The sequence below is a fragment of the Actinokineospora globicatena genome (assembly GCF_024171945.1).
In the GTDB taxonomy this organism is placed as follows: Bacteria; Actinomycetota; Actinomycetes; order Mycobacteriales; family Pseudonocardiaceae; genus Actinokineospora; species Actinokineospora globicatena.
Genome location: NZ_JAMTCR010000002.1, coordinates 630103 through 1084720 on the forward strand (window position 1 = coordinate 630103; position 454618 = coordinate 1084720).

Below are 454618 nucleotides of genomic sequence, written 5' to 3' on the forward strand. Positions count from 1 at the left end.
CCACGCGCTTGCGGTACGCGCGCAGTGCCAGCGGGAAGAAGACCGCCGCGATGCCGATCCCCCACAGGAACGCCCATCCGGCGTCGCCCACCCAGTCGCCGCCGAGCAGCAGGCCGCGGGCGGCGTTGGCCAGGTGGGTGACCGGGTTGATGTCGACCCAGACCTGGAGCCAACCCGGCAGCGAGTCCGACGGCACGAACACGTTGCTGCCGAAGGTGAGCGGGAAGATGAACGCCACCAGGGTGCCCGGGACCGCCTGCGGGCTCTTGACCAGCATCCCGACGAACACCGACACCCAGCACAGGCACAGCCCGAAGGCGATCAGCAGCGCGATCGCGATGAGGAACCGGCCCGGGTCGGTCTGCACCCGGAAGCCCATGATCACCGCGACGGTGAACAGGACGGTCAGCGTCACCACGAACCGCACGACGTCACCGAGCACCGCGCCGATCAGCGGGGCCGACCGGGCGATCGGCATGCTGCGGAACCGGTCGAACACGCCCTTGGTGATGTCGGTGTTGAGCGCCATGCCGGTGCCGAGGCTGGCGAAGGCGATGTTCTGCACCATCAGGCCGGGCAGCAGGACCTGCAGGTACGCGTCGGTGCTGCCCTGGATCGCGCCGCCGAACAGGTAGACGAACAGCAGCAGGAAGATGATCGGCTGGAGCGTGACGTCCAGCAGCGACTCGGGGTTCTTGCGGACCTTGGTGACCGCGCGGCCCGCGAGGGTGAACCCGTGCCGCAGCGCGCTGCCGGGGCTGATGTGGGTGGTGGGGGCGATAGCGGTGGTCATGCCAGGCTCCCTTCGGCGACCGGGGCGCTCGGGGTGGTGCGACCGGTGAGGGTCAGGAAGACGTCGTCGAGGCTCGGCAGGCGCAGCCCGATCTCGTCGGCGGTGATGCCCGCCTCGTCGAGCCTGCGCACGACCGCCGAGAGCAGCATCGGGTTGTCCACCGGGGTGGACAACAGGCCGGCGTCCGCGTTGACCAGCGGATCGATGCCGGTCAGGTCGCGCAGGATGGCCGCGATCGCGGGCGTGTCGGCGGCCACCGTCGGCCGGACCTGCAGGCTCTGGCCGCCGGTGCGGCGCTTGAGCTCGTACGGGGTGCCCGCGGCGATGACCTTGCCGTGGTCGATGACGGTGATGAGGTCGGCGAGCTGGTCGGCCTCCTCCAGGTACTGGGTGGTGAGCAGCACCGTCACCCCCTCGTCGACCAGGCCGCGCACGGTCGCCCACACCTCGTTGCGGCTGTGCGGGTCCAACCCCGTGGTCGGCTCGTCCAGGTACAGCACCTGCGGTCGCCCGACCAGGCTCGCGGCCAGGTCGGCGCGCCTGCGCATCCCGCCGGAGTAGGTCTTGACCGACCGGCCCGCGGCGTCGCTCAGCTCGAACTTGGCCAGCAGCTCGGCGGCCCGCGCCTTGGCGGCGGCCTTGGGCAGGCCCAGCAGCTTGCCGATCAGCACCAGGTTCTCGGTGCCCGACAGGTCCTCGTCGACCGAGGCGTACTGCCCGGTCAGACCGATGATCCCGCGCACCGCGGTGGCCTGCGAGACCACGTCGTACCCGGCGACCCGGGCCCACCCCTCGTCGGCGCGCAGCAGCGTCGCCAGCACCCGGACAGCGGTCGTCTTGCCTGCGCCGTTCGGACCAAGGACCCCCAGGACCTTGCCAGCCGGTACCGCGAGGTCGACCCCGTTCAGGGCAACCGTGTCACCGAAGCGCTTGACCAGCCCCTCGGCCTCGATCGCGTAGGACATCTTCGCCCCCTCCTTCTCGTTCGGACCCAGCGTCGCCCTCGCCGCTGTCAAACCACGCACAGGACACTGTCAGCGGTTGACAACACCGCCCGCCCTTCTCAGGCATCCTGGTCGTATGACGGCGCACCAGACCGAGGACGTGGCGGTCCCGACCGACGAGGACCACGCCCCACCCCGACGCCGTCGCCGCCGCGGCGTGACGTTCTTCCTGGCCCTGCTGGTCGCGCCGCTGATCGCGATCGCCGTCATGCGCCTGGGTGGCATCGACGGCAACAACCTCACAGCCATCACGCTGGCGCTGACCCCGTACGTGGCCGGGTACGGCGCCGTCCTCACGCTGCTCGCCCTGGCGCTGCGCCGCAAGGTGATCACCGCGCTCGCCCTGGTGCTGACCCTGTCACTCGGTGTGTTGCTGCTCCCCCGACTGCTGCCCGACGGCGACCCCGTCCCCCAGGGCCAGCGGGTGCGGATGATGACCGCCAACCTGATGATCGGCCGCGCCGACCCCGAGGTCCTGGTCTCCCTGGTCCGCGACGCCAAGGTCGACGTGCTGACGCTGCAGGAACTCACCCCGGCCGCCCTCGCGTCCCTCGACGCCGAAGGCCTCGGCGACCTCCTGCCCTACCGCGCCGTCCAACCCGTCCCGGGCGGCGAGGGCGGCGGCATCCTCTCCCGGATCCCGCTGCGCCAGATCTCCCTGGTCGAGAACACCACCTTCGAGAACGTCGCCGCCGTGGTGGACCTCTCCGGCCCCCTCGACATCGAGGTCGTGACCATCCACATCGTCCCCCCGACCACCAACGACACCGCCCGCAAGACCTGGCAACGCGAACTCGGCCAACTCCCCGCCCCCGACGCCAAAGGCCGCCCCCGAATCCTCTCCGGCGACTTCAACGCCACCCTCGACCACCACGCCTTCACCGGCCTCCTGGACCGCGGCTACGACGACGCCGCCGAACTCACCGGCGAGGGAATGCGCCCCACCTGGTCCTCCAAGTCACCCCCCAGCCCCCCCGTCACCATCGACCACATAGTCATGGACCGCCGCCTCCACGCCACCTCCGTAGCCGTCTACGACCTCCCCGGCAGCGACCACAACGCCGTCTTCGCCGAACTAGCCCTCCCCCGCTAACCCCCCACCCCGTCTCCCCGACCGCCTTATCCCAACGCTCCACCAAGCCCCCACGCCAGTCCCAGCCCACCACTCACGACTGGCGAAGACCCAACAACGTTGGCCCCCAAGCACCCGCCGACAACGTTGGCCCACCATCGCTCCACCACGGCGCTGGTGCCAACTACTCGATGGGGCGGACTTGTTTTGTGTGGGGGAGGACCACCCGTAGCGAAGCGAAGGCAAGAGACCCCCTACTCCTCCGCCCCAATCCCCAACACCCGATTGAGCTCAACCAAAGCAGCCGCCCGATCAAGCCCCATCCCCGCCGCATGAGCGGCGGCATGCCCATCCGCCCCCAACGCAGCAGTCAAATCACCACGCAACTTCACTACCACCGGATTCCCCAAATCCGGCGCCCCCCGAATCACCTCCGCCAGCGCCAAGAGACGCGCAGCACCAGCAGCATCCCCCGCGGCCAGCAGTGCCTGGGCCGTGACCTCAGCCAACGAACCGATGAGCGGCATGTCGCCGATATCGTTCATAAGCGACACAGCGGTAGCGAGATGGGTCATAGCCGCGGCGGGGTCGTTCTCGGCGAGGGCGATCTGGGCGGTGATGCTGCTGTAGAGCGAGAACCAGTGCGGGGTGTGGTTGTCGATGGTGGTCAGCGTCGCCTTGCACTGGGCGATCAGGGACTTGGCGGCGGGGAGGTCGTCGCGTTGGCAGGCGATGGAGGCGAGCCAGCCGTAGAGCAGGGCCTGGTTCTCCTGGGTGCTCGACGACTTGGCCAGGTCGAGGGCGTGGCGCAGGTCGGCCTCGGCGCCTGTCAGGTCACCGGCGCGGGAGCGTTGGACGCCGAGCTTGCCGAGCACACCGGGCATCTCGTCGACCGAGCCGAGTTCGGTGACCAGCCGCACGGATTCCTCGTTGGCCGCGATGGCGCCCGCGTGGTCGCCGCGCAGTGACCTGCGGTCGGACACCTGGCCGATGGCGATGGCCTGCCCCCAGCGGTCGCCGAGGGCCCGGAACGCGGCGAGGGCGCGCTCGCCCGCTTCCTCCGCCTCGGCGAGGTAGCCCTGGTTGTCGTGCAGGAAGGCCGCCGCGAGCAGGGACAGGGCGCGGGCCCACGGGTCGGGGTGGTTGGCGCCCCGGCCGAGCCCGGCGATGGCGTCCTCGGCGTCGCCCGCGAAGGCGGCCAGCATCGGCTCGAGCATGGCCATGATCGGGTAGTGCGATATCGCGTCGGTGGCGACCAGGTCGGCGCGCAACGTCCGGAGCAAGTCCTTGTCCACCAGTCCGCCGGACTCGACGAACGCGGCCATCGACCGCAGCGTGGCCCTGGCGTGCGGCGGCGCGTCCCCCGGGATCGCGGCCACCTCGACGACCAGGTTCAGCGCCTCCCGGTGGTGACCGCCGATCATCCAGAACCAGCCCGCGCTGACCGCCATCCGGTGCGCCAGGTCCGCGTCCCCGACGGCGATGGCGTACCGCAGGCCCGCGAGCAGGTTCTCGTGGTCGGCGGTGACCCTGGCCAGCCACCACACCTGCTCGGGTCCGCGCAGCCGGGGCTCCGCTTCCTGCAGGTACGCCAGGAAGTACCGGCAGAACGCCTGCCGCACCTGCTCGGTCTCGCCCAGCTCGGTCAACCGCTCGGCGGCGTAGGCGCGGACGGTCTCCAGCATCCGGTACCTGACCTGCCCGTCCCGGCCCTCGGCTGCGACCACGATGGACTTCTCGACCAGCGACGCCAGCACGTAGAGCACGTCGTCGACGGGCAGCAGGTCGTCGTCGGCGGCCACGGCGGTGATCGACTCGTCCAGGGCGGCGACCGGGAACACCGACATCCGGGCGGCGAGCACCCGCTCCGGCTTCTCCAGCAGGTCCCAGCTCCACTCGACCACCGCGCGCAGCGTCCGGTGCCTGGGCAGCGAGGTGCGGCTGCCGCCGGTGAGCAACCGGAACCGGTCGTGCAGCCGCTCGGCGATCTGGCCGACCGTCATCGACCGCAACCGTGCCGCCGCCAGCTCTAGCGCCAAGGGCAGCCCGTCGAGCCCCCGGCAGATCTCCGCCACTACGGCCGCGTTGCTGTCGTCCACTCGGAAGCCTGGTGATGCTGACTCGGCGCGGTCCGCGAACAGCCTGACCGCCTCGGCCTCGGTCACCTCGTCCGGGCGCGCGCTCTCCGCAGGTAGACCTAGCGGGCCGAGCGGGTACGCGGACTCTCCGGTGATGGCGAGCGGTTCGCGGCTCGTGGCCAGCACGCGCAACCGTGGGCAGCGGGCCAGCAACCCGTCCGCCAACGCCGCGGCGGCCTCGATGAGGTGCTCGCAGTTGTCCAGGACCAGCACGCTGCGCTGGCTGCCGAGCACCTCGACCAGCCGGTCGAGCGCGGTCCCCGGCCGCGGCGCCGGGTGGGTCTCGATGAGCCGGGACTCGCGGATGCCCAACGCGGCCAGCGCCGCCGCCGTCACGTCGTCCGCGGCGCGCACGCCTGCCAACTCGACGAACCACGACATGCCGTCCAACCCGGCCACGACCTCGCGGGAGAGCCGGGTCTTGCCGGCGCCCCCGGGGCCGACCAGCGTGACCAGCCTGGTCGAGTCCAACAACCGGGTGACCTCGGTGAGCTCGGTCCGCCTGCCCACGAAGCTGGTCAACGCCGCGGTCACGGCCTTCACCGGCGCGGGCGCGATCTCACCCCGCAGCACCGAGACGTGCAGCTCCCGCAACTCCTGCGACGGCTCGACCCCCAGCTCCTCGGCCAACACCCGCCGCGCCTGCTCGTACGCCGCGAGCGCCTCGGCCTGCCTGCCGGACAGGAACAACGCCTTCACCAGCAACGCGGCCGGTCGCTCGCGCAACGGGTGCTCAGCCACCAGGGTCGACAGCTCGGCGATGACCTCCGTGTGCCGCCCATCCCGGATCTCGGCATCAATGCGATCCTCACGGGCACCGACCCGCAACTCCCCCAACCGCGCCACAACGTTGCCCGCGAACGGCGCGTCCTCCAACCCGGCCAGCGCGGGGCCGGTCCACAGCCCCTCAGCGTCGGCCAGCACCCGCGTGGCCTCCGCGTACCGCCCCTCCCGCGCCGCGGCCCGCCCCGAGGCCACCAACCGCTCGAACCGGTGCACATCGACCTGCTCGGCCGCAACAGCCAACCGATACCCCGCCGGATGCGACTCGACCAGCCCATCCGCCCCCGCCCGCAACCCCCGCCGCAACCGCGACACCAAGGACTGCAACGCATTGGTCGCATCCGCGGGCGGCTCATCCCCCCACAACCCAGCGACCAACTCGGCCACCGACACCACCCGCCCGGCGTCCAACGCCAACCGGGCCACCAACATCCGCAACCGAGCCCCACCCAGCCCGACAACCGCCCCGTCCTGCCCAACGAGACGCAGCGGGCCGAGCATCGCCACCTGCACACCCCCAGCTTTCCAGACCGGCCGCTCCGGGGGCTGCCAGGCATGCGGTGCGGTCGTCGGGGTTATCCACAGGGGCGCTTTCGGGCGGGGCGATTTGTCTGGGGTGACCGGTAGGCTGGATATCGGGGGGTGCTTGGGGTGGTTTGATCTTGTGGGTGTGCTGCGGGCTGGGGATCTCCGGGTCTCGTGCCTCCGCTGCGCTGCGGTAGACGCCTCGGCTGCGCCATCGAACAGGCGCGAGTTTCGAGCTTTGCTCGATGGGGCGAACTCATTTTGTGCGGGGCCCCGGGACCACCCTGGGAAGGGCTAAAAGCAGGGGGCCACAGAGCGGCCCTCCCCTGCCCCTGACGACGCTACGGGTGGTCCTCCCCCACACAAAACAAGTCCACCCCATCGAGCCGGCCTGGCACCAGCGACTTCGTGGAGCGAGGGCGGGCCAACGTCGGTGGCGGGCGTCTTGGGCCGACGTCGGTGGCGGGCGCGTGGGGCAACGTTGTTGACGGGCCACCGGGGGGCCAACATTGTTGGCGGGTGCTTTAGGGCCAACGTCGTTGGGGCTTCGCCAATCGCGACGGGTGGGTTGATATTGGTATGGGGATTGATGGAGCGGGGTGCCGCTGGAGAGTTAAGGATGAGGTGGATTCGGGAGTTGAGCGGGAAAAGAGAACGGCCCCCAGGGGGATCCCTGGGGGCCGTTCTCGGGGTCTAGCGGTTATTCGCCTGCGGCTGCGTCGGATTCTCCGGTGGAGGAGAGTTCGACGGGGAGGGAGTCCGGGACCCGGGTGGGCTTGGGCTCGCCGCGGAAGACGAAGTGGGCCTTGTCGGCGTTGGCTTCTTCGCCGTCCCAGCCCTCGACGTCGGTGAGGATGATCTGGCCGGGGGTGATCTCGCCGAAGAGGATCTTCTCGGAGAGCTGGTCCTCGATCTCGCGCTGGATGGTGCGGCGCAGCGGGCGGGCGCCGAGGACCGGGTCGAAGCCGCGCTTGGCGAGCAGCTTCTTGGCCCTGTCGGTCAGCTCGAGCGCCATGTCCTTGTTGCGCAGCTGGGTTTCCACCCTGGCGATCATGAGGTCGACCATGGTGATGATCTGGGCCTCGTTGAGCTGGTGGAAGACGATGATGTCGTCGATGCGGTTGAGGAACTCCGGGCGGAAGTGCTTCTTCAGCTCGTCGTTGACCTTGTTCTTCATCCGCTCGTAGTTCGAGCCGGTGTCGGTGCCGGAGGTGAAGCCGAGGCCGACCGCCTTCGAGATGTCCTGGGTGCCCAGGTTGGAGGTGAAGATGATCACGGTGTTCTTGAAGTCCACCGTGCGGCCCTGGCCGTCGGTGAGGCGGCCGTCCTCCAGCACCTGCAGGAGGGTGTTGTAGACCTCCTGGTGCGCCTTCTCGATCTCGTCGAACAGCACCACCGAGAACGGCTTGCGGCGCACCTTCTCGGTGAGCTGGCCGCCCTCCTCGTAGCCGACGTACCCGGGGGGCGCGCCGAAGAGCCGCGAGGCGGTGTAGCGGTCGTGGAACTCGCCCATGTCGATCTGGATGAGCGCGTCGTCCTCGCCGAACAGGAAGTTCGCCAGCGCCTTCGACAGCTCGGTCTTACCGACACCGGACGGGCCGGCGAAGATGAACGAGCCCGACGGGCGCTTGGGGTCCTTCAGACCCGCGCGGGTGCGCCGGATCGCCTGCGAGACCGCCTTGACGGCGTCCTCCTGGCCGATGATGCGCTTGTGGAGCTCGTCCTCCATGCGCAGCAGCCGGGAGGTCTCCTCCTCGGTCAGCTTGAACACCGGGATGCCGGTCCAGTTGGCCAGCACCTCCGCGATCTGCTCGTCGTCGACCTCGGCGACGACGTCGAGGTCGCCGTCCTTCCACTGCTTCTCCCGCTCGGCCTTCTGCGAGAGCAGCTGCTTCTCGTTGTCGCGCAGCTTCGCGGCCCGCTCGAAGTCCTGCGCGTCGATCGCCGATTCCTTCTCCCGGCGCACGTCGGCGATCTTCTCGTCGAACTCGCGCAGGTCCGGCGGCGCGGTCATCCGGCGGATGCGCATCCGCGCGCCCGCCTCGTCGATGAGGTCGATCGCCTTGTCCGGCAGGAACCGGTCGTTGATGTAGCGGTCGGCCAGCGTCGCGGCGGCCACCAGGGCGGCGTCGGTGATGGTCACCCGGTGGTGCGCCTCGTAGCGGTCGCGCAGGCCCTTGAGGATCTCGATGGTGTGCTCGAGGGAGGGCTCGCCGACCTGGATCGGCTGGAAGCGGCGCTCGAGGGCCGGGTCCTTCTCGACGTACTTGCGGTACTCGTCGAGCGTGGTGGCGCCGATGGTCTGCAGCTCACCGCGGGCCAGCATGGGCTTGAGGATGGACGCGGCGTCGATCGCGCCCTCGGCGGCACCCGCCCCGACGAGGGTGTGGATCTCGTCGATGAACAGGATGATGTCGCCGCGGGTCTTGATCTCCTTGAGCACCTTCTTCAGGCGCTCCTCGAAGTCACCGCGGTAGCGCGAGCCCGCGACCAGGGACCCGAGGTCCAGGGTGTAGAGCTGCTTGTCCTTGAGCGTCTCGGGCACCTCGCCCTTGACGACCATCTGGGCCAGGCCCTCCACGACGGCGGTCTTGCCGACGCCGGGCTCGCCGATCAGCACGGGGTTGTTCTTGGTGCGCCGCGACAGCACCTGCATCACCCGCTCGATCTCCTTGGTGCGCCCGATGACCGGGTCCAGCTTGCCCTCGCGCGCCGAGGCGGTGAGGTTGCGGCCGAACTGGTCGAGCACCAGGGAGGACGACGGGGTGCCCTCGCCGCGGCCACCGGTCTCGGTGGACTCCTTGCCGCCCTGCGAGTACCCGGACAGCAGCTGCAGGACCTGCTGGCGGACGCGGTTGAGGTCCGCGCCCAGCTTCACCAGTACCTGCGCCGCGACACCCTCGCCCTCGCGGATCAGACCGAGCAGGATGTGCTCGGTGCCGATGTAGTTGTGCCCGAGCTGCAGCGCCTCGCGCAGGGACAGCTCGAGGACCTTCTTGGCCCGCGGCGTGAACGGGATGTGACCGGACGGCGCGTGCTGGCCCTGTCCGATGATCTCCTCGACCTGCTGCCGCACGCCCTCGAGGGCGATGCCAAGCGACTCGAGGGCCTTGGCGGCGACGCCCTCGCCCTCGTGGATCAACCCAAGCAAGATGTGCTCGGTGCCGATGTAGTTGTGGTTGAGCATCCTGGCCTCTTCTTGAGCCAGGACGACCACCCGCCTCGCGCGGTCGGTGAACCTCTCGAACATTCGCCACTCCCTGACAGCTGCGCCGGCGGCCCTTGTCCACGTCCTGCACGTGGAGTCAGCACCGTGAGACCACTGTAGTAGGCCCGACCCCGGCCTTCAGTGCCACTCGCGGCCGGTGCCCAGCTCTGCCGATCCCCTTCTCGTCTACCCAACGTGCGGGTGCCCGGGTGGATTCCGCAAGACGTGGCGTGTCCGCTGAGCGCGAACAAGACCACCCGCCCAGGTGGGGCAGGTTCCTGCCAGTGGTCAGCCGCGGGTCAGCGGCAGCAGGTAAGGTAAGGCATGCCTCACTAGCGGAAGGCCCAGGAAGGGGGCGACCGTGCGGAGCAGCTTGAGCCCCCGTCGGGCGGACACCCGCCTGGCCCGGGGCCCGCGATGACCGCGGGCTACCGGACGACCGTAGCCGCGCGCGGTCGGCACGGCTTCTTGGCAGATTCACTCGCCCGGGTCAACCCGCGGCAGCACCGCGCCGAGCTGCGCTTCGGGGTGCCGGAGAACCGCGACCGCTGGGTGGGCTGCGACGAGTTCCTGCGCACCCCCGGCGCCTTCGACCAGTGGCGCGACGGCCTGGCGGGCTGGCTGCGGGACAAGTACTCGGATTCGCCCGATCGGACCACCGCGGGCTACGTGATGACCTGGTACCTGTGGGTCCCCGGCTACCTGGCGGGCCTGATGTTCCACCACGAGCGCCGCATCCCGTCGCTGCGCCCGGCCGACCTGGCGTTCCGGATGGCCGAGCCGAGGCCGCACCCGGACGCCATCGCCGTGCTGTCCCCCCGCTTCGTCTGCCTGCCCGACGACCCGGCCGCCGGGGTGCCGGAGGCCACCGTGGTGCCCGACGAGCAGGCGCTGGCGGCGCTGCTGCGGGGTCGGTTCGCGGCGCACGCCGCGCGCTTCGTCGAGGTGTACGGGCCGCAGGTGCGGTTGGGCAAGCGGATGCTGTGGGCGGCGGCGACCGACGTGCTGGACAGCTCGCTGTGGCTGGCTGGCCGCTACGGCGGCACCGAGGACGACGGCGTGCTCGACGCGGCGCTGGTGCTCGGGGACGGGCCCGCGCCGTTCACCTCGGGGTCGACGCTGCGCCCGGCGGCCGAGAGCGGCGGGTGGACCAGGCGGCGGGAGAGCTGCTGCTTCCACTACCTGCTCGCCGAGGGCCAGGGGACCTGCGAGTCCTGCCCCCGGCTGCGCCCCAGGGCCGAACCGGCCTAGCCAAAGCCAGAACGATTCCGCCCCGATTCCCGCCGGAATCGCCGAGTGGGAATCACCAACCCGCCGACCACAATTGCCAGTGGGCGACCGGCGGGCGTTAACAAAAGATCAACGAACGCGCAAGAGGCTGCCGTCCCGATCCGGGCGGCAGCCTCTTATGCGCGCAGCGGCCTCGCTCAGGCCTGCTCGTTGTAAGCGTCGAGAACCTCGGTCGGGATTCGACCCCGGTCCGACACCTTCATGCCCTGCTTGCGGGCCCACTCGCGAATCGCTTGGTTCTGCTCGCGATCGGCGGTAGCGGTGCGCGGTCGACCGGTCACCACCTTGCCGGGAACCCGCTTGCGACCACCGGAACGGCGGGCGCGGTCGACGAAGTCGGCGAGTATGTCGCGCAACTTCTCCGCGTTGTCCGCGGAGAGGTCGATCTGGTAGGCCGCGCCGTCGAGGCCGAACTCGACGGTCTCATCGCCCTGCGAACCGTCGAGGTCGTCGACCAGCGATACCGTGACCTTCTGCACCATCGCGCCTCCTCCGGCGTGGAACTGCCTGCTCCCGCTGGGTCGCCGCGCCGCGCGGTGGCGGCGCACAACCCTGGCCCAGCGAACCGACTCGACGGTGAGCAACAGCGACTGGGAGAAATACTTGCCTGGGGCAGGCTAGCGCAAATCCGGCGGATTGCGTTAGTGCTCGATACCCGAACGGGTCATTCCGGGCGGACCAGCGGGAACAGGATCGTCTCCCGGATGCCGAGACCGGTGAGCGCCATCAACAGGCGATCAACACCCATTCCCACCCCACCCGAGGGAGGCATTCCGTACTCCAGCGCTCGCAGAAAGTCCTCATCGACGCGCATCGCCTCGTCATCACCGGCGGCACCCAGTCGCGACTGATCCTCCAGCCGTTCCCGTTCCACCACCGGGTCCACCAGTTCGGAGTAACCGGTGGCGAGCTCGAAACCGCGCACGTACAGATCCCACTTTTCCGCGACACCGGGCTCGGTGCGGTGCTGGCGGGTCAGCGGCGAGGTCTCCACCGGGAAATCGCGCACGAACGTCGGCGCGTACAGGTCGTTGCCGACCAGGTGTTCCCAGAGTTCCTCGATGAGCTTGCCGTGCCCGTGCTTCGGGTCGACCTCCAGCTCGCGGTCGGCGGCGTGCTTGCGCAGCAGCTCGACCGGGGTCTGCGGGGTGATCTCGGTGCCGAGCGCCTCCGACAGCGAGCCGTACATGGTCAGCGTGGTCCACTCGCCGGACAGGTCGTACTCGCTGCCGTCGGCCAGCGTGACGACCTGGGTGCCGAAGGCGGCGTCGGCGGCCTCCTGGATCAGCTGCCGGGTCATCACCGCGTTGGTGTCGTAGGTGGCGTAGGCCTCGTAGTACTCGAGCATCGCGAACTCGGGCGAGTGCGAGGAGTCGCTGCCCTCGTTGCGGAAGTTGCGGTTGATCTCGAAGACCTTCTCCAGGCCGCCGACCACGCACCGCTTGAGGTAGAGCTCCGGGGCGATGCGCAGGAAGAGGTCCATGTCCATCGCGTTGGACGTGGTGACGAACGGCCGGGCGGTGGCGCCGCCGTGCATGGTCTGCAGCATCGGGGTCTCGACCTCGATGAACCCGCGGTTGTGGAAGCTCTCGCGCAGCGACCGGACCACGGCGGCCCGGCTGCGCACGGTGTCACGCGCACGCGGGCGCAGGATCAGGTCGACGTAGCGCTGCCGGATCCGGGTCTCCTCGGCCAGCTCCTTGTGCGCGACCGGCAGCGGGCGCAGCGACTTGGCCGCGAGCTGCCACGAGTCGGCGAGGACCGAGAGCTCACCGCGGCGGGAGGTGATGACCTCACCGGCGATGAACACGTGGTCACCGAGGTCGACGTCGGACTTCCACGCGGTCAGCGCGTCCTCGCCGACGTTGTTGAGGCTGAGCATGGCCTGCAGCTCGGTGCCGTCGCCCTCGCGCAGCGTGGCGAAGCACAGCTTGCCGGTGTTGCGCACGAACATCACCCGGCCGGTGACGCCGACCTTGTCCCCGGTCGCCGTGTCCGACGGCAGGTCCGGGTAGGCGGCGCGCACCTCGGCGAGGGAGTGCGTGCGCGGCAGCTCGACGGGGTAGGGATCGACGCCACCGGCGAGCAGCCGGGCGCGCTTCTCGCGCCGGACGCGCATCTGTTCGGGCAGGTCTTCGCCGGTAGCGGGGTCCGCGGGCAGCTCGTCGGTCACGCAGGGAAGGGTACGGAGACCGCCGGTGGCGACCCAAACGGGTATCCGGACCCGCTGTGGATACGGTTGGTCCATGCAGGATCCCGAGATGTTCGCCAAGCGTGCCGCGTCGTTCGGGAGCAACGCGGTCGCCTACGCACGGCACCGACCGCGCTACCCCGACGCGGCCGTCGAGTGGGTCGTCGGCGACCACACCCGAGTGCTGGACCTGGCGGCGGGCACCGGCAAGCTCACCGAGACGCTGCTGGAGTTCGCCCTGGAGGTCACCGCCGTCGAGCCGGACGACCTGATGCGCGCCGAGCTGACCCGGCTGCTGCCGGACGTGCCCGCGCTCAAGGGCACCGCCGAGGCCATCCCGTTCCCGGACGCCTCGTTCGACGTGGTCATCACCGGCCAGGCGTTCCACTGGTTCAACACCCCCGAGGCGCTGACCGAGATCACCCGGGTGCTGCGCCCCGGCGGGGTGTTCGGCGCGCTGTGGAACCACGACGACCTGTCGGTGCCGTGGCTGGCCGAGGTCAACGAGCTGACCCGGTCGAGCGTCGGCGACCTGCAGGGCCTCGACGACCGCACGCCGCGCCACGAGCTGCTCGGCGCGGCCGAGGAGCAGACCTGGAACCACGCGCAGCGCCGCACGGTCGAATCCATGCTCGCCAGCCTCGGCACGCAGTCGCACCTGCTGGTGATCGACGCCGCGGAGCGGGCGAGCATCTTCGACAAGATCCGCACCTACCTGTGGTCGCGCCCGGAGACCTCGCAGGGCGAATTCGACCGGCCGATGATCACCACGGCGGTGCGGGCGACCAAGCGCTAGCGGCGGTTGCGCTCGAAGACCAGGCGCAGGCCGAGCAGGGTCAGCTCCGGCAGGTGGTGGTCGACGGTCTCGGCCTCGTCCACCACCAGCGGCGCCAGCCCGCCGGTCGCGATGGTGGTGACCGGGCCGTCGTGGCCGGTGCGGGCGAGCTCGGCGGTGATCCGCCGGACCAGGCCGTCGACCTGGCCCGCGAAGCCGTACATGATCCCGGACTGCAGGCACTCGACGGTGTTCTTGCCGATCACCGAGCGCGGCCGGACCATCTCGACCTTGCGCAGCGCGGCGGCGCGGGCGGCGAGGGCGTCGACGGAGATCTCGATGCCCGGCATGAACACCCCGCCGAGGAACTCGCCCTTGGCCGAGATGACGTCGATGTTGGTCGACGTGCCGAAGTCGACCACCACGCAGGCGGTGCTGTGCAGGTGGTGGGCGGCCAGGGTGTTGATGATCCGGTCCGCGCCCACCTCCTTGGGGTTGTCCACCAGCAGCGGCACCCCGGTGCGCACCCCGGGCTCGACGATCACCCGGTGCACCCGCGGGTAGTAGCCGCTGAGCATGGCCCGCAGCTCGCGCAGCACGGCGGGCACCGTGGACAGCGCCGCGATGCCGGTGATGTTGTCGGCGTGCGGGCCGAGCAGGCCGCGCATGGACATGGCCAACTCGTCCGCCGTCATCCTGGCGTCGGTCCGCATCCGCCAGTCGCGCACCAGGTCCTCGCCGTTGTGCACGCCCAGCGCGATGTTGGTGTTGCCGACGTCGATGGTGAGCAGCACGTCAGCTCTCGGCGGCGAGCAGGGCGTCGAGCTTGGCCGCGTCGACGGTCTCGGCGGGCGGTTCGGCGGTCACCGCGCCGCTGAGCAGGCCGGAGTCGGCCGGGGCGTGCGCGGCGTCGGCACCGAGGTGCACGACCTTGTTGTCCGCGTCGACGAAGACGACCTTCGGCTCGAACACGGCGGCCTCCGCGGTGTCCATCACGCCGTAGGCGATCAGGATGACCAGGTCACCGGGGTGCACCAGGTGCGCGGCGGCCCCGTTGATGCCGATCACGCCGCTGTCGCGCTCGCCCTCGATGACGTAGGTCTCCAGGCGGGCGCCGTTGGTGACGTCGACGATGGCGACCTTCTCCCCCGGCAGCAGGTCGGCGGCCTCGAGCAGCACCGGGTCGACGGTGACCGAGCCGACGTAGTGCAGGTCCGCCTGGGTGACGGTGGCCCGGTGGATCTTGGACTTGAGCATCGTGCGCAGCATCGCGGACCTCTCCTATCCGTGCGTTCCGAGTTCGCCGCCGCCGAGGTGCAGCGCGACGTTGTCGATGAGCCGGGTGCCGCCGATCTTGGCGGCCACCAGCAGCCGGGCCTCGCCCTGGTCGGGGGCCGCGCCGAGGTCGGGGCCGCGCAGCGCGAGGTAGTCGATCTCGAGTTCGGGGGTGCCCACCAGCACCGCTTCGGCCGCGGCGAGCACGGCCTGAGAGCCCTGGGCACCGGCGTGCGCGCCCGCGGTCAACGCGGCGGACAGCGCGGTCGCGGCGGTGCGCTGCGCGTCGTCGAGGTAGGCGTTGCGGGAGGACTTGGCCAGCCCGTCGCGCTCGCGGACCGTCGGGATCCCGATGACGTGCGGGTCCATGTCCAGGTCGCGGACCATCTTCTTGATCAGCGTGAGCTGCTGGAAGTCCTTCTCGCCGAACAGCGCGTAATCCGGGCGGACGATGTTGAACAGCTTCGCCACCACGGTCAGCACGCCCGCGAAGTGCCCCGGCCGGACCGCGCCCTCGAGCTCGTCGCCGAGCGGTCCGGGGTGGACGGTGACCTGCGCGCCCTCCGGGTACAGCGCCGCGCGCTCGGGGGTGAACACCAGCTCGGCCCGCTCCGCCGCGCAGACCTCCAGGTCGGCCTCCAGCGGGCGCGGGTAGCGCTCGAAGTCCTCACCGGCGCCGAACTGCAGCGGGTTGACGAAGATCGAGACCACCAGCACGGTGTTCGGGATCCGGCGCGCGCGGCTCATCAGCTCGCGGTGGCCCTCGTGCAGCGCGCCCATGGTGGGAACGAACGCGATCTTGCGGCCGGTCGCGCGCAGCGCCCGGGTGGTCTTGGCCAGCTCCTCCGGGGAGGTGTGCAGGTGCAGCTGTCCGGGGGTGAAGCTGGGCTTCGCCTTCATGGGGTCTCTTCCTCGATCGCGGCGGTGACGTCCGGCGCCAGGTCCGGCCGCAGCAGGCCTGCCTCGGTGGCGCGGCCGACGGTGCGCATGGCCAGTGCGCGGTAGGCGGGGAGCATGTGCGGCGCCTGCTCGGCGAGCACCCGCACGTGCCGCGCGACGGTGCCCGCGTCGCCCCTGGCCACCGGGCCGGTGAGGGCGCGGTCGCCGTGGCGCAGCGCGTTGTCCAGCGCGGCGGACAGCAGCGGGGCGAGCAGCCGCTCCGGGGTGGCCACCCCGGAGTCGCGCAGCAGGTCGACGCATTCGCCGACCAGGGTGACCAGGTGGTTCGCGCCGTGCGCGAGGGCCGTGTGGTAGAGCGGGCGGGCAGCGGCGGGTACCCGGACCGGCTCGGCGCCCATCTCCACGACCAGCGCCTCGGCGACGTTCCAGGCGACCTCGTCGCCGTCGGCGGCGGTCACGCCGAAGCTGCACGCGGCGATGCGGTGTAGGTCCTCCTCGCGGCCGGTGAAGGTCATCACCGGGTGCAGCGCGAGGCCGAGCGCGCCGTGCTCGACGGCCGGGTCCAGGACCTCGACGCCGTGCGCGCCGCAGGTGTGCACCACGATCTGGCCCTTGCGCAGCGCCCCGGCCGCGGCCAGGCCGCGGACCATGCCGGGCAGCGCGTCGTCGGGGATGGCCAGGAGCACGAGGTCCGCGACGGCGGCGACCTGGTCCGGCGGGAGGATGGCGGCGTCGGGCAGCAACTGCTCGGCGCGGCGCAGCGAGTCGCGGGAGACAGCGGAGACGGCGGTCACGGTGTGGCCCGCTCGGGTCAACGCGGCACCGAGGACGGCACCGACCCGACCGGCGGACACGACCCCGACGGACAACCGCGCGGGCCTGCTCATGACGAGTGGCCGAACGTGCAGGACATGGCGGACACCGCTCCCTGACCTCGTTCCAGTCCCGCATCGGCGCGGGTACCAGACGACACACCGAGAGTAGCCGCCGGTGCGAGCGGCCGTGCTGGGCGGGTGACGCGCTTCACCGGGTCGCGCGCGCCACATCCACGGCGACGCGGCGGGACTCGCGGACGATGCCGATGAGCCGCGCCTCCCGCTCCGCCGCGCGGGGACCGGCGGTGCCCACGGCCATGGCGTGCCAGTGGAAGGCCAGCTCGCTGACCGCGCCCTGGTACCGCTCGACCGCCTGCGCCGCCGCGCCGCCAGCCTGGGAGCGGACCTGCGCGCGCCACCTCTTGCGGCCCTTGAGGCTGGCCAGCAGGTCCACTTCGGACAGCACGATCAGCCCGGCGTCGACCATGGCGGGCAGGCCGTCGCTGACCACGCGCTGCTCCCGCTTGCGCTGCCAGTGCACAAAGTACACGACCGCGCCGAACACCGGGACCATCACCAGGAAGTACACGCTCAGGAAGGTGTCCGCGTTCCCCAGCGTGGCGGTCGTGTTCCACAGCGCGTGCAGCACGACGGCGGCGAGGTAGCCCAGCAGCGGCGCGAACAGCCGGGTGCGCTTCGAGGTGGACCTGGCCGCGATGCCGACCCCGATGCCGATCATGACCGTGAACAGCGGGTGGGTGAACGGCGAGAGGACACCGCGCAGGATGAACGCGGCGAGCACACCGGGCGAGGTGCTGTCGCCGAAGCCGTACTCGGCGAACGCGCGGCCGAAGTAGTAGATGTTCTCGGTGAAGGCGAACCCGGCGGCGACCAGTCCGGCGTAGACGATGCCGTCGACGACCCCGTCGAACTCCTCGCGCAGGAACAGCAGGATGCCCAGCACGAACGCGCCCTTGACGCCCTCCTCGAACAGCGGCGCGGACACCATCGCGCTGATCTTGTCGCCCTGGCCCTTGCCGAGCAGCAGGTCGCCGACCGCCTCGGCGGTGTTGTTGATCAGCAGCGCGGTGATCGCCGCGACGCAGGCGCCCCAGGCGAAGGCCAGCCACAGCAGCCGGGCCGGTTCCGGCTCCCACCGGTCCACCCAGAGGAACGCGGCCACCACCGGACCGACCGGCAGCAGCGCGCCAGCGACGCCGACCAGCTCCGCGACCAGCCCCACTCTCGCGTAGCTGAGCCCGAGCAGGGTCAACCCGCAGCCCGCGAGGACGACCAAGCCCGCCATCGGAACCAGAACCGTCAACCGGCGCGGCAGATGCCGTCGCGGAACCCCGTCAGACACGACAAGCGATCATAGGGTCAACCCGGACACGGCCCGGCGGTCAGTCCTCACCGCGGCGTCGGTGGCGGCGCGGGGCAGCGGCGGTGCCGTGCGCGGCGAGCAGCTCGCTGACCGACTTGCCCGACGAGTGCGACCCGGTGTCTTCCTGCGGTTCCTCGGCGGCGATGGTCTCGTGCCAGGTGGGCGCGCCCTCGGCCCTGCGCCGCCTGCCACCGGAGTCCTCGTCGGCGTGCTGGGCGTTGACCGGGGGGAACGTGCCGGTCAGCGCGCGCCTGCGGCCACCGGGATCGGGGGCGGGCGTCATGGCGACCTCGGTTCGCTCGGCCGCGCGGGGCCGCTGGACCGCACCAGGTGTGGGCATGTCGCGCATGGCTCCCGGCGTGGGCTGGGCCTCACGAGCGACCGGCTGGCGCCGGGGCGGCTCAGCGGCCTGCTGGCGGGTAGCGGTCTGTTGACGGGTGGAGGTCTGCTGGCCGGGGTCGCGGCGCACGGGGCTCTGCGCGGTGGCGTCCCGTCGAGGAGCTTCCTGGGGGCCTGGCGGCGGTGTGGCCGGATCACGCCGGGCCACACCGTTGGGTACGTGGGTGCCGGCGCGGAAATCCTTGCTGGCTTCCGGCCCAGCGGTTCCATTGCGCGCGCCCGCGTGGCGGACCGGCTCGAACTCCTGGCTCACGTCGGGGCGGGCACCAGGGCGTGCGGGGCCGTGGCCGCCGTTGCTCCCACCGGTGCCGGGCCCGCCGTTGCGGGTCTGGTTGAACTCCTGGCTCACGTCGGGGCTAGGGGCACCGTTGCGCGCCGGACCGTGCACACGAGCGGCAGCGAACTCCTGGCTGACGCCTGCGCCCGGTGCGCCGTTGCGCGCGGCGCCATGACGCACTGGCTCGAACTCCTGGCTCGCGTCCGGGCCGGGGGCACCGTTGAGGCCGGGGGCGGCACTGGTGCGGACGGGCGGGACTGGTCGCCCCTGGGTGGCCGCGCGGACCGGCTCGAGGTTCTGGCTGACCTCCGGGCCCGGCGCACCGGTGCGCACCGGTGCCTGGCCAGGGCGGACGGGCTCGAACTCCTGGCTGACCTGAGGGCCGGGGCGCTGCGCCACGGCACGACCGCGGGGGTCCGCGGCACCGTTGCGGGCCGGACCCTGCACCACGGCGTCTCGGCGGACTGGTTCGAACTCCTGGCTCGCCTCGGGCGCGCCCGCGCGCACGGGGGCCTGTGCGCCCTCGTGCCGGACCGGGGCGAACTCCTCTCGGCGCACGCCAGCGGGGGCGGCTGCCTGCTCGCGGCTGGCCTGCTTGATCCGGTTCTGCGCCGGGATCGGGGCGCCCTGCCGCGTCGACTCCCAGGACGGCGTCCAGTCCGGGTCGATGCGGTCGGGGTCCTCGTCGCGGACCCACTGGTTGCGGGAGACCCGGCCGATGAGCTGGGTCTCGGGTTCACCGGCCGCGGTGATGTGCCGGACCGGGTTGCCCGGCCTGGCGGCGATGGCGCCCTCGGCGAGGCCGCGCATGCGGGTGGCCTCGGCGTGCAGCGCGAATCGCTCGACGAGCACCTCGCCACCGAGCAGGGCCTCCAGGCTCTGCCGCAGGTGGTGCAGTTCCTCGCGCAGCGCGCTGAGGTCGTCGGAGGTCTCCGCCTCGACCTTGCGCCGCGTGGTGGCCTCGACCTCCAGCTCGAACTCGCGCCGGGCGGCGACCTCACGCTCCAGCTCGAGCTCGTAGACGCGCTGCTGCTCGGCGACCTCGTCCGACCGGTCGGCGACCTGCCTGCGGTAGCGGGCAGCGAGGAAGGCCCCGGCTAGCGCGGCCCACAGCGCCGCGACGACGCCGAGCCGCATCCACCGCAGCGAGTCGCTGAGCACCAGCACCGCGGTCGAGGCCAGGGCCAGGGCTAAAGCGGCGAGCAGCAGGGCGCGCGCGGCGGTGGCGCCCTGCGCGGTGGGGTCGGTGCGGCCCGTCATGGTGCCTACCGTACCCGTCCGTTATCTCAGCGAGATCAAATGGCGGGCAGGATGTTTACCTGATCGGGTCCCGTCGCTGGTCATCGCGGTCGGGCGGGGTGCGGCAGCAGTGTTCCAACCACAACGCCGCACCGATGAGCGCGGCGGCGCACCCCAGGCCGATCACCGCGCTGACGACGTCGTGCTTCGCGGCGGCCACCTGACCGCTGTCCGGGAGGACATATCCCAGGACACCGAGCCAGGCGCCGACCATGATGGCACCGAGCAAAGAGGACGCTTTCGCCAACGCGACGGCCCGCGCGGCGGTCAGCGCCTGCACCGGTTTGCCGTTCCCCTTGATCCGGTCGCGCAAGCCGAAGCCGAACAAGGCCTCGACCACAGCGAGCACCAATAGGGTGATTCCGGCGAGCTGCGGCAACGGGGGCAGGTCGCCGTAGAGCAACCGCAGTGCCAAGTAGACGACGACGGCGCCGATCAGCCCGGCGAGGACAAGATCGCGAGCCGTGGTGAACCTCATCGCAGCTCCAAGTCGTCTCGCCTACGCACGCCGCTGACGTCTAGACCCGCCAACAACGCGTCTGCCCTACCTCGCCCAGGTATGACCGCGTCCGGGTCTATGTCGAGCCACGGGATCAACACCGTGGCGCGCTCGTGGGTGCCCGGGTGCGGGAGGAGCAGGTCGGGCTCGGTGCTGATGACGTCGTCCACCACCACCACGTCCACATCCAACGTCCGTGGACCCCAACGCTGCTCTCGCACCCGTCCAGCCGCGTTCTCTAGAGCCTGACCGCGCCACAGCCACCCCCAGGCGTCCGTGACCGCGTCCTCCACCACACACACGGCGTTGAGGAAGTCAGGCTGGTCTGTCACTCCCCATGCGGCTGTCTCGTACACCGGCGACACAGCGACTAGAGCGTTCGCGAGCCCGTCCACGGCGATGCGCAGGTTGGCCAACCGGTCCCCCAGGTTGGACCCGAGCGAGAGGACAGCGCGGCTCATCGGCGGCGCGAGCGGCGCACGGTGACCGCGACGTCGGCGAAGCTGAGCGGGATGGGCGCGCTGGGCTTGTGGACGGTGACCTCCACGGCGTGCACCCGCTGGTCGGCCATCTCACCGTCCGCGATCTCGGTGGCCACCGTCTCGATGAGGTCCCGCGACGGCCCGCCGATGACAGCCGCCGCGCGCTCGGCCAGTTCGCCGTAGTGGACGGTGTGCTTGAGGTCGTCGGTCGCCGCGGCTTCCCGCAGGTCGATCCACAGCGTGATGTCGACCACGAAGTCCTGCCCGTCGCGCTTCTCGTGCGCGAACACGCCGTGGTTGCCGCGCACGCGCAGCCCGGTGAGGGTGATCCGGTCGGTCATCGGTCTCCTGTCGTCGACCCGGCCACGGCCGTCATCGCCGCCGCGACCGCGACCGCGTCCAACGAGCGCCGCACGTCGTGCACCCGCACCCCCCACGCCCCCGCTGCCGCCACGAGGGCCGACACCGCGGCGGTGGCGTCCTCGCGACCGCGCGGCGGCCGTGGCGCGCCTTCGTCGTCGGCGAGCAGCTTCCCCAGGAACCTCTTGCGCGAAACCCCCACCAGGACCGGGAACCCCAGGTCGAGCAGGGCGTCGAGATCACGCAGCAGCGCCCAGTTGTGGTCGCTGTTCTTGGCGAACCCGATGCCCGGGTCGATCGCGATGGCCTGCTCGGCGACGCCTGCGGTCAGCGCGGCGTCGATCCGGGCCAGCAGCTCGGCGCGGACCTCGGCGACCACGTCGGTGTACTCGGCGAGCGCGTCCATGTCCCTGCTGTGCCCGCGCCAGTGCATCAGGATCCACGGCACCCCGGTCTCGGCGGCGACCCTGGCCATGTCGGTGTCGGCCAACCCACCGGAGACGTCGTTGATCACCACCGCGCCCGCGGCCACGGCGGCCTCGGCGACCCGCGCCCGCGTGGTGTCCACACTGACCCGCACGCCCGCGGCCGCCAGCTCCTTGATCACCGGGACCACCCTGGCGATCTCGGTCTCGGCGTCCACCCGCTTCGCGCCCGGTCTCGTCGACTCGCCGCCGACGTCGACCAGGTCGGCTCCGCTGTGCCAGATCCGCACGCCGTGCTCGATCGCGTCGTCGACGTGCAGGTAGCGGCCCCCGTCGGAGAACGAGTCGGGCGTCACGTTGAGCACGCCGACCACCGCGCACCGACCAGGAGAGGGCAGCAGGGTCACCGGCTGCGCCCGTTGATCAGCTGGATGGCCTCGGCACGGGTGGACGGCGAGCTCTTGAGCAAGCCCCGCAGCGCGGAGGTCGTGGTGCGCGCGCCCGGCTTGCGGATGCCGCGCATGGCCATGCACAGGTGCTCGGCCTCGATGACCACGATCACCCCGCGCGGCTGCAGCTTGCGCATCAGCGCGTCGGCGACCTGCGAGGTGAGCCGCTCCTGCACCTGCGGCCGCTTCGCGTAGAGGTCGACCAGCCTGGCCAGTTTGGACAGTCCGGTGACGCTGCCCTTCTCGTTCGGGATGTAGCCGACGTGGGCGTGGCCGTGGAAGGGCACCAGGTGGTGCTCGCAGTTGTGCGTCAGGTGCCCGCCGATGAGGAACGTCGGGTGCGGGTCGCAGGTGAAGCTGTAGACGGTCGCCTCGGCGGCCACCGCGCGCACCGACTCCACGCGCACCCACTGGGACTGCCCGAGCGTGGTCGTGCGCTCGTCCCTGGCGAAACCGTGGCGCAGCAGCCAGCCTGCGTCACCGGCAGGCGCACCGGCGGTGACGAGTTCCCTGGCGGGGGCCGCGATCCCGGTCCACTCCACATGGGACCCGGCGACGTCCTTGGCCTCGGCCCAACCGTTCGGCGTGGCCAGCGGGTGGTCGGCGGTGACGGTGAACACACCGGCGGACGTCGTGACCGCCACCAGCTCCCGCGACTGCTTCGCGGTGACGCCGATCACGGTCGTCTCCACCCGGCGACCGTCCACCAGGGTCCACAGAGGATCACCGACCCGCACGTCCTGCGCGGCGCGGGGGCCGCCGACGGCGTCCACCGGCTGCCCGTGCGGCACGCAGGTCGAGTACATCGGGATGTCGGTGACCAGGACGAGTTCGTCGTGGCTCTCGTCGAAAGTCTTGTCCAGCACCGCGTCCGGCTCGGTGTAGAGCCCGGCGAACAGCTCCGCGTAGGCGCGGGCCACCCGGGCGGGCGTCTCGAGCAGACCCTCGCGGTCGGGGTCCTCGCCGCAGGCCAGCAGCAGTTCGCGGATCGCCTTCTCCGCGCGGTCCTGGTCGAAAGCCGGGGTCGGGACGTCCTCGCGAACGCTGAACGTCCCGACCCGGTCACGGCTCGTTGTCATCGGTACCTCCGCCATCGTCGCGGCACAACGCCGCCACCATCGCATCAGGAACCGTTGGCGCGCCCACCGGAGTCCTGATCCCGATTCGTGGGATCGGCGGGCTGCTCGCCCTGCTGCTGTTGCTGTTGCGCGTCGTTGCGGCGCTCGCCCCACGACGGCTGCCACGACTCGTGCGGACCGGACGGCCGGGTGGGGCCGGTCGCCGGGGTCCACCCGGGCGGGGCGCCGTAGTGCGGCGGACCCGCGTGCCTGCCGCTCTGCTGCCCGTACGGCGGCTGGGCGCCGTAGGGCGGTGGCTGCGAACCGTAGGGCGGCGGGCTGCCGTAGGGCGGCGGCGCGCCGTTGGGGGCGGCGCCGTTGCTCGGGGGCAGTTCCGGGTTCGTCCTCGGCGGACCGCCGGGCAGGTCGCCCGCGCCGGGGATGGCGCCGACCGGGGTCGGCACCGGCTCGCGCGGGAGGTCCTCCGGCCAGGTCTCGCCGCGTTCGATGGCCTGCTCGCGGCGGGTCTTGATCGGCGGCTTGTCCGAGGGGGTGCGCTCGCCGAAGTCGTTGAACGCGGTGATCCTCGGCCGCTTCTCCACCTTGGAGAAGATCCGCTCCAGGTCCTTGCGGGTGAGCGTCTCCTTCTCCAGCAGCTCCACGACCAGGTCGTCGAGCACGTCGCGGTAGGTGTTGAGCACGTCCCACGCCTCGGTGTGCGCCGCCTCGATGAGCTTGCGCACCTCCTCGTCGATCTCGTGCGCGACCTCGAGCGAGTAGTCCGCGCCGTGGCCCATCGAGCGGCCGAGGAACGGGTCGCCCTGCTCCTGGCCGTAGCGGACCGCGCCGAGGCGGGCGCTCATGCCGTACTCGGTGACCATCGCCTTGGCGATCTTGGTTGCCTGGTCGATATCGCTGGAGGCACCGGTGGTCGGCTCGTGGAACACCAGTTCCTCGGCCGAGCGGCCGCCGAGCGCGAACACCAGCCTGGCGATCATCTCCGAGCGGGTCATCAGCTGCTTGTCGTCCTCGGGGACGACGAGCGCGTGCCCGCCGGTGCGGCCGCGGGGCAGGATCGTCAGCTTGTACACCGGCTCCAGGTCCGGCATCGCCCACGCGGCGAGGGCGTGGCCGCCCTCGTGGTAGGCGGTGATCTTCTTCTCCTTGTCGGAGATGATCCGGCTCTTGCGCGCGGGACCACCGATCACCCGGTCGACCGACTCCTCGAGCGCGGCCGCGGTGATCAGCGACCCGTTCTGCCGCGCGGTGAGCAGCGCGGCCTCGTTGAGCACGTTGGCCAGGTCGGCGCCGGACATGCCGACGGTGCGCTTGGCCAGGCTCTCCAGGTCGGCGTCCTGGGCCATCGGCTTGCCCTTGGAGTGCACCTGCAGGATCTTCTTGCGGCCGGTCAGGTCGGGCGCCGACACCGGGATCTGCCGGTCGAACCGGCCGGGGCGCAGCAGCGCCGGGTCCAGGATGTCGGGCCGGTTGGTGGCCGCGATCAGGATGATGCCGCCGCGCGCGTCGAAGCCGTCCATCTCGACCAGCAGCTGGTTGAGGGTCTGCTCGCGCTCGTCGTGACCGCCGCCGAGGCCCGCGCCGCGCTGGCGGCCGACCGCGTCGATCTCGTCGACGAAGATGATGCACGGCGCGTTCTGCTTGGCCTGCTCGAACAGGTCGCGGACCCGGGAGGCGCCGACACCGACGAACATCTCCACGAAGTCCGAGCCGGAGATCGAGTAGAACGGCACGCCTGCCTCACCGGCGACCGCCCTGGCCAGCAGGGTCTTGCCGGTCCCCGGCGGGCCGTAGAGCAGCACGCCCTTGGGGATCTTCGCGCCGAGCGCCTGGTAGCGCGCCGGGTTCTGCAGGAAGTCCTTGATCTCGTAGAGCTCTTCGACGGCCTCGTCGGCACCGGCGACGTCGCCGAAGGTGGTCTTGGGCATGTCCTTGGGCAACTGCTTGGCCTTCGACTTGCCGAAGTTGAGGACCCGGTTGCCGCCGCCCTGGACGTTGTTCATCATCCACATCAGCAGCAGCAACAGCAGCGCGAGCGGGATGAGGAAGATCAGGATCTGGGTGAGGAACGAGTCCTGGGTCACCGAGGTCTTGAACTCGGTGCCGGTCTTGGCGATCAGGGATTTGTAGATCTCCGAGGTCGCCCCGGCCGGGTACTGCGCCAGGATCTGCGTGACCTGCTGCCCGTCCTGGTCGATCGGGGCGTTGAGGGTCAGCTTGAGCTGCTGTTCCTTGTCACCGAGCTCGGCGGTCTTGACGTTGCCCGCCTGGATCTGCGCGATGGCCTTCGACGTGGGCACCGCGGTGTAGCCGCGGGTGTCGTCGAACAGCATGGTGAAGGCGAAATAGAGCAGCAACACCGCCAGGATCCACAGCAGCGGGTTGCGAAGCAGGCGCTTGCGGTCCATTCACTTACGGCCGCGAGGCGGCCTCCACCCTCCCTGACGTGCACTGAGGGCAATGACGACCCATTGCCCAGCCGGACGGGGCACACACTCCGGTCTCGCCAGAGTACCGTCCGCGTCGGCACCCACACCGGGCGAAGTGCCGGCTGGGTGCGCAACAGGGACAACGTGCCCGCGCCGGGCATGGTTCCCACGACTACCTGATCGGTCCAGTTCACCCGGCCCCGGATGGGGTCAGGACGTGTAGACCCTCGGGTCCAGGGTGCCGATGTAGGGCAGGTCGCGGTAGCGCTCGGCGAAGTCGAGGCCGTAGCCGACGACGAACTCGTTCGGGATCTCGAAGCCGATGTACTTGACCGGCACGTCGACCTTGATCGCGTCCGGCTTGCGCAGCAGGGTGCAGACCTCCAGCGACTTGGGGCCGCGCGAGGCGAGGTTCTTGAGCAGCCAGGACAGCGTCAGCCCGGAGTCGATGATGTCCTCGACGATGAGCACGTCGCGGCCCGCGATGTCGCGGTCGAGGTCCTTGAGGATCCGCACGACGCCGGACGACGAGGTCGCCGACCCGTAGGAGCTGACCGCCATGAACTCCAGCTGCACCGGGACCGGCAGCGCCCTGGCCAGGTCGGTCATGAACATGACCGCGCCCTTGAGGACCCCGACCAGCACCAGGTCCGAGCCGTTCTCCGGGTAGTCGTGCCCCACCTGCTTGGCGAGTTCGGCGATCTTCTCAGCCAACTGCTGCTCGGTGATCAGCACCGAGGCGATGTCGCCGTCGTACACGGTTCCCCTCTCAGACTTCCCGACCAGTGCACGTGAGCCTGCCACGTGCACGCCGAGCCACCAACCCGCCCGGCAGGGCGATGCCGCGCTGACCGTGCCAGTCGGACACCAGCGCGTCGGTGCCCCTGAGGTGGGCGTCCGTGAGTTCGGGTGCGCCCGCCCGGGTCAGCCAGGTGCGCAGCACGCGGCGGCGCACGGCTGGGTGAAGCGGGGTGAGTTCGGCCACGACCAAGTCGCCGCCTTCGGTAGCCCTGTCGTACGCCTCGGCGGCTATGGCGTCCAGCGCGGCCAGGTCGTCACGCAGTTGGGCGGCGGTCCTGGCGAGGGCCGCGCTAACGCCGCCCTGGAGGACGTCGTCGAGCAGCGGCAGCACCTCGTGGCGCAGGCGCACGCGGGTGAAGCGCGGGTCGGTGTTGTGCGGGTCCTGCCACGCGGTGATGCCCAGCGCGTCGCAGGCGGCCTGGGTGGTGGCCCTGGGGATGTCAAGCAGCGGGCGCGCCCACGGGTGGTCCAGCGGCCGCATCCCCGCGATCGAGCGCGGGCCCGAGCCCCGCCCGAGTCCGAGCAGGACCGTCTCGGCTTGGTCGTCGCGGGTGTGGCCGAGCAGCACCCACGAGTCGGCCGCGGCAGAGCGCAGTGCGGCGTAGCGGGCTCGGCGGGCGGCGGCTTCCAGGCCCCCTTTGCCGTCGACGACGACCGGGAGGGTGTGGACGTCATCGAGCCCGAGGCCGGTGAGGTGTTCGGCGGCGCGTGCGGCGGTGCGCGCTGATTCGGGTTGTAGACCGTGGTCGACGATCAGACCGACGACCGTCAGCCCTGCCTTGTGCCCAACGTGCGCCGCGGCGGCCGCGAGGGCGAGCGAGTCCGCGCCACCCGACACCGCGACGGCGATCCGGTCCGTTGGGCCTACCTGGTCAAGCAGGTCACGCACGGCCCGCCGGACGTCGGCGACGGCCGGGTGCGGCTTCCCCGTGCTCACGCGACGCGGCGGATCCAGGCGGCCGGGTCGCTCAACTCCGACCTCAGCGGCAACGTCTCCGGTGAGGTCCAGATGGCGTTGAACCTCTCCATGCCGACCTCGTCGACCACGTGCGCGGTGAACTTGGCGCCCACGGCGTACTGCTTCATCTTCGCGTCCACGCCCAAGAGGTTGCGCAGCACGCGGTCGAGCAACCCGCCGCCGCGCCTGCGCACGGTGAACCGCTCTCGGATCGTGGCCACGGTCGGTACGACTACCGGCCCGACCGCGTCCATGACGTGATCGGCGTGGCCCTCCAAGAGGGTCGAGATCGAGATAAGACGGTCGAACACCGCGCGCTGCTCGGGGGTCTGCAAGGCCTCCATGAGCCCGAGGGGCCCACCGGAGGCAGTGGGGTCTGGCTTGCTCCTGGCGCTACGCAGCAGGTCAGGCAGACGCGCGACGGCACCGTTGGCGCTGTCGTCGAGCCCTCCGAGGAACGCGGCCACCTGCTGCTGGAAGTAAGAGCGCAGCCACGGAACAGCGGTGAATTGCAGCCGGTGCGTGCACTCGTGCAGGCAGACCCACATCCGGAAATCCTCCGGCGGCACGTCCAACGCCTGGTGCGCGGCCACGATGTTCGGCGCAACCAGCAACAACCGGCCCGCCTCACCGCCGCCGAACGGGTCGTACTGGCCGAGGACCCGGCTGCTCAGGTACGCCAGCACCATCCCGGCCTGCACCCCGGCCGTCCCGGCGAGCACGCCCCCGACCACCCGGTTCGGGCGAACGGGCAGGGCGTCCGCAGTGAGCGCAGCGATGCTGTCGACGGCCGCCTCGACCCAGTGCACCCGGTCGACAACGTCACCGGGCAGCAGGGGCAGACCGGCGCCAAGACCGGTCACCTGGCGCACGTGCGACTCGGCCTCCGCGGTGACATCCCGCAGCCTGCGCACGGTGTGGTCGGCGACGTCCCTGGTCACCACCGGCCCGGGGCGGACCAGCCGCCGCGCCGTCGAGACCGCCAGATCCCAGTCGACCGGAGGGGCCCCACCGGTCGACTTCGCCACGTCCGCGCCGGTCGTGTTCACCTGGTCGACGCTACCGGAGCGCGGGTGATCTCACCTACAGCCGCATTGGCGCAGCGCGGCCGCCACAGCGTCCAGCGCGGGCTGCGCGGCACCGGGGACCGAGCCGTTGGACATGAGCGCGAACACCAGCAACCGGCCGTCGGTGTCGAGCACGATCCCGGCCAGCGAGTTCACGCTCGACAGGGTGCCGGTCTTGGCCCGCACCCAGCCCTTGCCGGGCGCGGCGGCGGGACCTTGGTAGCGACCGGCCAGCGTGCCGCTGCCGCCCGCGACCGGCAGCGCGCCGAGCAGCGGGCGGAGCTTGGCGGTGCGCGGGTCGGCGCCGTCGGGCCCGGCCGCCACCTTGAGCACGTCGGCGAGCAGCGCGGCGCTCACCTGGTTCAGGGTGGACAGGCCGCTGCCGTCGTCGAGGGTGACCGTGCTGGTGTCGAAGCCGTTGTCCTTGAGCGTCTTGATGGTCGCCGCAGAGCCGCCCGCGAACGAGGCCTCCTGGCCGGTCGACTTCGCGACCTCGCGGGCCAGCGCCTCGGCGAGCACGTTGTCCGAGCGCTGCAGGGTGTTGTCCACCAGCTCGACCACCGGGGCCGAGCGGACCTCGCCGAGCACCTTGGCGTCGGCCTTGGCCTGCGCGGTCGCCTTGGTGGGGACGGTCGCGCCGATCCGCTTGGCGAACTCCTCGGCGAGCGTGCGGGCCGGGTTGGCCGAGCGCGGCGAGACGGCCTTGGTCGGGTCCGACCGGCCGCCGTCGAGCATGGCGGGCACCATCGGCGCGATGTAGCCGCCCGCGACGTCAGCGGGGATCCAGCCCTTGGCGATGCTCTCGCCCGAGTAGCGGTCCAGGTCGAGCAGCACGGTGGTGACCGGCCCCTTCGCCTGGACCTGGGCGACGAGGTCGTCGAGGTGGGCGGCGCCGGGGAAGACGGTGTTCTTGCCCGCCGGGAACGACGACAGCGTCGGGTCGCCGCCGCCGACGATGATCACCGTGCCCGGCTGGTCGCCCGCGACGACCTTGGTGGAGAGCTGGGCGGCGTGCGGGAGGGCTAGCAGCGCGGCCGCCGAGGTCAGCAGCTTCGTGGTGGACGCGGGGACCAGGGTGGTCTCGGCGTTCTGGGAGAACAGGACCTCACCGCTGGCCGGGTCCACGACGGTGCCGGTCAGCGTGCCGAGCACCGGGTCGCTGGCCGGACCGGCCAGGGCGGCGCGCACCCCGGCGGCCGTCGGGGCGGCGATGTCGGCACCCGGCCCCTTGAGGGTGGGCGTGAACTGCACCGGACCGGGCGGCGGCGCGATGGTGACCTCAGGCTCGGCCGCCTTGATCCCCAGCTTGTCGCGCAGTCCCGGCACGAACTGGATGGCGGCCGCGGCGCCGAGCACCACGGCCACGACCAGCGCCATGGCCACCAGCAGGCCGATGCGCGGCTTGCGCGGCTCGACCTGCTCCGGCTCGGTCCGCTGGTCCTGCGGCGGCTGCTGCGGTGGGCCCGGCGGGACCGGCAGCACGGGTTTGGGTTCCCTGGTGACAGCGCCGACCTTGATCACCTGGGTGCGCTCGGCCTGGCTCGACGGCGGGGGCGGCCACGCCCCCGGCCGCTGCTGGCCCTGCTGACCTGGCTGACCAGGCGGTAGCTGCTGGCTCGGTTGACCGGCCGGGCCCGAGTTCTGCGGACCGGGGCGTTGCGCGCCCGGGCGCTGCGGCGGGCGGGGACCGTTCGGCGGCCACGGCGGGTTGCCCTGCGGGCGCCCCGGCCGTCCTGCCGGGAAGGCAGCGGTCGCGTCGCTGGAGGGTCGTCGCGCGGGCTGCGTGGTGTCTCCATCGCGCCCACTGGTCGGCGGTGGGCCCACCTGGGTCGGCCCGTCGAGCAGCCGCCCCCGGTTCCCCACGTGCACCGTCACGTCCCCATCCGCCGGTTCACTCGAACGTGGATCAGCGGATCCGGGCGTGTCGCGGACGTGGGTCTCGTCACGTAACGCGGGCCCGCGAGCGCTCCGAGTGGTCGACTCAGCCGCCCCGGTGGGGCCGTCGTCGTCCACGCTCGGCCACGCCGCGTCGTCCTCCGCGGGCCACTCAGGGTTGTTGTCCGGCACGTCAACAAGACGTTCGCCCTGTTCACCAGGTTGTCGCCGGGTTCGATCCCGATCTTGGCCGTGCTCTGGTCCCGGCTGCGGCACGCCGCGTCCTCCCCCTGCGTTCCCGGTGAACGTCACACCCGGATCGGTTCGGGCCGGGGCGACACCGTGGTCCACACTAGTGAGGTAGCAGAGGAAGCGAGCAGGAGCGAGGACACGTCAGTGGAGTTCGACGTCACCATCGAGATCCCCAAGGGGAATCGCAACAAGTACGAGATGGACCACGAGACTGGTCGCATCCGGCTCGACCGCACCCTCTTCACCGCCACCCAGTACCCGGCGGACTACGGGTTCGTCGACAACACCCTGGGTGAGGACGGCGACCCGCTCGACGCGCTGGTCCTGGTGCAGGAGCCGACCTTCCCGGGGTGCCTGATCCGCGCCCGCGCGATCGGCATGTTCCGGATGACCGACGAGAAGGGCGGCGACGACAAGGTCCTGTGCGTCCCGTCGCACGACCCGCGCACCGAGCACCTGCGTGACATCCACCACCTCGCGGAGTACCACCGCCTGGAGATCCAGCACTTCTTCGAGGTCTACAAGGACCTCGAGCCGGGCAAGAGCGTCGAGGGCGCGAGCTGGGTGGGTCGCACCGAGGCCGAGGCCGAGATCGAGCGCTCGTACCAGCGGCTCAAGGAGTCCGGCCTGACCCTGCACTAGCGGGTCGCCAGCAGCCAAGAACCCCCGCGCACCCCTCGGTGCCGGGGGTTTTCGCTATTCCCGGACCCAGCGCAGGCGGCCGAGCGCGTCGATGTCGGGCCGGTACTCGGCCGGGCTGACGCCCTCGAGCCGGTCGGCGGTGCGGTCGAGCAGGTCGACCAGGTCGTCGGCGTGCCGCTGCATCGCCGGGTAGCGGTAGACCGCGCCGTCGTGCAGGTAGAGGAAGTTGCCGGACTCGCCCCTGGCGAACGGCACGTCGCCCGCGCCCCAGCCGGGCACCGCGCACACCTCGGCCACCGTCATGAGGATCTCCCGCACCGTCAGCGGCTGGTAGGCGGGCGGGAAGCTGAACCCGTCCACCCGGACGCCGTCGTGCCTGCTCAGCGAGATGACCAGGTCGGCGGGCAGCCGGGTGCCGAGGTCGCGCTGCAGGCCGATCATCTCGGTCCGGCTGGCCGGGGCGTTCCAGGACGCCGAGGTGGCCGCGGCGTTGTCGACCAGCCACCGCTCGACCCGCTCCCAGGCGACGGCGACCCGCTCGGCGACGACCGGGTCGGTCTCGGCGAGGGTCAGCGGCCCCTCCGGCGGCCTGCACCTGGCGTCGGCGGTCGGCGGCGCGGTGCTCGGCCGGTCGGCCGGGTGCTGCTCGATCGCCACGCCGAGCGCGAGCGCGCCCGCGATCAGCACCCCACCGACGGCGAAGATCGCCACCACAACGCGCACCGATCCACCCCCTGGGTTGTCCCCCGCCAGGATGACAGAGACCTACACAGCCGGTGCACAGCGCGTTCCTGGTTAACAGTCGAAGCATGGGCGTCATGGACCACCACATCGAAGACCACGACCGGGGACTCGCCTTCGACCTGGCCACCCTGGGCAGACGACGGATGTTGACGTTGATGGGTGGCGCGGGTCTGGCGGCGCTCACCGGCTGCGGTACCGACCACACGGGCCACAACATGGCCGCGAGCACGACGACCACCGCGACCACCGCGGGCACCCTGGCGCAGTCGCAGGGCGCGGCAGCGGCGTCGGACTGCGGCACCGAGACCCCGCAGGAGACCGGTGGCCCGTACCCGGCTGATGGGACAAACGGGCCGAATGTGCTCACAGAGAGCGGAATCGTCCGCAGTGACATTCGGTCTAGCTTCGGTACCTCTACCACCACGGCTAAGGGCGTTCCCTTGACGGTAGAGCTAACGATCCTCGACTTCGATCAGTCCTGTGCGGCCATTCCGGGCGCGGCGATCTACCTGTGGCACTGCGACATCGACGGCAACTACTCGATGTACGGCAAGGGGATCACCAACGAGAACTACCTGCGCGGCGTGCAGGAGACCGACGCGCAGGGGAAGGTGAAGTTCACGACGATCTTCCCCGCCGCCTACTCCGGGCGGTGGCCGCACATCCACTTCGAGATCTACCCCAGCCTGACCGAGGCGACCAAGGCGGGCGATCCCATCAAGACGACGCAGTTGGCGCTACCCAAGGACATCTGCACCACGGTCTATGGCACAGAGGGGTATTCGCAGAGCGTCCGCAACCTGGCCCAGACATCCCTAGAGCGGGACAACGTCTTCGGTGACGGGTACGAGACCCAACTCGCCTCGGTCACCGGCGACGTGACCGCCGGCTACGCGGCAACGCTGACTGTCCGGGTATGACAAACGGCCCCGCTCTCAGGTGAGTGCGGGGCCGTTTGGTTAGCGCTATCAGTGCATCGCGGCGGCAGGAGCCGCGTTGGCCTCCGCCTCCTCGTCAGCGGCGCGCTGGATGCCGGACTTGTTCAGCAGCGGCGTCTCCTTGAGGAACCAGATCAACCCGAAGGCCACCAGCGTCACGATCCCGCCGACCAGGAACACCGTGTCCAGCGAGCTGGCGAACCCGCTCAGGATCGGCCGGGCGAGCACCGGGTCCAGCGTGTTCAGGAACGCGGTGTTGTTCAGGTCGACCCCGGTTCCGCTGGCCAGGCTCTTGGCGAACTCGGGGTTCTGCGCCAGCGCCGCGGTGAACGCCGCGTCGCCGCGCACCGAGCCGAACGCGTCACCGATGCGGTCGCCGACCACGCTGAACAGGATGGACAGGAAGACCGCGGTGCCGACGGTGCCGCCGATGGACCGGAAGAAGGTCGCCGACGAGGTCGCCACCCCCATGTCCTTGACCGGCACGTCGTTCTGGATGGCCAGGATCAGCGTTTGCATGCACAGGCCGAGCCCGGCACCGGTCAGCACCATCACCAGCATGACCTGCCACATCGGGGTGTCCACACCGACCTGCGAGAACAGCAGCAGCGAGACCGTGGTCGCGCCGAGGCCGATGATCGGGAACTTCCGGTAGCGGCCGGTCTTGGCGATGATCTGGCCGGACCCCATGGCCGCGACCAGGATGCCGAAGGTCATCGGCAGCGTCATCAGACCCGACTCGGTCGGCGACGCCCCCTTGACGATCTGCAGGTAGAGCGGCAGCGACATCATCGTGCCGAACATGCCGACACCCATCACGAAGTTGACCACGTTGGTCAGCGCGAAGGTGCGGCGGCGGAACAGCCGCAGCGGCAGCAGCGCCGCGTCACCCATGCGCTTCTCGACGAAGACGAACGCGACGAGCCCGATCACGCCGACGGCGTACATGGCCAGCGCGCGGCCGGAGTCCCAGCCCCACTCGCGGCCCTGCTCGGCGACGATCAGCAGCGGCACCAGGCCGATGGTGAGCATGATCGCGCCCCAGTAGTCCACCCGCTGCGGGACGCGGCGGTGCGGGACGTTGAGGTAGCGGGCGACCACGATCAGCGCGACGATGCCGATCGGCACGTTGAGCAGGAACACCCAGCGCCAGCCCTCGATGCCCGCGAAGGTGTCCAGCCCGGCGAACGCGCCGCCGACGACCGGACCGGCCACACTGGACAGTCCCCAGACGCCCATGAAGTAGCCCTGGTACTTGCTGCGCTCGCGCGGCGGCACCATGTCGGCGATGATCGCCAGCGCCAGCGACATGAGGCCACCGGCACCCAGGCCCTGGACCGCGCGGTAGGCCGCGAGCTCGTACATCGAGTTGGCGATGCCGGAGAGCACCGAGCCGACGAGGAAGAACGAGATCGCGGTGAGGTACATCGGCTTGCGGCCGAAGATGTCGGAGAGCTTGCCGTAGAGCGGGGTGGAGATGGTGGCGGTGATCAGGTAGGCGGTGGTGGCCCACGCCTGGATGGTCTGGCCGTTGAGCTGGTCGGCGATCGTCTTCATGGCCGACGCCATGATGGTCTGGTCGAGCGCGGCGAGCAGCATGCCAAGCATGAGCCCGGAGAGCACGGTCAGGATCTGCCGGTGGCTCAGTTGCCCTGGTGCGGCATCTGAAACCGGTGCTGACATTACTTTCCCCCTTCGGAACGCGCGTGGGTGGCGCATTCGGTGATGAGCGTTGGCAGGTAGTCCGCGTGGTCGGCGAGGAACCGCTCGAACAACCGCACAAAGGTGTCCAGGTCTTCGTGGTCCCAGTGGCTGACCATCTTCGCCAGCGACAGCGCCATCAGGGCGCGCTGGCGCTTGAGCAGGTCGACCCCGGCCTCGGTGACGGCGAGCAGGCTGGCCCGCCCGTCCTCCGGGTCGGCGCGCCGCTCGACGAGGCCGTCCTTGACCAGGGTCGCGACCTGGCGGCTGACCGTGGACGGGTCGGAGTGGATCGCCTCGGCCAGCGCGCTCGAGCGGCTGGGCCCGAGGGCGACCAGGTATTTGAGCAGCACGATGGCGGACCGGTCGACCCCGGCCTTGCTCATCCGCGCCGCGATGGTGGCCTGCTGCTTGCCGAAGGCGAACAGGACGGTGGCCAGCCGCTGCCCCTGCTCGATCTCCCGCGCGGAGAGTTCGGCGGTGGTGCCGGTGTCCTGCCCGACCGGGTCGACCGGCGTGGTCGCGACGGTTTCGGTCACCCGACACCTCCCGAGTTGCTTGCATCATCCAAGTAGTTGGTCGATACAAGCATGCGCTTTTCGGGTGACGGACCGCAAGCCAATAACCTGCGACCCCGCTCACACGCCGAACGCCCGGGACCGCCGCGCGGCACCCGGGCGTTCAGCCGGTGTTGACGCAGGTCAGGACCATCCCGGCATGGGGAACGCGGCGAGCAGCTCGCGGACCTCGGCGGCCACCTGGGCCACCTCGGCGTCGCCACCGGCCGCGATCGCCCGGTCGATCCACTGCGCCAACTGGGGCATGTGCTCGACCCGGAGACCACGGGTGGTGATCGCCGAGGTTCCCAGCCGCACGCCCGAGGGGTCAAACGGTTTCCGGGGGTCGAAGGGCACCGAGTTGTAGTTGAGCTCGATGCCCGCGCGGTCGAGGACCTTCGCCGCGGGCTTGCCCGCGACGCCCTTGCTGGTCAGGTCGATCAGGATCAGGTGGTTGTCGGTGCCCCCGGAGACCAGGTCGAACCCGCGCTCGACGAGGGCCTCGGCCAGCGCCTTGGCGTTGGCCACGATGTCGGCGGCATAGGTGCGGAACTCCGGCTTCGCGGCCTCACCGAGCGCGACGGCGATGGCGGCCGTGGTGTGGTTGTGCGGGCCACCCTGCAGGCCGGGGAAGACGGCCTTGTCCAGCGCCTTGGCGTGCTTGGCGTCGGACATCAGCATCGCGCCGCGCGGCCCGCGCAGGGTCTTGTGCGTGGTGGTCGAGATGATCTCCGCGTGCCCGACCGGCGACGGGTGCGCCCCTCCCGCGACCAGGCCCGCGATGTGCGCGATGTCCGCGACGAGCACCGCGCCCACCTCCTTGGCGATCTCGGCGAACCCGGGGAAGTCGATCGTCCTCGGGATGGCCGTGCCGCCGCAGAAGATCACCTTGGGCCGCTCGGCCAGCGCGAGTTCGCGAACCTCGTCCAGGTCGACCCTGCCGGTGTCCTTGCGGACCCCGTACTGCACAGCGCGGAACCACTTGCCGGTCGCGGAGACACCCCAGCCGTGGGTGAGGTGACCGCCCGCCGGTAGCGCCATACCCATGACGGTGTCGCCTGGCTCTACCAGGGCGAGGTAGATAGCGAGGTTGGCAGGGGAACCGGAGTAGGGCTGCACGTTGGCGTGCTCGACGCCGAACACGCTCTTGGCCCGCTCGACGGCGAGGGTCTCAACGGGGTCGATGAACTGCTGGCCCTCGTAGTACCGCTTGCCCGCGTACCCCTCGGAGTACTTGTTGGTGAGCACGGTGCCGGTCGCTTCCAGCACGGCGGCGGAGACGTAGTTCTCCGAGGCGATCAGCCGGATCTTCTCGAACTGGCGGCGGGCCTCACCCTCCACCAACGCCGCGACCTCGGCGTCCGCTGCGGTCAGGTGCGGGATACCAGGCTGGTGCATGGTCGTTCCTCCAGAGCGTACGGCGACAAGACCGGTGACACCCAGGCGTTCGGTGTCGCACCCGCTCCAGCCGCTCCCCAGTGGTCACTTCCACCCGTACACGCCAGTAACGACTCTGGGTAGCACCCTACCCGTTGCCGACTTTTGTTACCCGCGAGTAATCTCGCCCCATGAGCCTGGACTGGGTCGCCGACGCGATGAAGAAGACCGTCCCCTGGGTGAGCACCGCGGGCGTGGAGTTCCTCGAGGTCACCTCCACCCGGGTGACCTGCTCCCTGCCCGACCGCGAAGCCCACCGCAACCACGTCGGCGGCCCCCACGCCGCCGTCATCTTCGGCCTGGCCGAAACTGCCTCCGGCGCCCTAGCCCTGGCCGCCTTCGCCCCCGAGATGGCCCGCGCCACCCCACTGGTCGTCCGCTCGGAGATCCACTACCGCAAACTCGCCCTCGGCCCCCTGACCACCACAGCGACCCTGACCCGCCCCGCCGCCGAGGTCACCGCCGAACTGGACGCAGGCACCCGCCCCGAATTCACCGTCGACTGCACCATCCACAACGCCGAAGGCACCCTGACCACCGAGCTGGCCGTCACCTGGACCCTGCGCCCCAACCGCACCTGACCAACCCTGGCCCGATCCACCCACGTCAGCCTCGGGCTCACCCTCGCCCACTCACGGTCCGGCCAGCCACGCGCACACAGGCCCGCCCTCGCCCACTCGAGGCCCGACCCACCAGCTGCCCGGCCGACCCAACGCCGCCCGCGCCCCGACTCCGCCCCAACCCACCCGAAACGGGTCCCAGCCGCCCCGAACACCCCCACCGAGCCACCCCGAGTCGCCCCGAGTCGCCCCGGCAAGCCGCCCCGACCCGCCGCTCGCGCGCGCGGTCCCGACCCGGCCCAGCCCCCACCCTCTCCGGGGGGCGTCCCAGGTCCCACTCTACCGGCACCCCCTGACAGTTGATCTTCAAACCGGGGTCGCCAAGATCCAGATGTGGATAACTTCTGTCGCCCGGAAGACGGAACCTGAGGCCGCCCACGCACCACATGAACCAGCGGAAAAGCCCAGCTCAGGCCCGCTGGGCCCACTCTGCCAAGCCTCACTCAGCCGAGTGAGGCAACCCGGGTCGGCCCCAACTCAGGTCGGACGGGTCGGACGCGGCAGGGTCAAGGCGTTGTCGACGTCGACGTGGGCTTCGGGGTGTTCGGCCCACCACTGGGCGTAGGTGGGGTTGCGGTCGACGATGGAGCGGTAGGCGTGGGCGACGCAGGCGAAGACCTCGTGGCGCCGGGCGCCGAGGACGCCGTCCAAGCGGATCACCAGGACGACCGGGAGGCGCAGGATGGCGCCGCGCAGGGGGCGGATGACGAAGCCCGGGCCGCTCAACGACGCCGGTTGGGCCAGGCAGACCGCGCCCGCCGCCGCCAAGGCCATCGCGGTGCGGCCCTCGGTGACGTGGTGGGTGATGCGGGGCGTGAAGCCGAGCTTCTCGCAGGCCTCGCGGAAGCCGAGCCGCATCGTGTCCTGGTCGGGCGGGGGGACGACCCAGTCCAGGTCCGCGAGGTCGACCAGGTCGATCTCCTCCTGGGCGGCGAGCGGGCTGTCGGAGCTGAGCGCGACGAACTGGGGTTCCTCGACGATGGTGCGCACCTCGACGTCGCGCAGGGTGCGGTTCTCCATGCCCTCGAAGCGCTCGAAGACGGCGATGTCGGCCTGCTTGGAGGTGATCAGGTCGAGCAGCGCGGGCCCCGACGAGTCGATCTCGGTGCGCAGCTCGGAGGTCTTGATCCAGGCGCGCAGCTCGGCGATGAGGGCGCTGGTGAACAGCATCGGGCTGGACGCGACGACCAGCGGAGCCTCGGCCGGGTTCTGGGTGTGCGTGCGCGCGGTCGCCAGCAGCGCCGACATGTCCTCCAGCACGACCCGCGCCGAGCGGACCACGCTGCGGCCGAGTTCGGTGGGGATGCTGCCGTTGGAGCTGCGGCGGAACAGCTCACCGCCGACCAGCCGCTCGATGGAGCGAAGCTGGGCGGTGAGCGCGGGCTGGGTCACGCCGAGGCGGATGGCCGCTTTGGACACGCTGCCCTCCTCGGCGATGGCGCAGATCGCCCGGAGGTGGCGGAGCTCGAGTTCGGCCATAACTGAAGTTGATACCCCGTTCGGATGAGATCAAGCTAGAGCGACGCGGCATATTTCTGATACCGGTTTGCCGCGCGCCCATCTCGGGCGCGCCGGACCGGGGGCACAACCTCCGGGTCCCGCAGACTCCCGGTGCCCGGCACCGCCCACCCACGGCGTGCCGGGCACCGGATTCACACTTCCTCGATTCCCTTGGCGTGCCGCCGGGCGAGGTCCTGGTAGATCGCCGCGTTGTGGTCGACCCACGCCTTCGGTGTCCCCTCCAGCGGCACCTGCCGCTTCGCCGGTACCCCCATCGCCACCACCTCGGGTGGGATCTGAGTGCCCGGCCCCACCAACGCCGCCGCGGCCACCAGGGCGCGTTCGCCGATGACGGCCCCGTCCTGGATGGTGGCGCCGTTGCCGATGAGGGCTTGTGCGCCAATGACGCAATCGTGCACGACGCACAGGTGGCCGATGGTGGCGTTGGCCCCCACCTGGCAGCCGTTGGCGTTGACGTGGATGACCGTGTTGTCCTGCACGTTGGCACCGGCCCCGATGACCACGGGTCCGAAGTCGGCCCGGATGACCGCCCCGTACCAGACCGAGGCGTCAGCCTCGACGGTCACGTCGCCGATAAGAGTCGCCGTTGGCGCTATCCACGCCGACGGGTCGACCATGGGGCTCTTGCCCTCGAACGAGTACAACGGCATCGCCCCACACTAATGTCGGGGGGCATGATGCTCGACTCCGGCGGTTACGCCGCGACCGTGACCGAGGCCGCCGACGCGGTAGCCGCAGCTGAGCGAGCCGGGTACGACGGCAGCTGGGTGGCCGAGACGCAGATCGACCCGTTCCTGGGGATCGCGGTGGCCGCCGGGCGGACCGAGCGGATCGACCTGGTCACCGGCATCGCGGTGGCTTTCGCCCGCAACCCGATGACCGTCGCCGTGCAGGCCAACGACCTCCAGCTGCTCTCCGGCGGCCGGTTCGTCCTGGGGCTGGGGTCGCAGATCAAGCCACACATCACCAAGCGGTTCGGGATGCCGTGGTCGGCGCCCGCCGCGCGCATGCGGGAGTTCGTGCTCGCCGTTAGGGCTATCTGGTCCGCGTTCGAGACCGGCGACCGGTTGCGCTTCCTGGGGGAGTTCTACACGCACACGCTGATGACGCCGTTCTTCAACCCGGGCCCTAACCCGCACGGCAACCCCAAGGTCTATCTGGCCGCTGTCGGCGAACGGATGACTGAGGTCGCGGGCGAGGTCGCCGACGGCATGCTTTGCCACGGGTTCTCCACTGAGCGCTACCTGCGTGAGGTGACGCTGCCCGCGCTGGAGCGTGGTTTGGCCAAGGCGGGTAAGACACTCGACGGCTTCGACATCAGCGGGCCGAGTTTCGTTGCTAGCGGCTCGAACGACGAGGAGTTGTCGAAGGCGGTCGCCGAAGTCCGTAGGCAGATTGCCTTCTACGGCTCGACTCCGGCCTACCGCGGCGTCTTGGAGCTGCACGGCTGGGGAGCGCTACAGGACGACCTCAACGCGTTGTCCAAGCGCGGCCAGTGGGACCAAATGGACGCTCTTATCGACGACGAGGTCCTTAACACCTTCGCGGTAGTGGGCAATCCGGCTACCGCGGCCGCGGAGATCAAGCGCCGCTACGGCGACGTCGCCACCAGGATGACGGTGACGCCGCCGGTCGCGGCAGCCCTACGCGACGCGGATTAGAGCGGCGCCGGCCAACACGAAGAACACCAGGACGACCAGGGTGCCGGAGGTGCCACCCTTCCCACTGGTGACGACCTGGTCCACCGCGCCGGTCAGTTCGATCTTGCAGTGCGCGGTGACGATGTGCCTGCCCGGCACGATCTTCGGGAACTCGACGCGCGCGGAGAACTCACCCGAGGTGTCGGACACGGCCGTGCCGACCTTCTCGCCACCGGAGGTCAGGATGACCGTCTGGTTGGGCCCGCACCCGGTGCCCTTGGCGGAGAGGTCCTCGCCGGGGCGGACGCTCTTGCGGTCCAGCTTCAGGCCGCCGTCCACCGGCTTCTCGTCGACGATCGGCGTCGTCGACGTGGTGGTGGTCGGCGGCTCGGTGGTCGTGGTGTCCGAAGTGGTCGTCGTCGTGTCGGTTGTCGTCGTACCGGGCGTGATGGTTGTTGTTGTCGGCCCGGTCGTCGTTGTGGTGACCGTCGGACGAGTCGTGGTCGTCGCCGTGGTCGGCGGGGTCGTGGTCGTCGTCGGCGGGGCGGTCGTCGTGGTCGTCGGCTTGGTGGTCGTCGGCCGGGTCGTCGTGGTGGTGGGCGAGGTGGTCACCGTGAACCGGGTGATGGCGGTGTAGTCACCACCGCACACCGCGTTGATGGGGTAAGTACCCGGCTTCGCCGTGGCGGGGGCGGTGACGCCGAGCGTCCCGGTGCTCTTGCCGTCGGTCTTGATGGTCGGCAACGCCGTGAGCGACGAGCTGAACGTGATCGAACTGCAGTACCTCGGCGACGCCAGGGTCCACGTGATCGTGAAAGAACTCCCGGCGGGCCCGGAGGTGGGGCTGATGCCCAGCGACAGCACTGACTGTGCCGAGGCGGGCGAGAGCGGTGCCAGGGCGACCAATAATCCAGCCGCGGCAACGGAAATGCCCGCTAAGCGTCCAACACTGCGCACAGCTCGTACCCCTGTCCATGTCCCTGATCTCGTGGAACGCCCCGGTCCGAACCCGGACCGCTGTAGCATTCCGCCCCGATCAGCCCTGCCTCAACCGGGAGTCTTCCCATGGGACGTCTCATCGCCGCCGCGGTTGCTCTCGTGACGGTAGCCCTGCTGTTTGGTGCAACACCTGCGGCAGCGCAGGATTCGGACGGCCCGTTGACGGTGACGGTCACTCTGGACGGTCAGGACATCACCGACCGTACGGTCCGACTCGACCCGGCCAAAGCGGCCGAGGTTTCGGTAACAGCCGTCAACCGCGGTAAGACCCCGCAGAAGGTCCGCTTGGTGCGGCTCTCCGGCGTCGCTCTAGCGCTGACCTTCTTCGCTTACGACACGACGCTGCCCTTCGAGGTACCGCCAGGCAGCCGAGTCACCCGCACCTTCCCGCTGGACGTGCGCGACCTGGACGGCCAGGCGATCGGGCTGCTGCCGACGTCGGTGGAGCTGCTGTCGGAGGAGCGCGAGGTGCTCGGCAGCGCCGAGACGGTCGCCGACGTGCGCGGCACGGTGTGGTCGGTGTACGGGGTGTTCGGCCTGGTCATGCTGCTGCTCACGGCGGCGATCTGGGCGACGGTGCTGATCGCGCTCGCCAGGCACAAGCTCTCGCCCAACCGGATCAGGCGCGCGCTGCGGTTCCTGCCCGCGGGCGTCGGTACCGGGATCGTGGCCGTGGTGTCGCTGTCCGTGCTGCGCCTGGTGCCGCCGGACCCGCTGATCGAGATCCCGATCGTGTTCGGCGCGTCCGCGATCGCCATGGTGCTCGGCTTCCTCACCCCGCACCCGGTGGCGCCCGCGCTGGACGGCGACCTGACGGTTGCGCTACCGCCCGCCGTCGACCCCGGCGCGGTCACCCAGGGCGTCACTGACCACTACACCCAGCAGAACACCAAGAGGTGGCCTGGATGAGCACACCGGCCGCACTGGCGTCCGCGCTCCCGCAGTACGAGGTAGGGGTCAAGATCGGCTCGGGCGGGATGGGGGTGGTGTTCGAGGGCACCCACCGCTCGCTCGGCCGCGCGGTCGCCATCAAGGTGCTGCCCACCGACCTGGTCGGTGACCCGTCGGTCAACGCCAGGTTCGACCGCGAGGCGCGGGTGCTGGCCAGCCTGGACCACCCGCACATCGTGCCGGTGTACGACTACGTGCAGACCGGCGCGGACAACCTGCTGGTGATGGAGAAGCTCGACGGCGGCACGGTCTATGACCGGTTCCACGGCGCGGGTCTTACCGGCGAGCAGTCCTGTGCGATCGTGCTGGCGATGCTCGGTGGGCTGCACGCGGCGCACAAGGCCGGGGTGCTGCACCTGGACGTTAAGCCCAAGAACCTGCTGTTCACGTCTGCGGGCGTGCTCAAGGTCGTGGACTTCGGTATCGCCCAGGTGGTCAGCGAGGGCGCGACGATGATGACGCATGCGGGCGAAGTGCTCGGTACCCCTGCCTACATCGCCCCGGAACAGGCGATGGGCAACGCTCTTACGCCAGCCGCGGACATCTACTCGTCTGGGACGGTCCTCTACGAACTGCTGTGCGGGGAACTGCCGTACGACCGAACGCGCGGCGCGGTGAGCATGATGCGCCAACGCATCTTCAACGACCCGGCGCCGATCCCCCGCGTTCCCGCGCCCCTGGCCACAGTCGTCATGCGCAGCATCGCCCGCGACCCGCTGCACCGCTACCGCGACGTCGAGGCGTTCGCCACCGACCTCAGCTCCGCCGCGACAGCCGTCTTCGGCGCGGGCTGGCTCGAACGCTCCGGCGTCCCCGTCCACCTCGCCCCCCGCATCACCGGCGCGATCTCCCAACAACTGAGCCGCCAACCAGACGCGCTTACCATCGTCACACCCCCCATCCGCGGCATGACAGCCGAACCCACCCGCACCATGGGCGACTTCCGCGGCAAGGAACTCCGCCCCGCCAGCGAACTCATGTCCCGCCGCAGCCCATCACCCCTGTGGCCCGCTCTTATCGCGACGGTGGCTCTTATCGCGTTGGTGGTGTTGCCGTTCTTGTCCCCCGCAACGCTGGACCACCCACCGTCGGCGTTGATGGTGAACGGTCAGGTGGCGGACAAGGTGGTCCAGGTAGACCTGTCCAAGCAGATCATCGTGGCAGGCCGCGCCCCAGGCGACGTAGAACTCCGGTTCGACCTACGCGCAGGCGGCGTCCTCCTCGGCCGCGTCCGCAAGGTCATCGCGACAACGCCCGAGGGCACCTTCGAGACCACCTTCAAACCCGAACCCCTCTGGCGCTGGCTGGCAGGCGGCGCCGTCACCGCCGAGGTCCAACTGGGCGACGACCCCGTGGAGACCTTCACCCTCCGCTCCGCCGCCCACCCCATGGCCACCGTGATGGGCGCGGGCAGCCTTCTGCTGTCGCTCTTCGCCCTGGCCAACGTAGAAGCCCAAATGCGCGCCCTCCGCCGAGGCCACCGCCGCCCCGCCGCCCCCTACGTCGCCTTCCCCCTGGGCCTCCTCTTCGGCCTCACCGTCTGGCTCTTCATCACCGCCATCACCACCCACGAACCCGCCATCCCCTACGCCATCGGCACAGCCCTGGCAGGCGCCGTCGCGGCCTCGGCCTTCGTCCTTGCCACAGCCTGGTCCGCCCGCCGCTCCCGCGCTTAGAGGCTCACTTCCTCGTTTCGGCTTTATCCCTTGCCCTGCAAGCCAAGAACTACCGCGCGGCTGCGGCTCTTAGCCCTCGCGGGTGAGGAGTAGGGGGATTTCGGCGGCGCAGGACAGGAGGTGGGTGTGGCGTTCTTGGCCGAGGGTGTCGGCGTCCTGGGAGCCGGTGAGGACGCCGATGACGTAGCGGGCGCCTGCGTTGGTGCCCGCGCGGAGGTCGAGGACGGTGTCGCCCGCGGTGAGGACGTGGGTGACGGAGTGGATGCCGGTGAGCTCCATGGCTCGGAAGATCATGTACGGGGCGGGGCGGCCGAGGGGGACTTCGTCGGCGGTGACGAGGGCGTCGATGCAGCCGCCGACCTTCCAGCCGATGAGGGTCAGGAGGTTCTCGGCGACGTCGCGGGAGAAGCCGGTTGTCAGGGCTACCTTGATGCCGCGGGCGCGGAGTTCGGTCAGAGCGGACTCGACGCCCGGTAGCGCGGTGGGCGGCTCGGAGGCGTAGGCGGCGACGAGGCGTTCGCGGAAGTCGTCGAAGACCGTGTCGACCTCGGCGGGGGCGCCTGCGAGCAGGGCGGCGATGGCTTCGCGCTTGTCGGCGCCCATCCAGCGGTGGAGGTCGGTGCTGGGCACGGGTGAGCCGGACGCGGCGGAGACGGCATCGGCCAGCGCGCGGTAGACGGCGCCGCCTTCCTGGACGGTGGTGCCCGCCATGTCGAGGGCCACCAGGTCGATGCTCACGAGGTCTCCTTGAGGATGTGCGGGCTGACCCGGCCCGCCTGCACGTTGTCGATGGTGAAGGTCACCAGGTCCGGTCGGTACCGGTCGTCGGCGTACTCGACGCGGGCGCCGGTGGCGTCGGTGGCGCGGCGCCGTTCGCGCAGCAGCGGGGCGCCGACGGGGATCGACAGGAGCCGCGCGTCGACCTCGTCCGCGCCGATGGCGTCGATGGTGTGCCGGGCGGCGCGCAGGTCGACGCCGCGCTCGAGCAGGTGGGCGTAGATCGATCCGGCGTCGGGGTCGAAGTCGAACAGCAGCCGCCCGACCGGTTCGATGAAGCTGCTGCGCTCGAGCATGGTGGGGGTGCCGTCGAGCAACCGCAGCCGCAGCACCTCGATGACCGGGGTGCCCTCGTCGATCCCCAGCACGTCGGCGGCGACCTGGCTGGCGCCGCGCCGGGCGACCTCGACGGTGCGCTGCCCCGGTTCGCGGCCCATCTCGCGCGCCCACCGGGTGAACGACAGGAACGTCTCGAACGGTTGCGCCACCGCCGCCTGGCGCACCACCGGCGGTTTGCCCTGCCCGCCACCGATGAGGCCTTCGTTGCGCAACGCGGCCAGTGCTTGGCGCACCGTTCCGCGCGAGGCACCGAACTCCTCGCACAACTGGGCCTCGGACGGCAACGCGGCGCCGACGGCGAGCTGGCCGCGGCTGATCCGGCCGCGCAGCGTGTCGGCCACCCGGTGGTGCAGCGGTGGGGTCACAGCTTGACCATACGAGTCGCCCACCACCCGCTGTCAAGTCGCCGCGCTGGCCGTCGTGACCTGGATGAACAACGTGAAAACTTGTCCAAACAAGTGCGCCGGAAGCCTTGCGATAACCCGCCGCCTGCCCGCACCTTCTGTGCCATGACAACCCATGCGGACCTCGTCGTCGTCGGCGCGGGCATCGTCGGGCTCGCGCACGCCGCCGAGGCGGTGGACCGGGGCCTGCGGGTGGTGGTGCTCGACCGCGATGACCGCGCGGTCGGGGCGTCCGTCCGCAACTTCGGCCACATCTGCCTGACCGCCCAGCACGGCGACGCGCTGACCTACGGCCTCAAGGCGCGGCAGCGGTGGCTGTCACTGGCGGCCAAGGCGGGGTTCTGGGTGTCGGAGGCAGGCACCGTCGTCGCGGCGCGCGCAGCGGACGAGGTCGCCGTTCTAGCCGAGTTCGCGCAAGAACGCGGCGACCAGGTGCGGCTGCTCGACGCGGACGGTGTGCGCGCGCACCTCCCGGTCATCTCCGACGAGGTCATCGGCGGCGCCTGGCTCCCCCTGGACCTGCGCGTCGACCCGCGCGAAGCCGTACCCGCCCTGGCGACCTGGCTGGCCGCCCAGGGGGTCGACTTCCGTTGGCGCACAACGGCCACCGGTGTCGAGTCGGGCGCGGTGCACACCACCAGGGGCACGGTGACCGCCAACAACGTCGTGGTCGCGGTCGGCCACGACATCGACCGCCTGCTCCCCGACGTCGCCGAGGCGGCAGGCGTACAACGCTGCCTGCTGCGGATGATGCAAGTGTCCACACCGGACTCCACTACCATCGCACCCGCCGTCCTATCCGGACTTTCGATGCTGCGCTACGCGGGCCTCAACGCCTGCCCGTCGGCGGCCGCGGTGCGCGAGCGGATCACCCGCACCGACCCCGCGCTGCTCGACGTCGTCATGAACCTGATGTTCACCCAGCGCCCCGACGGCGACCTCGTCATCGGGGACACCCACCGCTACGGCCACACCCACGACCCGTTCGACGACGAGCCGACCGGCGAGCTCGTCCTGCGGGAGACCGCCCGGCTGCTCGGCGTCGACCGGCTCACCGTCCGCGCGCGCTGGCGCGGGGTGTACGCGGCCGCCGAGCGGTCGGAGTTCCTCCTCGCCCATCCCCTCCCCGGGGTCCACGTGGTGTCCGTGACCTCCGGGATCGGCATGACCACCGCGTTCGGCCTCGCCCCCACCGTTCTCGACCGCCTAGGAGCACCATGAAGCGCATCGTTGTCCTCATCGCCGCCGCAGCACTGACGTTGACCGCCTGCGGTGGCAACGAGGCCGCGACCGGATCACCGTCCTGCCCCAACGGCGAGGTCCGGTTCGGCATCGAGCCCTACGAGGACCCCGCCAAGCTGACCCCGGCCTACGAGGTCCTCACCGGCGCGCTGCGGCGCGAGCTGAACTGCCCGGTGAAGCTGCAGGTCGTGCAGGACTACTCGGCCGAGGTCCTGGCCATGCAGAACGGCAAGCTGGAGCTGGCGCAGTTCGGCCCGCTCGGCTTCGTCTTCGCGAGCCGCCGCGCCGGTGCCGAGCCGGTGGCGTCCTTCGGTGACGCGCAAGGGAAGTTGACCAGCTACCAGGCCGGGATCTGGGTACCCAAGGACTCCCCGGTCCAGTCTCTCGCCGACCTGCGCGGCAAGTCGCTCGCGCTGTCCGAGCCCGGTTCCACCTCCGGCGACGCCCTGCCGAGGGCCGCGCTGGCCAAGGTCGGCCTGGACAAGTCCGCGCTGAAGCTGGACTACGCGGGCGGCCACCCCGAGGCCCTGCTGGCCTTGACCAACGGCAAGGTCGACGCCGCCGAGATCAACACCCAGCAGCTGGCCACCGCGAGCGCCGCGGGCACCTTCGACGCGTCCCGCTTCCGCCAGGTCTGGGCCTCCGACCCCATCCCCAACGACCCGATCACCGTCGCGGGCAGCACCACCCCCGAGTTCAAGGCCGCCGTCCGCAAGGCCCTGCTCAACCTCACCCCCGCCGAGGTCGCCGCCGTCGGCAAGTTCCTCGACGTCGACCCCGCAGGCCCCCTCGTCGCCGTCGACAAGTCCACCTACCAGCCCCTCTTCGACCTGGCCGACACCCTCGGCCTCTCCGAAGGCGACGTCTAAGCGCCCCTTTTCCACCCCCTTTCCGCTCCCATTCCCACCCATTTCCCCCACCCGCCGAAATCCCACCCGACCCCGGCCCAGCCCCCACCACTCCCGGGGGGCGTCCCTGGTCCAGTTTACCGGCCGGTGGGGGTGGGCGGGGGGCTCGGCGGTGGGCTGTGGACAACTCGGGGGCTTGTGGATAAGTCGGACCCAGGTCAGGGGCGTGGGGGCGGCGCAGCGGTCGGGAACGTCAGTCGGACGGGTGAAAGGAGTGGGATGGAAAAGGCGTTGTCCGTGAAAGGGTTGCGGAAATCGTTCGGCGACCGGGTCGTGTTGAACGGGGTGGATTTCGACGTCGCGGCGGGCGAGTTCGTGGTGCTCCTCGGCGCGAACGGTTCGGGGAAGTCGACGGCGTTGCGGTGCGTGGTCGGGTTGGCCGAGGCCGACGCCGGGGAGGTCGCGATCGCCGGTGATCGGGCGGCGATGGTGTTCCAGCAGATCCACCTCGTGCGCAGGCGCAGTGTGATCGACAACGTGTGCGCGGGCGGCCTGGCCGGGTTGCCGCTGTCCCGGTCCCTCAGCCCGGTCCTGTTCCCCAAGGACCTGCGCGCGAAGGCCATGGCGTGCCTCGACCGCGTCGGGCTCGCCGACCGGGCGAAGGACCGCGCGGGCAGCCTGTCCGGCGGGCAACAGCAGCGGGTCGCGGTCGCACGGGCGTTGTGCCAGGGCGCGGGGGTGCTGCTCGCCGACGAACCCGTGTCCGCGCTCGACCCCGCCGCCGCGACTCAGGTGATGTCGTTGCTCGCCGAGTTGGCGCACCGGGACGGCCTGGCCGTCGCCGCCGTGTTGCACCAGCCGGACCTCGCCCGCAGGCACGCCGACCGCGTGCTCGGCTTGCTGCACGGCGAGATCCGACTGTCCACATCAGCCAGTGATTTGTCTGATGTGGACATTGAGGCGCTGTACGCACCGGACCGGGTGTTCGCATGACCGCCCGCAAGTACCTCACCGCCGCCATCGTCATCGTCGTGCTCGGCGGTGCGCACGTGTTCGCCTGGCAGACAACAGAAGTCTCCCCCGGCGCGCTGGTCGACGGCTGGCGCGGGATGGCGCGGTTCCTCGCCGAGGCCCTCCCCCCGGACCTCGACTGGGACACCGTCGTCCAGCCCGGCCTCGAAGCCTGCCTGACCACCCTGGCGATCGGCCTGCTCGGCACCACGTTGTCCATCCCGGCCGCCCTGCTGTTCGCGGTGTTGGGCACCCGTGGGCGAAACCGGATCGTGTACCAGGTGTCACGCTCGGTCATGTCGTTCCTGCGCGCGGTGCCGGACGTGGTGTTCGCGCTGGTGTTCGTGACCGCCGTCGGGCTCGGGCCGTTCGCCGGGGTGCTCGCGCTGATCTGCCACAACGTCGGCGTGCTGGGCAAGCTGTGGTCCGAGGCGATGGACGAGGTCGACCCTGGCCCGGCCGACGCGCTGCGGGTGTCCGGGGCGGGTGAGGCCCAAGTGGTCGCCAACGCCGTCCTACCTGCGGTGGTGCCGGCCCTGGTCGGTCTGCTGCTGTACCGGTTCGACGTCAACGTGCGCTCGTCGCTCGTGCTCGGCCTGGTCGGCGCGGGCGGCGTGGGTTTCTTGATCAACCAGTCGATCCAGCTGTTCCAGTTCGACCAGATGGCGACCTACATCCTGATGGTGCTTGTGCTCATCGTCGCGGTCGACCTGCTCAGCGCGGCGGTCCGGCGGCGGCTCGGCTGATGGGCCGTTCGAGTGACGTATGAACCTTCAAGTAACAGGAGGTGTCTGTCTCCGATGGACTCTCCACACCGTCCGGTCGCGGGAGACGCAGCCGCGCGCCCTATGCGCGGGCCCGCGACCGGGCGGTGCCGGGCTGGCGGGCAGCGCACCGCCCACCACCCGACCCGGGTCCGCGGAGCCCGCCACCACGTCCACGGCGCGGACACCACCCGCGCAGGCGAAAGCCATGGTGTTCGTGGACGCCCGACCGTCTGACCTCGGTGGGGCGCACAGGTCGTGGTGGCCGACTCCGCGGACCCCGGTCACTCCAGCCGGTCCCGGTCACTCCAGCCGGTAGCGCAACGAGTCGATCTGGCTCTGCCGCACGTCTTCGACGGTCAACTCCGGGGCACGCAGGTGTGCGTGGGCCAATTCCGCCGGGTCCGGCTGCGCCGCGGCGTCCGGCCAGGTGCTCGGCTCCCACAGTTCGGACCGCACGAAGGCCTTGGGGCAGTGGGTGAACACCTCGTCCGGCGCCACCACCAGCGCGGCCATCGGCGGCTTCCCCACCGGCGTCAGGCGCTGCAGGACCTCAGCGCGCGCCGTCACGCACGCCCGCCCGTTGACCCGCAACGTCTGGCCGCGCCCCGGGATGACGAACAGCAGCCCGGCCCGCCCGGTCGCCACGACGTTGCGCAACGTGTCGATCCGCCGGTTGCCGGTCGCGTCCGGGATGATCACCGTGCCGTCCTCGGTCACGTGCACGAACCCCGGCGGCCCACCCCGCGGCGTCACGTCGCAGTGCCCACCCGCGTCGAAGCTCGCCACGAACACGATCGGCGCACAAGCCACGAACTCCCGCGCCAACGCGTCCACCTCGTGGATCACCTTGTCGTGCTCGCGCTGCGGCTCCACGTAGATATCACGCAGCCCCGCCTCGTCCGTGATCGCTCCCCGGAAGTAGTCCACCAGCTGACGCTAGCCCCAGCCCGCGCCGTTCACCCTGTGTTCTCCACCCCACACCCGGCGCACGACAGGCGGGTGATCAGCCCACACGCCTTGACCACCTCATCCACGGCCACCCATTCCCCGACGCCATCTGCGCGAATTCCCACGGAGGTGGTCGAAGTTACCGTATGATCATCTGCCGCTGAGAATCGAGGGCTTCCCGTCACTGTGGCGATCGGACGGACGACCGGATGAGTATTGAGGCGTTGATCGGGCTCATAATCACCCTGGTCGCGGCTGGCGCCGCCATCGTGGTTGTGCTTCCGACCCGCAGGTCAGGAGACGTGGCGAACGTCGAACACAGCAGAGCGGAGTTCAGGGCGAGATTCAGAGAGGTCGCCCACCGGCAGGCAGAGTTGGGCGCACGGGTCATCGCGAGTTCTCCGGCGTTGTGCGCATACGACCTACCCGTGCTGACCGAGCCGGGCTGGGTGCCGGACACTCCGATTCCGCTGGTCGACGTGTCGCTGACCTTGGAAACCAGCCCATCTCACGAGCAGCGGGTGCACCGGGACGCGCTGCTGAACGGGCTGGATCTCGGCGGACCGATGTCCTACAGCGACGCGGTCGTCCGGATCGCCGGGATGAGCCATTTCACCAACGACGTCGTGTACCGCCTGGTTCGTGTCGAGGCCACCGGGAGGGCGCTGGCGCTGCGGTTCCGGGAAGCCAGGTACTTCGACTACCTCGACACCGGCGAAGTCCTCGCCTACAAGGATCTCGAGGCAGGTGGCACGTCGAAGTACCGGGGATCGCTCGGCAACCCGTTCACCTTGCGCAACCGGGTCGCCAGCTTGGGGGTGCTGACCCTGACCATCGTCAAGGCCGGGTCGGGGCCCGTCTTCTTGATGCACAAGCGTTCCCCGAAGGTCGTACTGGCCTCGGATTTCTTCCACGTCGTCCCGGCGGGCGAGTTCAGCCCGTCGGACGTGAGCGTCACCGCGATCCGCAGCGACCTGGACCTCTGGCGAAACATCTGCCGGGAGTACGCGGAGGAGTTGCTCGGCAGCGAGGACGCCCAGGGCCGCGGCGGGCGAAAGCTGGACTACGCCAACGTCGAGCCGTACAAGTCACTCACCACGCACCGCGACCAGGGCAGGCTGTCGATCTCCGTCCTGGGTCTCGGCTTGGACCCGCTGAGCCTGAAGCCGGAACTGCTCACCGTCGCCGTCTTCGACGAGGAGGCGTTCAACGCCGTCTTCCGCGATCGCATAACCGGCAACTACGAGGGTGTCGTCGTCCAGGACGAACCCTTTGACGCCCCGACTGTCGAGGCCTACCGGAGCCGCCCCGACGTCCGCAACGGCGCCAAGGCCTGCCTCACCCAGGCTTGGACCCACCGCCAGCACCTCGGCGTCAGTACTTGATCTCGCCGCTGGAGCCAGGCGAACAGAAGAAGGCCCAGGTCAGCGAACTGACCTGGGCCTTCTGGCTGAGCCGCCTAAGGGAATCGAACCCTTGACCTGTTCATTACGAGTGAACCGCTCTGGCCGACTGAGCTAAGGCGGCGTGACCGGTGACCACTATAGCGGGTGCCGGGGCGTGACTTGGAGGCGGCCACGTCGTTTACTGGGGAGTAGGTGCGCGAGAGGAGCTGGGATGCGGCTGGTGGCCTTACCCGGGGTCGTGGGGTTGTTGGTGTTGTGCGCTGGGCCCGCGGCGGCGCAGGTGCCGACTACGCCGGTGCCGCCGCTGGTTGATCCGAGTGGGCCGCCCGCGGCGGTGCCGGTGGGGACGGGGCGGGCGGTGGGGGACGCGGGGACGGGGTTGGCGGTGATCCGGTTGCTGCCGAACTCGGCGCCGACGCGGTCGATCATCCCGGGGGCCGAGGACAAGCTGCCGAAGCAGGCCGGGGTCGAGGTCGGGTTCGGGTTGGCGAGCGCGCAGGTGAACTCGGAGGCGTACCTGAGCTTCGAGAAGGTCATCGCGCAGGCGTCGCCCGGGGGGATCGCGGTGCAGGGGGCCAGTCCGCAGACGCCGGGGGCGTTGGCGCAGACGGCGCCGCCGGGGAACCAGCAGCCCCGGGCCGGGGGGATCAACCCGCCGTCGACGCCCTTGGACACCATGGTCAAGGCGGGGCTGCTCAACGGGCAGGTCCACGCGCAGTGGAGTGACACGCTCGGTCCGTGCGTCGGCACGATCGCGGACTCCTCGACCGAGTTAGCCAGCCTGTCCGCGCTCAACGCGATCCCCACACTCCCCAGCACCCCCGACCTGACCGGCGTGTTCGACGCGCCGAACCTCGACCCCGCCGCCGACCAGGCCGTGATCGACGGGCTGAAGAACCTCACCGGCGGCCTCAGCACCCTCGGCGGCGTCCTCAGCGGCCAGGGCAGCACGAAGACGGCGCTGCTCAGCCTCCCGAACACCCTGTCCGCCCGGTCGGTGGTCCGGTTGGTCGACATCCCCGGCTCCCCCAACAAGGCCGTCGAGTCCACTTCGACCATGCAGGTGGCGGCGGTCAAACTGCTCGCGGGCACACCGTTCGAGCTTTCGGTCAACGTCGTCAGCCAGCCGACGCTCGTCGTCACGTCCACTGGCGACAAGGCGACCTCCACCGTCAAGTACACCGCGCCGGTGCTGGAAGTCGTCCAGGGCGGCAAGAGCCTCGGGCGGTTGGACGCGGCCAACCCGAAACTCGACGTCCCCATTGGAATCCCGCTGCAGAACCCGGCGGAAAAGCTGCCGATCATCGGCGGCCTGCTCGGCAACGGGCAGGCACTCCCGGCCGGGCTGTCGAAATTGGACCTGGGTGTGCTGCGGCTTTCGGTGGCCGGGCTGAACCAGAAGGGCGAGGACTCCACGCAGCCGTTCAAGGGCTACCAACTCGGGGCGACCGCGCGGCTGCTCGACCTCCAGGTCCTGCCGACCGACGCCCTCGGCCTGCCGAACCTGCCGTCCGCGCTAGCTCAGATCTCCCTGGGTGAGCAGGTCGCACGGGCCTATGCGCCGACCGGTGGCGTGATCTGCGGGGCAAGCCCGACCGCCCCGCTGCCGCCCGCGCCGCAGCCGAAGGGCCCGCAACTCGCGTACACAAACGCCGCTTACCATTCCGTGCCCATTTTCTGGTCCGGCACCGGAATGCTGCTGATCGGCGTCATCCTCGTCGCCGCGCTCCCGAGGAGGAAACGGGTCTAACCCATGTACAGCTGAGTGATCATCGACTCGACGGCGATGCGCGGTTTGACGTTCAACTCGATGGCCTCGCGGCAGGCGAGAACGGCTTCCAACCGGCGCAGGGTCGATTCCTGGGTCCATTTCGCCGCGGCTTGCCGGGAACCGTCGGAGTGGTCCGGGTGGTTCAACGCGGCCGTCGAGCCGGACGAGGTGACCAGGACGTCGCGGTAGAACCCGGCCAGGTCGACCAGGGCCAGGTCGAGCGCGTCGCGCTGGGTCCTGGTCGCCCGGGACTTCTGCCGACGCTCCAACTCCTTGATCGCGCCCGCGCTGCCCCGGGTCGCCGACGCGGTGCCCTTGCCGGTGCCGCCCGCCCCGAGCGCGGTCTTCAGCGCTTCCTTCTCGACCTCGTCGCGCGACCCGCTGACCTCGCCCGCGTCCGCCTCCGCGGTCTTGACCAGGTCGTCCGCCGCGTCGAACACGTCCGACAGCCGCCGCAGGTTGATCGGGATGCGCAGCACCTTGTCCCGCCGCTCCCGCGCCGCCGGGTCCGTGGCCAGCCGCCGGGCCCGGCCGACGTGCCCGCTGCACACCGACGCGGCCCAGGAAGCGGTCTCCGCGTCGATCCGGTCGCGCAGCTGCAGCACCTCGGCGATCGCGGCCGCCGACGGGGTCCGCAGCGCCACCACCCGGCACCGCGAGCGGATGGTCACCGACACGTCGTCGGGGTGGTCCGACGGCGCGCAGAGCAGGAAGACGGTGCGCGGCGGCGGTTCCTCGACCGCCTTGAGCAGCGCGTTCGCCGCGCCCTCGGTCAGCCGGTCGGCGTCGGTGATCACCACGACCTGCCAGCGCCCGCCGGTCGGGCGGCGCGCCGAGGTCTGCACCAGCGCCCGCATCTCCGCCACGGAGATCGACAGCCCCTCGGGGACGACCATCCGCACGTCGGCGTGGGTGCCGGACATCGCCGTGTGGCAGCCCTGGCACTCGCCGCAGCCGATCCCGCCCGGCGTCGTGCACTCCAACGCGGCGGCGAAGGCCCTGGCGGCGACCGAGCGGCCGGACCCCGGCGGACCGGTGAACAGCCAGGCGTGGGTCATGCCCGCCGCGGACCCGGTGCCGTCGACCAGCTCCGCGGCCGCGGTGGCGGCCGCGCTGAGCACCGAGATCGCCTCGGTTTGGCCGACCAGCTGCGACCAGACCGCCATCAGTGCGTCTCCGCCTGCGCGAACTGGGCCAGCTTGCGGCCCGCCATGGTGGTCCTGACCGCGATCAGCACCCGGTCGTGGACGTCGGCGGCCGAGCCGTCCCCGTCGACCACCACGTAGCGGTCGGGGTCGGCGGCGGCCATGTCGGTGAGCACGCTCTGCACGTGCCAATGATGCTCCGCGTTCCCGGCGCGCGGCGGCAGGGTGGCCGGGTCCCGGTCGAGCAGCACGGTGATGTCGGGGCGCAGCCGCTCGGTCGCCCAGTCCGCCAGGCCCTCCAGCTCCGACGGGTCGAGGCCCGCGGCGACTGACAGGTGCGCGAGGGGGCTGTCGACGAACCGCTCCATGACCACGACGGCGCCGCGGGCGAGCGCGGGCTGGATCTCGCGTTCCACCAGGTCGGCGCGCACGGCGGCGGCGACGAGGGCGTGCGCGCGGGCGCTGTTGAGGCCCGCCTCGGTGAGCACCGACCGCAGCCGCACGTCGTCGAGCGCGGGGTCGGCGGCGAGCAGCACGTCGGTGCCGGAGTTCGCGCGCAGCCAGTCGGCGAGCAGCGTGGCCTGGGTGGAGGTGTCGATGTGGGTGTTGCCCTCGACGGCGATGAGCAGCCCGGTCGCCCGGCGGCGCGGCTTGCGGCTGATCGCGGCGCGCAGGTCGGACAGGATCGTCTCCGAGCGGCGGTCGTCCATCTGCCGGTAGGCGAGCACGCCCATCACGGTGGCCAGCAGGCCCGCGCCGAGCAGCACCGGGCGGGTGCCGTCGATGACCATCGACCGGTCGAACAGGGTGATGCTGTGCGGGGCGACCAGGCCGACCAGCACCGGGGTGAGCGCCATCCCGCCGGCGAAGATGATCTTCATCAGCGACTGGTAGATCGCGTTGATCCGGCCCCGGATGGCGTCGTCGACCTCGGTGCCGATGATCGTCACGCCGGTCAGGAACGCCGCGCCTGCGCACATGCCCAGGATGGCGCAGGTGATCAACGAGACCACCAGGTGCGGCGAGAGCGCCACCAGCAGCAGGTCGATGCCCGCGGTGACGATCGCGATGCCGAACAGCCGGTTGCGCGGCAGCTTGCGCGCCAGCTTCGGCGCACCGCCCATGCCGGTGGCCAGGCCGATGAACAGGGCGACGAACAGCAGGCCGAAGCTGGCCTGACCGCCGAGCACGCTGGTCGCGTAGACCTGGGACGACCCGACGAGCGCCCCGGCCGCGACGAACGCGCCGATCATGCCGATGAGCAGGCCGCGCACCAGCGGCGATGTCCGCACGAAGGTGGCCGCGTCGCGCAGCATGGCGCCGAACCCGCCGCTGGTGTCGGGCTTGTCGGAGTCCGCGGCCTTCGGCGCGGAGGCCACCCGCCGCGACAGCTCCGGGATCCGGGTGGCGATGGTGACCGCGCTGGCCAGGTACAGCGCGGCGATGATGAACAGCACCAGCCTGGTCGCCCCGGCCTCGGACGCCCCGCTCTCGGTGGCGGCGCGCTGCAGGCTGAAGTTGGTGTTGATGCCGGTGATGGCCGCGTAGAGACCACCTGCGCTGATCACCGCGATGCCGTAGGTCATCACCATGCCGAGCTGGTTGGCCGTCTCGACCTGGTCCGGCCTGCGCAGCAGGTTGGGCACCGCGGCGTCCTTGGACGGGATCCACAGCAGCGCGCAGAAGCCGACCAGGAAGTTGCCGACGAACAGCCACAGCGGCGAGCCGACGATGGCGATCGACAGCAGCAGCCCGAACCGGCCGACGTCGGCGAACACCATCACCTTGCGCCGGTCGAACCGGTCGGCGAACAGGCCGCCGAGCGGGGCGAACAGCAGACCGGGCAGCAGCTGGGTGAGCACCACCCCGGCGAAGGCGAAGCTCTGCGTCTTGTAGTCCTGGGTGGCCTGGCTGACCAGCCCGGTCAGCGCGAGCAGCGACAGCCAGTCGGCCACGCTGCACAAGTAGGTGACCCCCCACAGCCTGCGGAAGGGGCGGATGGCGAGCACACTGCGTGCCCGGTGCGCCATCGAGGTCTCGGAACCGGCGCTGGTCTCAGTGACCGTCCCGGTGCCCGCACTGCTCTCGCCGTTCAGACCCCCACCCACCTTCCACGCGGTCCGACCCGCTCCCAGGGTAACCGGGAACCAGGTCTGACCTGCTCATCCGGGTGGCGCACAGCACGCCGGAGCCCGGTCACACCGGGCTGACGGCCACGAACCGGACTAGTCCACCCGGGTGACCGACTCGGCCCGACCGGCACAGGCTAGCCGGCCCTCGCTGAGAGCGGGCGGCATCGCGCGATCTTGCCGGGTCAGGACTTCGCCTTGGCCGGTGCCTTCTTGGCCGCGGTGGCCTTCGCGGTGGTGGTCTTGGCCGTGGTCGACTTGGCCGCCGCGGTCTTGGCGGTGGTCGTCTTCTTGGCCGGGGCCTTGCGCGGCGCCGCCGCCTTCTTCGGCGCCGGGCCCTTGGCCCGCTTCTCCGCCAGCAGCTCGGCCGCGCGCTCGTCGGTGAGGGTCTCCACGCTGTCGGACTTGCGCAGCGAGGCGTTGAACTCACCGTCGGTGACGTACGGGCCGAAGCGGCCGTCCTTGACCACCATCGGCTTGCCGGAGACCGGGTCGTTGCCCATCTCCTTGAGCGGCGGCGCGGACGCCGCGGCCTGCCTGCCGCGCTTCTTCGGCTCGGCGTAGATCTTGAGGGCGTCCTCCAGGCTGACGGTGAACAGCTGGTCCTCGTTGGCCAGCGACCGCGAGTCGGTGCCGCGCTTGAGGTACGGGCCGTAGCGGCCGTTCTGCGCGGTGATCTCCTCGCCGTTGCTCGGGTCGACCCCGACCACCCGCGGCAGCGACAGCAGCTTCAGCGCGTCCTCGAGGGTGACCGCGTCCAGCGACATCGTCTTGAACAGCGAGCCGGTGCGCGGCTTGGGCTTGGCCGGGGCCTTGGCCCTGGTCTTCTTGGCGCCCTCGGCTGGCGGCGCCTCCTCGACCTCGGGCAGCACCTCGGTGACGTACGGCCCGAAGCGGCCCTCCTTGGCCACGATCTCGTTGCCGGTGACCGGGTCGGTGCCCAGCGAGCGGCCCTCGACCGGGGTGGCGAACAGCTTCTCGGCGATCTCGACGGTCAGCTCGTCGGGCGGCAGGTCCTCGGGCAGGTTCGCCCGCTGCGCCGCGCCGTCGACCTCGCGCTCCAGGTACGGCCCGTACCGGCCGACGCGCACCACGACCGGGCGGTCCTGGTCGTCGGCGAACACCTCGATGGAGTTCACCACCTTGGCGTCGATGTGCTCGACACCGGAGCCGACCAGCTTCTTGAGCCCGCCGGAGCGCCCGACCGAGCCCTCGGGGCCGACCGCGCCGCCGAAGTAGAACCCGGACAGCCAGTTCGTGCGCTGCTGGGTGCCCGCGGCGATGCCGTCGAGCTCCTCCTCCATGGCCGCGGTGAAGTCGTAGTCGACCAGCCTGCCGAAGTGCTGCTCGAGCAGGCCGATCACCGAGAACGCGATCCAGGACGGGACCAGCGCGGAACCCTTCTTCCACACGTAGCCGCGGTCCTGGATGGTGTTGATGATCGACGCGTAGGTCGACGGGCGGCCGATGCCCAGCTCTTCGAGCGCCTTGACCAGGCTCGGCTCGGAGTAGCGCGGCGGCGGGCTGGTGGTGTGCCCGTCGGCGCCGAGGTCGGTCGCGGTGACCGCGTGGCCCTTGGTCAGCAGCGGCAGGCGGCGCTCGGCGTCGTCGGCCTCGCCACCGGCCTCGGAGTCCACGGCCTCGACGTAGGCGCGCAGGAAGCCGGGGAAGGTGATGGTGCGACCGGAGGAGGAGAACACGCACTCCTCGCCGCTGGTGGCGTTGCCGGTGATCCGCACGGTCATCGTGGTGCCGCGCACGTCGGCCATCTGGGAGGCGATGGTGCGCTGCCAGATCAGCTCGTAGAGGCGGAACTCGTCGGTCTCCAGCTCGCCCGCCACCTGGCCGGGGGTGCGGAACACCTCACCGGCGGGGCGGATGGCCTCGTGCGCCTCCTGGGCGTTCTTCACCTTGCGCGTGTACTGGCGCGGGGTCGGGTGCACGAACTGCGGGCCGTAGAGGTCCGAGGCCTGCGAACGGGCCGCCTGGATCGCGGTCTCCGACAGCGTGGTGCTGTCGGTACGCATGTAGGTGATGTAACCGTTCTCGTAGAGCCGTTGCGCGGTGCGCATCGTGCGGTCGGAGCCGAAGCGCAGCTTGCGGCCCGCCTCTTGCTGCAACGTCGACGTCATGAACGGCGCGTAGGGCTTACGGGTGTACGGCTTCTCCTCGACGCTGGAGACGGTGAGAGCTGCCCCGTCCAGCGCGGCGGTAAGACGGCGTGCCTCGGCCTCTTCGAGCAAGAGGACCTCGGTGCTGCCCTTGAGCTTGCCGTCCTGACCGAAGTCGCGGCCGGTGGCCAGGCGGGTGCCGTCGACCGAGAGCAGCCGGGCACCGAAGTTGCGCGGCTCGGCCTCGGCACCGGCGTCCATCGACGCCGAGATGTCCCAGTAGCTCGCCGCGATGAACGCCATCCGCTCGCGCTCGCGCTGCACGACGATCCTGGTCGCCACCGACTGCACGCGGCCAGCCGAGAGCCTCGGCATGACCTTCTTCCACAGGACCGGGCTGACCTCGTAGCCGTAGAGCCGGTCGAGGATGCGGCGGGTCTCCTGGGCGTCGACCAGGTCGCGGTCGAGGTCGCGGGTGTTCTGCGCGGCGGCGAGGATGGCGGGCTCGGTGATCTCGTGGAACACCATCCGGCGCACCGGCACCTTGGGCTTGAGCGCCTCGAGCAGGTGCCAGGCGATGGCCTCGCCCTCGCGGTCGCCGTCTGTCGCCAGGTAGAGCTCGTCGACGTCCTTGAGCAGGCCCTTGAGCTCGGTGACGGTCGACTTCTTGTCCGGGGTGACGATGTAGATGGGCTCGAAGCCGTTGTCGACGTTGACGCCCAGGTTCGACCAGGTCTCGCCCTTGAACTTCTCCGGCACCTCGGCCGCCTTGCGCGGCAGGTCGCGGATGTGGCCCCGGGAGGACTCGACGACGAAGTTGCGCCCGAGGTAGGAGGCGATCTTGCGCGCCTTGGCGGGCGACTCGACGATCACGAGCCGACGTGGCTCGGCACCGCCGGTGCCGTCGCCGTTTCCCTGCGTCCCTGTCGCGCCTGCCACGTGTCCCGCTCTCTTCTTTACCCCGTGTCCGTCCCGCGTCAGCCTGCCAGTGTGCACGCCGCGCCGGGGCCGGTCTCTCCCAGGTTGCCCCAGCACGGCGGATCAGCCGACGAAGTATGGCCCTTTTTCCACCTGTAGCACGGTCAGGACACGGCGCGCATCCGGGAAACCGCGGGCCACTGCTCCGCGCACCCGGTCGCGGCCGGTGCCCCGACCAACTCGCGGAGCCTGCCGAGCCGCCGCCTGCCGATCAACCGCAACGCGGGCCCGCCGTCATCCGTCTGGTGCATAGTCGCAGGTAAACCGCACTGCGCGAGGGCGAGCAGGAGCGGCTCGTGGGTGCCGGGCGCGGCCGGGTCGAGCGGCAGCAGGTAGGCGGCGTCGGACCAGTGCCCGACCGTGGCGACCCACATCCGCAACGCGGCACCATCGGGGACGAACCCGGCGGGCACGGCCTTGCCCGCGCCACCGCCCCAGGCGGCGGCCAGCGGCGCCAGGTCGACCCGGAACGCGGTCCGCAAGCACCGCGCGCCGTCGTCCCCGGTGTCCACCTCGGCGCGGATTCCTCGCTCAGCACAGGCCCTGACCAGGGCTTTCATCCGCCACGGGGTGTCGACGGGGACCACCAGCCGTGCGGTGGCCCTGGCGAAGAGCACCGCCTGCCCCGGCCCGCACAGCAGACCCGCGAGGTCGGCGACCGCGGGGTGGCGCGCCTCGGCGGAGAAGAACGACATCTGCTGCGCCACGGCGCTCAGAATAGAACAGCAGTTCGAGCACGGTAAAGGATCGAGACGCCCGGTCGGCACCGGAATTACCCCGAACGGAGGAACGTCGCGGGCCGTCGGGGTCAACCGCGCAGCGCGGGCACCCGGTCGCACTGGGGCGCGCGTTCGGCCCATCGGGTGAAGTCGGAGCCCGCGGTACCGGCGAGCGGGTCGGCGAGGTCGAGCGCGGCCACCTCGGGGGCCACCTCACCCGCGACCTCCGCCAGGACGTGCGCGGTGGCGTTGTCGTCGAGCACGGTCCGCGCCTCGTCGAGCGGGGCGCGCAGACCGCGGTAGGTGTCGGCGGCGACGTGCGCGGCGCGGTCCCCACCGGTCATCGGCGACGGTGCCAGCGCGTCGATGCCCGACACGGCGCGGCTGAGGCCGTCGGTGACGGCGGCGAGGTAGGCGGCCAGCGCGGTGCGGGCCGCGTCCGGGTCGGCGAGATCGATGTCCGGCAGCGGGGTCGCCAACACCACCGCGGTGTCGGCGACCACCGCGCAGAACCGGTCGGCCCAGGCGACCAGGGCGGACGGGTCGGGGTCGGGCGCGGCCGAGCACGCCGTGGCGAGCACCGCGCCCGCCACGGCGACTACCAGCCCGGTGCGCCTGGTGATCAGGAGGTCGGGGTGCTGCTCGCGGTGCCGGACGCGGACTCGCCGAGGTCGAGCTTCTTGCAGCTCGGGGCCTCCTTGAACGCCTTGTCCAGCGCCGCGCTACCGCGCAGGCCCTTGGTCGGGTCCTCCAGCTTGGACAGCGCCTGCAGGTCCTCGCCGACCTTGACGAACGCGGCCTGGAAGGCGGCCGGGTCCGACGGGGAGGCGGCGGCCAGGTTGGTCTTGGCGGTCTCCACCGCGGTCTTGGCCTCCTCCAGCGCGCCGGTGGCCTTGGCGACCAGTGCCTTGCCGTCGGCGACCGGCGGGTCACCGGCGTCGGAGAAGCTGCTGATCATCTTGTCCAGCGCGCCGGAGAACTTGTCCAGGTAGTCCACCAGCGAGGCCTGCGCCTTGACCGGGTCGCTCTGGTCGATCTGCGGCTGGGCGGCGAGCGCGGTCACCTGGGGGGCGACGGCGGCGCAGACCTTCTCCGCCCACGCGGTGGCGTCGCCGCCGGAGGCCTCGGAGGTCGCGGTGGTCGTGGTGGCCGCCGCGCCGCTCGAGGAGCCACCGCCAGCGGTGTCACTGCCGCCGCAGCCGGTGAGGCTGATGGTGAGGGCAGCGGCCGCCGCGGTGATAGCGACGAGTCGACGTGCCATGTCATGTCTCCTTGCATTGCCTTGGTTGTCCGGGGACCCGCCCGGCGAATGCCCAAGATGCTCCCACGGTCCGGTGAACCCCCGCAGACCGGATGAGGCAGGTCCCGCGAACGGGACCTGCCTCAACGGGGTTTTCCGGGACGTGCTTAGACGTTCGCCGTCGTCTCCGCCGGGGTGTCCGCGATAGCGGTACCGCGGCGCTTCGAGACCACCACGGCCGCCACGATCAGCACGACCGCGCCGAGCGCGATGCCGACCCGGGCGCCGGTGGACGCGTCGACGCCGACCGACAGGGTCACGATGGCGGGCGCGATCAGCACCGACACCAGGTTCATGACCTTGATCAGCGGGTTGATGGCCGGGCCCGCGGTGTCCTTGAACGGGTCGCCGACGGTGTCGCCGATGACCGTCGCGGCGTGCGCGTCGGACCCCTTGCCACCGTGGTTGCCGTCCTCCACCAGCTTCTTCGCGTTGTCCCACGCGCCACCGGAGTTGGCGAGGAACACCGCCATCAGCGTGCCGGTCGCGATGGCGCCGCCGAGGTAACCGGCCAGCGGGCCGACGCCGAGCCCGAACCCGACCGCGATCGGGGCGAGCACCGCGAGCAGACCGGGGGTGGCCAGCTCGCGCAGCGAGTCGCGGGTGCAGATGTCGACCACGCGGCCGTACTCGGGCTTGCCGGTGCCCTCCATGATCCCGGGGATCTCGCGGAACTGGCGGCGCACCTCGAACACGATCGCACCGGCGGCGCGGGTCACCGCGTTGACCGCGAGACCGGAGAACATGAACACGACCGCGGCACCGATGATGATGCCGACGAGCACGTTCGGGCTGAACACGATGAACGAGAACGACGTGCTCAACGAGTCGGCGTCGAGCGCGCCACCGACCTTGCCCAGCGCCTGCCGGATCGCGTCCTGGTAGGAGCCGAACAGCGCGGTCGCGGCCAGCACGGCGGTGGCGATCGCGATGCCCTTGGTGATGGCCTTGGTGGTGTTGCCGACCGCGTCGAGTTCGGTGAGGATCTGCGCGCCCTCGCCGTGCACGTCACCGGACATCTCGGCGATGCCCTGCGCGTTGTCGGAGACCGGGCCGAAGGTGTCCATCGCGACGATCACGCCGACCGTGGTCAGCAGGCCGCAGCCAGCCAGGGCGATCGCGAACAGCGCCACCACGACCGAACCGGAGAGCAGGAACGCGCCGTAGACCGCGGCACCGATGACGATCGCGGTGTAGACGGCGGACTCGAACCCGACCGAGATGCCGGACAGGATCACCGTGGCCGCACCGGTCAGCGAGGTCTTGCCGACCTCCTTGACCGGCTTGTGCTCGGTGCCGGTGTAGTAGCCGGTCAGCCAGAGGATCACGCCAGCCAGCACGATGCCGATGATCACCGCGACGGCGGCGATCACCGCGGGGCTGCCCGCGGTGTTGGTCTCGGTGCTGCCGACCAGCTCGGAGAACGAGCCGGGCAGGAAGATGAACGCCGCCGCGGTGCACAGCACGGCGGAGAAGAGCGCGGAGATGTAGAACGACCGGTTGATCGCGGTCAGGCCGTTCTCCCCCGGGCGGACCTTGGTGATGTAGACACCGAGCATCGCGGTGATCACGCCGAGGGCGGGGACGATCAGCGGGAACAGCAGCCCGGACGCGCCGAACGCGGTGCTGCCCAGGATGAGCGCGGCGACCAGGGTCACCGCGTAGGACTCGAACAGGTCGGCGGCCATGCCCGCGCAGTCACCCACGTTGTCGCCGACGTTGTCGGCGATGGTGGCGGCGTTGCGCGGGTCGTCCTCCGGGATGTTCTGCTCGACCTTGCCGACCAGGTCGGCACCGACGTCGGCCGCCTTGGTGAAGATGCCGCCGCCGACGCGCATGAACATCGCGATCAGCGCGGCGCCGAAGCCGAAGCCCTCCAGCACCTTGGGCGCGGTGCCGGTGTAGACGAGCACCACGATCGCGGCGCCGAACAGGCCGAGGCCGACGGTCGCCATGCCGACCGCGCCACCGGTGCGGAAGGCGATCCTGGTGGCCTTCTCCCGGCCGCCGTCCTCGATCGACGCGGCGGCGACCCGCAGGTTGGCCTGGGTCGCCAGCCACATGCCCAGGTAGCCGATGGTGAACGAGAAGACGGCGCCGACCAGGAAGAACAGCGAGCGGCCTATCCGTTCACTCGCGCTGTCGGCGGGTAGCAGGAACAGCAGCAGGAACACGGCTGTACCGAAGATGAGAAGTGTGTTGCGCTGCCGCTTGAGATAAGCCGCCGCGCCCTCCTGAACCGCCTTGGCGATCTCCTGCATCTTCACGGTGCCCTGACCGGCGGCCAGGACCTCCTTGAGCAAGACATAGCCGACGGCAAGAGCGGCGAGGGCGATCACGGCGACCACGGCGACTACACCGCGGTCTCCGCCGGTGAGCGTCAGGCCCTCCGCGAGGAACTGCCCGGACATCCGTCCTCCTGATGATCTGCCTGTACAGCGCCGACATCCGCCATTACCACAAGACGTCTACCGACCCCGTTTTCGCGTGTGCGCCACCACAATCGGTGGGATGTCGGCGGAGTCTATTGGTAAAGCGGATCACCTACGCGAGCTGTCCCATACCGTGCACGGTAAGTGATGTTACGCGGGCGGACTGTGACCAAAATCTCATGATCAACTCAACCCGCTCCGGCGCTGTCGGCGGCGTGTGCGAAGCTCGACGGGTGACTGTCGACGCGGCGACCGACCGTGGCGCCGTCCTGCTCCGCCGAGTGCTCGCCGGGGTGGCCAGCGGCGAGGACCCGGTCACCCACGTCGCCGAACTGCCCGCCCGCGCCGAGTCCACCGCGCCGTGGCCCGCGTGGACACCCGAGGCCGTGCGCGCCGCCTTCGGCCGCGCCGGGGTGCACACGCCGTGGACTCACCAAGTGGCCGCGGCGGAGCACGCGTACGCGGGTCGCAGCGTGGTGATCGCGACCGGTACGGCTTCCGGGAAGTCGTTGGCGTACCAGCTACCGGTGGCGACAGCGCTGACGGAGGACCAGCGCGCGACTGCTCTCTATATCTCGCCCACCAAAGCATTGGGGGCCGATCAGCTGCGCGCGGTGCACGAGTTGGAGCTACCGGACCTGCGCGCGGCGTCATACGACGGCGACACCCCGATGGTCGAGCGCGACTGGGTGCGCGCCCACGCCAGGTGGATCTTCACCAACCCGGACATGGTCCACCGCGGCATCCTCCCGGCGCACGGCCGCTGGACGTCGTTCTTCCGGCGCCTGCGGTACGTGGTGGTCGACGAGTGCCACGCGTACCGGGGCGTGTTCGGGTCGCACGTCGCGCTGCTGCTGCGCCGCCTGCGCCGGGTCGCGCTGCGCTACGGCGCCGACCCGGTGTTCGTGCTGGCGTCGGCGACGGTGTCGGACCCGGCCGCCTCGGCCACCCGTCTGTCCGGTGTGGACTGTGCGGCGGTGGCCGAGGACGGCTCACCGCGCGGCTCGCGGACGGTGGCGCTGTGGGAGCCGCCGCTGACGGAGCTCTCCGGCGAGAACGGCGCCCCGGTCCGGCGCTCGGCCGGTGCGGAGAGCGCGCGGATCCTGGCCGACCTGGTGATCGAGGGCGCGCGGTCGCTGGCGTTCGTGCGGTCCCGGCTCGGCGCGGAGCTGACGGCCCTCGGCGCCCGGCGCATCCTGGACGAGGTGGACCCGGAGTTGTCGGGCCGGGTCGCCGCCTACCGCGCGGGGTTCCTGCCGGAGGAGCGGCGCGCGCTGGAGCAGGCGCTGGCCTCCGGTGAGCTGCTCGGCGTGGCGAGCACGAACGCGTTGGAACTCGGGGTCGACATCGCCGGGTTGGACGCGGTGGTGGTCGCGGGGTACCCGGGGACCCTGGCGTCGTTCTGGCAGCAGGCCGGGCGCGCCGGGCGGTCCGGGGACTCGGCGCTGGTGGTGTTCGTCGCGCGGGACGACCCGTTGGACACCTACCTCGTGCACCACCCGGCGGCGATCTTGGACAAGCCGGTCGAGGCGACGGTCACCGACCCGGGCAACCCATACGTGCTGGCCCCGCAACTGGCGTGCGCGGCGGCGGAGCTACCGCTGACCGAGGCGTGCCTGCCCGCGTTCGGCCCTGGGGCACGCGCGGTGCTCGACTCCCTGGTGGAGTCCGGGACCCTGCGCAGGCGCCCCAACGGCTGGTACTGGACCTCGCGCGACCGTCCACAGGGCGCGGTCGACATCCGGGGGTCAGGCGGCGAACAGGTCGCGGTCGTGGAAGCAGACTCCGGGCGGATGCTGGGGACGGTAGGCCAGGGCAAGGCTTGCTCGACGGTGCACGAGGGAGCGCTGTACCTGCACCAAGGGCGCTCTTACGTCGTCGACGAGTTGGACTTGGACGGGCTTCTAGCGCTGGTACACGCGGAAAGCCCGGACTGGTCTACCTCGCCGCGTGAGGTCGTGGACATCACGGTGCTGTCGACGCTGTCGCAACAGGCTTTCGGCGGTGTGAACGTGTGCCTGGGCGAGGTAGCAGTGACGTCCCAGGTCGTCGGTTACCTCCGCCGCCTGCCGTCAGGCCAGATCCTGGACCAGGTGCCGTTGGACCTACCGGAGCAAACTCTCACCACCCGCGCGGTTTGGTACACCATCGACACGGACCTGCTGTCCGCCGCGGGCTTGGCGCGCAACGAGATCCCCGGCTCCCTCCACGCCGCCGAACACGCCGCGATCGGCCTGCTCCCCCTCTTCGCCACCTGCGACCGCTGGGACATCGGCGGCGTCTCCACCGCCCTGCACCCCGACACCGGCCACCCGACGATCTTCGTCCACGACGGCCACCCCGGCGGCGCCGGCTTCGCCGACCGCGGCCACGCCGCCCTCCTCCCCTGGCTCCAAGCCACCCACCAAGCCATCACCGCCTGCGACTGCCCCACCGGCTGCCCCAGCTGCGTCCAATCCCCCAAGTGCGGCAACGGCAACGAACCCCTCAACAAACCCGGCGCCCTCAAAGTCCTCCGCGTCGTCCTCCAGTCCCTCCGCCACGGCCCGGCCTGACTCTCGAACCTCGGAAGCTCTTGGTCGCAGGTTCGAGTCCTGCCAGAGGCCGCGCCTCACCGCCGATGCCTCTCCGGAGGGCCGTTTCTACATGGGCACCGTTATCGGACACGGGGGCTCGCAGGCTCAAGTCCTGTTGGGGGCCACGCGGCCTGAGCGCATCGGCCGCCATGGCCAAACCACCAGCGCGCGACTGGGGTGAGTGGGTCTGGATGCGGCAGCGCGCCGGGGGCGACCGGTGTTGGACCGGTCGCGCTTCCCGGCGCGCCGCATGCCGCCGAGCTCGGGGGCTTCGGGCTGCTACCGCGGTTCGCCACGGATGTGTGCGCGGGACGTCGACGGGGAGTTCCCAGACCTGCTGTGCGGCACCGGGAGGCGGGTCGGTGCCGGGTGCAGGGCGGTCGTCCCGGGGCGGGGTGTCGACTGCTCGTCCCTGTCCGTGGCGTGGCGCGGGAGTCCGAAGGCTCCTGCTTCGCTCGGCTGGCTACCTGTCCTTCGGGGACGCACTCGGGCGGGAGTGGGCGTCGGCCCGGTGGACAGGCTGGTGTGGTCGACCGGCGCCCGGGCGGGAGGGCGTCATCCGGTCCACCACGGTGGGTGGTGGTGTGGTGGGTCTGGTGTGGTCAGTCGCGGGCGGTGGTGACGAGCGTGCGGGTGCCCGGCTCGCGGACGGCGTCGAGCAGTGCGTCCTGGACGGTCTCGGTGGTCGGGATCTGCCAGCCGCACACCTCGGGCTTGACCCGCCAGTGCACGACGCCGTGCTGGAACGGGCTGGGCGGCAGGGTGATCCAGTCGCCCTCGCCGCGCAGCGCGACATCGGGGTTGGCGGCGAGCTCGGGGGTGAGGGCGGAACCGGTGCGGGTGAGGAAGAACCAGCGGTGCTCCGGGGTGGCGATGATCGGCACCGGCAGCCCGACCGACCGCAGCACACCCGCCGCGCGCCTGCCGAGCTCGTCGCCGACCTCGATGGCGTCGTAGCCGCGGCCGGTGGCCAGCAGCAGGCTGTAGGGCTGCCCGGTCCACCAGGTGGCGACCTGCTCGGCCTTGGTGCCCAACCGCTCCTGCCAGTCGGCGTGCACCGGCACGGGGCCGGTGGTGTCCTCGGAACCGTCACGACCGGCCCAGTGGCCAGCGACCGGGTAGGTACCCGGGAGCACCGGCCAACCGCGGAACGCGAGACCGATCGCCTCGGCGCGCAGCTCGACGCGGAACGCTCGCCGCCAGTTGTCCGACCTCACGGTTCCCAACATCTCGGGCACTGCCTCCTCGGGGTACGGGAGCCGGTCCGGCGCCCTACACATGACTCAACGGCATCGAGGACGCTGTACGAAACTCGTCGTCGACAACTGGTCGCTCTGGCGAGGTAAACGACAGGTGAGCCGACCGGAGCGACCAAACTCGGCCAACCGGTCACCCGCACACCCCCGCGAGGTCCACACACGGCCGTACACCGCACCGTCGAGACCCGGCGAGCAGGCCCGTGAGCTGCGAAAACGCCCATCGCCACGGTGGGTGATCAGCGGCGCCACCCGTCCGGCCCAGGCCATCCTGTGATGCCGTTCACCGTCCGGAGCCGACCGCTTGGCCGCCGCTGACCGGACCGGCCCTGGCGACGGCGCGCGCGGCGCCGACCACCGCGACCGGTCGAACGGCTACCTCAACCGTTATGTCCCAGCCGCTCACCGCGCACCGGACGAGCTCCGCGGCCATCCGCTCCGCGACCCACTCGGCCCGCGCGCACGCCTGCTCGACCCCGTCCAGCACGTGGGCTGCCGCGGCGAGCGCGGCGAGATCAGCAGCACCCTCCGCTCGGTGCCGGGCGGACACGGCGCCGACGAACGTCAGGACCATGAGTACCACTGAGAGCAGCCCGGTGATCACCCACGCCGCCAAAACCGTCGCGAACCCGCCGTCGCGGTCCGGCGCGCGGATCACGGCGGGACACCGGGTTCGAGCACCGCGTAGGCGGTGACGTGAGTGGGGAACAGCGGGTGGTTGGTGTTCACGGTGACAGCGACCGTGTCCCCGCTGGTGTGGATGGTGATGGTGGCGTCGTTCGGGGCCGAGCGAACCGCGGCCGCTCGGGCTTGGGCGAAGTCGCCTCTTGTCGCCAACCGCGCTGCCTGAGCGGCGGCGTCCAGGCAGCGCACGTGGTCAGCCGCAGCGGCGACCGCGGTGATGGCGAGCAGCAGGGCGGTGACGATGGCGCCGATGACCAACGCCGCCTCGACGGTGACTGATCCGCGTTCTCCCTTCATGGCGACAACGCGTCAGCTATGAGCTTGGTCAACGCGTCGGCCACCGACTGGCTGATGAGGACTGCGATCAGCACACCGGCGATGAGCGACCCGGCCATGACGCACAGGGCGTACTCGATGGACATGGACCCGGTCTCGTCCTGGATGAATCCGTGCACGTGTAGCTCCAGTCTAGTTAGGACAGTGATAGGTGGAACGCCCGCGCGGCCAGCCCGATGACCACGGGCAGCACGCCGACGCAGAGGAAGGCGGGCAGGAAGCAGAGCCCCAGCGGCAGGGTGATGAGCACCCCGGCGCGCTGTGCCCGCGCCTCAGCGGCGTGGTCCACCCCGGCCCGGACGTCGCCAGCCAACCGGCTGGCGACCTCCGCGAGCGCCGCCCCAGACCGCGCGGTGCGCCGGGCAGCCCGAGCGAGGGCCGCCGTCTCCGGACTCTCGACCGCCGTGGCCCACGCCTGCCGGGGATCGGCTCCGAGCGCCAGTTGCTCAGCCACATCGCGCAGAACCGACCCCGCGCGACCGGGTAAGCCCTCGCCCACAGCCAAGATGGCGGTCGGCACTGGCATACCGACCCGGAGGCACGCCGCGAGCATGTCCCAGGTCGCGGCCAGCCGAAGGTCGTCCACCTTGTCCTGCCGCGGCCGGAGGAGCCAGCGCGCACCCCACCACCCCGCGACGCCGACAACGAGGCCCACGACGACACCGCCGACCACCACCCCCACACTCGCCACCGCGACGGCCACGAACACAGGCACCAACCATGTCGGCCTCGTGAACCCGGTGAGGCCCATGACCCGCCGAAACCGCCGCCTCCCCGGCGCGTGCGGCTTACCGACGAGCACCGCCATCGCCAGCAGCAGAACCGCCGCGATCACGCTGACCTCGCTTGAGTTGGAACCGCGCGGGTGGTGATGCGGGTGGTCCAGATGAGGCCAACGGCGGTGAGGAGGGCTCCCAAGGTCAGGGCGGCTTGGCCGAGGAGGGTGGTGGCCAACGCATCGAACGGCCGCGCCCCAGTGGCCTGCCCCAGCGCCAAGCCGACGGCGGGAAGCCCGGACAGAAGGGCAGCGCTGACTTGCGGCCCCGCGAGCCTCGCCTGGACAGCTCGACTGAAGCGCGCCCGATGAGCCAAGTCCTGCGCGACGGCGGACAAGGTGGTCACCAACGGCACACCGTGACGAGCAGTGAGGTGCCAAGCCTGCCGAAGCTGAAAAGGCCCAACATCCGACTCCCCACCCAACCGCGACGCTGTAGCAATCAGCCGCAAGGTCTCCGCCGCCGCCGAGGGAGCTTCCCGCGCGGCCTGCTCCGCGGCGGTGACGGGATGCGCACCAGTCGCCAACTCGGCCACGAGGCCAGCCACAGCCTCACTGAGCTCCTCCAACTCGGCCAACTGCCCTTTCTGCCGCGCCCGCAACCGCCGCCGGTAGCAGAGCGCAACCCCAACCAGAGCAGCCGCAACCGCGCCGCCGATCCCCAACAACATCCAGCCGCCAACGACCCCCAGCATGACCAAGAGCCCGTCAGACTTGGGCCGCCGCAACCGATGCCGGGCCGGGACTCCCGCCAGCCGCCGCAACCGACGCCCAGCCCGGCTCGACGGCCAGGCCAATGCCGCCAACGCCAAGAGCACTAGAACCACGGCACACCCCGCCACCCACCACTCCGACCCGCACTCCTGGCGATGCGGCTTCCACGCGCCAGACCCCCGGCGAGTTGCGGACATCGCGGCGCAGGGCGAACAAGAGAGGACGGCGCTAGATCCCGGCGCCTGCTTTGCTGACGAAACAAGGATGTGACGCGAAAACGGCGATCTCGGGAAGAGATCGAGTCGGCATGCGCTGCCGGAGACGAAGACGGTGCACCGAGCCTGTGTGGGGGGCGGTGTTGATCGGCGGTGGTGAGTTGGCGGTGGTGTGGCGACCGAGCCGGAGACAGGGGCGTGGGGTGGGTTATGACCATGGGATGCCTCTGGAGGTGAGTAGGGCGGAGAGGAGGGGGCGGTGTTGGGTCCAGGTGCCGGATTTGTAGACGGTGCGGGGGGTTGGGGTGAGGATGGCGATTTCGGTGAGGGAGCGGGTTGGGGTGCGGTGCATGTGGAGGATCACGTGGATGGCGGCGGTGAGTTGGGTGTGCAGGGCGGCTCGGTCGAGGCCGCCGAGGGCGGCTAGGGCTTCTAGGCGGGCGGGGAGTTCTTGGGGGGAGTTGGCGTGGACGGTGCCCGCGCCGCCGTCGTGGCCGGTGTTGAGGGTGGTGAGGAGGTCGATCACCTCGGGGCCGCGGACCTCGCCGACCACCACGCGGTCGGGGCGCATGCGGAGGGCTTGGCGGATGAGGTCGCGCAGGGTGACCTCGCCCGCGCCCTCGATGTTGGGTGGGCGGGCCACGAGGCGGATGAACTGGGGGTGGTCGGGGTGGAGTTCGCCCGCGTCCTCGACGCAGATGACGCGTTCGTGGGCGGGAACGGCGCCGAGCATCGCGGCCAGGAGGGTCGACTTGCCCGCGCCGGTGCCGCCGGTGACGAGGAACGCGAGGCGGGCGGTGATGATCGCCGTGAGCAGCTCGTGGACCTCGGCGTCGAAGGTGCCGAGAGCCTGGAGGTCGGCCAAGCGGTGGTTGGCGGGCCGCAAGACGCGCAGCGACAGGCAGGTGTGGTCGGCCACCGGCGGCAGGACAGCGTGCAACCGAACCTGACCGCCGGGTAGCCAACCGTCCACATAGGGCTGTGCGTCGTCCAAGCGCCGCCCCGCGGCCATGGCCAGCCGCTGCGCGAGCCTGCGGACGGTGGCCTCGTCGGGGAACCGGACCTCGGTCCGGCGCAGGCCCGCTGCCCCGTCGACCCAGACCTGGTCCGGCGCGGTGACCAGGACGTCGGTCGTGCCCACATCCCGCAGCAACGGCTCGAGCGGCCCGGCACCGACGAACTCCTGGCGCAGCAAGGTGAGCGCGGACAGCACGTCCCGGTCGCCGACCACCCCCACCTCGGCCCGCACCGCGTCCGCCACGACGGACGGGGACACCTCCACTCCCCCACCCACCAACCGCCGCCGGACCCGTTCGATCAGGTCAGCGGACACGACTGGCCCCCAACGCGGCCAGGACTGCCTTACTGGCACGGGAGAGAGAGCCGCGCACCGGAAAGCTGCCCTCGTCGAGACGGGTCGGCAGCGCTCGGTCACGGCGGTAGGTGGTGAGCAGAGGTAGGTCTACCGCCTTGGCTATGTCCGGTGGGCGAAGGTGAGCCGGATCGCGAACAACCAACGATGGGTGGATACCTTGGGAGGCAAGGTAGGTCGCGAGTCGACGGGTCGCGGCGGTGGCACGGAGATCGGCAGGCACCACGACCACGGTGAGGTCGGCGCGGTCGAGCGCGGCCCGGGTCGTCTGATCCGGAGCACGCGGGAGGTCGCACACCACCGTCTCCCCGGCCCGCTTGCCCGCCTCCATGACGGCGACCACCGCGTCCGGCGACGGCCCCGCGCCCTCCCTAGCGCCCGAGAGCAACGTCAGCCGTGACTTGCCCTTAGTCCTACCCGGCAACGAAGTGTGCAGACTGGACACCGGCACGCGACCGGTGCGCAGCCGGACATCCGGCCAGCGCAACCCGGGCTCGTCTTCGGCGCCGAGCAACAGGTCGAGACCGCCGCCCATCGGGTCGCAGTCGACCAGCAACGCGTTCGTCCCCGAGCGGACAGCCGTGAGCGCGACCGCCGTGGCGAACACCGAGGCACCCGCCCCGCCGCTGCCGCCGATGACCGCGAGCACCCGCCCCTCCGTGCCCGCGGGCGCCTCCGCGACATCGGCGAGAGCAGCGGCCAACCACGGTTCGTCGTCCGGCAGTGAGACGACCCGCTCGGCGCCCAGGCGCACCGCGTGTTCCCAACTGCTCGGCGGTGGTGGGCCCGCGACGACGAGCACGACGCCCTTGCGGCGGGGCAATCCCGCGTCCGCGCAGGCCGCGGCGGCAGGCTCGTCGAGCAGGACCAAGGGCGCGCTCGGCCACCTGGCGCGCACGTCGGGCACCCGATCAGCGCGGTCGGGCTCGGTGGCGGCCGCGGCGCACAGCCGCAGCACGTGCTCGAGAACGGTCTCGTCCCGCAGCCACGCGGTGGGTCGGTTCATGGCTCCTCCTCGTCGTTCGCCGGTGCTGTGACCAGAATCTGGTGAAACTGGCAACGACGGGAAGAGGCCTGGTCAGGCTGTGGATGGCTGGCGGGGTTGTGGACAACTCGGGCACCGCGCAGCGGGTCAGGACAGCGGAGTGTCGGTCGCCTAGGGCAAGCTGGAGGGGGCTGCCTTGTCCCGGAAATGGGACGACCCCCGCCAGGGGGGAGGGGCGGGGGTCGTCAGCGGGTTCAGCCCCGGGGGGTCGGACTGAACCGGCCCGGCTCGAAAGCCGGGTAGCAATACTGTATCCCCTCCACGGCGTTCGATGGCCACATACGGCAGAAGACACCCTGCCGAGTTCCGCAGAGACCTCGCGCACGACCGTCCACGTGCGCTTTCCACGGCATCGGCCGACATCGGGGCAACGGTCCACCGGTGGGCGGCTCCTATGCTGAGCCGGTGAACGACTCCGTCGCGGCAGCGGCGCCCACGTCCGCGCCCGGTCGGGTGGCGGCCTTCTTCGACCTCGACAAGACGGTGATCGCCAAGTCCAGCGCGCTGGCGTTCAGCAGGCCGTTCTTCCAGGGCGGGTTGATCAACCGGCGCGGGGTGCTCAAGAGCGCCTACGCGCAGTTCGTGTTCGCCTCGTCCGGCGCCGACGCCGACCAGGTGGAGCGGATGCGCGCGCACCTGACGGCGTTGTGCGAGGGCTGGGACGTCGAGCAGGTGCGGTCCATCGTGGAGGAGACGCTGCACGACATCGTCGACCCGTTGGTGTACGCCGAGGCCGCGGAACTGGTGGCCTCGCACAAGGCGGACGGGCACGACGTGGTGGTGGTGTCGGCCTCCGGCGAGGAGATCGTCGCCCCCATCGCGGCGATGATCGGGGCGACGCACAGCGTGGGCACCCGGATGGTCGCCGTGGACGGCCGCTACACCGGGGAGATCGACTTCTACTGCTACGGCCCGAACAAGGCGACCGCGATCCGGGAACTGGCAGCGGAGCTCGGCTACGACCTCGCGGCCAGCCACGCCTACTCCGATTCGAGCACCGACCTGCCGATGCTCGAGGCGGTGGGCAAGCCGTCGGTGGTCAACCCGGACCGCGGGCTGCGCAAGCTGGCGGTCGAGCGGGACTGGCCGGTGCTGACGTTCACCAAGCCGGTGTCGCTGCGGTCGCGGTTCCACGCGCCGTCGGGGACGGCCGTCGCGGTGACCGCGATCGGGCTCGGCGCGGTCGCCACCGCGGGTGCCGCCTGGTACGGACTGCACCGCCGTCGAAGGAGATGACCGGATCCCGCCCGGTACAAGGGATCTCCACCGGGGCAGGCGAGGCAGCCTACGCTCACGGGCAGTCGCGGTCGACGCTTTCGCAGACCTTGACCGGTGCACACGAAAGTGCCCTTGAAGTGACCTTCGCCACTGGGTAGAAAGGTGGTGCGGACCCCGAGTCGGCCAGGGACGGAGCGAAGAGAAGCTCCGATCCACCCCGAGCGGGCTCCGTGCGCGATCACCGGAGCACCCACGCGCAGCACGCCGCGGGAGGCATGTCGTCAAGGGACTGCGTACCGGGACGCCGGACGCCGAGGCCAGGTAGGTACGACTTCAGTTGCACGCTTGGTAACCCGAGTGATTCGCGCCGCGACTTTGGGCGGTCCCGCTCTCCGGAGCGGGACCGCCCAAATCGTTTCCCCGCGTTGACCACCGCTCCCGGCACTGGGTAACTTCACCGTGATGCCCCCGTTTGTGGTGAAGAACTCACAGCATGGGAGACCGCAGTTGTCCACTCGCGCCCTCCGCTGGTCGCTCACCGCCGTGGTCGCCGCGTGTGCCTGTGCCGCAGCCGTGGTCATGTCCCCGCTGGTCGTCGCCCCCGGGAGCGCCCCGGAGGACGGTGCGCGGACCAAGCCGGGGCCGCCGCTGAGCCAGGATGCGGTCATGCACGCCTGGATCGATGCCCGGTTGCGCCGGATGCCGCTCGAGCAGCGGGTGGGTCAGCTGTTCGTGGTGTCCGTCTGGGGCAAGTCGGCGGCCGAGGCCCATCCCACCAACCGGGAGCGCTACGGCGTGGACACCCCCGCCGAGGTGGTCAGGCGCTACCAGGTCGGCGGGGTCATCTACTTCAACAACTCCGGTACCGACAACGTCGACAGTCCCGCCCAGCTCGCGGCGTTCTCCAACGGCCTGCAGCGGGCCGTGCTCAACTCGGCTCCCAACCTGCCGCTGGTCATCGCTATCGACCAGGAGGGCGGGAACGTCACTAGAGTCCCCGCGCCTGCTACCGAGTACCCCAGCGCGATGGCGCTAGGAGCTGGCCGTAGTGCTGCCGACGCGCGGACGCTGGCCAGCGTTAACGGCAACGAGCTGCGGGCGATGGGCATCAACCAGAACTTCGCCCCGGTCGCGGATGTGAACTCCAACCCGCGCAACCCGGTGATCGGTGCCCGCGCCTTCTCCGCGCGCCCGGACCTGACCTCGGACATGGTGACCGCCGAGGTGCGCGGCTACCAGTCCAGCGGCAAGCCGACCGACACCGTGTCGGCGTCGGCCAAGCACTTCCCCGGGCACGGCGACGCCGCGACGGACAGCCACACCGGCCTACCCGCCATCACCAGGACCGCCGAGGAGTGGCGGGCAGTGGACCTGCCGCCGTTCCGAGCCGCGGTCGAGGCCGGGGTGGACTCGATCATGACGGCGCACATCCAGTTCCCGAGCCTCGACCCGTCCGGGGTACCCGCCACGGTGTCGCGGCCGATCATCACCGGGTTGCTGCGGCAGGAGTTGGGCTTCACGGGCGTCGTCGTCACGGACTCGCTGGCCATGCAGGGCGTGCGGGAGATGTTCGGGGACGCCGAGATCCCGGTCTTGGCGCTAGAGGCCGGTGTCGACCAGTTGCTCATGCCGCCCGACCTCGCGTTGGCGCAAGAGTCGGTGCTTAACGCGGTCCGTTCAGGCAGGCTCACCGAGAGCCGGATCAATGAGAGCGTGCGGCGGATCCTTGCGCTGAAGTGGAAGCGTGGGATCTTGACCCAACCGCTGGTGGATGAACGCACAGTCGGTCGGCTGGTCGGGGCGCCGGAGCACAAGGCGGCGGTCCAGCGGTTGACCGACCGCACCACCACCGTGCTGGCGACCGACGGGACGCTGCCGCTGCGCACGACGCCCGGCCGGGTCCTGGTGACCGGGGTGGGCGACACGGGGAACCCCGACAACTCCCCCAACACCCTCGCCGCCGCGATCGCCGTGCGGGGCTCGACGGCGAACGCCCTCCCGACGGGCACGCGACCGTCGGTTGCGACCATCGGCCGCGCGGTAGCCGCTGCCAAGGGCGTCGACCTCGTAGTGGTGCTGACCAACAACCTCGCCGGTAACGTCGAGCAGCGCTCGCTCGTGGCAGGGCTAGTGGACGCAGGTGTACCTGTCGTCGCCGTCGCCACCCAGGTGCCCTATGACGCGGGGTTCGCCAGCGCTCCGAACTGGGTCGCGACCTACTCGTGGCGGGCGGTCTCCCTGGAGTCTCTTACCCGGGTGCTCTTCGGCGAGGCCTCCCCGCGCGGGAAGCTGCCGGTCGACGTGTACCTGGGCAATGACCCGGCGCTGCCGCTGTACCCCTATGACCACGGCCTGACCTGGTAGCCGCCGACCGGCTGCGCGACCCAGTGCGATCGCCCCTGGCGTGGGCATCCTCTTGTTCGACATCGTCGACGCGGGCAAGCGCTTGCGGGAGTGGGTCCCGGTGTATCCGTGAAAGGTGGGGGCGGTGCTCGTACAACTCGGAGCGGCGGTAGCGGTCGTGGCTGTCACAGCGGTAGCGCCAGCGGGCAGGTTCGACCAACCGATGTCCGGCTTCGCACCACCGACAACGGTGCTCCGCGAAGGTAGCCCTCAGGCCGCCGGTCTTGATCCGGCTCCGATAGCGGCAGCCAACGCCACCATCGCGAACAGCCCGCTCTTCCCCGGCGCCGTGACGCTGCTCGTCCACGACGGGGTCATCGTCGATCGGACCGCGACCGGTAAGGCTGTGCGTTACGCGGACGCCACCAACGAGCTCCCCGCCGACCAACAGGTGCCGATGCGGGTCGACACCATCTTCGACGTCGCGTCGGTGACCAAGCTGTTCACCTCCATCGCCGTGCTCGGCCTGGTCGACGACGGGAAGGTGGACATCAACCGGCCCGTGGCGACCTACCTGCCGGAGTTCGGGGTCAACGGCAAGGCCACCATCACCGTCAAGCAGCTGTTGACGCACACCTCGGGTCTGGAGCCGTTCATCCTGCTCTGGCGGGACTACCCGGATAAGGCCTCGCGGATCAAGGCCGTCATGGACCACGCGCCGTCAGCGCCACCGGGCAGCGTCTACACCTACTCCGACCTCAACCTCATCACCCTCGGCGTCCTGGTGGAGCGCCTACGCGGGGAGCCGTTGGACGTCGTTGTCGCTAAGAGGATCACCAAGCCGTTGGGGCTAACCGACACCGGCTACAACCCTCCGACCAGCAAGCGAGACAGGATCGCCGCGACCGAGTACCAAACGGCACCGGCACGCGGGATGGTCCGAGGCGAGGTCCACGACGAGAACACCTGGTCGCTCGGCGGCGTAGCCGGGCACGCCGGGATCTTCTCGACCGCGCGAGACCTCGCCGTCCTAGGGCAGACGATCCTCAACGGCGGTACCTACCGAGGGAAGCGCATCCTGCGGGAGGCCACCGTCCGGGAGATGTTGACCAACCACAACGCCGCCTACCCCGGTAACGCCCACGGCCTCGGCTTCGAGCTGGACCAGCGCTGGTACATGGGCGGCCTCTCCGGCCCCCGGACCGCCGGGCACACCGGGTTCACCGGTACCTCGCTCGTGCTCGACCCGGCGTCGCGGTCCATCGCGATCCTGCTGACCAACCGCGTCCACCCCGTGCGCACCAACGGTTCGATCAACTCCGCGCGGGAGGCGCTGGCGACCGGCCTGTCCAGAGCGCTCGCGGTACGACCGCGCCAGGGTCCAACGGCCTGGTACACCGCGACCGGCGGCGCGACGCTCCTCACTCCCCCGCTGCGGGCGACCGGCCCTGTCACGGTGAGCTTCGCCGCATTCGTCGACACGGACGCGGGCGACAGCCTCGTGGTCGAAGTGGACGACGGCGGGACCTGGCGCCCGCTGCCACTGCGGGTCTCCGGACCGGGCGCGCCAGAGGGGGAAGTCACCGCTTTGTCCGGTTCTGGGCACCGCAGTTGGTGGACAGTCCACGCGATTGCGCCGGTCGGAACGCAGATCACCGTTCGCTGGCGGTTTGTCACAGACAGTCGCTACAGCGGGCGAGGGGTGACACTTGATCGAATCACCGTCACCGACGGTAGCCGAATCCTGCTCAACGGTGAGAAACAACCCCACTTGATACGCCCGCTCGGGTGGGAGCCCAAAACTCGTTGACCTTCGGACGCTAACAATCCGCGTTCGTCCAGCGATGCGGTGGGCAAGCCCCAACCAGGGGCGACGACCGGTACGGACACATTTGGGTAGCGTTGCCGCCAGATGTCATGCACCGTCTTGTACTGCCCTGTAACTGTTAGTAAGTTTCCCACGTGAGTGCGAGTCAAATGACAGCAGAACACAGCGAGTCAAGCCCGTTGGTCCGCATTCGCTCGCTCCTGCCCGGCCTGGCCCGTGCGGAGCAGCGGGTGGCCAAGGTCGTGCTCGACAGCCCGTCCACCGTCGCCAGGCGCAGCATCACCGAGGTCGCCGAGGCCGCGGGCACCAGTGAGACCACCGTGACCCGGTTCTGCAAGGCGATCGGCGTCGGGGGCTACCCCGAGCTGCGGATCGCGCTTGCCGCCGACACGGCTCGCACCGAGGCCCGTGCCGACCGGGACCTCGGGGGTGAGATCGCCCCAGAGGACGACCTGAAGACCGTCGTCGGCAAGGTCACCTTCGCCGACGCGCGCGCCGTCGAGGAGACCGCCGAGCAACTCGACATCGAGGTGCTCGCCAAGGTGGTCGACGCGGTGGCCACGGCGGGCCGAGTCGACGTCTACGGCGTGGGGGCCAGCGCGTTCGTCGCGGCCGACCTGCAGCAGAAGCTGCACCGGATCGGTCGGGTGAGCTTCGCCTGGAACGACACGCACATCATGTTGACCTCGGCGGCGGTCCTCGGTCCCGGTGATGTCGCGGTCGCGATCTCGCACACCGGCGCCACCGTCGACACCGTCGAGGCGTTGCGGACGGCCCGCGAGCACGGCGCGACCACGGTCGCGCTGACGAACTACCCGACCTCCCCGATCGCCGAGGTGGCCGACCTCGTGCTGACCACGGCCGCGCGGGAGACCACCTTCCGCTCGGGGGCGACCGCGAGCCGCATCGCGCAGCTCACCGTGGTCGACTGCCTGTTCATCGGTGTCGCGCAGCAGCACCTGGACCAGTCCATCAAGGCACTGGACTCGACCAGGGACGCCGTCGGCACGCACCGGCTGGAGACGAGGCACGACGGGCGGCGCAAGCCGCGGGAGAACGGGAAATGAGACCGGGTGCGCGGGCCAACCGCGCCGGGGAGGGGGAACTCGGATGACCGTGCCACGCCAGTCGGTCCATGTGGACTCCCCGACCGAGCGGCGCAACCCGCGCACCACGGAGATCGACCGGATGTCGACGCTCGACATCCTGCGCACCATCAACTCCGAGGACCAGCTGGTCCCGACCGCCGTCGCCGCCGCCCTGCCGCACCTGAGCCGGGCGGTGGACATGGCGACCGAGGCGCTGCAGTCCGGGCACCGCGTGCACTACGTCGGCGCGGGCACCTCCGGGCGCCTCGCGACCCTGGACGCGGCGGAGTTGACGCCCACCTACAACGTTCCCGCCGAGTGGTTCCTGGTCCACCACGCCGGTGGCCCGGGGGCGCTGCGGGAGGCCGTCGAGGGCGCGGAGGACGACGAGTGCGAGGGTGCGGCCGAGATGCGCCGCGACGCTCGCCCCGGTGACTTCGTGCTGGGGCTCACAGCGTCCGGCCGAACGCCGTACGTGCTCGGCGCGCTGGCCGAGGCCAACCGCATCGGCGCGAAGACGGCGCTGGTGTCCAACAACCCCGACGCCGCGCGCGCACCCGGGGTGGACCTGGTGATCGCGGTGGACACCGGTCCCGAGGCGATCTCCGGGTCGACCAGGATGAAGGCCGGTACGGCGCAGAAGATCTTACTCACCACGTTCTCCACCGCGGTGATGGTCAAGATGGGCCGGACGTACTCGAACCTGATGGTCAGCATGCGGGCGACGAACGCGAAGCTGCGCGGTCGGAGCCTGCGCATCCTGCGGGAGGCGACGGGTTCCGGGCAGCAGGAGTGCTCGGCTGCCCTGCTCGCGGCGCACGGGGACCTGAAGGTGGCGATGGTGCACCTGCTGTCCGGTGTGGACGTCATGGACGCCTCGCGCGCGTTAGCCCAATCCAGCGGCCATGTCCGACGGGCGCTAGGGCTGCTTGGCGCGCACGCGTACTAGTCCACGTTGGATCAGCCTGCGGCTTCAGCGATGCTGGTGGCTTCGCGAGCGCCTGCCTCTAGCGCCTGGCAGGAGTAGACGATCCACTCGGTCACGCCTTCGCTAGTGCCAGAGGCGAATCCAACGGCAGTGTCCCGGTAGCGGTTCGCGTCCCGCAGGAAGGCAACTTCCGGCACCGCAAGGCCCTTGGGGTCAAGCCCGGTCCCAATGAGAGTGAGCCGAGCGGCCGCGCGGGCTACAACTCCGTCAGCGGTACCGAACGGAGTTAGCGCCAACAGTTCACCGTGGACGATCGCGGCTAGAACCGGGCCTGGAACCTTTGTGCCCCCGGCGATGAAGCCCGCTAGAAGGTCGAGGCGGCTGGTCACGCCAAGACCAGCCCGAGGGCGACCGAGCAAGTCTTTGTCAACGAGGTCGGCGGCGGCTAGGACGTGCAACCGCGCTAGAGCCTGCATAGGCGCGCGTTCCCAGGTCGGCAGCAGCGGGCCGAGTGCTTCCGCGACGCGGAGAGAGCCTGCCAGGACGGGGTCGGAGACCTCACCGTCCTCCGGGATCTCGGCAGGACCACCGTCGAGCACAGCGGAGGCTCGGGCAGCGCGCACAGAGGCCTCTGCGGCGGTGGCAGGCCAACCGCGGCGGTTCGTGGGATGGCGGTGGACCTCGGCGACAGCGTCCCTGGCTCGGGCGACGGCGTCGTGGACGCCAGGGAGGTCCAGCAGCGGGGCCAACGGGTCGGTCACCGGTCGCACACTACCGACCAGGGGTTCAGCTCGGGTCCAGGGTGCGCTCGCGGTTCGAACGCGGTCCAGGTAGCGGTACCGCGGGAGTTAGCCGTATCTGGTTGCGACCACCGTCCTTCGCCTCGGCCAAGGCTTGGTCGGCGAACTCCTGCAACGTGGCGAGGTCCGTGCCGTGTTCGGGAGATAACGCTATCCCGCCGGAGATCGTGAACTCGCCGACCTGCTCGGTACGCCCACCTGCCGCCTTCGTCAGCTCGACGGTCATCGACTCGACGGCGCTCCTGATCCGTTCGGCGATGGCCCACGCGTCGGCGCGGGACGTGCTGGGGAGCAGGACGGAGAACTCCTCGCCACCCCAGCGGCAGACTAAATCGTCGCGGCGGACGCTGGTGCGCAGCACGCCCGCGAGCGCCTTGAGGACCTCGTTGGCACCGAGGTGACCGAGCCGGGAGTTGACCTGCTTGAACCGGTCCAGGTCGAACATCATCACCGCGGTGGGGCGGCGGCGGGCCTGGTCAGCGACGAGGGCGAGGGCGGCGGCCGGGTTGAACCCGCGCTGGTTGGCCAGACCGGTCAACGGGTCGTGCAACGCGTCGACCTCCAGCCGGTCCCGCTCTAACTCCAGTTGCTCGATGCGTTGGGTGTGCCGGGTGTAACCGACGACCACCACCGATAACGCCGCCAGCAACAGGCCATACGCGACTCCGGCACCCCAGGCCGCGATCAGACCGAGACAGAGCGTGATCGCCAGGTCCGCGTTCTCCTTGCGGTTGCCCAGGATCGAGACCCACGACCAGTCACCGCGCAACCCGCGGGCGATTCCGATCACGACTGTCTGCGACAGGTAGTACACACCGAACGCCGCGGCGACGGCTGCGGTAGCGGCTAGGACCTCGTTCGGCTCGACCCGCGCGCCGCGCACCCAGTTGTGCAGCGGGGTCGCCGTCGCCAGCGCTTGAGCCGCCAACGCGGACGAAGTGATGGCGAATGTCGTGAACACATAACGTCCGGGGGGTTTCCGCGCGATGAAATACCGCCGCACCCGGATGACAAGCACGAGCGCGACGACCAACGGAATCGGAAGCACGAGCGCACCCGCGCACGTCCATACGCCCGTGTGGTCGATGTGCTCGCCCGACAAATGCGCGGCCCTGCGTCGTTCTTCCGCCGGTCGGGTTGCCTCCATGTGCAGTATCGCGAAGGCGGTGAGCAGCGCGAACAGCCGCATCGACAGGGAATCCGGCCATCCGGCCGACACCGCGCCGAGCACCGCCCATGCGAAGATCGCCACCTCGGTCGCCACGATCCACGCGAAACCGGAGGTGGTCGTGTGGGCTAGGAGGTCGAGACCCCTTATCCGCCGCGGTAGGGGGATGCCGGACAAGCGAGAGCCCTGGGGACTTGTCAGACTGGGCATTGTCCCCCTTTGCGACAGACGGGACACTGAACGTGACCCGCGGCGGGCGGGGTACGTTCGGTCCCCCCGGACCCGATAGGGAGGTAACACCGTGCGGAACCGCGAGTACTGAACCGACCTGATCTCGTAGACCCAGTGGTCCGATCCCCCGAGGAGGAAGCCGCGATGCGCAACAGAGAGTACTGATCCCTGGTCATGCCACCGCCTCCCTCGGTACCGAGGCCCTCCCCTGATGCCAGACGAAGCCCGCCGCCGCGCAGCCTATGGTTCCCACCACACCGGCTGACGCGATGGTCAGCGAAGCGGAACCGAGAGCTTCGGTGAGCAGGCCACCGACGAGCACCGACAGGCCCTGCCCTGCACGCAGGCCTGTTCGGACGAGTCCGGTGGCGCGCCCGGTGACCGAGTCCGGGAGCCGTTCGACGTAGGCCGACTTGGCGAGGATCTGGTAAGCGGCGCCAAGTCCGGACACCGCGAGCAGCAGCGCCGCGACCGCCGGGTGCGGGCGAGCGGCGAAGAACACCAGCGCACCAAGGCAGACCACAGCCAGCGGGGCGATCAGCGCGTGCTGCTCCTCCTGCGGTCTGCCCGCACGGCAGAAGACGTAGGCACCGACGATGAGGCCAAGCGGGTCGACCGCGAGCAGCAGTCCCACCGTCCAGGTCGGGGCGCCCAACTCGTGCACCAGCGGCACCACCAACCCGTGCGGCAGCACCGTCAACGCGGCGAGCAGCGACAGCGTGACCACCGCGCGCCTGCGCCGGTCTGGCGGCAGCACACCGTCCCCGGCGACGGCGGCGGTCCTGGCGGCGGGCCGGGGCCGCAGCCCGAACCGCAGCAGTGCCGCCGCGGCGAGGAACGTCGCCGCGTCGATGAGCAGTGCCTGCGTGGTGCCGAGGAAGCCGACCACGGCCACCGCGCCCGCGAGCCCGACGAGCTGCCCGACCTCACGCAGGGTGGTCAGCCTCGCCTGCCCGGCGGCCAGGTGCTCGTTGCCGAGCAGGACCCTGGCGTGCGCGGTCTGCGCCGCCTTGAACGGCGCCTGCGCGGCCGACTCCAGCGCGACGCACGCGGCGACCAGCCAGATGGGCGCGCCCGGGATCGCCATCACACCCACGAGCACGGCCTGGCTGAGCGCGGCGACGGCCATGACCTCGCGGCGCGGGAAGCGGTCGGCGAGCCCGGACAGCAGCGGTCCGGCGACGACGTCGGGCAGGAAGGTCAGCGCGTAGGTCAGCGCGGTGAGCGCGGCCGACGACGTGCGCTGGTAGACCAGGACCGAGATGGCGACCCTGGCGAGCTGGTCACCGGCGACCGACTGCGCCTCGGCGACCCACAACGCCCGGAACTCCGGGGCAGCCAGTGGTGAGCGCCCACCCATCATCCCCCCACCACGTCGAACTCCCGGCATCTCCTACCTGGATCACCGCCGACCACGGTACGTCCCCACCAGGCTACTTTCCGCAGAATCGGAAGAGGACAGCCGAACGGAGCAGATACCCACTGATCGGCGGAGCCCCGGACCGGGCGCCACTGGTCTATACCTATGCGGTGTCGGACTGTCGGGTGGGCGCCCGGCGCACTAGATTCCTCTCCGACAGCCGGCCGCGCCCGCCGGGGGAACCGGATATTCACCGAGGAGGTCAGGTCCATGACCGAGCAGTCCGGTCAGACACCGACGCTGGACAACCTGTCGACGGAGAGCAGGGTGTTCGCACCGGCGGACGACTTCAGCGCGGCGGCCAACGTCGGGGCGGCGGCCTACGAGCAGGGCACCGCCGACCGCGAGGCGTTCTGGGCCGAACAGGCGGACCGGCTGAGCTGGGACACCCGCTGGGAGCGGGTGCTCGACTGGGACGACGCGCCGTTCGCCAAGTGGTTCGTGGGCGGAAAGCTCAACGTCGCGGCCAACTGTGTCGACCGTCACGTCGAGGCGGGCCTGGGTGACCGGGTCGCCATCCACTGGGTCGGCGAGCCGGGCGACAGCCGCGCGATCACCTACGCCGACCTGCTGCGCGAGGTCAGCAAGACCGCCAACGCGCTCACCGAGCTGGGGCTCGAGGCGGGCGACCGGGTCGCCATCCAGATGCCGATGATCCCCGAGGCGATCTTCTCGATGCTCGCCTGCGCCCGGCTCGGCCTGGTGCACAGCGTCGTGTTCGGCGGCTTCTCCTCGGCGGCGCTGCGCTCGCGCATCGACGACGCCCAGGCCCGGCTGCTGATCACTTCGGACGGGCAGTACCGGCGCGGCGCGCCCGCCCCGATGAAGGACAACACCGACGAGGCCACCGCGCACACGCCGTCCATCGAGCACGTGCTGGTGGTCAGGCGCACCGGCGGCGAGGTCAAGTGGACCGACGGGCGCGACCTGTGGTGGCACGAGGTCGTTGATCGCCAGGCGGAGACGCACGAGGCGCAGCCCTTCGACGCCGAGCACCCGCTGTTCATCCTCTACACGAGCGGCACCACGGGTAACCCCAAGGGAATCCTGCACACCTCGGGCGGTTACCTCACCCAGGCCTCTTACACCCATCACGCCGTCTTCGACCTCAAGCCGGAGACCGATGTCTACTGGTGCACCGCCGACATCGGTTGGATCACCGGGCACTCGTACATCGTCTACGGGCCGCTGTCCAACGGCGTGACGCAGGTCGTCTACGAGGGCACGCCGAACACGCCGCACGAAGGTCGACACTGGGAGATCATCCAAGAGCACAAGGTGTCGATCTACTACACGGCACCGACGCTCATCCGCACCTTCATGAAATGGGGCGCGGACATCCCGGCCCGCTACGACCTGTCCAGCCTGCGGGTGCTCGGCAGCGTCGGCGAGCCGATCAACCCCGAGGCGTGGATCTGGTACCGGGAGAACGTCGGCGCCAACCGCACCCCGATCGTCGACACCTGGTGGCAGACCGAGACCGGCGCGATCATGATCAGCCCGCTGCCCGGGGTGACGCACACCAAGCCGGGCTCGGCGCAGCGGGCGCTGCCGGGCATCTCGGCGAAGGTCGTCGACGACCAGGGCGTCGAGGTCGGCAAGGGCGGCGGCGGGTACCTGGTGCTCGACCAGCCGTGGCCGTCGATGCTGCGCGGCATCTGGGGCGACAACGACCGCTACCGCGACACCTACTGGTCGCGCTTCGCCGACCTGGGCTTCTACTTCGCCGGTGACGGCGCGAAGTACGACGCGGACGGCGACATCTGGCTGCTGGGCCGGGTGGACGACGTGATGAACGTCTCCGGGCACCGCATCTCGACCACCGAGGTGGAGTCGGCGCTGGTGTCGCACCCGACGGTGGCCGAGGCCGCGGTGGTCGGCGCGAGCGACCCGACCACCGGCCAGGGCATCGTCGCGTTCGTCATCCTGCGCGGCTCGGCGAAGCCCGACGACAGCACGGTGAAGACGCTGCGCGACCACGTGGCCACCGAGATCGGCCCGATCGCCAAGCCGCGCCAGGTCCTGATCGTCAACGAGCTGCCCAAGACCCGCAGCGGCAAGATCATGCGCAGGCTGCTGCGCGATGTGGCGGAGAACCGGGCGATCGGGGACACCACCACGCTCGCCGACTCGGCGGTGATGGACCTCATCAGCACCGGGCTGAAGTCCACCACCACCGAGGACTGACACCGCGCGGACGCCCCTCGCCCGGCTACCGGGTGGGGGGCGTTTCCGCGCGCAGGGTCGCGAGCAGCTCGGTCATGGCGTGCATGATCCGCTTCATGGCCTCATCGATGGTTTCGCGGTCGGTGCCGCTGAGGTCCGATAGGTCTACCGGGTCGCCCGCGACGATGTCGATCGTCTTGCGCGGGAACACCTTCGGGAACTTCGCTGTAGCGGGCAGGAACGCGTGCGTGCCCCAGTTCACGACAGGGATAACGGGCGCACCGGTCTCTAGCGCTACCCGGGCGACACCGTTCTTCACCTTCCGCGACGGCCAGTGGTCCTCGTCGTCGGAGAACCCCGCCTCAGGGAAGAACATCACGCACTCCCCCTTCGCCACGGCTTGCACCGCGCCGAGGTAGGCGTGACGCGCTTGCGCCGTGTTGCGCTCCACAGCGATGTGACCACCGCCCGTAAGAACCCTGTTGACCAACGGGAGGCGCCACAGGCTCGCCTTGGCCAGGTAGCGCGGGATGCGCCCAGAGGCCAACGCGAACGCGGTGACGGTTACCGGGTCAGCGAAGGACAGGTGGTTGGACGCCAAGAGCACGCCACCGGACTTGGGGAGCTTGTCGCCGCCGCGGAACCGCAACCGGGTGAGCACGGCGAGCAACGGCCAGATGAGGTCGATGGCGAGGCTGAACCAGAACCCCCGACCCCGCCGGGGAACCCGGAACATCAACGCGACGGCCCGCCAGGTCGGCAGGGGTTCGTTCGAGTCAGGCACACCACAATCTTCGGTCATCGGACCGACAGGTCTTGGTAGAACCACCCAGGTTGAGCGCAGAATGCCCGGGTGAGCACCGACAGCGACGGCCGCGTCCCGCACGAGGGTGAGCCGCACCACAACGGACTGGCCGGACGGCTGAACTGGTTGCGCGCCGGGGTCCTCGGCGCCAACGACGGCATCATCTCGACCGCCGGTCTCGTCGTCGGCGTGGCGGGGGCGACCGCGGACCGGACCGCGATCATGGCCGCCGGGGTGGCCGGTCTGGTGGCGGGCGCGCTGTCGATGGCCGGTGGCGAGTACGTGTCGGTCAGCACCCAGCGCGACACCGAACTGGCGGCTTTGCGCAAAGAGGAGCGCGAGCTGCGCGAGATGCCGGAGGCCGAGGAGCGTGAACTCGCCGACATCTACGAGCAGAAGGGGCTGTCCCCGGAGCTAGCGGCGCAGGTAGCGCAAGAGCTGACCGCTAAGGACGCTCTCCACGCGCACGCTGAAGCCGAGCTGCAGATCGATCCGGACAACCTCACCAGCCCGTGGCAGGCAGCTTGGGCGTCGTTCCTGTCCTTCGCAGTTGGCGCTCTCATCCCGCTGGTCGCGATTGCCCTACCGCCGGTGGAAGCGCGGGTGTGGACATGCATCGTGGCCGTCGTGCTGGGTCTTGTGCTGACCGGCTACGTCAGCGCTCGTCTCGGAGGCGCACCGGTCGGGCGCGCAGTCCTGCGGAACGTCGTAGTCGGCGTGCTGGCCATGGTGGTCACCTACTTCGTCGGGGTTCTGTTCGGCGTGACGGTGGAATAGCCCGCCACGGGTTAGGCTAAGAGCCAGGTGCGCCGGGAAGTCTGGTCGGCAATTGGCCGAACCATGCCCTAGGAGCAGCCGTTGTCGCACCGCCGTCGATCAGCCCCTGCCGCGCTCACCGAGTTCGCGCGCTACCTGCGGACCGAGACCGTCGGTGGCGTTGTCCTGCTCGTCGCGGCGGCGATCGCGTTGGTGCTGGCCAACACACCGCTGTCCAGCGTGTACACGGCGGTGCGCGACGCCGAACTCGGACCGCACTTCCTGCACTTGGACCTCACCGTCGGCGACTGGGCCAAGGACGGACTGCTCGCGATCTTCTTCTTCGTCGCGGGCCTGGAGCTCAAACGCGAACTCACCCTCGGCGAGCTGTCCCAGTTCAAGGCGGCGATCCTGCCGGTTGTCGCTGCCCTTGGCGGGATGGTCGTCCCGGCCGCGGTGGCGCTAGCTGTCGCGTGGGGGGATCCGCGCGCGGGGGACGTATGGCCTGTCCCGGTGGCGACGGACATTGCCTTCGCGCTGGGCGTGTTGGCGCTAGTGGGATCAGGTATGCCCAGCAGCGCGCGTGTGTTCCTCCTGAGCCTTGCCGTCGTGGACGACCTAGGCGCGATCCTGCTCATCGCCATCTTGTTCACCAGCGGCTTCAACCTCATCGCAGCGGCGGTGGCGGTCGCGTTGCTGGGCCTCTACGCGTACCTCCAGCACCGCCGGGTGACCTCCGCGTGGATCTATGTGCCGCTCGCGGTCGCGGTGTGGGTGGCAGTGCACTCCTCGGGCGTCCACGCGACGGTCGCCGGTGTCGCCCTCGCCCTGCTCACTCGGGTCAAGAAGGACCCCTACGAGAGAGAGGCGCCTGCCCTCCGGCTGGAGCACCGACTCCAGCCGTGGTCGGCAGGGCTAGCGGTGCCGGTGTTCGCGTTCTTCGCCGCCGGGGTGCCGCTGGACGGCGAGGCAATCGGGCAGCTGACCAGCGACAAGGTCGTCCTCGCGGTGTTCGCCGGGCTCGTGGTGGGCAAGCTGGTCGGCATCACCGGCGCCGCGCTGCTCGCGGTGCGGCTCAAGCTGGCCGTTCTGCCACCCGACCTGGGCAAACGGGACCTGGTGGCGGTGGCCATGCTGGGCGGGGTCGGCTTCACGGTGAGCCTGTTGATCGCCGAGCTCGCACTCGACCCGGCCGACGCCGAACTGGCGAAGGCGGCGGTGCTGATCGCCTCGGCGGTGGCCGCGCTGCTCGCCGCCGCGCTGCTGACCGGACGCGGCCGGGCGCGACGGCGAAACGCGGAGGGTACCGCCCGCCCGGCCTCCGCTGACTGAGCATGGCACGATGACGCAGGTGACCAGCGCGCACGGAAAAGCAGACGGTTCGGGGCTGCCGCAAGTCCCCTCGATCCCCCTCGCTGACGACCGCGCCATCGCGGCGGCGGGCGAGCAGTCGATCGGACACCTGGTCAAGGACGCGACCGCGCACCTGTCGACCCTGGTGCGGGCCGAGGTCGAGCTGGCCAAGTCCGAGGTCACCAAGGAGGTGAAGAAGGGGATCAAGGGCAGCGTCTTCTTCATCATCGCGCTGACCGTGCTGCTCTACAGCTCCTTCTTCCTGTTCTTCGCGCTGGCCGAGATGGTCGCCGACTTCGGTGTGCTGCGCAGCATCGCCTTCGGCGGCGTGTTCGTCCTGATGCTGCTCGTCGCGGTCCTGTTCACCTTCCTCGGGTTCCGCAAGCTCAAGTCGCTGCGCGCCCCCGAGCGCACGATCGCCTCCGTCAAGGACACCGCGGCCGCGTTGACCCACCGCGGCGACCAGCAGTCCTGAGCGACCACCCGTGCCAGCAGCCCCGGATCCCTCGAGCGTCCGCATCGATGGACCGTGGGCGCACCGCGACGTGCACGCCAACGGCATCCGGCTGCACGTCGCCGAGACCGGTGAGGGTCCGCTGGTGCTGCTGCTGCACGGGTTCGCCGGGTTCTGGTGGTCCTGGCGCGACCAGCTGACCGCCCTGGGCGACGCGGGCTTCCGCGCCGTCGCGGTCGACCTGCGCGGGTACGGGGACAGTGACAAACCACCCCGCGGCTACGACGCGTGGACCCTCGCCGGAGACGTCGCGGGCCTGATCAAGTCTCTCGGCGAGCCCAAGGCTCACCTGGTCGGACACGGCTGGGGCGGCCTGCTCGGCTGGACCGTCGCCGCGCTGCACCCCCGCGTCGTGCAGTCGTTGTCGACCATTTCGGCCCCGCACCCTCTTGCCCTAAGAGGACAGATCCGACGCACTGCGCTGCGGAGAGCCCCGCGAAACCAGGCCCGAGCGATGGGGCACCTGTTCAGCGCCCAGATCCCGATGGTGCCGGAACGACGCATCACCCGCGACGGCGCCGCACTCGTGGAACGTCGGGTTCGCTCTTGGTCCGGCCAGTACTGGTCAGGACTACCGGGAGCCACCCAGCGCTACCGGACCGCGATGCTGGTTCCGGGGGTAGCGCACAGCTCGCACGAGTACTACCGGTGGGCGGTCCGCTCCCAAGTGCGCAGCGACGGCCGCCGGTTCACTGAGGCTCTTGGCCGAACAATCGAAGTCCCCGTGTTGCAGCTCTATGGCGCCGACGACCCGTGCGTCCTCCCCCGCACCCGCACCGCGTCCGGACCGTGGATCGGTGGCACTAACGAGAACCACGAGCTGCCCAGGGTCGGGCACTTCCCGCACGAAGAGGCGCCAGCAGCAACCAACGCGCTGCTGACCTCCTTCGTGAAGGGCTAGTTCGAACAGCGTCCGGTACCGACGGGCTCCCGCAGCGAGGGCGCCTTACCGACCTCGGCGCGCACCTCGGCGGCGGTCAACGCGAAGCCGGTCTCCGAGTCGTCGACAGCGGCACCGAACACGACACCGATCACCTCGCCGTTGGGGTTGACCAACGGACCGCCCGAGTTCCCGCTGAGCACCTTCGCGCGCAAGGTGAACACGTCCCGGTTGACCGTGTTCGCGTCGTAGATGTCCGGTCCCCTCAAGGGGATGCGGTCACGAACGCGGGCAGGCGCTGCGGTGTAAGGGCCGTCGAGGGGGTAACCGAGCACGATGCCGTCTTGGCCACTAGAGGCGTCGCCTGGGGCAAACGGCAGGACGTCCGCTCGTAGCGCGGGCACGCTCAAGATGGCCAAGTCCGTGTCGGGGTCGTAGTGCACCACCGTAGCCCGGAGGGTGCGGTCGCCCGCCTCCACGCTGACCTCGTTTGACCCCGCGACCACGTGCGCGTTGGTCATCACCCGCTGCGGGGCGACCACGAAACCGCTGCCCTCCAGCGCGCGCTCGCACGACGGCGCCTTGGCGTTGATCTTCAGCACGCTCGGCCGCACCCGCTGCACCACCGCGCTGGCCTGCAGCGCCGGGTCCGGTGGGTCGACCTCCTTGTTCGGCGTCCGGTTGAACGGGTCGACCGCGGCCGGGAAGCCGGAGACGTCGAGCAACTGGCGCAGCTCGTTGGGCAGCCCCTTGGCCGCCTGCGGCATCACGTCGTTGACCCCGCCGAGCACCGCGGAGTTGTTGATCGCCGAGGCCAGCCCCGGCAGCCCGCCGACCGTGGTCAGCGGCAGCGCGATCAGCCAGGAGACCACGAACACCACGGCGCCCTGCACGACCGCCCCGAGCGCGCTGTCCACCCCGGCCAGCTTGGACGAGGAGATCTTCTGCCGGATGGTGCGCCCGATCCACACCCCGAACGTCTCGCCGAGGGCCACCAGCAGCACGAACACCGCGACCGCGAAGGCGACCCTGGTCGGCGTCGAGTCGATCTGCTCGACCACCAGCGGCGCCAGCTTGATGCCCGCGACCGCGCCGATCAGCACACCGATGAACGCGGGCAACGCCGTCACCACGCCCTGCCGGGCACCGGACACGGCGGCCAGCACGGCCAGCGCGACCACGAGCACATCGACCCAGTTCACGACTGAACCTCCGCACCGACACCGCGCCACGCGGCGTCCAAGTCACGCACATCGCCTGCGTCCCACGGCTGCTCCCAGCCGCCGACGGCCAGCAGCATCGTCAGCAGCCCCGCGGTGAAACCCCAGATCAGCATGCCCGGCGCGGCGAACGCGGGACCGACGTACCCGCCGCGGTGCGCGACGCGGAACCGGTTCGCCGGGTCGGCGAGGTGCGAGATCGGGATCCGCGCGACCGCCTGGGTCTCCGCGGCGGACACCGCGCGCACCGGGCTCGGCCGCGCCCAGTGCGCCAACACCGGCGTGACGTCGAACCCGGACACCGGCACGTGCAGCCTCGGCAGCAGCGCGACCGGCCGGACCCCCGCGGGGTCGAGCCCGGTCTCCTCCACCGCCTCGCGCACCGCCGTGTCCACCGGTCCGGCGTCTTCCGGCTCGGCACCGCCGCCGGGGAACGCGACCTGGCCGGAGTGGTTGCCCCCGGTGTCGGCGCGCAACTGGAACAGCAGGTCAGGGCCGTGTTCTGCGGTCTCACCGAGCAGCATCAGCACGGCGGCGTCGCGCGAACCCGGGCCGGGGGCGGCGAACCGCTTCCACAGCCCGAGGTCCAGGTCCTCGGTCGCGGCGACCACCGGGGCCAGCCAGTCCGGCAGGCCCTCCGGGTCGACCAGCGGTCCATGCGTGCTCATCGGCCCCCTCCGACGTGGTGGTCGACGGCAGAGCGCACCTCGTCGACCGACCGGAACAACCGTGGCTGCGTGATCAGCGTCGCGGTGCCGTCCGCGGCCACCAGGTACGACGCGGGCAGCGCGTCCGGCACGCGCAACCCGCGCTGGACCTGCCCATCGCGGTCGAGCAGGTTCGGGAACCTCACCCCGAGCGCGGCCAGCAGGTCGAGCGCGTCCTTGTCCGGGCTCTGCACCGCGAGCCCGACGACCTCGACCGCCCCGGGACCCGCCGCGTACTCGGCGAGCAGCGGGAGCTCGTCGCGGCACGGCATGCACCAGGTCGCCCACACGTTGATCAGGACGGGTCGACCCCCGAACACGTTGCCCGCGACCACGCGCGCGCCGTCGGCCAGGCATTCGGCGTGGGCGTCGGCGAGGCTCGGGATGCCTGCTCCGGTCGGGCACGGGGACAGCGCGGCGGCCGATCTGGCCGCGGTGAGGTCCGGTCCCGGTGGCGGTTGGGCGGTCGGTTCCGACCCGCGCGGCCACACCGCCACGGTCACCGCGACCGCCAGGATCACCACGACAAGGGCCCACCTAGAGGCTGTGCTCACCCGGTCGGCTTCCCCGGTCGGTAGCCCTCACGGGTGCGCTCGGCGAGCGTGATCAGGTGCGGCGCCTCAGGACCCTTGACCAGCTTCGCGGCCTGATCAGGCTCCGTGGGGCCCTCGCCGAAGGACGGGCAGTCGCGGTAGAGCAGACAGGCGCCGCACGCGGGCTTACGCGCGTGGCAGACCCGACGGCCGTGGAAGATCACCCAGTGCGACAGCATCGTCCAGTCCTTGCGCGGGACTAGAGCGCCGATCGCGTGCTCGACCTTGACCGGATCCTCTTCGTCTGTCCACTTCCAGCGGCGGACAAGCCTGCCGAAGTGCGTGTCGACCGTGATCCCCGGTACGTCGAACGCGTTCCCCAGGACGACGTTCGCGGTCTTGCGTCCGATGCCCGGCAGCTTCACCAGGTCGTCCAGGTTCCCGGGCACCTCGCCGCCGTGCTTCTCCACGAGCGCCGCGCCGAGACCGATGAGGGACGTCGTCTTGTTGCGGTAGAAGCCCGTCGGCCGGATGTACTCCTCCAGCTCGGTGCGGTCGGCGGACGCGTAGTCAGCGGCGGTGCGGTACCGGGCAAACAGGGCAGGGGTGGTCAGGTTGACCCTGACGTCCGTGCATTGCGCAGACAGGATCGTGGCCACGGATAGCTCTAGCGGATTGGTGAAGTCCAACTCGCAATGCGCGTCCGGATAGCCCTCCGCGAGCGCGCGCGTCATGCGGCGGACCCTGCGGGTCAGACCCAGGTCGCGCCCGGTCTCCTCGGCTGCTGGCTGGGGCGGGCGTCGGGTGGTCGGCGGCACCTCGCTAGCCTACGGGCCGTCGGACAACCCGGGATGTGCCCTGGACGTCAACCAGGGTGACAACGGCACCGGGACCTGAGGCGGGTCCGGGGCCAGCGGTTACGGAGCGAGGAACGACGACACATGGCTGTCTGGTTCGTGTTCGCGGTACCTTTGGTGATCATGTTCTTCGCGCTGTTCATGGAGCGCGTCGAAGCGCGGCTGCGCCACGTGGCCGTGCAGGAGACCGATGTCGAGGAGTTCCTCGAGTCGGCGCGACCGGACGAGGTCCGTGCGCTCTACGGGCACGGCATCGGACGGGCACTGGAGCTGTTCCGGCTGCGCAGGCTGGGTGGCCGTGCGGCCAAGCGCGGTCGCCGGGGCGGGGCGTAGGCGCTAAGGTCATGCGGCTGGGTGCGTGAGCAGGCACGTCGCGGGTGGTTCCGGCCACCGCTAGGCGGCGAGCCGACGGGAGATCCCCGGGCAACGCCCTACACTGTATGTCGTGATCGACGCTGGCGGGAATGCGCCCGCGTCGGGTGGAAATTGGAGGACCGAGGTGGATGAGACCCTGGCCCGTGCGGGCATCTTCCAAGGGGTCGAGCCGGCCGCGGCCGAAGCGCTCGCTCAGACGCTGGAAGCTGTGGAGTTCCCGCGCGGGCACGTGATCTTCGCGGAGGGCGAGCCAGGAGACCGGCTGTACATCATCCAGTCCGGCAAGGTGAAACTCGGCCGCAAGTCCCCGGACGGCCGGGAGAACCTGCTCGGGATCTTCGGCCCGTCCGACATGTTCGGCGAGCTCTCGATCTTCGACCCGGGCCCGCGCACGTCGACGGCGACCACGGTCACCGAGGTCCGCGCGGTCACCATGGACCGGCCCGCGCTGCGGCAGTGGATCGGGACCCGGCCGGAGATCGCCGAGCAGCTGCTGCGGGTGATCGCCAGGCGACTGCGCCGGACCAACGGCATGCTGGCCGACCTGATCTTCACCGACGTGCCCGGCCGGGTGGCCAAGGCGCTGCTGCAGCTGGCCCAGCGCTTCGGCAGCCAGGAGGCCGGGTTGCTGCGGGTGACCCACGACCTCACCCAGGAGGAGATCGCCCAGTACGTCGGCGCCTCCCGGGAGACCGTGAACAAGGCCCTCGCCGACTTCGCCCACCGCGGGTGGCTGCGGCTGGAGGGCAAGAGCGTGCTGATCCTGGACCCCGAGCGGTTGGCCAGGCGCGCGCGGTAGAGCTGACACCTAGAGGGCCCGGTCTGGGTAGACCGGGCCCTCTTGCCTGTCTGCGACTAGTGAGACGGAAGGCCGGGCGCCGCCCCCGACGCGGCGCACCGACCTCCCGCTGTTGCGTGAACCATCCCCCGACGGTTCACGCTCCCCGCCCCTCCGGATCGGGCCCCGACCCTGACCAGAGGGAACTCGTGGTGGGGTACCCAGAAGGGCAACCATCGCACGGTGCCCCACCCCATCCTCAAGTGCTTTCACCCTCAAGGACTCACCGCGGGCCCGGGACGTTGCTCGGGTTCACAGAGAATCCGCACCACCGTTACTGAACCGAGATATACCCCACAGTCGAGTGGCGGAAACCACCGGGAAAATACTGGTACGGCCGTACCGGAAACCCCATACTGGTACGCATGTCCCAGTCTGCCGGTCTCGCCGACTACCGCGCTGCCCTCACCACCCCGGGCGCGCGGGGGCCCGCGATCGCCTCCGTGCTCGGCAGGCTGCCGGTGGCCATGGTCGGCTTCTCGATGCTGCTCTACATCCGTGAGACCACCGGGTCGTACGCCACGGCGAGCCTGGTGTCGGCGGGCACCCTGGTCGGGCTGGCCATCGGGTCGGTCGGCCAGGGGCGGCTCATGGACCGGATCGGCGCGGCCGTCCCGCTGCTGGTCACCACGGCCCTGTTCGGCGTGTTCGTGGCGCTGACCATCGTCGCGACCGAGTCGGGCGCGCACACCGCGGTCCTCATGGTGCTCGGCGTCGCCGTCGGCGCGACCGAACCGGTGGTCGCCTCCGCGTCCCGGACGATGTGGACCAGGGTCACCCCGGTGGGACCGGTGCGCGACGCCGCGCTGGCCTACGAGGCGATCAGCATGGAGGTCTTCTTCATCCTCGGACCGGCCATCTCCGGCCTGCTCATCGCGCTGCCCTGGCCGGGGACCGGGCTGGCGGTGGCGGCGGTCAGCATGATCGTCGGCAGCGTCTGGTTCGCGCTGATGCCGACCATCCGGCTGCACCGGCCCGAGCCGGTCGAGCACACGTCCGGGCTGCTCGGACCGCTGTCCTTCCCCGGCATGCGCACGCTGGCGATCGCGGCCATGGGCTTCGGCGTGCTTCTCGGGTTCATCGAGGTCGCGGTGCCCGCGGCGGCGACTGCGGCGGGCAACACCCCCGCGGGCGGCCTGCTGCTGGGGCTGCTGTCGATCAGCTCGGTGCTCTTCGGCGTCATCTACGGCATCCGGCCGTGGCCCAAGGCGATGAACCTGCGGCTCTCGGCGCTGCTGGCCACGTTCGCCGTGCTGGTGGCGGTGCTGGCGATCCCGACCACGCTGGTGTGGCTGGCGGTGGCGCTGCTGCTGGTCGGCACCATGGTCACCCCGCAGGCCACCACCCACTCGGCGGCGATCGACCTGGTCGCCCCGCCGAGCGCGGCGACCGAGGCATTCGGCTGGATCATCACCGCGGTCACCCTCGGGCTGGCACTCGGGCAGCTGGTGAGCGGCCAACTCGTCGAGCACGTGGGGATCTGGTCGTCGTACCTGGTCGCCACCGGGGTCGGCCTGGTGTTCGCGGCGATCGTCTACGCCCGCCGCGCGACCGTCGGGGACCGGCAGGCGGTCAGCCCGCAAGCCACCCCCGCGATGGCCTGTGGATAACTTCTCCCGGTTGTCGGTCCCGCCGGCTACCTTGGGCGCATGGATCTCACCGCCCCGACAGCCGCGCTAGCCGCCGCGGCCGCTGACCTGGTACGACTCGTGCCGGGCAAGCTCATCGACCCCGTGCTCAGCGGCGTATTGCTGACCGCGACGGCGGCCGGGGTGCAGTTAGCGGCGAGCGACCGGGAACGCACCGCGGCGGTGTCGGCGGGCGCGGTCGTGCACACCGACGGGCAGGTGCTGGTGCCTGCCAAGCCGCTCGCGGAGACACTGCGCGCGTTGACGGCCCCTGAGGTCCGGCTCGTGGTGGAGGGCAACCGGCTCGCCATCCGCGCCTCGGGTGCCCGGTTCGCGCTGCCGCTGCTGGACCACACGCTGCACCCGGGCGTCGGCTCGGTGTCCGGGGACGGCGGTCTGGTGTCCGGCTCGGCCTTCGCCACCGCACTGGCCACGGTGGCATCGACGGCCGCCCGGGACGAGGCCCTGCCGGTGTTCACCGGCATCCGGGTCCGCTCCGAAGGCGACCGGCTGGTCCTGCGCGCCACCGACCGCTACCGGATGGCGATCGCCAGCCTGCCCTGGTCGGCGGACGGCGACATCGACGTGATGGTCCCGGCGACGCTGCTGGCCGAGGTGGGCAAGCAGGTGGCCGGGGTGGGGCAGGCCAGGTTGACCGCCGCCGAGAACCAGTTCGCCGTGTCCTGGGGCCGCACCGAGGTCACCACGGCGGTGCTGGATGGCAGCTACCTGAGCGAGACCAAGCTCGCCCTGTCCGATGTGGACACCAGAGTGGTCGTCGACGCCGAGTCCCTGCAAGCCGCCACCCGCCGCGTCGCACTCTACAGCGACGCCAGGGGCGTGGTCCGCGTCGAGGTCGGCGACTCCGAACTCCGCCTGCGCGCCACCGACCACAACGCGGGCGAAGCCGAGGAATCCCTCAAGGCCACCATCACCGGCGGCCGCACCAGCCCCTCCTACCAATCCCGCTACCTCCTCGACGCCCTCCGCCCCTTCACCGGCGAGGTCGAACTGGCCATCCAGCCAGGCATGCGCGCCACGGTCGTCACCGCCCTGGAACCGGGGGAGGTGGACCTGCGGTACATCATCATGCCGATGCTCCCGCCCAAGCCCTAAGCCACAGCCCCCACGCATACCGGCCTGGCCGCGCACACCCGTTGCGGCCACAGTGGACACTCGCCCCAGGTGCTTGCCCCTAGTCGCTGCGGCGAGCCAGCGGAGTTCCGTGCTTGGCTGCTGGACAAGCGAAGCCCAGCACGCAATCACCCGAACCCACATCAACGGCGGTCAGACGGCGGGTCCTGCCCAGGACTCAGCAAAGCCTGGCGCGCGGTCGTCGGTGTTGGGCTAGCTGGTAGTGAGGCGGAGGGCCTTGTCCAGGATGCGCTGGACGTGCAGGCCTCGGGCTGCGTTGACCCGGTGAGTGGTGCTGCCGGAGTGGACCATCTGCACGAAGTCGTCCAGGAGTAGGGCGTAGGAGTCCTGGGCGGGGGTGGCGCGGCCGTCGAGTTCCAGGTTGGCGAGGTCGTTGACGCCGAAGACGGCCAGTTCGGTGACCGTGGGGCGGGTCGGCAGGGCCATCGACAGGGTGGCGGTGCTGGTGGGCCCTGCTTCGTGCTGGAGGAGGAGTTGCCAGATGTCCGGCTTGCCGCGGTGGGCGGCCAGGACGTCGGTGATCGGTCCGAGTGCGGCGTCGAGGAGGTCGATGACGTGCGGGCCGATGTCGGCCAGCGCGCCGCCGGTGTGCCGCCAGGGTGAGTGCGAGTAGGCGCCGCCGAGCAGGGCGCCGGAGAGCCAGCGGACGCTGCCGCCCGCCCACCCCTGCCTGGCGTGGATCTCGGCGAGCCACGACACCACCTCCGGCGCGAACCGCCGGATGAACACCACGATCGACGCGACCCCGGCCCGTTCGACCGCCGCCACCACCCGTTCCGCCTCGGCGACACTCGCCGCCACCGGCTTCTCCAGGATCACGTGCTTGCCCGCCTCGGCGGCCCGGATCGCCAACTCCCCCTGCACCGCGGGCGGCACCGCGAACGCCACCGCGTCGACCAGCCCCAGCAGCTCGTCGAAGTCCCCGACGACCGGCGCCCCCAACTCCGCCGCCGCCTCCGGCCGCCGAGCCCACACCGCCGTCAGCTCGGTCCCGGGATGCCCAGCCAACCCCGGCGCGTGCACCGCCGTCGCCCACGGTCCCGCTCCGACCAAACCCACCCGCACCACGCCTGCGCCCATGTCCCCATCCTGCGACACCCGAGCCGCGGCTCCCAGCCCGCCCCACCCCTGTCCACAGGCGACACACCGCTGTGTGGCGCGTTCCCGCAGGTCACGAAGATCATCTGGCGGAGGACCCCCTGCGAGCCAAAGTAGGGCGGCGGGGGGCGCGAGGGTAGGGCTGGTGGTGGGGGTGTGGATGGTTGGAGGGGTTGGGGATAACTAGTCGGTGAGGACTACGCGGTGGTGGGTGCCGTCGTGGACGAGTTTGGGGGTGATCTTGACGATGGCGCGGGGGGTGGCCATGGCGGTGGCGACGGTGGCGGCCTCGTCCAGTTCGGTGAGGGTGACCCAGGTGGGTGGGAGGAGGAGGCGGTCGCCGGACTTCCAGGCGGCCAGAGCGGAGGCGGGGGTTTGCCAGGTCGCCTCGTCGGCCTCGGTGGTGGCGCCGTCCGGGGTTTGGCCCGGGGGGACGGCGGCGAGGAAGAAGCGGGTGTCGTAGCGGCGCGGCTCGGCGGCGGGGGTGACCCAGTTGGCCCACGGGCGGAGCAGGTCGGCGCGCAGGACCAGGCCGTGCTCTGCGAGGAACTCGGCGAAGGAGTACTCGCGGTCGACCAGGTCCTGCCGGGCGGCGTGGAACGGGCGGGTGTCGGACACGACTGAGGTGCCGTCGGTGCCCGCGAGCAGGACGCCGGACTCCTCGAAGGTCTCCCGGACCGCCGCGCACACCAGGGCCCTGGCCAGGCCCTCGTCGCAGCTGAACCAGTCGGCCCACCAGGCCGGGGGTTCGCCGTGCCAGCGGATGGACGTGTCGGCGTCGCGCTTGTCGACGCCGCCGCCGGGGAACACCGTCATGCCGCCTGCGAAGGCCATCCCCAGCACCCGGCGGAGCAGGAAGACCTCCAGGCCCGGGGCACCGTCGCGGACCAGCATCACCGTCGCGGCATCACGGGGGACGGCGGGCGGATCCGGCAGTTCCGCTGGGACGAACCCCTCGGGGAGGACCAGTTCCTCGGGCAACTCGGGCACGATCTGACCTTAGCGGGCGACCTCGCCCGACCCGGATCGGAACGGAGCGCCGCATGCCACACCCCGCCTACGGTGTATCGCGCCAGGTGACGCCGTTCGCCACGGTGCTGCTGGAGGACAACCCGGGCCCGTTGACGCTGGACGGCACGAACACGTGGCTGCTGCGCGCCCCCGGCTCCACGCACACCGTCGTGGTCGACCCCGGCGAGGCCGACGAGGCGCACCTGGAGCGGGTGCTGGCCGAGTCCGGGGAGATCGCCGCGATCCTGATCACCCACCACCACCTCGACCACGTCGGCGGCGCGACCTGGCTCGCGGACCGCGCCAACGCGCCCATCCGGGCGTTCGACCCCACCCTGTGCCGCGACGACGCCCCCCTACGCGACGGCGACGTCCTCCACCTCGCGGGCCTGGACCTGGAGGTCCTGCACACCCCCGGCCACTCCGCGGACTCGCTCTGCTTCGCGATCGACCACGCGGGCACCTCCGCCGTCCTCACCGGCGACACCATCCTGGGCCGCGGCACGACCGTCATCTCACCCCCCGACGGCAAGCTAGGCGCTTACCTGGACGCGCTAAGAGGCCTCGCTGACCGCAAACCGGGCACCGCAGTGCTGCCTGGCCACGGTCCAGAGCTTCCAGATCTCGCCACAGTCGCTCAGGACTACCTAGCCCACCGCGAACAGCGCCTAGACCAGATTCGGTCCGCCCTGGCGCAGATAGGCCCAACGGCGACCCCGCGCCAGATCGTCGAGGTCGTCTACGCCGACGTCGACCAGTCGCTCTGGGGACCGGCGGAGTGGTCCGTGCAGGCGCAGTTGGAGTACCTGCGCGACCAGGCCTGAAACGGCGGAGACCGCCGGGCCATCAGCGGCCTCGGCGGTCTCCGGTCGTGGAACTGATCAGGGCACCGGCGGGATGATCGTGAAAGTCGGATCCCCCGGCCTGCCCGGTCCTGGTCGGCCGGGCTGCCCGCCCCCGTTGTCACCGGGGATCGTCGGATCCGTACCGCCCGGCGGCGGGATGGTCGGGTCGGTCGTGCGCGGCGGCGGCACGTACCCGGTGCTGACCTGCAGCGTGATCGTCTCGCCTGCCAGCGCGGCGCCCCGGGGCGACTGCCCGACGACGGTGCCCTTCTTGCGGGCGTCGTTGCGGTCCTTGACGACGACCTTGTACCCCGCCTCCTGCAGGACCCTGGTCGCTTCCTCCTGGCTGAGGTTGATCACGTCGGGGACCTTGATCTCCGGGCCGCCGTCGACGTAGCGCGGGTCGACCTGGGGCAGATCAGCCCTGGGCAGGCCCTCCATGTAGCGCTTCATCATCGCGAACCAGGTGCGCGCGGGCACCTTGCCGCCGTAGATGTTGCCGCCGGTGCCGCACAGCCGCGGTGGGTCGTAGTCGCAGATGCCCTGCGGCTTGGGGCTGTCGTTGAAGGTCAGCACCGCCGCCGCGTACTGGGGGGTGGCGCCGACGAAGCCCGCCGACTTGTGCTCCTGGGTGGTGCCGGTCTTGCCCATCATCGGCCGGTCCCAGCCGACCGCCTGGGCGGCGGCGCGCGAGGTGCCACCGGCCAGGGTGTCGTCCTTGGACAGGCCGGTGGCCAGCGTGTTCGCCAGTGGCTCGGCGACCGCCTGCTCGCAGGGCTGCTCGTTGACGTCGACCTTCTTGCCGTTGCGGTCGAGCACCTCGACCAGCGGCGACGGCGGGCACCAGACCCCGCCGCTGACCAGGGTCGCGGCCACGTTCGCCAGCTCGAGGGTGCTCACCGGGCCGGGCCCGAGGGTGAACGACGCCTTGCCCGCGCTGTTGCCGCTCGGCTTGAAGAAGTCGCTCTGGCTGAGCCGGTACTCGGCCTCGGTGCGGCTGGGGTCCGGGTCGACGCCGCCCATGCTGGAGGCCATCGTGTCGCGCAGCCCGAGCCTGCTGGCCATGTCGACGACCGGGGCCATCCCGATGCGCTCCTCGAGCTGGACGAACGCCGTGTTCGGGGAGGTCGCCAGCGCGTCGGTGAGCAGCATCTTGTCGCTGTAGTTGCCCGCGTTCTTCAGGCAGTAGAGCCTGGTGTCGCCGTCGTTGGGCGCCGGGGTGCGCGGGCAGGTCTTGCCGCCGCCGGTGAAGACGTTGGAGGTGAAGGTGCCGGGCACGTCCACCATGTTGTTGATGCCGCCGCCCTTCTCCAGGTAGGCCGCGGCGGTGAAGATCTTGAAGATGGAGCCCGCGCCGAACTTGTTGGCGATCCGGCTCGGCAGGCCGTAGGTGGTCTGGCCCGCGCCCGCGTTGAGGCCGTAGTCGCGGTTGGCGACCAGGGCGAGCACCTGGTGGCGCTCCTTGCCCGGGGCGATCACGGCCATGGTGTTCGCGATGCCCGGCTGCGTCTTGGGCACCTCGCCCTCGACCGCCTCCTTGGCCAACTGGGTGGCGCGCGCGTCGAAGCTGGTCTTGATCGTGTAGCCGCCGGTCTTGATCTGGTCCTCGGTGAACCCGAGCTTGGCCAGGTACTCGAACACGTACTGGCAGTAGAACCCGTACTGCGGGCCCGCGCCGACGCAGTTCGCGGCGGGCTTCTTGTGCGAGGGCAGCGTGCCAAGCGGTTCCTTCTTGGCCGCCTCGGCCGCGTCCGGGGACAACTTCTGGTTCTCGACCATCTTGTCGATCACGAAGTTGCGCCGCTGCAGCGTCTCGGCGGGCTTGCGCCAGGGGTTGTAGAGCACCGGGTTGTTCACCGCGCCCGCGAGCAGCGCCGCCTGGGCGACGGTCAGCTTGTCCGGGGTGGTGTCGAAGTACGCGCTGGCCGCGGCGCCGATGCCGTAGACCTCGTAGGCGAACTCGACCACGTTGAGGTACCCGGTGAGGATCTCCTCCTTGCTCATCTTCTGCTCGAGCTGGATGGCGATCCGCGCCTCGCGCAGCTTGCGCGCGATGGTCTGCTCCTGGGCCTTGCTCTGCTCGGTCTTGTTGTCCCGGTTGACCACGTTGATCAAGTAGTTCTTGACGTACTGCTGGGTCAGCGTGGACGCGCCCTGGGTGTCGCTGCCGGTCTGGTTGGAGATCGCGGCGCGGATGGTGCCCTTCCAGTCCACGCCGTGGTGCTCGTAGAACCGGCGGTCCTCGACCGAGATCAGCGCCGCCTTCATCGTCGGCGAGATCTGCTCCGCGGTGACCGGGATGCGGTACTGGTCGTAGAGCGAGGCGATCGGGGCGCCCGCGCTGTCGGTGATCGTGGTGATCAGCGGCTGCGGCGTGGACACCAGGTCTGCCGAGACGCTGTCGATCGTGTCACTCGCCCGGTTGGACGCCACCCCGAGGGCGCCGACGATCGGGAACATCATCCCGGCCACGAGCACCCCCGCGAGCAGGCAGAGGCCGAGCAGTTTCAACAGGCTGTCTCCCACACGCACGAGGACCAGCGTACGCGTGACCCGGTCGGACCACCGTCAAACCGTCACGCCACGCGCCGCTCGAACGACACCACCTGGCGTATTGACTTTCTGTAACGCCTGACGCCATTGCCGTACTCGATGGAACCGGGACCCGGTAAAGTTCGTCAACGTCTCACGACAGCGCCGAACAGGTCCCGCAGGTGGAGCTGGAAGGCACCGGTACCGGGGGGTATCGGGTTTCAGGGTCGCGACGACGACAGGGGTGGGGGATATGCATCTCGAAACTCAAGCGCAGGCCGACTGGCGTGTCCGGGCCACGTGCCGGGACGAGGACCCCGACGGGCTCTTCGTCCGGGGTGCGGAGCAGCGCAAGGCCAAGATGGTCTGCATCGCGTGCCCGGTCCGCACCGAGTGCCTCTCCGAGGCGCTGGACAACCGGATCGAGTTCGGCGTGTGGGGCGGTATGACCGAGCGGGAGCGCCGAGCGCTGCTGCGCCGCAGGCCAGAGGTGGTCTCGTGGCGCGAGCTGCTCGACGACGCCCGCCGCAGGCACAGCTACGACGACGTCGACGCCGCGGTCGGCTGAGCGACCGCTGACCGACCACCGCGCAGGCCACGGGCAGGTGCGGTAGGCCGACTCGCCCGCCGAGGGCCCGACCTGACGCGGGCCGTCGGTTTGCCGGTCGGCGTTCGCCAAAGCGATCGTTGTGCGGTGTCGTCGAGGAATTCGCCGGACAGATCATGGACAGTTCCGGTGTGGCAACCGCCGGGGGGTTGTTGCCACACCGGGCGAATTCCGTGAATGGCCCTCGGATCCAGTGGTGATCAGTTACCGGCGAGCTGCGCGCCGATCTCGCGCAGGCCCGCTAGGTCGTGCACATCGGCGGCCAAGGCGGGTACGTGCGCGATCGCGACGGCCGGGTGTGCTTTCGTGAATCGGGCGATCAACCGGCGCTCGCGCTGGGCCAGGGCGACCCGGTCGGCGTGCAGGCGCAGCACGGCGGCGGCCAGCGGCGCGGCGCCGGCCGCCTCCAGGTTCTCCGCCGCCCCGAGCGCCTTGGCCGCCGGGAGCGCGGCCAGCACCGGGTGGGTGCGGTTGACCACCAGCCCGGCCAGCGGCATCTCCTCCTCGGCCAGCCGCTCGACGAAGTAGCTGGCCTCGCGCAGCGCGTCCGGCTCCGGGGCGGCGACCACGACGAACGCGGTCCCGCTCGAGCGCAGCAGCTCGTAGGTGCGGCGGGCGCGCTCGCGGAAGCCGCCGAACATGCCGTCGAAGGCCTGCACGAACGCCGACGCGTCGGCCAGCATCTGGCCGCCGACGATGGTGGACACGGCCTTGGCGAACAGGCCGAACCCGGCGCTGACCACCTTGCGGATGCCCCAGCCGCTGGCACGGGCAGGCGCGGTCAGCAGCTTGAGCATCCGGCCGTCGAGCGCGGTGGACAGCCGCTGCGGGGCGTCGAGGAAGTCCAGCGCGGAGCGCGACGGCGGGGTGTCGACCACGATCAGGTCCCAGCTGCCCTCGGTGGCGAGCTGGCCGAGCTTCTCCATCGCCATGTACTCCTGGGTGCCGGAGAACGACGACGAGATGGTCCGGTAGAACGGGTTGGCCAACACCTCCTCGGCCCGCTTCGGCCCCGCGTGCGCCAGCACCATGTCGTCGAACGTGCGGCGCATGTCGAGCATCATCGCGCTGAGGGAACCCTTGGGCTCGAAGCCCGCGACGTGGACGTCCCTGGGCACGTTGCCCAGCTCGGCCAGCCCTAGAGCCTGCGCGAGGCGGCGGGCCGGGTCGATGGTGAGTACGACGGTCGCGCGCCCGCGCTCGGCAGCCCTAACGGCGATGGACGCCGCTGTCGTGGTCTTACCGACGCCGCCGGAGCCGCAGCAGACGATGACGCGGGTGTCGGGGTCATCGATGAGGGAGTCGACATCGAGGGTGCTCATCGGACTCCCTGGTCCACTAGGACCTCGGCCAGCTCATAGAGCGTGCCCACGTCGATGCCGTCCACCTGCTCCGGTAGCTCTACCGCTGGCAGGTCGATCTCGGCCAACTGCTCACGTGCGCGCTGCTCGGCCTGTACGCGAATCGCGTGCTCCACGGTCTCCTCAACCAAACCGTCCAAGTCCTCCTCGGACAGTGCGAGCCCGGCCGCCTGTAGTCCCGCGCGGACTCTCGACGCGTCGACCCTGCCGTCGGCGGCAGCGGTAACGGAGCGGGCGGGCAGGCGGGGTGGCCGGACCCGGTTGAGCAGGATCGCGCCCGGACGCAGGTCAGCGCCATCGAGTTCCTCGACGGCCTCGATGGTCTCGCGCACCGGCATCTCCTCCAGGAGGGTCACCAGGTGCACGGCGGTGTCACCGGAGTGCAGCAGCCGCACGACGCCGTCGCTCTGGCCCTTGATCGGCCCGACCTTCGCCAGGTCGGCCATCGCCTTGGTGACGTCGAGGAACTTGACGATCCGACCGGTCGGCGGCGCGTCGACCACCACCGCGTCGTACACGTGCCTGCCGCTGTCGTCGGTGCGCGTCACGCACTCCTTGATCTTCCCGGTGAGCAGCACGTCCCGCAGGCCCGGCGCCAGCGTGGTGGCGAACTCGATCGCGCCCATCTTGCGCAGCGTGCGACCGGCGAACCCGAGGCTGTAGAACATCGACAGGTACTCCAGCAGCGCCGCCTCCACGTCCACGTGCAGCGCCCGGACCTCACCGCCACCGGGGGCGGAGGCCACCTTCTCCTCGGAGTAGGGCAGCGGCTGGGTGTCGAACAGCGCGGCGATGCCCTGCCTGCCCTCGACCTCCACCAGCAGCACCCGCTTGCCGCCGGTGGCCAGCGCCAGCGCGAGCGCGCCAGCGACGGTCGACTTGCCGGTCCCGCCCTTGCCGGTCACCACGTGCAACCTGGCTCGCGCGATCTGCTCGGTCCAGCCGACGACGGGGGTGGTCACCGATTCAGCGTAAATGCCCGGTTACCCCGAGCGCCCCCCGAGTACCGGGTGATCAGCGCCGCTTTCAACCCACCAGGAGCAGCACGGAGGCGACCACGCCGACCACCACGACCGCGACCCAGGCGATCCCAGCGGGCAGGACGGTGATGGTCACCACACACAGCACCAGCAGGGCCGTGAACGCGATCGCACCGGAGATGGCGACCGTGCTCGACCGGCCGCTGCGGTCGCGCACCTTGGCCATCGTCAGCAGCACCAGCACCACGCCGCCGCCCCCGAGCAGCGCGGTGGCGATGATCCGCCAGGACTCCATGGTCGAACCGTAGCCGACCGGCGGTGATCCACAGGTCGACGCGGGGTTCCGGTCGGGGCGGCAACGACTAGGGTGGGCCGCGATCTGGTCGGTCGACCGGATCGTCCTGCGACGAGGTGAGGGACCGGCGTTGGCTGAGTTGACCAAGTGGGAGTACGCCACCGTGCCGCTGCTGATCCACGCGACCAAGCAGATCCTCGACCAGTGGGGCGAGGACGGCTGGGAGCTGGTCTCCGTGCTGCCCGGGCCGACCGGCGAGCAGCTGGTGGCCTACCTCAAGCGCCCGAGGGGTGCCTGATGACCTGGAGCGCGCGCCTCGCCGAACTCGGCGTCGAGCTTCCCCCGGTCGTCGCCCCGATCGGGTCCTACGTGCCCGCCATCCGGTCCGGCTCGCTGGTCTACACGGCCGGGCAACTGCCGGTCGTCGACGGTGAGGTCCTGGCGACCGGCAAGGTCGGCGCCGAGGTGAGCCCCGAGGAGGCGCAGGGCCTGGCCAAGGTCGCCGCCCTCAACGCGCTCGCCGCCGTGCACGACCTGGTCGGGCTGGACACCGTGGTGCGCGTGGTGAAGGTCGTCGGCTACGTCGCGTCCGCGGAGGGCTTCACCGGTCAGCCGGTCGTGCTCAACGGCGCGTCCGACTTCCTCGGTGAGGTCTTCGGCGACGCGGGCCAGCACGTGCGGTCCGCGGTCGGCGTGAGCGAGCTGCCGCGCGGCGTGCCGGTGGAGGTCGAGCTGGTCGTGGAGGTCGCGTGAGCGCCCACGAACTGCTGCTGCGGCTCGCCGGGCGGCTCAGCGACCGCCAGCTGTGGCGCTTCCGCGACTGGCTGGCCGCCGACGCGGTCGACGCCGTCGCCAGGTCGCTGCCGCTGACCCTGCTGCGGGAGCGGGTGGCGATCACCCCCGAGGAGTACCGGCTCGCCGTCGGCGCCCTGATGAGCCACGGCGCGGACGCCGAGAAGCTCAACGCGCTCGCGTGGGTGGACGAAATCGCCGAACTCGACTACACCTTCTCCGCAGAGTCGCCCGAATGGGTGAGCATGGGTGACTCGGTGGCCGTGGTGCTCAGCGCGATGCTGCGTGGTCGACCTGAGGTGGTCGAGGCGCGGTCGAGCTGGCGCCGGGGCCGCGCGGCGGGATCGGTGTCGCGGGTGGTGCTGGTCACCACAACCGGGGACGCGCCGAAGCTGACCGGGGAGCTGCAGCGGGTGCTGCGCGCCCTGGGCACCTACGAGCCCGCCGTCGAGGTGCTGCCGAGCGGCACCGAGCTGCCCAGGTACCACCGGGCCGCGTTAGCGGCCTCGGAACCGCTGGTCGCCGAGGGCCACCTGGTTCCCAGCTAGGCACGAGTGGGAGGGGTCAGAACGTGACGCAGGTCTCGCCAGGCAAGGGTTCGTGGGCGGGGGTAGCGCTACCGGTCCGGGTGCACGACCTCCTGCTGGTCTTCGCGGGCAGGCTCGACGACGACGCGCTCGCCGACGCCAGGGAACTGCTCGCCTCCGCCGAGGTCGACCGCGCCCTCGAGCTGATCGCGGGCTGCCTGGTCGCCGGTCCGGTGGGGGTGAGCAAGGGCGAGCGCGACGAACTGCTGTCGCTGTTCGACGCCGCCAACGCCGACCCGGCCGTGGTCCAGCGGCTGCGGCTGGTCGAACCCGAGCTGATGACCCGCCACCGCTTCGGTGCGGGCAAGGTCGACGGGATCGGCGCGGAGCAGGGCGTCTCCGACGCCATCAACCGCGTCCTCGACGCCCTCCCCGACATCCGCGCCGTGTGGGCCGTCTGGCGCCTCACCCCCGCGGGCGCCGCGACCGGCGCCGTCCCGCACCGGGTGGTCCTCATCGGCGTCGGCCCCACGGGCTCCGCCGCCGCCACCGCCTACCGCGTCGAACACACCCTCCGCCGCGCAGGCCTCACCGCCTCAGTAGAAGTCCTCCGCGACGGCACAGAACCAACCGACTACCACCACACGGCGATGCGCTACGCCACCGAGGTCCAGATCCCCCGCACCCCACCCGCCGTGGTCGCCAAAGTCGTCACCAAACCCGAACCCTGGGTCACCGAAGAACCGGCCGACGACTCCCTCAACGACCAAGAACTAGGCCTCCTGCGCCAACTCCAAGAAGAACTCGCCCGCCGCGAAAACACCGACCCCACCCAACCCGACTGGCAAACCGAACTAGGCACCGCCGACCCCCAGTCCTTCGACTGGCACGAGGCCAACAGCTCCACCATGGTCAACGGCATGCCGTTGCAGCCACCGGACAACCGGACCTAACGCCCCCGGGGCCTGCGTGCCGCAGGCCCCACCGGGCCTTTCCCCGGTTGCCTGCTAGCGGTCTCGCCAGGTCAGCGGGGAAAGCGTCACTGCGGCTTCGGCTACGCGTCGGGCAGTCTCGGTGGTGAGGCCCTTGCGGGCCGAGTCGATCCATCCATCGACGCGCTGAACTCCGGTTTCGCGGTATTCAACGGCTTGGAGCAGCATTTCGAGCTTGTCCGCGTCCTTCGCGCACAACGCCTCGGGGGTCTGCCGGGCTTCGAATTCGTCCACCGCCGCTCGGACCAGCTCGCGGGAGGCGTCGGGGAGGGCGGCGGTCTGGTCGGCGGTGATCTCGCGCGGGTCGGGCTTGCTCAGGTATTCGGTCGCGGTGTGCGGGATGTCCCCGGTGCGTGTTTCCTGTGTGTCGTGCCAGAGCGCGAGGAACGCGGCTCGTTCGGGCGAGGCGCCTTCTTCTGCGGCGAGCAAGGCGGCGATCTGCGCGGTCCGCAGGCTGTGTTCGGCCACGGATTCCGGGTCGCGGACACCGACGTGCCACCATCCGGCGCGCCGGATGCGTTTGAGCAGCCCGAGTTCGTAGCCGAACACAGCGAGTGCGGCGGGCTCTTGTGGCATCAGGTGTTCTCCCTAGCGGGCGGCGAGGCGGAGGGCGTAGCGGAGTCCGGCGACCTGGTTACGGCCGTCACCGGTCAGCACGTCGCCGGAGGCGAGGATGTCGAGTGCTCCCGCGAGCGCGTCTCGGCTGGCGGATCGTTCTCTCAACAGGGTGGGGCGACTGGCCACGAGCGAGTGGACAGTATGGAGGTTCAGCGGTAGATGCGGTGATGACGGGTCGAGACGGTTGACCAAGTGCTGGAAGAGCCGCACGCCAGACCAGGCCCCGGTGTCGTCCGCGGCCATGAACGTGTCGTCGGTCTGGTCGTCGCCGAGTTCGCCGATCCAGTGTGCCCAGTAGTTGAGGTTCGCCAGCTCCGCGCGGGCGTCGTTTGTGCGGGCAAAGAAGTCGTGTAGGTGCGCGCGCCGTCGCCGGTTGAAGCGAGTGCGACCGGTGCGGAGCGGGCTTCAAGCAGTTCGGTGCTCACATCCACCGCAAGAAGGTCGGCGAATCGCTCCTGCGTCAACCCCGCCGCTTGGCGCGCGAGCTTGAGAACGTAACCGGACACAATGCCCGTAGACCGGGAACCCTGACTCCCGGTCAGCGTCGCCGATCTTCCGCCCACGGGCGCTCCCAGGTCTGCCTGATTCTGGTCGAACCGCACCCGCACTCACGGTCCGTTCTCCCTGCTCCTCACCGATCGTAGCGTTGCACTCCGAAGTGGTGAGACCTCTTCTGTGCAGGCGGAACCGAAAGGAAAGCGGACCAATGACGACCGGGACACGGGAAAGCCTGGCCACCATCGTCGCGGTCGACAGCCCGCTCGGGTCGGTCGCGCGAGCTGTCGACGACCTGAGTGCACATCTACCCGCCGCACCGTCGCCGCGGACATGCCCACTGTGCCGGGGGCAGGCGTGGCCGTGCAGTCGCTTTCAGGGTGCCGCACAGCACATCTATGACCGTGGCCTGCATCTAGGCGATCTCTTGCCACCAGACCTGCATCCCATCCTCTGGCCGGAAACCCACCCTGGTAGCGACAGATGACCGGACAGGGCAGTGCCAACGCTGCTGCCGCCGCGCTGACCGCCCATCCGGAACTGCAGCGCCTGTTCGATATGGAAGGTGCTGGCTGGCACTTCGTCGCCCTTCGATCTGAGGGCAGTGTGGTCCAGATCAAAGCTGTCCTCGTGTGGCCGGACCGCTGGACCGACGCGATCCTCATTCACAACCACGATGACGCCGGCGGCCTGCGTCTGGACCCAGACGGCGGCATTGTCGCCGAACACTCCGGCGGGATGGTCGAAGTGATCGATTTCCTTCTCGATCTGCCCGCCCCCGGCGCACCTGGTGCCCCATCGCTGGTCAAAGCGCGCGGCCCCGAACTCTGGGTTTCCTCCCGGAATAGACCGCGTACAGTAGGCACTTGCGTGAGCCTAGATCTGGGACCTTTCAAGCGGTGCTGGCCATACTCAACTTGCCGACACTTGAAATACTGTCCATCGCGCTCGGATTCCACTCCGAGCACCTTTACAACATCCTTTGCGGTGGAATGCCATTACCTAGCGACGACCAATCTGTAAAATACGAGAGCCTAGCGCAGCGAATCGAAGTCGCCATCGGACTGCTTCTGCACGTCGCGGCCAGGATCGACGGGTGTCGATGGCAGCACCCGCGACCTGCTGGAGATCCAACTGAGTCCAAGCGTCTACCAGCACCGCAAGACTGACAGCCGCCACGAGCCATCCGATGCTGCACCAGCCAGCGCAGCGCTCGTGCCGGTGCATCCGCCCAGCGGACTGTGGACGCAGTAGGCCTCGCTGACAAACAGGGGCCCGTAGTCAAGCAGTTAGACAAGCACGCGAACGAAATCAGGGGCCACCGAAAGCTTCGGTGGCCCCTGACCTGCGTCGGGGTGACAGGATTTGAACCTGCGACCTCTTCGTCCCGAACGAAGCGCGCTACCAAGCTGCGCCACACCCCGATAGTGGAACGAGGAGAAGTCTAACGGACGCGGGCGCTGGCTCCGAACCGGGCTCCCCTTGTGCCTTCCAGGAGCGGGTCTGTGCTGGTCAGGCGGGGTACGAGGGTCAGCAGGCTGGCCTCGGGCGGGCAGGCGAAGCGGACGGGGGCGTAGGGGGAGGTTCCCAGGCCCGCTGAGACGTGCAGCCACGTGTGGGCGCCCCAGCGGGAGCTGCCCCGGGCGCGGCCGCGGTCGAGTTCGCAGTTGGTGACGATGGCGCCGTAGCCGGGGATGCGGAGTTGGCCGCCGTGGGTGTGGCCCGCCAGGACCAGGTCGTAGCCGTCCTCGGCGAAGCGGTCCAGGACGCGCGGTTCCGGGGAGTGGGTGACGCCGAGGCGCAGGGTCGCCTGGCGGTCGGGCTTGCCCGCGATCTCGTCGTAGCGGTCGCGGCGCAGGTGCGGGTCGTCGACACCGGCGGCGGCGATGGTGCGGCCGTCGACGGTGAACAGGGTGCGGTTGTGCGTGAGGTCGATCCAGCCGCGCTCGAGCATGGCGGCGCGCAGGTCCTTCCAGGGCAGCGGGATGCCGTGGATGCGCTTGTTCGACGGGAACAGGTACCGCGCCGGGTTCTTCGGCTTGGGCGCGTAGTAGTCGTTGCTGCCGAAGACGAACACGCCTGGCCGGTTGAGCAGGGGCCCGAGCGCGCGGACGACGGCGGGGACGGCCTGCTTGTGCGCGAGGTTGTCGCCGGTGTTGACGACCAGGTCGGGGTTGAGCTCGTCGAGCGCGGCGACCCAGCGCTGCTTCGACTTCTGGCCGGGCAGCATGTGCAGGTCGGAGATGTGCAGGATGCGCAGCGGACGGGCCCCCTCGGCGAGCACCGGCAGCGTCGCCTGGCGCAGGGTCCACCGGGTCCGTTCATAACCGGCCGCGTAGGCGATGGTCGCCGCGCCGAGCGCGGTCGTCCCGATGGCGATGCGACCGAGGGTCCTCACTGCGTCACTCACACCCACGAGCGTACGGGTTCAGCGCGACCGCACCGCACGATCAGTACTGTTCCCCTCATGGCCGAGCTGAAGAACCGACTCCAGGCAGACCTCACGACCGCGCTCAAGAACCGGGAGAAGACCCGGCTCGCGACCCTGCGCATGGCGCTGTCGGCGGTCACCAACGAGGAGGTCGCGGGCAAGGAGGCCCGCCAGTTGACCGACGACGAGGTGCTCAAGGTGCTGGCCCGCGAGGTCCGCAAGCGCAAGGAGGCCTCGGAGGCCTTCGCCGGTGCCGGTCGGGCCGAGCAGGCGCAGCTCGAACTGGACGAGGCCGAGGTCCTGAACGCGTACCTGCCCAAGCAACTCGACGACACCGAGATCGCCGCCTACGTCGACGAGGCCATCGCCGAGGTCACCACCCAACTGGGTGAAGCTCCCGGCCAGCGACAGATGGGCCAGGTCATGAAGGCCACCAACGCCAAGGTCGCAGGCCGCGCCGACGGCGGCCGAGTAGCGGCGGCCGTCAAGTCCCGCCTCGCGGGCTGACCGAACGACCTGCGCCGGAGTCGACGCCGACCTCGATCACCACTCGAACCGTCCGGGTGCCTTAGACAGGGCCCTGTGCCACCGCACGATCAACAAGAGCGCCACTTCGCTCGGGACGAAGGTTTCGCAGGTTCGAATCCTTTCACCCCGACGGCCGACCCATGTTCGCGGAGAACGCGAACGGGTCGGCCATTTTCGTTGCGAGGCCCCCGGCTCCCGCGATGCGAGTGGAGACGTATTGCTAGGGGTGAGCGCTTGGCGGGGCGTGGACTGGCGGGTGAAACTCTAGGGATTGCTTGGTTTTTGGCTGTTTCGAATGCCCTAGGGGTGGGGGCTTGATGGGTGTTGGGTGGGGGTTAGGGCTAGGGCGGTTTTTAGGGTGGTTACGGCTTCCTGGAGGGCCGCGCGGAAGGTGAGGGCGGTGAGGAAGTTGATGTAGCCGTGGATGAGGTTGGGGTGGCGGGTGTGGATTGTGGGGACGTTGGCTGCGCGTAGGGCGGTGGCGTAGGCCTCGCCTTCGTCGCGGAGGGGGTCGAAGCCTGCGGTGGCTATGTAGGTAGGTGGGAGGTTGGTGAGGTCTTGGGCGCGGAGGATGGAGAAGCGGGGGTCGGCTCGGTGTTCTCGTTTGGACGCGTAGTGGTTGAGGAACCAGTCGATGTCGTGGTCGGTTAGGAAGTAGTCGGTGGCGAAGAGGTCGCGGGAGCGGCGGCGGACTGTGGCGTCGGTTCCTGGGTAGAACAAGAGTTGGAACGCGGGTGTGGGGGCGCCGGTGCGGACGGCTTGGTGGGCTGTGACGGCGGCTAGGTTGCCCCCGGCTGAGTCACCGCCGACTGCGATGCGGGTTGGGTCTACGCCTAGGGAGTCGGCGTTCTTAGAGGCCCAGAGGTAGGCGCTTAGGGCGTCGTCGACTGCGGCGGGGAATGGGTGTTCTGGGGCTAGGCGGTAGTCGACGGAGAGGACCTTGACTGCCGCGCCGCGGGCTATGAAGCGGCAGGGGTTGTCGTGGGTGTCTAGATCGCCGAGGACCCAGCCGCCGCCGTGGTAGAAGACGAGGAGTGGGGCGCGTTCGCCGACGCCCTCTGGGGTGTAGAGGCGCGCCGGGATTCCGTCCAGGTCAAGGGTTCTTACAGCTACCGGCTCAATGGTCTCCCCCGCGATAAGACGGCTGGACCGGCGCATCTCGACGCGGGAGCGGTCGGGGTCGCGGTGAGCGAGACCGTCGCCGTTGGCCAGGCGGTTGAGGGTGAGCAGGAGTTGGGCGTCGAGCTCCAACTCCTGGCCGTCGACCCGGATAGGCCTGCCTGCGATGAGGCGGCGGACCGGGCGAGGTAGGGCGAACAGGGCCCGTACCGCAGCGGTCTGGATCCGGGGCGGAATCACGTCGAGCAGCACCGGCGCCACGTTACTTGCCAGTAGTGACGTGGGCAACGCCATGTGGACCTCCACCGCGATGGAGGTCGTACGGTCACCCCCACCGGTGGAAGGATGGTCACGTGACGGTCTCTGTGGTGGGTATCGGCGGGTCGCTGCGCGCGGACTCGCAGTCCGAGCGGTCGCTGCGCATCGCGCTCGCGGGTGCCGCCGAGGCGGGGGCGAAGACGACCGCGCTCTCGGGCACCGACCTGGTGCTCCCGTTCTACGACCCCGCCGTGCCCGACCGCACCGACGCCGCGCGCAGGCTGGTCGACGAGCTGCGCGAGGCCGACGGCGTCATCCTGGTCTCCCCCGGCTACCACGGCACGGTGTCCGGCCTGGTCAAGAACGCCCTGGACTACGTCGAGGACCTCCGCGAGGACGAGCGCGTGTACCTCGACGGCCGCGCGGTCGGCTGCGTGGCGACGGCGGCGGGCTGGCAGGCGGCGGTGAACACGCTCACCGCGCTGCGCTCGGTCACGCACGCGCTGCGCGGTTGGCCGACCCCGCTCGGCGCCGCGATCAACACCATCGGCACCAAGTTCGACGAGACCGGCGGCTGCACCGACCCGAACGTGCCGACGACGCTGCGCACCATCGGCCTGCAGGTCGCCGAGTTCGCCCTGGCCCGCGCCTAGCGAGCCCGGCCGACCCCCGCGCTGGAGGTCGGCCGGACCCGGTCAGCGCAGCTTGAGCGCCCGCAGCGCGAAGTGGACCTCGATCAGCGACTGCTTGATCGTCTCGGCGACCACCAGCGAGCCGTGGCCCGCGTCGTAGCGGTAGACCTCGTACGGGTGGTCGCGGTCGGCGAGGCGGGCCAGGTAGTTGTCGATCTGGCGGATGGGGCAGCGCGGGTCGTTCTCCCCCGCGAGCACCAGCACCGGGACGCGCACCTGGTCGACGTAGGTGATCGGCGAGCACTCCTCGTAGACCGCCCCCACCTCGGCCGGGGACCCGCCAAACAGGGCTCGGTCGAACGCGCGCAGAGGCTCCATCTCGTCCTCGTACGCCGCCAGGTAGTCCGCGACCGGGACTCCCGCGACACCTGCGGCCCACAGCTCGGGCTGCGTGCCTAGCGCCAACAGTGCCAGGTAGCCGCCCCAGGACGCGCCGTTGACCACGCAGCGGGCAGGGTCAGCGAGGCCCGTTGACACTGCCCACTCGTGCACGGCGGCAACGTCAGCGAGCTCGGTTAGACCTGGCCGGCCCTCGATCGCGTCGCGCCACGCGGAGCCGTAGCCGGTAGACCCGCGGTAGTTGACGTGCACGACAGCGAACCCGGCGTCGACCCACATCGCGCGGTAGGCCGAGAACCGGTCTTCGTCGGCGGCGTGCGGACCACCGTGCAGCGTGAACACCGTCGGCAGCGCACCCTCCGGCGCGTCCGCGGGACGGGCGACGAGCGCGTGGACCGTGCCGTTCTCGGTCTCGACGAACGCGTCAGTCAGTGGAGCGCTGCCGGGGGCAACATCTCCGGGCGGCGTAAGAAGCACGCGGTCAGTGCCGTCGCTGAACAGTGCCCGGACTGCGGACGGCTCGGCGGCGTTAGACCAGGAGTACTCGACGGTGCCATCGGGCCGGGTGTGCGCCGATCCGATCGTCCCGGGCGGAGTGTCCAAAGTAGTCAGCGTGCCGGTAGCGATGTCGTACCGGTGCAGGGTGTTACGGGCTTGGTGGGTGTGTGCGACGAGCAGCGCAGTGCCGTCGGTGTACCAGTCAGCCTCAACTTCGCCAGGTAGGTCTAGCGCGATCTCTTGCTCGGTATCGGCCTCGACGTCCCAGATCAGGAGTTCCTCGCGGCCACGACGCTCGTGCAGCACCAAGAGCCTGCTGTCACCGACCACGGGACTGAACGCGATGCCGCTAAGACCCTTGCCCTTGCCGTCCCACTTCTCGGTGACGGTAGATCCATCTGCGACGGACAGGACCCGCAGCGCCGGGTGGCGGTTGTCGCCGTGCTCGGAGTGCGCGATGGCCAGCAGCCGCTCGTCGTAAGAGAGCGCGGCAACGCCACCGTCGTGCTCGTCCTGGTAGATCACCTCGGCGTCGGCGCCATCGCGGGACAGGTAGATCGTGGTGCCGTCGTCGTCGGCGACCCCGACCACCTGCACCGCGTCGCCGATCTCGAGGCCTGCCGGGTAGCCGGCCTTCGCGCCGACGACGGCGGGCGCGGCCTCAGTGCCTGCCGGGCGGCCCGCGAACGGCTCGGCGACCCAGGTGCCGAACTCGTCGCCGTCGGTGTCGGCGAACCACCAGATCCGCTCGCCGTCCGGGGAGACGGTGGCGTGCAGGGTGCCGTTGGGGCGGTCGGTGACCTGGCGGTGGGTGTCCGTTGCGCGGTCCCACGCGTAGACCTCCCACACGCCGCTGGCGTTGGAGATGTACACGGTCCGGTCCGGCGCCTCCAGCGCCCAGTCGGGCAGGCTGACCCGGGCGGCGTGGAAGCGCGCCCGCCAGCGGGCCTCGGTCTGCTCGTCGGGGAACAGGTGGTCCGGTACCTCGGCGACTGGATGAGTGCTCACCCGTCCGATCCTGCCAGGCCGGTAGACTGGCGTCGCCCGCTGATCGAGCGGGAAACGCACGTGACCTGGGGGCGGTGTCGCGATGTCCGAACAACCCTGGGCGGAGAACCACCCGGTTCGACCCGACCAGCAGCAGCACGCCGTGGGCCAGGCGCCGGTGGGCGGGTACGTGCTGCACATCCCGCCGCGGCGGCGCAAGCCGTGGATCTGGGTCGTCCTCGGGGTGGTGCTGGTGGTCCTGGCCGGGGCGTTCACCTGGCTGGCGATCGACACCGCGCCGGGTGCCGCGCCCAGCAAGCGCGGCGAGGAGGTGCGGACCAAGGTCATCTCCGCGCCTGACGGCAGCGGCCGGTTCACCACGCCCGTCGACTGGACCGAGATGCCCGGCGAGTACCAGGCCGAGGGCGCCTCGATGACCTACGGGCAGATCTACCAAGAGCGCTACCTCATGCTGTTCGCCGAGGAGAAGTCGGAGTTCGACGACTTCGCGGACTACGAGGAGAGCGCCATCATGCTCATGGCGAACCTCCCGTCCGAGTCGACCAGGGTCGGCGACCGGGAACCCGTCCGGATCGGCAAGCTGTCCGGGGCGCGCTACGAGGTCACCGGGGTGTTCGACGGCGAGCCCTGCGTCTTCTGGTTCACCGTCATCGAGGGCCAGCGCCGGTACTACCAGGTCATGACCTGGACGCTGGCGTCGCGCCGGGACTCGGCGGAGCCCGCGTTGGCCGAGGTCGTGGCCACCTTCGAGGAGTAGGCGTCACCCCGGCCCGCCGCGGGTACCCGGGCCGCATGGCGACCTACCGCGCGGGCACGAGGGTGAAGTGGAAGTGGGGCACCGGCTGGGCCGAGGCGAAGGTCGTCTCCGCGCACCGGGAGACCACCACGCGCACCCTCAAGGGCGAGGAGATCACCCGCCACGGCACCGAGGACAACCCCGCGTACGTGCTCGAGCAGGACGACGGCGCGCGGGTGCTCAAGCTGCACAGCGAACTGTCCCGCGAGTAGCCAGTTCGACCGAAGTCCGCGCAGGTCAGAGGGCACGATTCGAACACTTGTGTCATACCTCGGCGGTAGAATGGAGATCGACACCGACCGAGGGAGAGCCGCATGGGTACGACGGCACAGCAGGTGGACGGGCAGGCGGGCGCGGTGGTGACGAGCGCGACCGCGTTCGCCGAGTACGCGGCGGGCGGGCGGGCCAGGCGCACCGAGATCGTGGTGTCGGCGCACGAGCGGGAGGGCGTCCCCGACCACTACGGCCGGGTGTTCTACCAGCCGATCCTCGCCGCGGTCGAGCAGGCGGCGCGGGCGGACGACCCGGCCGCGGTGTTGGCGGCGGCGGTCGCGGCGGCGGAGTTGACCGGGCAGCCGCGCGCCTACGGGGAGGTCGCCGAGGGCTTCCTGACCTGGTGGCACAAGGCCAGGCTCACGGCGGTGGACTGCGGCGCGACGGTGCTGCGGGTCGGCGGGGTGGAGTTGACGGTGGCGCCGCACCTGGCCGTGCGCGGTCGCTCCGGTGCGCTGCAGGTCGTGCTGTTCCACCTGAAGGAAACGCCGCTGACCAGGGACGGGGCGAACGCGGCGCTGCGGGTGCTCGCGGTGTGCGCGGCCGACCTGCTGCCCGGGGCGGAGCCGCTGGTGGTGGACCTGCGCCGAGCCCGGGAGTACCGGCTGGCGCGCAACACCAACATCGACAACCTGGACGCCTGGCTGACGGCGGAGGCCGCGGCGTACGCGTCGCACTGGCATTCCACTGCGCCGTGATGCAGCTGTAGTAGCAGAAATTCACCCGGCGAAACATCGACCGCGAGGTATTTCCACCTGGTCATGAAATAAAGGGCCGGTAACCCGATCCGCGGTGGATCGGATTACCGGCCCGAGGTGCCACAATCGGCACACGGGAGTCCTAGCGTCAGTAGATCCACAACTCAGTGCGTCAGTAGATCAGGAACTCAGTAGATCAGTAGATCAGCAGTTCGGTGGATCAGTGACCCAGCAGGCCACCGACGAGCGGCAGGCCACCGAGCAGCCCGGAGAGCAGGCTGCCACCCGGCAGGCCGCCGACCAGGCCACCGAGGCCACCGGTCACGCCACCGGCACCACCGGTCAGACCACCGGTCAGGCCACCCACCAGCGGCAGGTTGCCGAGCAGGCCGGTCAGCGCGCCAAGACCCGGCAGGCCACCGCCAGTGATGCCACCGGTCACGCCACCGACCAGCGGGAGCCCGCCGAGCAGCGAGGTCAGCAGGTTGGTCACGGTGTTGATCAGGCCCTGCAAGCCGCTGAGGCCGGGGAGGCCACCCGGCAACCCGCCGGGGAGGCCACCGGTCGCGCCGCCGAGCAGGCCACCGAGGTCGGGAATGGGCAGGCCCGGGATGATGCGCTCCAGCTCACCGAGCGCGGCGTCGAGCTTGAGTGCTGTCGCGTCCCCGGACTGGACCAGGGACGAGCGGAGGTCGGCGAAGGCTACCTGGACGCCAGCGAGGTCTTCGTTGGCGACGGCCGTGGCCAGTGCGCTGTCGGCCGTCGCGATGCGCTCGACGGAAGCCGAGGAGATCGTGGCTGTTTCAGCCTGTGCCAATCCGGCACTACCGAGGGCGAGAACAGAACCCGAGACTGCCGCGGCGACGAAGCGAGCGATCTTGTTCATCGAGATTCTCCTTGTCGGTTGTCCATGTGGACAATCAACTCAGTACCGGGGATATCCGGGGAAAACCATCGCTGATTCGGGAAATGCGCGGCGGATCAATCAGAGCGTGAGGAGAGCCGCATTCATGTTCTGGGCGTCTGGGTGACGGAGGGTGCCGTCGAGGTGACCCAGGGTCGCCAACGCCGAGAGGTTTACGCCCGCATACCCCGACCGCTGGGCGGACGTCGCTCGATCGGGGCCGATTGGCGCCGAACTCGACGGTCGGGTGACAGAACCGGGCACCAGGGTGCCCGGAGGGCCTGACGGCGGCCGCCCCGGTTAATCGGTTGACCGGGCGGTCGGACTCGGGTGCCATCGGGGCATGCAGCAGTACCGCCGGATGCTCGGCCTCCCCGGCGTTCGCGCGCTGATGATCTTGATGTTCTTCGCCCGGATCCCGCTCGCCGCCACCGCGATGGTGCTCACCCTGCTGGTCGCGGTCGGCCTCGGCGGCAGCTACGGCGCCGCGGGCCTGGTCGGCGCGGCGGGCACGATCGGGGTCGCCGTCGGCGCGCCGCTGATGGGCCACGTCGTCGACCGCTACGGCCTGCGGCCGATGGTGCTGCTGGCCACCCTGTGCGAGGCGGCGTTCTGGCTCACCGCCCGGTTCATGCCGTACCCGGTGCTGCTCGGCTCGGCGTTCTTCGGCGGGCTGCTGGCGCTGCCGTCGATGTCGATCGCCAGGCAGGCCATCGCCGCGATGGTGCCCGAGGACCTGCGGCGCACGGCGTTCTCGCTCGACTCGATCTCCATCGAGCTGAGCTACATGGTCGGCCCGGCGCTCGCGGTGCTGCTGGCCACCCAGCTGTCCCCGCAGGCGGCCACCACCGGCCTCGGCTGCGCGGTGCTGGTGGTCGGCCTGCTCATCGTCGCGTTCAACCCGAGGGTGCGCGCCGACCACGAGCGCGGCGACACCGAGCGGGTGCCGCGCCGGGAGTGGCTGACGCCCAAGTTCATCGGCGTGCTCGCGGTCGGCGGCGGCGCGGTGTTCGTGCTGGCGGGCACGGACGTGACCATGATCGCGGCGCTGCGGGCGAACGGGGAGCTGGACTGGACCGGGCTGCTCGTCGTGATCATCTGCACCTCGTCGGCGGCGGGCGGGCTGGTGCACGGCGCGGTGCGGCGGTCGCTGCCCCAGGTCGTGCTGATGGGCCTGATGGGGCTGCTGACCATCCCGGCGGCGCTGTTCATCGGCGAGTGGTGGCTGCTCGCGCTCGCGCTGGTGCCCAGCAGCTTCCTGTGCGCCCCGACGATGGCCACCACGGGTGAGGAGGTCGCCAGGCTGGCCCCGGTGTCCATGCGCGGCGCGGCGACCGGCTTGCAGAGCTCCGCGCTGACCCTCGGCGCGTCACTGGGCGCCCCGGCCATCGGCTTCGTCGTCGACCACAGCTCCCCCGCCTGGGGGTTCGCCGCGGCGGGCCTGGGCGGGGTGCTGGTCGCGGGGGCCGCCTGGGGCCTCGGCGCGGGCCGGACCAAGAAGGCCGAGCAGGTCGTCCCCGTCGGCTAGCGGCAGCGGACGGACAGCAGCAGTCAGACGTTGCCGAAAGCGACGAACCCCATCGCGACCACGGTCACCGCGACGGCACCCGCGACCAGCCACGGACGGCGTCGATCCGGATCGGGCCGGGTGGTGGCGAGCCGCCCGGTCGCGGTGCGGTGGGCGAGCACGATGAGCCCGACGCCCATCACCGCGGTTATGGGCATCAGGTCGGCCAACAGGTCGACGACCCGTGCCAGCAGGTTCTCCGGGGCGCCGGTCGAGCGCCACGCCGAGCCGGGTCAGCAGGAAGACCAGCCAGGAGGCCGCGCCGCGGAGCTGCCGCTTGGCGACGCGAAGATCAGCCGACATGACGACGGCCGGTGCCGAGCGGGGTGTCCCCCGCACGGCACCGGCCGTCAGCCTGAAGGGCTGCTACAGGGCCGCCGCGATGGTCTCGGCGATCTCGTAGGTGTTGAGGGCCGCGCCCTTGCGCAGGTTGTCGCCGCACACGAAGAAGTCCAGCGTGTTCGGGAAGTCCAGCGCCTGGCGGACCCGGCCGACGTAGGTCGGGTCGCCGCCGACGACGTCCGCCGGGGTCGGGAACTGGCCGTTGGCCGGGTCGTCGACCAGCACGATGGACGGCTGCGCGGCGAAGATCGCGTGCGCCTGCTCGACGGTCACCTCGCGGGCGAAGGTCGCGTGCACGGCCAGCGAGTGGGTCGTCACGACCGGGACCCGCACGCAGGTCGCGGAGACCTTCAGGTCCGGGATGCCGAGGATCTTGCGGGCCTCGTTGCGGACCTTGAGCTCCTCGCTCGCCCAGCCGTCGGCCTTGAGCGAACCGGCCCACGGCACCACGTTGAGCGCCAGCGGAGCCGGGAACGGCGAGTCCTCCTGGGACAGACCGGCGGCGGCCAGCGCCTCGCGGACGTCGCCCGCGCGGTTGCCGACCTCCTTGCCCGCGACGGCGGCGTACTCGGCGTAGAGCCGGTCGATGCCGTCCTGGCCCGCGCCGGACGCCGCCTGGTAGGAGGCGACGACGAGTTCCTTGAGCTCGAACTCGCGGTGCAGGGCGCCGAGCGAGGCCATCATCGACAGGGTCGTGCAGTTGGGGTTGGAGATGATCCCCCGCGGCCGCGCGCCGACCTTGTCGTTGTTGACCTCCGGCACCACCAGCGGCACGTCGTCGTCCATCCGGAACGCGCCGGAGTTGTCGACGGCCACCGCGCCGCGCTCGGCGGCGATGGGTGCCCAGTGCGCCGAGACCTCGTCCGGCACGTCGAACATCGCGACGTCGACGCCGTCGAACACCTCGGGCGCCAGCGCGAGCACGGTGAGCTCCTCGCCGCGCACGGTGATCTTCTTGCCCGCCGAGCGGGGTGAGGCGATCAGCCGCACCTCGCCCCACGGCCAGCTCTTCCTGCCGTTCAGGATGTCGACCATGACGGTGCCCACGGCGCCGGTGGCACCGACGAGGGCGAGAACAGGTCCGGCCATCAACGACCACTCCCCGCGTAGACGACGGCGGCCTCTTCGCCGCCGAGTTCGAAAGCCTCGTGGATCGCGCGCACCGCTTCGTCGAGCTGGGTGTCGCGGATCAGCACGGAGATGCGGATCTCCGAGGTGTTGATGATCTCGATGTTGACCCCCGCCCTGGCAAGGGCCTCACAGAAAGTCGCCGTCACCCCGGGGTGCGAGCGCATGCCCGCGCCGACCAGCGACACCTTGCCCACGTGGTCGTCGTAGAGCACCTGGGTGAAGCCGAGCTCCTCGCGGATCTTCTCCAGCGCGGCGACCGCGGTCGGGCCGTTGCTCTTGGACAGGGTGAAGGTGATGTCGGTCTTGCCGGACACGGTGCTGGACACGTTCTGCAGGACCATGTCGATGTCGATCTCGGTGTCGGCCACCGTGCGGAAGATCCGCGCCGCCACCCCTGCGGTGTCGGGCACGCCGACCACGGTCACCTTGGCCTCGGACCGGTCGTGCGCGACGCCGGTGATCATCGCCTGTTCCACGGTCAAGTCCTCCATTGACCCGGAGACGATCGTCCCCGGCTTGGTGCTGTACGACGAACGGACATGGATGGGCACGCCGTAGCGGCGGGCGTACTCGACGCAGCGCAGCATGAGCACCTTGGCCCCGCTGGCGGCCATCTCCAGCATCTCCTCGTAGGTCACCCGGTCGAGCTTCTTGGCGTCCGGGACGATCCTCGGGTCGGCGGAGTAGACACCGTCCACGTCGGTGTAGATCTCGCAGACGTCGGCGTTGAGCGCGGCGGCGAGCGCGACGGCGGTGGTGTCCGAGCCGCCCCTGCCCAGCGTGGTCACGTCCTTGGTGTCCTGGCTGACGCCCTGGAAACCCGCGACCAGCACGATGTGGCCCTGGTCGAGCGCCTCGCGCACCCGGCTGGGGGTGACGTCGATGATCCGGGCCTTGCCGTGCGTCGAGGTGGTGATGACGCCCGCCTGCGAGCCGGAGAAGGAGCGCGCCTCGGCGCCGAGGGCGCTGATGGCCATCGCCACCAGGGAGTTGGAGATGCGCTCACCGGCGGTGAGCAGCATGTCCATCTCGCGCCCCGGTGGCACCGGGTTGACCTGTTTGGCGAGGTCGAGCAGCTCGTCAGTCGTGTCCCCCATGGCGGAGCAGACCACCACGACGTCGTTGCCCGCCTTGCGGGTGGCGACGATCCGCTCGGCCACGCGTTTGATCCGGTCGGCGGATTCGAGCGAGGATCCGCCGTACTTCTGGACGACGAGCGCCACTTGCGTGCAACCTCCTCATGCCGGTGCGCGCGCCCAGGGGTGCCCCCGCGCGCGGCGCACTGCGTCTGTCGCGAGAGCGTACCTGCGCCATCTCGCGGTTTTCGGCGCTCATGTGGCCCCCGCCACTGCGCGGGCGGTGCGGCTAGGGTTGGCACGCCGAGCCAGTGAGTCGGGGAGGTTCGCCGGTGTCCGCCACGGACGTGACCAGCACGGCCGTCGAGGCCGATGTCGATGAGCCAGACACAGCGGAGCCGGGGCCGCGGTGGCGGGAGCGGGTGAACCCGCCGCGCCTGCTGCGGCTGCTGGCCCCCGCGCTGGTGTTCCTCGGCGTGCGCGAGGTCGGGCTGCTGGCGCTGAGCTGGATGGCCGGGCGCAACGGGTCGTCGGCCAGTGACGCGCTGCGTTCGTGGGACGGGCAGTGGTTCCTGTCCATCGCGGCCAACGGGTACGAGGGGGTGCCCAAGAACCTGGTCGACGCGTTCGGCAGGCGCAGCGCGGAGACGCCGCTGGCGTTCTTCCCCGGGTACCCGACGCTGGTCGGCTGGGTGCACGACCTCGGGTTCCGCCTGGTGCCGTCGGCGCTGGCGGTGACGATCGCGTTCGGCGTGGTGTGCGCCTACGGGCTGACCAGGCTCGGCACGATCATCCGGGGCGGGTCGCGCAGGGTCGGGCTGGTGCTGGTGGCGCTGTTCGCCGGGTCGCCGCTGTCGATCGTGCTGTCGATGGCGTACTCCGAGGCGATGTTCTGCGCGTTCGCGATCTGGGCGCTGGTGTTCGTGCTGCAGCGGCAGTGGCTGGAGGCCGGGCTGGCCTGCGCGGTGGCCGGGCTGGTGCGGCCGACGGCGGCGGCGCTGATCCTCGCGGTGGGGCTCGCGGCCCTCGTGGCGGTCGTGCGGCGGCAGGACGGGTGGCGGCCGTGGGTCGGCGCGGCGATCGCGCCGTTCGGGCTGGTGCTGTACCTCGCCTGGGTCGGCGTGCGCACCGGCGAGTGGAACGGCTGGTTCGCGCTGCAGGAGCGCGGCTGGGACTCCGGGTTCGACGGCGGCGCCGCGACGGTGAAGTTCAGCCTGGACGTGCTCGCCGACGGTCGCTCGGTGCTCGAGGTGGCGACCGTGGGGCTGATCGTCGGCGCGCTGGCGCTGCTCGCGATCGGCGTCCGGCGCCGGGTGGAGTGGCCGCTGCTGGTCTACACCGCCGGGGTGCTGGTGATGGACCTGTGCTCGAACGGCCTGATGAACTCCAAGGTCCGCCTGATGGTGCCCGCGATCGCGCTGCTGATCCCCATCGCGCTGGCGCTGGCGAAGCGGCGTCCGTCCACAGCGGTGGCGGTCACGGCGGCGTTCGTGGTGACCGGGTCCTGGTTCGGTGCTTACGCTGTGACAGCGTGGGGTTATGCGATTTGACGAGTTGCATCCCCTGATCCGCACCCGGTGGAGCCCACGCGCGCTCGACCCGGACGGCAAGGTCTCCGAAGAGGCGCTGCACCGCTTGGTGGAGGCCGCGCGGTGGGCACCGTCTTACGGCAACACCCAGCCCGCTCGGTTCTTGGTCGGGCCGCGCGGCACGGATACGTTCGACCGCATTCTCGCGCTGCTGGTGCAGGGCAACCAGAACTGGGCGCGCAACGCCGGTGCGCTCTTGGTGGCATGCGCGGAGACGGAGAACGAAAAGGGCGAGGTCCCTTACGCCGAGTACGGCGTTGGCCTCGCCGCCCAGAACCTGGTGCTGCAGGCCGTGGCCGAGGGCTTGGTCGCGCACCAGATGGCGGGTTTCGACGGCCCGGGGGTAGCGGCCGAGTTCGGTCTACCGCCGTCGATCCGGCCTCTTACCGCGATCGCGGTCGGAGTGCTGGGGTCACCGGAGTTGTTGCCTGAGGAGAAGAGGGCCCGGGAAACCGCCCCCAGGCAACGGGTCCCGGCCTCGGAGATAGCGTTCACTGGTCAGTGGGGCGAGCCGTTCGGAGTCGACGGATAACCCTAACGACCACAGAGGACACCACCAGCCAGAACACTGTGGCGATGCCGTAGTTGATGAGCACGCCGAGCTTGACGTCCTCCAAGGTGAACAACGACTTGAAGGGCAGCTCCAAGACTCCCGCGAGCGCCCGCACCTCGGCGGTGAGCGGGTTGGCCCTGGAGGCGTCCGCCATCACCAGCACGATGTGCGCGACCAGGATCGCGGCGGCGATCAGGCCGATCCACCGGACGACGCCGGCCAGGACCCCGACGACTCTCGACCACGCGTGGCCGGGCCGCCGGGTGTCCTGGCCGGACACCTCGGTCAGCGGAGCAGCCGGGCGATGAACCCGGCGACGACGAGCCAGAAGACGGCCGCCAGTCCGTAGTTGACGATCACCGCGAGGGTGGGGTTGGCGATCGGGAAGAGACCGGGGAAGAAGAGTGCGAGCGGTTCGGCCAGGGAAGCGACGAACCGCACGAACGCGTTTCCCGCGTTGGCGCCGAGGACGACCAAGAGGATGTAGACGACCTCGATGATCGCGAAGATCGCGCCGATAGCGGTGACGATCCGAGCAGCGGACCCGCGGGTGCTGGTGCCGTGCCATCTACGAGTAACCATGCCTGGAAAGTGCCCCTGACCAGGACAACCCTAACTACTCCGAACGGCCCAACACGGAGCGTGTCCACGATGTGGACGGTGGATTCCACACCGCCGCGCGCATGTGGCTAGGCTTGCCCCGTGGCTCGCGCTCTCCTGCTTCTCCGCCGCGACGGGGTCTGACCAGACCGGCTCCCCGTCGCGGAGTTCGGCGTTTCCGCCGGTCGACACACCACCGTCGAACCCGGAGAACCCCTAGCGATGAGCACCCCAGACTCGATACCGAACGTCCCCAGCAGGCTGCGCACCCCCACCCGCCCGGCCCCGACCGAGCAGCCCGCGTGGAACACCCAGCGCGGCTCCGCGATGCCGGTGCACCGCTACCGCCCGTTCCACGAGCTGGTCGAGCCGATCGACCTGGCGGACCGCACCTGGCCGACCAAGCGGATCACCACCGCCCCGCTGTGGTGCGCGGTCGACCTGCGCGACGGCAACCAGGCGCTGATCGACCCGATGTCGCCCGCCCGCAAGCGCCGGATGTTCGACCTGCTGGTGCGCATGGGCTACAAGGAGATCGAGGTCGGCTTCCCGGCCGCCAGCCAGACCGACTTCGACTTCGTGCGCGAGATCATCACCGAGGGCGCGGTCCCCGACGACGTGCGGGTGCAGGTGCTCACCCAGGCCCGCCCCGAGCTGATCGAGCGCACCTTCGAGGCGCTGGAGGGCGCGCACAGCGCCGTCGTGCACCTGTACAACTCGACGTCGATCCTGCAGCGGCGGGTGGTGTTCCGCTCCGACCGCGCGGGCATCAAGAAGATCGCCACCGACGGCGCCGAGACCGTGCTGGCCTTCGCCGAGAAGTACGGCGAGACCGACTTCCGGTTCGAGTACTCCCCCGAGTCCTACACCGGAACCGAGCTGTCCTACGCGGTCGAGGTGTGCGCGGCCGTCGCCGACGTCTGGCAGCCGACCCCGGACCGGCCGATGATCGTCAACCTGCCCGCGACCGTCGAGATGGCCACGCCCAACGTCTACGCCGACTCGATCGAGTGGATGCACCGCAACCTGCCCAACCGCGAGTCGCTGATCCTGAGCCTGCACCCGCACAACGACCGGGGCACCGGGGTCGCCGCCGCCGAACTGGGCTACCTGGCTGGCGCCGACCGCATCGAGGGCTGCCTGTTCGGCAACGGCGAGCGCACCGGCAACGTCGACCTGGTCACCCTGGGGATGAACCTGTTCAGCCAGGGCATCGACCCGCAGATCGACTTCTCCGACATCGACGAGATCCGCCGCACCGTCGAGTACTGCAACCAGCTGCCGGTCGCCGAGCGCCACCCGTGGGGCGGCGACCTGGTGTTCACCGCGTTCTCCGGCAGCCACCAGGACGCGATCAACAAGGGCCTGGACGCGCTCGCGGTGTCCGCCGAGGCCGCGGGCGTGCCGATCGACGAGCACGACTGGGAGGTCCCGTACCTGCCGATCGACCCGAAGGACGTCGGCCGCTCCTACGAGGCGGTCATCCGGGTCAACTCGCAGTCCGGCAAGGGCGGCGTCGCCTACGTGATGAAGACCGAGCACCAGCTGAAGCTGCCGCGCCGCCTGCAGATCGAGTTCTCCCAGGTCATCCAGGCCGTCACCGACAGCGAGGGCGGCGAGGTCACCCCCAAGGAGATGTGGGACGTCTTCGCCACCGAGTACCTGGACCGCGTCTCCCCGCTGCGCCTGCGCCGCCACAGCATCTCCGACGACGGCGAGGGCCGCGACGAGATCACCGCCGTCGTCGAGGTCGAGGGCGACACCCACGAGGTCCACGGCGTCGGCAACGGCCCCATCGCCGCCTTCGTCGACGCCATAGCCTCAGTCGGCTTCGACGTCCGCGTCCTCGACTACTCCGAACACGCCCTCACCTCCGGCGACGACGCCCGAGCCGCCGCCTACGTCGAATGCGCCATCGGCAACAAGTCCCTGTGGGGCGTAGCCGTGGACAGCTCCATCGTCACCGCCTCCCTGCGCGCGGTCGTCTCCGCCGTAAACCGAGCCATGCGCTAGAGACCCACGAACAACAGGGCCGGGTGTCTCTTATGGACACCCGGCCCTTCTCTTTGCCCAACAACACCGTTGGCCCCAAGACCACCCGCTGACGACGTTGGCCCCGAGACGCCCGCCCAACGACGTTGCCCCCTGGACACCCGCCGACAACGTTTCCCCAAAACGCCCGCCGACGACGTTGGCCCACCACCGCTCCCTCAAGCCGCTGGTGCCAGGCCGGCTCGATGGGGTGGACTTGTTTTGTGTGGGGGAGGACCACCCGCAGCGTCGTTGCGCGGACAGGGCCATGCTTTTCGGCCCCTGCTTTGCGGTCCTGCCACGGGTGGTCTCGGGGCCCCGCACAAAACAAGTTCGCCCCATCGAGCTTCGCTCGAAAATCGCGTCAATCCGATGGCGCAGCCGAGGCGTCTACCGCGGCGAAGCGAAGGCCCGAGACCCGGACTTCCCCCAGCTCAACGCCCCACCAACCACGGCAGCCAAGATCAAATCGTCTCAAGCACGCCCCGATATACAGCCTACCGAGCGGCACGCAAGCCCAGAGAGGCTGAAAGTCGAGACTGTGGACACCCACGCCCCATGTGGACAACCCCCAGAAACGCAAAAGCGGACCCAAGCCCACAGACCCAGGTCCGCCGTCACGTCTACCTCAAGCAGCAGACCCCGTCGGGTCGATCGTCAGCTTGGTCGTGTTCTCCGGGAAGTGGCACGCAGCCTGGTGTCCCGGCGCGAGCTCAGCCAGCGGCGGCTCAGTCGTCTTGCAGACTTCCTGGGCCTTCCAGCAGCGCGTGTGGAAGCGGCAGCCCGAGGGTGGGTTGATCGGGCTGGGGACGTCGCCGGAGAGGCGGATTCGTTCGCGGTTGTCGCGGCGGTTGGTGTCGGGGATGGGGACGGCCGACAGGAGGGCGACGGTGTACGGGTGCATGGGGCGCTCGTACAGGGAGGTGCGGTCGGCGATCTCCATGATCTTGCCGAGGTACATGACCGCGACCCGGTCGGAGACGTGGCGCACGACGGAGAGGTCGTGGGCGATCATCACGTAGGTCAGGTCGAACTCGTTCTGCAGGTCTTCCATCAGGTTGACGACCTGGGCCTGGATGGAGACGTCGAGCGCGGAGACCGGTTCGTCGGCGACGATGACCTTGGGGCGCAGGGCCAGGGTGCGGGCGATGCCGATGCGCTGGCGCTGGCCGCCGGAGAACTCGTGCGGGTAGCGGTTGTAGTGCTCGGGGCTGAGGCCGACGAGCTCCAGCAGCTCCTGCACCGCGCGCTTGACGCCGTGCTCGGTCTTCACCTTCTGCAGGCGGAACGGGGCGCCGATGATGGCGCCGACGGTGTGCCTGGGGTTCAGCGAGCCGTACGGGTCCTGGAAGATCATCTGGATGTCGCGGCGCATCGGGCGCATGGCGCTCGCCGACAGGTGCGTGATGTCGCGGCCGTCCAGGGTGATCGTGCCGCCGGTCGGCTCGATGAGCCTGGTCAGCAGCCGACCGGTGGTCGTCTTGCCGCAGCCGGACTCGCCGACCAGCGACAGGGTCTCGCCGCGCTTCACCGTGAAGGTGAGGCCGTCGACGGCCTGCACGGCGCCCACCTGGCGCTGCAGCAGGCCGCGCCGGATCGGGAAGTGCTTCTGCAGGTCGGTGGCGACCAGCAGGTCCTCGCCGAGGCGGCGGTCGGCCGCGGCGGTCTCGGTCTTGGTGCTCACGGCGTCCTCGCTCACAGCTTCGGCCTGATCTCGGTGTCCCAGATGCGGAGGCGATCCTCCGCACCGAGGTGGCAGGCGATGTGGTGACCGCCGCCGACGTCGCGGAACTCCGGGCGGACCGTGAAGCTCAGGTCGCCGTTGGTCCCCGCGTACGCGCACCGCGGGTTGAACGGGCAACCCTCCGGCACGTTGATCAGGCTCGGCGGCGTGCCCTTGATGGGCTGCAGCCGTTCGGTGCGCTCCCGGTCGAGCCGGGGCATGGATCCGAGCAGGCCCCAGGTGTAGGGGTGCTGCGGGGAGTTGAAGATGTCGGCCGCGGTGCTGTACTCGACCGCGCGACCGGCGTACATGACCATGATGTCGTCGGCCAGCTCGGCGACGACGCCCAGGTCGTGGGTGATGATCACGACGGCGGAGTTGAACTCGGCCTGCAGGTCCCGGATCAGGTCCAGGATCTGCGCCTGCACGGTCACGTCGAGCGCGGTGGTCGGCTCGTCGGCGATGAGCAGCTCCGGGTCGCACGACAGCGCCATCGCGATCATCGCGCGCTGGCGCATGCCACCGGAGAACTGGTGCGGGTAGTCGTCCACCCGGGACTTGGGGTTGGGGATGCCGACCCGGTCGAGCAGGTCGATGGCGTGCTTGCGGGCGACCGCCTTGGTGACCTTGTTGTGGATCCGGTACGCCTCGATGATCTGGCTGCCCACCGAGTAGAACGGGTGCATCGCCGAGAGCGGGTCCTGGAAGATCATCGCCATCCGCTTGCCGCGCAGCAGGCGGACCCGCTCCGGGGACATGCCGACCAGGTTCTGCCCGTCGAGCAGGATCTCGCCGGTGATCTTGGCGGTGCCCCTCTTGTGCAGGCCCATGATCGACAGGCTGGTCACGCTCTTGCCGGAACCGGACTCGCCGACGATGCCGAGGGTCTTGCCGCGGTCGACGCTGAAGGACAGGTCGTCGACCGAGCGGACCACGCCGTCATCGGTCGGGAAGTGCACGCGCAGCTCGCGGACCTGGAGGAACGCGCCGCTGTCGACCGGGGCCGGCCGGATCGCGGCACCGCCGAGGTTGTCTTCATGCTGGGTCACTTGGCACGCACCCTCGGGTCGACGACGGCGTAGAGGAGGTCGACGATCAGGTTGGCCAGCACCACGAAGAACGCGGCCAGGATCGTGACGCCCATGACCTTGGGCAGGTCGTAGTTGGTGATCCCGTCGATGGCGTACTTGCCGAGGCCCTGCAGGGAGAACGCGCTCTCGGTGAGGATCGCGCCGCCGAGCAGCAGGCCGACGTCGAGGCCGAAGATGGTCAGGATCGGGGTCAGCGCGCCGCGCAGGCCGTGCCGGACGACGACCGTCCGCTCGGGCAGGCCCTTCGCGCGCGCGGTCCGGATGAAGTCCTCGTTCATCGTCTCCAGCATCCCGGCGCGGGTGAGCCGCGCGTACTGGGCGGAGAACAGCAGCGCCAGGGTGATCCACGGCAGCAGCAGGTTGTACGCCCATTCACCGGGGTTGTCGATGAACGGGGTGTACGAGCCGCCGACGGCGGTCCAGCCGAGGTTGTAGCTGAAGATCGACAGGGACAGCAGACCGGTGAAGAAGATGGGGAGCGACACGCCCGCGAGCGAGACGCTCATCGCGGCGCGGTCGAAGACGGTGCCCTTGCGCAGCGCGGACAGGGTGCCGACGGCGACGCCGCCGACCAGCCACAGCACCGCGGCGCCGACCGCCAGCGACATGGTGACCGGCAACCGGTCCATCAGGTCGGGGAAGACCGGCTGGTTGTTGCGGAAGGAGTACCCGAGGCACGGGGCGGGGCAGTGCTCGACACCGGTGCCGTAGCTGTAGTCGGCGCCGACGAAGATGCCCTTCACCCAGTCCCAGTACTGGACGTAGATCGGGTCGTAGAACCCGAGGCGCTCAGCGGTCTCGCGGACGGTGTCGGCGGTCGCGGCCCGACCCACGTAGCGGGTCGCCAGGGTCTCCGGCGACGAGCCAAGCAACTTGGGCATGAGGAAGAAGATCGAGAACGTCACCGCGCTGACGACGAACAGCAGCACGATGGCCGCAAAGAGCCGCCTGATGATGTATGTGATCACGATGGCCGGCAGGCGGAGAACAGGCCCGGGAGGTCGTCCCGGGCCTGTTCTCCTGTCGCCTTCACCTACCTAACGTCGGAAAGCCACAAGGGAGGAGTTACGCGACACCAACGGACAGGTAGTCGTACTGGCCGTAAGCGGTCGAGACGAAGATGTTGCTCAGCTTCTTCGGCCGCACCAGCAGCGACTTGGCGTGCACGCCCGGGAGGATGACCGCCTCTTCCATGACGCGCTTGTCGATGGCGCCCCAGTCGGCCTCGCGCTTGGACTTGTCGGTCTCGCCGATCGCCTCGTCGAGGAGCTTGTCGACGTCGGGGATGCGCACGGAGACGTTGGACGAGCCACCGGTCTCGCGGATGACCCGGCTGTCGACGATCTGCGACAGGAAGCCGAAGCCGTCGGACCAGTCGGCCTGCCAGCCGTTGAGGGCCAGACCCAGGTTGTTCGCCTTGACGTAGGGCGGGTTGCCAGCGAACTGGGAGAAGTAGTCACCCTGCGGGAAGGCCTTCAGCGTCAGCTTGATGCCGACCCGGCCGAGGGACTGCTGCAGCGCCTCAGCGGCCGCCTTCTCCTTCGGGCGCTCGGCCCGGTAGGCGATGTTGGTCTCGAAGCCGTTGGGCTGGCCGCACTCCTGCAGCTTCGCCTTGGCCTTCTCGACGTCACCCTTGTTGTCGGCACCGGCCGGGTACAGGTCGAACTTGCTCGCACCCGGGATCTGCGGCGGGAGCAGGTTGGTCGCGATGTCGCCGCCGGAGAACGAGCCGCCGTAAGCGGTCTGGTAGCCGGTGCGGTCGGTCGCGTACTGGATGGCCTCGCGGCACGCCTTGTTGTCCAGCGGGGCCACGGTGGGCGACACGCTGGTGTACCAGAGGCGGGTGGAGGACGGGTTGTCCGCGTTGGCCTTGAGGGCCGGGTCGCCGAGCACGCGGCTCAGCGAGGCGGGCTGGACGCCGGTGCCGGTGATGTCGATGTCGAGGTCACCGGAGATGAGCCGGTTGTCGATGTCGTCGGCGTTGACGTTCATGGTGACTTCGTACTTGTCCGGCAGCGCCTTGCGGTTCGGGTCGGTCGACGCGTCCCACTTGTCGTTGCGGACCAGGGTGAAGCCCTTGTCGATCTCGTTCTTCTCGAACTTGTAGGGGCCCGTCGCGATGACGTGCTCCTTGTACTTCGCGCCGGTGTCCTTGGCCTCGGGGACCGGGGCCGTCTGCGGCATCATCGCGAAGTAGTCGAACCCACCGAAGGGCTGCTTCAGGTGGAAGATGATCGTCTGGTCGTCCGGGGTCTCGATGGCCGAGTCCGTGTTGACGTCCTTGGACTTGTACGGGCCCTTGTAGCCGTCGGGCAGGTTGAGGTAGCCCTCGAAGTACGCCGGACCGTTGGGGAAGGTCTCCTTGTCGGTCGAGCGCAGCACCGCGTACTTGACGTCCTTGGACGTGACCTCGGTGCCGTCCTCGAACTTCACGCCCTTGCGGAGCTTGTAGGTCCAGGTCTTGCCGCCGTCGCTCGGCTCGCCCAGCTTCTCGGCGAGGTCGGGCACCAGCTCGGAGGAGCCGTCGCCGGGCGCGGGCTTGAACATCACCAGCGACCGGGCGTAGGTCCGCAGGAAGTTCCAGGAGTAGCCGTAGTAGGTCTCACCCGGGTCGAGGGAGTCCCACGTACCGGCGTTGGCGACCCGGACCGTACCGCCCTTCTTGTCGGAAGGGTTGAAGATGGTCGTCATGGCCGCGTTGAAGGCTGGGGTGTTTGCGCCCCCGTTGCCCCCGGTGCTGCCGCCGTTGGAGCTCGTTCCGCCACCACAGGCGGACAGCCCCATAACGACAGCCGCGCCCGCGGCGACCGCGGTTACCAAGCGCTTGCTGTTCATTGTGCTGTTGCACCCTTTCTTCCAGGAGCAATTCCGGGACTACAACTCACCTATCGGGCACGGGGGTCGAGCGCGTCGCGCAGGCCATCGCCGAACAGGTTGAACGCGAGCACGGTCACGAAGATGGCGAGACCGGGCCAGAGCATGAAGTGCGGCATCGTGTAGTAGCGCGACGCGTCCGAGAGCATTCCGCCCCAGGTCGCGGTCGGCGCGTTGATACCGACTCCGAGGAACGACAGAGCCGACTCGAACAGGATGTTCGTCGGGATCAGCAGCGTCGCGTAGACCAGGATCGGCGCGACGAGGTTGGGCAGCAGTTCGCGGAACAGGATGTACGGTCCGCGCGCGCCGAGGCTGCGGGCGGCGTCGACGAACTCCCGTTCGCGCAGCGACAGCGTCTGCCCGCGCACGATGCGGCCGATGTAGGGCCAGTTGAAGAAGCCGATGATGAAGGTCAGCAGGCCGATCCGGACCATCTCCGGGGAGAGGCCGAACGCGGTGTCGGGCAGCACGCCGACCAGCGCCATCGCGAAGACGAGCAGCGGGAAGGCGAGGAAGACGTCCATCAACCGGCTGATCAGCGTGTCGACCCAGCCGCCGAAGTAGCCCGCGATGATCCCCATGGTGGTGCCGATGACCACCGAGAGCAGCGTGGCCAGCGTCGCGATCAGCAGCGAGATCCAAGACCCGGCGAAGATGCGGGCCAGCATGTCGCGGCCGTTGACCGGTTCGACGCCGAGCGGGTGGTCGAGCGACATGCCGCCGAAGGTGCCCTTCGGGGCCAGCGTGCCGAACTCGGTGTCGATCAGGTCCTGGTGGAAGTCGTTGGGGTGCACCACGTCGAAGACGCGGTCGAGCAGCAGAGCGGCGATCGCGACCAGGATCAGCAGGGCGATGACGATCGCACCGGCGATCGCGACCTTGTCCCGCTTGAGCCGCATCCACGCGATCTGACCGAGCGAACGCCCCTGGATCGCTTTCTTGCTCACGCCCTTGAGCGCGGCCTCCGGGTCCGCTTCCGCGGCAGAGCCGGTGACCTCTGGAGGAGCCGTCATGCCGCCGACCGTCCCCGTCCGGGCGACTGCGCGACAGATCGTGGGCGGCTCGTGTTGCCGTCCGGTCGACCGGTTCGCGCGGATCGCTGGTAAGCCATCACGCACTCCTCGTGTCCGGTTCACTGACTCCGGGATCTCACCGTGTGGTGGCCGACCATAGCCGCTCAGATCACCATCCCTTAGCTACGGGAGGTCACGATCCGGCCAACTGCCATACACAGAATCACCGGTACGCGACTGAAAAGACACGCAGAGTGAGACTCGGCCCGGATTTGTCCGCTGAACGGACGGACGAGGGACGTGACCGGTCACACGGACGCCATGATCGTCGCGCGCCCCGCGGTCCCGTCGACGGCGTACCAGCCCGCCTCGAATGCCTGCCAGCGCAGCAGTTCCGCCCGCGCGGCGGCGCCGTCGCGGGCGACCGCGCGTTCCAGGCGGCGCACGGGGTCGGCGAGCTCGCACCAGATCAGCGCGGACAGTGACGGCGTGATCGATCTGCGGCCCGAGGAGACCCCCTCGACCAGCAGCGTCGCGGGCACCGGGACGTCGACCCAGTCGCCGGGCACCGGCTCGCCGTTCACCCACTGTGTTCGGCGGTATCGACCGGGTCGCCCTGCCCCGAGCGGGTGGAATACACCGGTTTCCAGCCTCGGCCACCACGCGATCGGGTCGTCCCAGGTCGCGAAGTCGTCGGTAGAGACGAGCCAGGAATCGGGCAAGTGGGCCGCCAGCGCGGCGGCGTAGGTGCTCTTCCCCGAGCCGGATGGACCATCGATGGCGACCAACCGGACCCCGCCGAGCCTCGGTGCGGTGGCGCGAACGGCGGCGGCGACGGCCTTCACCCCTGCCGGATGACCCCTATCCCGTTCCCAGTCATCCACAGTATTGCGAGCTCAAGACGATCACTGCATCCTCTGTGGACAGTTAAACCGTTCGCCTGCCGGACAGCGCCCTGCCCAGGGTCAGCTCGTCGGCGAACTCCAGGTCGCCACCCATCGGCAGGCCGGAGGCGAGCCGGGTGACGGTCAGGCCGGGGAAGTCGCGCAGCATCCGCACCAGGTAGGTGGCGGTCGCCTCGCCCTCGGTGTTCGGGTCCATCGCCAGGATGACCTCGGTGATCTCCTGGGCGGAGATCCGCGACAGCAGCTGCCGGATGCGCAGCTGCTCGGGTCCGACGCCGGAGAGCGGGTCCAGCGCGCCGCCGAGCACGTGGTAGCGGCCCTTGAACTCGCGGGTGCGCTCGATCGCGAGCACGTCCTTGGGCTCCTCGACCACGCACACCGCGGTCGGGTCCCGGCGCGCGTCGCGGCAGATGCGGCAGGTGGTCTCCTCGGAGACGTTGCCGCAGACGTCGCAGAAGACGACGCCCTCCTTGACCTTCTGCAGCGCGTCCTGCAACCGGCCGACATCAGCCGGTTCGGCGGCCAGCAGGTGGAAGGCGATCCGCTGGGCGCTCTTGGGACCGACCCCGGGCAGCCTGCCCAGCTCGTCGATCAGATCCTGGACCGGTCCCTCGTACACCCGTCCCTCACAGCCCCGGCAGGCCGAGGCCGCCGCCGCCGAGCCCGCCCGCGAGCGGACCCATCTTCTCCTCGGCCAGGCGCTGGGCGTTGTTGCCCGCGTCCCGCACCGCGGCGACGACCAGGTCGGCCAGCGTCTCGGTGTCGTCCGGGTCGACCACCTTCGGGTCGATCACCAGGGCCTTGAGCTCACCGGCACCGGACACCGTCGCGGTCACCAGACCACCACCGGAGGTGCCGGTGACCTCGGCGTCGGCCAGTTCCTGCTGGGCGGAGAGCAGTTGTTCCTGCATCTTCTGCGCCTGCGCCAGGATCGCCTGCATGTCGGGTGCGCCGCCTCCGGGAAACACCGCGGCCCCTCTCGTCTTGGGTTGGTGCCATACCCAGCTTAGAGGGCCGCGCACTGTGGCATCGTGGGCCCGTGCTGAGACGACGTGCCGGACTGGCGTTCGGCTGTGTGCTCGCTGTTGTGCTGTCTGCTTGCGGCGGGGAGGAGCCCGTTCCAGCGCAGACCTTGGGGACCACTTCGGTAGCCCCAACGACCACCACGACTACTACCTCTATTACGTCGACTACGACTCCGCCACCATCTACAACCACGACCACCACCACCACGACCAAGGCGCCGACCACGACCACCAAGCCGGTGAAGGCCGTTCCCGGTGGCAAGGTCGTAGTGCTCGACCCGGGGCACAACGGCGGCAATGCCAGCCACGCGGCCGAGATCAACCGGCTGGTCCCGGCGGGTAGGGGTCGGTCCAAGCCGTGCAACACCACCGGTACCGCTACCGGGAACGGTTACGCCGAGCACGCCTTCACCTGGGATCTAGCCATGAGGGTGCGTGACGCGTTGACCGCGCGCGGCGTCAAGGTAGTGCTGACCAGGCCGGACAACACGGGTGTCGGCCCCTGCGTCGACCGGCGCGCGGCGATCGGCAACGACTCCGGCGCGGACGCCGTGGTGTCGCTGCACGCGGACGGCTCGACCACGGCGGGAGCCCACGGCTTCCACATCGCCTACTCGGCTCCCCCGCTCAACGACGCCCAGGGCGAGCCGTCGCTGCGGCTGGCCAGGTCCCTGCGCGACGGCATGGTCGCGGCCGGTCTGGCGACGTCCACCTACATCGGGAAGCAGGGCCTGTCCCCGCGCGACGACCTCGGCGGGTTGAACCTGTCGACCCGTCCCGCGGCGCTCGTCGAGTGCGGCAACATGCGCGACCCGGCGGAGGCGGCAGTCCTATCGAGTGCGGCGGGCAGGCAGCGCTATGCAGACGCGATCGCGAACGGGGTCCTCGGGTACCTGGGCTGACTCTCCTGTGACAAGGTGGAGATCATGTCCGGGATGCGGGTGCTCGACGTCGACGAGCAGGAGCGGTTGCTGATCGCGCTGTCCGATGCCGACCAGGTCCGCCTGGTCGAGGTCGACGCCAAGGGCAAGAGCCGGGAGCTGGCGGTGGTCCCCGAGGCCACCACCGCGCGGTACCTGCCCGGCGAGCGCAAAGTCGTGGTGCAGCACGGGACCCCGGCGCGGCTGTCGCTGGTCCGGGTGGGCGGCAAGCTCACCCCGCTGGTCGGTTCGGCCGACCACGCCAACGAGCTCCTCGGCGTCCTACCCGGCCGGATCGTGTACCGCACCAACAGGAAGCACCGGCTGCTCTACAGCGTTGTCATCCGCAACGTCCTCGTGGGCGAGGAGCAGGCCGTCTACGACCGCGGCGGCGCTGTCATCGAATCGGCGGTCAGCCCCAACAGCCGCTACATCGCGATTCGCTTGCCCCGCAAGCTGGTCCTGGTCGACACCATGCCGGTCACCGAGGATGACCACGTCCGGCTGATCTCCCCCGAACCCGCGACCCGCGGACGGGTGAACCTGCGCTGGCTGCCGGACTCCACGCGGTTGACGGCGGTGGAGTACGAGGCCGAGTCGGCCCGCGTGGTCCGCTACGACGTGGCCAGCGAGAGCTGGCACCCGCTGGTGGTGTCGCTCGACCCGACCGCCCAGGGCTGGACCGCGCCGGACGGGCGCCGGGTGGCGGTGGCCGTGGGCAACGAGCTGTCGTTCTACCAGGCCGACAACGGCCGGTTCCTCCGCTCCGCGACGATCGACGGCGAGATCGCGGACTTCCTCTGGTCCCCCGACTCGCGCACCGTGGCGCTGCGCACGGCCACCGGGGAGAACGCCGTGGTGCAGGCGGAATCCGCGGCCGTCCGCCAGGTGCGGGTGTCCTGACCTACTCGACCGGGCGCGCGCCGAGGGTGTCGGCGAGGAGCTTGAGCATGACGGCCTCCGGGTCCTGCTGACGCGTCGAGGCGTCGTTGGGGTCCGGCTTGACGGCCGCCTGGGCCATCATCTCCTCTTCGTCCTCCGGCTCCGGCGGGAGATCGGGCTCCGGCGGCTCGGGCGGGGGGATCTCGTCGGCCGGTGTGGCGGTGGCCGGTGGCTGGACCTGGCGCCGGGGCGGCTCGTAGCTGCGGGCGGGCTCCGCGGCCGGTCGCGCCGGGCGGGGTGCCTGCGCGGCCGCGCCTGGCTCGGCGTGCACGCAGCGGACCTGCCAACGTCCGCCGAGGACGGTGCCCAGGGCCTGGGCGATGGCGTCGGCGTTGCGCGGGTCGCCGAGGCGGCGGGCCAGCGGGGCGGCGGGGTGCGCGATCACCACGGTCTCGCCCTCGACCGACTGGACGGTCGCGTTGGTCAGCATCGCCTCGGTGCTGCGGCTGGTCGAGCGGACGACCGTGAGCAGCTCCGGCCAGACGCGGCGGATGGCGGCGGCGTCCAGCGCGCCCGGGGCGCCTGGCTCGACCGGCTGCGGCGCGGGTTCGGGCACGGGCTCAGGTGCGGGCTCGGCGGCACGCGGCGGCTCGGGCGTCCGCACAGGTTCCGGGGCACGCGCAGGAGTCCGCGCGGGCTCGGGGGCTCGCGGCGGTTCCGCGGCTCGCGGGGGCTCGGGGGCAGGCTCCGGGGTGCGCGCCGGCTGCGCGGGGCGGGCGGGCTGCGCGGGCTCGGCGGCGCGCTGGGACGGTCGAGTCGCGACCGGGCGGGCCGGGGCGTCGGCGACGGGCGCGGCGGAGAGCCTGCGCTCCATCTGCTCCAAGCGCTGCAAGACAGCCGAGTCGGCCGCCGCGTCCGTTGGCACCGCTCCAGGTAGGAGCATCCGGGCGCACAACAGCTCTAGCAGCAGCCTGGGCGCGGTAGCACCACGCATCTCGACCAGTCCGGTGTGCACGATCTCGGCGTACCGGGCCAGGGTGGCGGCGCCGAGCCGTTCGGCCTGCCCGACCATGCGGCCGAGTTCGTCCTCCGGCGCGTTGACCAGACCCCGGGTGGCCGCGTCCGGCACCGCGCGGATCAGAACCAGGTCGCGCAGCCGGTCAAGCAGGTCGGAGGCGAAGCGGCGCGGGTCGTGACCGGCCTCGACCAAGCGGTCGACCGTGCTGTAGACCGCCGACGCGTCGCCAGCGCCGAGACCGTCGACCATGTCGTCGATGAGGGCCACGTCGGTCACGCCGAGCAGCGACACCGCGCGCTCGTAGGTGACGCCCTCGGGGCCCGCACCGGCGAGCAGCTGGTCGAGCACCGACTGGGTGTCGCGGGCCGAACCGCCGCCCGCCCGGATGACCAGCGGGAAGACCGCAGGCTCGACCTTGGCGTTCTCCGCGGCGCAGTTGCGCTCCAGCAGCTCGCGCATGGAGCTGGGCGGGATCAGCCGGAACGGGTAGTGGTGGGTCCGCGACCGGATGGTCGGCAGCACCTTGTCCGGCTCGGTGGTCGCGAAGATGAAGACGAGGTGCTCCGGCGGCTCCTCGACGATCTTGAGCAGCGCGTTGAAGCCCTGGGTGGTGACCATGTGCGCCTCGTCGACGATGAACACCCGGTAGAGGGAGTTCGCCGGGGCGAAGAAGGCCCGGTCGCGCAGCTCGCGGGCGTCGTCGACACCACCGTGGCTGGCCGCGTCGAGCTCGACGACGTCGACCGTGCCGGGGCCGTTGGGGGCGAGCCCGATGCACGAGTCGCACACGCCGCACGGCTCGTCGGTCGGCCCCTTGGCGCAGTTGAGCGACCTGGCCAGGATGCGCGCACTGGAGGTCTTGCCGCAGCCGCGCGGCCCGGAGAAGAGGTAGGCGTGGTTGACCCGACCCGCCGCCAGCGCCGTGCGCAGCGGGATCGTGACGTGTTCCTGTCCGACGACCTCGGCGAAGGTCGCCGGCCGGTACTTGCGGTAGAGGGCGAGCGCCACGCCGCGACACTACCGGTCGGCACCGACACCCCGGGAATCCGACCGCCCCCGGCCGCGTTGGTCGGTACGTGCCTATCCCGTACTCGGTCCTCGACCTCGCCCCGGTGGCCAGTGGCTCATCGGAGACCACGGCGCTGCGCAACAGCCTCGACCTCGCCAGGACCACCGAGCGGCTCGGGTACCACCGGTACTGGGTCGCCGAGCACCACAACATGCCGGGCATCGCCAGCTCCGCGCCCGCGGTGCTGCTCGCGCACATCGCCATGGCCACCGAGCACATCCGCGTCGGCTCCGGCGGGGTGATGCTGCCCAACCACGCGCCGCTGGTGGTGGCCGAGCAGTTCGGCATGCTGGAGGCGCTGCACCCGGGTCGGGTCGACCTGGGCATCGGGCGGGCGCCCGGCACGGACCAGGTGACGGCGCGGGCGCTGCGGCGCACGGAGGGTTCGCTGTCGGCGGACGACTTCCCCGAACAGCTCATCGAGTTGGCGAACTACTTCACCGGTCGTGACTCGAACGGGGTCACGGCCGTACCCGCATTGGGCAACCAGCCCACGATCTGGTTGTTGGGCTCCAGCGGCTACAGCGCCCAAGCGGCCGGGTACCTCGGACTGCCGTTCGCGTTCGCTCACCACTTCAGCTCGGAGAACACGCTCCCGGCGCTAGAGCTGTACCGGGAGAAGTTCAAGCCGTCGGCCGTCTTGTCCCAGCCGTACTCGATGATCGCGGTGAACGTGGTCTGCGCGGAGGACGACGAGACCGCGGTGCGCCTGGCTGAGCCCGCCGCGCTGCAGTTCCTCCAGCTGCGCAAGGGGTCGCCGGGGCGCCTGCCCTCACCGGAGGAGACCGCCGCGTACCCGTACACCGACCTGGACCGGCACTTCATCGCGGAGCGGATGTCCAGCCAGATCGTCGGCGGGCCGGAGACGGTGCGGGCGCGCATCGATGACCTGCTGGCCAGGACCGGGGTGCAGGAGCTGATGATCACCACGAGCGTGTTCGACCACGCGGACCGGGTGCGCAGCTACGAGCGGGTGGCCGAGATCGTGGGACTGGCACCGGCGCAGGCGGCGTAAGAGACGAAAGGGGACCCCGCGCACCTGCCAGAGCCCGCTTATCCTTGCTGCCTTCCGGCCCTGGGGAGGTTCGCGAGATGAACACCGCGCGGGGTCCTCGGCAAGTGTAGCGGGACACGGCCCGCGCCACCGCCGCCGGGGCAGGACTCCCGCCTGCCGCACCGGACAACACCTGGACAACTGCCCGGTTGGGGTGTGATTCAGCCCACGGTTGCCCGCTTGGCGGCGGTACCCTGTACGCCCTGAGGGCGACCCAACGGGAGCAGGGCGTGTCCCAACCGGCGGACAAGCACACGAGCATCCTCGCCGTCGACGTCGAGAGCTACGGCGACGTTCGGCGAACCGACCGACACCAGAAAGTGGTCAGGGACGGCCTCTATGCGGCCCTGCACCGCGCGCTGGACAGAGCAAGACTCCCGTGGGGCTACCACGAGGACCGCGGCGACGGCCTGTTCCTGCTCGTCCCGGACGTACCCAAGGGCGAGTTGGTGGCGTCGCTACCGCACGAGTTGGCAGCGGCGTTGCGCGAGCACAACGCCGACCACGGGCCAGAGACGCAGATACGGCTAAGAGTTGTCGTACACGCCGGTGAAGTCGGCACCGACGACAACGGCAAGCACGGCAGGGACCTCGACCACGCGTTCCGGCTGCTGGACTCCCAGCCTCTTCGCGATGTGCTCGCCGACTCCTCCGGCGTGCTCGCCATAGCGGTGTCAGGCTGGTTCTTCGAGCACGTCGTGAAGCACCAGCCTGCCGCAAACCCGGCGATCTACCGCTCTTACACCGTGCGGCAGAAGGAAACCAAGACCACGACGTGGATCTGCACGCCCGACTCCCCGCGCCCGGTAAGAGCAAAACCGTCTCTTCGCCTACCTGCGGTGCAGTTGCCCAAACTGCCCAAGGTCCAGCTACCTCGGCCGAGGTGGCAGGCGGTCGTGCTCACGTCGCTGCTGCTGCTCGCACCCACGACCAACCTCTTGGCGGGTGCGGCGGCCCCTGACACCAGGTGCGCGAATCCCGTACAGCTCAACGTGCTCACGTCGACGGAGATGGCGCCCGCGCTACGACTTCTCGCGCTGAACTTCGAGCGGACGTCCTATCAAGCCGATGAGAACAAGTGCAGGCAAGCCCGGGTGCTGGTCATGGCCGACACCTACGGCGGCGCGGTCGACGCGCTCGGCCAAGGCTGGTCCGGCGGCAACGACCTGCGTGACCACGGGCCGGAACCGCACGTGTGGGTGCCCGATTCGACCGTCGACATAGACCACGTCGCGGCCAGGCTCGCGAAGGTGCCGGGGATCGGCGCGACGCTGGAGCAACGACCGGGCATCGCGCGGTCGCCGATCGTCCTCGCCGCGCCGAAGTCGGTGGTCGACGCGCTGCGCCCCGTCGGCGGCCAGTGGGTGACCTGGCAGTCCGTCGTGCAGGCGGCGAGCAGCCGGGGCGGGTTCAGCAGGCCCGACCCGCGGTCGTCGAGCGCGGGGATGCTGGCGACGATCGCGTACTTCCGCTACCGCCTGGACCAGCCCCAGCTCACACCGCAGGTGATGAGCGCGGAGTCGGTACCGCGCCTCGTGCACGGCGCCGAGCGGGAGATCCCGTTCGCGCCCAACCGCGACAGCGGGAGCCTGCTGTGCACCATCCGCGCCAACCCCGGTCAGCTCGCCGCGCTGGTGTCGGAGAAGGCCGTCATCGACTACAACCGGGGCAGGCAACTGGGCAGCGACTGCTCCGCGACGGCGCGGCCGGAAGCCCTGACGCCGCTGTACCTGCGGACCGACTCGCCGGTCCAGGACTACCCGTTCGTGGTCGTGCGCTGGACCGACCGACCGGAGCACCACCAGCGCCGCCAGGTGATCGACCGGTTCTACGAGTACCTGATGAGCCCGTCGGCGGCCGCCGACCTGCGCAACTCCGGTTTCCGCGACCCCGGCGGGCACATCGGGCGCGACGAGGGACAGGTGCCCGCGCTGCCGAGGCCGCTGCCGGTCAGCCCCGAGTCCGCGTTCGACGAGGTGGAGAGCGCGGCGGTCGCGGGGAGCACGCACCCCCGGGTGTTGTTCGCGGTGGACGTCGGGCAGACGATGGGCGCGCCGTTCCAGCGGGGCAACCGGGTCCAGACCGCGACCGAACTGGTGCGCCGGTTGCTCCAGGAGTTCGGGGACACCGACGAGGTCGGGTTGCTGGCCTTCGGTAGGACTGCCGAAGACGTTGTGCCGCTGGGAACCGGTCAGACCAGCGCCATCCGGAAGGCCGCACGGCCCGACTTTCCTCTTACCGCAGGCAACTCCGATGTCTACGGAGCCATAGTGGCGGGTATGGATCGACTGCGGGCAGACCGGACTGCCGATGGTACGGACCTCCTCGTCATAGTCACTGACTCCGCTACCGCCGACGTGAGCCAGGCGGACATGCCCGCGTTGAAGGCAAAAGTAGCCGGGCAAGGCCCACGGCCGACGCGGCTTCTTGTGATCAACCTGCTCGCGGGCGCGTGCCGGTCCGCAGGCCTCACCGACATCGCGACGGCGGCGGCTGGCAGGTGCATAGACCTGGCTTCCGTGGAGACGGACGCCGCGCGATTGGCCAACCTGGTCGCGATAGGGCTTTGGAGGTAAGGATGAAGAAGCTCCTCTGCACAAGCCTAGCGGTGGTTTTCGTGGCCGCGGGCGCGTGCACCACCGGCCGCGCCATCGACGACCGCGTCCACGCCAGAGGTCCGATCACCTTCGTCGACGGCCGGGACACAACTCTGGACACGCAGGTGAAACGGTTGGTGGACCGCTGGAACAACCGCCGTGGCATCAAGGAACGGGTGACGTTCGTCGAGCAGTCATCGTCCTCCGACTCACACCGGGCGTCACTGGTCGCCGCAGCCCAAGACGGCGCACTGCCCGGCGCGCGCGGTAGGTGCAACGACGTCATGGCGGTCGACGCTGTGTGGACCGCAGAGTTCGCCAGGGCGGACTACCTGTTGCCGTTGGACCCAACGGAGTTCGACATGGGCAAGTTCCTCCACGTTCCGGTCCAGAACGCCACCGTCGACGGCAAGCTCTACGCGATACCGGCGCGCACCGACGCGGGGCTCCTCTTCTACCGCAAGGACTATCTCGACGAGCAGCGACTCAGTCCACCGAAGACTTGGGACGAACTCATCGCGATCGCCACCAAGCTGATGCCCATCTATGACATAGACGGCTACGTAGGGCAGCTTTCGCGGTACGAGGGTCTTACCGTCAACGCCCTAGAGGCGATCTGGGCCAACGGCGGCGACCTAACCACCGACGGCGCGATCACCATCAACTCCCCCCAGGCCAAGCAGGGCGTCGAGATGCTCGCCCGCGGCCTGCGCGACGGCTGGATCCCCCGCGCGGCCACCGGGTTCAACGAGGAACGCAGCCGCGAGCACTTCCAGGCGGGCAAGGCCCTGTTCATGCGCAACTGGCCGTACGCCTACCCGAAGGTCACCGCCCCGGACTCCCCGGTGGCCAACGCCGTCGGCGTGACCACCCTCCCCGGCCCCAGCGCCCTCGGCGGCTGGAACCTGGCCATCTCGCCCTGCTCCCAACACCAGCAGACCGCCCGCGACTTCATCCGCTTCTACACCGAGGAGAACGAGCAAGAGGAACTGTTCGCCAATGGCGGCTTCGCCCCGACCGTCCGCAGCCTCTACACAGATCCCGTGCTGCGCGGCAAGTTCCCCTACCTGGAAGTCCTGCACAACAGCCTCGACCGCGCCCGCGACCGGGTCCAGACCGAGCAGTACGACCGGGTCTCCGACCTCATGCAGGAAAACCTGCACAGCGCCCTCGACCGAGTCGAAGGCGTCTCCCCCCGCCTCGACCAACTAGCCGAGGAGATGCGCGCGACCCTGCACTGAACGCCCGAAGCGCCGCCCACCCAACGGTGACCGGCGCTCCTGTGGCGGAGGATGGGGGATTTGAACCCCCGAGGGTTTTAACACCCAACACGATTTCCAATCGTGCGCACTAGGCCACTATGCGAATCCTCCGCCGGAGAGGATACCGGACGGCCGTCCGGCCAGCCAAAACCGGGGTCCTCACAGGCTCCCACCAGCGCGAACACCCGCTGGGCCGCGTGCTGTCGGGTCGCGTGGCCGAACCCCCGGATTGCCGCAGGCGGGCAATTCCTCACCCGATCGACGGAATCTTTCCTGAGTCAGGCGTTGAGGACGTGTTCCCGACCCCAGTCGCCGAGGGGGGCCAGGGCGGTGTTGAGGGAGTGGCCGAGGGGGGTGAGGGAGTACTCGACGTGGGGTGGGGTCACCGGGTGGGCCTGGCGGTCGACGATGCCGTCGGCTTCCAGTTCGCGGAGGTGGTCGGTGAGGACCTTCTCCGTGATGCCGGGCAGGTTGCGGCGGAGGTCGCCGAAGCGGCGCGGGTGGTCGTTGAGGGCCCACAGGATGAGGACCTTCCACTTGCCGCCGATGACGTCCATGGCCGCGTCGATGCCGCAGTGGTGGGCGCCGGGGCGGGGCGTGGTGGCCATGCCTCCAGAGTGCCCCACGACGGCCAGGGCGCGCACCCACTTCAAAGTGCGTACTTGATCAGCGAAGACGCCCGGACCAGCCTGGGCGCATGGCAGTCACCCTCCTCGGACTCGGCACCATGGGCACCGCGATCGCACAATCCTGGCGCGCGGCGGGCATCAAGCCGACCGTCTGGAACCGCACCCGCAAGTCACCCGAAGACGCCGACACCGCAGCAGCGGCAGTAGCCGCGAACCAGCTGGTCGTCACGTGCCTGCTGGACGACGACTCGGTCACCACGGTGCTCGACGACGTGGACCTGACCGGCAAGGACCTGGTCAACCTCACCACCAGCACCCCAGAACAGAGCCGCGACCGCGCGACGTGGGCCACCGAACGCGGCGCCCGGTTCCTCGACGGCGGGATCATGGCCGTACCCCCGATGATCGGCACACCCGCCGCGTTCGTCTTCTACAGCGGCTCCCCCGCGGTCGTGGACGACCACCGCGACGTCCTCGCAGTACCCGCCCGCATCCACTACGTCGGCGAGGACCCCGGCCACGCGGCGCTCTACGACGTGGCCTTGCTGTCCGGCATGTACGGAATGCTGGCAGGCGTCACACACGCCTTCGCCCTCTTACGCGCGGAGGACATCGACCCAACCACATTCGCACCACTACTCGTCGACTGGATCACCACGACAACCGGCTCCGCCCACGACCTCGCCCACCGCCTAACCACCGGCGACTACACCACCAACGTCACCTCAAACCTAGGCATGCAGGCCGCAGGTATCCCCACCTTCGTCGACACGGCTAAGAGCCAAGGCGTCGACCCGCGGCTTCTTATGCCGTACTTCGACCTAATGGCCCAACGCGCAGCCGCCGGTAAGTCCCAAGAGGACACCGCAGGCCTAGTCGACGACCTGCGCTAGCCAGGTCAAGAGTCGTCGACATAGACCTCGCGTCAGCTGGCTACGCGGCGGTGGGGGTGGAGGTCGGCTTGGTCGGCGGCGGCTAGGCCTGCTTGCCAGCCGGAGGGGTTGGTGGCGGTGGTGCGGCGGGTGCGGATGCCGGGGAAGAGGGCGGTGAACTTCGCGTCGACTGCGGCTTCTCGGGAGGTGAGGACGGGGACCAGGGCGGTCGAGGTGGGGCGGACTGTGGCGGTGGCGGTGAGGAGGCGTTGGTGGACGCGGTGGGCGTAGGCGACGAGGAAGGCGTGGCGGTAGGCGCGGGTGCGGCCGGGGGCGTGGGTGAGGGCCCGGGTGGACTGGGTGGCCAGGGACGTCGCGAGGAGTTCGGTGATCTCCAGGTCGGTGTCGTGGCCGACCAGGCCGACGCAGCCGAGGCGGGGGTAGAAGACGGAGCGGCAGCGGTTGGCGGTGGCCACGGCGTCGACGAGTTGGGCCTTGGGGGCCTGGTAGGGGCCGGTGAGCCACAGGCGGCGGGCGGTGGCCTGCTGGGGGTGGTCCGCGGTGGTGACGGCCTGCTCGAAGGCGTACCGGGACATCAGCTCCTGGGCCTTGGCGGACAGCGCCTCGGCCTCGGCGGCGAACGGGGTCGACTCGGCCTTGGTCAGCAGGCCGCGGACCTTCGCCATCACCCGCGGGTCGACGCCTGACCTGCCGGTGGGCGCGTCGGACTCGCACGGTCCGGGGACGATCCTGGGCAGCTGCGGCAGCGCCATCAGCCCCCCGACCAGCTCGACGACCAGGCACAACGCGGGAACCAGCGGCGAGGCCAGCGCGAGCGGGGTGGCATCCAACGAGGCGAGTTGGCTGCGCCACGTCGGGTGCAGGCGGCTCGCCGGGTAGCGACGGCACTCGTGGCCGATGGCGGCGGTGATCAGCCCGGTCAGCTGCTTCGGGACGGCGGCGACGGCCTCCCCCGGAAGCCAGCCGCGTTGCCAGAGCAGCTCGAGCGCGCGCGACAGCGAGGCGGCGGACGCGGCGGTGGCCAGGTCGGCGCCGTGCGCGGCCACCTGGTCGACCCGGTCGAGAGCGGCACCCGGCCCGAGCGCGGCGGCCTCGGTCAACCGGGCGGCGAGCAGGGCGACCGACCCGCGCGTCTCTCGATCAGGTGTTCGCATGGCGCCCATACTGCACCCTGGGCGCGGTTCGTTCAAACACCTGTTCGACGCGGGTCGGTCACCCCCGGCTCAGTCCTCCTCGGGGGCCGCGTGGTCCGGCTTGCCCGGGTTCGGGTCACGGGACAGGTCGATCAACGGGTGTCGCTCGGCCCCTTCCGGTGCCGCGTGCTTCCCGGTCCCCTCTGGACGCTCGTCGTGGTCTGTCACGACGTCCCTCCTTCATCTCCCCTGTCTACAGCGGACTCGAGGCTACCCCCGCCGCTGCCGGACCCACTCGGTGATCCCGTCCGCCGTGATGGGCAGCGCGTCGGAGATCACGTCGGCGCCGGTCGCGGTGACCACCAGGTCGTCCTCGATGCGCACGCCGACGCCGCGCAGCTCCGGGGGCACGGTGAGGTCGTTCGGGTGGAAGTACAGGCCCGGTTCGACGGTCAGCGCCATGCCCGGTTCCAGGGTGCCCTCGTGGTACGCCGCCGCGCTGGCCCTGGCGCAGTCGTGCACGTCCATGCCGAGCAGGTGGCCGATGCCGCACACGATGTAGCGGCGGTGGTGCTGCCCGTTGAGCTCCAGGGACTTCTCGACCGACCCGGGCAGCAGGCCCCAGTCGTGCAGGCCCTCGGCGAGCACGCGCATCGAGGCGTCGTGGAAGGCCTTGTACTCGCGGCCGGGCTTGACCTCGGCGATGCCCGCCAGGTGCGCCTTGTGCACCAGGTCGTACACGCGCCGCTCGGCGTCGGTGAACTCGCCCGCGACCGGGAAGGTGCGGGTGACGTCGGCGGTGTAGAGGGTGCTGACCTCGACACCGGCGTCGAGCAGCAGCAGGCCGTCCTCGGCGACCGGGCCGTCGCACCTGGTCCAGTGCAGGACCGGGGCGTGCGGACCGGCGGCGACGATGGAGGTGTAGCCGGGGCCGTTGCCCAGGGTGCGGGCGCGCCGGTCGAAGGTGCCCTGCAGCCAGCGCTCACCGCCGCCGCGCACCGCGGTGTCCAGCTCGCGGGCGACGTCCTCGAACCCGAGGTAGGTCGCGTCCACGGCCGCCCGCAGCTGCCCGATCTCCCAGTCGTCCTTGATCCGCTTGAGTTCGGCGAGGACGGTCCGCAGCTCGGAGCTGTGCGCGCCGACCAGGGCGTCGAGCAGCGGGTCGACGCCCTTGGCGGCGAGCACCTCGGGGAGCTGACCGCGCAGCGAGCGGGGCAGGTCCTCCAGCGGGCGGCACTCGACGCGCAGCGCCTCGGACCACTCGGCCAGGCCGGGGACGGCCCCGATCCACAGCTCGCCGTCGCGGGCGCTGGCGAAGAAGTCCGGCTCGGCCGGGCCCGCCGGTTCGCGCAGGTGCAGCACGGCGTCGTGGCCCGCGCCGTTGGGGTTCATCACCAGGACCGCGCCCTCGGCGTGGCAGTTGGTGAGCCAGGCGAAGTCGCTGTCGACGCGCAACTGGTAGTCGGTGTCGTTGGACCTGGTCGGGGCGATGCCCGCGGCCAGCGCGATGCGCTTGCCGGGGAACGCGGCGGACAGCCGCGCCCGGTGCGCCTCGGCGGCCTCGGCCGCGCCGGGCACCGTGTGCACCGTGCGGTCGGCCGGGCCCCAGTCGTCGCGGACGAACTCGCGGAAACCCTCGGCCTCCACCAACTTCGACGGGTCGCGTCGGGCCGGGCGGTCGCTCATCTGAACACCTCTTTCACCTGGTCAGGGACTATCGGGACAGTTGGACGGTGCGGCTGAGGGTGTAGAAGGCGGCGGCCGCCTTGCCCTGCTCCTTGCCGCCGTAGCCGGAGCCGCGCTCGCCGCCGAACGGCAGGTGGAAGTCCACGCCCGCGGTCGGCATGTTGACCTTCACCAGCCCGGACTCGCAGCGCTCCACGTAGGACAGCGCCGCGGTCAGGTCCGCCGTGTAGAGCGCGGTGACCAGGCCGTAGTCGGTGGCGTTGGCCAGCGCGACCGCGGCGTCGGCGTCGGCGACCTCGGTGATGGTGGCGATGGGGCCGAACACCTCCTCGCGGTCGAGCCTGGTGCCGGGGCCGACCAGGGTGGGTCGGACGAACCAGCCGTCGGCGTCCAGTGCGGAGCCACCCGCGGCCACCACCCGGTCCCGGGCGGCGGCGCTGATCACCGGCCCGACGGCGGTCGTCGGGTCGGCCGGGTCCCCGATGCGCAGCGCGTCCACGGCGGACAAGAGCGCGTCGCGGGTGCCCGACCCCACAACTATCACCCGTTTGGTGGCCGTGCACTTCTGCCCGGCGAAGCCCATGGCCGCGTACGCGATGTCGGCGGCGGCCCGGTCCAGGTCGGCGTCGGGCAGCACGATGGCCGCCGAGAGCCCGCCCATCTCGCACTGCGCCGGGATACCCCGTCCGGCGGCCGCGATGGCCACCTGGCGGCCGACCGCCCCTGATCCGGTGAACGACACGACGTCGGCCGAGTCGACCAGGGCGGTCCCGACGTCCGCGCCGCCGGGCACGACCGCGAACAAGCCCTCCGGTAGGTGCCCTTCGACGAGCTCGGCCAGGCGCAGCGCGCAGGCCGTGGCGTCGGGGGAGGGCTTGATCACGGCGGCGTTGCCGAAGGCGAGCGCGGGCGCGGCCTTCCACACCGGGATCGCGAGGGGGAAGTTCCACGGCGTGATCAGACCCGCGACGCCTCGCGGCCTGCGCACGGTCAGGAACAGGCCGCCGGGGTAGGTCTCACCGATCGGGTCGTAGGCCTGCTGCGCGTAGTACCGGAAGATCGCGACAGCGCGGGCGACCTCGCCCTTGGCCTCGGTGATGGGCTTGCCCACCTCCCGCACGATCAGCTGGGCCAGGTCGGATCCGGCCACCGCGTCAGCGATCGCGTCTAGAGCAGCCGCACGAACGGCAGGGCCGGTAGCCGCCCACTCGCGTTGAGCGGTACGAGCGCGTGCGACAGCGCCGACTGCGTCACCTTCTGGAACGTCGATGACGACGTCTTCGGGTGACTGCGGCGAAGTGGACACGATCCTCACAGGACGAACCCCCTAGGGAATGGGTCGGTGGGGTCGAGCATGTACTGCGCTGTACCGGTGATCCAGGCGCGCCCTGTAACGGTAGGCACAACTGCGGCTGTCTCGCCTACCTGCGCCGACCGCACCAACCTGCCGACGAAGTGGGTGCCGAGAAGCGACTCGTTGACGTAGTCCTGGCCGAGGTCGAGTTCACCGCGTGCGTGGAGTTGGGCCAACCGCGCGGAGGTACCGGTACCGCAGGGGGATCTGTCGAACCAGCCGGGGTAGATCACCATCGCGTTCCGCGATCCGCCGTCGGGTCGCGGTTCGACGAGCTGGACGTGCTTGCACCCGCCGAACGCCGGGTTCTCCGGGTGCACGGGCCGGTTCGCGGCGTTGATCGCGTCCATGATGGACAGACCGGCGGTGAGCATCCGGTCCTTCTCCGCGCGGTCGAACGGGATGCCGAGTTCGGCGATGGGCAGGATCGCGTAGAAGTTCCCGCCGAAGGCCATGTCGTAGCGGACCTCCCCGAGCCCCGGCACGTCGACGGTCGCGTCCAGCTCCACGGCGAACGACGGCACGTTCTCGATGGTCACCGATACCGCCCGACCGTCGCGCACGGCGACCGTGGCCGCGACCAGACCGGCCGGGGTGTCGAGCCGGATGACCGTCTCCGGCTCGGTGACCTCGACCATCCCGGTCTCGACCAGCACCGTCGCCACGCCGATCGTGCCGTGCCCGCACATTGGCAGGCAGCCGGACACCTCGATGTAGAGCACGCCCCAGTCGGCGTCCGGCCTGGTGGGCGGCTGCAGGATGGCGCCGCTCATGGCGGGGTGGCCACGCGGTTCGTTGACCAGGTACTCGCGCAGGTGGTCGAGCTTGGCCATGAAGTACTCGCGGCGCTCGGCCATGGTGCTGCCGGGGATGACGCCGACGCCGCCGGTGATCACGCGGGTCGGCATGCCCTCGGTGTGCGAGTCGACCGCGTGCAGGACGCGGGTGGACCGCATGTCAGGCCGCCTGCACGGCGTCGACCGCGCGGCGCATGTCGGCCTCTAGCGCCGATAGCTGCTGCGGGGACAGCGGCCCGCGCGGCGGTCGGCACGGACCGCCGAACCGGCCGACGATGTCCATGCTGTGCTTGATGGCCTGCACGAACTCGGTGCGCGAGTCCCAACGGAACGCGGCGACCATGGGCTCATAGAGCGCGCGGGCCTCGGCCACCTTGCCCTGGAGCGCCAGCTCATAGAGGCGGACGGACTCGACGGGGAAGACGTTGGGGAAACCGGCGAACCAGCCGGTAGCGCCCATCAGCAGCGATTCGAGGACAACGTCGTCCGCGCCTGCGACCACGGTCAGGTCCGGTGCTGCTTCGCGAATCTCCAGGACCCTGCGGACATCCCCGGAGAACTCCTTGACCGCGACAACGTTGTCGATCTGGGCGATCTCAGCCATAAGAGCGGGCGTGAGGTCCACCTTGGTGTCGATCGGGTTGTTGTAAACCATGACCGGCAGGCCTACCGAGGCGACGGCGGCGAAGTGCTCGATGACCTCACCGGGGTTCGCGCGGTACATCGTCGGCGGCAGGCACAAGACGCCGTGGGCACCATCCTCGGCCGCGACCTCGGCCCAGTATTTCGCTTGGTGCGCACCGACTCCGTGGACTCCAACGACAACGATCCCGTTGTCGCCCACCGCGTCGATCGCGGTACGGGCGACCTCACGGCGTTCGGCGTCGGTCAGCGAGGAGTACTCGCCGAGCGAGCCGTTGGGGCCAACGCCCCGGCAACCGCTCTCGACCAGCCACTGGCAGTGCTCGGCGTAGCGGTCCAAGTCAGGGCGCAGTCCGGCGGGCGCGGCGTCGTCGGGGGTGTAGGGCAGGGCAGTGGCCACGATGACGCCGTCGAGACGCTCGGTCACAGGTCCTCCTCTGGCAGGGATGCGAGTTCGGCCAGCCGCAGCGGCGTGGCGATGGGGCGGCGTTGCAGGTCAGCTGGGGTGAAGAAGGTGCGCCGGTCGCTGGCGAGGGCGGTGGCGATGTCGATGGCGGCACGACCGCAGGTCCGGCCTTGGCACAGGCCGAGGCCGACCCTGCTGGTCAGCTTGAAAGTGCGCGTACCGGCGGCGTCTAGGTCAACGGCGGCACGGAGGTCCTTGTACGTGACCTCTTCGCAGCGGCAGACGAGCGTGTCGTCGGTGAGCCAGGTATGCCAACCAGCGCGGATCGGGTGGGCGGCGGCTAGAGCAGCGGCGAACCTGCGGCCGCTGCGTACCTTCGCTAGGGCTCTTGACGGGTGTGAACCTCTAGCTGCTGCCGTCCCTGCTACCTCGCCCTCGGCGGCGGCCAGGTCAGCGCCGCCGATGCCGGTGACTTCACCTGCCGCGTACCAGCCGGGGACCGAGGTAGCGCCGGTGTGTTCTACGGCAACGAATCCGTCTACCAGTGTGCAACCGGCGGTGACCGCCAACTCGAGGCGTGGGGTGAACCCGTGGCCGACGCAGACAGCGTCAACCGCGATTCGCTCTTGGCTCCGGATAGTCCAGTCCGGATTCAGCTTGGCCACTGTGACGGCGTTGACCTTGTCCTCACCGTGTGCGGCAACGACTGCGGTCCGGGGTCGCCACGCGCTTCTTAGCCGAACGGCGTACCCAAGCAGCTCCGCGAGCTTGGCCGGGCTCGCCGCACGCGGGTGCCCGAGCCAGCCCAAGCCGGTGTTGGCGTCGCAGATCCGCAGAACCTCGGCACCCACCGCTTTGAGCGACTGGGCGACCGGAAGGAGGAACGGGCCGGTGCCGGAGACCACGACGCGCTGGCCGATGGCGATGCCCTGGCCCTTGGCAAGCGCTTGCGCTGCGCCAGCCGTGTACACGCCGGGGAGGTCCCAGCCTGGGAACGGCACTACGCGGTCGTGTGCGCCGGTAGCAAGAACTACCGCGTCAGCGTTAAGGACCTCGCCGGTGCGACTAGGGCTATCTGCCTGGCCCGTACGTACATGCAGCCGCATGCCCTCTACGGCCCAGACCGTGCTGTTGGCCAGGTGGCGAACTCTTGCGTCAACCCGCTGCGGGTGACCGCGGTGGAACTGGCCCCCGAGCACCGGCTCGCTGTCGACCAGCACCGTGTCCGCGCCTGCTGCGGCCGCGGCCCCGGCAGCAGCAAGACCCGCCGGACCGCCTCCGATCACGACGACTCTCACGGTTCCTCCGTGCGGATGTCGTCACCGTCGACCAGGACTCGTTGGCAGGCGCGCACGTCAGCGACACCGTTGACGGTGACCAGGCAGTCGAAGCAGACACCGATGCCGCAGAAGACACCGCGCGGCTTGCCCGCGTGCCTCGTGGTCCGCCAGGAAGTGCGACCGGCGGCCAAGAGCGCGCCTGCCACGGTCTGCCCCTGAGCGGCCTGGCTCGGCACCCCGTCGATGGTCACGCGCATTCGAGCACCCCCGGTCTGTCCACTCGGAACGGCGTTGGGTCCAGGTGCGGGGTCACGCCGGTGAGCAGTTCCGCGAGCAGTGCGCCAGTCGCGGCGGCCAGGCCGATGCCCGCGCCTTCATGTCCGGTCGCGTGCCAGAGGCCAGGTACGCGCGGGTCAGGCCCGATGACGGGTAGGTGGTCCGGCGCGTAAGGGCGAAAACCACCGTAAGCGCGCATGACAGGCACATCCGCGAGCGTGGGGAACAACGCAACAGCTTTACGTGCCAACTCCCGCAGCACTCGAACCCTGATGGACTCGTCGAACCCGACCCGTTCGCGGCTGGACCCGATGAGGATCGTGCCCGCAGCGGTCGACTCGACCACCGTTGACGTCTGCAGGTCAGCGTCACCGCTGGCAACAGCGCCTACGTAGTCAGCGTCGTAGACCTTGTGGCGCACGGTGGGCGGTAGCGGTGCCGTGACCAGAACCATTCCGCGCCTGGGTGCGATCGCGATGGGCGCGCCAAGAGTTCGCGAGACCTCACCCGACCACGGACCACAGGCGTTGACTACGTGATCGCAGGCGATGATGCCTTCCGATGTGTGCACGCCTCTAGCGTCGAGACCCACAACAGTGACGCCAGGACGCAGGACACCACCGCGACGACGAACGTTCGATAGAAGTGCCTGCGTGGCCAGGACCGGCTGCACCTGCGCGTCCTGCGGATAGTGGACAGCAGCGGTGACACGGGTCGTCAGATGCGGTTCACGTTCCAGCGCCTCGGCCGGGGTGATCCACCTAGCGTCGATACCCGCTTCACGCTGCACAGCGGCAAAGTGCGCCAACGGTGCGGGGTCCCCGGTCGCGACCACAAGGCCGCCCTTGGGATCCCACTCGATGTCAGTGTCACCGACGAGGGTCGGCCACCTGCTCAAAGAGGACAGCGCGAGGTCTAGCTCCGGGCCAGGCTCCTTGTCGGAGACCAGGATGTTGCCCTCACCCGCGGCACTGGTCCCTGACGCGAGCGGTCCGCGGTCGAGCACGGTGACGCGGAGCCCGGCGGACGACAGCGCGTCGGCGCACGCGGCACCGATCACTCCCGCACCCACCACGACCACATCCACGACCCGCACTCCCATCGTTCATTGAAGTGAACGGCCTGAGCGTAGGCAGCGCGGGCGGAGCGGTCAATCCCCGTGTACCCCGATGGCGGGTCGGTCCCCGGTGGAGGGGTACTCGAGCAGCAGGATCGAGGTGACCGGGCCGTCGACGGCGGAGTACACGTGCGGACCCGCCGCCGGGAAGCACACGTAGTCGCCCGGGCCGACCTCGTAGGGGTCAGTCGGGGGTCCCACGCGGAGTACACCCTCGGTTACCAGCACGTGTTCCCGTCCGGTGTGCCCGGGCGAGTACTGGGTCTCCCCTGGCCGGACCCGCTGGTCGTAGACCTCGACCACGGTGTCGGCCAGGTCGAGCCTGCGCAGCATCCGCAGGTCGACGGCGGTCCCGGAGAGCACCTCGACCTCGGCGCCGCGCACCAGCACGACCTCGGACTCGGCGGGCGCGGTCAGCAGGCTGGACACCGGCACCCCGAGGGCGTTCGACAAACTGAACACCGTTTCGATGGTCGGATTACCCGTCCCGGATTCCAGCTGCGACAGCGTCCCCTTGGCGATCCCGGAGCGCCGCGCCAACTCGGACAACGACAGGCCGCCCAGTTCCCGTAGTGCGCGCAGGTTGCCTGCAAGCACCTGCCCCGCGGGCCTGCTCACCACCAGACCTCCCTAGACCGGCACCTGTGCCGAGAAACGACAAGAGGGCCGGTCAGTGTTGACCAGCCCTCTTAGTCCTGGCGGTGGCGGTGGGATTTGAACCCACGGACGGGGTGAACCGTCACGCGCTTTCGAGGCGCGCTCCTTCGGCCGCTCGGACACGCCACCGCGCGTGAGAGTACTAGACGCGCGGGGGGCGGTGAAAACGGGATCCCGGAACAAGAACGGGCCCGCCTCCCGGGGGATAGGAGGCGGGCCCGTGATCTGGGGTGTTAGCGGCGGTCGTTGTCCAGACGCTCCTTGGCGTCGTGCACCGCTCCGGCCACCTTGTCGCGGGCCGTGTGGGCCGCTTCCTTCGTGTGCCCGCTCACCTGGTCCGCCTTGCCTGAGTTCTCCAGGTCGCGGTTGTCGGTGGCCTGGCCGAGCTTCTCCTTGACCTCGCCGATCACCTGTTCGGCCTTGTCCTTGGCCTTGTCGAACACGCTCATCGCCATTCCTCCGTTTCGCTCGCACCAGTGGGGTGTCCGCTCCCGGGGGTCTTCCAACAGTAATGTGACTCAAGTCACAGCTAGCGCTTGGCGGCGAAGAACTCCGCCACCAGCGCGGCGCACTCGGCCTCAAGGACCCCGCCGACGACCTCCGGCCGGTGGCCGAGCCTGCGGTCCCGGACGACGTCCCACAATGAGCCAACAGCGCCGGTCTTGGGCTCCCACGCGCCGAACACCACCCTGGCCACCCTGGCCAGCACGGCCGCGCCAGCGCACATCGTGCACGGCTCGACGGTGACCGCGAGCGTGCAGCCGGTCAGCCGCCACCCGTCCCCGTGGACGGCGGCCGCGGCGCGCAACGCGATCACCTCGGCGTGCGCGGTCGGGTCGCCGAGCGCCTCCCTGGCGTTGCAGGCGGCCGCCAGCGGCTCGCCGTCGGGCCCGAACACCACCGCGCCGATCGGGACGTCACCGGTCGCCGGGGCCACGCGGGCGGCGTCGAGCGCGGCGCGGACGAGTCTGTCCAGGTCAGCGCCGGTGTTCACTGCAGGATGGTGTCCAGGTGCTTGGTCAGCTCCGCCGCGAACCCGCACCGCTGGGCGATCATCTGCAGCTGCTCGTCCGGGTAGAGGTCGACCTCGTCGATGATCACTTGCAGCTCCGGCGCCGGCAGCCCGAGGTCGGCGAGGATGTCGAGCGAGCCCTCCGGCCACACCTCGTCCTCGTCCTCGGGCGGGTCGACCCGGAGCAGGTCCAGCGCGTCGGCGGCGATGTCGTAGTCCAGCGCGGCCGCGGCGTCGGACAGCAGCAGCGCGACCCCACCCGGGCTGGGCCGCAGCACGACGAAGAACTCGTCATCGACGGCCAACAAACCGAATACCGCCCCGGTGGACCGGGTCTTGCGCAGCTCGGTGATCGCGGCGTCGAGTTCGCGCAGCGCGATGTTGTCCATCTGATCGCACCGCCACTTGCCGTCCTCGCGGATGACAGCGACCCCGAAGCCCGGTACCGGCTCCTCTCCCGACATGCCCACACCGTATTCCGCTAGGAGGTCACCCGGAAGAAGCAGTCCCCCATACCGGCGCGCGATGACACTATCGAGAAATGACGAACCAGGCACCGACCGCCTCCCCGCTGGCGGGCGACCCCCGCTTCAGCGGGTTGCTCGACGCCGCCCACGCGCTCCAGCCGAAGACCGTCGCGTTGCGCAGGCAGCTCCACCAGCACCCGGAACAGGGCCTCGAGCTCCCGCTGACGCAGGCCGCCGTCCTCTCCGCGTTGGAGGGGCTCGACCTGCGGGTGCACACCGGGCAGAAGGTCGGTTCGGTCATCGGTGTGCTCGAGGGCGCCCGCCCGGGTCCCACCGTGCTGCTGCGCGGGGACATGGACGCGCTGCCGCTGCAGGAGGACACCGGCCTCGCGTTCGCCTCCCAGACCGAGGGCACGATGCACGCGTGCGGCCACGACACGCACGTCGCGATGCTGGCCTCGGCTGCCCGGTTGCTGGCCGAGCGCCGCGACCAGCTGGCGGGCACGGTCGTGTTCATGTTCCAGCCGGGCGAGGAAGGCCACTACGGCGCGAAGTTCATGCTCGACGAGGGCCTGCTCGACGTCGCCGACCGGCCGGTGGACAAGGCGCTGGCGCTGCACATCACCTCCAAGGAGACCTCGGGGGTGCTGCGGAGCAGGCCAGGTCCGATCATGGCCAGCGCGAACTCGTTCACCATCCGGATCACCGGCAAGGGCGGGCACGCGTCCAACCCGTCCGACGCGGTCGACCCGGTGGTGGCCGCGGCGGCCATGGTCGGCGCGCTGCAGACGGTGGTGACCAGGCGGATCAGCGTGTTCGAGCCGACCGTGCTGACCATCGCGCGGATCTCCGCGGGCACGACGTCGAACATCATCCCGGAGACCGCGGAGCTGGAGGGCACGCTGCGGACGCTGTCGGAGGCGTCCCGGGCCACGATGCTCGCCGAGATCCCGCGGGTCTGCGCGCAGATCGCGGCGGCGCACGGCTGCACCACGACGTTCGAGGTCGACGCGGGCTACCCGGTGACGGTCAACGACGACGAGGTGGCTGACCGCGTGCACGACATCGCGCGCGCCACGCTCGGGTCGATGCACGTCAACCCGATGACGAACCCGCTCATGGGCGCGGAGGACTGGTCTTACGTACTGCAGCGCGTCCCGGGCGCCATGGCGTTCCTGGGTGCGTGCCCACCTGGGGTTGATCCGGACGAGGCGGCGCCCAACCACTCCAACCGGGTCCACTTCGACGAGTCAGCGCTACCGCACGGAGTCAGCACCTACGCAGCGTTCGCATTGGACATGCTGCGCTGACAGGTGATCCATACGGCACAATCCGGCTACATGCGATCCGTGTGCGTGGTCGGGTTGGGGCTCATCGGTGGTTCCGTCCTACGGGCGGCAGCGGCTGCTGGGCGAGAGGTGTGGGGGACGGCTGGGTCGTCCGCGGACGCGCAAGGCGCGATCGCCGAGGGCTACACCGTCATCGACGTGGACGCGGCGCTGCGCCGAGCCGCGGCCGAGGACGCGCTGGTGGTGATCGCGGTACCGCTACCCGCGGTTGACGCCGTGCTGCGCAAGGTCGGTGATCTGGCCCCCGAGAACCTGCTCACCGACGTGGTGAGCGTCAAGGGACCGGTCGCCGACGCGGTGGCCAAGTACGCTCCGTCGACCAGGTTCGCCGGTGGGCACCCGATGGCGGGCAAGTCGGAGTCGGGTTGGCAGGCGAGCACGGCCGCGCTGTTCACCGAGGCGGCCTGGGTGGTGACCGCCGACGAGGAGACGACGCTCGCGGCGTGGCGCGAGGCGGCTCAGCTCGCGCTGGACTGCGGTGCGGGGGTCGTGCCGACGACCACCCAGGAGCACGACGCAGCGGTGGCCAGGATCTCGCACCTGCCGCACGTCCTCGCCGCCGTGCTGGCCGCGTGCGGCGCCGATGGCGGACCGCTGGCCATGGCGCTGGCGGCCGGGTCGTTCAGCGACGGGACACGGGTCTCGGGCAGCAGGCCGGAGCTCGTGCTGGCGATGTGCGAGGGGAACCGCGCGGCCCTCTTGGACGCGGTCGACGAGGCGCTCGGCAGGCTTGGCGCGGCGCGTGGCGCGTTGGCATCCACTGGCGCGCTTGGCGCCACCGTGAACGCCGGGCACGCGGGCCGGGTCACCTATGACACCTACCGGCTCGCTGGGCGCGCACAGGCGATGGTGGATCTAACTGGCCCGGACCCGATGGAAGAGCTGCGGCTGGTCGGTGCCCGCGGTGGGCGGGTTGTCGGGTTTGACGGCGACATGGCCGCGGTCGCCCTTCCCGTGCTGACCGACTGAGGTATCGGCTCGGCAACGAATCACCAAGAGGTGGCTGAACGACGCCTACCTTGGGCCGGTGGATCTCCCGGGACCATTACCGACGCCGGTACGCCCTAACCGCGTGCGCCGAACCGTGGCCATCGCGGCGGGCTTGGCCGTGCTGGTCGGGGCGATCCTCGTGCTGCGCACGCCGCCGGAGGAGAAGGCAGGGCCAACGACGGTCCCGATCCCCGCGCCGCAGACGACTGTTAAACCGTTCGCCGCTGATGGCGTTGTCGTGGCTGCACCGGCTGATAAGCCGAAACCACCCAAGGCACTCACGATCACCCCCGGGCCACAACGACTCCAGGTGCGATGGGGTCCAGACGAACCTCTAGGCGCGGCGGGCTACGACGTGCGTTGGGGCCGTATGGGGACAATGGAGTTCAGCCGCCTGGTCTCTTTCCCCGGTGCGCAGTTGGACGCGCTCGAAAACACGTCTTACGACATCGAGGTCCGCACGATCGACACCTACGGTCAGCGGTCCGAGCCCACCAAGGCCAACGCGGCACCGGAAGACCCGACGAACGAGCCAGCCTGGTCGTTCAGCGACAGGTTCAACTCCCGCGTCACCCCTGACCCGGTCAAGTGGACGCTGGCCAGCCCCAACGGCTGCGGTAAGGCCACCAGCGGCGAGGGCGAGGACGGCCGACGGCTGGTGATCAGCGCCAGCTGCGGCGACCAGTCCGTCGCCCTCCGCGCGCGACCGCCGTTCCGGCTCTTGGACAAGCCCGTCAACGGCGAGTTCGGCCGCTTCGTCATCGAGACCGACCAGATCGGGCTGGGCGGGATCCTGCAGCTCGACCTGGTGCCCGGCCCGGCTGACCTGATCAGCGGCTCCCCGACCGGGCTCACCCGCGTCCACGAGCCCGCGGGCGCCGCCGCGGACGACCCCACGCTGCCGCCTGGGGCGATCCGCGTGTGGATCGCGGGTCAGGGCAGCAGCACCACCGACGTGGGTGTCATCGTCGCCCCCGGCACCCCGCGCACGACCAGAGGCGGGGGCAGCACCACGCCGAAACCACCGGAGATCGGGTTCACGGTCCGCTGGGAGGTGGTGTTCAGCGAGGCCGGGGTGCAGGTAGTGCAAGACGGCGTCTTGATCGGCACCAGCAACGTCGTGCCCACCTGGCGTGAGGCAACCGCCTTGGTGGGGTTCGTCGGGCAGAAGAACAGCGTCTACGCGGCGGTCAACCTCATCGGGTTCGTCGGTGCTCCCACGGCCGCGCCGGTGCTGGTGGTGCCACCGCCGGTGGACGCTGGACGGGTCGTCATCGCTCCGGACGCGCCGCTGTCGACGTCCGCTAACGGCGCCCGGGTCAAGGGGGCTCAAGGCGCCCAGGTGAGGGCAGTGCTGCTCGCGCAGAACAAGCCCGGCGAGGACACAGGGGACATCTTCAGCATCGAGATCGGTGGCGCTACCTTCCCCGCTCGACCAGCCATCCCGGGGCAGCCGTTGTCCCGGGGAGTGCGCTATCCGATCGTGGCTGACGTACCGGCTGAGGCTCTTGTCTTGGGACCTGACGGCAAGACGCTGCCTCTGCGAATCCGGGGGCCAGTCCATAGAGGCCAGGCAGCGACCAACGTCGTCAACGCGACGTTGGAGCTAACCGCGCCAGAAGGCGCTGTCTCCCCGGCGGCCGGTAGCGGTACCGACCTGCCACTCCCCCGGATCAAGCCAGCGCTACCCGAGCCCGATGTCGTCTTCTTCAACGCGGCAGGGAAGCTGCTCCCCGGAGATGCGCCGGTCCAGCGGGGCAGGCTCGTGATGGAGGTCCGCACCAACGGGCGGGACGGCCAGCGGATCGCCGGTCGGCTGGCGGGTCTGGCCGGGATCGAGGTGCGGCTGGACGGCGAGCGGATCGCGGGGATCCCGACCGTCGTCGACGGGCCCGGCGTCGGCGGGCGGTGGCGGGTCGCGCTGCCCACCGGCGGCTTGGACCCCGGTAGGCACACCATCGAGGTGAAGGCCGTCGGCGTCGACGAGAAGACGATCCCGGCGCTGGCCTACGCGTCGTTCGTGCTGGTGGACTAGACGCGGGTCGCGACGCCCGGGTAGTCCACGACCACGCCGTCGGCGTCCACCGTCAACTCGGTGCTGAACTCGCCCTGGGTGAAGGCGATGACCGCGCCGCGCTCGTCGACCGAGACGGTGCGGAAGGTCTGGTCGACCAGTCTGACCTGCAGGTCCGGCAGCGACACGTGCACGACCGGGATCTCGAACTCGCCCGGCGTGCGGTGCAGGTTGAGGCGCCGGATGGGCAGCGTGGCGAAGGTGACCGCGCCCGCGACGTGCACGGTGACCGAGCCGCCGAAGTGGTCCCTGGCGGAGGTGTGGCCGTGGTCGACGAGCCAGGTGCCGTCCTCGGCGCGGCTCAGGGAGATCTGCCGCTCCTGCTCAGCGGTGGTCGTGCGGAGCAAGAGCCTGCCCGCTTCCTCACCGCGGTCAAGGGAGGCCTCGTAAGAGGCGCTGTACGCCTCTACACCCGCCTGGCGGTCACCAGCGACGATAAGCCTGCCGGACGCCCGGAGGCGCCCGTCCGCGAGCAGCAGCCGCACCGACTCCAGCGAGGTCGGGCCGGTGCCCTGCCAGGTGACCACCGCGGGGTTGCGCAGCCGGGCCGCCGTCTCCGCCCGCTCGGTCGAGGTCGGCGAGCTCACGCCTGGTCGCCCTGGGTCTGCGGCTTGTCCGGGATCAGGTCCTGGATCTTGTCGACGACGGCGTCGACCTGGGACTCGTGGCCGAACTTGCCCTTGACGAACTCGCCCGCCTGCTCGACGCCCTGCTCGATCTTGTCCCCGTGCTGCTCGACCAGGCTCTCCGCCTGCTGCTTGAGCTGGTTGAAGTCGATGCCCATGTTGCTCCTCACGCCAAGCTGGAAGGTTACCCAACCGATCCAGCAGTGCCCACTGCCAAACAATCAAGATACCTACTCCGGCACCCGGGTTCGACGCCCGCCCGCGAGCACCGGCCCGCGCAGGGTCGCGTTCACCGAGGTCAGCTCGCCGACGACCCGGTCGAGCCGGTCGTCGGTCGGCAGCACCACCCGCTTGGGAGCCCGCTCGCCGCGCACCGCCTTCCCCGCCTCCCGGACCGCCGCCGCCAACACCCTGGTGTCGTGCTCGGCGAGGGGGTCGGCGCCCCGGTCGATCGCGACGGCGACGCCGGTGACGGCGTCGGTGAGCCGCTCAAGCCCGATGATCACCGGCCACCACGCTGCGGCTTGGCGACCAGCCGCGGAGGGCTCGACGATCGACTGTTGGAAAGCGGTCCTGAGGTCTGAGAGTGCTCGATAGGCCTGCCTGCGCAGTGTGGACTTTTCGTCGGTCTTGCCACTCAGGGCGTGCTGCAGGTAGTCGGCGATGGTGTCTAGAGCAGCCGCTAGGTCCTCACCGACGCGTGGGCGGCGCGCGCCTGGCCAGAGCAGATAGCCCACTACGAGCACGATCGCGCAGCCGATGGCCGTATCCAGCAGCCGCGCGCCGACCAGACTCCACTGACCAGCCTGGGCGATGTCCAACTGGACCAGCACCAGCGGCGTGACGAAGGTGCTGAACATGCCGTAGTTGCGGACCTGCCCGATGGGCAACGCCGCCGCCGCGAGCGCCATCAGCCCGACTAGCACCCAGCTAGGTGGGGCAAGGGCGAGCACTCCCGCACCGAGCAGCACTCCTACCGCTGTCCCGATGCCGCGCAAGACAGCCCTACCGAACACAGAGCCGAAGTCGGGCTTGAGGACGATCGCCACGGTTAGCGTCACCCAGTACGCGTGCTCCAGGTCGAGCGCCCACCCAACGGCGACCGCGAGCCCGACGCACAGCATCAGGCGCAGTACGACCAGCCAGGTCTGCCAGCCGACGAGGACCCGCAGGTCCAACCGCGTGCTCTCTTCACGCCGGTCGGTGTCGTGGTCACCTCGACGGAACTCGGCGACCGCCCGCAACCCGGCGTGGAGCTGACCGACCGCGCGACTCCCCTCGGGAGGACTCGGCGGTTCGGCAAGAGGCTCACGAACGCGGATCCGGTAGGCAGCGTCAAGCAGGTACGTCACGTACTCGGGCGGCGCTTGCTTCTTAGCGTTGACCAGCGCGACTGCTGCTTCGATTACCGGCGTGGTCTCGGTGAGCAGCACAAACAGGCGCCGGTAGGACCGGTCACGCCCGGCTAGGTGAGAGCGGACGTTGAACAAGGCGTCGTAGGCAGTGTTAAGCGCGTCGGTCAGGTCTCTGCGGGCCTGCCTCGCGGCAGCCGTACCCGACGCCGCGAGCATCACCGCGATCTGGTCGTAGACCGCCGCGACAGCCGCCCGCTCGTGCGCCGCGCCCCGGACAGGCCAAGCAGCCAGCGACAGCACCAACGCAAACGCGGCCCCGAGCCCGAAACACTGCGCCGCCAACCACGGCTCAGCCGTCTGCCCACTCCCCAGCACGGCGAACACGAGCAGCTGCAACCCGGCCATGGACGCGGTACTTCCTATGGCGCTGACCAAGGCGGACACTCCGGCCACCAGGACCAGTGCCCATACCCCTGAGCTGCCCAGATGCGCCCCCACGAGGTACCCCACCACCCCCGCGAAGGCAGCCCACCCCGTCCGCTGGAACCTATAGGGATAAGGCCCATCTATATCCGCGAACACCACGCACAGCGCCCCCAGCGACACCAAAACACCAAGATCGATGCGCCCCGCCACCAGCCCAACAGCAACCGGCCCCGCGATCGCCGCCGCCGCCCGCAACCCCCGCTTCCACGGCAAGGGCGCAGGCTTCTGACTCAACAACCCCCGCAACCAGTGCGGAGCCGCTACATCGTCACTCACCCCCTAGACGGTAATTCGCCCCGCGCCCCCACCCCACCACGCGCCCAAATCCCGGCTACCCCTGAGAAGCCCGAGCCCCGCACGCCCCGCCACCCGACCCGGCCGCTCTACCAACTCCCCCTGCCGGATCAGCTCAGAGCCAGCCCGACTCGACCAGCTTCGCCCACGTCACCTGCGCAGAAAGCCAGCAACAGACCCCCACTCCAACGCCCCGCGTCGCACCCCAACGCCCTCGCTTCGCACCAGCGACAACCGCAGCCCAGCCCGCTCCCCGCCCCAACGCCTTCGCCTCGCGCCAGCGGACAACCCCAGCCAGCACCCCGCCCCAGCGCCCTCGCTTCGCGCAGCGGACAACCCCAAGTCGCGAGTCCAGCCCCCCGACAGGGCACAACCTCGCCTCTTAACCCAAGCCCCCGCTTCGCGCCCGCGCGCGGTCCCACCCCAGCCCGGCCCCCACCCTCTCCGGGGGGCGTCCCTGGGCCAGTCTACCGGGACCCACCGACAGTTGATCTTGAAAGCACCCCCGCAGAGATCCACATGTGGATAACTTCTGTCACCCATAAGAGGGGATATTCGGGAGGTCCAAGACATGAATCCGCTGGTCAGAGGCACGGTCGCTCCGCAGGGAGGGGCGACGGCGGGCAAGTCGGTCCGCGAGTGATCATCAAGGGTCGGCAACAAGACCAGAACGTCCACAGTGGACAAAAAACGATGCCCTCCCCGGAGATCCGGGGAGGGCATCGGTCAGATCAGCTGACTACGCGGAGCGCCTGCGGTGGCGGACGTAGAGGAGAGCGGCCGCGCCGCCGCCGAGGAGGGCGAGGCCTGCCAGGGCGGGGACGAGGATGGAGGCGCCGGTGTCCGGGAGGCCGGGGCTGGGCTGGGGGGCCGGGGCGACCGTGGTGGTCGTGGTCGGCGGGACCGTGGTGGTGGTCGACGTGGTCGGCGGCGTGGTCGAGGTCGACGGCGGGGTGGTCGGCTTGACCTTCCAGTCGACCTTGGCCGTGGCGTCGAGGTTCTTGGTGTCCGAGCTGGCGACGATCAGCGGCTGGGCGTTGCTGCCGTTGGCGTGCTTGCCGGTGAACAGGCGGCCGAGCTCGATGACCGGGGACTTGCCGGAGAGCTTGACGGTGCCGTTGCCCGCGGCGGCGCCTGCCGGGATCTCGACATAGAACTCGGTGTCGTTCTTGATGTCGGCGGCCGCGAGGACCTTGCCCTTGTCGTCGGTGATCTTCACACCGGCGGGGAGCTGGGCGTTGAGCGCGGTGACGGTGCCGTTGGTGGTGACCTTGAACGGGCCGACGCGCTCGCCCGCGGTGCCCGACAGCGAGCCGGGGTTGATCTTCAGCGCGCCCGCGGTCCACTCGCCGATGCCGACGTTGGCCGGGCCGACCAGGTAGTTGTAGAGCGCGAGGACGTCCTTCTCGGCGTCGTCACCCGAGTTGCCGCCGCCGTTCACCGGGTCCTGCGGGTTGAGGTTGTAGCCGTCGCTGAAGTGCCAGAGCGCGGCCTGGGTGGCCGAGATGGCCTCGTCGAGCTCGATGCCGTCGGCGTTGGTGTCGAGGCCGAGCCCGTTCAGGGCGGCGAGCGAGGCGTTCGGGTAACCGTGGTGCAGCACCCAGTTGACCTTGTTGGCGTTCGCCTTGAACGGCGCGCTCTGGTCGGGGTAGTCGCCCCACGGGACCTCGGTCATGGCCTCGTTGTCGAAGGTCCAGCCGATGTCGATGCCCACGCAGTAGACGGCGAGGTGCTCGCCGCTGGTGAGCTTGAAGTCGAGGAGGAACGGGGTCTTGGTCTGGCTGTGCGCGCCCTTGACCATGTTCACCGCGTAGCCGTCCACGGCCTCGGACAGCGGCTGCAGGGTCCCCTTGACGGGCTCGGCCGCCGCCGCGGGCAGGGCGGCGAACGATGCCGACACCGCGGCAAGCGACAAGGTGGCCGCGGCCACCTTCCAACGACTCCGCATTGACTCTCCTCTGAGCACGTGAAGGTCGATCCGTGAACGTGGGCGCGGCACCGCCGCCACCACTGACCTGCACAAAGATCGACTCACCCGATAGAGGTCGAACCGACACGTCAGCGTGGGCGGACTCTACTAAGCGCTCAATTAATCCCACCAATGGGGGCGGATCTGAGTCCAAAGTGTTGTCATATGTTCACTTGAGACGGTGACAGCTATGCGGAGAGTAACCAACTGAAAGGGCAATTCCCCGGGCCTGCGGACAGCTATCGTTCGCCGCGTGACCGGCTGGCAGGACAACAGCGGACCCCCACGGGCGTCCCGGCTCCCGATGGTGCTCAGCAGCGTCGTGATCGTCGCCGTCGTCGTGACCGTGGTGGTGTTGGCGCTGGTCAACCGCTCTTCGGGGGACGAGCCGGACGACGTCGCAGTGGTGTCCACCACAGCGGCCCGGCCGTCCACGCCGACATCACGCCCGCCGACGACGACCTCCAGGCCGACGCGCACGTCGACGACGCCGTCAGCACCGGGGCGAGTGATCAACAATCCCGACGCGCACCTGACCTACCGCGTTCCCACTAACTGGCAGGTGGACGCGACAGCAAAACCGACCGTGGCCGGGGTGGACTTCAGCGGTACGGCTGCCTATGGCTCTTACAGCTGCGGTGGCACGGGTTACAGCAGGGCATTCGCCACGAGTGCGACCGCGCAGAACCCCTCGGACAAGGACATCACGGCGGAGAAGACGGCCAAGACCTTCACGGCAGCCTTCAGCCGCGTGTACTTCCCCGGCGCAACAGTGGCCGAGCCGGACATCCGTCAGCTCGAGGTCGGCGGTAAGAAGGCCGTTGTAGCTACCGCCGTGGTCACGGCCAAACCGGCCGATCCGACGTGCGCGTCGACCAGGGGTGAGGTGGCGATCCTGGCCATCGACCTGGACAACGCCACCGCGGACCGGCCGCGCGGCATCGCGCTACTGGTCGTCGCGGCGGACTTGGCGGGCGGCCCGCAGACACCCGCGCCGATGACCGAGGCGGCCGTCGACGCGATCCTCTCCGGGGCGACCCTGCGCTAGACGCCCGACCAGGCGGACACGACCTCGTCGAGCACCTTCAGCGGCAGCGGACCACCGCAGAGCACCAGGTCGTGGAAGGCGCGAATGTCGAACCGGTCGCCCAGCCGCGCCTCCGCCTCGGCCCGCACGCGCTGGATCTCCAGCCTGCCGACCATGTACGACAGGGCCTGGCCCGGGTAGGCGATGTAGCGGTCGACCTCGTTGCCGATCTCCAGCGCGGACAGCGGCGTGTTGGCCCGCAGGTAGTCGACGGCCTGGGAACGGCTCCAGCCCTTCGCGTGCAGGCCGGTGTCGACGACGAGCCTGCCCGCGCGCATCGAGTCCATGGCGAGCATGCCGAAGCGAGCCACGTCGTCGGAGTACAGGCCCATCTCCTCGGCGAGGCGTTCGGTATAGAGGCCCCAACCCTCGGCGTACGCGTTGACGTCGGCGAGCCTGCGCAGAAGGGGCAGCTCCGTTAGCTCTATCGCGATGGTCAGCTGGAAGTGGTGGCCGGGCACGGCTTCGTGGAACGCGGTGACCTCAGCGAGGAACTTGTCGCGCTCGTGGGCCCGGTCGGTGTTGGCGTAGTAGACGCCGGGACGTAGGCCGTCGAGAGAGGGCGGCATGTAGTACGCGGCAGGCCCACCTGGCGCCTCGGCCGCAGGGACCGGCTCGACCTGGCAACGCTGACCGGGCAACCGACCGAACCAGCGCGGCGCGGCCTCTTCGGCGCGTTCGATCGCGGCCCTGGCGTGGTCGAGCAGTTCGTCGGCGTCGCGCCAGCGCAGCGCGGGGTCGGTGATGAGCCGGTCGAAGATCTCGGCCTGGTCGGACGTGCCGAAGACGCGGGAGCCGAGCTCTGCGTACTCCTCGCGCAGGCTCGCGATCACATCGAGGCCGGTCTGGTGCAGCTGTTCAGGGGTGAGGTCCGCGGTCGTGTGCACGCGCGAGAGGGCTGCGTAGGCCTCGTCGCCACCCGGTAGCGCGCACAGGCCGGGCCGCTCGTCAGGCCTACCGTGCTGGGCGATCTCGTCGACCAAGACCGCGCGGTAGGCGGCGAAGGCCGGTCGAACGATCTCGGCCACTACGCGTTCGCGTTCGGCGGCGAAGCCGTTGTCCTCGCCCGCGAGCTGCTGGGCCAGCAACGGGTCGGCCTGGAGGTCCGCGCCCAGGTACCGGTCCAGGTGCGCGATGGCGGAGTCGACGAGCTTGCGCACCGGCACCCGGCCCGCGGCCACACCGGCGCGGTGCCGCTCGGCGACCTGCTCGAGGTGCTGCGGGACCTGACGCAGCCGACTCAGGTAGGCCTGTGCGCGCTCGGCGTCCGGCAGCACCACCATCGGCAAGAACGTCAGCAGCGATGCGGCAGGGCCGACGAAGATGTCACTGATCGTGTACTCGACCATGCGCGCGTCGACCCGGTCGACGATGGCCTCGGCCTGCTGCTTGACGACCTTGGCGGTGAGGTCGTCTGGGTGCTCGGCGGCCCGCGCGGCGATGTCGGTGGCGGCGGCCCGCTGGCGCAGCCCGGCTTCCTCGGAGACGTCGGCGAGCCGGTCGTCGTACCCGGGCACGCCGAGCAGCGTCGCGCCGAGCGGCTCGGCGGCCAGTTGCAGCTCCAGCAGGTCGTCGGCGAGCGCGAGCACGCGGTCGTCGGCAGTCGTCATGCCTGGCCCCTCATCCGGTCCTGGTCTGCGAGCGTGGCTGTTCGCCTGGTGGGGAGGCTACGCCGGATCCGGGGTGGAACGATTGCGTTGTCCACAGCCCCGGCACCGGGAGGCCGCCCATGGTCGAGCGCCAACGCACCTTCGCCTTCGAGATCACCACGAGCAGCAGCGCCGACGCGGCGACCCTGTTCACGCTGGTCTCCGACGGCAGGAGGTGGTCGGAGTGGGCGCGACCGGTGGTGGCCGAGTCGTACCTGGAACGCGAGGGCGATCCTTCACCCGGTGGTGTTGGCGCTATCCGTGTCCTGGGCCGCAAGCCGGTGCTGGTACGCGAAGAGACAGTCGAGTACGAACAGGACCGACGGCACGTCTATGTGCTCCGGTCCGCATCGCCGGTCAAGGACTACCGGGGCGAGGTCACGTTCATCCCGCGTGACGGCGGTGGCACTGACCTGGTGTGGCGGATCAGCTTCGTGGAGCGGATCCCGGGGACGGGCACGGTCGTCCGCGCGGGTCTGCGCTCGTTCATCCAGGACCTGGCGAAACGGCTGGTGCAGGCGGCCGAGCGCTAGCGCTGGGCGCGCCACCGCGCGGTCAACTCGTCCATCTCGCGGCGCAGGAACTCGAAGAACCGGTGGCTGGTGGCCATCCGCTTGCCCGCGGCCGTGTCGGCGCCGAGCAGCTCCGCGCCGTCGGACATCGCCGACGCCCACGCCGCGAGCACCTTGTCCCGGTTCATGATCGCCTCGAACCAGGCGTCGTCGGGGACCGCGTAGTGGTCGCGGCGCTGCCCGGGGTCACGGCCGCGCGAGATCATGCCCACGTGCTCCAGGTAGCGCACTGCGCCGGAGATCGCCGCTGGGCTTACCTGCAGCGCTTCGGCCAGCTCGGTCGCGGTGGCCTTGCCGGACTCGGTGACCAGCAGCCGCGTGAACACCCTAGAGGGCATCCGGGGCATGCCCGCGTCGGACAAGAGCAACGCGAACCGCTCCACGTAGTGCGCCACCGGGTCTTCCGCCACTGCCTCACCCTTCCGATCCACATCACAACGTTACCGTGTTTTGAACGTTCACAAAGTTGTGAACGGAGAGTACGTTCTGAACCATGACAACCGCAATCTCGGTGTCCGGCCTGGTCAAGACCTTCGGCCGGACCCGCGCGCTGGACGGTCTCGACCTGACGGTGCGGACCGGGGAGGTCCACGGCTTCCTCGGCCCGAACGGGGCGGGCAAGTCCACCACCATCCGCGTGCTGCTCGGCCTGCTGCGCGCCGACTCGGGTAGCGCCACCGTGCTCGGTGGCGACCCGTGGCGCGACGCCACCGAACTGCACCGCCGCCTCGCCTACGTGCCAGGAGACGTCTCCCTGTGGCCCAACCTGTCGGGCGGCGAGGTCATCGACCTGCTGGGCAGGCTGCGCGGCGGACTTGACCAGCGCCGACGCGACGAGCTCTTGGAGCGGTTCGACCTAGACCCCCGTAAGAAGGGCCGCACGTACTCCAAGGGCAACCGGCAGAAGGTAGCGCTAGTCGCTGCTCTGGCCTCTGACGTTGACCTGCTCGTCTTGGACGAGCCCACGTCCGGTCTTGACCCGCTGATGGAGTCGGTTTTCCAAGACTGCGTGCGGGAGGAACGAGACCGCGGGCGGACGGTTCTGCTGTCCAGCCACATCCTGGCCGAGGTGGAGACCCTGTGCGACCGCGTCAGCATCATCCGCGCGGGTAAGACGGTCGAGACAGGCACCCTTGCCGACCTGCGGCACCTGACGCGCACCAGCATCAGCGCGGAGTTGGCGACCCCACCCAACGGGATCGCGGCCTTGCCGGGCGTGCACGACCTGGTCGTCGAAGGCAACCGGGTCAAGTTCGACGTCGACACCCGCGAGCTGGACGTGGCGCTGCGGGCGCTCGTCGAGTCCGGGGTCCGCTCGCTGACGAGCCAGCCGCCCACGCTGGAGGAGTTGTTCCTCCGCCACTACCAGGACGACCAGGTGGGCGTCCGATGAGCGGCACGACCGGGACCTGGCCCCTCGTCCGGCTCGCCCTGCGCAGGGACCGGGTCATCCTGCCGATCTGGATCGTGGTCCTGAGCGTGATCCCCGGGTCGACCGTGTCGGCCTACGAGAAGCTCTACCCGACCGTCGCCGCGAAGGCTTCGCTCAACGCGGGCACGGGCAGCAACCCCTCGGTCGCCGTTCTCTACGGACCCGCCTTCGACCTGTCCACCCCCGGTGGCTGGAGCGCGTGGCGGTACGGCTCGTTCCTCGCGCTGTTCATCGCCCTGTTCGCGATCTTCACCGTTACGCGGCACACCCGAGCGGAAGAGGACTCAGGTCGGCTAGAGCTGCTCGGTTCCGCCGTAGTGGGCCGATACGCCGCTCTTACCGCAGGCGTGATCGTCGCAGGCGCCTCCAGTCTCCTTATCGGCGTGCTCATCGCGGCAGGCATGACGGGTGCGGGTCTTCCTATCGCGGGTGCGTTCACGATGGGCCTGACCATTGCAGGTACTGGACTGGTCTTCACCGCGATCGCCGGTGTCACCGCACAGCTCACCGAGTACTCCCGGTCTGCCAACGGTCTAGCGACGACGGTCCTGGGGGTGGCGTTCCTGCTGCGCGCGCTGGGCGACTCGACCCCTTCGGCGAGTTGGGTGTCCTGGCTGTCGCCGTTGGCGTGGCCGCAGCAGGCGAAGCCGTTCGTGGCCGACGACTGGTGGGTCTTCCTGTTGGCGGTCGGTGCTGCCATCGCAGTCGCCTCCATCGCCTACCAACTGGTCCCGCGGCGCGACATCGGCGCTGGCCTGTTCGCTTCCAGGCCTGGGCCCGCCACTGCGGCGAAGTCCCTGTCCAGCCCGCTCGGGCTCGCTTGGCGGTTGCAGCGCGGTTCGCTGCTGGGGTGGACGGTCGCCGTCGTGGTCATGGGGGCCATGTTCGGCGCCATAGCCGACGGCATCGGCGGCCTCGTGGGTGACAGCGAGCAGGTCAAGCAGATCATGGAGCGCATGGGCGGGACGCAGGGCCTGGTCGACGCCTACCTGTCCGCGATCGTCGGCCTGTTCGGGATGCTCAGCGCGGTCTACGCGGTGCAAGCCGGATTGCGCACACGGTCCGAAGAGACCGCGACCCACGCGGAGTCCGTGCTCGCTACCGGAGTCAGTCGGATCCGGTGGGCGGGCAGCCATCTCGTGTTCGCGATCGTCGGACCTGCCGTGCTGCTGGCCGCTTCCGGGTTGGCCGCCGGTCTCGCGCACGGCCTGCGTTCGGGCGACCTCGGGCACCAACTGACGCACACACTGGCCGCGGCCATGGCCCAACTCCCGGCGGTCTGGGTCGTCGCCGGTATCGCTGCCCTGCTCTACGGGATCTGGCCAGCTCTAGCGGTAGCCGGATCGTGGACCGTGGTCGCGGTGTCCGTGCTGCTCGCGTTGTACGGGCCAGTGATCGGGCTGACACAGGCGGTGCTGGACGTGTCGCCGTTCGTGCACGTGCCGAAACTGCAGCCAGGCACCACGTTCACCGCGACCCCTCTGCTCTGGCTGACGGGTGTGGCTCTAGTCGCTGTCGTGGCTGGTTTGACTACCTTCCGGCGTCGCGACATCGGATAAGGAAGCCGGAACGAGCGGAGGCCGGGTGACCACCCCGGCCTCCGTGCCGTCTGGTCACACCCGGTCCGAGTCAGCCTCCACCGGCAGGTTGGCGAGCTCGCGGACGATGCGCTGGGCCAGCGCCAACCCCGCCGCCTGGCCATCGCGGTAGGACTCATCGGCGGTCAGTTCGCGCGCGTCGCGTTCGGCCTCAGCGAGCTTGGCGAGCAGGGCGATGACCTCAACGGTGTCGAACGGTTCGGACATCGGCGGTTCCTTAGCTAGTGCGGGTGACCACACCCACGTACCCCGCCCAGACCCGACCCTGACAGGCATTAGCCCGATTGGTACGCCCCGGCCTATAGTTCGCAGGGCTAAGCAATGCGAGAGGGGTGCCGAGGGTGGCAGCGACCGGACAGCGGCCATCGACGCTCCCCCGCGAGGTGTGGGTCATCGTCGCGGCGAACTTCATCATCGCGATCGGGTTCGGCCTGGTGGCACCCGCGCTCCCCAGCTTCGCGCGCAGCTTCAACGTGAGCGTCACCGCCGCGTCCATCGTGGTCAGCGCGTTCGCGTTCACCCGCCTCGCGTTCGCACCGGTCAGCGGCAGGTTGGTCACCCGGCTCGGCGAGCGCAAGGTGTACCTGTCAGGGCTAACGATCGTCGCTGTCACCACCGGCGCCTGTGCGTTCACCACCCACTACTGGCAGTTGGTGGCCTTGCGCGGGATCGGTGGCGTCGGGTCGACGATGTTCACGGTCTCCGGCATCGCGCTGCTGATCCGCCTGACGCCCCCGGACGTGCGCGGCAAGGCCTCCGGGCTCTGGGGGACAAGCTTCCTGCTAGGCAACGTCGCCGGACCACTTGTCGGTGGTGGACTGATCGGGATCTCGCTGCGTGCGCCATTCCTCGTTTACGCCACCGCACTCATGGTGGCCGTTGGCATGGTGTGGCTGTTCTTACGCAAGTCAACCCTGCTTGCGCCAGCGGGCCAGAACAGCACTGACGTCATGCCACTGCGTAAGGCACTACGGGACAGCGGTTACATAGCTGCCCTTACCTCTAGCTTCGCCCTCGGGTGGGCGGTGTTCGGTGTCCGCGTCTCGCTTGTGCCGTTGTTCATCACCGAGGTCTTGCACCGTGACGGTGCCTTCGCGGGAACAGCCCTCTCGATCTTCGCCGCGGGCAACGTGGCGATGCTGTTGCTGTCCGGGCGGCTGTCGGACCGCTGGGGGCGCAAGCCGCTGATCCTGCTCGGGCTGGTCATCTCCGCCGGCGGGACCATCTGGTTCGGTTTCACCGGGACAGTCACCGAGTTCCTCGTCGCCACCACCGTCGCCGGGATCGGCACCGGGCTGTTGACCCCACCGCAGCAGGCAGCGGTGGCCGACGTGATCGGGAATTCCCGCGGCGGGACGGTGCTCGCCACCTACCAGATGGCCGCCGACGTCGGCGCGATCCTCGGTCCGATCATCGCGGGCGTGCTCGCCGACCGGCTGTCGTTCGGCTGGGCTTTCCTGGTCACGGGCGGGTTGACGGTCGTCGCGGCGCTGGTGTGGCTGCCCGCGCGCGAGACCCTGGACCGCTCGGCGCGCGGGATCACCGAGATCGCCGACGCGGAGCGACCGCGCGAGGCCGCGCAGTAGCCGTTCGGGCGAGTGATTCGTCGCTTTGCGGCCGATCACTGCTCCGTTGGGGCGGATTCCGCGCGACCAAGTGGTCAAAGTGGGGTGCCCGGCTGCGTTCCGGTGCGTGAGGTGGGAGCCTTCGTGGTACCCCATCCAGCGGGTTGGCAACGGCTGATGCGGAGTGGTGATCCGATGGCTACCGCACTGTGGATAGTGGCGGCGCTGGTCGCCGTGGCGATCCTCGCCTGGAGACTGCGAAAGGCCAACACCACACTTGAGACGATCCTGCGCACCGAGCGCGACCGGGTCGACCCGGTCGACGACGACACCGACGAGTCCGACGACCCCGCCGAGGAGCCGCACTCGGTGGGCCGGGACCGCTGGCACCGCTAGGCAAGTCCCCCGATCGGGGCTGTGGATAACTTTCTCCGCCCCCGCCGCGAAATCCCTACTGTCGCGGACATGGCATTCAACCTGGAATACACCAGCAAGCGACAGGACCTCAGCTACGCGTTGACCGTGGCCGCCGATGACGACGGCGAGATCGGCATCGACGTCATCGCCAAGGACGACCACGGTGGCGTCGCCGCCGAGGGCACGTTGCGGCTGCCGCCCGGCGGCGCGGCGGAGACGGCGAAACTCCTGCGGGAGGCGCTCGTCGCGATCACCGCCCTGGAGAACAAGCGGCGCGTGGTGGGCAACGCGAACCAACCGTGGTCGGCCGAGCAGGACTCCACCTTGCGCGAGGCCTGGCTCGCCCATCCCCCGAGTCGGTCGGCCACCGAGGTCATCCGAGAACTGGCCACCCTGCGGCAGCGCTCCCCCGCCGCGATCCGGGCCCGGCTCCCCCGGGTCGGCTGCGATCCGGACGTCAGCGGCAGGCTGCTCACCGAGGCCTCCGCCGCCATTGTCGGCCGCGACGCGGTGATCGCCTCCTGACCCAGCCCGCTCCTGGGCACGTGTCCCCCGGTCCCCCGGCTCCAGCCGGTGAGCAACACCCGGTTGGCCACCGCCCACCTCGGACATAGGGAGAAATCATGTAGTGACGCGATACCCCAGCGGTCGGAGGTGATTGCCGCCTCCGACGGGGACAACACCAGCAGTTCGGGGTGGCGCCGGTCTGGAGTGATCTGCGGCCCGCTGGTGTCCGGCAACCCGTTGCCGGACGGCGGTCCCGTCAGTACCAATTCGAACGGTGGTGGTTGGGCTCAGCAGTCCTTGCGGTATCAGGACTACGGGCACCAGCCGGTTGTCCAGCAGATTGCTGTCCACTTCGGACAGCGCGGTCGAACTCGGGTTCTCGCTGGTCCGATCATGGGACGCGGCCGGGGGTTGACGGGTCGGGACTAGGCCGACCGAGTGATTGACGTGCCTTGATCAAACTTCTTATGGTCTAGACCATCTGTCCGACGTGCCTGGGAGGGTTCGATGCGCAGGACTTGGCGCACGGTCGTGGTGGCCACGGCGGCGTTGCTGGTGATCCCAGCAGCCGCGGCACCAGCCGCGCCGATCGCGACCGTCGAACCGGGCGTGCAGCGGTTGCTGCCCCGTCCGGTGACGGCGGTGGCGACCGGGCGGGCTCCGTTCACCCTCACCGAGGACAGCCACATCGTCGCCAGGGGTGGGGCCGAGCGGGTCGGCGACTACCTCGGTGACCTGCTGCGGCCCGCCACCGGGTACCGGCTGCCGGTGACCGGGCGGAGTCCGCGGCGCGGCGACATCGTGCTCGACCTCGGTCGGGGCAAGGCACCCGAGGGGCACGAGGCCGAGGGGTACCGGCTGGTGACCGACGAGCGCTCGGCGACCATCTCCGCCGACACCCCCGCGGGCCTGTTCCTCGGCGTGCAGACCTTCCGGCAGCTGCTGCCCGCGTGGGCGGAGAGCCGGACCAGGGTCAGCACAGCGTGGCGGGCGCAGGCGGCGCGGATCAGCGACTACCCGCGGTTCGGGTACCGGGGCGTCATGCTCGACGTCGCCCGCAGCTACCTGACGGTGGCCGAGATCAAGCGGTACATCGACTCCGCCGTGCGGTTCAAGGTCAACACGCTGCACCTGCACCTGACCGACGACCAGGCGTGGCGGATCGCGATCAGCACACCGGCGGACAACCCGTCGGGGCTGGACTACGACGCGCTCACCCGGGTCGGGTCGCGTGGTGGTGCCGACATCTACGCCAACGGGACCCAGCTCGGCACCGGCCCGGCCACCCGCGGGTACTACACCCAGCACGACTACGCCGAGATCGTCGCGCACGCCAAGGCCAGGTTCGTCACCCTGGTCCCCGAGATCGACGGGCCGGGCCACACCAACGCCGCGCTGGCCTCGATCCCGAAGTTGAACCCCGACGGCGTGGTCAAGCCGATGAACAACACCGCCGACGTGGGGTACTCGACGCTCGACGCCAACTCGCCGGTCACCTACGAGTTCCTGCGCACCGTCTTCCGCCAGATCGCCGCGCTGACCCCGGGTCCGTACCTGCACATCGGCGGCGACGAGGCACTGGTGACCGGGCACGACAACTACCTCAGGTACCTGCGCGAACTCCTGCCCGAGGTGGCCGCGCTCGGCAAGCTGCCGATGGGCTGGAACGAGTACGCCGCGGTAGACCTGCCACCCGGCGCGGTGATCCACTTCTGGCGCGGCTCGACGCTGGCGGACGTGCTCAAGCAGGTGGCCAGGGGCGCGAAGGTCGTCATGTCCCCGGCAGGAACCACGTACCTCGACCAGAAGTACGACCCGACCAGCCCCATCGGGCTGAGTTGGGCCTGCCGCAACGCATGCGACTTCGACCGGTACTACGACTGGCTCCCGGTCCGCGACGGGCTGACCGAGGCCGACGTGATCGGGGTGACGGCCCCGCTGTGGTCGGAGACCGTGCGCGGCCTGGCGCAGGCCGAGTGGCTGAGCTACCCGCGCCTGGTGTCCATCGCCGAGGTCGGGTGGACCCCGCAGGCCGACCGGAACCTGGCCGACTTCACCGCCCGCCTGTCGTCGCTGGGCAGCAGGCTCACCATCGCCGGGATCAACTTCCGCCCCAGCCCGGCGATCCCCTGGACCACCGACATCTCCGCCCCTGACCAACACACCCGCACCCTCCGCGGCGAGGTAGCCCGTTTCACCGCGCCCTCCGCCGGTACCCCCCTGGCCACCCTCGACTACGGCGACGGCACCAAGTCCGACGTCACCGTCACCCCCAGCACCCCGGCAGGCCCACTAGCCGCGCCGGGCCTGTGGAAGGCGAGCACCCCGGACCACCGCTACCCCCGCCCCGGCACCTACCGAGCCACCCTCACCATCACAACCCCCACCGGCGTAGCAACCACCCACTTCACCATCCACGCCCGCCACTAACCACACCCACGACTGACCAACCCCACCACCAGCCACACCCACCACTAACCAAACCCCACCACCAGCCACACCCACCGCCAACCAGAGACCACGCGTCGGGGAGTCGCCCGCACCCGGCTCCCCGACGCCTTCCCTCAACCCGGCCAACGGAAAGTGGCCCGCCAGCGCCCGTGCCGAAGTCGGTTGCCGCCTTCCGGATGCCGGGCTCTGGCGGCGCTTGCCTGCTTCACGGGACGTGGCCGTCGGGGGTGGTGGGCACCGCAGGTGAAAGACGTCGGCCTAGCAGGGCGGCGGGTGCGCCAGGTGTGGCAATACGGCCGCGTGGGGAGTGGCGTGGGGAGTGGGTCAGGGCTGGAAGGTGTTGGTGAAGGCGGTGCGGGTGGCGGAGTTGGGGTGGCGGTCGTAGACGGCGAAGGTGACCTGGTCGAAGAACGGGTTTTCGCGGAGGGCGGTGTGGAAGGCCGTGGCCACGGTGGCTGGGTCGTTGGCGAAGACGCCGCAGCCCCAGGCGCCGAGGAGTAGGCGGCGGTGGTTGTTGGCGGCGGCTACTTGAAGCACGCGGGCGGCTCGGCGGGTGAGGAGGTCGGGGATCGTGGGGAGGTGGTGTGGTTGGGTGCGCGCGACGGCGCCGTGGTTTGGGGCGGAGGCGGTGAAGAAGGTGACCGGGTAGGCGTCGGGGAGGAAAGTGCCCTTGTCGTCCCGGAATACCGGTACCCGGGGCGAGTAGATCACCCGGTCGCTGTAGATGAGTTCTTCGTGGGCGCGGTGGTACGCATAGAAGTCCCCTGCCGCTCGCAAGCATGGGTACAGCGCGGAACTGCGGGCGAGGCTCTCCTCCTGCGCCTGGGCGCCGTTGAGGAAACCGCCGCCCGCGTTGCGGGCTGAGGCGAACACGAGTGCCGCGACGTCACCACCCAACCTGCGGGCAGCGGCCAAAGTGGACTCGCCGGTCACCTCGACCTCGGCCACACCAACCTTGGCGTCAACCGGCACGACCTCATCCGGCAGGTACAACCTGGTCCCGGCCACCGCATGGCGCACTGCCGCGTGAATGTCCACATCGCCCACCGGGCCCGCGTAGCTCCCCCGCTCCGCGATCTCCACCGTTTCCCGGGCGATTCCCCGCAATCGACTGCTCACGCGGGCCATGGTCACCCGACCGACTGAACCGCGCAATCGAGTATCAGGCCTGGACAACCGTCCGCTTGCGCCTGCTCAGGCCGAACACGAGCCAAGCCGCGCCGCCGAGGAACACCAATGCGCCGCCCGCCAATGCAGGGGTGGACCAGTCGGACTTGTCAGCCGTCGGGGCGCCGTCGAGACCGGCCGCGGTGAACGCGGTGGTCGCGGAAAGAGTCTTTCCATCCACCTTGACCACCACCGCCGTGATCGCGGACGCGGGAATGCCGCCGCGCTCCGGGAGGGTGACGTACAAGCGGGAATCCCGGGAGTTGCCCCGGTTGTCCCCCATCACGAAGACCTTGCCCTGGTCGACCTGCACGCTGAAGGCCCGGGCCATGGGGTCCGCCGCGGTGTAGTCCTCCGAGATCGGCTTGCCGTTGACCGAGACGCGCCCCTCGTCATCCGAGGCGACGGTGTCCCCGCCCACGGCGACGACCCGCCTCACCAGCTTCTCGGACGATCCCCGGGAGTCCGCCCACACGTCGACCGGGAACACCACGATGTCCCCGCGCCGCACCTCGTCGCCGCTGATCTCCAACCCGGTCACCGAACTCTCGGCCGGGATCGTCGGCTCCATCGACACACCCGGCTCCGCGTACCGGTCATAGCTGGGCGCGAAGACAACCGTCAGCGCCAACACCGCCAGGCCGACCACCATCACGGCGACGGGCAACACCGAACCACGCATTGATCCCCCCAGATCCCCACCAGAGAACAAGAAACCGCAGCCGGGAAAAGTCCCGCTGCGGTGTCTTGGCGTGCACCCGAAGGGATTCGAACCCCTAACCTTCTGATCCGTAGTCAGATGCTCTATCCGTTGAGCTACGGGTGCTTGTTCAGTTGTCACCCAGCGAGCTGGGTGTACAGCGGAGGCTCCGGGATTTGAACCCGGGAGGGGCTTTGAACCCCAACCGCATTAGCAGTGCGGCGCCATAGACCAGACTAGGCGAAGCCTCCCGGGGCCCCTTGGCCGCTCGGGAGGTAAGACTACACAGGTGTCCGCGCGCAGGGCAAAACACCCCCCGGTCAGCGTCGCAGGGCTCGCAAAAGCGCTGGTGGGCGGCCTCCGAAGCCCTCGGCCTCGATCGCGGCGATGGCGACTCGGGGGAGGTCCCGGACAGCGGGGAAGACCAGGAAGCGGGGGTTCCAGGTGGGGGCGAACTTGGCGTTGAACCGGTAGAGGGTCTCGATCTGCCACCACCGGCTGCCCACGCGCAGCGCCTTGGCCCAGAGGCGGGCGACCGGGCCCGCGCCGATGCGGCCGCCGCGCTCGAGGGCGGCGCGGAAGACGGCGAAGTTGAGCGAGACCCGGGTGACGCCCAGGTCCGGGCAGGCGGCCAGCAGGTCGGCGATCATCAGCTCGTTGAGGCCGTTGTCGCCCACCGCCCGGTCGCGGCGCATGAGGTCGAGGGAGAGGCCGTCGCGGCCCCACGGGACGAACTGCAGCACGCCTGCGACCTCACCCTCGCGGGCGGCGGTGACCAGGACGCAGTCCGGGTCGTCCGGGCCCGCCAACCGCGACAGCGCCATGGAGAAGCCGCGTTCGGTCTCGGTGCCGCGCCAGCGCTCGGCCAGGGTGGACAGTTCGGCGCGCTCGGTCTCGTCGAGGTCGGCCGAGCGGCGGACCTGGACCCCGTACCCGGCCCGGCGGAGCTTGGCGACGGCTTGGCGGACTCCGCGCATGGAGCGGCCGTCGAGGGTGAAGGTGGTGGTGTCGACGATGGCCTCGTCGCCCAGCTCGATGGCGTCGAGGCCGTAGCGGACCCACACGGTGGCGCCGCGCTCCGAGCAGCCGATGACCGCGGGGACCCAGCCGTTCTCCCGGCACCCCGCGAGGAACACCTCGATGGCGCCCGGCCACGCCTCGATGTCGCCGAGCGGGTCACCGGAGGCGAGCGCGACCCCGGCGAGGACCCGGAACGGCACCGCGGCCTTGCCGGACGGGGAGAACACGACCGACTTGTCCCTGCGCAGCGCGAAGTAGCCGAGCGAGTCCTCGGCGCCGCGCGCGGACAGCAGTTCCCGCAGCCGCCACTCCGCGTCCGGTGCCAGGCCGGGCTTGGGTTCGGCGGAGCGCAGCAGGAAGTAGCCGCCGAGCAGCAGCGCGCCGATGCCGAAGGACAGGCCGACGGCGGCGGTGAGGTCGTCGAGCCAGGGCACCGGGTCCACCGGGCCGGACACGCCGATGAGGGCGAGCAGCGCGTGCAGCGCGCGGTCACCCAGCGGGGCACCCCCGGTGAACCGGGCCGGGGTGCTGCTGAGCAGGACCAGGTTGGCCAGGAACCCGGCCAGCAGCAGCTGCACGGTGACCCGGACCGCCCGCCACTTGCCGTGCACCGGGTCGGCCTTGGCGGTGAAGTGGCCGCGGGTGGCGATCAGCGCGACGCACAGCACGAGCGCGGTGACCCCGGAGCCGATGCCGTGCCGCCAGCCCAGGTGCGCGAGCGCGATGAGGCCGGTGACCCCGACGGCGACCTGCCAGGCCCTGCGCTTGCGCCTGCGCAGCGCGGTGGCGAGCATCAGCAGCATGACGCCGCTGGCCAGGGCCACCACACCGGCCGCGACGGTGGCCTCGGTCGGCAGGTCGAGCCAGCCGCCGATCGTGTCGCGCAGCCTGCGGCGGCCGACCGGGAGCACGACCGAGACGACCGCGAGCAACCCGACCACCCGGGCCGCCCAGGTCAGCAGTCGCAGCGTCAGTTCGTCACTGGGCCGCCACCGGCGACCGTCACCACTGGGCCGCGGCTGGCGGCCCTCGTCCTCGACACCCACGAGCACAGTGTCCTCGCCCACCGGGCCCCGGCGATTCATGGCGATCTCGAACACATCGGCCACGGCGTCCGCCCCGCTAGAGTCGCCGGTGCCACACCCAGAAGGAGGGGCACACACATGGACAAAGTCGTCCCGAACGCCGCTGCGGCGGTGGCCGACATCCCGGACGGCGCGAGCCTCGCCGTCGGCGGGTTCGGCCTCTGCGGCATCCCGAGCGCCCTCATCCAGGCGCTGCTCGAGAAGGGCGTCACCGGCCTCGAGGTCACGTCGAACAACTGCGGCGTCGACGACTGGGGCCTCGGCCTGCTGCTGCGCGAGAAGCGCATCAGCAGGATGACCAGCTCCTACGTCGGCGAGAACAAGGAGTTCGCGCGGCAGTACCTCTCCGGTGAGCTGGAGGTGGAGCTGACCCCGCAGGGCACGCTGGCCGAGCGGTTGCGCGCGGGCGGCTCCGGCATCCCGGCGTTCTTCACCCGGACGGGGGTCGGGACGCAGGTCGCCGACGGTGGGGTGCCGTGGCGCTACGACGACGCGGGCAACGTCTCGGTGTCCTCCCCGGCCAAGGAGGTGCGCGAGTTCGACGGGCACGACTACGTCCTGGAGCGGGCGATCGCCACCGACTTCGGCCTGGTGCGCGCGTGGAAGGGCGACCGGCACGGCAACCTCGTGTTCCGCGACTCCGCGCAGAACTTCAACCCGCTGTGCGCGATGGCGGGCCGGATCAGCATCGCCGAGGTGGAGGAGCTGGTGGAGCCGGGCGAGCTGGCCCCCGGTGAGGTCCACCTGCCCGGCATCTTCGTGCAGCGCGTCGTGCTGCTGTCGCCGGAAGAGGCCGTGGACAAGCGCATCGAGCGCCGGACCGTCCGTACCAAGGAGGCGTGAGATGGGACTGACCCGCGAGCAGATGGCGGCCCGCGCCGCGGCAGAGCTGTCTGACGGCTCTTACGTCAACCTGGGCATCGGCCTGCCGACGCTGGTGCCGAACTACGTCCCCGACGACGTCGAGATCGTGCTCCAGTCGGAGAACGGCATCCTCGGTGTCGGCCCCTACCCGTGGGCTGGCGAGGAGGACGCCGACCTGATCAACGCGGGCAAGGAGACGGTGACCGTCCGCCGCGGCGCGTCCTTCTTCGACTCCGCGCTGTCGTTCGGGATGATCCGCGGCGGCAAGGTGGACGCCGCGATCCTCGGCGCCATGCAGGTGTCCAAGGTCGGTGACATCGCGAACTGGATGATCCCCGGCAAGATGGTCAAGGGCATGGGCGGGGCGATGGACCTGGTGCACGGCGCCAAGAAGGTCATCGTGCTGATGGAGCACGTCGCCAAGGACGGCTCGTACAAGATCGTCAACGAGTGCTCGCTGCCCTACACCGGCCTGCGCGTGGCCCAGCGGATCATCACCGACCTGGCGGTCATCGACATCACCGACGACGGCCTGGTGCTGCGCGAGGTGGCCCCCGGGGTCAGCGTGGACGAGGTCCGCGCGAAGACCGAGCCCGAGCTGGTCGTCGACGACGTGGTGGAAGCCGCCGTCTAGCGCGTTCGGGGGCGGGGGCCGACCCGCCCCCTCAACGCGGGGCGACGGAGGCGACGAGCTCGCGCAGCCGCTGGGTCAGCCTGGGCGCGTCGGCCGGGGCGAGGGTCAGCCAGTCGACCCCGTCGCGCCTGGTCGGCAGCGCGAGGTAGCGGCCCGCGGTCGTGTCGAACCAGTTGACGACATCGGTGCGCGTGCGCCTGCCCACCCGGTCCAGGCTGTTGGCCGCGACCTGGCCGCCGCCGTGCCGCGAGTTCTCCACCAGGGTCGCGATGGTGCGCATGTCGCGCCCGGTCAGGCCGCCCTGGTTGAGCACCGTCTCCAGCCCGCCGAACCCGGTCTCGACGTAGGCGTCGATGGCGTCGTGGAACACGGACTTGCGCAGCGTCACCGCGGTACCCGGGCCCGGCTCGGCGTCGGGCAGCAGCGCCATGATCTCGGCGACCACCCCGCCACCGCGCAGCTGCCCGATGCGGATGCGCTCCCCCGTCTGCACAGCCAGGGCGGTGCGGCTGCCGCGACCGGCGCCGAGCACCCGCACGTGCCGACCGACGGAGAGCAGCCCGTCGACGCTGTAGTCGTGCTGGGCGAGCAGGGTCAGCGAGTCCTCGAGCTCCCGGTCGACGTCGGCGCCGTCGTGCAGGCCGCGCGCGACGAGGCCCTCGACGACCTCCTTGCGCAGCTGGTCGCGCTCGTCGGTGGTCTCGCCGAAGGACGGCACGTCGAGCGGGTACGGGCGGTCCGAGCGGCCGAGCGACTCCCAGAGCAGGTCGAACTCGACCAGCGTCAGCGATGCGATCTTCACCGCAGGTGCGCGTCGAACCAGTTGAGGGCGCGCTGCCACGCCTCGGGGGCACCGGGCTCCGGCTGGTAGCGGACCACGTCGGTGGCGATCTTGGCGGTGCTGGCCGCCTCGCGCAGCTTCTCCACCTGCTGCAGCATCGCCTGGTCGCTGTCGTCGCGGTAGAGGCCCAGCCACGGCACGCGCAGCTCGCCCGCCACCTCGATCAGCGCGGGCAGGCCCTCGGACAGCGGCTCCAGGATCCCGCCGCCGGAGACGGTGACGGCGGCACCGATGTTGCGGCTGGCGGCGACCACCAGCGCGACCGAGCCGCCCAGCTCGAAGCCGATGACGCCGATCCGGTCCGCGGCCAGGCCGTGCTCGGCCAGCCAGGCGAACCCGATGTCGGTCGCGGCCAGCACCGAGTCGCCGGACAGGCCGCTGACCTTGTCCCTGGCCTCGTCGTGGCCGATCTCGGCCGAGCCCGCCTCGCCCGGGTACAGGTGCGGGACCACGACCAGCCAGCCCTCGCCCGCGAGCCGCGCCACCATGGCGGTCGTGGTGTCGGTGATCCCCCTGGCCTCGTGCAGCACGACGAGACCGCCTCTGGTCACCCCGTCGGGTTCGGCGTAGGTGAGGCGCAGCGCACGGCCGTCAGCGAGCCGGAAGTCCTCAGTGCGGGTCTGGGCCATGACATACCCAACCATGCCGGGGTTAATAACAGTCAACGTGATCACACGCTCACCCGTCCGCAGGAAACGGCCATTTTCACCCGGTCAGCAGTGCACGGAGAACGAACACCCGTGTCCGCTCGGTAGCATGCGGGACAGCGGCCGGCTGCGGGCCGCCACTGTGGACCGACGAGGAGCCCCGATGACCGTGCGTACCCGCGCTGACCTGGACTCGCTGCCCGGCTACATCCCGGGCAAGAGCGTCGCCGGGGCGGTGAAGCTGGCCAGCAACGAGGTCTCGCTCGGCCCGCTGCCCAGCGTGGTGACCGCCATCGCGGCGGCGGCTGCGGGGATCAACCGCTACCCGGACAGCGGCGCGACCGAGCTGGTCGCCGCGCTGGCGGCGAAGCTGGGCGTCGAACCGTCCCAGGTGGCCGTCGGGTGCGGGTCGGTGACGCTGTGCCAGCAGCTCATCCAGGCCACCTGCACCGAGGCCGACGAGGTGCTGTTCCCGTGGCGCTCGTTCGAGGCGTACCCGATCCTCACCCACGTGGTCGGCGCCAGCCAGGTCCGCGTGCCGCTGACCGCGGAGCACGCCCTCGACATCGACGCCATGATCGCCGCGGTCACCCCGGCCACCCGGTTGGTCTACGTCTGCACCCCGAACAACCCGACCGGCACCGCGCTGACCCGCGCCGAGCTGGAGCGGTTCATCGACGCCGTGCCCAGCGACGTGCTCGTGGTGATCGACGAGGCCTACCGCGAGTTCGTCGACGACCCGGAGGTCCCGGACGGCGTGGTGATCGCCAAGGAGCAGTGGGCGCGCGGCCGCGACAACGTGGCGGTGCTGCGGACCTTCTCCAAGGCGTACGGGCTGGCAGGCCTGCGGGTCGGCTACCTGGTCGCGCCGGAGTCGGTCACCGAGGCCGTGCGCAAGGTGTTCGTGCCCTTCGGCGTGAACGCGATCGCGCAGGTGGCGGCGCTGGCCTCGCTGGCGGCGGAGGACGAGCTGCTGGCGCGCTGCCGCGACATCGTGGCCGAGCGCGGCCGGGTGCGCGCGGAGCTGCTGGCGCTGGGCTACGAGGTGCCGGAGACGCAGGCGAACTTCGTGTGGCTGCCGCTGGGCGAGCGGACCGCCGAGTTCAACGAGCACTGCCTCAACCACAAGGTCGTGGTGCGCGCGTTCGCCGGTGACGGTGCGCGGGTGACCATCGGGACACCCGAGGAGAACGACCTGTTCCTCAGCGCCGCCAAGGCGTTCAGCGGCTGATCACTTCAGCAGCAGCTGCAGGATCGCCGCGGTCCCGACCACGACGATGACGCCGCGCAGGACGGTGGGCGAGAGCTTCTTGCCCACCTTCGCGCCGAGCACCCCGCCGATGGTCGAGCTGACGGCGATCAGCGCGACCGCGAGCCACGCGACATCGGCGACGAACACGAAGACGATGCCCGAGGCCAGGTTCACCACGGCGGCCAGCACGTTCTTGATCGCGTTGACCCGCTGCAGCGACTCGCTGAGCAGGATCCCCATGACCCCCATCAGCAGGATCCCCTGCGCGGCACCGAAGTAGCCGCCGTAGACGCCGACGACGAAGGTGCCCGCCAGCAGCGCGATGCCGCCGTGCGGGTGCCGGTCGCCCTGGCGGTCGGCCAGTTTCCGCGCCAGCCACGGCTGGAGCACGACCAGCACCAGCGCGACGGCGATCAGCGCGGGGACGATCGCCTCGAACGCGCCGGGCGGCAGGACGAGCAGCAGCACGGCACCGCAGGCGCCGCCGACGGTGGCGACGGCGCCGAGCCGCAGCAGGATGGGGCGCTGGCCGACGAGGTGGTCCCGGTAGCCGATCGCGCCGGACACCGAGCCGAACACCAGGCCCATGCCGTTGGAGACGTTGGCGACCACCGGCGGGTAGCCGACGGCGAGCAGCACGGGGAACGTGATCAGGGTGCCGGAGCCGACCACGGAGTTGATGCCCCCGGCGAGCATCCCGGCAACGAAGACCAGGACGCCCTCCCAGAAGGTCAGCGTCACTGGACAGGTCCGATCATCCGCACCCGGTCGACCCTAGTGGCCGGACCTAGCGGTCGCTGCTGAACGCGGCGAGCATCTCGGTCTTGGCGTCGTCGAGGTACTCGTGCAGCAGGCCGACCGCGCCCTCCACGTCCCCGCCCGACACCGCGTCGACGATGCCCGCGTTGCGGGTCAGGTACTTCTCGTGGAACGCGCGCGGGTCGCCCATCTCGTGGAAGCCCAGGCGCAGCTCGGCGGTCAGCTGGCCCATCAGCTCGTCGAGCCGCGCGCTGCCGACCGAGGCGACGATCGCCTTGTGGAAGCGCATGTTCGCGGTGCCGACGCCGAGCCAGTCGTGGGCTTTCGCGCACGCCTTGCCCTTGGCGACGGCCTGGCTCATGGCGGTCCAGTCGGCCTCGCGGGAGCGGCGCAGCGCGGTCAGCTCGATCAGCACCCGGACGGTGAACAGGTCGCGCACGTCGTCGGCGGTGAGGGCGCGGACGAACACGCCCCGGTTGACCTTGTGCTCGACCAGCTTCTCGTGCGCCAGCAGCCGGAACGCCTCGCGCAGCGTGTTGCGGGACACCTCGAGCGGGCCGAGCAGCGACTCCTCGACCACCCGGTCACCCGGCCGCAGCCCGCCTTCCATGATCAGCTCGCGCAGCGCGTCGGCGGCGACCTCGGCCGCCGTCCCGTGCACCCGCCGCCGCAAACCCACCAGGTCCCGCAGCCTGCCCACCGCGTCCTCGACACTCACCCGCACCCTCCCACTCTCGCGATCCCCCGGTTAGCAGATCGTTCAACAATCCTACGGTTCACTCGAAGGATCGTCCAATTGAAGTATTGTCATATTGTTGAACAATCGCCACACTGGGGTCGACACAGCAGGTGAGCGACCGAGTGGGGTGAGTGATGGCACAGACGACGGAGCACGAGGCCACCAGGCGGGGGCACTGGTGGCGGGACCTGCCCGGACGCGGGCGCAAGGCGGTGGTCGGGGCATTCCTCGGCTACGGGCTCGACTCCTACGACTTCTGGGTCCTGCCGCTCGGCCTCACCGCCATCGCGGCCACGTTCGGGCTCAACACCGGGCAGACCGGGCTGCTCTCGACCACGACCCTGGTGTTCTCCGCGGTCGGCGGGGTCGCCGCCGGGGTCTTGGCCGACCGGCTCGGCCGGGTCAGGACCCTGATGATCACGGTCATCACCTACGCCGTGTTCACCGCGCTGTGCGGGCTCGCCCCCAACTACGAGACGCTGCTGGCGATGCGCGCCCTCCAGGGCCTCGGCTTCGGCGGCGAGTGGGCGACGGGCGCGATCCTGGTCGCCGAGTACGTCGGCGCCGCACACCGGGGCCGGGCGGCGGCGCTGGTGCAGAGCTCGTGGGCGGTCGGCTGGGGTCTCGCCGCGCTGGTGTCGACAGTGGTGTTCAGCGTGGCCGACCCGGAGACCGGCTGGCGGGTGCTGTTCTTCACCGGCGCCCTGCCCGCGCTGCTGGTGATCTACCTGCGGCGCGGCATCGAGGACGCGCCGGTGTTCTCCAGGGAGAAGGCGAAGGGCTCGCTCAAGGCGATCTTCCGCAGGGACCTGGTGCGCCGCACCGTGTTCGCGTCGTTGCTGGCGACGGGCTGCCAGGGCGGCTACTACACGCTGGCGACCTGGCTACCGGCGTTCCTGAGCAAGGAGCGCGGTCTCACCGTGATCGGCACCGGCGGCTACCTGACGTTCTTGATCAGCGGCGCCTTCCTCGGTTACCTCACCGGCGGCCAGTTCGCCGACCGGTTGGGCCGCAAGGCGACCTTCCGGCTGTTCGCCGTGCTGGCCGCGGCGCTGCTGCTCGCCTACACGCAACTGCCCAGCTCGGTCGGCGGGTACGTGATGTACCTGGGCTTCCCGCTCGGCTTCTGCTCGTCGGCGATCTTCTCCGGCTTCGGCGCGTACCTGGCCGAGCTCTACCCCAGCCGGGCCAGGGGTGCCGGTCCCGGCTTCACCTACAACTTCGGCCGCGCCGTCGGCGCCTTCTTCCCGGCCGCCATCGGTTTCATCGCGCTGCGCTACGGCATCGGCGGGGCGATGGCGTTCGGCGCGGTCGCCTACGGCCTCGCATTCGTCTCCCTGTTCTGGCTACCGGAAACGAAAGACCACGAACTGTCCTGAGAGGAGTGTCCGTGCACGGCGAGTGGAAGGCAGGTGCCGTCCCAGGGGCGGTGTTCCCACCAGGGGGTTAGCCATGTCAGACCTAGCGATGATCGCGTTCGGCGTGTTGTTCGCGTGCCTCGGCGCGCTGTGGTTGCTCGGCAGGGCGGAGCTGTTCGGCCAGTTGGCGGTGACCGGCTTCGTGCTCGGTTCACTCGCGACGGTGTCGTTGTTCGTGTTGCTGGGCTGAGAAAGCAGTGGGGGGCGGTGCCAACCCGGCGCCGCCCCCCACTGTTCTGCCTAGATCACGCGAGGTGCTGCCTGCGGCGGGTGCTGAGCACAGCCCCCGCACCCAGGACCAGAGCCACGAACCCGAACCACCCGAGCCCGATGACGCCGGCACCGGTGTCGGCGAGCCCGCCGCCGGTGGTGCCGCTGGTGCCGCGCGGGGTCACGCCGCCCTGGACCGCGGGCTGCTTGGTGCCGGGGGTGACCGCCCCGGAGTCCACCGGCTGCCTGGGGACCGCGACGACCTCGGCCGTGGCGGAGATGTCCACCGTGCCGGTGCTGGTCGAGTAGCCGTCGGCCACCACCATGACGCCGATGAGCACCCGGCCGAGCCGCGCCGGGATGGTGCCGGTCACGGTGACCGTCTTCGTCGCGCCCGGCGCCAGGGTCAGCCCCGGCTGACCGGGACCGATCGGCTCCCAGTGCGACTGGGCCTGGAAGTCGCCGTCGGCGCGCATGCCGCGCACACCGACACCGGTGAGCTCCTTGCTGCCCTTGTTGGTGAAGGTGAACGTGAACTGCGCGGTGTCACCGGGGTGGTAGGTCGCGCGGTCGAAGGTGACCGACGCGTCCAGCTGCTTGTTCAGCACCTGCACCGCGCGGATCGACGCGTCGTAACCCGCGCTCGTCACCACGACGTAGTCCTTGTTCCCCTGGCCCGACTCGCCGACGATCTCGACGTCGTCCCCGGGGGCACCGTAGATGACCGCGTACCGGGTAGCGGGAACGCCTGCGAAGGAGAACCGGCCCTCGGAGTCGGTCATCCGGTCCATGAACCAGTTCCCGGCCGAGGCCGACGCGGTCACCATGACATTCGGGAGGCCCTCGCCCGGGTCGACGACGCGGTCGCCGTCGAGGTCGAGGTAGACCACGCCGGTGTAGTCGCCGGTCGCGTAGGTGACGTTGGCGTTGGCGCGGAAGGCGTTGTTCGACCGGTCGTAGTCGGCGCCGTCCACGGCGACGGTCCCCTCGACGACGACCGGGGCAGACGCGGCCGGGTTGGCGAAGCCGGTCACCACGAACTCACGGGTCTCACCCGGCGCGAGGGTGATGCCCTGCTCGACCGGCAGCCCGCCGCGGTCGACCACCCGCAGCGAGACGGCGGTGGCCTGCTCGAACGCCACCTTGACCCCGGTCGCAGGCGCGTCACCGTTGTTGCGGATGGTGATCGTGGCGCGGACCTCGTCGCTGGTCAGGTACTCGGCCTTGTCCAGCCGGACGTCGGCCTGGACGTCGGGGTACTGCCCCTCGTGCTCCCAGTCGAGCACGACCGGCAGGTACAGGCGGCCCCCGCTCGGCGCCGTGATCGGGAACAAGAGCGGCGAGCCCAGCGGTGTGTCGAAGCGGATCGGGCCGTCCGCCAGGATCGCGTAGACACCGACCGGGACGCCGGAGAAGTTGACGTTGCCGTCCTCGTCGGAGGTGGTGGTGGCGACGATCCGCCCGGTCGCCCGGTCGCGCAGCCGCACGGTGACATCGGGCAGCAGCCAGTTCTCGCCGTCCTCCACCACGTAGATCAGGCCGGAACCGCCTCCCAGCACCCCGTCGACCTGCGCCTCGGCCAGCACGCTCACCATGATCGTGGGCTCCTGCTGGGTGGCGATGTCGCAGTCGGCGACGACGTAGCCGGTGTTCGCGGCGTCGGCGGGCACGATGTCTTCGATGGTGTAGGCGACCGTGCTGTTGCCTGCCAGCGTCACACCCCCGGTACCGGGGCGCAGGTCGCCCCAGGCGGCACTGGTGCCGAGTCCCTGCGGGTGGCACGCGAGGCTGAGACCGGTCAGCGCCCTCGGGTGCCGGTTGGTGAGGATCAGCGTCGCCTTCACCGCCGCACCAGCGGTGTAGCGCGGTTTGTCGAAGGTCAACCGGGCGGTCAGCGAGGTCGTGGTGTCCAGCCAGGCCCGCACGCGGACGTCGGCGTAGGCGTCGCCGGAGATGTAGAGCGCCTCCGTCGCCGACCCGGTCACACCCGCGATCCGCACCCGGGCGTCCGCCGGGGTGTAGCTGACGGTGTAGCGGCCCTTGGCCAGGTCCGGGAAGTCGAACCGGCCGTTCGCGCCGGTGTATCGCTCCACAGTGGACCCGTCGGCGCCCTTGACCCTGACCAGGACGCTCTGGGAGCCCTCATTGGGGTCGGGGACGCCGTCGGAGTCGGAGTCGAGGTAGACCAAGCCGCCGAAGTGGCCGGTGGGGGCGACGTCGACCTCGGCGGAGGCGGTCGCGGTGTTGTCCGCGGGGTTCGCGTCGCCGTCGGGGACGATCGCGGTGAAGGTCAGGTCGACCTTGCCGTTCTCCACGTCGTCGACGCGCGCGGTCAGGTTGATCGTCCTGGTCGCCCCGGCGCCGATCCCCTCGCCCCACGGGCGCAGGAACGGGCTGATCTCCCTGGAGGGGACCAACTTCCCGCTGTAGTCGAGCCGGACACCGTTGGCGGGCACCGCGCTCTTGTTGGTGAGCTTCAGCGTCACGCCGACGGTGTCGGACGGGGTGATGCGCGTCTTGTCGAAGGTGACCGAGACGCTGACGTCGGCCTTGATCGCCGCCGTCGTGGTCTGGGCAGCGGGCGCGGGCTTGTTCGGCACCGGCTCCTGCGCGCCCGGGACCGGGATGACCACCGGCGGCGTCGGCTCCGGCGGCCGCACCGGCGGGTTCTCCGTCGACGGCACCGGCTCGACCGGGGTGGTCGGGACCGGATCGGTCGGCGGGGTGGTCGGCTGCTCGGTGGGGGTTTCCACCGGGGTGGTCGGCGGGACGTCCACCGGGGTGGTTGCCGCAGGTGGCGGCGGTTGTTCGGTCGGCTGCTCGGTCGCCGTCGGGGAGGGCTCGGTCGTGTCCTGCGCGTTGGCGGAGGGCACGGCGAGGGTCCCGGTCATGGCTAACGCGGCAGCGACCACGCCGAAGCGGGACACCGCTCGGCGCACGGAGGTGCGGCGCACTGTTTTTCGACTCTCCCCAGAATCTTCAGCCGCACAACGCCCCGATGGGTTCCCCCGAAACCCACGCCGCGCGGAACAATTGCTATCCCGGGCATTCTAGGCATATGTCCGGTTGCGCCAGCAATCACCCCGCCGCGAGCTGCCGCCGATCAGCCGAGGTCGCGCGCTCCGAAGGTGTCGCACTCGGTGGGGTTGCCGCCGTTGATGCCGGTCAGGAACCACTGCTCGCGCTGCGCGGAGGACCCGTGCGAGAACTGGCTCTCGTCGACCTTGCCGCCGCCGAGGTTCTTCTGGATGAAGTCGTCACCGATGCGGGCCGCGACGTCGAGCGCGCGGTTCACGTCGTCCTGGGAGATGGACCGGATCAACGGCCTGCCGCTGGCGCTCGGCGTGGTGGTCGCGTGGTTGGCCCACACCCCGGCGTAGCAGTCGGCCTGCAGCTCGAGCCGGACGCCGTCGGAGGTCGGGCCGGTGCCCTCGCGGACCTTGCCGGAGGTGCCGAGCAGGTTCTGCACGTGGTGGCCGTACTCGTGGGCGAGCACGTAGGCCTCGGCGAAGGTGCCGCCCTGCGCGCCGAAGCGGGTCTGCAGGTCGCGGAAGAAGGTCAGGTCGATGTAGACCTTGCCGTCGGCCGGGCAGTAGAACGGGCCGACGTCGGAGGTGGCGTTGCCGCACGCGGTGTTGACCCCGCCGCTGAAGAACGTGGTGGTGGCCTGCTCGTAGGTGCGGCCGGAGCGGGCGAACTGGTCGGTCCAGTAGCCCTGGATCGAGTTGATCAGCGCGACCCTGGCGCAGTCCGGCTTGGTGTTGGCGTCCTTGCCGGTGCGGCACTCCTTGGCCAGGTCACCGCTGCTGACGGTGTCCCCGCCGCTGACCGCGTCGGTGCTCAGCGGCGCGCCAGCCGGGACCCCGCCCAGCTGGGAGAGCACGAAGTACAGGATGAAGCCGACGATCCCGAGGCCACCGCCGCCGAGCGCCACCCGGCCGCCGATCCCCCTGGCGTCGGAGACCTGGGAGGTGTCCAGTCCAGCGCCGTCGTCGAACTCCACGACCACTCCCGTTTTTCGTGCCGCCGTGCTCCTTGGTCAACAGGATAGTGCGCGCGGGCGGCCGGGGCCGTGCCGAACCGGCCCCGGACAGACGCCTGGGTGCGACCGCCTGACGTCGGCGATCGCACCCAGGGTTGTCACGTCGCAATGGCCCACCGCTCCGGCGGTTGGCGTGGAGCCCAGCCGGGCGGATCAGGAGACGCGCCCGATGCGGGGTTCAACATCGTCGAGGTGCCTGACCGACACGTGTCGCGTGCCGCGCACTCGAGGAGATCCGTCGAACTCGCCGCACTCGTCCACAGCCGAGCCGATGCTGTCGGCTCAGCCGCGGGGTTGCGGCAGGCGGCAGACCATTACGGGATTTGTCTGCTTCGCCACGGCACCACCTACCCCTTCCCGGCGGGCGCGGTGACCGAGTGGTTCGGTGTGGTCTCGCCCGAGCCGGCCGTCTTCAACCATGGTGCGCCTGCTGTCCCAGATGGACAACCCCACCGCCCGCCCCGGACCGGGTGAACTTCGGTAACGCGTCCGGAGAGGACAGTGCGGCGGCTGCCCACAGAGGACAGCCGCCGCACGGATCCCTTGCTGTTGCTGGTGGTGCCGGTGTTACGGGATGACAGTGACCCGGGTCGGCGCGGGCGGCGCCAGGTTCGGGTTGGCGGTCAGGTACGCGGCGAACGCGTCGAGGTCGACCGGACCACCGGTGAGGTTGGTGCCCTTGGCCAGCTCGGTGAACCCGTCCCCACCGGCGGCGAGGAAGTTGTTCACCGACACCCGGTACGCGCCTGCCGGGTCGACCGGCTGGCCGCCGACGGTGATGCCCGAGACCCGGTTGCCCTGGGTGCCCGACTGCGACCAGGTGTAGTTCAGCGTCGACGACACCTGCAGGAAGCGGGTGATGGTCGTGCCGTTGGGCTGGGGCTGCCACTGCTGCTCGAGCACGGTCTTGAGCTGCGCGCCGGTCAGCGTGATGGTCTGCATGATGTTGCCGAACGGCTGGACCGCGAACGCCTCGCCGTAGGTGACCACACCGTGGCCCTCACCGGCCGGGGAGCCGGTGTAGGTGAGGTCGGTGCGGATGCCGCCCGGGTTCGTCATGGCGATCTGCGCCTGGTTGCTCTGCGTGGCCGCGAGCTGCCCGTCGGCGATGACGTCACCGAGCGGGCTCTCGCCGGACGGGGCCGCGGCGCGGACCAGGTCGGCGGTGATGGTGCCGACCTGGCGGTTGGCGATCGGACCTGCCTTGGCCACGGCCTCGTCGACCAGGGCCTGCACCCCGGCGTCGGGGGTGATGGTGCGGGTGACGACCTCGTTGTGCGCGACGGTCGCGGTGCGCACCACGTCGCGGGACTTGCGGTCGATCTTGAGGTCGATGACCGAGAGCAGGCGGCCGAAGGAGGCGCCCTGGATCAGCGGCCGCGGCTTGCCTGCCGGGTCGGTGACCACGCAGTTGTACTGCTGGTGGCTGTGGCCGGTGAAGAACGCGTCGATCGACGGCGACGCGGCCGTCGCGATCTGGCGGGCCGGACCGGGCAGGGTGCGGCAGTCGTCCGGGCCGCCGCCCTCGGTGCTGTCGCCCTGGTGCACCAGCGCGACCTGGGTGCGGATGCCCGCGAGGTCGAGCAGCCGGGACGTGCGGTTGAGCGCCTGCACCTCGTCGCCGAACTTGAAGCCCTTGACGACCTCGGGGGTGACCACCGAGGGCAGGTCCTTGAGCGTGACGCCGATGATCCCGACCGGGATGCCGTCGACGAACCTGACGGTCACCGGCAGCACCGCGGGCAGGCCGTTGTCGAAGGTGATGTTCGCGCCGAGGAACGGGAACCGGGCACCGCGGTAGGGCTGGTGGAACTGGCAGCCGTCGGTCGGGTGGCAGCCGCCGAACTGGACCCGCAGCAGCTCCGCGTAGCCCTCGTCCCACTCGTGGTTGCCGATCACACTGGCGTCGGTGCCGATCTTGTTCATGAACTCGACGGTCGGCTCGTCGTGGAACAGCGCCGAGGTCAGCGGGGACGCGCCGATGTTGTCGCCCGCGGCGAGCACCAGCGAGTTCGGGGCCTGCCCGCGCAGCCGGGCCACGTGCGCGGCCAGGTACGCGGCGCCACCGGCGTCCACCGTGGTCCCGTTCGGCAACGTCACCCGACCGGACGAACCGGCAGGGGGCTGCAGGTTGCCGTGGAAGTCGTTGAAGGCGATCAAGCGCAGGTCGGTGGTGGCAGCCGGGGCTGCGGACGCGGTCCCCGCAAACCCGGAGAGCGCCAACCCCACCGCGGCCGCGACGGCCGCGATCCGCTTCGTGACGATCATCAGTCCTCCGTCCAGGCACCGGGCACGCGCCCGGCGCGAAGGAGGTGGAGTCTGCCGTCCCCGGATGGCTAGGACCAGGGCCATCAGGTGAACGCCGTAACCTGGACGCGTGACATCAGTGCGAGCCGAACCCCGGTGGCTGGAACCGGACGAGATGCGCGCGTGGCGGGCATACGTCATCGGCAGCGAACTGCTGCGCCAGCAGCTCAACCGCGAGCTGCAGGAGAACCACGGACTGGCCCTGCCGGACTACGAGGTGCTGGTCCGGTTGTCCGAACGCGAAGGCGGCCAGATGCGGATGAGCCAGCTGGCAGGCCAGCTCGCCTCGTCCAAGAGCAGGCTCTCCCACCAGATCTCCCGCCTCGAGAAAGCAGGCCTCGTCCGCAGGGTCGGCTGCGCCGAAGACGCCCGCGGCGTCATCGCCGAACTCACCCCCAAGGGCATGGAAACCCTCCGCACCGCCGCCCCCGTCCACGTCGACGGCGTCCGCACCCACCTCGTCGACCTCATGACCCCCGAGGAACAACGCGTCATGGCGGGCCTCTTCGAGCGCGTCATCGAACACCTGGACCTCACCTGACCCCCACCGACTAGGCTGGCCCCACTGGAGGCGTGGCAGAGCGGCCGAATGCATCCGCCTTGAAAGCGGAAGACGGGCAACCGTCCGGGGGTTCAAATCCCTCCGCCTCCGCGGACTTGGGCTACCCATGCCCACGGAAAGCGTGGGCCTGGGCGTCCGCCATTGACACCGGGGGGGCGACCCCCCGGACCCCCACGGTGCGGTAGTTGCGTTGCGCGGTGGGTGGCGGCTCCAGCGGGGTTCGCTCGACCTTCGGTCATCGCATCAAGGTATGTAACCAATGGGGCTATCGCCCACGGTGCGGTGGTTGCGTTGTGCGGTGGGTGGAGAAATGGAAAGGGCGGCCCCGGTGGGGGCCGCCCTTTTGGTGTTGCGGGGGTTAGGCGGTGGGGCGGCGCTTGCGGGTGGTGAGGGTGAGGGTGGCGCCTGCCAGGAGGGTGAGGAGGGCGAAGAGGGTCAGGGTGGTGACGTTGGCGCCCGTGTCGGCCAGGGTGGAGTCGGTGGTGGTGATGGCTGCCCGTGCCTGCGGGGCGGGGGTGGTGGGGGTGACGGGGTTGACCACCGGCACGACGGGGTTGGTGTCGGGCGTCGGGGGGACGGGGTTGCCGGGGGTGGGGATGAGGCGGACGCTGATGGCGCCGCAGCGTTCGCAGGAGCCCGCGAAGACGGTGCCGAAGTCGCGCCAGAAGGTGTCGGCGAAGGTCCAGTCGCTGTAGATCTCGATGCGGTACGGGCCCGCGGGGATGTCGCTGAAGGTGATCTCGCCCCTGGCGCCGGTGCTGCCCTTGCGCACGATCTCACCGGTGATGGCGTCGCGGAGACCGATCGCGATGCCCGGCAGGAGCTCGTCGTCGGAGTTGTGCCAGTCGTCGTCGAGGTCCTGGTGGAACTCGAGGGCCAGGTCGGTGTTCGGCGCGGGCACCCTGGCGACGGCCGAGGCCATCGGGAAGCCCTCAGGGCTCTCCAGGACGTTGGGGCCGAAGTCGCAGTCGTAGGCGACGCCGCCCCACTCGACCGTCTCGTCGGAGATGGAGCCGGTGATGCTGAAGGTGCGGGTCTGGCCCGCGGCCACGGTCACGCCGTGGCTCCACTCCAGCTCACCCAGGTCGACGTCGCGCAGCTCGGGGCCCTCGCCGCCGCTGCGGTCGCAGCCCGCGATGACACCGGTGATGTCCTGGCTGCCCTTGTTGGTCAGCGTCACCACGATCTCGGCCCGGTCGCCCACCTGGTAGAGGTCCTTGGTGAACCGCATGGACGCGGTGAGCTTGTCACTGAGCGGGCGGACGCCGCGCATCAACAGGTTCGCGGCCGAACCTTCGCCGTCGGCCTCGACCTGGGCGTACCGGTTCGCGATGACCCAGCCGCCCGGCGCGGAGTCGACAGAGATGCTGTAGACCTGGATCGGGAGGTTCGGGAACTGGAACCGGCCGCTGGCGTCGGTCGTGGTGGACTTGGTGTCCGGCATGCCCTACGCGTACAGGCTGACCTTGATTCCCGCGAAGCCTTCCCCGGCGCCGGGGAAGCCGTTGCCGTCGCGGTCGGCGAACACGGTGCCGCCGACGGTGTCGGTACCCGAGTCGGGTGCCTTGACCGGGATCGGCAGCTGGAAGGTGCCGACCTGGTTCTGGCCCTGCCGGACGGCGAAGACCGCGACCGGCGCGGCGCCGTTCCACCCGCTGACGCTGCCGTCGACGGTCACCACCAGGTTCTGGCCCGCCGCGACGGTGACGCCCGCGCCGTTCCAGGTGGAGAGCTGACCCCAGTCGTTCGAGTCGACCGAGAAGTACCCCGAGCTGTACCCCTCGGCGCGGACGTCGGTGGCGTCGGCGTCGCCGGAGTTGGTGATGGTGACGACGACCGGGAACTGCCTGCCGACGAGGAACGGGCCCGCGCCGACGGTGGCCGAGATGGACAGCTGAGCGGTGGCGGCCGCCGCGGGAGCCGGGGTCGGCTCGGGCGCGGTCTCGGCCGGGGTGACCGGAGTGGACTCGACCGGCGCCGGGGTGTCCACAGGGGACTCGGCGGCGGGCGCGACCGGTTCGGCGGTCACGGGTTCCGGGTCGACCGGTGCCGGGGCAGCGGGCTCGACGGGGGCCGGGGCGGCGGGTTCCGGGGCGGGCGGCTGGTCCTCAGCCGCGGGTGCCGGAGTGGTCTCGACCACTGAGGTCCCGGTCCCGGGAGCCTCGGTTTCCGAGGCGTGAGCGGTGCCTGCGAGGGTGGCGGTCAACGCGACCGCCGCTACCAGCGCAAGGGAACGACGCGCGGCGAGGCGCGCGGAAACAATCATCAAAAGCCCCCAGTTAAGTAAATCGTGCGGCGTCAAAATAGCCGACCCGGCGGGGCTGTCAAGCATCCGGACCGGCAATTGCCGCTTGAATCACAAAGCCCCGCCGTTGTGCAACGGCGGGGCTTTGCGCGGTAGTGGATCAGATGGCGAGTTCGTTCACGTGGATGCAGCCTGCCCCGTGCGCCTCGGCCACCTCGTCCTCGTGGACGAGCTGGGCGCGGGCCTTGGACTTGGCGGCGACGCGGGCCTGGGCGCGGGCGGCGCGCGGCGGGACGCCGTTGATGTCCTCGGTGCTGATCGCGTAGGACGCGGTCACCCAGGCGATCGCGTCGGAGTTGCGGTCGAGCGCGACGCGGTCGATGTTGCCGAGGTTGTCGCCCTTGCCGTGGTAGTTCTTGTCGTAGGCGATACCTGCGACGCCGCCCCACTTGTCGGCCTGGGCCTGGGTCTTGAGCTGCTCGGCGCCGGTGAACAGGCCACCAGCGGGGATGCCGTTGGCGATGAACTCGCCGTAGTCCGAGCGGCCGGTGAAGTCGGTGCCCTCGGTCGGGGTGCCGGTGGTGTTGAGGAACGAGTGGAACGCGGCCTCGATCTGGGCCGAGCCGTACGGGCCCTCGCCAGCGCCGACACCGTCGGAGTTGTCACCGTCGTAGACGAAGTAGCCGGTGTTCGGCGAGGCGATCATGTCGAAGTTGAGGTACAGCGCGATGTCGAGCTGCTGCTCGAAGGTCAGCGACTGCACGTACTTCTTCGAGCCGACCAGGCCGAGCTCCTCGGCGCTCCACCAGGCGAAGCGGACCGCGTTGTTGACCTTCGGCGAGCCGCCCAGCTGGATGGCGGTCTCCAGCAGACCCGCGCTGCCGGAACCGTTGTCGTTGATGCCGGGACCCGCGACGACGCTGTCGAGGTGGGCGCCCGCGAACACGACGTTGTTCTTGCGACCGGTCTTGGTCTGCGCGACCACGTTGTAGGTGGTGCGCTCCTCGCGCAGCGCGCGCAGCTCCAGGGTCACCGAGGCGCCGTTGGAGGAGGCGGCCAGGCGCTCGCCGTCGACCTTGCTGACGCCGCCGGTGGGCAGCTTCGCCGCGGCCGGGTCGCTCAGCGTGCCCGCGAGCGGACCGTCGACGTTGTTGTAGATGATCGCGCCGACCGCGCCCGCGGCGAACGCGTTGGCCTGCTTGTCGGCGAACGGGCAGGCGCCGCGCTGGATCAGCGCGATCTTGCCGGTGACCCCGGTGAAGTCGGTGACCTCGCAGCCGGGGGTCGCGTCGACCGGGACGACGGCCAGCGGCGCGGTGATGCCACCGGTCGGCGTCGACAGGCTGTAGGTCATGATCGAGATCGGCACCGCGGCACCGGCGACGGTCAGCTTCTCGGCCAGCGTCTGGGTGAAGGTGAACGGGAACTCGTGCCGGGAGACGTCGAAGCCCGCGGCGACGAGCTGGGACTCGACGTACTCAGCGGACTGCCGGTGACCGGGCGTGCCCGCCGCGCGGTTGCCACCGTTCTTGTCGGCGATGCGCTGCAGGGCGATCAGGTGCCGGTTGACCCCCGCCCCGGTCACCTTCTTCGCGAGGTTCCGCGCGAGCGCGGGGCCGTCGGGGAGTTCGGCGGCAGCTGATGGCGCCGCCGAGGACGGGATGGTGGTGAACGCCAACGCGCCGGTGGCCGCGAGGATGGCGGCTCCGACCCGTAGCGTCTGACTCTTGCGCATGCAGGTCCCCTCGTTCACGGGTGGGTGCTACCGCGAACCGTGACCGCCCCGACGCGGTCCGTGTTCCGGCGTTGGCCCACCCTCGCCCGGAGAAGCGACCTGGTCAAGAGCTGTCCATTGCCAAGTTGGCCTGCCTTCGGGTACCGATCGTCCCACTACTGCGGAAAGGCCCCGTGGCGTGGTCGCCACGGGGCCTCCCGTTACTCCTAATGCCGTAGTGCTGGCAGATAACGATTTCTACCGGACAGCGGCGTGTGATGCCTTCGCGGCCTTGCCCTTCTTGGCCTGACCCGCGATGAGCGACTTGCGGGCGGCGGCCTTGGCGGCCTTCGCGACGTTGTTCTTCGGCGGGACGCCGTTGATGTCCTCGGTGCTGATCGCGTAGGACGCGGTCACCCAGGCGATGGCGTCGGCGTTGCGGTCGAGCGCGACGCGGTCGATGTTGCCCAGGTTGTCGCACTTGGAGTGGTAGCACTTGTCGTACGCGACACCAGCGGTGCCGCCCCACTTCTCGGCCTGCGCGGCGGTCTTGACGCCCTCGGCGCCGGTGAAGATGCCACCGGCCGGGATGCCGTTGGCGATGAACTCACCGTAGTCGGAACGACCGTCGAAGTCGGTGCCCTCGGTCGGGGTACCGGTCTCGTTGAGGAAGCCCGCGAGCGCCGCCTCGATCTGGGAGGAGCCGTACGGGCCCTCGCCAGCGCCGACACCGTCGGAGTTGTCACCGTCGTAGACGAAGTAGCCCGAGTTCGGCGACGCGATCATGTCGAAGTTCAGGTACAGCGCGATGTCGAGCTGCTGCTCGAAGGTCAGCGACTGCACGTACTTGGTCGAACCGACCAGGCCAAGCTCCTCAGCACCCCACCAGGCGAAGCGCACGGCGTTGCTGACCTTGGGCGAGGCGCCCAGCTGCAGCGCGGTCTCCAGCAGCGCGGCGCTGCCGGTGCCGTTGTCGTTGATGCCGGGGCCCTCGTCGACGCTGTCCAGGTGCGAGCCGACCATGACCACGTTGTTCTTGCGGCCGGTCTTGGTCTCCGCGATCAGGTTGCGCGACGGCTTGTCCTCGGTGTGGAAGCGCAGGTCCACGGTGGTCGACACACCGTTCTTGCCGAACAGGGTGTCGCCGTCGGCCTTGCTGATGCCACCGGTCGGGATGGTCGCGCCCTCACCGACGGTCACGCCCTGCAGCGGGCCGTCGGCGTTGTTGGCGACCAGGATCGCGATCGCGCCCGCGGCGGCCGCGTTGGCCTGCTTCTGGTTGAAGGTGCAGGCGCCGCGGCGGACGAGCGCGACCTTGCCCTTGACGTCCAGGCCCGTGTAGTCAGTCGCCTCGCAGCCGGGGGTGGCGTCCTGCGGGACGGCCACCAGCGCGCCGGTGACACCGCCGACCGGGGTCTGCGGCGAGAGCTGCATGGCGAACGCGTCGACCTTGGTGCCGCCCGCGTCGGCGAACGCGGCGTCGGTGATCTGCACCGGGTAGGTGAAGGCCGGGGTGCTGACCTCGAAGCCCGCGCCGCGCAGCAGACCCGCGACGTAGTCCAGGCTCTGGTCGTAACCCTTCGTGCCCGCCGCGCGGTTGCCGCCGTTCTTGTCGGCGATGCGCTGCAGGGCGATCAGGTGCCGGTTGATGCCGCTCGCGGTGACCTTCTTGGCCAGGTTCTTCGCCAGTGCGGGACCGTCCGGCAACTGCTGAGCGGAGGCGGGCACCGCCGCGAACGCGAGCCCGGCGCACGCGGCGAGCAGGAGTGCACCCGCGCGGACCGATGTCCTGGGGGACGACATGGGCAAACTTCCCTTCGTGGGGGTGAAAAGTGCCGGCTCATGACGGAACCCCGACCGACCCTCGCAATCCGGCGAGCGTGACTCTTACTCGCAAATCGCCGCCGGTCAAGAGTTCAGGTTGGACTGTGACCGTCGGACACGCGAGATACCGTTGTCGTATGCGCGCGATCACGATCAGCGAACCGGGTGGCCCCGAGGTGTTGCGGTGGACCGGGGTACCGGATCCACGACCGGGCGAGGGCGAGGTGCTGGTCCGGGTGGCGGCCTCCGCGGTCAACCGGGCGGACCTGTTGCAACGCAAGGGCTTGTACGCACCGCCGCCCGGCACCACCGAGGTCCCCGGCCTGGAGTGCTCCGGCGTGGTCACCGAACTGGGCAGCGGTGTCAGCGGGTGGCAAGTGGGTGACCGGGTGTGCGCGCTGCTGGCGGGCGGCGGTTACGCCGAGCAGGTGGTGGTCCCCGCGGGGCAACTGCTCCCCGTACCGTCCGGAGTGGACCTCGTCGAGGCGGCCGGGCTGCCGGAGGTCGCGTGCACGGTGTGGTCGAACGTGGTCCAGACCGGTCGGCTCACCGCGGGCGAAACCCTGCTGGTGCACGGCGGCGCCGGTGGCATCGGGACGCACGCCATCCAGGTCGGCAAGGCACTCGGCGCCACCGTCGCGGTCACCGCCGGTTCAGCCGAACGGCTCAGCCGCTGCGCCGACCTGGGCGCCGACACCACGCTCGACTACCGCGAGACCGCCTTCGAGGACGAAGTGCGCGCGGACGTCATCCTGGACAACATGGGCGCGAAGTACCTGCGCCGCAACATCACCGCCCTCAACCGCGGCGGCCGACTCGTGGTGATCGGCATGCAGGGCGGCACCATCGGCGAACTCGACCTCAGCGTGCTGCTCCGCAAGAACGCCACCATCGCGGCGAACAGCCTCCGGTACCGCCCGGTCGCGGAGAAAGCGGCGATCGTGGCGGAGGTGGTGTCCCGGGTGTGGCCCATGGTGGCCGACGGCCGGGTCCGCCCGGTGACGCACGCCGTCCTCCCGATCACCGAAGCGGGCGAGGCACATCGCATGCTGGACGCGGGCGGCGTGTTCGGAAAGCTGGTACTCGCCGTCGACTCATGAGCACGAAATCGGATCGTGTGCGGTCGAGTGGTTAATGGACCGAACTGTGAATGCCATTCCGGCCGCACACGATCCACCCTTAGCGCGAAGATCAGGCGCGGAGTTCGGCGAGGGCCTCGACTAGTTGGTCTACCTCGACGGCGTTGGTGTAGTGGGCGAGGCCTACGCGGACGGCACCGCCGACCTCGCCGACGCCGAGGGTGGCGAAGACGCCGCTGGGGGTGTCGTCGGCGAAGGCGCAGATGCCGCGTTCGGCCAGGTGCACGACGGCGTCCTGGGCCTTGACGTCGGCGACGGTGAAGGCGAGGGCGGGGACTCGGCGCATGGCGTCGCCGATGACCATGATGTGGCGCAGGCCGCGCAGGTCGCCGATGAGGCGGGAGAGCAGGCCGGCCTGGTAGGACTTGGCTGAGCTGAGCGAGGTGAGCAGGCGCTCGCGGCGGGTGCCGGTCGCGGCGTCGTCGAGTTCGGCGAGGTAGTCGACGGAGGCGACCAAGCCCGCCAGCAACGGGTAGGCGTGCTGGCCCAGTTCGAGGCGTTCCGGACCGGCGGCGCGCGGGTCGAGCGAACTGGCCGGGAGCCGGTCGAGCATCGCGGGGTCGGCGAAGGCGAGGGCGGCCACCGCGGGTCCACCCCAGGCGCTGGCGGACACGGCGACGACGTCCACCCCGGCGGCCTGGATGTCGATCGGCACGAACGGCGCCGACGCGGAGGCGTCCACCACGACCACGGCGTCCTGCGCGCGGGCCAACTCGGTGATCCGGCCGAGGTCCGGTCGGGTGCCGACCGCGCCGGACGCGGAGGTCACGGCGACGACCTTCGTGCGGTGCGACACCAGGTTCTCGTACTGCCAGGCGGGCAGCTCGCAGGTCTCGATGTCGATCTCCGCCCACCGCACCGTCGCACCGGCGCGCTGCGCGACCCGCAACCACGGCGCGGTGTTGGCCTGGTGGTCGAGGCGGGACAGCACGACCTCGTCACCGATCAACCAGCCGTCACCGAGCGCTTCGGCGAGCCTGGCCAACAGCACCGCGGTGTTCGGACCGAGCACGACGCCAGCGGGATCGGCGTTGACCAAGTCGGCCACCGCGCGCCGGGCGGCGTCACCGATCGCCTCCGCGCGTTGCGACGCCGGGAAAACCCCGCCGGGACCGGACACCGGGGCGCGCAACGCCGTGGACACCGCGGTCGCCACCTGCTCCGGCACCTGCATCCCCGCAGGCGAGTCGAGGTGGACCCAGCCGTCACCCAGCGCGGGGAACAGCCCGCGAATGCGTGCGACGTCGAAGGCCATGCGCCACACCGTACGAGAGCCCCCCGGTCCGACGCCGCGTGGGGCACTACCCTCGAACGCGTGACTCAACCCACCCCTGGCTCGGACGACGCGCACCACGTGGTGGTGGTCGGACCCGACGGTTCCCCGCTCGGCACCGCGAAGATCCCCGACAACCCCGACGCCGAGTCGGTCGGCGACATGGTCGAGCAACCGGCCAAGGTCATGCGGATCGGCACCATGATCAAGCAGTTGCTCGAGGAGGTCCGCGCGGCCCCGCTCGACGACGCCAGCCGCGCCCGGCTGCGCGAGATCCACAAGCGCTCCATCGCCGAACTCGAGGACGGCCTCGCCCCCGAACTCCGCGAGGAACTCGAACGCCTCTCCCTGCCGTTCACCGAGGAGCACACCCCCTCGGACGCCGAACTCCGCATCGCCCAGGCCCAACTCGTCGGCTGGCTCGAGGGCCTCTTCCACGGCATCCAGACCGCCCTCTTCGCCCAGCAGATGGCCGCCCGCGTCCAACTAGAACAAATGCGCCGCGGCCTACCCCCCGGTACCAAGGCGGACGACGGCCTGAACCTGCGCACCAGCGAGACCGGCCAGTACCTGTAACTCGATCTCCCCCGGAGGCCGGCACCCGCACAGGTGTCGGCCTCCTGCCTTTTCTCACCACTCCACTTGCAGCCTGCCGCACGAGTGAGGATCGCCTGGTCGGGGGCTTGATCGCTTGAGGGGAATGAGTGGGCGCGGGCAAGTGGGGTTGCGGGTGATCATTTAGGGGTGGATTGCGGAACTTGGTGTCCATAGTGGACTCAAGTCAGTGACGACCCCAGCGGGGCGACAACTGGCTGATGGCCAGGTGGCAACCCGACGGCGGATTGGAAGATGCGGGCTGCGCGGTACCGGCGGGAGATCGGCGAACCGAGCGCAGGGGCCAGATCGGCGGCCCAAACCCCAGAGGCGGGCCCGCAGGCGGTCGGCGACCTCGGACACAAGCGGTTAGGCCAAGACCGAAAACGGCGAGTTCGCTGCCCCCGCCCCACCGGAGCCGCTTCGCGCCCGCGCGCGCAGGCAACCCCTGCCCAGCCCCCACCCTCTCCGGGGGGCGTCCCTGGGCCAGTCTACCGGGGCCCACCGACAGTCGATCTTGGAATGGGGGGTGCGGTGATCGACATGTGGATAACTTCTGTCACCCATAAGAGGGAAATTGCGGGCGCCGAGCCAGGCAGAGTCGCAGGTCGGGGCGCTTTTGCGGGGAAAGGAACAGCCAGCAAGCACGGGTGAGGATCAGGTGCTGGTTGAGAGGTGGGCGCGAACCAGATCGGCGGGGGTGTCGATGTCTATGGCGCGGTCGGCGGGGATCAGTTGGGCTCGGACTTCGGGGATGAAGAAGCGGTGGTGGGTGGTGAGGTCTGCGGCGCTGACGAGGTAGATGCCGCCGGTGGGGCGGAGGGGTGGGGGGAGGGATTGGCGGGGGGCTTCGAGGTCGGGCCAGTCGTGGGCGGGGGTGATGTGGCCGTCGTGGAGGATGCAGGACTTCCACGGGTGGTGGGTGGCGGTGGTCATCTGGATGACGGAGCCGGTGGGGCGGTTGTCGTGCAGGGTCAGGCATTCCGTGATGTCGGCGGAGGTGCGCAGTGGCGTTGTCGGCTGCAGCAGCACCAGTAGCGCGTCCGAGACACCGAGTTCCGCCACCACGTGCAGCACAGCATCAACCGACCGGCTTTCGGGGCCGGACAAGGCCGGGGGCCGCGTAACCACGAGCGCGCCAGTGCTGTGGGAGGCGATCTCAGGGTCGTCGGTGGTCACCACGACTCGGCCGATGCCAGGGGTTTCCAGCGCGGTCGACACCGTGTGGGTGACCAGGGGCCGACCCCGGAAGAGGGCGAGGTTCTTGCCGGGGAAGCCGTTCGAGCCGCCTCGGGCGGTGATGACGGCGACTACCTCTCGCATGGTGACCCTCTCGCGGTGCGGCGTTCGGCCCAGCACTCTAGGCTGATCAACCCAACGCACTCCGACCCCCCACCGGTGATGAACACTCTCCTCACGCGTTCGGCCGCCGAGCTCGCCGAACTGCTCAGCAGCTATGCCCGTGGTCGACCGCCGCGCACCATCGCCGTGGTCGGCAACGCGCCCATGCCCCCGAGCGCCGACCGGTCCGCCGCCGTCGACGCCGCGGACCTGGTGATCAGGATGACCAGCTTCACCACCGACCCCGCCGCCCTCGGGACAAGGACCGACGTGGTGGTGCTGCACCGCGGCGTGATCGCGAGCCCGCACACCTTCGCCGACTACAAGTCGCGGCTGTACCTGCTGGTCGAGCCGGGCCGGTTGCACTGGGAACCGGAGGCGATCCCCGACTGGTGGCCCGCCGACCTCGGGTTCGTGCCGGTGCCCAACCACGGGTTCACCGTCGCGCTCAACGCGCTGCTCGGGTTCGACCCGGCGACCCCGACCTGGTCGACCACCGGGACCATGGCCACCTACCTGGCCACCGAGCTGTTCCCCACCGCCAGGGTCCTGCTGACCGGCACGTCCATCGTCGACGACCCGGACCAGACCACCTTCCCGCACGCCTGGGGCTCCCCCGTCGCGGTGACCGCGGAGCACCGCCTGGGTGCCGAGGCGGACCTGCTGCGGCGCTGGGAGTCCACGGGCAGAATCGAGATCCTGAGATGAACCCGATCGACAGAATCCGGCACCGGGTTCGCGCGCTGGCCAGACGTGAAGCGGCCGCCGCTGCTGCCGAGGTGCGCACCGACCTCGACCTCTTGCGCACCGAGCTCACCCCGAAGCTGGACGACCTGACCCACAGCGTCACCCGGCTCACCGAGTCGCTCGACTGGCTGGGCAGTGAGCACCGCCGGATCGCGCCGCAGGTGGCCGCCGTCGAGTCCCGGCTCGCGACCGTCGAACACCCGATCCCGGGGGTGCGGACCTCCGACGACCCGACGGTCAACGCCATGGCGGCGCTGGTCGGGGAGATCCGCGAGGAGCACGCCAGGGTCCGCGCGCGGCTCAGCCTCATCTCCCGCTACGAGGAACGCTTGTCCCGCTTGGAGAACCCCGACTAGCGGTCGACGAAACGCTTGTAGAGCGACGGCTCCCACAGCGCGTCGCCCTCGAACAGCTCGATGATCCGCCCACGGGCCCCCGGCGCGCCGAACTCGTGGAACCCCGGCAACCGGGGCTGCCCGCACACCGCGTCGACGGCGGCGCGGATCTCGGCGGCGTCCGGGGCCACGTTCACCACCCCTTCCGCCTCGGTCCGACCCCGCTGGCGCGTCCCCACGTTCACCGACCTCGTCCCGACCACCGGCGCCTCGCGCACGCCCGACGACGAGTTCCCCAGCACCACGCGTGCGTTGCGCATCAGGGTCACGAAGTGCTCGAACCGCATCGACGGCAGGCGGGCGAACCGGTCGCCGACGCACCGGTCCAGCTGGAGCCGGATGTCGGCGCAGCCCTCGTCGTTGTTCGGGTCGATGATCACCCAGTTGGCGGCGGAGGCGAGCACGGCGTCCACCACCGACGCCGCCAGCCGGGCGTTGGCCCCGGGTTCGGTGGTGACCGGGTGCACGACCAGCACCCCGTACCGGTCGAACGGGATGTCGTAGCGCGCCCGGACCTCGTCGAGCGCGGGCAGGTCGGGCGAGGTGAGGATGTCGATCTCCGGGCTGCCGACCACGAAGACCCGGTGCGCCTCCTCGCCCATCTGCTCCAGCCGGGCGCGGGCCTGGTCGTTGGCGACCAGGTGGACGTGGGCGTGCTTGGAGATCGAGTGCCGGACCGAGTCGTCGATCGCGCCGGAGAGCTCGCCGCCCTCGATGTGGATGACGCGGACGTTGTGCAGGGAGCCGACCAGCGCGGCGGCCAGCGCCTCGACCCGGTCGCCCTGCACGACGATGGCGTCCGGGCGCTCCTCGTAGACGAGCCGGGCCAGCGCCTGGACGGTGTTGGCGAGCACGAGCGCGGTCGGCTCGCCCTCGACCTGGTTGGGGATCAGGTGCAGCCGCTGGAGGCCGACGCGTTCGACCTCGTGCACGGTGTAGCCGTACCGGCGCAGCAGGTGCATGCCGGTGACGACGACGCGGGCCGCGAGGTGCGCGCTGGCCTGCACGGCCAACATGACGTCGCGCAGCTTGCCGAAATCCGCCCTGGTGCCGGTCACGAACAGCACCTCGCGGCGACGGTCAGTCATCCGCGATGTCGGCCAGGGCCAGCTGGTGGTCGGTCGGCAGGTCCCGGACGGCTCGACGGCCGAGCAGCACCGGGTAGTGCGCCGCGCGGAGCTCGCCGGTGCCGGGGCGCTTGACCCACAGGTTGGCCGGGGTCAGCACCTCCCCCTTGGCAACCGGCGCGATCGTCACGACGCTGGCGTAGGCGAAGTCAATGGTCGGCTGTTCTTCGGCCAGAACGGCTTTCGTGCCACCGAGTGCGGCGTGGATGAGCCGGGAACCCGTCACCAGTTCGGCGAACTCGGCTGGCGTCGACGACACCGGGATGTCCGGGCCGGGCCACCCCCGGTCCGACGTGAAGTGCCGCTCCAGCACCCGCGCGCCCAGCGGGACGGCGCCGAGACACGGGTAGATCGACGTGGTGTGGTCCGACAACCCGAGCACCGCGTCCGGGAACGCGTCGCCCAGCTCGGCCAGCGCGCCGAGCCGGACCTGCTCCGGCGGGGTCGGGTACAGCGACGTGCAGTGCAGCAGCGCGTAGCCGACGCCCGCGGCGCGCAGGATCTCCGCGGCGGGTGTGATGGACGCGATGTCGTTCATGCCAGTGGACAGGATCACCGGTTTACCGAGCCCGGCGATGTGCGCGACCAGCGGGTAGTTGTTGCACTCCCCCGAACCGATCTTGTACGCGGCCACGTCCAGCTCGGCGAGGCGGTCGGCGGCGGCGCGGGAGAACGGCGTGGACAGGAAGAGCATCCCCCGTTCCTCCGCGTGCGCCTTCAGCTCGCGCTCCACCGACGCGGGCAGCGCGCAGCGGCGCATCATCGCGTAGATGGGTTCGTCGGCGTTGCCGGGCACCACGTCGTTGGGGACCATCTCGTCCTCGACCACGTGGGTCTGGAACTTGACGCACTCCAGCCCGGCGTCGGCGGCGTCGTCCACCATCCGGTGCGCCTTGGCCGGGTCACCCTCGTGGTTGATGCCGATCTCGGCGATGACCAGCGGCGGGTGGGCGAGTCCAACGGGGCGGGTGCCGACCATCAACTCGGCCAAGGGTGGAGCCTCCCGGGATCGTCGGCGACGGCCATCCTACCTCCGCCCACCGGCACCCGCGCGGTGTCAAGACCGGCCACACACCGCCGGGGGAACCGCCGGTAGGCTCCGCCCCCGTGCAGGTAACAAGCGCGATAGACATCCCGGGAACACCTGTCGTGCACTCCGGGCGGAGTTGGGCACGCGCCGCGAAGGACATCCGGGACGGGATCGCGGCACGTGAGCTGTGGGGTCACCTCGGCTGGCAGGACATCAAGCAGCGGTACCGGCGCTCGGTGATCGGTCCGTTGTGGATCACCATGAGCATGGGCGTCACCGCTGCGGGCCTCGGCTTCCTCTACTCGCAGCTGTTCGGCATCGAGGTGACCACCTTCCTGCCGTACCTCACCGTCGGTTTCGTGGTGTGGGGCTTCATCATCGGCTGCCTGTCCGAGGGCTCGGACACCTTCATGGCCAACGAGGGCCTGATCAAGCACCTGCCCGCGCCGCTGACCGTCTACGCGCTGCGCACGGTGTGGCGCCAGACGCTGATGCTGGCGCACAACCTGCTGGTCTACGTGGTCGTGCTCGCGCTGTTCTTCACCTCGCTCACCACCGCGGGCTACACGCTGTCCCCCGGTGGCGCGCCGCAGCCGGGGCTGAACTGGTCGGTGCTGATGGCCATCCCGGCCTTCGCGCTGCTCGCGCTCAACGGCGGCTGGGTGACGCTGCTGTTCGGCATCATCAGCACCCGCTACCGCGACATCCCGCAGGTCATCAACGCGCTCACCCAGCTGCTGTTCTACATCACCCCGATCGTCTGGCCGGTGGACATCCTGACCACCAAGCTCGGCCCCGGCGACTGGAAGCACCTGGTGCTCGAGCTCAACCCGCTCTACCACTTCATCCAGATCCTGCGGGCGCCGCTGATCGGCACCACGCAGAGCTGGCACCACTGGGCGGTGGTCGGCGCGATCACCGTGGTCGGCTGGGGCTTCGCCCTGCTGGCCATGCGCAACTACCGTTCCCGTGTCTCCTACTGGGTCTGAGCGAGGCGACAAGCACATGGTGGGCATCGAGGTACGCAACGCCTACGTCGACTTCCCGATCTTCGACGCCAAGACGCGGTCGATGAAGAAGGCCGTCATCAACATGGTGGGCGGCAAGGTCGGCGGCCGGATCGCCGACGAGTCGGGGATCGCGATCATCGAGGCGCTCAACGACATCACCCTGAGCCTGCGCGAGGGCGACCGGGTCGCCCTCGTCGGGCACAACGGCGCTGGCAAGTCGACGCTGCTGCGGCTGCTGTCGGGCATCTACGAGCCGACCAGGGGCACGACCGAGATCAGCGGCAAGATCGCGCCGGTCTTCGACCTCGCGGTCGGCATGGACCCGGAGATCTCCGGCCTGGAGAACATCCTGATCCGCGGCATGTTCCTGGGCATGTCCCGCAAGCAGATGCAGGAGCGGGTCGACGACATCGCCGACTTCTGCGAGCTCGGCCGGTTCCTCACCATGCCGCTGCGCACGTACTCCACCGGCATGCGGGTGCGGTTGGCGCTGGGCGTGGTCACCTCCATCGACCCGGAGATCCTGCTGCTCGACGAGGGCATCGGCGCGATCGACGCGGAGTTCATGGCCAAGGCCAGGACCCGGCTGGTCGACCTGGTGCGCCGGTCCGGCATGCTGGTGTTCGCCTCGCACTCCGACGAGCTGCTGTTCGAGCTGTGCGACAAGGCGATCTGGATGGACGGCGGCCACGTGCGGATGCACGGTTCGCTGCGCGAGGTGCTGACGGCCTACAAGGGCCGCGACCCGTTCGAGTACATGAGCGCGGAGACGCTGGAGAGGCTCGGCGAGAAGTGATGAGGCGGTTGCCCCCGGGTGCCGTGGTGGCCGTCGTGGTCACCAGGCACCGGCGCGCGCTCCTGTCCGACTCCCTCAAGGTGATCGCGGCGCAGACCCGGCCGCCGGACCACCTGATCGTGGTGGACAACGGCCCGGACGACTCGGCGCAGGACGTTGTCGAGTCGTGCCCGCTGCCCACGACCTACCTGCCCTCGCACCGCAACCTCGGCGGCGCGGGCGGGTTCGCGCTCGGCATGCTGCAGGCGCTGGCGATGGGCGCCGACTGGCTGTGGCTGGCCGACGACGACGGCCGCCCCGCCGACGAGAACGTGCTGGCGACCCTGCTGGACGTGGCCGAGCGCCGCGGGTTGGCCGAGGTGTCGCCGATGGTCACCAACATCGAGCACCCGGAGAAGCTGGCCTTCCCGCTGCGCCGCGGCCTGACCTGGAAGCGCGACGCCGACCAGCTCGGCGAGGACTTCCTGCCCGGCATCGCCTCGCTGTTCAACGGCGCGCTGTTCCGCGCCGACACCCTCGACGTGGTCGGCGTCCCCGACTACCGGCTGTTCTTCCGCGGCGACGAGGTCGAGATCCACCGCCGCCTGGTCCGCTCCGGCCTCCCGTTCGGCACCTGCCTGCGCGCCGCCTACCTGCACCCCGACGGCAGCGACGAGTTCAAGCCCATGCTCGGCGGCAAGCTGCACGCGCAGGACCCGGACAACGCGGTGAAGCGGTACTACACCTACCGGAACCGGGGCTACCTGCTGTCGCAGCCGGGCATGCGCAAGCTGGGCATGCTGGAGGTCTTCCGCTTCGGCCTCTACTTCCTCGGCACCAAGCGCGACCCGAAGGCGTTCTACGAGTGGCTCAAGCTCGTGCGCCGGGGTCAGCAAGAGCGCTTCTTCCGGCACTAGAGCCGTTCCAGGGCCTCTACCGCTGGGAGGCTCGCGTACGCGGACCACGATCCGAGCCGGAGCCGGAGTTCAGCGGCGTGGCGACGGCGCAGCAGCGGGCTCTGGGTCATGACGTCGAGTTCGTTGGCGTAGGTGAGTTCGACGATGTCGCGCAAGAGGCCGTTGTCGACCTGGGTGGACGCGCCGGTGAAGCGGTCGCGGACCACGCCGGTCAGCAGGCGCGGGTAGCTGAACTCGCGGTCGAGGGCGCAGTACGCGTAGACGACCGCCTCCGCCTCCACGCCGATGAAGTCGACGAGGACCGGGCGTTCGTGCGGGGAGAGCAGCGGGTGCGGGAAGCCGTCGGTGCCGTACGCGGCGTGGGCCAGGCCCGCGACCTGCAGTGCCGGGCGAGCGCCCCACGCGGCGAGGGCGTCGCGGGTGCGGCCGAGGTGGGCGAGCAGCGTGCCGCCGGGGTGCGCCAGCTCACCGGCGCCCCGCGCCGCCAGGAACTCCTCGATCATGTTCGGCAGGCTACGCGCCCCGACCAGGCCCTGTCCGCTCTCAGCAGATCCGCTACCGGTGAACTTCCCTTGCCGGGCAACGGTTCCCGTGGTGGAGTCGGCGCATGAGCGAACAGCGGCACGCCCTCATCCTGCACCTGGCCAGCGGCGGGGAGCCCCTCATCTTCTCCCTGTCCGAGCGCAGCGCCAAGAGCCTGACGAGCAGGCTGCCGGTGCTGATGGCCTCCGGCGGCGTCGACACCCCCGAACTGGCCGACGGGACCACCGCGGCGGTCAACTTCGGGCACGTCGCCAGCGCCCACCTCGACACCCTGCCCGCGCACGTGAAGGTCTACGGCACGCCGAGCAAGCGCAGCCACGGGTTCGGCGCCACGACCGGGTGACTAGCGGCCCGCGCGGAACACGACGGTGCGCAGCAGCACGAAGTTGATCGTGGTGCCGACGCCCTGGGCGATCACCCAGGCCACCGCGTACTCGCCGCGGAAGGTCGGCAGCACGGCCAGCATCAGCGCGTTGGTGCCCACGTTGACGAAGAAGGTCACCGTGTAGAGCAGCGCGAACCCACCGGCCTGCCCGGCGCCCCGGTCGGCGGCGTCGGCGAAGGTGAACCGCTTGTTGAGGAAGTAGGCGGTGGTGGTGCCCAGGACGAAGCTGATCGCCTTGGCCAGGTGCACCCACAGGCCCGCCTGCAGCAGCAGCCAGTAGGCCCCGGAGTCCACCAGCGCGCAGAAGCCGCCGACCAGCACGAACCGCACGAGTTGCCGCAGCAACCCGGCCCGCTTGGCGTCGTCTCGGACCTCGGCCATCTCGTCACGTCCCCTGTTCGGCCCCGACCGCGGGGACAAGTCTAGGAGCGCGCGACCGCCCGGCTACCCTGGGTCCGGTGGAGCCAGGACAGTACGAGACACGGCGGCTGACCGGCTGGGGGCGCACGGCGCCGACGGTCGCCTCGGTCGCCACCCCGACCACTCCCGAGGACGTCATCGCCGCGGTCGCCACCGCGGGCCCGCGCGGGGTCATCGCCCGCGGCCTCGGCCGCTCCTACGGCGACCCGGCGCAGAACGCGGGCGGCCTGGTCGTGGACATGACCGGGCTCAACCGGATCCACTCCATCGACGCCGACTCCGGGGTCGCCGTGCTCGACGCCGGGGTCAACCTGGACCAGCTGATGCGGGCGGCGCTGCCGTTCGGCCTGTGGGTCCCGGTGCTGCCGGGCACCCGCCAGGTCACCATCGGCGGCGCGATCGGCTCGGACATCCACGGCAAGAACCACCACAGCGCGGGCAGCTTCGGCAACCACGTGCTGGCGATGGACCTGCTGGTCGCCGACGGCTCGGTGCGCACCCTCACCCCCGACGGCCCCGAAGCCGAGCTGTTCTGGGCGACCGTGGGCGGCATGGGCCTGACCGGCATCGTCCTGCGGGCCACCGTGGCGCTCAAGCACACCGAGTCGGCGTACTTCATCTCCGACACCGACCGGACCGCGGACCTCGACGAGACGCTGGCCGTGTTCTCCAACGGCACGGACGACAGCTACGAGTACTCGATGGCGTGGTTCGACTCGATCTCCACCGACGGCAGGCTCGGCCGCGCGGTCTTCTCCCGCGGCTCGCTGGCCAAGCTCGACGAGCTGCCCAAGAAGTACCGCAAGGACCCGCTGCGCTTCGACGCCCCGCAGCTGCTGACGCTGCCGGACGTGTTCCCCAACGGGCTGGCCAACAAGCTGACCTTCAAGCTGCTCGGCGAGGCCTGGTACCGCAAGGCGCCCAAGCAGTCGCGCGGCCAGGTGATGAACCTGACCGCGTTCTACCACCCGCTGGACATGTTCGGGGAGTGGAACCGGGCCTACGGCACGCACGGGTTCCTGCAGTACCAGTTCATCATCCCGTTCAGCGCCGACGCCGAGCTGCGCTCGATCGTGCGGCAGATGGCCGAGTCCGGGCACGTGTCGTTCCTCAACGTGTTCAAGCGGATGGGCGAGGGCAACCAGGCGCCGCTGTCGTTCCCGCAGCCGGGCTGGACGATCACCGTCGACTTCCCGATCACGCCCGGTCTGCACGAGTTCTGCGCGCGGCTCGACGAGCAGGTGCTCGCCGCGGGCGGACGGCTGTACCTGGCCAAGGAGTCGCGCACCGCGCCGGAGACCTTCCACCGGATGTACCCGGGGCTCGACCAGTGGCGCAAGACGCGGCACGCGGTCGACCCGGACGGCCTGTTCACCTCGGACCAATCGCGAAGGCTCGGACTTTGATCAACGCAGTCGGTACCCCGCAGTCCCTGCTCCTGCTCGGTGGCACGTCCGAGATCGGGCTGGCCATCGCCGCCAACTACGCCAAGCAGCGGCCGCTGACGGTGACCCTGGCCGCGCGGCCGTCCGCCCGGCTCGACGCCGCGGCCGAGCAGCTGCGCGGGCTGGGCGCCACGGTCCGCACGGTGGCCTTCGACGCCCGCGACTTCGACTCGCACCCGAAGGTCGTCGCGGAGGCGTTCGGCGACGGCGACATCGATGTGGCGGTGGTCGCGTTCGGCGTGCTCGGGGACGCCGAGCAGCTGTGGCAGGACCACGCGGCCGGGGTCGAGGCGGCGCAGGTGAACTACACGGCGGCGGTGTCGGTCGGCATCGCGCTGGCCGAGCGGTTCGGCGCCCAGGGGCACGGTTCGATCATCGCGCTGTCGTCGGTCGCCGGTGAGCGGGTGCGCAGGTCGAACTTCGTCTACGGCTCGACCAAGGCCGGGTTCGACGGCTTCTACCTGGGGCTCGGCGAGGCGCTGCGGCCGAAGGGGATCACCGTCACGGTCGTGCGGCCCGGGTTCGTGCACACCAAGATGACCGAGGGCCTCAAGGCCGCGCCGATGGCCACCACCCCGGACAAGGTCGCGCAGATCGCGGTCGACGCGGTGCGCGCGAGGCGGGACCTGGTGTGGGCGCCCGCGCCGTGGCGGGTTGTGATGTCGGTGTTGCGGCACGTGCCGCGGCCGATCTTCCGCAAGCTCCCCATCTGAGGCGTTCGCCCCATCGCGCGGCGCACGCCGGGCTAGCATCCCCTCGGGGCGGAGAGGGGGGATCCATGGCGCGCTGGGAGGCGTTTCGGCAGGCCGGGCGGGGGTCGGCGGGGGTGCGGGCACTGAGCTGCCCACCACGTCAGCGAGCTGTGCCCTGGCACGTCCGGCGCCCCAGCGCCACCGGTCACCGAGCCGCTGACGGCGCGGTGGTGACTTCCCGCCGATAACGGCCGATAGTGGTCACCAAGCACACTGACCTGGGGGTAGAGAAGTGCGCATCCTGGTGCTGGGGCAGGTCGAGATCAGATCCGACGAGTCGGACGGGGCGGCGATCACCCTCGGCGGGGCCAAACCGAAGGCGCTGCTGGCCGCGCTGCTGATGCAGCCGCGGCAGGTGGTGCCGACCGAGCGGCTGATCGGCCTGCTGTGGGACGAGTCGCCGCCCGCGTCCGCGGCGGCGCTGGTGCACAACTACGTGTCGGTGGTGCGGCGGGCGGTCACGGCGGCCGGGCGGCAGGGGTCGGTGACCACCAAGGCGCCGGGGTACCTGCTCGACGTCGACCCGACCGACAGCGACCTGGAGAGCTTCGAGAACCACCTGTACGCGGCCAGGCACGCCGAGCGCCAGCACGACCACGACTCGGCGACCGGGCTCTTCGAGCAGGCGCTGCGGCTGTGGCGGGGTCCGGCGTTCGGCGGGGTGGAGGCCGGGTTCGCCAGGAGCCGCTCGGCGAGCCTGGCCGACGAGCGGTTGGCCGCCGAGGAGGGCCTGGCCAGGTGCATGCTGCAGCAGGGCAGGGCCGGTGAGGTCGCCGCCCACCTGCGCAGGCTGGTGAACGCGCACCCGCTGCGCGAGCAGTCCAGGGTGCTGCTGATGCGCGCGCTGCACGAGAGCGGCAGGCAGGGCGACGCCCTGGCGGTGTACCGCAACGGCCGCGAGCAGCTGATGGCGCAGCGCGGGGTCGAACCGGGCGCCGAGCTGCGGGAGCTGCACTCAGCGATCCTGAACGGCTCGCTGCGCACCCCCGGGCCGCGGCGGCGGGTGGCGACGCGCTCGAGCGCCCCGCACGCGGTGCCCAGGAACCTGCCGCCGGACGTCAGCGACTTCACCGGCCGGGCCGAGCAGCTGCACACGATCATGGCGTTGAGCGAGGCGGGCGCCGCGGCGGCACCGGCGGTGGTGGTGTCCGGCGCGGCCGGGACCGGCAAGTCGGCGCTGGCGGTGCACGCCGCGCACCGGCTGCGGGTGCGCTACCCGGACGGCCAGCTCTTCGCCGACCTGCGCGGCAGCTGCCGGGACCTGGGCGCGCACGAGGTGCTCAGCCGGTTCCTCGGCGAGCTGGGGGTCGAGGCGGCCGACATGCCAGCCGACTTCGCCGAGCGGGTCGCGCTGTTCCGCGGCCGGGTCGGGAGCAAGCGGCTGCTGGTCGTGCTGGACAACGCCAGGGACGAGGAGCAGGTCAGGTACCTGCTGCCGCAGGCGCCGGGCTGCCTGGTGATCGTGACCAGCCGGTCGCGGCTGCCGGGGTTGTTCGGCGCGGTGCGCGTGGAGCTGGACCTGCTCTCCACCGAGGCGTCCCTGCGGATGCTGGGCCGGGTCGTCGGGCTGAGCCGGGTGGAGTCGGAACCGATGGCCGCGGCGACCATCGCCGAGCTGTGCGGCGGCATCCCGCTCGCGGTGCGCGCGGCCGGGGCGAAGCTGCTGGCCAGACCGCACTGGCCGCTGCGGGCGCTGGCCACCCGGCTGACCGACGAGCGGCGCCGGTTCGACGAGCCTGCCGACGGCGACCTCGCGGTCCGCTGCGGGCTGCTGCTCACCTACGCCGAGCTCGACGACGTGCACCGGCACGCCTTCCACCTGCTCGCCCTGCTCGACCTGCCGGACTTCGGCTCGTGGCTGGCCGCCCCGCTGCTGGAGGTCGGCGTCGACGAGGCCGAGGACGTGGTGGAGCGGCTGGTCGTCCTGCGGCTGGTCGAGGTCGCCGGGATCGACGCGATCGGCCGGGTGCGCTACCGCTTCCACGACATGGTGCAGCTGTTCGGCACCGAGCAGGCCAACCGCGAGGAGCCTGCCGACGCGGTGGCCGCCGCGGTGTGCCGGACGCTGGCCGCCTGGATGTGCCTGGTGGAGGCCGGGGCGAACAAGCTGCCCAGGGTCACCCTCGGGCTGCGGCCGGTGCTGCGGGCAGGCGTGGAGCTGGACGCCAGGCTGGTCGCGGAGACCCAGCAGGACCCGTCGGGCTGGTTCAAGTCGGAGACCGGCGCGGTCGTGCGGACCGTCGAGCGGGCGCACGAGCTGGGCATCGACGAGATGACCACGATGCTGATCGCCGCGCTGCTGTCGTCCCCGTTCGCCGCCCGCAACGAGTTCGACGGCTGGCAGCGCACGCACGAGGTCGCCCTCGCGGCGGCCCGCGACACCGGCGACACCCGCGCCGAGGCCACGGTCCTGACCGGGCTGGGGCAGCTCTACTACGAGAAGGACGAGTACCCCGACGCCCTCGCGCACTTCACCCAGGCGGCGGAGGGCGCGGCCAAGGTCGACGACGACACGACGCTGGCCATCGCCCTGGTGGGCGTGGGCACGGTCCACCGCGACCTGGCCAACTTCCAGCTCGCCCGCGAGCACCTGGCCAGGGCGATCCAGATCGGCGAGCGGGCGGGTGACCTGATCGTGGTCGCCGCAGCCGACTACGGCCTCGCCTCCATCTGGCGCGACCTGGGCGACATCCCGTCGGCGGCCAGCCGGTTCACCCGGTGCGCCGAGGCCTACCGGGCCCTGGGCGACGCGCGGGGCGCCGGGCTGGCACTGCGCGGGTTGGGCCTGTGCCACCGGGCGGTCGACGAGGTGGACCTGGCGGTCTCGCTGAGCGAGGAGGCCGAGTCGGTGCTGCGCGCCGCCGGGGACCAACTGGGGGCGACCTACGCGGCCCAGTCGCTGGCCAAGGCCCGGATCCGGCAGGGCCGGGTGGCCGGGGTGGCCGAGTCGCTGGCCGACTGCCTGACCCTGTGCACGGGCCAGGGCGACCGGTTCGGGGTAGCCCTGATGACCAGGACGCTCGGTGAGCTGGCTCTGGCCGAGGGCGAGACCCAGGCCGCCGCGGGCCTGCTGGTCGACGCGCTGGGGAAGTGGACCGAGCTGCGGCTGCCGCTGTGGCAGGCCCGGACCTTGCGCGACCTGGCCGCCGCCGAGGTGGACACCGACCCCGCGCTGGCCGACGCACACTGGGCCCGAGCGGTGGCGCTGTTCGCCGAGGCGGGGACCCGGGAGGTCGCGGAGCTGGCCGAGCTCACCGCGGGGATGTGGTCGATGCGGGTCCGCAACTGCACGTCAGTCGCCGAACGGCGCTGAGTGGGACCCGATGTGGTGAACTTGTAGCTGCGGGGACCGGGGTGCCAGGTCCCCGCAGGAGCTACAGGTAGATCGACAGGGCGAGGCACGCCACCCAGGAGAAGCCCAGGACCTGCAGGACGCGGTCCTTGAGGGCGATGTCCTCCGGGGTGCCCGCGTGGCCGCCGTCGACGTCCACGGCGTAGCGCAGGACGGCGATGACGAACGGGACGATGGAGATGACCGCCCACACCGAGTTGTGCGGGTTGCGCTCGCGGATCTCGAAGGCCCACAGCGAGTAGGTCGTGATCATGATCGCGGCGGCGGTCGCCCAGACGAAGCGCAGGTAGCTCGAGGAGTACTTGGAGAGCGAGGCGCGGATCTTGGCGCCGGTCTTCTCGAACAGCACGATCTCGGCGTAGCGCTTGCCGGAGACCATGAACAGCGAGCCGAACGCGGTGACCAGCAGGAACCACTGCGACAGCGGGATGCCCGCGGCGACGCCACCGGCGATGGAGCGCAGCAGGAACCCGGAGGCCACGATGCACAGGTCGATCACCGGCTGGTGCTTGAGGCCGAGGCAGTAGCCCAGCTGCACGGCCGCGTACACCGCCAGCACCACCGTCAGCTGCCACCCGGCGAGCAGGCTCACGCCGAGCGAGCCGACGAACAGCACCGCAGCCGCGACGTAGGCCAGCTGGACCGGCACGATGCCCGAGGCGATCGGGCGGTTGCGCTTGGTCGGGTGCTCCCGGTCGGCCGCGACGTCGATGGCGTCGTTGACCAGGTACACCGAGGACGAGACCAGGCAGAACGCCGCGAACGCGATCACGGCCGCGACCAGCACGTCCTGCTCGAAGATGCGGTTGGCGGTGAACGGCGCCGCCAGCACCAGCACGTTCTTGACCCACTGCCGGGGCCGCGCGGTGCGGACCAACCCGGCGACCACACCGGGTCGCGCGGTCGGGGTACCCGATTCGGTCCGGTGTTCGGTCGCCTGGTCGCTCACCGCTTGCCTCCCCGGAGTTTGCGCCGCAGCAGCCCGCCGACGACGGCGCCGAGCGCGGAACCCGCCAGCACGTCGGTCGGGTAGTGCACGCCGAGCACCAGCCGCGAGAGCAGCATCGGCGGGACGAGCACCGGGACCAGCTTGCGGCCGGTCAGCCCGGAGAACAACACGGCGGCCGCGGTGGTGGACGTGGCGTGCGACGACGGGAAGCTGAGCTTGCTCGGCGTCCCCACCAGGACCTGCACGGACGGGTCGTCCGGGCGCGGCCTGCGGACCACCCGCTTGATGGCGATCGACGCGGCGTGCGCGGCGACCACTCCCCCGGCGGCGACCAGCCAGTCCTTGCGCCGGTCCTTGTCGACGGCCGCGCCGAGCAGGCCGAGCGCGAACCAGCCCGCGCTGTGCTCCCCGAACAACGACAAGCCCCTGGCCGCCGTCACCACCGGTGGTTTCCCGATGGCGCCCTGCACGCGGCTCAGTGCGGCGGTCTCCCGCCGTGCCGCGGACGCGCTGCGGTCCACTTGGCTTCCTCCCCAGTCGTGGTGTTCCCCCGACAGAGCATCGGGGGAACAGCCCCGGCGTTTCGCCTAGACGTCGATGGACCCGTCGAGCGGCGCGCCCGCGGTGAGGTGGGGTGCCACCTTGTTGTCGAAGACCGACAGCGCGGACCCGATCGCCATGTGCATGTCGAGGTACTGGTAGGTGCCCAGCCGACCGCCGAAGATGACGTTCTTCGCGGCCGCCTCGCCCTTGGCCAGCTCGCGGTAGGCGGCGAGCTTGGTCCGGTCCTCGGCGGTGTTGATCGGGTAGTACGGCTCGTCGTCGTCACCCGCGGACCGCGAGTACTCCTTGACGATCACCGTCTTGTCCGTCGGGTAGTGGGTGCGCTCCGGGTGGAAGTGCCGGAACTCGTGCACCCGGGTGTAGGGCACGTCCTGGTCGTTGTAGTTCATCACCGAGGTGCCCTGGAAGTCACCGATCGGCAGGACCTCCACCTCGAGGTCGACCGTGCGCCAGCTCAACCGACCGGCCGAGTAGTCGAAGTACCGGTCGAGCGGTCCGGTGTAGACGGTCGGCGTGCCTGCCGGGATCCGGTCCCGCACGTCGAAGTAGTCCACGTCCAGGCGCACGTCGATGTTCGGGTGCGCGGCCATCTTCTCCAGCCACGCGGTGTACCCGTCGACGGGCAGGCCCTCGTAGGTGTCGTTGAAGTACCGGTTGTTGAAGTTGTAGCGCACCGGCAGCCGGGTGATGATCGACGGCGCCAGTTCCTTCGGGTCGGTCTGCCACTGCTTGGCGGTGTAGCCGCGGATGAACGCCTCGTAGAGCGGGCGCCCGATCAGCGAGACCGCCTTCTCCTCGAGGTTCTTGGCGTCCTCGGTGGCGATCTCCGAGGACTGCTCGGCGATCAGCGCCCGAGCCTCGTCCGGGGTGTGCGACTTGCCGAAGAAGGTGTTGATCAGCGCCAGGTTCATCGGCAGGGCGTAGACCTGGCCCTGGTACTTGCCGAACACCCGGTGCTGGTAGTCGGTGAACTCGGTGAACTGGTTCACGTAGTCCCACACCCGCTTGTTCGAGGTGTGGAACAGGTGCGCGCCGTAGCGGTGCACCTCGATGCCGGTCTCGGGCTCGTTCTCCGAGTAGGCGTTGCCGCCGATGTGGGGCCTGCGCTCCAGCACCAGCACCCGCTTGCCCAGCTGGGTTGCGGTGCGCTCGGCGATCGTCAGGCCGAAGAACCCGGACCCGACGATGACGAGGTCGTACCCGTCGTAGTTGTCATCACTGGTTTCTGCAACCGCGCTCACGGTGGGCCAGGCTACCCGCGCGCCGGATTCCCCTTGACAGCGAGGCACAGATCACCCCGGGGGGCGCGGACGGAGATCGGCCCCGGCGTCCTCCCCCGGTCGCCGGGGCCGATCGGTCCCCCTATTTCCCTCCCCCGCCATCTCGGACGCCCGACACCCCGCTCCCGTTGCCCGGGTTCGCGGAGTTCTCGGCGTCGCGGCGGGTGGCCCGGCCGCCGAGCAGCGGCAGCACGTCGGCGGCGACCTCCTCCAGCACCAGCTCCCGGCCCGCGTACGGGCCGTCCGGGCGCGGCCAGTGGATGACCACGTCGGTGAACCCGGTGTCGCGGGCCCGGCCGATGTGCTCGGTGAACGCGTCCACGCTCGCCAGGGAGAACAGCGGCGAGGCGTCCACGCTGACGTACCGGTCGATGGTCGACGGGTCGCGGCCCAGCTCGTCGAGCGCCCGGTCGAACCGGGCCGCCCGCTTGGCGACGTCGGCCCACCAGGCGTCGACCGACTCGGCCCCGGGGGCACCGGTGGTCACCCAGCCCTGGCCGAACCGGGCGGCCAGGCGCATCGCCCGGGGCCCGTTCGCGGCGACCAGGAACGGCACCCGGGGCCGCTGCACGCAGCCGGGGGCGTTCCTGGCCTCCTCGGTCCGGTAGTACTCGCCGGAGAACGTCGTCCGCTGACCGGTCAGCAGGGCGTCGGAGAGCTCGACGAACTCGGCGAACCGGTCGGCGACCTGGGCCGGGGTGGTGTCCTCACCGCCGTGGCCCATGGCCCGGCGGTCGTACTGGCCGAGACCGCTCGCCCCGGAGCCGAGGCCGAGCATGAACCGGCCGTCGGAGATGTCGTCGACGGCGAGCACCTGTCTGGCCAGCGGCACCGGGTGGCGGAAGTTGGGGGAGACGACGAAGGTGCCGAGTCGGATCTCGGAGGTCACCATCGCCGCGGCGGTCAGGGTGGGGATCGAGTCGAACCAGGGGCCGTCGACCAGCGTCCGCCACCCGAGGTGGTCGTAGGTCCAGGCGTGGTCGAAGCCGTAGGCCTCGGCTCCGCGCCACCGCGGTTCGGCCGCCCACCAGCGATGCTCGGGGAGAATGACAATTCCTACGCGCACCAGGCGAACCTAGCGCCAGCCCGACCCGGGGGTAACGAAGGCCACCGGAACCCGGTTGCCGAGTCGCGGGAGGATGGCCAGGTGGACTCGCCCCGCCTCGTCGCATCCGACATCGATGGAACCCTCCTCGGCCTGGGGGACAGGGTGACCGAACGCACAGTGGGCGTGATCGCCAGGGTCGTCGCGGCCGGGACGCCCTTCGTGCTGGTCAGCGGTCGCCCGCCGCGGTGGATCCCGCCGGTGTCCGGCAGCGCCGGGCTGGACGGGTACGCGGTCTGCGCAAATGGGGCGATCATCTACGACATCAGCACCGGGCATGTGGTCTCGGCACACCAACTGGACCCGGTGCAGCTGCACGACGTGACGCACGTCCTGGACAAGGCGATCCCGGGCATGGCGGTGGCCGCCGAACGGGTGGTGATCGGCGGACCGCACCTGGAGGCCCCGTACGCCGCCGAGGCCCGCTACTCGAACCCGTGGGGCGACGCGGTGGACGAGCTGACCATCGGCTCGCGCGCCGAGGTGCTCGGCAGGCCCGCGGTGAAGCTGCTGGTCCGGCACGCGTCGATGACCAGCGCGGAGATGCTGTTCGCGGCCACGGAACTGCTCGGCGACAGCGTCGATGTGACGTACTCGACGAACCAGGGCCTGCTGGAGATCTCGGCGCGCGGGGTGACCAAGGCGAAGGGCCTGGCCGAGGTGGCCGAGATCGTGGGCGTCGAGCAGTCGGCGGTGATCGCCTTCGGTGACATGCCCAACGACATCGAGATGCTGCGCTGGGCCGGGCACGGCGTGGCGATGGCCAACGCGCACGACGACGTCAAGGCCGCGGCGGACGAGGTGACGGCGCCGAACTCCGAGGACGGGGTCGCGCAGGTGCTCGAGCGCTGGTTCTAGCGGCAAGCGCTGGTGCAAACGGGTGGTTCTTTGGATGGCCCCCGCCCCGGGTGGGACGGGGGCGCGGGTGGGTCAGATGTCGGTGCCGCGGGCCAGGTGTTCGCGCAGGGCGATCGGGGCCCCGGCCAGGTCCTCGTCGTTGCAGAGGAGCTTGACGTCGTAGTACGGCCTGCCCTCGCGGTCGTCGTAGTCGAGGTGGATGGCGATCACATCGACCGGTTCGCCCAGCCAGTCCTGCGTGCGCCGCAGCCAGGACGCCGCCCGCTCGAGCGCGGTGGGCAGGTCGTCGTCTCGGAACTCGACCGGTCGGTACGGGACGCCTTGGACCTGGTCACCCACATTGGCTGGCCTCGGTAGGTCGACGGAGACGCCGACATCGTCGAGGCGGAGTGCGATGGACTCGGTGTTGTCACTGGCGAGCTCGCTCACCTTGACAGCGTCTCCCAGCGGGTGGTCTGTCGCAACCCCCGGCATGCGGGTGCGCGGGTGCTGCGGTGTGTGGTTGACTGTATCCGGTCGTGAATTTTCTTGAGTACGTGTTAGATCACGCTCGCAAGAGATCGTTGCGGGCGCGCGGTTTTCCTCCAGGTCAAGCCGGAGAAGTCGCCGTCTGAAACCGACCATGGGTTTGCGCGACCGCGCAGAGCCAAGCGGTACCTGTTGAGGAGATAGACGTGGCACAGGGCACAGTGAAGTGGTTCAACTCCGAGAAGGGCTTCGGCTTCATCCAGCCGGACGACGGCGGCGCCGACGTCTTCGTGCACTACTCGGAGATCCAGGGCTCGGGCTTCAAGACCCTGGACGAGAACCAGCGCGTCGAGTTCGAGATCGGCCAGGGCCAGAAGGGCCCGCAGGCCACCGGCGTGCGCGCTCTCTGAGTTTGCTCGAACCTGAGGCCCGGTCCCCGTTCGCGGGGGCCGGGCCTCAGGCCTTTTCCGAGCCCTCTTCGCGTCCCCGGCTCCCCAAATTCCCTCCGCCGGGTGACAGGAGTTATCCACATGTGGATCTCCACCGGGGTCGTTCCAAGATCCACTGTCGGGGGTCCTTGTAGACTGGACCAGGGCCGCCCACCGGAGAGGGTGGGGGCTGGGCAGGGGTGGGACCGCGCGCGCGAGACCGGTGTCGGTGGGGGGACCGGGTGCGGTGGGGCTACCTGCGGCGGCGGGGGGAACCGAGCGCGGTAAGGCTGCCTGGGGGCGGAGCGCATCTCGGGATGCGGTCGACGACCATGCGGACTTGGGGGCTGTGATGCCACAAGGCCAGCGAGACCGGCGATGGTCTGGCGAGGGCCGAGCGGGCCGCGCTGAGACGCCGAGAGGCGCGGGCATGATCCTAGGGCGGGAATCGAGGCTTGGGGCCGCAGGAAGGCCGTCAGGGGGTCGGAAACGCAGCGAGGGCGGGCCCCGTCAGGGCCCGCCCTCATCGCGTTCGGCTCACATCAGTTCTCGAAGACCTTGCGCCAGGACTCGGTGGAGGTGAGTTCCGGCATGGCGGCGCGCCAGGATTCGCGGGCGGTGGGCCATTCGGCGGCGAGGCGGCGGTAGGCGGCGGCGGCCTGCTTGGAGAGGTCGCGGAAGATCTTGGGGTCGCGCTTGCGGAAGGCGACGCCGCTGCCGTCGGGGTTGGAGACGGTGGCGCTGTCCAGGTTGCCGAGCAGGAACCACAGCGCGCTGCTCGCCGGGACGTTGACCTGCGGGCGGTCGGCGGCCTCGGGGGCCGGGGGGCGCAGGTTGTGCAGCAGCGCCTTGGAGGCCTGGGCGGCGATCTTGGCCGGGTTCACCGGCGGCCGCAGCATCCGCTCGGCGTGCACCGCGTCCAGGGACGGGGGCGGGAACTGGCTGGCCGACGGGAGGGTCTGGGCGTCCGGGTACTGCTTGCGGATGCGCTGGACCTCGGGCAGGGCGGTCGGCAGCAGGTCGAAGAGCCGGTCGGGACCGGCCAGGAAGTCCTCGATCGCCTTGATCTCGATGGCGACCGTCGAGTACTCCATCGACAGCAGGCGGCGCAGGGTGTTGCGCATGCCCTGCTTGACCAGCACGGCGCGCTGGTCGTGCGGGCTGTGCAGGGCGGCGACCACGAGCCGGTTGCGCAGGTGGAAGTAGACCGTCCAGTCCGACAGGTCGTTCTTGTCGGTCCACGGCATGTGCCACACGGCGGAGCCGGGCAGGGTCACCGTCGGGTAGCCCTTGGCCAGCGCGCGCAGCGAGTACTCCGCGTCGTCCCACTTGATGAACAGCGGCAGCGGCAGGCCGTTGGCCTCGACGATCTCGCGCGGGAACAGGCACATCCACCAGCCGTTGTAGCTGGAGTCGATGCGGCGGTGCAGCTCCGGGGTCTCGCGCAGCGTCTCCTCGCCGAAGTCGTGCTTGGTGACCGCGCCGGGCGCCGGGCGCCAGTAGCAGCTGTGCAGGTCGACGACCTCGCCCATGCTGTGCAGCTGGGCCTTCTCCTGCAGGTTGAGCATCTGCGAGCCGACGATCATCGGGCTGGTCGCGGCTCTGGCGAACGCGCTGGCCCGCAGGATCGAGTCCGGCTCGAGGGCGATGTCGTCGTCCATCAGCAGGATCTGGTCGACGTCGGAGTGCTCGATCGACTCGTAGAACGCGCGGCTGAACCCGCCGGAGCCACCCAGGTTGCCCTGCTCGATGACCTCCAGCCGGGACCCGAGCAGCTCGGCGGCCTCGGCGAAGCGCGGGTGCCCGGAGATCTTCTGGGTGCCCTGGTCTGCGACGTAGACCTTGGTGACGACGTCCAGGATCGCCGGGTCCTCGCCGAGGGCGAGCAGCGAGGCGACGCAGTCGTCGACCCGGTTGAACGTGGTGGTGCCGATGGACAGCTTCACCGGCGGCAGGTCCAGCTCGGTCGCCCACACCGCGTCGGCGATCTCCAGGGTGGAGTCGTCGGTGAACAGGTCGAACCAGATCCAGCCGCCGTCCTCGAACGGGGCGAGGCTGACCCGGAACTCGGCGGTGGTCCAGTCCGCGCCCGACCGGACGGCCTGGCCGGCCAGGTGCGCCTGGTCGCCGTTGGGCTTGGACCGGTACACGTCGATCCGGCCGCCACCGCGCAGGTTGACCCGCAGGATGACCTCGGTGACCTTGGTCCAGCGCTTCCAGTACCCGGCCGGGAACGCGTTGAAGAACGCCGCGAACGACACCCGCGCCGAGACCGGCACGGTCACCGCGGTGCGCGAGGACACGTGGCTGTGCGCCGTCTCCGGCTCGTCCAGGTAGAGCGGCCGCACATCCACCGGGTCGGTGTCGCGCGGCAGGATCACCCGCTGCAGCACCACCTGGTTCTCGCTCCGCTGTGCCACGTCCTGCTCGGTCACTTCGCTCCTCCAGCGAACTGCGCCTCACCCGGGTGGGGTGCCTGCCCCGGGCCTGTGGGGTTGTGGGACCTGCTCAGCGCAGGCCGTACAACCGCTCCCAGTTGTCCTTGTCGGTCAGTGCGGGCACCGCGGCGCGGTACTCCTCCTGCAGCCGGGGGCCCTCGGCGATGATCCTCCTGGCCACCTGCGCTGCGCGCTTGGCGAGCTCGATCGTCGCGGCCTTGTCCCTGACCCGGACCCGGACGGCGTCCTGGGCGGCGTCGGTGACGACGACCTTCTCGAACTGCGAGACGTGCCACCACGACGAGTCGACCGACGGCACGGCGCCGACCGGGTGCGCGGAACGGCCGGTCGCCAGGTGCGCCAGCCGCTTGAGCAGCACGAGCCGGGGGCTCTTGGGGGCGGGCGCGGCCTGGATCAGCGGCACGCCAGCGAGGCCGAGCTCGGGGAGCTTGCCGACCGGGTGCGCCACGGTGTCGGGGTACTCGGCGCGCAGCTTGCGGATGTCGGCGGCGGCCTGCTGGCCGCCGTCGTGCAGCGCGCGCGGGCCCTCGAGGAAGTCCTCAGCGGCCTTGATCATGGTGACCGCGAAGCCGTACTGCATGCCCAGCAGCGCGCGGGCCACCCGGGAGGTGATCACCCTGGCGATCTGCTTGGGCGGGAACGCCGAGTGCAGCGCGGAGACGATCATCGAGTTGCGGACGGCGAAGTACTCGTTCCACTTGTCGCCGTCCTTCCAGTCGAAGTCGGCGTGCCACAGACCGGCGCCGGGCAGGGTGACGGTGTTGTAGCCGCGGGAGCGGGCGCGGTAGCCGTACTCCACGTCGTCCCACTGGAAGAAGATCGGCAGCGGCAGGCCCAGTTCCCGGACGATCTCGTTCGGGATGAGGCAGGACCACCAGGCGTTGTAGTCGGCCTCGACCCGGCGGTCGCCGCGCACCGGGTGCCCGGTGGGCTCGCCGCTGGCGTCGAGCGCGGGCTCGAGCAGGTCGATGTCGTCGAGGCCGTTGTGCACGACCTGACCGGGGATGAGCTGGTTGAAGTCGGCGTACTCGGCGCTGGCGATGAGCCGGGTGGGGTGCAGCAGCCGCAGCATCTGGCCGCCGACCAGGGTCGGGCGCTGGGTGCGGTTGGCGAACGCGGAGAGCCGGACGGCGATCTCGGGCTCGCACAGCACGTCGTCGTCCATCAGCAGGACGTTCGACTCGCCGGACTTGGTGACCTCGTACATGCCGCGGCCGAAGCCACCGGCGCCGCCCAGGTTCGGCTGGCGCAGGTAGCGCAACCGGCCGCCGAGGGCGTTGTCCAGGTCGGTGAACTGGGGGCGCGACTGCACGGTGTCGGTGCCCTGGTCGACGACGTACACGGCGTCGAGGACGCCGAGGGCCGCGTCGTCACCGGCTAGGGCGCCGAGGGTGCGGACGCAGTCGTCGGCCCGGTTGAACGTGCAGATGACGACCGAGGTGGGCCGGTAGACCTCCGGCGCGGCCACGGTCCAGACCAGCCGGTCGACGGCGAGGCCGGTGTCGTCGGTGGCGATCTCCACCCACAGGAAGCCGCCGTCGAGGAACTTGTCCAGCTTGGCGGTCAGCGTGACGACCTGGTCGGTGGCGCCGTGCACGTCGACGGCGGCCTCGGGCCTGGTCTCACCGCGGAAGTCCGAGGCGACCAGCGAGACCTTGGCCGACCCGCTGACGACGAGTTCCACCGTCACCTCGGTGACCACGGTCCAGCGCTGCCAGTGCGACGCCGGGAACCGGCCGAAGTAGGTGTCGGTGCTGACCGCGGAGAACGGCTGCACGGTGATCCGCGCGCGCTCCCGCTCGGCCGCGCCGGAGACGACGGTGGTGTAGAGCTCGTCCGGGCACACCGGGTCCGGTCCGCGGAACAGCCCGCGTTGGGCGACCAGGCGGGTGGCGGGGGCGGTCGGCTCGGCCTCGGGCTCGGCGGTAGCGCTGGGGGCACTGCGGGACATGCTTGTTCGGACCTCCAGAGAGCCGCCGGGTGCGGCCGTCTCACTCGTCGGACCGGTCACGCGACCCGCGGGTCCCGGGTGCGATGGGTGACCGATCGTGGGTTGAACCGGGCGCTGCACGGCGCCCGAGGCATTCCAAGGCTACCTGCTCGCCGCCGCCTTACCCGATCGGCTGACACCGAGTCCAGTCACGCCCGGGTCGGGCGCGGTGGCCGCCGGTGCCACGCCGGACTCAGGACCTGGCCGAGGTGGTGGCGTGCGAACCGTTGCGGGCTGGGGCGGCGACCGCGTCCTGCGGTGCGGGCGCCGCTTCGAGCTGGGCGATCCTGGCGTCGAGCTCCGCCCGCGTGCGGTCGAGCTCGCAGCGCAGCAGCGCGATCTCCTCGACCGCGGTGCGGGTCTCCTCCTCCAGGTGACCGACCTCACTGCTCAGGTGCAGGCTGACGGCGGCGAGGACGATCCCGGAGAGCAGGAAGGTGAAGTTGGACGCGGTCTGCACGCCGACCAGGTCGGCGAGGTCCTGGGCGAAGTTGGGGAAGATGCCGAACACCAGCACGCCGACGCTGACCAGCAGCCACATGCCCGCGTACTTCTCGCGCAGCTTGCGCCGCCGCATCAGCTCGACGACGAAGAGCAGCACCAGGCAGGCGACGACGACGCTGAGCAACCGCCATCCGGCCATTGGGACCTCCTAGGCAGCGTCGGCCGACTCGACCGACGGACGACGGCGCACGAGCGCCAGCAGCAGGGCCAGTCCGGCCCGGACAAGGTACACCGCGGCGCGGATCGGGGTCTGGCTCGGCTGACCGCCGCTGCGCTCGCGCATCTCGACCGGGACCTGCTTGACCACGAGCCCGCCGCGGATGGCGAGCACGAGCGACTCGACGGTGTCGCCGAGGTACTCGGCCGGGTAGTACTGGGCGAACATCTTCACCGCGCGCGGTCCGGCCGCCTTGAAGCCGGAGGTGACGTCGGTGAGCTTGGTGCGGGCCAGCCGGGAGATGACGAACGCGAGGACCCACATCGCCCAGCGGCGGGGTCCGGTCGCGCGGTAGTCGCCCTTGCCCGCGAAGCGCGCCCCGATGACGAGGTCTGCGCTGTCGAGCCCGGCGACGAGTTCGGGGACGTGGCTGGGGTCGTGCTGGCCGTCGGCGTCGACCTGGATGACGACGTCGTAGCCGTTGGCGACCGCGTACCGGAACCCGGTGCGCATGGCGCCGCCGACGCCGAGGTTCACCGCCAGCCTGGCGACGTTGGCACCGGCTTCCCTGGCGCGTCGCGAGGTCTCGTCGGAGGACCCGTCGTCGACGACGAGGATCCCGACGTCGGGCAGGTTCTCCTTGACGTTGCGCACGACCGCGCCGACGTTGTGCTCTTCGTTGAGCGCCGGGAGCACGATGAGGATCCGCCGAGTGGCCACCTCAGGCATAGGGGCAACCTATCATCATCTGGGGTTATCACTGTCCGCACAAGGGAGTTCAGGCGCGAACACCCTAGCGCGGCACCGTCTCGGTGCCGCCGTCGGGCATGACCGGGATGTCGCGCGGTTCCGTTTTCAGCACCAGCACCACGGCGACGAGCAGCCCGAGGGTCGGCCCGGCCACCAGGCCGACCACGGCCTTGAGCACGGTGTCGCCCGGCCACACCAGGAGGGCGACGGCGCTGGCGGTCGCCACCACCGCCCACAGGCCGAGCACCTCACCCGGGCGGACCCTGGCGACGAGCACGGCGGCGAGCAGCTGCACGATCGCGACCAGGACGGCCGACCAGACCAGACCGGCCACGGCCCACCCCGGCACCTCGTAGCGGTCGCCGAAGAGGAGGTCGACGACCCACGGGCCCGCGAGCCAGCCGATGAGCGCGCCGAGCAGGGCCAGCACGACGGTGCCGAGGGTGCCGAGCACGAGGAGCTTGCGGAGTCGGCGGACGCCCTCGGCGGTGGCGGAGAGCCGGACCACGAGCGGGATCGCCAGCGCTTGCAGCGCGGAGAACAGCACCAGCGGGACCCGGGAGACGGCGAGGGCGGCGTAGAGGCCACCGAGGCGGTCCTGGTCGCCGCCGGGGGCGAGGATGCCGACCATCGCCGGGTAGCCGGTGATCACGCTGGCAGTGAGCGCCGAGCTGGTGAACAGCAGCAGCATCCGGCGCAGGATCGTGGGCGCGGGGTCGCCCGGCACGGTCGGGTCGAGGGTGGCGCGGGCAGGGCGCAGCACGACCAGCCAGGCGAACGAGCCGACGGCGACCGCGACGGCCAGCGTGATGAGCCCGTCCAGCGCGGCGAGCACCAGCCCGACCATGATCAGCGGCCTGCTGCCCGCCTCGACCAGCAGCAGCAGCGAGTACGCGTTGACCTCGTTGTTGCCGACGAGCACCCCGCGCACGGCGAACTGCGCGGCGAACCCCAGTCCGGCTGCGAACACGACCACGGCGAGCCCGTAGTGCTCACCGAACAACCGCTCGTTGACCCACGGCAGCAACGGCACCGCGGCCGCCACGGCGGCGACACCGAGGCCGACGTACAGCGTGGTCAGGCCGTCCGCGGCGAGCTTTCCGCCGCGCTGCCTGGCCACCGCGGACTGGCGCGACAGTTCCTGCTCCAGCGGGGAGAGCGCGCTACCCAGGCCGAACAGCAGGCCCCAGAAGGTCATGAAAACGGCGTAGTCGGCGGGGGTGAACAACCGGCCGGTGAGGATGACGACGCCGTAGCTGAGGATCGATCCGGCGATGATCGCGATGCTGATCCGGCCGACGGAGCCACCGACGCCGCGCGTCGCCTCCGGGGTGCTGCCGCTCATCTAGCGGCGCAACTTGGCGCGCAGGGCGAGGAACAGGCCGCGGAGGACACCGAGGCCGAACCCACCCGCGAAGAGGGGCAGCAGCGTGGAGACCGCGCGCGCCTCGGTGTTGGTCGCACCGCAACGCTTCGCGACAGCGCCACCGGCAACAGCGCCGACAACGCCCGCGACCAGAGTGGTCTTAGGGCGCTTCACCAGTGCCACGACACCGACAGCACCAACTGCCAGCGCACCGAACAAGGCGGTGCGGGCAGGGCCAGCGGAGGTGAGGTAGCTGTCGACGTAAGTGGTGCCACGGAAGTAAGAGTGCGACGCGAACTTCTTCAGCGACTCACGACCGTTGTAGACGGCGGCGAACCCGGGCGAGATGTTGATCCGCTCCCGCTCGACGATCCACCGCAGCACCCTGGTGTCGTCGCTGGCGAGCTTCACGTCGTCGTAGAGGGAGTCGAAGTCGCCGAAGGCACCCGCGAAGATCTCGCGGGGCGCGGCGAAGAACGTGGTGCCCTTGGGGAAGAGGTCGAACTCCTCCGGGCCGAACGAGGTCAGCCTCGGGTCGGCGCAGTAGCGGCGCCACGGGATCTTCACCAGCCCGGCCATGAACCCGGCGTACGGGTTGCCCTCGGAGTTGACGGTGATGTGGCCGTTCCACACCCGCCGCTCGGGGTGCTCGGTGAACTGGTCGCGCAGGTAGGTCAAGGAGTCGGGCTCGACGATGACGCGGCTGTCGAGCAGGACGACCTGCTCCCCCGTCGCCTCGGCCAGACCTGCCTTGCGCGCTTCGAACCGGCCGCGGTTCTCCTGGCTGACGACGGTGATGTTGTCGTACTTCTTGGCCAACTCGGCGAGCCTGTCGCCGGTGCCGTCAGTACTACCGTCGTCGACGACGACGACCTGGGCCTCCCACCGCGCACGGTCGAGCGAGACCATGAGGGCCGCGATGGACCGCGGCAGCCAGGACTCCTCGTTGTAGACGGGGATGACGACGCTCAACGCGGGCACCGAGGCGTTCACAACGCCTGACCATACCCGGGCACGTGGGTGGTCTGGACTGCGCCTATGCTGGCCGGGCTCTGCCGTCGAGCCGAAGAGGCCAGCTGGTGATCTCCTTCATCCTCGGCACCACCGCCGAACTGATCAAGATCGCGCCGGTGTACCACGCGATCGTCAACCGGGGCACGAAGCCGAAGATCTGGTTCACCGCGCAGCACGTGGATGAGGTCTCCGAGGTGCTCGCCGACCTCCAGCTGCCCGAGCCGGACGCGTGGCTGGTGCCGCGCTCCAAGGCGCGCAACCTGGAGACCCCGTCGCAGGTCCCCGGCTGGGCGCTGACCGTCGCCCGCAACGCCTGGGCCCGCCGCGCGGAGCTGCGCGCGATCCTGGCCGAGGACGGCCGCCCGCCGCTGGTCATCGTGCACGGCGACACCTTCACCACCCCCGGCGGCGCGCTGATCGCCAAGCGCTTCCTCGGCGCGCGGGTCGCCCACGTCGAGGCCGGGTGCCGCTCGGGCAGCCTGCTCAGCCCGCTGCCGGAGGAGATCAACCGGAAGGTCGCCGCCAAGCTCGTCGACCTGCACTTCGCCCCGTCGGCCCGCGAGGCGCACAACCTGCGCAACGCCCGCGGCGCGGTCATCGACACCGGCGCCAACACCGCCATCGACGCGCTGCGGATGGCCGTCAACGGCACCTTCCCGGACCTGGACCTGCCCGCCGAGTACGGCCTGGCGACGCTGCACCGCTTCGAACTGGTCTCCCGCGCGGACAAGTACCGCGAGGCCCTCGAGGCCCTGCGCGACCACAGCGCGAAGCTGCCGATCCTGTACATGGCGGGCGCCCCGGAACGCGAGCGGATCGAACGGCTCGGCCTGGGGAACCTGTTCGACAGCAAGCGGTTCATCATCCAGCCGAAGATGCGGTACCTGCAGTTCCTGCCGCTGATGGCCCGCGCGAAGTTCGTGGTCACCGACTCGGGCGGCTTGGGTGCGGAGTGCTTCTACCTCGGACTGCCGTGCGCGATCCACCGGGAGCGCACGGAATCACCGCAGCACATCGGGGAAACCGTTGTGCTGACCGGGATGCAGAAGGACAAGCTGGCTGACTTCCTGGCCACGTACCAGAACCGGCGCGGTCCGTCGCTTGTGGACCAGTACCAGCCGAGCGAGATCATCGTGGACACGCTGGCCCAGCTGGGGCACTGCTGATCTTCGGAGTTGCTCTCGGGGGGCGGGCCTGGTGCTCGCCCCCTTTGCTTTGTCCATAGTGGAGACTCTTCGCGGGTGAATCTCGCCGCCGGTGGACCCGTTTCCCCAGGTCGAGTTATCCACAACCCCCCGAGTTGTCCACAGCCCAACCGCACCCCTAGGTCGCACCCCCCACCCCCGGTAGACTGGCACTGGGGACGCCCCCCGGAGAGGGTGGGGGCTGGGGTGCCGGAGGCGGCCCCCGCGTGCACGGCGTGGTTGGGGCGGGGATGGGCCCCACGAGGCGGGTTCGGCCGTCCGGGAGCCATCGCGGGGCGAAGCCCAGGGCGGGCCGCACCAGGCGGAGCCGTGATCCCGCTGGTCAGGGGTTAGCGGTCTTGCCAGGACTTCAGGAGGGCAGCCACGTCGGCGGGGAGGTCCGGGAGGGTGTCGGACTCGCCTGCGAGGTACGGCACCAGGGCCGCGAGGGAGTCCTCGGGGACGCCGCGGCGGGTGAGGCCGACGGTGTTGTAGCCGATGGTGCGGGCGGGGTTGCCGACGGCTTTGGCGAAGGCGGGGATCTCGCGGATGACCACGGTGCCCATGCCGACCATGGCGCCGGGGCCGATCTGGGTGCGCTGGTGCACGACGACGCCGAGGCCGAGGTTGGCGCCGGTCCAGATGCGGCAGTGGCCCGCGATCTGGACGCCGCTGGTGATGGTGACGTCCGAGTCGACGGCGCAGTCGTGGGCGATCCAGGAGCGGCCCATGACGTAGCAGCCGGAGCCGACGGTGGTGACGCCGAACATGCCCTGGGTGATGGACACCGATTCCTTGAAGGTGTTGCCGTCGCCGATCACCACCCCGCCGCCGCCGGTCTCGCCGTCCCAGCCGACGGGGTGCGGGCCGCCGCGGTAGTCGGCTGGTTGGCCGATGTCCACGCGCGGGCCGAACCAGTTGCCGCTGCCGATGCGGGCGGGGCCGACGAGCACCGAGTACGGGCCGATGACGTTGTCGTCACCGAGTTCGACCTCGGGGCCGATGACGGCGGTGGGGTGGATCCGGTTACCCATCAGGCGTGCGCTCTCAGGACATCACGGCGGCGACGGCGCGGTGCGACGGCAGGATGGAGCGGCGCTCGGCGTCGGCGTCGACGCGGCCCGCGATCAGGTCGAGGAACCGGTCGAGCTGTGTGGCCAGCGGTTCGCGGGCGGTGACCAGCTCGGGGATCTCGATGATGCTCTGCTGCCGGTAGCCGCGGCCGTCCGGGGTGAAGGCGTCCTGGACGACGTTGCGGTAGACGGTGACCGTGCGGCTGAGCAGGTCGACCTCGATGAGCCGGTCGAGCTCGTACACCGCGAGGGTGCGGATCTTGCGCTGGCCGATGCGGCTGGCCGACACGGTGGCGACGCCGGTGGTGAAGGTCAGCACCGCCTCGACGACGTCCTCCGCGCCGGGCACCGACGACGGGTGGAACTGGCCGATGCCCGAGGACACCCGGACCGGCTCGACGCCGCGGAAGACCTGCAGCGCGATGTCCACGTCGTGCACCAGCAGGTCCCACGCGACACCGGTCTTGATCCGGGGCGCGTACGGGGAGTGCCGGGTGGCGGCGACGTGCACCGGCGCGTCGATCAGGCCGAGCGCGGTCATGACCGCCGGGTTGTAGCGCTCCAGCAGCCCGCACATGATCGGCAGGCCCGCCTTCTCCGAGAGCGCGAGGACCTCCTCGGTCTGCGGGAGGTTGGCGCACACCGGCTTCTCGATCAGCAGCGGCTTGCCCTGGCCGAGCACGTCGAGCGCGACCTGGTGGTGCGCCTCGGTCGCGGCGGCGACCACCACGGCGTCCACATCGGACAGGTCGCCGAGCTCGGGGCGCCACGTGGTCTCGTACTTCTGCGCGGCCGCGGTGCCGAACTCCTCGCGCGGGTCGATCACGACGGCGAGTTCGCAGTCGGGGCTCCCGGCGATGACGCGGGCGTGCAGCGAGCCCATCGTGCCGACGCCGACGAGCGCGATCCTGGGCAGTGCGGTCATGCGCCGAGCACCTCGCGAACGGTGGTGACGATGGTGTCGATCTGGTCCGCGGTGAGCTTCGGGTGCACCGGCAGCGACAGGGCCTGCTCGGCGACCTTGGTGGCGACCGGGGCTTCGGAGGCGATGACGCGCGGGTGGTCGCGGTAGCAGTCGTAGTCGAAGACGAGCTTCGGGTAGTACGTGCCGTTGCCGATGCCGCGCTCGGTGAGCTTGGCGGCGAACTCGTCGCGGCTGACGGCGGCGTCCTCGGTGACCAGCACGGTGTACTGGTGCCACACGTGCTCGCGGCCGGGCAGCACAGCGGGCGTCTCCAGGCCGGGGATGCCCGCGAGGCCCTCGGTCAGCGCGGCGGCGTTGCGGCGGCGCGCGTCGGTCAGCGTCGAGAGCTTCTCCAGCTGCGGGATGCCGACGGCGGCGTGCAGGTCGGTCAGCCGGTAGTTGTGACCGGCGACCTCGTACTGGTAGCGGGCGCGCATGCCCTGGTTGCGCAGCACGCGCAGCCGGTCGGCGAGCGCGGCGTCGCTGGTGGTGATCACGCCGCCCTCGGCGGTGGTGACGTTCTTGGTGGCGTAGAGCGAGAAGCAGCCGATGCCGTAGCTGCCAGCCGGGCGCCCGTCGAAGGTCGCGCCGACGGCCTGCGCGGCGTCCTCGACCACGGCGAGGCCGTGCTCCTCGGCCAGCGGCACGAGCTTGCCCATGTCCGCGGTCTGCCCGTAGAGGTGCACGGGCATGAGGACCTTGGTCCGGTCGGTCACCGCGGCGGCGACCGAGTTCGGGTCCAGGTTGAAGTCGGTGCGGCTGATGTCGGCGAACCGGGCGGTCGCCCCCGCCTCCAGGATCGCGTTGAGCGTGGCGACGAAGGTGAACGGCGTGGTCACCACCTCGTCACCGGGCTGCAGGTCGAGCACCTCGATGGCCGCGACCAGCGCCGTGGTGCCGTTGTTCACCGCCACCGCGTGCGGGACGCCTGCCACCTCCGCGAAGGCGTCCTCGAACCGCTTGACCATGGGACCCTGCGCGATGACTCCGGACCGCAGCACTTCCAGGACCAGCGGCTCGGCGTCGGCGACGTCGACGACGGTGATGGGGATCATGCCTCGCTCAAGCTCCAACCTCGGGGGACGCGGTCCTGGCGGATCGCGTCCCCACGGTACCGGCCGGGGCCGGGGTCACTCCGTCTGGCCCGGGCGCAGCACCGGGCCGCAGGGGCGGCGGTTGGCGGTCTTGTTGAGCTCGAGGATCGGCTCGACCCTGGCCCGGGTGTACTCGCGCAGCCGGGTGAGCGTGGCCTCGTCGGTGACGACGTCCTTGCGGACCCAGTAGCCGACCAGGTTGTACGAGGTCTGGATACCGGGCCAGCCGCCGGGCGCGTGGTAGATCAGGTGGTAGTCCTGCTCGAACCGCGGGTCGATGTTGAAGCCGAGGGACAGGTCCCAGGTGCCGATGAAGGTGATGAAGCTCGGCTTGGCCTCGTTGAAGGTGTAGTCGCGCAGGCCTGCCACGTCGGAGCGGCCGAGGAACTCGGCCATCTTGGCGTCGCCGAGCCCGGCCAGGTCGATCAGCCGGAGCTTGCTGGCCATGGACTGGCCGCCGAGGTCGATGACCCCGGCGCTGAGGTCGTCGCGGCCGACGATGTCGGCCATGCCGTTCATGGTGCGGGCGTCGCGCTCGACGACGACGCACAGCGGGGTCTTGGCGGCCATCCGCCAGTCGCGGGCCGAGATGTCGAACTGCACGAACGAGATCGCCCCGGCGATGACCAGGCCGACCGCCAGCAGCACCCGGGCGCGGACGCGGGCCACGTCCCACACGATGGTGAGCGTCACACCGCCGATGAGCGCGCCGAGGGTCCAGATCGGGGTGGCGAAGCGGAACTCGCCCATCCAGTCGGCCTGCAGCACGCAGAACGCGAGGACCGCGAGGCCGAGCGGCACGAGCAGCCCGGCCAGGTGCGCCCTGGTCGGGGTGCGGCGGGCGAGGGTGGCGGCGACCAGGCCGACGACGAGCAGCGCCGAGGCCCAGCCGACGTAGTCGACCAGCAGGCTGGGCTTGCCCAGGTCGGCGAGCACGGGCAGCGGCTGGTCCTTGGCCACGGCGGTGTTGGGCACCAAGCGGTGGAAGGTGAACCAGCGGTAGACCAGGTAGGCGCCGAAGGGCACCGCGAACGCGCCGACGGAGATGGCGCCCGCGACGAACGTCTGCTTGATCCGGTCGCGGCGCAGGAACAGCAGCGCGACGATGCCGAACGCGCCCGCGTAGACCGCACCGTCCGGCCTGCTCAGCGCCGCACCCGCGGCGAGCACGCCAACGAGGGTGGCGGTGCGCCAGTTCAGCAGCCGGTCCGCGGCGATCGCCCTGGTCAGCACAGCGGCGACGGCGGTGACGAACAGCGCGTAGACCGGGTTCTCCAGGCCGGAGACGATCCAGATGACGAACGAGGGCATGGCCGCCAGCGCGGCACCGGCGAGCAGCGTCGCGATCCTCGGCCGCTTGGTGAGCACCTTCGCGGTGGCGTAGAACAGCGTCAGGATCCCCGCGCAGCAGGCGATGGCCAGCGCCTTGGGGAACAGGATGTAGTCCGGGACGCCGAAGATCGTGCCGTGGTCGAAGAGGCCGACCAGCGAGCCGAGGGCGAGCAGCACCAGCCAGGTCGGGTTCGAGAAGCCCTCGACCGGCTCGAGCCCCGGCTGCAGGACCGGGCCGTGGCCCTCGGCGACGTTGCGGGCGTACCCGAAGGTGATCGCCGCGTCGTCCATCATCCAGTGGCCGTAGATCATCCCGTGCGCCGCGATGAGCGCCGTACCAGCCGCGATCGCCGCCACCGCGCCGAGGCGACCGGCGAGCACCCGGTTCCGGCGGGCGGGTGGGACACTCTCTTCGTCCGGGTTCGGTTCCACCACTCGGTCCTGGGATAGAGCGACGCTCACCAGCTGGCTCGCTTTCGTAGACACGACGCGTCAGGTTTGGGGCACTGAAGGTTACCCAGGGCGTTCACACACGTTCGAGAGGGATGTGGGATGGCTCGCAAGGTGACGGTCATCGGCGGCGGGATCGTCGGCCTCGCGGTCGCCAGGTCGCTGGTCCAGCGCGGGGCGCAGGTCACGGTGCTGGAGAAGGAGTCCCGGTGGGGCGCGCACCAGACCGGCCACAACTCCAACGTCGTGCACGCGGGGCTGTACTACAAGCCCGGGTCGCTCAAGGCGCGGATGTCGGTGGCGGGCAACCGGTCCATGGTGGAGTACGCGCAGGTCAACGGCGTTCCCGTTGAGGTGTGCGGGAAGTTGGTTGTGGCAACCAGCGAGTCGGAGCTGCCCGCGCTGGAGGTGCTGGCGCAGCGCGCGGAGGCCAACGGGGTGCCCGCGAAGTTGATCACCCAGGGCGAGGCGCGGGAGTACGAGCCCGAGGTGGCCGCCGTCGCCGCGCTGCGGGTCGAGAGCACCGGCATCATCGACTTCCCGGCGGTCTGCGCGGCCATCGTGCGGGAGCTGGAAACTGCCGGTGCGGATCTGCGGCTGTCCACCCCGGCGCTGGCGATCCGCACGTCGGAGCAGGGTTCGGTGGAGGTCGCCACCGGGGACGCGATCGTGCGGTCGGACGCGCTGGTCAACTGCGCGGGCCTGCACAGCGACCGGGTGGCGCGGATGGCCGGGTTCACCCCGAAGGCGCGGATCGTGCCGTTCCGCGGCGAGTACTACGAACTGCGGCCGGACCGGTCGCACCTGGTCAAGGGCCTGATCTACCCCGTGCCGGACCCGACGCTGCCGTTCCTCGGCGTGCACCTGACCCGGATGCTGGACGGCAGCGTGCACGCCGGACCCAACGCCGTGCTCGCGCTGCGTCGCGAGGGGTACCGGTGGGGTGACATCTCGGTGGGCGACCTGCTGGACACCGCGCGGTTCCCCGGCACCTGGCGGCTGGCCCGCAAGTACGCGTTCCCGGTCGGCTACGAGGAGGTGCGCCGGTCGCTGTCCAAGCGCCGGTTCGCCGCGAGCCTGGCCAAGCTGGTGCCCGCCGTCGGCGCGGCCGACCTGGTGCGCAGCGGCGCCGGGGTGCGCGCCCAGGCCCTGCTGCCGGACGGCTCGCTTGTCGACGACTTCCTGGTCGAGCAGGGCCACCGGCAGGTGCACGTGCTCAACGCCCCGTCCCCGGCGGCCACCAGCGCGCTGGAGATCGGCAACCACCTGGCGGAGCTGCTTTTCACCACGATCTGACCTATCGTCCCCGGGGTCGTTCGACACGGGGTACGCGGAAGGGCGAGACATGCGGCCGATCACACACGCCGACTACCTGGCCATGCGCCGGTTCGACGCGCTGGACGGGCTACGGGCGATCGCGGCCGTGCTGGTCGTGTTCTCGCACTTCGCCGGACCGGAGCTGGCGTTCCTCAACGGCTTCCTCGGCGTCGACCTGTTCTTCGTGATCTCCGGATTCCTGATCACCACGCTGGCGCTGCGCGAGGAGGTGCGCAACACCAAGATCTCGATCAAGGAGTTCTACATCCGCCGGGCGTTCCGCATCCTGCCCGCGTACTACGTGATCCTCGCGGCGGTCGCGGCGATCCTCTGGCTGCGCGACGAGTACACCGCCAGCGGCATGCCCGGCCACATGCCGTACTACCTGTGGTTCAACCAGGAACTGGCACCGCCGAACTGGTGGTTCGGCCAGAGCTGGACCCTCGGCATCGAGCAGAAGTTCTACATCGTCTGGCCCCTGCTCCTCGCCGCCACCTTCATGCTGCGCCCCGCCTGGCGGATGCTCGGCACAGCCGCCCTGATGGCCTCGACCTTCTTCCTGCTGCCGTATGCCTCCCCGTACCTGATGATCATGATCGGCTGCCAGGTCGCGTTCCTGCTCAACTCCGCCAAGGGCTTCCGCGTCCTCCGGCCGCTCACGCACCCGCTGATGGCACCGCCGATCGCGGTCGCGGTGCTGCTGGTGCAGATCAACATGCCGTACATGTGGGAGTGGAAGGGCGGGCTGCTCCCGGTCATCCTCTACACGGTGCTGTGCGCGGCCTTGGTGATCGCGACGCTTGGACCGGGCCCGATGCAGTGGGTGCTTACGCTGCGCCCGATGGTGTTTGTCGGGGAACGCTCGTACTCGCTATACCTGCTGCAGAACATCGCGGGCTTCGCGGTGGCTGCGGCCATTCCGCAATTCGCGCCCCACGGGCTGACCACGGCCGTCGTCGTGACCATCGTGGGCGTCTTCATGGCAGACGTCGTGTACCGCCGGGTCGAACTACCGATGATCGCTTTGGGCCGGAAACTGATCGTGTTCCTGCGTGCCCGGAAGCTGGAACGCACCTCCGCGGAGCCCACCCCGGCACTCGCTGGCTGATCCGGCTCCGGCTTGGCAATCGCGGCGCGCTCGCAGCTGACCGAGGGCGATTTCGGCCTGCGTCCAACTGCCTTTCATTGCCCAATCGAGTGAATCTTTCCGCGGGCCCCAAGGTTTTCCCAGGTCACGTCTGTCCACAATGCCCCGAGTTGTCCACAGCCCAACCGCACCCCTAGGTCGCACCCCCCACCCCCGGTAGACTGGCATCGGGGACGCCCCCCGGAGAGGGTGGGGCTGGGGTGCCGGAGGCGGCCCCCGCGAGCGCGGCGATGCCGGGCGGGGACGGGCCCCACGAGGCAGGTTCGGCAGCCTGGGAGGGCGCCGCGAGGCGAGGTCCCGGGGCCTTCACAGGCGATGCCCCCGCTGACCGGGGGTCAACGGGGGCATCGGCAAGACGGGGTCTAGGCGGTGGGGCGGAGGACTTCCAGGCCCAGGAAGGGGCGGAGGGCCTCGGGGACGACCACCGAACCGTCGGCCTGCTGGTGGTTCTCCAGGATGGCGACGATCCAGCGGGTGGTGGCGAGGGTGCCGTTGAGGGTGGCCGCGGTCTGGGGTTTGTTGTTCTCGTCGCGGTAGCGGACGCCCAGTCTGCGGGCTTGGAAGGTGGTGCAGTTCGAGGTGGAGGTCAGTTCGCGGTAGGACTGCTGGGTGGGGACCCAGGCCTCGCAGTCGAACTTGCGGGCGGCGCTGGTGCCGAGGTCGCCGGTGGCGGTGTCGATGACCCGGTAGGGGACCTCGATCTTGGCCAGCATCTGCTTCTCCCAGTCGAGCAGGCGCTGGTGTTCGGCGGGGGCGTCCTCCGGCTTGCAGTAGGAGAACATCTCGATCTTGTCGAACTGGTGGACGCGGATGATGCCCCTGGTGTCCTTGCCGTACGACCCGGCCTCGCGGCGGAAGCAGGTGGACCAGCCCGCGTAGCGGCGGGGACCGGCGGACAGGTCGATGATCTCGTCGGCGTGGTAGCCGGCCAGGGCCACCTCGGAGGTGCCGACCAGGTACAGGTCGTCGTCGCGCAGGCGGTAGATCTCGCTGGCGTGGGCGCCGAGGAAACCGGTGCCCGCCATGATCTCCGGCCGCACGAGCACCGGGGGGATGACCAGGGTGAAGCCCGCGGCGGTCGCCTGGGCGGCGGCCAGGTTCAGCAGGGCGAGCTGCAGCTGCGCGCCGATGCCGGTGAGGAAGTAGAAGCGCGAGCCGGAGACCTTCGCGCCGCGTTCCATGTCCAGGGCTCCCAGCTTGACGCCGAGGTCCAGGTGGTCGAGCGGGGTGAAGTCGAACTCGCGGGGGGTGCCGACGTGCTCGAGGACGGTGTAGTCGTCCTCGCCGCCGACCGGTGCGGCCGGGTCGACCAGGTTCGGGAGGGCGCGGTGCGCCTCCTCCAGGGCCTGCTCGGCCTCGTGCTGCTCGGCCTCGGCGGCCTTGACCCCGGCGGAGAGGTCCTTGCCCTTGGCCAGCAGCGCCTCGCGCTCCTCGCCCTTGGCCTTGCCGACCTGCTTGCCGAACAGCTTCTGCTCGGCGCGCAGGGAGTCGGCGCGGGAGATCACCGTTCGGCGCCGGTCGTCCGCGGACAGCAGGGCGTCCACGGTCGCGGGGTCCTCACCGCGGGCGCGCTGCGAGGCGCGCACGGTGTCCGGGTCTTCGCGCAGAACCTTGAGGTCGATCACGGGTGCTGAGCGTAGTCCGCACCGGCCGGGTCCCGCCTCCGGTATCCCGGCCGGTGTCAGACGATCATCAGGACCCGACTACGAGATGGCGACCGCGACGATCAGGCCGAGGGCGATGTGCACCGCGGCGACCACGACGCTGGCCGGGGCGAACTTGTCGTCCTGGATGGTGGAGCCGACGTCCAACTTGGTCACCCATTCGAGGGTGCGCACGGCGAGCACCTGCACGACGATGCCGATCAGGCCGTAGACCACCGAGGTGATCAGGCCCGCGGTGAGGTCGCTCGCCGAGAAGTAGATCGCGACGACGATGATCAGCGCCATGCTGAGCATGCCGGAGGCGGTCACGATCACCGCGTTCGGCTTGCCGGTGCGGACCAGGTCGGAGAGCTTGCCCGGGGTGGTCCAGTCGATGGCGTAGAAGCCGATCAGCATCAGGACCAGGCCGATGATGGCGTACAGGGCGATCGCGCCGATCCCCTTGCCGAGGTCGGCGCCGAAGCCAGCGGGCAGGGCGATGTTCGACACCGCGGCGAGCTGAGTGGTCACGAGGTTCTCCATGGGTCTTACAGGGGGTCTTACTGCGGGATGCGGTGGGGGACGAAGGCGGCGCCGTCGTCGGTGACCAGGCCTGCGGTCTCCCGGATGCCGAGCCCGGCGGCGGTGTCGCCGATGAGCCAGGCGCCGAGCGCCGGTCGGTAGCCGTCGAACTCGGGCAGCGGGTCGAACGCCTGGTACACGAAACCCTCGGCGCCGTACACGCCGCCGGTCTGGGTCTCGTAGCCGGTGGCGACGATCTGCACGTTGGCGCCCTCACGGCCGAGCTTGGGTTTGCGCACGTACTCGGTGAGCAGGCCGGGCTCGTCGAGGAACGCGGGCAGCAGGTTCGGGTGCCCCGGGTACATCTCCCACAGCACCGCGAGGATCGCCTTGTTCGACAGCAGCATCTTCCACAGCGGCTCGACCCACAGGGTCCGCGGCAGTGACTCGACGACGCGCTTGCCGAAGTCCTCGCTGGTGACCCACTCCCAGGGGTAGAGCTTGCAGACGGTGGCCATGGTCGACTCGGCGAGGTCGACGAACCGGCCGAGGTCGGCGTCCCAGCCGATGTCCTCGATGGCCAGCCCGACGGTGTCCATGCCCGCCTCGGCCGCGGTCTCCTGCAGGTACGCGGTGGTCAGGTGGTCCTCACCGCTGGGATCGGCCCCCGACCAGGTGAAGTGCACCTCCTGCGAGGGCAGCAGGTCCTTGATCTCGGTCCACCGCTCGACCAGCTTCTCGTGGATCGAGTTCCACTGGTCGTCCTCGGGGAAGACGTCGGTCTTCCAGTACCACTGCACGACGGCCGCCTCCAGCAGGGAGGTGGGGGTGTCGGCGTTGTACTCCAGCATCCGCGCCGGGCCGGAGCCGTCGTAGCGCAGGTCGAACCGGCCGTAGACGTGCGGGTCGCGGCGCTTCCACGACTCGGCGATGTGCGGCCACACCCACTCGGGGATGCCGAAGTCTCGGTAGCGCTCGGTGAGCACGATGTTGTCGACGGCCTCCAGGCACATCGAGTGCAGCAGCTCCACGTCCGCCTCGATGGACAGGATCTCGTCCATGTCGAAGGCGTAGTGCACGGACTCGTCCCAGTACGGGCGCAGGCCGCCCCCGCCGTAGCGGGCGGGGGTGCCGAACACCAGTCCCTGCGACTCGATCCTGGCCCGCCAGTCGGCGCGGGCTGGGTGACGCTCTCGGCGCAACTCAGCTGCCCCCGCTCTTTCCGCCGCTGCTGACGCCGAGACCACCGCGCTGCACGGTCTTGCCCGAGTTCGTCTTGACCGTGGTGTCACTCGACGGCGACACGTAGCTACCGCCGCTGACCTTCTGGCCGACGGAACCCGAGCCGCCGTAGTTGTAGCGGTACGAGGTGCCGCCGATGTAGATGAAGCCGCCGCTGGAGTACCCACCGTGCGTGGTCGCGTACGAAGAGTCGCAGTAGTCGTCGTCGACGATCGTGCCGTCGCTGGTGGTGCACTGCGCCGTCACCTCGTCCGGTGTGGACGCGGCGTAGATCACGGCGACCAGCGCCACGACGCCGACGGTGACCCCGGAGCCGATGAGGATGCGCTTGCGCTTCTTGCGCTTGCGCTCGGCCTCCTCGTACGCCGCCTGCTCCGCTTCCCGCTGGCGGCGCTGGGCGTCTCGACGGGCGCGCTGCTCGGCCACCGAGGGTTTCTTCGCCGCGGTGGTCTCGTCCTGGTAGCTGATCGACCCGCGCTTGGGTTCGTCCTCGGGCAGTGGCTCGGGGACGTACGCGGGTACGGTGCTGCTGTTGTCGCTGGTCTTGCCGCTGTCGGGCTCGTCAGCAGCCCGCTCGGCGCCCGAGGGCTTGTCGTTGTCAGTCATGAACCACTCCCGGCGCGAACCCTAGCTGACCAGCGGCGCTGCTGTCGGATGTTTGTCGCGATCGCAACCCTGCTCACGGTGTTGTCCTCCCGTGGCCGCGTCCCCCGCCGGGACACGGCATCATGGAGTAGATGTCTGGCAGCGGCGGTTGGTTTCGGTCGAACGACAGCACGGCGAAAACCCGGGTCATGATGGGCGGGGCGTTCGCCGGTTCGCTGCTGCTCCTGACCACGAGCATGGTGTTCTCCTGGCCGGTCGGCGCGGGTGGCGCGGGGCTGACGGTGGCCGAGGAGGCGGACCTCGCGTTCGACTCCCCGGCGGGCAGCTGTCTCACCTGGACACCGCCGGACGGCACCGACATGGCCAGGGTCGACTGCGCCAAGCCGCACCTGTTCGAGGTGACCAGCAACGTCGACATCTCGGCGGAGTACCCGGAGTCGGCCCCCCCGCCGGACCAGGCCCGCTGGCAGCAGATCGCCGAGCAGAAGTGCACCCCGAGCGCCACCTCGTACCTGGGCGGCAAGCTCGACCCGTTCGGCCGGTACCGGATCAACGCGCTCAAGCCGGTGGACGCCAAGTGGCTCGACGGTGACCGGAAGGTGCGGTGCGGGCTGCAGCGGACGGCGCCGTCGGGCAGCCTGATCCCGGTGACCGGGTCGGCCGCGCGGCAGGACCAGTCCAATGTGCACGACCCGGGCACCTGCCTGGCGCTCGAGGGCCAGAAGATCGGCGACCCGATCGCGTGCGACAAGGCTCATGCGTACGAGATCGTCGGCAACGTGGATCTCGGTACGGCGTTCCAGGGCGAGTTCCCGCAGGAGACCGTGCAGCGCGAGCGGGCCATCGAACTGTGCGCGACGGTGACAGCCGAGTACACCGGCGGCGCGGACCTGGCGGCCAAGGGGCTGACCCCGTACCCGGACACGCTGCAGCAGGAGAGCTGGGACGCCGGCTCCCGCAAGGTCGACTGCAAGGTCGGCGCCAAGCTCCCCGACGGCTCCGGCCTGGCCCCGGTCACCAACAGCGTCCGCGGGGTCGTCCAGAGCACCACCTCCGCTCCCCCGACCACCACCACCGGGGGCTAGCCGGTGGAGATGTCCCGGGAGCGCTTCGAGGAGCTGGTGGCCGAGGCGCTGGACGAGATCCCCCGCGAACTGGCCCGCGCCATGGACAACGTCGTGGTCCTGGTCGAGGACCGCGACCCCCACGACCCGACGTTGCTGGGGCTGTACCACGGGGTGGCGTTGACGGAGCGCACTTCGCAGTACGGCGGGGAACTCCCGGATCGCATCTTCATCTACCGCTCGGCCATTTTGGATATCTGCGAGACGGACGAGGATGTGGTGGAAGAGGTGGCGATCACTGTAGTTCATGAAATCGCTCACCACTTCGGAATCGACGACGCCCGATTGCACGACCTCGGCTGGGGATAATTCCCGCTATTCCGCCTCCTGCTCGATCTGACGGCCCATTTCGTCGCCGCGGTCGGTGTTGGCCAACCACCAGGAATGGGTGTCCGGCCGCCAGTCGACAGCAGCGAGTTCGGTGACCAACCGCCGCAGCACGGCCTCGTCGTCACCCGGCCAGGGCACGAAACCCGGATCGCCCAACTCGCCGAACGCCATCAGCTTGTCGCGCAGCAACGTCTCGGCGACCTCCGTCACCAGGTCCACCACCGCCCGCTCATCACCGGCGACCTGCCTGACCACGAACACCAGATCGCGCAACGGAACCCAGTCATCGATCCCGTCGACCACCATCTCCCGGACGATCCGGTCGCTGCTACTCACTGGGCACCCGCCCCGCAGTGGGCGCCGGATCGGTCAGCGCCACGGCCACCGCCCAGCGCAACGGGACGAACTCGGAATCCCACGCCGGGGTCTCCCGGTCGACCGCATCCCGCGGGTCCTCCACGTAATTCGGCGGCGCCTCGGACATGCCGGGGATGTCGCCGGTCCAGATCGAACACCGCCGGGCCCGGAGCCCGATCGTGCCGCCACCCCCTTCCACCCCGACACTCGCGGTGATCGACGTCCCCACCTCGAAAGACGAGGCGAGGATGGTCCGGGCCACCGGAACCCACTGTTCCCCGGGGAACTGCCAGTTCAAGTCGCGGATGCCGGACAACAGGACCACCCCGGCATTGCCCTCGTCGAGCTGCAGGGCGCCCCGCAGGTCCACGAGCAACGCCACACTCGCCCAGGTCGTGTCCACCCAGACATCCACCAACTCGACCTCCTGCAACGAGTCCTCCTCGAGCAGATAGCCATCCTCGACACCACCCACCGATTTCGGCTGAGTGCCCACGAGCAAGTCACGAATCTTCACAATCCCTCCCCGGGATACAGGAGTCCGCCTCAATAGTCCCACCGGTGAGCACCCCAGATGCCACCCCCGCAACGAGATGGCCCATCCGAGCGACCCCATTCGGATTCCCCACACAGGCAGCCAGACTCTCCCTAACCTGCCCAAGTGTCGATCCCCGACCACATCCGACGACTGCGCACGACACGAGACCGCCTGACCGCCGCACGACAGGAACTCAACCCACCCACCTCATGGGTGAACGAGGCCGAACAAGTCAGCGGCTACATCCTCGGCCACACCGCCCGCTACACCCCGGTAATGGGCGCCCTCGAGGCAACCCGCTGGCACATCGACGCCCTGCTCACCTGCTTCGCACAGGTGGAAGCAGCCATCGACGCCGCCATCGCCCACCACGCCGGGCAGACGCCCGCAGCAGGTGCAGGCACCCCACGCCCATCCCCGTGGGTGCAGAACCGCCACGGCGATCGCTACCCCGAAGAGGTGATGCCATACGAGGAGGCCCTCCCTCAGCGCGTTCGAACGGGGACCGGGATGCCGATAGTCGGCTACGTCCAACTCGATGGCCAGGACTTCGGTTCAATCACGGCGATTCGAACCGATCCATGGGCCACCGCGGTTGCACGGAGGGTGCTGGCGCTCAAACTGCGCAGGGGCAAGACCCTCTTCAACCACGTGGAGATGAAGACAGTGGCTATGATGATTGAAACAGGCGCGAAGCACGGACAAGTGATTATCAACCATGCTCCATGCGGTTCCGAGCGGAACAAGCCGCCAGGGTGTGAGCAGGCGCTGCCCGAGTTCATTCCGGCAGGTCGCTCGCTCACAGTTCTGGGCACCGACGCTCAGGGGCAGCCGTTCAAGAGGACCTACCACGGGAAGGCGGAGAAGTGACCGAGGAACAACTACCGATCACCGGTGCTGGGTTTATCTCGATGGATGCGATTCCGCCGGGGGTTGATCTTGTTCGGGAGGTGCGGGCGATCAATGACGCGGGAGTGGAGATTCCGTGGATGTGGGTGCTCACCGAGGCGAGGGTCGAGTTCACCGCCGGTGAAGACCAGCCCGTGTTGACGTTTGGGGTGTACAACGAGGTTGGCGCGGTGCGGTGGGACGAGGGCGAGGATGAATACCTGCCCGTCGGGGGTTCCAATTCGGAGTGGGTTGCGTATTGGCTTGCTGGATCCCACGAGTCTTATATGCAGCCGCACACCGAAGTCCCCGTTGAGACCGCACTGCGGGCGGTGGCGGAGTTTCTGGAGACTCGGCGGCGGCCGACTTGTGTGGAGTGGCGGAAGGGGGAGTCCTGGGTCGAGGCGTTGGAGTCGGGGGGTTAGGTCAGGGACTCGATGATGTCGGCGGCTTTGGTGGGGCCGCCGGAGGATTGGGTTGTTGTGCGGAAGTTGGCGAGGTTGGTGGCGATGGTGGGGTCGGTGGTGATGTGGTGGAGGTCGGCCAGGAGGCGGGTGGGGGTGGCGTCCTCCAGGGGGAGGTGGGTGCCCAGGCCTAGTTCGGCGATGCGGGGGGCGTTGAGGAATTGGTCTACGGCTTGGGGGATGGCGATCATGGGGACGGCGAAGTGGAGGGCTTCCATGGTGGAGCCCATGCCCGCGTGGGTGATGAAAGCGGTGGCGGTGGCCAGGACGTTCACCTGGGGGACCCACTGGACCACCTCGATGTGGGCGGGGACGGTCCCCAGGGCTGCTGGGTCGATGAACTTGCCGACGGAGAGCAGGACGTGCCAGTCGTTGAGGTCCGCGAAGGCCGTGACGCAGGCTCGGTAGAAGTCCAGGCGGTTGGTGTAGGCCGAGCCGAGGCTGATGAGCAGGATCTTCTTACCGGCGGGCGGCGTCCATTTCCCCTGGTGCTCCCGTTCGTCGATGCTGGGGCCGACGAAGGTGTAGTCGGGGCCGACGGTGTCGCCTCGGATTTGCCAGGAGCGGGGGATGGTGACAATGCAGCGGCGGGGGCTGTGCTTGATTTCTTCGACGGTCAGGGAAACGCCCTGGGCGGCTACGAAGTCGGCAAACTCGGTGTCCATGGCGGCGATTTCGGGGCGCACCTCGGAATTCAGGCCGAAGTACTCCCGCCAGCCCTCGAACGCCACGTAAGTCGGTGACAACTGGACCGCGGGGACGCCCCACTTCGCGGCCAGGACCGGGGCGTGCCAGGCACCGATGTCGTACACGACGACGTCCGGCTTCTCCCCCGCGTACAGAGCCTCCACCTGCGGATACACCGCCAGGAACTCGTCGTGGAAGAGGCGCTGGGCACCCACTTCGTTGTCCGGCCAGTCTTGCTCGCCAGACGGGAAGGTGGACTCGTGCAGCAGCGGCTCGGCACCCGCTGCGGAAACCGCGTCGGCGAAATCGGCGCGGACAGTGAACGTGACCCGGTGGCCGCGCCGGACCAGCTCGGCGACCAAGGCAAGACTGGGGTTGATGTGACCGTGCGCGGGCACGGCCATGAATGCGACATGCACAGCAAAGCTCCTCACTCCGGAATTGACGACGAGACGGCGGAGGACCGATTACCGGTACAGGAGCTCAAGCAACATGCCGCAAAGGCTAGCAGACACGCAGGCGGTCAATCACCTGATTTATCCGCACTTACTGGTAGACAGAAGACGTCCGGGCGGGCAGGAGGCTTGCTGCTTCCTTACCCACCCGGACGGGGGTCACCCCTTCACGCAGATGACCTGCTTCAGCTTCGCGACGACCTCGACCAGGTCGTCCTGGGCGCGGATCACGTCGTCGATGTTCTTGTACGCCGCCGGGATCTCGTCGACGACGCCGGAGTCCTTGCGGCACTCGACACCAGCGGTCTGCGCGGCCAGATCCTCTGCGGTGTAAGAGTTCTTGGCCTTCGTGCGCGACATGCGGCGACCGGCGCCGTGCGACGCCGACTCGAACGAGTCCGGGTTGCCGAGCCCGCGCACGATGTAGGACCCGGTGCCCATCGACCCGGGGATGATGCCCATGTCCCCACGCCTGGCCCGGATCGCGCCCTTGCGGGTCACCAGCACCTCCTCGCCGAAGTGGGTCTCCTCGGCGACGTAGTTGTGGTGCGCGGAGATCGGCTCGTCGAACCGCACCCCGTGGAACCGGCGGCGCAGCACGTCGCAGACCAGGCGCAGCATGACCGAGCGGTTGCGCCGCGCGTAGTCCTGCGCCCAGTACAGGTCGTGCCGGTACGCGGCCATCTGCGGGGTCCCGGCGATGAACACCGCCAGGTCGCGGTCGGGCAGCGACTGGTTGTGCGCCAATCCGCGGGCGACCTCGATGTGGTGCAGCGCCAGGACGTTGCCGATGCCGCGCGACCCCGAGTGCAGCATCACCCAGACCTGCCCGGACTCGTCCAGGCAGACCTCGATGAAGTGGTTGCCGCCGCCGAGGGTGCCCATCTGCTTGAGCGCCTTGCCGCTGTCGCGCCGCACCAGCGGGGTCAGCTCGTCGAAGGCCTTCCAGAACGGTCCCCAGTCGGCGGCGTCGCGCGCGGTGAACGCCTCGGACTTGTGCGCCGCACGGCCCACCGGGACAGCGGCTTCCAGAGCTGTCCGAAGTGGAGCGAGCGACTCGGGCAAGTCGTTGGCAACCAACGAGGTCCGCACGGCCGTCATCCCGCAGCCGATGTCAACGCCGACCGCGGCAGGTGATACCGCGCCGCGCATGGCGATGACGGAGCCGACCGTGGCACCGATCCCATAGTGGACGTCAGGCATGACGGCCACGTGCTTGTAGGTCCACGGCAGCGCGGCGATGTTGCGGAGCTGGCGCAGCGCGACGTCCTCGACCTGCTCCGGGTCTGCCCAGAGGCGGATGTCGACGTTCGCGCCCGCGATCGTGGTTGCTGCCATGCCGGAAGGCTAAGCGAGGCAACGCCTCCGGCACGACCCGATTTACCGCAGCAGCCCGGCCCGCCGCCACAGCCGCCGCGACGGCCCGCCGATCATGCCGGTCCCGGTGAGGAACTCGACGACCTTCTCGACCATCCAGCGGCGGGTCTCGTGGAAGTGCGGGTTGGCCCGCGCGACCTCCCAGCCGACCCGCGGCGCGACCCCGATGACCTTGTACACCCGGGGGTTGACCAGGGCGTCCATCACCGCGATGGCCGTGGCCGCCGTCGCCAGCCGGTGCCACTCCAGGCCCGCCCGACTCAGGTTCGGCACGCTGCGGATGACCTCTTCACGCGCGTACCGGACGTGCCTGGCCTCCTCGATCACGTGGATCCGGTTCACCATCCTGATCAGCGGCTGGATCCCCGTGTCGTCCATTGTGGATCTCTGCAACCGGTCCGTCGCCTCCTCGGCGACCAGCACCGCGGCGAACATCGACGGCCCGCCCGCGACGGCCTTGTACACCCGGCCCAGGTTGTGCAGCAGCCTGCCGGGGCCGTAGTTCGGCGCGTCGAACCGGGCGATGGCCTTGGCGAACATGATCGAGTGCCGGGTCTCGTCGCCGACCTCGGTGAGCGCGTACTGGGCGTGCGGGCCGCGCGGGTCGAGGTCGTAGGCGTAGCGGACCAGCAGCTGCATCAGGATGATCTCGAACCACAGCCCGACACTGGCGATGCTGGCCATCTCGTGCTTGGACAGCTCGACGCGCTGCTCATCGCTGAGGCCCCGCCACAGGTCGGTGCCGTAGAGGGAGACGCGCTCGAACGGCATGTAGGCCTTGTCCGGGTCGAGCGGCGCGGCCCAGTCGATGTCGACGAACGGGTCGTAGGAGGTCCGGGCGGACGCGTCGAGCAGGCGGGCGCTCACCTGGTCGGCGTCCTTCGGTCGAAGTACACGAGCCATGGCGTGTCCACCCTCCGGATCCCGATCTCAGCACTGTTACGAACGGTAACAGTTACTTGCCGTCCAGGGTCGTCGAAAACTGGGGGGCCTGTCAAGGAGAACCGGCGGCCGACCGGACTCGCGGCTAGCGTCAGGACCATGAGTGCGGCGACGAAGATCCTCGACACGGTGCTCGACCGCGCGGTCGTACCGGGCTACACCAAGATCGGCTACGAACTGCGCCGCAAGTTCTGGGCGGCCGACCCCGCCCCCGACGCGCTCGACGGGAAGACGGTCGTCATCACCGGCGCCAACTCCGGACTGGGGAAGGCGACCGCCGCCGCGCTCGCAAAACTGGGTGCCGCTGTGCACATGATCGTCCGCGACCCGGCGAAGGGTGAGCGCGCCCGCGACGAGATCGCGAAGGACCTGCCGAACGCGCACCTGGAGATCGGCGTGTGCGACGTGTCGAACCTGGCGAGCGTGCGCGAGTTCGCCGCCGCCTTCACCGCCGAGCACGGCAGCCTGGACGTACTGGTCCACAACGCCGGATCACTGCCGCCCGAGCGCAGCGAGACCCCCGAGGGCAACGAGGTCACCCTGGCCACGCACGTGCTCGGCCCGTTCCTGCTGACCGGCCTGCTCCGCGACGCCCTCGCCGCCGCCAGGGGCCGGGTCGTCTTCGTGACCTCCGGCGGCATGTACGCGGCCCGGCTGCACAGCGACGACCCGCAGTACCGCAAGGGCGAGTACAAGGGCGGCAAGGCCTACGCCAGGACCAAGCGGATGCAGGTCGTGCTCGCCGAGCAGTGGGCGCAGCGGCTGGCCGACACCGGCATCACCGTCCACAGCACGCACCCCGGCTGGGCCGAGACCCCCGGCGTCAGCGGCTCGCTGCCCGGCTTCAACAAGGTGATGGGCCCCCTGCTGCGCAGCCCGGAACAGGGCGCGGACACCATCGTCTGGCTCGCCGCCGCCGACGAGCCGGGTCACTCGACCGGTGGGTTCTGGCACGACCGCCGGATCCGCCCGACGCACTTCCTGCCGTGGCAGCACGACGACCCGCAGGACCGCAAGGAATTGTGGGACCTGTGCGTCCGCGAGACGGGTCTGTCGATCTAGATTCACCCCCAGGGCCACCAAACACGACCGGGTGACGTCCGGATTGCGGTACCGCTGACCTGCGCTGACGCTCAACAGCATGGGTAACAGACAACGAATCGCAGCCGCAGTCCTCGCCGTGACCGCGCTAGTGCTCGGTCCGGCCCAAGCCACCGCCGACCCGCTCGTCCGGCAGGTCCGGGGCTCCGCCGCGGCGAAGGCCCTCGCCCGCGTGCAGTACCTCGACCGCGCCGCGCCACTGGCCAGGGCCGTCGCCGCCGAGTACGGCATCCCGGCGTCGGTCACCGCGGGACAGTCGATCCTGGAGTCCTCCTGGGGGCAGAGCAGGCTCGCCGTCAACGACCTGAACTACTTCGGCTTCAAGTGCACGTCCGCCGGTCCCGGCCCGTTCGCCGTGGGCTGCCACGACTACCCGACCACCGAGTGCACCCCGGACTGCCACCAGGTGCAGGCCCTGTTCCGGGTCTACGACTCGATGCAGGCGTCCTTCCGCGACTACGGCCGCGTGCTGTCTACCAGCAAGAACTACATCGCAGCGCTACCTCTGGCGCATGACCCCAACGCGTACGTGACGGAGGTAGCCCGGAAGTACGCCACGGACCCTCTCTACGCAGGCAAGGTTATCCGCATCATGCAGGAGAACGACCTCTACCGACTAGACGCGCCGTTGCCCTAAGTAGCTGATCAGACACGATCGGCATCGGTACCGAGAAAGTTGCCCCCCAGACAAAATAGGGTCCCTAGTCCTGTATTTCGCGCTACCCCCCGCGCTCTGTTAGGGGTGAGAGACACCGCCCTTGGCGCAGGAGGAACGCGATGTTGTGCACGGTGGAGCTGGACGAGGAGATCGCCGCACTTGAAGCGTCGTTTGCCCCCTGCGTGCCGCGGCAACAGGCACGCTACGGCGTCCACTTCCCGACCGTCGCCGACCGCGACAACCTGGACCTGGTAGTCGCGGCCGCGATCGGTGGCGACAACAGCGCCACCGAGCAGCTGCTCATCTTCTTGCGCCCGCTGGTGCTGCGGTACTGCCGGGCGAAGCTGGGCAGGCTCCCCCGGTCGTTCGCGACCGCCGACGATGTCGCGCAGGAGGTGTGCGTGGCGGTGTTCCGCGCCCTGCCGACCTACCAGCAGCTGGGCAGGCCGTTCCTGTCCTTCGTGTACGGCATCGCCGCGCACAAGATCGCCGACGTGCACCGGGCCAACTCCCGGGACAAGTCGGACCCGATCGCCGACACCCCGGACACGATGAGCCTGGAGGACGGCCCGGAGCAGGTGACCCTGCGGCACGAGCTGGTCGAGCAGACCGGCGCGCTGCTGCGGACGTTGACGCCCCGGCAGCGCGAGATCCTGGTGATGCGGATCGTGATGGGCATGTCCGCGCAGGAGACCGCCGAGGTCGTGGGCACCACCGCCGAGGCGATCCGGGTCGCCCAGCACCGGGCGCTCAACCGGCTGCGCAAGACGCTCGCGCGGCACTGAAACTCCGTCGCGCGAGCACTGGCTCGCGCGGCACCGAAGACTTCCGAGGGCGGGAGGCCGCCAGCCGTGGCTCGATCCGGGGGGAGCGGGCCACGGCTGGCGAGGGGGTAAGACGCGTCTGGCGCTACTCGCGGGGAGGCGAGTGCGCCAGGCGTTTGGGGGGAGGACCGCTGGTCGTGACCTGTGGGGGATGGGTCACGACCAGCGGTTTTCAGCGCTCTAGGGCTGTACGGCCGACATCCGGCGGGAACCGGGTCTCGTTCCGGTCGATCTTGGCGTTACCGGCCGCGATGAGGTCTACCCCCAGCACATCGGCTAGCCGGACGAGGTAGAGCAAGACGTCCGCCATCTCGTCTTCGATGCGTGCGCGTGCGTCCGGGTCGTCGGGCGCGGCCGCTGCCTCTTCGGGCGTCAGCCACTGGAAGAGCTCGTTCAGCTCCCCCACCTCACCGGTTAGGGCCATCACCAGGTTCTTAGGGGTGTGGAACGGCCCCCAAGCACGGGCATCGGCGAAGGCTCGTTGGCGGGAAGAGAGTTCTTCTAGGGTCACGGGTCCGTCTTCTTCTTAGACCGGAGCAGGATCTTGTCCGACTGCGGGACCGACTTGCCCGCCGACGGGACCTGCTCGACGACCACCCAGTTGCGGTCGACCACCAGTTGCCTACCTTGTCCCGTTGCGTCTTCCTCGGTCAGGTAGAAGAACCCAGCCTTCTGCATGGCGTCTTGAGCGTCTTGGTGGTCCATCCCGACCACGTTGGGCACTTCGGCGTTCTTCACGGCCGAGCTCGGCGGCGCCAGCGTCGGCGGCTCGGGGATCTGGGTCGGGCCAGGACCGCAGGCCACGACGGTGAACAGGACCAGGACGGCGGTGAGCGCGCGGGTCGTCACCGTTCCATGATCAGTGATCTCCGCCGGTGCCGCCAGCCGCCCGCCTGCGCCTGGCCTGGTGCCACGCGTCGAGTTCCACGATGGCCGGGCCGAACGCCATCACCAGCAGCAGGCTGATCCCGAGCACGACCCCCACCCAGACCAGAATCGCCATCACCATCACGCACCTCCGTTGACCGTTTTCCCTGCTCCACCAGCGTGAACCCGGGTGGGGGTGTCGCGAATCGGCCAGAGGGGTCGGCGCGGGGGCCGACCGGTCGGTGTTGCCGCCGGACGGGGTCGGCCGATCGGCCGATGGGGACGCGCCGGTCGACCGAGGCGCGGGCGGCGGCGGGCGCCTACGTTTCTGGACCATGGAGCTGCTCGCGCCCGCCCGCCGCTGGCTGGCCGCACTGCTGGGTCTGGCGTACCTGTTCGACTTCGTGCTCAACCTGGCGCGGAGAGACGGGCTGGCGGAGGCGTTGTTGCCGCTGCCGCTGCTCGCGTTCACGCTGCTGGCGCTCGCCCGGCCCCTACTGGGGGTGGTCGGGGGCGCGCTGTGGCTGGTCGGCGGGTCTTACGTGGCGGCGGTCAACGGCCAGGCCGTCATCACCCGGGTAGGTATCGAGACGCTCTTTCTGTCCGAGACGGTCGCGATCGGCGCTCTAGTGGCGATCGCGGTGTGGCGGGGCAAACGCGGCGCGGCGTTCGTGGCGATACCTGTGCTGGCAGTGGCAGGTATGGCCGCGAGTGTTCTCCGGCTCTCGCAGCACTACTCCTCGTACTACTACCTGCTCGACAGCCACCAACTGGTCGTGATGGCGCTAAGCGGCGGCGTTGTCCTACTCGGCGGCTGCATCGTCGGCTACGCACTACGCACGCATGACGACCACGGGACGTCCGCGCAGACCCGGCAGCTGATCCGCAGGCAGTGGCCACTGGCCGCCGCGCTCTTGGTGCTGATCCTGGTCGACATGTCGAGCTCGACGGGGGCGGTGCTGAACCCGGTCGGTCGCGACCTGATCTACCTGGTGCCGGTGGTGTTCTTGTTGGCCACGGCGGCGTGTGCGGTTCTAGGTCCGATCGCGCCGGTGCGGTACACGATGATCGCGGCGGTGGTGATGGTCGGTGCCTCTATGGCACTCAGCCCCCTCACCCTGATCTTCGGCTCTTACTCCATGTTCCCCGTGCCGCTGTCGGTCGCTGCCGCACACATGGCGTTGGTCGCGTACCTCGCGCGGTATGCCGAGCGCGGTAAGGCTGCCGCGGGCGTGGGCGCGTTGGTGGTCGTGGACGTGCTGGTGGCGCTGTCGGTGTACGGGATGGTGGACCTGAGCTGGGAGTTCATGTTCATCGCCGGTTTCCTGCTGGTGGTGGCGGTCGCGACGGGGCAGTACTTCCGGTCGCGGGACCGGGAGCGGGCGCAGTCGGTGAAGGTCGCCGTTACCGGCGCGCAACAGGCGGAGCGGATGGCGCTGGCGCGGGAGCTGCACGACGTGGTGGCGCACCACGTGACCGGGATCGTGGTGGCCGCGCAGGCCGCCCGGATGGTCGGAGAGACGAACCCGGCGGCGGCGGTCCAGGCGATGGAACGCATCGAGGCCGCGGGCGGGGAGGCCCTCGCGGCGATGCGGATGCTGGTCGGCAGCATGCGCGGCGCCCCCGTGGCGGGCGCGGAGGGCCAGGCGACCATGGACCTGGCCGCTGACCTGCGGGCACTGGTGGAGAACTTCGCCGGGCCGGAGATCGACATGACGCTCGACCTGCCGGACTCGCTTCCCCCCGAGGCCGGGCGGTCGGTGCTGCGGATCGTGCAGGAAGCGCTGACCAACGTGGGCAAACACGCGCGCGGGGCGACGAAGGTGACGATCAGCATCGGGGTGGTGGAGGACGAACTGCGGCTGCGGGTGGCCGACGACGCCACGCGGGTCGAGCTGCGGCCCCCCGGCGGATCCGGCGGTTACGGTCTGGTGGGGATGCGGGAGCGGATCGACCTCCTCGGGGGGCGGTTCACGGCCGGGCCCGACGAGCCGAACGGGTGGGTCGTGGACGCCGGGTTCCCGTTGCGGGCGGAACGCGCTGGACGGGGGGAACAGCTGTGATCAGGGTGTTGATCGCGGATGACCAGGAGATGGTGCGGGTCGGGTTCCGGATGATCCTGGAGTCGCAGGAGGACATCGAGGTGGTGGCCGACGTGGCTGACGGGGTGGCGGCGGTGGGGCGGGCCAGGGAGTTGCGACCGGACGTGTGCCTGGTGGACATCCGGATGCCGGGGATGGACGGGCTGGCGGTGACCAGGACGCTGGCGGGGCCGGAGGTGGCGGACCCGCTGAAGGTCGTGGTGGTGACGACGTTCGACCTGGACGAGTACGTGCACACCGCGCTGGCGAACGGGGCCAGCGGATTCCTGCTGAAGGACGCCGGACCCGCGTTGCTGATGGAGGCGGTGCGAGCGGCGGCGCGGGGGGACGCACTGGTGTCACCCCAGATCACGGTGCGGCTGTTGCGGCACTTCGCGGCGGCGGCGCCAGTGGTGGGGGCCAACCCGTTGACGGAGCGGGAGACGGACGTGGTGCGGGCGGCGGCCAGGGGGCTGACCAACACCGAGATCGGGCAGGAGCTGTACCTGTCGCTGTCCACGGTGAAGACCCACCTGGCCGCCGTCCAGGGCAAGATCGGCGCCCGCAACCGGGTCGAGATCGCCGCCTGGGCCTGGCGGACCGGCTTGATGGCGGTCTAGCAGGCGGGGGCGGGTGGGGAGGTGGGCCGCGGGGTCAGGCGGCCAGCTTGTCCCTGGCTTCGGCCGCGACGGCGGCAAGGCGGTCGAGGGTCGTGCGGGTGAGGACGATCTCGAAGCCCTCCATGCGGCCGCCGAAGTAGAGGGACATGGCGGCCGGACCGTCGGGCGAGTAGGTGATCTCGCAGTCGTCGTCGACCTTGGCCCAGGTGTTCATGTGGAAGCCGGAGTGCATGTGTTCGCCTCTTTCGTGAAGGGGGTTGGCACGGAAAGCGTGCGGCGTGATGGAACCGGGCCGGAGGCTCTCCGCGCAAGCTTTCACCGGGGTCATTCACCCGTAAAGGCCATGACAACAGCGTTGTATTGCAGGCTGCTCGTCGGGACACTTTCACCGCGAATGCAAGATTCCTAACGAGTGAGGGGCGGGCGCACGTGCGCGAGACGACGACCGGTTCGACGGTGCCGCGCAGGCAGCTCGGGCGGTACCTGAGGGAACTGCGGGGCCGCGCCCGGCTGACGGTGCGCGCCGCGGCGGCCGAGCTGGAGTGGTCGGAGACCAAGATCTGGCGGATCGAGACCGGCCAGACCCCGTTGCGCAGCCTGGACACCGAGGCCATGTGCAAGATCTACGGCGCGTCCGAGGAGCTGACGGACTACCTCAAGACGCTGTCCAAGAAGACCAAGGAACAGGGCTGGTGGCACGGTTACGGTGACGTCATTCCGGATGGTTTCGGCCTCTACATTGGGCTAGAAGAAGCCGTGTCGTCTATGCAGTGCTACGAGACATCACTAATACCGGGATTGCTACAAACACCACACTATTCTCGAATGCTAATCAAGGAGTACAAGCCGCTGGCGACCGACGACGAGATCGAGCGGCGTGTCGAATTGCGGTCAGCACGGCAGGCGTTGCTAACCAGATCGGTGGCCCGACCATCGGTTTCGGTGGTGCTGAACGAGGCCATTCTTCGGCGCCCGGTCGGCGGCCCGAAGGTCATGGCCCACCAGCTAATCCACTTGGCAGAGCTGGCGCAATTGGATACAGTCCACCTGCGAGTGATCCCGTTCGCGGTCGGCATGTACCACGGGCTGATAACCGGACCGTTTGTCATCATGCGCTTCCCAAACAACGGAACTCGGGATAGCGAGCCACCAGTGGTGTTCATCGAACACTTGGCGGGCGAACTGTTCCTGGACAAGCCCAGCGAGGTGGAGCTGTATGGGACGACGTTCCACAACACCTGGACCACGTCGCTGGACGAACAAGCCAGCCTGCACCTGATCAGACAAGCGGCGAAGGAGTTCCGTCAATGAGCAATGTCGTGTGGCGCAAGAGCAGCCGCAGCACGCCGGAGCGCAACTGTGTGGAGGTCGCGTTTCGGGACCTCCACACGGTGATGGCTCGGGACAGCAAGCAGGGGGATGGGCCACGGCTGCGGTTCAACCGGGCCGAGTGGGCTGTCTTCCTGCGGTCCGTCTAGACCACTGTCTTCACGGTCAACTGGTTGCCCGGCGGGGTGCCCGCGCACCCCGTCCCGGGTAGCTCCACGAAGGCCGAACCGGTGTCGTGCGGCGGGTAGACCCGCAGGCCACGCACCTCCGTCGGCTGGCAGACCGTTGGGTCGTAGTTCTGGACGTTCACGAAGCCCACGTCCGCCGAGGCCGAGGTGCCCGGGTCGAGGCGGACCGGGGAGCCCTTGGTGCCGACTCGGAACGCGGCCGGGCCGACCTGGTGGCCGTCGTCGCCTGCCACGTAGGAGACGCCGGGGAAGCCCTGGATGACGCAGAGCCGGGTGCCGGTGTTGGTGAAGATCAGCTTGCGGTAGACGGTCCCGGCGGCCGCGTCGCCGTCACGCACCGCGAGTTTCAGTTCGTCGACCTTGCAGTCGTCCGTGGCTGGGGGGTCGACCGACTCGGTGGTCGGGGGCGCCACCTGGGGTTGCGACACCGTGGAGGTCGCCGAGGGGATCTCCGCTTGGGGTTGTAGGCCCTCGGAGCGCTGCCCGGCGCAGCCGGAGACCGCCAGCAGCAGGACCAACAACCCGGTACCGTTTCTCACCCACCTCATACCTCCACAATGCGCCAGTTCTCCACCGTTCGCCACCTGGCCGGGGTTCACACGGGGGGTGACGCCGTGGGAAGAATTGCCGCCCGTTCGGGGGTAGTTACTGGCGGGAACCGGCCAGTAGCGTCGCGGCATGGGGTCGGCACGATTACCCGGGGGCGACGTGGCCAGGGACCGGCGGCTCAGCTGGCTGCTCGGGTCCAGCGCGTTGTCCAACCTGGGCGACGGCATCGGCAAGGTCGCCTTCCCCCTGCTCGGCGCCAGCCTCACCCGCGACCCCGTGCTCATCGCCGGGCTCTCCGCGACCGCCTTCCTGCCCTGGCTGCTGTTCGCCCTGGTCAGCGGCGCGCTGGTGGACCGGGTCGACCGGCGCAAGGCCATGCTGCTGGCCAACACCTCCCGCGCGGTCATCGTGGGAGCGCTCGGGATCCTGGTCCTGTTCGACGCGACGACCATCTGGCTGCTCTACGCCATGGCGCTGCTCATCGGCACCGTCGAGACCATCGCCGACAGCGCAGCGCAAGCGCTCATCCCGGCCGTCGTACCGCGCTCCCAGCTGGAGTCCGCGAACGGCAAGCTGCAATCCGCCGAGATCGTCGGGCAGACCTTCCTCGGCGGCCCGCTCGGTGGCGTCACCTTCGCCGTGGCTGCCTCGCTGCCGTTCGTGCTCAACTCGGCTGGGTTCGCGATAGCGGCGATCTTCCTGCTGGCCATCCGCGGTGGCTACCGGCCCAAGGTGACCGGCCCGGCGCCCAAGCTCCGCGTGCAACTCGCCGAGGGCCTCACCTGGGTGCGCAGCCGCCCGCTGATGGTCCAGCTGGTCGCGTTCGCCGCCGCGCTGGCGCTGACGTCGGAACTGGCGCAGGCCCTGCTCGTGCTCTACGCGCTGGAAGACCTCGGGCTCGACATCGCCGCGTTCGGCGTCTTCGCCCTGGTCGGCGGCGTGGGCGGACTTCTCGGCGCGGCCATCGCACCCCGGCTCACCAAGGTGCTCTCCCGCCGCGCCGTGCTGACCTCGGCCGTCGCCGGGTGCGCGATCGCGTTCGGGGTCATGGGGCTGGTCTACGAGCCCATCTCCGCCGCCCTGCTGTTCGGTGTGTTCGCCGCCAGCGTGGTGACGGTGAACGTCATCATCGGCGCCCTGCGGCACGCCCTGATCCCCGAGCACCTGTTCGGGCGGGTCCTGGGCGTCTGGCGCACGGCCGTCTGGGGGGCGATCCCGCTCGGCGCGCTGCTCGGCGGCGTCCTCGCCGCCTGGCTCAACACCCGGGCGGTCTTCCTGATCTCCGGCGGGCTGCAGCTGCTGCTGGCCGGGGCGCTGTGGGCGGTCATGGCCAAGTTCGAGGCCGAGATCGACAGCCTCGGCCAGGTCGAGGACCCGGTGGACAGCCCGGCCGACAGTCAGATCGACAGGCCGGTCGACGGCCCGGTCAAGGACCAGGGTGAACCGGCGTTATCCGAGGAGAGCGCGCCCGCCGGGGCGTAGCGCGGGCGCGCCCTGCGGACAGCTACTTGCTGGCCACCTTGCGGTACTTCGACACCGCGAGCGGGGCGAAGATCAGCAGGATGACCGCGCACGAGATCAGCGCGTAGAGCGCCGCGTGCTGCACCGGCCACGCGTCCGAGCGCCCGAGGACACCCGTGCGCGCGGTGTTGCCGAACAGGTCCCGCGCCGCGTCGGCGATCGCGGTGATCGGGTTCCACTCGGCGAACGCCTTGAGCGGGCCGGGCATGCTCGACGCCGAGACGAACGCCGACGAGATGAACGACACCGGGAACATCCAGATGAAGCCCGCGCTCTGCGCGACCTGGACGCTGCCGGAGATCAGCCCGATGAACGCGCCGATCCAGGACATGGCGAACGAGAACAGCAGCAGCAACAGGTAGCCGGTGACCGCGTCCAGGAAACTGCCCCGGATGCGCCAGCCGACCAGCAGCCCGCACAGCGACATCACCAGCAGGCCGATGGCGCTGACCGCGAGGTCCGCGGCCGTGCGACCGACCAGCACCGCGGCCCTGGCCATCGGCAGCGACCGGAACCGGTCGATGACGCCCTTCTCCAGGTCGGCCGCCATGCCGATGGTGGTGTACGCCGAGTTGAAGGCCACCGTCTGGGCGAAGATGCCGCCCATCAGGAACTCCCGGTAGGCGGCCGGGTCGTCGCCGATGCTGTTGGCGAACACGAACGAGAACAGCAGCACGAACATGATCGGCTGCAGGGTGGCGCCGAGCAGCAGGTCGGGCTGGCGGCGCACGTTCATCAGGTTGCGCCAGGTGACGACCCCGCTGTCGCGGGCGTTGGCGGTGATGACGCTCATCGGGACTTCGCCTTCCTGCCCTTGGTCTTCTTGTCGTCGGTCTCCGCCTCGGGCTTCTCCTCGGCGAGGTGGCCGGTGAGGGCCAGGAACACGTCGTCGAGCGTCGGCCGGTGCAGGCCGACGTCGAGCACCGACACGTTCTGCTGGTCGAGCCTGCGCAGCGCCTCCACCAGCGCCTTCGGGCCGGTGTCGACCTTGACCAGCACCTTGCGCTGGTGCTCCTCGGTGGTCGGGGCGTCCGACCCGACCTCGGCGAGCACCTGCGCGGTCGCGGCCAGCTCGGCCGCGTCAGCGACCACGATCTCGAGCCGCTCACCGCCGACCTGGGCCTTGAGCTGGTCGGCCGTGCCGCCCGCGATGACCTTGCCGTGGTCGATCACCAGGATGGTGTCGGCCAGCTGGTCGGCCTCCTCCAGGTACTGCGTGGTCAGCAGGACCGTGGTGCCGTCGGCGACGAGCTCGCCGATGATCTCCCAGGTGTCCATCCGGCCGCGCGGGTCGAGACCGGTGGTCGGCTCGTCGAGCACCACGACCGCCGGCTGGGCCACGAGCGCGCCCGCCAGGTCGAGCCTGCGCCGCATGCCGCCGGAGTAGGTCTTGGACGGGCGGTCGCCCGCGTCGTCGAGCCGGAAGCGGGAGATCAGCTCGCGCGCCCTGGTGGACGCGTCGGAGCGGGACATCCCGTAGAGCCTGCCGACCATGTACAGGTTCTCGTAGCCGGTGAGGTGCTCGTCGACCGCCGCGTACTGGCCGGAGAGGCCGATCGAGCGGCGGACGGCGTCCGGGTCGGCCACGACGTCGTGACCGGCCACGAACGCGCGGCCGGAGTCGGGTTTGAGCAGTGTGGTGAGGATGCGAACGGTGGTGGTCTTGCCGGCACCGTTGGGGCCGAGCAGGCCCAGCACGGTCCCGGACGGGATCTCCAGATCAACGCCGTCCAGGGCGCGGGTCGTCCCGAAGGTCTTGACCAGCGCTTCCGCGCGCACAGCGATCGAGGACGCGGGCGGGGGCATGAGCCCTCCCTGAATAGTCCGAATGAGTACGCGGCGGAGGGTAGACCCACCCACCGACAACTCGCCGCGATTTTCGTCAACCGGACCTTCCCCCACTTGACGCGACCGCGCTACAGGTCGACCCCGGTCCACTCCAGACAGTGCCATCCGGTGGTGCGCGGTTCAAGCAGCACATGTCCGGTGTTGGGCAGGAGCCGGGCGTTGGTCAACCGGGCGCCGACGTTGTCGGCCAGCCATTCCGCGCCGAGGCGGATGATCCCGCCGTGGCTGACGACCACGACGAGACCGCTGGGGTGCGCGTCGCGAATTCGCTCGATCGTGGAGAGGTAGCGGTCGCGGATCTGCTCGCCGCTCTCGCCACCGGGCATGGCCGCCGCGAGATCGCCCTGGGTCCACCTCAGGTACACCTCGCCGAAGCTGCGGAGGGCGTGCTCGTCCGAGCGGCCTTCCAGATCGCCGACCTGTAATTCGTGCAGGCCTTCGACAACCTCGACGGCCAGGCCGTGCTGCTTCGCGACCGGGGCCGCTGTCTCCTGCGCGCGCACGGCGACACTGGCATAGACGGCTACGACTTCGTCTTCCGCTAGACGCTCAGCTAGTGCCAACGCCTGACGGTGGCCCATCTCGGTAAGAGACGGACCGGGCGGACGGGAGTCGAGCGCGTGGCGGAGATTAGAGGGCGTCTCACCGTGGCGCGCGAGCATCAACCGCACGCTCACGGCTGCTCCCCGCGCAAGAGGGCACCCACCCATCGCGTGGACTTCTCGTAGTCGATAGCGCGGTGGGGAGCGTCGACCTCCGTCGGATTGCCCTCCGCCTTGGGGTAAGAGCCCAGGAACAGGACCCTTTGACTACGGCGGCGGAGCGCACCAAGAGCGTCGGCAACGCGCGGCTCGGAGATGTGCCCGTCGAAGTCCAGATAGAAGCGGTACTCGCCGAAGCGGTTGCGCAGCGGGCGGGACTCGATGCGGGTCAGGTTGATGCCGCGGCTGGCGAACTCGTTGAGCACCGCGGCCAGTTCCCCCGGCTGGTGGGACAGGACCACGATCACCGACGTCCGATCGGCACCGGTCGGCGCGGGCAGCCGCTCCGGGCGGGCCAGCAGTAGGAACCTGGTGATCGCGTCGCGCTCGTCGGCGACGTCGGTGGCCAGCACGTCGAGCGAGTAGTGGTGCGCGGCGACCGGTGCCGTGACGGCCGCGTCGAACTCACCGGACTGCACGCCGACGGCGGCACCGGCGGTGGACGAAGCAGGCCTGCGGGCCGCGTCCGGCATCGTCTCCTGGATCCAGCGCTCGACCTGGGCCAGCGCGTGCGGGTGGCTGGCGATCGACCGGACGTCGGCCGCCTTCAGGCCGGGGCGCACGAGGATCGAGAACCGGATCGGGAGCAGGTACTCGGCGAGGGCGACAACCGGCGGGGCGTCGGCGGCGAGGGTGTCCATGGCCGCGGAGACCGCGCCCTCCACCGAGTTCTCGATCGGCACGCACGCCAGCTCCGCGAGCCCGGAGCGCACCGCGCCGACCGCCTCCGGGATCGTGGGCATGGGCAGGAACTCGGCGTCGGGGGCGAGCGCCCTGGCGGCCTGTTCGGTGAAGGTCCCCTTGGGTCCGAAGTACGCGGTTGTCGGCACGCGGCCCACAGTACGCAGGCCCAACCGCCGGATGGCTATGTGGCGGTTGCCAAACGGCGGTTACCGCCGGTGTCCCCCGGATGCCATGCTGGAACGGTGACCGCGGATTCGAAGACCGGCGTGGTGGCGGCGTCCCGCCGCGGTTCCAGCCCCCTCGAACTCGTCCTATGCGCGGTGGGTGAATCGCTGGCGTCAGCATGGGAAACGGCCGCCGAAGGGCGACCGCACATCCGTGTCCACCGTGGATCGGTCCTCGACGTACACGCGGACGCGGTGGTGTCGCCTGCGAACTCTTACGGCTGGATGCGCGGTGGCGTGGACGCTGTCTACGCGGCGCACTTCCCCGCCATCGAGCAGCAGGTTCGTAGCGCTGTCTTGGCGTACCACGGTGGGGAGCTACCGATCGGCGAGGCGCTGATCGTGCCCACGGGTGCGACGCGGCCCGCGTGGCTCATCACGGCGCCGACGATGAAGGAGCCCGCGCAGGCTCTCGCGCCCGAGACCGTCCACCCGTACCTAGCCGCGAAAGCGGTGTTCCGGCTCTGGCGGGAAGGTGTGCTCGACGACGGCGCGCCCGTGCGGGGGACGGTGAAGACCATCGCGATGCCGGGGTTGGGCACCGGTATCGGCGGGGTGCCGCCCCAGGTGTGCGCTCGGCAGGTCGCGGCCGCGTGGGACGCGGTGTTCGAGCCGGGCAGTGTGGCACGAACCTGATGTTCGCGGCGACGTCATGTGCGCCACACCCGTTGTCCCCCGATCGGTGCATTCGGTCACAGCGCGAACCAGGCCCCAGCACCTACGTTGGCTCCCGTACACCCATTCCGGCGCGAGGGAGCCCGAGATGGCGCGGGTCCGTGAGCTGAGCCCGTACGTGGAGCTGCGCCGCGAGCAGTGGCGCGAGCTGCGGGAGTCGACGCCCCTGCCGCTGAACCTCGACGAGCTGGTCGAGCTGCGCGGGTTGGGTGACCCGGTCGACCTGGACGAGGTGGTCGACGTCTACCTGCCGCTGTCGCGGCTGATCTCGCTGCAGGTCGCCGCCAGGCAGCGGCTCTACAACACCACCGTCGAGTTCCTCGGTGAGGACAGCCCGGCGAAGGTGCCGTTCGTGATCGGCATCGCTGGCAGCGTCGCGGTCGGCAAGTCGACCACCGCCCGGCTGCTGCGGCTGCTGCTGGCCCGCTGGCCGGACCACCCGCACGTCGACCTGGTGACCACCGACGGCTTCCTGTTCCCCCGCGCGGAGCTGGACCGGCGGAACCTGATGAGCCGCAAGGGCTTCCCGGAGAGCTACGACCGGCGGGCGTTGCTGCGGTTTGTGTCCGAGGTGAAGTCGGGCGCCGACGAGGTGCGGGCGCCGGTGTACTCGCACCTGGCCTACGACATCCTGCCCGGCAAGGAGCAGGTTGTGCGCAAGCCGGACATCCTGATCGTCGAGGGCCTGAACGTGCTGCAGCCCGCCGCCCGGCTCGCCGTGTCCGACCTGTTCGACTTCTCCATCTACGTCGACGCGCACTCCGACGACATCGAGCGCTGGTACATCGACCGGTTCCTGGCGCTGCGGCACACCGCCTTCTCCGACCCGGCGTCGCACTTCCACCACTACGCGAGCCTCACCGACCAGGAAGCCGTGGCCGAGGCGACCCGGTTGTGGAAGCAGATCAACGAGCCGAACCTCGCGCACAACATCCTCCCGACCCGGCCACGCGCGACGCTCGTGCTGCGCAAGGGCGCGAACCACCGGATCAGCCGAGTCCGACTCCGTAAGCTCTAGAGCCGTGATCAGGGTGCTGCTCGTCGACGACCATGAGGTGGTCCGACGCGGGCTGCGCGATCTGCTCGACGGCGAGGACGGCATAGAGGTCGTCGCCCAGGCCGGAGGCGTCGGCGAGGCTCTAGCGCTGGTAGCGGCGCGGCCGGTGGACGTCGCCGTGGTCGACATGCGGCTGCCCGACGGGGACGGGGTGTCGCTGTGCCGGTCGCTGCGGGCGCTGGACCCGGCACCGGCGTGCCTGGTGCTGACCGCGTTCGACGACGAGGCCGCCCTGGTTGAAGCGATCATGGCGGGGGCGTCGGGCTACCTGTTGAAGCAGGTCAGGGGCCAGGACCTGGTGACCGCGGTGCGCGAGGTCGCGGCCGGGCACTCGCTGCTCGATCCGGTGACGACGGCCCGGGTGCTCGACCGGGTGCGGCGCAGCGCGGAGACCGACGAGCTCGCGGGCCTCACCGAGCGCGAGCGCGAGGTGCTCGCCCTGGTCGGGGACGGGATGTCGAACCGCGAGATCGCCGAGCGGCTGTTCCTGGCGGAGAAGACGGTCAAGAACCACGTGACCTCCGTCCTGGCCAAGCTCGGGATGGCCCGGCGGACACAGGCCGTGGCGTGGTTCGCCCGCAGGCGGTGACGCGCCCACGGTCGAAGGACTCTGTGCTCGCCCCTTCCGGCGTTTCGTAGACTCCTCGGACCGCGACCCGCTTGGGGGAGACACCATGCTCGACCACGACGACTACCGGGGAGCCCGCTACTTCCCGGCACTGGACGGCCTGCGGGCGGTCGCGGTGGTCCTCGTCGCGTTCGCCCTCTACGCCAGCTCCCGGTTCAACTGGCTGGACGAGTGGGTGGGGGTGTCGGTCTTCTTCGTGCTGACCGGGTTCCTGGTCACGCGGCTGCTCTTGCGGCCAGAGCCGCTCAAGGAGTTCTACGCGCGTCGGTTCTTCCGGCTGGTGCCGCTCTACCTGGCCATCTTGCTGGGTGTGGCCGCGTTCGCGTACCTGCGCGGTGAGTTCCAGATCCGGGAGATGCCCCGGCTGTTGATGTACTACCTGACGTTCAACAACGAGTTCGCGGGCGCGGATCCGCTGTTCGGCACCTCGTGGATCGTCGGGATCGAGGCCAAGTTCTACCTGGTGTGGCCGCTGGCGGTGGTCGCTCTGGGCCGCTTCGCGCCGTTGGCCCTGGTGCCCGCGGTGGCGTTGGTGCCGTTCAGCGGGATGGCCGTGTCCTACGTCTTGCTGCTGCTCGGCTCGGTGGTCGCGTTCGTCTTGCACTACCCGCGCACGTTCGCCCTAGTGCGGCCGTTGACCCACCCGTGGGCGGTAGTCCCGGTCGGGCTGCTGTGCATCGGGCTGTCGCGGTGGCACCTGGGTGTGGGGATCGGCGCGTCCCTGCTGGTCATCTGCCTGGTGTCGTCCGGGCCGGTGCACCACGTGTTCTCGGCGTTCCGGTTCGTGGGGCGGCGCGCCTACGCGATGTACCTGCTGTTGCTGCCCACGCACTTCGTGGTGGTCCTGGTGGCGCCGCCGCTCAAGCAGGACTCCCTGGTGACGGTCGCGACCGTGCTCGTCGTCAGCCTCTGCCTGGCCGACCTGGTCCACCGCTGGGTCGAGAAGCCGGTGACGGCCTTCGGCAAGCGTTTGCTGGCCAAGCGCCAAGCGCCGCCGACGGCGGATCACGAGCCCACCCAGCCGTCGATGGCCGCTGCCGCCTGACCTAGGCGAGCGGGGCTTCCCAGGTGACCGTCGTGCCACTGCGCGGCGATGAACGGACATCGCAGCGGCCGTTGATCTGGTGCGCCCGGTCGTGGAGATTCCGCAGCCCCCGGTGAGTGACACCCTGCGGGATGCCGCAACCGTCGTCGGCCACGGTGAGCCGCAGCGAGTCGGGGGTCCTGACGAGGTGGACCGCTACGCGTAGAGCGCCCGCGTGGCGGACGACGTTGGAGAGCGACTCCCGCAGCGCGGCGCGGAGGTGGTCGGCCAACGACCCCGGGATGTCGGTGAGGTCGCCGGTCAGCTCGAAACTGGGCTCGAAGCCGAGCAACTCGCGGGCGGTGGCGACCTCGGCGCGGACCGACTCGGCGAGGTCGGTGGGCACGATCGGGTCCGGGTTGCGCAGCGCGCGGACCACGGAACGCACGTCGGCGATGGCGGCGTCGAGCTGCTCGACAGCGTCGCCGAGGCGGGTGGCGTCAGGCTTGGCGAGCTTGCGGGCGGGGCGCCTGGCCAGCAGGTCGAGCTGCATCCCGGCCCCGTAGAGGCGCTGGATGATCACGTCGTGCAGGTCGCGGGCGATGCGTTCGCGTTCTTCATAGAGGCCGACGCGCTCGTGAGCGTTGCGGCCCTCGGCGAGCACTAGGACCAAGCCAGCTTGTGCGGCGAACGCGGTCAGCACCTCGACCGTGCCACTGGTGAACGGCTTGCGCCCGCGCCGGCGATAGACAGTGAGTGCGCCTAAGCGGGACTCGCGCGTGCCGAAGGGCGCGGCGGCAAACGGGCCGTAGGCGGTGAGTTCGCGTGGGACGTAAGGGGCTGTGCGTGGGTCCGTGGTCACGTCGTCGGCCACGATCGGCACGCCGCCTCGTGCGACTCGCGCTGCCGATGACCGCGCGGACAAGACCAGGCCGACGGGGTTGGTGGCGCGGGCGCCGAAGGCAGCCTCAACGGTCAGCGAGCCGTCATCACTACCGGCCATGACCAGCCCTAGATCCGCTTCCGCCAACTCAGCAGCCGCGCGCACCACGAGATCCAGCACCGTGTCCGGGTCTTGGCCGGATAGCGCTGCCGTGGCGATCTCGGTGGAGGCGGTAAGAGTCCGCGCGGCGAGTGTGGGGTCCATGGGCACCATCAGGCTAAGCCCCCACCAACGCCCGCCGGTCCACGACGCCCATGTCCACAACGACATCCGCGCGTTCGGCTTCCGCCGGGCGGTGGGTGATGTGGAGGACGGTCTTGCCCGCCAACGCTTCGTGGAGGGTCGCGAGGACGCGGTCGGCCGTCGGGACGTCCAGGTGGGCGGTCGGCTCGTCAAGCACGATCAAGTCAGCGTTGGCCAAGAGCGCGCGGGCTAGGGCAATCCGTTGGGCCTCTCCGCCCGATGTGGTCGTGGCAGTGGCGTCCAGGTCGAAGCCCGGTAGCCCTGCCTTAGCCAACGCAGCCTCTAGCTCGGCGTCAGTCGCGTGTGGGGCAGCGAGCTTGAGGTTCTCCCGGACGCTGGTGGAGACGAGCATCGGGTCCTGCGGGCACCAGGCCACGGTGGGTGGCCGGGTGAGGCTGCCGGTCTCGGGGTTGATGAAACCGAGCAGCAGCGCGGCCAGAGTCGACTTGCCAGCGCCGGAAGGACCGACGACGGCGGCGTGGGTGCCCGGCGCTAGACGCAGGTCGAACCCGTTCAGCACCGGCCGCGACGCACCTGGCCACCGAGCCGTCACGTTCTCCAGGTGGACACCCTCGCCACTGGTCCACTGCTCGGCCGGGGCAGCGGGAGCCGCTTCCAGGGCGCTGATCCGGGCGTAGGCGGCGCGCAACGCAGGCAGGTGGGTCACGGCTGGCGGGAGGATCGCGAGGACCTCAGCGAGCGCGAGAGGGACGAGCGCGACGATCGGGATCAGGACCGGGTCGATGCCGACGGCCAGGTAGGTGCTCACGACGGTGGCGGCGCCGAGGAGCAGCGTGATCAACGCCTGCCCGGCTCCAGCGCCGAACGCCTGCCTCTTGGCGCGGGCAACGAGGGCAGCGTCAGCGGACGCCAGGGCTGCCCGGTGCTGGGTATGCCTACCGAAGGCGATGAGGTCGGGCGCGCAGGTGAACAGATTCAGCACACCAGCTGCGACCGTGCGCCGACCTTCGGACAGCGCGGCGGTGGCGCGGCGCTCCGCGACAAGAGACACGAGAGGTGCACCGAAACCCGCTAGGACTACCGCGATCGCTAGCGCGAGACCGGCTGTCGGAAGGATCGCGGTCTGCACGGCTATAGCGGCAACGCAGGCGCCTAGCGCTACCAAGGGCGGGACCAGGACGCGAGGTGTCAGATCGCGAACGGTGTCCACGTCGTCGACGAACCGGCGCAGGCCCTCACCTGAGCGCAGGCCGAGGGCACGCGCCGGTCCGATGCGGACGAGGGCGTTCCAGAGGCGGACCCGCAGGTCGGTCGCGGTCCGGAACACCGCGTCGTGGACGGCGAGGCGCTCGGTGTAGCGGAGCGCGGCGCGGGCCAGGCCGAAGGCGCGGACACCGACGACGGCGATGGAGAGGGTGAGGATCGGCGGCTGCTGGGCGGCCTTGGCGATCAACCAGGCCGACAGCGCGGCGAGCAGGACCCCGCTGACGAGTGCCGCCGACCCCAGCGCGGCACCGCCGAGCATGCGGTGGTTGATCAAGCCGCGGAGCGGGCCGGGGCCTGCCGCCACCTCGTCGGCGACGTCCACACGCGGTTGGGCGGCGAGTGCGGCATCAGCGGCCGTGACCGCCCGGTGGGTGGCCATGATGACGGCGATGCCCTGGTCAGCGGCGCGTTCGATGGCCGCCATGACGGTGGCCGCCGTCGCCGGGTCCAGGTGGGCGGTGGGTTCGTCGAGCAGCAGCAGGCGGGTCCCCGGGCGGGACAGGGCGCGCAGGAGGGCGACGCGCTGCCGCTCCCCCGCCGACAGTTCAACGATCCTACGATCCAACAGGTGAACAATCCCGAGATCGGCGGCGAGGTCCACGTCGTCGACCTCGGCGGAGACCAGGGACTCGGCGAACTCCGGCCGTTGCGGCACCCACGTGACGATTTGCCGCCATATCGACATATCGATATCGACCAGGGGAGTGCCGTCGACTGTGATGGCGCCTTCGAACGGGACGAACCCGAGCAGGGCCGCGAACGCTGTCGACTTGCCGGTGCCGCTGGCCGAGTCGAGCCGGACTATCTCGCCCGGCCGCACGACCAGCGACAACCCATCAGGCGCGTAGCCATCACGACGCCGGACGCGCAGACCGTCGATGCGCAGCTCGCTGAACCCGCTGACCGCGCGACCCCCGCCAGCCGCGACCTCCGGGATCTCCGCGACCCGCCGGATGGCCTCTAGGCCGTCCTCGCTGGCGTGATGGGCAGCGCCAGCGGCCCGCAGCGGCAGATAGCACTCAGGGACCACGATCAGCACAAACAGGCCCACGGCCAAGGTGAGATCACCGGCCACGAGCCGCACACCGATGACGACCGCTACAAGAGCCACCGATAGCGTCGCCACCAACTCCAAGGCGAACGCGGACATGAACGCCACGCGCAGCACCCCGAGTGTGCCGCGCCGATGGGCGTCCGACACCTTCCGCACGGCCTCTGCCTGCGCCGAAGCACGGCGGAACGCGGTGAGGACAGGCAGGGCGCGCACCAACTCCAGCAGGTTGCCCGACAACCGCTCAGTCGCCGCGGCTGCCGGTCCCACCCGATCCTCGGTGTAGCGGCCGATGACTATCGCGAACAGCGGGATCAGCGGGACTGTCAGCGCAACCACCACGGCGGAGGGCCAGTCGACGAACAGGATCGATGCGCCTACCGCCAGCGGTACCACGGCAGCGGTAACGAGCGCCGGTAGGTACACACCGAAGTAGGCATCCAGCGCGTCGAGCCCTCTAGTCGCTAGAGACGTCAACTCCCCCACACCGCGCTTGGCAACCCACTCCGGCCCTAGAGCCAACGCGCGGTCCAAGGTGAGTGCCCGAAGTTCTTCTTTGGCCCCTGCCGCTGCGCGCGTTGAGACCACCTGTGTCGCCCACCCCAACAGCGAGCGTGCGACGACAGCGCCAGCCAGGACAGCCAACGTCCGCGACGAGTACGAGGTAAGAACCGCCGCCAACGCCCAGGCCTGCACCACGAGAACAGCCGCGTTGACCACGGCGAGACCACCGGCCAAGGCCAGCGCCCGGCGCGCTGACCGGGACAAACCCGGTAGCGCGCCGAGCGGGCCTCTCCCGGACCGACTGGCGGGTCGAGGCTGTCCGGGAGAAGTCATGGGACGTGCACCGGCGGGATGTGCGCGGCGCTGACCCGCTTGCGGAAGACCCAGTAAGTCCAACCCTGGTAGACGAGCACGGCAGGCGTACCGAACAGCGCCACCCAGCTCATGACCTTCAGGGTGTAGGGGCTAGAGGCCGTGTCCGCGACAGTCAGCGAGTACGCGGAATCCAGAGTGGACGGGAGAACGTTCGGGTAGAGCGCACCGAACAAGGCCACGACGGTAGCGACCACAGCAGCAGCGAGCGCCGCGAACGCCTGGCCCTCCCGCCCTGCCGAGAGCCGTTCGAACGCCACCGCCGCAGCGATCACCACAACTGCCACCGCCACCCACGTCCACCACTCGCCCCACGACAGCTGCACCAGCACGAGCAGCCCGGCCAGCGGCAACAGCGCCCACGGCCCCACCCGGCTCGCGAAGGCGCGGGCCCGGTGGCGGATGTCGCCGTCGGTCTTGAGCGCGATGAACACCGCGCCGTGGACCAGAGCGAACCCGACCACCGCCACCGCCCCCAACAGCGACTCGGCGGTGATGGCCGCGAACGGTCCACCCACCCGGTTGCCGTTAGCGTCGAGCGGTAGTCCAAACACCGTCGTAGCCAACAAGAGCCCGACGCCGACGGCCGCGACAAGCGACCCACCGACGATGATCCGATCCCACGCGCGCCGCCACCGATCGCTGTCTACCTTGCCCCGGTACTCGAACGCGACGCCGCGCCCGATAAGAGCGACCAGGAACAGGACCAGTGGTAGGTAGGTACCGCTGAAGAGCGAGGCGTACCAACCTGGGAAGGCGGCGAAGGTAGCGCCACCGGCGACGAGTAGCCACACCTCGTTGCCGTCCCAGACCGGGCCGATGGTGTTGATGAGGACCCGGCGCTCGGTGTTGTCCCTGGCCAGCACCGGCATGAGCATGCCGACGCCGAAGTCGAATCCCTCCAGGAAGAGGTAGCCGAGCCAGAGCACGGCGATCACGCAGAACCAGACGTCCGCGAGTTCCACAGTGGACTCCTAGTAGGCGAAGGCGAGCTGGTCGCCCGACTTGTCGTCCGGTTCGTCGACCGGTTCCGGCGGGATGACGCCCGCGACCCCCGCGCGGACGTAGCGGGCGATGAGGAACACCTCGACCACCGCCAGCGCCCCGTAGACCAGGGTCAGCGCGATCAGCGACGTCCACAGCTCGCCGGTGGTCAGCCCCGACACCCCGCGCGCGGTGAACATCCACACCCCGTCCACACCGGACGGGTTGGGCACCACCACGAACGGCTGGCGACCCATCTCGGTGAAGATCCAGCCGAAGCTGTTGGCCAGGAACGGGGTGGCGATACCGCAGAGCACGGCGATCGGGAACCACTTCCCCGTCGGCACCCGCCCACGTCGGGTCACCCACAGCACCCCGGCGGCGGCCAGCGCGGCCAGCGCGCCGAAGCCGATCATGAACCGGAAGCCCCAGTAGGTCACCGGGAGGTTGGGCACGTAGTCGATCGGCTTGCCGGACAACTCACCCAGCCGGTCGTCCACCGGGTAGTTGGTGCCGTAGCGCTGCTGGTACTCGACCACCAGGTCCTCGATGCCGCGCACCTCGCTGCTGAAGTCGTTGTGCGCCAGGAACGACAGCAGCGCGGGCACCGTGACCGACTTGACGTTCTCGCAGTCCGGCCTGGTCACGTCGCCGATCGCGAAGACCGAGAACGCGGCCGGTTGCTCGGTGTGGCACAGCGCCTCGGCGGCGGCCATCTTCATCGGCTGCTGCTCGAACATCAGCTTGCCCTGGATGTCGCCGGTGATCGCCAACCCGGCGAACGCCACGACACCCACCCAGCCGCCGAGCTTCACCGACGCCCGCCACACGGGACCGTCCTCGTCGCGCTTGCGCCAGAGGTGCCATCCACCGATCCCCACGAGAAAAGCGCCTGCCACCGCGAAGCAGCCGATCACCGTGTGGGGGATGGCGGCCAGGGCGGTGTTGTTGGTCAACACGGCCCAGATCGACACCAACTGGGGCTTGCCGTCGACCATCTCGACGCCAACGGGGTGCTGCATCCACGAGTTCGCCGCCAGGATGAAGTACGCCGACGCCGTCGACGCCAGGCTGAACGCCCACGCGCAGGCCAGGTGCACCCGCTGGGGCAACCGGTCCCAGCCGAAGATCCACAACCCCAGGAAGGTCGACTCGACGAAGAACGCGACCAGGCCCTCCATCGCCAGCGGGGCGCCGAACACGTCGCCGACAAACCGGGAGTACTCGCTCCAGGCCATGCCGAACTGGAACTCCTGCACGATCCCGGTCACCACGCCCATGGCGAAGTTGACCAGCAGCAGCTTGCCCCAGAACTTGGTCATCCGCAGGTACTTCACGTCGCCCGTGCGCACCCACGCCGTCTGCATCCCGGCGACCAGCACCGCGAGCCCGATCGTCAGCGGCACCATGAGGAAGTGGTAGACGGTCGTGATGCCGAACTGCCACCGCGCCAACTCCAGAACGTCCACGATGAACAGAGTCGCCCTCGGCAGGCTCGGTCAACAGGTTCCCGGGTCCCGTTTCACCGGGACGTAGGTCCCCCGTGAGCGGGCACACGTCCTTAGCCCTGCCTGCGACAGCTAGGCTTGATGGGCCAGAGGGGAGTAGTTCCCGCGACCGTGCGCTCTGCGGTCCGGCGAGGACATCGACATACTGACTCGAGTGATCGGGTCCGGTGCCTCACCCGCGGTCACGCGGGCGAACGAGACCTCCGGCCGGGTAGGACCATGCCCGGTCGGAGAGAGCTCGCCTTCCTCCGTCCGGGCCCGGACGTAGAGGACTCACTGTGGGAAGTGCCCTGATCGCGTTCGCCAGTGCTTTCGCGCTGGTGCTCGCTGTCGAGCTACCGGACAAGACGCTGGTGGCAACCCTCATCCTGACCACTCGCTACCGCGCGCTCCCAGTGTTCATCGGGGTGAGCGCGGCGTTCGCGGTGCAGTGCGTCATCGCGGCCGCGTTCGGCGGGGTGCTGACGCTGCTCCCGGACCAGGTCGTCGCCGCCGTGGTGGCCGTGCTGTTCGCGCTCGGCGCGTTCCTCCTGCTCAGGGAGGGGTTCGCGAAGCAGGACGACGAGGTCGCCGACGCCGAGGAGGCCGCGCCGTCGGTGTCGTTCTGGCGAGCCGCGCTGACCTCGTTCGGGGTGCTGTTCGCCGCCGAGTGGGGCGACGCGTCGCAGATCGCCACGGCCGGGCTGTCGGCGCGCTACGCCGAGCCGGTCTGGGTCGGACTGGGCGCCTGGGTCGCGCTGGTGCTGGTCGCGGGGATCGCGGTGCTGGTGGGCCGCAAGATCGCCGCGAAGATCAAGCCGCACCTGATCCAGCGGGTCGCGGGCGTGGTGTTCGCGGGCTTCGCGCTGTTCGCCACCTACGAGGCGATCTTCGGCTAGGCCGTGTCCACAGCTACGACCCGGCGCGGGTCGTAGCTGTGGCAGCGGCTAGCGCAGCGACTCGGCGATGATCGCGGCGGCCGCGACCACCTTCGGGCCGACGACAGCGCCGTCCAGCGGCTCGAAGGTGACCACACCAACGCTCGCGCGCAGGTCAACGACGCCGCGCACCGGCGCCGCAATCCCGTACGCGCCGGGCTGCAGCTCACCGACCGAGCCAAGCCAGCCGGTGTCACCCGGGCGCATCGTGATGGCCTTGCCGGCCGCGCCCTTGTGCAGCGGGTGACGGGTCCCGACGCGGTACGCGACGTGGTAGGTCGTCCAAGAGGGCTCGACGACCGCGACCGCCTGCGCCTCATCGCCATCCGCGACGGTGAGGTGCGCGGTAGCGCCAACGGTCTCGGCAAGCTCACGCAACGCCGGTAGAGCCGCCACCCGCAACTGCGGAGCGACCTTCGCGGCGAGCTGGAGTAAGCCCAGCCCGAGGCGGACCTTGGACCCCTCACGCCGGACCAGTCCGCGCGACTGCAACGGCACCAGCAGCCGGTACACGGCCGCGCGGCTGGCCCCGATCGACGCGGCGAGGTCGCTTATCGTCGGCGCCTCGGTGTCGGAGTCGGCCACCGCCTGCAAGAGGGCCAGGCCGCGGTCGAGGGTCAGCGAACTCTCCTTGGCCACCGGGACCGCTTGGCGGGTGACCGGACCCGTCGACCGTATGCCAGGCACCGGTCAGTCCCCCGCGGCCAGGATCGTCCCGGCGACCTCGGACAGGCCGATGACCGATCCGTCCGGCCCCGGCGCGGTCGCGGTGATCACGATGGTGTCGCCGTCGAGCAGGAACGAGCGCTCGGCGCCGTCGTCCAGGGTGATCGGCTCCTTGCCGCCCCAGCTCAGCTCCAGGAACGAGCCGCGCTGGTGCTTCTCGGGGCCGGAGATGGTGCCGGAGGCGAACAGGTCGCCGGGGCGCACGGTGGCGCCGTTGACGGTCATGTGCGCCAGCTGCTGGGCGAACGAGAACGCCATCCCCGCGAAGTCGGGCTTGCTGACCAGGGTGCCGTTCCAGAACACCTGGAGGTGGATGTCGAGACCCCAGTGGGAGTCCTCGACGAGGTAGTCCTGCCGGGGGTGGCCGGGGTCGGGCACCGCGACGCGCGCGGCGGCGAACGCCTCCAGCGGGGTGATCCAGGCGCCGATAGAGGTCGCGAACGACTTGCCCAGGTGCGGACCGAGCGGCACGTACTCCCAGGCCTGGATGTCGCGCGCGGACCAGTCGTTGACCGTGACCACGCCGAACACGTGGTCCGGGGCAGCGGAAGTCGACACACGGCGGGCGACAGGGCCACCGCACACGAAACCGATCTCGGCCTCGATGTCCAGGCGGGTGCTAGGACCGAACACCGGCCCGTCGTCGCCCTTGCGCTGACCGTGCGGACGCTCGACATCGGTGCCAGAGACGACGACCGTGCCGGAGCGGCCGTTGTACCCAACGGGCAGGTGGCTCCAGTTGGGGAAGACCGCTTCGCCATCGGGCCGGAAGATCCGACCGACGTTCTCCGCGTGGTTGCGCGACGAGTAGAAGTCGACGTAGTCACCGACGGTGAACGGCAACCGCGTCGCGGTCTCCGACAGCGGCAAGAGCACCGCGCCGTCCGGGGCGGCCGTTGCCGTCACCAGCTCGATCAGCCGTGCCCGCAGCGCCGACCAGGCAGGCCTACCTGCGGCCAGCAGCGGGTCAAGCGAGTCCGCGGCGACGAGCTCGGCCAGCTCCGCGGTGAACTCGTCCGCAAGGGGCCTCAGGGGCAGCGCGTGGTCCCCGACGCGCACGGCGACAGCAGGACCCTCCGCGGTCTCCACGACGCCGTAGGGCAGCGTCTGGGGGCCGAAGGGCTTGTCCGCGGCGAACGCGGGGTCGTCGATCCAGCTCACAGCAGGCCCAGCCCTTCCAGGTCCTCCACCGGCTCGCTCAGCGAGCACGATCCGTACGAACCGAACACCGCCCGGACCGCGTGCGCGGCCTGGTCGGTCAACCCCTTGGCCTCCTCGGCCAGCACGGCGCCGTCGGTCTCGGCCAGCGCGGCGCGCACGTCGCCCCCCGCGAGCAGGCGCGAGGTCGCGACCAGCAGGTTCAGGAAGCCGTGGTGCTCGAACCCGGTCTCGTGGTCGGTGTGCCGGACGGCGTTGTGCAGGCCCGCGGTCGCCTTGAACGACGCCTCGCCGGTGCTGATCACCGAGAGGAAGTCGGCCACCTCGTCGACGCTGGGGAACGCCTCGCGGCTGAGGCCACCGCAGCGGATCTTGGGCCAACTGCCGTGGTCGACCACCCGGCGGATGCCGTCGAGCCACTCGACGCCACCGCGGCGCGGCTCGACGACCCGGATGACGTCCTCCGGGACGAACTCGTTCACCCGCTCGAGCCACACGTCGTCGACGTCGGCGGGCGCGGGCATCTCGACCATGCGCAGCGCGAGGAGCTCGGCGCGCGACTCCACGATCGAGAGCGCCTTGGGCACCCCGCCGAGGCCGGTGTCGATCACCAGCGAGAGCGCCACCGGCTTGGTGGGCTTCGCCTTCACCAGCTCGGTGATCAGCTCGGGCAGGCGGGAGGCGTTGCACAGGAACAGGCCCATCACGCCCGAGTTCCCGCCGTCGCGCCCGGCGAGGTGCGTGCGCACCGCGTCGGGCATGGGTGCGTTGCCCGGGGGGAACAGGGCCGCGTCGTCGACAAGCCGCGCGAACAGCGGCGGGATGCCGCGCGGACCGGGGCCTGGGAGAGGAGCTGCGCTTGACACGGCTGACACGCTAGTAGCGTACCGCCAACTGAACAAAGATGTCCGATAGGCGGACACGACAGCAGGGGTTCTGAGAGGTCTTCGGAGGAGCAATGCCGCACTACCGGCGCGTTGGGGACATCCCCCGCAAGAGGCATACCCAGTTCCGTTCACCGGAGGGGAAGCTCTACGCCGAGGAGCTGATGGGGGTCGAGGGGTTCTCCTCCGACTCGGCTCTGCTCTACCACCGCCACCTGCCGACCGCGATCGTGAACGCCGAGGTGGTCGACGACTTCCGCGGCAAGCTGGTCGCCAACCACCCGCTCAAGCCGCGGCACTTCCGGTCCCAGGACCTGAAGTTCGGCGCGGACACCGACGCGGTCACCGGGCGCCGGACGCTGATGGGGAACTCCGACGTCATCATCGGGTTCGCGGTCGCGACCACGCCGAGCCCGCTCTACCGCAACGCGGTGGGCGACGAGCTGTTCTACGTCCAGGGCGGCAGCGGCACCGTGGAGACCATCTACGGCGCCCTCGAGGTGTCCGACGGCGACTACCTGGTCATCCCGACGTCGACGACCTACCGGGTCGTGCCCAACGGCGAGCTGCGGCTGTTCATCGTCGAGGCGTCCGGGCACATCGGCCCGCCCAAGCGGTACCTGTCGTCGAAGGGCCAGTTCCTCGAGCACTCCCCCTACTGCGAGCGCGACCAGCGGGGACCGACCGAGCCGCTGCTCGTGGACGGCGAGGACGTCGACGTCCTGGTCCGGCACCGCGCGGGCCTGACCCGGTTCACCTACGCCAACCACCCGTTCGACGTGGTCGGCTGGGACGGCTGCCTGTACCCGTGGGTGTTCCACATCAACGACTTCGAGCCGATCACCGGTCGCGTGCACCAGCCGCCGCCGGTGCACCAGACCTTCGAGGGCCCGAACTTCGTGGTGTGCTCGTTCATGCCGCGCAAGGTCGACTACCACCCCGACGCGATCCCGGTGCCCTACAACCACGCGAACGTCGATTCCGACGAGTTGATGTTCTACGTGGGCGGGAACTACGAGGCGCGCAAGGGCTCGGGAATCGGCATCGGATCGCTGTCGCTGCACCCGAGCGGATTCACCCACGGCCCGCAGCCGGGCGCGGCGGAGGCCTCCATCGGGGCCGACTACTTCGACGAGACCGCGGTGATGGTGGACACCTTCCGGCCGCTGGACCTGGGCGAGGCCGCCACCGACAGCGAGGACCCCCGGTACGCCTGGAGCTGGAGCAAGCGCGGACCGGACTGGAGCTGATCGCGGCGATTGGGCGGTGTTCGCATTCTGGATACCGCCCAATCGCCCCAGCGGCCGTAAAACGCATTGTCCGCAAATCACCAACCGGAACCAGGGTCGCATTTGGAGGGTGGATTCCCCTAGGATCTTGGCCCTGTCCCGGAACTGGGTGGGGTAAGGGTGGGCAATGGGTTATGCGAGGGAACTGGCCGATCCGTGGGGTCTGCTGCTGGCGGCGAGCGCGGCCGGGGTCGCCTACGCGATCCACTTACCCGCCTGGATGACCGTGGGGGTCGCCGTCGTCGTGCTCGGCGGCAAGGCGGGTATCGCCCGCTTGGTGCAAGAACCCGAGGAACCGGTGCCCGCGATCGAGCCGGACTCGGCTGAGGACGTCTGGCTGCGCCGCTTCCACGCGGCGCGCGCGGAGTTCGACCCCAGGTTCGACGAGACCATGGACGTGCTGGACCGGGTGCTGCGCCGGTTCGCGGTCCGGGCGTCGGCCATCGTGCGGGTCGACGTCGCCGCGGACGACGCCGACGAGCTCAAGCGGCTGACCGACACCTACAACACCCTGATCAGCCAGTTCGAGGCCGTCGTCACCAGCGTCGAGGAGCTGGTCGGCGCGGCGGACCCGGCCGAGGAGCTCGCCGAGGTGCGGGCGGCCGCCCTGCGCACGGAGCGGGCCACCCGCGGCTGGGGCGAGACCGGTCAGGAACCGAAATCGGCGCGGTTGAGGAACGGATAGCCGGGAATTCCCGTCACCATCTGTTTGCCGTCGGCCGGTATACCTGCCACCCACAGTTTCCCGGTCGCGGCGATATTCGCGCGGATTGCGTGACCGGCGCGCGGTAGCGTCACCGGCACAATTCGGCCATCCGCGAGCGTGGCCTGGGCGGTCACCGTGGTCCGACCCACCCGAGTCGGCTCCGGCAGTTCCGCGGTCACCGCGTTCCACGGTCCCAGGGACAGCAGGCGGTCGATCTTCGCCCAGTACAGCGCCTTGTACAGCCGCCACGCGAAGAAACCCACGATGATCAGCGTGCCTGCGAAGACGCCGACCGCCAGCCCGACCTGATCGGCCCGCACCCCGCGTTTGAGCAGGTCAACAACCACGAACACGGCGAACGCGAGGAGCACCACCGGCGCGACCATGTCGGTCCGCGAACGCTTGCGCGGCATCGCGATCACCTTGGCGAGCACGGCGTCGCCGGACGCCAGCGAGGCCATGGCGGGGTCCGGTTGGTCCACAGTGATCTCGTACCCGGTGGACAGGTCCGCGGTGGATACCCGGGCTTGCCCCAGCGGCGCGGCCAACCCGGTTGACCGGATCGCGACCCAGCCCTTGTCGTCCGGGCCCACCAGCCAGATCTTCCCCGTACGGGCCAGGATCTGCTGCGCCGCCCACGGCAGCGCAGGGGCCAAGAGGCTCAGCGACGTGCCGTCGGCCTCTTTGACTACCAGCCGTGCGCGCGGGAATCCCTTGGCGGGCCGGTAGACCTTGACCGATGCGGCTCGCCACGGTTCCGCGCGCAGCAACCGTCCCGCCGGGCCGATCCAGAACCCGGTGATGATCAACGCCAGGACCGTGGTCACCAGGAACGCCACCGCGGCGATGCCGAGCACGGCGATCCCGATCCAGCCCGCACCAGCGGCGATGAGCCAGCCGGTCGGCACGGCGAACGCGAGCGCGGCCAGCGGCAGGCCGATCAGCGGGAGACGCAACGCGGTGAGCGCCTTGGCGGTGGCCAGGTCCTCGAACGCGGGCTTGCCGGTCGGTGGTTCGACCGCGGGTGCCTCGCTCATGTGCCCTCCTTGTCGGGTACGGCGCGGGCAGCGTAGCCAGTCGCTGCCCGGCGAGTCCGGCACGCGCTACCCGCGCCACCGGACCCGTGGGGCAGCGCCTCGTTCGTGGGATCGGACCGCGGTCACTTCCCACCGGAGCCACCCGCAAGTTAGGGTGACCTAACTCAGGAGGTGAGCCGTGAGCAGAACGGACGCACCACGTCCCCCCGCGCCGCACCCGGCGGAACGCGCGCGCAGCATCGCCGCACTCGGCGGGCGCGCGACGCTGGTCCCCGCCGCGGACCAGGGGCAGGGCGACCGGGTCGTCCCGATGCTGCACCACGTGCACGCCGACGGCTCGGTCAGCGTGCTGCTGCCCGAGGACCACGAGCTGGTCGCGACCGCGTGGCAGGCGCCGCGCGGCGAGCTGGCCACCATGGTCGAACTCGCCGACACGGCCCCGGTGCCGCTGCGCGAGCCGGTCCGCGGGCTGCTGTGGATCACCGGCTGGCTGCGCGCGCTCGGCGACGACGAGGCCCGCGCGCAGGCGGTGCTGGTGGCCGAGGAGCGACCGGACCCCCGGCTGCTCGACCTCGGGCACGGCGCGGCGCTGCTGCGGCTGGTGCCCGCGTCCCTCGTGCTGGCCGACGCGGAGGGCACGCACTCGGTCGCGGTACCCGCCTTCACCCAGGCCGAGCCGGACCCGTTCGTCACCTTCGAGGCGGGCTGGCTGCGGCACCTGGAGCTCTCGCACACCGACGTCGTCGGCTCGCTGGTGCGGCACCTGCCGGAGGACCTGCGCGGCGGGCACGTGCGCCCGCTCGGGCTCGACCGGTTCGGGCTGCGGCTGCGGGTCGAGGCCATCGACGCCGACCACGACGTCCGGCTGGCGTTCTCCCGGCCGGTCAGCGACCCGAGCGAGCTCAGCGCCGAGCTGCGCAGGTTGGTCGGCTGCCCGTTCCTGGCCAGTCGGCACACCGGCTGACCAGCGCCACCGGTAGGTTCGCCCGGGTGGTGGACCTGCGGGCGTGGTTCGCGCCGGAACGACCTGGGGACGACCTGCTCCCCGACCCGGCCCAGCGGCGGCTGGTGTGGATCGAGCTGCTGATCGTCTTCGCGATCACGCTCGGGCTCTCCGGGTTGAGCAGCCTGGTCTCGCTGGTGGACGCGCTGCTGCGGCCGGTGGCGCTCAACCAGCAGTCGGTGGCGATCAACGTCCCGCAGGCGGACCTGGGGCTGCTGGACTTCATCAAGCAACTGCTCGGTGCCATCCGGCTCACCGCGTGGGGCGCGCTGGGCCTCTACCTCCTCTACCGGGCTGGGACCCGCCTGCACCAGGTCGGGCTCGACGGTCGGCGCAAGGGTCGGGACGCGGCGGCCGGGGTCGGGCTCGCCGCCGTCATCGGGCTGCCGGGGCTGGTGTTCTACCTGGTCGGGCACGCGATCGGGATCAACCTGGCGGTCGCGCCGTCCACACTGGACGACAGCTGGTGGCGACCGGTGGCGCTGACCCTGCTCGCGGCGGGCAACGCATGGGCCGAGGAGGTCCTCGTCGTCGGGTACCTGATCACCCGGCTGCGGCACCTGGGGTTCCGGGAGAACTCGTCGCTGTTGTTCGCGGCGGTGGTGCGCGGGTCGTACCACCTGTACCAGGGGTTCGGCGGGTTCATCGGGAACGTGGTGATGGGCCTGGTGTTCGGCCGGGTGTGGCAGCGGACCGGGCGGCTGTGGCCGTTGGTCATCGCGCACACGCTGCTGGACTTCGTGGCGTTCGTCGGCTACTCGCTGCTGCGCGGGAAGGTGTCCTGGCTGCCCTAGCCGGCCGCTCTAGGCCGTCAACAGCGCTAGGCGGTCAACAGCCCGATACCGATCGAGACCACGCCCACGGCGAGCGAGACCGCGCCGAGCCAGACCAGCACGATGAGCCTATTCGGCCTGGTCACCTCTCCCCTGCCCATGGACGAGAGGAAGAACCCGGCCGACATCAGGGCAGCGGCTGCGGGGACCCCGATGCGGGCGACCCAGCCGATCACCCCATCGAGCCCGGCGGCGTCGGCGAAGAGCAGGCAGACGAGGCCGAGGGTGACCAGGACGCCCGCGTGCGCGTGGCCCGCGCGGGCGAACTTCTGCTGGAACGGGCTGAGCCGTTGGTCCCCCCGGGCGACGCGGACGAGGAACCACCCGCCGAACTCGATGCCCACGATCGTGAGCAGGACAGCGGCGGCGAGATAGCGGCTCTGGTCTGAGATGGTCAGCACGGGTGAAACATTACAGCGTTACGTAACACTGTTTCAATACCCTTGTCTGGCGCGTCGCCGCAGCTCCGGGTACGAATGGGGACATGGCGGGGCTGGGCGAGTACCGGCGCAAGCGCGACGCCCGGAAGACCCCGGAGCCCGTGCCGGTCGACGGCGCCCTGCCGGTCGGCGACGACAACACCTTCGTCATCCAGGAGCACCACGCGTCCCGCCTGCACTGGGACGTGCGGCTCGAACGGGGCGGCGTGCTGGTGAGCTGGGCGGTGCCGCGCGGCCTGCCGACCGAACAGGGCGACATCCGGCTGGCCGTGCACACCGAGGACCACCCGATGGAGTACGCGACCTTCGAGGGCGAGATCCCCAGGGGCGAGTACGGGGGCGGCCGGATGGTGATCTGGGACCGCGGCACCTACGAGACGGTCAAGTGGAGCGACCGCGAGGTGGCGGTGGTGTTCTCCGGCGAGCGGGTGCGCGGCAAGTACACGTTCTTCCACGGCGGCAAGTCCGAGAAGGACTGGATGGTGCGCCGGTCAGAGCCACCACAGCAGTCGGACTGGATAGCGCTACCGCCCGCTCATGAGCCCATGCTCGCCAGTCCGGGCGCGCTGCCCCCGGCAGACGAAGAGTGGGCGTACGAGTTCAAATGGGACGGTGTGCGCGCTCTAGCCAGAGTGGACGGTGGGCGGCTCCGCCTGTTCTCGCGCAAGGGCAACGACATCACCAGCTCTTACCCCGAACTGCGCGCGCTAGGCGAAGAGATGGGTAGTACGCAAGCGTGGCTGGACGGGGAGATCGTCGCCTTCCGCAACGGGAAGCCGTCGTTCGCGGAGCTGCAGAAGCGGATGCACGTCTCCGATGAACGGCTGACCCGGCGGCTGGCGGCGGAGACCCCGGTGACGTACGTGGTGTTCGACGTGCTGCACCTGGACGGGCGGCCGTGCGTCGACCTGCCGTACACCAAGCGCCGGGAACTGCTGGTCGACCTGGGGTTGCGCGGGCCGCACTGGAACACCTCGCCCAGCTACCCGGGAGCGGGCGCGGCGGTGCTGGAGACGGCGCGCGAGCAGGAGCTGGAAGGGATCATCGCCAAGCGGCTGGGGTCGCGGTACCACCCGGGCAGGCGGTCGCCGGAGTGGATGAAGATCACCGACCAGCGCGCGGTGGAGGTGGTCATCGGCGGCTGGCGGCCGGGCGAGGGGCGGCGGTCGGAGGTCTTCGGGTCGCTGCTGGTCGGGCTGCCGACGGCGGAAGGGCTGCGGTACGTCGGGCAGGTCGGGACCGGGTTCACCGACGACGTGCTCCGGACGATCACCGGCAAGCTGCACCGGCTGGAGCGCAAGACGTCGCCGTTCTGCAACGAGGTCCCGCGAGACCGGGCCCGCGGCGCGCGGTGGGTGCGGCCCAGCATGGTGGGCGAGGTCGCGTTCCTGCACTGGACCGACGACGGGCGCATGCGCGCGCCCGCCTGGCGGGGGTTACGCGTGGACAAGGACCCGTCGGACTTAGCGACGGCGGACCCAGTGGAGTGGCAGGGATGACCGGCGAGGTGCTCGTCGAGGTCGAAGGCAGGCGGTTGCGGCTGACCAACCTCGGCAAGGTCCTCTACCCGGAGGACGGCTTCACCAAGGGCGACGTGATCAACTACTACAGCCGGGTGGCCCCGGCCCTCACGCCGCACCTGCTCGACCGGCCGGTCACCTTCCGCCGCTTCCCCGACGGGGTCGGCACACCGGGGTTCTTCGAGAAGAACGCCTCCCGGCACAGCCCGGACTGGATCCGCACCGTCACCATCGAGACCCCCGGCAGCACCACCGGCGCCGAGAGCCTCGACTTCGCGCTGCTCAGCGACCTGCCGTCGCTGGTCTGGGCGGCCAACCTGGCCGGGCTGGAACTGCACGTCCCACAGTGGACAGTCGGCCCCCGCGGCGCCAAACGCGCACCCGACCGCCTGGTCTTCGACCTGGACCCGGGCGCCCCAGCGACAGTGGTCGAGTGCTGCGTGGTTGCCCTGGCCCTGCGCGACGCCCTGGTCGCCGACGGCCTGGAGGTGGTCGCGAAAACCAGCGGCTCCAAAGGCATGCAGCTCTACGCCGCCGTCACCACCAGCTCACCGACCCGCACCTCCGACTACGCCAAATCCCTGGCCGAACGCCTCGAACGCGACCTACCAGACCTGGTCGTCTCCCGAATGGCCAAGAACCTCCGCAACGGCAAGGTGTTCATCGACTGGAGCCAGAACAACCCCAACAAGACCACCGTCGCGCCGTACTCCTTGCGCGCCCGACCGGAGCCCACCGCGTCCACACCGGTGACCTGGGCAGAGGTAGCAGCCTGCCGCTCCGTCGCCGACCTGACCTTCACCGCAGACGAAGTCCTGGACCGCGTCGCCGACCACGGGGACCTGTTCGCGCCGCTGCTCACCAAGGGCCCCAAGCTCCCCCAGTGACCTAGCCTCGTTGACTAACCGAGGGCCAGGGGCGCCGAGCCGAAGGCGACGTTGAAGCGGTCGCACCAGATTACGGTGCTTTGGATGCCTGTGAGGTCGGCGTCGGCGGGGATGGGGTAGTTGAGGTTGCCGTCGGTGGCTTTGAGTTTGCCCAGGGGGATGTGGCGGGTGTCGTCGTAGGCGTGCCAGTCGGCGTTGGCGGGGGTGGAGGCCAGCCAGACGTGGACGTCGGGGCCGTCGGAGGTGGAGAAGCCCTCTAGGCGCAAGACCCTTGTGCCGTCCTGTTCGAGGACACGGGCGGTGCCGCGCGTGGGGTGCTCTTGGCTCACGAACGCACCTTCGGCCAGGACCTTCGGGCCTGCCGGGGTGGTCGTAGTGGGTTCGGCACTGGCTGTAGGCATTTCTGCGCCCGTTGGTGCGGTAACCGCGGTCGTCGTGGTCACGGGGAACGGGAGGGCCTCGTCGACGTTGCTGCGGGTGAACAGGCGCCAGGGCTGGAACAACCACAATCCAACGGCAGCGACCACTGTGACGGCGAGAAGGCCGCCCCAGAGGAACCTTCTGCGCAACGATTGACGCATCAACCTCGCCTTTCAGTTAACGAACCGAACATCGCCCTGGCAATGTGTGGCGTTCTTCGCCATTATCCCCGGTCGCGGGCGGTGGATTCCTTACCGACTCGTTACGCTCGCAGGTGTGACCGCCTTCCCCGATGTCCCCGACGCCGAGCAGCCAGCGCCAGCACCGCGCGTGGACAGCGAGGTCGGCCCGCTGCGCACCGTGCTGCTGCACCGCCCCGGCAACGAGCTCAAGCGGCTGACGCCGCGCAACAACGACCAGTTGCTCTTCGACAGCATCCCGTGGGTCGACCGCGCGCAGGACGAGCACGACGCGTTCGCCGACGTGCTGACCGGGCGCGGGGTCGAGGTGCTGCGGCTGTTCGACAGCCTGGTGGTGGCGCTGGCCGACGAGCGGGCGCACAGCGCGGCCGCCGCGACGGCCGTGGACCGGCGCAGGCTGGGCACCGAGCTGGCCGACGCGCTCAGCGCCTACCTGTCCACTGTGGACGCCAAGGGGCTCGCCGACGTGCTGACCGGCGGGATGACCTTCGAGGAGCTCCCGGCAGCCGAGGGCGCGTCGCTGGTGCGCAAGATGCACCACCCGCACGACTTCGTGGTCGACCCGCTGCCGAACCTGCTGTTCACCCGCGACTCCTCGGTGTGGATCGGCAACCGGGTGGCGATCGCGTCGCTGGCGATGCCCGCGCGCGCGAGGGAGACCGCGCTGCTCGACCTGATCTACGCCTACCACCCCCGGTTCCGCACGGCGGGCCGCGCGTACGGCGCCCACTCCGCGCCCGTCGAGGGCGGCGACGTCCTGCTCCTGGCCCCCGGGGTCATCGCGATCGGCGTCGGCGAGCGCACCACCCCGGCGGGCGCCGAGTCCCTGGCCCGTTCCGCGTTCCGCGACGGCCTCGCGCACACCGTGCTGGCCGTGCCGATCGCCCAGGACCGGGCGACCATGCACCTGGACACCGTCTGCACCATGGTCGACCGCGACGCGGTGGTCATGTACCCGGCGGTGAGCAACACGCTGCGCGCCTACACGCTGCGCCCCAGCGAGACCGGCGTGCGGGTCGACGGACCGGCCCCGTTCCTGGAGGCGGCGGCGTCCGCGATGGGCATCGACCGGCTCCGGGTGATCGACACCGGCCTCGACCCGGTGACCGCCGAGCGCGAGCAGTGGGACGACGGCAACAACACCCTGGCCCTGGCGCCCGGCGTGGTCGTCGCCTACGAGCGCAACGTGGAGACCAACTCCCGGCTGGAGGACGCGGGGATCGAGGTGCTGCGTATCAGCGGCTCCGAACTCGGCACCGGCCGCGGCGGCCCGCGCTGCATGTCTTGCCCGGTCAGCAGGGACCCGCTCTAACCACACAAGCCACAAAGACCCCGGCGTGCCGCCACAAGGCACTCCGGGGTCTTTGTCTTCATAAGGAAGCCCAACCTAAGTTAGGTGAGCCTTTCTTTTCCCAGCGCCTCTGATATTGACACGCGGCGGAGCTAAGATCATTGTTGTCGGTAGCGGGTGATCTTGACAGCTCGCCGCAGATCCGGCAGGTCAGCGCACATCACCCGATGCGGTGAAGCCGGTCCTGACTTAGGAATGGCTAACCTGATCAAAGGTTCCACAGGCTTGCCTAACGTGATCCAAATAGCCGTCGAAATGGGTGACCAATAGCGCGCGAAGGGCCGCGATCGCGTACCGTTCGACGCCATGACCTCCAAGTTCCACAAGCTGCTGCAGGTGCAGATCCGCAACGAGTTCACCGCCTCCCAGCAGTACGTCGCGCTTGCGGTGTGGTTCGACGGCCAGGACCTCCCCCGCCTGGCCAAGCACTTCTACCAGCAGTCGCTGGAAGAGCGGAACCACGCGATGATGATCACCCAGTACCTGATGGACAACGACATCCCGGTGACCGTCCCCGGTGTCGACGAGGTGCGCAACGAGTTCGCCGACGCGGCCGAGCTGGTCACCCTGGCCCTGCAGCAGGAGCGGGCGGTGACCGACGAGATCGTGAACCTCGCCAAGGTCGCCCGCGACGAAGAGGACTACCGGGGCGAGCAGTTCATGCAGTGGTTCCTCAAGGAGCAGGTCGAGGAAGTCGCGTCGATGCGCACGCTGCTCACCATCGTCAAGCGCTCCAACGGCAACCTGTTCGACGTGGAGAGCCACCTCGCCAGGGAGCACGTGGGCGACGCCGGGTCGGACCCGACGGCACCGCGCGCGGCGGGCGGCGCGCTCTGAGGACACGCGGAAAGCGGGAGCAGCCCCCAGGCCCGCTCCCGCTTTCGCGCTATCCGAAACACATCTGCTTGTCCGTGTAGAGCGAGAACTCGACCACCGACTTGCCCTGCCCGAACCCGAACGAGTAGACCTTGCCGCCGTCGAGCTTGACGATGCGGTAACCGTGCAGGTTCGTCGTGGCCGCCGGGTACGCGGTGAGCAGCTCGGCCTCGGTCGACCCGATGCCGATCCCCTCCGGTGTGCGCGCCCCCTTCGGCGGGAAGATCGCCACCACCCCGTCGACCGGGGAGATGCCGACCCCGAGCGAGTCGCGGTCCGGGTACGCCTTGAAGGTGTAGGCTCGGCACTCCGCTGACCCCAGGTCGACCGCGACCAGTTCCCCGGTCGCCTCGGCCTCGGCGACCGACATCCCGATCCGGACCTTGCCGAAGCCCGCGGGCCGCAGCTCCGGCACCGTCGGCGCCCTGCTGACCGACGTCGTCAGCTTGCCCGCGGAGGTCGGCTTGGTCGCCGTCCCCGCCGCGTCGGAAGCCGAACCCGCCCCGGGCACCACGGCGCTCGTGGGCACCTGAGCGGTGGTCGTGCTGACCGTCGTCGACAGCGTCGGCATGCCCTCCTGCCCCGGCGGGGAGGACGAGGTCCTGGCCAGGCCGCTGAACGCCACCCCACCGGCGACCAGGACCGCCAGGGTCAACGCGCCACCCGCCGCCGTCACCGCGATCCGCCGCTTGCGCCGCCGACCGGCACCGGTGACCACGGCATCGGTCGCACCGGGGCGGACCGGGACGTCCAACCGTTCGTCGGCGAACAACCTGCGCAGCTCGTCGTCGATGTCCATGCCCATCACCTGCCCTCCGCGGTAGCACCCAGCCGCGTTCGTAGTGTCGCCATCGCCTTGCTGGCCTGGCTCTTCACCGTCCCGGCGCTGACGCCGAGGGTGTGCGCGATCTCCGCCTCGGAGAGGCCCTCGTAGTACCTCAGCACGACCACCGCCCGCTGCTTGGCGGGCAGCGACCGCAGCGCCTGCCACAGCGGCTCGTCCTCGAAGGCGTACCGCACCTGGTTGGCCGGGGTCTCCGGGATCTCGGAGACCAGGTTCTCCCTGCGGGTGCGCCGCCACCGGCTGACGTGCGCGTTGGCCATCGACCGGCGGGTGTAGGCCAGCGGGTCGCCAGCCTTGCGCAGCACCGACGACCACCGCGAGCCGATCTTCTCCAACACACCCTGCACCAGGTCGGCCGCGTCGTGCGGGTTGCCGGTGAGCGCGTGGCCGTAGCGCAGCAGCCCGGGCATGGCGCTGCTGACGAACTCCGCGAACTCGTCCATCCCCGCTCTCTCCCCCTCGACCGCGTGCGCGACGTCCAACGTGATCATGGCACTCACGACACGCAGAACTCGTACTGGTTGCTGAGCGAGATCCCGACGACCTTGCCCTTGGTGATGTTGAAGACGTAGTGGTTGTTGGGGTAGCCGGGGACATCGACGCCGGACCCACCTGGGCCGTCTTCCAGCTTCGGGTAAGCGCGCTTGACCTCGTCCTTGGTGGAGCCCACGCCGATGCCTTCCGGTGTCCGGGCGTCGTCGCGGGGGAAGATCAGCGCGACGCCGTGCTCGGGAGAGATCCCCACCATGAAGTGGCCTTCGGCTTGGCCAGGAGCCGCGTGCATGACGCAGTCCTCGAAAGGATCCCCGGGCGGCGAAGCCAAGATCATGCCGGTGGCGATGGCCTGCTCGGTCGACATACCGAGCTTGAGGGAGCCGTAGCCATCCGGGCCGATGACCTGCTTGCCGTTCGGTGTGGGCTTCTTCTGCGCGGCGGCTTTGGGTGCGGCCTTGGCGTCCTGCGGGGCGTCGACGGCGGGGGCGTTGGTGGCCGACGCGGTCGTGGTGGGCGCGGCGGCCTCGGTGGCGGGCGCCGCTGCCGGGGCGAGCGTGCTGGTGGTCGTCGACGGGCTGGGCGCGGCCGCCGGGGCGGGGTCGCCACCGCAGGCGGCGAGCAGGAACCCGGAGGCGACTGCGGAGATGAGCAAACCGTTGCGCAGCAAGGACTTCTTCGACATCGTGGTCCCCCTCGATCGTCGTGGTGGCCGTTCCAACCACTGACATCGAGAGCACGCCCGACCCGGCGAACCGGTTGCCGTGCGTTACACCACCGTTATCTACCGCTGCGCGAGCGCCGCCGGGAGCTCGAACGTGCCGTCCGGTCCAGGCTGGAAGTCGTGCGCCTCGACCACCGCCGCGGCCGGGATCGGGCCGTAGACGTGCGGGAACCAGGGACCACCCGGAATGGGCGGGTCACCCGGTTCCCAGCGCAGCGGGACACCCAAGCGGGCCGGGTCGACTTCCAGCAGCAGCAAGTCGGTCCGGCCCGCGAACAGGCGGTTGGCCGGGAGGTGCACGGTCCCGGGGTCGGAACAGTGCACGAACTCGTCGCCGTCGAGCGGGGTGATCTCGACGGCGGGCCAGAGCGCCCGGAAGGTGATGTGCAGGATCACCGGATGGTGATCTGCCTGCCGAGCAGGCCGTCGCGGGCCCGGCGCTCGTCCGAGGTCAGCGGCTCGTCGGCGAGGGAGGCGAGTGCGGCGTCGAGGCGGGTGCCGAGCTGGTCGACGGCCTCGGTCCACTCGCGGGCGTGCGACTCGCGGTCCAGATCCCACACCGGGACGAGCAGGCCGTGCGCGCGGAACGAACCCGCGTACCGGGAGCCCTCGCCGAGGCCGAGCTCACCACGAGCGTGCAATCGGGCCAGGGCCGCGAGGAGGTCTTCCTCCGGCTCCGGGCGGACCCAGCGCAGGTGCGCGCGCTCGCCCGCGTCGACCCAGTAGGCGGCCGGACCGATGCGCTCGGTGGGCAGGATGGCGCTGTTGGCCCGCTCCAGCGACAGCGCGACCTCGCCGGTCGGCTCGCTGCCCTCGGGCATCCACCAGGTGAAGTCGGTGTGCACCACGGCTTCCAGCGGCGCGTCGACCGCCACCAGGTCCTGCAGCCGCTCGGGCTTGTCGCCCGCGTCGGTGTCGGGGCCGACCACGGTCAGCACGTCACCCGGCTCGGCGGTCAGCGCCCAGCGCACGGCGCGGGCCAGGTCGCGGCTGATGTCGCTGGACCGGGTCTGCACCTGCAGCCCGACGTAGGCGACCCCGTCGGCGCGGATCAGCCCGGCGGCGGCCATCGGCAGCACAGTGGCCAGCGTGACCTCGCGCTCCTGGCCGACCAGCGACAGCGTCGCGGTGCCGGAGGGCACGAACTCGCGCAGCGCGATCAGCTCGCACTCGGCGGCCAACCCCTCGAACGGCCGCGCGACGGCGACCTCGACAACGCCGCCCGCCGAGCCGTGGCAGGCCTTGTAGCGCTTGCCCGATCCGCACGGGCACGGCTGGCGGGGACCGATGCCGGACGCGTCCGGAGCCTTGGCCTTGTTCTTCACGGCGGATCGCCTGGACATCGGGCTGCTCCTCGTCGACCTGGTGTGCGGTGTGCGCCGACGCTACCCAATGACGGAGAAGCATTCCCGCTGCGGGTGGCGCAAGATAGGCCAGTGCCTCTCGACCCGACGTTCGTTGCCGATCCATACCCAACGTTCGCGGCCATGCGCAACGAGAGAGAAGTGCACTGGCACGAGGAGTTGGGGCTACCGGTCGCGGTGTCGCATGCGGCCTGTTCAGCGGTCCTACGCGATCGCGGACTGGGTCGGCTGTGGAAGGACAAGGAACCGGTCGCCGCGTTCGGCGCGTTCAACATGCTGCACCGGAACTCGCTGCTGGAGAACGAACCACCAACGCACACCCGCCTCCGCCGCCTCATCTCGGCGGCCTTCGGGCGCGGGCACACGGAACGACTGCGGCCGATGGTCTCGCGACTCGCCGACCGGCTTGTCGAGAACCTGGCTGACCGAATCGCGGCCGACGGGTCGGCTGACCTGCTGGAACACGTGGCGGGCCCACTGCCGGTGGAGGTGATCGGGGAGCTGCTGGGGGTGCCCGCCGCAGACCGCGGGTTGCTGCAGCCCTGGTCGAACACGATCGTGAAAATGTACGAGTACGGGGTGGCGCCCGCGCAGGCAGCGTTGGCGGAGCAGGCGTCCGGGGAGTTCGCGGCGTACCTGCGGACGTTGACGGGGCAGCCGGGACTGATCAGCGACCTGGTGGCCGTGCGGGACGGGAGCGACCGGCTCTCCGACGACGAACTGGTTGCCACCGGGGTGCTGCTGCTGATGGCGGGGCACGAGGCGACTGTGAACGTTATTGGCAACGGGGTGCTTGCGCTCTTGCGCTACCGGTCGCAGTGGGAGCTTCTAGTGTCCACATCAGACCTCTTGCCTGGGGCGGTTGAGGAGCTGCTGCGGTTCGACCCGCCGTTGCAGCTGTTCGAGCGGACGGCTACTGCGCCGGTTGTCGTTGGGGAGTATGAGGTGGCTGCGGGGACGAAGGTGGCGGCGTTGCTGGGGGCGGCTGCGCGGGACCCGGCGGTTTTCGATGAGCCGGACCGGTTGGACATCACGCGGTCGCCGAACCCGCACCTGTCGTTCGGGGCGGGGATCCACTACTGCGTGGGGGCACCGCTGGCCCGGGTGGAGATCGCGGCGGCATTACGGGCCCTGTGCGATCGGCTGCCCGGGTTGCGCCTGGCATCGGAACCGTTGCGACGCCCGGAGTTCGTGATCCGCGGCCTGCAATCGCTACCGGTGACCGTGGAGTAGGCGACTGCCCTGGCTCAAATCCCGGCACGACAAGACCCTCGACCGGGTGAATCCCGCGCGCTGCTTCCCCAAATCCCCAGGTGGCGTCTGTCCACAATGCCGCGAGTTATCCACAGCCCAACCGCACCCCCAGGGCGCCACCCCCACCCCCGGTAGACTGGCACTGGGGACGCCCCCCGGAGAGGGTGGGGGCTGGGGTGCCGGAGGCGGCCCCCGCGAGCACGGCGCTGCCCGGGCGGGGACGGGCCCCAGGAGGCGAAAGCCGAGGCCCGAGGTTCGGCCCGGCAAGGCGAAGTCGAAGCCCCAGCGAAGCCGAGTCGATGTCCCGGTGGCGTGGGCGCCCAGGGGCCGTGCTTGCGAAAAAACGCTGGTCAGGCGTCGAGCGTGGGCGGAGTTAGCGGGTAGCCGTGGTGGGGCGGGGGGCGCGGGTGGGGGCGTCCTGGGTCTTGACGCGGACCACGCGGAGGCGGCGGACCGAGGAGGGGGCGATGGGGGCCAGGAGGAGCGACAGGCGGTCGACCAGGCGGATGGTGAGGATGGCTACGGCGGCGGCGGTGAGGTTGGTCGCCGCGGAGAGGAGGACGCCGTCGGCTTGGGCTTGGACTGAGGTGTGGAGGCGCCAGAGGAGGGTGGTGGCGAAGAGGAGGCCGCTGGCCGCCCAGGCTATCCACCAGGTGGTGAGCAGGGGGCTGGGGCGGGGGCGGTCCTCGGCGGGGCGCCGGAGGATGGCGTGTTCGAGTTCGGCGAGGACGGCGCCGGGGACGATCAGGTTGGGGCCGGGCAGGAGCAGGCCGGGGAGCAGGCGCCAGTCCTCGCGGGCCGGGGCGTAGCCTGCGGTTTCGGCGGCGGCCTCGCGGGCGGCGTGCAGCCACCACAGGACCGTCGCGGCGCTGATGATCCCGGCGGCGATCGACAGGACCGCGCCCGTGGTCACCAAGCTGTCCGACCACTGCACGACGGAACGCGACAGCGCACCGGTGCGGCTGTCCAGCAGCAGCACGTACCGCCAGACCTCGGCGCCCGCGGCGATCACGGCGACGGCGGCCAACAACCAGAGTGCGGACGCGGCGAAGCGAGCCCGGCCGCGCACGCGTTCCACAGCACCAGGCGCCTCCTCCAGCGCACCGATGCCGACCACGGCCGTCGGCCAGCGCCAGGCCAGCGCGGGGAAGCCCCACCGGGGTGGGGTGCGGTAGCGGGGCGGGCCGAGGTAGGGCAGGCGGAGGCGGGGTGCCTCCGGTGCCTGGTTCGTGGGTGGTGGGGTCGCCACCCACTCGTAGCCCTGGTGCACGGCTAGATGACCTGCGGTTCCAGGCCGGTCTCGCTGACCACCGGTTGCCCGAGGGCCGCCCAGGCCTGCATGCCGCCGTCGACGTTGACCGCGTCCCAGCCGTTGCCGTTGAGGTACTGGGTGACGCGCGCGGAGCGGCCACCGGAGCGGCAGATGACGTAGACCTCGCCGTCGGCGGGCAGTTCGCCGAGGCGGGCGACCAGCTCGCCCATCGGGATGTGCCGCGCGGTCGGGGCGTGCCCGGCGTCCCACTCGTCCTGCTCGCGCACGTCGAGCAGGGTCGCGTCGGCGGGGACGGCGTCGACGGTGGCGGCGGGCACGCTGTTGGGCATCACAGCACTGATGCTGCCACGACCAGGCGTAGGACGCGGGTGAAGGGTCTCAGGCGACCCACACCGCCAGCTGCGCCAGCTGCAGCTCGGTCATCGGCAGCGTCGGCCTGCCCGGCTGCCGCTCCGTGCCGTCCCGCACGTGGATCGAGCCGGAGTTGCGGACCTCCAGCACCACCAGCAGCCCGTTCGGCCGGAAGATCCGCGCGCGCATGGTCAGCGTCGGGATGGGCTCGGACAGCACCATCGGGTAGACCTGCACGACAGTGCCGTCCTCGGTGATGTGCCGCTTCGGCGGCTCGCAGTTGCTGTCGGTGAACGCCAGCGCGTCGGCCGCGGCGATAGGGCTACCGGTGAAGGTCGCGCTGCGCACGCTGAGGCTGCCGACACCGTCGCTGTCGGTGAGGTCGAGGTCGGCCGTGATGCCCGCCGTCGGGGCGTCCCAGTAGCCGATCTTGGTCTTGGGCAGCACCCTGGTCACCGCCGTGCGGGTCGCGCCGAGCAGGGCGCCGGACACCTCGCCGTACCCGACCTGGGGTTCGCCGCTGACCGGGCACCGGTACAGCGCCTTCAGCGGTTCGACCTCCCCGCCGTCGAGCCGCTGCGGCTCGCTCGCCGGGCGCAGGTCCACCCGGGGCCAGTCCACCTCGGTGGGCACGGACCGCAGCACCGCCGGGGGCATCGGCGCCGACTGCAGCCAGTTCAGCGACCCGGCGACCATGCCGACCACCAGCACCACGATCAACGACGTCCTGGCCACCCGGACGTAGACCAACCGCTTGCCCAACCGCACGACCTCGGTGACCGAGGTGGTGCCCGCGGGCGCCGGACCGTCCAGGAGTTCCCGCAGCGCGTGCTCGTCGACTGGCATCAGGCGCTCCTCGTGCTCTCCGGGTAGGCGGCCCGCAACGCGGCGAGCCCCCGCGCGGTCTGGCTCTTCACAGTGCCCGTCGAGCAGCCCAGCGCGGCGGCGGCCTCCTCGACCGACAGGTCGGCGACGAACCGCAGCACCAGGACGGCGCGTTGGCCGGGCGGCACCCCCAGTAGGGCCGCCCGGAGAACCTCCCGCTCCGGAACCGCGTGTTCACCGCCGACCGGTGTGTCGGGCACCTCGGCCACGCTGTGCTCGCGGGCCCGCCCGCGGCGTTTCGTGTCGAGGAAGGTCCTGGTCAGGACCGTGCGCAGGTAGGCGTCGGCGGTCTCGGTCCTGACCTTCGACCACCGCGCGTACACCTTCACGAACGACTCCTGGGCCAGTTCCTCCGCCAGCGACCAGTTCCCGCAGAGGGCGTGCGCGATCCGGCGGTAGGTGTCGAAGCGGGCCGAGAAGAACTCGGCGAACTCCTCGTCGCGAACCCGCAGCACCCCGCGCCCTCCCCCTGGTCTCACCCGCCTCTACGCGGTTGGCCCACCAGGGGTTGCACGGGTCAACGCCGGTGTCGCCCGTTCGCCAGGCGGGTGCGCTCCTCGGCGTTGCCGAACCGGAGGATGTCGCGGTCGCGGATGAACCCGAGCCGGTCGGGGGCGTGCATGCGCAGCCTGGTCCGGTTGGTGTCGGGTGGTACGCGGCTCTGCGTGGCCTTGCTGGTGACCACCACGACCAGGAACGCCACCGGCACGGTGACCAGCGCGGGTTGCTGCAGGAACGACGGCGCCCAGCCGCCGGTGTACCCGCTGACCGTGGTGAGCACGATGGAGGTGAGCACCATGCTTCCGCCGACGACCATGCCCGCAGCCGCGCCGACCCAGGTGATCTTGCGCCACCAGATGCCCAGCAGCAGCACCGGCGAGAACGTGGACGCGGCGAGCGCGAAGGTCATCCCGATGCTCAGCGAGATGTCGCTGGGCCGCAGCACCAGCGCCAACGCCAACGGGACCCCACCGGCGAGCGCCGTACCGAACCGGAAGTCGCGCACCCGGCCTTTGAGGATGTCGGTCGAGAGCACACCCGCGACGCTGACCACGAGCCCGGACGACGTCGACAGGAACGCGGCGAACGCGCCCGCGGCGGTCACCGCGCCGAGGATCTCCCCGAGCGTGTTGGGCGCGATCTTCAACGGCAGCGCCAACACCGCCGCGTCGGTCCGGCCCGCCACCAGCAGCTCCGGCGCGTACACCCGGGACAGGGCGCCGATGAGGATCGGGAAGACGTAGAACAGGCCGAGCAGCAGCAGCACGTGCAGCGTCGTGCGGCGCGCGGCCTTGCCGTCGGGGTTGGTGTAGAACCGCACCAGCACGTGCGGGAGCCCCATGGTGCCCAGGAACAGCCCGATGATCAGCGAGTACGTGGTGAACAGGTCGCCGGTCCCGGTGACCGGCCGCAGCCAGGACGCGTTGTCGAGCACCGCCGGGTGCACCACCGGGGTCTCGCTGCCCGCCGAGAAGCGCAGTTCAGTGCCCTCGTCGACGGGGTGGTCACCCGGGCCCCAGTACGTCGGACCGGAGACGGCTGTGCCGTGCACCCGGCCGTTCGCCCACAGCAGCACGCCGTCCTTGACCTGCAGCACCACGTCGGTCTCGACGGTGACCACCGCGTCGCGGGTGAACCGGGGCGGCATCGGCTCGGACAGCCCGGTCGCACCGAGCCCGTTCACCCCGCCCTGCCCGAAGAACAGCACGCACAGCACGAACGTCGGCGCGGCGATGGCGAACAGCTTGAGCCAGTACTGGAAGGCCTGCACCAGCGTCACCGCGCGCATGCCGCCGCCGAAGACGTTGACGATCACCAGCACCGCGACCAGCGCCGACCCGATCCAGCTGGGCACCGACGGCAGGATCTGGTGCACGGTCAGCCCGGCGCCCTGGAACTGCGGCACCAGGTAGAGGATCCCGATGAACACCACCGTCGCGGTCGCCAACCTGCGCAGACCGGCCGACCCGAGCCGGGCCTCGCAGAAGTCGGGCAGCGTGTAGGCACCGGAGCGGCGCAGCGGCGCGGCGACGAACAGCATCAGCACCAGGTAGCCCGCGGTGAAGCCGATCGGGTACCAGAGCGCGTCGGCGCCGTCCTTGAGCACGAGGCCCGCGACACCGAGGAACGACGCCGCCGACAGGTACTCCCCCGACACCGCCGCCGCGTTGCGCCGCGACCGCACGGTGCGCCTGGCGACCAGGAAGTCCTGGGTGGTGCTGGCCAGCCGGGAACTGCGGTACCCGAGGGAGAACGTGGCGAGGCTGACCAGGCCGATGGCCACCACGGCCCAGACGTTCAGCTCCACCGCGCTACTTCTCGACCATGTCGACGAAGTCCCGCTCGTTGCGCTCGGCCACGAGGTTGTACCAGTAGCCGATGGCGAACAGCACCGGGAACGGCGCCACGCCGAGCACCAACCACGGCAGTGAGACGCCTGCGACCTCGACGTCGGAGAGCTCGGGGAACAGGTAGAAGGCCAGCGGCAGCGCGCAGAACAGCAGCATGGTGCCGACCGCGAACTTCACCGCGTCCTTGAACTGGGTGCGGATGAACGAGCGCACGACCTCCTCGGCCCAGCTGGTCTGCTCCTCCAGCTCGACCACGGTGCGCAGCACGGTGACCGGCGCGCGCGAGTCGGCGAGGACGACCTTCTTGCGGCGCGGTCTCGGCGCTGGTGAGTCGCCTTGACCGGACGCCGCGCCGTTCACGCGCCGCCGCCCCGGACGAGCCGGTCCTTGAGCTCGCGGGTGTGCCTGCGGCTGACCGGCAGCACCTTCTCCTCGTGCCCGATCACCACCGAGTAGCCGGAGCCGCCCATCCGCAGCTCGGTGATCAGCGAGATCGGTACCAGGTAGGAGCGGTGGATGCGCACGAACCCGGCCTTCTCCCAGCGCTCCTCGAGCTGCGCGAGCGGGATGCGCACCAGGTGGGAGCCGTCGGAGGTGTAGAGCCTGGCGTAGTCGCCCTGCGCCTCGACCCAGCGCACCGACGCCCGCGACACCAGCTTGGTGGTGCCCGCGAGCTCGACCGGGATGACCTCGTCGTCGCGCTGCTCGGGCACCGCGCTCTGGCTGCCGCCGCCGTTCTGGTGGATCTTGGCGAGCACCCGCTCCATGGCCTTGTCGATGCGCGGCTGCTCGGCTGGCTTGAGCAGGTAGTCGACCGCGCCGAGCTCGAAGGCCGCGACCGCCTCGTGGCTGTGCGCGGTGACGAACACCAGCACCGGCGCGGGCTTGAACCCGGCGAGCACCTTCGCCAGCTCCATGCCGGTCAGGCCGGGCATGTCCAGGTCGGCGAAGACCGCGTCGACGACCGAGAGCCCCTCGTCCTTGCGGCTGGCCAGCTCCGGGTCGTCGCCGGAGAGCAGCAGCAGCGCCTCGGTGGCGTCGAACGCGGACAGGACCCGGCGCACGTGCCGGTTGCCGTTGAGCCGCTCGACCAGCACGTCCATGCCCGCCTTCTCGTCGTCGACGGCGAGGACGACGAGACCGGGGCTGTTGTTCGCAGTACTCACGGTGAACGCAATCTTGGCGAGTGGTCGGTGGGGGATCCATGGGCGGTGCGCCCGTCCACAGGGTGAAGCATTCCGCGCGATTGTGACAGGGCGGTCACGGTTCGCGCACCCCCGCCCGCTCTAGAGGCCGAACCGCGACCAAGCGGCCCGGTTCTCCAAGGCCTGCACCGCAGCAAGCACTCTGTCCGAAGTGGACAGCAGGGCACCCGGTCCGCCCGCGATGCCGAGCCGGGCCAGCAGCGCCCGCTTCGGTTCCGCGACAGCGACTTCCGCGGTCGGGAAGCGCTCGGCGATGATCGACCGCAGGCTGCCCAGACCGTCGACGAGACCGAGTTCCAGCGCGCGCCTGCCCGTCCAGACCTCACCGGAGAACAGGTCGACGTCGCCACCGGTCAGCCGATCACCCCGGCGCTCGCGCACCCAGCCCGCGAACTGCTCGTGCAGATCGTCGAGCTGCCCGGACAGCCACTGGACGTCCTCGTCCTTCTCGGGCAGGAACGGGTCGAGCCGGACCTTGCGCGTGCCCGCGGTGTGCACCCGGCGCTCGACGCCGAAGCGCTCCAGCAGCCCCACCATGCCGAACCCGGACGACACCACGCCGATCGACCCGACGAGCGAGGACGAGTGCGCGTAGATCTCGTCGCCCGCGCAGGCGAGCAGGTAGCCACCGGACGCGGCGACGTCCTCGCAGAAGGCCAGCACCGGCACGCCCTTCTTGGCCGCCAGCTCCCTGATCCGCTCCGACACCAGCGCCGACTGGGTCGGGGCACCACCGGGCGAGTTCACCGCCAGCGCGACCGCGACCAGCCGGTCGTGGTCGAACGCCCTGGTCAACGCCGACTCGACGGAGGTGGTGTTGATGGCACCCCGGGTGATCGGCGACGGCGACGGGCTGATCACGCCGTGCAGCCGCACCACCGCGACCACCGGTGCGCGGTCCCCGCGCTCGCCGATCCGGGGCAGCCTCGCCAGCTTCTCGGTCACGCTCATACCGCGCAACCCTACGTCCGGTCGGCTGAGAACGGCGGTTGACCAGGCCGGGGTGTCGGCCAAGAGGTCACGGCGGGGGCAGCTGGCCGTTGGGGCTGTCGTCGTCGGGGTGGTCGTCACCGGCGAAGTTCGGCAGGTCCGGCCGGACCCCGGGGAAGTACTTGGGCACCCGCAGGGTCACCTTCATCCCGGCGCCCGGCGCGGTCTCCACCATCAGCGCGTAGTCGTCGCCGAACACCTGGCGCATCCGGTAGTTGATGTTGCCGACGCCGACGTGCGCGCCGCTCTTGTGCGCGTCGCGCAGGTCCTCGAAGAGCCGGTCGGCGTCCATGCCGACGCCGTCGTCCTCGATCGTGATCAGCGCCTCGTTGCCGTTGTCGTGCGCGAACACGCTGACCGTCCCGCCGCCGGGCTTCTTCGCGATCCCGTGCCGCACCGCGTTCTCCACCAGCGGTTGCAGCACCAGGAACGGCACCACCACCGACTGCACCTCGGGCGCGATCCGCAGCCGCACGTTGAGCCGCTCGCCGTAGCGGGCGCACTCGATGGTCAGGTAGCGGTCGATGTTGCTCAGCTCGTCGGCCAGGGTCGCGAACATCCCGTTGGACCGGAAGGAGTACCTGGTGAAGGCGGCGAAGTCCTGCAACAGCTCCCGCGACTGCTCGGGGTCGGTGCGGATGAGCGAGGAGATGGTGTTCAACGTGTTGTAGATGAAGTGCGGCGAGATCTGGGCCCGGAGCGCGCGCAGCTCGGCCTGGGCCAGCTGCTGCTTGGACTCGTCGAGCTTCGCCAACTCCAACTGGATGCACAGGAAGCGCGCGACCTCGTCCGCCGCCCGGATCATCCGCTTGCCGTCGACCCCGCCGACGACGATCAGCGCGCCCTCGACCTGGCCGTCGATGATCAGCGGCACGATCACCGCCGTGCGCATCGGGCAACTGCCGCGCCGCCTGCACTGCAGGTTCTCGTGCTGCACGTGCGCGCGGTGCCCCTCGCGCACCGCCTCGACGATCTGCTCCTCGAGGTCGGCGTAGTGCTCGTTGGCCTGCCCGTCCCAGGACAGCAGCCGCCCGTCGCGGTCCGAGATCCCCACCGCGACGCACTTGAGCATCTCCAGCAGGTGCGTGGTCGCCTGGTCGGCCGCCTGCTCGGTGAGCCCGTTGCGCAGCTCCGGCGCGGCCTTCGACAACCGCTGGACGGTGTCGAGCACCGCGTCGTGCACCGTCCCCGCCTTGCGCGGCCTGCACAGGAAGACGAACAACCCGAGCACGATCAACGTCGCCACCACTCCGACGAACGCGCGCTCGGTCAGGAAGTCCACCTGGTCATGCTCCCGGTTGCCTGCGGATCGGGACAAGGACGGGGTCAAGGTACCCGGTGCCCCACCCCGGCGGACGACCTGCGGCGACCGGGAGTTGTCCACAGCCGAACAGGCCACTCGCCCCGTTCCACCGCCCCACGCCGATAGGCTGTACATCGGGGGCTGCTCAGCCCGGTTCGATCTTGCCGAGGCGCTACTTGAGCAGGCGGGACAGGCGTCGATCGGCCAGCGGCTTGCCACCGGTCTGGCAGGTCGGGCAGTACTGGAAAGACTTGTCCGCGAACGAGACCTCGCGGATGGTGTCCGCGCAGATCGGGCAGGGCAAGCCGGTCCTGGCGTGGACCCGCAGCCCGGAGCGCTTCTCCCCCTTGAGACGAGCGGCGTCCTGGCCGACCGAGCGGGTGACGGCGTCGGTGAGCACCGTGCGCATGGCCTCGTAGAGCTGGTCGACGGACTCCTCCGGCAGGCGCGCCGGAGTGGCGTAGGGGGACAGCTTCGCCACGTGCATGATCTCGTCGGAGTAGGCGTTGCCGATGCCCGCGATCACCCGCTGGCTGGTCAGCAGCGTCTTGAGCCGCTCGGTGCGCTCCGCGAGCACGGCGCCGAACTCGTCGCGGGTCAGCGCCAGGGCGTCCGGCCCGAGGGTGGCGATCTGCTCGATGGTGGCCGGGTCCTCGACGATCCAGACCGCCAAGCCCTTCTTCGTCCCGGCCTCGGTCAGGTCGAACCCCGGCCCCTGCCCCGGCGGACCCAGGTGCACCCGCAGCGCCAGCGGACCCTTGCCCGGCTTGGGCGGGGTCGCCGACATGGTGTCGGCCCAGCGCAGCCACCCGGCCCTGGCCAGGTGCGTCACCAGGTGCAGGCCGGCCGCGGCCAGGACCAGGTACTTGCCGTGGCGGGACGCGCCGGTGACCTCGCGGCCGTGCAGCGCGGTCCACGGCGGGCTGGCGGTCTTGAGCACGCTGAGCGAGGCGACGTCCACCCGCTCGACGCGCCGACCGACGGCGTGTTCGCGCAGGTGGTGGGCTAGGGCCTCGACCTCGGGGAGTTCCGGCACGCCACCAGTCTCGCCGCTGCGGGGCGCGCTGTCATGCCCCGCAGCGGGCCGTCACCGGTCGGGCACGCTCAGGTCAACGGCTTGAGGATGCCCTCGTAGCTCGGCTGGGTGTCCTGGCTGATCTCCTTGGCGATGCGGGCGATCTCGGTCCGCGCGCTGAAGTAGCCGCGGATCGTGCCCATCCAGCGCTCGGTCGGCTCACCCTCGCCGTCGTCACCGGTCTCGGCGATCAACGTCCACGGCCGCCGGACCGCCCAGCGCGCCGGGAAGAACAGGATGGCCAGGGTCAGGATCAGGAGTAACCAGCCCGGCACCACCACGTTCACCGGCATCCAGGCGATCAGCGCAACCACCAGAACCGTGATCAGGACCAACATCACCACGCCGGGCACGTACCCGGCGGCGACGTCGTGCTCGAAGTCGTCCTCGGTGGCCGGGGTGCGCCACTCGAGAGTGCCGTGCACGGTCCACAACCGACCGTTCACGTCGCGTACCTGACGCGTCATCTCCTGCCCTCCGGCCGCCGGTGCGCGGCCAGCGGCACGCACCCGGGTCTGACAGCACCGAGGGGCAACGTTACCGCCTCGGCGCTGCGACCAACGGGTGAAATGCCCGACCAGCCTGCGCGCCGATTCTCGCACCGGCGACCGGAGTTGATCAACTACCGCGGTCGGGTAGCACCCGTCACGGTGACCGTCGAGTAGGTCTCCACCCTGGTCCCGGCCCTGGTGGGACGCGGGTGCCGGTACCGGGTGTACTCCGCCGACCTGGTCGCCACGGTGGTCTGCCGCGCCGAGTTGACCTTGGTGGTGACCCTCGTCTCGGTGACCACGTCGTAGCGCTCGTAGGCCACCGTCCGCCACTCGTAGCTGGTCTGGCTGTAGATCACCGGCAACGACTCGTCGTAGGTGTCCACCTGCTGGATGGTCATCCGGCCCTGACCACGCGGCCGCTCCTGCGTGGTCGTCTTGCTCGGCCGGTCGACCTTGGTGTCGGGCTGCGCCTTGGGCGGGGTCGCGACCCGGACGACCTGGCTGGCCGCCTGGGGCGGCTGCGCGGCGGGCACCTCCTGGCGGACGGGGGTCGTCTGCCGGACGTCACCGCCGTCCTCGGGCCGGTTCGGCGTGGTCGTCGACCCGCCCCGCGGCCGGTCCTGGGTCGGCACGACGGAGTTCGTCGGCGCGGGGGCGAGCCCACCGGCCGCCGACGGGTCCGGGTCGACGAGCAGCTCGGTCGGGCCACCGCCGTTGAAGTCCGCGTAGGCGTGCTGCTCGCCAGTCGTACCCCACGGCACCAAGGCGAAGCCGAAGACACCGACGGCGGCAGCGGAGGTCGCCGCCAACGTCACCTGCATCTTCGCCGTCGACAACAGGCCCTTGACCGCACCGAACCCCGTGACCGCGCCGGTCGTGGTGCTCGCGATGCCGATCTGCTGCCAGAGGGCGATACCCGCCACCGGAGCGGCGATGAACGCGGCGTGCGCGCGCAGACCCGAGCAGACGTCCTGCAGCTCCGCCTGCATCGACGTGCACGACGGGCACGTCGACAAGTGCGCGCGGACCTTGCGCCGCTCAGTGCCCTTGATGGTGCCTGCCGTGTACGCGCCCAACTTCTCGAGAACGGACCGGCAGCCGGTAGAGCCGCGGTCCACCGTCAGGTGCGCCTGCAGGTAGGCCGCACGCAGACCCTGACGCGCACGGCGGGCCAACGCGGCGGTGGCGTTCGGGCTGAGACCGAAGTTGCCCGCGACGACCGCGGGCCGCTCCCCCTCGACCTCCACCTTCCACAGCACGCTGCGCCACCGCTCGGGCAAGCTGGTGAACGCGCGGGTGATCAGGGTCCGCTCGGTGGACTGGCCGGTGTTGTCCGGCCCGGCGCCCACCCGGTGGCTCAGCTCCTCGTCGCTCACCGGGACGTCGCGCTTGCGGGCGCTCCACTCCCAAGCGACCCGCCTGGTGACGATGAGCAAGTAGCCGCGGACGTTGTCCACCGGCCCCGAACCGCGGCGAACCGCTTGCAGGACGCGGAAGAACGCCTCAGCGGCGAGGTCCTCCGCCTCCGCGCGGTCCGCGACCAGCCCGAGGGCCAGCCTGCGCACAGCGTCGGAATGCCGGGAGAACAGCTCGCCGAAGGCGGCGTCATCACCGGAGCGGAGGCGTTGCAGGAGTGCCAGATCTTCGCAGGCGGCGGCCGACGAACCCTCGTCGACGTCGCGACGCCCGCCGGAAGCAGGCCGGTGCATCCCGGTCATCCGGCCCGGTACCTCCTCCTGGCCGTCGTGACAGTGTTGAACAAGATGCCACACGGTGTTGTCCAGCGGTCGATAAACGTGAATAACGTTAAGAGGACCCCATCATCTGTACTAGCCCGCCCAGAAGATCCTGACTGGCCCAACAGCACCCCCTCGGTCGACGAGTGTGGGGAAGGTACCCCCGCTGCGACAGCGCGAACGGAGCCTAAGGTATAGTTCCGGTACCCGGGCAAGACCGGGTACAAGCGGATGTAGCGCAGCTGGTAGCGCATCACCTTGCCAAGGTGAGGGTCGCGAGTTCGAGTCTCGTCATCCGCTCACGAATAGCTGGCGAGTGCTCATGGAGAGCACTCGCCAGTTTTCGTTCGCCATTGTTGTGGGGGCGCAGCCCCCACGCCCCGCCCCGGAGGGCTTCGCCCCCGGGACCCCCATGTTGTGGCTGGGGATGCGGCGGGGGCCGGAGGCTTCGCCCCGGGGTGGGGGTTGGGGATGCGGGTGAGAGCCGGAGGCTTCGCCCCGGGGGAGAAATGAGATGAGCAGGGCTCTTGGGAGAGCCTTGCTGGTTGGCGTGGGTGGGGGATCAAGAGGTGGGACGGCACGGCTCTGGGAGCCGTGCTGGTGGCGTGGGTGGGGGTGGGGTTAGAGGTCGGGGGTGGCGGGGAGGTGGGAGTGGGTGATGGCGGTGAGGAGGGCGGCGTGGTCGGATTCGGTTTGGTTGGCGTAGGCGATGGCGTAGGTGGCGATGGCCTCGTCCAGGTCCTCGCCGCAGTAGCCTGCCAGCAGGCGGGGGTCCACGGAGCGGGTGTGGGCGCGGGCCAGTAGGGCGCCTGCGAAGCGGCCGTAGTCGTCCAGGTGGTCGCGCTCGAGGGTGGTGGGGTCGATCTCGCCCTTGCGGTTGCGGAACTGCCGGACGATGTAGTGCCTGCCCTCGACGGTGGTCCAGCCGAGCAGGATGTCGGTCTCGGCCTGGACGAGCCGGGCGCCGTGGACGATGCGCTTGCCCTCGTGCTTGGCGGGCGCGTGCCCGAGGTGGTGCGCCAGCGCGGAGGACTGGGCCTCCTTCACCTGCAGCACCAGCGCCTCGTCGCCGTTGCCGTGCAGCAGCACCAGGTAGTTGCGCAGGCCGACGCTGCCGGTGCCGACCACGCGGAACGCCACGTCCGACACCCCGTACCGCATGATCAGGTTCCGCCGGGACTCCCGCAGCGTGTCGACGTAGGCGGGCAGCGCCCCGACCACGGCCTCGGCGACCTCGTCGCGGACCGAGGTGAGCACCGGCGGCTCGGTGACGAAGCGCCACCGCTGGTCCGCGCCGCGCTGGGTCCACTTCGCGGCGACCTTGGCGCTGGTGTTCTTGCGGGCCTTCTTGGCCGCCTTCGCGAAGTCGTCCAGCAGCGCCTGGCCGTCGACCTTGGCCAGCACCGACTCGTCGCCCAACGCCGACCACGAGTCGAGGAACGGCTGCTCGGCGAGGTGGTCGAGCGCCTTGCGGTAGGAGCGGACCACGTCCTCGGCGGCCTCCTTGCAGGACTTCTCGGAGAACCCGCCCTCGCGACCGGCCAGCACGATGCTCGTCGCCAACCGCTTGAGGTCCCACTCCCACGGCCCCGGCACGGTCTCGTCGAAGTCGTTGATGTCCATCACGATCTGACCCTCGGGCGTCCCGTACAACCCGAAGTTCGCCGCGTGCGCGTCCCCGCACAACTGCGCGTCCAACCCGCTGCGCGGCGTCCCGACCAGGTCAGCCGCCATCAACCCGGCACTCCCCCGGAAGAACGCGAACGGCGAGGCCATCATCCGCCCCACCCGCAGCGGCACCAGGTCCGCCACCCGTCCCACATTGCCTGCCTTCACGAAGTCCACGACCGACGGCCGGTCCTCCGCCAACCGCATCTCGCGGTGGTCCTTGAGCCCCGCCACCCCCCGCAACGCCCTCCCCTGGGCGAACACCTCCTCAGGCTCGACCCACCGCCCCAAAGCCACCGCGGCCTGCGCCCGCTTCCGTTCACCCATGCCGCAGATCATGCCTGGTCACCCCCGGTACCGACCCCGAAACCGAAGTGCGCCCACACCACCCGGACATAGCGGACGAACCCTCGCGGACGAACGTCGCCGAGCCGACGTCACAGCGGCACCCCTTGCCGTCCACCCCAGGACCGACGTACATTATTCTGTACGTCGAAGGGAGGGTGTCTGTGAAGACCATGAGCTACTCCGAGTCTCGAGCGAAGTATGCCGAGACCCTCGATTCAGTGGTCAACGACCGCGAAGAGGTCGTGATAACCCGCGCCGGACATGAGCCAGTCGTGATCGTGTCCCTCGACGACTACCAGTCGCTCAAGGAGACCGCTTACCTGCTGCGGAGCCCGGAGAACGCGCGACGACTGATCACCGCCATCGAGCGACTGGAGTCCGGCGGCGGCGCACAGCACGACCTGGCGGAATGAAACTGGTCTGGGACGAATACGCCTGGGCGGACTACGCCTGGTGGCAGACCGAGGATCGGAAGGTCCTCAAACGGATCAACGAGCTGATCAAGGACATCTGCCGCAACGGCAATGAGGGGATCGGCAAACCGGAGCCCCTCAAGCACGGCTTCCAGGGGTATTGGTCTCGCCGGATCACCGACGAACACCGCCTGGTCTACAAGGTGGCACTGGACGAGCTCCGGATCGCCGCCTGCCGCTTTCACTACGGTAAGTAGGCGGTTCGCAGCACATTGTCATTCGAACACTTGTGCACACTGTGGATAACTCCTGTGGATAACCCGGTGTGGGGTCCCGGTGTAGATGATCACGCCAGAGGGGGTGGAAATGCCCCTTGAGCTGGGGAATCACCCGGGCTAGGTGAGGCGTTCTCGCGTCTTTCCGGGTGTTGAGTTATCCACAGGTGGGGACAACTGGTGCGGTTACGCAACAGCCGGAGCTGTGGTAGTGCGGCGCGTCAGGGCGGTGAAGGCGGCGAGGACGACGGCGGTCATGGCGGCCAGGAGCCAGAGGGACAGGCGGAGTGCCGAGGTGTAGCCGTCACCCTGGAGGGTGCCTCCGGTTCCGCTGGCGATGATCGAGCCGACGACGGCGATGCTGATCGTCTCGAAGGCCAGCCGGGAGGTGCCGAACATGCCGGACGCGGTGCCCGCCCTGGCGGGACCGGCGCTGCTCAGGGCCATGGCGTCGACCAGGCCGGTGGACAGCCCGATGCCCGCGCCGAGGGTCAGCAGGGGTCCGGCGAGTGACAGCGCTGTGCTGGCCGGGCCGATCGTGGTCAGCCAGGCCGCGCCGACGGCGAGCAGGACGAGAGCGGCGGTGAGGACGGCGTTCTCCGACGTCCGCCTGGCCAGCGCGCCCGCGAGCAGCGGTAGCACCAGGATCGGCGCGGTCATCAGGATCAGCGTGGCGCCCGCCTGCGGCGCGGTCTGCCCGACCACCTCGGTCAGGTACGACGGCAGGTAGACCAGCAGCGGCACCATCACCGCCACGAACGTCGCCGCCGCCATGGCCGCCGCCAGGAACCGGGGCGTGCGCAGCAACTCGAAGTGGAACATCGGGTTCGCGACGCGCCGCTCGACCACGGTGAACGCCACCAGCAGCCCGACTCCGACCACGAAGGCGAGCACCACGAGCGGGCTGGACCAGCCGAGCGCGGGGCCCTCGATGAAACCGGTGATGACCAGCAGCAGGCCGCCGGTGAAGGTGACCGTGCCGGGCCAGTCGACGCCTGCCGCGCCCGGATTGCGGGACTCGGGCAGGACCGGGACCAGGGCCAGCGCGACCGCACCGACGGCGGCGGGGAACCAGAACACCGACTGCCAGCCGAACACGCCCATCAGCAGGCTCGACACCGACGGCCCGAACGCCAGGCCGAAGCCGATCGCCGTGCCGAAGAGGCTGAACGCGAGCGACTTCGCCTTGCCGTCGAACGAGCTGGCCAGGATCGCGACGGCACTGGTCGCGGCCGCGGCGGCGCCGATCCCGGAGAGACCGCGCAGCACATCGAGCACGAGCAGGTTCGGGGCGACCGCGCTGAGCAGACCCCCCACAGCGAAGATGCCGGTCCCCGCGGCGAACACCCGCCGCCTGCCGACGATGTCAGCGAGCCCACCGGCGGCGAGCATGAACCCGGCGAATGTCGTGTTGTAGGCGTTGACCACCCACTGCACCGAGGCCAAGTCCCCGTGCAGGGCCGCCCGGATCTCGGGTAACGCGATCGACGCGCCGGTCAGGGTGATCGGGAACATCAGGACGGCGAGCAGCAGGGTGGCGATCGTGACCACCTGGTGGGTACGCACCCGCCCAGTTTCGCCTTCTCACGAACCATTGGGAAGCGAGTAACCCGGCACCCTGCCGCTCCCGCCTGGGTTCGCCCACCGCGAAACCCCGGTCCCACCAAGATCAACCGGTCCCGCCGCAGCTCCGCCGACCATGATCCACTCGCGTGGTGGGGCCCACCCTCCCGGGGTCTGAGGTCCCACGTTCGAGCCTAGCGGGATCGGGGGGTTGTCAAGAGGGGCCGCGGAGAGCTGTGGATGGCTCGCGGGGTTGTGGACAACTTCCCGGGACCTGCTGGCGCGGGGTCTACCTGTGCTCGACTGCGGACTGCTGGGAGAGGGCCGGGTGGCTGGACGACTTGCTCTCGCCGACGCTCTTGCCGAAGAAGAAGGCGCCGGTCGCGATGCCGAGGACGATGATGATCGCGACGATCACCAGCAGCACCGTCCGGCCGCGGCCCGGCTTGGTGTCGGTGGCGAACACGTCGCTGTTCTGCGGCCACGACGAGTTGCCCAGGTCGGGCACCTCCTCGCCGACCCACCACGGCGGGGCGCTCTCCACCGGTCGCTGCGGCTGGTTCCAGCCCGGCGGCACGACCGGGTGCTGGGGCTGCTGCGGTACCTGCGGCTGGGGCGGGAAGTTCGTGGTGACCGTGCGCATCTCGCTGCTGGACACGACCTGGGTGCGGTCCGCCTGCGGCTGGGCCTGCTGCGCCTGCTGCTCGGGGTTGCGCACGACCTGGGTGCGGTCGGCCTGCGCCTCGGCCGGGCGCACCGTCTGCACGGTCTGCGTCCGCTCGCCGACCGGGATGCCGGGCGGGCGCGGGGTGTCGGCGGTGATCGCCGGGATGATGTTGGTCGCCTCGACCGCCGGGGTGTCGTCCTTCCACTTGAAGGCGGGCGGGAAGGGACCGTCGGCGGGCTTGTCCTGCGTGGTCGGCTGCGGCGGCACCGGGACTGGGGTGGAGATCGGCTCGGCGGCGGGCGGCGTCGGCGTGGGCGCCGGGGGCAGCGGGAGCTGGGTGATCGGCTCGGCGACCGGGGGCGCGGGGGCGGGGGTCGGGGCGGGCTGCAGCGGCAGGCCGGTGTCGCCGCTCGCGGCCTTGGCCAGCACGGCGTCCCGCCGGACGCGGTAGTCATCAGAGGACAGGCGTCCCGCGGCCAAGTCGGCGTCCAGCTGCCTTAACTCTTCTTGCCAGGTCATCGCCGAGCTCCTCCACCGTGTGGTCGTACCCTACCCAATGTGACTCCGTGAGTTCAGCGGGCAGGCAGCGCCAACAGCGTGCGTGCTAAGACAGAGTCGAAGTAGGCCCGGAACGACACATCGTCGTCCTTCGAGGTGGCCGTGACCAGCACAGTCCAGGTCCCTGAGCGGTAAACGGCGCGGTAGAGCTGTGTGCCACCGTTGCCCGTACGCACTATCTGCACGCCCTCCGGCGCGGTGTCACTTGCCCACCCCGTGGCGGCGGCGTAAGCCAGGATGTCCTTGGCTCGATCGGGGCCGCTGCCGTTGTCGAGAACGTTGACAGTCAGTGCGCGGGGACCGTCCGTAGAGGCTGCGTTCACGAGCCCGGAACTGCCGGCGTTGGGGACCTCTGGGCCATAGAGGCCAAGTTGAGGACCGACGGAGACAGGTAAGACCGACGGCTGGGATCTCACTGTGCCGGGGAGTTTCGGTAAGCCCTTGGCGAGCTCGTCCGCGCGGTTGGCGGTCGGAGGAGGAGGGGCGGCTACCGGCGCCGGTTCGGAGTCACCGCTCGTGAACCACCACACAGACGCACCAACCACCGCGGCGGCGATCACCCCGAGAGCGACCCGGCTGAACCGGCCCGCGGGCTCGATGAACAACGCCTCGCCGTCGACGAACCGCCCCCGGTCACCCTGGTCGAGCGCCCGCGGCGGGGACAGCTCACGGCGCGGGAGGAACGCCGACGACGGGATCGGCACGCGCCTGGTCGTCCCGGACGCCTCGGCCAGCGCCTCGTCCCGCAACCGCCGGTGCTCGGCGGCGTCGATCTCCCCGGACGCCAGCAGGTCGTCGAGGTCGCGAAGGGTGTCCTGCCACTGCATGCGTTGGTCTTCCGCTCGCGGTCAGCTCGGTCCTGTCCCACCCGCACGGGTTGCCGTGGGTCTCTACAGTGGTGTCATGACGCTGTTCAGGCGGGACAAGACTCGTATTGTCGCAGCCGACCAGGCCCTGCCGGGTCGCCAGGAGCCGATGGTGGTCCCGACGGCGCACACGGTGTACCCCGACCGGCGGATCGTCCCGCCGTTCCCCGAGGGTATCCGCACCGCTGTGTTCGCCATGGGCTGCTTCTGGGGTCCCGAACGGGTCTTCTGGGCGGTCCCCGGCGTGTACTCCACCGCCGTGGGTTACGTCGGCGGCCACACCCCGAACCCGACGTACGAAGAGGTGTGCTCCGGCCTGACCGGCCACACCGAGGCCGTCCTGGTCGCCTTCGACCCCGCGAAGATCACCTACACCGACCTGCTCAAGATCTTCTGGGAGGGCCACGACCCCACCCAGGGCCTGCGCCAGGGCAACGACCTCGGCAGCCAGTACCGCTCCGCGCTGTACTACGCCGACGACGAGCAGAAGACCGCCGTCGAAACCTCCCTAGCCGCCTACCAGGACGTCCTCACCCGCGCAGGCTACGGCCAGATCACCACCGAAGTAGCCCCCCTGGGCGACTTCTACTACGCCGAGGACTACCACCAGCAGTACCTCAGCCCCCAGAAGAACCCCAACGGCTACTGCGGCATGGGCGGCACCGGCGTCTCCTGCCCCATCGGCCTCGGCGTCCGCAAGGGCTAGTCGGTCACCTCGGGCGCGCCATCCCTCCGAGATCGCTGGGATGGCGCGCACAGTCACCTACCAGCGATTGCCACTGCGTGTGTAGATACGATCACGCAGTGAAGTCCCAAGCTCTACAGACTTGGCGAGGCGCTCGCTCAGCCAGGTTGGACAACCTTTTCGCTGCTCACGCGCAGGTCAGTGGTGCGACTCCCGGCCGCAAGTGGGATACCGACGAGCTGAACCACGCGATCCTCCTACGGCTGGCGGCCGAGTTCCAGGGATTCGCCCGGGACCTGCACGACGAGTGCGTCGACGCCGTGGTCCGGGCGCTCGGCCTGACCAACAGCAGGCTCGAGGACATCATCGGCATCGTGAACCTGCGCGCCAACCGGAAACTGGACTCGGGCAATGCCAGTCCCGGTGGACTCGGAACCGACTTCGCCCGGCTGGGAATGGCGTTGTGGGCGGATCTCAAGGGCCGTTACCCCAGCCGGGCCACGAAGTGGAACAGGAAGTTGGAGTTGCTCAACACAGCGCGCAACGGGATCGCGCACGACGACGAGACGAAGTTGCAGAAGATGCGCTCCGAGGGCTGGCCGATGACGCTGCCCACCGCCCGATCGTGGCGAAGCGCGCTGGACGCCCTGGCAGACGGCATGGACACTGTGTGCAAGACGCACCTCAAGACGCTGTTGGGAAACGCACCTTGGTGACGGGAGGGTGGCTCGTGGTCGACAACATCGAGGTTGGCAGCCGGGTGACGGTGCCCTTCGGGCTGCACGACGTCGAGGGAGTTGTCGTGCGAATCCGGGAGACCGGGCTTGGTGTTCGAGTAACCGTCGAACTGGTCATCGAGGGTGCGGACGAACACCTGGTGACCACCTACCCGCGCGAGGCGATCACGGCGGTGTCTGCTGCTTGATCGGCGCGGGGGTTGATCGCGCTCGTATGTTGAGGGGTGTGTTCACCACTCGGCCGGAGCTTGTTGGCACCCTGGGAATGGTTGGTTCGACGCACTGGGTGGCGTCGGGGGTGGGGATGGCGGTGTTGGAGGACGGGGGGAACGCCTTTGATGCCGCGGTGGCTGCTGGGTTTGTGTTGCAGGTGGTGGAGCCGCACCTGAACGGGCCGGGCGGGGAGGTTCCGGCGGTGTTCGTGACGGCGGGTGACCCGACGCCGCGGGTGTTGTGCGGGCAGGGGGTGGCGCCTGCGGGGGCGACGGTGGGGCACTACCAGGGCCTGGGGTTGGAGCTGGTCCCGGGAAGCGGGTTGCTGTCGGCGACGGTCCCGGGGGCGTGGGACGGGTGGCTGACCTTGCTGCGGGACCACGGGACCAGGCGCCTGCGGGATGTGCTCAAGTACGCGATCGGGTACGCCAGGGACGGGTTCCCGTTGCTGGACCGGGTGCCCGCCGTGGTCGACACCGTGCGGGAGTTGTTCACCGAGCACTGGCCGACATCGGGGGCGTTGTGGTTCGGGGCCAAGGGGAGCCGGTTCGCGAATCCGGGGTTGGCGGACACCTGGGAGCGGCTGCTCGGCGAAGCCAAGGGCGCGACGCGGGAGGCCGAGATCGACGCGGCCAGGCGGGCGTGGTCACAAGGGTTCGTCGCCGAGGCGGTGGATTCGTTCTGCCGCAAGGCCTTCCGGGACGACTCCGGGCGGGACCACGCCGGAGTGCTGACCGGGCAGGACATGGCGAACTGGGAGGCCTCCTACGAGCTGGCCACCACCGCCGACTTCGGGCCGTGGACGCTGGCCAAGTGCGGCGCATGGACCCAGGGGCCCGTTCTGCTGCAACAACTCCGACTCCTGGAGAACGCCGAACTCTCCTATGTGGACGGAATCCCGACCGCGGACACCGTGCACCGAGCGCTGGAGGCGACCAAGCTCGCCTTCGCCGACCGCGAAGCCTGGTACGGAGACACAGAAGTCCCGGTCGACACCCTCATCTCCCGCGAGTACACCGCCGAGCGGGCCAAGCTCATCGGCGACACCGCGTCCTTCGAGCTGCGCCCCGGCTCCCCCGACGGCCGCACCCCGCGACTCCCCCACTACCCCGCCGCCCCGACCGCCACCTCAGGCGCGATCGGCGAGCCCACCGTGCGCCCGGACGGGTCCACCAAGGGCGACACCGTGCACATCGACGTCGTCGACCGATGGGGCAACATGATCTCCGCGACCCCGTCCGGCGGCTGGCTCCAGTCCTCGCCCACCATCCCCGACCTGGGCTTCTGCCTCGGCAGCCGGGCGCAGATGTTCTGGCTCGAGGACGGCCTGCCCAACACCCTGGCCCCCGGCAAGCGGCCCCGGATCACCCTCACCCCGAGCCTCGCCCTGCACGAGGGCAGCCCCCGCCTGGCGTTCGGCACCCCCGGCGGCGATGGCCAGGACCAGTGGCAGCTGTGCTTCTGGCTGGCCCACACCGTCGGCGGCCTCAACCTCCAGGCGGCCATCGACGCCCCCGCGTGGCACTCCAACGCCGTGCCGAGCTCGTTCTACCCGCGCGACTTCGTCCCCGGCGAGGCGCACGTCGAGTCCCGTCTCGGCCAGGCCACGCTCGACGAACTCCGGGCCAGGGGACACAACCTGGTCGACGTCGGCCCATGGACCCTAGGTCGCCTGTCCGCAGTCTCCCGCGAGCCCGACGGCCTCTTACGCGCCGCAGCCAACCCGCGCGGTATGCAGGGGTACGCCGTTGGGCGCTAGAGCAGCGCGGCCAACTTGGTGACGGTGTTGAAGTTGCGGGCGGTCACCGCGACGCCCCACTTCTTCTCTACGACCGGGACCACCAGCGGCGAGTTGCTGATGCCGTCCGGACACCACTGGTAGATCACCCTGTCACCGACGCGCACGCGTTCCGGGTCGATCGTGACCGGGTCGAACTCCGGCGCGTCCGGCACCGACGACACGAACGCGGCCACCATCTTCGACCCGTCGTCGGCCTCCGGGAACGGCGACGCCGCGAGCACCGCCCGCAGCTCGTCGCCGGTACGCACCAGGCAGCGCGTCTTCAGCCCGATCTCGGCGAGCAACGCCTCCTCCACGGCCCGCTCGACGACCTCGGCCGACGCGTCGGTGCTCAACACCGCATTGCCGCTCTGCAACAACGTGCGCACGTCCGCGTACCCGAGCCCGGTCAGCACCGCGCGCAGGTCCGCCATCGGGAGCTTCGCGCGCCCGCCGACGTTCACCCCGCGCAGCAGCGCCGCGTAGGCCGTCATCGCGCGGCGAGGCCGAAGGTGACGCCGGTCAGCTCCTCGCTGGTGTCCCACAGCCGCTTCGCGAGTTCCCGGTCGCGGGCCGCCTCCAGCGGCTGGACCACCGTCGGGTAGCCCTTCTGCTCCTTGCGACCGTCCGGCCCGATCAGCTGCCCGCCGTCGACGTCCTGCGACACCGCGGCGTAGAGCTGCGGCAGCGCGCCCATCTCGGCGTCCTGCGCGGCGAGCCGGTTGGACACCTTCATGGCCAGCTTCATGATCCCGGTCGGCCCGGCCGACTGCAGGTTCGTCGCCGCGTAGCCGGGGTGGGCGAGCGCGCTGGTGATCGGCACCCCGTTCTGCCGCAGCCGCCGGTGCAGCTCGAGGCCGAACACGACGTTGGCCAGCTTGGACTGCGAGTAGTAGCCGGTGCGGGAGTACTTGTGCTCGCCGTGCAGGTCGTCGAAGTGGATGCGGCCGCGCCGGTGCAGGAACGAGGTGACGGTGACCACGCGCGGGTCGGCGCCCTGCGACAGCACGTCGAGCAGGCGGGCGGTGAGCGCGAAGTGGCCGAGGTGGTTCACGGCGAACTGCAGCTCGTAGCCCTGGGCGCTGGTGGTGCGCGGCGGCATCATCACGCCCGCGTTGTTGACCAGGACGTCGACCTCGCGGATCCCGGCGGCGAACACCTCGACGCTGTCGAGGTCGGCCAGGTCCAGCACCCTGGTCTCGACGGTGGCGTCCGGGTGCTCGGCGCGGATCCGCTCGACCGCCTCGGCGCCCTTCTCCGGGTCGCGGGCGGCGAGGACGACCTGGGCGCCCTTGGCGGCCAGTGCGCGGCAGGTCTCGAAGCCGAGGCCGCTGTTGCCGCCGGTGACGATGAAGGTCCGGCCGTCCAACGCGGGGATGTCGGCGGCGGTCCAACCGGGGGAGGTGGTGCCCCCCGGCTCATCCTCTGGTGTCGTGCTCATGGGGACAGCCTGCCTTACCCGGGTCACCCACACAGGGAGCGGTCCACGTTACATCCGATGTCTGGCTCACACGCGCCGTCCCGCCCTATCGTCAGCGGTGTGGAGCTCCGTCACCTGGGTGAGTCCGGACTGGTGGTCAGCGCCGTCGGTCTCGGCTGCAACAACCTGGGCCGACCCGGCACGGCCGCTGAGTCGCTGGCGGGTTCCCGCGAGCTCGTCTCCGCCGCGCTCGACGCCGGGGTGACGCTGTTCGACGTGGCCGACGTGTACGGGGCACCGCGCGGGCGCAGCGAGGAACTGCTGGGCCAGGCCCTGATCGGGCGGCGGGAGCAGGCCGTCGTGGCGACCAAGTTCGGTCTGGACATGCAGGGCGTCAACGGCCCGGACTTCGGCGCCCGGGGGTCGCGCCGGTACGTGCGACGAGCTGCGGAGACGTCGCTGCGCAGGCTCGGCACCGACTGGATCGACCTCTACCAGCTGCACCGGCCGGACCCGGGCACGCCCATCGAGGAGACCCTGTCCGCGCTCGACGACCTGGTCCGCGACGGGCTCGTCCGGTACGCGGGGATCTGCAACGTCCCGGCCTGGCAGCTGGCGGACGTGTGCTGGACGGCGCGCACCGAGCAGGTCGGACCCGTGGTGTCGGCGCAGACGCACTACTCGCTGCTCGAGCGCGGCGCCGAGCAGGAGTTCATCCCGGCGTGCGCGCGGTTCACGGTGAGCCTGCTGCCGTACTTCCCGCTGGCCAACGGCCTGCTGACCGGCAAGTACGCGCGCGGCGAGACCCCGCCGGACGGCAGCAGGCTCGCCGGACGGCAGCGATTATTGGCCGACGCGCCGTGGGACCGGATCGAGAAGCTGCGCGCCTTCGCCGACGAACGCGGCATCGCCATGGCCACCCTCGCCATCGGCTGGCTCGCCGCGCAGCGCACCGTCGGCTCGGTGATCGCGGGCGCCACCACCCCCGAACAGGTGACCGCCAACGCGGCGGCGGTGAGCTGGCGGCCCAGCGCGGACGACCTGGCCGCCATCGACGGCATCTGCCGCGTGCGCCACAGTGCGGTGGGGCCGCAGCTGAACGGGCGTTAACCTCAGCCGCGGAGCACACCGGCGAGAGGAACGCACAATGCAGATCGACGGAGCCGCGGCCATCGTCACCGGAGGCGCGTCCGGCCTCGGCGGCGCCACCGCCCAAGCCCTCGCCGCGGCGGGCGCCACGGTGTACGCGATCGATCTGCCCGGCGCCGACGGACCTGCCGTCGACGGTGTCACCTACCTGTCGGCCGACGTGACCGACCCGGCGCAGGTGAGCGCGGCCGTCGAGCAGGCCGCCGCAGGACCCGCGCCGCTGCGGATCCTGGTGAACTGCGCGGGCATCGGCCCATCGGCGCGGATCCTGTCCAAGCGCGGACCGCACGACCTGGACCTGTTCCGGAAGGTCATCGAGGTCAACCTGATCGGGACGTTCAACGTGGTCACGCTCGCCTCGGCCGAGATCGCGAAGACCGCGCCGGTGGACGCCGCCGGGCAGCGGGGCATCGTGATCAACACAGCGTCGATCGCGGCGTTCGACGGCCAGATCGGCCAGGCGGCCTACGCGTCGTCCAAGGGCGGCGTGGTCGGCCTGACCCTGCCTGCGGCGCGGGACCTCGCCAGCTCGGGGATCCGCGTGGTCACGATCGCGCCGGGGATCATCGACACCCCGATGCTGGCGACGGTCAGTGAGGAGTTCCGGGCCGCCCTGGCCGAGGGTGTCCCCTTCCCGAAGCGCCTGGGGCAGCCTGCTGATTACGCAGGGCTGGCATTGTCGATCATCGCGCAGGATTACCTGAACGGCGAGGTCGTGCGCCTCGACGGCTCACTGCGGATGGCTCCCCGGTAGCTGCTGGCTGGCTTTCGCGGCCTTGGCGGGCGACTTTCGGCCGCACCCTCCGCGGTAACCCGAATGGGCTGGGTCTCCGCCACGGATTCCCAGCGTCCCGCCCATTTCCGCTTCCCGAATGTTCACTCTCGCTGGTGACAGAAGTTATCCACATGTGGATCTCTGCGCACCCTTTTCAAGATCGACTGTCGGTGCGCCCCGGTAGACTGGCCCAGGGACGCCCCCCGGAGAGGGTGGGGGCCGGGCACTCGCTTTTCGCGCGCGCGAGGCGGTCGTGGTGGGGGTCCCCGGCAGCTTCGTGACGTTGTTCCCGGCGGCCTGGTGGGGTCCACGGCGGACTAGTCGATCATCCCCGAACAGCTCGGCGAAAGTCCCTACTGGACTTGGCTAGGCCCCGAGGGGTGACGAGAAGGGGCACCGAAACCCGTCCGGGGGTGGAGGGTTTCGGTGCGGGGGGCTAGTGGCCCCGGGCGATCCACTCGTCGAGGTGGGGGGACTCGGTGGCGATGGTGGTGGAGGGGCCGTGGCCGGTGTGGACGGTTGTGGTGGGGGGTAGGGGAAGGAGGCGGGTGGTGATCGAGTCGATGATCGTGGGGAAGTCGCTGAAGGAGCGGCCGGTGGCGCCGGGGCCGCCTGCGAACAGGGTGTCGCCGGTGAAGACGGCGTCCAACTGGGGGGCGTAGGCGCTGATGCAGCCGGGGGCGTGGCCCGGGGTGTGCAGGATCTGCAGGAAGACGCCGCCCGCCTCGAACTGCTGGCCGTCGTGGAGGGGTTCGAAGTCGGTGTCGGGGTAGGTCATCCGCCACAGGGGTTCGTCGGCGGGGTGCAGGTGGATGGCGGCGCCGGTGGCGGTGGCGAGGTCGGCGGCGGCGTTGACGTGGTCGTCGTGGGCGTGGGTGCAGATGATGGCCAGCACCCGGCGACCGGCGACGGCGGCGAGGATCTTGTCCGGGTCGTGAGCGGCGTCGATGACCACCACCTCGTCGTCGTCGCCGACCAGCCAGACGTTGTTGTCCACGTCCCAGGTGCCGCCGTCCAGGCTGAACGTCCCCGAGGTCACCACGTGGTCGACGCGGGCGGTCATCAGAGCACCACCACCGAGCGCAGCACGTCGCCGTGGTGCATGCGGGTGAACGCTTCCTCGACCTGGTCGAGACCGATCTTCTCGGTGACGAACGCGTCCAGGTCGAGCCTGCCCTGCTGGTACAGGTCCACCAGGTACGGGAAGTCGCGCGAGGGCAGGCAGTCGCCGTACCAGCTGGACTTCAGGGCGCCGCCGCGGGAGAAGAAGTCGATCAGCGGCATCTCGATGCGCATGTCCGGGGTCGGCACGCCGACCAGCACCACGGTCCCGGCCAGGTCGCGCGCGTAGAACGCCTGCTTCCAGGTCTCCGGCCGACCGACCGCGTCGATCACCACGTCCGCGCCGAACCCGCCGGTCAGCGCGCGGATCTCCTCGACCGCGTCGCCCGAGCCCGCGTTGACGGTGTGCGTGGCGCCGATCCCCTTGGCCCAGGCCAACTTCCGGTCGTCGACGTCCACGCCGATGATCGTCGTCGCGCCCGCCAGCTTGGCGCCCGCGATCGCCGCGTCACCCACGCCGCCGCACCCGATCACCGCGACGGTGTCGCCGCGGCCGACCCCACCGGTGTTCACCGCCGCACCGATCCCGGCCATCACACCGCAGCCGAGCAGCCCCACCGCGGCGGGCGACGCCGTCGGGTCGACCTTCGTGCACTGTCCACTATGGACCAGTGTTTTCTCGACGAACGCACCGATCCCCAGCGCGGGCGACAGCGCGGTGCCGTCCTCCAAGGTCATCGGCTGGGCCGCGTTGTGGGTGTTGAAGCAGTACCACGGCTTGCCCTTGAGGCACGCCCGACAGGTCCCGCACACCGCGCGCCAGTTGAGGATCACGAAGTCCCCCGGCGCCACGTCGGTCACGCCCTCGCCGACGGACTCCACGACCCCGGCCGCCTCGTGGCCGAGCAGGAACGGGAACTCGTCGTTGATGCCACCCTCGCGGTAGTGCAGGTCGGTGTGGCAGACCCCGCAGGTCTGCACCTCGACCACGGCCTCACCGGGCCCCGGATCGGGCACCACGATCGTCTCGACGCTGACCGGCTGACCCTTGCCTCGGGCGACGACACCCCGGACCTGCTGCGGCATGCACTGCTCCCTCGTCCACTCGCTTATGCGCACCACCGTATGCGAGGTGCCCAGCGGGTGCGAGTGATCAGATGTCGCCGACGTACGGGATCTCGTGCACCGCGGGGGAGGTCATCCACGCGCGCAGCGCCGCGGTCGCCCGCACGTCGTCCTCGTTGTACTCCAGCAGCCGCTTGCGCTGGGGCAACTCGGGCTCGCCGCCGTCGAGGCCGACCGCGTCGCGGTACCAGCGCATGGAGTTCTCGCCGCCCGCCTCCGGGTCGCGCCACTTGAACCCGGCGACCGGGGCGATCGTCTTGAGGCCCTTGCCGTGCGAGCACAGGAAGTACTCGCGGACGCTGCCGAACAGGTCGAACCACTGGTCGGACTCGATGAAGGAGATGATCTCGCGCCTGCGCGGCACCCCGGGGAACGCGGCGAACCGCTTGGCCGAGGACAGCAGCCAGCGGTTCTCGGCGAGCTCGTTGTAGCAGTACGCCCGGAAGCTGAGCCCGCGCTCGGCGGCCGCGGCGCGGACCTCGGTGAGCCACGCCCAGAACTCGGCGAACGAGCGGGCCTCGTCCTCGGTCGGCAGCGGGTCCCAGCTGACGAACGCCCGGTACCCGCGCGGTACCCCGATGTCGGCGCCCGAGAGCAGCACGCCCCACATGTACGCGCCCGCGTCGCCGAAGCTCTCCATGTCCACGTCGACCTCGACGTCGGCGCGCGGCACGTCGATGACCTCGCTGCGCCGCACGACGGTCAGGTCCGCCAGCCAGGCGCGGGCCAGCCCCACCGCGTCCGCGACCGGCATGCCGACCAGCGGGACGTCGGTGTCGTGCGGGTCGATCTGGGCGAGCGCGTCGACCGAGGTCACCCCGGCGGCGCGCAGCATCCCGGCGTCCTCACCGCGCACGACCAGGCTGACGTCGCGGGTGGCCAGCAGTTCGGCCTCGCACACCGGCCACCACGGGCAGCTGCGGCACTCGACGATGCGCGACGGCTCGGCCAGCGCGGGCTCACCGGTGGCCGCGGCGGTGGCGACGGCGATGCGGTCGGCGAAGCGGGTGTCGTACTCCGCGAGCGCGGTCCGCCCACCAGGCCAGGTCGGCGCCTCCAGGTCGTGCCAGATGACCGCGTCGCCGTCGAGGCCGATGACCCCGGCGAACGCGGTCCGCTCGTCGGCGAACCCGGCGGCCTGCAACTGGCGGCGGGTGTGCGCCAGGCGCATCTGGTCGCGCGGCTGCGGGCGGACCTTGCGGCCCTTGTCCGGGGTGCCGCCGACGTCGGTCAGCTCGTCGAGCGGCGAGGTGCGCGCGCCGGTGCCGGGGTCGGTGACCTTGTGCCGGACGATCAGCACCGGCACGTACCCGCCCGCGGTGCGGATCAGCAGGTCCATGCTCCCCCGCCGACCGGCGAGCGGGTCCCTGGGCAGCATCGCGCCCCAGATGAAGTCGCGGCCCTCGGTGAGCGCGGCGAGCGTCGCGGCCTCGCGGTCGGCGGAGCGCACGTCCGGGCCGGTCGGGACCTCGTACCAGCGCTCGCCGAACCGGGCGGCCAGCTGGTCGGCGACGGCCCGCCGGTGCGCGGTGGCGTCGGCCATGCGCAGCTCGGAGGTCGGGTCGGGGGCGCCGCGGGGCGCGTCGCGCATCGCCGGGTCGTGCTCCAGGTGCACACGACGCCTGCAGCGGCTCACCACGCCGGCGTCGAGGAGCACCGTAGTAGTCACACTGCGCAGCTTAGTTGCGCGAGCGGACGATCCAGGTACCGCCCGATCAGCAGGTCGGCGTGCCCGCGCCGAGCACGGCAAGTAGGTTCAGGGCATGGCGCGCAAGAAGGCGGTCGACCTGCCCCGGTTCACGCCGAGCAAGGCGAAGAACGCGATCGCGGTGGCGAAGGTGATCGCGCCCGCCGTGCTGCCGGTGGTCACCCCTTATCTGGTGCGGTCGGCCGCGGTCGTGCGCGACAGCTGGGACCGCCGCAAGGCCCGCAAGCTGGGCGTCTCGGTGGACGACCTCGGCCACTACTCGGGTCGTGGCGGCGCGCTGCACGCCAGGATCGCCGGTGCCGCGAACGCCGTCGCCGAGCTGCGCACCAAGTCCGACGCCTCGGCCGACGACCGCGCCTTCGCCGACGAGGCCGAGCAGCGGTTGCGCCAGCTCGCGGCCGCCGTCCGGGCCGCGGAGCGGATGCCGACCGCGCGCAGGCGGGCCGCGCACCGGGCTGTGGGCACCGAGTTGGCCCGGCTCGAGGACAAGGTGCTGACCGCGCTGGGCGTCTGACCACCCGGACTGTGGTCGAGACCTCTGGACCCCACGCTTACCCTGTTGTTTTGTGCCCCCCGGTCGAGTGAGCCCACCGCGCGCCCCGCGTGCGGTCCGTGGCGTGCTCCTGGCCGGGTCGAGCACGGCGCTCGCGATCTCCGCGCACGGCATGGCAGGCGGCGGAGTACCCGACACCGCGGTGACCTTGGCGTTGACGGCCCTGGTCGCCTGGGTGGGCACGGCGCTGGCCGACCGCCGCGGTGGTCTCCTCGCGACGCTGGCCCTGCTCGGGATCAGCCAGGTCTGCCTGCACGTGCTGCTCACCGACATCGCGGTCCCGCATGACGGGCACGTGCACGCCCCGGTCGTCCCCACCGGTCTGATGCTGGCCACGCACGTGGTGGCGACGCTGGTCAACGGCGTCCTGCTCACCGTGGCGGGCGCCGCGCTCAACGCCATCGCCAGCGCGGTCACCGGCATCGTGCGGGCGCTGGTGGTCAGCCTCGCGCCGAGCACTCCCCTGCCGAGCGCCCCGGTCGCCGCCACCGTCGGCCACCTGCTCGCGGTCGTCTTACGCGTCGTCTGCGGACGCCGCGGTCCCCCGGTCCTCTCCTGAAAGTCCCCGCACCCCCTCACGAGTCGCTCAAGACTCGACCTCACTTCAGGAGATACATCGCCATGTCGACTTACCGTTTCGCCGCGCGCGCGGGTGTCGTGCTCGCCGTCGCCGGTTCCGCTGTCCTGCTCGCGCCCGGCCTCGCCTCGGCACACGTGACCGCCAAGGTCATCGGTGAGCCCGCCGTCCAGGGCGGCTACACCAAGATCACCTTCCGGGTGCCCAACGAGGACGCCACCGCGGGCACCGTCAAGCTCGAGGTCAAGTTCCCGCAGGACGCGCCGATCACCTCGCTGCGCACCAAGCCGCAGCCCGGCTGGACCGCCGCGATCACCAAGGCCAAGCTGGACAAGCCGATCACCTCGCACGGCACCGAGATCACCGAGGCGATCAGCACGATCACCTGGACGGCCACCGCGGGCACCCGGATCGGGCCGGGCGAGTTCGCCGAGTTCGAGGTCTCCGGCGGCGCGCTGCCCCAGACCGACCAGCTCGTCATCCCCGCCATCCAGACCTACGACAGCGGCAAGGTCGTCTCGTGGGACGCCCCGCCGCCCGCCGAGGGCGCCGAGGAGCCGGAGCACCCGGCGCCGGTCATCAAGCTGACCAAGGCGGCCGAGGGTGGCGACGACCACGCCGCCGCCGCGGCCCCCGCGTCCACTTCGGACACCAAGTCCGGGCACGCGGAAGCCGCTGCCGCCAGTGGTTCGGACAACACCGCGCGCTGGCTCGGTGGCGCCGGTCTCGCCGTCGGCGCGCTCGGCCTCGGGCTCGGCGCCGGTGCGACGCTGCGCGCGCGCAAGGCGGTCGCCGCCGCGAAGGCGGGGCAGTAGCCGATGCGCGCACTTGGCCGTGGCCTCGCGGCACTCGCGGTCGCCGCAGTCGCCACGATCAGCCTGGCCGGACCCGCGTTGGCGCACAACCAACTCGTGTCGAGCACCCCTGGCGACAAGGCGTCGGTCAGCACCGGCCCGAGCACGGTCGAGCTGACCTTCGACCAGCCGGTGCAGGCGGGCGAGAACCTCAACACGATCGTCGTGGTCGGACCGGACGGCCAGGGCCAGTGGCAGAGCGGCAAAGCGGTGGTGAAGAGCAACGTCGTGTCCGTCGCGATGCGACCGCTCGGGCCAGCCGGTGACTACCGCGTCGGCTACCGGATCCTGTCCGCCGACGGCCACTCGGTCTCCGGCGAGGTCAAGTTCACGCTGACCGCGGCGGGCACCGGGACACCGGCACCCGCCGACGAGGTCGCCGCGAGTTCCGGCCCGGCCGCGTCCGGTGCGGACGAGGGCGGCGTCCCGGTCTGGGTGTGGATCGCGGGCGCGGTCGTGCTCCTGGGCGCAGGCGTGTTCTTCGCGCTGCGGGTCGGGGGCGGTCAGACGTGACCACCACCCGGACCACCACCTACCCGGGGATCGCGGCTGTCCTCGTGGTGTCCGCGATCGTCGGCGTCCTCGTCGGCCTCGCGGTCACCGCGGCGGAACCGGTCCCCGGGTTGCCGGAACCGGCGGTGGTGGTCCGGGTGGGTCTCCCGGTCGTGCGGGTGCTGCTGGACATGGCGGCGGTGACGACGGTCGGGCTCTGCCTGCTGCCGCTGCTGATCGGCTTCGACCGGCCGAAGCTGGCCGAGCCGGTGCTCGTGGGCGCGCGCCGGGTCGCCATGCTCAGCGCGCTGGTGTGGGCGGTCGCCGCGCTGGTCGCCCTGGTGCTGCAGACCGCGGAACTGCGACCGGGCAAGGACGTGTCCGCGGCGGCGGTGTGGGACTACGTCGGCACCGTCGGCGCGGGCAAGGCGCTGCTGTTCGTCGCCGCGTTCGCGCTGCTCAGCTTCGCGCTGTCGCTCTGGTCGGTGCGCGTCGGCGAGTCGGTGCCCGCCGAACTGCGCGCCGCGGTGTCGCTGTTCGCGCTGCTGCCGCTCCCGGTCACCGGGCACGCCACCAACTGGCGGTGGCACGACCTGACCATGATCTCGATGGAACTGCACGTCATGTCGGCGGCGGCGTGGACCGGCGGGCTCGGCGCGGTGGTCGTGCTGCTCGCCGCGAACCGGACCCTCCTGGCGCACGCGCTGCCGCGCTTCTCCAAGCTCGCGACGATCTGCCTGGTCGTCGTCGCGCTGACCGGGGTGTTCAACGGCGCGGTCGAGCTCGCGGTCAACCCGCACACGCCGCTGTTCGAGGCGCTGGTCAGCACCCGCTACGGCGTGCTGGTGCTGCTCAAACTCGGCTGCCTGGTCGCGCTGGCCGCGCTGGGCGCCAAGATCCGCTGGCGGCTGCTGCCCGCCATCACCGCGCACCGGGGCACCGCGCTGGTCGCGTGGGCCGGGGTGGAACTGGCGATCATGGGACTGGCCTTCGGCTTCGCCGTCGTGCTCACCCGCGCCCCCGTGTCCTGACCTGGGGATCCGCTCGGCTATCCCCAGAACCCCCGAGTAATCCACACCGAGTTGTCCACAGTTGTGGATGGATTGGGGTGGGTTATCCACAGGCAGGCCGGGCGTTCGTCGCCCGTTCGGGCCGTTCAGCGCCGAGCTGACGATCAAGAGCAACCGGATGACCGACCCGAGGTGGGCCGAACGGAGGAACGCCGAGTGGTCAGTCCCGCTCGGTGAGGTGCGCGGCCGCGGGGTGCGGGGACCGCAGGTGCGAGAGCCGCGCGGTGGCGATCCGGCCCCGGTTCTCCAGCTCGCGGTAGGAGATCCAGCCCCGCGCGTACGCGCGGTAGGCCTGGGCGAGGGTGACCAGCTCGGCGAGGTGGTCGGCGGAGCGGCGGCGGGCGTCCTCCGGCAGCCGGGCCACGCAGGCCAGCTGACTGTTCACCGCCTGGTCGAGAGCACGGGCGGAAGCCAGGGCGCGTCGCCGGTACCGGAACATGAGCACCTCGCGTGGAGCCGACACGGATAGTGACCAGGTGCGGTATCCGTGCACTTCATCCGGCCCGCTGACCCTGTCGTCGTTCACAATGCGCAGTCCGTTACCCACCGGGATACCGCCATCCGGTCGTAAGGGCTCGCTAGCGGTAACGCGCCCACCGCGCCGAGGTATCGCCGGTGCGGAAGTCCCGCAGCCGTCTCAGCAGCTCAGGACGCACCTCGGGACTGCTGTTCATGATCGGCAGGACGCTGGTGATGAGCTTGAGCTCGCGTACTTCGCGAAGTACCGAAAAACCACTCCACAGAGTGACGTCGAAGCCGTAGCCCTCGACCAGTTCCCGGTACCGCGCGGCGGGCTCGCCGAACCGGCTGACCCCCACGGCGAGCGGCGTCAGGTCCCACTCGGGCGGCCCGAGGCAGCTGGAGTCGAAATCGCACAGGACCGGCCCGGCCGGGGTCGGGATGAGGTTGCCCAGGTGGGCGTCGCCGTGCACCAGACCCCTGGGCAGCGGGAAGCTGAGCGCCCGCAGCCGGTCGTCGACCTCGTCGACCCTGGCCCGCAGGAACGCCAGGTCGCCGTCGCCGAGCCCCTCCGCCTCGCCCAACCGCCTGCGCACGTCGTCGAGCGGGTCCCACTCCGGCAGCGCCGGCAGTTCCGGGAGCGCGTGGACCACCCGCAGCAGCCGGGCGAGGTCACCGGCTCGGGGCCGGACCGCGTGCTCGGGGACGGCGTCCCAGACCGTGGCGGCGTAGTCGCCGACGCAGACCGGCTGCTGGATCCCGGGCGTCAACCGGACCGCGGGCACGTCGTTGTCGGCGAACCACTCGGCGACCCGGACCACCTTGTGCACCCGGTGCCGCAGCGCGACCGAGCCGACGATGCGGACCACCACCGGGGCGTCGGCCAGCCAGTACACGGCGTTGTTGGTGAAGCGCAGCAGCCGCGCCCCGGTCGGGTCGACCCCGACCCGCGAGCACACGGCCGCCAACGCGGTGGCCAGGTTCTCCCTGGTGAACAACCCCTCGGTGGCCATCGGTCCCCACAGCCCTGATGACCCCCGGCACGCCGGTCAGGCCACGCTGAGATTGATGATCTGCTCGGCAAGATCACGCGCGTCGGCGTTGTTGCGCCGCTTGCTCGCCTCGTTGAGCAGCGGCTTGAGCCGGTCCTTGACCCGGGTCGACTTCAGCGACTCGGCCAGGTCCACCGCGGCCCTGCCGACCTTGGCACCGTGGTCGATGTCGCCCTCGAGCATGTGGTTGGTGGCCAGCGCGCTGAGGTTGAAGGCCCGGCTGCGGGCGTAGTCGTCGCCGTAGGAGTCGATGGCCTTGGTCAGCGCCGGGATGGCGAACTTGGTGTGCGTCGGGTCGGTGGTCTGCGCCAACACCGTGTGCACGGTGCCGATCATGGCGTAGACGTCGGTCTCGTTGAAGAAGCGGACCCAGTCCTCGGCCTTGGCGTGGTCGGCGCGGGCGAACTCGTCGCGGGTCCTGCCGATCAGCTTCATGGTCTGGTCCTTGTGCCCCATCAGCGCGTAGGCCCAGGCCTGGTTGGCGCAGATCACCGCCACCGCGAGCTCGGAACCGGACTCCTGCGCGGCGATCTGGCCGAGCTGGAACATCTTCAGCGCGTCGTCCGGCGACTCCTTGTGCAGGTAGACCCGGCCCATCCGGTACAGGATGTTGGCCACCAGCGGCTCGCTCTTGCCCGCCTTCGCCAGCTCCAGCGCCTTGCCGAAGTGGTTGCGGGCCGAGTCGGTCAGGCCGATGTCGAACGAGGTCCACCCGGCCAGGTTGTGCAGGTCGGCCAGGGCCACGTGCAGCCGCTGCTTGACGTGCTCGGGCCCGGAGGCGCCGAGCATCTGCTGACCCCAGGACAGCTGCGCGACCACGGCGTCGCGGCAGAAGCCGCCGCCGTACTGGTAGTCCAGCGAGCGCAGCGCTCTGGTCGCCGCCTCCACCTGGCGCACGTCGGTCATGCCGATCCGACCGGGCGCGGGGGTCTGGACGGGGTTGGCGACCCACGACCCGGAGTTGTTGCCCAGCACGTTCGCGCCCACCGTGACGGCGGCCGCGTGTGCCAGGAACTCCCGACGCTTCACCTCTTCGCTCTCCTCAGGCTGCGCGGCCTCACGTGTCACCGCCACCCGGACCGCGGTGACCTCGTCGTAAGCGAGACCCATGTATCCCCTAGGGACACCCAGTCCGTCGGCGATCCTGGCGAGCACGTCGTAGGCCATCACCTGACGACCCTTGAGGATCTCCGACACCTCGGACTGCGACTGGCCGGTCATCGCGGCGATCTGGCGCTGCGACACGCCAGTGCGGCGGAGCAACCGGTAGACGGAACTGACCTCCCGCGCGGCGAGCGCGGCCCGCATCTCCGCCTCCTCCCAGGTGTCCGAAGAAATGGGAGAACTCGGTGATCCGATGGAGTTCATTCCGCCCCTCTCACGCTCCGCCGGGCGTCAACCGCAGAGTAAGCGCACTTCACAGGCGGCGAGAAGGGCCGTTCGCCGAACCTGATCGGCCCGACCGAACTCCCCCGACCGCTCACCGTGAAACGAGCACCGATCGGCGCTGTGACGCTCCAATCCCGTTCCGCACGCATCAATGTAGTTCGTTGTAAGCGTACGAGCACGGAGGGAAACCGGGAACGTGGAACTGCTCAGGTCGGCTCCGAGCCCGCTGGTGGCACCGCAGCCGAGGCGGGCGGAGCACCACGTCGACGGTCCCGCCGACGGCCGCCGCGACTTCCGCGGCGTGCTGCACGGCTCGGTCGGTGAGCGCAGGGTCTGGCGCATCGCGTGCGGTGACGTGATCAACCGCGACCGGTGCCTGACCGTGCTGGTGGAGAAGAACAAGGTGGTCCTGGTCGGGCCACCCGGTGAGACGGCGGTGCTCTCCAGTGGCCAACTCGGCCAACTGCGCGACGCCCTCCGCGAAGCCGCCGAGCAGGCGGAAAGGTAACGGTGACGTTGAGGTGGACGAGATACTCGGCCAGGTCCTGCGCAGCGCCGTCTGGGAGCGGCTGGACATGCTCACCGAACTGGCGAAGCGGGCCGACGCCCCGTCGCTGCTGTCCGTCGCCCGCTCCGAGCTGCCGCGGCTGACCGAGGGCTGGCGGTCGATGCTGACCGCGCACGAGCCCGACGCCAAGGGCAACTGCCCGACCTGCTCGAGCCGGTGGCGCCAGCAGAAGGCGCCCTGCTCGGTCTGGCGGGCCGCCTACGAACACCTCGTCGCCGGGGGCCTGGCGCCCCAGCACACCGCGCGCCCCAAGGCCGACGGCGGCACCCGCAAGTCGCGCCGCCTCACCGCGAGCGCGCGCTAGGCAGGCGGTCTGGGTTCCGCCGTTCCCCCGGACGCCGCGGAGCCCAGACCGTCGATCCCGGGCGGCCCGACCGCCCCCGCGCACTCCGCGGACCGGTGCTGATGTGCTTTCTCGCGTCCCCGACCGGCACCGGTCCGCGGCTCCAACCGGGTACTACTGAGCAGTAGTACCGAAACTCGCCGCCAGAAGTGGCGACGAGGCCATTTCGTGCGTCTCCCTCAGTCGTTGGACGGGCAAGATGAACGTCTGCGATCCAGGAGGAGACGCTGTGGCCAGCCCTACCCCACTCCGCCGCCAGCCAGTGCAGCAGCGCAGCGCCAAGCGCGTGCAACGGATGCTCGAGGCCTGTGCGGAGCTGGTCGACGAACTCGGCTACGACGGGGTGACCACCACTCTGATCGCCGAACGCGCAGGTGTGGCGGTCGGTTCGCTCTACCAGTTCTTCCCGGACAAGCGGGCGGTCGTGCAGGCGCTGACCCAGCGCAACCTGGACCACTTCATGACCGAGATCGGCCGCAGGCTCGACGAGGCGCACCTCGAGCACTGGTGGGACGGCGCCGACCTGATCTTCGACAGCTACGTGCGGATGTACCGCGAGGTACCGGGGTTCAGCCGGATCCGGTTCGGCGACGTGGTCGACCTGCGGCTGATCGACGGCGAGCGGGACAACAACACGGTGATCGCGGAGAACCTGGCCTCGTTCCTCGCCGACCGCTTCGCCATCCCGTTCGAGGACATCCGGTTGCCGGTGGCGGTCGCCAACGAGATCGCCGACGGGATACTGAACCTGGCGTTCCGGCGCAAGCTGTTCCCCGAGGCCGCGGTGATCGCCGAGGCCAAGATGGTGGTGCGCAGCTACCTGTCCGGTCAGATGAAGGCGGTCGGGCAGGACAGCTAGCCGAAGCTGTGCCCCTCACCGCGGTAGGTGGGGAGCGTCTGGACCACGCGCTCCCCGTCGACCAGGTGGTACTCGGCGAACCGCTCGGCGAGTTCACCCGCCTTGGCGTGGCGGAACCAGACCCGATCCCCTATGCGGAGCTGGTCGGCCCCGGGTCCCGTGACCGGGGTCTGCACCTCCCCCGCCCCCTCCATCGTCAACAGGCGTAGTCCTTCCGGCAGGTGCGGCACCGGCAGCCGGTCCCGGTTGGCCGGTCCGGACGCCAGGTAGCCACCGCCGAGCAGGGTGGCGATACCCGGCGCCGGGCGGCGGACGACCGGTACCGCGAAGAGGACAGCGGGGCGCGGGGTGAACCGGGTGTAGTGGTCGAAGAGGCCGGGCCCGATCAACCCCGAGCCCGCGGCGATCTCGGTCACCGAGGTGTCGCGCTTGGTCGACTCGATGCTCCCGGTGCCGCCGCCGTTGACGAACTCCAAGCGCCGCACCGCGTTCACCGCGGCGACAGCCGCCTCCCGCCGCGACGCCAACTCCCGCGCGGACCCCCGCTGCACCCAGCGCAACGCGGTGCCCAGCAGCGGCTTGCCCGACGGCGCGTCGCCCATCCCGGCGATCTGGCCCTCGTACCCCATGAGCCCGACCAGCCGGAACCCCGGCCGCGCCTCGACGGCGGCGGCCAACTCGGCGGCTTGGCGCGGGGTGAACACCGGCGAGCGGCGCGCCCCGATGTGGACCTTGTCACTGCCCAGCACCGGCCGCCACGACACGTCGAGCTCCAGACACAGCCGGATCTCCGGGTGGTCGGCGCCGAGCGCGGCATCGATGAGGTCGAGGTGGTCGACGGAGTCGACGGTCAACGAGATCCGCGCGCGGGCGTCGGCATTGGCGGCGAGCGCGCGCAGCGCCGAGTGGTCGACGGTGGGGTAGGCCAGCAGGATGTCGGTGTCCGCGAGGTCGGTGCCCGCCCAGACCCGGGTCAGCCACAGCGCCTCCGGCAGCGCGTAGCTCATCACCCCGGCGAACCCGGGGCGGCGCAGCACACGTTCGAGCAGATAGCGGCAACGCACGGATTTGCTGGCGACTCTGATCGGGTGGCCACCGGCGCGGCGGACGAGGTCGTCGGCGTTGTGGTCGAACGCGGCCAGGTCGACCACCGCGACCGGGGGGTCGAGGTGCTTGGTCGCGGTGTCGAGGCGGTCCCGTGTGGTGCGCACAGGACAACCGTACGGCATCCGGCCTTGAAATGTGAAGTCGTTTCACTTAACGTTCCGACAAGGGAGGTGCGATGGCACAGGACACCCCGCTGGCCTGGCGCAACTGGGCGGGCACCGAGTCGGCCACGGCCGCGGAGATCCACTCACCGGCCGACGTCGCCGGGATCAGCGCGGCGATCACCTCCGCCGCCGAGCGCGGGTCGACCGTGCGGGCGCGGGGCAGCGGCCACTCGTTCACCGCCGTCGGCGCCGCCCACGGCGTGGCGATCGACCTCTCGAACTGGACCGGCGTGGTCGCCGTCGACGGTGCCGACGTCACCGTCCGGTCCGGCACAACGCTGGCGGCGCTCAACACCGAACTCGACCGGCGCGGTCGCGCGTTGGCCAACCTCGGCGACATCGACGCGCAGACCATCTCGGGCGCGATCTCCACCGGTACGCACGGCACCGGCGCCCGGCTCGGCGGGATCGCGACGCAGGTCAGCGCCCTGGAACTGGTGCTGGCGGACGGGACCGCGGTCCGGTGCTCGGCGACCGAGCGCCCAGACCTGTTCGCGGCGGCCAGGATCGGGCTCGGCGCACTCGGTGTGATCACCATGGTCACGCTGCGCACCGAGCCCGCGTTCGTGCTGGCAGCCGCTGAGCAGCCGGAGCCGCTGGACCAGGTGCTGGAGCGGCTCGACGAGAACTGCGCGGACAACGACCACTTCGAGTTCTACTGGTTCCCATACGGGCGGAAAGCGCTGACGAAGCGCAACAACCGCCTACCGGTCGGCGCTCGCCCACGACCGCTCAGCCCGGCCCGCCGGTTCTTCGAGTACGAGATCATGGAAAACGGCGCCTTCGGCGCTTTGTGCAAGATCGGCCGGTTCGCACCGCAATTGGTTAGACCACTGAACAAGTTGTCGGCGTCAGTGCTATCTCCGCGCTCTTACAGCGATGTGTCGCACAAGGTTTTCGTGACGAGCAGACGAGTGCGGTTCGTCGAGTCGGAGTACGCGATCCCCCGCGAGGCACTTGCGGAGGTGCTCGCCGAACTCCGCGCCCGCGTCCCCCAGTTGGCCGAACCGGTGATGTTCCCCGTCGAGGTGCGGGTGGCCGCGCGCGACGACATCTGGCTGTCGACCGCGTACGACCGGGACTCGGCGTACATCGCCATCCACCAGTACCGGGGCATGCCGTACCGCGCGTACTTCGCCCTCTTCGAGTCGATCGTCGACTCCGTCGGCGGACGACCGCACTGGGGCAAGATGCACACGCTTGACGCCGAGAAACTGCGTGGCCGCTACCCGAGGTTCGACGACTTCGCACGGATCCGGTCTGAAGTGGATCCCGGTGGCCTGTTCCGAAACCCTTACACAGACAGGGTTCTCGGCCCGATCAGCTGACCGCCGCGACGGCCTGGGCGACGGGCACGTCACCGCCGACGAGTTCCAACGTCAAGCGCGCGGTCGCGGGTTCGTCGAGCAACGCCACCACCACGGCGGCAACGTCGGCGCGGCTCACCACGCCGGGGGAGACGGATTCGGCGAGCGACACCCGACCGGTGGGCGGGTCGTCACTGAGCCTGCCGGGGCGCAAGATCGTCCAGTCGAGATCGCGGTCGCGCAGGTCCCGCTCGGCGGCGTCTTTCGCGGCCAGGTAAGCGGAGAAGACCTCGTCGTCGGACGCGCGACCCAGTCCCATAGCGCTGATCTGCAGGTAGCGCCGCACTTCCGCCACCTGCGTCGCCTCGGCGGTCAGCACCGCGGCGGCCCGGTCGACGGTGTCCTTGCGCGGGATCCCACTGCCCGGACCGGCTCCCGCCGCGAAGACGACGGCATCAGCACCCGCCAGCACCGCGGCGACCTGCTCGGCCGTCGCGGTCTCCAGGTCGAGCACGACACCGTCGCCACCGCGGTCGCGGATGTCGTTGACGTGCTCGGGATTGCGGACGATGCCGATCACCGTGTCGCCCCGGTCGGCGGCGAGCCCGGTGAGGTGCAGCGCGATCTTGCCGTGGCCACCCGCGATCACCAGTCGCATGCGGCCGACCCTACAGCGATCAGCTCGTGGCCGCCGCGCCGTCGAGGATCTGGTCGTACGCCAGCTCGCTGACCCAGCGGTACAGGGCGTCGACCTCGGGGAAGGCGCGGTCCTGGCGGCCGGGCAGGTCCAGCTCGACCTTCGCGTCCGGCTCCGCGCTGACGATCGCGACACCGTAGGCGCGGGAGCGGGGCAGGCAGTTGGCCAGGTAGTCGTGGGTCAGGACGGCGGAGGTGGGCAGCACCATCGCCGTGTCGCCGTAGCGCAGGAAGGGCACCGCGTTGGCCAGGCCGGTCCGCCAGTGCCTGGCGACCGCGATGGCGCCGACGATGCGGACCGCGGGCTCGGGCACCCGGCCGTGCAGCTCCGGCCACGCCCAAGTGGACACGCTGGCCCGGTCGGTCACCGGCTCCTGACCCAGGCAGATCCGCTCGGCGTGCACATCGGCCTTGAGGTCGACGACCAGGCACACGCGGCGGCCGTGCAGCGTCATCTCCGGCAGCACGGTCCCGTCCCAGCCGAGCGCGGCGGCGGCGGCGACCGCGAGCTCGTGCACCCCGGCGGGCAGCTCCACCGGCGGCGTCAGCTGCGCGGGCAGTGCCTTCAGGCTCTCGGTTACCGCAGTGCGCCCAGGAATGCCGGTCACGAACTTCCGCCCTTCGCTGCCACCCCGAGGCCTGCCCGCTGCCGAGCTGACGAGGTGTTCGAATCGGTACTTCAATTGAGTACCAGTTGGGCACGGACGTTTAAGACCCCAGAACCGCCCTCCTGCGACCGGCGGCGCCAGACGGTCGGTAACCGGTCGACGACCGACATCCCGACTTCACCCCCACTATGCGGCCGTCCGGGTGACCCCCACCAACCCCCCACCCCACCCCCACTACCCACAGTCCCCCAACGCCCACCCACAATCACAACTCCCCCAAGATCACCCCATCCCCAATGCCCCCCGCAAACCCCACCCCCACCCCGTCACCAATTCCCCACAATTGATCAACTCCCCACCCGATCAAGAAACCACCCCCACCAACCAAGAGGGGAGACCAAGAGACAGGAGAGACAGCAGAGGGGAAGACAGGGAGGGAGGGAGGGAGGGAGGGAGGGACACCCACCTCACCCACCTCAACCACCGCACCGTGGGGGTCTGGGGGGTCGCCCCCCAGATACAATGACGACCGACCCGGTTCACGCTCTCCGTGAACACAGATCGGCCGTCGGTCGTGGGCGAGGAGGGAGTTGAACCCTCACGTCCTTTCGGACACACGGACCTGAACCGTGCGCGTCTGCCATTCCGCCACTCGCCCGAGTGGTGGTGTCCCTCTCGGAACGTGGAGAACACTAGCACGCCCGAAAACCTGGTTCGCACATACCCGTGTCCTGCATGGCGCGCCCGGATACGATCGGTCCAGGAGCACGGGCGGGAAGGAGGACCCATGGGCATCGGCCAGCGGTTGAACCGCAAGCTGGAGGACGTCGTGGGCAGCACTTTCGCGCGCGTGTTCGGTGGCAACGTGGTGCCGCAGGAGGTCGCGCAGGCGCTGCAGCGCGAGAGCGAGGACAACATCCGCGAGTTGGCGGGTGGTCGGTTGTTGGCTCCCAACCACTACGTGGTGCAGTTGGGTCCTGCCGACCACCAGAACTTCGCTGGTGACGAGGACCGCATGAGGGCGCTGTTGGCGGACTGCGTGGCCGAGCATCTCACCGAGCACGGATGGGATACCTACGGAGACGTCGTAGTCTCCTTGGAGCGCTCCGACGCGCTGCACACCGGACAGTTCCGAACCCGCTCGACCGTCGACCCCGACGTGAAGGCCAGTCCTTCCGGCGGCGGTGCAGGCCACCAGGCAGGCAGACGGCCGGCACAACCCCGCAACGCAGGAGACCGATCCATGAGCCAGCCCCCCGGCTACGGCCAGGCGCCTGACGGCGACCCGTACGGACAGCAGCAATACGGGTACGGCCAGGGCCAGTACGGCAACGATCCCAACTACGGTCACGGCTACGGCCAGCAGCAGCCCCAGCAAGGCGGCGGCTACGACCAGGGCTATGGCCAGCAGCAGCAGGGCGGCTACGACCAGGGTTACGGTCAGCAGCAGCCAGGCTACGGCCAGCAGCAAGGTGGGTACGACCAGGGTTACGCCCAGCAGCAGGGTGGCTACGGCCAGCAGCAGGCGGGGTACGACCAGGGTTACGGCCAGCAGGGTGGGTACGACCAGGGTTACGGCCAGCAGCAGGCCGGTTACGGCCAGCAGGGCGGCTACGACCAGGGTTACGGTCAGCAGCAGGGTGGTTACGGCCAGGACCCGTACGGCCAGCAGCAGCAGGGCGGGTACGCGCCGCCCGCGGTGCAGACCGGTCCGCGGCAGCTCTCGGCGAGCCTGCAGCTCGACGACGGCTCGAACCGCAACTACTCGCTCAAGCAGGGCGGGAACGTGGTGGGTCGCGGCCAGGACGCCGACTTCCGGCTGCCCGACACCGGGGTCTCGCGCAGGCACCTGGAGATCACCTGGGACGGGCAGAGCGCGACCCTGGCCGATCTCGGGTCGACCAACGGGACCACGGTCAACGGCACACCGGTGCAGACCTGGCAGCTCGCCGACGGCGACGTGGTGCGGATCGGCCACTCGTCGCTGGTGTTCCGCACCCAGGGCTGACGCAGCGGGCTCGCCAGGCGCTCGTCCCGTGGTCGGGCGCCCTCGGGTCGGGGAAGCTCGAGTCGCGCGAGGCAACGAACGAGGTCGGCCAGACGTCTCAACGAGGGCTGTCCGGGGGTCACCCTGGGCAGTCCTCACGTCGAGTTGGACACTGTGCGCTGTGGTCGTCACCCGATGACCACGGCTCGACGGTGGACACCCTAGAAGCGGAGCGGTCGCGACAAGTGCCTGAGTTGGTGATGCAGCTGACCAGAGCGGGGTTCCTCGCCCTGCTGTGGCTGTTCGTGCTCGCCGCGTTGCGGGTGGTCCGCTCGGACCTCTACGCCGCGTCGGGGTTGCGGGTCGCGGTGCCCGGCTTCCGCAAGTCGACCGCGGCGAAGATGCGCGGCAAGGCGCCGAGGCAGCTGGTGGTGACGCACGGCGCGCTGGCGGGGACCAGGATCACCCTCGACGGCAGACCGATCATGATGGGGCGGGCCGACGACTCGACGTTGGTGCTCGACGACGACTACGCCTCCACCAGGCACGCGAGGTTGTCGCTGCGCGGGACGGACTGGTACGTGGAAGACCTGGGCTCGACGAACGGGACCTACCTTGACCGGGCTAAGGTCACCCAACCCCTCCGGGTGCCACTTGGTGTCCCGATCCGTATCGGCAAGACGGTGATCGAGCTGCGCTCATGACCCTTGTTCTTCGTTACGCGGCCCGCAGCGACCGGGGCCTGGTGCGTTCCAACAACCAGGACTCCGTGTACGCGGGTCCCCGCCTGCTCTCACTCGCCGACGGGATGGGCGGGCACGTCGCCGGTGAGGTCGCCAGCAAGGTGGTGATCGCCGCGCTCGCGCCGCTCGACGACGACGAGCCCAGTGAGGACCTGCTCGGCCAGTTGCGCGAGGCGACGCTCGCGGGCAACGGCGCGATCGCCGAGCTGGTGGCCAGCGACCCGGACCTCGACGGGATGGGCACGACGCTGTCGGCGATCCTGTTCGCCGGTAACCGGATCGGGCTGGTGCACGTCGGCGACTCGCGGGTGTACCTGCGGCGCAACGGCCAGTTCAGCCAGATCACCCACGACGACACCTTCGTCCAGTCGCTGATCGACGAGGGTCGGATCACCGAGGACGAGGCCGCGACGCACCCGCAGCGGTCGCTGCTGCTCAAGGCGCTGACCGGGCACGAGGTCGAGCCGAGCCTGACGGTGCGCGAGGCGCGCCCCGGCGACCGGTACCTGCTGTGCTCCGACGGGCTGTCCGGGCCGGTGAGCCACGAGACGCTGTCCGAGGCGATCCAGATCCCGGACCCGCAGGAGTGCGCGGACCGGATGATCGAGCTGGCGCTGCGCGGCGGTGGTCCGGACAACGTGACCGTGATCATCGCCGATGTGGTCGACGTCGACTACGGGGACAACCACCCGATCGTCGGCGGCGCCGCGGGCAACGGCTCGGACGAGACCCCGCCGCCGGACTCGGCCGCCTCCAGGGCGAGCGCGATGACCACCCCCCGGCCGGAGCCGAGGAAGGTCGAGCAGCCCCCGCCGCCGGACCCGAAGGTCAAGCGGCGCAAGCGCGTGCGGCTGGTGGTCGGGCTGCTGTTGCTGCTCGTGCTGCTCGGCGCGGGCGCGGTGGCGGCCAGGATCTGGGTGAACAACCAGTACTTCGTCGGTGAGGGCGACGGCGGGGAGATCGCGATCTTCCAGGGAGTGCGCGGCAGCGTGCTCGGCCTCTCGCTCAACAGCCAGCTGCAGGGCTCCTGCGACCCGAACGCGGCGGCCTGCGGCAAGTTCTACGTCGACGACCTCGAGCAGTTCGGCAAGGAAGAGGTCCGCAACGGCAACAACACGTTCGGCAACATCGTCGAGGCGCGGGAGTTCGTCCGCGGTCTGCGCACCAAGTTCGGGCTGCCCGACTGCGACACCCTGGTGACCTCGACGACGCCGCCGACGACAACGACGGACCCGGGTACCCCGCCGGGGCAGCCGACCGACACGACCACGACGACGCCGGTGGTCCCGACCACCGACCAGGCCACCACCACGACGCTGCCCACCCTGCCGGGGACCAGCACCGCGCAGACCTCCGAGCAGGTCCAGCCGGAGCCGGGCGTCAACTGCCGCAACCCGCGGGACGAGGACAAGGGCGGCGGCTGATGGGATCTCCGGTCCAGCAGGGCGCGGGTCCGGCGGCCGGGCAGAGCAGCGCGAGCAACGACCCCGCGGCGCCGACCAGGCGCGGCACCGAGCTGCTGCTGCTCGGGTTCGCCGCCTTCGTGGTCTCCGCCGCGCTGATGCTCGTGGAGGCCAACCAGGAGCAGCAGCTGACGCTGCGCATCTTCTGGTACGGGTTGGCCTTCCTCGGGCTCTTCGCCGTCGCGCACGTCGCGGTGCGCAAGTTCGCGCCCTACGCGGACCCGCTGATCCTGCCGTGCGTCGCACTGCTCAACGGCCTCGGCCTGGTCATGATCTACCGGATCGACCTGGCGATGACCGAGAAGGCGCTGCGCGCGGGCCGGGAGATCAACAACGACGTGCCCAAGCAGATCCTGTGGACCACGGTCGCGCTGGCGCTGTTCCTGGCCGTGCTGATCGTGGTCAAGGACCACCGCACGCTCACCAAGTACAGCTACACCTTCGGCCTGGTCGGGCTGGTCCTGCTGGCGCTGCCCGCGTTCCTGCCCAGCGTCATCGCGCCGACCATCAACGGCGCCAAGATCTGGCTCAAGGCCGGGCCGTTCTCGCTGCAGCCGGGTGAGTTCGCCAAGATCCTGCTGCTGGTGTTCTTCGCCGCGTTCCTGGTGTCCAAACGGGACCTGTTCATGGCGGCCGGTCGCCGGGTGCTCGGCGTCGACCTGCCGCGCGCCAGGGACCTCGGGCCGGTCGTGTTCGCGTGGGCGGTCTCGCTTGGCGTCCTGGTGTTCCAGAAGGACCTCGGCACCTCGCTGCTGTTCTTCGGCACCATCCTGGTGATGCTCTACGTCGCCACCGAGCGCGCGGTCTGGGTGGTGCTCGGGCTGACGCTGTTCGTCGGCGGCGCGGTCGTGGCCTACAACCTGTTCACCCACGTGCAGCAGCGCGTGGCGAACTGGTTCGACCCGCTGGCCACCTACGCCGACGCGGGCGGCGGCTACCAGATCGCCCAGGCGCTGTTCGGGCTCGGCACCGGCGGGGTCGGCGGCACCGGCCTCGGCGCGGGCCGCCCGGAACTGGTGCCGCTGGCCAACACCGACTTCATCGCGGCCGCGATCGGCGAGGAGCTCGGCTTCATCGGCCTCGCCGCGCTGCTGCTGGTCTACACCGTGCTGGCGCTGCGCGGCATGCGCAGCGCGCTCGCCGTGCGCGACACCTTCGGCAAGCTGCTCGGCGGTGGCCTGTCCTTCCTGCTGATCATGCAGGTCTTCGTGGTCGTCGGCGGCGTCACCAAGCTCATCCCGATGACCGGCATCACCGCGCCGTTCCTGTCCTACGGGGGTTCCTCGCTGCTGGCCAACTACGTGCTGATCGCCCTGCTGCTGCGGATCTCCGACGCCGCGCGCAGGCCGCAGACCGGCGCACGGCCCCGGCCGGTGCCCCAGGCCCCGATCGCGGAGGCGCACACGGTGATGGTGGAGCGGCCGACATGAACACCCCGCTGCGCCGGGTCGGCCTCGCCATGCTCGGCATGATCATCCTGCTGCTGGCCAACGCCACCTACATCCAGATCATCAAGGCCGACGACTACCGCGAGGACCCGCGCAACCAGCGCGTCCTGCTGGAGGAGTACTCCCGCGAGCGCGGCAAGATCCTCGCCAGGGGCGCCAACAACCAGGCGCAGATGCTGGCGACGGTGCTGCCGACCAACGACCGGTTGCGCTACCTGCGCCAGTACACCGCTGGCCCTACCTTCGCCCCCGTCACCGGCTTCTACTCGGTGCGCTACGGCGCGGGCGGGTTGGAGCGCGCCGAGGACGAGATCCTCAACGGCTCCGACGACCGGCTGTTCGTGCGCCGCCTGTCCGACCTGATCACCGGTCGCGACCCGCGCGGCGGCAACATCGAGCTGACCATCAACCCGGCGGCGCAGACCGCCGCGTACGACGCGATGGCCAAGGCCGGGTTCGCTGGCTCGGTCGTGGCGCTGAACCCGAAGACCGGCGAGATCCTGGCCATGGTCAGCACCCCGTCCTACGACCCGAACACGCTCTCCGCGCACGACGGTGCCGCGCAGGAGAAGGCGTGGAAGGACTACAACGCCGACAAGCGCAAGCCCATGCTCAACCGGGCCGTCTCCGAGACCTACGCGCCCGGCTCGACGTTCAAGCTGGTCATCGCCGCCGCCGCGCTCGAGGACGGCAAGTCCAAGGACGACCAGGTGACCTCCACCGACCGCTTGCAGGTCGGCGGCTCGGAGCTGCGCAACTACAACCGCGGCTTCTGCAACGGCACGCCCAACGGGGTGTCGATGGAGGTCGCGCTGTCGCTGTCGTGCAACACCGCGTTCGCGCAGCTGGCAGGCGACCTCGGGCCGGAGAAGGTCGGCAAGCAGGCGGCCGAGTTCGGCATCGGCGAGTCCGACCTGACGGTGCCGATGCGCGTCGAGCAGTCCTGCATCGGCCCGGCCACCGCCTGCATGAGCGTCGGCGACAAGGCCGCGCTGATGCAGACCGGCATCGGCCAGCGCGACGTGCGGCTCACCCCGCTGCAGAACGCGCAGATCGTGGCCACCATCGCCAACGGCGGCGAGCGGATGCGCCCGCAGCTGGTCAAGTCGGTGCTGGCGCCGGACCTCTCGGAGATCTCCCGGCTCGACACCGACAGCCTCGGCCGGGTCATGTCCCGCGACGCCGCCGGGCAGCTGCGCGACATGATGGTCGCCTCCGAGGGCAAGACCGGTGGCGACGGCAAGCGCGACGGGCTGACCATCGCGTCCAAGACCGGCACCGCCGAGACCGGCAACGACCCGAAGAACACCCCGCCGTTCGCCTGGTACGTGGCGTTCGCACCGGCAGACGACCCGAAGATCGCGGTCGCCGTCGTGGTGGAGAGCCAGGACGTCGCCGCGACCGGCGGCAAGCTGTCCGCCGCGATCGGCCGGGCGACCATCGCCGCCGCGCTTGGCGGTGGCTGAGCCGTGTTCACCTCGGGCCAACTGCTCGCCGACCGCTACCGGCTCGTCCGCCGGATCGCGGTCGGCGGCATGGGCGAGGTGTGGGAGGCCGCCGACACCCGGCTCGACCGCCAGGTCGCGGTCAAGGTGCTCAAGCCGGAGCTGTGCGGGGACGCCGAGTTCCTGCACCGGTTCCGCACCGAGGCGCGCACGACCGCGTCGATCAACCACCCGGGCATCGCCTCGGTGCACGACTACGGCGAGACCGCGTCCATCGTCGACGGGCCGCAGGACACCGCGTACCTGGTGATGGAACTGGTGGAGGGCGACCCGCTCGCCGCGATCCTGGCCAAGGAGGGCCGGATCGGCGCCGAGCGCACGCTCGACATCCTCGAGCAGGCCGGGCACGCGCTGCAGGCCGCGCACGAACGCGGGTACGTGCACCGCGACGTGAAGCCGGGCAACATCCTGATCACCCCGACCGGGGTGGTGAAGCTGACCGACTTCGGCATCGCGAAGGCGGCCGACGCGGCACCGGTCACCCGGTCCGGCATGGTCATGGGCACCGCGCACTACATCGCCCCCGAGCAGGCCCTCGGGCACGAGGCCGAACCGGCGAGCGACGTGTACTCCCTCGCCGTGGTCGGCTACGAGTGCCTGACCGGGCGCAGGCCGTTCCTGTCGGAGAACGCGGTGACGGTCGCGATGATGCACATCCGCGACATCCCGCCGCCGCTGCCACCGGACATCCCGCCGGGCGCGCGCGCGGTGATCGAGGCGACCCTGGTCAAGGACCCGAGGCAGCGCTACGGCAGCGGTGGCGAGTTCGCCGCCGCGGTCGCCGCGATCCGCGCGGGCAGGCCACTGCCCGCGCCGTCGGGGTACGCCCTCGCCGCGGCCCAGCGGCACGGCGTGCGCACCCCGCCGACCGGCACCCACCCGGGCCTCGTCCCGGTCGGGCCGCCACCCGGGCACCCCGGTTCGACCGGTTTCGCGATCCAGCCGCACCCGCAGCGCTCCGGTCGGGGCGGCTTATGGGTGGCCATCGCGGTGCTGGCGATCGCGCTGATCGTCGCCCTCGCGATCGGCCTCCCCGCTATCTTCAGCTCGGACGGATCAGGCGAACTGCCCGGCGAGCCCGCCCCGCGCACCACCACCGAGGTCGCGCCGGGCGACAGCGAGGAACCCGGTGGCCCACCCGCCGGGCAACCCACCACGCGCACCCCACGTCCCACCGAGGGCGAGGACGCCGACACGGTCGCCATCATCCCGACCCGCTACGCCAAGCGGCCCGCGGACGAGGTGGCCGAGGAGCTGACCCGGCTCGGTGTGTCGCCGATGGTGCTCACCGAGGACGGCCTGGTCCCGCAGGACGCGCCGACCTGCGTGGTTGTCGAAGTCTCGCCAGTCGGCCGGGTCCCGCGCGGGGCGCCCGTCACAATCAGGTGCAGGCAGAACGGACCCGCGGGATGAGCGACGACCGGTACGAGCGTGGTCGGACAGCAGGCATGATGGGACAGGACATTGACTAGGAGCGGGGCAACGCACCGATGACCACACCGCGACTGCTCTCGAACCGCTACGAGATCGGTGAGACGATCGGTTACGGCGGTATGTCCGAGGTCCACCGCGGCCGCGACGTCCGGCTCAGCCGCGAGGTCGCGGTGAAGGTGCTCCGCCAGGACCTGGCCCGCGACCCGCAGTTCCAGGAGCGGTTCCGCCGCGAGGCGCAGAACGCCGCCGCGCTCAACCACCCGGCGATCGTGGCCGTCTACGACACCGGCGAGACCCGCATCGAGACCGGGCCGCTGCCCTACATCGTCATGGAGTACGTGGACGGGCGGACGCTGCGCGACATCGTCAAGTCCGAGGGACCGCTGCCCGGCCAGCGCGCCATGGAGATCATGGCCGACGTCTGCGCCGCGCTGGACTTCAGCCACCGGCACGGCATCGTGCACCGCGACGTCAAGCCCGCGAACGTGATGATCACCCGCTCCGGCGCGGTGAAGGTGATGGACTTCGGCATCGCCCGCGCGCTCGCCGACGGCCAGGTCGCGGTCACGCAGACCTCCGCGGTGATCGGCACCGCCCAGTACCTCTCACCGGAGCAGGCCCGCGGCGAGACCGTGGACAACCGCTCCGACGTCTACGCCACCGGCTGCGTGCTCTTCGAGCTGCTCACCGGCGAGCCGCCGTTCACCGGTGACTCCCCGGTCGCCGTGGCCTACCAGCACGTGCGCGAGGACCCGCGGCCGCCGTCGGCGCTGAACCCGAGGGTCAGCCCGCAGCTGGACGCGATCGTGCTCAAGGCGATGTCCAAGGGCGCGGCGAACCGGTACCAGTCGGCGGCGGAGATGCGCACCGACATCGTCCGGGTGCTCTCCGGCCAGCGCCCCGCGGCGCCGATGGTGATGACCGACGAGGACCGCACCGCGGTGCTGGGCCAGAACCGGCAGCCCGAGGTGCGCGGCCGCCACCGGCCCGAGGTGCTCTCGGACGACTACGACGATTACAACGCCTACGACGCCGAGGACGAGCGCAAGCGCAAGCGGCGCAAGACCTGGCTGATCGTGCTGGTCGCGCTGGTCGTCGCCGCCCTGATCGCGCTGCTGTTCCTGCTGCTGGGCGGCAAGGAGAAACCCGCGACGGCGGACGTGTTCCAGCTGCCGGACGTCCGCAAGCAGGTGGAGGCGCAGGCCAACGCCACCCTGGCGAACAAGGGCCTGCAGGTCGTGCGCGAGGCGGTGGCCTGCGAGCAGACCGCCGACGGCCAGCCGGGACCGTGCGCCGCCGACGACATCGGCAAGGTCGTCGACACCACGCCCGCCGCGGGCACCGAGGTCCGCAAGGGCGACCGGATCACCATCAAGGTCGGCACCGCGCCGGGCAAGGTGGCCGTGCCGGACGTCGCGGGCAAGACCCAGGACGAGGCCAAGCAGATCCTGCAGGACGCCAAGCTGGGCGTCGTCGCGACCGTCGACGAGGTCGAGGTGGACGACGACAAGCAGGTCGGCAAGGTCGTCGAGACCAACCCGCCGGTCGGCCAGCAGGTCAACCCGGGCACCCAGGTCAAGCTGGTGATCGGCAAGGGCCCGGACACCGTCGAGGTCACCAACCTGGTCGGCCAGGACTACGAGACCGCGTCGAAGAACCTGACCGCAGCCGGGTTCGTCCCGCAGCGCAAGGACGTCTCCTCCGACCGCCCGACCGGTGAGGTCGTCGACCAGGCGCCCAAGAGCGGCAAGGCGCGCAAGGGCACCACGATCACGCTGAGCGTCTCCAAGGGCGACAAGGTCGACATCGAGATGCCCAACCTGGAGGGCAAGTCCCGCGCCGAGGCCGAGAACCTGCTGCGCCAGCGCGGCTGGTCGGGTCAGCTCAACGTGATCGAGGAGCTGACCAACGACCCGGACGAGGTCGGCAAGATCCTCGACCAGCAGCAGCAGCCCGGCGACAAGATCGGCAAGGACGCCACCATCGGCGTGAAGATCGGCAAGGCGCGCAACTCGCCGACGATCCCGACCTTCCCGACGAGGTAGCCGCACACGCGAAGAGGCCCCCATCCCTTGACCGGGTGGGGGCCTCTTGCTTTCCGCTGCTTAGCCGAGCGCCTTGGTCAGCTCGCGCATACCGCGCTCCAACTCGTCCACCCGCGCCGCCGGTACGGGGAACCCGGCGTCGGCGAGGAAGTTCGCGAGCATCCGGTGCCCGCCGTCGGTCAGCACGGACTCGGGGTGGAACTGCACCCCGTGCACCGGCAGCTCGCGGTGCCGCATGGCCATCACGATGCCGCTCCCGGTGCGCCCGGTGACCTCGAAGTCAGCCGGGATCGTGTCCGGCACGATCGAGAGCGAGTGGTACCTGGTCGCGGTGAACGGGTCCGGCAGACCCGCGAGCACTCCCCCGCCGTTGTGGTGCACCTGACTGGTCTTCCCGTGCAACAACTCCGGCGCCTGGGTCACAGTCGCCCCCCAGGCAATCCCGATCGCCTGGTGCCCGAGGCACACCCCCAGGACCGGTACCCGGCTCTCCGCACACCGCTTGACCACGTCAACGCTGTACCCGGCCCGCTCCGGCGTGCTCGGCCCCGGACTCACCAACACCGCGTCGAACCCGTCGAGCACATCGCCCTGAGTCAACTCAGGCGCGTCGTTGCGCCAGACCTCGCACTCGGCCCCCAACTGCGCCAGGTACTGCACGAGGTTGTAGACGAAGCTGTCGTAGTTGTCGACCACGAGAACGCGCATGGCGGCCAACCTACCCGCCGCGCGACCCCGTCCGCCCCCGACTTCCCCGCGGGCTCCGCCAGCAGCGGCGCGATCAGCCGCGGTGGATCACTGGGTGGTGACCTGGTTGAACGGCAGCTTGGGCTCGACCCAGGGGAACACGACCAGCATCAGCAGGGCGACCACCCCGGCGACCAGGACCAGGGCGGTGAGCACCCGCACGGCGGTCGGGCCGGGGAGGTGGCGCCAGATCCACCCGTACATCAGCTGGTCTCCTTCAACTCGGGCGGCGTCTCGCCCGGTTTGGTCGGGTCCTTCGCCCACTGCTTGACCAGGACGGCGTGCACGATGAGCCGCTGCCGGTCGGAGAAGCGGGGGTGGCAGGTGGTCAGGGTCATCAGCGTCGCGCGCTCGCCGACGCTGGGGGCATCGCCCGCCTGGCCGGGGATGGGGGCGATGACGGTGCCCTGGCTCGGGTTGACGATCTGCTGGCCGACCAGGCCGGTGTACGGGCCGCCGAGCGGGGCGACGCCCTGGCAGCGCGGGTCGGTGCCCTTGCCGTCCGCCCAGCCGCCGACCTCGTCCTTCTTGGGCAGCATCCGGTAGACGAACCAGTTGAACCTGGTCTCCACCACGATCGCGTCGCACGAGTTCAGCAGGTCGATGTCGTTGAACGGGGCGCCCTTGCCGACCCGGTGACCGGCGACGGCGAAGTTGCCCGGCTCGCCCGGGTACGCGGTGCCCTTGTAGTGGCCGGGGCCGATCTCCAGGGAGCGCTCGGTGGTGCCCTCGATGATCGTGAACGCGTAGTCGGCGCCGAAGGACGGGATGTGCATCTTGGCGAACCCGGCGCCCTCACCGAGCCCGTCGAAGCGCTCGACCCGCTGCTGCTCGGGTGCGGCCGGAGCCTCGTCGTTCCACTCGGTGTCCAGCTGCGAGGTCGCCTCACGCTGCTTACCTGCGGAAACGATGTCGGTCACGTAGACCTCGTAGACCACGAACAGCAGCACGACCAGGCCGGCGGTGATCAGCAACTCGCCGATGCCGCGCACCACGGTCCGCACCCGGTCCGGCCGCGCGGGCGGTTCCTCGGGGCCGACCAGGTCGCCAGCGGGCGGGCCACCGGTGTCGAGCGTTGTCACGCGAGGCTCCTTCCGGCCTGCGGATCCGAACATCGTTGGCGACTGGTGATTCGCCGACCTGCTCAGCTACGTTAACGTGTTGCACCGGCGGGAGTCGTCCCAACACGAGCACGCCCGCACCCGACCGCACCACGTCAGGCGAGGACAGCATGCCGAAGTCCAAGGTCCGCAAGAAGGCCGCGTACACCCCACCGGCCGACCGTCGCACGCCTGTGAAGGTGAAGCAGGCTGGGCCGTCACACCCGATCTACATCACCGTGATGCTCGGCGTCATGGTGCTGGGCCTTGCCTGGCTGGTCGTGAACTACATCGCAGGCGAGAAGATCCCATTCATGGCCGACCTCGGCAACTGGAACTTCGCCATCGGGTTCGCCCTGATGATCTCCGGGTTGCTGATGACCATGCGGTGGCGCTGACCAGCCAACACCGTGGTCACGGGTCCCCCCATCCGGTCTATCACCACGGCCGGTGACGGGGACTGCTCCATTCAGCGGACAGTCACTGAACCACACGGATGTAAGTAGTCCCCAATGTGGATAACTACTGTGGATGAATGCCCGTGACACCCGAGGACAGGTCTGCGCAGTGGGCTCCCGAGCCCAGGGTGGTGGCCGTCGGCTGGTTGCTGGCGGCCACATCCGCGCTGGTCGCGGCCTTGATCGACGACCCGAGGGGCATGCTGCTGCTGATCGCGGCCGCAGGCCTGCTCGGGTTGTTCGCGTTGCTCGGCACGCTGCTGCGACCCCGGCTGAGCGCGGACGCCCGGGGGATCACCCTTCGGGGGGTCCGCGGCGCCAAGCAGTGGGGCTGGGGCGAGGTCAACGTCCGGGTGGTGCGCACCCGCAGGCTCGGCCGCGAGTCCAGCGCGCTGGAGATCGACGCGGACAACGCGGCCGAACCGGACCTGGTCCTGCTCGGCCGCCTCGACCTCGGAGCCGACCCGCAGGACGTGGTCGACCACCTGATCCGGCTGCGCACGTAGCCGCTAGAGCCCGAGCACCTCGGCGATCTGCGCCGTGCGGATCGCGTAGAGCCCAATGAGCGCCGCTGTCACCAGGACAACGGTGCTGACCTGCCACGCCCGGCGCTGCTGCGGGGGCGCGTAGATCATGCCGAAGGTGACCGCCGCGCCGACGGCCAAGCCGCCGAGGTGCGCGAGCAGCGACACGCCCGGGACGGTCACGCTGATCGCCAGGTTCACCGCCAGCACGCCGAAGACGTTCATCAACGCGTGCTTGTCCTGCTTGAGCCGCAGAACAGCCACTATCAGCCCGCCGAGCAGGCCGTAAATGGCCCCAGACGCGCCCGCTCCCTCGACCCTTATCTCGCCGAAGACGTAAGGCGCCGCGCTGCCGCCGAGCAGCGACAACAGGTAGACGATGGCGAACCGACCGCGCCCGAGCAGCAGCTCCATGTCCCGCAGGAACCACAGCGCCACCATGTTCACAAGCAGGTGGATGGGGCCGAAGTGCAGGAAGCCGCTGGTCAGCACCCGCCACCACTCGCCGTCGGCGACCAGCGGGGGGTACTCGGACAGCTCGTGGAACAGGGTGGAGCTGTCGTTGTTGATGGGGTCCTGCGCCACCAGCGCGGTGATCGCGAAGACCACCACATTGATCGCGATCAGGGCGGGGACCAGGACCGGCTTGCTCTCCAGCCGGGCACCGGCGACCGTCGTCGGCCGCAACCGGACCTGCCGTCCGGCGTTCACGCAGTCGACGCACTGGAAGCCGACGGAGGCCTCCACGAGGCACTCCGGGCAGGCGGGCCGACCGCAGCGGGTGCAGCTCAACCCGGTGAGCCGGTCGGGGTGGCGGACGCAGGCGGGCTGACCCGCCTGCGCCCCCGGGTCGAACTGGTGTGGTGGGGTCACCTAGCGCTCGATGGTGACCTTGGTGATCACGATGTCGGTGACCGGCTTGTCACCGGGGTTGGTCGCGGTGTTGCCGATCGCGTCCACCACGGTGCGCGACTCCTGGTCGGCCACCTCACCGAAGATCGTGTGCTTGAAGTTGAGCCAGGTGGTCGGGGCCACCGTGATGAAGAACTGAGACCCGTTGGTGTTGGCCCCCGCGTTGGCCATGGCCAGCAGGTACGGCCGGTTGAACTGCAGTTCCGGGTGGAACTCGTCGGCGAACTCGTAGCCGGGGCCACCGCGGCCGGTGCCGGTCGGGTCGCCGCCCTGCAGCATGAAGCCGTCGATGACGCGGTGGAAGATCGAGCCGTCGTAGAACGGACCCGATGTCGCCCCTTGGGCGTTCTGGCTCTTGTACTCCTTGGAGCCCTCGGCGAGCCCGACGAAGTTCGCGACCGTCTTGGGCGCGTGGTCCGGGAACAGGTTGATGCGGATGTCACCCTGCGAGGTGTGCAGGATGGCGGTCACCTTGGTCCCGACGAGGGATGCGTTGCTGTCTGCCACCGCCCCATCGTGCCATCTTCGGCGAGATCCGTCCGGAAGGGGCAGGATTGAGGTGTCAGGTAGGTCCCTGAACACACGATGGACGAGGTGAAGCCATGACCCGGGCCGGAGAGACGGTGGGCAAGGCCGTCGGCACCGGCTGGCGCGCGGTCCGCGAGGGTGCGGTCCGAGCATCAGCAGCCGGGGCGGAGGCGGCGCACGCAGCCGAGCAGAAGCTCGCCGCCAAGGGCGTCGCCCCCCAGCAGGTGGCCGAGGCACTGGCCGAGACGGCGCAGGTGGCCAGGCAAGAGGTCATCCAGACCACCAGGCGCACCCGCAAGCGCCTGGCCAAGACCGCCCAGCAGGCCCGCAAGGACCTCGCGAAGGCGGCGAAGCAGGCCCGCAAGGACGCCGCGAAGCACCCGGCGAGCAAGGCGGCCGGGCCGGTGCGGGCCCAGGTCAAGCAGCTGAAGAAGGACCTCAAGCCCCAGGTGAAGCACTACCGCAAGGAGCTCGAGACCCAACTGCGCGCGGCCAAGGCGGCCGCCAAGGACGCGGCCAAGGACCCGTCGGCCAAGCGCCGCCGGTGGCCGTGGCTGCTGGCGATCCTGGGCATCGGCGCGGGAGCCGCCGTGGTGCTGCGCGGCAAGTCCGCCCAGCAGGCCCCGGCGCAGCAGCCGGAGCGCCCGAAGCCGCCGGTCGCGGAGACGCCGACCGCCGGTGCCGAGCGCAACGGCCAGGCCAAGCCGACCCAGCCGATCAGCTCCGAGAAGTAGATCCGCACGCAACGAAGCGGCCGACCTGTGAGGGGTCGGCCGCTTCTTCGCGTTCTGGGTACTAGAGGCCGAGGCTGGTGATGACTGACTCGGTGATGCGGCGGGCCTTGATGGTCTGCTCCTGGTTAGTGCTGACCACCACAGCTGTGCCTGCCTTGGAGACGGCGTATACAGCGCCCTTGTCGCCGGAGAGAGAGCCGCCGGTCCACCCTGCGGGAGTCGACGCCGGGTTGGACGTGGCGATGGGGGCAGCCTCGTCGACGACCAGCTTCGCGATGGCGGGCTCGCCGCTGTAGACGCGGACGGTGAGCTGGACGCTGCCGTCGGGGCGGTAGAAGAAGCACGCCGGGTGGGGCTTGTCCGCCGACGTCCGCACCTTGGTCACGTGCTGACCGTTCGCGTCGGCCACCACGGAGCTCTCGAGGTACGGGCACGGCCCGTCGGCGACCGGCTCGGGGGCGGCAGGCGCCGCGGTCGCCGACGTGGCGGTGGGCGCCGCCGAACTGGCGCTGGTGGTGGGGGTCGGCCGCGGCTGGTCGGCTGGCGGCTCGGTGCTGGTGCACGCCGCGAGCGCGAGCAGGGGCGCGGCGAGGATCACGGCTCGTCTCATAGCGAGGGCAAGTCAACCAGATGACGCCGAGTGTGGTCCGGGCCACTCATTGAACCGGATCACGGTCAGGGGCATTACAGACAGTGTGGCCTCGGCCACGGATGGATGACCCCCTGTTGTTCCGAAATGAAAGAGAGCCAGGCATGGACCTGTTCGACAGAACACGGGACCACGTACTAGCCCTGTTCCGGATCGTCGTCGGCTTCCTGTTCGCCCTGCACGGCGCGGCAACCCTGTTCAACGTGCTCGGCGGCCCCAACTCGGGCAAGGTGCCCACCTTCGCCCAGTGGCCGAGCTGGTGGGCCGCGGTGATCCAGCTGGTCGGCGGCGGCCTCGTGGTGCTGGGTCTCGGGACCCGGTACGCGGCGCTGATCTGCTCCGGCTCGATGGCCTACGCGTACTTCGTCGTGCACCAGAAGATCGGCCTGTTCCCGATGGAGAACGGCGGCGAGATCGCCGCCCTCTACGCCTGGTCGTTCCTGCTCATCGCGTTCTTCGGCCCCGGCAAGTGGGCCGTGGACCTGGTGCTCGGCCGCTCGCGCCGGGAAGAGCCCGCCGCCGTCGCCGGCTGATGTGACTCGCGCGTCCCCCGGGCCGGACACCGGGGCGGACGTCCGAGAGGGGCGGGGGACCACGTGTCCCCCGCCCTTCGCCGTCCCTACGCCAACGCGGCGTCGAGGGTGATCTCGGTCCCGGTCAGCGCCGCCGACACCGGGCAGATCCGCTTCGCTGTCTCGGCGATCTCCGCGAACTGCTCCGCCGCCAACCCCGGCACACTCGCCCTGGCCCTCAGCACGATCCCCAGGATCGCGAACCCGTCACCCTTCTTCCCGAAGCTGACCACCGCACTGGTCTCGATCCGCTCCAGCGGCGTCCCGTTCGCCCCCAGCAACCCCGAGAGCTGCATCGAGTAGCACGACGAGTGCGCCGCCGCGATCAACTCCTCCGGACTCGTCTGCCCGTTCGCCTCCTGCGCCCGCGACGGGAACGACACGGTGAAACTCGCCGCCTTCGACGTGTCCAGGCTGACCTCCCCAGCCCCCCGCGCCAAATCCCCACTCCACACCGTCGTAGCCCTGCGCTCCGTCATTCCCAACTCCAAATCCGTAGGTCCCCCCATGCTCGTCCCCCACACCCCCACCCGCCACGCAACCCCCACACCCCACCGCACTTACCGCTGCTCTGCGGGCCCCGCTAACCCCCACTAACCCAGCCCTCGCACCGTGGGGGTCTGGGGGGTCGCCCCCCAGATACGACAAAGGGCGACCCGTCTGCGCATTCCGCAGACATGGGTCGCCCGAGCCCGATCGTGGAGACGAGGGGAATCGAACCCCTAACCCCCGCCTTGCAAAGGCGGTGCTCTGCCAATTGAGCTACGTCCCCGGGTGGCACGGCGTGGCTACGCCGTGTCGGGAAGGCTTCAGGCCTTCTTCGCACCGTTGGTGGCGGGAGCGGTGGCCTCACGCCACAGCGCTGCCTCGGCCTTGGCCGAGCTCTTGCGCTTGATGACCAGGAGGACACCACCAGCGACCGCGGCGAGCGCGAGGAGCTTCTTCACGACGTATGCCTCCTTAAGGCACCAGAACCCACGTAGCGCCAGCCCACTCTCCCCAGGACCAGCCCCACCAGTCTGCCACACCCCACCCCCCACCCAACCGCCCCCCGCACTCCCCCCTCCCACCCCCGCGACAATGCGACACCCCCACCCCACCACACATCTCCGCGCCCATCCTTCGCGCTGGAATGCACGGCCGAACGCCCAGTGCCCATGCTCGATGCGACGGCCGAAGGCCCGAGCGAGTCCCCGAGTACGTCTGCCAGGTCCCCACCCCGCTACGTGCTCGTCCCTCGCACTACGCGCCCCCCACCGTGGTTCCGTTGGCCCCACCCGCTACGCAAGCTCCGCGGGCTCCCGCCAACTCCACCACCGCACCGTGGGGGTCTGGGGGGTCGCCCCCCAGATACGACAACGGACGACCCGGTCTGCTCTCTCTGCAGACACAAGTCGCCCGAGTCCGTGGGCCTAGGAGGACTTGAACCTCCGACCTCTTCATTATCAGTGAAGCGCTCTAACCGCCTGAGCTATAGGCCCCTGTGGGAACGCCAGAAGGTTACAGCACGGCCCTTCTGGTCCCCAAATCGGTATCCCCTCACTCACGCTCGGCGAGGGTGACCTCGAGTCCGCCCGCGAGGTCCGCGGACACGTTGTAGACGAATGCGCCGACCGTCGCCAGGGCGCTGAACAGCACGATGTTGATCGCGCCGATGATGGCGGCGATGCCGAAGACGCGTCCGGCGCTGATGAGCGGGCCGGTGTTGCCGCCGCTGCTGTTGAGCAGGTCGTTGGAGATGCCGTTGACCTTGTCCCAGACGCCCATGCCGTCGAGGGCGGCGTAGAGGGCGCCGACGGCGACCAGCCACACGAAGAACAGGGACACGCCGAGCACCAGGGACAGCTTCAGCACCGACCACGGGTCGAAGCGCTTGATCTGCAGGTTGGCGCGGCGGGGGCCGCGGCCGGGGCGGCGCAGGGCGCTCGGCGGTGCGGTCGTGCCCGCGCGGGCCGCGCCGCCTTCCAGGTTGACCGAGGTGCGCGGCGGCGGGTCGCTGAACAGCCGCGGTGCGGCCGCTCCGGTGACCACGGGCCGCTGCACCGAGATCGTCGCCTCGTCGGCGGGCTGGAACGCCGGGGTGTGGCCGTTGCCGGGGTGCGGCAGGGCCTGGGTGACGTCCGGGTCCGGGTCCTGGGTGGGGAAGCCGGGCGCCGGGGACTCCGGCTCGCCCTCTTCCTGGGCGAGCCGGGCCCACGGCGGTGGCGTGGTCTCGTTGTCCTCGACCGCGCCACCGCCGTCGGGGGGCTCCGGCGCCTGGGCGGCGTCCTTGCTCGTCGTGGCGATGACCGAAGTCCGCTCCGGCTCTTCTTGTCCGGCGGTTTCCGGCTTCTCGGGCTGTGTCACGAGCGGCTTCCCCTAGGTCTCGCGCGTTCTGTTCGTCTTTACTCGGTCGGCTCGTCGGTCGACCCCGCGTCGGTCGGCTCTGCCGGAGCAGCACCGTCGGCGTCAACCACGTCGACCGCGTCGACCTCGGTGTCGGCCTCGACGACCTCCCCGTCGACGACGACACCGTCCACCGGCACGTCACCGTCCTCAGCGACCACCTCGGCGCTGCGGGCGATGGCGACCAGCGTGGTCCCCTCACCGAGGTTCATCAAGCGGACGCCCTTGGTCTGGCGGCCCGCCTTGCGCACCTCCTTGGCGGTGGTGCGGATGACCCCGCCGGTGGAGGTGATCGCGTAGAGCTGGTCCTCGAGCTCCACGATGACCGCCCCCACCAGCCTGCCACGCCTGCTGTCGTGCTGGATGGTGAGCACGCCCTTGCCGCCGCGGCCCTGCACCGAGTAGTCCTCGATCGGCGTGCGCTTGGCATACCCGCCGTCGGTCGCGACCAACACGAACGTGCCCTCCTTCACCACCCCGATGGTCAGCAGCTCGTCACCGGCGTTGAAGCGCATGCCCTGCACGCCCGAGGTGGCGCGCCCCATCGGCCGCAGCGCGTCGTCGCTGGCGTGGAAGCGGATGGACTGGCCACCCGCGGACACCAGCAGCAGGTCATCGTCGGCCGAGCACAGCACCGCGCCGACGAGCTCGTCGTCCTCACGCAGGTTGATACCGATGAGACCGCCCGCGCGGTTGCTGTCGAAGTCGACCAGCTTGGACTTCTTCACCAGGCCGTCGCGGGTGGCGAGCACCAGGTACGGGGCCGCGGTGTAGTCCTTGATCTGGATGACCTGCGCGATGGCCTCGTCCGGCTGGAACGCCAGCAGGTTCGCCACGTGCTGGCCCCGCGCGGCGCGGTTGGCCTCCGGCAGCTCGTAGGCCTTGGCCCGGTACACGCGGCCCTTGTTGGTGAAGAACAGGATCCAGTCGTGGGTGGAGCACACGAAGAAGTGCGCCACGATGTCGTCCTGCTTGAGCGTCGCGCCCTGCACGCCCTTACCGCCGCGCTTCTGCGCCCGGTACAGGTCGGTCTTGGTGCGCTTGGCGTAGCCGGTGCGGGTGATGGTGACGACCACGTCCTCGACCGCGATGAGGTCCTCGACCGAGACCTCGCCGTCGAACGGGATGATCCGGGTGCGCCGGTCGTCGCCGTGCTTGTCGACGATCTCCATCAGTTCGTCGCGGATGATCCCGCGCTGCAGCTCCTCGCTGGCGAGGATCTCCTCCAGCTCACCGATGTAGCGCTCGATCTCGCCGAGCTCGTCGAGGATCCGCTGCCGCTCCAACGCCGCTAGGCGGCGCAGCTGCAGCTCCAGGATCGCGGTCGCCTGGATCTCGTCGACGTCGAGCAGCTGGATCAGCCCGGTCTTGGCCTCGTCGGCCGACGGCGAGCGGCGGATCAGCGCGATGACCTCGTCGAGCATGTCCAGGGCCTTGGCGTAGCCGCGCAGGATGTGCGCGCGCTCCTGGGCCTTGCGCAACCGGTAGCGGGTGCGCCGGACGATGACCTCGAGCTGGTGGCGCACGTAGTGCCGGATGATCTGGTCGAGCCGCAGCGTCCTGGGGACCTGGTCGACCAGGGCGAGCATGTTGACGCCGAAGTTGTGCTGCAGCTGGGTGTGCTTGTAGAGGTTGTTCAGCACCACCTTCGCCACCGCGTCGCGCTTGAGCCCGATGACGATCCGCATGCCCGACCGCGAGTTCGACTCGTCGGCGATCTCCGAGATCCCGGTGAGCTTTCCGTCGCGCACCAGCTGCGCCATGTTCTCGATCAGGTTGTCCGGGTTCACCTGGTACGGCAGCTCGGTGACCACGAGGATGGTCCGCCCCTTGGCGTCCTCCTCCACCTCCACCACCGACCGCATCCGCACCGAACCGCGACCCGTGCGGTAGGCGTCCTCGATCCCCTGCGTACCGAGGATCAGCGCCTTGGTCGGGAAGTCCGGCCCCTTGATCCGCAGCAGCAGCGCGGCGAGCAGCTCGTCGTCGTTCGCCTCGGGGTTGTCCAACGCCCACACAACCCCGTCGGCCACCTCCCGCAGGTTGTGCGGCGGGATGTTCGTCGCCATACCAACGGCGATACCGCTACCACCGTTGACGAGCAGGTTCGGGATCCGCGACGGCAGGACCTTCGGCTCTTCGGTCTTCCCGTCGTAGTTCGGCACGAAGTCAACGGTGTCTTCACCGATGTCCCGCAACATCTCCATGGCCAACGGCGTCAACCGCGACTCGGTGTTGTGGCTGACGAACCCGTCGCTGATGAACGCGTGGTCGTCCGTGTCGACCCGGATGCTGTAGACCGGGCGCACACCCGCGTCCACGATCGACTCGACCTGCGCGTAGTAGAACCGGCCGTCCACCAGCGGTTCGACGATGTCGAGCACACCGGGCTCGGTGATCCGCTCGACGATCTCGTCGCGGTTGTGCTCCCACCGCTCGACCCGGTCGACGTTGTGCCTGCGCAGCCAGTCGCGCTCGGTCCACCTGGCGGCACCGTTCGCGCGGATGTACTCGCCCACGAACGGCACGTGGTCGCTCGACATCGCCCGGCTCTCCGTCGGGATGCCGTCCAGGATCGCCACCAGCTTGTCTTGCTTCGCCTGCAGGAAGCCGACGTTGGTGGCGAACAACCGCGCGTCGCGGCGGTTGGTGATGACGACCTTGATCTCGCCGTGCTCGTAGCGGACCAGCTTGCTGACCACGCCGAACTCCAGCAGCAGCTGCTGGACCTCACTGGCGAGCCGCGTGCTGCGGGTGGAGTACGAGATCTGCACGCTGTTGCGGGGAAGCGCCGAGCACGACCCATCGCCGGTGAACAGCGAGCTCAGGAACGCCCGCTTGATCGTCGAACCGCCCTGCCACACGAACTCGGGCACGCGCTTGCCCGCGCTGCGTGCCCCGACCATCTCCGCGAGCGGACCAGCCACGAACGCGGTCATGTCCTGGATGTCGAGTTCGTGCAGGACAGAGCCAGAAGCGATGGTCCGGGAGGACACGTAGCGCCGTCCGCCAACCACCAGGTCGTAGGCGGCAACCGTGTAGTCGAAGTACGCCTTGTCGGTGTTGTTGAACCCGGCCCTGTTGGGCGAGGCAAACCCCTCGCTGACGAAGGCACCGGCCAGAACCGCGGCCGCGTAGTCCTTGACCGCCGGAAGCCCGGCTTCCTCTGCCGGGGTGCGCTGCATGACGACGCGGTCGCCGGGCTGGATCTCCTCCAGCAGCTTCCACAGCAGCGTCGGCACGCCGAGCACCGACACCAGGCAGAGCACCGGGTGGTTGTGCGTGCCGGTCAGCTCGAAGCCCTCGCGGGTGGTCAACCTCAACGTCGGGTGCTCACCGGAGTGGAACAGCCGGTCGGCGCGCACCGGGTTGCCGTTGCGGTCGAGGACCTTGAGGTCGATCACGTTGTCGGAGTTCGGCAGCGCGTCGGGAACGATGTCACCGATCCGCACGCTCGACCCGTCGTGCATCCTCACGCGGGTTTCTGCATCAATACAGTATCTCATCGCGGCAGCCGGATCGTTGCCCGGGGAGCCGAAGTTGCCCTGGCCGTCGACCAGGGGGTAGCGCATGGACCAGGGCTGGGCCAGGCGGACGAGGGTGTCGTAGATGGAGGAGTCGCCGTGGGGGTGGTAGTTGCCCATGACGTCGCCGACGACGCGGGAGCACTTGACGTAACTGCGGTCGGGGCGCAGGCCGGTGTCGAACATCGAGTACAGCACGCGCCGGTGGACCGGCTTGAGGCCGTCGCGCACGTCCGGGAGGGCGCGGCTGACGATCACGCTCATCGCGTAATCGATGTAGGAGCTCTGCATCTCCTGCTGGATGTCGCGCGGCTCGATGCGGTCGCCGGGCGGCGGCAGGGTCTCGGTCACGACCGGACGTTCCTTTCAACGCGGGTGGGTGTGCGGCGCGGGGGGCGGTGCCCCTGCTACACGTCCAGGAAGCGGACGTCCTTGGCGTTGCGGGTGATGAACGAGCGGCGGGCCTCGACGTCCTCGCCCATCAGGACGCTGAACAGCTCGTCGGCCTGGGCGGCGTCGTCGAGGGTGACCCGCAGCAGCACCCGGTTGGCCGGGTCCATGGTGGTCTCCCACAGCTCGTCGGCGTTCATCTCGCCGAGGCCCTTGTACCGCTGGATGCCGTCTTCCTTGTTGATCTTCTTGCCCGCCGCGAACCCGGCCTCGAGCATGCCGTCGCGTTCGCGGTCGGAGTAGGCGTACTCCGGGTCGGCGCGCTGCCACTTGATCTTGTAGAGCGGCGGCTGGGCCAGGTACACGTGGCCCTGCTCGATGAGCCCGCGCATGAACCGGAACAGCAGCGTCAGCAGCAGGGTGCGGATGTGCTGGCCGTCGACGTCGGCGTCGGCCATCAGCACGATCTTGTGGTACCGCAGCTTGGCGACGTCGAAGTCCTCTTGGATGCCGGTGCCGAGCGCGGTGATGAGGCTCTGCACCTCGGTGTTCTTCAGCACCCGGTCGATGCGGGCCTTCTCGACGTTGATGATCTTGCCCCGGATCGGCAGGATCGCCTGGAACAGCGAGTCCCGCCCCTCCTTGGCCGACCCGCCCGCCGAGTCGCCCTCCACGATGTAGAGCTCGCACTCCTCGGGCTTGGTCGAGCGGCAGTCCTTGAGCTTGCCGGGCAGGCCGCCGATGTCGAGCGCGCCCTTGCGCCGCACCAGTTCGCGCGCCTTGCGGGCCGCCATCCGGGCCTGCGCCGAGGACACCGCCTTGGTGACGATGGTCTTCGCGTCGGCCGGGTTGCGCTCGAACCAGTCGGCGAGCCACTCGTTGCAGGTCTGCTGCACGAAGGTCTTCGCCTCGGTGTTGCCCAGCTTCTGCTTGGTCTGGCCCTCGAACTGCGGCTCGGCCAGCTTGATCGACACGATCGCGGCCAGGCCCTCGCGCACGTCGTCGCCGGAGAGGTTGGCGTCCTTCTCGCGCAGCACCTTCTTCTCGCGCGCGTACACGTTGACCACCCGGGTCAGCGCGGCGCGGAAGCCCTCTTCGTGCGTGCCGCCCTCGGGGGTGTTGATCGTGTTGGCGAAGGTGTAGACCGACTCGCTGTAGCCGGTGTTCCACTGCATCGCGACCTCGACCTCGACGCCGGTGCCCTTGGCCTCGAAGGCGATGACGTTCTTGTGGATCGACTCGCGGCTGTGGTTGATGTGCTTGACGAAGTCCTCGAGCCCACCCGGGTAGTGGTAGGTGCGCTCCTTGATCCGCGCGACGTGGCCCTCGACGTCGGTCTCGGTCTCGTCGTCGGAGACCCGCTCGTCGCGCAGCACGATGGTCAGGCCCTTGTTGAGGAAGGCCATCTCCTGCAGGCGGCGCGCGACGGTCTCGGCGTTGTAGGTGGTGGTCTCGAAGATCGCCGGGTCGGCCCAGAAGCTGATCGACGTGCCGAGCTCGCGGGTCGGCTCGCCCTGCTCGACCGGGCCGAGGGGCTTGGAGTCGCCGTAGGTCTGGCTCCACACGTAGCCGTCGCGCTTGATGACCGCGTGCAGCTTGGTCGACAGCGCGTTCACCACCGAGATGCCGACGCCGTGCAGACCGCCGGAGACCGCGTAGCTGTCGCTGTCGAACTTGCCGCCCGCGTGCAGGACGGTCATGACGACCTCGAGCGCGGACCGCTTCTCCTCCGGGTGCTCCTCGACCGGGATGCCCCGGCCGTCGTCGTCGACTCGGACGCCGCCGTCGGCGAGCAGGGTGACCTCGACCTTGGTCGCGTGGCCCGCCATGGCCTCGTCGACCGAGTTGTCCACGACTTCCCAGATCAGGTGGTGCAGACCGCGTTCCCCGGTGGAGCCGATGTACATACCCGGCCGAAGCCGGACCGCCTCGAGGCCCTTGAGGACCCCGATCGAACCGGCGCCGTACGAGTTCTCCTGCTTGTCAGCTGCCACGTGCCCGGTGTCTCCTCGTGCGTCGGAACGGCTGCGGAGCGGGCGGCGGCCACGTTCTCGGCCGGCCGCGTGCACCCCTCCCGACATAGTACTGGTCGGGTCCCACAGAACGGGGTCAAGGACACCCCTGGCTCGCACACAGAGCCTCGCTTGGGAAGCGGCACGAGGTAGGACGCCAGCAAGACTGTCTCGACCCGCGAGGTTCAGCCGTAGGTGTCTCGTGGTCCACGACCGGAAACGTGCCGCGGGCCGTAGCGCCAACTGGGCGTCGACGGGCCCTGAACCTTCAACCGGGTGACCACGTCGCGGCCGACGCCCGCGGCGATGCCCGCGAGCAGTTGGCGCTGCAGCAGGCGCAGTTGGGTGGCCCACGCGGTGGAGTCGGCCTGCACGGTCAGCTCGCCGTCCTTGATGGCGATCGGCTTGGCGTGCTCGGCGACATCCGCCCCGACCAGTGTGGCCCACCGGCCGAAAACCTGCCCCCCGGCGAGGTTCTCCTGCCACCCGCGTTCCATCGCGATCCGGGATGCGAGCCTGCCCAGCGGCTGGGGGTCGCGCTCGTCGGCCCCGGAGGAGGACCACCGGCGGCGCTTGCGGGAGCCGGCGCCCGCTGTTCCACGTGGAACAACGCGTTTCGGGTTGTTCTTGGCGGCCTGCCGGGCGGCGGCCAGCGCGGCTCTGGCAAGATCTGACCCCCGCGGCGGTGACGACGCCCCGCCGCCCACCTCACCCTGCGTCACCCCTGTGGATGGATCTTCGGGTTGTCCACCCCCCGATGTGGATGAAGCGCGGCTTTTCCCGGCCGCGAGTCCCCCGGATGGCCGCACGGTGACGGTGTTATCCACACTATCCACAGGGTTATCCCCAGATGTGGGGGCGGCAACGGCGCGCTTGGTCACTCGCTGTCGTCGGACCGGCGGGGGCGGTGTCGGCTCCAGCGCACCACCGAACAGGTCGTCAGACACGTCGCACCTCCCCGTCCGCCACCGCGTAGCGGGCCCCGGAGAGCTCGCCGGGCACATCCTCCTCCACGGCGGCGGTCACCAGGACCTGTTCGGCACCGACCGCCACCTCGGCGAGTCGCTGCCGCCTGCGCCGGTCCAACTCGGCGAACACGTCGTCGAGCACCAGCACCGGCTCGCTGCCCTCGTCCTTGAGCAGCTCGTAGGACGCCAGCCGCAGCGCGAGCGCGAACGACCACGACTCGCCGTGGCTGGCGTACCCCTTCGCGGGTGCCTCGCCGAGCACCAGGTCGAGCTCGTCGCGTTGCGGTCCGACCAGGGTGACCCCGCGTTCCAACTCGGCGTCCCGGCGCAACGCCATCCGGGCCAGCAGCGCGTCGGTCACCACCTCTATATCCGCGCGCTCCCCGTCGGGCTTGCCGTACCCGGGGGGCAGCGTTTCCTCTACCTGCGAGCGGTACGCGATGTGCGCCGGGCGCGACTCAGGCGCGACCCCCGCGTACGCGGCCGACACCCGGGGCACCAAGTCCGCGACCAGGTCGAGCCGCGCCGCGAGCAACTGCGCGCCGTGCACCGCGAGGTGGTTGTCCCACACGTCGAGCGTCGACACCGCTTCCGGGTCGGCCCGCCGCGCGCGCCGGTTCGCCGCCGCGCTCTTGAGCAGCGCGTTGCGTTGGCGCAGCACCTTCTCGTAGTCCGCGCGCACCCCGGCGTACCTCGGCGCGCGCAACACCAGCAGGTCGTCGAGGAACCGGCGTCGCTCACCCGGGTCACCCCGGACGAGCGCCAGGTCTTCCGGCGCGAACAACACAGTGCGCAAGATCCCGAGCACGTCGCGCGTGCGCGGGACCGGGCCGCGGTTGATCCGCGCCCGGTTCGCCTTGCCCGGCGTGATCTCCAGCTCGACCGTCAACTCGCGGCCGTCGTTGACCACCGCGGTGCGGATGATCGCCCGCGCGCAGCCGAGCCGGACCAGGGGCTGGTCGGACGCGACCCGGTGCGAACCGAGGGTGGCGACGTACCCGATCGCCTCGACCAGGTTGGTCTTGCCCTGCCCGTTCGCGCCGACCAGCACCGAGACACCGGCGTCGAGATCCAGGTCCGCGTGCTGCCACGACCGGAAGTCGCTGACCTGTAAGTGCCTTACCCGCACTAGCTCACGTCGCCGGACCCGGAGGTGGGTCCCGCCTTGTGCACCGCGTGCCCGCCGAACTGGTTGCGCAGCGCCGCGACCGCCTTCATCGCCGGGGAGTCGGACTGCCGCGAGGCGAACCGGGCGAACAGCGCCGCGGAGATCACCGGCGCGGGCACCGAGTGGTTGATCGCCTCCTCGACGGTCCACCTGCCCTCGCCGGAGTCCTCGACGTACCCGCTGATCTCGGCCAGGCCGGGGTCCTCTTCCAGCGCCTTGACCAGCAGGTCCAGCAGCCAGGACCGGACGACCGTGCCCCTGGTCCACGCCTTGAGCACCGCGGGCACGTCGGTGACCTCGTCGGCGGCGTCGAGCAGCTCGAAGCCCTCCGCGTAGGCCTGCATCAGCCCGTACTCGATGCCGTTGTGCACCATCTTCGCGTAGTGCCCGGCGCCGACCTTGCCCGCGTGCGCGAAGCCCTCCTCGCGCGGACCCTCGGGCCGCAGCGCGTCGAAGATCGGCAGCGCGCGCTCGACGTGGGCCTCGTCGCCGCCGACCATCAGGCCGTAGCCGTTCTCCTTGCCCCACACCCCGCCGGACACGCCGACGTCGAGGTAGCCGATCCCCTTGGCGGCCAACAGGTCCGCGTTCACCTTGTCATCGGTGTAGCGGGAGTTGCCGCCGTCGATGACCAGGTCGCCCTCGGCCAGCAGGTCACCGAGCTCGGCGACGGTCTGCCTGGTCGGTTCACCCGCGGGCACCATCACCCACACGACCCGGGGGGCGGCGAGCTTGCCGACCAGGTCCGCCAGCGACGAGCTGTCGCTGACCTGCGCGTTGCGGTCGTAGCCGACCACTTCGTGGCCTGCCGCGCGCACCCGCTCGCGCATGTTGAAGCCCATCTTGCCCAGGCCGACGAGTCCCAGCTGCACGGTTCTTCCTCTCGCTCTGGCTTCTCGCGATCAGCCCGGGAGACGGACCGGCATCAACAGGTAGAGGTACCCCGGGATGACGCCATCATCGCCGACCGGCTTGATCAGCGCCGGGCGATTGGGCGTGGTGAACGACAATTCCGCGCGGTCGTTGTGCAGCGCGGCGAGCCCGTCCTGGAGGTAGCCCGGGTTGAACGCGATGGTGACCGGGTCGCCGGTGAAGTCGACCTGCAACTCCTCCTCCGCGCTCCCCTCGTCGTCGCCACCGGCCGACAACCGCAGCAGGCCGTCGTCGAACTCGAGCCGGACCTGGGTGCCGCGCTCCGCGACGAGCGACACGCGCTTGATCGCCTCGACCAACGGGGGAACGCTGATCACCGCGTTCGACGTCTGCTCGCTCGGCAGCAGTTGGCGGTACCGCGGGAACTCCGCGTCGAGCAGCCGGCTGGTGGTACGCCTACCCGAACCGGACAGGCCCAAGAGCCCGTCGCCGGAAGACAGCGCCAACTCCACCGTGCGCCCGGAACTGCCCAGCGCCTTGGCCGCCTCGGCGAGGGTCCGCGCGGGCACGAGCACCGCCGCGTCCTCCACGTCGCCGGACGGCTTCCACTCGAACTCGCGCATCGCGAGCCGGAACCGGTCGGTGGCCACGAGGGTGAGCTTGTCGCCCGCGATCTCCACCCGGACACCGGTCAGCATCGGCAGCGTGTCGTCCTTGCCCGCCGCGACCGCGACCTGGCTGACCGCCTGCCCGAACACCTCGCCCTGCAGCTCGCCCGCGTGCTGCGGCATCGCCGGGAGCGCCGGGTAGTCGTCGACCGGCATGGTCGGCAGGCTGAACTTCGCGCTGCCGCAGGTGATCGCCACCCGGGCGCCGTCGACCGAGATCTCCACCGGCTGGGCGGGCAACGACTTGGTGATGTCGGCCAGGAGCCTGCCGGAGACCAGGGTGCGGCCGCCGTCGGCGACCGTGGCCGGGACCTTGACCGTGGCCGACACCTCGTAGTCGAACCCGGACACGGTGAGGCCGTCTGTGCCTTCGGCGGAACCAGCGTCCAGCAGCACCCCGCCCAGGACGGGGACAGGGGGCCGGGACGGGAGGCTGCGCGCGACCCAGGCGACGGCGTCGGCGAGGCCGTCGCGTTCGACGCGGATCTTCATGGGAGTCCTTTCCAGGCCCGACCACCGCACCGCACCCTGTCGTGCCAGGCCGCGCCGTCGAGCTGTCCACGCTGTAGGGCCCAACCGTAGAGCGTGATCCGGCGACCCGTCATCCGGGGCGGCCCGCTCCCGGCCCCTCCCGACCACCGCGCCGACCGAGCTGTCCCCAACTTCGGCCATCCCCTGTTTCTTCTTTTTTGTTCATCTGGAAGAGAGAAGAAACAGCAGTAGTAGTAAGGGCTGTGGATTGTGTGGATGACCGTGGTCCGCGCAGGTCACACGGTGTGGCGCCCTGTGGAGAACCCAGGGGATGGATCGGTGGACAGTTTGGGGTGTCGGTGGATGGTTTGCCTACTCACCCGTTTGGTCCACAGGTTGGCCGAGTTGTCCACAGAACCGTCCCCAGATGTGGGTCGAGTTCCCCCCAGGCAACGCCGCGGCCACCCACAGGCTTGTACACAGGTCTATCCACGGTTTTCGGTGACGCAGACCACCTGAGTTCGCCCGTTCGAGACCTTTTTGCCGATGTGGACGGAGCCCGCACAGTCCCAGAAAGATCGAGAACCGCCGGATCCGCCGGGGGTGCGGGCCGGATCCGACCCCTCTGACACCCCGACGTGCGGCCTGACCTGCCGTTCTAGCGGCGGCGGGGCGGGCTTTCCACCATGGCAATAAAGACCGCGACCCCGGCTGGACGGCTGAACTTTTATGCGCCTGGGGACTGGGCGGGGTCATGGCCCCGGCGAGCCGAACCGGCGGCGTTCGGGTGGCCGGATACCCACGGCCGAGACGAACCTACTGCGCGGGGTGCTCACTGCACGAGGCGAGGTGGACGCGGGCGGTCAACACGCGCGCGACGGGGCTGGGTCGGGCCGGGTGTCCCGACCCTCCGGGAGCCGCGACCGGGCGCGCTTTATTGCGCCGGTGGGCAGCCGTGCACCGCCGCAATAAAGAGGTGCGGCGGCCGGGAACGGGCAGGGGTGTACCCCGGGACTGCCGGGGGTGGGGTCAGGCGCGGGCGCGCTGCTTGATGCGGGAGGTCAGCTCCTGCACCTGGTCGTAGATGCGCCTGCGCTCGGCCATCTCCTTGCGGATCTTCTTGTCCGCGTGCATGACCGTGGTGTGGTCGCGGCCGCCGAAGGTCTGCCCGATCTTGGGCAGCGACAGGTCGGTCAGCTCGCGGCACAGGTACATCGAGATCTGGCGGGCCTGCGCAAGCGCTTTCGTCTTGCCGGGGCCGCACAGGTCGTCGATCGAGACGCCGAAGTACTCCGCGGTGACCGCCATGATGGTCGGCGCGCTGATCTCGGGCGCCTGCGAGTCGGGGATCAGGTCGCGCAGCACGATCTCGGCCAGGCCGACGTCGACCGGTTGGCGGTTGAGGGAGGCGAACGCGGTGACCCGGATCAGCGCCCCCTCGAGCTCCCGGATGTTCGCCTCGACCCTGGTCGCGATGAACTCCAGTACCTCGGCGGGCGCGGCCAACCGGTCTTGGGCGGCCTTCTTGCGCAGGATCGCGATCCGGGTCTCCAGCTCGGGCGGCTGGATGTCGGTGATCAAGCCCCACTCGAAGCGGGTGCGCAGCCGGTCCTCCAGGGTCTCCAGCCGCTTGGGCGGCCGGTCGGAGGAGACCACGATCTGCTTGTTCGCGTTGTGCAGCGTGTTGAAGGTGTGGAAGAACTCCTCCTGGGTGCCTTCCTTGCCCTCCAGGAACTGGATGTCGTCGACCAGCAGCACGTCGATGTCGCGGTAGCGGCGCTGGAACGCCACCTTCCGGTCGTCGCGCAGCGAGTTGATGAAGTCGTTGGTGAACTCCTCGGTCGAGACGTACCGCACCCGCATGCCGGGGAACAGCCGTTGCGCGTAGTGGCCGACGGCGTGCAGCAGGTGGGTCTTGCCCAGACCGGACTCGCCCCAGATGAACAGCGGGTTGTACGCCCGCGCGGGGGCCTCGGCGACCGCGACCGACGCGGCGTGGGCGAAGCGGTTCGACGCGCCGATCACGAAGGTGTCGAACGTGTACTTCTCGTTGAGCCTGGTCTTGGAGGTCTGCGGCTGCGCGGGCGCGGTGAACGGCTGGCCGCTGGCGGGCTGACCGGTGAAGGTCGGCCAGATCTCGTGGACGGTGGCGAGCGCGTCGCCCTCCTCGTCCACCTCCTCGCCGTCGTCGTCGGACTCCGCGTGCTGCGGGTCGAACCCGTTCGCGGGGTCGAAGCCGTTCGGCGCGTCGAACCCGCGGGGCGCGTCGAAGCTGTGCTGCGGGTCGAACGTGTCGCTCTGCGCGTCGAGCGCGGCGACGTCCGCGGCCGGGATGGTCAGGGTGTCGCCATCGGCCTCGGCGGTGACCACCGGGGACGGCGACACCACAGGCGCGGCCACGACCTGGGTGCTGACCGGCGGCGCGCTCGGGGCGGTCGGCGCGGCGTCGACCTTCACCGCCAGCGACACCACCCGGCCCAACCGGCGCGACAGCGCGTTGGTGATCGGCTCGCGCAGCGCGCGCTCGATCGCCTCCTTGGCGAAGTCGCTCGGCGCGGAGAGCAGCGCGGTCCCGTCGAGCAGCCCGATCGGCCTGGTCATCCGCATCCACGCCCGCTGCGACGGGGACAGAGTCCCGGCGGACAGCTCGCGGACGACCTGCTCCCAGACCACCCCGAGATTCATCTGGTGCTCCGACATCGGCGCCTGCTCCCCTCCCCTCGTCGGCATTGGCGGTAAGGCTGGTCCCGGTGCCTGGCCGTCGTCAAACGGGCATCCACAGGGTTGTCCACAACTGTGCACGAAAGGTACGGCGGACCCAGGGGACTCCCGCGCCGGGGGGTCAAAGGTACTCACTGGCCCGGTGGCGGCGGCGCGGCAGGGCTCCCAAACCCGGGCGCGGTCGACGAGGAGCCGCACGGTAACAACGACCGCCGGTGGCCACAAGACACGCCAGGCGCCCAGGTCGGGGGCCCTGTGCGGCCCCCGGTTTGTTGCCTGGGGGGACCGGTGCGTACCCTCATAAGGTCTCCCGCTTGCGGCGGGCGAGTTCCGTGTGCCCCGCGCGCGGCGACCTTCAGTCCTCGGCCGCGTACCGGCCGGGGGCGGGCAGACCTGCTAGAGCTGATGAGTACCGGGAGAACGAGCCGTGAGCAAGCGCACCTTCCAGCCGAACAACCGTCGCCGCGCCAAGACGCACGGTTTCCGCCTGCGCATGCGGACCCGCGCGGGCCGCGCGATCATCGCCGCCCGCCGCCGCCGCGGCCGCGACAAGCTGTCGGCCTGACCCCACACGGTCGCCGTGCTACCCGCGGCCTGCAGGCTGACCAACAGCGCGGACTTCCGGCTGGTGACCAGGCGCGGGCGGCGTGCCGGTCGACCGAGGCTCGTGGTGCACGCCATCACGGCCGGGGCAGCAACCGAACCCCACGAAGCCGACCCGTCGGCGCCGAGCAGCAGCCCGGCGCCGAGGGTCGGTTTCGTCGTGAGTAAGGCCGTGGGCAACTCCGTCGTCCGGCACCGGGTGGCGCGCAGGCTGCGGCACGTGGTCGGCGCGCGCATCGGAACTCTGCCCGCGGGCAGCACGTTGGTGGTGCGTGCCCTGTCCCCTGCGGCAGTGGCGACGAGCGCGGAGCTGGGCCAGGACTTCGACGCCGCGATGCGCAGGCTGCGGCTGGCCGGACCGAGCAGTGCCGACGATGGCGGTGGGGCGTGAGTGGAGCGACCGCGGTGGACGACCGCGCTGCCGCCGCGCGCCCGGGACCGGTGGCCAGGGTGCTGCTCGTGCCGGTGCGGGTGTACCGGCGCTGGATCTCCCCGGTGCTGCCCCCCGCGTGCCGCTTCCACCCGAGCTGCAGCGCCTACGCCGTCGAGGCGCTGACCGTGCACGGCGCGCTGCGCGGGTCCTGGCTCGCCGCGCGCCGCCTACTCCGCTGCGGCCCGTGGCACCCCGGTGGCCTCGACCCCGTGCCGCCGAGGAGAACCGAGACCGAGTCCGGGCCGAGCCCGGTTGAGCAGACAGTCGCCGAGGAGTAGTCCTGTGCTCGATTTCATCTACTACCCGGTGTCCTTCATCATGTGGTGTTGGCACTGGGTTTTCGGACACGTGTTCGGTGAATCGAGCGCGATCGCCTGGGCGCTGAGCATCGTCTTCCTGGTCTTCACGCTGCGGGCGATCATGTTCAAGCCCACGGTCAAGCAGGTTCGCTCCATGCGCAAGATGCAGGAGTTCGCGCCGGAGATCAAGAAGCTGCAGAAGAAGTACGCCAACGACCGGCAGAAGCAGGCCCAGGAGATGCAGAAGCTCCAGGCCGAGCACGGGGTCAGCCCCCTGGGCGGCTGCCTGCCGATGCTGCTGCAGATCCCGGTGTTCATCGGCCTGTTCCACGTGCTGCGCGAGTTCAAGCCGGGCAAGACCGAGAACTACTTCTTCAGCGAGCGCGGTGTCTCCTCCTACATCGAGGCCGACCTGTTCGGCGCCCGGCTGAGCAACTGGATCACCCAGCCCGCCGAGGAGCTGGCGAAGTTCCACGTCGACCGGATCACCGTCGCGCTGGTCGCCATCCCGCTGATGCTGCTCGCCAGCGCGCTGACCCACCTCACCGCGCGGCACTCGGTCTCCCGGCAGAACCCGGACGCGGCCACCACGCAGACCGCGATGATGAACAAGCTGACCCTCTACGTCTTCCCGCTCGGCGTGCTCATCGGTGGCTTCTTCTTCCCCATCGGCCTGATCATGTACTGGCTGTCGAACAACGGCTGGACCCTGTGGCAGCAGCGGTTCGTCTACAAGAAGATCGACGCCGAGGAAGCCGCGAAGAAGGTCGTCGCGCAGGAGAAGCGCGCCGCCGCCGCGCCCAAGCCCGGCCAGAAGCCGACCCAGCCGAAGAAGCGGCCCGTCACCGCCAAGCCCGAGGACGCGAGCACCGAGCCCGAGCCGAGCGGCACCCCGGAGACCACACCCGAGGCGAAGCCCGCCCAGCCCGCTGGTGGCGACAAGGGCGGTACCCAGATTCCCGGTCTGATCTCGGACCGATCCCGCAGCAAGAAGTCAGGCCGCAAGAACCGCTGAGGCGGGCCTCGGCCTGGAGAGGAGTGAACCGTGCCGGAGACGGTGCAGGCGACGGAGAAGATCGCCGACGCTGGTGAGGCGGCGGAGGGTGCTGCCGCCAGCTCGACCTCGACCCAGGAGCTGCTGGTCCAGGAAGGCGACATCGCGGGCGACTACCTGGAGCAGCTGCTCGACATCCTCGACTACGACGGCGACATCGACCTCGACGTCGAAGCGGGCCGCGCGGTCATCAGCATCGACGGCAGCGAGGACCTGGAGAAGCTCGTCGGCCCCCGCGGCAACGTCCTGGAGTCGCTGCAGGAGCTGACCCGGCTGGCGGTCCAGCAGGAGACCGGCACCCGCAGCAGGCTGATGCTCGACATCGCGGGTTGGCGCGCCGACCGCCGGGAGGAGCTGGCCGACCTCGGCCGCGCCACCGCCCAGAAGGTCCTCTCCAGCGGCGAACGCGTCCGCCTGCAGCCGATGACCCCCTTCGAGCGCAAGGTCGTCCACGACGCCGTGGCCACCATCAAGGGCGTCCACAGCGAGAGCGAAGGCGAAGACCCCCGCCGCCGCGTCGTGGTCTTCCCCCAGTAACACCCGCACTCCCCCCAGCCGCGGCCCACCGGACACCGGTGGGCCGCGGCTTTTTTCTGCCCACCCGTTTCACGTGAAACACGCCCGCCCGTCGACACGGTTCACCCGATTGTGGTCGCTGCTTCGACCGCCTCCCGGTGCCCGCCCCGATTCGAGCCGAGCGACCTCCCGTTGGCTGCGCACGACTACTCTTGGGCTCCCGCATCTCCAACGAGCCAGCTGCCTGTCTCGCGAAGCCGGCTGGCGACCTCGACCGTCACCAACCCAGTTGCCGCGAGCCAATGCGGTATCGGTGGCGTTAGCGCGCGGGCTCGGGAGCGGAGGGCTGCTCGGGTAGCCGGATGGCGGGTGGGTGGGCTCGGGTGTGGGGATTGGGGCGGGGTCGTGGAGAATCGGCCGGGCATGGTTTCACGTGGAACATCGGATGGGGTATGACCGGAGCTGAGCGTCCGCTAGGTGCTGGGGATGTGTTCGGGGACCGCGTCGAGGTGGCGGAGCGATTCGTTCGGCTGCTGGGTGCGCACGGGGTCGAGCGTGGGTTGATCGGGCCGCGGGAGGTGGAGCGGCTGTGGGATCGGCACGTGTTGAACTCGGCGGTGATCCAGGAGGTTGTGCCGGAAGCGGCCACCGTGGTGGACATCGGGTCGGGGGCCGGGTTGCCGGGGATCCCGTTGGCGATCGCGCGGCCGGATCTCCGGGTGACGCTGGTGGAACCGATGGCGCGGCGGGTGGCGTGGCTGGATGAGGTCGTGGAGACTCTTGCTCTGTCGTCGGTGACCGTCCTGCGCGGGCGGGCCGAGGAGCCGGGGATCAGGTCACGGGTGTCCGGGGCGGATGTGGTCACCGCCCGGGCGGTCGCGCCATTGGCCAAGCTCTCCGGGTGGTGTCTTCCGCTGCTCCGGCAGGGTGGCCTGTTGGTCGCGCTGAAGGGCGCGAGCGCCGCCGAAGAGGTGGACCGCGACCGGGCCGAGGTCGCCGCGGTGGGGGGCGGCGCGCCGAGGGTCGAGAGCTGTGGCGCCGCGGTGCTCGAGGTGCCGACGACGGTGGTGCTCATCGAACGCGTGCAGTCCACGGCCGGGTCGGGCCGTCGGGCGAGGAAGGATCAGGGTGCACACCGAGGCTGAGATCGGAGCAAGGATGTTCCACGTGAAACAGTCGGCGAACACCAGGACCGCCGGGGAGGTGCGCTGACGATGACCCAGCCCTCCCCCGCCTCGGTCGCCGGGTGGACCCCGATAGCGGAGGAAGCCGCCCGGGCCACCCGGGTCAAGCACCCCGACAAGATGTTCCCCCGCCCCACCCACCGCCGGGTCATCACCGTCGCCAACCAGAAGGGCGGCGTCGGCAAGACGACCTCCGCGGTGAACCTGGCCGCTGGGCTGGCGCTGCACGGGCTCCGGGTGCTCGTCATCGATCTGGACCCGCAGGGCAACGCCAGCACCGCGCTCGGCGTCGAGCACCGCTCCGGCACCCCCTCGGTCTACGAGGTGCTGCTCGGTGAGGTGAGCCTGGCCGAGGCCGCGCAGATGAGCGACCAGTCCGACCGGCTCTACTGCGTCCCCGCCACCATCGACCTCGCCGGTGCCGAGATCGAGCTGGTGTCGATGGCGTCCCGGGAGTCCCGGCTCAAGGAGGCGCTCTCCGACGAGGCGCTGGACATGCTCGACCCGGACTACGTCTTCATCGACTGCCCGCCCTCGCTCGGCCTGCTCACGGTCAACGCGATGGTCGCTGCGCAGGAGGTGCTGATCCCGATCCAGTGCGAGTACTACGCGCTGGAGGGGTTGAGCCAGCTGCTGCGCAACATCGAGCTCGTGCAGGCGCACCTCAACCGGTCGCTGACCGTCTCGACGATCCTGCTCACCATGTACGACGGCCGGACCAAGCTCGCCGACCAGGTGACCACCGAGGTCCGGCACCACTTCGGCCGCACCGTGCTGAACACCGTCATCCCCCGCAGCGTGAAGGTCTCCGAGGCTCCCGGGTACGGGCAATCGGTTCTCGCTTACGATCCCGGTTCCCGCGGCGCCATGAGCTACCTGGACGCCGCCCGTGAAGTTGCTGAACGAGGAGCGGAGGCGCCGCAATGAGTGGACCGGCCGGACGCAAGGGCGGGTTGGGGCGCGGTCTGGCCGCCCTCATCCCGCAAGGACCGCCGACCAGCGCGCCTGCCGGGGGGCTCAAGCTGCCCAGCCCGGTGGCGCGCAACGGCGAGTCCGTCGACACCGCGCCCGCACCCGAGGTGGTGGCGGGCGCGGTCTACCGGGAGATCCTGACCGCCGCGATCACGGCGAACCCGAGGCAGCCGCGGCAGGTCTTCGACGAGGACGCGCTGACCGAGCTGGAGCACTCGATCCGCGAGTTCGGCCTCATGCAGCCGATCGTGGTCCGGGAGCTCGGGCCGGACAGCTACGAGCTCGTCATGGGCGAGCGCAGGCTGCGCGCCTCGCAGCGGGCCGGGCTGGACCGGATCCCGGCGATCGTCCGGCAGACCGCCGACGACGCGATGCTGCGCGACGCGCTGCTGGAGAACATCCACCGGGTGCAGCTCAACCCGCTGGAGGAGGCGGCCGCGTACCAGCAGCTGCTCGACGAGTTCGCGGTGACGCACGAGGAGCTGGCGAGCCGGATCGGGCGCAGCAGGCCGGTCATCACCAACACCATCCGGCTGCTGCGGCTCCCGCTGCCGGTGCAGCGCCGGGTCGCCGCCGGGGTGCTCTCCGCCGGGCACGCCCGCGCGCTGCTCGGTCTGGACGACCCGGGCAGCCAGGAGGACCTGGCGACCCGGATCGTCGCCGAGGGGTTGTCGGTGCGGGCGACAGAGGAAGCGGTGACCCTCGCCAAGGGCGCTCCCCCGGCCAAGCCCAAGCCCGCGCCGCGCAAGCCGATGCACGCGCCGGGACTGCAGGACGTCGCCAACCGGCTCTCGGACCGGTTCGACACCCGGGTCAAGGTCGAGTTGGGCAAGCGCAAGGGCCGGATCGTGGTCGAATTCGGCTCGGTGGACGACCTCGAGCGGATCGTCGACATGATGGCGGAAAATGGGATAAATCAGACATGAGATCGGCGCAGGGAACCACACCAGGGCGATACGTCACGGTGACGGCGCCGAAAAATCGGACAAATCAGCGGGCGATGGCGCGGTCGACCAACCCGGCGTAGATCGAGCCGAGTGAGCGACCCGCCGCCTCCGCCGCCATCGGCAGCAGCGAGGTCTCGGTCAAACCCGGCGACAGGTTCACCTCGATGAAGTAGACCTCGCCGGTCGCGCTCACCACCGCGTCGGTCCGCGACACGTCGCGCAGCCCGAGCAACCGATGCGCGGACACGGCGAGCTCCGCGACCTTCGCGGCCGTGGCGTCGTCGAGCCGCGCGGGGGTGTGGAAGGTGGTCAGCCCGGCGGTGTAGCGGGCGGTGTAGTCGTAGACGCCGGACGCGGGCGCGATCTCGACAGCGGGCAGTGCCTCCGGTCCCCCCGGCCCGTCGACCACCGTGACGGCGACCTCCACGCCGTCGATGAACTGCTCGGCCAGCACCGCGTCGCTGTAGGCGAGGGACCCGACCATCGCGGTCGGCAGCTCAGCCGCGGAGCGCACGACCTGCGCGCCCAACGCCGACCCGCCCTGGTCCGGCTTCAACATCATCGGCAGGCCCAGCCGCTCGACCATCGCGTCCAGCACCGGTTGCGCGCCCAGCTCGCGGAACGCGCTCTGCGGCAGCACCACCCAGTCCGGGGTCAGCACCCCGGCCCGGCGCAGCTCCGCCTTCGCGGTCGGCTTGTCCCACGCCCGCCTGCAGGTGCCCGCGTCGGTGCCCACGTACGGGATGCCCAACAGCTCCAAGATCGTCTGGATCGAGCCGTTCTCGCCCTCACCGCCGTGCAGCGCGATCACCACGGCGTCCGGTCGGTGCTCGCGCAGCTTGGGCAGCAGGCTGGCGTCCGCGTCCCACTCCTCCACCGCCACGCCGGACTGCCGCAGCGCCGCCGACACCCGCCGCCCGGAGCGCAGGGACACGTCCCGCTCGTGCGACAAGCCCCCGGCGAGGACGGCAACCCAGCGGTCGGACACGGTGATCTCCCTCGGGACGGCACAGCGGATTCGCGGCGGACCCGAAGGTACACCGCAGGTGGGACCGGTTCAGGCGGTGTCGGGCGCCGGGGTCTGCGGACCGGACAGCGACCGGCTCGCGGTCGGGCCGAAGGTGCGCAGCAGGTCCAGTTCGTCGGCCAGCACGCCCGCGAGCCTGCGCACGCCCTCGGTGATCCGCTCCGGCGGCGGGTAGCAGAACGACAGGCGCATCTGCCTGCTGCCGAACCCGTCGGCGTAGAAGCCGGTCCCGGGGACGTAGGCCACCCGGGCGGTGACCGCGCGTGGCTGCATGGCCTTGGTGTCCACCCCTTCGGGGACGGTCAGCCACACGAAGAACCCACCATCGGGTCTTGTCCAGGAACAGCCTGCGGGCATGTGCTGCTCCAGCCCGGCCAGCAGCGCGTCCCGGCGGTCCCGGTACATGGTCTGGAAGGACTTGATCTGGCCCTTCCAGTCGTGGGTGGCCAGGTAGCGCGAGACGACCATCTGGTTCAGCGTGGGCGCGCACAACGCGGCCGACTCCGCCGCCAGCACCAGCTTCTCGCGCACCGCGTGCGGCGCCAGCGCCCAGCCGACCCGCAGGCCGGAGGCGAAGGTCTTGGAGAACGACCCCAGGTAGATCACGTTGTCCGAGTCCATCGACCGCAGCGCCGGGTAGACCTGCCCGTCGAAGCCGAGCAGCCCGTACGGGTTGTCCTCGATGACCAGCACGTCGTGCCGGGCGCAGATGTCGAGCACCTCGGCCCGCCGCGCCACCGCGAGGGTCACGCCAGCGGGGTTGTTGAAGTTCGGGATCGTGTACAGGAACTTGACCCGGCGACCGGCCTGCGCGGCCGCTGCCAGGGCAGCCCGCAGCGCCTCGGGGACCAAGCCGTGCTCGTCCATCACCACGTGCCGGACGTCTGCCTGGTAGGAGGCGAAGGTGCCCAGCGCGCCCACGTAGGACGGGCCCTCGGCGAGCACGATGTCACCCGGGTCGATGAAGATCCGCGTCACCAGGTCGAGCGCCATCTGCGAACCGACGGTGACCACCAGGTCGTCCGGGTGACCGGTGACGCCCTCCAGCGCCATGACCTCGCAGATCTGCTCGCGCAGCAACGGGATGCCGTGCGCCGAGCCGTACTGCAGCGCGACCAGGCCGTCGTCGGCCACGATCGAGGCGATCTGGTCGGAGAGGAAGTCCAACGGAAGCGCGGCCAGGTTCGGCATGCCACCCGCCAGCGACACCACTTCCGGGCGACTCGCGACCGCGAAGAGTGCTCGTACCTCGGACGCCGTCATGCCCTCTGCCCTGGCGGCGTACCGGCCGAGGTGCGGGTCGAGACTGCGGGCGCCCAGCCGATCGGGCAGCGGTCCGGAGGTGCTCATGGGTGGCTCCCAGGGGGGTGGTCCAGCGAAAACAGTGTAACCAGATGAGTGACTTACCCCTGAGATTGCGCCCTGCGGTTCCGACGCAGGTCACATCGCCCTATTCTGGGACCGGTAACTCGGCGTCCTCCCTGCGGGCGCGCGACAGTTTCCGCACAGCACGGGAGGTTGGGGTGTCGCGACGCGTCGTCGGCGTCACGCTGGACAACCTGGAGCACCTCCCCAAGCACTCGCGGGGCTGTGTCTACTGGGAGCTCGCGCCGCACCTCAAGGAGCAGGCGGAGGAGTTCGGCACCACGGAACTCGAGAAGGAAGCCTGGGTCTCCAGCGTTCTGCTGGACTGGGGTTCCTGCGGCCGGGTCGTCTACAGCGACAAGCTCCCGGTCGGGTTCGTGCTCTACGCCCCGCCCAACGCCGTCCCGCGCGCCTCGGCCTTCCCGACCTCGCCGATCAGCCCGGACGCGGTCGTGCTCACCGGCTTCCACGTGCTCCCCGAGTTCCGCGGCGGCGGGCTCGGCCGGATGCTGGTCCAGGCCGTGGCCAAGGACCTCACCCGCCGCGGTGTCCGCGCCGTCGAGGCCTTCGGTGACGCCCGCCCGGACGAGGACCGCTCCTGCGTCGTTCCCGCCGACTTCCTCACCAGCGTCGGCTTCAAGACGGTCCGCCCGCACCCCCGCTGGCCCCGCCTGCGCCTGGAACTGCGCACCGGCATCACGTGGAAGGAAGACGTCGAGGCCGCCTTGGAGCGCCTCCTCGGCACCGTCTCCGTGAGCACCGCGTCCCCCGTCCTGCAGCGCGGCTAGCCCTCTTCTCGGCTCTCATCTCTGGGTGCCGCACGCCCACGTCCGGGTGACATTCGCGTTGGTCAGCCGACTTCGCCCAGGTCGAGTTATCCACAACCCCCCGAGTTGTCCACAGCCCAACTGCACCCCTAGGTCGCACCCCCCACCCCCGGTAGACTGGCACTGGGGACGCCCCCCGGAGAGGGTGGGGGCTGGGGTGCCGGAGGCGGCCCCCGCGAGCGCGGCATTGCCGGGGCGGGGTCGGGCCCCACGAGGCGAAGCTGAGGCCTGGGGTGGGTCTGTCTGCGACGCGAAGGTCTGACCCTGAGGGCTTTGGGCGTGCTGGAGCGGCAGGTGGCGTGGGGGGCTGACCTGCGGGAAAGCGTTTGCGGGTGGGGAGTTACTCGGCCTTGGCCAGTTCGTGGGCCAGGACGTCGGCGAAGGTGAAGCTGCCGGTGGGTTGGTCGTTCTCGCCGAGGAGGTAGAGGCGCTTGACGGCGACGACGATGCCCTCGGCGACGACGTCGCGGAAGGCCGGGTCGGACAGGCGGGTGCGGTCCTCGGTGTTGCTGAGGTAGCCGATCTCGATGCGGACGGCGGGGCAGCGGGTGAGGCGGAGCAGTTCCCAGGTCTTGGGGTGGGTGCCGCAGTCGCGCAGGCCGGTGCGCTTGGTGAGCTCGCGCTGGATGAGGCCCGCCATGGCCTCGCCCAGGGTGGAGGTGGCGCCGTTGCCGGTGCCGAAGTGGAAGCAGGCCAGGCCCTGGGCCAGCGGGGAGCTGTTGGCGTCCGAGTGCAGGGACAGCACCAGGTCGGCACCCGCCTCGTTGGCGAACTGGGCGCGGGCGGCCTCGTCGGGGCACTGGTCGGGGCCACGGGAGAGCAGGGCCTCCATGCCGGTGGCGACCATGCGGCCCTCCAGGCGGCGGGCCAGGTCCCACATCAGCTCCGACTCGTTGACGCCGTCCACCGAGACACCGGTGTCCTGGGCGCCGTGGCCGGGGTCGATGACGATGCGCTTGCCGGTGAGGCGGGGGCCGGAGCGGCGGACGCGTTCCTGCTCGCGCAGCAGCACCGGGCGGCCCCCGCGGGCCCGCGGGGACAGCTGGCGCAGGGCGCGGACGGTCTCGGGGCCGCAGATGCCGTCGACGGTCAGGCCGTAGTCGCGCTGGAAGTTGCGCAGCGCCGCCTCGGTCTGCGCGCCGAACACCCCGTTGGGGCGACCGGCGTCGTAGCCGAGCTCGAGCAGCCGCTCCTGCAGGGTCGCCACATCGTCGCCGGTGATCGGCGCGGACACCAGGTACGCGAGTGGGCGACCGCCGAGCTGGTAGGTGGCGTCACGCAGAGCGCGGTAGGTGGCCGGGCCGATGAGGCCGTCGGTGATCAGCCCGCGCTGCTGCTGGAACGTGCGGACCGCGTGCTCCATGGCCGGGTCGAACTCGTCGACGACCCCGTTGACCGGGGGCAACAGGCCCAACGCCGTCAGCGTGGACCGAATCTCGGCTACGGCCGGTCCCCCATCGCCGCGGCGCAGTACCCGCATGCACCCCTCGCTCTCGTCTTGGGCACCGGGTGACCGGTGCGCGACCCGACAGGTCACCCATTGTGCCTTGCCGGTGTTCGGTTCCCCCGCTGGGATGGCGGGTGGGTCGTCCGATCACGCGAAAACCGGGGCCCTGTGTCGTCAGACGAGACGCACGGACCCCGGTTCCGGGTTGCCTGCTCAGCCCAGGTAATCCTGCAGGTCCTTGACCAACGCCGACTTGGGCTTGGCGCCGACGATCGTCTTGACCGGCTGGCCGCCCTTGAAGACGATCAGCGTGGGGATGGACAGGACCTGGTAGTCGCGCGCGGTGCCCGGGTTGGCGTCGATGTCGAGCTTGGCGACGGTGACCTTGTCCGGGTACTCGGCGGCGATCTCCTCCAGCACCGGTGCGACCATCCGGCACGGCCCGCACCAGGTCGCCCAGAAGTCGACGATGACCGGCTTGTCGCTCTGCAGCACGTCCTCGATGAAGGACTTGTCGGACACGGTGACGGTGTTAGCGCCCATGGTGGGTGGCTCCCTCAGAGAAGAGTGGGTGGGGGTCGGTCAGTTCGCGGGGCCGTAGCCGCCGCCGACGAGCTCGGCGGCGACCTCCGCCTCGGCGGTGCCGTGCTCGGCCAGCCAGCGCTCGGCGTCGATCGCGGCGGAGCAGCCGGAGCCCGCGGCGGTGATGGCCTGCCGGTAGGTGTGGTCGACCAGGTCACCGGCGGCGAACACGCCGTCGATGTTGGTGTAGGTCGTGCGCCCCTTGGTCTGCACGTAGCCCGCGTCGTCCACGTCGACCTGGCCCGCGACCAGTTGGCTGCGCGGGTCGTGGCCGATGGCGACGAAGAAGCCGGAGACGTCGAGGGTCGACTCGGCGCCGGTGACGGTGTCGCGCAGCCGAAGGCCCTGGACCTTGCCGTCGCCGAGCACCTCGGTGACCGCGGAGTTGAGCTGCCAGCGGATCTTCTCGTTGGCCTTGGCCCGCTCCAGCATGATCCGCGAGGCGCGGAACTCCTCGCTCCGGTGGATGATCGTCACCGTCTTGCCGAAGCGGGTGAGGAACAGCGCCTCCTCCATGGCCGAGTCACCGCCGCCGACGACGGCGATGTCCTGGTCGCGGAAGAAGAAGCCGTCGCAGGTCGCGCAGGCGGACACACCCCGGCCGAGCAGCTCCTGCTCACCGGGCACGTTCAGGTAGCGCGGCGCGGCGCCCATGGCCAGCACCACGGCCTTGGCGGCGTAGCGGGTGCCGTGCGCGACGACGTACTTGATGGGGCCGTCGAGCTCGATGGTGTCGACGTCCTCGGCGCGCAGCTCGGCGCCGAAGCGACCGGCCTGGGCGCGCATCTGCTCCATCAGGTCCGGGCCCATGATGCCGTCGCGGAACCCGGGGAAGTTCTCCACCTCGGTGGTGGTCATCAGCGCGCCGCCGAACTGGGAGCCCTCGAAGACCAGCGGCTCGAGCTGGGCGCGGGCGGCGTACACGGCCGCGGTGTAGCCCGCGGGGCCGGAGCCGACGACGATCAGGTTTCGGATCTGGTCCGCTTCCGCAGGCATCTGCCCTCCATTGACCTTCGCCGGACGGATCCGCCCGGGCACACTGCTGTCAACGCGATCGTATGCGGCGGTTGTTCCACGGTTGCGCGGTGATGGCGCGCACCTGCCGCGGCGCATCCCGGCCCGGGCAGCACGAAGGCCCGCCCCGGGTGTCCGGAGCGGGCCTCGGGCCAGGTCAGCGACCGATCTTCTCGTTGAACAGCTGGGTGCAGTCCGGCGCCACGATGAGCACCTGGACCAGGCCGGGGCCCTCGCCGGGGACCAGGATCACCGACATGACGGCGGACTTGCCGTCGAAGGTGACCGGGCGGACCCCGATCGGCGAGGTCTTGGCGTCGAACCCGTTGGTGGTCAGGCAGCGCTTGAGCCCGGCCTCGTCCTTGAGCGGGCCGTACTCCTTGCGGTTGGTGACCTCGCTGGTCGCCGCGCCGACGTTGCCCCTGCTCACCGCGAGCGGCGCGTCGCCGGAGGTCGCCGACGGCGCGGGTTCGGCGACGCCGCCGGTCTGCTCGGTCTTCGGTAGCACTCCGTAGCCAACAGCGACGGCCGCCGCGGCCGCGGTCAGCAGCCCGACGCCCCACGCGGTGCGCTTGCCCCGCTTGCGGCGCGCCTCGGCCATGTCGACCACCGGCGCGATCCCCGGTCGGGGCGGGTCCTGCACGGCGAGGCCGCCGCGCCTGGCCTCGGCGGCGAGTGCGGCGTCGAGCCGGGCCGCGAAGTGCGCGGGCATCGGCGGGGCGGGTGCCGCGGAGAGCTCACCGAGCGTCGCCTGGACCGAGCTGAGCGCGTCGATCACGGCCTTCGCGTCGGGGTCGACGTTCACCCGCGCCCACAGCCGGGCGCTCTGCGCGGGGTCGAGGACACCGGCGTGCAGATCCGCCAACAGGTCGACTGACCATGGCGGCCCCTCGGGGCCCCCTGTGCCCCGATGCTCGTCGGTCATCGTCCCTCCCAGTGGCGCCTGTGCGGCACGTCTCGCCCGTCTGCGACAGCGCCACCTGGGACGTTCGCATCTGCATCGGGGTTCCGCAGATGTCCGAGAACTTTGGCCAACTTGGCCCGGCCCCGCGCGCACCGGGACTTCACGGTGCCCTCCGCGATGCCGAGCATCTTCGCCGTCTCGGCCACCGAGTACCCCTCGACGTCCACCAAGACGATGGGCACCCGTTGCTCCTCGGACAACTCGGCGAGCGCCGTCTGCACCACGAGCCGGGTCTCCCGCTCGGCCATCGCGTCGCGCGGGGTGACCGGTTCACCCGGTCCGGCCTCCGGCAGCGCCACCGTCGGGCGGGCCTGGCGGCGGCGGACCCGGTCCAGGCACGCGTTGACCACGATCCGGTGCAACCAGGTGGTGACCTGTGACTCGGCGCGGAACGACCCGGCGGCGCGGAAGGCGGAGATGAACGCCTCCTGCAGCGCGTCCGCCGCCTCCTCGGGGTCGCGCAGCGTGCGCAGCGCAACAGCCCACATCCGGTCCCGGTGTCTGCGCACCAGTTCGGAAAAGGCGTGTTGGTCTCCCGCGGCGTGCGCCGCGATGAGGTCGGCGTCCGAGCTGGCGGCGGCAGTCACCCGGACAGCGTATAGGGCGGTCGCCATCCTGCTGAACCCTGCACTGACCGGCCAATACCCGCCCGCGGACCGCCCCGCCGCGGCGCTATTGGGCAGCGCGGAGGAAGCCGACCTCGGTGATCTCGGATACGTTGCCGTCGGCCAGGGTGGTGATCCAGATCAACAGGTGCTGGGTCGGTTCGGCGCTGTCGAGCTGCAACCGGGTCTGGCCGGGCTGCAGGGTGGCCCTGCCGATGACCTTGGTCTCGTCCAGGCCTGGCTTCTCCGACGGCGCGGTGCGGATCTCCACGACGGTGCCCGAGCTGGGCGAGTCGATGACCACCTCGGCGAACGGGACCGGCTCGGCGAAGGAGGCCATCAGGCCGACGCCGGGCTTGAGGGCCGGGAACGGCTGCTGGTACTTGTCGGTCTTCCACGAGGTCGCCGGGTCGCCGTCGACGGCGCGATTGGCCCGGCGCGGGCTGTCCGGGGTGCCCTTGACGTTGTAGACCTGCACGCCCGCGGCCTGGATGGGCTGGCCGGGGGTGGGCGGCTTGGGGTTGTTCTCGGCGTTGCCCGGGGCGGTCGCGACCACGGTCGGACCACCGGCGCCGGGGCTGTCGTCGCCGAAGAAGCTGATCAGCTGCATGCCGAGCCAGGCGAGCACCCCGACGGTGGCCACGGCGAGCGCGGTGACGCCGATGGCCAGCTTGCGCCGCTTGGACCGGTCGTTGTGCGGGCGCTTGGTCGTCCACAGCGCGCCGTCGTCGTCCTCGTCCTCGGTGTCGTCCTGGATCGCGCTGATGCTCTGCGTCGCGTCCTCGTTGAGCTTCGCGCGCTCCAGCACCCGCAGCAGACCCGAGCTGGTGCGGATGCCGCCGGTCGCGTCGTCGGTCAGGCTGCGCACCGCGGCGGAGGACAGCTCGTACGGGATGTACGGGAACAGCGCGCGCGGCGGGACGACCTGGCCGTCCGGCGCGAGCGGGGCGTGCGGCAGACCGGGGGCGCTGCGCAACGGCCACTTGCCGGTGAGCAGCAGGTACAGGATCGCGCCGAGGCCGCGCACGTCGTCCTGCAGCGTCGCCTCGGGCAGCGGACCGGGGAACGAGAGCCGCAGCAGGCCGTCCGGGGTGACCCGGATCCGCTGCGGGTGGTCGATGCCCAGCACCATCCCGGAGTGGTGCGCCAGCTCCACGGCGGCGGCGAGCGGCTCGAGCAGCCGGGCCGCGGTCGAGGGCGGCAGCGGGTGCTCGGCGATGACGTCGACCAGGTCGGTGCCCTGCGACCAGTCCGCGACCACGATGCCGAGCAGGCCCTCGTTCGGCGCGATGCCGTTGCCGGGGCCGAGCACGTCGAGCACCCGCGAGGTCCCCGGGTGGGTGATGCGGGCGGCGTGCATGGTGCGCTCGAGCATCTTGCGGGCCGCACCGGCCGCGGTGGCGTTGGCCGGGTCACCCACAAGGAGGGTGAGTCCCACGTCCCTGCGGAGCTGGTTGTCCTGCGCCCGCCAGAGGTGGGCGTTGACCCGCTCGTCGAGGCCGAACTCCGCCAGCAGCCGGTACCGGCCGTCGCCGACCGCGCTGCCGGGGACCAGGAAGCCGGGCCCGGCCTGGTTGCCAGCCGCGCCCTCGCCAACGGGGTACTCGGTCCGCCTCGTCGTCACCACTCTCTCCACCTGCCGCTTCGGCACCGAGCCTACGGGAATCCGGCCGGTCACCGGTGACGGAGCGGGTCAGCCCCTGCGCACCAGTCGGGTGATTCGGCTCGTCGCGGGCTTGAGCTCGGGCACCTTCAGCGCGACCAGCACACCGAACGCGACCACGCAGGCCACCGGTCCCTGGACGGCCAGGTTGACCCACGCCGTGGTCACAGAGTCGACGGTGGGCAGCGCCACCGTGCTCAACCCCCACGCCGCGGCCGCCCCCACCCCACTGGCCAGCACGCAGACCGCGATCACCTTGACGACCTTCTTGCTGTGCAGGTTCCCCAGCCGCACCCACAGCCACATCTGGCCGAGCACCGCGCCGACCACGAAGGTCAGCGAGTTGACCAGCAGCACCGCGATGACGACCTGGTCGGGCCGCACCAGCGCGCCGCACATGTAGAGCAGCGGCACCTTCACCGCGGTCATCACGACCATGATCAGCGTCGGCGTGCGGGCGTCCTTCATCGCGTAGAAGACCCGCAGCTGCAGCATCACCAGCGCGTAGGGCAGCAGGCCGAACGCGGAGAAGGCCAGCGCGTGCCCGAGCCGCTGCGACTGCTCGATGCCCCCCTCGCCCACACCGAACAGCGCGACGCAGAGCGCGGCGCCGGTGATGGTGAGCACCGCGCTGATCGGGACCAGCATCACCGCCGAGAGCCTGCTGCCGGTGGACAGGTCGTCGACCAGCCGCTGGGTGTCGCCGACGGCGGCGGCCTTGCTCATCCTGGGCAGGATCGCGGTCAGCAGCGAGACGCCGATGACCCCGTACGGGAGCTGGAACAGCAGCCAGGCGTTGGAGTAGATCGACACGCCGCCGACCGCGGCCGCGGTGAGCACCCGCTGGGTGATGACCATGCCGATCTGGCTGATCCCGACGTAGCCCAGGATCCACAGCGCCAGGCCGCCGAACTCGCGCAGCCGGGCGTCGATCCCCCAGGTCCAGCGGAACCGGAAGCCGCTGCGGCGCAGCGCGGGCACCAGCACGGCGGCCTGCACGACGATGCCCAGCGTGGTGCCGAGACCGAGCACCAGCAGCTTCGGATCACCCATGCGCACCGGGTCGAGTGAGATCTCGCCCGGCATCAGCCAGAAGGCGACCAGGGTCGCCAGGATCACCACGTTGTTGACCACCGGCGCCCACGCGGTCGGGCCGAACACGTGCTTGGCCTGCAGGATCGCCGAGAGCAGGGCGAACAGGCCGTAGAAGAGGATCTCCGGCAGCAGCAGGTAGGCGAACGCGGTGACCAGGTCCGGGTTGGCCTTGCCGGTGGTGCCGTCGACGTAGATCGTGGTGAACAGCGGGGCCGCGGCGACCGCGATCACGGTGCCGATGGCCAAGCCGGTCATGCCGACGGTCAGCAGCCTGCTGGTGTACTCGTTGCCGCCGTCGGGGTCGTCCTGGGAGCGGACCAGCAGCGGCACCACGATGCTGGCCAGCACACCGCCGAGCAGCAGCTCGAAGATGATGTTGGGCAGGGTGTTGGCGATGGTGAACGAGTCGGTGGTGACGTTGATCCCGATCAGCCAGGTCATCACCAATTTCCAGCCGAACCCGGTGATCCGGCTGACCAGCGTTGCGATCGCCATGGAGCCGCTCGCCTTGGCCAGCGAGGGCGTCGAACCGCCCGCAGGCTCGTCCTTCGCCACTGTCGCCGTCCCGTCCATCGCCCGTCCCTGCCCGAGAGTCACAGGTCGCTCTCGGCCGCCGCCCGCGCCCGACCGGCCGCTCTGATCCGGCGGAACAACCGCAGGCCGACGAGCAGCACCAGCACCCCGGCGGCCGTTCCGGTCACCGCGATGGTGATGCTGCCGTACGAGGTGGAGTTCAACTCCAACCGGGAGGACTTACCGAGCAGGGTGCCACTGTCGGTGGTGAGCCAGATCGTGACGGTGAACCGCCCGGAGCGCGTGACCTCGGCGGGCAGGTAGCGCGGTATGCCCGCTTTGGCCGGGATCCGGACGACGACGGCCTCCTCCGGCTTGAGCCCGGGGGTGGAGCCGACGTTGATCTTCGCGCGCACGGTGACCGGCAGGCCGTTGGTGATGAACACCGGCAGCGGGCTGTCCTTGGACGCCAGCGACAGCGGCCTGCCCGGATCGGTCACCGACACCTGCGAGAGCAGCGCGGTGACCTGGTCGTTGACCGCCCCCGCGGCCCGGCGGGCCAGGTCCGGCTCCGCGCGCCAGGCCGAGGACCCCGACCTGACCAGCGCGTACCGCATCGGCTTGATGAGGTCCTTCGGGTCGACCTGCCGGGTGTCGTCCTCGAAGAGCACGTTCTCCACCAGGTCCCGCTGCACCGCGTCCACGGCGGCGATCTGCGCGGTCACCGGGGCGGGCACCTCGGCGGCGCTGTCGGTCGCCGAGTACTCCAGCCCGCCTGCCGTGCCCCGGTCCGGCCCGCTGACCAGGCCGTCGAGCCCCAGCGGGCGGACGAAGCCCTGGCTCTCCAGCGACCACATGGTCTGCAGGAACACGGTCAGCTCGGCCGGGGTCGCGCTCCACCGGCGCGGCGGCGCGACCAGCACCGACTGGCCGGGGGTGCTCTGGAAGCCGCCGCGGAAGACGAGCGTGGCCAGGCCGTTCTGGATCGACGATGTCTTCACGCCCGCGTCGTCGACCTGGGCCTTGGGCGCCAGCGAGGAGGCCACGAGCTGGTCGAACGGGATGGTCCGCAGGTTCTGGCCGAGCGTGTAGGGCACCTCGCCCTGCGGGTCCTTGACCTTGGCCGCGTCGGAGATGACCGTGGTGCGGCCCCCGGCGGCGAGCACCGACAGGGTGCGCTCGTCGAGCGTGCCGCCGTCCGGCCAGACCGTGCTGGTCAGCGGCTTGGTGCCGAGGGTGGTCTCGACCGACGCCGTCTCCGCCAGCGCGATGTTGACGAGTGCGCCGGTGTTCGCCCTGGTGAGCGCGGCGAGGTCGACGTCGGCGTAGGGCAGCGCGATGACGCACTGGCCGCGGGTGAGCTCCTTGACCCGGTCGAGCCACAGCTGCGCGGTCTGGGCGCCCGCGCCCTGGAACACCGAGCCGTCGGCGGCGCGGACCAGATAGCCCCCGGCCATCTCGGTGACCGTGTCGAGCAGGTCCGGGTCCACGACGAAGCACAGGGACCGCAGCGCCGAGGCGTTCTCGGCGGCCGCCGTGCGCACGGAGTCGACCAGGGTGAACAGCCGCCCGCTCGACAGCGACGCGGACAGGCCGTCGTCGGCGAACACGGTGCGGCTGCCGTCGGTCGGGGTCTGCACCCGGCGCGGTCGCTCGTCGATCAGCGGCCACAGCACGCTGAGCTGGGTGGGCTGCGCGGGCGGGACCGCGGGGCCGCCACCGGGGACGGCCAGGACCGGTAGCAGCGTGCTCAGCGCGCCGACCCGCTCGGCCCGGCCGTAGTCGGGGACGCCGTTGAAGTTGAGGACGACCGGGTAGACGCCGCGCTTGTCCAGCTTCAGGGCGCCCTTGTCGGCGTTGACCGGGACGGTGATGGTGAACGGGACGCTCTGGCCGCGGTCGAGCGAACCGGCGACGGGCTGGAACGCGGAGCTGATCGCCGGTCTGGTCAGCGCGTCGGTGCGCTGCGGGTCGCTGAGCGCCGCGCGTAACCCGGCCTCGGTGTCGAGCACGTCGCCGCGCTGCAGCCGGACCTCGATCTTGTCCACCCGGCGGTCGCCCGAATTGGTGATCTGGCCGGTGATGGTCACTGCTTGAGTGGTTGCTTCCACCACTCGGGGGACGAGCTGGTCGATGTCGACCCGCAGGCGGGCCGCCAGTTCCGCCGCGGCGGCGGGTTGGCCGGTCAAGGGCGCGCCGAGCACGGCGCAGACGGCGGCCAGCGCCGCAAGACCGGCGCGGCGCAGTCGAGTGGTCACGGCTTCTCTCCAGCCATCGGGTCAGGCCCGTCCGACTTCAGGTAGATCTCGCTCAACCGGATCGGGTGAGAGCGGATGCTCGGAGAGTAGTTGCCTGGCTTTGCGGACCAGACGGCGCTCATCGGCATAGGCGAGCCGGTCGTCCAACTCGTCGAGTGCCACCCACGCGACCTCGGTCACCTCCATGTCCTCGTCGGACAGCTCGAAAGAGTAGGCCCGGAGCAGGAAGTGGTGGACGGTTTTGTGGATTCGCTTCGTGCCGTCCGCGACGAACCAGTAGTCGATCGTGCCGAGTGGGCGGATCACCTCCCCGTCGATGCCCGTCTCCTCGGCGACCTCGCGCACCGCGGTCTGCTCCGGGGTCTCCCCCGGCTCGATGTGCCCCTTGGGCAGCGACCACAGCAGCCGCCCGCGCCGGTCCAACCGCCCGATCAGCGCCACCGCGCTGGTCGACGGGTCGACGACCAGGCCACCGGCCGAGGTCTCGTCGACGGTGGTCAGCCTGCGGCCGCGGCGCCGGAACCGGCGCCCGGACCGGGCACCTCGGGACCTGCCGGACGACGGGGGCATGCCCGCGATGGTAGTGCGAACGGCGCAGTCGGGGCGGGCGTGCGACCCGGGGCGTCGTGGAGCGGATACGCTCGTCCACCGTGTCCAGAACGTCCGCCACCACCAACGCCGCACGCAACGCCGTGGTGGAACTCCTGCGCGTCTCACCGGTCGCCGACGACCTCGCCACCCGCTTCGCCGCGGCAGGCCACCGGCTCTACCTGGTCGGCGGCAGCGTCCGCGACGCCATGCTCGGCAGGCTCGGCAACGACCTGGACTTCACCACCGACGCCAGGCCGCGCGAGATCATGCGGATCGTCACCGGCTGGGCGGACGCGGTCTGGGACACCGGCATCGCCTTCGGCACCGTCGGCGCGGCCAAGCACGGCGCCCAGTGCGAGATCACCACCTTCCGCGCGGACGCCTACGACCGGGTCAGCCGCAACCCCGAGGTCCAGTTCGGCGACACCATCGAGGCCGACCTGGTGCGCCGCGACTTCACCGTCAACGCGATGGCCATCGACCTGTCCACCCGGCAGTTCATCGACCCGCACGACGGGCTCGACGCGCTGGCCAACCGGGTGCTCGACACCCCGGCCACCCCGCAGGAGTCCTTCGCCGACGACCCGCTGCGGATGCTGCGCGCGGCCCGGTTCGTCAGCCAGCTCGGGTTCACCTGCGCGCCGCGGGTGCTCGAGGCGCTGCACGAGATGGCCGGGGAGATCACCCGGATCACCGCGGAGCGGGTGCAGGCCGAGCTGTCGAAGCTGCTGTGCGGCGCGCACCCGCGCACCGGCGTGGAGCTGCTGGTCGACAGCGGGCTGGCCGCGCACGTGCTGCCCGAGCTGCCGTCGATGCGGCTGGAGATCGACGAGCACCACCAGCACAAGGACGTCTACGAGCACTCGCTCGTGGTGCTCGACCAGGCCGTCGCGCTGGAGACCGAGGGGCCGGACCTGGTGCTGCGGCTGGCCGCGCTGCTGCACGACATCGGCAAGCCGGACACCCGGCGGCACGTGCCCGGCGGCGGCGTGAGCTTCCACCACCACGAGGTGGTCGGCGCCAAGCTGGTCCGAAAGCGCTTGCGGGCACTGCGGTACTCGAAGGAGGTCATCGAGGACGTGGCCCGGCTGGTGTTCCTGCACCTGCGCTTCCACGGGTACGGCAAGGGCGAGTGGACCGACTCGGCGGTGCGCCGCTACGTCACCGACGCCGACGACCTGCTGCCCCGCCTGCACAAGCTGGTCCGCGCCGACTGCACCACCCGCAACCGCCGCAAGGCCAGCGCGCTGCAGCGCACCTACGACGGGCTCGAGGAGCGGATCGCCCGCATCGCCGCCGACGAGGACCTGGCCAGGGTGCGGCCGGACCTCGACGGCAACGAGATCATGCGGCTGCTCGACGTGCCGCCGGGTCCGCTGGTCGGCAAGGCCTGGACGTTCCTCAAGGAGCTGCGGCTCGACCAGGGCCCGCTGGAGTACGACGACGCGGTGGCGGCGCTGCGGTCCTGGGCGCGCGCGCAGGGACTAGGCGTGGCCGCGGCTGACCAGGGCGAACCCGCCGACGCCGACGAGGTAGCAGGCACCGGCGCCGAGGACGAGCAGCGGTGACGCGCCGTCCGGGGCGACGACCAGCGCGGCGAGCGCGATCGAGACGACCTGGGCGACGTTGAACAAGGTGTCGTAGAGGGCGAAGACCCGGCCGCGCAGGTCGTCGCCGATGTCGCGCTGCACCGCCGCGTCGACGCACAGCTTCACGACCTGCCCGGCGAACGAGATCACCAGGGCCGCGGCGAGCGTGGTCGGCATGGTCAGCGGCAGGCCGAAGCCGACCACGGCGACAGCGCCGAGCAGCAGGCCACCAGCGAGGGCGCGGCGCCTGCCGATGGCGGCGACGATCCGGGCGGTCACCAGGCCCGCGAGCAGGATGCCCGCGCCGAACAGGCCCGCGACCTGGCCGAGTCCGCCGAGACCCGCGTCGAACCGGAACCGGATCAGCAAGACGGTCAGCAGGAGGGCCACGCCGAACGCCATCCGGTGGGCCAAGAGGGCGACGAACGCGGCGAGGACGGTCGGGGTCTTCACCGCTGCGCGGCCACCGTCGTAGAGGCCCCGCGCCACGGCGACCGCGGTCTGGGAGGGCTCGTTGACCTCGTCGGGGCCGAGCGCTCCCCTGGCGAACCGGATCGCGAACCAGGCTGAGCCGGCGGAACCGAGGCACGCGATGGCGGTAGTGGTACCTGAGCCGAGGTTGTCGTCGCCGAAGATCGCTCTTAGGCCTACCGCGCATCCGGCGCCTAGGACGGCGATGACCGCGCCGAGAGTGGTGGCTAGAGCGTTCGCTTCGACCAGGTTCCGGACGGGGACGACGTGTGGGAGCGACGCAGATAGCCCCGAATTGATGAACCTGCTGACGCCGATGACGACTAGAGCCAAGGTGAACAGCGTCGTCCCGCTAGCGCCAACTGCGACAGACAGAGCTGACGTGACGATCAACGCACCGCGCAGGACGTTCGCCGCGACCAGCACCCGGCGGCGGTCCCACCGGTCGAGCAGGGCACCCGCGAACGGGCCGATGATCGAGTACGGCAGCAGGAGCGCGGTGAACCCGGCGGCGATCGCCAGCGGGTCGGCCTCGCGCTCCGGGTTGAACAGGACCGCGCCCGCGAGCCCCGCCTGGAAGAGGCCATCGCCCCACTGGGCGGAGAAACGCGTGAACAGGAGCCTGCGGAAGCCCGCGAGGGCCAGCAACGCCCGCGGCCCGACACGCGCGTGGTGGGCCTCGTGGTCGGATCCCGTCTTGGCCGTGCTCACGACGGCTGAGCCTATAGGGATGGGCGGCCCTCGAAAGGGCCGCCCATCCTGGCCGACACCCGGTCGCCTCACGGCGAGTTGCGCGACGTGGCTCCAGCCGAGCGGTATTCCACGAAGGCGGTTCTAGTTGAGCCCGGGGGACACGAAGGCATCGACCGCTGTGTCCAACGCGCGGGACCGCGCCGGTGTTCCCGCGGTGTTTCGGCGGTTCCCGGCTCCGGTCCCGGCGATCCCCGTCCGGATGGGATCATGTCGTCGTGCCGTCCGATGTCGACGTCGAACCGGGGACGCTGCTGGTAGCGGCGCCCAGCCTGCTCGACAGCAACTTCCGCCGCACCGTGGTCTACGTCATCGACCACCGCGGCGAGGGGACGTTGGGCGTCGTCCTCAACCGACCGAGTGATGTCCCGGTCGACGACGTCCTCCCGAACTGGGGCCCGCACGTCACCCAACCCGGTTCGGTTTTCGTCGGCGGCCCCGTCGAGCAGAAGACCGCCCTGTGCCTGGCTGCCATGCGCACCGGCGTCACCGTCGACGGCGTCACCGGCCTCATCGGCGTCCGCGGCCCAGTTGCCCTGGTCGACCTGGACGCCGACCCCGAGGCCCTGGCCCCCAAGTTCCGCGGCCTCCGCGTCTTCGCCGGCTACTCCGGCTGGGACGTAGGCCAACTAGCAGGCGAAATAGACCGCGGCGACTGGATAGTCGTCCCCGCCCTCCCCGCCGACGTCATGGCCCCCGCAGGCCAAGACCTCTGGGGCCGAGTCCTCCGCCGCCAAGGCATGCCCCTAGCCCTCCTAGCCACCCACCCCGGCGACGTCCGCGAGAACTAGGAGCGGGTGAGGACGTCGCAGGTGCCGCATTGGCAGCCTGCGCACCCTGCGGGGAGGGTGGGTTTGGGGGCGGGGACGGCTTCGGCGGCGCGGTTGCCGAGGACGCCTGCGGCGAGGGTGATGGCGATGAGGCCGATGATGGCGATCACCGAAACCGTCAGGACCGCGGCGGTGCTGGTGAGGGCGAAGCCCGCGGTGGCGCCGAGGATGCCGACCAGGCCTGCGACCAGGGTGGGGAGGCCTGCGACCTTGTTCGCCGTGCGGAAGGCCTCGGGGCTGCGGACGGCCGCTGGGGTGCGGACGCCGCCGAAGCGGTTGCGCGGGAGGCGTTCGGTGAGGCCGAGGACGCCGATGACGAGGAGCGGGAGGCCGGCCACCAGGGGCGCGAGCGGCACGAGGTTCACGTCCAGATGGTAAGAGGTCGTCGTGAGGCCACTCCGTGGACACCCTGGTGCGGTGTGCTTCCCGTCATGTCTCGCGCCCCCAGAGCCACAGCCGCCCTCTGCGCCGCCGTCGTCGCGGTCGGGGTGTTCGCCGCGCCGGCGGCCGCGCACCCGCGGCACCAGGTCCGCTTGATCGGTGAGCGGACGGTCCCCAACGCGCTGGTCTTCCAGGGCACGACGGTCGGTGGCCTCTCCGGCATCGACCGCGACCCCAGGACCGGCGGGTACGTCCTGATCAGCGACGACCGGTCCGACCGGCAGCCCGCCCGGTTCTACACCGCCCGCATCGAAGTCACCGCGAACGGGGTCGGGCCGGTCGAGTTCACCGGGACCAAGCTGCTGCTGCGCCCCGACGGCAAGACCTACCCGCCGCTGTCGACCGGGGACGGCACCACCGTCGACCCCGAGGACATCCGCGTCGACCCGTGGACCGGTGACTACACCTGGAGCCAGGAGGGTGATCGCCGCCCGAACCTGCTGATCGACCCGTCGGTCCGCTCCGCCAGGCGGGACGGTGCGTTCGCCCGCGAGCTGCCGCTGCCCGCGAACCTGAAGATCACCGCCGACCGGGGGCCGCGGCAGAACCTGGTCCTCGAGGGCCTGACCTACGCCGCCGCGGGCAGCCTGGTCGTCTCCACGGTCGAGGGCCCGCTGCTGCAGGACGGCCCCGACGCCACCCCGGAGCGCGGCGCGCTGACCCGGATCGTGGTGCAGACCCGCTCCGGCCACCAGCTCGCCCAGTACGCGTACCCGGAGGAGCCGGTCTTCGCCAAGCCGGTCCCGGCGACCGGGTTCGCCTCCACCGGCGTCACCTCGATCCTGGCCGTCGACCCGCTCGACCCGACCCGCTTCCTGGTCGTGGAGCGCTCGTTCGTGACCGGTGTCGGCAACAAGGTGCGCGTCTTCGAGGTCGACACCGAGGGCGCCACCAACGTGGCCAACCGGGACCTGGCCGACCCGACCGGGGTGCGGCCGGTCCGCAAGCGGCTGCTCGTCGACCTCGCCGACCTCGGCCTGTCTACTGTGGACAACATCGAGGGGATCACCTGGGGACCGCGCCTGCGCACCGGTGAGCGGTCGTTGCTGCTGGTCAGTGACGACAACTTCAGCGCGACCCAGGTCACCCAGGTGGTGGCCCTGGCGGTCCGGCTCTAGCCCGTCGGCGAAATGACGTGGACCGGGTGGGGTAAACTCACTGCCATGAGCACGGCCCGCCTGCTCCTTAGTCAGCCGCGCTGACCAACGCCTGTTGGTGAGCGCGGCAACCCTCCATGCCCATCGGGCTGGGGGGTTTTCGCTTTTCGGGACCGGGTCGGACCACGCAACGCGGAGAGGGACGTTTCCACCATGACGGACGAGCAGCCGGGCCACCGGTACACCGCGGCGCTGGCCGGTCGCATCGAGCAGCGCTGGCAGGACCACTGGGAGCAGCACGGCACCTACCACGCGCCGAACCCGGTCGGGCCGCTGGCCGGGCCGGTGCCCGCGGACAAGCTGTTCGTGCAGGACATGTTCCCGTACCCGTCCGGCGCGGGCCTGCACGTCGGGCACCCGCTGGGCTTCATCGGCACCGACGTCTTCGCGCGCTACCACCGGATGAACGGCCGCAACGTCCTGCACACGATGGGCTTCGACGCCTTCGGCCTGCCCGCCGAGCAGTACGCGGTCTCCACCGGTCAGCACCCGCGCAAGACGACCGAGGAGAACATCGGCAACTACATCCGGCAGATCCGCCGCCTGGGCCTGGGGCACGACGAGCGGCGCCGGATCTCCACCATCGACCCGGAGTACTACCGGTGGACGCAGTGGATCTTCCTGCGCATCTTCAACTCCTGGTACGACGCCGACGCGGGCAAGGCGCGGCCGATCGACGAGCTGGTCGCCCAGTTCGACTCGGGTGAGCGGCCGACCCCGGACGGGCGGCCGTGGGCCGAGCTGTCGCACGCCGAGCGGCAGGGCGTGCTGAACGAGCACCGGCTGGTGTACCTGTCCGACGCGCCGGTGAACTGGGTGCCGGGCCTGGGCACGGTGATCTCCAACGAGGAGGTCACCGCCGACGGCCGCAGCGAGCGCGGCAACTTCCCGGTGTACCGCCGCAACCTGCGCCAGTGGATGATGCGGATCACCGCCTACGCCGACCGGCTGATCGACGACCTGGACCGGCTGGACTGGCCGGACAAGGTCAAGGCCATGCAGCGCAACTGGATCGGCCGGTCCAACGGCGCCCGGGTGCGCTTCGGCGTCGGCGACGAGCGGATCGAGGTCTTCACGACCCGGCCCGACACCCTGTTCGGCGCCACCTACGTCGTGCTGGCGCCCGAGCACCCGCTGGTCGACGTGGTCGCCGCCGACACCTGGCCGTCCGATGTGGACAGCCGGTGGACCGGCGGCGCGGCGACCCCCGGCGCGGCGATCGCGGCGTACCGGCGCACGGCGTCGATGAAGTCCGACCTGGACCGCCAGGAGAACAAGGAGAAGACCGGCGTCTTCACCGGCGCGTACGCGACCAACCCGGCCAACGGCGCCCGGATCCCGGTGTTCATCGCCGACTACGTGCTGATGGGCTACGGGACCGGCGCGATCATGGCCGTGCCCGGTCAGGACCAGCGCGACTGGGACTTCGCCACCGCGTTCGGCCTGCCGGTCATCCGCACCGTGCAGCCGACCGCCGGGTTCGACGGCGAGGCGTTCACCGGTGAGGGCCCCGCGGTCAACTCCGGGTTCCTGGACGGGCTGGGCATCGTCGAGGCCAAGGCCCGGGTCATCGGCTGGCTGGAGGAGCAGGGCCACGGCCACGGCACCATCCAGTACAAGCTGCGCGACTGGCTGTTCTCCCGCCAGCGCTACTGGGGCGAGCCGTTCCCGGTCGTCTACGACGCCGATGGCACCGCGGTAGCCCTGCCGGAGAGCATGCTGCCGGTAGAACTGCCCGAGGTCGACGACTACTCCCCGAGGACCTTCGACCCCGAGGACGCCGACACCGTGCCGTCCCCGCCGCTGTCGCGGGCGACCGAGTGGGTCGAGGTCGAGCTGGACCTGGGCGACGGCCCCAAGACCTACCGCCGCGACACCAACACGATGCCCAACTGGGCCGGGTCGTGCTGGTACCAGCTGCGCTACGTCGACCCGACCGACGGCGAGCGGTTCGTCGAGCCGGAGAACGAGCGCTACTGGCTGGGACCGCAGACCCCCGGTGACCCCGGTGGCGTCGACCTGTACATCGGCGGCGTCGAGCACGCGGTGCTGCACCTGCTGTACGCCCGGTTCTGGCAGAAGGTGCTGTTCGACCTGGGCGAGGTCTCCGGCGAGGAGCCGTACCGGCGGCTGTTCAACCAGGGCTTCATCCAGGCCTTCGCCTACACCGACGAGCGCGGCGTCTACGTCGACGCCTCCGAGGTCGTCGAGAGGGACGGCAAGTTCTTCTTCGACGGCAAGGAGGTCCGCCAGGAGTACGGGAAGATGGGCAAGAGCCTGCGCAACGTGGTCACCCCGGACCAGATGTGCGAGACCTACGGCGCCGACACCTTCCGGATGTACGAGATGTCGATGGGCCCGATGGACGTCTCGCGGCCGTGGGCGACCAAGGACGTCGTCGGCGCGCAGCGGTTCCTGCAGCGGGTGTGGCGCAACCTGGTCGACGAGGAGACCGGTGAGCTGCGGGTCACCGACGCGGAGCCGGACGAGACCACGCTGCGCGCCCTGCACAAGGCGATCGCGGGTGTGCACGAGGACTACGCGAACCTGCGCTACAACACCGCGGGCGCCAAGCTGATCGAGCTGAACAACCACATCACCAAGACCTTCCCCGACGGTGCGCCCCGGTCGGTCGCGGTGCCGATGGTGCAGATGCTGGCGCCGCTGTGCCCGCACATCACCGAGGAGCTGTGGCAGAAGCTGGGCGGCACCGAGTCGCTGGCGCACGGCCCGTTCCCGACCGCCGACGAGCGCTACCTGGTCGAGGACACCGTGGAGTACCCGATCCAGGTCAACGGCAAGGTCCGGGCCAGGGTGACGGTGCCGTCGGGCGCCTCGCAGGACGAGGTCAAGGCGGCGGCGCTTGCCGAGGAGAAGGTGGCCGCGGTGGTCGCCGGTGGCACCCCGAAGAAGGTCATCGTGGTGCCGGGGCGGCTGGTCAACATCGTCCTGTAGCTAGTCGAGCCACTAGTCGAGCCCGACGTCGCGCACGAGGTCGGCCAGCATGGACTCGAACAAGGGCTGCGAGTCCGTCACCGGGAACGGGAACTGGCCGAACACCTCGAGCGCGACCTGGCCGTAGAGCCGGACCCAGAACTGCAGCATCACGTAGGCGGTGCCGACCCCGAGCTGGTCGGCGCCGATGTCCACACCGGACTCGGTGATGGTGAGCAGCAGGTCGTCGCGGAAGCGGGTCAGGTCGGCGACGAGGACGTCGGGCACCTCGTGGTCGGGCCGGGTGATCGGCAGGCCGTTGGCCAGCACCCGGCCCGCGACGGTGAGGAAGATCCGGCCGAACGAGTCGCGCACCTGCTCCTGGGCGCTGACCGGGCAGTACACGCCGGGCGGCGACGGCGAGGCGAAGACCAGGGTGAACTCCTGCGGGTGTGCCAGCGCCCAGCGGCGGAAGCCGCGGCAGACGGCGAGCACCTGGCCGACGTGGTCGGACTCGTCGAGGTCGGCCAGGCCACTGCCCAGGTCGGCACCCAGGTCCGCGCACACGTCGGCGCGCAGGTGCTCGATGAGGTCCTCGCGGGAGCTGTAGTAGCGGTAGAGCGCGGGCGCGGTGATGCCCAGTTCCCTGGCGATGGCGCGCAGGGTGACCGCGGCCGGTCCGTCGCTGACCAGCAGTGCCCGCGCCTGCTGGCGGATCTCCCGATCGGTGGCCGCCCGATCGCGTTCTCGGCGTGTGGCCTGCGTCATGTGCCTACCCCGTGCTCTTGTGAACGCCGTTAACTACCCCGTAGTGTGCACGATCGAGTGAACGGTGTTAACCGGCCTCCCGGTGGTCGCCAGACCGTCGGAGCACGCAACCCGGCGATCGCGGAGGAAGCACCCAATGTTCGCATCATGGGGATCGGTGATCCACCGTAGGCGCTGGGTCGTGCTGGTGGCCACCTTGGTCGTCACCCTGGGTGGTGGTCTTTGGGGTATCGGCGTGTTCGACAAGCTGACCCAGGGTGGCTACGAGGACCCGGCGAGCGAGTCGTCGCAGGTCAACCGGATCATCGAGGACGAGCTCGGGCAGAAGCCCGCCGACGTCGTCGTGCTCTACGGCGCTCCGAACGTGGACGACCCTGCGGTCGCCGAGCGGGTCACCTCGGCGTTGGCCGCGCTGCCCGCGTCCGCCGTCGCGTCCAAGGTCGACTACTGGTCCACGCGGCAGCCCGCGCTCGCGAGCCCGGACAAGAAGCTCGCGATGGCGACGATCACCCTGGTCGGCGACACCTTCGACGCCCGCCAGGACTCGTTCGCGCTGATCAAGGACGCGCTGCCGGTGCCGGGCGTCGACACCCAGGTGGGTGGTCGGGTGCCGACCGAGGAGGCGATGACCGCCCGGTCCAACTCGGACCTCGCCGTCGCCGAGGCGATCTCGCTGCCGGTGACGCTGATCCTGCTGGTGCTGATCTTCGGCAGCCTGGTCGCCGCGTCGCTGCCGGTGCTGGTCGGCGGCCTGGCGATCTTCGGGGCGCTGGGCGTGCTGCGGTTGCTGAGCCTGGGGCTGGAGATCAACACGTTCGCGGTGAACGTCGCCACCCTGCTCGGCCTCGGCATGGCCATCGACTACGGCCTGTTCACCGTCGGCCGGTTCCGCGAGGAGCTGGCGGCGGGCAAGACCCCGGCTGACGCGGTCAGGCGGACCGTCGCCACCGCCGGTCGCACGGTGGCGTTCTCGGCGACGCTGCTGGTGATCGCGCTCGCAGGCCTCTTGGTCTTCCCGATGGACTTCCTCAAGTCGATGGCCTACGGCGGTATGTCCGCCGTCGCGATCGCCGCCGTGGTGTCGTTGACGCTGTTACCCGCGCTGCTGGGGATCCTCGGTCACCGCGTGGACAAGCTGTCCGTGCCCTGGCGCCGCGCCGACCGCGGCGAGTCCCGGTTCCTCGGCAAGGTCGCCGACGCCGTCATGCGCCGCCCAGTCCTGTTCGTCGTGCCGATCGTGGCCGTGCTGCTGCTGCTCGCGTTCCCCTTCACCAACGCCCAGTTCGGCGCCGCCGACGAACGCCAACTCCCGCCGGGCGACCCGCACCGCGCCACTGCCGAGGCCATCGCCGACAACTTCCCGGCGGCGGGCAACGACACCGCCAAGATCGTCCTGCGCTTCCCCGCCGCACCGGACGACGCGGCCATCGGCTCGTTCGTCACCGCGGCCAAGCAGGTCCCGGGCGTGGTCGACGTCGTGCCCAGCGGCGCGCGCGGCAACACCGTGCTGCTCACCGCGCCGCTCAACGGGGACTCGTCGTCGCCGGAGGCCCGGTCCGCGATCGACGGGCTGCGCGCGCTGCCGTCGTCGGCCCAGGTGATGGTCGGCGGGTTCCCCGCGCTGGTGGCGGACTCGGTGGACGGCATCGGCGAGCGGGTGCCGTGGATGGTGGCGATCCTGGTCATCGCGACCCTGGTGCTGATGTTCCTGGCGTTCGGGTCGGTGCTGCTGCCGATCAAGGCGGTCGTGATGAGCGCGCTGAGCCTGTCGGCGACGTTCGGCGTGCTGGTGTTCGTGTTCCAGGACGGCCACGGCACCGGCCTGCTCGACGTCACCCCGCAGCCCGCCCAGGCCGGGATGATGGTCCTGATCGGCGCCGTGGTCTTCGGCCTGTCCACCGACTACGAGACGTTCCTGCTGTCCCGCATGGTCGAGGCCCGCCACTCCGGCCTGTCCACCCGCGACGCCATCCGCTCCGGCCTGGTCCGCACCGGCCGCATGATCACCGCGGCCGCCCTGCTGCTCGGCGTCGTCACCGGCGCCTTCGGCCTCTCCACCCTGCAAACCATGCGCTTCGTCGGCGTCGGCATGATCGTCGCCCTCATCCTCGACGCCACCATCGTCCGCATGCTCCTCGTCCCCGCCATCCTCCGCCTCTTCGGCGACGCCACCTGGTGGGCCCCCGCCCCCCTCCGCCGCCTCCAAGAACGCGCAGGCCTCTCCGAAGTCGAATCCCCCGAAGACAACCGCGAACTCGAACGCGTCGGCTAGCTGTAGCGGGCCTCGGTGCCCCGGGACTCGCCGGGGTTGGCTGCGGCTGTGCGGAGGTCGGTGAGGAAGGTGTCGATCACGCGGTCGTGTTCTGGGGAGACCATGAGGTGGAGGGCGTCGGGGTGGGTTTGGCGGTCCAGGTGCCAGCCGAGGTCGTCCAGGCGGTCGCCGATGGGCATGATTTCGGGGCCGGTGAAGGCGATGACCGAGGCGACGGGGTTGCCGAGGATCGTGAGGTCCAGGTCGGTGAGGGCCGAGCGGATCTTGGTGGCTGTGGTGAGGATTCGGCGGACCTGGTGGGTGTAGCCATCGGTGCCGAGGTAGCGCATGACGGTCCAGGCGGCGGCTATTGGGGCTGCGGGGCGGGCGCCTGCTAGGGCTAGGGAGCCATAGAGGCCGCCGGGCCAGTCTTGGTACAGGAAGGCTTGGTACTGGAGGACGTGGTCGCCGGTGCGGTGCAAGAGGACTGATGCGCCTTTGGTGGCGTAGCCGTACTTGTGCATGTCGGCGGACATGGTGGTGACGCCGGGGACGCGGAAGTCGAACGGTGGCACGTCGAGGCCCGCGCGTTCCATGAACGGCAGCAGGAAGCCGCCCACGCACGCGTCGGTGTGGAACGGGATGCCGCGCGCGGCGGCCAGGGCGGCCAGTTCGGGGATGGGGTCGACGACGCCGTGGGGGTAGTTGGGGGCTGAGCCCGCGACCAGGGCGGTCTGGTCGGTGATGAGGTCCGCGGCGGCGGTGACGTCGGCGCGGAGGTCGTCGGCCAGCGGGATGTGCACCAACTCCAAGCCGAAGTACTTGGCGCCCTTGGCGAAGGCGGGGTGCGCGGAGCGGGGCACGACCAGGGTCGGAGCGGTGACGCCGCGCTCGGCGGCCGCCCGGTCCCGCGCGACCCGGATCGCCTGCATGATCGACTCGGTGCCGCCGGAGGTCATCGAGCCGGAGGCGCCCGCTGGGGCGTTGAGCAGGCCCGCGGTCATGGCGACGACCTCGCGCTCCATGTCCGCCAGGGACGGGAAGCGGAACGGGTTGAGCGCGTTCTCGTACAGGTAGAGGTTGTGCGCCTCCCGCAGCACCGCGTCGACGTCCTCGCCCGCCGGGTACACCAGGCTCCACGTCCGGCCGCCGCGCCAGTCGGCGTCAGCGGTCTTGCGGGCGCGCAGGTCGGCGAACAGGTCGGCGCGCGGCACGCCGCGGTCGGGGAGCGAGACGTCGGGCAGGTCCATGCCGCCCATCTTCGCCGAACCCCGATTTACTCGGCCGTGTTATTCTTTACTCATGCAGGTAACAGTGACCGAGGCCGCCCGCCGCGCGCAGATCACCGGGGCGGCGACCGAGGTGATCGCCAGGGACGGCTACCCGAGGGCGTCGTACGCCCGGATCGTCGAGCACGCCGGGCTCAGCAGCACCCGGCTGATCTCGTACCACTTCCGGGACAAGAACGACCTGGTGATGGCCGTCCTGATCGCCGCGATCGGCGCCGTCGACGAGCGGATGACCGCGCGGCTCGACGGTGTCACCGACCGGGTCGAGATGCTCCGCGGCTACATCGAGTCCCAGGTCGGCCTGCTGCGCTCGCACCCCGACGAGGTCTTGGCCATCCGGGAGATCGCCCAGAACCTGCCCGACCTGGCGCCCGTGCTGGAGGACTTCCGCGTCGGCAGGCTTGCCCGGCAGTTGACCCAGGGCCAGCGGGAGGGCGTGTTCGCGCCGTTCGACGTCAGGGTCATGGCCCGGACCATCGCGAGCGGGATCGACGGCGCCGACTCGGAGGACTACGGCCGCGAACTCGCTGACCTGTTCGTCCGTGCTTGCGTGGGATAAGAGGGCTGCGCTCCAGGCAGGGTTACCGACAACGACGCGACCTTCACCGCGACCCGCACTGCGTCGACCAGGCTCTCGCCGTTGGCTAGCCCTACCGCCAGCGCACCGGTGAACGCGTCGCCCGCGCCGGTTGTGTCAACGACGTCCACCTTCGGTGCGGGCACGGTGGTGGTGCCTTCAGCGGTGATCACGTCCGCACCTAGGGCGCCGCGCGTGACAACGGCAGACCGGACTCCTAGCGCCAAGAGGTTCCCCAACCCGGCGGCCTCGTGCTCGTTGACCACCAGCGGGTCCAGTAAGGCGAACACCTGCGGCGACAGCACTGCCACCGGCGACAGGTTCACCACCGCTCTTATCCCTGCCTGCCCCGCAGCCAACACCGCGTGCTCCACCACCGGAACCGGCACCTCCAGCGATGCGACCACTACCCGCGCCCCGTCCAACCGGACGTCCGCAGGCAGCAGGTCGCCGTTCGCGCCCGGCGACACGATGATCGAGTTCTCCCCGTCCGGCGTCACCGCGATGTAGGCGACCCCGGTCGGCCGCGCCACCCGCCGCACCCCCGACACGTCGACCCCCGCCTCGGTCAGCGACGCCAGCACGACGTCCCCGTGCGCGTCCTGCCCGACCGCCCCGATGAACCGGACCAATCCCCCGCTACGCGCCGCCGCGACGGCCGTGTTCGCGCCCTTCCCGCCGGGCGCGACCCGGGTGTCACCCCCGAGCACCGTCTCCCCCGCCGCGGGCCGCCGGGCGACCTCGACGACCAGGTCCGCGTTGGCCGAACCCACTACCACAAGAGTGCCGCTCACGGCATACACCCTAGTCAGCGGCCGTTGCCATTAGCGAACGTGCGCAAGTGTGAACGATCCAGTAGTCAAGGGGATCCGGAGTGCCACACTGTGCGTCAGTTGTGACGCACCCCATGGGGTGCGTAGGTCCCCGGCGCGAGCCGGGCGTGTCACCGGCGTCGGTCGCGTAGCCCCCCGAGCGACCGACGCCGGTGTCGCTTCCAGACCAAACCTCCGCTTCAGGTCGCGGAGAGGGCCTTGCGCACGGTCTGCAGCAGCGGGTGCGTCTCCCGGCCGCGGCGGGTCGCGGCGACCACGCGGCGGTACGGCGGGTTAGGGCTAACGGGGATGCCGTGGCAGGAAGGTATAGCGCGCAGGGCGGTCCTGGGGATCAACGCGACGCCGACGCCTGCGGCCACTAGAGCGGCTTGGGCGGTGAAGTCGTCGGATGTGTGGGTCACGCGAGGGGTGAAGCCCGCGGTGGCGCAGGCCGCCAAGAGGACGTCACGGCACGGGTTGCCGGGTAGCGGCACCACCCAGTCGTCGGTGGTGAGGTCGGCGATGGCCAGGTCCTCGCGGTCGGCCAGGGGGTGGCCCGGTGGGAGGACGGCGTCGAACGGCTCGGTGTAGAGGACGTCCCAGACGATGCGGTGCTCGGTCGGGGTCTGGCCGGTGTGCATGGTGATGGCGATGTCGATCTCGCCGTCGAGCAGCATCGGCAGGCTCTCCTGGCCCTCCGCGTCGCGCACCAGGACGGTGACGCCGGGGGCCGAGTCCCGCAGCGCCGCGATGGCCGGTGCCACGACGTTGGTGATCGCCGACGCGAAGGCCGCGACGGTGACCTGGCCCAGCTCGCCCGAGCCGAACGCCGCCAGCCGCGCCTCTGCCCGGTCCAGCTCCGCCAGCACCGCGTCGGCGTGCTCGACCAGCAGCTCCCCCGCCGACGTCAACCACACCCGGCGCCCCTTGCGGCGCAGCAGCTCTTGGCCGACCTCCGACTCCAGCGACGCCAACTGCTGCGACACCGCCGACGGGCTCAGGTACAAAGCCTGCGCGGCCGCCGTCACAGTGCCGTGGTCGGCTAGAGCCCGCAGAACCCGCAGCCGTCGAGGGTCGATCACCTGCACATAGTGCCTCAGGTGACCGACCACATCAGACCGGTCAGGACATCTTGTCCCGCGCGGTGATGAAGGCGTCCACCGCGCGGTTGACGTCCTCCAGGGAGTGCGCGGCCGACATCTGGGTGCGGATGCGGGCCTTGCCGTGGGGCACCACCGGGTAGGAGAAGCCGATGACGTAGATGCCCTGGTCGAGCAGCAGGTCGGCCATCCTGGCGGCCTCGGCGGCGTCGCCGATCATGACCGGGATGATGGCGTGCTCGCCGGGCAGCAGGTCGAAACCGGCCTCGGTCATCCTGGTGCGGAACAGCGCGCTGTTCTCCCGCAGCCGGACCAGCAGGTCGGCCGAGGAGTCGAGCAGGTCGAGGGCGGCGAGCGCGGCGCCGGTGATCGACGGGGCCAGCGAGTTGGAGAACAGGTACGGGCGGGAGCGCTGGCGCAGCAGCTCGACGATCTCCGCGCGGCCGGAGGTGTACCCGCCGCTGGCGCCGCCCAGGGCCTTGCCCAGGGTGCCGGTGTAGATGTCGATCCGGTCGCCGACGCCGAAGTGCTCGGGGGTGCCGCGGCCGGTGGCGCCCATGAAGCCGACGGCGTGCGAGTCGTCGACCATGACCAGGGCGTTGTGCCGCTCGGCCAGGGCGCAGATCTCGTCGAGCGGCGCGAGGTAGCCGTCCATCGAGAACACGCCGTCGGTGGCGATCAGCCGGTAGCGGGCGCCAGCGGACTCGACCAGCTGCTTCTCCAGGTCGGCCATGTCCCGGTTGCGGTAGCGCTTGCGGCCCGCCTTGCACAGCCGGATGCCGTCGATGATCGACGCGTGGTTGAGCTCGTCGGAGATCACCACGTCCTGGTCGGTCAGCAGCGTCTCGAACAGGCCGCCGTTGGCGTCGAAGCAGGAGCTGTAGAGGATGGTGTCCTCGGTGCCGAGGAACCGGGAGATGCGCGCCTCGAGCTCCTTGTGCGGGGCCTGCGTGCCGCAGATGAACCGCACCGAGGCCATCCCGAAGCCCCACTCGTCGAGCGCCGCCTTGGCCGCCGCGACCAGCGCGGGGTGGTCGGCGAGGCCCAGGTAGTTGTTCGCGCAGAAGTTGAGCACCTCCGCCGACCCGCCGACCCGGACCGCGGCCTGCTGCGGCGAGGTGATGACCCGCTCGGCCTTGTAGAGCCCGGCCGCGCGGATCTCGTCGATGGTCCCGCGCAGGTCTTCGCGCATCGCGCCGTACATCAGCTCTCCCAGTCGAGGATGACCTTGCCGCAGTCGCCGCCCCGTGCGGTGGCGAACGCCTCGGCGTGGTCGGTGTGGTGGAACCGGTGGGTGATCACCGGCGAGAGGTCCAGCCCGGCCTGCAGCAGCACCGACATGGCGTACCAGGTCTCGAACATCTCCCGGCCGTACACGCCCTTGATGGTGATCATCTTGAGCACCACGGCGCTGAAGTCCACGGCGATCTCGCGGGCGGGCAGGCCGAGCATCGCGATCCGACCGCCGTGGGTCATGTTCGTGATCATCTCGCGCAGCGCGGAGGGCTGGCCGGACATCTCCATGCCCACGTCGAAGCCCTCGGTCATGCCCAGCTCGTCGTAGACCGCCGCGATCCGGTTGGCGCTGACGTCGAGCGCGACGGTGGCGCCGATCTTGCGCGCCAGCTCCAGGCGCGGCTCGCTCACGTCGGTGACGACCACGTGCCGCGCGCCCGCGTGCTTGGCGACCGCGACGGCCATCAGCCCGATCGGGCCCGCGCCGGTGACCAGCACGTCCTCGCCGAGCACCGGGAACTGCAGCGCCGTGTGCACCGCGTTGCCGAACGGGTCGAAGATCGCCGCGACGTCCAGGTCCACCTGGTGGCGGTGCACCCAGGCGTTGCCCTCGGGCAGCACCGCGTACTCGGCGAACGCCCCGTTCGTGTGCACCCCGAGGCCGACGGTGTTGGCGCACAGGTGGCGCCGACCGGCCCGGCAGTTGCGGCAGCGGCCGCAGACCAGGTGCCCCTCGCCGCTGACCAGGTCGCCGACCGAGACCTTGGTGACGGCGGCGCCGATCTCGACGACCTCGCCGACGAACTCGTGCCCCAGCACCAGCGGCGCCTTGACGGTCTTGGCCGCCCAGTCGTCCCAGGCGTCGATGTGCAGGTCGGTCCCGCAGATGCCGGTGCGCAGCACGCGCAGCACGACGTCGCCGGGACCCGGGGTCGGGTCGGGCACGTCGAGCAGTTCCAGCCCGGGACCCGGGGCTGGTTTGACCAGAGCCTTCACAACGTCCTCCCTGCGGCGGGTGGGACACCCCCCGCGCGGGAGTCTCGCGCCGCCGTGCCGGTGCGGTCCATCGGGACTTTCCGCACTGCTACGTCAGCGCACCTGCACAGTCGCCTGGCGGCATCAGGTGTCCCAGCTGATCCTCCACGGCTTGCGGATGGTCAGCGACCCGATGCGGGTGTAGCTGGGCCGCTTGACCTTGACCGACCCGGCCTTGAGCCGCCCGGTCAGCACGAACACCGGCCCGCCGGTCGAGGCGCCGACCTTGTTCTCCACCTTGCCCGCGACCACCTCGACGTCGTCGGCGACGCAGCCGGAGTTCGCGGGCAGCAGCAGCTCGACCGAGCCGCCGGTCACGTCCAGGACGATCTTGACCTCGGGGTGGGCGATGACCGCCTCGGTGAAGTCGAACTCGCTGGAGCCCATCCAGTTGTGCACGACCATCTCGCGCGGCACGTGCCAGGAGCCCTCGCGCTTGATGGACGACATCCGGGCGCGGAACTGCTGCGGCGGGACGGCGGTGGGGCTGCCCGGCTCCCGGTTGACCACGCCGGGCAGGTCGACCAGCACGGTGTTGAGCTCGGCCCTGGTCTTGGCGGCCAGCGCGATGTCGGTGCGGGCGGTGAACTCGTCGAGGGTGAGCATCCCGTGGCCGATGGCCTTCTGCAGGATGCCGACGACGTGCTCGCGTTCGGCGTCGGAGACCCGCAGGTCCCGCGGGTTGATCGGGGCGGGGAGGGATTCGGTGCTCACCAGCCAAGACTACTGCGCCGGATCGGTGTCGAGCCCGTGTTCGATCGCGTACCTGGCTAGTTCGACGCGGTTGTGCAGCTGGAGTTTGCGCAGCGTGGACTGCACGTGGTTCTCGACGGTGCGGTGCGAGAGGACGAGCCGGTCGGCGATCTGCCGCGCGGTCATGCCCTTGGCGACGAGCCGCAGCACGTCGGTCTCGCGGTCGGTCAGCCTCGGCGCGGAGGTCTCCTGCGGGGCCGCTGCCATCCGGCGGTACTCCCCGAGCACGAGCCCAGCGAGGCCAGCGGTGAAGACAGCGTCACCGACGGCGGTACGGCCAACTGCGTCCACTAACTCTTCCGCCGACGCGGACTTGACCAGGTAACCGGACGCTCCGGCCTTCACCGCTTCCAGTACGTCGCTGTGCTCACCGCTGGCGGACAGCACTAACACCTTGGTCTCGGCCAACTCGGCGGTGATCTCGCGGGTGGCGTCCACACCGGAGCCCGCGCCCAGGTTGAGGTCCATCAGCACCACGTCCGGCCGCACTACCCGGGCGATGCGGACCGCGGACGGCGCGTCCCCCGCCGTCGCCCGCACCTCGAACCCGCGCTCGGACAGGTCGCGCGCCACCCCGTCCCGCCAGATCGGGTGGTCGTCGACGACCATCACCGAGATCGCGCGCTCAGCCACAGTTCCTCCCCCGCATCGGGATCCGGACCTCCCACTCGGTGCCCTGCCCGGGGCTGGTCTCCAAGGTGGCGGTACCGCCCAGCTCCGCGACCCGACCCCGGATCGAACGGGCCACGCCAAGCCTGCCTTGAGCTTCGGCGTCGTCGAGCCTGCCTGCGGCGATTCCCACCCCGTCGTCGCGCACGCTCACCACTACCTCGTCACCGAGGTCCTCCACCAAGACCCACGCTCTAGCCTCGTCGCCCGCGTGCCGGTCCACGTTCTCTAGCGCCTCACGCACCAGGTAGGCGAGTTCCGCCGCGGCGCATTCGGGGACCAGGACTGGGGTCGCAGGTACGGCTACCTGGTAGCGGTTGGTCGCCAGTACCTGGATCCGCGGCCGCAGGTCAGCCTGCCCGTTCGCTGTGGACTCCAGAGGTGCCGCCGCGACTAGAGCGCGGAGCGCGACCTCTTGCGTGCCTGCCAACTCGGCCAGCTCGGCGGCCTCACCACCCAGCTCGCGGCCGCGTTTGCGGACCCTGGCCAGCACCTGCAGGACGCTGTCGTGGATGGTCCGCGCCAACCGCTCCCGCTCGGCCGTCGCCGCCTCGGCGCGCATCGCCATCGCCAGCCGCTCGGCGGACTGCTTGGACGTCGTCGACGCCAGCCCGACCACGAAGCCGACGCCGACCAGCAGGACGAAGTCCCTGGTCAGGTCGGTGTCGAAGTAGCCGCGCACGCCGTAGTTGAAGGCCGAGACGACCGCGCCGAAGGCAGTGCCACCGACCATCCCCGACCGGACCGCGCCCACCGCGACCACGGCCGTCACCCACACCGTCGGCACCAGCGGCACGACTTGGACGGTCAGCTGGTCGTGCGTGAGCACCAGCCGCGACATGCACATCAGCGCGCAGCAGACACCCAGGTCGACCAGCGTGAACCAGAGCGCGACCTTGCTGCGCCGCAGGTAGTAGACCGAGGTGGCCACCGTCCACAGCGCCATCGCGCCGATCGTCCCCCAGGCCAGCACCGTGTTCGCGTACTCGCCGTCGTGGGCGAGCACCACCCCGGCGGCGAACAGCCAGGTGATCGCCCGCAGCAGCACGGCCGCGCGCCACAGTGGCTTCAGCGCGTCCTTGCGCACCGCCCGGGGCGAGCTCACGGTCTCGCGGCGTCCTCGTCCGCGTCCGCCTCGGACTCCTCGTCGTCCTCGACCACGTTCGGTTGCGACGCGGCGTCGTCGAGGACGTCGACGTCGTCCGGATCGGTCTCGCCCTCGTTGACCAGGGAGCGGACGCCCGCGTTGAGCACCGCCAGCAGCGGCACCGACAGCAGGGCGCCCGCGATGCCCGCGGCGATGAGGCCGACACCGATGGCGAGCACGACCGCGAGCGGGTGCAGCTTCACCGCGCGGCCGAGCAGCCACGGCTGCAGCACGTGGCTCTCGATCTGCATGATCCCGATGACGATCGCCAGCACGATCAGCGACGAGATGAACCCGTTGGCGACCAGCGCGATCAGCACCGCGACGGTGCCCGCGATCAGCGCCCCGATGATCGGGATGAACGCGGTGAGGAACACCAGCGCGGCCAGCGGCACGAACAGCGGCACGCCGACGATCCACAGGCCGATGCCGATGCCGACCGCGTCGAACACCGCGACCGCCGCCGTCGCCCGCACGTAGCTGACCAGCGACGAGAAGCCGCGCTTGCCCGCGACGTCGACCCGGTCGCGCACGATGCCGGGCACCCCGCGCACCACGAACCGCCAGATCCCGGCGCCGTCGAACAGGAAGAAGATGAGGATGAACAGGGTCAGCAGCAGCCCGGTCAGCACCTCGCCGATGGTGGCCGCGGTGGTGATCGCGCCGGAGGTGATCGCCGACTGGTTGGCCTTGATGGTGTCGATGGCGTTCTGCAGGAAGGACTTGATCTGGTCCTGGCGCAGGTGCAGCGGGCCGGTGGACAACCAGTTCTGGATCGTGTCGAGCGAGTCGTTGACCTGGCTCTGCAGCTGCGGCAGGCCGTTGGTGAACTCGGTGATGACGAAGGTGAGCACGCCGCCGACCACGGCGAGGCCGCCGACGAGCACGATCGCCGTCGCCAGCGACCTCGGCACCCGCCACTCGACCAGCTTGCCGACGCCGGGTGCCATCAGCGCCGCCAGCAGCAGGGCGATCGCGACCGGGATCACCACGTGGGCGAAGTAGCCGAGCAGCCAGATGATGACGTACAGCGCGCCGATGATCACCAGGAACCGCCAGGACAGCGCGGCGCTGACCCGGAGGCCCTTGGGCACGAGCGGGGTGACGTCGGTGCTGGGGAGCGTGGTCCGGTGCTTCAGACCGGCGACGCGGTTTCTGGTCATCGCCGATCACGGTAATCGGTGGGAGGGGTCCTCGGGGAACAACTTGTCTGATGTGATGGGGTCCGTGACCGCGTACGTGCCGCTCGAGGAGCTCACCGACACCGAAGAGGCGGTCAGGACGGCGTTCGACTCCGGCACCCGGCTCGACCTGTCGGGTCGCGCGGACCGGGCGGTGCGCGGTGAGGTGCTCGCGGCGCTGCTCGTCGGCGCCTACCCGCTCGGGGTCGGCGCGATGCCCGCGCTGCGGCTCGACGGCGCGCACGTCACCGGGCGGTGGGACATCGAGGGCCGCGAGGTCGGGGCGGTCATCACCCTGCAGCGGTGCGAGTTCGAGCACGCCCCGGTGCTGCGGATGGCCCGGCTGGTCGCGCTGAGCCTGCGCGGTTGCCGGATGCCCGGGCTCTCCGCGCGCAACCTGCGGGTCGGCAGCGATCTGCTGCTGGAGTCCGGTTACACCTGCGCCGGGGTGCTCGACCTGACCGACGCGACGGTCGAGGGGACGCTGCGGTTGGCGGGCGCGGTGCTGCGCAACCCCGGTGCCGCCGCCTTCCTGGGTGCCCGGCTGCGCATCTCCGGGTCCATCCACGCGGTCGCGTTGCAGGTTTTCGGGGAATTGCGGCTGCGCGGGGCCAACATCGGCGGCAGCGTTCGCCTGACCGGAGCAACGTTGTCCCATCCGTCGGGCACGGCGCTGGAGGCGACCGGGCTCACCGTCGCGGGCGACCTGTTCTGCGACGCGGGCGGCAGCGGGTTCGACGCGGCGGGCACGACAATCCTGTCCGGCGCGCGAATCGGCGGGGATGCTGTGTTCTCTGGTGCGCAGTTGCACGACGCGCGCGGGGACGACGGTCATGTCCGAGTACTGCCTAGAGGCACTGTCGACGACCACTACGTCTTAGACGCCGACCGACTGCGGGTCGACGGCGACGTCAAGCTCGATGAGGGCTTCACCGCCAGCGGGACGGTAGGACTACGCAGCGCCCAGATTGGCGGACACCTCTTACTCTCTGGCGCCACCATCGGACACCGGCCCGCGGTGGCGGAGCTGGCGAAGGCCTTCGCCGAAGGGCGGGCGGTGACGCGGGTGCCGATCGCGCTCGTCGCCGACGGTATCGAGGTGCGCGGCGACGTCGAGGCCCGCGGCTCGGTCGGTGGCAAGGTCGACTCCGACGGCAACCCGGGGACCGCGCTGCGCGCCTACGGCCAAGTGCGACTGGTCGACGCTCACGTGCACGGCAGCGCCAGCCTGTCCCGCGCTCGATTACGCGGCCCAGCCATCGACGTCCTCTTCGCGGACCGACTGCGCGTCGGCGGCACCTTGTTCTTACGGAAGGTCCGCGCGAGTGGATCCATCCGTCTGCAGAACGCGCACATCGGTTCGAGCCTGGACTGCTCCGGCGCGCATCTCACCAAACCCCGCTTACGTCCGGACGGGACTCTTAAGCCGTCGCTGGACGCGCGCGTCGCCACCGTCGGCAAAGACCTTCTCTGTAGTTACGGCTTCCGCGCGATCGGCGGTGTGCGGATACGCCTTGTCGAGGTGGGCAAGATGGTCACCTTCGCGGGCGCGCGGCTCGGAGGTCGCACGAGACCGCGCCACCTTCTTACTGACAAGGCGCTCTCGGCCTACGGCCTGTCAGCGCAAGAGCTGGTGCTCGTCTTCCCGGAACGGCGCCCGCCGCAGGGCACGGTGATCCTTACGCGCGCGACGGTCGTGTCCGTCATCGATGGACCCGGGCTGTGGGCGGCTACCGGCGGCGTAGAGATAGAGGACTTCACCTTCACTGCTCTTACCGCCGTCCCCGACGTTCCGGTCAAGACCCGCCTGCTGTGGCTGCGCAAGGTCCAGCCTGACTTCGCCCCCGGTCCGTACGAGCGCCTGGCGGCCGTCTACTCCGAGGGCGGCGAGGAAGAACTGGCGCAGCAGGTCCACCTCGAACGGCAGCGCCGCCGGTACGCCGAGCTGCACCTGGCCGGTCGGCTCTGGGGGCGGCTGCAGGACATCACCGTCGGATACGGCTACCGGCCCTGGCTGGCCATGGTGTGGCTCGCGCTGTTCTGGCTCCTGGGGATGCTGTGGTTCAGCGACCACCTCATGGAGAAGCTCGACAACGACGTCAACCCCGTGTGGAACCCGCCGCTGCTGGCCACCGACCTGCTGCTCCCGATCATCGACCTGGGCCAGGACAACAAGTGGCGGATGGTCGGCGCGTCCCAGTGGATCTCGGGGGTGTTGATCGCCGTCGGCTGGATCCTGGCCACCACGGCGGCCACCGGCGCGACCCGGGTGCTCAAGCGCGGCTGATCCACACCTGTGGACAGACCCGGCGGATTCCCGCGACCACCTGCCGTAGTAGCTGAACGTGATCTGTGGAAACACTCTGTGTTCGTCACACGATCCGGTGGGCATGCTGAGTCACGCGTGCATAACGATGCGTGTCCCTGCCAGTGTTCCCGGTGCACGGCGCCCCAGCCGTTGCTCCCCCGGATCGGAAGGCGACCCCGGCAGGCATGAGTGACCACCGCCAGGACCAGCAGGTGAGGACGACGACCGCCGTGCGGCGCGCCGTCTCCCGCACGCTGTTCGTCCTCGGGGGCACCCTTGCCACGACCGCCGCGGCCTGGGCCATCTCCACCGCGACCGCCGGGGCCGACGTGGCGACCGACCTGCAGCACGACCTGCGGTCGGTGGTCGACGTCGTCCCCGCGCTCGACACCCCAGCCAAGGCGGACCTGCTCGGTCTCACCGACCAGGTCGGCGCACTCGTCGGCGATCCGGTCGACGCCAGTCGGGTCACCCAGGTCAGCACCGGCGCGACCCACGCGGTCGAGGAGTTCGGCCGCGACCTGGCCAAGCAGTTGCCCACCACGCACCTCGGCACCGCCAGGATCGAGCTGCCCACGCGCGGCACGACCACAGGCGCCGAGGTGACCCCCGCACCCGAGCCGACCGGGGTCACCCCGGTCCTCGGATACCCCGTCGTCACACAGGCCACCCCGGCCGCGACCGCCGAGGCACCGCCCGGCGCGCTCGCCACCCGGCACGACCCGGGCGCACAGCGCGCCGCCGGCTCCGGCCTGTCCCAGCGCGGCTCCCCCGAGACCGCCGACGAGCGGGTCGACCAGCACGCCCCCGCCCTGCCCACCGGCCCAACCCCGTTGGCGCCGCTGAGCATGCCCGCTCCGACCAACCCGGGTAACCCCGGCGCAGGCGCGGCGGACGGGCTCGGGCACGGCTTGGTCGTCAGCACCCCGGCCGACTCCGCCGACACCTCGGCGAGCGCGCCGCGCACCGCTCCGGTCGCGGCCGCCACCACCGTCGACGCGCAGCCTGGCGTCACGCCCGACTGATCCACGGCGCGGCCGGGGAGCCCCCGCTCCCCACGGTCACGCGCCCACGTCCGCCGTGCCAGGCCGCGTCTTCACCACCGGGTCCCACGACCCGCGACATACCCCCTTGAAATGGCGGGTGACCCCGCCTCCGACGCGTATCGCGTCGCGGTCACCCGTGCCTGCTCACATCACATGAAGGAGAAACACCAGATGCAGACCTGGGCTAAGCGCGGATTCCAGACCGCGCTGGTCACCGGTGGCTTGCTGATGCTGGGCACCGGCATCGCCTCCGCGGACGACAACATCAACCCCGACACCACCCCGCAGGGGGCGTTGGACGCGAAGATCGTTGTCGACGGCCGCGTGCACAACAACTCCATCGGCACGGTCCTCGGCGACAAGCACCTGCCGGAGGTCAACCGCACCATCTCCACCAGCCCGCGCGAGGTCCTCGCCGCGGTGCCCGGTGGCTCGCTGGTCACCCCGCTCGCCGAGTCCGCGACCGAGCGGCTGGCCACCGGCCAGGGCGCCCCGCTGCGCGGCAACAAGATCGTCGGCGGCGTGGCCGTCCCGGTCGACGTGTCCGGCAACGCCATCGCCCTCGGCGGCGACTCGTCGGTCAGCAACGACTCGACCCAGAACACCTCGATCTCCCGCCCGGTCACCACGACCGGCGAGGACCGCGCCATCGCGGGCAACGTCGTCAACCTCGACTACGCCGCCCCGGTGCAGGTGACCGGCAACGCGATCAGCCTCGCCGGTGACGCCGAGTCGGAGAACACCGCCACCCAGAGCTCCACGGTGGACGGCGACATCGAGACCGACGGCTCCGACGGCGCCATCTCCGGCAACGTCATCGGCAGCCAGGCCACCACCCCGGTGCAGCTCAACGGCAACGCGATCGCCGCGGGCGGCAACGCCGACACCGAGTCGACCACCAGCTCCGACAGCCTCGTCGGCGGCGTCGTCTACACCGACGGCCAGGACGCCACCCTCTCCGGCAACGGCGCGCTCGTGCCGCTGGCCACCCCGGTGCGCGGCACCGGCACCGCGCTCGGCGTGATCGGGCAGGCCAACGCCGACTCGATCAACTCCACCAACGCGCAGGCAGGCCAGGAGAGCCCCGACCTCGGCGGCAACCCGGTCTACGTGCACACCAACGGTGCCGACTCCACCGGGTCCGGCAACATCCTGCAGCCCGCCGTGGCCGCTCCGGTCACCTCCGACTGCACCTCCGCGGTCGCGGTCGGCCAGTCCGACGCGGTCTGCAGCTCCGACCTGGTCGCCAGCGCAGGCGGCGGCAACCGCTCCGATGGCACCGACTCGGTGCTCGGCGGCGCCATCGGCGTCGTGCCGGTGTCCGCCCCGGTCAGCGCGATCGGCAACGCCGGTGGCGTCATCGGCGACGCGGCGACCGACCAGAACAACGTGATCGACACCGGTGCCGGTGGCACCGCGATCACCCGCGGCAACGACAGCGTCCTCGGCGGCTCGCTGATCAACAGCCCGGTGTCGGCCCCGGTCGACTCCTGCGCCAACGGCGGCGTCGTGGTCGGCGACTCCGACATCGCCTGCGAGAACATCACCACCACCAGCGCGGGTGGCGACGCGGGCACCGCGGGCGACGACTCCGTCGGCGGCGGCAACGCGGGCCAGATCCCGGTGACCGCCCCCGCCGAGCTGATCGCCAACGGTGTCGGCGCCCTGGGCGACCAGGACATCTACGCCACGGAGACCAAGTTCTCCAGCGCGGGCGGCGACGCCAACACCGCCGACGACGACGCGGTGCTCGCGGCCAACCTGCTCAACGCGCCGGTCGCCACCCCGCTCCAGGTGTTCGGCAACAGCGCGGGCGCGGTCGCCAACACCACCTCGGACACCGCGCTGGAGAACCAGATCAGCGCGGGCGGCCCGTCGAAGTCGACCGGCATCGGCGGCACCGGCTCGGGCAACATCGTGCAGAGCCCGGTCAGCAACCCGCTGCAGGCCTTCGGCGCCGGTGTCAGCGCGCTGGGCAACGGCAAGGCGACCGCCAGCAACGTCACCAACTCCTCCACCGGTGACGTCGCCACCACCGACGGCTCGGACGGCAACCTGTCCGGCAACATCGTCACCGCCCCGATCGCCGGTGCCACCCAGGCCTTCGGCGACTCGGTCGCCGTCGCCGGTGACAACGAGGCCGAGGCCACCAACGACGTCACCACCACGGCGGGGTCGTCGGCCACCACCAGCGGCCGCGACGGCAACCTCTCCGGCAACCTCATCGGTGCCCAGGCTGGCCCGCTCGTGCAGGCCTTCGGTGCCGCGGTCGCCGGTGTCGGTGGCGACAACAAGGCCACCTCGTCCTCGATCAGCGCCACCAACTCCGGCGGCGACCTGACCACCGACGGCGACCACGGGTTCCTCTCCGGCACCCTGGTCGACACCCCGGCCGGTGCGTTCGTGCAGCCGCACGGCGACGCCGTCTCCGCGGTCGGCAGCGACGCGTTCGGCATCTCGGACAACGCCACCTCCGGCCAGATCGGTGGCACCTCCGAGACCAGCGGTCGCGGCGGCAGCCTGAACGGCATCCACGTCACCTCCCCGGTCCGCGGCAACGCGCCGGTCTACGACGTGCCGGTCGAGGTGGCCGCTGACGCGCTCACCTCCGCCAGCCACACCAACGACGCGGTCGTCGGCGAGCACGCGGTCGAGGACGAGGCGCCCCTGCGCCTGCCCACCGTCGGCGGCCTCGGCGTGACCGAGCTGCCCTTCGGCGGCGTGTTCGGTGGCCTGCCCACCCAGCGCTCGTACGCCAGCAACCCGCTCGGCGACCTGCTCGGCGGCGGCCTGTCCACCGGTTCCCTCACCGGCGGCGCGGGCAACCTCACCGGCGGCCTGCCCACCAGCAACCTCACCGGTGGCGGCCTCCCGACCAGCGGCCTGACCGGTGGCCTGCCCACCGACATCGCGGGCAACCTGGTCGGCGGCGGCCTCCCGAGCGCGGGCAACCTGCCCACCTCGCTGCCGCTGCACGTCACCCCGTCCGCCGGTCGCTCGCGCGCCGACGTCCCGGGCCTGAGCAACCTGCCCACCGACAACCTGACCGGCGCCTTCTCCGGCAGCCTGTTCCAGGCCCCGTCGCTGCAGCAGCTCCCGGTCCAGACCCCGGCCCTGTCCGGCCTGGACGCCACCTCCGCCCTGCCGGTGTCGTCGCTGACCGACACCCAGTCCCGCCTGTCGAACCTGTTCGGCTGATAGCTCCACACAGGACGGACCCGGGAGCCCCCGCTCCCGGGTCCGTTCTTTTTGCGTTGTGCGGGAACGGCTAGTGCTTGGCGCTCTCGCGGATGACCTCGGTGTAGGAGTCGACGAAGGTGGTGAGGAGGGTGGCGAAGGTGTCGCGGGCTTCGGTGGGCCAGGTGGACATGGTTCGGGCGAAGACCTCTTGGCGCATCGCGTGGATAGTCGCGGCGTGGGCTTGACCTGCGGGGGTGAGGGACAGGACGGCGCGGCGGGCGTCGGTGGGGGCGGGGTGGCGGTGGGCCAGGCCCTCAGTCACGGCGCGGGCTGCCAGGCGGCTGGCTCGGGGTTGGTCGACGGCGAGTGCGGTGGCCAACTCGGTGACGGTGCAGGGACCGGTGGCTTCCAGGGCGTCGACGACCAGGGTGAGGGTGGGGTCGTGGGGGCCTGCGAGGGTGCGGCGGGTCTGGAGGCGGCGGATGGTGACCATCGCGCGCTCGACCTGGGACACGGCGTCCATTCATGTTACTTTACATGCACTTGTAAAGAGACATGGAGTTGCCCATGCGGCCCATCGGGTACTGGATCAAGGAGTTGGACCGGCGGCTGGAGGCCGGGTTCGAGCGCGAACTGGGTGACGTGACCCGGCGCGAGTGGCAGGTGCTGAACGCGCTGCCCGGTGACACGGGTCCCTTCGACGGCGCCGAGGCGTTGCGCAACCTCCAGCGGCGGGGCTGGGTCGACGGCGATCAGCTCACTCCGGCGGGGGAGCAAGCCAAGGCTGACCTGGGGATCCGGGTCGCGCGTGTCCGGGAAGCGGTGACCGCCGGGGTGAGCGAGGACGAGTACCGCACCACGATCCGGACGCTGGAGCGGATGGTGGGCAACCTCCCTCAGGAATAACCGGGCCGGGCCGAACGTCGTGATAGGTTGTTCAACATTCAACCATCAGGTGGTGAGGTCATGACCCAACCGGTGCTCTACCTCAGCCACGGCGCACCGCCGCTGGCCGACGACGTGCTGTGGACCAAGCAGTTGGCCGCGTGGTCGGCGGAGCTGCCCAAGCCCAAGGCCGTGCTGATCGTGTCCGCGCACTGGGAGGAGGCGCCGCTCACCATCGGCGCCACCGAGACCGTGCCGCTGACCTACGACTTCTGGGGCTTCCCGCAGCGCTACTACCAGGTCCGCTACCCCGCGCCCGGCGCCCCCGAACTCGCCGCGCAGGTGCGCAAGCTGCTGCGCACCCCGAGCACCCCGGTCGCCGACGACCCGACCCGCGGCCTCGACCACGGCGCGTACGTCCCGCTGGTCGAGATGTTCCCGGACGCCGACGTGCCGGTCCTGCAGATCTCGATGCCGACCCTGGACCCCGCCACCCTGGTGTCGATCGGCCGCAAACTCGCACCGCTGCGCGACGAAGACATCCTGATCATCGGCAGCGGCTTCTTCACCCACAACCTCTCCGGCCTCGACATGGGCCGCGACCCCGCGCACACACCACCAACCTGGTCGAGCGAGTTCGACGACTGGGGCGACCGCGCAGTCGCCGCACACGACCTCGACGCACTGGTCGACTTCCAGCACAAAGCCCCAGCCGCCCGGTTGGCACACCCGAGGACCGAGCACTTCGCCCCGCTGTTCGTCTCCCTCGGCGCCACTGTGGACAGTCCGACGGAACGCCGCGCGGTCATCGACGGCTACTGGTACGGCCTGTCCAAGCGCTCCTGGCAGTTCGGCTGACCCCAGCCCCGCCCCGCCGTCAGCGCATCTCGTTGTCGCGCAACAGCTCGAGCACCCGACTCGCGTGCCCCAACTCCGCGGAGGTCGACTTCCTGTTCCGGGTCAGCCCTGGGCGAGGTCGGTGAAGCGGCTGTAGTGGAGTTGGTGGGCGACGACGACGGTGGCGGTGGGGCCTGCTCGGTGTTTGGCGAGGATGAGGTCGGCTTCACCGGCGCGGGGGTCGTCGCGTTCCCAGGCGTCAGGGCGGTTGATGAGGATGACCATGTCGGCGTCCTGTTCGAGGGAGCCGGATTCGCGGAGGTCGGAGAGCATGGGGCGCTTGTCGGTGCGCTGTTCGGGGCCTCGGTTGAGCTGGCTGATGGCGATGACCGGGACCTCGATCTCCTTGGCCAGCAGCTTGAGCTGGCGGGAGAACTCGGAGACCTCCTGCTGGCGGGACTCGACGCGCTTGCCGGAGCTCATCAGCTGGAGGTAGTCGACGACCACCAGTTTGAGGTCGTGGCGCTGCTTGAGGCGCCTGGCCTTGGCGCGGATCTCCATCATGGTCATGTTCGGGGAGTCGTCGACGAACATGGGGGCCTCGCTGATCTCGCTCATCCGGCGGGCCAGGCGGGTCCAGTCGTCGTCGGTCATCCGGCCGCCGCGCATGTCGCCGAGGCGGATCTTGGCTTCGGCGGAGAGCATCCGCATGGTGATCTCGGTGCGGCTCATCTCCAGGGAGAAGATGACGCTGGACATGCCGTGCTTGATGGAGCAGGAGCGGGCGAAGTCCAGGCCGAGGGTGGACTTGCCGACACCGGGGCGGGCCGCGACGATGATCATCTGGCCGGGGTGCAGGCCGTTGGTGATCTCGTCGAGGTCGACGAAGCCGGTGGGGATGCCCAGGGAGCTGCCGCCGCGGGAGGCGATGGCGTCGATCTCGTCCATGGTGGGCTGCAGCAGTTCCTCGAGCGCGACGTAGTCCTCGCTCATGCTGCGCTCGGTGACCTCGTAGATCGATGCCTGCGCGCGGTCGACGATCTCGGTGACGTCGGCGCCCTCGGCGCCCTGGTACCCGAGCTGCACGATCCGGGTGCCCGCCTCGACCAGCCTGCGCAGGATGGCCTTCTCGGCGACGATCTCCGCGTAGTACCCGGCGTTGGCCGCGGTCGGCACGATGGAGATCAGCGTGTGCAGGTAGGGCGCGCCGCCGACCTTGCGCAGCTCGCCGCGGCGTTCCAGCTCGGCGGAGACGGTGATCGGGTCGGCTGGCTCGCCGCGGCCGTAGAGGTCGAGCACGCAGTCGTAGATGATCTGGTGCTTGGGCAGGTAGAAGTCACCCGGGCGCAGTGCCTCGACGACGTCGGCGATGGCGTCCTTGGACAGCATCATCCCGCCGAGCACGCTCTGCTCCGCGCGCAGGTCCTGCGGTGGCTTGCGATCCATGCCGTGCTCGCCGGGTTCCGGCGGCAGGGAGTGGTCGTCGGCGAGCGCCACGGGCTGCCCTCCTAGCAAGACTCGGTCGGTGGAGACCATAGGTCTTCGGTACGACATCCGGGTGGTTCCGGACCACCGCGCGTCGGGTCGCCAGGCGACGCTAGGACCCCCGAACGCCCCCTTGCAAACCACGCTGGGGACGGTTCTGTGGACAACCTGGGGATGGAGCCGGTGAGCTGCGCACAGCTACCCGGTGGGGTGTGGACAACCTGGGGACAGGTGTCCGACTTGTTGAAGAAACCGCAGGTCAAGGCCTGTGGATAACTTGTGGAGAAGCTGGCTCCCCGGTTCCTCGGCGTGTCGCGTCGCCGTCGGTTTTCGGCGTGTCGCCGGGCCGTTCGCTCGGTGGGGTGACCCCGACCTGTGGACAACTGCCCACACGCAGAACCGCCCCACTCAGCGTGACCGAGCGGGGCGGTTCTGCGTGTGATCGATCAGTTCGCGGCGGCGACGTTGACCGTGAAAGCGGCGTTGACGTCGGGGTGCAGCCGGACGCTCACCGAGTGCTTGCCCACAGTCTTGATGTGACCGGCGACCTCGACGGCGCGCTTGTCCAGGACCGGACCGCCCGCGGCCTTGACCGCGGCGACGATGTCGGCAGTGGTGATCGAGCCGAACAGCTTGCCCGACCCAGCGGCGGCCTTGGCCTTGAGCGGGATGGTGCCCAGCGCGGACAGCGCGGCCTTGACCTCCTTGGCGTGGTCGAGGTTGCGGATCCGGCTGTTCTCCTGCGCCCGGCGGATGACCTGGACCTGCTTCTCGGCACCCTTGGTCGCCAGGATGGCGAAGCCGCGGGGCAGCAGGTAGTTGCGGCCGTAGCCGTCCTTGACCTCGACGAGGTCACCAGGGCCGCCCAGGCCGCTGACGTCGGTGGTGAGGATGAGCTTCATGATCGTCCCCTCCTGATCAGCGGGCGGTCGAGGTGTACGGGAGCAGAGCGACCTCGCGGGCGTTCTTGACCGCGATGGCGACGTCACGCTGGTGCTGGCTGCAGTTGCCGGTCACCCGACGCGCGCGGATCTTCCCGCGGTCGGAGATGTACTTGCGCAGCAGCGTGGTGTCCTTGTAGTCAATGTTGACCGGGCGGTCCTTCTTGACGTCCTTGCAGAAGACGCAGACCTTCTTCTTCGGCTTGCGGATGGGTGGCTTTGCCACGGTGAAACTCCTGAGTGGTATGTCGAGATAAGCGTCTGTGTTGGGTGCGCTACCCGGCTACGGGTGCGCTCCGGTCAGAACGGGGGCTCGTCGTTGAAGCCGCCGCCACCGCCGCCACCAGCGGGCGGTGCGGAGCCCCACGGGTCGTCGGGCGGTGCGGACGGGCCGTTGTAGCCCCCGCCACCAGCGGAACCGCGTGCGGCACCAGCGCCGCCGCCACCGCCGCCACCGAAGCCGCCGCCACCTTCGCCGCGGCTGACCTTGTTGACCTTGGCGGTCGCGTAGCGCAGCGAGGGGCCGACCTCGTCGACCTCAAGCTCCATGACGGTGCGCTTCTCGCCCTCGCGGGTCTCGAAGGAGCGCTGCTTGAGCCGCCCGGTCACCAGTACCCGCGCGCCCCTGGTCAGCGACTCGGCCACGTTCTCCGCGGCCTGCCGCCAGATGTTGCAGCGCAGGAACAGCGCCTCCCCGTCCTTCCACTCGCCGGACTGGCGGTCGAAGGTGCGCGGGGTCGACGCGACGGTGAAGCTCGCGACAGCGGCGCCGGAGGGGGTGAACCGCAACTCCGGGTCCGCGGTCAGGTTGCCGACGACCGTGATGATCGTGTCCCCTGCCATGGTCAGGCGTTCTCGCGCCGCATGACCTTGGTGCGCAGGACGGATTCCTGCAGGGAGAGCTGGCGGTCGAGTTCCTTGACCGCGTCCGGCTCGGCGTTGACGTCGAGCACCGCGTAGATGCCCTCGCTGTGCTTCTTGATCTCGAACGACAACCGGCGCTTGCCCCAGATGTCGACCTTCTCGACGTTCCCGCCAGACGTGCGGATCACGTTGAGGAACGTGTCGAGCGACGGAGCTACGGTGCGCTCGTCGAGCGTGGGGTCGAGGATGACCATGACCTCGTAATGACGCATGAAGACCACTCACCTCCTGTGGACTCGCGGCCACGGACGTTCCGTGGCAGGAGGGTCTCGCCGACGGAGCGTAACAGCACCCGGTGCCCGTCCCGCGCGGTACCCGACCGGCGGCCAGTGGACCAGTGACCACCGACAACGCCGACGGGTCAGGTGGTGGTGCGGCGCAACACCCAGGTGCGGACGAGGGCCGCGGTGACTCCGGAGAGTGCGAACACGGCGAGCAGGACCGGGAGGGCGATGCCGCGGCCGAAGGGGGCGTCGAGCGCCTCCGCGTGGCCGACCGCCTGGACGCCGTCGGCGTCGCCGGTGCCGAGGATGCCGAACTGCGGCGAGTAGCCCGGGATCGAACCGCCGTAGCGCAGGCCGGGGGACGGGGCGAACAGGCCCGCCTGGGCGTACGGGGTGCCGGAGTAGTCGGTCATCGGGGAGCGGCCGAAGCCGTAGAGCGGGAGGCCGCCGGGGTTCGTGCCGCCGATGACGGAGGTGTTCGGGCCTGTGGTGCTGGGACCACCGGTGCCGGGGGTCTGCGGGTTGCCGCCGGTGCCGGGCGGCTGGTTGGTGCCGGGCTTGTTCGGCAGACCGGGGGTGCCGGGGGCCAGCGGCGGGAGGGCCGCGGCGCCCTTCTCGACGACGCCCGCGACGGCTCCGGCGCCGTCCTGGACCGGTGCGACGACGGCGTTGACGACTGTCACCGTGATGGAGCAACCCGCGGTCAGCGCGCCCTGGACACCGGAGACGATCCCGGTGAGCACGCTGCCGATCAGGGGGACCTTGGCGATCGACTCCTGGATCTTGGGTACCGCGGCCGCGGCGATGGTGCTGCCGGGGATGGTCGTGTTCGCCGCGGGGATGGCGCCGATCGGGATGTTGCCCATCGAGGTCACCGCCCCGCGCACGCCGGTGGCGAGGGTCGGACCCAGCAGCGGGACGGCGTTGACCACGCGTAAGACGGGGTCCAGCACGGCGCCCGGGCTCAGGGAGATCGGCGTGCCCGGCGCACCCTGGACCGTGGTCGCGCAGCTGCCGACCACGATGGGGGGTGCCGCGGCGGCCGTGCCGCCGCCCGCGAGCAGGCCGACCGAGGTGCCGCTGATGACCAGCACCAACCCGGCCGCGTAGGTCTTGCCACGCCGTAGCATGAAGATCCTCCAGATACCGGCGAGTAGCTTCACTGGGAGACAACGACTGTAACCCGACATGGTGACGTGCACGGGACAGGTTTCCCCGAAAGTGCTTCGTGTTAGCCCGGTTGGCGCACACCACCCCCGCAGGCACCCACCGGGACGTGGATTGACCGACCACCGAGGGGTCCCACGGTCGGAGCCGACGACTACCCTTTCCGGCCATGAGCATCGGTGCCCACGTCCGCGATGACGACCCGCTCGACGCAGCGCGCGAACGCGGCGCCGACGTGGTGCAGTTCTTCCTCGCCGACCCGCAGGACTGGAAGGCGCCCAAGCCGCACCCGAGGGCCGACGAGCTGCTCGCCACCGAGGTCGAGGTGTTCGTCCACTCCCCCTACGTGGTCAACCTGGCCTCCACGAACAACCGGATCCGCATCCCCTCCCGCAAGCTCATCACCCAGCACGCCGACGCGGCGGCCAAGGTCGGCGCCAAGGGCCTTGTCGTGCACGGCGGGCACGTCAACAAGGGCGAGGACCCGCAGGTCGGCATCGACAACTGGCGCAAGTTCTTCGAGCGCCAGCACGCCGAGGGCGGGTTCGGGGTGCCGATCCTGATCGAGAACACCGCGGGCGGCGACAACGCCATGGCCCGCCGGTTCGACATGCTCGCCCGGCTGTGGGACGCCGTCGCCGAGTTCGACGCGGGCTTCTGCCTCGACACCTGCCACGCGTTCGCCGCCGGTGAGGACCTGGTCGGCATCGTCGAGCGGGTCAAGGCGATCACCGGCCGGATCGACCTGGTGCACCTCAACAGCTCCCGCGACGAGTTCGGCTCCGCGCGCGACCGGCACGACAACATCGCCACCGGCACCATCGACGCCGACCAGCTGGTCGCCGTGGTCGCCGCGGCGGGCGCGCCGGTCGTGGTCGAGACACCGGCGGACGGCCAAGCCGCGGATATCGCCTTCCTGCGTGAGGCCCTCGGACGGTGAGCACGGTGCCCGCTGGCGTCACCGCTGCCGCTCCGGCAGGCGAGCCGGAGGGCACGCCGTCCCGACCGGGCGCCGGGCGGGCGGCCCGGCTCGGCCGCGGCGCGCTGGCGGCGCTGGTGCTGCTGTGCGGGCTCACGCTGCTGCTCGGGTTCGCGAACAAGGACCGCTGCACCGGCCCGGAGTTCGACACCTGGGGCCGCAGCCAGCCCGGCTTCGACGAGCGCAAGTACGCCGACGTCTGCTACTCCGACATCCAGTACCTGTGGATCGGCCGCGACGTCGACCGGCACGTGTTCCCCTACGTGCACGGCAGGATCACCGCCGACGGCGCGCTCGAGGGCGGCACGGTCGAGTACCCGGTGCTCACGGGTCTGCTGATCTGGGCGGGGGCGCTGTTCGCACACACCGACGCCGAGTTCCTGCTGGCCTCCGCGCTGATCATGGCGCCGTTCGGGCTGGCGACCGGGTGGCTGCTCGGCCGGTTGTCGCGGTGGCGCGCGCTGATCTGGGTGCTGTCGCCACCGCTGGTCATGTACGCGTTCCACAACTGGGAGCTGCCGGTCGTGGCCTGCGCGGTCGCCGCCGTCTACGTGGTGCACCGGGGATGGGGTTCGCGCGGCGTCGCCCGGCCGTTGGTGCAACGCGCGACAGTTAGCGCTGTCCTACTTGGACTCGGTTTCGCCTTCAAGCTGTACCCGGCCATCTTCGTGCTACCGCTGATGCTCTACGTGCTCACCGGTGGTCGCGACGGTCGTGAACTGCCTGCGGGCAAGACGCGGGACATCGCGGGCATGGTCCGGGTGGCGTTGGTCGCGATGGGCACGGCGATCGCGGTCAACCTGCCGTTCGCGCTGATCGGTCGGGAGGGCTGGCTCGCCTCGTTCGTGTTCCAGGGGCAGCGCAAGGCCGACATCACCGCGAACTCGATCTGGTTCTGGGCGCTGCGACCGGACTCCGACCCGCAGAACACCGCCGTGCACGAGTACATCGGCGTGGTCTCCCCGGTCCTGGTGTTCGCCTCGTTCGCGGTGGCCTGCGTCATCGGCTGGGTCCGGTTCCAGCGCGAGGGCAGCTACCCGTGGATCGCGGTGTCGGCGGCCATGCTGTGCGGGTTCCTGCTGCTGCACAAGGTCCACTCGCCGCAGTACACGCTGTGGCTGGTCCCGATGTTCGTCCTGCTCAACCTGCGCTGGGGCTGGATCGCCGCCTACTTCGTCGCCGACCTGGCCATGGGGATCGGCATCTTCCTGTGGTTCGCCCAGATCGCGGCCAAGCAGCCCTCGGGCATCTACGAGGGCTTCGAGGCGCAGGCGGTGATGATCGGGGTCTGGGGCCGGGCCGCGCTGCTGGTCGGCATGTTCGTCGCCTTCCTCGGCGCCAAGGACACCGTCGACCCGGAACCGGCGCTCGTCGCCCGCACGTGACCGCCGGGTACTCGGGCAAGCCGCTGGTCGACCGCTAGACCAGCTCGGGCTGCGGCTCGGCGACCTTGCGCGCGCCGAGGCGGCGGCGGGCGACCAGGGACTCGGTGGTGATGATGATCAGCGCCAGCCAGACCAGGGCGAAGCCGACCCAGCGGGCGGTGGTCATCTGCTCGTGGAAGATCAGCAGGCCGATGCCGAACTGGATGATCGGCACGAAGTACTGCAGCAGCCCGAGGGTGGTCATCGGGACCTTGGTGGCCGCCGCGCCGAACAGCAGCAGCGGGATGGCGGTGATCAGGCCGGTGCCCGCGAGCAGCACGGCGTTGAGCCAGCCCGCGTGACCGAACGTGCCGCCGCCGCTCGCGTGCGTGAACACCAGGTACCCGAAGGCGACCGGGGCGAGGATGGCCGTCTCCAGCGCCAGGCCCTCGGTGGAGCCGACGTCGGCCTTCTTCTTCATCAGGCCGTAGGTGCCGAAGGAGAACGCGAGGGTCAACGCGATCCACGGCAGGCGGCCGTAGTCGAAGGTCAGCTCGACGACCGCGCCGAACGCGACCACCAGGCCGATCCACTGCGCGGGACGCAGCCGCTCCCCCATGAACAGGACGCCGAGGGCGATCGTCACCAGCGGGTTGATGAAGTACCCGAGCGCGGTCTCCACCACCTGGCCGCTGTTGACGCCGTAGATGTACATGCCCCAGTTGAGGCCGATGGTGACGGCGCCGACGGTGATGAACCCGAGCGTCTTGCCGTTGATCGCGCGCAGGTGCTTCCAGCGCTTGCCGACCAGCACGATCGCCGCGACGACCACCAGCGACCAGCAGATCCGGTGCGCCAGGATCTCCACCGGTCCGGCGGGGGCGAGCAGCGGCCAGTAGAGCGGGAAGAAGCCCCAGGCGAGATACGCGAGGAACCCGAGCCAGAAACCCTGCCGACTCGCCACAGTTCCTCCGATCATCCCACCAATTAACACATGTCCACAGTGTTACATCCGGACAGCGTCCTCCGGCAAACGGGTATTCCGGTAGCGCCCGGGTGGCAACCCGGTGACCCGCCGGAACGCGGTGCTGAACGCGAACTCGCTGCCGTACCCGACCTGGGCCGCGACCTGCGCGACCGACCACTCAGGACGCTCCAGCAGCAGCGCCGCGGCCAGGTCCATCCGCCACCGGGTCAGGTGCGCGCCGGGGCCCTCGCCGACCAGTTCGCGGAACCGCGGCGCGAACGCGGCCCGGCTCATCCCGGCGACCTTGGCCAGCCCGGCCACCGTCCACGACCGCGCAGGCTCGGCGTACACCGCCGCCAGCGCCCGGCCGATCCGCTCGTCGACCAGCGCCGCCCGCCACGAACCCGACTCCGCCGGTTTGGCCAGCTCGGCCCGGATGACCTGCAGCAGCACCAGCTCGACCAGCCGGGCCGCGACCACCTCCGTCGCCGGTCGCCGCTCCCGGATCTCGTCGCGCAGCGCGTCGAGCAGCGCCGCGAAGTGCGGCAGCCGCGACGGCAGGTGGACCATCGGCGGCAACGCCCGCAGCAGCAGGGACCTGGCCGCGCCGGTGACGGTCAGCTCCGCGCAGAGCAGGACGGTCAGGTCCGGGCCGGAGCCGTGGCGGCGGTACACGGTCAGGTCGTCGCCACCCGGCCACGCCGGTTCGTCGACGAGGTCCGCGTCCGGGTGGTTGCGCAGCGTGTGCCCGGCGCCGTGCAGGGCGACCAGGTCACCGACGCCGATCGGCACGTCATCCACCCACAGTTCACCGTCGAGCACCAGGTGCAGGCCGACGGTGTCGCGCCCGGCCAGCCGCACCCCCCACGGCGCCCCGAGCTCCACCCGCCCGAACCGGGCCACGCCGATGCGCACCTGGCGCAGCAGCGCGGCCAGCACGTCCCCTGGACCGTCTCGCATGAACCCTGGACCCCCACGCATTCCCACCACCGGCACCGGATTCCTACCGTTGGTCTACACCAGAACGGGAGACCACAGTGGACATCTTCGTCACCGGGGCGAGCGGGTACATCGGTTCCGCGCTCACCAGGACCCTCATCGCCAGGGGCCACCGCGTCCGCGGCCTGGCCCGCAGCGCCGCGGCCGAGGCGGTGGTCCGCGGGCACGGCGCCGAGCCGGTCCGGGCCGCGCTGACCGACACCGACGTGCTCGCCCGCGCGGCCGCCGAGGGCGACGCGGTGGTGCACACGGCCGCGACCGAGACCGCCGACCGCGCGGACGTCGACCGGGCAGCGGTCACCGCGATGCTCGACGCCGGGGTCGGCGCGTTCATCACGACCACCGGCGCGCCGCGGGCCCGGTCGTCGCGGACCCCGGTGACCGAGGACGACACCGCGCCCATCGACGGCCCGCTCGCTTGGCTGGCCGAGGCCGAGGCGCGGGTGCTCGACTCCGGTTCGCTCGGGGCCGTCGTCCGCCCGCCGATGGTCTACGGCGACGGCGGCGGACCGGTGTCGCGCCTGGTGGCCCAAGCCGCCGCCGACGGGGTCGCGCGCTACATCGACGATGGCCAGAACCGCTGGTCCACTGTGCACGTCCGGGACCTCGCGCTCGCCTACGCGCTGTTGCTCGAGTCCGAGGCCACCGGCGTCTTCCACGTCTCGGACGGGCACGAGTCCATGGTGGAGCTGATGACCGCAGTCGCCGCGAAGGCCGGTGTGCCGGTGGCCGGGTGGACGCTGGAGGAGGCGCTCGCCGCGCACGGGTGGGGCGCGGGGTTCCTGGCCGCCGACGCGGTGCTCGACGCGTCCCGGATCAGCGCGCTCGGCTGGGCACCCGCGATCGGCCTCGGCATCCCGCGCGACCTGCTGTCCACGGTCTGAGCGATTCGGGGCGGGGTGGCAGGATCCACGCATGCGCCTGCACGCCCCCGTGATCCTGCTGTGCGACCCCGAGTGCACCGTCCTGCGCGACGCCGTGCTCGACATCGGCGACGACGGCCGGATCACCCACGTCGGCCCGGCCGACCACGCGCCCGCGCACGACGGGCCCAGCCGGTCGGTCACCGGGATCCTGATGCCCGGCCTGGTCAACGCGCACGCGCACAGCCCGATGACGCTGCTGCGCGGCCTCGGCGGCGACCTGCCGCTGATGCGCTGGCTGACCGAGGTCATCTGGCCGACCGAGGCGAAGCTGACGCCGGACGACGTCTACGCGGGCATGGTGCTCGGCTCGCTGGAGATGCTCCGCGCGGGGGTCACCACCAGCGCCGAGATGTACTTCTACGGCGAGGAGGTCGTGCGCGCGGTCCTCGACACCGGCGCCCGGCTGGTGCTGGCCCCCGCGATCATCGACGCCCCCGGCTGGGACTGGGCGGCGCAACTAGCCGACACCAGCAGGTGGATCGACAACGACGGCCTCCGCTTCGGCCCCGGCGACCGCATCGAGATCGGCTACGGCCCCCACTCGGCGTACACCCTCTCCCCCGAGGCCTTGGCCCAGGTGGGAGCGGCCGCTCGCGAACGCGGGGCACTGGTGCAGATCCACGTGGCGGAGTCACTGCCGGAGGACGTCGCGCAACGGGCGCAGCACGGGTCGGTGCCTGCGTTGCTCGACCAGGTCGGGCTCTTCGGTGGGCGGGTCTTGGCTGCTCATGCCGTGCACTTGTCCGACGGCGATATCGAGACTTTGAAGCGGCACGAAGTTGGGGTTGCGCATTGCCCTGGGTCGAATACCAAGCTCGCTTCCGGGATTGCGCGCCTTACTGATCTGCGCGCGGCCGGTGTCGCGGTGGGGATTGGGACTGATGGGCCCGCCAGCAATGACGACCTTGATTTGTGGGAGGACGTTAGGCTGGCTGGGCTGTTGGCGAGAGTGTCCACAATGGATTCAACTGCGGTGGGTGCGGCGGATCTGCTGTTGATGGCCACCCGGGGCGGGGCGGCTGCGTTGTCGCGGACGGATATTGGGACGCTCGCGGTGGGGGCATGGGCGGACTTGGTCCATGTCGGGGTTGATGACCCTGCATTTGCTGGTGGGCTTGGTATTGCCGATGAGCACTTGCTGTCGAATCTGGTGTGGGCTGCTGGGTCTCGGACTGTGAAGGACGTCTGGGTGGCTGGGCGGCAGGTGGTCGCTGACACTGCGTCGACGACGGTGGATGCAGGGGATGCGTTGGCGAAGGCTCGGGCTGCTACTGGGCGGTTGATTTAGGCGCGCTTTGGGTTGTCCACATGGGGCCTGGTTGTCCACAGGCTTGAGTTTCAGCCTGGCTGGCTTTGTGCGGTCCTCGGTAGGCTGTATATAGGGGGTGCTTGGGGCGATTTGATCTTGTTGGCCGTGGGCGGCAAGGCGTTGAGCTGGGGGAAGTCTGCTCTCGGGCCTCCGCTGCGCTGCGGTGGACGGCTCGCCTTCGGCATTGCACGCAGGCGCGAGTTTCCAGCTTTGCTCGATGGGGCGAACTTGTTTTGCGCGGGGCCCCTACGACACCCGGGGAAGGGCTAAAAGCAGGGGGCCACAGAGCGGCCCTCCCCTGCCCCTGACGACGCTACGGGTGCCGTCCCCACACAAAACAAGTCCGCCCCATCGAGCACTTGGCACCAGCGCCTTCGTGGAGCGGTGGGTGGCTAACGTCGTCGGCGGGCGTTGTTGGGCCAACGTTGTCGGCGGGGGCCTTGGGGCAATGCGGTCGGGGTCTTGGCCAGTCGTGTGTAGGTGGCTGGGACTGGGCGTGGGGGCTTAGTGGAGCGGCGGTGGTGGGGTGGGTCAGGTGGGGCGGATGACGATTTCGGGGTACTGGGCGTCGGGGGTGGAGAGGGCGGCGGTGCGGATGGCGGTGGCTACGGAGGTTGGGCGGAGGTAGCGGTCTGGTTGGTATTCGGCGTTTTCGTCGGTGCGGACGGTGCGTTGCATGTCGGTGTCGGTGCGGCCGGGGAAGACCGAGGTGACGCGGATGCCGGAGGCTGCTTCCTCGGCGCGCAGGACGTTGGCGTAGGCGCGGAGGGCGTACTTGGTGGCGGCGTACGGGCCCCAGCCGGGGTGGGCGTCGAGGCCCGCGCCGGAGTTGATCAGGATCACGGTGCCCTTGGCGGTGCGGAGGGCGGGGAGCAGGAGGCGGGTCAGCTCGGCCACGGCGATGACGTTGACCTCGTACATCGTGCGCCAGCGGTCGGTGGTCGCCTCGGACAGCGGGCCGACTCGGGCGATGCCCGCGGAGTGGACCAGGAGGTCGAGTTCGGCGATGTCCGCGGTGGCGGCGGCGAGGGCCGTCGGGTCGGTCAGCTCCACCGGCCACGGGTGGGCGTCGGGGAGGTCGGCGGCGAGCGACTCCAGGGCGGCGGTGTCGCGGCCGCCGAGCAGGAGGGTGTGCGTGTCGGCGAGGGCGCGCGCGGTGGCGGCGCCGATGCCGCGGGACGCGCCGGTGATCAAGGCGAGTGGCATGGGGCCAAACCTAAAGGGGTCCGTGCGCCGCGGAAAGCGCACGGACCCCAGGTCAGACCAACGTCACTCGCCGATGCGGCAGCCGGACTTCCAGATGGCGGCGACCGCGGGGCGCGGCTGGGCGGTGCCACCGTCGGGCCAGTGCGTCAGCGGGTTGTCGGCGCTGGCGCCGTCGAGCTCGCCCGGGTGCTGCACCGACACCAGGATGAAGTCGTCCTCGATGACCGGGCCGCAGGTCTCCGCGCCGAGGGGCACGGTGAGGAACTGCTTGAGGTAACCGCGGTAGCGGCCGGAGACCGGCACCACGAACAGGCCGTCGTTGGAGCCGAGCGCGTTGCCGTCGGTGGAGATCCACAGGTTGCCGTGGCGGTCGAAGGCGACGTTGTCCGGGCAGGAGATCGGGCTGACCTGCGTCTTGTCGTACCCGCCGAAGTAGGTGTCGGCGGTGGCCGGGTCACCGCAGACCAGCAGCAGCTTCCAGGAGAAGGTGAGCGCCGTGTGGTCGCCGCGGCTCTCCTCCCACTCCAGGACGTGGCCGTGCTTGTTGCCGTTGCGCGGGTTGATCTCGGTCGGGCCTTCCTTGCCCGGCTTGCCGCGGTCGGTGTTGTTGGTCAGCGCGGCGTAGACCCGGCCGTTGACCGGGTTGGGCTGCACGTCCTCGGGGCGGTCCATCTTGGTGGCGCCGACCTTGTCCGCGGCGAGGCGGGTGAAGACGTACACCTCCTCGGCGGTGAAACCGTCCACGAAGGACTTGTTGCCCGACGCGAGCGCGATCCACTTGCCGGTGCCGTCGAACTCGCCGTCGGTGGGCAGCTTGCCGGTGCCGTCGAACTCGGTGGCCGGGCTGTCGCCGGTGAACTGCGCGACGTAGAGGGTGCCGTCGGAGAGCAGCTTCTTGTTGTGCGCGCGGGCCGACGGGCTGTCACCCGGGCGGTAGCGCTCCTTCGAGACGTACTTGTAGACGTAGTCGAAGCGCTCGTCGTCGCCGAGGTAGGCGACGACCTTGCCGTTGCGGGCGATCTGGATGGTCGCGCCCTCGTGCTTGAACCGGCCGAGCGCGGTGTGCTTCACCGGCTTGGAGCCGGGCTCGAGCGGGTCGACCTCGACGATCCAGCCGAACCGGTTGACCTCGTTGGGCTCCTTGGCCACGTCGAAGCGCGGGTCGAAGTTCTCCCACTTGCGGGTGCTGGCGGCGCCGGCGAGGCCGTAGCGGGTGAGCCGGGTCTTGGCGACCGGGTCGGTCACCGAGCCCGCGTTGGCGAAGTACTGGTTGAAGTTCTCCTCGCCGGACAGGATCGTGCCCCACGGGGTGACGCCACCGGCGCAGTTGTTCAGCGTGCCGAACACCTTGCGGCCGGACGGGTCCGCGGTGGTGCGCAGGAACGCGCTGCCCGCGGCCGGGCCGTCGACCTCGAACTCGGAGGTGACGGTGATCCGGCGGTTGTAGCGGCGGTCGACCTTGGGCAGCAGCTTGCCGCTGCGGCGGTCGCGCTCCACGACGACGACCGACAGGCCGTGCGCGGCCCAGCCGATCTTGACCTGCTCCTCGGTCGGGTTCGCCTGGCTGAAGCCCTTGAACATGGCCGACTCGGTCGTGTACTCGTGGTTGCTCACCATGAGCCAGCGGTCGTGGCCGAAGGGCACCAGGCCGCAGAAGTCGTTGTTGAAGCCGAACTGCTTGGCCTGCGCCGCGGCGGTCTGGTTGTCGAAGTCGAACGCGGGCGCGCCGGGCAGCACCGGGTCGCCCCAGCGGATGACGACCGAGTTGTGGTAGCCCTCCGGGGTGACGATCCGGTCCTCGCGGTTGGGCGCCACGGCGGTGAAGTCCAGGCCCTTGGGGCCGCGCGGCGGGCGGCCGCCGTGCCCACCGTGGTCGGGGTGCGCGGCGGCGGAGCCCGCCAGGCCAGCGACACCAGCACCGGCGACGGCGAGCACCGCGCCCGCCTTCAACATGCCGCGGCGGCTGACGATCGAGCGGACGACGTCGCCGAAGTAGGCGTTGTCCGAGGTGTTGGGCGCCTCGTGCGAGCAGGCGTTGCCACACCGGTACTCACAGGTGATCGAAGAGCGGCCGAGCGGGTGGTCGGGCGGGAGCAGCGGCAGCGAGATGCGGCCGTCGGTGGTGGTCACGGAGCCTCCGTGGGTGGTGCGGACAGTCAGTGGGAACGGCGTGACCGTAGGAGTCCGAAACCAGTTGAAGCGGTCATCCACATGAACGCCGAGCGAACTCCTCCAGGTCCGCCTGTATCACTCTCTCCCGCCCCCCACCCCCACGTCCCCACCCGGCATCGTTCCCGGCTTGGGCGGTCGGCCGCGACGGCCAATCGCGAACAGGCCGCCACCCCGGCGTGGGTGACGGCCTGTTCGCTGGTCGTGTCTACCGCTCGACGTCGCCGCGGATGAAGGCCTCGACGGCCTGGTAGGCGTCGTCGTCGGAGTACTGCTCGGGCGGGGACTTCATGAAGTAGGAAGACGCGGAGAGGATCGGGCCGCCGATGCCCCGGTCCAGGGCGATCTTCGCCGCGCGCACCGCGTCGATGATCACGCCTGCCGAGTTGGGCGAGTCCCAGACCTCGAGCTTGTACTCCAGGTTCAGCGGGGTGTCGCCGAACGAGCGGCCCTCCAGGCGCACGTAGGCCCACTTGCGGTCGTCGAGCCACGGCACGTGGTCCGACGGGCCGATGTGCACGTCCGCCTTGGCCATCTCGTGCGGGATCTGCGAGGTCACCGACTGCGTCTTGGAGATCTTCTTGGACTGGAGCCGCTTGCGCTCCAGCATGTTCATGAAGTCCATGTTGCCGCCGAAGTTGAGCTGGTAGGTCCGCTGCAGCTCCACACCGCGGTCCTCGAACAGCTTCGCCATCACCCGGTGCGTGATCGTGGCGCCGACCTGCGACTTGATGTCGTCGCCGACGATCGGCACGCCCGCCTCGGTGAACTTGGCCGCCCACTCCGGGTCGGAGGCGATGAACACCGGCAGCGCGTTGACGAAGGCGACGCCCGCGTCGATGGCGCACTGGGCGTAGAACCGGTCCGCGTCCTCGGAGCCGACCGGCAGGTACGACACGAGCACGTCGACCTCGGCCTCGCGCAGCGCGGCGACCACGTCGACCGGCTGCTCGTCGGACTCGGTGATGATCTCCCGGTAGAACTCGCCGAGCCCGTCGAGGGTGTGCCCGCGCCCGACGGTGACCCCGAGCGGCGGGACGTCGCAGATCTTGATGGTGTTGTTCTCGCTGGCCACGATCGCCTCGGACAGGTCGCGGCCGACCTTCTTGGCGTCGACGTCGAACGCGGCGACGAACTCGATGTCGCGCACGTGGTAGTCGCCGAACTGGACGTGCATCAGCCCCGGCACCCGCGTCGTCGGGTCGGCGTCGCGGTAGTAGTGCACGCCCTGCACAAGCGACGCCGCGCAGTTGCCGACGCCGACGATGGCCACCCGCACGCTGTGGCGGTTCTCGCCCATGCCGGTTCTCCTTCTCGTTTCCCGCCGCGCGCGTGGCGCGGTCCGTTCGTCGCAGGCGCCCGCTGACGGCGTGCCTGCCTGCCGGTCAATCCGGTGGGTCGCGCTGCTCGCTCTGCTCGCTGGCGATCAGCTCGTTGAGCCAGCGCACCTCGCGCTCGCTCGTCTCCAGGCCCAGCCGGTGCAACTCCCGGGTGTAGCGGTCGATCTGCTCACCCGCGCGCGCCATCGATGAGCGCAAGCCCTCCCTGCGCTCCTCCACCCTGCGCCGCCTGCCCTCGAGGATGCGCATGCGCACCTCGGCCGGGGTGCGGGAGAAGAACGCCATGTGCACGCCGAAGCCCTCGTCGTCCCAGGTCTGCGGCCCCGCGTCGGCGAGCAGTTCCGCGAAGTGCTCCTTGCCCTCCGCGGTCAGCTTGTAAACGCGTTTGCCGCGCCTGCCCCACGACCGGTCGCCCTCCGGTGCCTCCTCCGCGATCCACCCGGACCGCAGCAACCGCCGCAGCGTCGGGTAGAGCGAGCCGTAGGAGAACGTGCGCAGCGTCCCGAGCAAGTCGTGCAAGCGCTTGCGCAGCTCGTAGCCGTGCATCGGGGCCTCGTGGAGCAACCCGAGGATCGCGAACTCGAGCACGGGCGCACCCCCTTCGAACCTCCGCTTGACCACCACCGCACTGGTCCAGCACCACATCACGTGGTTTGACCTACTGGACACTTATATCGTGCCGATACATCGTGAGCCTCGCCAACCTGGCTGCCTGTGTCAATCACCACGTGCGCTCGCCGCGCGCCGCGCCGAGCGCGTCCGCCGTCGTCCCCGCCTGGTCAGGGCCCTCGGAGGTCACGAATCCGGCTGGTGGCGCATGTCGTCGCCGCCAATCGGCTCACCGCCGTGATAACGCGGCCGCGTAGGCTGTCGGCGTGCGAACGCAGCGGCAGGTGGTCGACTACGCGTTGCAGCGGAGATCGCTGCTCGCGGGGGTCTACTCGGGTCGTGTCGGCACCAACGAGGTGTGCGACGCGAACCCGTACCTGCTGCGCGCCGCGAAGTTCCACGGCCAACCCACCGACGTGACCTGCCCGGTCTGCCGCAAGGAACACCTGACCACGGTGAACTGGGTCTACGGCGACGAGCTCAAGCACGCCTCCGGCTCGGCCCGCGCCGCCGAGGAGTTGGTGCGGATGGCCACCATGTTCGAGGAGTTCACGGTCTACACCGTCGAGGTCTGCCGGACATGTTCGTGGAACCACCTGGTGCAGTCGTACGTCCTGGGTACCGGGGGAGTCCCCACCCGCAGGAGGACGGCAGCCGAGTGATGCGCTTTGCGTGACCGGGTCTTCTCGCGAGCACACCGCACTGCCGCGCGTGACCACCGAACGACGTCCCGCTCGGGGGCGCCGGTCTGGGAGGCTTTTTCGTGAACGACCACAGTGACCAGCGACGACGACAGGAACCGGAGTGGCCCAGCGGCGACGACCCGGACTCGGGTCGTGCCAAGGCGGGGCCCAAGCCCGGCGAGTCCGAGGAGCGCACGGGCTTCTGGAGCCCGCTGTGGGAGGACGGCGACGAGGGTGACGGCCAGGGCAGGCCCCAGCGCCAGGGTGACGAGGTGGCCGGTCCGCCCGGCGGCCGCGCCCCCGCGGGCCCGAACGGCGGCCGTGGCGGCCCCGGCGCGCCCGCTGGTGCCCCCGGCGGTCGCGGCCCGAACGGCCCCGGACCCAACGGCGCTCCCGGCCCGAACGGCGCCCCCAACGGTCCCGGACCGAATGGTGCTCCAGGTCCCCATGGCGGCCCCGGCCCCAACGGCGCTGGCCCGAACGGTGGCTCCGGTCCCAACGGCGGTCCTGGCCGACCTGGCCCCGGTGGTCCGATGGGCGGTCCCGGACGGCCCGGCCCCGGTGGCCCCGGCCCGCGTGGTCCGGTCCCCCCCGGTGGCCCCGGCGCGACCGCGATCGTGGGCGGCCCCGGTGGTCCACGCAGGCCGGGACCGGGTGGCCCTGGTCCCGCCGACCCGACCATGGCCATCGCGGCCCCGAAGCGCGACGCCGACCGGACCGTGGCCCTCAACGCCGGTGCCCGCCCCGACCCGGGCGAGGCGCCGACCGTCTTCATGACCAAGACCCCCGGCCAGGCCCGGTCCGAGCCGGAGCTGCTGACCCACCGCGAGCCCGAGCTGGAAGAGGGCTACGGCGAGGACTTCGACGACGAGGACCCGGGTCCGACCGAAGAGGAACTGCGCGCCATGCGCAAGAAGAAGATCTGGCGGCGGGTGCGGCGCACCATCTACGTCGCCGCCGCGCTGATGGTCATCGGTCCGGTGCTGGCCTTCTTCATCACCTACCAGCTCGTCGACGTGGACAACCCCGAGGACGTCGCCCGCAACCAGGCGCAGGTCGTCACGCTGCTCTACAACAACGGCCAGGAGATGTCGAAGATCGCCGGGTCCGGCGCGAACCGGGTGATGCTCAAGCCGGAGGACATCCCCGAGGACATCAAGCACGCGGTCTACGCGGCCGAGGACCAGACCTTCGAGACCAACTCCGGCTTCGACATCACCGGCATCATGCGCGCGGTGTGGAGCAACGCCACCGGTGGCGGCGGCGGTGGCTCGACGATCAGCCAGCAGTACATCAAGCAGGCCAGCGGCAACGACGACCCCACGCTCACCCGCAAGTGGGTCGAGGTCGTGAAGTCCTACAAGATGAACAAGACCTACGACAAGAAGTACATCATCACCGCGTACCTCAACACGGTGTACTTCGGGCGCGGCGCCTACGGCATCGCGGCGGCGGCGAAGGCGTACTACGGCATCGACGACCTCTCGCAGGTCACCCGGCCGCAGGCCGCGCTGCTCGCGGGCATGATCCAGACCCCGGCCAAGTCCAAGCTGGTCGAGTACCAGCAGCGCCGCTACGACTACGTCTCCGGCCGGATGGTCGAGAACGGCTGGATGTCGGCGCAGGAGCGGGCCTCGGCCGCGTTCCCGGCGCCGATGGAGGCCCAGGCGGGCAAGACGGCGTCGTTGACCGGGCCGCGGGCCAAGATCCCGTTCCTCGTGCTGGAGGAGCTCGAGGACCTCGGTTACGACGACGCCAGGCTCAAGGCCAACGGCTACAAGATCACCACCACCATCGACCCGCGCGCGCAGCAGATCATGGAGGACTCGGTCGCCCAGGTCATGCAGGGCCAGCCGGAGAACCTGCACATGGGCATGGTCGCGGTCGACCCGAAGAGCGGCGGCATCCTCGCCTACTACCCTGGCAGCGATCCGAACGGCACGAACTGGGCCAACATCAAGCAGGAACCCGGGTCGTCGTTCAAGCCGTTCGACCTGGTCGGGCTGCTCAAGAAGGGCAAGGGCCTGCAGGAGGTGTACGACAGCTCGCCCAAGAGCTTCGGCGGCTCCAAGGTCATCAAGAACGCGGGCAAGCCCGGCTGCGGTGAGTGCACCGTCGCGCAGGCCATGAAGGAGTCGCTGAACGTCGTGTTCAGCGACATGGTCTACAACGACGTGAAACCCGCTGGCGTCGCCGAGGCGGCCAAGGAAGCGGGCATCACCTCGGACCTGTCCAAGGCGCTCGACCTCAACATCGCCATCGGCGGTGGCCAGACCCTGGTCAGCGCCAGGGAGATGGCAGGCGCGTACGCCACCTTCGCCTCGGGCGGGGTCCGCAGGCCGACACACCTGGTCGCCAAGATCGAGTACCCGGACGGCGGCGCGGCCTGGGAGGCCGCGGCGGAGCCCTCGTACGCCGAGGCGCTGGCGTTCGACCCGAACAACCCGGACAACAACGCCAAGATCGCCCGCAACGTCACCGAGTCCCTGCTGCCGATCCCGAAGTCGTCGTCGATCGACTGCCTCAAGGACCGGCAGTGCGCGGGCAAGACCGGCACCCACCAGTACACCAACCCGCAGGGCGTGGAGACCTCCGACAACGCCAAGGCGTGGATGGTCGGCTACACCCCGCAGGTCTCGGTGGCGGCCGCGCTGAGCGCGGACAAGGGCGCACCGGTCAAGGCCGCGAACGGCAAGCCGATCTTCGGCTCCGGCCTGCCCGGCAAGGCGTGGCAGAAGTTCATGAACACCTACCTCGCCGACGCGCCCAAGGAGAACTTCCCCCGGTTCGTCGCCATCGGCGAGGCGGAGAAGCCGACCCAGACCAGCGTGTCCAAGCCGGTGACGACCGACAGCAGCCCGCCGCCGACCACGACCACCGAGGCCCAGCCGCCGGTGACCACGACGACGACGGAGACCGACGACCCGAACCCGTCGGCGACCACCACCCGGACCAGGCCCAAGCCGCCGACGCCCACGACGGAAGTACCACTACCGGGTAACAACTAGCCGGGAGCAACTCGCTAGTTCACCGAAGCACCCCAGGGCCGGAGACACCGCGTCTCCGGCCCTGGGTCGTTTTCGCCGCTCCCGCCCTACCCCGTCCGCACATCGCAGGCCGTAGCATCGCCGCGTGCCAGGCGATCCAGAGCGGCCAGACCAGGCCGGACGGCCGGACGGGGCCGAGCGACCAGAGCAGGTCGGGACCGAGCCGTCGGTGGACTCCCCGCCCGCGGGTGCGTCCACGGCGCCGGACGGGTCCCCCGTCGTCGTCATCCCCGCGGTCGGCCAGGTCGCCGACACCGCGTCGCTGAGCGAGCAGGAGCGGGTCCGCCCGTCCTGGTCGGAGCCGATCGCGATCGGGGCGACCGGCCCCATCGGCGGCCCGCTCGGCAGGCACGCGGTCGTCGGCAGGCACTGGTTCTGGACCCCGCTGCGGGTGGCGCTGCTGCTCGGCGTGGTCGGGCTGGCGCTGGGCTGGTTCACCAAGGCCGCCTGCGTGCAGCAGTACAACTCCGGTGAGCAGCTCGAGCTGGACTGGCGGTCGAACCGGCCGTTCGTGGCGATGTGCTACTCCGACATCGTCCCGCTCTACACCGCGGAGCGGTTGGACAAGCCGGACACCTTCCCCTACAAGACGTCCTGGTACGACGACGAGGGCAAGCCGACCCAGCAGCTGCGGTACATGGAGTACCCGGTGCTGACCGGCATGTTCCAGTGGGTCAACGCCAAGCTGACGCACGGCTACCTGGAGATCAGCAAGCAGGGCTGGTTGCCGACCGCGCTGCCGGTGGTCATCTACTTCACCTTCAGCGCGCTGTGGCTGTCGCTGGCGTGGCTGGTGACGATCTGGACGACCGGTCGGACGGCCCGACATCGACCGTGGGACGTGGCCTTCATCGCGCTCTCGCCGCTGGTCGCGGTGCACGCCTTCACCAACTTCGACACCCTGGCCACGGCGTTCGCCGCCGCGGCGCTGCTGGCGTGGTCGCGCAAGAAACCGGGGGTGGCCGGTGTCCTCATCGGCCTCGGCGCCGCGGCGAAGCTCTACCCCGCGTTCCTGCTCGGTCCGCTGCTGATCCTGTGCCTGCGCTCGGGGCGGATGAAGGACTGGTGGAACGCCACCGGTCTGGCCGCGTTCACCTGGCTCATCTGCAACGCCTGGCTGATCATCCCCGAGCAGTACCGGGACGGCTGGTGGGAGTTCTTCCGGCGCAACTCCGAGCGCGGCGCCGACCCGGACTCGATCTACAACGTGCTGATGAAGTTCACCGGCTGGGAGGGCTTCGACGGCCAGGTGCCCTTCGGCGAGTCGCCGACCTGGCTGAACCTGGTCAGCGCGCTGCTGTTCGCCGCGGCCTGCGTGGGCATCGGGTTCATCGGCCTGCACGCCAAGACCCGGCCCCGGGTGGCGCAGCTGTTCTTCCTGGTCGTGGCGGCGTTCCTGCTGACCAACAAGGTGTGGAGCCCGCAGTACAGCCTGTGGCTGGTGCCGATCGCGGTGCTGGCGCTGCCCAGGTGGAAGCTGCTGCTGGCCTGGATGACCATCGACGCCCTGGTCTGGGCGCCGCGGATGATGTACTACCTGGGCGAGAGCAACAAGGGCCTGCCGGAGGAGTGGTTCCTCGGCACGGTCGTGCTGCGCGACCTGGCGGTGCTGGTCATCTGCGTCGTGATCATCTACGAGATCTACCACCCCGAGCGCGACGTGGTGCGCCGCTTCCCCGGTGACGACCCGGCCGGTGGTGTGCTGGCCGACGCGCCGGACAAGGTCGTCATCAAGCCGCGCAAGCAGGACGCGCCGCCGCAGGCGGATGCCCCCGACGACCGGGAACCGGTTCCCGCCTAGCGCAGGAACGCGGGCCGGTCCCGGGTGTCGCTCGCCGGGAGGTAGACCTCGGCGGAGTGCTCGATGCTGACGCCCGCTTGGTCGAACGAGTGCAGGACCGCGCGGTTGAGCTCGAGGGCCGCGCGGTCGCGCCAGAGGGTGCGCTCGCGCGAGGTGTCGAGCCCGAGCCGCTCGGCGACGACCGTGGCCAGCCCGTAGGCGGCGTCCTCGCCGAGCACGTCCTCGCCGATGGCCCGGCAGATGTAGACGCCGTTGTACGGCGCGGCCGGGTAGTCGATGCCGCCGATGCGCAGCCGGGTGTTGGCGATGACCGGGACCGCGTGCCAGCGCAGGCCGAGCTCGGCGAACCAGGGCAGCTCCGGGTGGGTGAGCCGGACCTCCAGCACCGCGTCGCGCGGGATCGGGAACAGCCGGACGCCCTCGTCGCCGGACTCGATCACCAGCGGCAGCAGGTCGAACCGGCCGCGCGGGGTCGGCGGCCGCCAGCCGAGCTTGCCGACGCCGGTGGTGAAGTCGACGTACCTGCGGTCGCCGAGCACGTGCGACGGTTCGCGGTACCCGGCGTACCGGACGAGCTGGTCGTTGCGGATGCGCGGCCCCGGCCGCCACGGCGAGTCCGGCGCGAACACGCTGACCACCGGCCGGATCGCGCCCGCCGCCGCGGCCATCCGCAGGTGCCGCACGCACTCGGCGGCGACGTCCTCGGCGGCGCGGACCTCGCGCAGGTCGCGCACGAGCAGGCCGCGCCACGGGATGCTCTCCGGGCACCAGCCGCTCTCGCGCAGCGCGAGCCGGGCGCCGTAGGCCAGCTCGGCCGGGGTGTGCCGGTAGGTGCCGGTCGCGGCGATCTCGGCGCGGACCTTGGCCAGCCGCGGGTCGAGCGGGCCCGCCTTCGGCCGCGCCCCGTGGAAGCCGCGCAGGAAGTGCTCCGCCGCCTGGTAGAGCGGGTTGCCCGCGGGCCGCGCCCTGGCGGGCTGGGCCGGGCCGACGGGTGCCGTGGTGACCGTCGGCGGCTCGGCGGACAGCGCGACCCGGGGAGTGGTGGGCAGGACGGGCTCGTCGCGCAGGGCGGTCACATCACTGGATATCGGTACGCAAACCTGGCGCCTCGACTACTCGGACGTGTGGTCCTGCCGACAGCGATGTGACTGAACGTCAGTCATTCACTCGTTCGAAGATGAGATCGCGACTGATTCGCCCCTCTTCCCGGGCCCGCGACTCGAACTTCGTGACCGGACGCCAGTCGGGGCGCGGCGCCCAGCCGTCGTACCGGTTGCGCAGCAACGGCTCGCCCGAGAGCACTTCCAGCATCTGCTCGGCGTAGTGCTCCCAGTCGGTGGCCAGGTGCAGCGTGCCGCCCGGGACGATCCGGGAAGCCAGCAGCGCCACGAAGTCCGGCTGCACCAACCGTCGCTTGTGGTGCTTCTTCTTCGGCCACGGGTCGGGGAAGTAGATCCGCGCGCCAGCCAGCGCGCCGGGGGCGATGTGCTCGCCGAGCAGCTCGACGGCGTCGCCGCGCAGCATCCGCAGGTTGGTCAGGCCCATCGCCTCGACGCGCAGGATCAACTGCGCGAGACCCGGCTGGAAGACGTCGACGGCCAGGTAGTTGGTCCCCGGCTCGGCCTTTGCGAGCAGCGAGGTGGTCTCGCCCATGCCGGAGCCGATCTCCAGCAGCAGCGGCGCCTCGCGGCCGAACCAGGACACCGCGTCGAGCGGGCCGGGCGGCAGGTCGGGCACCTGCTTGCCCAGCGCGGGCCAGGACCGCTCCCAGGCCCGGTCCTGGCCGACGGTCATCCGCCCGCCGCGGTGGACGAAGCTGACGATGGAGCGCCTGCGGGGAACCTGGTCGGTCGCCGTCGGGTCGGTCGCGGCCTGGTCGGTCGGTGTCACCCGCTCAGGGTGCCATCCGGCCGCGGCCACGGTCGCAGGGACTCCAACCGGGACAGGTTCGCCCGCAGGTCGGCGAGCCCCTGCACCTCGATGGGCTCCGGCGCACCGCCCGCGTGCACCCCGACCACGTCGATCCACCCGGGGTGGCGGTGGGTGTGCGCCAGGGTGGTCGGCATCCCCGGTTCCGCCAGGGTGCGTTCCGAGGGCATGTACTCCCAGTAGCCGGAGTCGCCGTCCACCCCCCACGGCACGAACACCCAGCCCGGTCTCGCGTCCAGCAGCTTGGCGACCCGGTCCTCCACCGCGAACCCCTCACGGCGCGAGCCGAGCTCCCCCGCGGCGACCGCGCGCAGCCACCAGGGCGCGGGTAAGCCGGGATCGGCCGCCACGACGGCGTGGTACAGGGCGATGACCTGGGCCTCCGGTGCGCGGTGCACCCACGCCCGGCGCGCGTCGGCCGGTGCGGAGGCAGGGGGGCCGCCCGGCTGTTCGAGCGCTTCCGACCACTCCAGGCCGATCAGCGGTTCGACGTGCAGGCCGCGCTGCTTCGGCACGGCCGCGCGCCGCTTCCCGCTGTGGGCGCCGCTGGTCCCGCTGCTGTTCGAGCTGCCACTGGTGCTGTCGTTCGTGCTGGCGTCAAGCACCGTCAAGGTCCACCTCCATGGGTTCCGAGACGGGTCCGTGAGTCCATCTGACCCCGGGAGCCGGCTGAAGTCTGTACCCTGTGTTCGGGCTCACACCTACTTAACGTGGTCTTAATCCTGCTGCTTGTTGTAGGAAAATCCGCGCTCGACCGCCAGGGTCGGAAGTCCTTCAGGCGTCGCGGCGCTGCGCCGACAAGATTCCGGCGGTCAGCACGACGGCCGCGACGGCGGCGAAGTAGGCCAGGTAGCCCCACGGGCCGAGCGGCAGGTCGTCGATCGGCGGACCCGCCTGCACGCCGAGGAAGCGGTCCGCGGCGAAGAACGGCAGCCAGTGCTGGATGTCGTCGCCGATCTTCGGGATCAGCCCGACCAGGCCCTCCACCAGCAGCGCGTACACGAGCAGGACCGCCACCGCGCCCGCGGTCTGCCGGATCAGGATGCCCACGCCGAGCGCGAGCACCGCGGTGATGCCGTAGACCACGATCTGGCCCGCGACCGCGCGCCAGTCCTCCGCGCTGTCGAGCGCCAGCGCCGGGAACGAGTTGATCGCGCGGAACACCGCCCAGCTGCCGAAGCCGACCACGGCGCCGATCAGCATCGCCGGGATCGCGGTCACCACCGTCTTGGCCAGCAGCGCGGTCGTGCGGTGCGGCACGGCCTGGAAGGTGCTGCGGATGGTGCCGAAGCGGTACTCGCTGGTGACCGACAGCGCCGCCATCACCATGACCACCGCGCGCCCCAGGCTGGCCAGCATCTGCGTGACCTGGACGCTGCCCCCGTTGTCCCCCGGGTCGATCTGGGCCTGGCTGGCGATCAGCGCGGTCAGCCCGACCGGCAGCGCGACGGCCAGCAGCGCGCACCACCACGGCGAGCGGGTGGACAGCAGCTTGATCCGCTCCGCGTTCAGCACGCTCATGCCCGCTCCTCCTGACCGGCCCGCTGCGCGGCCTCCGCGGTCCGGTACTCGACGCTGTCCCCGGTCAGCTGGATGAAGGCCTGCTCGAGCGAGCCGACCTGGGGGCTGAGCTCGTGCAGGGTGATCTGCTTGGCCGCGGCCAGCTCGCCGATCGCCGCGCTGTCCATCCCGGACACCCGGAGCGCGTCGCCGTCGTCGCTGATCCCGGCGCCCGCGCCGAGCAGGTGCTCGCCAAGCTTCTCCAGCTCCGGGCTGCGCACCAGGACCGTGCTCTCGGTGGCGTGCGCGATGAACTCGTCGACGGTGCCCTGGTGGATCAGCTTCCCGCGGCCGATGACCACGAGGTCCTGCGCGGTCTGGGCCATCTCGGAGAGCAGGTGGCTGGAGACGAACACCGTGCGGCCCTCGGCGGCCAGCCGGTGCATAAACTTGCGGATCCAGAGGATGCCCTCCGGGTCCAGGCCGTTCACGGGTTCGTCGAACAGCAGGACCTTGGGGTCGCCGAGCAGCGCGGCGGCGATGCCGAGCCGCTGGGACATGCCAAGGGAGAAGCCACCCGCGTTCTTGTCGGCCACCCCGCCGAGGCCGACCAGGTCGAGCACCTCGTCCACCCGACTGCGCGGGAGCTTGCTCGCGGCGGCCAGCCACCGCAGGTGGGCGCGCGCGGAGCGGTTGGGGTGCACCCACTTCGCGTCCAGCAGCGCGCCGACCGTCCGCAGGGGTTGGTGCAGGTCGCGGTAGTGCTGCCCGTCGATGCGGACGTCACCCGATGTCGGCCGGTCGAGGCCGAGGATCATCCGCATCGTGGTCGACTTGCCCGCCCCGTTGGGGCCGAGGAAGCCGGTGACCTTGCCCTCGCTGACGGTGAAGGACAGGTTGTCGACCGCGACGGTGCGGCCGTAGTGCTTCGTCAGGCCGGTCGCCTCGATCATGCGCCCGATACTGGCACCAATCCCGCACGCCCGCAGGCCTGACCGGGAAAGTGCCGCTCACGTGCGGGAGCCCGGGTCACCCCCGAATGGTGACCCGGGCTCCGCATCCCCGAGAGGTCCGACCGCTCCCCGAATGACCGGTGGGACCGTGGTGGATCAGGCGTCCCGCTTGTTGGCCACCGCCAGGGCGGCGACGAGCAGGACGGCGGCGACGCCGGTGAAGTAGGCCAGCGAGGCCCACGGACCCATGGGCGCGATCGGCTCGGCGCCGTTGAGGAAGCGGCTCGCCACGGTGAACGGCATCCAGTCGTGGATGTTGGCGCCGACCCCGGGGATCAGCACCACCAGGTTCTCCACCAGCAGCGGCCAGATGAGCAGGATCGAGATGGCCCCGGCGGACTGGCGGACCAGCGTGCCGACCGCGACCGCGATGACCGCGGTGACGGCGAAGACCAGGCCGACCCCGGCGACCATCCGCCAGTCCGCGCCGGTGGTGATCGCCATCTCCGGGCCGCCGTCGATGGCGTAGGCGGTCAGCCAGGAGCCGAACGCGGCGACCTCGCCGATCACCGCGGCCAGGATGGCCACGACGGCGGTCTTGGCCACCAGCACCGAGGTGCGCTTGGGCACCGCCTGGAAGGTGGCCCGGATGGTGGCGAACCGGTACTCGGTGGTGATCGCCAGCGCCGCCATCACCGAGACGACCATCAGGCCGAACTGGGTGCCGAACTGGCTGTGCTCCACCAGCAGCGGTCCGCCGCTGTGGTTGAGCCCCACCAACGCGGCGAAGCCGATGGTGAGCCCGAGGGCGAGGAAGGCGGACCACCAGGGCGAGCGGGTGGTGAACAGCTTGATCCGCTCGGTGGCGAGCAGGGTGGTCATCAGGCGTCCCTCCGGTTGGCGACGACGATGGCGATGCCGAGCAGCACGGCGGCGAAGGCGGCGAAGACACCGATCGCGGGCCACGGGCCGAGCACCGCGTCCGAGGGCGGCGGTCCCTGGAGCACGTTGCGGGCTGTCGGGTCCGGGTCGCCGGTGATCAGCTTGTTGGCGATGTTGAACGGCATCCACTTGTGGATGTCGTCGCCGACCTTCGGGATCAGCTGCACCAGCGGCTCGACCAGCTGGTTCCAGATCAGCAGCACCGCGATGGCCCCCGCGGAGTGCCGGACCAGCACGCCGACGGCGACCGCGACGACCGCCGACAGCGCGTAGACCAGCCCGACACCGGCCACCGCGCGCCACTCGTACGCGGTGTTGATCGTCAGGTCGATATCGGGCTTGATGACGCTCGCGATGCCCCACGACCCGAACGCGGCGAGCTCGCCGATGATCGCCGCCATGATCGCCACCACGGTGGCTTTGGCGACGAGCGTGGACGGGCGGTTGGGCACGGCGAGGAACGTCGCCCGGATGGTGGAGAACCGGTACTCGGTGGTGATCGCCAGCGTCGCCATCACCATCACCACGACCAGGCCGAAGCCGTAGCCGAACTGGGTGGCGGCGATGTTCAGCGGCTCGGTCGCGTCCGCGGTGCCCGCCATGAGCGCGCCGAACCCGACGGTCAGCGCCAGTGCGATGAGCGTGCACCACCACGGCGAGCGGGTGGTGAAGAGCTTGATCCGTTCGACGGCGAGGAGGGTCATGTCGTCACTTCCCCGCGGGCACGAGGGTCGCCGGGGTGGGGCCGTCGGCGATCTCGGTGTGGTACTCGACGGAGTCGCCGGTCAGCTGCATGAACGCCTCTTCCAGCGAACCGCGCTGCGGGCTCAGCTCGTGCAGCACGGTCTGCGTGCGGGCCGCGAGCTCGCCGATGTCGGCGCAGTCCATCCCGGACACGACCAGGTTCTCGCCCTCGTCCCGGGTGGACACCCCGGCCTGGGCCAGCGCGGCGCGCAGGTCGGTCAGGCGCGGACCGCGCACCCGCACGGTGTTCTCGGTCGCCTGGGCGACGAAGTCCTCGGTGCTGCTCTGCGAGATCAGCTTGCCCCGGCCGATCACCACCAGCTCCTGGGCGGTGAGCGCCATCTCGGAGAGCAGGTGGCTGGAGACGAACACCGTGCGGCCCTCTTCGGCCAGCCGGTGCATGAACTTGCGGATCCAGAGGATGCCCTCGGGGTCCAGGCCGTTGACCGGCTCGTCGAACAGCAGCACCTGCGGGTCACCCAGCAGCGCCGCGGCGATGCCCAGCCGCTGGGACATGCCCAGGGAGAAGCCACCCGCGCGCTTGTTGGCCACCGCGGTGAGGCCGACGATCTCCAGCACCTCGTCGACGCGCTTGGCGGGCAGCTTGTTCGACCGCGCCAGCCACTGCAGGTGGGCGCGGGCCGAGCGGTTGGGGTGGACCCACTTGGCGTCCAGCAGCGCGCCGACCGTGCGCAGCGGCTGGTGCAGGTCGCGGTAGCGCTTCCCGTCGATCAGCGCCGAACCCCCGGTCGGGGTGTCCAGCCCGAGGATCATCCGCATGGTGGTGGACTTCCCGGCGCCGTTCGGACCGAGGAAGCCGGTCACCCGCCCGGTCGGGACCGAGAACGACAGGTTGTCGACGGCGAGCGTCTTGCCGTAACTCTTGGTGAGGCCGACTGCCTCGATCATGGTGTGCTCCTTCTAGCGAAACGTCCTGTTGCGCTCGTCCCCCAAGCGCCTTCCCCCGCTGACCGGTCCAAGGGTGGCCGTCGCGGGTGTGTCCCCGCGTCGTCCTGTGGTCCCCCGGTCCGGTCAACTCACAGGCGTAGCCTCCCGCGTTCCTGAGAGCCCGGGGTATCGGTGACGACCCTGACTGGACCCTGATCCGCGAGCCCGGTCCGCCTGGGTGACACGGTTAATGAACCGTGGTTCAATAATGGGGTGCCACGCCCGAGGACCATCACCGACCAGCGGCTCCTCGACGCGGCGCACGTGGTCATCGGCCGCTGTGGACCGGGGTTCACCCTGGCCCAAGTGGCCGCTGAGGCCGGGGTCTCGGTCGGCACGGTCGCCACCCGGTTCGGCTCCAAGGACCAGTTGGTGCGCGCGGTGTTCGACCACGCGACAGCCGAGGTGGCCCGCACCATGCGGGCGATGGCGGAGGCGGAAGTGGACCCGGTCGCCGGGCTGCGCGCCGCGGCGGTGGGCACGTTCCTGTCGTTGGGGAGCGCCGACACCGCCGCCAACCACCTCGGCCAACTCGGGCACGACCTGATCGACCCGGTGCTGCGCGCCAAGCTCGGCACGCACTTCGAGGTCATGCGGGCCGAACTGGCCCGCGCGTTCGACCGGGCGGCCATCGCGCTGCCCGGCGCACCCGAGCCGGAGATCGCCGTCCGGGTGCTGCTGTCGCTGGTCAACGGGGTGTCGATCGACTGGTCGGTCCGTCCGCACGGGACGCTCGCCGACCGGCTGGCCGCGGACGTGACCGCGGTGCTGGGGGCATGGGAAAGGGGTCAGGCATGACAACGCAGGAGAACGCGCCGCTGCACGGCAAGGTCGCCGTGGTCACGGGAGCCACGCGCGGGTGCGGCCGGGGCATCGCGGTCGAACTCGGCGCGGCAGGCGCGACGGTCTACGTCACCGGGCGCACCACACGGGAATCGGCGTCCCCGATGCGGCGGACCGAGACCATCGAGGAGACCGCGGAACTGGTCGACGCGGCGGGCGGCGTCGGCATCCCGGTCCGCTGCGACTTCACCTCGGTGTCCGATGTGGACGCGCTGCGGGACCGGATCGCCGCCGAGCACGGGCGCGTCGACGTGCTGGTGGACGACGTCTGGGGCGGCGACCCGTTCGTCGAGTTCGGCACGCCGTGGTGGGAGTCCGACCTGGACAAGGGCATCGGCGTCGTCCGCAACGGCCTGGACACGCACCTGATCACCCTGCACCGGCTGCTGCCCCTGGTCGTCGCACGGCCCGGCGGACTGGTCGTCGAGGTGACCGACGGGGACGTCGAGGACTACCCGGGACCGGTCGGCATCCCGTACTACCTGGTGAAGTCCGGCGTCCGCGCGATCGGTCGGTGGCTGGGCGCGGAACTGGCCGCCGTCGGCGCCACCGGTTTGGCGGTCACCCCCGGCTTCCTGCGCTCGGAGATGATGCTGGAGCACTTCGAGGTCACCGAGGCCAACTGGCGCGAGGGCGTGGCGAAGGACCCGAACTACATCATGGCCGAGTCCCCGCACTACATCGGCCGCGCCATCGCCGCCCTCGCCGCCGACCCCGCGGTCTCCCGGTTCGCGGGCCGCACCATGGCCAGCTGGACCCTGATGCGCGAATACGGCTTCACCGACCTCGACGGCACCCAACCCGACTGGGGCCGCTGGTACGACGAGGTCGTCAAGCCCGGCACCGACCCCACCACCGTCGACGCCTCCACCTACCGCTGACTCCCTTGCACCCGATGCCGACCTGAGCCTGCCCGGCTCCGGTCTCGTGGGCCGCCCGCTTCGCTCAGTGTTACGTAGGCAGGCCGTCTCATCTGTGGTTCTTCCCGCGCCTCCGCCCAGCCCGCAACCACCCCGATCGGCTGAATCTCGCCGTCGCCGAGCCCGTTTCCCCAGGTCGAGTTATCCACAACCCCCCGAGTTGTCCACAGCCCAACCGCACCCCTAGGTCGCACCCCCCACCCCCGGTAGACTGGCACTGGGGACGCCCCCCGGAGAGGGTGGGGGCTGGGGTGCCGGAGGCGGCCCCCGCGACGGCTGGCGTCGGTCATGGGGTGGCCGTGGGGGCGGCCGGAATCGGGCGCTGACCTGGTGATTCAGCGGGAGTCAGGGCCGGGTCAGAGGCGCCGGACAGCGAGGACATCCCTAGGCGAGGCGTGGAGCGGCGGGTCTGTGCGGGGCGGAGTTAGACGTCGCCGGGGCGGACCAGGCCGGTTTCGTAGGCGAGGACGACGGCTTGGACGCGGTCGCGGAGGTCCAGTTTGGACAGGACGCGGCCGACGTGGGTTTTGACCGTGGCCTCGGAGAGGAAGAGCTTGCGGGCGATCTCGGTGTTGGACAGGCCCTGGGCCATGAGGACCAGGACCTCCCGCTCGCGTTCGGTCAGCACGTCGAGCACGGCGGCGTCGCGGAGTTCGCCGCCGCCGGGGCCGAGGAAGCGGTCGAGGAGGCGGCGGGTGACGCTCGGGGAGACCACGGCGTCGCCGCTGGCGACCGAGCGCAGGGCGGAGACGAGGGCGTCGGGCGGGGTGTCCTTGAGCAGGAAGCCGCTGGCGCCGTTGCGCAGGGCGGAGAGGGCGTACTCGTCGAGGTCGAAGGTGGTCATCACCAGGACCTTGGACGTGCCCGCCTCGGTGATCACCCGGGTGGCCTCGACGCCGTCGAGCACCGGCATCCGGACGTCCATCAGCACGACGTCGGGGCGCAGCTTGTCGGCCAGCTCGATCGCCGCCCGGCCGTCGCCCGCCTCGCCGACGACCTCCATGTCCTCCTGCGCGCCGAGCACCATGCGGAACCCGACCCGCATCAGCTCCTGGTCGTCCACCAGCACAACCCTGATCACGCGGCCCAAGGTAGCCCTCCCCTACGCGGTCGTCACCGGCAGCACCGCGCGCACCCGCCACCCGCCGTCGGCGTGCGGACCGGCCTGCAGGGTGCCGCCGAAGACGTTGGCGCGCTCGCGCATGCCGATCAGGCCGTTGCCGCCCGCGGTGAGGCCGACCCGGGTGGTGCCCGGTCCGAGGTCGGTGATGTCGAGCTCCACCCGGTCGCCGACGCGCCGGACCTCCACCGCGGCCGTCGCGCCCGGCCCGGCGTGCTTGATCGTGTTGGTCAGCGCTTCCTGGACGATCCGGTAGATGCCGAGGCCGACACCGGCTGGCAGGTCGTCGAGCTCGCCTGCCAGGTCGAGTTGGACCGGGACGCCGGTCGCGCGGACCCGCTCGGCCAGGTCCGAGATGGACTGGGTGCCCGGCTGCGGGGTGCGATCGGTCTCGCCCTCGTCGCTGCGCAGGACCCCCAGCAGCCGCCGCAGCTCGGTCAGCGCTTCCCGGCCGGTCGCCGAGATCGTGCGGATGGCCCGTTCGGCCACCTCCGGTTGCGAGCGCACCGCGTAGGCGGCGCCGTCGGCGTGCACCACGATGACGCTCACCGCGTGCGCCACCACGTCGTGCAGTTCCCGCGCGATGCGGGCGCGTTCCTGGCCGACGGCGATCCTGGCCTGCTGGTCGCGCTCGGTCTCCAGCAGCGCGAGCCGCCGCTCGACCTCGAGGTGGTAGGCCCGCCGGGCCCCGGAGAACTCGCCGAGCACCCAGCAGAACGCGAAGATCACCACGATCACCAGCGTCGGCAGGATCGACTCCGGCAGCGTCATCCGCCACGTCGCCCACGCCCCGACACCGATGGTCAGCCACACCACGTACAGCGCGCCCTGCCTGCGCCCCACGTAGGCGACCGTCGTGTACAGCGCGATACCGAGCGCGATGTCGCCCACCCTGATCCTGGCGTCCACCCCGTCCGGGCTCGGCCCGTGGGTCAGCAGCTGGACCAGACCGGCCGCGAGGATGAGGTACGCCGCGAGCAGCGGGTCCCGCCTGCGGATCACCAGCGGCCCGAGCAGACCGAGCCCGACCAGCCAGTACGCCAACGGGTGAACCCCACCGATCGTGGCGAACAGCGAGATCGACTCCAGCGCCGCCAGCAACGCGGCGATGATGACGTCACCCGCCATCGGGTGCGCCTTCATCCACAGACTGAGCCTCCGCACGGTGCCGAGCGTAGGCACAGCCGGTTGCCCCCCGCGTCAACCCGCCGTCGCATCGCCATCTCCGACCGCAGGCTGAGCGAGGAGTTCGCGGACACCGGTGCCGGGCGCATGGCACCATTCGCTTCGGCGATCAGGGGAGGAACGGGTTTGTCGAGCGCGACCGAGCAGCAGCACCTCGCTGGACCGTTGTCGGCGTCGGTGGCGAACCTGTGCCAGCGCCTGCAGCCGCAGGTGTCCGCGCGCACCGCGGCCGGGTTCCGGGAGGTGCTGCGCAGGCTCTCGGCCCCGTTGCAGGTCGCGGTGGCCGGTCGGATCAAGTCGGGGAAGTCCACACTGGTCAACGCCCTGATCGGGCGGCGGATCGCGCCGACCGACGTCGGGGAGTGCACGCGGTTGGTCACCCGGTTCCAGTACGGGACCGTCGACCGGGTGGAGCTGGTGTTCTTCGACGGCACCAAGCAGGTGCTGCCGTTCGAGGTCGGCGGGATGATCCCGGCCGACCTGGACGTGGACTTCGACAAGGTCTCGCACCTGGAGGCCTACCTGACCAACGCGGTGCTGCGGGACCTGACCGTCATCGACACCCCGGGCCTCGGGTCGCTCGACCTGGCCTCGGTGAAGCGCACCGAGCAGCTGCTGGGCGCGGCGAAGCACCGCAAGGACGGTGAGGACGGCGAGGACGGCGAGGAGGACGGCGACGACGAGCTCGACGAGACCTCCCGCAACGCCGTCGCTGGTGCCGAGGCCGTGCTGTACGTGGTGACGCAGGGCGTGCGGGCCGACGACCAGCAGGCGCTCGCCGCGTTCACCGCCGCGACCGCGAGCCGCGAGGCCGGTCCGGTCAACGCCATCGCCGTGCTGAACAAGGCCGACACGATCACCCCGGAGTCGGTCACCGGCAGCGACGGCGACGTGTGGAAGGCCGCGACCCTGCTGGCCGAGAAGCAGGCCGCCACCCTCAAGCCGCGGGTCGCCGACGTGATCCCGGTGATCGGCCTGATCGCCGAGTCCGCGGAGTCCGGCGGGTTCACCTCGGCCGACGCCGACGCGCTGCGGTCGCTCTCCCAGCTCGACGACGCCATCTGGGAGACGATGCTGATCTCGGCCGACATCTTCACCACCTGGGAGTGCGACGTGCCGACCGGCACCCGCGTCCGGCTGCTGGAGAAGCTCGACCTGTTCGGCATCCGGCACGCCGTCGACGCGCTGCGCGCCGACCCCGACCTCACCGCGGGCGCGCTGCGCAGGTCCTTGCTCGACGCCTCCGGGCTGGCTGGCGTGCGGTCCAGGTTGGACGCGGTGTTCCGCGCCCGCGCCGACGGCATCAAGGCCGCCGCCGCGCTGGCGTCGGTCACCGCGCTCGCGCACGCCTCCGGTGACCCCGGGGAGCGCCAGCGGGTGCACGACGCCATCGAGGTGCTGCTGGCCAAGCCCGAGGCCCACCAGTTGCGGCTGCTCGAGGCGCTCACCCTGGTCACCTCCGGCGCGGTCGACATGCCGGAGGACCTCGCGGTGGAGGTGCTGCGGGTCGGCAGCAACGCCGACATCGGCGAGCAGCTGGGCATGAAGGGCCGCCCGCACAACGAACTCAGCGCGTACGCGCTCGAACGCGCCGGGTGGTGGCGCTCGTTCGCCTCCTTCGGCGCGACCCCAGCGCAGAGCCGGGTGGCGCACGTGGTGCACCGGGCGTACTTCCTCATCTGGCAGCAGCTCAAGGCCCAGAGCGGGAGCTGAGCCCGACCGCGCGGAACCGGGTGGGTGCCAGGGCGGCCGGCTATACGATTCGGCGGCACATGGGCGCCGACAGGCTGGGTGAGGCGGATGGCTTCCTGGTTCAAGAACAAGCGCAAGGACGAGGACTCGACGATCGAGGTCCGGGCCGCGGTGATCGCCGAGGCCGACCGCGAGGTGGACCGGGTCGTCGAGCGGGAGGGGGAAGCGGTGTCGCAGGAGGAGCTCAGTGACGACTTCCGGGTGGAGCCCGCGCTGGTGAGCATCGCGCCGGAGGTGTACGACCAGGCCGTCAGCGAGCGGCTGGCGCTGGTGTCGCTGTGCCTCTACGCGCACGACCGGGCCCGCAGTTCCGGTGTGGCCGAACGGATCGAGGAGGGCCTGGCCGCCGTCGGGGTGACCGCGGTGCGGCCGGACGGCGACCGGTTCGACCCGGCGCACCACGAGGCGGGCGGCACGCTGGTCACCGAGGACGCGGGCCTGCAGGGCACGGTCGCCGAGACCGAGGTGGTCGGGTTCAGCGACCGGGGGCAGCTGCTGCGGCCGCCGATCGTCACCGTCTACACGGGCAAGACCGCATGACCCAGCCCAAGGTCTCCCTCCCCAAGCAGGTCGCCCAGACCAGGGAGCAGCTACTCACCCTGCTGCGCGAGGCGGCGCCCGAGTCGGCGCAGTGGGTCGAGCAGGTCCGCGCGCGGCGCCGCAAGAAGCCGTCGGTCGTGGTCGTCGGCGAGACGAACCGGGGGAAGAGCTCCCTGGTCAACGCCATGATCGACACGCCTGGTCTGTCCCCTGTGGATGCCGACGTGGCCACCGCGACCTACCTGGTGTTCGGGCACGCCGAGCAGTGGGAGGCGCGCGCCTGCTACCCCGGTCAGCTCGCGCCGGTGCCGGTGGACATCGCCAAGCTGGTCAACTGGGTGTCGGCGGCGCACGAGCTGCCAGACGGCGAGCTGCCGCCGCGCTACGTCGAGGTCGACGGCCCGGTGCCGCTGCTGGAGAAGCTGGTCGTGGTGGACACCCCCGGGGTCGGCGGGCTCGACTCGGTGCACGGCGAGCTGGCGATCGAGGCGGCCGCGTCGGCCACCGCACTGCTGTTCGTCGTCGACGCCTCGGCGCCGTTCACCGTCGGCGAGCTCTCGTTCCTGGCCAACGTCGGCGACCGGGTGGAGACCGTGGTCTTCGTTCTGTCCAAAGTGGACGCCTATCGGGGTTGGCGGCAGGTCCTCGAGGCGAACAAGGCGCTGT

At 70.5% G+C, this 454618-nt stretch carries 429 protein-coding genes, 11 tRNA genes, 1 other RNA gene, 2 pseudogenes and 1 riboswitch (2 of these 444 running past the window's edge); of the genes and pseudogenes, 173 read left to right on the top strand and 270 right to left on the bottom strand.

What is annotated here, in order from left to right; all coding sequences use genetic code 11:
* Window positions 1–793: the 5' portion of an ABC transporter permease gene (locus LV79_RS02950; RefSeq protein WP_253831759.1), read on the bottom strand. Its footprint begins 5 nt before the window's first position; 793 of the gene's 798 nt are visible here — the first part of the coding sequence; it begins with the start codon at window positions 791–793; its stop codon lies off the left edge, out of view.
* On the bottom strand, window positions 790–1758 hold the full coding sequence (locus LV79_RS02955; RefSeq protein ID WP_253831761.1) for an ATP-binding cassette domain-containing protein: 969 nt from the start codon (window positions 1756–1758) through the stop codon (window positions 790–792). Before LV79_RS02955 ends, LV79_RS02950 begins: the two co-directional genes overlap by 4 nt.
* Window positions 1759–1873: 115 nt before the next feature.
* On the opposite strand from LV79_RS02955, the gene LV79_RS02960 reads away from it, so the two are divergent.
* The gene (locus tag LV79_RS02960; protein WP_253831763.1) at window positions 1874–2890 is read left to right on the top strand and encodes an endonuclease/exonuclease/phosphatase family protein; all 1017 of its coding nucleotides are present in this window, start codon (window positions 1874–1876) and stop codon (window positions 2888–2890) included.
* A gap of 233 nt (window positions 2891–3123) precedes the next feature.
* Here LV79_RS02960 and LV79_RS02965 read toward each other — a convergent pair whose 3' ends face one another.
* Window positions 3124–6291 (bottom strand): AfsR/SARP family transcriptional regulator, encoded by a 3168-nt coding sequence (locus tag LV79_RS02965; protein ID WP_253835729.1) that lies wholly within the window; start codon window positions 6289–6291, stop codon window positions 3124–3126.
* Window positions 6292–7015: 724 nt separating this feature from the next.
* Entirely contained in the window at window positions 7016–9565 is a 2550-nt protein-coding gene (locus tag LV79_RS02970) for an ATP-dependent Clp protease ATP-binding subunit (protein ID WP_253831765.1), read from the bottom strand.
* A 375-nt stretch (window positions 9566–9940) separates the two neighbouring features.
* On the opposite strand from LV79_RS02970, the gene LV79_RS02975 reads away from it, so the two are divergent.
* On the top strand, window positions 9941–10774 hold the full coding sequence (locus LV79_RS02975) for a (2Fe-2S)-binding protein (RefSeq protein ID WP_253831767.1): 834 nt from the start codon (window positions 9941–9943) through the stop codon (window positions 10772–10774).
* A gap of 176 nt (window positions 10775–10950) precedes the next feature.
* Here LV79_RS02975 and LV79_RS02980 read toward each other — a convergent pair whose 3' ends face one another.
* Window positions 10951–11295: a histone-like nucleoid-structuring protein Lsr2 gene (locus tag LV79_RS02980; RefSeq protein WP_253831769.1), complete on the bottom strand. Its 345-nt coding sequence runs from the start codon at window positions 11293–11295 to the stop codon at window positions 10951–10953.
* 182 nt (window positions 11296–11477) lie between these two features.
* Window positions 11478–12932, bottom strand: coding sequence for a lysine--tRNA ligase (lysS, locus tag LV79_RS02985; RefSeq protein WP_253835731.1), 1455 nt, complete (start codon window positions 12930–12932; stop codon window positions 11478–11480).
* A gap of 127 nt (window positions 12933–13059) precedes the next feature.
* Here lysS and LV79_RS02990 point away from each other — a divergent pair, with 127 nt between their 5' ends.
* On the top strand, window positions 13060–13800 hold the full coding sequence (locus LV79_RS02990; RefSeq protein WP_253831771.1) for a class I SAM-dependent methyltransferase: 741 nt from the start codon (window positions 13060–13062) through the stop codon (window positions 13798–13800).
* Here the strand turns inward: LV79_RS02990 and LV79_RS02995 are convergent.
* The 17 genes and pseudogenes from LV79_RS02995 to dacB form a co-directional block, all read right to left on the bottom strand.
* A complete protein-coding gene (locus tag LV79_RS02995; protein WP_253831773.1) occupies window positions 13797–14573 on the bottom strand; it encodes a type III pantothenate kinase in 777 nt (258 codons plus the stop codon). The two genes, LV79_RS02990 and LV79_RS02995, sit on opposite strands and share 4 nt — an antisense overlap.
* Before the next feature lies 1 nt (window position 14574).
* The gene (gene panD / locus LV79_RS03000) at window positions 14575–15048 is read right to left on the bottom strand and encodes an aspartate 1-decarboxylase (protein WP_253831775.1); all 474 of its coding nucleotides are present in this window, start codon (window positions 15046–15048) and stop codon (window positions 14575–14577) included.
* A 12-nt stretch (window positions 15049–15060) separates the two neighbouring features.
* A complete protein-coding gene (gene panC / locus LV79_RS03005; protein ID WP_253831777.1) occupies window positions 15061–15954 on the bottom strand; it encodes a pantoate--beta-alanine ligase in 894 nt (297 codons plus the stop codon).
* Window positions 15951–16841 (bottom strand): Rossmann-like and DUF2520 domain-containing protein, encoded by an 891-nt coding sequence (locus tag LV79_RS03010; protein ID WP_253831779.1) that lies wholly within the window; start codon window positions 16839–16841, stop codon window positions 15951–15953. Before LV79_RS03010 ends, panC begins: the two co-directional genes overlap by 4 nt.
* Before the next feature lie 136 nt (window positions 16842–16977).
* On the bottom strand, window positions 16978–18075 hold the full coding sequence (locus tag LV79_RS03015; RefSeq protein ID WP_253835733.1) for a PrsW family intramembrane metalloprotease: 1098 nt from the start codon (window positions 18073–18075) through the stop codon (window positions 16978–16980).
* A 97-nt stretch (window positions 18076–18172) separates the two neighbouring features.
* Complete coding sequence (locus LV79_RS03020; protein WP_253831780.1) at window positions 18173–20089, bottom strand: DUF6779 domain-containing protein; 1917 nt, start codon at window positions 20087–20089, stop codon at window positions 18173–18175.
* 55 nt (window positions 20090–20144) lie between these two features.
* A complete protein-coding gene (locus LV79_RS03025) occupies window positions 20145–20606 on the bottom strand; it encodes a DUF3180 domain-containing protein (RefSeq protein WP_253831782.1) in 462 nt (153 codons plus the stop codon).
* Window positions 20603–21088, bottom strand: a complete 486-nt coding sequence (gene folK, locus LV79_RS03030; protein WP_253831784.1) for a 2-amino-4-hydroxy-6-hydroxymethyldihydropteridine diphosphokinase — start codon at window positions 21086–21088, stop codon at window positions 20603–20605. Before folK ends, LV79_RS03025 begins: the two co-directional genes overlap by 4 nt.
* Window positions 21085–21450 (bottom strand): dihydroneopterin aldolase, encoded by a 366-nt coding sequence (gene folB / locus LV79_RS03035; protein ID WP_253831787.1) that lies wholly within the window; start codon window positions 21448–21450, stop codon window positions 21085–21087. The genes folK and folB overlap by 4 nt, the downstream gene beginning before the upstream one ends.
* On the bottom strand, window positions 21447–22301 hold the full coding sequence (gene folP / locus LV79_RS03040) for a dihydropteroate synthase (RefSeq protein ID WP_253831789.1): 855 nt from the start codon (window positions 22299–22301) through the stop codon (window positions 21447–21449). Before folP ends, folB begins: the two co-directional genes overlap by 4 nt.
* Window positions 22298–22645 (bottom strand): annotated as a pseudogene (gene folE, locus LV79_RS03045) (GTP cyclohydrolase I); the annotation flags it as partial. The gene folP and the pseudogene folE, both read right to left, overlap by 4 nt.
* A gap of 489 nt (window positions 22646–23134) precedes the next feature.
* Window positions 23135–23467, bottom strand: a pseudogene (locus LV79_RS03050) (GTP cyclohydrolase I); the annotation flags it as partial.
* Window positions 23467–25827, bottom strand: a complete 2361-nt coding sequence (gene ftsH, locus LV79_RS03055; protein ID WP_253831791.1) for an ATP-dependent zinc metalloprotease FtsH — start codon at window positions 25825–25827, stop codon at window positions 23467–23469. The pseudogene LV79_RS03050 and the gene ftsH, both read right to left, overlap by 1 nt.
* A gap of 231 nt (window positions 25828–26058) precedes the next feature.
* Complete coding sequence (gene hpt, locus LV79_RS03060; RefSeq protein WP_253831793.1) at window positions 26059–26607, bottom strand: hypoxanthine phosphoribosyltransferase; 549 nt, start codon at window positions 26605–26607, stop codon at window positions 26059–26061.
* A gap of 10 nt (window positions 26608–26617) precedes the next feature.
* Entirely contained in the window at window positions 26618–27586 is a 969-nt protein-coding gene (gene tilS, locus LV79_RS03065; RefSeq protein WP_253831795.1) for a tRNA lysidine(34) synthetase TilS, read from the bottom strand.
* Window positions 27583–28656 carry an Rv3626c family coenzyme F420 biosynthesis-associated protein gene (locus tag LV79_RS03070; protein ID WP_253831797.1) on the bottom strand — a complete coding sequence of 358 codons (1074 nt, stop codon included), beginning with the start codon at window positions 28654–28656 and terminating at the stop codon, window positions 27583–27585. The genes tilS and LV79_RS03070 overlap by 4 nt, the downstream gene beginning before the upstream one ends.
* A gap of 30 nt (window positions 28657–28686) precedes the next feature.
* Window positions 28687–30549: a D-alanyl-D-alanine carboxypeptidase/D-alanyl-D-alanine endopeptidase gene (dacB, locus tag LV79_RS03075; protein ID WP_253831799.1), complete on the bottom strand. Its 1863-nt coding sequence runs from the start codon at window positions 30547–30549 to the stop codon at window positions 28687–28689.
* A gap of 396 nt (window positions 30550–30945) precedes the next feature.
* Between dacB and LV79_RS03080 the strand changes: the two genes are divergently transcribed.
* Window positions 30946–31443: an inorganic diphosphatase gene (locus LV79_RS03080; protein ID WP_253831801.1), complete on the top strand. Its 498-nt coding sequence runs from the start codon at window positions 30946–30948 to the stop codon at window positions 31441–31443.
* 54 nt (window positions 31444–31497) lie between these two features.
* Here the strand turns inward: LV79_RS03080 and LV79_RS03085 are convergent, their stop codons facing one another.
* Complete coding sequence (locus tag LV79_RS03085; protein ID WP_253831803.1) at window positions 31498–32166, bottom strand: SMI1/KNR4 family protein; 669 nt, start codon at window positions 32164–32166, stop codon at window positions 31498–31500.
* A gap of 86 nt (window positions 32167–32252) precedes the next feature.
* Between LV79_RS03085 and LV79_RS03090 the strand changes: the two genes are divergently transcribed.
* Complete coding sequence (locus LV79_RS03090) at window positions 32253–33107, top strand: intradiol ring-cleavage dioxygenase (protein WP_253831804.1); 855 nt, start codon at window positions 32253–32255, stop codon at window positions 33105–33107.
* 48 nt (window positions 33108–33155) lie between these two features.
* Here LV79_RS03090 and LV79_RS03095 read toward each other — a convergent pair whose 3' ends face one another.
* From LV79_RS03095 to glyA, 3 genes are all read right to left on the bottom strand, one after another.
* Window positions 33156–34808: an MDR family MFS transporter gene (locus LV79_RS03095; RefSeq protein WP_253831806.1), complete on the bottom strand. Its 1653-nt coding sequence runs from the start codon at window positions 34806–34808 to the stop codon at window positions 33156–33158.
* Window positions 34808–35365, bottom strand: coding sequence for a MarR family winged helix-turn-helix transcriptional regulator (locus tag LV79_RS03100; protein ID WP_253831807.1), 558 nt, complete (start codon window positions 35363–35365; stop codon window positions 34808–34810). Before LV79_RS03100 ends, LV79_RS03095 begins: the two co-directional genes overlap by 1 nt.
* 162 nt (window positions 35366–35527) lie before the next feature.
* The gene (gene glyA / locus LV79_RS03105) at window positions 35528–36781 is read right to left on the bottom strand and encodes a serine hydroxymethyltransferase (RefSeq protein WP_253831809.1); all 1254 of its coding nucleotides are present in this window, start codon (window positions 36779–36781) and stop codon (window positions 35528–35530) included.
* A gap of 32 nt (window positions 36782–36813) precedes the next feature.
* A riboswitch (ZMP/ZTP riboswitch) is annotated at window positions 36814–36902 on the bottom strand.
* Between the two features lie 49 nt (window positions 36903–36951).
* On the opposite strand from glyA, the gene LV79_RS03110 reads away from it, so the two are divergent.
* A complete protein-coding gene (locus LV79_RS03110; RefSeq protein ID WP_253831811.1) occupies window positions 36952–37401 on the top strand; it encodes a DUF4442 domain-containing protein in 450 nt (149 codons plus the stop codon).
* A 516-nt stretch (window positions 37402–37917) separates the two neighbouring features.
* Here the strand turns inward: LV79_RS03110 and LV79_RS03115 are convergent.
* A complete protein-coding gene (locus LV79_RS03115; protein WP_253831813.1) occupies window positions 37918–38919 on the bottom strand; it encodes a LysR family transcriptional regulator in 1002 nt (333 codons plus the stop codon).
* Between the two features lie 173 nt (window positions 38920–39092).
* Window positions 39093–39611, bottom strand: coding sequence for a gamma carbonic anhydrase family protein (locus tag LV79_RS03120; RefSeq protein WP_253831815.1), 519 nt, complete (start codon window positions 39609–39611; stop codon window positions 39093–39095).
* Between the two features lie 24 nt (window positions 39612–39635).
* Between LV79_RS03120 and LV79_RS03125 the strand changes: the two genes are divergently transcribed.
* A complete protein-coding gene (locus tag LV79_RS03125; protein ID WP_253831817.1) occupies window positions 39636–40622 on the top strand; it encodes an LLM class F420-dependent oxidoreductase in 987 nt (328 codons plus the stop codon).
* Here the strand turns inward: LV79_RS03125 and LV79_RS03130 are convergent.
* On the bottom strand, window positions 40605–41558 hold the full coding sequence (locus LV79_RS03130) for a hypothetical protein (RefSeq protein WP_253831819.1): 954 nt from the start codon (window positions 41556–41558) through the stop codon (window positions 40605–40607). The two genes, LV79_RS03125 and LV79_RS03130, sit on opposite strands and share 18 nt — an antisense overlap.
* A gap of 108 nt (window positions 41559–41666) precedes the next feature.
* Here LV79_RS03130 and LV79_RS03135 point away from each other — a divergent pair, with 108 nt between their 5' ends.
* On the top strand, window positions 41667–42509 hold the full coding sequence (locus tag LV79_RS03135; protein ID WP_253831821.1) for a hypothetical protein: 843 nt from the start codon (window positions 41667–41669) through the stop codon (window positions 42507–42509).
* The gene (locus tag LV79_RS03140) at window positions 42506–44227 is read left to right on the top strand and encodes a serine/threonine-protein kinase (RefSeq protein ID WP_253831823.1); all 1722 of its coding nucleotides are present in this window, start codon (window positions 42506–42508) and stop codon (window positions 44225–44227) included. Before LV79_RS03135 ends, LV79_RS03140 begins: the two co-directional genes overlap by 4 nt.
* A 69-nt stretch (window positions 44228–44296) precedes the next feature.
* On the opposite strand, the gene LV79_RS03145 is transcribed toward LV79_RS03140, so the two are convergent.
* The gene (locus LV79_RS03145; RefSeq protein WP_253831825.1) at window positions 44297–44965 is read right to left on the bottom strand and encodes a phosphonatase-like hydrolase; all 669 of its coding nucleotides are present in this window, start codon (window positions 44963–44965) and stop codon (window positions 44297–44299) included.
* The gene (locus LV79_RS03150) at window positions 44962–45708 is read right to left on the bottom strand and encodes a GntR family transcriptional regulator (RefSeq protein WP_253831827.1); all 747 of its coding nucleotides are present in this window, start codon (window positions 45706–45708) and stop codon (window positions 44962–44964) included. Before LV79_RS03150 ends, LV79_RS03145 begins: the two co-directional genes overlap by 4 nt.
* 144 nt (window positions 45709–45852) lie before the next feature.
* Here LV79_RS03150 and LV79_RS03155 point away from each other — a divergent pair, with 144 nt between their 5' ends.
* The 4 genes from LV79_RS03155 to phnE all read left to right on the top strand — a co-directional run bounded on the left by LV79_RS03155 (window position 45853) and on the right by phnE (window position 49594).
* The gene (locus LV79_RS03155; RefSeq protein WP_253831829.1) at window positions 45853–46968 is read left to right on the top strand and encodes a TIGR03364 family FAD-dependent oxidoreductase; all 1116 of its coding nucleotides are present in this window, start codon (window positions 45853–45855) and stop codon (window positions 46966–46968) included.
* The gene (locus LV79_RS03160) at window positions 46965–47858 is read left to right on the top strand and encodes a phosphate/phosphite/phosphonate ABC transporter substrate-binding protein (RefSeq protein WP_253831831.1); all 894 of its coding nucleotides are present in this window, start codon (window positions 46965–46967) and stop codon (window positions 47856–47858) included. Before LV79_RS03155 ends, LV79_RS03160 begins: the two co-directional genes overlap by 4 nt.
* 258 nt (window positions 47859–48116) lie before the next feature.
* Window positions 48117–48830 carry a phosphonate ABC transporter ATP-binding protein gene (locus LV79_RS03165; protein WP_253831833.1) on the top strand — a complete coding sequence of 238 codons (714 nt, stop codon included), beginning with the start codon at window positions 48117–48119 and terminating at the stop codon, window positions 48828–48830.
* Window positions 48827–49594, top strand: a complete 768-nt coding sequence (gene phnE, locus LV79_RS03170) for a phosphonate ABC transporter, permease protein PhnE (RefSeq protein WP_253831835.1) — start codon at window positions 48827–48829, stop codon at window positions 49592–49594. The genes LV79_RS03165 and phnE overlap by 4 nt, the downstream gene beginning before the upstream one ends.
* A gap of 321 nt (window positions 49595–49915) precedes the next feature.
* Here the strand turns inward: phnE and LV79_RS03175 are convergent, their stop codons facing one another.
* Window positions 49916–50542, bottom strand: coding sequence for an MSMEG_1061 family FMN-dependent PPOX-type flavoprotein (locus tag LV79_RS03175; RefSeq protein ID WP_253831837.1), 627 nt, complete (start codon window positions 50540–50542; stop codon window positions 49916–49918).
* Window positions 50543–50991: 449 nt separating this feature from the next.
* Between LV79_RS03175 and LV79_RS03180 the strand changes: the two genes are divergently transcribed.
* Window positions 50992–51948: a hypothetical protein gene (locus tag LV79_RS03180; protein ID WP_253831839.1), complete on the top strand. Its 957-nt coding sequence runs from the start codon at window positions 50992–50994 to the stop codon at window positions 51946–51948.
* Between the two features lie 68 nt (window positions 51949–52016).
* Here LV79_RS03180 and LV79_RS03185 read toward each other — a convergent pair.
* Window positions 52017–52090 (bottom strand) — tRNA-Thr (locus tag LV79_RS03185).
* A gap of 90 nt (window positions 52091–52180) precedes the next feature.
* On the opposite strand from LV79_RS03185, the gene LV79_RS03190 reads away from it, so the two are divergent.
* On the top strand, window positions 52181–53719 hold the full coding sequence (locus LV79_RS03190) for a hypothetical protein (protein WP_253831841.1): 1539 nt from the start codon (window positions 52181–52183) through the stop codon (window positions 53717–53719).
* On the opposite strand, the gene LV79_RS03195 is transcribed toward LV79_RS03190, so the two are convergent.
* The 7 genes from LV79_RS03195 to LV79_RS03225 all read right to left on the bottom strand — a co-directional run bounded on the left by LV79_RS03195 (window position 53716) and on the right by LV79_RS03225 (window position 64533).
* A complete protein-coding gene (locus tag LV79_RS03195; protein ID WP_253831843.1) occupies window positions 53716–54906 on the bottom strand; it encodes a DNA polymerase III subunit delta' in 1191 nt (396 codons plus the stop codon). The genes LV79_RS03190 and LV79_RS03195 overlap by 4 nt on opposite strands.
* Window positions 54906–56915 (bottom strand): bifunctional MFS transporter/dTMP kinase, encoded by a 2010-nt coding sequence (locus LV79_RS03200; protein ID WP_253835735.1) that lies wholly within the window; start codon window positions 56913–56915, stop codon window positions 54906–54908. The genes LV79_RS03195 and LV79_RS03200 overlap by 1 nt, the downstream gene beginning before the upstream one ends.
* 284 nt (window positions 56916–57199) lie before the next feature.
* Entirely contained in the window at window positions 57200–60064 is a 2865-nt protein-coding gene (topA, locus tag LV79_RS03205) for a type I DNA topoisomerase (protein WP_253831845.1), read from the bottom strand.
* A 143-nt stretch (window positions 60065–60207) separates the two neighbouring features.
* Entirely contained in the window at window positions 60208–60810 is a 603-nt protein-coding gene (locus tag LV79_RS03210; protein WP_253831847.1) for a hypothetical protein, read from the bottom strand.
* A 101-nt stretch (window positions 60811–60911) separates the two neighbouring features.
* Complete coding sequence (locus LV79_RS03215) at window positions 60912–61415, bottom strand: hypothetical protein (protein WP_253831849.1); 504 nt, start codon at window positions 61413–61415, stop codon at window positions 60912–60914.
* A 29-nt stretch (window positions 61416–61444) separates the two neighbouring features.
* Complete coding sequence (locus LV79_RS03220) at window positions 61445–62083, bottom strand: hypothetical protein (protein WP_253831851.1); 639 nt, start codon at window positions 62081–62083, stop codon at window positions 61445–61447.
* Window positions 62084–62229: 146 nt separating this feature from the next.
* Entirely contained in the window at window positions 62230–64533 is a 2304-nt protein-coding gene (locus LV79_RS03225; RefSeq protein WP_253831853.1) for a sodium-translocating pyrophosphatase, read from the bottom strand.
* 254 nt (window positions 64534–64787) lie between these two features.
* Between LV79_RS03225 and sftH the strand changes: the two genes are divergently transcribed.
* A complete protein-coding gene (gene sftH, locus LV79_RS03230) occupies window positions 64788–67109 on the top strand; it encodes a DEAD/DEAH box helicase (RefSeq protein WP_253831854.1) in 2322 nt (773 codons plus the stop codon).
* Between the two features lie 623 nt (window positions 67110–67732).
* On the opposite strand, the gene LV79_RS03235 is transcribed toward sftH, so the two are convergent.
* From LV79_RS03235 to ssd, 8 genes are all read right to left on the bottom strand, one after another.
* The gene (locus LV79_RS03235; RefSeq protein ID WP_253831856.1) at window positions 67733–68359 is read right to left on the bottom strand and encodes a bifunctional DNA primase/polymerase; all 627 of its coding nucleotides are present in this window, start codon (window positions 68357–68359) and stop codon (window positions 67733–67735) included.
* A gap of 310 nt (window positions 68360–68669) precedes the next feature.
* Window positions 68670–69044: an Rv3654c family TadE-like protein gene (locus tag LV79_RS03240; protein WP_253831858.1), complete on the bottom strand. Its 375-nt coding sequence runs from the start codon at window positions 69042–69044 to the stop codon at window positions 68670–68672.
* A complete protein-coding gene (locus LV79_RS03245; protein WP_253831860.1) occupies window positions 69041–69367 on the bottom strand; it encodes a TadE family type IV pilus minor pilin in 327 nt (108 codons plus the stop codon). Before LV79_RS03245 ends, LV79_RS03240 begins: the two co-directional genes overlap by 4 nt.
* Window positions 69364–69525 (bottom strand): DUF4244 domain-containing protein, encoded by a 162-nt coding sequence (locus LV79_RS03250; RefSeq protein ID WP_253831862.1) that lies wholly within the window; start codon window positions 69523–69525, stop codon window positions 69364–69366. Before LV79_RS03250 ends, LV79_RS03245 begins: the two co-directional genes overlap by 4 nt.
* Before the next feature lie 17 nt (window positions 69526–69542).
* Window positions 69543–70241: a type II secretion system F family protein gene (locus tag LV79_RS03255; RefSeq protein ID WP_253831864.1), complete on the bottom strand. Its 699-nt coding sequence runs from the start codon at window positions 70239–70241 to the stop codon at window positions 69543–69545.
* On the bottom strand, window positions 70238–70876 hold the full coding sequence (locus LV79_RS03260) for a type II secretion system F family protein (protein WP_253831867.1): 639 nt from the start codon (window positions 70874–70876) through the stop codon (window positions 70238–70240). Before LV79_RS03260 ends, LV79_RS03255 begins: the two co-directional genes overlap by 4 nt.
* A 442-nt stretch (window positions 70877–71318) precedes the next feature.
* Window positions 71319–72443 carry a TadA family conjugal transfer-associated ATPase gene (locus LV79_RS03265; protein WP_253831869.1) on the bottom strand — a complete coding sequence of 375 codons (1125 nt, stop codon included), beginning with the start codon at window positions 72441–72443 and terminating at the stop codon, window positions 71319–71321.
* Window positions 72433–73488 (bottom strand): septum site-determining protein Ssd, encoded by a 1056-nt coding sequence (gene ssd, locus LV79_RS03270; RefSeq protein ID WP_253831871.1) that lies wholly within the window; start codon window positions 73486–73488, stop codon window positions 72433–72435. Before ssd ends, LV79_RS03265 begins: the two co-directional genes overlap by 11 nt.
* A gap of 444 nt (window positions 73489–73932) precedes the next feature.
* Here ssd and LV79_RS03275 point away from each other — a divergent pair, with 444 nt between their 5' ends.
* The 5 genes from LV79_RS03275 (at window position 73933) to LV79_RS03295 (ending at window position 80953) form a co-directional block, all read left to right on the top strand.
* Window positions 73933–74763, top strand: a complete 831-nt coding sequence (locus tag LV79_RS03275; RefSeq protein WP_253831873.1) for an HAD-IB family hydrolase — start codon at window positions 73933–73935, stop codon at window positions 74761–74763.
* A 561-nt stretch (window positions 74764–75324) separates the two neighbouring features.
* A complete protein-coding gene (locus LV79_RS03280; protein ID WP_253835737.1) occupies window positions 75325–77109 on the top strand; it encodes a glycoside hydrolase family 3 protein in 1785 nt (594 codons plus the stop codon).
* 124 nt (window positions 77110–77233) lie between these two features.
* The gene (locus tag LV79_RS03285; protein ID WP_253831875.1) at window positions 77234–78898 is read left to right on the top strand and encodes a serine hydrolase domain-containing protein; all 1665 of its coding nucleotides are present in this window, start codon (window positions 77234–77236) and stop codon (window positions 78896–78898) included.
* A 167-nt stretch (window positions 78899–79065) separates the two neighbouring features.
* Window positions 79066–79983: a MurR/RpiR family transcriptional regulator gene (locus LV79_RS03290; protein WP_253835745.1), complete on the top strand. Its 918-nt coding sequence runs from the start codon at window positions 79066–79068 to the stop codon at window positions 79981–79983.
* Between the two features lie 43 nt (window positions 79984–80026).
* Window positions 80027–80953 (top strand): N-acetylmuramic acid 6-phosphate etherase, encoded by a 927-nt coding sequence (locus tag LV79_RS03295; RefSeq protein WP_253831877.1) that lies wholly within the window; start codon window positions 80027–80029, stop codon window positions 80951–80953.
* 11 nt (window positions 80954–80964) lie between these two features.
* On the opposite strand, the gene LV79_RS03300 is transcribed toward LV79_RS03295, so the two are convergent.
* From LV79_RS03300 to LV79_RS03310, 3 genes are all read right to left on the bottom strand, one after another.
* Window positions 80965–81693: a Fic family protein gene (locus LV79_RS03300; RefSeq protein WP_253831879.1), complete on the bottom strand. Its 729-nt coding sequence runs from the start codon at window positions 81691–81693 to the stop codon at window positions 80965–80967.
* A gap of 25 nt (window positions 81694–81718) precedes the next feature.
* Window positions 81719–83077, bottom strand: coding sequence for a GGDEF domain-containing protein (locus tag LV79_RS03305; RefSeq protein ID WP_253831880.1), 1359 nt, complete (start codon window positions 83075–83077; stop codon window positions 81719–81721).
* A gap of 226 nt (window positions 83078–83303) precedes the next feature.
* Window positions 83304–84491: an MFS transporter gene (locus tag LV79_RS03310; protein WP_253831882.1), complete on the bottom strand. Its 1188-nt coding sequence runs from the start codon at window positions 84489–84491 to the stop codon at window positions 83304–83306.
* A gap of 270 nt (window positions 84492–84761) precedes the next feature.
* Between LV79_RS03310 and acs the strand changes: the two genes are divergently transcribed.
* Complete coding sequence (acs, locus tag LV79_RS03315) at window positions 84762–86738, top strand: acetate--CoA ligase (RefSeq protein WP_253831884.1); 1977 nt, start codon at window positions 84762–84764, stop codon at window positions 86736–86738.
* A gap of 25 nt (window positions 86739–86763) precedes the next feature.
* On the opposite strand, the gene LV79_RS03320 is transcribed toward acs, so the two are convergent.
* Window positions 86764–87519, bottom strand: coding sequence for a lysophospholipid acyltransferase family protein (locus tag LV79_RS03320; RefSeq protein WP_372495256.1), 756 nt, complete (start codon window positions 87517–87519; stop codon window positions 86764–86766).
* A gap of 51 nt (window positions 87520–87570) precedes the next feature.
* On the opposite strand from LV79_RS03320, the gene LV79_RS03325 reads away from it, so the two are divergent.
* From LV79_RS03325 to LV79_RS03340, 4 genes are all read left to right on the top strand, one after another.
* Entirely contained in the window at window positions 87571–88299 is a 729-nt protein-coding gene (locus LV79_RS03325; protein WP_253831886.1) for a VIT1/CCC1 transporter family protein, read from the top strand.
* 81 nt (window positions 88300–88380) lie between these two features.
* Window positions 88381–89610 carry a Na+/H+ antiporter NhaA gene (gene nhaA / locus LV79_RS03330; RefSeq protein WP_253831888.1) on the top strand — a complete coding sequence of 410 codons (1230 nt, stop codon included), beginning with the start codon at window positions 88381–88383 and terminating at the stop codon, window positions 89608–89610.
* Between the two features lie 10 nt (window positions 89611–89620).
* A complete protein-coding gene (locus LV79_RS03335; protein WP_253831890.1) occupies window positions 89621–90106 on the top strand; it encodes a phage holin family protein in 486 nt (161 codons plus the stop codon).
* A gap of 10 nt (window positions 90107–90116) precedes the next feature.
* Window positions 90117–91046 carry an alpha/beta fold hydrolase gene (locus LV79_RS03340; protein WP_253831892.1) on the top strand — a complete coding sequence of 310 codons (930 nt, stop codon included), beginning with the start codon at window positions 90117–90119 and terminating at the stop codon, window positions 91044–91046.
* Here the strand turns inward: LV79_RS03340 and LV79_RS03345 are convergent.
* Genes LV79_RS03345 through nth form a run of 4 tightly spaced genes read right to left on the bottom strand, consistent with a single transcriptional unit; the run spans window position 91043 to window position 94219 of the window.
* On the bottom strand, window positions 91043–92227 hold the full coding sequence (locus LV79_RS03345) for a MarP family serine protease (protein ID WP_253831894.1): 1185 nt from the start codon (window positions 92225–92227) through the stop codon (window positions 91043–91045). The two genes, LV79_RS03340 and LV79_RS03345, sit on opposite strands and share 4 nt — an antisense overlap.
* Window positions 92224–92913: an NUDIX hydrolase gene (locus LV79_RS03350; RefSeq protein ID WP_253831896.1), complete on the bottom strand. Its 690-nt coding sequence runs from the start codon at window positions 92911–92913 to the stop codon at window positions 92224–92226. The genes LV79_RS03345 and LV79_RS03350 overlap by 4 nt, the downstream gene beginning before the upstream one ends.
* Complete coding sequence (locus LV79_RS03355; RefSeq protein ID WP_253831898.1) at window positions 92910–93506, bottom strand: TlpA family protein disulfide reductase; 597 nt, start codon at window positions 93504–93506, stop codon at window positions 92910–92912. Before LV79_RS03355 ends, LV79_RS03350 begins: the two co-directional genes overlap by 4 nt.
* Window positions 93503–94219 carry an endonuclease III gene (nth, locus tag LV79_RS03360; protein ID WP_253831900.1) on the bottom strand — a complete coding sequence of 239 codons (717 nt, stop codon included), beginning with the start codon at window positions 94217–94219 and terminating at the stop codon, window positions 93503–93505. Before nth ends, LV79_RS03355 begins: the two co-directional genes overlap by 4 nt.
* A 207-nt stretch (window positions 94220–94426) precedes the next feature.
* Here nth and LV79_RS03365 point away from each other — a divergent pair, with 207 nt between their 5' ends.
* The 4 genes from LV79_RS03365 to dnaN (LV79_RS03380) all read left to right on the top strand — a co-directional run bounded on the left by LV79_RS03365 (window position 94427) and on the right by dnaN (LV79_RS03380) (window position 98299).
* Entirely contained in the window at window positions 94427–94675 is a 249-nt protein-coding gene (locus LV79_RS03365; RefSeq protein WP_092779188.1) for a hypothetical protein, read from the top strand.
* Between the two features lie 166 nt (window positions 94676–94841).
* Complete coding sequence (locus LV79_RS03370; protein ID WP_091380091.1) at window positions 94842–95516, top strand: Crp/Fnr family transcriptional regulator; 675 nt, start codon at window positions 94842–94844, stop codon at window positions 95514–95516.
* 404 nt (window positions 95517–95920) lie between these two features.
* Window positions 95921–97165 carry an MFS transporter gene (locus LV79_RS03375; RefSeq protein ID WP_253831902.1) on the top strand — a complete coding sequence of 415 codons (1245 nt, stop codon included), beginning with the start codon at window positions 95921–95923 and terminating at the stop codon, window positions 97163–97165.
* Between the two features lie 39 nt (window positions 97166–97204).
* Window positions 97205–98299, top strand: coding sequence for a DNA polymerase III subunit beta (dnaN, locus tag LV79_RS03380; protein ID WP_253831904.1), 1095 nt, complete (start codon window positions 97205–97207; stop codon window positions 98297–98299).
* Window positions 98300–98530: 231 nt separating this feature from the next.
* Here dnaN (LV79_RS03380) and LV79_RS03385 read toward each other — a convergent pair whose 3' ends face one another.
* Complete coding sequence (locus LV79_RS03385; protein ID WP_253831906.1) at window positions 98531–99418, bottom strand: Gfo/Idh/MocA family protein; 888 nt, start codon at window positions 99416–99418, stop codon at window positions 98531–98533.
* Window positions 99419–99619: 201 nt separating this feature from the next.
* Window positions 99620–100417 carry an NUDIX hydrolase gene (locus tag LV79_RS03390; RefSeq protein ID WP_253835749.1) on the bottom strand — a complete coding sequence of 266 codons (798 nt, stop codon included), beginning with the start codon at window positions 100415–100417 and terminating at the stop codon, window positions 99620–99622.
* Between the two features lie 62 nt (window positions 100418–100479).
* On the opposite strand from LV79_RS03390, the gene LV79_RS03395 reads away from it, so the two are divergent.
* Window positions 100480–101271: an MBL fold metallo-hydrolase gene (locus tag LV79_RS03395; RefSeq protein WP_253831908.1), complete on the top strand. Its 792-nt coding sequence runs from the start codon at window positions 100480–100482 to the stop codon at window positions 101269–101271.
* Window positions 101272–101328: 57 nt separating this feature from the next.
* Here the strand turns inward: LV79_RS03395 and LV79_RS03400 are convergent, their stop codons facing one another.
* A complete protein-coding gene (locus LV79_RS03400; protein WP_253831911.1) occupies window positions 101329–103824 on the bottom strand; it encodes a penicillin-binding protein in 2496 nt (831 codons plus the stop codon).
* 253 nt (window positions 103825–104077) lie between these two features.
* Between LV79_RS03400 and LV79_RS03405 the strand changes: the two genes are divergently transcribed.
* Entirely contained in the window at window positions 104078–104392 is a 315-nt protein-coding gene (locus LV79_RS03405; protein ID WP_253831913.1) for a WhiB family transcriptional regulator, read from the top strand.
* Window positions 104393–104631: 239 nt separating this feature from the next.
* Here the strand turns inward: LV79_RS03405 and bagB are convergent, their stop codons facing one another.
* The 3 genes from bagB to LV79_RS03420 form a co-directional block, all read right to left on the bottom strand.
* Window positions 104632–105753 carry an ATPase BagB gene (bagB, locus tag LV79_RS03410; protein ID WP_253831915.1) on the bottom strand — a complete coding sequence of 374 codons (1122 nt, stop codon included), beginning with the start codon at window positions 105751–105753 and terminating at the stop codon, window positions 104632–104634.
* Complete coding sequence (gene bagA, locus LV79_RS03415) at window positions 105750–106754, bottom strand: ATPase BagA (protein ID WP_253831917.1); 1005 nt, start codon at window positions 106752–106754, stop codon at window positions 105750–105752. Before bagA ends, bagB begins: the two co-directional genes overlap by 4 nt.
* A 64-nt stretch (window positions 106755–106818) precedes the next feature.
* Window positions 106819–107067, bottom strand: a complete 249-nt coding sequence (locus LV79_RS03420) for a hypothetical protein (protein WP_253831919.1) — start codon at window positions 107065–107067, stop codon at window positions 106819–106821.
* Between the two features lie 139 nt (window positions 107068–107206).
* On the opposite strand from LV79_RS03420, the gene sp36 reads away from it, so the two are divergent.
* Genes sp36 through LV79_RS03440 form a run of 4 tightly spaced genes read left to right on the top strand, consistent with a single transcriptional unit; the run spans window position 107207 to window position 109339 of the window.
* Window positions 107207–107365: a Sp36 family protein gene (sp36, locus tag LV79_RS03425; RefSeq protein WP_211346500.1), complete on the top strand. Its 159-nt coding sequence runs from the start codon at window positions 107207–107209 to the stop codon at window positions 107363–107365.
* Window positions 107365–107820, top strand: coding sequence for a RidA family protein (locus LV79_RS03430; protein WP_253831921.1), 456 nt, complete (start codon window positions 107365–107367; stop codon window positions 107818–107820). The genes sp36 and LV79_RS03430 overlap by 1 nt, the downstream gene beginning before the upstream one ends.
* A complete protein-coding gene (locus LV79_RS03435; protein WP_253831923.1) occupies window positions 107817–108407 on the top strand; it encodes a hypothetical protein in 591 nt (196 codons plus the stop codon). The genes LV79_RS03430 and LV79_RS03435 overlap by 4 nt, the downstream gene beginning before the upstream one ends.
* Window positions 108408–108430: 23 nt before the next feature.
* Window positions 108431–109339, top strand: a complete 909-nt coding sequence (locus tag LV79_RS03440) for a hypothetical protein (protein ID WP_253831925.1) — start codon at window positions 108431–108433, stop codon at window positions 109337–109339.
* A gap of 54 nt (window positions 109340–109393) precedes the next feature.
* Here the strand turns inward: LV79_RS03440 and LV79_RS03445 are convergent, their stop codons facing one another.
* Both LV79_RS03445 and LV79_RS33685 read right to left on the bottom strand, forming a co-directional pair.
* Window positions 109394–109954: an HD domain-containing protein gene (locus LV79_RS03445; RefSeq protein WP_253831927.1), complete on the bottom strand. Its 561-nt coding sequence runs from the start codon at window positions 109952–109954 to the stop codon at window positions 109394–109396.
* A gap of 12 nt (window positions 109955–109966) precedes the next feature.
* A complete protein-coding gene (locus tag LV79_RS33685; RefSeq protein ID WP_285605684.1) occupies window positions 109967–110101 on the bottom strand; it encodes a hypothetical protein in 135 nt (44 codons plus the stop codon).
* Between the two features lie 873 nt (window positions 110102–110974).
* Between LV79_RS33685 and LV79_RS03450 the strand changes: the two genes are divergently transcribed.
* Entirely contained in the window at window positions 110975–111514 is a 540-nt protein-coding gene (locus LV79_RS03450; RefSeq protein ID WP_253831929.1) for a hypothetical protein, read from the top strand.
* Window positions 111515–111841: 327 nt separating this feature from the next.
* Here LV79_RS03450 and LV79_RS03455 read toward each other — a convergent pair.
* Both LV79_RS03455 and LV79_RS03460 read right to left on the bottom strand, forming a co-directional pair.
* Window positions 111842–111915 (bottom strand) — tRNA-Pro (locus LV79_RS03455).
* Between the two features lie 20 nt (window positions 111916–111935).
* Window positions 111936–112889, bottom strand: coding sequence for a metallophosphoesterase (locus tag LV79_RS03460; RefSeq protein ID WP_253835751.1), 954 nt, complete (start codon window positions 112887–112889; stop codon window positions 111936–111938).
* Between the two features lie 69 nt (window positions 112890–112958).
* On the opposite strand from LV79_RS03460, the gene LV79_RS03465 reads away from it, so the two are divergent.
* Window positions 112959–113429, top strand: coding sequence for a GatB/YqeY domain-containing protein (locus tag LV79_RS03465; RefSeq protein WP_253831931.1), 471 nt, complete (start codon window positions 112959–112961; stop codon window positions 113427–113429).
* Between the two features lie 321 nt (window positions 113430–113750).
* On the opposite strand, the gene LV79_RS03470 is transcribed toward LV79_RS03465, so the two are convergent.
* Window positions 113751–114863: an alpha/beta hydrolase gene (locus LV79_RS03470; protein WP_253831933.1), complete on the bottom strand. Its 1113-nt coding sequence runs from the start codon at window positions 114861–114863 to the stop codon at window positions 113751–113753.
* 59 nt (window positions 114864–114922) lie between these two features.
* Between LV79_RS03470 and LV79_RS03475 the strand changes: the two genes are divergently transcribed.
* Window positions 114923–115480, top strand: a complete 558-nt coding sequence (locus tag LV79_RS03475; RefSeq protein ID WP_253831935.1) for an NADPH-dependent FMN reductase — start codon at window positions 114923–114925, stop codon at window positions 115478–115480.
* 42 nt (window positions 115481–115522) lie between these two features.
* Here LV79_RS03475 and LV79_RS03480 read toward each other — a convergent pair whose 3' ends face one another.
* Complete coding sequence (locus LV79_RS03480; protein WP_253831937.1) at window positions 115523–117364, bottom strand: S9 family peptidase; 1842 nt, start codon at window positions 117362–117364, stop codon at window positions 115523–115525.
* Between the two features lie 82 nt (window positions 117365–117446).
* Here LV79_RS03480 and LV79_RS03485 point away from each other — a divergent pair, with 82 nt between their 5' ends.
* From LV79_RS03485 to LV79_RS03495, 3 genes are all read left to right on the top strand, one after another.
* Window positions 117447–118121 carry a hypothetical protein gene (locus LV79_RS03485; protein WP_253831939.1) on the top strand — a complete coding sequence of 225 codons (675 nt, stop codon included), beginning with the start codon at window positions 117447–117449 and terminating at the stop codon, window positions 118119–118121.
* Between the two features lie 35 nt (window positions 118122–118156).
* On the top strand, window positions 118157–118372 hold the full coding sequence (locus LV79_RS03490; protein WP_253831940.1) for a hypervirulence associated TUDOR domain-containing protein: 216 nt from the start codon (window positions 118157–118159) through the stop codon (window positions 118370–118372).
* 102 nt (window positions 118373–118474) lie between these two features.
* Complete coding sequence (locus LV79_RS03495; protein WP_253831942.1) at window positions 118475–119131, top strand: hypothetical protein; 657 nt, start codon at window positions 118475–118477, stop codon at window positions 119129–119131.
* Window positions 119132–119351: 220 nt separating this feature from the next.
* Here LV79_RS03495 and LV79_RS03500 read toward each other — a convergent pair whose 3' ends face one another.
* Window positions 119352–120017: a hypothetical protein gene (locus tag LV79_RS03500; RefSeq protein WP_253831944.1), complete on the bottom strand. Its 666-nt coding sequence runs from the start codon at window positions 120015–120017 to the stop codon at window positions 119352–119354.
* Window positions 120018–120378: 361 nt separating this feature from the next.
* Between LV79_RS03500 and LV79_RS03505 the strand changes: the two genes are divergently transcribed.
* Complete coding sequence (locus tag LV79_RS03505; RefSeq protein WP_253831946.1) at window positions 120379–121563, top strand: MFS transporter; 1185 nt, start codon at window positions 120379–120381, stop codon at window positions 121561–121563.
* Window positions 121564–121586: 23 nt separating this feature from the next.
* On the opposite strand, the gene LV79_RS03510 is transcribed toward LV79_RS03505, so the two are convergent.
* The 3 genes from LV79_RS03510 to LV79_RS03520 form a co-directional block, all read right to left on the bottom strand.
* Window positions 121587–121760, bottom strand: a complete 174-nt coding sequence (locus LV79_RS03510; RefSeq protein WP_253831948.1) for a hypothetical protein — start codon at window positions 121758–121760, stop codon at window positions 121587–121589.
* A 208-nt stretch (window positions 121761–121968) separates the two neighbouring features.
* Window positions 121969–123033, bottom strand: a complete 1065-nt coding sequence (locus tag LV79_RS03515) for an aspartate-semialdehyde dehydrogenase (protein WP_253831950.1) — start codon at window positions 123031–123033, stop codon at window positions 121969–121971.
* Window positions 123033–124298: an aspartate kinase gene (locus LV79_RS03520; protein ID WP_253831953.1), complete on the bottom strand. Its 1266-nt coding sequence runs from the start codon at window positions 124296–124298 to the stop codon at window positions 123033–123035. The genes LV79_RS03515 and LV79_RS03520 overlap by 1 nt, the downstream gene beginning before the upstream one ends.
* A 185-nt stretch (window positions 124299–124483) precedes the next feature.
* Here LV79_RS03520 and LV79_RS03525 point away from each other — a divergent pair, with 185 nt between their 5' ends.
* Together LV79_RS03525 and LV79_RS03530 are read left to right on the top strand one after the other, a co-directional pair.
* The gene (locus LV79_RS03525; RefSeq protein WP_253831955.1) at window positions 124484–125701 is read left to right on the top strand and encodes a putative hexosyltransferase; all 1218 of its coding nucleotides are present in this window, start codon (window positions 124484–124486) and stop codon (window positions 125699–125701) included.
* Window positions 125691–126272 carry a nitroreductase family protein gene (locus tag LV79_RS03530; protein WP_253831957.1) on the top strand — a complete coding sequence of 194 codons (582 nt, stop codon included), beginning with the start codon at window positions 125691–125693 and terminating at the stop codon, window positions 126270–126272. Before LV79_RS03525 ends, LV79_RS03530 begins: the two co-directional genes overlap by 11 nt.
* Here the strand turns inward: LV79_RS03530 and LV79_RS03535 are convergent.
* Together LV79_RS03535 and LV79_RS03540 are read right to left on the bottom strand one after the other, a co-directional pair.
* On the bottom strand, window positions 126232–126573 hold the full coding sequence (locus LV79_RS03535) for a hypothetical protein (protein WP_253831959.1): 342 nt from the start codon (window positions 126571–126573) through the stop codon (window positions 126232–126234). The genes LV79_RS03530 and LV79_RS03535 overlap by 41 nt on opposite strands.
* 5 nt (window positions 126574–126578) lie before the next feature.
* Window positions 126579–126875, bottom strand: coding sequence for a hypothetical protein (locus tag LV79_RS03540; RefSeq protein WP_253831962.1), 297 nt, complete (start codon window positions 126873–126875; stop codon window positions 126579–126581).
* 240 nt (window positions 126876–127115) lie between these two features.
* On the opposite strand from LV79_RS03540, the gene leuA reads away from it, so the two are divergent.
* Window positions 127116–128906, top strand: coding sequence for a 2-isopropylmalate synthase (gene leuA, locus LV79_RS03545; RefSeq protein WP_253831964.1), 1791 nt, complete (start codon window positions 127116–127118; stop codon window positions 128904–128906).
* A gap of 646 nt (window positions 128907–129552) precedes the next feature.
* On the opposite strand, the gene LV79_RS03550 is transcribed toward leuA, so the two are convergent.
* From LV79_RS03550 to LV79_RS03585, 8 genes are all read right to left on the bottom strand, one after another.
* Window positions 129553–130608, bottom strand: a complete 1056-nt coding sequence (locus tag LV79_RS03550; protein ID WP_253831966.1) for an ABC transporter ATP-binding protein — start codon at window positions 130606–130608, stop codon at window positions 129553–129555.
* An 11-nt stretch (window positions 130609–130619) separates the two neighbouring features.
* Complete coding sequence (locus tag LV79_RS03555) at window positions 130620–131696, bottom strand: ABC transporter ATP-binding protein (RefSeq protein WP_253831968.1); 1077 nt, start codon at window positions 131694–131696, stop codon at window positions 130620–130622.
* On the bottom strand, window positions 131693–132706 hold the full coding sequence (locus LV79_RS03560) for an ABC transporter permease (protein ID WP_253831970.1): 1014 nt from the start codon (window positions 132704–132706) through the stop codon (window positions 131693–131695). Before LV79_RS03560 ends, LV79_RS03555 begins: the two co-directional genes overlap by 4 nt.
* A gap of 97 nt (window positions 132707–132803) precedes the next feature.
* Entirely contained in the window at window positions 132804–134429 is a 1626-nt protein-coding gene (locus tag LV79_RS03565) for an ABC transporter substrate-binding protein (RefSeq protein ID WP_253831973.1), read from the bottom strand.
* Between the two features lie 194 nt (window positions 134430–134623).
* Window positions 134624–135628 (bottom strand): ABC transporter permease, encoded by a 1005-nt coding sequence (locus tag LV79_RS03570; protein WP_253831976.1) that lies wholly within the window; start codon window positions 135626–135628, stop codon window positions 134624–134626.
* A gap of 308 nt (window positions 135629–135936) precedes the next feature.
* Window positions 135937–136473, bottom strand: a complete 537-nt coding sequence (locus tag LV79_RS03575; RefSeq protein WP_253831978.1) for a uridine kinase family protein — start codon at window positions 136471–136473, stop codon at window positions 135937–135939.
* A gap of 82 nt (window positions 136474–136555) precedes the next feature.
* Complete coding sequence (recR, locus tag LV79_RS03580; RefSeq protein ID WP_253831980.1) at window positions 136556–137152, bottom strand: recombination mediator RecR; 597 nt, start codon at window positions 137150–137152, stop codon at window positions 136556–136558.
* 7 nt (window positions 137153–137159) lie between these two features.
* Window positions 137160–137474, bottom strand: coding sequence for a YbaB/EbfC family nucleoid-associated protein (locus tag LV79_RS03585; protein ID WP_253831982.1), 315 nt, complete (start codon window positions 137472–137474; stop codon window positions 137160–137162).
* A 98-nt stretch (window positions 137475–137572) separates the two neighbouring features.
* Between LV79_RS03585 and LV79_RS03590 the strand changes: the two genes are divergently transcribed.
* Both LV79_RS03590 and LV79_RS03595 read left to right on the top strand, forming a co-directional pair.
* The gene (locus tag LV79_RS03590) at window positions 137573–138460 is read left to right on the top strand and encodes an N-acetylmuramoyl-L-alanine amidase (RefSeq protein WP_253831984.1); all 888 of its coding nucleotides are present in this window, start codon (window positions 137573–137575) and stop codon (window positions 138458–138460) included.
* A 24-nt stretch (window positions 138461–138484) separates the two neighbouring features.
* Window positions 138485–139381 carry a hypothetical protein gene (locus LV79_RS03595; RefSeq protein ID WP_253831986.1) on the top strand — a complete coding sequence of 299 codons (897 nt, stop codon included), beginning with the start codon at window positions 138485–138487 and terminating at the stop codon, window positions 139379–139381.
* Between the two features lies 1 nt (window position 139382).
* Here LV79_RS03595 and LV79_RS03600 read toward each other — a convergent pair whose 3' ends face one another.
* Window positions 139383–141386: a DNA polymerase III subunit gamma and tau gene (locus tag LV79_RS03600; RefSeq protein ID WP_253831988.1), complete on the bottom strand. Its 2004-nt coding sequence runs from the start codon at window positions 141384–141386 to the stop codon at window positions 139383–139385.
* A gap of 74 nt (window positions 141387–141460) precedes the next feature.
* Here LV79_RS03600 and LV79_RS03605 point away from each other — a divergent pair, with 74 nt between their 5' ends.
* Entirely contained in the window at window positions 141461–142462 is a 1002-nt protein-coding gene (locus LV79_RS03605; RefSeq protein WP_253835753.1) for an LLM class flavin-dependent oxidoreductase, read from the top strand.
* Window positions 142463–142467: 5 nt separating this feature from the next.
* On the opposite strand, the gene ffs is transcribed toward LV79_RS03605, so the two are convergent.
* An RNA gene (gene ffs / locus LV79_RS03610) (signal recognition particle sRNA small type) lies at window positions 142468–142562 on the bottom strand.
* 169 nt (window positions 142563–142731) lie between these two features.
* On the opposite strand from ffs, the gene LV79_RS03615 reads away from it, so the two are divergent.
* Together LV79_RS03615 and LV79_RS03620 are read left to right on the top strand one after the other, a co-directional pair.
* A complete protein-coding gene (locus LV79_RS03615; protein WP_253831990.1) occupies window positions 142732–145077 on the top strand; it encodes a vWA domain-containing protein in 2346 nt (781 codons plus the stop codon).
* A gap of 2 nt (window positions 145078–145079) precedes the next feature.
* The gene (locus LV79_RS03620) at window positions 145080–146339 is read left to right on the top strand and encodes an ABC transporter substrate-binding protein (protein ID WP_253831992.1); all 1260 of its coding nucleotides are present in this window, start codon (window positions 145080–145082) and stop codon (window positions 146337–146339) included.
* A gap of 42 nt (window positions 146340–146381) precedes the next feature.
* Here the strand turns inward: LV79_RS03620 and LV79_RS03625 are convergent.
* Both LV79_RS03625 and LV79_RS03630 read right to left on the bottom strand, forming a co-directional pair.
* Window positions 146382–146471 (bottom strand) — tRNA-Ser (locus LV79_RS03625).
* Between the two features lie 167 nt (window positions 146472–146638).
* Window positions 146639–146968, bottom strand: a complete 330-nt coding sequence (locus LV79_RS03630) for a winged helix-turn-helix transcriptional regulator (protein WP_253831994.1) — start codon at window positions 146966–146968, stop codon at window positions 146639–146641.
* Between the two features lie 89 nt (window positions 146969–147057).
* Between LV79_RS03630 and LV79_RS03635 the strand changes: the two genes are divergently transcribed.
* Window positions 147058–147882, top strand: coding sequence for an NAD(P)-dependent oxidoreductase (locus LV79_RS03635; RefSeq protein ID WP_253831995.1), 825 nt, complete (start codon window positions 147058–147060; stop codon window positions 147880–147882).
* 32 nt (window positions 147883–147914) lie between these two features.
* Here the strand turns inward: LV79_RS03635 and LV79_RS03640 are convergent, their stop codons facing one another.
* The 14 genes from LV79_RS03640 to LV79_RS03705 all read right to left on the bottom strand — a co-directional run bounded on the left by LV79_RS03640 (window position 147915) and on the right by LV79_RS03705 (window position 158706).
* Window positions 147915–149036 carry a DUF2786 domain-containing protein gene (locus LV79_RS03640; RefSeq protein ID WP_253831997.1) on the bottom strand — a complete coding sequence of 374 codons (1122 nt, stop codon included), beginning with the start codon at window positions 149034–149036 and terminating at the stop codon, window positions 147915–147917.
* 69 nt (window positions 149037–149105) lie between these two features.
* Window positions 149106–149243, bottom strand: a complete 138-nt coding sequence (locus LV79_RS03645; protein WP_253831999.1) for a hypothetical protein — start codon at window positions 149241–149243, stop codon at window positions 149106–149108.
* A gap of 42 nt (window positions 149244–149285) precedes the next feature.
* Window positions 149286–150701 (bottom strand): aminopeptidase P family protein, encoded by a 1416-nt coding sequence (locus LV79_RS03650; protein ID WP_253832001.1) that lies wholly within the window; start codon window positions 150699–150701, stop codon window positions 149286–149288.
* 28 nt (window positions 150702–150729) lie between these two features.
* Complete coding sequence (locus LV79_RS03655; RefSeq protein WP_253832003.1) at window positions 150730–152016, bottom strand: aldehyde dehydrogenase family protein; 1287 nt, start codon at window positions 152014–152016, stop codon at window positions 150730–150732.
* Window positions 152013–153011, bottom strand: coding sequence for a proline racemase family protein (locus tag LV79_RS03660; protein ID WP_253832005.1), 999 nt, complete (start codon window positions 153009–153011; stop codon window positions 152013–152015). The genes LV79_RS03655 and LV79_RS03660 overlap by 4 nt, the downstream gene beginning before the upstream one ends.
* 1 nt (window position 153012) lies before the next feature.
* Window positions 153013–153921: a dihydrodipicolinate synthase family protein gene (locus LV79_RS03665; protein WP_253832007.1), complete on the bottom strand. Its 909-nt coding sequence runs from the start codon at window positions 153919–153921 to the stop codon at window positions 153013–153015.
* A complete protein-coding gene (locus LV79_RS03670) occupies window positions 153918–155198 on the bottom strand; it encodes an NAD(P)/FAD-dependent oxidoreductase (RefSeq protein ID WP_253832009.1) in 1281 nt (426 codons plus the stop codon). Before LV79_RS03670 ends, LV79_RS03665 begins: the two co-directional genes overlap by 4 nt.
* Complete coding sequence (locus tag LV79_RS03675; RefSeq protein ID WP_253832011.1) at window positions 155195–155437, bottom strand: (2Fe-2S)-binding protein; 243 nt, start codon at window positions 155435–155437, stop codon at window positions 155195–155197. Before LV79_RS03675 ends, LV79_RS03670 begins: the two co-directional genes overlap by 4 nt.
* Window positions 155428–156552 (bottom strand): NAD(P)/FAD-dependent oxidoreductase, encoded by a 1125-nt coding sequence (locus LV79_RS03680; RefSeq protein ID WP_372495321.1) that lies wholly within the window; start codon window positions 156550–156552, stop codon window positions 155428–155430. The genes LV79_RS03675 and LV79_RS03680 overlap by 10 nt, the downstream gene beginning before the upstream one ends.
* A gap of 54 nt (window positions 156553–156606) precedes the next feature.
* Window positions 156607–157191: a helix-turn-helix domain-containing protein gene (locus LV79_RS03685; RefSeq protein ID WP_253832015.1), complete on the bottom strand. Its 585-nt coding sequence runs from the start codon at window positions 157189–157191 to the stop codon at window positions 156607–156609.
* Window positions 157192–157269: 78 nt separating this feature from the next.
* Window positions 157270–157359 (bottom strand) — tRNA-Ser (locus LV79_RS03690).
* 104 nt (window positions 157360–157463) lie between these two features.
* Complete coding sequence (locus tag LV79_RS03695; protein WP_253832017.1) at window positions 157464–157679, bottom strand: CsbD family protein; 216 nt, start codon at window positions 157677–157679, stop codon at window positions 157464–157466.
* A gap of 80 nt (window positions 157680–157759) precedes the next feature.
* Window positions 157760–158224, bottom strand: coding sequence for a nucleoside deaminase (locus tag LV79_RS03700; RefSeq protein WP_253832019.1), 465 nt, complete (start codon window positions 158222–158224; stop codon window positions 157760–157762).
* The gene (locus LV79_RS03705) at window positions 158221–158706 is read right to left on the bottom strand and encodes a tRNA adenosine deaminase-associated protein (RefSeq protein WP_092786239.1); all 486 of its coding nucleotides are present in this window, start codon (window positions 158704–158706) and stop codon (window positions 158221–158223) included. Before LV79_RS03705 ends, LV79_RS03700 begins: the two co-directional genes overlap by 4 nt.
* A gap of 77 nt (window positions 158707–158783) precedes the next feature.
* Between LV79_RS03705 and LV79_RS03710 the strand changes: the two genes are divergently transcribed.
* The 3 genes from LV79_RS03710 to LV79_RS03720 all read left to right on the top strand — a co-directional run bounded on the left by LV79_RS03710 (window position 158784) and on the right by LV79_RS03720 (window position 163083).
* Window positions 158784–160019: a M20 metallopeptidase family protein gene (locus tag LV79_RS03710; RefSeq protein ID WP_253832021.1), complete on the top strand. Its 1236-nt coding sequence runs from the start codon at window positions 158784–158786 to the stop codon at window positions 160017–160019.
* Window positions 160020–160049: 30 nt separating this feature from the next.
* Complete coding sequence (locus LV79_RS03715) at window positions 160050–161027, top strand: prephenate dehydrogenase (RefSeq protein ID WP_253832023.1); 978 nt, start codon at window positions 160050–160052, stop codon at window positions 161025–161027.
* A 400-nt stretch (window positions 161028–161427) separates the two neighbouring features.
* Window positions 161428–163083: a hypothetical protein gene (locus LV79_RS03720; protein WP_253832025.1), complete on the top strand. Its 1656-nt coding sequence runs from the start codon at window positions 161428–161430 to the stop codon at window positions 163081–163083.
* Here LV79_RS03720 and LV79_RS03725 read toward each other — a convergent pair.
* The 4 genes from LV79_RS03725 to LV79_RS03740 all read right to left on the bottom strand — a co-directional run bounded on the left by LV79_RS03725 (window position 163080) and on the right by LV79_RS03740 (window position 167831).
* Entirely contained in the window at window positions 163080–163709 is a 630-nt protein-coding gene (locus tag LV79_RS03725) for a putative glycolipid-binding domain-containing protein (RefSeq protein ID WP_253832027.1), read from the bottom strand. The genes LV79_RS03720 and LV79_RS03725 overlap by 4 nt on opposite strands.
* A complete protein-coding gene (locus LV79_RS03730) occupies window positions 163706–163906 on the bottom strand; it encodes an antitoxin (RefSeq protein ID WP_253832029.1) in 201 nt (66 codons plus the stop codon). The genes LV79_RS03725 and LV79_RS03730 overlap by 4 nt, the downstream gene beginning before the upstream one ends.
* 72 nt (window positions 163907–163978) lie before the next feature.
* Window positions 163979–165508 carry an FUSC family protein gene (locus tag LV79_RS03735; protein ID WP_253832030.1) on the bottom strand — a complete coding sequence of 510 codons (1530 nt, stop codon included), beginning with the start codon at window positions 165506–165508 and terminating at the stop codon, window positions 163979–163981.
* Window positions 165509–166622: 1114 nt separating this feature from the next.
* Entirely contained in the window at window positions 166623–167831 is a 1209-nt protein-coding gene (locus tag LV79_RS03740) for a thioester domain-containing protein (protein WP_253832033.1), read from the bottom strand.
* A 274-nt stretch (window positions 167832–168105) separates the two neighbouring features.
* Here LV79_RS03740 and LV79_RS03745 point away from each other — a divergent pair, with 274 nt between their 5' ends.
* Window positions 168106–168900, top strand: a complete 795-nt coding sequence (locus tag LV79_RS03745; RefSeq protein ID WP_253832035.1) for a DUF8017 domain-containing protein — start codon at window positions 168106–168108, stop codon at window positions 168898–168900.
* Here LV79_RS03745 and LV79_RS03750 read toward each other — a convergent pair.
* Window positions 168897–170549, bottom strand: a complete 1653-nt coding sequence (locus LV79_RS03750; protein ID WP_253832037.1) for a DUF885 domain-containing protein — start codon at window positions 170547–170549, stop codon at window positions 168897–168899. The two genes, LV79_RS03745 and LV79_RS03750, sit on opposite strands and share 4 nt — an antisense overlap.
* A 119-nt stretch (window positions 170550–170668) precedes the next feature.
* Between LV79_RS03750 and LV79_RS03755 the strand changes: the two genes are divergently transcribed.
* Window positions 170669–171121: an SRPBCC family protein gene (locus tag LV79_RS03755; protein ID WP_253832039.1), complete on the top strand. Its 453-nt coding sequence runs from the start codon at window positions 170669–170671 to the stop codon at window positions 171119–171121.
* Here the strand turns inward: LV79_RS03755 and LV79_RS03760 are convergent.
* Window positions 171118–171591, bottom strand: coding sequence for a GbsR/MarR family transcriptional regulator (locus LV79_RS03760; RefSeq protein ID WP_253832041.1), 474 nt, complete (start codon window positions 171589–171591; stop codon window positions 171118–171120). The genes LV79_RS03755 and LV79_RS03760 overlap by 4 nt on opposite strands.
* A 62-nt stretch (window positions 171592–171653) precedes the next feature.
* On the opposite strand from LV79_RS03760, the gene LV79_RS03765 reads away from it, so the two are divergent.
* Together LV79_RS03765 and LV79_RS03770 are read left to right on the top strand one after the other, a co-directional pair.
* On the top strand, window positions 171654–172553 hold the full coding sequence (locus tag LV79_RS03765; protein ID WP_253832043.1) for an ABC transporter ATP-binding protein: 900 nt from the start codon (window positions 171654–171656) through the stop codon (window positions 172551–172553).
* On the top strand, window positions 172550–174151 hold the full coding sequence (locus LV79_RS03770) for an ABC transporter permease (protein ID WP_253832046.1): 1602 nt from the start codon (window positions 172550–172552) through the stop codon (window positions 174149–174151). Before LV79_RS03765 ends, LV79_RS03770 begins: the two co-directional genes overlap by 4 nt.
* Window positions 174152–174205: 54 nt before the next feature.
* On the opposite strand, the gene LV79_RS03775 is transcribed toward LV79_RS03770, so the two are convergent.
* A complete protein-coding gene (locus LV79_RS03775) occupies window positions 174206–174397 on the bottom strand; it encodes a hypothetical protein (protein ID WP_253832048.1) in 192 nt (63 codons plus the stop codon).
* Window positions 174398–174531: 134 nt separating this feature from the next.
* Here LV79_RS03775 and LV79_RS03780 point away from each other — a divergent pair, with 134 nt between their 5' ends.
* The 4 genes from LV79_RS03780 (at window position 174532) to LV79_RS03795 (ending at window position 179109) form a co-directional block, all read left to right on the top strand.
* A complete protein-coding gene (locus LV79_RS03780; RefSeq protein ID WP_253832050.1) occupies window positions 174532–175776 on the top strand; it encodes an MFS transporter in 1245 nt (414 codons plus the stop codon).
* A gap of 174 nt (window positions 175777–175950) precedes the next feature.
* Complete coding sequence (locus LV79_RS03785) at window positions 175951–176151, top strand: hypothetical protein (RefSeq protein ID WP_253832052.1); 201 nt, start codon at window positions 175951–175953, stop codon at window positions 176149–176151.
* A 69-nt stretch (window positions 176152–176220) separates the two neighbouring features.
* Window positions 176221–176697 (top strand): hypothetical protein, encoded by a 477-nt coding sequence (locus LV79_RS03790; RefSeq protein WP_253832054.1) that lies wholly within the window; start codon window positions 176221–176223, stop codon window positions 176695–176697.
* A gap of 489 nt (window positions 176698–177186) precedes the next feature.
* Window positions 177187–179109 carry a family 20 glycosylhydrolase gene (locus LV79_RS03795; RefSeq protein ID WP_253832056.1) on the top strand — a complete coding sequence of 641 codons (1923 nt, stop codon included), beginning with the start codon at window positions 177187–177189 and terminating at the stop codon, window positions 179107–179109.
* Between the two features lie 345 nt (window positions 179110–179454).
* Here the strand turns inward: LV79_RS03795 and LV79_RS03800 are convergent, their stop codons facing one another.
* The 5 genes from LV79_RS03800 to LV79_RS03820 all read right to left on the bottom strand — a co-directional run bounded on the left by LV79_RS03800 (window position 179455) and on the right by LV79_RS03820 (window position 183102).
* Window positions 179455–180249, bottom strand: coding sequence for a TIGR02452 family protein (locus LV79_RS03800; RefSeq protein WP_253832058.1), 795 nt, complete (start codon window positions 180247–180249; stop codon window positions 179455–179457).
* A 43-nt stretch (window positions 180250–180292) separates the two neighbouring features.
* Window positions 180293–180979: a signal peptidase I gene (lepB, locus tag LV79_RS03805; RefSeq protein WP_253832088.1), complete on the bottom strand. Its 687-nt coding sequence runs from the start codon at window positions 180977–180979 to the stop codon at window positions 180293–180295.
* Between the two features lie 71 nt (window positions 180980–181050).
* A tRNA-Arg gene (locus LV79_RS03810) sits at window positions 181051–181123 on the bottom strand.
* 35 nt (window positions 181124–181158) lie between these two features.
* A tRNA-Ser gene (locus LV79_RS03815) sits at window positions 181159–181248 on the bottom strand.
* A gap of 69 nt (window positions 181249–181317) precedes the next feature.
* The gene (locus tag LV79_RS03820; protein ID WP_301320635.1) at window positions 181318–183102 is read right to left on the bottom strand and encodes a phosphatidylglycerol lysyltransferase domain-containing protein; all 1785 of its coding nucleotides are present in this window, start codon (window positions 183100–183102) and stop codon (window positions 181318–181320) included.
* 78 nt (window positions 183103–183180) lie between these two features.
* On the opposite strand from LV79_RS03820, the gene LV79_RS03825 reads away from it, so the two are divergent.
* Together LV79_RS03825 and LV79_RS03830 are read left to right on the top strand one after the other, a co-directional pair.
* Entirely contained in the window at window positions 183181–183945 is a 765-nt protein-coding gene (locus LV79_RS03825; RefSeq protein ID WP_253832092.1) for a CoA transferase subunit A, read from the top strand.
* A gap of 1 nt (window position 183946) precedes the next feature.
* Window positions 183947–184600 carry a CoA transferase subunit B gene (locus LV79_RS03830; protein ID WP_253832094.1) on the top strand — a complete coding sequence of 218 codons (654 nt, stop codon included), beginning with the start codon at window positions 183947–183949 and terminating at the stop codon, window positions 184598–184600.
* Between the two features lie 31 nt (window positions 184601–184631).
* Here the strand turns inward: LV79_RS03830 and LV79_RS03835 are convergent, their stop codons facing one another.
* The gene (locus LV79_RS03835) at window positions 184632–185402 is read right to left on the bottom strand and encodes an ESX secretion-associated protein EspG (protein WP_253832096.1); all 771 of its coding nucleotides are present in this window, start codon (window positions 185400–185402) and stop codon (window positions 184632–184634) included.
* Window positions 185399–186070, bottom strand: a complete 672-nt coding sequence (locus LV79_RS03840) for a dienelactone hydrolase family protein (RefSeq protein ID WP_253835755.1) — start codon at window positions 186068–186070, stop codon at window positions 185399–185401. The genes LV79_RS03835 and LV79_RS03840 overlap by 4 nt, the downstream gene beginning before the upstream one ends.
* Before the next feature lie 181 nt (window positions 186071–186251).
* On the opposite strand from LV79_RS03840, the gene hisC reads away from it, so the two are divergent.
* Window positions 186252–187319, top strand: coding sequence for a histidinol-phosphate transaminase (gene hisC / locus LV79_RS03845; protein ID WP_253832098.1), 1068 nt, complete (start codon window positions 186252–186254; stop codon window positions 187317–187319).
* Here the strand turns inward: hisC and LV79_RS03850 are convergent, their stop codons facing one another.
* Both LV79_RS03850 and LV79_RS03855 read right to left on the bottom strand, forming a co-directional pair.
* Window positions 187320–188075: a sulfite exporter TauE/SafE family protein gene (locus LV79_RS03850; protein ID WP_253835757.1), complete on the bottom strand. Its 756-nt coding sequence runs from the start codon at window positions 188073–188075 to the stop codon at window positions 187320–187322.
* A gap of 52 nt (window positions 188076–188127) precedes the next feature.
* The gene (locus LV79_RS03855; RefSeq protein WP_253832100.1) at window positions 188128–188817 is read right to left on the bottom strand and encodes a GntR family transcriptional regulator; all 690 of its coding nucleotides are present in this window, start codon (window positions 188815–188817) and stop codon (window positions 188128–188130) included.
* Window positions 188818–188972: 155 nt separating this feature from the next.
* On the opposite strand from LV79_RS03855, the gene LV79_RS03860 reads away from it, so the two are divergent.
* Together LV79_RS03860 and LV79_RS03865 are read left to right on the top strand one after the other, a co-directional pair.
* Window positions 188973–190217, top strand: coding sequence for an MFS transporter (locus LV79_RS03860; protein ID WP_253832102.1), 1245 nt, complete (start codon window positions 188973–188975; stop codon window positions 190215–190217).
* A gap of 73 nt (window positions 190218–190290) precedes the next feature.
* Window positions 190291–190446, top strand: coding sequence for a hypothetical protein (locus LV79_RS03865; protein WP_253832104.1), 156 nt, complete (start codon window positions 190291–190293; stop codon window positions 190444–190446).
* 55 nt (window positions 190447–190501) lie between these two features.
* Here LV79_RS03865 and LV79_RS03870 read toward each other — a convergent pair whose 3' ends face one another.
* The 3 genes from LV79_RS03870 to LV79_RS03880 all read right to left on the bottom strand — a co-directional run bounded on the left by LV79_RS03870 (window position 190502) and on the right by LV79_RS03880 (window position 196776).
* The gene (locus LV79_RS03870; RefSeq protein WP_253832106.1) at window positions 190502–193420 is read right to left on the bottom strand and encodes an SdrD B-like domain-containing protein; all 2919 of its coding nucleotides are present in this window, start codon (window positions 193418–193420) and stop codon (window positions 190502–190504) included.
* 149 nt (window positions 193421–193569) lie between these two features.
* Window positions 193570–194469 (bottom strand): KPN_02809 family neutral zinc metallopeptidase, encoded by a 900-nt coding sequence (ypfJ, locus tag LV79_RS03875; RefSeq protein WP_253832108.1) that lies wholly within the window; start codon window positions 194467–194469, stop codon window positions 193570–193572.
* A gap of 606 nt (window positions 194470–195075) precedes the next feature.
* Window positions 195076–196776 (bottom strand): bifunctional metallophosphatase/5'-nucleotidase, encoded by a 1701-nt coding sequence (locus LV79_RS03880; protein WP_253832110.1) that lies wholly within the window; start codon window positions 196774–196776, stop codon window positions 195076–195078.
* A gap of 109 nt (window positions 196777–196885) precedes the next feature.
* Here LV79_RS03880 and LV79_RS03885 point away from each other — a divergent pair, with 109 nt between their 5' ends.
* Both LV79_RS03885 and LV79_RS03890 read left to right on the top strand, forming a co-directional pair.
* Window positions 196886–197356 carry a MarR family winged helix-turn-helix transcriptional regulator gene (locus tag LV79_RS03885; RefSeq protein WP_253832112.1) on the top strand — a complete coding sequence of 157 codons (471 nt, stop codon included), beginning with the start codon at window positions 196886–196888 and terminating at the stop codon, window positions 197354–197356.
* Window positions 197357–197382: 26 nt separating this feature from the next.
* Window positions 197383–197467 (top strand) — tRNA-Ser (locus tag LV79_RS03890).
* Window positions 197468–197735: 268 nt separating this feature from the next.
* Here LV79_RS03890 and LV79_RS03895 read toward each other — a convergent pair.
* The 4 genes from LV79_RS03895 to LV79_RS03910 all read right to left on the bottom strand — a co-directional run bounded on the left by LV79_RS03895 (window position 197736) and on the right by LV79_RS03910 (window position 203139).
* Window positions 197736–198821, bottom strand: coding sequence for a carboxypeptidase-like regulatory domain-containing protein (locus LV79_RS03895; protein ID WP_253832113.1), 1086 nt, complete (start codon window positions 198819–198821; stop codon window positions 197736–197738).
* 3 nt (window positions 198822–198824) lie between these two features.
* On the bottom strand, window positions 198825–199643 hold the full coding sequence (locus tag LV79_RS03900; protein WP_253832115.1) for a hypothetical protein: 819 nt from the start codon (window positions 199641–199643) through the stop codon (window positions 198825–198827).
* A 139-nt stretch (window positions 199644–199782) separates the two neighbouring features.
* Window positions 199783–201357, bottom strand: a complete 1575-nt coding sequence (locus LV79_RS03905; protein WP_253832117.1) for a M28 family metallopeptidase — start codon at window positions 201355–201357, stop codon at window positions 199783–199785.
* Between the two features lie 237 nt (window positions 201358–201594).
* A complete protein-coding gene (locus LV79_RS03910) occupies window positions 201595–203139 on the bottom strand; it encodes a M28 family metallopeptidase (protein ID WP_253832119.1) in 1545 nt (514 codons plus the stop codon).
* Between the two features lie 158 nt (window positions 203140–203297).
* On the opposite strand from LV79_RS03910, the gene LV79_RS03915 reads away from it, so the two are divergent.
* Window positions 203298–204260 carry an NAD(P)H-quinone oxidoreductase gene (locus LV79_RS03915; protein ID WP_253832121.1) on the top strand — a complete coding sequence of 321 codons (963 nt, stop codon included), beginning with the start codon at window positions 203298–203300 and terminating at the stop codon, window positions 204258–204260.
* A 91-nt stretch (window positions 204261–204351) separates the two neighbouring features.
* Here the strand turns inward: LV79_RS03915 and LV79_RS03920 are convergent, their stop codons facing one another.
* Window positions 204352–205554: a cysteine desulfurase-like protein gene (locus tag LV79_RS03920; RefSeq protein WP_253832123.1), complete on the bottom strand. Its 1203-nt coding sequence runs from the start codon at window positions 205552–205554 to the stop codon at window positions 204352–204354.
* A gap of 60 nt (window positions 205555–205614) precedes the next feature.
* On the opposite strand from LV79_RS03920, the gene LV79_RS03925 reads away from it, so the two are divergent.
* Window positions 205615–206148 carry a bacterial proteasome activator family protein gene (locus LV79_RS03925; protein WP_372495257.1) on the top strand — a complete coding sequence of 178 codons (534 nt, stop codon included), beginning with the start codon at window positions 205615–205617 and terminating at the stop codon, window positions 206146–206148.
* Window positions 206149–206823: 675 nt separating this feature from the next.
* On the opposite strand, the gene LV79_RS03930 is transcribed toward LV79_RS03925, so the two are convergent.
* Window positions 206824–207489, bottom strand: coding sequence for an acylneuraminate cytidylyltransferase family protein (locus LV79_RS03930; RefSeq protein WP_253832125.1), 666 nt, complete (start codon window positions 207487–207489; stop codon window positions 206824–206826).
* 78 nt (window positions 207490–207567) lie between these two features.
* Here LV79_RS03930 and LV79_RS03935 point away from each other — a divergent pair, with 78 nt between their 5' ends.
* Both LV79_RS03935 and LV79_RS03940 read left to right on the top strand, forming a co-directional pair.
* The gene (locus LV79_RS03935; RefSeq protein WP_253832127.1) at window positions 207568–208215 is read left to right on the top strand and encodes a hypothetical protein; all 648 of its coding nucleotides are present in this window, start codon (window positions 207568–207570) and stop codon (window positions 208213–208215) included.
* Entirely contained in the window at window positions 208212–208610 is a 399-nt protein-coding gene (locus LV79_RS03940; protein ID WP_253832129.1) for a hypothetical protein, read from the top strand. The genes LV79_RS03935 and LV79_RS03940 overlap by 4 nt, the downstream gene beginning before the upstream one ends.
* Here the strand turns inward: LV79_RS03940 and neuC are convergent.
* Together neuC and LV79_RS03950 are read right to left on the bottom strand one after the other, a co-directional pair.
* Window positions 208607–209737: a UDP-N-acetylglucosamine 2-epimerase gene (gene neuC, locus LV79_RS03945; RefSeq protein WP_253832131.1), complete on the bottom strand. Its 1131-nt coding sequence runs from the start codon at window positions 209735–209737 to the stop codon at window positions 208607–208609. The two genes, LV79_RS03940 and neuC, sit on opposite strands and share 4 nt — an antisense overlap.
* Complete coding sequence (locus LV79_RS03950; RefSeq protein ID WP_285469809.1) at window positions 209730–210767, bottom strand: N-acetylneuraminate synthase family protein; 1038 nt, start codon at window positions 210765–210767, stop codon at window positions 209730–209732. Before LV79_RS03950 ends, neuC begins: the two co-directional genes overlap by 8 nt.
* 140 nt (window positions 210768–210907) lie before the next feature.
* Between LV79_RS03950 and wzm the strand changes: the two genes are divergently transcribed.
* Genes wzm through glfT1 form a run of 3 tightly spaced genes read left to right on the top strand, consistent with a single transcriptional unit; the run spans window position 210908 to window position 213508 of the window.
* Window positions 210908–211795, top strand: a complete 888-nt coding sequence (wzm, locus tag LV79_RS03955; protein ID WP_372495322.1) for a galactan export ABC transporter permease subunit Wzm/RfbD — start codon at window positions 210908–210910, stop codon at window positions 211793–211795.
* Between the two features lie 16 nt (window positions 211796–211811).
* Complete coding sequence (wzt, locus tag LV79_RS03960) at window positions 211812–212612, top strand: galactan export ABC transporter ATP-binding subunit Wzt/RfbE (protein ID WP_253832135.1); 801 nt, start codon at window positions 211812–211814, stop codon at window positions 212610–212612.
* Window positions 212612–213508 carry a galactofuranosyltransferase GlfT1 gene (gene glfT1 / locus LV79_RS03965; protein ID WP_253832137.1) on the top strand — a complete coding sequence of 299 codons (897 nt, stop codon included), beginning with the start codon at window positions 212612–212614 and terminating at the stop codon, window positions 213506–213508. The genes wzt and glfT1 overlap by 1 nt, the downstream gene beginning before the upstream one ends.
* Here the strand turns inward: glfT1 and LV79_RS03970 are convergent.
* Complete coding sequence (locus tag LV79_RS03970) at window positions 213505–214011, bottom strand: DUF6817 domain-containing protein (protein WP_253832138.1); 507 nt, start codon at window positions 214009–214011, stop codon at window positions 213505–213507. The genes glfT1 and LV79_RS03970 overlap by 4 nt on opposite strands.
* A 104-nt stretch (window positions 214012–214115) precedes the next feature.
* On the opposite strand from LV79_RS03970, the gene LV79_RS03975 reads away from it, so the two are divergent.
* Entirely contained in the window at window positions 214116–214394 is a 279-nt protein-coding gene (locus LV79_RS03975) for a hypothetical protein (RefSeq protein WP_253832140.1), read from the top strand.
* Here LV79_RS03975 and LV79_RS03980 read toward each other — a convergent pair whose 3' ends face one another.
* The gene (locus LV79_RS03980; RefSeq protein WP_253832142.1) at window positions 214395–214817 is read right to left on the bottom strand and encodes a GtrA family protein; all 423 of its coding nucleotides are present in this window, start codon (window positions 214815–214817) and stop codon (window positions 214395–214397) included.
* 77 nt (window positions 214818–214894) lie between these two features.
* Here LV79_RS03980 and dprE1 point away from each other — a divergent pair, with 77 nt between their 5' ends.
* The 3 genes from dprE1 to LV79_RS03995 all read left to right on the top strand — a co-directional run bounded on the left by dprE1 (window position 214895) and on the right by LV79_RS03995 (window position 220366).
* Window positions 214895–216262, top strand: a complete 1368-nt coding sequence (gene dprE1, locus LV79_RS03985) for a decaprenylphosphoryl-beta-D-ribose oxidase (protein WP_253832144.1) — start codon at window positions 214895–214897, stop codon at window positions 216260–216262.
* Window positions 216259–217014: a decaprenylphospho-beta-D-erythro-pentofuranosid-2-ulose 2-reductase gene (gene dprE2, locus LV79_RS03990; RefSeq protein WP_253832146.1), complete on the top strand. Its 756-nt coding sequence runs from the start codon at window positions 216259–216261 to the stop codon at window positions 217012–217014. Before dprE1 ends, dprE2 begins: the two co-directional genes overlap by 4 nt.
* A gap of 271 nt (window positions 217015–217285) precedes the next feature.
* Window positions 217286–220366, top strand: a complete 3081-nt coding sequence (locus tag LV79_RS03995) for an AfsR/SARP family transcriptional regulator (RefSeq protein ID WP_253832148.1) — start codon at window positions 217286–217288, stop codon at window positions 220364–220366.
* Window positions 220367–220427: 61 nt separating this feature from the next.
* Here LV79_RS03995 and LV79_RS04000 read toward each other — a convergent pair whose 3' ends face one another.
* From LV79_RS04000 to LV79_RS04015, 4 genes are all read right to left on the bottom strand, one after another.
* Window positions 220428–221354 carry a decaprenyl-phosphate phosphoribosyltransferase gene (locus tag LV79_RS04000; RefSeq protein WP_285469802.1) on the bottom strand — a complete coding sequence of 309 codons (927 nt, stop codon included), beginning with the start codon at window positions 221352–221354 and terminating at the stop codon, window positions 220428–220430.
* The gene (locus tag LV79_RS04005; protein WP_253835771.1) at window positions 221351–221833 is read right to left on the bottom strand and encodes a phosphatase PAP2 family protein; all 483 of its coding nucleotides are present in this window, start codon (window positions 221831–221833) and stop codon (window positions 221351–221353) included. The genes LV79_RS04000 and LV79_RS04005 overlap by 4 nt, the downstream gene beginning before the upstream one ends.
* A 108-nt stretch (window positions 221834–221941) precedes the next feature.
* On the bottom strand, window positions 221942–223159 hold the full coding sequence (glf, locus tag LV79_RS04010; RefSeq protein ID WP_253832150.1) for a UDP-galactopyranose mutase: 1218 nt from the start codon (window positions 223157–223159) through the stop codon (window positions 221942–221944).
* A gap of 121 nt (window positions 223160–223280) precedes the next feature.
* On the bottom strand, window positions 223281–224264 hold the full coding sequence (locus tag LV79_RS04015; protein ID WP_253832152.1) for an LLM class flavin-dependent oxidoreductase: 984 nt from the start codon (window positions 224262–224264) through the stop codon (window positions 223281–223283).
* Window positions 224265–224345: 81 nt separating this feature from the next.
* Here LV79_RS04015 and LV79_RS04020 point away from each other — a divergent pair, with 81 nt between their 5' ends.
* Window positions 224346–225161 carry an HAD family hydrolase gene (locus LV79_RS04020; RefSeq protein ID WP_253832154.1) on the top strand — a complete coding sequence of 272 codons (816 nt, stop codon included), beginning with the start codon at window positions 224346–224348 and terminating at the stop codon, window positions 225159–225161.
* A gap of 72 nt (window positions 225162–225233) precedes the next feature.
* On the opposite strand, the gene LV79_RS04025 is transcribed toward LV79_RS04020, so the two are convergent.
* Window positions 225234–225590: a hypothetical protein gene (locus LV79_RS04025; protein ID WP_253832156.1), complete on the bottom strand. Its 357-nt coding sequence runs from the start codon at window positions 225588–225590 to the stop codon at window positions 225234–225236.
* A gap of 245 nt (window positions 225591–225835) precedes the next feature.
* On the opposite strand from LV79_RS04025, the gene LV79_RS04030 reads away from it, so the two are divergent.
* Window positions 225836–226039 carry a cold-shock protein gene (locus tag LV79_RS04030; protein WP_092785996.1) on the top strand — a complete coding sequence of 68 codons (204 nt, stop codon included), beginning with the start codon at window positions 225836–225838 and terminating at the stop codon, window positions 226037–226039.
* 560 nt (window positions 226040–226599) lie between these two features.
* On the opposite strand, the gene LV79_RS04035 is transcribed toward LV79_RS04030, so the two are convergent.
* From LV79_RS04035 to LV79_RS04060, 6 genes are all read right to left on the bottom strand, one after another.
* Window positions 226600–228492: a glycosyltransferase gene (locus LV79_RS04035; protein ID WP_253832158.1), complete on the bottom strand. Its 1893-nt coding sequence runs from the start codon at window positions 228490–228492 to the stop codon at window positions 226600–226602.
* Between the two features lie 73 nt (window positions 228493–228565).
* Window positions 228566–230467, bottom strand: coding sequence for a glycosyltransferase (locus LV79_RS04040; protein WP_253832160.1), 1902 nt, complete (start codon window positions 230465–230467; stop codon window positions 228566–228568).
* Window positions 230468–230699: 232 nt separating this feature from the next.
* On the bottom strand, window positions 230700–231149 hold the full coding sequence (locus LV79_RS04045) for a DUF2304 domain-containing protein (protein WP_253832162.1): 450 nt from the start codon (window positions 231147–231149) through the stop codon (window positions 230700–230702).
* 9 nt (window positions 231150–231158) lie between these two features.
* Window positions 231159–231896 (bottom strand): glycosyltransferase family 2 protein, encoded by a 738-nt coding sequence (locus LV79_RS04050; RefSeq protein ID WP_253832164.1) that lies wholly within the window; start codon window positions 231894–231896, stop codon window positions 231159–231161.
* A gap of 64 nt (window positions 231897–231960) precedes the next feature.
* Window positions 231961–233262, bottom strand: a complete 1302-nt coding sequence (locus tag LV79_RS04055) for a lipopolysaccharide biosynthesis protein (protein WP_253832166.1) — start codon at window positions 233260–233262, stop codon at window positions 231961–231963.
* A complete protein-coding gene (locus tag LV79_RS04060; protein WP_253832168.1) occupies window positions 233263–234276 on the bottom strand; it encodes a glycosyltransferase family 2 protein in 1014 nt (337 codons plus the stop codon).
* Between the two features lie 86 nt (window positions 234277–234362).
* On the opposite strand from LV79_RS04060, the gene LV79_RS04065 reads away from it, so the two are divergent.
* Complete coding sequence (locus LV79_RS04065; protein WP_253832170.1) at window positions 234363–235463, top strand: UDP-N-acetylglucosamine 2-epimerase; 1101 nt, start codon at window positions 234363–234365, stop codon at window positions 235461–235463.
* Window positions 235464–235831: 368 nt separating this feature from the next.
* On the opposite strand, the gene LV79_RS04070 is transcribed toward LV79_RS04065, so the two are convergent.
* From LV79_RS04070 to LV79_RS04085, 4 genes are all read right to left on the bottom strand, one after another.
* A complete protein-coding gene (locus LV79_RS04070) occupies window positions 235832–236515 on the bottom strand; it encodes an LbetaH domain-containing protein (RefSeq protein ID WP_253832172.1) in 684 nt (227 codons plus the stop codon).
* A 13-nt stretch (window positions 236516–236528) separates the two neighbouring features.
* Window positions 236529–237479, bottom strand: a complete 951-nt coding sequence (locus LV79_RS04075; protein WP_253832174.1) for a Gfo/Idh/MocA family protein — start codon at window positions 237477–237479, stop codon at window positions 236529–236531.
* Complete coding sequence (locus LV79_RS04080) at window positions 237476–238573, bottom strand: DegT/DnrJ/EryC1/StrS family aminotransferase (RefSeq protein WP_253832176.1); 1098 nt, start codon at window positions 238571–238573, stop codon at window positions 237476–237478. Before LV79_RS04080 ends, LV79_RS04075 begins: the two co-directional genes overlap by 4 nt.
* 75 nt (window positions 238574–238648) lie before the next feature.
* Complete coding sequence (locus tag LV79_RS04085; protein ID WP_253832179.1) at window positions 238649–240430, bottom strand: glycosyltransferase family protein; 1782 nt, start codon at window positions 240428–240430, stop codon at window positions 238649–238651.
* A gap of 66 nt (window positions 240431–240496) precedes the next feature.
* Here LV79_RS04085 and lhgD point away from each other — a divergent pair, with 66 nt between their 5' ends.
* Window positions 240497–241690, top strand: a complete 1194-nt coding sequence (gene lhgD / locus LV79_RS04090; RefSeq protein WP_253832181.1) for an L-2-hydroxyglutarate dehydrogenase — start codon at window positions 240497–240499, stop codon at window positions 241688–241690.
* Between the two features lie 49 nt (window positions 241691–241739).
* A complete protein-coding gene (locus tag LV79_RS04095; RefSeq protein WP_253832183.1) occupies window positions 241740–242819 on the top strand; it encodes an acyltransferase family protein in 1080 nt (359 codons plus the stop codon).
* Between the two features lie 401 nt (window positions 242820–243220).
* On the opposite strand, the gene serS is transcribed toward LV79_RS04095, so the two are convergent.
* The 4 genes from serS to LV79_RS04115 all read right to left on the bottom strand — a co-directional run bounded on the left by serS (window position 243221) and on the right by LV79_RS04115 (window position 246871).
* Complete coding sequence (gene serS, locus LV79_RS04100) at window positions 243221–244483, bottom strand: serine--tRNA ligase (RefSeq protein ID WP_253832185.1); 1263 nt, start codon at window positions 244481–244483, stop codon at window positions 243221–243223.
* Between the two features lie 78 nt (window positions 244484–244561).
* Complete coding sequence (locus tag LV79_RS04105) at window positions 244562–245032, bottom strand: DUF350 domain-containing protein (RefSeq protein ID WP_211346419.1); 471 nt, start codon at window positions 245030–245032, stop codon at window positions 244562–244564.
* A 29-nt stretch (window positions 245033–245061) separates the two neighbouring features.
* Window positions 245062–246225 carry a glutathionylspermidine synthase family protein gene (locus tag LV79_RS04110; protein WP_253832187.1) on the bottom strand — a complete coding sequence of 388 codons (1164 nt, stop codon included), beginning with the start codon at window positions 246223–246225 and terminating at the stop codon, window positions 245062–245064.
* A gap of 1 nt (window position 246226) precedes the next feature.
* Window positions 246227–246871: a hypothetical protein gene (locus LV79_RS04115; RefSeq protein ID WP_253832189.1), complete on the bottom strand. Its 645-nt coding sequence runs from the start codon at window positions 246869–246871 to the stop codon at window positions 246227–246229.
* Window positions 246872–247002: 131 nt separating this feature from the next.
* On the opposite strand from LV79_RS04115, the gene LV79_RS04120 reads away from it, so the two are divergent.
* The gene (locus LV79_RS04120) at window positions 247003–247956 is read left to right on the top strand and encodes a septum formation family protein (RefSeq protein WP_253832191.1); all 954 of its coding nucleotides are present in this window, start codon (window positions 247003–247005) and stop codon (window positions 247954–247956) included.
* Window positions 247957–247965: 9 nt separating this feature from the next.
* A complete protein-coding gene (locus LV79_RS04125) occupies window positions 247966–248304 on the top strand; it encodes a metallopeptidase family protein (protein ID WP_253832194.1) in 339 nt (112 codons plus the stop codon).
* A gap of 6 nt (window positions 248305–248310) precedes the next feature.
* On the opposite strand, the gene LV79_RS04130 is transcribed toward LV79_RS04125, so the two are convergent.
* Window positions 248311–248661 carry a hypothetical protein gene (locus LV79_RS04130; protein WP_253832196.1) on the bottom strand — a complete coding sequence of 117 codons (351 nt, stop codon included), beginning with the start codon at window positions 248659–248661 and terminating at the stop codon, window positions 248311–248313.
* Window positions 248654–249199 carry a hypothetical protein gene (locus LV79_RS04135; RefSeq protein WP_253832198.1) on the bottom strand — a complete coding sequence of 182 codons (546 nt, stop codon included), beginning with the start codon at window positions 249197–249199 and terminating at the stop codon, window positions 248654–248656. Before LV79_RS04135 ends, LV79_RS04130 begins: the two co-directional genes overlap by 8 nt.
* Window positions 249200–249343: 144 nt before the next feature.
* Between LV79_RS04135 and LV79_RS34330 the strand changes: the two genes are divergently transcribed.
* Together LV79_RS34330 and LV79_RS04145 are read left to right on the top strand one after the other, a co-directional pair.
* Entirely contained in the window at window positions 249344–250090 is a 747-nt protein-coding gene (locus LV79_RS34330) for a DddA-like double-stranded DNA deaminase toxin (RefSeq protein WP_253832200.1), read from the top strand.
* Window positions 250087–250533, top strand: coding sequence for an Imm1 family immunity protein (locus LV79_RS04145; RefSeq protein ID WP_253832202.1), 447 nt, complete (start codon window positions 250087–250089; stop codon window positions 250531–250533). The genes LV79_RS34330 and LV79_RS04145 overlap by 4 nt, the downstream gene beginning before the upstream one ends.
* Here LV79_RS04145 and LV79_RS04150 read toward each other — a convergent pair.
* From LV79_RS04150 to LV79_RS04160, 3 genes are all read right to left on the bottom strand, one after another.
* Window positions 250530–251663, bottom strand: coding sequence for a macrolide family glycosyltransferase (locus tag LV79_RS04150; RefSeq protein ID WP_301320652.1), 1134 nt, complete (start codon window positions 251661–251663; stop codon window positions 250530–250532). The genes LV79_RS04145 and LV79_RS04150 overlap by 4 nt on opposite strands.
* A gap of 210 nt (window positions 251664–251873) precedes the next feature.
* Complete coding sequence (locus tag LV79_RS04155; RefSeq protein ID WP_253832205.1) at window positions 251874–253052, bottom strand: RtcB family protein; 1179 nt, start codon at window positions 253050–253052, stop codon at window positions 251874–251876.
* 42 nt (window positions 253053–253094) lie between these two features.
* The gene (locus LV79_RS04160; protein ID WP_253832207.1) at window positions 253095–253994 is read right to left on the bottom strand and encodes an AurF N-oxygenase family protein; all 900 of its coding nucleotides are present in this window, start codon (window positions 253992–253994) and stop codon (window positions 253095–253097) included.
* Window positions 253995–254132: 138 nt separating this feature from the next.
* Here LV79_RS04160 and LV79_RS04165 point away from each other — a divergent pair, with 138 nt between their 5' ends.
* The 3 genes from LV79_RS04165 (at window position 254133) to LV79_RS04175 (ending at window position 256577) form a co-directional block, all read left to right on the top strand.
* The gene (locus LV79_RS04165) at window positions 254133–255095 is read left to right on the top strand and encodes an SDR family NAD(P)-dependent oxidoreductase (protein ID WP_253832209.1); all 963 of its coding nucleotides are present in this window, start codon (window positions 254133–254135) and stop codon (window positions 255093–255095) included.
* 79 nt (window positions 255096–255174) lie between these two features.
* Window positions 255175–255771 carry a glucosaminidase domain-containing protein gene (locus LV79_RS04170; protein WP_253832211.1) on the top strand — a complete coding sequence of 199 codons (597 nt, stop codon included), beginning with the start codon at window positions 255175–255177 and terminating at the stop codon, window positions 255769–255771.
* A 140-nt stretch (window positions 255772–255911) separates the two neighbouring features.
* Window positions 255912–256577, top strand: a complete 666-nt coding sequence (locus tag LV79_RS04175; protein WP_253832213.1) for a sigma-70 family RNA polymerase sigma factor — start codon at window positions 255912–255914, stop codon at window positions 256575–256577.
* Window positions 256578–256788: 211 nt separating this feature from the next.
* Here LV79_RS04175 and LV79_RS04180 read toward each other — a convergent pair whose 3' ends face one another.
* Genes LV79_RS04180 through LV79_RS04190 form a run of 3 tightly spaced genes read right to left on the bottom strand, consistent with a single transcriptional unit; the run spans window position 256789 to window position 257619 of the window.
* On the bottom strand, window positions 256789–257127 hold the full coding sequence (locus tag LV79_RS04180; RefSeq protein ID WP_253832215.1) for a nucleotide pyrophosphohydrolase: 339 nt from the start codon (window positions 257125–257127) through the stop codon (window positions 256789–256791).
* Window positions 257124–257465, bottom strand: a complete 342-nt coding sequence (locus tag LV79_RS04185) for a PASTA domain-containing protein (RefSeq protein ID WP_253832217.1) — start codon at window positions 257463–257465, stop codon at window positions 257124–257126. The genes LV79_RS04180 and LV79_RS04185 overlap by 4 nt, the downstream gene beginning before the upstream one ends.
* A gap of 10 nt (window positions 257466–257475) precedes the next feature.
* Window positions 257476–257619, bottom strand: coding sequence for a hypothetical protein (locus LV79_RS04190; protein WP_253832219.1), 144 nt, complete (start codon window positions 257617–257619; stop codon window positions 257476–257478).
* A gap of 199 nt (window positions 257620–257818) precedes the next feature.
* On the opposite strand from LV79_RS04190, the gene LV79_RS04195 reads away from it, so the two are divergent.
* Window positions 257819–259546, top strand: a complete 1728-nt coding sequence (locus LV79_RS04195) for a sensor histidine kinase (protein WP_253832221.1) — start codon at window positions 257819–257821, stop codon at window positions 259544–259546.
* Entirely contained in the window at window positions 259543–260184 is a 642-nt protein-coding gene (locus tag LV79_RS04200; protein ID WP_253832224.1) for a response regulator, read from the top strand. Before LV79_RS04195 ends, LV79_RS04200 begins: the two co-directional genes overlap by 4 nt.
* Before the next feature lie 34 nt (window positions 260185–260218).
* Here the strand turns inward: LV79_RS04200 and LV79_RS04205 are convergent, their stop codons facing one another.
* Window positions 260219–260416, bottom strand: a complete 198-nt coding sequence (locus tag LV79_RS04205; RefSeq protein WP_253832226.1) for a hypothetical protein — start codon at window positions 260414–260416, stop codon at window positions 260219–260221.
* A 197-nt stretch (window positions 260417–260613) separates the two neighbouring features.
* On the opposite strand from LV79_RS04205, the gene LV79_RS04210 reads away from it, so the two are divergent.
* Window positions 260614–261495, top strand: coding sequence for a helix-turn-helix domain-containing protein (locus tag LV79_RS04210; protein WP_253832228.1), 882 nt, complete (start codon window positions 260614–260616; stop codon window positions 261493–261495).
* Entirely contained in the window at window positions 261492–261662 is a 171-nt protein-coding gene (locus LV79_RS04215; RefSeq protein WP_253832230.1) for a DUF397 domain-containing protein, read from the top strand. Before LV79_RS04210 ends, LV79_RS04215 begins: the two co-directional genes overlap by 4 nt.
* On the opposite strand, the gene LV79_RS04220 is transcribed toward LV79_RS04215, so the two are convergent.
* Window positions 261659–262249, bottom strand: a complete 591-nt coding sequence (locus LV79_RS04220; protein WP_253832232.1) for a DUF4232 domain-containing protein — start codon at window positions 262247–262249, stop codon at window positions 261659–261661. The two genes, LV79_RS04215 and LV79_RS04220, sit on opposite strands and share 4 nt — an antisense overlap.
* A gap of 130 nt (window positions 262250–262379) precedes the next feature.
* Between LV79_RS04220 and LV79_RS04225 the strand changes: the two genes are divergently transcribed.
* Entirely contained in the window at window positions 262380–263732 is a 1353-nt protein-coding gene (locus tag LV79_RS04225) for an MFS transporter (RefSeq protein WP_253832234.1), read from the top strand.
* Window positions 263733–263754: 22 nt separating this feature from the next.
* Here LV79_RS04225 and LV79_RS04230 read toward each other — a convergent pair whose 3' ends face one another.
* The 4 genes from LV79_RS04230 to pheA form a co-directional block, all read right to left on the bottom strand.
* Window positions 263755–264564: an ABC transporter permease gene (locus LV79_RS04230; protein WP_253832236.1), complete on the bottom strand. Its 810-nt coding sequence runs from the start codon at window positions 264562–264564 to the stop codon at window positions 263755–263757.
* Window positions 264561–265577: an ATP-binding cassette domain-containing protein gene (locus LV79_RS04235; protein WP_253832238.1), complete on the bottom strand. Its 1017-nt coding sequence runs from the start codon at window positions 265575–265577 to the stop codon at window positions 264561–264563. The genes LV79_RS04230 and LV79_RS04235 overlap by 4 nt, the downstream gene beginning before the upstream one ends.
* Before the next feature lie 110 nt (window positions 265578–265687).
* Window positions 265688–266290: a histidine phosphatase family protein gene (locus tag LV79_RS04240; protein ID WP_253835773.1), complete on the bottom strand. Its 603-nt coding sequence runs from the start codon at window positions 266288–266290 to the stop codon at window positions 265688–265690.
* A gap of 2 nt (window positions 266291–266292) precedes the next feature.
* The gene (pheA, locus tag LV79_RS04245; protein ID WP_253832240.1) at window positions 266293–267210 is read right to left on the bottom strand and encodes a prephenate dehydratase; all 918 of its coding nucleotides are present in this window, start codon (window positions 267208–267210) and stop codon (window positions 266293–266295) included.
* 96 nt (window positions 267211–267306) lie between these two features.
* Between pheA and LV79_RS04250 the strand changes: the two genes are divergently transcribed.
* The 4 genes from LV79_RS04250 (at window position 267307) to LV79_RS04265 (ending at window position 270693) form a co-directional block, all read left to right on the top strand.
* A complete protein-coding gene (locus LV79_RS04250; RefSeq protein ID WP_253832242.1) occupies window positions 267307–267924 on the top strand; it encodes a macro domain-containing protein in 618 nt (205 codons plus the stop codon).
* A 127-nt stretch (window positions 267925–268051) separates the two neighbouring features.
* Window positions 268052–268981, top strand: a complete 930-nt coding sequence (gene coaA / locus LV79_RS04255; RefSeq protein ID WP_253832244.1) for a type I pantothenate kinase — start codon at window positions 268052–268054, stop codon at window positions 268979–268981.
* 7 nt (window positions 268982–268988) lie between these two features.
* The gene (locus LV79_RS04260; protein WP_285469869.1) at window positions 268989–269609 is read left to right on the top strand and encodes a response regulator; all 621 of its coding nucleotides are present in this window, start codon (window positions 268989–268991) and stop codon (window positions 269607–269609) included.
* Between the two features lie 85 nt (window positions 269610–269694).
* Entirely contained in the window at window positions 269695–270693 is a 999-nt protein-coding gene (locus tag LV79_RS04265) for an acyltransferase family protein (protein ID WP_253832248.1), read from the top strand.
* A 1-nt stretch (window position 270694) separates the two neighbouring features.
* Here LV79_RS04265 and LV79_RS04270 read toward each other — a convergent pair whose 3' ends face one another.
* The 4 genes from LV79_RS04270 to LV79_RS04285 are packed head-to-tail and all read right to left on the bottom strand — an operon-like array spanning window position 270695 to window position 277465.
* Window positions 270695–271819 (bottom strand): GAF domain-containing sensor histidine kinase, encoded by a 1125-nt coding sequence (locus LV79_RS04270; RefSeq protein ID WP_253832251.1) that lies wholly within the window; start codon window positions 271817–271819, stop codon window positions 270695–270697.
* Window positions 271820–271832: 13 nt separating this feature from the next.
* A complete protein-coding gene (gene cydC / locus LV79_RS04275; RefSeq protein ID WP_253832253.1) occupies window positions 271833–274973 on the bottom strand; it encodes a thiol reductant ABC exporter subunit CydC in 3141 nt (1046 codons plus the stop codon).
* The gene (cydB, locus tag LV79_RS04280) at window positions 274970–275977 is read right to left on the bottom strand and encodes a cytochrome d ubiquinol oxidase subunit II (RefSeq protein WP_253832255.1); all 1008 of its coding nucleotides are present in this window, start codon (window positions 275975–275977) and stop codon (window positions 274970–274972) included. Before cydB ends, cydC begins: the two co-directional genes overlap by 4 nt.
* A gap of 9 nt (window positions 275978–275986) precedes the next feature.
* Window positions 275987–277465, bottom strand: coding sequence for a cytochrome ubiquinol oxidase subunit I (locus tag LV79_RS04285; RefSeq protein ID WP_253832257.1), 1479 nt, complete (start codon window positions 277463–277465; stop codon window positions 275987–275989).
* A gap of 329 nt (window positions 277466–277794) precedes the next feature.
* Between LV79_RS04285 and LV79_RS04290 the strand changes: the two genes are divergently transcribed.
* Window positions 277795–278382: a TMEM165/GDT1 family protein gene (locus LV79_RS04290; protein WP_253835775.1), complete on the top strand. Its 588-nt coding sequence runs from the start codon at window positions 277795–277797 to the stop codon at window positions 278380–278382.
* 48 nt (window positions 278383–278430) lie between these two features.
* On the opposite strand, the gene LV79_RS04295 is transcribed toward LV79_RS04290, so the two are convergent.
* The 3 genes from LV79_RS04295 to LV79_RS04305 are packed head-to-tail and all read right to left on the bottom strand — an operon-like array spanning window position 278431 to window position 281171.
* Window positions 278431–279060, bottom strand: a complete 630-nt coding sequence (locus tag LV79_RS04295) for an IclR family transcriptional regulator domain-containing protein (protein ID WP_253835777.1) — start codon at window positions 279058–279060, stop codon at window positions 278431–278433.
* 51 nt (window positions 279061–279111) lie between these two features.
* The gene (gene fahA, locus LV79_RS04300; RefSeq protein ID WP_253832259.1) at window positions 279112–280308 is read right to left on the bottom strand and encodes a fumarylacetoacetase; all 1197 of its coding nucleotides are present in this window, start codon (window positions 280306–280308) and stop codon (window positions 279112–279114) included.
* Window positions 280305–281171 (bottom strand): hypothetical protein, encoded by an 867-nt coding sequence (locus LV79_RS04305; protein ID WP_285469767.1) that lies wholly within the window; start codon window positions 281169–281171, stop codon window positions 280305–280307. Before LV79_RS04305 ends, fahA begins: the two co-directional genes overlap by 4 nt.
* A gap of 92 nt (window positions 281172–281263) precedes the next feature.
* Between LV79_RS04305 and LV79_RS04310 the strand changes: the two genes are divergently transcribed.
* Both LV79_RS04310 and LV79_RS04315 read left to right on the top strand, forming a co-directional pair.
* A complete protein-coding gene (locus tag LV79_RS04310; protein WP_253832261.1) occupies window positions 281264–282439 on the top strand; it encodes a homogentisate 1,2-dioxygenase in 1176 nt (391 codons plus the stop codon).
* Between the two features lie 166 nt (window positions 282440–282605).
* Entirely contained in the window at window positions 282606–283163 is a 558-nt protein-coding gene (locus tag LV79_RS04315) for a hypothetical protein (RefSeq protein ID WP_253832263.1), read from the top strand.
* On the opposite strand, the gene LV79_RS04320 is transcribed toward LV79_RS04315, so the two are convergent.
* A complete protein-coding gene (locus tag LV79_RS04320; protein ID WP_253832265.1) occupies window positions 283127–284221 on the bottom strand; it encodes a hypothetical protein in 1095 nt (364 codons plus the stop codon). The genes LV79_RS04315 and LV79_RS04320 overlap by 37 nt on opposite strands.
* A 178-nt stretch (window positions 284222–284399) precedes the next feature.
* On the opposite strand from LV79_RS04320, the gene LV79_RS04325 reads away from it, so the two are divergent.
* Complete coding sequence (locus tag LV79_RS04325; protein WP_253832267.1) at window positions 284400–285185, top strand: DUF2470 domain-containing protein; 786 nt, start codon at window positions 284400–284402, stop codon at window positions 285183–285185.
* A 26-nt stretch (window positions 285186–285211) separates the two neighbouring features.
* Window positions 285212–286018: a CPBP family intramembrane glutamic endopeptidase gene (locus tag LV79_RS04330; protein ID WP_253832269.1), complete on the top strand. Its 807-nt coding sequence runs from the start codon at window positions 285212–285214 to the stop codon at window positions 286016–286018.
* Window positions 286019–286044: 26 nt separating this feature from the next.
* Here LV79_RS04330 and LV79_RS04335 read toward each other — a convergent pair whose 3' ends face one another.
* Complete coding sequence (locus LV79_RS04335) at window positions 286045–286458, bottom strand: hypothetical protein (protein WP_253832270.1); 414 nt, start codon at window positions 286456–286458, stop codon at window positions 286045–286047.
* 83 nt (window positions 286459–286541) lie between these two features.
* Here LV79_RS04335 and ligD (LV79_RS04340) point away from each other — a divergent pair, with 83 nt between their 5' ends.
* Window positions 286542–287996, top strand: a complete 1455-nt coding sequence (ligD, locus tag LV79_RS04340) for a non-homologous end-joining DNA ligase (RefSeq protein WP_253832272.1) — start codon at window positions 286542–286544, stop codon at window positions 287994–287996.
* Window positions 287993–288904: a non-homologous end-joining DNA ligase gene (gene ligD / locus LV79_RS04345; RefSeq protein WP_253832274.1), complete on the top strand. Its 912-nt coding sequence runs from the start codon at window positions 287993–287995 to the stop codon at window positions 288902–288904. The genes ligD (LV79_RS04340) and ligD (LV79_RS04345) overlap by 4 nt, the downstream gene beginning before the upstream one ends.
* A gap of 14 nt (window positions 288905–288918) precedes the next feature.
* Here ligD (LV79_RS04345) and LV79_RS04350 read toward each other — a convergent pair whose 3' ends face one another.
* Entirely contained in the window at window positions 288919–289407 is a 489-nt protein-coding gene (locus tag LV79_RS04350) for a DM13 domain-containing protein (protein ID WP_253832276.1), read from the bottom strand.
* Window positions 289408–289600: 193 nt separating this feature from the next.
* On the opposite strand from LV79_RS04350, the gene LV79_RS04355 reads away from it, so the two are divergent.
* Window positions 289601–290836, top strand: coding sequence for an arginine deiminase (locus LV79_RS04355; RefSeq protein ID WP_253832278.1), 1236 nt, complete (start codon window positions 289601–289603; stop codon window positions 290834–290836).
* Between the two features lie 345 nt (window positions 290837–291181).
* Complete coding sequence (locus tag LV79_RS04360) at window positions 291182–291712, top strand: ferritin (RefSeq protein WP_253832280.1); 531 nt, start codon at window positions 291182–291184, stop codon at window positions 291710–291712.
* Window positions 291713–291761: 49 nt separating this feature from the next.
* Here LV79_RS04360 and LV79_RS04365 read toward each other — a convergent pair whose 3' ends face one another.
* The 5 genes from LV79_RS04365 to LV79_RS04385 all read right to left on the bottom strand — a co-directional run bounded on the left by LV79_RS04365 (window position 291762) and on the right by LV79_RS04385 (window position 295154).
* Window positions 291762–292550 (bottom strand): hypothetical protein, encoded by a 789-nt coding sequence (locus LV79_RS04365; protein ID WP_253832282.1) that lies wholly within the window; start codon window positions 292548–292550, stop codon window positions 291762–291764.
* Window positions 292551–292555: 5 nt separating this feature from the next.
* Window positions 292556–293086, bottom strand: a complete 531-nt coding sequence (locus LV79_RS04370) for a SigE family RNA polymerase sigma factor (protein WP_253832284.1) — start codon at window positions 293084–293086, stop codon at window positions 292556–292558.
* Between the two features lie 5 nt (window positions 293087–293091).
* Entirely contained in the window at window positions 293092–293772 is a 681-nt protein-coding gene (locus tag LV79_RS04375; RefSeq protein ID WP_253832286.1) for a hypothetical protein, read from the bottom strand.
* A 99-nt stretch (window positions 293773–293871) separates the two neighbouring features.
* Window positions 293872–294207, bottom strand: a complete 336-nt coding sequence (locus LV79_RS04380; protein ID WP_372495258.1) for a DUF952 domain-containing protein — start codon at window positions 294205–294207, stop codon at window positions 293872–293874.
* Window positions 294204–295154 carry a DUF5926 family protein gene (locus tag LV79_RS04385; protein WP_253832288.1) on the bottom strand — a complete coding sequence of 317 codons (951 nt, stop codon included), beginning with the start codon at window positions 295152–295154 and terminating at the stop codon, window positions 294204–294206. The genes LV79_RS04380 and LV79_RS04385 overlap by 4 nt, the downstream gene beginning before the upstream one ends.
* A gap of 144 nt (window positions 295155–295298) precedes the next feature.
* Between LV79_RS04385 and LV79_RS04390 the strand changes: the two genes are divergently transcribed.
* Window positions 295299–296408 carry a cytochrome P450 gene (locus tag LV79_RS04390; RefSeq protein ID WP_253832290.1) on the top strand — a complete coding sequence of 370 codons (1110 nt, stop codon included), beginning with the start codon at window positions 295299–295301 and terminating at the stop codon, window positions 296406–296408.
* Window positions 296409–296802: 394 nt separating this feature from the next.
* Here LV79_RS04390 and LV79_RS04395 read toward each other — a convergent pair whose 3' ends face one another.
* The 12 genes from LV79_RS04395 to LV79_RS04450 form a co-directional block, all read right to left on the bottom strand.
* Window positions 296803–297699 (bottom strand): DUF4328 domain-containing protein, encoded by an 897-nt coding sequence (locus tag LV79_RS04395; RefSeq protein WP_253832292.1) that lies wholly within the window; start codon window positions 297697–297699, stop codon window positions 296803–296805.
* 2 nt (window positions 297700–297701) lie between these two features.
* On the bottom strand, window positions 297702–298031 hold the full coding sequence (locus LV79_RS04400) for a rhodanese-like domain-containing protein (RefSeq protein WP_253832294.1): 330 nt from the start codon (window positions 298029–298031) through the stop codon (window positions 297702–297704).
* Between the two features lie 49 nt (window positions 298032–298080).
* Window positions 298081–298899, bottom strand: coding sequence for a hypothetical protein (locus tag LV79_RS04405; protein WP_253832296.1), 819 nt, complete (start codon window positions 298897–298899; stop codon window positions 298081–298083).
* Window positions 298899–299393: a SigE family RNA polymerase sigma factor gene (locus tag LV79_RS04410; protein WP_372495259.1), complete on the bottom strand. Its 495-nt coding sequence runs from the start codon at window positions 299391–299393 to the stop codon at window positions 298899–298901. Before LV79_RS04410 ends, LV79_RS04405 begins: the two co-directional genes overlap by 1 nt.
* Before the next feature lie 62 nt (window positions 299394–299455).
* Window positions 299456–301246, bottom strand: a complete 1791-nt coding sequence (locus LV79_RS04415; RefSeq protein WP_253832298.1) for a sodium/solute symporter — start codon at window positions 301244–301246, stop codon at window positions 299456–299458.
* A 4-nt stretch (window positions 301247–301250) separates the two neighbouring features.
* Entirely contained in the window at window positions 301251–301649 is a 399-nt protein-coding gene (locus tag LV79_RS04420; RefSeq protein ID WP_253832300.1) for a hypothetical protein, read from the bottom strand.
* On the bottom strand, window positions 301646–302467 hold the full coding sequence (locus LV79_RS04425; protein ID WP_372495323.1) for a LytR/AlgR family response regulator transcription factor: 822 nt from the start codon (window positions 302465–302467) through the stop codon (window positions 301646–301648). Before LV79_RS04425 ends, LV79_RS04420 begins: the two co-directional genes overlap by 4 nt.
* Window positions 302468–302575: 108 nt before the next feature.
* The gene (locus tag LV79_RS04430) at window positions 302576–303445 is read right to left on the bottom strand and encodes a S49 family peptidase (RefSeq protein WP_253832304.1); all 870 of its coding nucleotides are present in this window, start codon (window positions 303443–303445) and stop codon (window positions 302576–302578) included.
* Between the two features lie 67 nt (window positions 303446–303512).
* Complete coding sequence (locus LV79_RS04435) at window positions 303513–304766, bottom strand: GAF domain-containing sensor histidine kinase (protein WP_253832306.1); 1254 nt, start codon at window positions 304764–304766, stop codon at window positions 303513–303515.
* A 193-nt stretch (window positions 304767–304959) separates the two neighbouring features.
* A complete protein-coding gene (locus LV79_RS04440) occupies window positions 304960–305823 on the bottom strand; it encodes an Fpg/Nei family DNA glycosylase (protein WP_253832308.1) in 864 nt (287 codons plus the stop codon).
* A 68-nt stretch (window positions 305824–305891) separates the two neighbouring features.
* Window positions 305892–306329: a DUF983 domain-containing protein gene (locus tag LV79_RS04445; RefSeq protein WP_253832310.1), complete on the bottom strand. Its 438-nt coding sequence runs from the start codon at window positions 306327–306329 to the stop codon at window positions 305892–305894.
* Window positions 306330–306484: 155 nt separating this feature from the next.
* Complete coding sequence (locus LV79_RS04450; RefSeq protein ID WP_253832312.1) at window positions 306485–308074, bottom strand: sigma-70 family RNA polymerase sigma factor; 1590 nt, start codon at window positions 308072–308074, stop codon at window positions 306485–306487.
* Between the two features lie 245 nt (window positions 308075–308319).
* Here LV79_RS04450 and LV79_RS04455 point away from each other — a divergent pair.
* Window positions 308320–308392 (top strand) — tRNA-Gly (locus tag LV79_RS04455).
* 321 nt (window positions 308393–308713) lie between these two features.
* Here the strand turns inward: LV79_RS04455 and LV79_RS04460 are convergent.
* Window positions 308714–310087 (bottom strand): DUF2252 domain-containing protein, encoded by a 1374-nt coding sequence (locus tag LV79_RS04460; RefSeq protein WP_253832314.1) that lies wholly within the window; start codon window positions 310085–310087, stop codon window positions 308714–308716.
* 191 nt (window positions 310088–310278) lie between these two features.
* Between LV79_RS04460 and LV79_RS04465 the strand changes: the two genes are divergently transcribed.
* Window positions 310279–310521, top strand: coding sequence for a type II toxin-antitoxin system Phd/YefM family antitoxin (locus LV79_RS04465; protein WP_233427811.1), 243 nt, complete (start codon window positions 310279–310281; stop codon window positions 310519–310521).
* Entirely contained in the window at window positions 310518–310778 is a 261-nt protein-coding gene (locus LV79_RS04470) for a Txe/YoeB family addiction module toxin (protein WP_253832317.1), read from the top strand. Before LV79_RS04465 ends, LV79_RS04470 begins: the two co-directional genes overlap by 4 nt.
* A gap of 204 nt (window positions 310779–310982) precedes the next feature.
* Here the strand turns inward: LV79_RS04470 and LV79_RS04475 are convergent, their stop codons facing one another.
* From LV79_RS04475 to LV79_RS04485, 3 genes are all read right to left on the bottom strand, one after another.
* Entirely contained in the window at window positions 310983–312362 is a 1380-nt protein-coding gene (locus LV79_RS04475; RefSeq protein WP_253832319.1) for an MFS transporter, read from the bottom strand.
* A gap of 286 nt (window positions 312363–312648) precedes the next feature.
* A complete protein-coding gene (locus LV79_RS04480; RefSeq protein ID WP_253836057.1) occupies window positions 312649–313545 on the bottom strand; it encodes a hypothetical protein in 897 nt (298 codons plus the stop codon).
* Between the two features lie 53 nt (window positions 313546–313598).
* Window positions 313599–314411: a hypothetical protein gene (locus LV79_RS04485; protein ID WP_253832321.1), complete on the bottom strand. Its 813-nt coding sequence runs from the start codon at window positions 314409–314411 to the stop codon at window positions 313599–313601.
* 76 nt (window positions 314412–314487) lie between these two features.
* Here LV79_RS04485 and msrA point away from each other — a divergent pair, with 76 nt between their 5' ends.
* The 4 genes from msrA to LV79_RS04505 all read left to right on the top strand — a co-directional run bounded on the left by msrA (window position 314488) and on the right by LV79_RS04505 (window position 317844).
* On the top strand, window positions 314488–315156 hold the full coding sequence (gene msrA, locus LV79_RS04490; RefSeq protein ID WP_253832323.1) for a peptide-methionine (S)-S-oxide reductase MsrA: 669 nt from the start codon (window positions 314488–314490) through the stop codon (window positions 315154–315156).
* Between the two features lie 146 nt (window positions 315157–315302).
* Window positions 315303–315851, top strand: coding sequence for a hypothetical protein (locus tag LV79_RS04495; RefSeq protein WP_253832325.1), 549 nt, complete (start codon window positions 315303–315305; stop codon window positions 315849–315851).
* Window positions 315848–316060 (top strand): hypothetical protein, encoded by a 213-nt coding sequence (locus LV79_RS04500; RefSeq protein ID WP_253832327.1) that lies wholly within the window; start codon window positions 315848–315850, stop codon window positions 316058–316060. The genes LV79_RS04495 and LV79_RS04500 overlap by 4 nt, the downstream gene beginning before the upstream one ends.
* Before the next feature lie 38 nt (window positions 316061–316098).
* Entirely contained in the window at window positions 316099–317844 is a 1746-nt protein-coding gene (locus LV79_RS04505) for a gamma-glutamyltransferase family protein (protein WP_253832329.1), read from the top strand.
* Here the strand turns inward: LV79_RS04505 and LV79_RS04510 are convergent.
* Together LV79_RS04510 and LV79_RS04515 are read right to left on the bottom strand one after the other, a co-directional pair.
* Entirely contained in the window at window positions 317841–318359 is a 519-nt protein-coding gene (locus tag LV79_RS04510) for a DUF1697 domain-containing protein (protein WP_253832331.1), read from the bottom strand. The two genes, LV79_RS04505 and LV79_RS04510, sit on opposite strands and share 4 nt — an antisense overlap.
* Complete coding sequence (locus tag LV79_RS04515; RefSeq protein WP_253832333.1) at window positions 318356–319306, bottom strand: oxidoreductase; 951 nt, start codon at window positions 319304–319306, stop codon at window positions 318356–318358. Before LV79_RS04515 ends, LV79_RS04510 begins: the two co-directional genes overlap by 4 nt.
* Window positions 319307–319405: 99 nt before the next feature.
* On the opposite strand from LV79_RS04515, the gene LV79_RS04520 reads away from it, so the two are divergent.
* Complete coding sequence (locus LV79_RS04520; RefSeq protein ID WP_253832335.1) at window positions 319406–320395, top strand: aldo/keto reductase; 990 nt, start codon at window positions 319406–319408, stop codon at window positions 320393–320395.
* A gap of 37 nt (window positions 320396–320432) precedes the next feature.
* Window positions 320433–321188 (top strand): SDR family NAD(P)-dependent oxidoreductase, encoded by a 756-nt coding sequence (locus tag LV79_RS04525; RefSeq protein ID WP_253832337.1) that lies wholly within the window; start codon window positions 320433–320435, stop codon window positions 321186–321188.
* A gap of 457 nt (window positions 321189–321645) precedes the next feature.
* Here the strand turns inward: LV79_RS04525 and LV79_RS04530 are convergent, their stop codons facing one another.
* From LV79_RS04530 to LV79_RS04540, 3 genes are all read right to left on the bottom strand, one after another.
* Window positions 321646–322272, bottom strand: a complete 627-nt coding sequence (locus LV79_RS04530; protein WP_253832339.1) for an MBL fold metallo-hydrolase — start codon at window positions 322270–322272, stop codon at window positions 321646–321648.
* The gene (locus tag LV79_RS04535) at window positions 322272–323357 is read right to left on the bottom strand and encodes an S-(hydroxymethyl)mycothiol dehydrogenase (protein ID WP_253832341.1); all 1086 of its coding nucleotides are present in this window, start codon (window positions 323355–323357) and stop codon (window positions 322272–322274) included. Before LV79_RS04535 ends, LV79_RS04530 begins: the two co-directional genes overlap by 1 nt.
* A gap of 67 nt (window positions 323358–323424) precedes the next feature.
* Window positions 323425–325065 (bottom strand): TM0106 family RecB-like putative nuclease, encoded by a 1641-nt coding sequence (locus tag LV79_RS04540; RefSeq protein WP_253832343.1) that lies wholly within the window; start codon window positions 325063–325065, stop codon window positions 323425–323427.
* A 94-nt stretch (window positions 325066–325159) separates the two neighbouring features.
* Between LV79_RS04540 and LV79_RS04545 the strand changes: the two genes are divergently transcribed.
* The 5 genes from LV79_RS04545 to LV79_RS04565 all read left to right on the top strand — a co-directional run bounded on the left by LV79_RS04545 (window position 325160) and on the right by LV79_RS04565 (window position 328611).
* On the top strand, window positions 325160–325618 hold the full coding sequence (locus LV79_RS04545; RefSeq protein WP_253832345.1) for a DUF6474 family protein: 459 nt from the start codon (window positions 325160–325162) through the stop codon (window positions 325616–325618).
* A gap of 52 nt (window positions 325619–325670) precedes the next feature.
* Window positions 325671–326216, top strand: a complete 546-nt coding sequence (locus tag LV79_RS04550; RefSeq protein WP_253832347.1) for a hypothetical protein — start codon at window positions 325671–325673, stop codon at window positions 326214–326216.
* A 62-nt stretch (window positions 326217–326278) separates the two neighbouring features.
* Window positions 326279–327049: a YcnI family copper-binding membrane protein gene (locus LV79_RS04555; protein ID WP_253832349.1), complete on the top strand. Its 771-nt coding sequence runs from the start codon at window positions 326279–326281 to the stop codon at window positions 327047–327049.
* Window positions 327050–327052: 3 nt separating this feature from the next.
* Window positions 327053–327601 (top strand): copper resistance CopC family protein, encoded by a 549-nt coding sequence (locus tag LV79_RS04560; RefSeq protein WP_253832351.1) that lies wholly within the window; start codon window positions 327053–327055, stop codon window positions 327599–327601.
* Complete coding sequence (locus LV79_RS04565; RefSeq protein WP_253832353.1) at window positions 327598–328611, top strand: CopD family protein; 1014 nt, start codon at window positions 327598–327600, stop codon at window positions 328609–328611. Before LV79_RS04560 ends, LV79_RS04565 begins: the two co-directional genes overlap by 4 nt.
* A gap of 199 nt (window positions 328612–328810) precedes the next feature.
* Here LV79_RS04565 and LV79_RS04570 read toward each other — a convergent pair whose 3' ends face one another.
* The 3 genes from LV79_RS04570 to LV79_RS04580 all read right to left on the bottom strand — a co-directional run bounded on the left by LV79_RS04570 (window position 328811) and on the right by LV79_RS04580 (window position 331529).
* Window positions 328811–329113: a hypothetical protein gene (locus LV79_RS04570; protein WP_253832355.1), complete on the bottom strand. Its 303-nt coding sequence runs from the start codon at window positions 329111–329113 to the stop codon at window positions 328811–328813.
* 115 nt (window positions 329114–329228) lie between these two features.
* A complete protein-coding gene (locus tag LV79_RS04575; protein WP_253832358.1) occupies window positions 329229–330122 on the bottom strand; it encodes a phosphotransferase family protein in 894 nt (297 codons plus the stop codon).
* A 36-nt stretch (window positions 330123–330158) separates the two neighbouring features.
* Entirely contained in the window at window positions 330159–331529 is a 1371-nt protein-coding gene (locus tag LV79_RS04580; protein ID WP_344759909.1) for an NsdA family TPR-like regulatory protein, read from the bottom strand.
* Between the two features lie 217 nt (window positions 331530–331746).
* Here LV79_RS04580 and LV79_RS04585 point away from each other — a divergent pair, with 217 nt between their 5' ends.
* The 3 genes from LV79_RS04585 (at window position 331747) to LV79_RS04595 (ending at window position 333320) form a co-directional block, all read left to right on the top strand.
* Window positions 331747–332058, top strand: a complete 312-nt coding sequence (locus tag LV79_RS04585) for a hypothetical protein (protein ID WP_253832362.1) — start codon at window positions 331747–331749, stop codon at window positions 332056–332058.
* A gap of 13 nt (window positions 332059–332071) precedes the next feature.
* Complete coding sequence (locus tag LV79_RS04590; protein ID WP_253832364.1) at window positions 332072–332422, top strand: hypothetical protein; 351 nt, start codon at window positions 332072–332074, stop codon at window positions 332420–332422.
* A 268-nt stretch (window positions 332423–332690) separates the two neighbouring features.
* On the top strand, window positions 332691–333320 hold the full coding sequence (locus tag LV79_RS04595; protein ID WP_253832366.1) for a TetR/AcrR family transcriptional regulator: 630 nt from the start codon (window positions 332691–332693) through the stop codon (window positions 333318–333320).
* Here the strand turns inward: LV79_RS04595 and LV79_RS04600 are convergent.
* On the bottom strand, window positions 333317–334549 hold the full coding sequence (locus LV79_RS04600) for an amino acid deaminase/aldolase (protein ID WP_253832368.1): 1233 nt from the start codon (window positions 334547–334549) through the stop codon (window positions 333317–333319). The two genes, LV79_RS04595 and LV79_RS04600, sit on opposite strands and share 4 nt — an antisense overlap.
* Before the next feature lie 53 nt (window positions 334550–334602).
* Here LV79_RS04600 and LV79_RS04605 point away from each other — a divergent pair, with 53 nt between their 5' ends.
* Entirely contained in the window at window positions 334603–335919 is a 1317-nt protein-coding gene (locus LV79_RS04605) for a D-arabinono-1,4-lactone oxidase (protein ID WP_253832370.1), read from the top strand.
* Here LV79_RS04605 and LV79_RS04610 read toward each other — a convergent pair.
* The 3 genes from LV79_RS04610 to LV79_RS04620 all read right to left on the bottom strand — a co-directional run bounded on the left by LV79_RS04610 (window position 335912) and on the right by LV79_RS04620 (window position 337860).
* Complete coding sequence (locus tag LV79_RS04610; RefSeq protein ID WP_253832372.1) at window positions 335912–336556, bottom strand: NAD(P)H-binding protein; 645 nt, start codon at window positions 336554–336556, stop codon at window positions 335912–335914. The two genes, LV79_RS04605 and LV79_RS04610, sit on opposite strands and share 8 nt — an antisense overlap.
* Before the next feature lie 19 nt (window positions 336557–336575).
* A complete protein-coding gene (locus tag LV79_RS04615; RefSeq protein ID WP_372495324.1) occupies window positions 336576–337193 on the bottom strand; it encodes a hypothetical protein in 618 nt (205 codons plus the stop codon).
* Window positions 337194–337777: 584 nt separating this feature from the next.
* Window positions 337778–337860: transfer RNA gene (locus LV79_RS04620), tRNA-Leu, on the bottom strand.
* Window positions 337861–337989: 129 nt separating this feature from the next.
* Between LV79_RS04620 and LV79_RS04625 the strand changes: the two genes are divergently transcribed.
* The 7 genes from LV79_RS04625 to pknB all read left to right on the top strand — a co-directional run bounded on the left by LV79_RS04625 (window position 337990) and on the right by pknB (window position 347827).
* Window positions 337990–339210, top strand: coding sequence for an FHA domain-containing protein (locus tag LV79_RS04625; RefSeq protein ID WP_253832376.1), 1221 nt, complete (start codon window positions 337990–337992; stop codon window positions 339208–339210).
* Between the two features lie 224 nt (window positions 339211–339434).
* Window positions 339435–339893, top strand: a complete 459-nt coding sequence (locus tag LV79_RS04630) for an FHA domain-containing protein FhaB/FipA (RefSeq protein ID WP_092787118.1) — start codon at window positions 339435–339437, stop codon at window positions 339891–339893.
* Complete coding sequence (locus LV79_RS04635) at window positions 339890–341356, top strand: PP2C family protein-serine/threonine phosphatase (protein WP_253832378.1); 1467 nt, start codon at window positions 339890–339892, stop codon at window positions 341354–341356. Before LV79_RS04630 ends, LV79_RS04635 begins: the two co-directional genes overlap by 4 nt.
* Window positions 341356–342825, top strand: coding sequence for an FtsW/RodA/SpoVE family cell cycle protein (locus LV79_RS04640; RefSeq protein ID WP_253832380.1), 1470 nt, complete (start codon window positions 341356–341358; stop codon window positions 342823–342825). Before LV79_RS04635 ends, LV79_RS04640 begins: the two co-directional genes overlap by 1 nt.
* A complete protein-coding gene (locus tag LV79_RS04645; protein WP_253832382.1) occupies window positions 342822–344309 on the top strand; it encodes a peptidoglycan D,D-transpeptidase FtsI family protein in 1488 nt (495 codons plus the stop codon). The genes LV79_RS04640 and LV79_RS04645 overlap by 4 nt, the downstream gene beginning before the upstream one ends.
* Window positions 344310–344312: 3 nt before the next feature.
* Entirely contained in the window at window positions 344313–345761 is a 1449-nt protein-coding gene (locus LV79_RS04650; RefSeq protein WP_253832384.1) for a serine/threonine-protein kinase, read from the top strand.
* A gap of 77 nt (window positions 345762–345838) precedes the next feature.
* Entirely contained in the window at window positions 345839–347827 is a 1989-nt protein-coding gene (gene pknB, locus LV79_RS04655; RefSeq protein WP_253832386.1) for a Stk1 family PASTA domain-containing Ser/Thr kinase, read from the top strand.
* Between the two features lie 60 nt (window positions 347828–347887).
* On the opposite strand, the gene LV79_RS04660 is transcribed toward pknB, so the two are convergent.
* From LV79_RS04660 to LV79_RS04670, 3 genes are all read right to left on the bottom strand, one after another.
* Window positions 347888–348535: an aminodeoxychorismate/anthranilate synthase component II gene (locus LV79_RS04660; RefSeq protein ID WP_253832388.1), complete on the bottom strand. Its 648-nt coding sequence runs from the start codon at window positions 348533–348535 to the stop codon at window positions 347888–347890.
* An 87-nt stretch (window positions 348536–348622) separates the two neighbouring features.
* Window positions 348623–348778, bottom strand: coding sequence for a hypothetical protein (locus LV79_RS04665; RefSeq protein ID WP_253832390.1), 156 nt, complete (start codon window positions 348776–348778; stop codon window positions 348623–348625).
* Window positions 348778–349656 carry a class E sortase gene (locus tag LV79_RS04670; RefSeq protein WP_253832392.1) on the bottom strand — a complete coding sequence of 293 codons (879 nt, stop codon included), beginning with the start codon at window positions 349654–349656 and terminating at the stop codon, window positions 348778–348780. Before LV79_RS04670 ends, LV79_RS04665 begins: the two co-directional genes overlap by 1 nt.
* Before the next feature lie 149 nt (window positions 349657–349805).
* Here LV79_RS04670 and crgA point away from each other — a divergent pair, with 149 nt between their 5' ends.
* Both crgA and LV79_RS04680 read left to right on the top strand, forming a co-directional pair.
* Window positions 349806–350072, top strand: coding sequence for a cell division protein CrgA (gene crgA / locus LV79_RS04675; protein ID WP_253832394.1), 267 nt, complete (start codon window positions 349806–349808; stop codon window positions 350070–350072).
* A 137-nt stretch (window positions 350073–350209) separates the two neighbouring features.
* Window positions 350210–350638 carry a PH domain-containing protein gene (locus LV79_RS04680; protein WP_253832396.1) on the top strand — a complete coding sequence of 143 codons (429 nt, stop codon included), beginning with the start codon at window positions 350210–350212 and terminating at the stop codon, window positions 350636–350638.
* Between the two features lie 3 nt (window positions 350639–350641).
* On the opposite strand, the gene LV79_RS04685 is transcribed toward LV79_RS04680, so the two are convergent.
* Window positions 350642–351529, bottom strand: a complete 888-nt coding sequence (locus LV79_RS04685; protein ID WP_253832398.1) for a rhomboid family intramembrane serine protease — start codon at window positions 351527–351529, stop codon at window positions 350642–350644.
* Window positions 351530–352075 (bottom strand): peptidylprolyl isomerase, encoded by a 546-nt coding sequence (locus LV79_RS04690; RefSeq protein WP_253832400.1) that lies wholly within the window; start codon window positions 352073–352075, stop codon window positions 351530–351532.
* Window positions 352076–352170: 95 nt separating this feature from the next.
* Between LV79_RS04690 and LV79_RS04695 the strand changes: the two genes are divergently transcribed.
* Window positions 352171–352830, top strand: coding sequence for a hypothetical protein (locus LV79_RS04695; RefSeq protein WP_253832402.1), 660 nt, complete (start codon window positions 352171–352173; stop codon window positions 352828–352830).
* Window positions 352831–352891: 61 nt separating this feature from the next.
* On the opposite strand, the gene LV79_RS04700 is transcribed toward LV79_RS04695, so the two are convergent.
* The gene (locus LV79_RS04700) at window positions 352892–353440 is read right to left on the bottom strand and encodes a DUF2020 domain-containing protein (protein WP_253832404.1); all 549 of its coding nucleotides are present in this window, start codon (window positions 353438–353440) and stop codon (window positions 352892–352894) included.
* A 143-nt stretch (window positions 353441–353583) separates the two neighbouring features.
* Here LV79_RS04700 and LV79_RS04705 point away from each other — a divergent pair, with 143 nt between their 5' ends.
* Window positions 353584–354012 (top strand): DoxX family protein, encoded by a 429-nt coding sequence (locus LV79_RS04705; protein WP_253832406.1) that lies wholly within the window; start codon window positions 353584–353586, stop codon window positions 354010–354012.
* 86 nt (window positions 354013–354098) lie between these two features.
* Here LV79_RS04705 and LV79_RS04710 read toward each other — a convergent pair whose 3' ends face one another.
* From LV79_RS04710 to dnaA, 12 genes are all read right to left on the bottom strand, one after another.
* Window positions 354099–354530 (bottom strand): OsmC family peroxiredoxin, encoded by a 432-nt coding sequence (locus tag LV79_RS04710; protein ID WP_253832408.1) that lies wholly within the window; start codon window positions 354528–354530, stop codon window positions 354099–354101.
* A 220-nt stretch (window positions 354531–354750) separates the two neighbouring features.
* Window positions 354751–354823 (bottom strand) — tRNA-Ala (locus LV79_RS04715).
* A gap of 37 nt (window positions 354824–354860) precedes the next feature.
* Window positions 354861–354998 (bottom strand): DLW-39 family protein, encoded by a 138-nt coding sequence (locus LV79_RS04720; RefSeq protein WP_253832410.1) that lies wholly within the window; start codon window positions 354996–354998, stop codon window positions 354861–354863.
* A gap of 460 nt (window positions 354999–355458) precedes the next feature.
* A tRNA-Ile gene (locus LV79_RS04725) sits at window positions 355459–355532 on the bottom strand.
* 58 nt (window positions 355533–355590) lie between these two features.
* Window positions 355591–356397 (bottom strand): DUF3566 domain-containing protein, encoded by an 807-nt coding sequence (locus LV79_RS34335; protein ID WP_253832412.1) that lies wholly within the window; start codon window positions 356395–356397, stop codon window positions 355591–355593.
* A 38-nt stretch (window positions 356398–356435) separates the two neighbouring features.
* Window positions 356436–360311, bottom strand: coding sequence for an intein-containing DNA gyrase subunit A (gyrA, locus tag LV79_RS04735; RefSeq protein WP_285469713.1), 3876 nt, complete (start codon window positions 360309–360311; stop codon window positions 356436–356438).
* A 56-nt stretch (window positions 360312–360367) separates the two neighbouring features.
* Window positions 360368–362344 carry a DNA topoisomerase (ATP-hydrolyzing) subunit B gene (gene gyrB / locus LV79_RS04740; RefSeq protein WP_253832414.1) on the bottom strand — a complete coding sequence of 659 codons (1977 nt, stop codon included), beginning with the start codon at window positions 362342–362344 and terminating at the stop codon, window positions 360368–360370.
* Between the two features lie 203 nt (window positions 362345–362547).
* On the bottom strand, window positions 362548–363084 hold the full coding sequence (locus LV79_RS04745; RefSeq protein ID WP_253832416.1) for a DciA family protein: 537 nt from the start codon (window positions 363082–363084) through the stop codon (window positions 362548–362550).
* 217 nt (window positions 363085–363301) lie between these two features.
* The gene (gene recF / locus LV79_RS04750) at window positions 363302–364459 is read right to left on the bottom strand and encodes a DNA replication/repair protein RecF (protein ID WP_253832418.1); all 1158 of its coding nucleotides are present in this window, start codon (window positions 364457–364459) and stop codon (window positions 363302–363304) included.
* Window positions 364459–365370 (bottom strand): phosphogluconate dehydrogenase (NAD(+)-dependent, decarboxylating), encoded by a 912-nt coding sequence (gnd, locus tag LV79_RS04755; RefSeq protein WP_285469710.1) that lies wholly within the window; start codon window positions 365368–365370, stop codon window positions 364459–364461. The genes recF and gnd overlap by 1 nt, the downstream gene beginning before the upstream one ends.
* A 30-nt stretch (window positions 365371–365400) precedes the next feature.
* Window positions 365401–366531: a DNA polymerase III subunit beta gene (gene dnaN / locus LV79_RS04760; RefSeq protein ID WP_253832420.1), complete on the bottom strand. Its 1131-nt coding sequence runs from the start codon at window positions 366529–366531 to the stop codon at window positions 365401–365403.
* Window positions 366532–367539: 1008 nt separating this feature from the next.
* A complete protein-coding gene (gene dnaA, locus LV79_RS04765) occupies window positions 367540–369210 on the bottom strand; it encodes a chromosomal replication initiator protein DnaA (RefSeq protein WP_253832422.1) in 1671 nt (556 codons plus the stop codon).
* Between the two features lie 448 nt (window positions 369211–369658).
* On the opposite strand from dnaA, the gene rpmH reads away from it, so the two are divergent.
* From rpmH to LV79_RS04805, 8 genes are all read left to right on the top strand, one after another.
* Window positions 369659–369796, top strand: coding sequence for a 50S ribosomal protein L34 (rpmH, locus tag LV79_RS04770; protein ID WP_018684246.1), 138 nt, complete (start codon window positions 369659–369661; stop codon window positions 369794–369796).
* 15 nt (window positions 369797–369811) lie between these two features.
* Window positions 369812–370225, top strand: coding sequence for a ribonuclease P protein component (gene rnpA / locus LV79_RS04775; protein ID WP_253832424.1), 414 nt, complete (start codon window positions 369812–369814; stop codon window positions 370223–370225).
* Window positions 370222–370545: a membrane protein insertion efficiency factor YidD gene (yidD, locus tag LV79_RS04780; RefSeq protein WP_092786683.1), complete on the top strand. Its 324-nt coding sequence runs from the start codon at window positions 370222–370224 to the stop codon at window positions 370543–370545. The genes rnpA and yidD overlap by 4 nt, the downstream gene beginning before the upstream one ends.
* A gap of 4 nt (window positions 370546–370549) precedes the next feature.
* On the top strand, window positions 370550–371581 hold the full coding sequence (yidC, locus tag LV79_RS04785; protein ID WP_253832426.1) for a membrane protein insertase YidC: 1032 nt from the start codon (window positions 370550–370552) through the stop codon (window positions 371579–371581).
* 30 nt (window positions 371582–371611) lie between these two features.
* Window positions 371612–372157 carry a Jag family protein gene (locus tag LV79_RS04790; RefSeq protein WP_372495261.1) on the top strand — a complete coding sequence of 182 codons (546 nt, stop codon included), beginning with the start codon at window positions 371612–371614 and terminating at the stop codon, window positions 372155–372157.
* Window positions 372158–372588: 431 nt separating this feature from the next.
* A complete protein-coding gene (rsmG, locus tag LV79_RS04795) occupies window positions 372589–373281 on the top strand; it encodes a 16S rRNA (guanine(527)-N(7))-methyltransferase RsmG (RefSeq protein WP_253832428.1) in 693 nt (230 codons plus the stop codon).
* 69 nt (window positions 373282–373350) lie between these two features.
* Window positions 373351–374247 (top strand): ParA family protein, encoded by an 897-nt coding sequence (locus tag LV79_RS04800; protein ID WP_253832430.1) that lies wholly within the window; start codon window positions 373351–373353, stop codon window positions 374245–374247.
* The gene (locus LV79_RS04805) at window positions 374244–375218 is read left to right on the top strand and encodes a ParB/RepB/Spo0J family partition protein (protein ID WP_253832432.1); all 975 of its coding nucleotides are present in this window, start codon (window positions 374244–374246) and stop codon (window positions 375216–375218) included. Before LV79_RS04800 ends, LV79_RS04805 begins: the two co-directional genes overlap by 4 nt.
* 64 nt (window positions 375219–375282) lie before the next feature.
* Here the strand turns inward: LV79_RS04805 and LV79_RS04810 are convergent, their stop codons facing one another.
* Window positions 375283–376227 (bottom strand): D-alanine--D-alanine ligase family protein, encoded by a 945-nt coding sequence (locus LV79_RS04810; RefSeq protein WP_253832434.1) that lies wholly within the window; start codon window positions 376225–376227, stop codon window positions 375283–375285.
* Window positions 376228–376296: 69 nt separating this feature from the next.
* Window positions 376297–377616, bottom strand: a complete 1320-nt coding sequence (locus LV79_RS04815) for an aminotransferase-like domain-containing protein (RefSeq protein ID WP_253832436.1) — start codon at window positions 377614–377616, stop codon at window positions 376297–376299.
* A 173-nt stretch (window positions 377617–377789) separates the two neighbouring features.
* On the opposite strand from LV79_RS04815, the gene LV79_RS04820 reads away from it, so the two are divergent.
* Entirely contained in the window at window positions 377790–378419 is a 630-nt protein-coding gene (locus LV79_RS04820) for a GNAT family N-acetyltransferase (RefSeq protein WP_253832438.1), read from the top strand.
* A 379-nt stretch (window positions 378420–378798) separates the two neighbouring features.
* Here the strand turns inward: LV79_RS04820 and LV79_RS04825 are convergent, their stop codons facing one another.
* From LV79_RS04825 to LV79_RS04865, 9 genes are all read right to left on the bottom strand, one after another.
* Window positions 378799–379938 (bottom strand): N-acetylmuramoyl-L-alanine amidase, encoded by a 1140-nt coding sequence (locus LV79_RS04825; RefSeq protein ID WP_253832440.1) that lies wholly within the window; start codon window positions 379936–379938, stop codon window positions 378799–378801.
* 180 nt (window positions 379939–380118) lie between these two features.
* Entirely contained in the window at window positions 380119–380448 is a 330-nt protein-coding gene (gene trxA, locus LV79_RS04830) for a thioredoxin (protein ID WP_253832442.1), read from the bottom strand.
* 39 nt (window positions 380449–380487) lie between these two features.
* The gene (gene trxB, locus LV79_RS04835) at window positions 380488–381483 is read right to left on the bottom strand and encodes a thioredoxin-disulfide reductase (protein WP_253832444.1); all 996 of its coding nucleotides are present in this window, start codon (window positions 381481–381483) and stop codon (window positions 380488–380490) included.
* A 175-nt stretch (window positions 381484–381658) separates the two neighbouring features.
* Window positions 381659–382426: an RsmA family anti-sigma factor gene (locus LV79_RS04840; RefSeq protein ID WP_253832446.1), complete on the bottom strand. Its 768-nt coding sequence runs from the start codon at window positions 382424–382426 to the stop codon at window positions 381659–381661.
* Window positions 382423–383052 (bottom strand): RNA polymerase sigma factor SigM, encoded by a 630-nt coding sequence (sigM, locus tag LV79_RS04845; RefSeq protein ID WP_253832448.1) that lies wholly within the window; start codon window positions 383050–383052, stop codon window positions 382423–382425. Before sigM ends, LV79_RS04840 begins: the two co-directional genes overlap by 4 nt.
* A gap of 85 nt (window positions 383053–383137) precedes the next feature.
* The gene (locus LV79_RS04850; RefSeq protein ID WP_253832450.1) at window positions 383138–384694 is read right to left on the bottom strand and encodes a protein kinase family protein; all 1557 of its coding nucleotides are present in this window, start codon (window positions 384692–384694) and stop codon (window positions 383138–383140) included.
* A gap of 69 nt (window positions 384695–384763) precedes the next feature.
* Entirely contained in the window at window positions 384764–386401 is a 1638-nt protein-coding gene (gene murJ / locus LV79_RS04855; RefSeq protein ID WP_253832452.1) for a murein biosynthesis integral membrane protein MurJ, read from the bottom strand.
* Between the two features lie 20 nt (window positions 386402–386421).
* Window positions 386422–388599, bottom strand: coding sequence for a DUF6049 family protein (locus LV79_RS04860; RefSeq protein WP_253832454.1), 2178 nt, complete (start codon window positions 388597–388599; stop codon window positions 386422–386424).
* Window positions 388600–388620: 21 nt separating this feature from the next.
* Window positions 388621–389169 (bottom strand): NUDIX hydrolase, encoded by a 549-nt coding sequence (locus LV79_RS04865; protein ID WP_253832456.1) that lies wholly within the window; start codon window positions 389167–389169, stop codon window positions 388621–388623.
* An 80-nt stretch (window positions 389170–389249) separates the two neighbouring features.
* Between LV79_RS04865 and LV79_RS04870 the strand changes: the two genes are divergently transcribed.
* Window positions 389250–390758 carry a CCA tRNA nucleotidyltransferase gene (locus LV79_RS04870; protein ID WP_253832458.1) on the top strand — a complete coding sequence of 503 codons (1509 nt, stop codon included), beginning with the start codon at window positions 389250–389252 and terminating at the stop codon, window positions 390756–390758.
* Here the strand turns inward: LV79_RS04870 and LV79_RS04875 are convergent.
* Window positions 390675–391961 (bottom strand): MFS transporter, encoded by a 1287-nt coding sequence (locus tag LV79_RS04875; protein ID WP_253832461.1) that lies wholly within the window; start codon window positions 391959–391961, stop codon window positions 390675–390677. The genes LV79_RS04870 and LV79_RS04875 overlap by 84 nt on opposite strands.
* A 257-nt stretch (window positions 391962–392218) precedes the next feature.
* Between LV79_RS04875 and LV79_RS04880 the strand changes: the two genes are divergently transcribed.
* Window positions 392219–392791: a YqgE/AlgH family protein gene (locus tag LV79_RS04880; RefSeq protein ID WP_253832463.1), complete on the top strand. Its 573-nt coding sequence runs from the start codon at window positions 392219–392221 to the stop codon at window positions 392789–392791.
* Here LV79_RS04880 and LV79_RS04885 read toward each other — a convergent pair.
* Window positions 392788–393195, bottom strand: a complete 408-nt coding sequence (locus LV79_RS04885) for an SdpI family protein (RefSeq protein ID WP_253832465.1) — start codon at window positions 393193–393195, stop codon at window positions 392788–392790. The two genes, LV79_RS04880 and LV79_RS04885, sit on opposite strands and share 4 nt — an antisense overlap.
* A gap of 66 nt (window positions 393196–393261) precedes the next feature.
* Here LV79_RS04885 and LV79_RS04890 point away from each other — a divergent pair, with 66 nt between their 5' ends.
* Together LV79_RS04890 and leuS are read left to right on the top strand one after the other, a co-directional pair.
* Window positions 393262–394389, top strand: a complete 1128-nt coding sequence (locus tag LV79_RS04890; RefSeq protein WP_253832467.1) for an esterase-like activity of phytase family protein — start codon at window positions 393262–393264, stop codon at window positions 394387–394389.
* Window positions 394390–394581: 192 nt separating this feature from the next.
* Entirely contained in the window at window positions 394582–397383 is a 2802-nt protein-coding gene (gene leuS, locus LV79_RS04895; RefSeq protein WP_253832469.1) for a leucine--tRNA ligase, read from the top strand.
* Between the two features lie 12 nt (window positions 397384–397395).
* Here the strand turns inward: leuS and LV79_RS04900 are convergent, their stop codons facing one another.
* The gene (locus tag LV79_RS04900; RefSeq protein WP_253832471.1) at window positions 397396–398130 is read right to left on the bottom strand and encodes a TetR/AcrR family transcriptional regulator; all 735 of its coding nucleotides are present in this window, start codon (window positions 398128–398130) and stop codon (window positions 397396–397398) included.
* A 157-nt stretch (window positions 398131–398287) separates the two neighbouring features.
* On the opposite strand from LV79_RS04900, the gene LV79_RS04905 reads away from it, so the two are divergent.
* The gene (locus LV79_RS04905; RefSeq protein WP_253832473.1) at window positions 398288–400402 is read left to right on the top strand and encodes an MMPL family transporter; all 2115 of its coding nucleotides are present in this window, start codon (window positions 398288–398290) and stop codon (window positions 400400–400402) included.
* Here the strand turns inward: LV79_RS04905 and LV79_RS04910 are convergent.
* Window positions 400399–401631, bottom strand: a complete 1233-nt coding sequence (locus tag LV79_RS04910) for a pyridoxal phosphate-dependent decarboxylase family protein (protein WP_253832475.1) — start codon at window positions 401629–401631, stop codon at window positions 400399–400401. The two genes, LV79_RS04905 and LV79_RS04910, sit on opposite strands and share 4 nt — an antisense overlap.
* 52 nt (window positions 401632–401683) lie before the next feature.
* On the opposite strand from LV79_RS04910, the gene LV79_RS04915 reads away from it, so the two are divergent.
* Window positions 401684–402229: a TetR/AcrR family transcriptional regulator gene (locus tag LV79_RS04915; RefSeq protein ID WP_253832477.1), complete on the top strand. Its 546-nt coding sequence runs from the start codon at window positions 401684–401686 to the stop codon at window positions 402227–402229.
* Here the strand turns inward: LV79_RS04915 and LV79_RS04920 are convergent.
* The 8 genes from LV79_RS04920 to LV79_RS04955 form a co-directional block, all read right to left on the bottom strand.
* The gene (locus LV79_RS04920) at window positions 402181–403041 is read right to left on the bottom strand and encodes a ribokinase (RefSeq protein ID WP_253832479.1); all 861 of its coding nucleotides are present in this window, start codon (window positions 403039–403041) and stop codon (window positions 402181–402183) included. The genes LV79_RS04915 and LV79_RS04920 overlap by 49 nt on opposite strands.
* 218 nt (window positions 403042–403259) lie before the next feature.
* Complete coding sequence (locus LV79_RS04925; RefSeq protein ID WP_253832481.1) at window positions 403260–404141, bottom strand: LysR family transcriptional regulator; 882 nt, start codon at window positions 404139–404141, stop codon at window positions 403260–403262.
* A 40-nt stretch (window positions 404142–404181) separates the two neighbouring features.
* Window positions 404182–405363 carry a glycine C-acetyltransferase gene (locus LV79_RS04930; RefSeq protein WP_253832483.1) on the bottom strand — a complete coding sequence of 394 codons (1182 nt, stop codon included), beginning with the start codon at window positions 405361–405363 and terminating at the stop codon, window positions 404182–404184.
* Window positions 405363–406391 carry an L-threonine 3-dehydrogenase gene (gene tdh / locus LV79_RS04935; protein WP_253832485.1) on the bottom strand — a complete coding sequence of 343 codons (1029 nt, stop codon included), beginning with the start codon at window positions 406389–406391 and terminating at the stop codon, window positions 405363–405365. The genes LV79_RS04930 and tdh overlap by 1 nt, the downstream gene beginning before the upstream one ends.
* Window positions 406392–406514: 123 nt before the next feature.
* On the bottom strand, window positions 406515–407144 hold the full coding sequence (locus tag LV79_RS04940) for a DUF1707 SHOCT-like domain-containing protein (protein ID WP_253832487.1): 630 nt from the start codon (window positions 407142–407144) through the stop codon (window positions 406515–406517).
* A gap of 9 nt (window positions 407145–407153) precedes the next feature.
* On the bottom strand, window positions 407154–407792 hold the full coding sequence (locus LV79_RS04945; RefSeq protein WP_253835795.1) for a response regulator: 639 nt from the start codon (window positions 407790–407792) through the stop codon (window positions 407154–407156).
* 16 nt (window positions 407793–407808) lie between these two features.
* Window positions 407809–408957 (bottom strand): MacS family sensor histidine kinase, encoded by a 1149-nt coding sequence (macS, locus tag LV79_RS04950; RefSeq protein WP_253832489.1) that lies wholly within the window; start codon window positions 408955–408957, stop codon window positions 407809–407811.
* On the bottom strand, window positions 408954–410162 hold the full coding sequence (locus LV79_RS04955; protein ID WP_253832491.1) for an AI-2E family transporter: 1209 nt from the start codon (window positions 410160–410162) through the stop codon (window positions 408954–408956). Before LV79_RS04955 ends, macS begins: the two co-directional genes overlap by 4 nt.
* Window positions 410163–410217: 55 nt before the next feature.
* Here LV79_RS04955 and LV79_RS04960 point away from each other — a divergent pair, with 55 nt between their 5' ends.
* The 3 genes from LV79_RS04960 (at window position 410218) to LV79_RS04970 (ending at window position 416732) form a co-directional block, all read left to right on the top strand.
* Complete coding sequence (locus LV79_RS04960) at window positions 410218–412467, top strand: translocation/assembly module TamB domain-containing protein (RefSeq protein WP_253832493.1); 2250 nt, start codon at window positions 410218–410220, stop codon at window positions 412465–412467.
* Between the two features lie 206 nt (window positions 412468–412673).
* Window positions 412674–413513: a hypothetical protein gene (locus LV79_RS04965; RefSeq protein WP_253832495.1), complete on the top strand. Its 840-nt coding sequence runs from the start codon at window positions 412674–412676 to the stop codon at window positions 413511–413513.
* A gap of 192 nt (window positions 413514–413705) precedes the next feature.
* Window positions 413706–416732 carry a beta strand repeat-containing protein gene (locus LV79_RS04970; RefSeq protein ID WP_253832496.1) on the top strand — a complete coding sequence of 1009 codons (3027 nt, stop codon included), beginning with the start codon at window positions 413706–413708 and terminating at the stop codon, window positions 416730–416732.
* 70 nt (window positions 416733–416802) lie between these two features.
* Here the strand turns inward: LV79_RS04970 and LV79_RS33700 are convergent, their stop codons facing one another.
* Entirely contained in the window at window positions 416803–417237 is a 435-nt protein-coding gene (locus tag LV79_RS33700) for a MarR family winged helix-turn-helix transcriptional regulator (protein WP_285469681.1), read from the bottom strand.
* 44 nt (window positions 417238–417281) lie between these two features.
* On the opposite strand from LV79_RS33700, the gene LV79_RS04980 reads away from it, so the two are divergent.
* Complete coding sequence (locus LV79_RS04980; protein WP_253832498.1) at window positions 417282–417620, top strand: winged helix DNA-binding protein; 339 nt, start codon at window positions 417282–417284, stop codon at window positions 417618–417620.
* A gap of 60 nt (window positions 417621–417680) precedes the next feature.
* The gene (locus LV79_RS04985) at window positions 417681–418457 is read left to right on the top strand and encodes a dioxygenase family protein (RefSeq protein WP_253832500.1); all 777 of its coding nucleotides are present in this window, start codon (window positions 417681–417683) and stop codon (window positions 418455–418457) included.
* A 102-nt stretch (window positions 418458–418559) separates the two neighbouring features.
* On the opposite strand, the gene dnaB is transcribed toward LV79_RS04985, so the two are convergent.
* From dnaB to LV79_RS05015, 6 genes are all read right to left on the bottom strand, one after another.
* Window positions 418560–419933, bottom strand: coding sequence for a replicative DNA helicase (dnaB, locus tag LV79_RS04990; protein WP_253832502.1), 1374 nt, complete (start codon window positions 419931–419933; stop codon window positions 418560–418562).
* Window positions 419934–420367: 434 nt separating this feature from the next.
* On the bottom strand, window positions 420368–420826 hold the full coding sequence (gene rplI, locus LV79_RS04995) for a 50S ribosomal protein L9 (RefSeq protein WP_253835797.1): 459 nt from the start codon (window positions 420824–420826) through the stop codon (window positions 420368–420370).
* Window positions 420827–420839: 13 nt separating this feature from the next.
* A complete protein-coding gene (rpsR, locus tag LV79_RS05000; protein ID WP_054053205.1) occupies window positions 420840–421088 on the bottom strand; it encodes a 30S ribosomal protein S18 in 249 nt (82 codons plus the stop codon).
* Between the two features lie 74 nt (window positions 421089–421162).
* Window positions 421163–421705: a single-stranded DNA-binding protein gene (locus LV79_RS05005; RefSeq protein ID WP_253832504.1), complete on the bottom strand. Its 543-nt coding sequence runs from the start codon at window positions 421703–421705 to the stop codon at window positions 421163–421165.
* Window positions 421706–421707: 2 nt separating this feature from the next.
* Complete coding sequence (gene rpsF, locus LV79_RS05010; RefSeq protein ID WP_204449606.1) at window positions 421708–421998, bottom strand: 30S ribosomal protein S6; 291 nt, start codon at window positions 421996–421998, stop codon at window positions 421708–421710.
* A gap of 149 nt (window positions 421999–422147) precedes the next feature.
* Complete coding sequence (locus LV79_RS05015) at window positions 422148–423140, bottom strand: hypothetical protein (RefSeq protein WP_253832506.1); 993 nt, start codon at window positions 423138–423140, stop codon at window positions 422148–422150.
* A gap of 206 nt (window positions 423141–423346) precedes the next feature.
* Here LV79_RS05015 and LV79_RS05020 point away from each other — a divergent pair, with 206 nt between their 5' ends.
* Together LV79_RS05020 and LV79_RS05025 are read left to right on the top strand one after the other, a co-directional pair.
* Entirely contained in the window at window positions 423347–424117 is a 771-nt protein-coding gene (locus tag LV79_RS05020) for a deoxyribonuclease IV (RefSeq protein WP_253832508.1), read from the top strand.
* Complete coding sequence (locus LV79_RS05025; protein ID WP_372495262.1) at window positions 424114–425541, top strand: glycosyltransferase family 87 protein; 1428 nt, start codon at window positions 424114–424116, stop codon at window positions 425539–425541. The genes LV79_RS05020 and LV79_RS05025 overlap by 4 nt, the downstream gene beginning before the upstream one ends.
* A gap of 34 nt (window positions 425542–425575) precedes the next feature.
* Here LV79_RS05025 and rarD read toward each other — a convergent pair whose 3' ends face one another.
* The gene (gene rarD / locus LV79_RS05030) at window positions 425576–426499 is read right to left on the bottom strand and encodes an EamA family transporter RarD (RefSeq protein ID WP_253832510.1); all 924 of its coding nucleotides are present in this window, start codon (window positions 426497–426499) and stop codon (window positions 425576–425578) included.
* Window positions 426500–426526: 27 nt separating this feature from the next.
* Window positions 426527–427447, bottom strand: coding sequence for an AraC family transcriptional regulator (locus tag LV79_RS05035; RefSeq protein WP_253832512.1), 921 nt, complete (start codon window positions 427445–427447; stop codon window positions 426527–426529).
* A 77-nt stretch (window positions 427448–427524) separates the two neighbouring features.
* On the opposite strand from LV79_RS05035, the gene LV79_RS05040 reads away from it, so the two are divergent.
* Window positions 427525–428370: an NAD-dependent epimerase/dehydratase family protein gene (locus tag LV79_RS05040; protein WP_253832514.1), complete on the top strand. Its 846-nt coding sequence runs from the start codon at window positions 427525–427527 to the stop codon at window positions 428368–428370.
* A 31-nt stretch (window positions 428371–428401) separates the two neighbouring features.
* Window positions 428402–429700, top strand: coding sequence for an amidohydrolase family protein (locus LV79_RS05045; protein ID WP_253832516.1), 1299 nt, complete (start codon window positions 428402–428404; stop codon window positions 429698–429700).
* A 552-nt stretch (window positions 429701–430252) separates the two neighbouring features.
* Here LV79_RS05045 and LV79_RS05050 read toward each other — a convergent pair.
* The 4 genes from LV79_RS05050 to LV79_RS05065 all read right to left on the bottom strand — a co-directional run bounded on the left by LV79_RS05050 (window position 430253) and on the right by LV79_RS05065 (window position 435024).
* A complete protein-coding gene (locus tag LV79_RS05050) occupies window positions 430253–430927 on the bottom strand; it encodes an SDR family oxidoreductase (RefSeq protein WP_253832518.1) in 675 nt (224 codons plus the stop codon).
* A gap of 63 nt (window positions 430928–430990) precedes the next feature.
* Window positions 430991–433057, bottom strand: coding sequence for a PhoX family protein (locus LV79_RS05055; RefSeq protein ID WP_253832520.1), 2067 nt, complete (start codon window positions 433055–433057; stop codon window positions 430991–430993).
* A 247-nt stretch (window positions 433058–433304) separates the two neighbouring features.
* On the bottom strand, window positions 433305–434396 hold the full coding sequence (locus LV79_RS05060; RefSeq protein ID WP_253832522.1) for an inositol-3-phosphate synthase: 1092 nt from the start codon (window positions 434394–434396) through the stop codon (window positions 433305–433307).
* An 85-nt stretch (window positions 434397–434481) separates the two neighbouring features.
* A complete protein-coding gene (locus LV79_RS05065; RefSeq protein ID WP_253832524.1) occupies window positions 434482–435024 on the bottom strand; it encodes a PadR family transcriptional regulator in 543 nt (180 codons plus the stop codon).
* Window positions 435025–435311: 287 nt separating this feature from the next.
* Here LV79_RS05065 and LV79_RS05070 point away from each other — a divergent pair, with 287 nt between their 5' ends.
* From LV79_RS05070 to LV79_RS05080, 3 genes are all read left to right on the top strand, one after another.
* Window positions 435312–435707 (top strand): DUF5318 domain-containing protein, encoded by a 396-nt coding sequence (locus LV79_RS05070; protein WP_253832525.1) that lies wholly within the window; start codon window positions 435312–435314, stop codon window positions 435705–435707.
* A 101-nt stretch (window positions 435708–435808) separates the two neighbouring features.
* Window positions 435809–438736, top strand: coding sequence for a transglycosylase domain-containing protein (locus LV79_RS05075; RefSeq protein ID WP_253832527.1), 2928 nt, complete (start codon window positions 435809–435811; stop codon window positions 438734–438736).
* A 265-nt stretch (window positions 438737–439001) separates the two neighbouring features.
* Entirely contained in the window at window positions 439002–440576 is a 1575-nt protein-coding gene (locus LV79_RS05080; protein ID WP_253835808.1) for a glycosyltransferase family 87 protein, read from the top strand.
* Here the strand turns inward: LV79_RS05080 and LV79_RS05085 are convergent.
* The 8 genes from LV79_RS05085 to LV79_RS05120 form a co-directional block, all read right to left on the bottom strand.
* The gene (locus LV79_RS05085; RefSeq protein WP_253832529.1) at window positions 440573–441652 is read right to left on the bottom strand and encodes a nitric oxide synthase oxygenase; all 1080 of its coding nucleotides are present in this window, start codon (window positions 441650–441652) and stop codon (window positions 440573–440575) included. The genes LV79_RS05080 and LV79_RS05085 overlap by 4 nt on opposite strands.
* Before the next feature lie 79 nt (window positions 441653–441731).
* Entirely contained in the window at window positions 441732–442370 is a 639-nt protein-coding gene (gene trmB, locus LV79_RS05090; RefSeq protein ID WP_253835818.1) for a tRNA (guanosine(46)-N7)-methyltransferase TrmB, read from the bottom strand.
* 92 nt (window positions 442371–442462) lie between these two features.
* Window positions 442463–443110: a hypothetical protein gene (locus LV79_RS05095; protein WP_308208936.1), complete on the bottom strand. Its 648-nt coding sequence runs from the start codon at window positions 443108–443110 to the stop codon at window positions 442463–442465.
* A gap of 169 nt (window positions 443111–443279) precedes the next feature.
* Window positions 443280–444026 (bottom strand): hypothetical protein, encoded by a 747-nt coding sequence (locus tag LV79_RS05100; RefSeq protein WP_253832531.1) that lies wholly within the window; start codon window positions 444024–444026, stop codon window positions 443280–443282.
* On the bottom strand, window positions 444023–444958 hold the full coding sequence (locus LV79_RS05105; protein ID WP_253832533.1) for an ABC transporter ATP-binding protein: 936 nt from the start codon (window positions 444956–444958) through the stop codon (window positions 444023–444025). Before LV79_RS05105 ends, LV79_RS05100 begins: the two co-directional genes overlap by 4 nt.
* A 156-nt stretch (window positions 444959–445114) precedes the next feature.
* Complete coding sequence (locus LV79_RS05110; protein ID WP_253832535.1) at window positions 445115–445840, bottom strand: hypothetical protein; 726 nt, start codon at window positions 445838–445840, stop codon at window positions 445115–445117.
* On the bottom strand, window positions 445840–446604 hold the full coding sequence (locus LV79_RS05115) for a hypothetical protein (RefSeq protein WP_253832537.1): 765 nt from the start codon (window positions 446602–446604) through the stop codon (window positions 445840–445842). Before LV79_RS05115 ends, LV79_RS05110 begins: the two co-directional genes overlap by 1 nt.
* Before the next feature lie 4 nt (window positions 446605–446608).
* Window positions 446609–447553, bottom strand: a complete 945-nt coding sequence (locus tag LV79_RS05120) for an ABC transporter ATP-binding protein (RefSeq protein ID WP_253832539.1) — start codon at window positions 447551–447553, stop codon at window positions 446609–446611.
* A gap of 252 nt (window positions 447554–447805) precedes the next feature.
* Between LV79_RS05120 and LV79_RS05125 the strand changes: the two genes are divergently transcribed.
* A complete protein-coding gene (locus tag LV79_RS05125) occupies window positions 447806–448390 on the top strand; it encodes a TetR/AcrR family transcriptional regulator (RefSeq protein ID WP_253832541.1) in 585 nt (194 codons plus the stop codon).
* A 20-nt stretch (window positions 448391–448410) separates the two neighbouring features.
* Window positions 448411–449316 (top strand): SDR family oxidoreductase, encoded by a 906-nt coding sequence (locus LV79_RS05130; RefSeq protein ID WP_372495325.1) that lies wholly within the window; start codon window positions 448411–448413, stop codon window positions 449314–449316.
* Between the two features lie 463 nt (window positions 449317–449779).
* On the opposite strand, the gene LV79_RS05135 is transcribed toward LV79_RS05130, so the two are convergent.
* A complete protein-coding gene (locus LV79_RS05135) occupies window positions 449780–450436 on the bottom strand; it encodes a response regulator (protein WP_253832545.1) in 657 nt (218 codons plus the stop codon).
* A 21-nt stretch (window positions 450437–450457) separates the two neighbouring features.
* Window positions 450458–451618, bottom strand: a complete 1161-nt coding sequence (locus tag LV79_RS05140; protein ID WP_425547589.1) for a sensor histidine kinase — start codon at window positions 451616–451618, stop codon at window positions 450458–450460.
* A 168-nt stretch (window positions 451619–451786) separates the two neighbouring features.
* Here LV79_RS05140 and LV79_RS05145 point away from each other — a divergent pair, with 168 nt between their 5' ends.
* The 3 genes from LV79_RS05145 to LV79_RS05155 all read left to right on the top strand — a co-directional run.
* A complete protein-coding gene (locus LV79_RS05145; RefSeq protein WP_253832547.1) occupies window positions 451787–453373 on the top strand; it encodes a dynamin family protein in 1587 nt (528 codons plus the stop codon).
* 87 nt (window positions 453374–453460) lie between these two features.
* Window positions 453461–453952 (top strand): nucleotide exchange factor GrpE, encoded by a 492-nt coding sequence (gene grpE, locus LV79_RS05150; RefSeq protein WP_253832549.1) that lies wholly within the window; start codon window positions 453461–453463, stop codon window positions 453950–453952.
* A protein-coding gene (locus LV79_RS05155) for a dynamin family protein (RefSeq protein WP_253832551.1) crosses the window boundary here: on the top strand, window positions 453949–454618 show its start. 1160 nt of this gene lie beyond the right edge of the window; 670 of the gene's 1830 nt are visible here — the first part of the coding sequence; its start codon is at window positions 453949–453951; the stop codon falls past the right edge of the window. Before grpE ends, LV79_RS05155 begins: the two co-directional genes overlap by 4 nt.

Excerpts from the sequence above, each read along its gene's own strand:
- LV79_RS02955 (WP_253831761.1), bottom strand. The coding sequence starts at position 1,758 with ATGTCCTACGCGATCGAGGCCGAGGGGCTGGTCAAGCGCTTCGGTGAC.
- LV79_RS02960 (WP_253831763.1), top strand. The coding sequence starts at position 1,874 with ATGACGGCGCACCAGACCGAGGACGTGGCGGTCCCGACCGACGAGGAC.
- LV79_RS02965 (WP_253835729.1), bottom strand. The coding sequence starts at position 6,291 with ATGCTCGGCCCGCTGCGTCTCGTTGGGCAGGACGGGGCGGTTGTCGGG.
- LV79_RS02970 (WP_253831765.1), bottom strand. The coding sequence starts at position 9,565 with ATGTTCGAGAGGTTCACCGACCGCGCGAGGCGGGTGGTCGTCCTGGCT.
- LV79_RS02975 (WP_253831767.1), top strand. The coding sequence starts at position 9,941 with ATGACCGCGGGCTACCGGACGACCGTAGCCGCGCGCGGTCGGCACGGC.
- LV79_RS02980 (WP_253831769.1), bottom strand. The coding sequence starts at position 11,295 with ATGGTGCAGAAGGTCACGGTATCGCTGGTCGACGACCTCGACGGTTCG.
- lysS (WP_253835731.1), bottom strand. The coding sequence starts at position 12,932 with ATGCGCGTCCGGCGCGAGAAGCGCGCCCGGCTGCTCGCCGGTGGCGTC.
- LV79_RS02990 (WP_253831771.1), top strand. The coding sequence starts at position 13,060 with ATGCAGGATCCCGAGATGTTCGCCAAGCGTGCCGCGTCGTTCGGGAGC.
- panD (WP_253831775.1), bottom strand. The coding sequence starts at position 15,048 with ATGCTGCGCACGATGCTCAAGTCCAAGATCCACCGGGCCACCGTCACC.
- panC (WP_253831777.1), bottom strand. The coding sequence starts at position 15,954 with ATGAAGGCGAAGCCCAGCTTCACCCCCGGACAGCTGCACCTGCACACC.
- LV79_RS03010 (WP_253831779.1), bottom strand. The coding sequence starts at position 16,841 with ATGAGCAGGCCCGCGCGGTTGTCCGTCGGGGTCGTGTCCGCCGGTCGG.
- LV79_RS03015 (WP_253835733.1), bottom strand. The coding sequence starts at position 18,075 with ATGGCGGGCTTGGTCGTCCTCGCGGGCTGCGGGTTGACCCTGCTCGGG.
- LV79_RS03020 (WP_253831780.1), bottom strand. The coding sequence starts at position 20,089 with ATGACGGGCCGCACCGACCCCACCGCGCAGGGCGCCACCGCCGCGCGC.
- LV79_RS03025 (WP_253831782.1), bottom strand. The coding sequence starts at position 20,606 with ATGAGGTTCACCACGGCTCGCGATCTTGTCCTCGCCGGGCTGATCGGC.
- folK (WP_253831784.1), bottom strand. The coding sequence starts at position 21,088 with ATGAGCCGCGCTGTCCTCTCGCTCGGGTCCAACCTGGGGGACCGGTTG.
- folB (WP_253831787.1), bottom strand. The coding sequence starts at position 21,450 with ATGACCGACCGGATCACCCTCACCGGGCTGCGCGTGCGCGGCAACCAC.
- ftsH (WP_253831791.1), bottom strand. The coding sequence starts at position 25,827 with ATGGACCGCAAGCGCCTGCTTCGCAACCCGCTGCTGTGGATCCTGGCG.
- LV79_RS03090 (WP_253831804.1), top strand. The coding sequence starts at position 32,253 with ATGGGCGTCATGGACCACCACATCGAAGACCACGACCGGGGACTCGCC.
- LV79_RS03095 (WP_253831806.1), bottom strand. The coding sequence starts at position 34,808 with ATGTCAGCACCGGTTTCAGATGCCGCACCAGGGCAACTGAGCCACCGG.
- glyA (WP_253831809.1), bottom strand. The coding sequence starts at position 36,781 with ATGCACCAGCCTGGTATCCCGCACCTGACCGCAGCGGACGCCGAGGTC.
- LV79_RS03110 (WP_253831811.1), top strand. The coding sequence starts at position 36,952 with ATGAGCCTGGACTGGGTCGCCGACGCGATGAAGAAGACCGTCCCCTGG.
- LV79_RS03115 (WP_253831813.1), bottom strand. The coding sequence starts at position 38,919 with ATGGCCGAACTCGAGCTCCGCCACCTCCGGGCGATCTGCGCCATCGCC.
- LV79_RS03120 (WP_253831815.1), bottom strand. The coding sequence starts at position 39,611 with ATGCCGTTGTACTCGTTCGAGGGCAAGAGCCCCATGGTCGACCCGTCG.
- LV79_RS03125 (WP_253831817.1), top strand. The coding sequence starts at position 39,636 with ATGATGCTCGACTCCGGCGGTTACGCCGCGACCGTGACCGAGGCCGCC.
- LV79_RS03135 (WP_253831821.1), top strand. The coding sequence starts at position 41,667 with ATGGGACGTCTCATCGCCGCCGCGGTTGCTCTCGTGACGGTAGCCCTG.
- LV79_RS03140 (WP_253831823.1), top strand. The coding sequence starts at position 42,506 with ATGAGCACACCGGCCGCACTGGCGTCCGCGCTCCCGCAGTACGAGGTA.
- LV79_RS03155 (WP_253831829.1), top strand. The coding sequence starts at position 45,853 with ATGACAACCCATGCGGACCTCGTCGTCGTCGGCGCGGGCATCGTCGGG.
- LV79_RS03160 (WP_253831831.1), top strand. The coding sequence starts at position 46,965 with ATGAAGCGCATCGTTGTCCTCATCGCCGCCGCAGCACTGACGTTGACC.
- LV79_RS03165 (WP_253831833.1), top strand. The coding sequence starts at position 48,117 with ATGGAAAAGGCGTTGTCCGTGAAAGGGTTGCGGAAATCGTTCGGCGAC.
- phnE (WP_253831835.1), top strand. The coding sequence starts at position 48,827 with ATGACCGCCCGCAAGTACCTCACCGCCGCCATCGTCATCGTCGTGCTC.
- LV79_RS03190 (WP_253831841.1), top strand. The coding sequence starts at position 52,181 with ATGCGGCTGGTGGCCTTACCCGGGGTCGTGGGGTTGTTGGTGTTGTGC.
- LV79_RS03195 (WP_253831843.1), bottom strand. The coding sequence starts at position 54,906 with ATGGCGGTCTGGTCGCAGCTGGTCGGCCAAACCGAGGCGATCTCGGTG.
- LV79_RS03200 (WP_253835735.1), bottom strand. The coding sequence starts at position 56,915 with ATGGCGCACCGGGCACGCAGTGTGCTCGCCATCCGCCCCTTCCGCAGG.
- LV79_RS03220 (WP_253831851.1), bottom strand. The coding sequence starts at position 62,083 with ATGGCACGTCGACTCGTCGCTATCACCGCGGCGGCCGCTGCCCTCACC.
- LV79_RS03225 (WP_253831853.1), bottom strand. The coding sequence starts at position 64,533 with ATGTCCGGGCAGTTCCTCGCGGAGGGCCTGACGCTCACCGGCGGAGAC.
- LV79_RS03235 (WP_253831856.1), bottom strand. The coding sequence starts at position 68,359 with ATGTTGGGAACCGTGAGGTCGGACAACTGGCGGCGAGCGTTCCGCGTC.
- LV79_RS03245 (WP_253831860.1), bottom strand. The coding sequence starts at position 69,367 with ATGAAGGGAGAACGCGGATCAGTCACCGTCGAGGCGGCGTTGGTCATC.
- LV79_RS03260 (WP_253831867.1), bottom strand. The coding sequence starts at position 70,876 with ATGCTGGGGGTCGTTGGCGGCTGGATGTTGTTGGGGATCGGCGGCGCG.
- ssd (WP_253831871.1), bottom strand. The coding sequence starts at position 73,488 with ATGAACCGACCCACCGCGTGGCTGCGGGACGAGACCGTTCTCGAGCAC.
- LV79_RS03280 (WP_253835737.1), top strand. The coding sequence starts at position 75,325 with ATGTCCCCGCTGGTCGTCGCCCCCGGGAGCGCCCCGGAGGACGGTGCG.
- LV79_RS03290 (WP_253835745.1), top strand. The coding sequence starts at position 79,066 with ATGACAGCAGAACACAGCGAGTCAAGCCCGTTGGTCCGCATTCGCTCG.
- LV79_RS03295 (WP_253831877.1), top strand. The coding sequence starts at position 80,027 with ATGACCGTGCCACGCCAGTCGGTCCATGTGGACTCCCCGACCGAGCGG.
- LV79_RS03310 (WP_253831882.1), bottom strand. The coding sequence starts at position 84,491 with ATGGGTGGGCGCTCACCACTGGCTGCCCCGGAGTTCCGGGCGTTGTGG.
- acs (WP_253831884.1), top strand. The coding sequence starts at position 84,762 with ATGACCGAGCAGTCCGGTCAGACACCGACGCTGGACAACCTGTCGACG.
- LV79_RS03320 (WP_372495256.1), bottom strand. The coding sequence starts at position 87,519 with ATGACCGAAGATTGTGGTGTGCCTGACTCGAACGAACCCCTGCCGACC.
- LV79_RS03335 (WP_253831890.1), top strand. The coding sequence starts at position 89,621 with ATGACGCAGGTGACCAGCGCGCACGGAAAAGCAGACGGTTCGGGGCTG.
- LV79_RS03350 (WP_253831896.1), bottom strand. The coding sequence starts at position 92,913 with ATGAGCACGCATGGACCGCTGGTCGACCCGGAGGGCCTGCCGGACTGG.
- nth (WP_253831900.1), bottom strand. The coding sequence starts at position 94,219 with ATGACGCGCGCGCTCGCGGAGGGCTATCCGGACGCGCATTGCGAGTTG.
- LV79_RS03365 (WP_092779188.1), top strand. The coding sequence starts at position 94,427 with ATGGCTGTCTGGTTCGTGTTCGCGGTACCTTTGGTGATCATGTTCTTC.
- LV79_RS03375 (WP_253831902.1), top strand. The coding sequence starts at position 95,921 with ATGTCCCAGTCTGCCGGTCTCGCCGACTACCGCGCTGCCCTCACCACC.
- dnaN (WP_253831904.1), top strand. The coding sequence starts at position 97,205 with ATGGATCTCACCGCCCCGACAGCCGCGCTAGCCGCCGCGGCCGCTGAC.
- LV79_RS03385 (WP_253831906.1), bottom strand. The coding sequence starts at position 99,418 with ATGGGCGCAGGCGTGGTGCGGGTGGGTTTGGTCGGAGCGGGACCGTGG.
- LV79_RS03395 (WP_253831908.1), top strand. The coding sequence starts at position 100,480 with ATGCCACACCCCGCCTACGGTGTATCGCGCCAGGTGACGCCGTTCGCC.
- LV79_RS03405 (WP_253831913.1), top strand. The coding sequence starts at position 104,078 with ATGCATCTCGAAACTCAAGCGCAGGCCGACTGGCGTGTCCGGGCCACG.
- bagB (WP_253831915.1), bottom strand. The coding sequence starts at position 105,753 with ATGAGCACCCTCGATGTCGACTCCCTCATCGATGACCCCGACACCCGC.
- LV79_RS03420 (WP_253831919.1), bottom strand. The coding sequence starts at position 107,067 with ATGGAGTCCTGGCGGATCATCGCCACCGCGCTGCTCGGGGGCGGCGGC.
- LV79_RS03430 (WP_253831921.1), top strand. The coding sequence starts at position 107,365 with ATGACCTGGAGCGCGCGCCTCGCCGAACTCGGCGTCGAGCTTCCCCCG.
- LV79_RS03445 (WP_253831927.1), bottom strand. The coding sequence starts at position 109,954 with ATGCCACAAGAGCCCGCCGCACTCGCTGTGTTCGGCTACGAACTCGGG.
- LV79_RS03450 (WP_253831929.1), top strand. The coding sequence starts at position 110,975 with ATGACCGGACAGGGCAGTGCCAACGCTGCTGCCGCCGCGCTGACCGCC.
- LV79_RS03465 (WP_253831931.1), top strand. The coding sequence starts at position 112,959 with ATGGCCGAGCTGAAGAACCGACTCCAGGCAGACCTCACGACCGCGCTC.
- LV79_RS03470 (WP_253831933.1), bottom strand. The coding sequence starts at position 114,863 with ATGGCGTTGCCCACGTCACTACTGGCAAGTAACGTGGCGCCGGTGCTG.
- LV79_RS03485 (WP_253831939.1), top strand. The coding sequence starts at position 117,447 with ATGTCCGAACAACCCTGGGCGGAGAACCACCCGGTTCGACCCGACCAG.
- LV79_RS03490 (WP_253831940.1), top strand. The coding sequence starts at position 118,157 with ATGGCGACCTACCGCGCGGGCACGAGGGTGAAGTGGAAGTGGGGCACC.
- LV79_RS03495 (WP_253831942.1), top strand. The coding sequence starts at position 118,475 with ATGGGTACGACGGCACAGCAGGTGGACGGGCAGGCGGGCGCGGTGGTG.
- LV79_RS03500 (WP_253831944.1), bottom strand. The coding sequence starts at position 120,017 with ATGAACAAGATCGCTCGCTTCGTCGCCGCGGCAGTCTCGGGTTCTGTT.
- LV79_RS03505 (WP_253831946.1), top strand. The coding sequence starts at position 120,379 with ATGCAGCAGTACCGCCGGATGCTCGGCCTCCCCGGCGTTCGCGCGCTG.
- LV79_RS03510 (WP_253831948.1), bottom strand. The coding sequence starts at position 121,760 with ATGCCCATAACCGCGGTGATGGGCGTCGGGCTCATCGTGCTCGCCCAC.
- LV79_RS03515 (WP_253831950.1), bottom strand. The coding sequence starts at position 123,033 with ATGGCCGGACCTGTTCTCGCCCTCGTCGGTGCCACCGGCGCCGTGGGC.
- LV79_RS03530 (WP_253831957.1), top strand. The coding sequence starts at position 125,691 with ATGCGATTTGACGAGTTGCATCCCCTGATCCGCACCCGGTGGAGCCCA.
- LV79_RS03540 (WP_253831962.1), bottom strand. The coding sequence starts at position 126,875 with ATGGTTACTCGTAGATGGCACGGCACCAGCACCCGCGGGTCCGCTGCT.
- leuA (WP_253831964.1), top strand. The coding sequence starts at position 127,116 with ATGAGCACCCCAGACTCGATACCGAACGTCCCCAGCAGGCTGCGCACC.
- LV79_RS03565 (WP_253831973.1), bottom strand. The coding sequence starts at position 134,429 with ATGACGACCATCTTCAACCCTTCCGACAAGAAGGGCGGTACGGTCCGG.
- LV79_RS03570 (WP_253831976.1), bottom strand. The coding sequence starts at position 135,628 with ATGACGGCTCCTCCAGAGGTCACCGGCTCTGCCGCGGAAGCGGACCCG.
- LV79_RS03585 (WP_253831982.1), bottom strand. The coding sequence starts at position 137,474 with ATGCAGGCGATCCTGGCGCAGGCGCAGAAGATGCAGGAACAACTGCTC.
- LV79_RS03595 (WP_253831986.1), top strand. The coding sequence starts at position 138,485 with ATGTCCGGGATGCGGGTGCTCGACGTCGACGAGCAGGAGCGGTTGCTG.
- LV79_RS03620 (WP_253831992.1), top strand. The coding sequence starts at position 145,080 with ATGAAGAAGCTCCTCTGCACAAGCCTAGCGGTGGTTTTCGTGGCCGCG.
- LV79_RS03630 (WP_253831994.1), bottom strand. The coding sequence starts at position 146,968 with ATGGCCACCACGCCCCGCCCCGGCGCCCACCACTGCGGCATCGACGCG.
- LV79_RS03635 (WP_253831995.1), top strand. The coding sequence starts at position 147,058 with ATGGCAGTCACCCTCCTCGGACTCGGCACCATGGGCACCGCGATCGCA.
- LV79_RS03640 (WP_253831997.1), bottom strand. The coding sequence starts at position 149,036 with ATGCGAACACCTGATCGAGAGACGCGCGGGTCGGTCGCCCTGCTCGCC.
- LV79_RS03650 (WP_253832001.1), bottom strand. The coding sequence starts at position 150,701 with ATGAGCGACCGCCCGGCCCGACGCGACCCGTCGAAGTTGGTGGAGGCC.
- LV79_RS03660 (WP_253832005.1), bottom strand. The coding sequence starts at position 153,011 with ATGCGGTCCACCCGCGTCCTGCACGCGGTCGACTCGCACACCGAGGGC.
- LV79_RS03675 (WP_253832011.1), bottom strand. The coding sequence starts at position 155,437 with ATGCGCGTGACCATCGACGGGGTGCCGAGCCAGGCCGCTCAGGGGCAG.
- LV79_RS03695 (WP_253832017.1), bottom strand. The coding sequence starts at position 157,679 with ATGAGCGTGTTCGACAAGGCCAAGGACAAGGCCGAACAGGTGATCGGC.
- LV79_RS03705 (WP_092786239.1), bottom strand. The coding sequence starts at position 158,706 with ATGTCGGGAGAGGAGCCGGTACCGGGCTTCGGGGTCGCTGTCATCCGC.
- LV79_RS03710 (WP_253832021.1), top strand. The coding sequence starts at position 158,784 with ATGACGAACCAGGCACCGACCGCCTCCCCGCTGGCGGGCGACCCCCGC.
- LV79_RS03715 (WP_253832023.1), top strand. The coding sequence starts at position 160,050 with ATGCGATCCGTGTGCGTGGTCGGGTTGGGGCTCATCGGTGGTTCCGTC.
- LV79_RS03720 (WP_253832025.1), top strand. The coding sequence starts at position 161,428 with ATGGAGTTCAGCCGCCTGGTCTCTTTCCCCGGTGCGCAGTTGGACGCG.
- LV79_RS03730 (WP_253832029.1), bottom strand. The coding sequence starts at position 163,906 with ATGGGCATCGACTTCAACCAGCTCAAGCAGCAGGCGGAGAGCCTGGTC.
- LV79_RS03735 (WP_253832030.1), bottom strand. The coding sequence starts at position 165,508 with ATGGCCGGGTTGCAGCTGCTCGTGTTCGCCGTGCTGGGGAGTGGGCAG.
- LV79_RS03740 (WP_253832033.1), bottom strand. The coding sequence starts at position 167,831 with ATGCGGAGTCGTTGGAAGGTGGCCGCGGCCACCTTGTCGCTTGCCGCG.
- LV79_RS03750 (WP_253832037.1), bottom strand. The coding sequence starts at position 170,549 with ATGACGACTGCCGACGACCGCGTGCTCGCGCTCGCCGACGACCTGCTG.
- LV79_RS03755 (WP_253832039.1), top strand. The coding sequence starts at position 170,669 with ATGGTCGAGCGCCAACGCACCTTCGCCTTCGAGATCACCACGAGCAGC.
- LV79_RS03765 (WP_253832043.1), top strand. The coding sequence starts at position 171,654 with ATGACAACCGCAATCTCGGTGTCCGGCCTGGTCAAGACCTTCGGCCGG.
- LV79_RS03770 (WP_253832046.1), top strand. The coding sequence starts at position 172,550 with ATGAGCGGCACGACCGGGACCTGGCCCCTCGTCCGGCTCGCCCTGCGC.
- LV79_RS03775 (WP_253832048.1), bottom strand. The coding sequence starts at position 174,397 with ATGTCCGAACCGTTCGACACCGTTGAGGTCATCGCCCTGCTCGCCAAG.
- LV79_RS03785 (WP_253832052.1), top strand. The coding sequence starts at position 175,951 with ATGGCTACCGCACTGTGGATAGTGGCGGCGCTGGTCGCCGTGGCGATC.
- LV79_RS03790 (WP_253832054.1), top strand. The coding sequence starts at position 176,221 with ATGGCATTCAACCTGGAATACACCAGCAAGCGACAGGACCTCAGCTAC.
- LV79_RS03795 (WP_253832056.1), top strand. The coding sequence starts at position 177,187 with ATGCGCAGGACTTGGCGCACGGTCGTGGTGGCCACGGCGGCGTTGCTG.
- lepB (WP_253832088.1), bottom strand. The coding sequence starts at position 180,979 with ATGCGTGGTTCGGTGTTGCCCGTCGCCGTGATGGTGGTCGGCCTGGCG.
- LV79_RS03820 (WP_301320635.1), bottom strand. The coding sequence starts at position 183,102 with ATGAATCGCCGGGGCCCGGTGGGCGAGGACACTGTGCTCGTGGGTGTC.
- LV79_RS03825 (WP_253832092.1), top strand. The coding sequence starts at position 183,181 with ATGGACAAAGTCGTCCCGAACGCCGCTGCGGCGGTGGCCGACATCCCG.
- LV79_RS03830 (WP_253832094.1), top strand. The coding sequence starts at position 183,947 with ATGGGACTGACCCGCGAGCAGATGGCGGCCCGCGCCGCGGCAGAGCTG.
- LV79_RS03840 (WP_253835755.1), bottom strand. The coding sequence starts at position 186,070 with ATGGCCCAGACCCGCACTGAGGACTTCCGGCTCGCTGACGGCCGTGCG.
- hisC (WP_253832098.1), top strand. The coding sequence starts at position 186,252 with ATGACCGTGCGTACCCGCGCTGACCTGGACTCGCTGCCCGGCTACATC.
- LV79_RS03860 (WP_253832102.1), top strand. The coding sequence starts at position 188,973 with ATGGCACAGACGACGGAGCACGAGGCCACCAGGCGGGGGCACTGGTGG.
- LV79_RS03865 (WP_253832104.1), top strand. The coding sequence starts at position 190,291 with ATGTCAGACCTAGCGATGATCGCGTTCGGCGTGTTGTTCGCGTGCCTC.
- LV79_RS03880 (WP_253832110.1), bottom strand. The coding sequence starts at position 196,776 with ATGATCGTCACGAAGCGGATCGCGGCCGTCGCGGCCGCGGTGGGGTTG.
- LV79_RS03895 (WP_253832113.1), bottom strand. The coding sequence starts at position 198,821 with ATGCCGGACACCAAGTCCACCACGACCGACGCCAGCGGCCGGTTCCAG.
- LV79_RS03900 (WP_253832115.1), bottom strand. The coding sequence starts at position 199,643 with ATGATTGTTTCCGCGCGCCTCGCCGCGCGTCGTTCCCTTGCGCTGGTA.
- LV79_RS03905 (WP_253832117.1), bottom strand. The coding sequence starts at position 201,357 with ATGCGCAAGAGTCAGACGCTACGGGTCGGAGCCGCCATCCTCGCGGCC.
- LV79_RS03910 (WP_253832119.1), bottom strand. The coding sequence starts at position 203,139 with ATGTCGTCCCCCAGGACATCGGTCCGCGCGGGTGCACTCCTGCTCGCC.
- LV79_RS03915 (WP_253832121.1), top strand. The coding sequence starts at position 203,298 with ATGCGCGCGATCACGATCAGCGAACCGGGTGGCCCCGAGGTGTTGCGG.
- LV79_RS03920 (WP_253832123.1), bottom strand. The coding sequence starts at position 205,554 with ATGGCCTTCGACGTCGCACGCATTCGCGGGCTGTTCCCCGCGCTGGGT.
- LV79_RS03930 (WP_253832125.1), bottom strand. The coding sequence starts at position 207,489 with ATGCGAGAGGTAGTCGCCGTCATCACCGCCCGAGGCGGCTCGAACGGC.
- LV79_RS03935 (WP_253832127.1), top strand. The coding sequence starts at position 207,568 with ATGAACACTCTCCTCACGCGTTCGGCCGCCGAGCTCGCCGAACTGCTC.
- LV79_RS03940 (WP_253832129.1), top strand. The coding sequence starts at position 208,212 with ATGAACCCGATCGACAGAATCCGGCACCGGGTTCGCGCGCTGGCCAGA.
- neuC (WP_253832131.1), bottom strand. The coding sequence starts at position 209,737 with ATGACTGACCGTCGCCGCGAGGTGCTGTTCGTGACCGGCACCAGGGCG.
- wzt (WP_253832135.1), top strand. The coding sequence starts at position 211,812 with ATGGTGGGCATCGAGGTACGCAACGCCTACGTCGACTTCCCGATCTTC.
- glfT1 (WP_253832137.1), top strand. The coding sequence starts at position 212,612 with ATGAGGCGGTTGCCCCCGGGTGCCGTGGTGGCCGTCGTGGTCACCAGG.
- LV79_RS03970 (WP_253832138.1), bottom strand. The coding sequence starts at position 214,011 with ATGATCGAGGAGTTCCTGGCGGCGCGGGGCGCCGGTGAGCTGGCGCAC.
- LV79_RS03975 (WP_253832140.1), top strand. The coding sequence starts at position 214,116 with ATGAGCGAACAGCGGCACGCCCTCATCCTGCACCTGGCCAGCGGCGGG.
- LV79_RS03980 (WP_253832142.1), bottom strand. The coding sequence starts at position 214,817 with ATGGCCGAGGTCCGAGACGACGCCAAGCGGGCCGGGTTGCTGCGGCAA.
- LV79_RS04040 (WP_253832160.1), bottom strand. The coding sequence starts at position 230,467 with ATGTCCCGCAGTGCCCCCAGCGCTACCGCCGAGCCCGAGGCCGAGCCG.
- LV79_RS04045 (WP_253832162.1), bottom strand. The coding sequence starts at position 231,149 with ATGGCCGGATGGCGGTTGCTCAGCGTCGTCGTCGCCTGCCTGGTGCTG.
- LV79_RS04050 (WP_253832164.1), bottom strand. The coding sequence starts at position 231,896 with ATGCCTGAGGTGGCCACTCGGCGGATCCTCATCGTGCTCCCGGCGCTC.
- LV79_RS04055 (WP_253832166.1), bottom strand. The coding sequence starts at position 233,262 with ATGAGCGGCAGCACCCCGGAGGCGACGCGCGGCGTCGGTGGCTCCGTC.
- LV79_RS04070 (WP_253832172.1), bottom strand. The coding sequence starts at position 236,515 with ATGGGTAACCGGATCCACCCCACCGCCGTCATCGGCCCCGAGGTCGAA.
- LV79_RS04075 (WP_253832174.1), bottom strand. The coding sequence starts at position 237,479 with ATGACCGCACTGCCCAGGATCGCGCTCGTCGGCGTCGGCACGATGGGC.
- LV79_RS04080 (WP_253832176.1), bottom strand. The coding sequence starts at position 238,573 with ATGATCCCCATCACCGTCGTCGACGTCGCCGACGCCGAGCCGCTGGTC.
- lhgD (WP_253832181.1), top strand. The coding sequence starts at position 240,497 with ATGGCTCGCAAGGTGACGGTCATCGGCGGCGGGATCGTCGGCCTCGCG.
- LV79_RS04095 (WP_253832183.1), top strand. The coding sequence starts at position 241,740 with ATGCGGCCGATCACACACGCCGACTACCTGGCCATGCGCCGGTTCGAC.
- LV79_RS04115 (WP_253832189.1), bottom strand. The coding sequence starts at position 246,871 with ATGACTGACAACGACAAGCCCTCGGGCGCCGAGCGGGCTGCTGACGAG.
- LV79_RS04120 (WP_253832191.1), top strand. The coding sequence starts at position 247,003 with ATGTCTGGCAGCGGCGGTTGGTTTCGGTCGAACGACAGCACGGCGAAA.
- LV79_RS04125 (WP_253832194.1), top strand. The coding sequence starts at position 247,966 with ATGTCCCGGGAGCGCTTCGAGGAGCTGGTGGCCGAGGCGCTGGACGAG.
- LV79_RS04150 (WP_301320652.1), bottom strand. The coding sequence starts at position 251,663 with ATGGCCGTGCCCGCGCACGGTCACATCAACCCCAGTCTTGCCTTGGTC.
- LV79_RS04155 (WP_253832205.1), bottom strand. The coding sequence starts at position 253,052 with ATGGCAGCAACCACGATCGCGGGCGCGAACGTCGACATCCGCCTCTGG.
- LV79_RS04160 (WP_253832207.1), bottom strand. The coding sequence starts at position 253,994 with ATGGCTCGTGTACTTCGACCGAAGGACGCCGACCAGGTGAGCGCCCGC.
- LV79_RS04165 (WP_253832209.1), top strand. The coding sequence starts at position 254,133 with ATGAGTGCGGCGACGAAGATCCTCGACACGGTGCTCGACCGCGCGGTC.
- LV79_RS04170 (WP_253832211.1), top strand. The coding sequence starts at position 255,175 with ATGGGTAACAGACAACGAATCGCAGCCGCAGTCCTCGCCGTGACCGCG.
- LV79_RS04175 (WP_253832213.1), top strand. The coding sequence starts at position 255,912 with ATGTTGTGCACGGTGGAGCTGGACGAGGAGATCGCCGCACTTGAAGCG.
- LV79_RS04190 (WP_253832219.1), bottom strand. The coding sequence starts at position 257,619 with ATGGCGATTCTGGTCTGGGTGGGGGTCGTGCTCGGGATCAGCCTGCTG.
- LV79_RS04195 (WP_253832221.1), top strand. The coding sequence starts at position 257,819 with ATGGAGCTGCTCGCGCCCGCCCGCCGCTGGCTGGCCGCACTGCTGGGT.
- LV79_RS04205 (WP_253832226.1), bottom strand. The coding sequence starts at position 260,416 with ATGCACTCCGGCTTCCACATGAACACCTGGGCCAAGGTCGACGACGAC.
- LV79_RS04215 (WP_253832230.1), top strand. The coding sequence starts at position 261,492 with ATGAGCAATGTCGTGTGGCGCAAGAGCAGCCGCAGCACGCCGGAGCGC.
- LV79_RS04220 (WP_253832232.1), bottom strand. The coding sequence starts at position 262,249 with ATGAGGTGGGTGAGAAACGGTACCGGGTTGTTGGTCCTGCTGCTGGCG.
- LV79_RS04225 (WP_253832234.1), top strand. The coding sequence starts at position 262,380 with ATGGGGTCGGCACGATTACCCGGGGGCGACGTGGCCAGGGACCGGCGG.
- LV79_RS04230 (WP_253832236.1), bottom strand. The coding sequence starts at position 264,564 with ATGAGCGTCATCACCGCCAACGCCCGCGACAGCGGGGTCGTCACCTGG.
- LV79_RS04235 (WP_253832238.1), bottom strand. The coding sequence starts at position 265,577 with ATGCCCCCGCCCGCGTCCTCGATCGCTGTGCGCGCGGAAGCGCTGGTC.
- coaA (WP_253832244.1), top strand. The coding sequence starts at position 268,052 with ATGGCGCGGGTCCGTGAGCTGAGCCCGTACGTGGAGCTGCGCCGCGAG.
- LV79_RS04265 (WP_253832248.1), top strand. The coding sequence starts at position 269,695 with ATGCTCGACCACGACGACTACCGGGGAGCCCGCTACTTCCCGGCACTG.
- LV79_RS04270 (WP_253832251.1), bottom strand. The coding sequence starts at position 271,819 with ATGGACCCCACACTCGCCGCGCGGACTCTTACCGCCTCCACCGAGATC.
- cydC (WP_253832253.1), bottom strand. The coding sequence starts at position 274,973 with ATGACTTCTCCCGGACAGCCTCGACCCGCCAGTCGGTCCGGGAGAGGC.
- LV79_RS04310 (WP_253832261.1), top strand. The coding sequence starts at position 281,264 with ATGCCGCACTACCGGCGCGTTGGGGACATCCCCCGCAAGAGGCATACC.
- LV79_RS04315 (WP_253832263.1), top strand. The coding sequence starts at position 282,606 with ATGGGTTATGCGAGGGAACTGGCCGATCCGTGGGGTCTGCTGCTGGCG.
- LV79_RS04320 (WP_253832265.1), bottom strand. The coding sequence starts at position 284,221 with ATGAGCGAGGCACCCGCGGTCGAACCACCGACCGGCAAGCCCGCGTTC.
- ligD (WP_253832272.1), top strand. The coding sequence starts at position 286,542 with ATGGCGGGGCTGGGCGAGTACCGGCGCAAGCGCGACGCCCGGAAGACC.
- ligD (WP_253832274.1), top strand. The coding sequence starts at position 287,993 with ATGACCGGCGAGGTGCTCGTCGAGGTCGAAGGCAGGCGGTTGCGGCTG.
- LV79_RS04360 (WP_253832280.1), top strand. The coding sequence starts at position 291,182 with ATGACCTCCAAGTTCCACAAGCTGCTGCAGGTGCAGATCCGCAACGAG.
- LV79_RS04365 (WP_253832282.1), bottom strand. The coding sequence starts at position 292,550 with ATGGACATCGACGACGAGCTGCGCAGGTTGTTCGCCGACGAACGGTTG.
- LV79_RS04370 (WP_253832284.1), bottom strand. The coding sequence starts at position 293,086 with ATGATCACGTTGGACGTCGCGCACGCGGTCGAGGGGGAGAGAGCGGGG.
- LV79_RS04375 (WP_253832286.1), bottom strand. The coding sequence starts at position 293,772 with ATGTCGAAGAAGTCCTTGCTGCGCAACGGTTTGCTCATCTCCGCAGTC.
- LV79_RS04385 (WP_253832288.1), bottom strand. The coding sequence starts at position 295,154 with ATGTCCAGGCGATCCGCCGTGAAGAACAAGGCCAAGGCTCCGGACGCG.
- LV79_RS04390 (WP_253832290.1), top strand. The coding sequence starts at position 295,299 with ATGCGCAACGAGAGAGAAGTGCACTGGCACGAGGAGTTGGGGCTACCG.
- LV79_RS04400 (WP_253832294.1), bottom strand. The coding sequence starts at position 298,031 with ATGCCCAACAGCGTGCCCGCCGCCACCGTCGACGCCGTCCCCGCCGAC.
- LV79_RS04405 (WP_253832296.1), bottom strand. The coding sequence starts at position 298,899 with ATGCCAGTCGACGAGCACGCGCTGCGGGAACTCCTGGACGGTCCGGCG.
- LV79_RS04430 (WP_253832304.1), bottom strand. The coding sequence starts at position 303,445 with ATGAGCGTGACCGAGAAGCTGGCGAGGCTGCCCCGGATCGGCGAGCGC.
- LV79_RS04445 (WP_253832310.1), bottom strand. The coding sequence starts at position 306,329 with ATGACGCGTCAGGTACGCGACGTGAACGGTCGGTTGTGGACCGTGCAC.
- LV79_RS04450 (WP_253832312.1), bottom strand. The coding sequence starts at position 308,074 with ATGACCGGGATGCACCGGCCTGCTTCCGGCGGGCGTCGCGACGTCGAC.
- LV79_RS04460 (WP_253832314.1), bottom strand. The coding sequence starts at position 310,087 with ATGGGTGAACGGAAGCGGGCGCAGGCCGCGGTGGCTTTGGGGCGGTGG.
- LV79_RS04465 (WP_233427811.1), top strand. The coding sequence starts at position 310,279 with ATGAGCTACTCCGAGTCTCGAGCGAAGTATGCCGAGACCCTCGATTCA.
- LV79_RS04470 (WP_253832317.1), top strand. The coding sequence starts at position 310,518 with ATGAAACTGGTCTGGGACGAATACGCCTGGGCGGACTACGCCTGGTGG.
- LV79_RS04480 (WP_253836057.1), bottom strand. The coding sequence starts at position 313,545 with ATGACCTGGCAAGAAGAGTTAAGGCAGCTGGACGCCGACTTGGCCGCG.
- LV79_RS04485 (WP_253832321.1), bottom strand. The coding sequence starts at position 314,411 with ATGCAGTGGCAGGACACCCTTCGCGACCTCGACGACCTGCTGGCGTCC.
- msrA (WP_253832323.1), top strand. The coding sequence starts at position 314,488 with ATGACGCTGTTCAGGCGGGACAAGACTCGTATTGTCGCAGCCGACCAG.
- LV79_RS04510 (WP_253832331.1), bottom strand. The coding sequence starts at position 318,359 with ATGACGGCCTACGCGGCGCTGCTGCGCGGGGTGAACGTCGGCGGGCGC.
- LV79_RS04515 (WP_253832333.1), bottom strand. The coding sequence starts at position 319,306 with ATGAGCACGACACCAGAGGATGAGCCGGGGGGCACCACCTCCCCCGGT.
- LV79_RS04525 (WP_253832337.1), top strand. The coding sequence starts at position 320,433 with ATGCAGATCGACGGAGCCGCGGCCATCGTCACCGGAGGCGCGTCCGGC.
- LV79_RS04530 (WP_253832339.1), bottom strand. The coding sequence starts at position 322,272 with ATGACCGCCCGCGTCGACCACGTGGTGACCTCGGGGACGTTCAGCCTG.
- LV79_RS04535 (WP_253832341.1), bottom strand. The coding sequence starts at position 323,357 with ATGCCGCAGCAGGTCCGGGGTGTCGTCGCCCGAGGCAAGGGTCAGCCG.
- LV79_RS04545 (WP_253832345.1), top strand. The coding sequence starts at position 325,160 with ATGGCGCGCAAGAAGGCGGTCGACCTGCCCCGGTTCACGCCGAGCAAG.
- LV79_RS04555 (WP_253832349.1), top strand. The coding sequence starts at position 326,279 with ATGTCGACTTACCGTTTCGCCGCGCGCGCGGGTGTCGTGCTCGCCGTC.
- LV79_RS04560 (WP_253832351.1), top strand. The coding sequence starts at position 327,053 with ATGCGCGCACTTGGCCGTGGCCTCGCGGCACTCGCGGTCGCCGCAGTC.
- LV79_RS04575 (WP_253832358.1), bottom strand. The coding sequence starts at position 330,122 with ATGGCCACCGAGGGGTTGTTCACCAGGGAGAACCTGGCCACCGCGTTG.
- LV79_RS04580 (WP_344759909.1), bottom strand. The coding sequence starts at position 331,529 with ATGAACTCCATCGGATCACCGAGTTCTCCCATTTCTTCGGACACCTGG.
- LV79_RS04600 (WP_253832368.1), bottom strand. The coding sequence starts at position 334,549 with ATGCCGTACGGTTGTCCTGTGCGCACCACACGGGACCGCCTCGACACC.
- LV79_RS04605 (WP_253832370.1), top strand. The coding sequence starts at position 334,603 with ATGGCACAGGACACCCCGCTGGCCTGGCGCAACTGGGCGGGCACCGAG.
- LV79_RS04610 (WP_253832372.1), bottom strand. The coding sequence starts at position 336,556 with ATGCGACTGGTGATCGCGGGTGGCCACGGCAAGATCGCGCTGCACCTC.
- LV79_RS04625 (WP_253832376.1), top strand. The coding sequence starts at position 337,990 with ATGGGCATCGGCCAGCGGTTGAACCGCAAGCTGGAGGACGTCGTGGGC.
- LV79_RS04635 (WP_253832378.1), top strand. The coding sequence starts at position 339,890 with ATGACCCTTGTTCTTCGTTACGCGGCCCGCAGCGACCGGGGCCTGGTG.
- LV79_RS04640 (WP_253832380.1), top strand. The coding sequence starts at position 341,356 with ATGGGATCTCCGGTCCAGCAGGGCGCGGGTCCGGCGGCCGGGCAGAGC.
- LV79_RS04645 (WP_253832382.1), top strand. The coding sequence starts at position 342,822 with ATGAACACCCCGCTGCGCCGGGTCGGCCTCGCCATGCTCGGCATGATC.
- pknB (WP_253832386.1), top strand. The coding sequence starts at position 345,839 with ATGACCACACCGCGACTGCTCTCGAACCGCTACGAGATCGGTGAGACG.
- LV79_RS04660 (WP_253832388.1), bottom strand. The coding sequence starts at position 348,535 with ATGCGCGTTCTCGTGGTCGACAACTACGACAGCTTCGTCTACAACCTC.
- LV79_RS04665 (WP_253832390.1), bottom strand. The coding sequence starts at position 348,778 with ATGTACGGGTGGATCTGGCGCCACCTCCCCGGCCCGACCGCCGTGCGG.
- crgA (WP_253832394.1), top strand. The coding sequence starts at position 349,806 with ATGCCGAAGTCCAAGGTCCGCAAGAAGGCCGCGTACACCCCACCGGCC.
- LV79_RS04680 (WP_253832396.1), top strand. The coding sequence starts at position 350,210 with ATGCCCGTGACACCCGAGGACAGGTCTGCGCAGTGGGCTCCCGAGCCC.
- LV79_RS04695 (WP_253832402.1), top strand. The coding sequence starts at position 352,171 with ATGACCCGGGCCGGAGAGACGGTGGGCAAGGCCGTCGGCACCGGCTGG.
- LV79_RS04700 (WP_253832404.1), bottom strand. The coding sequence starts at position 353,440 with ATGAGACGAGCCGTGATCCTCGCCGCGCCCCTGCTCGCGCTCGCGGCG.
- LV79_RS04705 (WP_253832406.1), top strand. The coding sequence starts at position 353,584 with ATGGACCTGTTCGACAGAACACGGGACCACGTACTAGCCCTGTTCCGG.
- LV79_RS04710 (WP_253832408.1), bottom strand. The coding sequence starts at position 354,530 with ATGACGGAGCGCAGGGCTACGACGGTGTGGAGTGGGGATTTGGCGCGG.
- dnaN (WP_253832420.1), bottom strand. The coding sequence starts at position 366,531 with ATGAAGATCCGCGTCGAACGCGACGGCCTCGCCGACGCCGTCGCCTGG.
- dnaA (WP_253832422.1), bottom strand. The coding sequence starts at position 369,210 with ATGTCGGAGCACCAGATGAATCTCGGGGTGGTCTGGGAGCAGGTCGTC.
- rsmG (WP_253832428.1), top strand. The coding sequence starts at position 372,589 with ATGACCGGAGCTGAGCGTCCGCTAGGTGCTGGGGATGTGTTCGGGGAC.
- LV79_RS04800 (WP_253832430.1), top strand. The coding sequence starts at position 373,351 with ATGACCCAGCCCTCCCCCGCCTCGGTCGCCGGGTGGACCCCGATAGCG.
- LV79_RS04805 (WP_253832432.1), top strand. The coding sequence starts at position 374,244 with ATGAGTGGACCGGCCGGACGCAAGGGCGGGTTGGGGCGCGGTCTGGCC.
- LV79_RS04815 (WP_253832436.1), bottom strand. The coding sequence starts at position 377,616 with ATGAGCACCTCCGGACCGCTGCCCGATCGGCTGGGCGCCCGCAGTCTC.
- LV79_RS04825 (WP_253832440.1), bottom strand. The coding sequence starts at position 379,938 with ATGCGGGTACTGCGCCGCGGCGATGGGGGACCGGCCGTAGCCGAGATT.
- trxA (WP_253832442.1), bottom strand. The coding sequence starts at position 380,448 with ATGGGCGCTAACACCGTCACCGTGTCCGACAAGTCCTTCATCGAGGAC.
- trxB (WP_253832444.1), bottom strand. The coding sequence starts at position 381,483 with ATGCCTGCGGAAGCGGACCAGATCCGAAACCTGATCGTCGTCGGCTCC.
- LV79_RS04840 (WP_253832446.1), bottom strand. The coding sequence starts at position 382,426 with ATGACCGACGAGCATCGGGGCACAGGGGGCCCCGAGGGGCCGCCATGG.
- murJ (WP_253832452.1), bottom strand. The coding sequence starts at position 386,401 with ATGGACGGGACGGCGACAGTGGCGAAGGACGAGCCTGCGGGCGGTTCG.
- LV79_RS04865 (WP_253832456.1), bottom strand. The coding sequence starts at position 389,169 with ATGCCCCCGTCGTCCGGCAGGTCCCGAGGTGCCCGGTCCGGGCGCCGG.
- LV79_RS04890 (WP_253832467.1), top strand. The coding sequence starts at position 393,262 with ATGTCTCGCGCCCCCAGAGCCACAGCCGCCCTCTGCGCCGCCGTCGTC.
- leuS (WP_253832469.1), top strand. The coding sequence starts at position 394,582 with ATGACGGACGAGCAGCCGGGCCACCGGTACACCGCGGCGCTGGCCGGT.
- LV79_RS04900 (WP_253832471.1), bottom strand. The coding sequence starts at position 398,130 with ATGACGCAGGCCACACGCCGAGAACGCGATCGGGCGGCCACCGATCGG.
- LV79_RS04910 (WP_253832475.1), bottom strand. The coding sequence starts at position 401,631 with ATGGACCTGCCCGACGTCTCGCTCCCCGACCGCGGCGTGCCGCGCGCC.
- LV79_RS04915 (WP_253832477.1), top strand. The coding sequence starts at position 401,684 with ATGCAGGTAACAGTGACCGAGGCCGCCCGCCGCGCGCAGATCACCGGG.
- LV79_RS04930 (WP_253832483.1), bottom strand. The coding sequence starts at position 405,363 with ATGTACGGCGCGATGCGCGAAGACCTGCGCGGGACCATCGACGAGATC.
- LV79_RS04945 (WP_253835795.1), bottom strand. The coding sequence starts at position 407,792 with ATGGTCGTCGACGACCACCCGATCTGGCGGGACGGGGTGGCGCGCGAC.
- LV79_RS04955 (WP_253832491.1), bottom strand. The coding sequence starts at position 410,162 with ATGACCAGAAACCGCGTCGCCGGTCTGAAGCACCGGACCACGCTCCCC.
- LV79_RS04960 (WP_253832493.1), top strand. The coding sequence starts at position 410,218 with ATGGGGTCCGTGACCGCGTACGTGCCGCTCGAGGAGCTCACCGACACC.
- LV79_RS04965 (WP_253832495.1), top strand. The coding sequence starts at position 412,674 with ATGAGTGACCACCGCCAGGACCAGCAGGTGAGGACGACGACCGCCGTG.
- LV79_RS04970 (WP_253832496.1), top strand. The coding sequence starts at position 413,706 with ATGCAGACCTGGGCTAAGCGCGGATTCCAGACCGCGCTGGTCACCGGT.
- LV79_RS33700 (WP_285469681.1), bottom strand. The coding sequence starts at position 417,237 with ATGGACGCCGTGTCCCAGGTCGAGCGCGCGATGGTCACCATCCGCCGC.
- LV79_RS04980 (WP_253832498.1), top strand. The coding sequence starts at position 417,282 with ATGCGGCCCATCGGGTACTGGATCAAGGAGTTGGACCGGCGGCTGGAG.
- LV79_RS04985 (WP_253832500.1), top strand. The coding sequence starts at position 417,681 with ATGACCCAACCGGTGCTCTACCTCAGCCACGGCGCACCGCCGCTGGCC.
- LV79_RS05005 (WP_253832504.1), bottom strand. The coding sequence starts at position 421,705 with ATGGCAGGGGACACGATCATCACGGTCGTCGGCAACCTGACCGCGGAC.
- rpsF (WP_204449606.1), bottom strand. The coding sequence starts at position 421,998 with ATGCGTCATTACGAGGTCATGGTCATCCTCGACCCCACGCTCGACGAG.
- LV79_RS05015 (WP_253832506.1), bottom strand. The coding sequence starts at position 423,140 with ATGCTACGGCGTGGCAAGACCTACGCGGCCGGGTTGGTGCTGGTCATC.
- LV79_RS05020 (WP_253832508.1), top strand. The coding sequence starts at position 423,347 with ATGAGCATCGGTGCCCACGTCCGCGATGACGACCCGCTCGACGCAGCG.
- rarD (WP_253832510.1), bottom strand. The coding sequence starts at position 426,499 with ATGATCGGAGGAACTGTGGCGAGTCGGCAGGGTTTCTGGCTCGGGTTC.
- LV79_RS05035 (WP_253832512.1), bottom strand. The coding sequence starts at position 427,447 with ATGCGAGACGGTCCAGGGGACGTGCTGGCCGCGCTGCTGCGCCAGGTG.
- LV79_RS05045 (WP_253832516.1), top strand. The coding sequence starts at position 428,402 with ATGCGCCTGCACGCCCCCGTGATCCTGCTGTGCGACCCCGAGTGCACC.
- LV79_RS05050 (WP_253832518.1), bottom strand. The coding sequence starts at position 430,927 with ATGCCACTCGCCTTGATCACCGGCGCGTCCCGCGGCATCGGCGCCGCC.
- LV79_RS05060 (WP_253832522.1), bottom strand. The coding sequence starts at position 434,396 with ATGGGCGAGAACCGCCACAGCGTGCGGGTGGCCATCGTCGGCGTCGGC.
- trmB (WP_253835818.1), bottom strand. The coding sequence starts at position 442,370 with ATGACCGTCGGCCAGGACCGGGCCTGGGAGCGGTCCTGGCCCGCGCTG.
- LV79_RS05100 (WP_253832531.1), bottom strand. The coding sequence starts at position 444,026 with ATGAGCGTGCTGAACGCGGAGCGGATCAAGCTGCTGTCCACCCGCTCG.
- LV79_RS05105 (WP_253832533.1), bottom strand. The coding sequence starts at position 444,958 with ATGATCGAGGCGACCGGCCTGACGAAGCACTACGGCCGCACCGTCGCG.
- LV79_RS05110 (WP_253832535.1), bottom strand. The coding sequence starts at position 445,840 with ATGACCACCCTGCTCGCCACCGAGCGGATCAAGCTGTTCACCACCCGC.
- LV79_RS05115 (WP_253832537.1), bottom strand. The coding sequence starts at position 446,604 with ATGACCCTCCTCGCCGTCGAACGGATCAAGCTCTTCACCACCCGCTCG.
- LV79_RS05120 (WP_253832539.1), bottom strand. The coding sequence starts at position 447,553 with ATGATCGAGGCAGTCGGCCTCACCAAGAGTTACGGCAAGACGCTCGCC.
- LV79_RS05140 (WP_425547589.1), bottom strand. The coding sequence starts at position 451,618 with ATGAAGGCGCACCCGATGGCGGGTGACGTCATCATCGCCGCGTTGCTG.
- grpE (WP_253832549.1), top strand. The coding sequence starts at position 453,461 with ATGGCTTCCTGGTTCAAGAACAAGCGCAAGGACGAGGACTCGACGATC.